Below are 458,435 nucleotides of genomic sequence, written 5' to 3'. Positions count from 1 at the left end.
TGCCCGCGCCCGACCTCGGCGGCCGCGACGAACCCGGCACCGACACCGAGACCCTCGTCGCGCGGATCTTCGGCGAACTGACCGGAACCGACCCCGGCCGCGGCGACGACTTCTTCGCCGTCGGCGGCAACTCGCTGCTCGCCACCGTCCTCGTCGGCCGGCTCCGCGAGGAGACCGGCACCGCGGTGCCGCTGCGGCTGATCTTCGAACACCCCACCGTCGAGTCCCTCGCCGCCGCGCTCGACGCCGGCGGACTCGACGCCGACACCGGGCCGGTGCCCGTCCACCCCCGCCCCGACCGGATCCCGCTGAGCCGGGCGCAACGCCGCCTGTGGGGCCTGAGCCGCCTCGACCCCGACGCCTACCGGCTGCGCGCCGACGTGCACCTGACCGGACCCCTCGACGTGCCCGCTCTCGAGGCCGCGCTCGGCGACGTCGTGGCGCGGCACGAGATCCTGCGCACCCGCATCGTCGTCGACGAGCAGGGCCCGCACCAGGTCCTCGCGGACCGCGGTGTCCACTGGGACCTCGAGGAGGCCGGAAGCGCCCGGCGGCTGCGGCTCGCGGTCGACCATGCCGCGGCGGACGGGGCGTCGCTCGCGCCGCTGCTGCGCGACCTCGCCGTCGCCTACGCCGCCCGCGCGGCCGGGCAGCCGCCGCGGTGGGAGCCGCTGCCGCTGCAGTACGCCGACTACGCGCTGTGGGAACAGACCCGCGGGATCCCCGAGCCGGACGTCGCGCACTGGCGACGCGCCCTCGACGGCCTCGACCCCGTCGAACTACCTACGGAAACAACCACTTCCGAGGCAGTGGCGGAGACCGTCGCGTTCGAGGTGCCCGCCGACGTGCGCGCCGGGATCGCCGCGCTCGCCCGCGCCCACGGTGCCACCGAGTTCATGGTGCTGCACGCCGCGCTGTCGGTGCTGCTCGCCCGCGTCGGCGCCGGCCACGACGTCGCCGTCGCCGCCGTCGTCTCCGCCCGCCGCTGGGCGCAGGTCGAACAGCTCGTCGGCCCGTTCCTCGACACTCTCGTGCTGCGCGCCCGCGTGGAACCCGACATGCCGTTCGCCGGGCTGCTCGCGCAGGTCCGCGACTTCGACGTCGCCGCCCTCGACCACGCCGGGGTGCCCTACGAGCAGATCCTCGCCGGCCTGTCCGGCCGCGCCCCGCAGGTCGCGCTCGCCCTGCAGGACTTCACCCTCGACCCCGTCCGGATCGGGGACCTCACCGTCGAGGCGCAGGAAGTCCTCGCCGGCGCACCGAAGTTCGACCTGCAGTTCGCGCTCGCGCCCGCCGCGGACGGCTACACCGGCACCCTCGTGCACGACGCGTCCCGGTTCGCCGGACCCACCGCGCGCCGGCTCGCCGACCGATTCGTCGCCGTCCTGCGGCACGTCGTCGCCGCACCCGACGCGCTCGTCGGCGACCTGCCCGTCGCCCCGCCCGCCGCGCCGCTGACCGGGGCCGACCCCGCGCCCGCCCGCACGCTGCCCGAGCTGCTGCGCGCCACCGCCGCCGCGCACCCCGACCGGGAAGCGCTGCGCGAGGGCGAGATCGCCCTGACCTACCGAGAACTCGACGCCCGCTCCGACGCGCTCGCCGACGAGCTGCGCGCCGCCGGCGCCGGCCCCGGCACCGTGATCCCGATCGATCGGCCCCGCGGCCTCGACCACGTGCTGCGGCTGTGGGCGATCACCAAGACCGGCGCCGCCTTCACCAGCGCCGCCTCCACCAGTGCCGCCGCCACGAGTGCCACCTCCACCGGTGCCGCCGGCGAGCCCGCCCCGGCGAACGTCGCGTACGTCGTGTCGACGTCCGGTTCGACCGGCGCTCCCAAACGCGTCGCCGTCACCCACACCGGTCTCGCGCCGCTCGCCGCCGAGGCCGCCCGCCGCTACCGCGTCGGACCCGGCGACCGCGTGCTGCAGGGCTACCACCCGGCGTTCGACGCGGCCCTGCTCGAGCTGCTGCTCGCCCACACCACCGGCGCGACCCTCGTCGTCGCCCCGCCGGAGGTGTACGCGGGCGCGGACCTGCAGCACCTGCTGCGCACCCAGCGCATCACCCACTACCTGTCCACCCCCGCGGTGCTCGGCACCCTCGACCCGCAGCAGCTGCCCGACCTGCGGGTCGTCGCCTCCGGCGGCGAAACCCTGCCGCCCGCGCTCGCCGCCCGCTGGACCCAGGGCCCGGGTGCGGCGGCCCGGCACATGCTCGACGCGTACGGTCCCACCGAGGCCACCATCGTCGCGACCCTCGCCGACGTCGACGGCCGCGGCGGTATCGGCCGGCCCGTCCCCGGCACCGTCGCGCACGTCCTCGACGCGCGGCTGCGCCCGGTGCCCGACGACGCCGTCGGCGAGCTGTACCTGGCCGGGACGTCCGTCGCGCTCGGCTACCTCGGCGCCCCCGGCCTCACCGCGCAGCGGTTCGTCGCCGCGCCCGGCGGCACCCGCCGGTACCGCACCGGCGACCTCGTGCACCGCCGCCCCGACGGCACCCTCGCCTTCCGGGGCCGCACCGACCGGCAGCTCAAGGTCCGCGGCGTGCGCATCGAACCCGGCGAACTCGAGGCCGCCCTGCTCGCGCAGCCCGGCATCCGGCACGCCGTCGTGCTGGCCTCCGGTGGCGCGCTCGTCGCCTTCGCCGCCGCCGACCCGGACGTCGACGACACCCGCGTGCGGGCCGGTCTCGCCGAAACCGTTCCCCCGCAGCGCATGCCGGCCCGGCTGCGGCTGCTGCCGCAGCTGCCGACCACCGTCAACGGCAAACTCGACGTCGCCGCCCTGCACGAACTCGACACCGCCCGCGACGACGCCGCCGACGACCGGCCCCTCACCGATGTCGAGGACCTCGTCGTCACCGTCGCCGAGAGCGTGCTCGGTGCCCGGCCCGACATCCACGCCGGGTTCCTCGCCGCCGGCGGCGACTCGCTGTCCGCCGTCGTCCTCGCCGCCCGCCTCGCCGACGCCTTCGGCGTCGACGTGCCCGCCCGCGCGGTGCTGCAGGCCCCCACGCTCGCGGCACTCGCCGCGCACCTGCGCGACGGCGACACCACCCGGATCCCGTTGCGCCGCTACGACGACGACACCCCCACCCCGCTCGCCCCCGCGCAGCAGCGGCTGTGGCTGCTCGGCCGCGCCGAACCGCGCAGCGCCGCGTACACCGTGCCCGTCGCGCTGCACCTGAGCGGCGACCTCGACACCGCCGCGCTGGCCGCGGCGGTCGGCGACGTCGCCGACCGGCACGAGGTGCTGCGCACCGCCTACCCCGACGGCGTCGCCACCGTGGTGGATCCTCCTGTGCTCGAGACGGTTCCGGGCACCGACGTGACCGCCGCCGTGACGGAGGTGTTCACCGCACCGTTCGACCTCACCGCCGAGGCGCCGCTGCGGATCCGGCTGATCGACCTCGGCGCCGGCGAACGGGTGCTCGCCGCGGCCGTGCACCACATCGCGTTCGACGGCGGCTCGGTCGCGCCGCTGCTGACCGACCTGCAGCACGCCTACGCGGCCCGCGTCGCCGGCGCCGCCCCGATCTGGTGGCCGCTGCCCGTCCGCTACCGCGACTACGCCCGCTGGCACCACGACCTGCTCGGCGACCCCGCCGACCCGGACAGCCTCGCCGCCCGCCAACTCGACCACTGGGCAACGACTCTCGCGGGCCTGCCCGACACGCCGCTGCCGCTGCCCACCGACCGGCCCCGGCCCGCGCGGCCCAGCCACGTCGGCGGCGCCGTCACCGCCCACCTCGACGCCGCCACCCACCGCCGCGTGCGCGACGTCGCGCGCGCCCACGACGCCACCGGGTTCATGGTGCTGCACGCCGTGCTCGCCGCTCTGCTCGCCCGCCGCAGCGGCCGCGCCGACATCGCCGTCGGCACCGCCGTCGCCGGACGCGCCGACCCGCGCCTGCACGCCCTCGTCGGCATGTTCGTCGGCACCCTCACCCTGCGCACCACCGTCGACGGCACCGAGCCGTTCGCGGACCTGCTGCGCCGCGTCCGCACCACCGACCTCGACGCCCTCGCCCACGCGGACGTCCCGTTCGATCAGGTCGTCGCGCGGGTCGCGCCGGCCCGCGGCACCCACCACCCGCTGTTCCAGGTGCTGCTCGCCCACCGCACCGTGCCCGCAGGCGAGGACCTGCCGCAGCTGCCCGGGCTGCGCGTGCGCGAATTCGACGCCGGCGCCCCGGCCGCCCAGTTCGACCTCACCGTCGACGTCACCGACCGCGGCGACGACGGCGTCGACGTGCGTCTCGTGTACGCCACCGACCTGTTCGACGCCGGCACCGCCGAGGCGCTGCTGGACGAGTACCTCGCGTTGCTCGGCGCCGCGCTCGACGACCCCGCCGTCGCCGTCGGCGATCTTGCCGTCCCCGCGCCCGCACCGCTGACCGCGCCCGCCGCGCCGCCGCGGACGCTGCCGCAGATCCTCGGCGCCACCGTCCGCGCCCACCCCGGCGCCATCGCCGTGCGCGCCGGAACCGTCGCCTGGACCTACGCCGGGCTCGACGCCCGCGCCGCCGCCGTCGCTGCGCGGCTGCGCGCCCGCGGCGTGACCGGCGTGGTCGCGGTGGCCGTGCCGCGCGGGGAGTACTGGCCGCTCGCGGTGTGGGCCGTCGCGAAGGCCGGTGCGGCGTGGGTGTCCGTCGACCCGGCGCAGCCGCCCGCCCGCGTCGCGACCGTGCTGCGCGACAGCGGCGCCACCGTCGGCCTGACCGTGCCGGGCGCGGCCCCGGCGGGGGAGGGCATCGACTGGCTGGACCTGACCGCCGGCGAGTCCGAAGACGATGCCCCGGATGTCGCCGCCGAGCCGCACCCCGACGACACCGCGTACCTGATCTACACCTCCGGCAGCACCGGCGCCCCCAAGGGCGTCGCCGTGCCGCACCGCGGCCTCACCGCCGTCGCCGACGCGCACGTCCTCGGCGTCACGCCCGGCAGCCGGGTGCTGCAGGCCGCGTCGCACACCTTCGACGCGGCGGTGTTCGAACTGCTCGTCGCCCACGCGCACGGCGCGACCCTCGTCGTCGCCCCCGACCACGTGTATGCCGGTGGGGCGCTGCAGGAGCTGATCGCCGCCGAGCACGTCACCCACGTCGTCGCCACCCCCTCCGTGCTGGCCACCCTCGACCCGGACGCGCTGCCGCGCCCGGTCACGGTGCTGTCCGAGGGCGAGGCGCTCACCGCGCCCGTCGTCGAACGCTGGCAGCGGCACCGGCTGCTCAACGGGTACGGGCCCACCGAGTTCACGATCGCCGTGTCGTTCGGCGGCCCGTTCGCCCCCGGCGCCCGGCCCACCGCCGGGACCGTCGTCGCCGGCGCCACCGCCCACGTCCTCGACGCGCGCCTGCACCCCGTCCCGGCCGGGGTGATCGGGGAGCTGTACGTGACCGGGCCGAGCCTGGCCCGCGGCTATCACCGCCGAAGCGGGCTCACCGCAACACGATTCGTCGCCGACCCGTACGGCGCGCCGGGCGGGCGGCTGTACCGCACCGGCGACCTCGCCCGCGTCACCGCCGCCGGCGAACTCGACGTCCTCGGCCGCGTCGACGAGCAGATCCAGCTGCACGGCATCCGCGTCGAACCCGCCGAGATCGACGCCGTGCTCACCGCCGCCGACGACGTCGACGCCGCCGTCACCGTCGCCGTGCCCGGCCCCACGGGCGAGACCGTCCTCGTCTCCTACGTGCAGGGCGGGGCCGACGCCGCCGCGCTGCGGTCCCACGCGGCCGCGCAGCTGCCGCGGCCGCTGCGGCCCGCCGCGATCACCGTCGTCGACGCGCTGCCGCTGCTGCCGTCCGGCAAGGTCGACCGCGCCGCGCTGCCCCGACCCGACTTCGGCGTCCCCGCACACGGTTTCGTGCCGCCCGCCGGCCTGACGGCCGAGGTGGTCGCCGAGGTGTTCGCCCGGCACCTCGACCGGCCCGTGTCCGCCGACCGGGGGTTCTTCGATCTCGGCGGCACGTCGCTCGGCGCCGTCGCCGTCGCCGCCGACCTGCGGGCCGCGCTCGATCGCGACGTCCCGCTCGACTGGCTGCTCACCGCGCCGACCGTCGCCGACCTCGCCGACCGGATCGACCACGGCGGTGACGACACCGACCCGCTCGCCACCCTGGTGCCGCTCGCGGGACGCCCCGACGGCACCCCGCTGTTCTGCGTCCACCCGATCAGCGGAATGTCGTGGTGCTACACGGGACTCGCGTCGCACCTGCCCGGAGTCGCGCTGTACGGGCTGCAGGCCACCCGGCTCGAGCCGCTGCCGCGCACCGTCGCCGAGTTCGCCGCCCGCTACGTCGACCGGATCCGCACCGTCCAGCCCGAAGGCCCCTACCACCTGCTGGGCTGGTCGCTCGGCGGAACCATCGCCCACGAGATGGCCGTGCAGCTGCACGAGGCGGGGCAGCAGGTGGCGTCGCTGATCCTGCTCGACACGCTCACCCCCGACACCCTCCCCGACGTCGCGGCCCTGCCGGACGAACCCGTCGTCGAACTCGAGGTGCCCGGCCTGCCGTCGACGTTCGTCGCCGAGATCCGGGAGCGGGCGCTCGCCGCGGGCGCCGCCCTCGAGGAGGCCGTCACCGCGCACACCCCCCGCGTCCTCGACGGCGACGCGCTGCTGTTCCGCGCCCGCCCCGACGGACCGGCCGGACCCGACCTCGCGGCGAGCTGGCGACGGCACGTCCGCGGCCACGTCACCGAGCACGACGTGCCCTACCCGCACGCCGACCTGACCACCCCGGGCGCGCTGGCCGTGATCGGCCCCGCGCTCGCCCGGCACCTGACCGCACGACAGATTTCCGCGCCCGTGGGGCGCACCGACAGTGTCACAGCAACGAGGGAGACACCGTAATGGAAGTACACGACTACCTACGCATCCTGCAGGCGCGATGGAAGATCGTCGCCGTGACGACCGTGGTGGCGGTACTCGGTGCGCTCGGAGCCTCCCTGCTCACCACCCCGATCTACCAGGCGAGCACTCGGCTGTTCGTCTCCACCTCGTCGGGGGCCTCGGTCAACGAGATCTACCAGGGCAACCTGTTCTCGCAGCAGCGCGTCGCCTCCTACACGAAGCTGCTCACCGGCACCACGCTGGCGCAGCGCACCCTCGACCGGCTGGGCCTGTCCGACCTGACGTCGTCGCAGCTGGCGGAGAAGGTCACCGCGTCGTCCGCGCCCGACACCGTGCTCGTCGACGTCAAGGTCGACGACGCGTCGCCCGAACGGGCCCGGGACCTCGCCAACGCCCTCTCCGACGAGTTCGTCGTGATGGCCCGCGAGCTCGAGACCCCCGAGAACGGCGGTGAGCCCACGGCGCGGGTCGTCGTCGAGCAGCACGCCGACACCCCGGCGACCCCGGTCTCGCCGAAGACGAAGCGCAACCTCGCGCTCGGCTTCGCCGTCGGCCTGCTCCTCGGCATCGCGCTCGCGGTGCTGCGCGACCGGCTCGACAACACCGTCAAGGACCGCAAGACGGTCGAGGAACTCTCCGGAACCGGCCTCGTCGGCACCGTCCCGCTCGACAAGGAACGGCAGGAGCACGCGGCGATCGCCTTCCAGGAGTCGAACTCCGGCAGCGCCGAGGCGTACCGGGAGATGCGCACCAACCTGAAGTTCCTCGACGTCGACAACCCGCCGCGCGTCATCGTCGTCACCAGCGCCCTGCCCGCCGAGGGTAAGACCACCACCGCCATCAACACCGCCCTGGTGCTCGCGGAGGCCGGTCACTCCGTCGTGCTCGTCGAGGGGGACCTGCGCCGGCCACGGGTGTCGAAGTACCTCGGGGTCGTCGGCGACGTCGGCTTCAGCACCGTGCTCTCGGGCCAGGCGGGCCTCGAGGACGTGCTGCAGCCCAGCCAGTACCAGGGCCTGTGGGTGCTGGCCTCCGGGGCGCTGCCCCCCAACCCCAGCGAGCTGCTCGGCTCCGACACCGCCAAGCACGTCCTCGACGACCTGCGGGCGCGCTTCGAGTACGTCATCATCGACGGCTCGCCGGTCCTGCCCGTCACCGACTCCGTCGTGCTCGCCGCGGCCACCGACGGCGCACTGCTGATCGCGCGCCACGGCAAGACCACCCGAGAGCAGCTCAGCCGCGCCGTCGGCAACCTCGGCAGCGCCGGCGCGCACCTGCTCGGCACGATCATCACGATGACGCCGAACAAGGGACGCGGCGCCTACGAGTACCGCTACTACTACGAGTCCGACCCGGCGGTGAAGAAGGCCGCCGCGGACGCGCCCGCCCAGCCCGCCGCGCAACCCACCGGCGGCCGTCGCCACCGGGGCGAGCCCAGCCGGCCGGAACCGTACCGGCCGGAACAGCAGGGTCCCGGCGACGCGCAGGCCGGGCAGCACTACCGGACCCCGCAGGCGTACTCCGCCGAGCCCGCCCACCAGCAGTCGGTGCCGACGGCGGTATCGCGGCCCGTCGCGCCCTCGCCCCTGCCGGGCCCGCGCAACGGATCAGTCGTGGATCCGGGCGAGCAGCGGTAGCAGCAGATCGGCGATCTCGGTCCCGACCGCGACGAACGTGTCCTCGTCGCGGCCGATCGGATCGGTCACATCCTCCGGCCCGGGCGCGGGAAACTGCGCCCGGGCCGCGGCCAGTTCGGTGACGGTCTCGGCGCCGCTGAGCTGCTGCAGCCGCGCGGCCTCACGCAGCGTGAACGTCCGCTTGAGCATCCGGGGCGCCGACTGCAGCACGGCCCCGCGATGCGACTCGGCCATCGTGATCACCAGGTCGGCGTCCTGCGCGATGCGCGGCGACAGACGCCGGGCGACGAAGCCGTCGGGTTTGCCGCCGAGCTGACGAAGCACCAGCGCCGCCGTCGGCTCCATGGGCCGGCCCACCATGCCGCGGGTGCCGGCGCTGTGGGCGGACAGCTCACCCCGGCCCGCCTCCTTCGCGAAGGCGGTGGTCAACAGCTCGGCGGTGGGCGATCGGCAGATGTTTCCGGTACAGACGTACAGAACCCGCATCGCTCGATCGTAGGCAGCCGAAGGGTCGTTCGTCCGGTTCCCGGGCCGCATGTCCGATTCGGCCGGGGGTCTGTCCGGACCGTTCGGTAGCATCGGGCGGTCGGGATGCGCCGGGGGAGGCTGTGCGGCGCAAAACACGATCAGAAGGCGGCTGATGAGTTCGGTTCTCGGGGTGACCGCAGGGACGAGTGCCGTCCGGATCGTTCGTCCGATCGATCCGGACGCACCCTCCGCGGGCTACCAGTTCCAGGTGGTCGAGACCAGACGGGACGACCCGGCACGCCTCGCGGCGCAGACCGTGGGCGTGCTCGTGCAGGCCGGCATCGCGGGGGAGAGCGTCGAGCGCGCGGGCCTGGTGTACCGCGACGCCGCCGAGGCCGAACGGCTCCGCGCCGCGATGGCCGAGCAGGGACTCGACCGCTACCGGCTCGTCGGCGAGTCCGAGGCCGCACTGACGTACCTGCGGGCCACCGGCGAGCTCACCGCCGACGTCGCGGTCCTCTACGACCTCGGCGCGTCCGGGCTCACCGTCACCGTCGCCGACCGCAGCACCGGCGCCGTGCACACCGAACGCACCGGGGCCGTCGCCGGGCGCCTGTTCGACGACGCGGTGCGCCTGCACCTGCTCGGCTCGGACGGCGTGTGGCGGCCCGACGACCCCGAGGACGAGGAGTTCGTCGCCCAGTGCCGGACGGCGAAGGAACAGCTGTCCGGCAGCGACGCCGTCGCCGTGCCGGGTGCCGCCGGCGTGATCCTCATGTCCCTGGAGACGTTCGAACCGCTGATCAACCCGCTCGTCGAGGGCTCGGCACGGTTCGTGCGCGACGTCGTGCAGCGGTCCGGCGCCCAGCCGGAGACGATCGTGCTGCTCGGCGGCGGGGCCCACGTCCGCCTGGTGCGCCGGGTGCTCGAGACGTGGACGAAGCTGCCCGTCGTGGTGCCGCACGAACCCGAACTCGTCCTGGCCAAGGGCGGCGCCCTGCGTGCCGTCGCCGCGGACACCGCGGTCACCGAACAACTCGCCGCCCCGGCCGCGACCGAACGCATCGTCCCGCCGGGCGGCACGGCGCCGCACCGCACCGAGAGGCTGCCGCGCCCCGCCACGCCCGCACCGGCCGACGAGACCAGGACACCGGGGCGGAAGCGGGCGGCGACCGCTCACGAACCGCACGTGTCCAAACGACAGATCAGCGGGGCCGGGCTGGCCGGCACCGCCCTGGGCGTCGTCGCCATGATCGGCCTGGCGCTGGGCGCCCAGAACACTCTCGCCGGCGACGACGAGTCGGACACCCGGCAGACCGAGGTGATCGTGACGACGCCGTCGCCGACCCCGCAGCCGGCACCCGCCGTCGCGCCGGCACCGGCACCGACGACCACCACGACCGTCCCGCCGGTCGAGGACCCCACGACCGAGCGCGTGGTACCGCCTCCGCCGCCTCCCACGACGGCGCCGCCGCCGTTGATTCCCGGCCTGAACATCCCGGTGCCGACGCTGCCGCCACTGCCGCCGCTGCCCACGATCGAAGTGCCGCCGGAGCTGCGGCTGCCGATCTGACGGGCCCGGGCGCCGCCCGTGGGACCTCGTGTCCGATGGCGTCCGGCGCGACAGGTTAGAGTACAGACGATGTTTTCGCCGCAGAACACCCCGCTGTGCGACTCGGTCACGCTCGCCTATCGGCGCGTGCGCGCCGAGCCCGGTCAGCTGACCGTGCTGCGGCGTGCTCTCGAACGCTGGCTCGACGCGGTGCACGTGAGCCCCGAGCTGACCCGCGACGTGCTGCTGGCCAGCTACGAGGCGCTCGCCAACGCCGTCGAGCACGCCTACCGCGACGGCGCGTCGGGCACCCTCGACCTCGAGGCGACGCTCATCCCGGGCGACCGTCAGGTCGAGGTCGCCATCATCGACCGGGGCAGCTGGCGCGCCAACGACACGGACCCGGGCACCAGCTCCCGCGGTCACGGCCTCACGCTGATCAACTCCCTCTCGGACACGGCGACCGTGGCCCCGGCCGAGACCGGGACCGTCGTCACCATGCGCTGGAGCATCTGACGACAGCCGCACCGGCGGGGCGGGGAGCCTCCGTGGTGACGACTACCGGCTGTGACGACTACCGGCAGTGACGACTACCGGCAGTGACGACTACCGGCGGTGACGACTACCGGCGGCGCGGCAGCCGGACGACCTGCACGAAGAACTCGTCGATCTGCCGGACCGCCCCGATGAACTGGTCGAGATCCACCGGCTTGGTGACGTACGCGTTGGCGTGCAGCCGGTAGCTGCGCAGGATGTCCTCCTCGGCGGCCGAGGTGGTCAGCACCACGACCGGGATGTCGGACAGATCCGGGTCGGACTTGATCTTCTCGAGGACCTGCCGCCCGTCGTACTTGGGCAGGTTGAGGTCCAGCAGGATCAGGTCGGGCCGCGGCGCCTCGGTGTAGGCGCCGCGCTGGTACAGGAAGTCCAGGGCCTCCTCGCCGTCGCGGACCACGTGCAGCTCGTTGCCGATCTTGTTGTCCTCGAAGGCCTCGCGGGTCATCAGCTCGTCGCCCGGGTCGTCTTCGACCAGCAGGACGTCGATGGGCTCGGCGGGGGTCATGCGGGGGCTCCTTCGAGGTCGGTGTCGGCCGGGGCGGGCGCTTCGGGTTCTTCGTCGGGCAGGGCCGGAACGGTGAAGCAGAACCGGGTGCCCTCGGTGTGCTCGGTGTCGATCCAGATCCTGCCACCGTGGTACTCGACGATCTTCTTGCACACCGCCAGCCCGATACCGGTGCCGGTGTAGACGTCGCGGCCGTGGAGACGCTGGAAGATGACGAACACCTTCTCGGCGAACTCGGGGTCGATGCCGATGCCGTTGTCCGCGACGCACAGCGTCCAGCTGCCGGGCCCGTCCTGGTCTCCCTCGTCCCGCTCGCAGGTGATCTGCAGGACGGGAGTGCGGTCGGGGTGGCGGAACTTGATCGCGTTGCCCAGCAGATTCTGCCAGAGCATCGTCAGCAGGGTCGGATCGCCCGTGATCTCGGGCAGGTTCTCGGGACGCTCGACCCGCGCGCCGGACTCGTCGATCGCCGCGGCCAGGTTGGCCAGCGCCTTGTCCAACTGCTGATCCAGGTCGACGCGTACGTGGTCGTCGCTGACCCGCCCGACGCGGGAGAAGGTCAGCAGGTCGTTGATGAGGACCTGCATGCGCTTGGCGCCGTCGACGGCGAACGCGATGTACTGGGCGCCGCGCTCGTCGAGCTTGTCGCCGTAGCGCTTCTCGAGCAGCTGGCAGAACGAGGCGACCTTGCGCAGCGGCTCCTGCAGGTCGTGGGAGGCGACGTAGGCGAACTGCTCGAGCTCGGCGTTCGAGCGCCGCAGTTCCTCGGCCTGGGTGTCGAGGTCGGCCTTCTGCTGGGCGAGTTGCTGGTGCTGGGCGTGGGCGGCGGCCAGCGCGAACACGATGCGCCCGCGCATCTCCTCGACGTCCCGGGCCAGGATCCGGATGTCCTTCGGGCCCTGAGGGTGGATGTGCTGGTCGAAGTTGCCGTCCGCGACGACCCGCCGCGTCGCCGCACGCAGGCTGACCAGCGGCATCGCGACGAGGTTGTGCACCAGGACCACCATGAGCAGGCCGGTGAGCAGGAAGCCCGCCACCATCGCCACCAGCACGGAGTTGCGGATGGTCCGGGCGTGGATCAGGTCGTCGTAGCCGTCCGCGCGGGCCTGGACGAGTGCCGCGTTCTGCTCCTCGAACAGGGTGCGCATGGCGTCGAACGTCGTCCGGCCGCGCTCGGTGGTCGCGGGATCCACCGGTGCGGGGACGCCGGGGACGACGCTCGCGACGAGCGGGTCGGCGTAGTCGGCGCGCCAGGCCTCGGCCGCTGCCTCGATCTCGTCGACGTCGGCGAGCAGCTCCGGATGGCCGGTGGTGAACTCGCGCATCCGGTCGGCGGCCTCCTGCTCGACGCGTTTGCCGGTCAGGTACGGGGCGAGGAACTCGACGTCGCCGGTGGCGGCATAGCCGCGGGCGCCGGTCTCCTGATCCAGCAGAGCCGCCTGCAGCCGGTATGCCTCGGCGCGGGCCGGTTGGATCTGGTCGACGAGCTCGTCGGTGATCTGGGCGGTGCGCTGGATGAAGTACCCGCCCACGATGGTGCCGAGAACGACGAACACGGCAAGGACCGCGAAGGCGACCTGGAACCAACTCTGGACCGTCAGCCGCGAGCGCACCCGCTCGACCTTGGGTTCGGGCTTCGACGGGTCTCTCATGCCTGCTCCGTTGCCTTCTCGCTCCATCGCACGTGCACCACGGCCACGTCGTCGCCGAGTCCTCCGTGACTTTCCGCCAGGGCCTCGGCCCGGTCGATCAGGGTGTCGACGAAGGCCTCGGGCGTCAGGTGACCCTCCTCGCGGGCCAGCCGCAGCAGCCCCTCCTCGCCGAGGCGTTCCCCGCCGTCGCCGACCCGGCCTTCGAACAGCCCGTCGGTGAACAACATGATGCCGCCGCCTTCCGGCAGCTCCAACTCGTGCACGGGCCACGTCGACACACCGGGCAGCAACCCGATGGCGGGTCCGCCGGGCGCCTCGACCCAGTCGACCCCCCGAGGGCTGTGCAGCAGCAGACCCGGATGCCCGGCGCGCATCACCTGCACCCGGCGCCGGTCCGGCGACATCGCGAGACTGGTGAGGGTGGCGAAGTGCCGTTCGTTCGCGCGCTCGGCGACCATGATCCGCTCGAGCTTCTGCAACTGGGTGACACCCGTGACGCCGGTGACCACCAGGGTGCGCCAGGCGATCCGCAGGCTCACCCCGAGTGCGGCCTCGTCGGGACCGTGCCCGCTGACGTCGCCGATGAGCACGTGCACGGTGCCGTCCTCGGTCTGGACGACGTCGTAGAAGTCGCCGCCGAGCAGCGACTGCTCGCGTCCGGGCCGGTAGCGGGCCACGATGTCCACGTCGCCGGTGCCGTGCAGCATCGGCGACGGCAGCAGTCCGCGTTCGAGGCGGGCGTTCTCCCGGGCCTGCAGCCGGCTGGCCTGCAACGCGACGGCGGCGTGCTCGGCCTGCTTGCGCTGGATGGCGTAGCGCACGGTGCGGCCGAACAGGTCCGGCTCCACGCGTCCCTTGACGAGATAGTCCTGCGCGCCGGCGGCGACCGCCGCCAGGCCCGTCTGCTCCTCGGCGAGGCCGGTCAGCACCACGACCGGGACGCCGGCGGCGTACTGCTGGACCCGCGCGAGGGCGTCCATGCCCTGCGCGTCGGGCAGATGCAGATCCAGCAGGATGCAGTCGGGCAGGCCGGCGTCCAGTTCGGCGCGCGCCGCGGCCATCGTCTGAACCCATTCCAGGCGCATGCCCTGGGCGCTGTCCGCCACCAGTTCCTCGACGATGAGCGCGTCGCCCGCGTCGTCCTCGATCAGCAGGACCGACGGCTCCTCCCGGGCCCAGTCGGTGTCCAGAGCGACCGACGAAGTGGTGGTGCCGATTCCTGGTGGTGCGCCGGCAGGCCTGTGCTGCTCGGAGAACATGGCCCCTGCCCTTCGATCTCGCGTGCCGTGACTCCGGTTCCCTCGTTCCGGACGACAACAGAGGAAGAATACCTATCGTGCGCACGTTCCCCGACGCGCGCGGCCCCGGAAACGGTCACCGGGCATGCCGGCCCTTGCGGGCGACGGGCTCGGGGGCGCCGGGCCGGGCCAGCAGCGCGGCGATGCCGGTGGTCAGCGGAACGGACAGCGCCAGTGCGATGCCGCCCACACACGCCCGCACCACCTCGATGGCGACGGCGTCGCCGGTGAGCACGTCCGACATGGACCGGCCGGCGACGCTGAACAGCAGCAACAGCGGCAGGGCGCCACCGGCGTACGCCAGCACCAGGGTGTAGACCGTGCTGGCGATGTGGTCGCGGCCGACCCGCATCGCGGAGGAGAACACCTTCCGGCGCGAGGCGGTGGGGTCGAGGGCCGCCAGCTCGAACGCCGACGCCGCCTGGGTGATGGTCACGTCGTTGAGGACACCGAGGGAGCCGATGATGAAGCCGGCGAGCAGCAGGCCGGTGATGCTGACCTGTTCGAGGTACAGCTGCACGTCGGTGTTCTGTTCCTCGGACAGCCCGGTCAGGTGGGTCATCCGGATCGTGACGTACGAGAGCACGGCGGCGAGCAGCATCGACGCGAGGGTGCCGAGCAGGGCCGAACTGGTGCGCAGGTTGACCCCGTGCGCGAGATACAGCACGGCGTAGAGAATGATCGCGCCGCCGACCAGCGCGACGGGCACGGCGGGTTGGCCGTCGAGCAACGCGGGGAGCATGAACACCACGAGCACACCGAATGCGATCAGCAGGCCGAGCAGGGCGCGCAGGCCGCGCCAGCGGGCGACGGCGACGATGACCACGGCGAAGGCCGTGATGATGAGCGCGATCGGGAGGCCGCGGGCGTAGTCGTAGAACGAGTACTGGGTGGCGCCGGACGGGTCGACCTGCCGCACGAGCCGGATCTCCTCGCCGACGCGCAGGTCGGGCTGCCCCGGGCCCGGCCCGATCTCGAGCAGGGTGCGGGTGCCCTCGTTGGGGCCCGAATCGATCGTGACGATGCTGCGCTGGCACTGGTAGGCCTCGGTGGGAGGCGGGACGGGGTCGCCGGTGAAGGGGCGGCCGGCCGAACTGCTGCCGCACGCGCCGATGTCCTGTTCGACGACGGTGCCGGCCTCGGTGACGACGGCTCCGCCGCCGGTGGTCTGGAGCGGGGCCGGGATGTCGACGGCCTCGCGGCTCGGCCACAGGGCGACGGCGCCCGCGAGCACGGCGATGCCGATCACGACGAGGAGTCCGACGACGACCTTCGCGGCGGTGGGTCCGACGGGGACGGGTCCGGAGAAGTGGCCGTGTCCGTGCCCGTGCCCGTGTCCGTGTCCGTGGCTGGGGCCGGTGGGCTCTGCTCGTGTCACCGACACAGGGTAACGACGTGGTCTCGGTGAAGTCGCATCGCGGAGTCCGCGGTCACTCGCGGGGGAGATGGGCTGGTGGTGGCGGGGAGCAGGGGGGTGTCCCCGCCACCGTCGACCTGATCTCGCACAGGGGGGTGGCGATGATCAGGGAGCCCAGCACGCTGAGGTGCCGTAGACAAACGTACTGCTTCTGTCGGTCCGACGGGTAGTACCTACGGTGTGTCGGTCCTCACCGGAACCCGGCCGAACGCTCGTTCCCGGTTCGTGGTCGACGTCCCGGCCTGCGGCGATGCAGTTCGCATGGGGGTACATATACATTCGACAACGTTCGGCGTGTCGCGCATCCCGGGCGTGTCGTGACGGCGGTCGATTCTCGTGGAGATCACTGCTTGTAGCTGGACAGGAAGTTGCCGAACCGTTCGATGGCCACCGCGAGGTCGCGGGCCCAGGGCAGCGTCACGATCCGCAGATGGTCCGGATCCGGCCAGTTGAAGCCGGTGCCCTGCACCATCAGGATCTTCTCCTGCAGCAGCAGGTCCTGGACCAGCTTCTCGTCGTCGTGGATCTCGTACACGTCCGGATCGAGGCGCGGGAAGGCGTACAGGGCGCCGCGGGGCTTGACGCAGCTCACCCCGGGGATCGAGTTCAGGCGCTCCCACGCGACGTCGCGCTGCTCGAGCAGCCGGCCACCGGGCAGGATCAGGTCCTCGATGCTCTGATGCCCGCCGAGCGCGACCTGGATCGCGTGCTGAGCCGGCACGTTGGGGCACAGGCGGGTCGAGGCGAGCAGGTCGATGCCCTCGAGGAAGCCGGCCGCGTGCTCCTTCGGACCGGTGATCGTCATCCACCCCGACCGGTATCCGGCCACCCGGTAGGCCTTCGACAGGCCGTTGTAGGTCAGGCACAGCAGGTCGGGGGCGAGGGTGGCCAGGGAGATGTGCTTGGCGTCGTCGTAGAGGATCTTGTCGTAGATCTCGTCGGCCAGGAGCAGCAGCTGGTGCCGGCGGGCCAGCTGCACCAGCTGTTCGAGCACCTCGAGCGAGTACACGGCGCCCGTCGGGTTGTTCGGGTTGATGACCAGCAGGGCCTTGGTCTTGTCCGTGATCTTCGACTCGATGTCCTCGATGTCGGGATTCCACTCGTTGGACTCGTCGCACAGGTAGTGCACCGGCGTGCCCCCGGCCAGGGACGTCATCGCCGTCCACAGCGGGTAGTCCGGCGCCGGGATCAGCACCTCGTCGCCGTCGTCGAGCAGGGCCTGCATCGTCATCGTGATCAGCTCGGAGACGCCGTTGCCGAGGTAGACGTCGTTGATGTCGAGCTTCGGGAAGCCCGGCACGAGTTCGTAGCGGGTGACGATGGCCCGGCGCGCCGACGCGATGCCCTTCGACTCCGAGTAACCCTGGGCGTGGGGCAGCGCGGCGATCATGTCCTGCACGATCGTCTCCGGCGCCTCGAACCCGAACGGCGCCGGGTTGCCGATGTTGAGCTTGAGGATGCGGTGCCCCTCCGCCTCGAGCCGCGCGGCGTGCGCGTGCACCGGCCCGCGGATCTCGTACAGCACGTTCTGCAGCTTCGCGGACTGCTCGAGTTTCCGGCTGATGCGGTGGTGAAGGTGGCCCTGTTCTCCTGTACTCACGGCGTCCATGGTGCCACCCGTCCGCAACCGGGTTTCAGCCGGATTTGGGGCGCGTCGCCGCGTCCACCGCGACGTTCGGCCCGAAAAGTGCAATCATGACGACTTGTGACCGTGGCGTCGGGGTGACGCGCGGGTGGATTGAGGAGTCGTACGGTATGGCACAGGGAACTGTGAAGTGGTTCAACGCCGAAAAGGGTTTCGGCTTCATCGAGCAGGACGGCGGTGGACCCGACGTGTTCGTTCACTACTCGGAGATCCAGGGTTCCGGTTTCAAGTCGCTGGACGAAGGGGCCCGGGTCGAGTTCGAGATCGGACAGGGACAGAAGGGTCCGCAGGCCCAGGGGGTTCGTCCCATCTGAGCGGGTTCGTCCCGACAATTCGGCGGCGCTGCACCTTCGGTGCGGCGCCGCTGCTGCTTTCGGTCCAGGTCACAACCCATTGGGCAGTTCGTCTCTTTTGTCCTACCATTCGGTAACATTCCGGCGCGTCGCGGGCATACGCATGTGGGAACCGTGATGTTCGGGGGATGGGCGAGACAACCAGGGGGTTGGTGTAGATGGTGGGGGACGGTGCCGCTGTGGCGCAGTGGCGGGACCGCAAGCGATACCTGTGGCTGTGCGGGCTCGCCGTCCCGCTGAGCCCGTTCGTCGCGTGGGTGCTCGTCGAGTACCTGCGTCTGGGACTCTTCTGGGCGTTCGGCGCGCTGCTGATCGCGGTGATCGTCCCGCTCGTCGATCGATTCACCGGCGTCGACAAGGCCAACCCGCCGGAAGAACTCGTGCGTGAGCTCGAGGAGGACCGGTACTACCGCTGGTGCACCTACCTGTACCTGCCGCTGCAGTACGCCGGTCTCGTCTTCGCCTGCTGGGTCTGGACCGTCGCGCCGATGGGCTGGCCCGAGCGGTTCGCGATGGCCGCCACCGTCGGCGTGGTCGGCGGCGTCGGCATCAACGCCGCGCACGAGCTCGGGCACAAGCGCACCGACCTCGAACGCCGGCTCGCCAAGATCGCCCTCGCCCAGTCCGGGTACGGGCATTTCTTCGTCGAACACAACCACGGTCACCATCTGCGCGTCGCCACCCCAGAGGACGCCGCGACGGCCCGGTTCGGCGAGACGTACTGGAAGTTCCTGCCGCGCTCGGTGTTCGGTGGCGTCCGGTCGGGCTGGCGGTACGAGCGCGACCGCCTGGCCCGTCGCGGGCTGCCCTGGTGGAGTCCCCGCAACAACGTCCTGAACGCCTGGGCGCTGACCGTCGTGCTGTACGCCGGGCTGATCGCGGTGTTCGGGTGGTCCGTCGCGCCGTGGCTGATCGTGCAGGCGGTCCTGGCGGTGATGTTCCTCGAGGCCGCCAACTACCTCGAGCACTACGGCCTGCTGCGCGAGCAGCGACCCGACGGTTCCTACGTGCGTGTGGCGCCCCGGCACAGCTGGAACAGCGACCACAGCTGCAGCAACCTGTTCCTCTACCACCTGCAGCGGCACAGCGACCACCACGCCAATCCGCTGCGGCGCTACCAGACGCTGCGCACGATGGAGGAGGCGCCGCAGCTGCCCGCCGGCTACGCCGTCATGATCCTGCTGTCGTTCGTTCCGCCGCTGTGGCGCAAGGTGATGGACCCGCGACTGCTCGACCACTACGACGGTGACGTCTCGCGCGTGAACCTCGATCCCGCACGTCGCGAGGAGCTCATCGCCCGGCACAGCTGACACCCGTATCCGGATGCTTGCACCCGATGCGGCCGTCGAATTCGGGTGCAAGGACGCGATATCCGGCGCAAGCTCGGCTGTCCACAACCGGGCGATCCATCCACAGATCGAGTCGGTCCCGCCGTCGTCGCAGTGTGCGCCCGGCCCGATACGGCACTGTGACCGCATGGGCGACGAACACGACATCATCCGGCGCGCTGCGGCCCTCGAGCGGGGCGTCAGCGATCGCGAGATCCGGCGACTGTGCGGGCGCGGGCACTGGCACCGCGTCCACCGCGGCGCTTACCTGCCGGCCGAGAGTTATTCGCAGCTCGACGAATACGGCCGCCACCACCGCCGGGCCGTCGCGGTGGCCGGGGCGATCCGTTCCGACGCCGCGCTCAGCCACGTCTCGGCCGCCGTCCTGCACGGCCTCGCCCTGTGGCACACCCCGCTGGACGACGTCCACCTGACCCGCAACCGCGCCGGGGGAGCGAAGCGCACGCCGGGACGGAACCTGCATGCGTCGCCGTTCGCTCCCGACGAGGTCACCGAGATCGACGGAGCGCGCGTGCTGACCGTCGCGCGCACCGTCGCCGACCTCGCCCGCACCCTTCCGTTCGAGCAGGCCGTCGTCGCAGGGGACCACGCCCTGCACACGTGCGGGATCTCCGTCGCCGACGTGACCGATGCGCTGGCGCGCAACGTCCGCCACCCCGGTCATGCGAAGGGCCTGCGCGCGGCGCAGTTCATGGACGGACGGAGCGAGAGCGTCGGCGAGTCCCGCAGCCGCGTGCTGTTCGTCCGCGCCGGACTTCCGATACCACTGACCCAGGCGACGGTCCACGACGCCCGGGGACGGTGGCTGGCCCGGGTCGATTTCCTGCTCCCGGACCACGGCGTGATCGGTGAGTTCGACGGACGCGTGAAGTACCGGGGCGACGACGTCGCGCCGGAGGAGACGGTGTGGCGGGAGAAGCAGCGTGAGGATCGTCTGCGCGACGCCGGCTGGACCGTGGTGCGCTGGGTGTGGGACGAGCTGGCCGTACCCCTGGTGGTCGCCGACCGCATCCGGGAGGCGATCACGCGGGCCGCGCGGGGCCCGCGGCCCACCGGGACGTTCAGGGTCTGAGGTCGAGCTTGCACCCGTCGTCGCGTGCTTGCCCCCGCTGTGGGCGTACGCAAGGGGTGCAAGGACGGTAGAAAGGGTGTCTGCTCGGGAAGACGACGACGCCCCCCACACGAGGTGGGGGGCGTCGCTGGCGTTACGAGCGCCGGCCGGGGGCCTTGGCGCCGGACCGGAAGCCCAGCGCGCCGGGCTTGGCCTGCGGGGGAGCCGGGGACTCGGCGCCATTGGTCGGCGAGGCCTCGGCGCCATTGGTCGGCGTTGCCTCCGCACCGTTGGTCGGCGTTGCCTCCGCGCCGTTGGTCGACTGCGTCTCGGGCTCCGGTGCCTTCTCCGGCGGGGCGTCCGGATCGGGTGCCTCACCCGGGGGTGCGTGCGCCGGTTCCGGTGCCTTTTCGGGGGCCGCGGGCTTCTCAGCCGGCTCGGGCTTTCCAGCCGGCTCGGACTTCTCGGCTGGAGCTGTCGGCGCGGCGGCCTTGCGGGCGCCGGGAGCCTTTGCTCCACCCTTGAAGGCCAGGCCGCCCGGCTTCGCCTTCGGCGGCTCGGGAGCCGTCGAAGTCTCGGCAGCGGGTGCTTCCGCAGCCGGTGCTTCCGCAGCGGGTGCTTCCGCGGAGGCGGGAGCCTCGGTGGCGGGAGCCTTGGCGGCCGGAGCCGCCGGGGCGGCCTTCTTGGCGCCCGGGGCCTTGAGCCCGCCCTTCATCTGCAGCCCGCCCGGCTTGGCCTTCGGGACCGACGGTGCGGCCGGTGCCTCGGCAGCCGGCGCCTCCGCGGCGGGAGCCTCGGCGGCCGGAGCTGCCGGGGCGGCCTTCTTGGCGCCCGGGGCCTTGAGCCCGCCCTTCATCTGCAGCCCGCCCGGCTTCGCCTTCGGCGCAGCCGGTGCCTCGGCAGGAGCGGATTCGGCGGCCGGAGCCGCCGGGGCGGCCTTCTTGGCGCCCGGGGCCTTGAGCCCGCCCTTCATCTGCAGTCCGCCCGGCTTGGCGGCGGGTGCAGCGGGAGCTTCGGCTGCGGCGCCGTCACCGGAAGCCTTCGCGCCGGGAGCCTTCAGACCGCCCTTCATCTGCAGTCCGCCCGGCTTCGCGCCGGGAGCCTTGGCGGCGCCCTTCATCTGAAGACCATCGGCCGGGGCCGTCTTGGGGGCTGCCGGCGTCGCGGCCGCCTCCTCGATCTCCTCGACGCGTTCCTTCTCCTCGGTCTCGGCGACGGCCTCGGACGCCACGGCGGCGCCCTTCGAGTCCGCGGCCGGGGCGGGAGCGGGCCGCTCACTCGGGATCACCTTGAGGTTCTCGCCGAGCTGCGCCGGTTCGAGACGCGTGATCGAGTCGAGCATGAGCTGCGCGACGTCGACGACCTCGACGCCCTCACCCTCGCCCTTCTCCTGGCGAGCGGTGACACCGTCGTTGAGCATGACGCGGCAGAACGGGCAGCCGGTGGCGATCTTCGACGGACTCGTCGACAGCGCTTCGTCGACGCGGTCGATGTTGATCCGCTTGCCGATCTTCTCTTCCATCCACATGCGGGCACCACCGGCACCACAGCACATGGATCGCTCGCCGTGCCGCGGCATCTCGGTGAGCTTCGCACCGGACGCTGCCATGAGCTCGCGCGGCGCGTCGTACACCTTGTTGTGGCGGCCGAGGAAGCAGGGATCGTGGTAGGTCACGTCCTGGCTCACCGACGCCACCGGCACCAGCTTCTTCTGCCGCACGAGGCGGTTGAGCAGCTGGGTGTGGTGGACGACCTCGTAGTTACCGCCGACCTGCGGGTACTCGTTGTTGAGCGCGTTGAAGCAGTGCGCACAGGTGACGACGATCTTGCGCTTGGAGTCCTCGACGCCTTCGAACACCGAGTTCAGCGTCTCGATGTTCTGCATCGCGAGCTGCTGGAACAGGAACTCGTTGCCCGCGCGACGTGCCGAGTCGCCGGTGCAGGTCTCCTCGGCGCCGAGCACCATGAACTTCACGCCGGCGGTCGCGAGCAACTCGGCGACGGCCTTGGTGGTCTTCTTGGCCCGGTCCTCGTAGGCACCGGCGCAGCCGACCCAGAACAGGTACTCGTAGTCGGCGAAGGTGTCCGCGTCCTGACCGAACACCGGAACGTCGAAGTCGAGTTCGGAGATCCAGTTGAGCCGGTCCTTGGCGTTCTGGCCCCACGGGTTGCCCTTGTTCTCGAGGTTCTTGAACAGACCCGCGAGCTCGGACGGGAAGTCGGACTCGATGAGCACCTGGTAGCGGCGCATGTCGATGATGTGGTCGACGTGCTCGATGTCCACCGGGCACTGCTCGACGCAGGCACCGCAGTTGGTGCAGCTCCACAGCGTTTCCGTGTCGATGACGGGCGCGAGCTCGCCCTCGACGGTCTCGCCGACGAGCCTGCGGTCGGTCTCGGCCAGCGCTGCGGCCGGGATCTTTCCGAGCTTGGCTTCGTCCGGGTTGCCCTCGGCGTCGACCAGCCCGATCTCGTCGCCGCCGAGGTCCTTGCGGCCACCGGCGAGCAGGTAGGGCGCCTTGGCGTAGCCGTGGTCGCGCAGCGAGGTGATGAGCAGCTTGGGCGACAGCGGCTTGCCGGTGTTCCAGGCCGGGCACTGCGACTGGCAGCGGCCGCACTCGGTGCACGTGGTGAAGTCGAGCCAGCCCTTCCAGGAGAAGTCCTCGATCTTCCCGGCACCGAAGGTGTCGGTGTCCGGATCGGCCGTCTCCATGTCGATGGCCTTGCCCTTCGACGTCATCGGCTTCGCGGCACCGAGGGCGACGCCACCGTCGTCTTCACGCTTGAAGTAGATGTTGAAGAACGCGGCGAAGCGGTGCCAGGCGACACCCCACGTGATGTTGCGGCCGACGACGTACAGCCAGATCATGCCGGACATCAGCTTCACGAACGCGAAGATCGACACCATCACGGCGCTCGCCGGCAGCAGCTTGGCGAGGTTCATCGTGAAGAAGTCGGTCCACGGGTTGGCGTGGCCGTAGGTCGCGATCTTGCCGGCCTTGACGAAGATCATGCCGAGGCCCTCGATGAGGACGACGGTCTCGACGAAGTACGCCGCCCGGAAGTCGGAGCCGGCGAAACGCGAGAGCCGCTCGGGCTTCCGCGGGTGGTTCAGCTGCCGGATGATGATCAGGGCGGTGATGCCGATCACGGTTCCGAGGCCGAGCAGTTCGTCGATCAGGTGGTAGACGGCGGTGTTGCCGATCAGCGGCCAGTGGAACGCCGGGTCGAAGGTCTGGCCGTAGGCCTCGAACCAGACGATCGCGCCGAGCATGAAGCCGACCATCACCAGCCAGTGGGCCCAGCCCACGGTGCGGAACTTGCTCATCCGGGTGTGTGCGACGAACTCGACGAGCATCTGCTTGAAGCGCGGGAAGAACGGCTGCCACCGATCCGGAGCCGGCTGGCCGATCCGGACGACGTTGACCATCTTCATCGCGCCACCGATGAACGAGTACCAGCACACCAGACTGAGCAGCACGCCGATCGTGCCCAACGTGATCGTCAGGGCATTCATAGGTGGCCTTTCGTGTCGGGGGCGGCCGCGGCCGCCTGGTATAAGCCCACGCATCGTAACCCGAACTAAGTTACCAGCCGGTAGCTATAGGAAGTTACCGGCCAGTAGTCTAGTCTCGCGGTGCTGCGGCGCGGTGCCTGGTGGAGGTCGACCGCGTGGGGGGCGGCCGAATTGCCGCATCGCGCCGTAGCGTGAGTGTCCGCCCACGGTAAGCGTTAAACCTTTCGACTCATTGAGTCAGGCATACCTAACGTGCGGTAACCGGTCACGCTTCGGCATCCCTACCGTCGAGTCGGGCAACAGACCGGCAACGGATTCGGCACATTCCGGACGCGACGATCCCTGTGATGTCGGTTATGATGCTGCGCGAGATGTGCTTCGCGCACCCGCGATCAGGGCCTACGGTGCGCAGGGGCGCATTGGTGTCAGAACTTGGGGGGCGTCCGTCGGGGGCGTGCGCCGAAGTCACAGAACGGAATCGAATGAAGTTCAGGAAGCTCGCCGCCGTGGCGGCGATGACCATCGCTGCCGTCGGCCTCACCGCCGGCACGTCCTACGCCGCTCCGGCGGTCACGGCACCGGAGGAGATCAACTACGAGACCAAGGCGGAGGGCGACTCCGTCGTCACCGTCATCGACGCCGGTTCGTTCGCCGTGTCCGGCGACGGCAAGAGCGTCGAGCTGCAGGACAGCGACGGCAACGCGGTCGTGAGCCTGCCGCTGGCCATCCAGCTCGGCGACCTGCAGCTGCCGTTCGAGCGGGAGATCAGCGAGGACGGCAAGACCCTCACCCTGACTCCGGTCGTCGACCCGGCCAAGGCCACCCCGGTCGACCCCGAGGACAAGGTCGCTCCGGGTCTCAACCCCGTCAGCCTGAAGCTGAACGACGTCGCGTCGCCCGAGGAGAACCTGAAGGCGCAGCAGAACTTCGCGTCGCAGCTGGGCATCGCCACCGCCGTCGGCGGTCTGACCGGCACCATCATCGGCGCAATCGTGGGCACGTTCGTCATGCCTGCCATCGGCACTGTTGCAGGTGCGGGTATCGGTGGTGTCATCGGCACCATCGTGGTCGGTGGCCCGACCCTGGTCGTCGCCGGTATTGGCCTGATCAACACCCTCATGGCGCCCCCGGGCACCACGGAGTGGGCCGAGAAGTAGTTCTCGCGCCAAAGCCACTGCGGCCCCGTCACCGTTCCGGTGGCGGGGCCGCAGTCGTTTTCTCTCGGCATCCTCAGGAGTTGAGGGTGATCAGCCGGAAAAGGTGCACCACGAGCTCGGCGGCATAGACCACCACATCGACCCCGACCAGCAACAGATCTGTTGACACCGGCCACTCACCTTCTGTCGAACCGGCCGTCAGCGGACGCCGGGATATGCAACAGTCCGGCCGCGGAACACTCCGCAGCCGGACCTCGGGACGTTCTGGATCCTAAACCGGTCGGCTGGTTTCCGATCGTCGCGCCCGGTGCGACACGCCGCACAGCACGAGGGCCCGCCTCCGGTCGGAGGCGGGCCCTCGTGGACCACTCACAGTGACGCTCTCACAGAGCGACGATCACCAGGTGCGCACGCGCAACCCGGGGTTCTCGGCGAGGACCGCGGAGATCGGCGTCGCGAACAGCTCCGGCGACTCGCCGAGCAGACCGCTGACCACGCCGGCGATCTCGCACATGCCGTACTGGCCGACGTTCGAGGCGCTGGAGATGCCCAGGGCGAGGGTGCCGGTGACGATCGTGCCGCCGCTGTCGCCCTGCAGGGCGCACAGGTTGGTGGAGAAGCCGTCCCTCAGCACCCGGTGGCCGACCTCGACGGTCTGACCCGCCGCGGTCACGACACCGCAGCTGTAGCCCGAGCGGACGCCGGACTTGCACGCGGGCGCACCGACGACGGGCTCGGCGATACCGGTGATCGGCAGCGGCGCCGCGAGCGGCACCCGCACCCCGTTGTTCTCGAACCGGCCCTGTGCCTCGGCGGTGGGCCGGATCAGGGCGTAGTCGTGGCCGTCCAGGCTGGTCTTCTCGAAGGTGCCGAGCTGCTGGCCGAGTTCCTCGCCGATCAGGTGATACACCTTCGACGCGTACTCGGTGCCGGCGGACGGCCGGTTCGGGTCGCAGTGCCCGGCGGTGATGTTGACCGGCCGGTCCGAGCCGTCGACGGCGTTGAAGCCGAGCGAGCAGCGCAGACCATCGCCGGCGCCGAGGGCGGCGTAGGCGTCCCCGCCGAACAGGGCCGTGGGGGCGGCGAGATCGGCGACGGGCTGCAGGTCTCCTGCGGCCGGCTCCGGGACGAGCGGTGCGGGCGCGAACAGCACCCGGGCGCCCTGCAGGAAGTCGGGCAGCTCGATCCCGGCGACGTTCTCGGTGCGCAGCACGACGTCGTTGTGCACGACGTCGATGGCGACGCCGCGCACCAGGTCGGCGACGGCGGGCGGCTGGGTGGCCAGCCAGTCGTTCAGCGCCTTCAGTTCGTCGCGCAGCTGCGTCTCGGTGCGGTCGGTGTCCTCGACGGTGAATCCGGCGTCCTCGGCGGCCTCGCGGGCGGCGTCGTAGCCCTCACCCTCGGTCAGCCCCACCTTCGGCGTGCCGTCCTGCTCGAGCCACACACCGGAGAACACGGCAGCGAACTGCTCCCGCGCCGTCTCGGCGAAGCGGGCCAGCTCCTGGCTGCGGGCAGCGTCCGTCAGGTACCGCTCGGGGCTCATCTGCAGGTCCCGGGCCAGCGCCTCCACGAGTTCGTTCGGCAGCGCCGTCGCCTCGATCGGGGCCGGTTCGGCCTGGGCGATGGCGGCGGCGGGGCCGAACAGCATGAGCGCTGCCGAACCGTAGACCGCTGCTCGACGGGCGAAGGAGCGTCGCATGGATGCCTTCCTCGTTGATCTCCGCGACGGTGCGCGGAGATGCCGGCCCCGGGCGGGCCGGTGCTGGACGGGACGATCATATGGGTTCGGCGGCGTGTACACCCAGCCGCGCGAACCGGTCAGGCCGCCGCGCCGGTGCGCACCCGCGCGCCGGTCTCGGCCTCGATGTCCTGGATCGCGATGCCCAGGCTGGACGTGCCGCCCTGCGGGGCGAGGACGAGGTTGGCTTCCACGCAGTCCGGGGCGCCGGAGCTGTTGGAGCCGCTGATCACCCCGAGCGCGAGGGTGCCGGTGACGATGGCGCCGCCGCTGTCGCCGGAGAGGGTGCAGGCGGTGGTCGCGAAGCCCCGGATCGTGGTGCTCGTGCCGTCGGCGCGGACCAGCTGGGTCTCGATCCGGTCGGCGGCGACGATGCCGCACGTGAAGTACGACGACTGCCCGGACTTGCACACCGGGGCACCGGCGACGGGCGCCGCGGTGCCGGTGACGGTGAGCGTCGAGCCGTTGCCGCCGCGGATCACGGGCCGGTTCAGGCCGACGTCCACGCCCGCCTGGTCGAGGCCGATGATGCCGTAGTCCAGGGTGCTGCCCTCGCCGACGGTCGAGCGGGTGAACGCGCCGATCTTCACGCTCTCGTCGATGTTCTCCCGGTTGGGCAGGTAGACGGTGGAGCCGCCGTCCTCGCGGGCGACCGCGTCGCAGTGGCCGGCGGTGATGTTGACGGCCGACCCGTCGGCGTCGACGGCGTTGAAGCCGAACGAGCACACGCCGATGCGGTCGAGCGGCGTCGAGCGGACGTCGCCGTCGGCGGTGATGTAGGTGTCGCCCCCGAGCGGGCCCGGCTCGTTCGGCGGCTGGCCGGGGGTGAGCATGACCTGGACGTTGGCGATGAGCGTCGGCAGGTTCAGGGCGCGGCCGGCGGGGCTGTTGGCGATGTCGACGATCAGCCGGTTGTTGAACACGTCGATCGACGTCGAGTTCACCTGGGAGGCCAGTTCGCGGGGCAGCGCGGCGACCCAGCGGTTCAGCTCGGCGAGGGACCGCTCGAGCCCGTCCGCGGACACCGGCGCGACGGTGACGTGGTAGCCGTCGTTCTCGGCCTGCCGGGCAGCGTCGGGGTTGGTGACCGCGACGACGGGCTTACCGTCGGTGCCCAGCCATGCCCCGGCGAAGTCGTCCGGCCGTTCGGCGCGGAAGGTGCGCGCGTAGTCCGCGAGTTCCTGGGCGCGTTCGGACCGCTCGAGGTACTCGTCGGCGCTGATCTTCAGGTCCCGGCTGATGGCCTCGACGAGTTCGGCGGGCAGCTGATCCACCGGCAGCTGGTCGGCCGGGGCCGCGTGGGCGGTCGCGGCGAGCGGCCCGGCCAGCAGCAGCGCCGACGCCGCAGCGACGACGACACGGCGGACGGTGGTACGAGCAGCGGCGCGCGACGCCGACGAGTAACGCATGGGGGCCCTTCGAGAATGTGTTGACGGGTTTCGTGCGTGATCGTGCCGCGGGAGCGAGCACGACCGTGTGACAGCGTACGGGACGGTTGGTCTCACTCCGGTGCCTCGGAACCGGTGGTGTCCGTTGGGTCCGGTTCCGTGGTTCCGGTGGGCGTGGACGTGACCGTCGTGGTCGGCGCGACGGTCGTGGTGGCGGTGGGGGTCGTCGTCCGGGTGGGCCGGTCCCGTTCCCGGGTGGCCGCGCTCGTGGTGGGTTCGGCCGTGGTCGAACGCGTGGTGGTGGGTGCCGGGCGGGATGTGGTGGACCGGGTCGACGGGGCGACCGCGGCCGCGGGCAGCGGCTCGGTGACGGCGGGCCACGAGTCGACGGGCCCCGAGTCGACGGCGACCGGCGCCGCGTCGGGGGTGGTCGCCGGGGCGGCGGTGGTACCGGTCGGTGTCCCGGTGGTCGACGGCACCTGCACGGCGCTCGACAGCGACTCGTAGGCGGCGCCCGCTTCCCGCACGGGGGTCTCCGCCGGGGTGTCCCGCAGCGAGAACACCAGGGCACCCATTCCCACGAGCAGCGCGACGGCTGCCGCGACGGCGCCGCTGACGACGAGCCGGTTGGGTGGGACGCGGTCCGGCTCGGCGGATCCCCGGTCGGTGACGGTCGCCGCGACGGCGGGGCCGGCGTCGGCACGGGGTTCGGGGGCGACACGGGGTTCGGGGGCGACACGGGGTTCGGGGGCGGCAGGGGGCTCGAGCGGTGTGCGTGCGGCGGCGGCCGAGCGGACCGCCGGGATGATCCGGGTGGCGCCGACCATGTCCGCCGATCCGGCCGCGGCCGCGAGCGCCGCGCCCCGCACCACCGTGTGCTGCGGCTGCGGCGGCAGCACGCACCGCACGCCCATCCCGGCCTTCACGGCCTGCGCGACGAGCTGTGCCGCCGACGGGTCCACGGGGTCCTCGGTGCTGATCACGACGGCATCGAGGTTGCTGACGAGCCAGCCGAACGCGCCGAGCGCGGCCGACAGCTGCGCGGGCACCGACGGGGCGTCGCCCTCCGGATAGCGGAACGCGCGGCCTGCGGCGACACCGGAACGCACGAGCGTCACCGTCGATCCGCCGGCGTCGAGGTGATAGACGGCGACGAGCCGGCCGCTCTGCTGCGCGACCCGCGCCTCGAACCACGCCGCGACGGCCTCGGCGTCGGAGATGAGGGCGACGTGCCGCAACCCGACGTAGTCGAGGGCGTTGCGCAGCACCGCGACGGTGGCCGGGGACCATTCGGTGGGATGCGCGGCGGCCACCGTCGCCGGCGCGTCGCCGACCAGGGGCGCGGCGTCGGCGAGGAGGCATTCCATCGCGGTCGCCACGAGGTCCTCGGCGCGGGAGAGCGCACCGTCCTCGGCGCGCACCCCGGCCGGGTCGCCCACACGGTCGACGAAGCCGGAGAAGGAGCTGCACTCGCCGGCACCGGGGTCGCGGACGCCGAGTGTGGCCGTGCCGTCGGAGTGCAGGTGCAAGTGGGTGAGGCGTTCGACCGGTTCGGGGTCGGGACGGATGCCCTCGGCGGAGGTGACGGCCACGGCGGACACGGTGGTGCCGACTTTCAGGCCCACGCCTACGGACATGCGGAAGTCCCCCCGTTCCCACTGGTTGCCGGTTGCCGAGCCTCGGCCCCGTGCCCGAGCGCGCGGAGCATCGAGATGAGCTCCGATCGCGAGCCGGCGCCGAGCCGCCGCCGGATGCGCGCGACGTGATGCTCGACAGTCTTCGCGGAAATGTACAGGCGGGACCCTACTTCGCGGTAGGTCAGTCCGGCGACGACGAGGTCGGCGACCTCCGCCTCCCGATCCGACAGGGGACTCGGGGCCATCGGCGCGGCGGCAGCGGGCGCCGGCGCGGGGGAGCGCGGCGCGGCCGACGGGTGCCGCACCGCCCGTGCGACCTGCAGCAAGGCCGTCGCCGTCGCGGTGTCGCCCACCCGCAACGCGGCCTCGCCGGCCAGTCGTGCCCCGTCCCAGGGCAGGCCGATCGCGGCAAGTGACTCCGCCGCCGCCTGCACCCGCGCCGGATCGGCGTCGCCCTGCAGCACCCGCAGCCACGCCTGCCCGGCCCGCGCCAGGGCGGCCGCGTAGGCGGTGGACTCCGCCGCCGACCCGAGCGCGCGGGCGTGCGGCAACAGCTCCGCGGGCCGGTCCGCGGCGATGGCCGCCTGCACCCCGTACCAGTGCAGCGTCGCGCCCCACAGCGGCGGTTCACCGAGGGTCGACAGGAGCTCCTGCGCCTGAGCGACCAGATGGGCGATGCGGTCGGCCTCGCCGAGCCGGACCGCTGCGAGCCACAACTCGCCGAGGGGCAGCAGGCTCAGCAGGTCCACCGAGTATGCGGCCACCACGCCCTGCGCCGCGGTCCAGGCGGCGGTCAGCGCGCCGACGTCGCCGCCGCGGCGGGCCAGGCCCACCCGCAGCCCGTGCAGGAACAGCTGGTCCCGCTGCTCGGTCGCCGAGGGGGCGAGCTCGTCGGCGGCGGCCGTGGCCACCGGCAGGTCCCCGCCGATCAGCGCCGTCCACGCCGCGAGCAGGCGGTGCCGCACGGACGGCACGGTGCTGGGGCGGCCGAGCACGGCGGCGGCATGGACGAGTTCGCCGGAATGCAGGCACAGCAGTGCCGTGACCGCCTCCGGGGTGTCCGGCAGCAGCCGCGTCCGGTCGCCGGTGCCGTGCACGGACAGGGCCCGCGTGAGGCTGTTCATCGCGACGCGCCCGTCGCCACCGACGGACTCGCGCAGGCCGGCGGCCAGCAGCTGCGCCGCCGCCGCGGACGACGTCGGTGCCGGCGCAGCCGTGCCGAACCGGGCAGCGGCGCCGGGACGGCCCGCGGCGAGCAGCACCGTCGCGGCGACGGGCGCATCGGCACCCGCGCGCTCGGGTCCGAGCCACTCGTACAGATCCGCGCTGCGACCGAGCATGCCGCGGCGCGCGGCGACGGTCGCGGCGATGCGGGTCGCGGCGGTCAGCTCGTCGCCGGGCAGGGTTGCGGCCCGGTCGAGCAGCCGATCGGTGAGCTGTGCGGCGGTGGCGAGATCACCGGCGAGCCCGGCGGTCTCGGCGCGGCGCACATCGAGCGCGTCGGCGTCGGCACCGGCGCGGATCGCGGCGTCGTACAGCGGGAGGGCCTGCGCGGGCGCGGCCTCGGCGGCGAGCATCACGAGACGGTCCGCGAGACGGGCGTCGGCCACGCCCGCGTCGGCGAGCGCGCGGGCGGTGTCGGCGGACAGCAGCCCCGCGTCGAGACGCAGCGCCGCCAGCCGGTGCGCGAGCGTGCGGACGCCGTGGGATCCGAGGACGGTGGCGGGCACCGCGGCGGCCGCGGGGATCGGGACGTCGCCGTCGACGGTGAGCAGGCCACTGGCTCGCGCGGCGTCGACGAGCTCCCGCGCGCGGTCCGCCTCGACGCCGAGGACGGAGGCGACCTCGAGCGGATCGAGGGTGCCGCCGAGAGCGGCGAGGACCAGCACCCGGGGCAGGTCCGGGTCGCCACCGGCGAGCCGGTCCCGGACGCGGGCCGCGGCGGCCCGTCGGGGATCGGTGCCGTCGCGCAGTGCCACGAGGGCCGCGTCCACGACGTCGCGGGTCCCGCCGGTCAGGCGGTGCACCGCGCGGATCGGTTCCGGACGCGGCGTGAGTCCGAGAGTCGCTGCCCGACCGGCGATTTCGCGTGGGCTGAGGGGGCGCAGTTCGACGAGCGCCGAGTGCGCGCCGAACGCGGACGACAACGCGCGCAGATCGCTGCGGTGAGGCCGCGGCTCCGTCGCGACGACCACCGCCCGCTCGCCGCGCCGCACCTGCTCGGCGAGCGCGAGGACGGACTCGGCGGGCAGGGTGTGTGCGTCGTCGACCACCAGCGCCGACGTCGCGGGCGAATCCGGATCGGTGCCGACGGTGAGGCCCCGATCGGCGAGCGTCTGCCGCACCGAGGACAGCAACGCGGACTTGCCGCTGCCGGCGGGACCGGCGAGCAGCAGCCGGGGCGGACTCGCGGCGACGGCGTGCGCGACGTCGCGCGGCAGGGAAACGGGTTGCGGCATCGGTCAGTTGCCGAGAAGTCCGCCGACGCCGTCGACGACGCCACCGACGGCGCCGCCGACCCCTTCGACGACACCGCCGACCGCGTTGCCGGCGCCGCCGACGACCGCACCGGCACCCTCACCGGCACCGCCGAGGGCATCACCGACCTGGGAACCGTAGTTCGGGGCGGGCGCCGGCGCGGGAGCCGGGGCGGGGGCGGGAGCCGGGGGAGGGGTCGTCGTGGGGACGGGGGCGACGGTGCCCGGTGCGACGGTGCCCGGGGCGACGGCGCCGGGGGCCGGTGCGCCCGGCGCCGCACCGGGCGCGGTGGTGCCCGCGGGAACGGACCCGGCAGGGGCGACGGTCCCGGGCGCCCCGGGCGTCGCCGCCGTGGCCGCGGCCCGCGTGCCCGGTGTCGTCGCGGGCACGGCACTGCTCGTGCCGGAGCCGGTGGTCGCGGTCGTCGCCGGCCCCCCGGCCGAGGCGGGGGTCGCGCCCGGGACGGTCGCGGAAGTGGCGGCGCCGACGCCGGCCTCCGAGGCGTCGGACGTGCCGAGCGTCCCCACCGCGAGACCACCCGCACCGAGCAGAACGAGCGCAGCGGCCGCGGCCCCCGCGAGCACGTAGCGCCGCGACCGGGAGGGAGCCGGAGCCGCCGCGGCGGCCGGAGCCGGGGCGGGGACGACGGCCGGGCGGACCGGCGAGATCGCCTCGGTCGGCCGGGCGGTCGTCACCGGCAGCACGGTGGTGGGCACATCGTCGTCCACCGGGGCGGCGACCGCGGTTCCCGCCCGTGGCTGGGCCGCCCCGAGGGCCGCCGTGTGGGCCGGATGCGGCCCGGCCACCACCGCGACGCCCAGCTCCGCCGAGAGCAGCTCGGCGACGAGAGGGATCGCGCCGCCGCCACCGGTGAGCAGCACCCGCCCCACATCCGACGGCTCGACCCCGGCCCCGCGCAGCGCCTCGTGCACCAGCGCCGTCGACGCCTGCAGCGGGCCGCGGGCCAGTTCCTCGAACTCGTCGCGTACGAGACGCACGTCCCGCCGCACCCCGGGCAGATCGATCGCGACGACCGTCTCGGTGTCGGTCGACAGCTGCTCCTTCGCGGCTCTCGACCGGGTACGCAGCTCCGCCAGCGCCGCCGTCATCGGCGCGGCGAACGGATCGAAGTCGGGGACGTCGTCGCGCACGGTGTCCAGCAGATGGGTGGTGACCAGATGGTCGAGGTGACCGCCGCACACGTCCTCGCTCGCGATCGGACGGCCGAGAAGAACCGGTTCGGCGCCGGTGCGCACCACCGAGACGTCGAGCGTGCGGGCGCCCAGGTCGTAGACGACGACCACCCCGTCGCCGAGGGGACCCCGGGTGGCCTCGAGCCAGCGCACCGCGGCGATCGGCTCGGGCATCAGCGTCACGTCCGCGAGCCCCGCCCGCGACAGGGCCTCGCGCAGCGCGTCGACGGTGTAACCGGCCCAGGTCGCCGGATGCGCCACCGTGATCGCGGGGGCCTCCGGCAGGTCGAGCGAGGCCTCGTGCACCAGGCAGCCGATCGCCGTCGCGGTCAGGTCCGCCCCGGAGTACGACGCTCCGTTGTCGGCGAGCACACCGACGGGATCCCCGACGCGGCTCACGAAGTCGGTGAACACCAGCGCCCCCGGGGCGGCCGGCCGGTGACCGAGGTGCGGCGCGTCGTCGGGGGGAAGGTGCAGTTCGCTGGCACGGGACAGGACGACCGGACGGTACGTGTCGGCGCGATCGAACGCGGTGGCCGCCACCGAATCCGCCGAACCGATCGTGACTCCGAGCCCTGCTGCCATGTCGTTTCGCTCCCTGTTCGGGGCGGACGTATCCGCCGTGTCGCGTTGAATGTCGTAATCGGACACGATGTCGTTAGCCCGATACGAGACCTTCGACCCTGGTGCGGGGGCGATCCCCCTGTCCGCCCCGATCCCCTAATGCGCACCCCCGTACGGGCCCCGGACCGAGGGGGGTCTCGGCCCCCTTGGGCGGGGGACCGGCCGTTCGTAGCGTGAATCGCAGAACACCGACCCCAGGAGATGCGATGTCCACCAACGCTGTGCTCGACTTCATCCTCAGCCTGCTGCGCGACGACGAGGCCCTCGCCCGCTACTGCGCGAACCCCGACGCCGCCCTGGCCCAGGCCGGGCTGGCCGACGTGTGCCACGCCGACATCGTCGCCGTCGCGCCCCTCGTCGCCGACAGCGGACTGTTCGCGGGCACGGCCGCAGAGCTGACCGCGGCGCTCGGCGGGGTGGCGGGCGCGGCCGGCGCCATCGGAGCCGGTGCGGCCGGTGCCATCGGGGCCGGTGCGGCCGGTGGTCTCGCCGGGGGTCTGGCCGGCGGTGCGGGTCTCGGTCTCGCCGGCGGTGCGGGGCTCGGCCTCGCGGGTGCCGTCGGCAGTGGCCTCGGCGGCGGCCTCGGTATCGACACCGACTTCGCGGCCGAGCTGGCCGCCGGCCTCACCGGCACACTGGGCGCGGCCCTGGAACTCGGCGGTGATCTCGGTGCCGCCCTCGGCGCGGCGTTCGGCGCGGCCCTCGGCGCGGGCGGTGCCCTCGGCGGCATCGGTTCCGGTGCCCTGGACCTGGCGGGCGACCTGGACCTGGGCGCGGTGCTCTCCGGGGCACTCGCCGGCGGTCTCGGACTCGATGCCGCAACCGGGGTCGTCGCGGACCTGGGCGCAGCGCTCGATGCGGCGCTCGGCGCCACGGCCGGGACGGCGCTCGACCTGTCCGGTGCACTCGAGGCCGCCTTCGGGGTCGGTGGCGAGCTCGGCGGCCAGCTCGGCGGGGCGCTGGGCGGGCTGCTCGACACGGCACTCGCCGCGGGCGGCGACTTCTCCGCCGCCGTCGAGGCGGCCCTCGCCGGAGGCGCGGACCTCGCGACGGCCGTCGGCGCGACCCTCGGCGGCACGCTCGGGCTGGGCACCGAACTCACCGCGCAGCTCGGCGGCGCCCTCGACTCCGTCCTCGAACTCGGAACCGGCCTCGCCGGCGGTCTGGACCTCGGCGGCGGTCTCGACGCCGTCACCGGCGTGACCGCCGGACTCGGTGCCTCCCTGTCGGCTCTGCTCGAGGCCGGCGGCTCCGTCGCCGGTGATCTCGGCGGCACGCTCGGCGCCGTGCTCGAGGCCGGCGCCGACGGGGGGCTCGTCGGGGGCATCGACCTCGGCGCCCTCCTCGGCGGCGACGCCGCCGGCGACCTGGACCTCGGCACCGCGGTCGGCGGGTTGCTCGGCGGCGCGCTCGGCCTCGAGAACTCCGCCACCCTCGAACTCGGCAACGCCCTCGACGTCGCGCTCGACCTGTCCGCATCCGTCGAATCGAGCGCCGACGGCACCCTGTCCGCGGTGCTCGCCTCCGCGTTCTCCGTCGGCGGGGAGGCCGGCGCGAATCTCGGTTCCGCGCTCGGTGGCGTGCTCGAGGCGGGCCTCGGTGGCGTGCTCGAGGCGGGCCTCGGTGGCACCGTCGACTCCACCGTGGACCTCGGTTCGCAACTGGCCACCACCATCGGCGGTGGGCTCGGCGTCGACGCCGACCTGACCGGTCAGCTCGGCTACGCCCTCGACGGTGCGCTCGACCTCGGCGGGCAGCTCGCCGGTGGCGGCGAGGCGGCAGGTGATCTGGCCGGTGGTCTGACGGGTGGGCTCGACGGTGCGGCGGATCTGGGTGCGGGCCTCGGTGGGGGTCTGGCCGGTGGTCTCGGCGGTGCGGTGGATCTGGGTGCGGGTCTCGGTGGGGGTCTGGCCGGTGGTCTCGGCGGGGCGGCCGATCTGGGTGGCGAGCTGGCCGGTGGTCTGGCCGGTGGTCTCGGCGGTGCGGTGGATCTGGGTGCGGGTCTCGGTGGGGGTCTGGCCGGTGGTCTCGGCGGTGCGGTGGATCTGGGTGCGGGTCTCGGTGGGGGTCTGACCGGTGGTCTCGGCGGAGCGCCCGACCTGGGCGGCGAGCTGGCCGGTGGCCTGGCCGGTGCGACCGACCTGGGCGGCAGCCTCGGCGCCGGCCTCGACGGCGCCGCGGGCGGCGCGTCGCAGGTCGGGGGCGCCGTCACCGGCGGTGTCGAGGGCGCCGTCACCGGCGGTGTCGAGGGAGCCACCGACGCCGGCGGCTCGCTCGGTGCCGGCCTCGGCGGTACGGCCGAGAGCACCGCGCAGCTCGGCGGCCAGCTCTCGGGCACCGCCGACGGCGCGACCGGTGCCTGGTCGTCCATCGACGCCGGTGACGCCTTCGGCAGCGCCGGCGGCACCGGTGGCCTGTTCGGTTCCGCCGAAACCGGTGCCGACTTGCACGGTGGGATCGACGCCGGCGCCGGCGCGGACACCGACCCGGACTTCGACACCTTCCTCGGCTGACCCACTCTGCACGGACCCCGATGCCGGCCCCGCGTGCACCACGCGGGGCCGGCGTTCTTCGCAGAGGACATAATCTCGGTGCAGCCCGCACTCCGACAGAAGGCGAGTCGAAGCGATCACCATGCACACGTCCTCCGCAGATGCCGCCGCTCGCCGCGCGGCCCTCGTCGAACTGATCGACGCGGCCGCCGAACACATCCGCGCCGCCGAGCGCGGAGACCTCGCCACCAGGCTCGAGGCGGCGCGCACCCGCGTCGTCGACCCGCGCCTGCGGGTCGTCGTCGTCGGCCAGCTCAAACAGGGCAAGAGCCAGTTCGTGAACTCGCTCCTCAACCTCGAGGTGTGCTCGGTCGGCGACGACGAGACCACCGCCGTCCCCACCGTCGTGCAGAACGCGGACCGCACCTTCGCCGAACTCGTGCTCGCCGAGCCCGGCCGCGATCCCGTCCGGGTGGACCTGCCCGTCGACGAGCTGCAGCGCGTCACGCCCGCCACGCCGCGCGCGGGCGGGCGCGAGGTGCTCCGCCTCGAGGTGAACGTGCCGAGCCCACTGCTGGCCGACGGCCTCGTCCTCGTCGACACACCCGGCGTCGGCGGGCACGGAAACCCGCACGCCGCAGCAACATTGGGCCTGCTTCCGGCCGCAGACGCCGTGTTCGTCGTCTCCGACGCCAGCCAGGAGTTCACCGAGCCGGAACTGAGCTTCCTGCGGCAGGTGCTGCAGCTGTGCCCCGCCGCGGCGGTGCTGATCACCAAGACGGACCTGTACCCGCACTGGCGCGAGATCGTCGCCGCGGACCGTGGGCACCTGCAGCGCGCGGGCCTCGACGTGCCCCTGCTGCCCGTCTCGTCGCTGCTGCGCAGTCACGCCCTGCGCCTCGACGACGCGTCGCTGCACGAGGAGTCGGGCTTCGAATCGGTCTACGGGTTCCTCCGCGAGCGGGTCGTCGCGCGCGGCGCCGACGTCGCCAGGCGTTCCGTCGCGCTGGATGTGAAGTCGGTCGTCGAGCACGTCGCCCTGAGCCTGGGCAGCGAGCTGGCGGCGCTGCGCGATCCCGAGACCGGTGCGGCGGCCGTCGCGGAGCTGCAGCGGGCCAAGGCCGCCGCGGAGGCGCTGCGCACGCGGGCCGCCCAGTGGCAGCAGACCCTGGCCGACGGGATCGCGGACCTCGCCGCCGACATCGACCACGACCTGCGGGACCGGCTGCGCCGCGTCACCCGCGAGGCCGAAGCCACCGTCGACGAATGCGACCCGGGCGAGGAATGGCCGCGGATCGGGGAATGGCTCGGTGAGCAGGTCGCCGAATCCGTCGGCGACAACTTCGTGTGGGCCCACGAGCGTTCGGTGTGGCTCGCCGAGGTCGTCGCCGGGCACTTCGCCGACAGCGGTGCCGTGGACCTGCCGGACCTGCACCTCGGCGACCTGGAGGGGCTGCTCGAGCCCGTCTCCCGGCTCTCGGACCTCGAATCGGGCCGCATCGGTGTCGGCCAGAAGATGCTCGTGGGAATGAAGGGCTCCTACGGCGGCGTGCTCATGTTCGGGCTGATCACCACGCTCATGGGTATGGCCCTGGTCAACCCGATCTCCGTCGGCGCGGGAGTTGTGCTCGGCACCAAGGCCTATCGCGACGACAAGCAGGCACGCATCGTCAAACGCCGGGCCGACGCGAAGGTCGCCATCCGCAAGTTCACCGACGACGTCGGCTTCCAGGTGGGCAAGGAGTCGAAGGACCGGCTCCGGCTGATTCAGCGCCAGCTGCGCGACCACTTCACCGAGCTGGCCGAGCAGACGTTGCGGTCGCTGTCCGAGTCGCTGCGCGCCGCGCAGGAGGCCGCGACGGTCGAGGAAGCGCAGCGGCAGCGCCGCGTCGCCGAACTCGAGACGCACGTGCGTGCGCTGACCGCGCTGCGCGAACGGGCCGCACAGCTGGCCGGGGCCGACGCGTGAGTGTCGAGCAGGCCCGCGAGCTCGTCGCGGCCGCGCGTGCCCGGTACGGAAGCGACCCGCGCGCTGCCGAGCAGCTCGCGCTGTGCGCGGCGCGGCTCGAACAGCCGCTGCGCGTCGCGCTCGCCGGGTCCCTCAAGGCCGGCAAGTCGACGCTGCTCAACGCCCTCGTCGGGCAGGACATCGCCCCCACCGATGCCACCGAGTGCACGCGCGTCGTCACGTGGTACCGCAGCGGCTCGACCCCCTCGGTCACCGCCCACTACGACGGCGACCGGATCCTGCCGGTGCCGGTGCAGCGCCGCGACGGCCGGCTCACCTTCGATCTCGGAGAGCTGACCGCGGACCGGGTGGACCGGATCGACGTCGAATGGCCGGCCAGTGCGCTGTCCCAGACCACGATCATCGACACGCCGGGCACGTCGTCGCTGTCACAGGACGTCTCGGCCCGGACGTTCGAACTGCTGACCCCCGACGACGACGCCTCCGGCGCCGACGCCGTCGTCTACCTGATGCGCACCCTCGGGGCCGCCGACGTGCAGTTCCTCGGCCGGATCGGCCAGCACGTGGGCGGCGAATCCGGGCCGCTCGGCGTGATCGGTGTGGTCTCCCGCGCCGACGAGGTCGGCGCGGGCCGCATGGACGCGATGATGTCGGCCAAGGAGGTTGCGGCCCGGTTCGCGGGTGAGCTCGAGCGCACCGGACTGTGCCAGGCCGTCGTGCCGGTCGCGGGGCTGCTCGCGCTGGGCGCGCGGACGTTGCGGCAGAGCGAGTTCGCCGCGTTCGAGGCGCTCGCGCAGGTGCCGTCGCAGGACCTTCAGGTGGCGATGCTGTCGGCGGATCGGTTCGCCCGCCCCGACATCACGCTGCCCGTCGATCCGGGCACCCGGGCGCACCTCGTCGACCGGTTCGGCCTGTTCGGGATCCGCATGGCCGTCACGCTGATCGGTCTCGGGGTGCGGGACTCGCCGACGCTGGCCGCGGAGCTGGTGGCGCGCAGCGGGCTCGACGAGCTGCGCCAGGTGATCGACGTGCAGTTCGGGCAGCGCGCCGATCAGCTCAAGGCCCATTCGGCGCTGATGTCGCTCGAACGGGTCCTGCGCGCCCACCACGACGGCCCCCTGCTCGCCTCCGTGCAGCGGCTGCTCGCCGACGTCCACGGTTTCACCGAGCTGCGCCTGCTCGGCCGCCTGCGCTCGACCCGGGTCACCCTGAGCGAGGACGACGTGCTCGAACTGCAGCGCCTGATCGGCGGTTTCGGTATCGGCCCGGCCCAGCGCCTGGGTCTCGCGCCGGATGCGACCGTCGCCGAGATCCACGCCGCGGGCGTCGCCGCCGTCCGCACCTGGCGCGCCCGGGCCGAGCACCCCCTGCTCGACCGGTTCACCGCGAACGCGTGCAGCGTGGCGGCCCGCAGCGGCGAGGGCATCCTCGCCGACGTCGCAGGCTGATGCGCGCGTCGGTGCCTCTTGCGCGCGTAAGAACAAGCGCAAGAGGCACTTTCGCGCGCAAGGCTTGGGGGCTTCAGCGTCGCGCCCGCTGTGCCGCCTGTTCGAACCGCGCCTGCACGACATGGAAACGGAACAGATCCGGCCACGTCCATCGGATCATTTCGAAACCGAGCTGCCGGATGGCATCCTCCCTCAGCTTCTCCCGGCGGACGATCTCGGCGGTCGCACCGGGCTCGTCGGCACCGTACTTCCCCATGCCGTCGAACTCGCCGGCGATTCCCTCCCAGTAGAAGTCGGTGCGCGCGACGAACCGGCCGTCGCCGGTCCGCAGCTCGTGCTGCAACTGCGGCCGGGGCATTCCGGCGTCGCGCACCCGCAGCCTGCTCAGCGATTCACCGGGACTTTCGCTGCGTCCGTCCAGGAAGGGCACCACCCGCCGTGCGGAGGCGATTCCGGCCTTCGTCCCCGCAGCTGCCAGGGCGACGGACAGCGCGCCGGGGTCGACGCGACGCAACCGCAGTGCCGAATCGCCGATCACCGTGGCGTGGTCCGAGGGCAGGGTGCGAGCCAGATCGACGACGGTGCGGGCGGCGGAGGTGACCGGTAGTCCGTCGCACGTGGCGATCTCGTCGGCCCCGTACCCGCCGACGTGGACGTGCAGGTGGGGGGTCCGGCGACCGCCCGACGTGCGCCCGCGGGTGACGTGCACGCGGGAGAGGTCCACGTTCCACAGGTCGAAGCCGTGGAGGACGGCGGCCGAGACGTGGCTGAAGACCGCGTCGGCGTCCAGCGCGGGGGCCAGGGCCTGCACGCGCAGCCGGTGCCGGTCGACGTCGTCGAGGCCGTCGGTCTCGTGCCGCCGAAGATAGACGCCGGGAGCGATCCTGCGCAGGCGTCCCGTGCGCAGCGCGTTGCGTAGTTCGGTGGGTGTGTGTCCGGACGCGAGCAGGTCCGCACGTCGTAGTGGTGTCGGGTCGTTCATGCCGACCAGAGTGGGGTGGACATCCGTCGGTCGCGCGCGCTCGGCGGCGTGCGGGCCGGATCTGTGGATGAAGCCGCCGGTTGTGGACAACTCCTTGCGCGCGTCGCTGCCTCATGCGCGGGTGAGAACGCGCGCATGAGGAACTTTCGCGCGCGACGAGCAGTGGGGTCAGCGACGCCAGGTCGCGACCGCGCCGACGACGGTGAGCCCGGCCCACAGCAGGGGAGCCCACAGCAGGACGCCGGCGGTGGCGTCGCCGGCGTCGGCGAGGACGCTGCGGGCGGCGACGGCCGTGACGACGGTGGCGACGGAGACGACGGCGAGTGCGGGGCGGGCCCAGGGTCGGCCGCGGCGCAGGAGCTCGAGGAAGACGGCGGCGACCGCGACGAGGAGCAGGCCGGCGGCGGCGAAGCCGGCGAGGGTGAGGGCGACGGTGTCGGCGATGCTCGCGGCGGTGGTGCCGGGGTTGGCGCTCCGCAGCGACTGCTCGAGGGCGTCCCGGACGGATTCACGGTCGAGGTAGACGGCGCCGAGGAGTCCGGCGAAGACGACGAACGACAGGCCCCAGGCCGAGACTGTGGCGCCGACGCGGGGGCCGGGGGTGTCGGCGGTGCGGAGCGGGGTGACCGAGAACTCGGGGCGAGGCGGCTGCGGGCGTGTGCTCACTCCGGGATCGTAGCCTTCGGCATTTTGTGTGATCCGAGTCACGAAGGGAACAACCCGCGGTGGTGTGCCGTTGGAGAAAGCAGACAACTTGAGTGACAGCGACTCAACTTTGACTTGACTGGGGCTTCCGGACGGGTGCAAGCTTGAGTCGACTGCGCTCAGCTGAGTCGGATCGGCTCAGGTTGTGCATGAACACCCATGTGGCACGGATGTGTCGCAGCGAAGAATGGAGAAGCACTATGGCTCGTGCGGTCGGTATCGACCTCGGAACCACCAACTCCGTCGTTTCCGTGCTGGAGGGCGGCGAGCCCGTAGTGGTCGCCAACTCCGAGGGATCGCGCACCACCCCATCGGTCGTCGCGTTCGCCAAGAACGGCGAGGTGCTGGTCGGCCAGCCCGCCAAGAACCAGGCGGTCACGAACGTCGATCGCACCATCCGCTCGGTCAAGCGCCACATCGGCACCGACTGGACCGTGGAGATCGACGGCAAGAAGTACACCTCCCAGGAGATCAGCGCGCGCACGCTCATGAAGCTCAAGCGCGACGCCGAGGCCTACCTCGGTGAGGAGATCACCGACGCCGTCATCACCGTCCCCGCCTACTTCGAGGACGCACAGCGGCAGGCCACCAAGGAAGCCGGGCAGATCGCCGGCCTGAACGTCCTGCGCATCGTCAACGAGCCCACGGCCGCTGCCCTCGCCTACGGCCTGGACAAGGGTGAGAAGGAACAGACCATCCTGGTCTTCGACCTCGGCGGCGGCACCTTCGACGTGTCCCTGCTCGAGATCGGCGACGGCGTCGTCGAGGTCCGCGCGACCTCCGGCGACAACCACCTCGGCGGTGACGACTGGGATCAGCGCGTCGTCGACTGGCTGGTCGAGAAGTTCAAGGCGCAGCACGGCGTCGACCTGACCAAGGACAAGATGGCCCTGCAGCGTCTGCGTGAGGCCGCGGAGAAGGCGAAGATCGAGCTGTCGAGCTCGCAGTCGACGTCCATCAACCTCCCGTACATCACGGTCGACGCGGACAAGAACCCGCTGTTCCTCGACGAGCAGCTCTCGCGCAGCGAGTTCCAGAAGATCACCTCCGATCTCCTCGACCGCACCCGCGCGCCGTTCCAGCAGGTCATCAAGGACGCCGGCATCTCCGTCAAGGACATCGACCACGTCGTCCTGGTCGGCGGCTCGACCCGTATGCCTGCCGTCACCGACCTGGTGCGTGAGCTGACCGGTGGCCGTGAGCCCAACAAGGGCGTGAACCCGGACGAGGTCGTCGCCGTCGGCGCCGCCCTGCAGGCCGGCGTCCTCAAGGGCGAGGTCAAGGACGTGCTGCTGCTCGACGTCACCCCGCTGTCCCTCGGCATCGAGACCAAGGGCGGCGTGATGACCAAGCTCATCGAGCGCAACACCACCATCCCGACCAAGCGGTCGGAGACCTTCACCACGGCCGACGACAACCAGCCGTCGGTGCAGATCCAGGTCTTCCAGGGTGAGCGCGAGATCGCGGCGCACAACAAGCTGCTCGGCTCGTTCGAACTCGGTGGCATCGCCCCGGCTCCGCGCGGCGTCCCGCAGATCGAGGTGACCTTCGACATCGACGCCAACGGCATCGTGCACGTCACCGCGAAGGACAAGGGCACCGGCAAGGAGAACACGATCAAGATCCAGGAGGGCTCCGGCCTCTCCAAGGAGGAGATCGACCGGATGATCAAGGACGCCGAGGCGCACGCCGAGGAGGACCGCAAGCGTCGCGAGGAGGCCGAGGTCCGCAACCAGGCCGAGTCGCTCGTGCACCAGACCGAGAAGTTCCTGCAGGAGAACGAGGACAAGGTCGCTGCCGACGCCAAGGGCAAGGTCGAGTCCGCGATCAAGGAGACCAAGGACGCGCTCGCCGGCACGGACATCGCCGCGGTGAAGACCGCCGTCGAGAAGCTCGCGACGGAGTCGCAGGCCCTCGGTCAGTCCCTGTACGAGTCGCAGGCCGCCGACGCGGGTGCTGCCGCCGGTGACGGCGCGGCTGCGGGCTCGGACGACGTCGTCGACGCCGAGGTCGTCGACGAGCCGACCGACTCGGAGAAGAAGTGACGGCGGGGCAGCCCGAGCAGGAGCCGGTGACCGTCACCGACAAGCGTCGGATCGACCCCGACACCTTCGAGGTTCGCGACCCGGACGCCGGGTCGCAGCCTGTGGAGGAGACGGACACCGAAGCTTCGGCTGCGGGAGAACACGAGGAGGCCGCGCTCGCGGCCGAGCCGTCGCCCGAATCGGCTCAGCTGGCCGAGCGCACCGCGGATCTGCAGCGCCTCACCGCCGAGTACGCCAACTACCGGCGTCGGGTGGAGCGCGAGCGGGTGGTCACGACCGAGGCGGCCAAGGCCTCGGTGGTCACCCAGCTGCTCGACGTCGTGGACGACCTCGACCGGGCCCGCGCGCACGGCGACCTCGAGCAGGGGCCGCTGAAGTCGGTGGCGGACAAGCTGACCGGCGTCCTGTCGGGCCTGGGGCTCCAGCCCTTCGGTGACCCGGGCGACGCCTTCGACCCGGAGATCCACGAGGCCGTGCACATGGAGGGCGACGGCGCCAACCCGGTGCTCGACACGGTGCTGCGCAAGGGATACCGGCTCGGTGAGCGGATCCTGCGGCACGCGATGGTGACCGTGACGGACACGGTCCTGTCGGGCGACGCACCGGCCGAAAAGCCGGATTCCGGTGCGGACGACGAGTAAGTACAGAGAAGCAGCGAGAGGAGGAGACACCCGGTGAGCCAGAGGGAGTGGATCGAGAAGGACTTCTACAAGGAGCTGGGTGTCTCCTCCGACGCGTCGGCCGACGACATCAAGAAGGCCTACCGCAAGCTGGCACGGGACCTGCATCCCGACGCCAACCCCGGGGACACCAAGACGGAGGAGCGCTTCAAGGCGGTCAGCGAGGCGTACGCCGTGCTGTCCGATCCGGCCCGGCGCAAGGAGTACGACGAGACCCGGCAGATGTTCGCCTCCGGCGGCTTCGGCGGCGGATTCCGTCCCGGTGCCGGTAGCGGCGGGTTCTCCGGCGGAACCACCACCTTCGATCTCGGCGACCTGTTCGGTGGCGGGGGCGGCGGCGCCGGCGACGCCGGTCTCGGCGATCTGTTCGGCGGTCTGTTCAACCGCTCCGGTGGCGGGGGCGCGCGTACCACGTCGCGGCCCCGGCGCGGATCGGACGTGGACGCCGAGACGACGCTGGACTTCCGCGACGCAGCGCTCGGGGTGACCGTCCCGCTGCGGCTGACCAACCCGGCGCCGTGCACCACCTGCCACGGCAGCGGTGCCCGTCCCGGCACGAGCCCGCGGGTGTGCCCGCGCTGCAACGGAAGTGGCATCGTCTCGCGCAACCAGGGCGCGTTCGGATTCTCCGAACCGTGTGACGACTGTCGCGGCACCGGTTCGATCATCGACGAGCCCTGCACCGACTGCCGCGGGTCCGGTATCCAGAACCGCACCCGCACCATCACGGTCCGGATCCCACCCGGGGTCCGCGACGGCCAGCGCATCCGGCTGCCCGGTCAGGGCGAGGCCGGCCTGCGCGGCGCCCCGTCCGGCGACCTGTTCGTCACCGTGCACGTCCGTGCCGACAAGGTGTTCGGCCGCGACGGCGACGACCTGACGCTGGTCCTGCCGGTCAGCTACGGCGAACTGGTGCTCGGCACCACCGTCTCGGTTCCCACCCTGGAGGGACGGGTCGGCCTGAAGATCCCGGCCGGCACCGCCGACGGGCGGGTGCTGCGGGTGCGCGGGCGCGGCGTCCCCAAGCGCGGGGGCGGCGCCGGTGATCTGCTGGTGACGGTCAAGGTGGCCGTGCCCCAGAATCTGGACGATCAGGCGATCGAAGCGCTGCGGGCGTACATGCACGCGGAGCAGGCGAACGGCTTCGATCCACGGGCGGGCTGGGCAGGTGCATGATGAGCGAGAACCGCAACCGGAACGATTCCCCGATGGACCCCGACGCCCGGGTCTACGTGATCTCGGTGGCGGCGGAACTTGCCGGCATGCACGCGCAGACACTGCGCAACTACGACCGGCTCGGCCTGGTCACCCCGCACCGCACCCGCGGTGGTGGACGCCGCTACTCGCCCCGCGACGTGGCGCTGCTGCGTGAGGTGCAGCGCCTGTCGCAGGACGAGGGCGTGAACCTCGCGGGCATCAAGCGGATCATCGAGCTGACCAACCAGGTCGAGGCCCTGCAGCAACGGGTGTCCGAGATGGCAACCGAGATCGCGCAGCTGCACGCGTCGCGCCGGGCGCTGGTGCCGATACCACGCAGCAACGCGCTGGTGGTCTGGAAGCCGAAGCACCAGCGCGACAGGTAGCCCTGGTCAGCCCCTGCATTCACCCGATACCGTTGTGGCCGAATGTCACATCGCGCGTGGCCGAATGTCACATCGCGTCGATTCGATCGACGCGATGTGACATTCGGCCATTCGGCCTTCAGGCCGGGACGAGCCCGCTGACCTGCGCCAGCAGTTCGAGCGAGCGCAGCCACGCCTTGCGGCCCGGCGCCGACGACACGACGATCAGTTCGTCGGCTTGTGCGCGCTCGGTGAAGCGGTCGAGATAGTCGCGCACCTCGCCCGGGGTACCGACGGCGGTGTAGCGCAGCATCTGCAGCACCTGCTGCCCGGCGGGGGCGTCGAGCAGCATCTCGACCTCCTCGTCGGTGAACGTGCGGCCCCGGCCGAGCATCTGCCGGATGCGCTGCCGCTTGGTGGCCTCGAACAGGGCGTCCGCCTCGTCCGTGGTGTCCGCGGCGATCACGCCGACGCCCGCGACGACGTACGGCTCGGACAGTTGTTCGGACGGCTGGAACTCGCGCCGGTACAGCGCGACGGCGTCCTCGAGCGCCTGCGGCGCGAAGTGCGACGCGAACGCGTACGGAAGACCGAGCAGCGCGGCGAGTTTCGCCCCGAACAGCGACGAGCCGAGGATGTACAGCGGCACGTTCGTGCCCTTGCCGGGGACGGCGTCGACGCCCGGGATGCGGGACTGCCCGCGCAGGTAGGCCTGCAGCTCGAGCACGTCCTGCGGGAAGCTGTCGGCCGACGACGGGTCGCGGCGCAGTGCCCGCAGCGTGTTCTGGTCGCTGCCGGGGGCGCGGCCGAGGCCGAGGTCGATGCGGCCCGGGTGCAGCGTCTCGAGGGTGCCGAACTGCTCGGCGATGGTCAGCGGCGAATGGTTGGGCAGCATGATGCCCCCGGCGCCGAGCCGGATCGTGGAGGTGTGCGCGGCGACGTGCGCGATCAGCACGCTGGTGGCCGACGACGCGATGGTCGGCATGTTGTGGTGTTCGGCGTACCAGATGCGGCGGTAGCCCCACTGCTCGGCGCGCTGAGCCATGTCCACGCTCGCGGCGAAGCTGTCGCGCGCGGTTTCGTCACGGCCGATGTGAGCCAGGTCGAGAATCGATAGTGGTGTGGTCACCGGGATCCTTCGCGTGTCCGGGGCCCGGTGTCGGGATCCGGGCACACGATCGGTCCAACCATCCCGGACGGTCCGCTATTCCGTGACGTGCGCCTCGTCGCCGTTCACCGCAGCGGGTTCACGTCGGTGGCGGTCTCCTCGTCGAGGATCGTCTCGGTCGTGTACCGCCCGAAGCCGCCGCGGTAGAACAGCAGCGGGCCGTCGTCGTGCAGCGCGGTGAGCCCGGTGACGCGGGCGACGACGATGGTGTGGTCCCCGGCGTCGTGCTCGGCCTCGACCACCGCTTCGATGCGGGCCAGGGCGCCGGTGAGCGCGGGTGCGCCGTTGTCCCCGCGCGTCCAGTCCACGCCGGTGAACTTGTCGCCGCCGCTGACGGCGAACGCCATGCACGTATCGCGCTGGTCGTGGGCCAGGACGTTGATCGCGAGGGTGCCGATCTCCCGGATCCTCGGCCAGGTCTGCGACGTGCGGGCGGGGCAGAACGACACGAGCGGTGGATCCAGCGACACCGACGCGAACGACTGGCACGCGAATCCCAGCGGTTCACGGCCGTCGTGGCCGGTCACGACGGTGACGCCGGTGCAGAAGTTGCCCAGCACGTCGCGCATGGTCCGGGGATCGAGCACCGTGTGTTCCGCGGCCATCGAGGCTCCTCTCGGGTAGGTCTGTGTCCAGTGTCCGTCATGCCGGTGCGTGCGATGCAAATCGCTCCCGGTCGGCGGGAGCGCGACGGCGGTGACCGGTCGGGTTCGGACGACGCGGTCAGTCGAGCCGGCCGGGCGTGGGGCAGCTGCGAGCGGTGATCGGCAGTTCACCGCGGTCGGCGAGCTCGTCGACGGTCTCGCGCAGATCGGCGCAGCTGTGGAGGGCGGGACGACCGTGCTCGGCGTCGGCGCGGAAGCGCGCGCACGACCGGGCGGCGTCGGTGAGCCACTGGATGCTCGTGTGGACGGGACTGTACTTCTCGGCGAGCACGCGGTTACCGCAGGTGCGGCAGGTGACGGGGTGCACGACGGACCTCCTCAGTTCTGTCGCATGTCGGCCGGCGCCCAGAAGGCCCGCATGCTCGTGATGAGGCCGTTCTCGTCGAACGTCATGACATCGATGGGTTCGATCTCGTAGCGCTGCCCGTCGGTTTCCGTGACCACCCGGAAGTGGAAGGCGGCGCCGGCGTCGGTGATGCGGAGCGTCAGCAGCTCCGTTTCGTTCCGCGTGTTCTCCACCGCGCGGTAGAACGCCCGGATGGCCTCGTGGCCCGCTTTCGGTTTGCTGCCGGCGGGATCCTCGACGGTGGCGTCGGGCGCGTAGAGGGCGGTGATCTCGTCGGCGGTGCCGTTCGCGACGGCGGAGAGGTAGGCCGTGACGGTGGCGCGGATGCGGTCCGTTCGGGTGGCGAGGTCGGTCATCGTGGACGCTCCTGTCGGTTCTCGCGGCTGCTCTTCCGGACGCTATCGGCGCGGCCGCCGCAGTGGGGGCTCGTCTCCCGCGGAGCGGGACATCGGCGCAGCCCGCGGAGCGGGACATCGGCGCAGCCCGCGGAGCGGGAGATCGGCGCAGGTGGTCGCGGGTCGTGGGGTTGTTAGGCTCGCGGGGTGTCCGATTCCGCTCCTGCCGCGTATCCCGGTCTACCCGCGACGAGTTGGGCGGTGCTGGGGGTTCTGGCGCTGGGGGAGGAGATGACGGGCAACGACGTGAAGAAGTGGGCGGATTGGAGCCTGAGCTTCTTCTACTGGAGTCCGTCGGTCAGCCAGGTGTACGGGGAGCTGAAGAAGCTCGAGAAGCTGGGCTTCGTGCGGTCGCGATCGATCTCCGAGCCGGGGGCCCGCAGCCGGCGCGTCTACTCGATCACGCCGACCGGGGTGGGGGCGGTCCGGGCATGGTCGCGGGAGGCCCCGGTCGAGGCCCCGGTGCTCAAGCACGGGGTGATGTTGCGCATGTACCTGGGTCACCTCAACGAACCCGAGAAGTTGAAGTCGATCGTGCGGGATCACATCGCCAACCTCGAGGAGAACCTCGGGCGCGTCCGGGACTACGCGGACCATTCGGACGTGGAACCGAGCTGGGCGTTCCCGTTGCTGAGCCTGCGCTGGTCCGAGCGGTACTTTCGTGCGGAGATCGGTCTGTTCGAGGAGCTGCTCGACGAGATCGACGAAGCGGCAGCGCGATTCGCGCGCAGCGACATCGACGAGAACGGTGTTCCCCATCCGCGGCGGCGGGGTGGCTGGCGCACAGTGGAACAGATGCTGAGCGCCCACGACGAGGACGACGACGGATCGGGACCCGCCGGGTAGGGGTCGGGCGCCGATAGGGATCAGGCGCCGATGGTGGTCACGCAGAGCGCAGCCGGGGGCTTCGGGACGTGGCGGGGAAGCGCTGCCGGTCGTATCCGCGCCAGGTCGCGGTCGCTGCCAAGCGGACGCGCCCACTGAGCCGGTGATCGAACGGCATGTGCTGCAACGGCCCGCACACGGAGACCGCTGCGGGAGCCGCGCCGACCGGACCGACGGGCACGGCGATGCACCCCAGCCCCGGCACGGCCTGTCCGCGTTCGTAGGCCACCCCTGTCTCCCGGATGCGTTCGAACTCGGTGCCCTGGGCCCCGGCGTAGGCGAGCAGCGCCTTGCCCAGGGCGGCATGCGGTGCCGGCCGGCGCCCACCGATGCGGGTCGGGACGGCGCTGTCCAGACGTCCCCCGAGCTTGTCGAGGTAGACGACGTCGGTGCCGTCGAGGACTGCGAGGTGGACGACGAGTCCGGTGGCTCGGTGCAGCTCGTGCAGGTGGGGACGCGCGGCGGCGCACAGGCCGTCCTGGTGCACGGCGAGGGAACCGAGTTCCATCAGCCGCAGCCCGAGTGCGTACTCGCGGCCGTCGCGTCGCAACCATCGCAGGTCGACCAGGCGCTCGAGGATGCGGTGCGCCGACGAGCGGGGGAGGCCGGTGCGACGGACGATCTGGGCGAGCGTCAGCCGCCCGGTCTCGTCGAAGGCGTCGAGGACGAGGCCCACACGGTCGATGACAGCACTGGGGGTGGCGGGGGCGGCGGGAGTCGGCACGGGTGCTCCTCACTCATTTGCGGCTGATGAGCTGGCTATTTCGATTCGAAATAGTGTCACATCGCGGCCTCGTTGTGAAGTGCGTCACCAATCCGGGCGTGGCGGGGCCCCGCACGGTCACCGTGCGGGGCCCCGCGGTCGACGTCCCGGGGGTGACGGATCACCCGGCCGTCGCGGCGATCAGGACATCACCCCGAGCGGTTCGCTTCCGGACCAGTCGTGACCCCAGTAGCTGTCGGCGGTGATCTCCTCCGCGGTGTAGTACCGCTCGTCGACCGCCGTCCCGTCGGTGCCGTACTCGATGTCCCAGCCGCCGGGGGCACGGACGTAGAAGGACACCATCTTGTCGTTGGTGTGCCGTCCCAGCGTCGACGAGACGGAATACCCCTCCCGCGTCACCCGGTCGAGAGCCCGGCCGACGGCGTCGAGGGTGTCGACCTCCACCATGATGTGGATCAGGCCGGGGTCCTTGCCTGCGGGGACGGGCATGAGTGCAAGGCTGTGGTGCCGCTGGTTCACCCCGAGGAACCGGATGCGCATCGGACCGGCCTCGGGAGGAGCCGGCAGGCGGAAGGCGCCGCGGGGCAGGAACCCGAGCACCTCGGTGTAGAACCCGAACGTGGCGTCCGGATCGGTGACCGGAAGTACGACGTGCCCGAGACCCTGTGCGCCCGTGACGAACCGGGCACCGTGCGGCGTGACCACCGGACTGTGGTCGAGGGCGGGGCCGTGGAACACCTCGACGGAGGTGCCGGAGGGGTCCTGGAAGGCGATCACCTCCTCGACGCGCCGGGCGTCCGCCTCGTCGACCGAGAGGGCTTTCACGGCGACGCCGGCGGCCTCCACGACGCGCCGCACCCGCGTCAGGGCCGCGTGGTCGCGCACCTCCCATGCCACGTCGACCACCCGGTCGCTGTCTCCCGGCACGACCACGACACGGCCCGGGCGCTCGTCCATGCGCAGGTACAGGGCGTCGGGTTCCGGTCCCGACCCCTCGGCGAACCCGAGGACGTCGAACGCGAAGGTCCGCCACCGGTCCATGTCGTTCGTCTGAATCCTGATGTAGCCCAAACCCTTGATGTCGGACACTGTGTCTCCCAGTTCGAGTCGAATCGGTCAGATCATCGCCCGCAGGGGGCCCTGCGGTTCGGCGCCGAGGCGGCTGAGGGTCGCGGCGTGCAGCACCGTGCCCGGCTGGTGGATCGCGTGGTGCAGGCCGGCGTGGGCGTCGCGCCAGAACCGCTGCAGGGGCTTGTCCATCCGCAGCGCGTTCCCGCCGCAGCGCGGGTAGATGCGGTCGATCGCATTCACCGCCCGCCACGCCGCCTGGACCTGGGTCTGCCGGCTCGCGGCGCGCTGCTCGAACGTCGGGGTCCGCCCCGAGTCGACGAGATCCCAGATCCGGTCGACGTTCGACAGCAGCGAGTCGCGCGCGGCCCGCAGATCGGCGACCGCCTCACCGAACACGTACATCGTGTAGGGGTCGTCCTTGACGGCGGTGCCCTGCGCGTTGATCCGGTCGGCCTGGTAGACGTCCGCGTGCAGCACCAGTCCCTCGCAGATCCCGATCGTGGCGGCGGTGATGCCCAGCGGGAAGGCTGTCGACCAGGGCAGCTTGTAGAGAGTCTCGGTGCGGCCGTAGCGGGCCACCGCGCTGCCGTCGATCAGGTCGTCGTAGTACATGACGCGGTACTCGGGGACGAACGCGTCCTCGACCACCACGTCCTTCGACCCGGTACCCCGCAGGCCCACCACATCCCACGAGTCCTCGACGATCCGGTAGTCGGTCCGCGGGATGATGACGTGCGCCATCTTCGGGGGCTGGGCCACCGAACCGTCCGGGTTCCCGACGAACGCGCCGAGGAAGGCCCAGTCGCAATGGTCTGTGCCGGAGGAGAACTGCCAGCTACCCGAGAACCGGAAGCCGCCGTCGACGGGGGTGACGATGCCACCCGGCATGTAGGGCGACGCCATCCAGGTGTCCGGATCCTCTCCCCAGATCTCCTGCTGCACGCGAGGATCCGCGTAGGCGAGCTGCCACGGATGCACTCCCACGATGCCGTGCACCCAGCCCGCGGAGGGGTTCAGCGCGGCCGTGCGCATGACGGTCTCCGCGAATTCCCTCGGGTGCGACTCGAAGCCGCCGAACTCCCGGGGCTGGAACATGCGGATCGAGCCGGCCTCCTTCATCTTCTCGGCGGTCTCGTCCGCGAGGCGGCCGAGCCGCTCGGCTTCCACACCTTCGGCGAACAGATCGTCCGCCATCGCGTCGATGTGCTCGAGGACTTCGTAACTCATGGTGTCTCCTCGACTCTGACGGCGGACGCTCAGGCGACCGGCTCGGGGGCGGATTCCGCACGGGCCGCGAGATTCTCGGCGATCTGCTGCTCCCACCGCGCGGCCGGCTTCGTGGTGTCGATCGCGAACTCGTAGCGGTTGGTCATGTCCGGGGTGATGTCGGCGACGTCGACATAGAACTGCTGGTACCAGCGGCGCAGCTGGTAGACCGGGCCGTCCTCGTCGCACAGCAGCGGGTTGTCGATCTTGGCCTTGTTCTTCCAGATCTCGATGTCCTGCTCGAACGTCTTCTCGGTGCCCCCGCCGAAGTGGGCGGCCATCGCATTCGCCTCCTCGGCGGACATGCCCGGCAGGCGCTTGACGATCACGCCGTACTGCAGCACGAACGAGGTGGGCGTGACGGGGTAGTGGCAGTTGACGAGGACCGTCTCGATGGTGGCCTCGCCGGTCTCCGTCCACAGCTTGTCGATCATGTAGGAGGGGCCGTGGTACGACGCCGCGGAGCGCGAGAAGTTGTCCGCACCGAAGTCGATGTCCAACTCGACGTCGGTGCGCTGGTTGAACGACATGATCTGTGTGGCGACGTGACCGTCGAAGATGTTCTCGAACGACCGCGGGACGCTGTAGTGGACGTAGAAGAAGTGCGCCATGTCCACGACGTTGTCGACGATCTCGCGGCAGTGCGAGCCCTCGATGAGCACCGAGTTCCACGTCCAGTCGGACCACTCGTCGGTGCCGGCGCCCTCGATCGCGGGGATGGTGACGTCCGCCGGCGGCGGATTGCCTTCGGGGTCGTGCCAGACGAACAGTTGCTGGTTGCGTTCCAGGGTGGTCCACGACCGCGTCCGCGCGAGCGGGGGGACGCGGCGCGCATACGGAATGCCGGTGCACCTGCCGTTGCCGCCCCAGCGCCAGTCGTGGAACGGGCACGCCACCGAGTCGCCCTTGATCTCGCCCTGCGCGAGATTGCCGCCCATGTGCCGGCAGTAGGCGTCGAGGACCTGCAGTTCGCCTGTGCTGTCGGCGAAGACGACGAGGCTGGTGCCGAACGCGTCGACCTGGTGGGGCTTGCCGTCCCGGTAGGTGCGGGCCAGTCCGAGGCAGTGCCAGCCGCGTGCGAAGCGGGTCGGTGCCGCGTCGGCTTCGATGGTGCGGACTTCATCGTGGGGTGTGGTGGGGGGTGCGCTCTGCGTCATCGTGTCCTCCGAAGCGGGTGAGTGCTGCGCCCGAAACAGGCATCGAGGTCATGCTGGGCGGCGGCGTGAGCGGCACAGAAGGGGTTCTCCCGCTGGGCGGACCGTTCGTCCGGGGGCGTCCCGGTGGGCGGGACACCTCCCGGTGGGCGGTGCCGACGTGACCTAGCCTCGCTCCGAGGTCCGCACCGCCGTCCGGCGTCGACGACCTTTCGTCCCAGCGGCAACGACGTGAAGGAGCAGATCGATGGCGACCAATCCCGTACCGGTGAGCCCCACCCACGACACCACCGTGGACCTGCTCGTGATCGGGTCGGGCACCGGCATGGCCGCCGCGCTCACCGCGCACGAGCTGGGGTTGTCCACCCTGATCGTGGAGAAGACGGAGTACGTCGGCGGCTCCACGGCGCGCTCCGGCGGGGCCTTCTGGGTGCCGGCGAATCCCGTGCTGCGCAAGGCCGGCTCCGGTGACACGCTCGACCGGGCCGGCACCTACATCCGGTCCGTGGTCGGTGAGTCCGCACCGGCGGAGCGGGGTGCGGCCTTCCTCGATCATGGCTCCGCCACCGTCGAGATGCTGCAGCGCACCACCCCCATGCGGTTGTTCTGGGCCAAGGGCTATTCCGACTACCATCCGGAGCTGCCCGGCGGGTCCGCCGTCGGCCGCACGTGCGAGTGCCGGCCCTTCAACGTGTCCGTCCTCGGACTCGAACGCGAGCGGTTGCGGCCGGGACTGATGAAGGCCGGCCTGCCGATGCCGGTGACCGGCGCCGACTACAAGTGGATGAACCTCATGGCGCGGAAGCCGTCGAAGGCGTTCCCGCGCATCTTCCGTCGCCTCGCGCAGGGTGTCGCCGGGCTCGCCCTCAAGCGGGAGTACGTCGCCGGGGGCCAGGCGCTCGCGGCCGGCCTTTTCGCCGGCGTGGTCCGGGCCGGGATCCCGGTGTGGACCGAGACCACGCTCGTGCGGCTGCTCACCGAGGGGGATCGGGTCACCGGTGCCGTCGTCGCGTGCGACGGGCAGGAGGTGACCGTGACCGCGCGGCGCGGTGTCGTCCTCGCGGCGGGCGGCTTCGACCACGACATGGCGCTGCGGCACAAGTACCAGTCCGAGCGGCTCGGCGAGCACGAGAGCCTCGGCGCCGAGGGCAACACGGGCGACGGCATCCGCGCCGCGCTCGACGTGGGTGCCGCGACCGACCTGATGGACCAGGCGTGGTGGTTCCCCGCCGTCGCCGCCATGAAGGGGCGCCCGCCGATGGTGATGCTCGCCGAGCGGGCACTGCCCGGGTCCTTCATCGTCGACCACACCGGCCGCCGGTTCGTCAACGAGGCGACCGACTACATGTCGTTCGGCCAGCTCGTGCTCGACCGGGAACGCGCCGGCGACCCGGTCGAATCGATGTGGATCGTGTTCGATCAGCGCTACCGCAACAGCTACATCTTCGGCGGCGGGCTTTTCCCGCGGCAGCCCGTCCCGGAGGCGTGGATCCGGGCGGGCATCGCGCACCGGGCGGACGATCCGGCGGCGCTGGCCCGCGCGGCCGGCCTGCCGGAGGGGGCGTTCACCGAGACCTTCCGCCGGTTCAACGATGCCGCGGCCGCCGGCACGGACGCCGACTTCCGCCGCGGTGCGAGCGCCTACGACCGGTACTACGGTGACCCCACCGTCGAGCCCAATCCCAACCTGCGCCCGCTGACGGACGGACCCTTCTACGCGGTGAAGATGACGCTGAGCGACCTCGGCACGTGCGGCGGCGTGAAGGCCGACGAGCGGGCACGGGTGCTGCGTGAGGACGGCAGCGTCGTCGACGGCCTGTACGCGATCGGCAACACCGCCGCCAACGCCTTCGGCAACACGTACCCGGGTGCGGGCGCGACGATCGGTCAGGGACTGGTGTACGGCTACATCGCCGCACAGGACGCCGCGAAGTCCCGCTGAGTCAGTACGGGTCGAACCGGATGTTCCCGGCCGGCGTCCCGGTCCCGGTGAGCTCGTGCAGGGTCGCGCGGACCATCGCCGCCGACCCGCACACGAGCACCTGGTGGTCGCCGAACGCCCCGTAGGAGGTGACCACCTCGTCGAGGCTGCCCTCGAGCAGGTCGTCGGGGTGGAACCCGGCGTCGCCGACGTGGGCGACGATGCGTTCGTACCACTCGTCGCCGAACTCCGGGTCCTCGACCGACTCGACGACCGGCACCACCGTCAGCCACGGCAGCGCCTCGGCGAGCAGGATCAGCATGTCGGCGGCGTACAGGTCGCGCGGGGAGCGGCCGCCGACGAACAGGAAGGTCTGCGGCGGGTCCGGCCGGCGCGCGACGTCGAGGATCAGCGCGCGCAGCGGCGCCAGGCCGGTGCCGCCGGCCACCATGATCACGATGCGGCCGGAGTCGTCGACGTGCAGGGTGCCGCCCTGCGGCGCGCCGATCGTCCACACGTCGCCGGGGCGGGTGCCGGCGACGATCGTGCCGCTGACCCAGCCGCCCGGCACGGTGCGGACGTGGAATTCGAGCTTGCCGTCGAGCGACGGCGGCAGCGCGGGGGAGAGGCGGCGCGGCAACCGCGGGTGCTGCGGCACCGTCACGTCGACGTACTGCCCGGGGGCGAACGGCACCATCGTGTCGGCTTCGAGACGCACCACGGCGACGTCGTGGCGCAGGCGGTGGTGTTCGACGACGGTCGCCGTGGTGTCGCGGGCGTGCAGGGACTGTCCGGCCGGCTGCATGGTGTGACTCCCGGGGCTCGAGCGTGAAGGGTGGCCCCACTCTAGGGGAGTCCGGCGCCGATCCCCGGAATGAAACATGTTCCAATTTTGCCGTCGGTGTGGTTATGGTGGCGGCGGGTGATCCCTGCCACGTCGCGCCGTCACCACGCCGCCCCATCGACCGGAAGGACGACCATGACCGACGAGTACGCCGACCTGCATCGCCCCGTGTTCACCGCGGACCTGCTCATCACCGCCCTCGAACGCAGCGCGGACAAGCCGGCCCTGTACCTCGGCGACGTGGTGCTCACCGGCGGGGAGATGCGTGACGAGATCAGCCGGTTCGGCCAGGCGCTCGCGTCGGTGGGGGTCGGGCAGGGCTCGTCGGTGGCGATGCTGTCGAAGAACCGTCCCGAGGTGCTCATCTCGATGGGTGCGACGATGGTCGCCGGGTGCCGCAACAGCGCGCTCAACCCCATGGGCTCGCTGCCGGACCACCTGTACATCGTCGGCGACGCCGCGATCGAGACGCTGATCTTCGATCCGAACCACTTCGAGGAACGCGCCGCCGAACTGCAGGCACAGGTTCCGATGCTGAAGAACGTCTTCTCCCTCGGCCCCTCGCAGGTCGGCACCGACATCCTCGCGCTCGCGGCACAGTTCACGCCGCAGCGGCTCGTCGCGGCGCCCGTGGCGGCGGAGGACACCTCGTCCGTCGTCTACACCGGTGGCACCACCGGAAAGCCCAAGGGCGTCATGGGGTCGTTCCGCTCGGGCGCGACCCTCACCCAGATCCAGATGGCCGAGTGGGAATGGCCCCGCGAGCCGCGCTTCCTGATCTGCACGCCCCTCTCGCACGCCGGGGCCGCCTTCTTCGTCCCCACGCTGCTGCGCGGCGGATCCCTCTACGTGCTGCCGTATTTCGAACCCGGCCTGGTGCTCGAGACGATCGAGAAGCACCGCATCAACGCCACGATGCTCGTGCCGACCATGATCTACCTGCTGCTCGACCACCCCGACTTCGACACCCGCGACCTGTCGAGCCTCGAGACGCTGTTCTACGGTGCGTCGGCGATGTCGCCGGCGCGGCTGCGCGAGGGCATCGAGCGGCTCGGCCCGGTGTTCTTCCAGTTCTACGGGCAGAGCGAATGCGGCATGACGATCTCCGTGCTGCGCAAAGAGGATCACCTCGCCGACGACCCCGAGCGCCTGGCCACGTGCGGCCGGCCCGTGCCGTGGCTCGACGTGCGGCTGCTCGACGACGACCTGAACGAGGTGCCCCGCGGCGAACTGGGGGAGATCTGCGTGCGCGGACCGCTCGTGATGAAGGGATACCTGAACAAGCCCGACGAGACGGCCGAGGCACTGCGCGGCGGCTGGTTGCACACCGGTGACGTCGCGCGGGCCGACAAGAACGGCTTCCTGACGATCGTCGACCGCAAGAAGGACATGATCGTCACGGGCGGCTTCAACGTCTTTCCCCGCGAGATCGAGGACGTCCTCTCGTCGCACCCGGCCGTCGCGTCTGTCGCGGTCGTCGGCGTGCCCGACGCCAAGTGGGGCGAGGCCGTCAAGGCGTGCGTCGTGCTGCGGGAGGGCCAGTCCGTCTCCCCCGAGGAACTGATCGAGAAAGTCCGTGCCGCAAAGGGTTCGGTCCACGCTCCCAAGTCGGTGGACTTCCTCGACACGCTGCCGCTCACCCCGCTGGGCAAGCTGGACAAGAAGACCCTGCGCGCCTCCTACCGGTAGGCGGCTTCGCCGCCGGTGTGCCCTTTGGGCGGTCAGGGCAACCCAAAGGACACACCGGCAGCGCAGCTGCACCCGTTGTCGGTGGTGCGTCGCCACCCGAGACGGGTGAGGACGGCTTCGACCTCTGCGGCCACACCGCACGGGTCCCGGCTGACCTCGTCGTACCCGTACACCAGGCGGGAGCGCCCGGCGAGCTCGGCGGCATTGTCGCGGCGACGGTCCCGGAAGGCGACCTCCGCCATCGAGTGGAACCTGCGTCCGTCGAGCCGGACGGTCAGCGCGGCGCCGTGAACGTCGTAGGTGCAGTCCTCGTACAGCGTTCGCCCGTCCACGACCGTCGGGGTCTGCCGATGCGCCGGGGGAAGACCGTGCCGTTGCTCCACCTCGGTCGCGTAGCGGAGTTCGAGCATCGACTGGACGCCGTCGGCGAGCAGCCGGACCGCATCGTCGAGCGCCTTCCGGTAGCGGTACGGGGTTCGCTCCTGCATCCGGCGTCGGATCTCCGACAGGGGAATGCGACTGTCGGTGACGACCCGGATCAACCGGAGGTAGCCGTCGTGCGGGGTGGGGGCGGCTGTTGCCAGGTCGAGCGCCGTGTCGGCGCGGCCGGTGCGCGGGGGCATCGTCGGCACCCCGATGTGTGCGTGGGCCCTGCTGCGGTGGACGATCACGCCCGGATGAAGCATGTCTCCGAGATGCGGCAGCCGAATGCCGCGCGGCTTCGCCGTGGCGAAGGTCGCGGTCTGTCCTCTCGTCGACGATCCCACCGGCACGGTGACATGGACCGGTTCGAGTGGATCGTGGGACAGCATCCCCCATTCCTCGGCGGCCGTGCAGTGACTGAGGACGGCGGCCTCACCGGAGAACGCAACGGCCGCGGCCAGCACCGCGGGCCGGGACAGCGGACCGGTCGTCACCGAGTACACCCCTCGGAGTACCTGCTGCCACCGCCCGCGCTCGAGACGGTGCCGGATCCACGGCCACGTACGTCCGTGGTGTTCGAGCTGGGCGCGGGTGACGATCCCGTGCTGGAACGTGACGATGCGATCGAGTTCGGGGACGTCCGGGAGAAACCGCATGCAGACATGATTCGGCGGGGAACGCTCCTCGGGAACCGGTAGCCCGGCCGATCGCCGCAATCTGTGGAGAAACCGGGCGGCTGGGGATAACTCGGCGGTGTGCCCTTTGGGCGGTCAGGGCAGCCCAAAGGGCGCACCGGCGGCGTCAGCCGCCTACAGCGGGTCGAAGCTGATGTTCTGCCGGGGAGTGCCGCCGGCGGACAGCGCGTACAGGGTGGTGCGGATCATCGACGGGGAGCCCGCGATCTGGATCTGCCGATCGGCCCAGGAGCCGAACTGCGACACCACCTTGCCGAGCTTGCCGTGCAGGGGCCGGTGCAGGCCCGGTGGTGGATCCTCGACGGGAACCGGGTGCCACCACGGGTTCTCGGTCTCCTCGACGACCGGGACGACGGTGAGCCACGGATTGGTGGTGGCCAGCTGCCACAGGGTCTGCAGGTCGTACAGGTCGCACGGATACTTGCCGCCGAAGAACAGGTGCACGCGCGGATTGTCGCCCCGCATGCCCATTTCCATCAGTTGTGCCCGCAGCGGCGCGAGGCCCGTGCCGGAGGCGATCATCAGCACGTCCTCGCCGCTGTCCCGGTCGACGTGCAGTCCCCCGAGCGGGGGTCCGATGACCCAGCGGTCGCCGACGGCGGTCTCGCCGACGAGCGCGGGACTGACCCAGCCACCGGACACGCGACGGACGTGGAACTCGATCTGCCCGTAGGGATTCGGAGGAATCGCCGCCGACAGGTACCGCCACATGTGCGGGCGCTGCGGGATCTGCACGCTCATGTACTGCCCGGCGTGGTACGGGATCGGCGAGTCCGTCTCGAGCCGGATGATCGCCAGGTCGGGCAGGACTCGCTCGTGGCCGACGACGGTGGCGCCCCACGCGGCGGGCAGCTCGTCGTCGGCGACCGCGTCCGCCATGGTCCCGACGAGCAGGTCGATCACCCGGGCCCAGGTGCGGTCGAGGGCGTCGGTCCACAGGATCGGCGGGGTGCACTCGCGCACGGCGGTGTGCAGCGCCCGGCCCGCGGACCGGAAGTGCTCGGGCCGGACCCCGTACTTGCGGTGGTCGCGCCCGAGCTGGGTGAGGAATGCGGTGACGGCGTCGGGGTCGCCGAGGCGGTTGACGGCCCAGCCGACCGCGGTCGCGAACCGCTGGCGCATCGTCTCCATACCCGCGGGGAACAGCTCACGGATCCCGACGGTGTCGCTCCACAGGGCGGTGTAGAAGGCGGTGGCGAAGCGCTCGGCGCCGCCGGGGGTCGCGACGATCGACGCGAAGCTGAGCTGGACGCGGGCGACGGCGAAGGCCTCCACGCACCCTCCTGCTCGCCGTCTCTGCTGGTCGGCCGCCACTGTAGTCCCGTGGCGGTGTTTCGGCCACAATCGACGGCGGGCGGCCCGGCCCGCCCGGAATGTGTCGCACATCACATAACCGGATAAAGTTGAGCGGAACAAACTCAAGTTTGGGGCCGTTGAAGCTTGCGAATGCCCGCGACGGGAGGCTTGCGGGTGCAGAATTGATACCGGCTCGCTCAATGAAGGGAAGGGGTTCGCAGTGGACTCGTTCAATCCCACCACCAAGACCCAGGCGGCGATGACGGCCGCCATGCAGTCCGCGTCCGCTGCGGGCAACCCGGAGATCCGTCCGGCCCACCTGCTCGTCGCGCTGCTCGACCAGACCGACGGCATCGCCGCGCCGCTCCTCAAGGCGGTCGGCGTGGATCCGACCGTCGTGCACCGGGAGGCGCAGACGCTCGTCGAGCGGCTGCCGCGTGCCACCGGCGCCACCCAGACGCCGCAACTCGGCCGCGAAGCGGTCGCCGCCCTGACCGCCGCCCAGCACCTCGCCACCGAACTCGACGACGAGTACGTCTCGACCGAGCACGTGCTCGTCGGCCTGGCCGGCGGCGATTCCGACGTCGCCAAGCTCCTCGTCGGGCACGGCGCCACCCCGGCCGCGCTGCGCGACGCGTTCACCACCGTCCGCGGCAGCGCCCGCGTGACCAGCCCGGACCCCGAGGGCACCTACCAGGCGCTCGAGAAGTACTCGACCGACCTCACCGCCCGCGCCCGCGAGGGCAAGCTCGACCCGGTCATCGGCCGCGACAACGAGATCCGCCGCGTCGTGCAGGTGCTGAGCCGGCGCACCAAGAACAACCCCGTGCTCATCGGCGAGCCCGGCGTCGGCAAGACCGCGATCGTCGAGGGTCTCGCGCAGCGCATCGTCGCCGGCGACGTCCCCGAGTCGCTGCGCGGCAAGACCGTCATCGCGCTCGACCTGGGCTCGATGGTGGCCGGCGCGAAGTACCGCGGCGAGTTCGAGGAACGCCTCAAGGCGGTGCTCGACGAGATCAAGGAATCGGCCGGCCAGGTCATCACCTTCATCGACGAGCTGCACACCATCGTCGGTGCCGGCGCGACCGGCGAATCGGCGATGGACGCCGGCAACATGATCAAGCCGATGCTCGCCCGCGGCGAGCTGCGCCTCGTCGGCGCGACCACCCTCGACGAGTACCGCAAGTACATCGAGAAGGACGCCGCCCTCGAACGCCGTTTCCAGCAGGTGCTCGTCGGCGAGCCGAGCGTCGAGGACACCGTCGGCATCCTGCGCGGCCTCAAGGAGCGGTACGAGGTGCACCACGGCGTGCGCATCACCGACTCCGCGCTCGTCGCCGCCGCCACCCTCTCCGACCGGTACATCACGTCCCGGTTCCTGCCGGACAAGGCCATCGACCTCGTCGACGAGGCCGCGTCCCGGCTGCGCATGGAGATCGACTCGCGTCCCGAGGAGATCGACTCGGTCGAGCGCATCGTCCGTCGCCTCGAGATCGAGGAGATGGCGCTGCAGAAGGAGACCGACGAGGCCTCCAAGGAGCGGCTCGAGAAGCTGCGCGCCGAACTCGCCGACGAACGCGAGAAGCTGAACCAGCTCACCACCCGCTGGCAGAACGAGAAGACCGCCATCGATTCGGTGCGGGGCATCAAGGAGCAGCTCGAGGCGCTGCGCGGCGAGGAGGAACGCGCCGAGCGCGACGGTGATCTCGGCAAGGCCGCGGAGCTGCGCTACGGCCGCATCCCGCAGCTGGAGAAGGAACTGGAGAAGGCCGCCGCCGCGTCCGGAGCCGCCGCCGACGGCGACGTCATGCTCAAGGAGGAGGTCGGCCCGGACGACGTCGCCGACGTCGTCGCCGCGTGGACCGGCATCCCCGCCGGCCGCATGATGGAGGGCGAGACCGCCAAGCTGCTGCGCATGGAGTCCGAGCTCGGCAAGCGCGTCGTCGGCCAGGACGAGGCCGTCCAGGCCGTGTCGGACGCGGTGCGCCGCTCCCGGGCGGGCGTCGCCGACCCGAACCGGCCCACCGGCTCGTTCCTGTTCCTCGGCCCCACCGGCGTCGGCAAGACCGAGCTGGCGAAGGCGCTCGCGGACTTCCTGTTCGACGACGAGCGCGCGATGGTGCGGATCGACATGTCCGAGTACAGCGAGAAGCACTCCGTCGCACGGCTCGTCGGTGCCCCTCCGGGCTACGTCGGCTACGAGTCGGGTGGTCAGCTCACCGAGGCGGTGCGTCGCCGCCCCTACTCGGTGGTGCTGTTCGACGAGGTCGAGAAGGCACACCCGGACGTGTTCGACACGCTGCTGCAGGTGCTCGACGACGGCCGGCTCACCGACGGGCAGGGCCGTACCGTCGACTTCCGCAACACCATCCTCATCCTCACCTCGAACCTGGGTGCGGGTGGCGACCGGGAGCACATCATGGCGGCGGTGCGCGCGGCGTTCAAGCCGGAGTTCATCAACCGGCTCGACGACGTGGTGGTCTTCCACTCGCTCACGGAGGACCAGCTCGAGCAGATCGTCGACATCCAGCTCGAGCAGCTGGCCGGGCGCCTGGCGGCCCGCCGGCTCACGCTCGACGTGTCGAGCTCGGCCCGGTTCTGGCTCGCTGTGCGGGGCTACGACCCGCAGTACGGTGCGCGTCCGCTGCGCCGGCTCATCCAGCAGTCGATCGGCGACCAGCTCGCCAAGAAGCTGCTGGCCGGGGACATCAAGGACGGTGACACCGTCTCGGTGGGCGTCAGCGACGACGGCGACCACCTCGTGTTGGGCGCGTAGCGCCCGGTGCGTCCTTTGGGCGGCTCCAGCAGCCAAAGGACGCACCGGCGCGTGGCGCCTACCCTGGAGGGACCATGACTGACCCGCACGATCCGCGCACCCCCCAGGAGCGCGCCTACTCGCTCGACGAGGGGCGCGACGACGACACGGGCGCCGGCCCGGACGCCGACGACACCCGGGTACTGCACACCGCCGACCCGACCGAGGCGTACGGCCGGCCCGTCGACCCCACGTTGGTCTACCCGTCGTACGACCCGCGGTTCGATCCGACGGCGGCGCCCCCGAACCCGACCCAGGCGTTCGAGCAGCCCGGCCCCTACGGTCCGCAACCCCAGTACGCCCCGACCCAGCAGTACGCCCCGACCCAGCAGTACGCCCCGACCCAGCAGTACGCCCCGACCCAGCAGTACGCCCCCACGCAGCAGTACGCCCCCACTCAGCAGTACACAGGGGCGCAGCAGTACCCCTACGGCCAGGAGTACGGGTCGGCGCCACCGACCCCGCCGCACACCGGTGAGTACCCGCCGCTCGACGCGCAGCCGCCCCGACGTCGCCGCTGGGGTCTGATCCTGCTCGCCGCGGCGGCATTGATCGTGCTGGCCGGCCTCGGCGGCTACCTGCTCAGCGGCGGCAGCGGCGACGATCCGCAGCAGCGCAGCGCCGCGGCCCCGACCACCACGACCACGGTGCCCCGGCCCGCGCCCACGACGCCCGCGCCCACCACCGATCCGGCCGCGCCCGGCCTGCCGTTCGAGCAGCTGCCCGGCGGGCTCGGCGACGTCATCGGCTCCGCCGGCACCGTCGTCGGCACGATCACCGCCAACGACGGCACGTCCCTCACGCTCAGCGGCATGGGCGGCTCGATCGTCACGGTGCGGCTCACCCCCGAGACGCAGATCATGTCGCTCGCGGGCTCCGATCCGTCGTCGCTGCGGGTCGGCGACTCGGTCGTCGCGCAGGGCTCGCCGCTGCGGAACGGGGAGATGATCGCCGACACGGTGGTCAGCGCGTCCCTGCCGTCCTTCGGCGGTCCGGGCAACTAGAACGCGATAGGCTGGCGCTCGATGACGGTGATGTGGTTCGGACTGGCGGCGATCGCACTCGCGGGTGCGTTGGCGTTGCTCTACGTCGACCGCACGCGGCGTGAGCAGTCCGGTCGCGTGCGTGAGATCTGGGCGCGCGCCCAGGGCTACAAGTACAGCGCCGCCGACGACTCCCTGCCCGGGCACTGGCACCGGGCGGCCCTCGCCAAGCAGGAGTATCTCGGCGCGGTGGACGTCGTCCACGGCATCCGCCGCGGCGAGGAATTCATCCTCTTCGACATCGAGGAGACCGCGACGATCGTCGCGGTGCGCCGCAAGGTCGGCTCCGACGTCGACATCGACCTGCGCCTGAAGTCGACGCCGCCGCCGAAGGACCCGGACATGAACCTGCTCGGCGCCATCGGGCCGCGCATCGTGTTCGCCACCGACCTCGAGATCGCCCGCCGCATCTGTGACCAGCGCATGGTCGCGTACACGGAGTCGATCCCCCCGCACGTGCAGATGCTGTGGAGCGAGGGCGAATGGACCCTCGGCTCGATCCCGGTGGGCAGCACCGGCCGCGAATGGGACGCGGCCATCGAGACCGTCGCCCGCCTCTCCGGAATCCTGCACGTGCTGCCGCCGATCGTGGAGCCGCAGGAACTCGACCGGGTCGCGCACGATCCCGGCCGGCCCTCCGCGCGGCGCTGAGCCCGCGTCACCCGACGCGGCCGGCGCGCTGCGCTAGCTTTACCCCATGACTTCCGCTGCCACCCGGCCCGTCGCCCTGGTCACCGGACCCACTTCGGGCATCGGCGCAGGCTTCGCGCGCGCGCTCGCCGGCAAGGGGTACGACCTCGTGCTCGTCGCTCGCCGTGAGGAGAGCCTGCGGTCCCTTGCCGACGAACTGGCTTCCCGTTTCGGCACCACCTCCGCGATCCTCGCCGCCGACCTGGCCACCGAGGACGGCCGCGCGGCCGTCGCCCGCCGCCTCGCCGAGGGCGTGGAGATGCTCGTCAACAATGCCGGCTTCGGCACGTCCGGCGAGTTCTGGACGGCCGACCCGGCCGTGCTGCAGGCTCAGCTCGACGTCAACGTCACCGCCGTGATGCAGCTGACCCGGGCCGCGCTGCCGCCGATGATCGCCGCCGGCAAAGGCAGCATCGTCAACGTCGCCAGCGTCGCCGGTCTGCTCTCCGGGCGGGGGTCGACGTACTCGGCCAGCAAGGCCTACGTCGTCTCGTTCACCGAGGGACTGTCCGGCGGCCTCGCCGGCACCGGGGTGAAGGTGCAGGCACTGTGCCCCGGCTTCGTGCACACCGAGTTCCACGAGCGGGCCGGGATCGAGATGAGCTCGATTCCGGAACTGATGTGGCTCGACGTGGACACCGTGGTGCGCACCTCCCTCGCCGACCTCGAGGCGGGCAAGGTGATCAGCATCCCCGGCCTGCAGTACAAGGTGCTCACGACGGTGGGCCGGCTCGTCCCGAAGAACCTGGTGCGCCGGGCGACCAACCTGGTCGGCCGGGGCCGGGACCGGACGTAGGCCGCACCGGATAACGGTCCGGACACGGCGCCACGACACGGCGCGTCGCGCTCCGGGTGTCGCCTCGGCTGCGCGGTAGATTCCGCCCTGTGACGTCTGTGGCCCTTGTGATTGTCGTTGCGGTCGTGGTGATCGTGTTGCTGTGGACGCGTGCCGCCGTCCGCCGCCTCCGGGTGCTGAAGATGCGCCACCGCGACAGCCTGCGCTTGCTGACCAACGAACTCGACGACCGCTACGATCAGGTACCCGCACTCATCGCGGCGTCCGCCGGTGCGGGTGTGGATCGCAGCCGGCTCAGCCCCGTCGTCGGGGCGCGATCCCTGGCGATCGCCATGCGCGACCAGCGGCTGCCGCTGGGGGAGCGGGCCGCGGCCGAGAACACCCTGTCGGCGGCCCTGCACGAGCTGATCGGCGTCCTCGACGGCGTCAACCACTGGCCGTTCATCCGTGTCGCCCGCGAGTTGCGGACACGCGAGCAGCGCATCGCCGGGGCCGCCCGCGTCCACAACGATCTCGGCCGCACCATCAACACGGCCGCCACCACCTTCCCGACCTCGGTGTTCGCGCGCATCGCCGCGGTCGGACCCGTCCCGCTGTTCGAGGTCGTCGCCCCGCTCGCCCCCGCCGCCGTCGTCCCGCCGGTGCCGGTCGCGCCGGAGCCGGCCGCCCCCTCCGCAGACGCGCCGACCGGCGGATCGGACACCGTCGCCGCCTGACCGCCGGCCCCCGGCTAGGCTCGTCGTCGCCGGCGCCCACGGGCGCGGCGTGGAACGAGTAACGGTAAGGGGTTGCGATGACCGATCGCGAGGAGTTGGCTGCGCTGGTTCGAGAACTGGCGGTGGTGCACGGCAAGGTGACCTTGTCGTCCGGCAAGGAGGCCGACTACTACGTGGATCTTCGCCGCGCCACCCTGCACCACCGGGCCGGGCCCCTGATCGGCAAGCTCATCCGGGAACTGGTCGCCGACTGGGACTTCGACGCCGTCGGCGGACTCACCATGGGTGCCGACCCGGTCGCGCTCGCGGTCATGCACGCACCGGGCCGTCCGATCGACGCGTTCGTCGTCCGCAAGGCCGCCAAGGCGCACGGCATGCAGCGGCAGATCGAGGGCCCCGACGTGCTCGGCAAGCGGGTCCTGGTGGTCGAGGACACGACCACGACGGGCAACTCTCCGCTCACCGCCGTCAAGGCCCTGCGCGACGCCGGCGCGACCGTCGTGGGCGTCGCCACCGTCGTCGACCGGGCCACCGGCGCCGGCGAGGTGATCGCCGCGGAGGGCGTGGAGTACCGCTACCTGCTGGGCCTGCAGGACCTGGGACTGCAGGACGCCTAGGAGTCCGGGTGCGACGGACCGCGGCCCGCCTCGCGGACGGCCGGGAGCTGTTCTACTTCGACGACACCGAGCCGTACGCCGGAGGCGGAGCAGTGCGGGAACGGCACGACACCCGGCGGCTGCCGCCGGCCGGGGCGGTCTCCGAACTGCGCTTCGACCCGCTGACGGGGGAGTGGGTGGTCTCCGCGTCGCACCGCATGGACCGCACCTTCCTGCCGGACCCCGCCGACTGCCCGCTGTGCCCCACCCGGCCGGGCCGGGCCGCCACCGAGATCCCCGCCGACGACTACGACGTGGTGGTGTTCGAGAACCGTTTCCCGGCCCTCGGATCCGGTGGCGCCGACGCCGGTCCGGTGGACGGCGACCCGCTGTGGCCGCGACGGCCCGCGACGGGACGCTGTGAGGTGGTCGCGTTCACCGCCGACCACGACGCCCGCTTCGCCGACCTGAGCGTCGAACGGGTCCGCACGGTGTTCGACGCACTGGCCGACCGCACCGCCGAGCACTCGGCCGCCCCCGACGTGCGGCAGGTGTTCTGCTTCGAGAACCGCGGCGCGGAAATCGGTGTGACACTGCAACATCCGCACGGTCAGATCTACGCCTACCCGTTCCTGCCGCCACGCTCGCAGGTGCTGCTGCAGCGCGCCCGCGCGCACCACGCGGCGACGGGCCGGCTGCTGCAACGCGACGTGCTCGACGCGGAACGCCGGGCGGGCACCCGCGTCGTGTGGGCCGGACGACGGTGGACCGCCTATGTACCGGCGGCGGCGCGCTGGCCCGTCGAGGTGCACCTCGCCCCGCATCGCGACGTGCCGGACCTCGTCGCCCTCGACGACGCCGAGCGCGACGAACTGGCGGTGCTCTACCGGGAGTTGCTCCGTCGCGTCGACCTGTTCTTCGACGGCGTGGAGCGCGTCCCGTACATCGCGGCCTGGCACCAGGCGCCGGTCGGCGACGAGCGACCGTACGGTCGTCTGTTCTGCCAGATCTTCTCGCTGCGACGCGCTGCCGACAAGCTCAAGTACCTGGCCGGATCGGAGTCCGCGATGGGCGTATGGATCAGCGACACCTCCCCCGAACGCATCGCGGTGCGGCTGCGGGAACTCGCCGGATGAGCGTGGCCGCGGCCGCCGCAGCCGGGTTCGCCGAGGCGTTCGGGGGGGCCCCGGAGGGGGTGTGGTGCGCGCCGGGCCGGGTCAACCTGATCGGTGAGCACGTCGACTACGCGGGCGGGCTGTGCCTGCCGCTGGCGCTGCCGCAGGTCACGGCCGCCGCGGTCCGGCGACGCGACGACGGCGCGGTCCGGCTGGTGAGCGAGGGCTTCGCCGGTGTGTCCTTTGGGCGGCTGGGGCAGCCCAAAGGACACACCGGCGGCTGGGCCGCCTACGTCGTCGGGGTGATCGGCGCGCTCGACCCGCCGGGATTCGCGGGCGCCGACATCGCGATCGCCTCCGACGTGCCGGTCGGCGCGGGCCTGTCGAGTTCGGCCGCGCTCGAGGCGGCCGTGGCTCTCGCCCTGGCCGAGCTGTCCGGGCTGCCGGTCGACGATCCGGGCCGGGCCGTCCTCGCCGCCGCCTGCACGCGGGCCGAGAACGACTACGTCGGCGCCCCCACCGGCGGGATGGATCAGCAGATCGCGCTGCGCGGCCGGGCTGGGCACGCCCTCCTGCTGGACTGTGCGACGGGCGAGGTCGAGCACCTCCCGATCGACCTCGAATCGCACGGCCTGGCACTGCTCGTCGTCGACACCGACGCCCCGCACCGCCTCGTCGACGGGCAGTACGGGCAGCGGCGGCGCGACGTCGAGGAGGCCACGTGCCGGCTCGGGAGCCTGCGCGACGTCGGCACCGTCGCCGCGCTCGGCGCGCTGACCGACCCGGTGCTGCGGCGCCGGGCCGGGCACGTCGTCACGGAGATCGCCCGGGTCCGCGCCGCCGTCGCGGCCCTGCGCGACGACGCCCCGCGACGGCTCGGACCGCTGCTCGACGCCGCCCATCGGTCGCTGCGCGACGACTTCGAGGTCAGCTCCGTCGAACTCGACACCGCCGTCGACGCCGCGCGCGCCGCCGGTGCGCTGGGTGCGCGGATGGTGGGTGGCGGATTCGGCGGCTCGGCGATCGCATTGTGCCGGGCGACGGACGTCGACGCGGTGGCGGAGGCCGTCACGGTGGCCGCCCGCGAGCGGGACCTGCCGCGCCCGAAGTTCCTGCGGGCGACGGCGTCGGCGGGCGCCCGCCGCTGCGCCTGAGGAAAGCCGGCCGGGTGACGCCGCGCGGATCGGTACGCTGCCGGGCATGGGATGGTTCAGCCGGGACAGGTGGAACGCCGAGCACGCGGTGTTCGCCGCGGCCGCGACGGCGACGGTCGTGGGCGGCGTGCTCGGGAACGAGCGGCTGCAGCGGGTCGCCAAGCCGCTGATCGGGCCGTCGCTGGCGGTCCGGGTGCTGCGGCACGCCCCGCACACCGACCGGTCGGACACCGCCCTGCTGCTGCTCGCCTTGACCGGCGCGACCGTCGGCGACGTGTTCATGATCGACCCGGACGACGACGCGCGGCTGCTGCGCGGTGCGTCCTCGTTCGCCGTGATGCAGGTCTGCTACTCGGCGCTGCTGGCCCGTCGCGGGGCCCGTCCGACCCGGTCGGCGGCGGTGCCGCGGGCCGTCGCGGCGCTCGGAGCCGCCGGCCTGCTCGGCGTGAAGGCGCCCCGGGTGGCGGCCCCGTTGACGGGCTACGGTGCGCTGCTCGGGACCACCGCGACACTCGCCGCGGACCCGTCGCTCGCCCCCGGCGCCCGCCGGCTGGCCGACCTGCCGATCCCGGGCCGGGACCGGCGCAGCTGGCTGGGGCTCGGCGGCCTGGTGTTCACGCTCTCCGACGGCACCATCGTCGCGCGGCGGGTGCTGTTGCGCTCGGAGCGGGCGCGCGCCGCGGCGGAGGGGTTCGTGCTCGCGACCTACGCGCTGGCCCAGCTGCTCCTCGTCGAAGGCAAGCTCGCGCTCGGGCGGGAGGGCGCCGTCGCGCCCCGGCTGTCCGCGTAGGCGACGGACACACCGGTCGCCTACGGGCAGAGGACGATGCGGTCCCGGTCGCGCGGGTCGACGCGGATGCCCACGACCCGGCCCGGCTCGAACCGGTCGAGATCCTCGCGGGCGACCTCGTAGAGCACCCGTCCGTGGTACGGCTCGGAACCCGGCACCGTCAGATCGAGATCCAGCTCGGTGAGCTCGCCGTTGTCCACGGTGTGCCCGAGGTGCCGGGCCGAGGTGATGGTCGCCCAGCCCTCGAGGCCGCGGCGGGCGAGACGGCGGTCGGCGCGCGACGGCCGCCCGGCGAGGATCATGGCGATGCCCAGCGCCGAGCCGTACGCGGCCAGCAGGAACATGATCTGGTAGGGGACGGTGCCCTCGGGAGAGCTGCCGACGAACAGCCCCAGCCACAGGGCCAGGACGACGAGATATCCGGCGGTGACGAACGCGACGGCACGAACGACTCGAACGTGGCTCATTGCTCCTCCGATGCCAGGATAGTCCGTGACCTGCGCCACGTTCGGCGTCGCTACGCTGCACTCATGAATTCGCCCACTGCCTTCGTCACCGGTGCCGCCGCGGGGATCGGCCGCGCCACCGCCCTGCTCCTCGCCCGCCGTGGCTACCGGGTCGCCGCCGTCGACGTCGATGCCGCGGGCCTCGAGGCGCTCGCCGCGGAGCAACCCGGCATCGTCACCGCGGTCCTCGACGTCACCGACGCGGCGGGCTGGGAACGCACACTGAAGGCGTTCTGCGCCGACGGCACGCTGGACCTGCTCGTCAACAACGCGGGTGTCCTGGCCTCGGGTCCGTTCGAGACGACCCCGCTCGCGCGGCACCGGCAGATGGTCGACGTCAACGTCGCCGGGACGATCACCGGCTGCCACAGCGCGTTCGAGTACCTGCGCCGCACGCCCGGCGCCCAGGTGGTCAACCTGTGCTCGGCGTCGGCGCTGTACGGGCAGCCGGAGCTCGCCACCTACAGCGCCACCAAGTTCGCCGTGCGCGGGCTGACCGAGGCCCTCGATCTGGAATGGGCTCCGCACGACATCCGGGTGGTCGCGATGTGGCCGCTGTTCGTCGAGACGGCGATGACCCGGGACATGAACATCGGTGCGTCGCGGCGGCTGGGGATCCGGCTCGACGCCGACGACGTCGCGCGGGCGCTGTACGACCTGACCCGTCCGGGCCGGCGGGCGGCCGGTGTCCACCACACCGTGGGCTGGCAGGCGAAGGCGTTCGCCGCCTTCGCCCAGGTCACGCCCGCCCGGCTCAATCGCCTGGTCAACCGGTGGGTGACCGGCAGCTGACGCGGTCTCGCTAGAGTGGCGGACGGATCAGCGACGGAAGGGAGTCGGGTGAACGTGCGTCGGATGTCGTCGATCGGTGCGGCCGTGGTGGCGGTGCTGGCACTGGCCGGGTGCGGAGGTTCGTCGGAGGGGGTGGAGCAGCCGGCTGCCGCGTCGTCGTCGAGCGCGGCCGTCACGACCACCACCACGGTGGCACCCGCCCCGACGACCACCGAGCCCACCTCGACCACCCCGGTCCCCGAGAGCGCCCCGGCAGGGCCCGAGAGCGCTGCGGCGGCGCCGGCCGACGTGCAGTACGAGCGCAACGAGTCGTACTACTTCACCAGCCCCGACGGCGGGTTCCGGTGCGGGATCGTCAAACTCCCCTCCCGCACCGAGGCGGGCTGCGAGGGCGTCACGGATCCGGTGCCGCCTCGGCCCGAGAACTGCATGGTCAACTGGGGCAACGGTATTCGCGTGCAGGACGCGGGGCCCGCGGAGTTCATGTGTTCGGGTGGGTCGGTCTACACCTCCGGCGGCGACGACCCGGTCCTGCCGAGCGGATCGACGTTGAGCAAGCTCGGCTACACGTGCGAGACCACCGCCGCCGACGTCTCCTGCGTCAACGACGCCACCGGGCACGGCTTCACGATCGCTGCCGCCTCGAACACGACGTTCTGACCGTGCATCTCGACGACGTTGCCGGTCCCACCGAGTGGGGCGAGCACCCGCACGGGTACGGTCCGTGGGTCGAGGAGTACGGCACCGAGCCCCCGCGGGATCCGCGCTACGACCCGGAGCTGCTCGCCCACGGTGACCGGCGCAACGTCGTCGACGCGTACCGCTACTGGACGCGCGAGGCGATCGTCGCCGACATCGACACCCGCCGCCATCCGCTGCACGTGGCGATCGAGAATTTCGGGCACGACGCGAACATCGGCACCGTGGTGCGCACGGCGAACGCGTTCGCGGCGGCCGCCGTGCACATCGTCGGCCGCCGGCGCTGGAACCGTCGCGGCGCGATGGTGACCGACCGGTACCAGCATCTCGTGCACCATCCGGACGTCGACTCCCTTCTGGACTGGGCGGCCGGACAGGGACTGACGATCGTCGCGGTGGACAACACCCCCGGATCGGTGCCACTCGAGACCGCACGGCTGCCCCGCGCGTGCCTGCTGCTGTTCGGCCAGGAGGGCCCCGGTGTGACGGCGCGGGCGCGGGAGGTCGCCGCGACGACCGTGTCCATCGCCCAGTTCGGCTCGACCCGCAGCATCAACGCCGGCGTCGCCGCCGGGATCGCGATGCACGCCTGGATCCGGCAGCACGCCGACCTCGACCGCGCCTGGTGAGGAAACGTTCGACGAGGTGCGGCCGATAGGGGAAAGCTGGTAGCGGTAGCGACGGTGAGACGAGGTTGGCGACGACATGTCGGATTTGTGGGCCGAGCGGGCGGATCTCGCGGAGGCTGCAGTCACGTCGCGGCACGTGCGGCGGTTGTGGGCGTTGCCCGGCACCGCGATCGGAGTCGTCGGATGGCCGGCGGTGCGCCGCGAACGACTCTTCCTCACCTGGCACTACTGGTGGCAGGCGCACCTGATCGATCTCGCGGTCGACGCCGCCGAGCGGGAGGCGACGCCGCGGCGCCGGCGCCGGGTGGTGCGGCTGACGCGCTCGCACCGGATTCGCAACCTTCTCGGCTGGACCAACAACTACTTCGACGACATGGCCTGGCTCGGCCTCGCTCTCGAGCGCGCGCAGCGGCACCTCTACGTCGACCGCCGCGACGCCATCGCCGTCCTCGAGCGCGAACTGTTCGAGGCGTGGGCCCCCGAGCGGGGCGGGGGCATCCCCTGGCGGCGCCGCGACGACTTCTACAACACCCCGGCCAACGGCCCGGCGGGGCTGCTGCTCGCCCGCACCGGCAAGCTGCTGCGGGCCCAGGAGATGGCGGACTGGATCCACGAGACGCTGCGTGATCCGGAGACCGGCCTGATCTTCGACGGGATCCGCGGTGGCCGGGTCGAGCGCGCGGTCTACACGTACTGCCAGGGCGTCGTGCTCGGGCTGGAGACCGAGCTGGCGGTGCGGATGGGCGAGCCGCGGCACCGGGAGCGGGTGCACGCCCTCGTCGAGGCCGTGGACACCCAGTTGGCGGACCGTGGGGTGATCACCGGCGGGGGCGGTGGGGACGGGGGACTGTTCAACGGCATCCTCGTCCGGTATCTGGCGATGGTCGCGACGACGCTGCCGGTGGTCGACGTGGAGGACGAACGCGCGCGCCGGCTCGCCGCGCGGATCGTGCTCGCGTCCGCGCAGGCCGCGTGGGCGAACCGCCTGCAGATCGAGGGGCTGCCGTTGTTCGGGCGGGACTGGTCCGTGCAGGCCCGGCTGCCCGGCACGGCACCCGGGATCGCGCGTTTCTCCGGCGGCACGGTGCGCAGCTCGGGCGTGGCGGAGCGGGACCTGTCGGTGCAGCTGAGCGGGTGGATGCTGATGGAATCGGCGTACGCCGTCGCCACCGAGCGGGCGCCGGGACCGAGTTCTGCGCGACCCGACGGCACCCATTTTGAAAACGGTTATCGATAACGGTTATCGTCGACGGCATGACCGCCGCGACCCCACTGCCCGTCACCGTGCTCTCCGGCTTCCTCGGCGCGGGCAAGACCACGCTGCTCAACCACATCCTCGCCAACCGCGACGGTGCCCGCGTCGCGGTCGTCGTCAACGACATGAGCGAGATCAACATCGACGCCGCGCTCGTCGACGGCAGCCTCGACCGCACCACCGAGAAGCTCGTCGAGCTCACCAACGGCTGCATCTGCTGCACGCTCCGCGAGGACCTGATCGAGACGGTCGCGCGGCTCGCCCGGGAGAACCGGTTCGACCACCTCGTGATCGAGTCGACCGGCATCTCCGAGCCGATGCCCGTCGCCGCGACGTTCGACTGGGAGTTCGACGACGGCTTCCGCCTCGGGCAGCTCGCGCGCCTCGACACGATGGTCACCGTCGTCGACGCCACCACGTTCCTCGCCGAGCTCGCGCGCGGCGACCGACTCGACGAGCGCGATCTCGAGGCCGGCGAGGGCGACGAGCGCAGCATCTCCGACCTGCTCGTCGACCAGGTCGAATTCGCCGACGTGCTGCTGCTCAACAAGACGGACCTGGTGAGCGACGCCGTCGCCGGGGCCGTCGAGGCCACCCTGCGCCGGCTCAACCCGACGGCGCGGCTCCTGCGCACCGTCCACGGCGCCGTCCCGATCGGCGAGGTCGTCGGCACCGGACGCTACGACCCGGAGGCGGCGGCACTCGCCCCGGGCTGGGCCGAGGAACTCGCCGGCGGCCACACCCCGGAGACCGAGGAGTACGGCATCCGCAGCGTCGTCTACCGCGCCGATCGCCCCTTCGACCGCGCCCGGCTCGAGGCGGCCGTGGAGAATCTGCACGGGGTGCTGCGCAGCAAGGGCTTCTGCTGGTTCGCCGACGACCCGGACACCGCGGCGGTCTGGTCGCAGGCCGGCCCCGATCTGGTGCTCGAACCGGCCCAGCCGTGGTCCCGGACCGGCGAGACGCCGGGGCAGGAAATCGTCTTCATCGGCGTGCGCCTGGATCCGGACACTCCGCGCCGCATCCTGGACCCCGCCCTCGTCTGAACGCGCATCCCCACCCCTCCCGGACATCGACAGCGGGCTCAGTCGATGGCCTCAGTCGATGGCCTCAGGCGATGGCCTCAGGCGATGGCCTCAGGCGATGGCCGCGGGCGTGCAGGCCGTGTCGACCGGGGCAGCCGGCCGCTCAGTCGGGGTCGACGTCCGCGATCTCCACGTCCACTGCCGGCCGCGCCATCTCGATCCGGTACTGCCGAACGCCGAGCACCGTGCCCACGACGAGGACGGCGGCCATCACGGCGAGGACCGTCGGCAGCAGCCACGAGACCCGCTCGAGGTACTCGCCGAAGTAGAACCCGACGAGCAGCAGCACCGGTGCCCACAGGATCGCGCCGATCGTGGACGCGATCGTGTAGCGGGTGTGGTTCATCCGCGCGGCCCCGGCCACCAGCGGAGACAGCGTCCGCACCCACGGAATCCAGCGGGCGATCAGCACCGCCCAGAACCCGTACCGGTCGAGGAGGACATTGACCTTCCGCAGGTTGGCCGCGTTGAGGTATCGGCCGTTGCGGCGGGCGATGAGGTGGTGACCACGCCGGTGGCCGATCACGTATCCCACCTGGTTCCCGGCGATCGCGGCCACCATCGCCCCGACCGACAGGGCCCACACCTGCGCCGCACCGGAATGGTGGGCGGCCAGCACGACGCCGGCGGTCAGCAGCATGGAGTCCCCGGGCAGGAACAGGCCGAGGATGATGGCGCATTCCACGAACACGAACGTCACGACGACGAGCCACACCAGGGCGGGCCCGGCGGTTTCGAGCGGACCGAAGGTCTCCGCGGCGAGAATCATGGAGGACGCGTTCGCGCGCGTGCTCAGGGCGTGGTGTCGCGACGCGTCGTCGGCACCGGCACCGTGTCGGCAGTGGCGTCGGCCTCGTCGGCAGTGGCGTCGGCCTCGTCGGCAGTGGCGTCGGCCTCGACGACGGCGGCGGCCCTGCGCTTGGCGATCAGGTGCTTGCCGACCTCGAGGATGATCGGGACGACGGAGGCGAACACGATCAGCAGGAAGATGATGTCGATGTTGTCGCGGATGATGGTGATCTGACCGAGCAGGTAGCCCAGCAGCGTCACGCCGGCGCCCCACAGGATGCCGCCCACGATGTTGTAGGTGAGGAACACCGGGTACTTCATGCGGGACGCGCCCGCGACCACCGGCGCGAAGGTGCGCACGATGGGCACGAACCGGGCGAGGACGATCGTGATCGGACCGTGCCGCTGGAAGAAGTCCTCGGACTGGTCGATGTAGCCCTTGTTGAAGATCTTCGAGTCGTAGCTCTTGAACAGGCGCGTACCGCCCTTGGCACCGATCCAGTAGCCCACCTGGTCGCCCAGAATCGCCGCGATCGGGATCGTCACCATCAGCACCCACAGCGGTGCGAACGGCGGGATCTCCTCGGACTTCGAGGCGGCGATCAGACCGGCGGTGAAGAGCAGCGAGTCGCCCGGCAGCAACGGGAACAGCAGACCCGACTCGATGAACACCACGAGCAGCAGGCCGATGAGCACCCAGGTGCCGAAGGAGTTGAGCAGATTCACCGGGTCCAGGAATCCCGGCAGTAACGCCAGATTCGTCACGGTCTCCGGGACGACGGTCACGGACTCCAGTCCTCCGAGCACACTCACGGCCACCAGAGTACCGGTGGGAGGCCGGTGACCCGAATCATGGCGGGCACCCGACTGTGTCCCCGCGCCGACAGTTGACATACTGCAGGGACAACCCTGGAGCCCTCCCGCACCCCCGGGAAGGCACCCATCGACTCTCATCTGGAGGACAGCCGCCGTGCCAATCGCGACTCCCGAGGTCTATGCCGAGATGATCGCCCGCGCCAAGGACCACTCCTTCGCGTTCCCGGCCATCAACTGCACCTCGTCCGAAACCATCAACGCCGCGATCAAGGGCTTCGCGGACGCCGGCAGCGACGGCATCATCCAGTTCTCGACGGGTGGCGCCGAGTTCGGCTCCGGCCTCGGTGTCAAGGACATGGTGACCGGCGCCGTCGCGCTCGCCGAATTCGCACACGTCATCGCCGCGAAGTACGACGTCACCATCGCGCTGCACACCGACCACTGCCCGAAGGACAAGCTGGACGGGTTCGTGCGCCCGCTGCTCGCCATCTCACAGGAGCGGGTGAAGAACGGCGAGAACCCGCTGTTCCAGTCGCACATGTGGGACGGGTCGGCCATCCCGATCGACGAGAACCTGCAGATCGCCCAGGAACTGCTCGCGCTGTCCAAGGACGCGAACATCATCCTCGAGGTCGAGATCGGCGTCGTCGGCGGTGAAGAGGACGGCGTGGAGAACGCCATCAACGAGAAGCTGTACACCTCGATCGAGGACTTCGAGAAGACGGTCGACGCGCTCGGCGCCGGCGAGAAGGGCAAGTACCTGCTCGCCGCGACGTTCGGCAACGTCCACGGCGTCTACAAGCCGGGCAACGTCAAGCTCAAGCCGTCCGTGCTGGCCGACGGCCAGGCCGCCGCGTCGAAGAAGCTGGGCCTGGCGGCCGGCTCGAAGCCGTTCGACCTGGTCTTCCACGGCGGTTCCGGCTCGCTGAAGTCCGAGATCGACGAGGCGCTCAGCTACGGCGTGGTGAAGATGAACGTCGACACCGACACCCAGTACGCGTTCACCCGTCCGATCGCCGGGCACATGTTCGCCAACTACGACGGTGTGCTGAAGATCGACGGCGAGGTCGGCAACAAGAAGACCTACGATCCGCGCAGCTACCTGAAGAAGGCCGAGGCGTCGATGACCGCTCGGGTCGTCGAGGCCTGCAACGACCTCAAGTCCGCGGGCCGCTCGGTGTCCGCCGGCTGATCGATCCCGCGCAGTCGTCCGACGCGAGCGGTGACGCGGGCCCGGCCCGCGGCACCGCTCGCGTCGTTTCGTTCTGCCTCTACCGTTCGCCCTCTACCGTTCGTCGCGGATCATTCGCCGCAGACCTTCCAGTCCTCCCCCTCGCGGGCCAGGTCGAAGGTGCGCTGGGTGACGTCGGTCGGCGTCCCGGCGGGGTGCGCCGTGACCTGTGCGATGGCCTGGCCGTCGGTGATCTGCACCTTGTCGACGCCGGTGACGACGGGCACGGTGCCCTGGTCGACGGCGGTGCGGTGGATGTCCGCGAACTGCTCGGGCGGTACCGAGGCGTAGAACTCCTGCAGTCCGCCGCACGTCGTGGTGCGCAGCGTCGTCAGGTCGCCGGCGGCGAGCGCACCGACGAAGGTCTCGACGGTGGCGCGGATCCGGGCCTCCGGCGAGTTCGCCGCCCGGTCGTCCAGGTAGACCTTCACGGCCGCGGCCGCCACTGCGGCGACGACGAGCAGTCCCGCGACGAGCGCGGCGATCACCCAGCCTCGCCGGCCCCGCCTGCCGGGTGCGACGGGGTCGATGCGCTGCGGCCCCGGGACCGGCTGGGCGCGCTGGGGTTGGACGCGCTGTGGTTCGGTGCGCCGGGGTTCGATGCGCTGGGGCTCCACCCGCCGGGCCTCGGCACGGTGCGGTTCCGGCCCCGCCGGCGGGACCCGCTGCGGTTCGGCGCGTTGGGGAACGATCCGCTGCGGCGCCTGCTTGGGGGTGTGCGTGGTGACGGCGATGCGGGCGGTGGGCGCGTCGGCGGGGGAGGGGGCCGGTTCGGCGCGCCGCGCGGCCGGGATGGCCACGGTCTCCGCCTCGCTCGCCGAGGCCGGCTCGTCCGCGGCGCGGTCGGCGGGACCCGTGGCCGGTGTGCCGCCTTGCGGGCCTGCGTGCGGTGCCGGGCCCTCGGCGTCGCCGGGCGCTGTGGAGGAACGGGGGTTGTCCGTGGCCGGTGTGCCGCCTTGCGGGCCTGCGTGCGGTGCCGGGCCCTCGGCGTCGCCGGGCGCTGCGGAGGAATCGGGTGCGCCCGTCGCCGGATCGGGGGACGTGGTGGTGTCTTCGTTCTTCGGATCCGGCACGCGATCCCCCTTGCTGAGCGGACGGCTGTTCTCCCGGGCAGCCTAACGACCGTCGTCCCGCGGTGGGCACAATGGTGGCCATGACGTCTTTCGGTGATCTTCTCGGACCCCAACCCACCCTGCTGCCCGGCGACGACGAGGCGGAATCGGCGCTGCTGAACCGCGAGGATCCGGCGAAGGTGGCAGCCGACCACCCCACCGCGTCGATCGCGTGGGCCTACCTGGCCGAAGCCGCCCTCGAGCGCGGCGAGACGATCGCGGCCTACGCCTACGCCCGCACCGGCTACCACCGCGGTCTCGACCAGCTGCGCCGCAACGGCTGGAAGGGCTTCGGTCCCGTGCCGTACGAGCACGAACCCAACCGGGGTTTCCTGCGGTGCGTCGCCACGCTGGCCCGCGCCGCGAAGGAGATCGGCGAGGCCGACGAGCACGCCCGCTGCCTCGACCTGCTCGAGGACTGCGATCCCCGCGCCGCCGAAGCGCTTGGCGTCGATTAGTCCCCGGCTGCCCACCAGGGACGGCGTCCGCCGGCGGCTGCGTGCGTCGGGGCGCCGGCTGCGGTCCTCGGCGCTGCCCATCCTGCAGTGCGCGCTCGCGGCGGGCATCGCCTGGTGGGTGGCGACGGGACCGGTCGGACACGAGCAGCCGTTCTTCGCGCCCATCGCGGCGGTCGTGTCGCTGGGGCTGTCGCTGGGGGCGCGGATGCGCCGGTCGGTCGAACTCGTCTGCGGGGTCACCGTGGGCATCGGCATCGGCGACCTGATCATCTCGTTCATCGGCAGCGGTCCGTGGCAGATCGCACTCGTCGTCGCGATGGCGATGGGCACGGCGGTGGCCCTGAACAGCGGTCCGATCTTCTCCATGCAGGCCGGGAACTCGGCGGTGCTCGTGGCGACCCTGATCCCGCCCGGCGGGTCCGGGGGCGTCGACCGCATGGTCGACGCCCTCGTCGGCGGCCTGGTCGGCATCGCCGTCGTCGCCGTGATTCCCACGCATCCGGTTCGCCGGGCGCGCCGGGAGGCGGCGAACGTGCTGGCCACGGCGGCGGACGTGCTGCGCAAGGTCGAGACCGGCCTGGTCGAGAACAACCCGAAGCCGATCGAGGCGGCCCTGCGCGAGGCCCGGGCCACGCAGTCGGCGATCGACGCGATGCGCACCAACATCTCCGGCGGCAAGGAGATCAGCCGCATCTCGCCGCTGTACTGGAACAGCCGGCCGCGGCTCGAACGGCTCACGGCCGCGGCGGACCCGATCGACAACGCCATGCGCAACACGCGCGTGCTGGCGCGCCGGTCGCTCTCGCTCGTGCGCGACGACGAGATCCTCGATCCGCGGCTGGTGCGGCGCATCGACGAACTGGCCGACGCGGTGGACGTGCTGAAGGCGATGGTCCTCGCCGAGCCGGGGGAGAAGCCGGACCAGGCGGAGGCGGCCCGGGTGCTGCGGAGTGTGGCCCGGGAGATGAAGCCGGACCAGGTGCAGGGTGCGGGTCTGTCGGCCACGGTGGTGTTCGCGCAGATCCGCTCGCTGATCGTGGACCTGCTCCAGGTGGCGGGGCTGAAACGGATCTCGGCGATCGCGACCCTGCCCCCGACCGTGGAGCATCCGGCGTATCCGCCCGAGTCCTGACATCCACCCCTCCGTTGAACATATGCGTATGTCTGCATATGATGGCCGAAACTTCGGAGGGAGGATCATGGGGGTCGGACACGGTCATTCGCACGGTCACGCCGGAGCCGGTGCGCCCGGCGAGGCGGGGCCGTCGCGGGGGCGGCTGCGGCGGATGGCGATCGCCCTCGCGATCCTGGTGGCGTTCCTGCTCCTCGAAGCCGGCGTCGCCCTGTGGATCGACTCGCTCGCCCTGCTCGCCGACGCCGGCCACATGCTCACCGACGTGGTGGGCATGTCCATGGGGATGGCCGCCCTGATCCTCGCGCGGCGCGGGAGCACCGCCGCCGCCCGCACCTTCGGCTGGCACCGTGCCGAGGTGCTCGCCGCGATGGCGAACGCCGCACTCCTGCTCGCCGTGGCGGTCTGGGTGTTCTACGAAGCGATCCACCGCATCGGCGACGCCCCCGACATCCCCGGCACGGCCCTCGTGCTCACCGCGACGGCCGGTCTGGCCGCCAACCTCGTCGTGATGCTGCTCCTGCGCGCCGATGCCAAGGACAGTCTCGCGGTCCGCGGTGCCTACCTCGAGGTCCTCGCCGACGCGGTCGGAAGCGTCGGCGTCCTCGTCGCCGGCGCCCTGGTCCTGCTGTTCGACTGGACCCTCGCCGACATCGTCGTCGGCGTCCTCATCTCGCTGTGGGTGGTGCCGCGGGCGGTGCGGCTGGCCGCGGCGTCGCTGCGCATCCTCACCCAGGCGTCGCCCGCACACCTCGACGTCGACGGGGTCCGCGCCGACCTGTCCGCCCTGCCCGGCGTCACCGGCGTCCACGACCTGCACGTGTGGACCCTGACGACCGGGATGGACGTCGCCACGGTGCACCTGATCAGCGACCACGACCCGCAGTGGGTGCTCGAATCGGCCCGCGCCGTCCTCACCTCGCACGGGCTCGAGCACGCCACCGTGCAGGTCGAGACGACCGTCAACGGGCGGCGCTGCGAGGAGAACGTCACCTGGTAACGCGGCTCAGTCCAGCCGCAGCGACCACCGGCCCGACCGTCCGTGCAGCCGGACCCGGGCGAGCGGACGCACGTCGATCCGCCAGAACGACCGCGGTCCCGCGCCCAGTGCGTACCCGGTCGCGGCGCGGATCACCGCGGGGTGGGTCACCGCGACGACCCGTCCCGGCGCCAGCTCGTCGAGCCATCCCGCCACCCGGTCACCCAGCGCCGCGACGGATTCGCCGCCGTGCGGTGCCGCGTGCGGATCGGTCAGCCACTCGTGCAGACCCGCGGCCGGCACCTCGTCCATGGCCAGCCCCGCCCAGTCGCCGTAGTCCAGGTCCCGCAGCGCGGGATCGACACCGGCCGTCGCGCCCAGCGCGGCCGCGGTCTCGGTGGTGCGGCGCTCCGGCGCCACGACGACGCGGTCGGCCACCGGCGCCACCACGCGCCCGAGTTCGCGCCTGCCGCGCTGCGACAGCGGCTCGTCGGCGGGGAACCGGACGGCGCGTTGCGCCTCCGTCGAGGCGTGGGCCAGGAGGGTGAGACGAACCACGGCGTCATCGAACCACACCCCGCGCGTTCGCCTTGACAGGGGAAGGCGGGGGTGCGAATGTTCCTTCGTTACCCGTGCCGAGGTGCAGGCAATCCGGTGCAAGTCCGGAGCGGTCGCGCCACTGTGACCGGACGTGACGTCCGGGAGTCAGAAAACTCCCTCGGTGCAAGAACTTTCGACGGGACGCGTTATCCCAGGAGGATACTTTGGCTACTGTCCACACCCCCGAGTCCACGATGGGTTCGGCAGCGCTGGCTGCCGCGATCACCGCCGTCGTGCTGCTCGCCTTCGTCACCCTCTACCTGGTCGGGTTCGACCAGGGTGCCGTGTCGCGCACCGGCATGTTCATGCACGAACTGATGCACGACGGCCGGCACCTGCTCGGCCTGCCGTGTCACTGAGCGCGGGGGCCGTGTCACCGCACCCGGATGCCGCCGTCTCGGACAGCGTCCCACTGGCCGGTCCCTACACCCGGATCCTGCTGCGCGGCCTGCTCGCCGGTCTCCTCGCGGGCCTGCTCGCCGGCGCCGTCGCGTTCGTGATCGGCGAGCCGCACATCGAGGCCGCGATCGCGCTCGAGGAATCCGCCGCCGAACACGCCGCCACCGGCGCACACACCCACACGCACGAGGCCGGATCCGCCGGTCACAGCCACGGCGAGGACGCCCTCGTCGGCCGCACCGGGCAGAAGGCGGGCCTGATCCTCGCCACCACCCTCGGCGGGCTGGCGCTCGGTGCGCTGTACGCCTCGGTGCTGCACTTCGCGCGCCGCCACACCACGCTGTCGGGTCCGGTGCTCGGACTGCTCGGCGCCGGAGCCGGCTGGCTCGCGGTCGCGGCGGTGCCGTTCCTGAAGTACCCGGCCAATCCGCCCGCGGTGGGCGACCCGGACACCATCGACCAGCGCACGCTCCTGTGGGTCGCGACGGTCGTGCTCGGCCTCGTCGCGCTCGCGGTGGCGGTCGCCGTCGCGAAGGCCCTCGCCCGCCAGGAGATGCGCACCGTCCGGCTCGCAGGCCCGGTCCTGGCCTTCCTCGTCGTGGTGGGCCTCGGATATGCGGTGCTGCCGACGATCGACGAGGTCGGTGCCGGATTCCCGGCGACGCTGCTGTGGGACTTCCGCGTTGCGTCCGTGGTCATCCAGACCACATTGTGGTTCGCCCTGGGGGTGGCGTTCGCGTTCCTCACCGAACGCGCCGATCGGCGCGCACCCGTCCGCGTGGCGTAGCCGGCGTGGGACAGGGCCTGCTCGTCGCCGGAACCACCTCCGACGCCGGGAAAACCGTGGTGACCACCGGGATCTGCCGGGCGCTGGCCCGACGCGGGTTGTCGGTCGCGCCGTTCAAGGCGCAGAACATGTCCAACAACTCGATGGTGGCCCTCGACCCGGACACCGGTGAGGGCGTGGAAATCGGCCGCGCGCAGTGGATCCAGGCGGTGGCCGCCCGCGCGACGCCCGAGGCCGCGATGAATCCGGTGCTGCTCAAGCCCGGCAGCGATCGTCGCAGCCACGTCGTCGTGCTCGGCCGCCCCGCGGGGCACCTCGAGGCCGGCGAGTTCGCGGGCGGGCGACGACATCTCGCCGACGCCGCGTTCACTGCATTCGACGACCTGCGCGCCCGCTTCGACGTCGTGGTCTGCGAGGGCGCCGGCAGCGCCGCCGAGATCAACCTGCGGGCCCACGACTACGTCAACATGGGTCTGGCCCGGCACGGCGACCTGCCGACGGTGCTCGTCGGCGACATCGACCGCGGCGGGGTGTTCGCCGCCATGTACGGCACCCTCGCCCTGCTCGACGCGCCCGACCAGGCCCTCGTCCGCGGATTCGTGATCAACAAGTTCCGCGGCGATGTCGGGCTGTTGCGGCCCGGCCTCGACACGCTCGAAGAGATCACCGGCAGGCCGGTTCTCGGTGTCCTGCCGTGGCAGCGCGACCTGTGGCTGGACTCGGAGGACTCGCTGGCCCTGTCGTCGCGACCCGCCCACGACGGCGCCGGCGCGCTCACCGTCGCGGTGGTGATGCTGCCCCGGATCAGCAACTTCACCGACGTCGACGCCCTGTGCCTCGAGCCGGACGTGCGGGTGCGGTTCGTCGACGACCCCCGCGCCGTCGCCGGTGCCGACGTGGTGATCCTGCCCGGTACGCGCGCCACCCTCGCCGACCTCGCGTGGCTGCGCGGTCGCGGCCTCGACACCGCCGTCGCCGACCACGCCCGTCGTGGGGGCGTGGTGCTCGGCATCTGCGGCGGATTCCAGATGCTCGGCCGGCGGATCGCCGATCCGCACGGCGTCGAAGGCACGCGCGATGCGTGCGTGGACGGGCTCGGATTGCTGGACGTGCACACCCGTTTCGAACCGGAGAAGGTGCTGCGGCTGCCGACCGGGACGGCGCTCGGGGTCCCCGCCTCGGGTTACGAGATCCACCACGGCCGCATCTCCCGCGGCGGCGACGAGGAGTTCCTCGGCGGCGCCCGGGCGGGAACGGTGTTCGGCACCATGTGGCACGGCAGCCTCGAGGCCGACGCCCTGCGCACCGCCTGGCTCCGCGAGGTCGCCGCACTCACCGGCCGCGACGTCGCCACCGGCACCGTCGGCTTCCACGACGCACGCGAGGCCCGCCTCGAGGTGCTCGCCGACATGATCGAGGAGCACCTCGACGTCGACACCCTGCTCGGGATGCTGGGGGACCGGCCCGCGCTGCCCACCCTGACCGGCGGCCTGGCATGACGGTGCTCGTTCTCGGTGGCACCGGAGAGGCCCGGGCGCTCGCCGCTCGTCTGGAGACCGCGGGGGTGGCGTACCTGTCGTCGCTCGCGGGACGGGTACGCAACCCGCGGCTGCCGGTGGGCGAGGTTCGGATCGGCGGTTTCGGGGGCGTCGAGGGACTGCAACAGTACCTGCGCGGCAACGGGATCGACCGGGTCGTCGATGCGACGCACCCGTTCGCCGCGCGGATCAGCGGCAACGCCGCGACCGCGTGCGCGGCGGCCGGGGTGCCGCTGCTGCGCCTCGCGCGGCCGGGCTGGACCGGCACCGCCGACTGGACGTGGGTCGACGACCACGACGCCGCGGCCGTGGCAGCGGCCGGGGGCACGAGCGTGTTCCTGAGCACGGGACGTCAGACCCTCGACCGCTTCCTCGGCCCCCTCGCGCGGCACCGTGTCCTCGTGCGGGTGGTCGAACCGTTGGACCTCGACGTGCCGGACTCGTGGACGGTGCTGCTCGCCCGGGGCCCCTACACGCTCGACGGCGAGCGGGCGCTGCTCGCCGGCCACGGCGTCGACGTGCTCGTCACGAAGGACTCCGGCGGGGACCTGACCCGCGCCAAGCTCGACGCCGCGGCCGAACTCGGCGTGCGGGTCGTCGTCGTGCGCCGACCGCCGTCGCCGCCGGGGGTGCCGACGGTGACGACGGTCGCCGACGCCGTCGCCTGGGCCGCCGAGCCGCTCGCGAAATAGACACCCGCGCATCTAATTTCGCGCGCGTACGTCCGCGGGCCGCGCCGATCTGCGGCGTCAGACCTGTGGGCCCTCGGCGCGCAGGTCGTCGACCTTGCGCATCGCCTCGCGGAGCTCGGCGAGCCACTGCTCGCTGTGCGTGCCGACGAGCTTGATGCACCAGGCGAGCGCGTCGGAACGCGACCGGGCGACGCCGGCGTCGACGAGGGTGTCGAGGACCTTGCGCTCGGGCTGGCGCAGCCGGGTCATCACCGGAACGGCCAAGTGGGTGAACAACACCCGGCGATCGCCGAGGGTGACGCCCCAGGCGACCTTCCGGCCGTAGCGGGCCTCGGCCTCGTCGGCGATGCGCATGCGGTCCGGGCGGGTGCTCTCCCGGAAGCGGGCGATGCGCCCGTCGACGGCCGCGGCGCCGGCGTCCTCGGGCGGGGGGAGTTCCCCGACGACGACGATCTCCTCGCGGTCGACCTCGATGGTGGCGGGGCCGGTGAACCAGTCGTCGGGCAGTCGTCCGGAGAACCACTCGGTGGCGTCGCTCGCATCGGGGACGTCGGCCTGCTGCCAGCCGCCGGGGCGTCCGAAGCGGGGTCCGTGCATGTGGGGGGTGTGTCGCATGTCGTCCTCCTCGGGACGAAGGGTGTTTCACTGATTACAGTGTTACACCTCTTACGTGATGCGCGCCACATCCCTGGTCGCGACCGTGAGGACAGTGCACACCGCCAGCGCTCCCACGCCGACCCGCGCGGCGAGCCGCACCGCACGCCCCAGGTCCGCCGGCTGCGGCGGCGGACCGTCACCGAGAGTGCCGCGGTCCTCGACGACACCGTGATAGACGTTCACCCCGCCCAGCGTGACCCCCAGCGCCCCGGCGAACGCGGCCTCCACCGGACCCGCATTCGGGCTCGGGTGCCGGTGGGCGTCCCGGCGCCAGGCCCGCAGCGCCGCACCCGGCCGGCCGCCCAGGCCGACCGCGAGCAGCGCCGACAGCCGCGCCGGAGCCAGATTGAGCACGTCGTCGAACCGGGCCGACGCCCAGCCGAACCGCTCGTGACGGGGCGTGCGGTGGCCCACGCGGGCGTCGAGGGTGTTCGCGGCCCGGTAGCCGAGCAGACCCGCCGGCCCGGCCACCGCACCCCAGAGCAGCGGCGCGACCACCGCATCGGACGTGTTCTCCGCGAGCGACTCGAGCGTGGCGCGGGCGACGCCGGCGGCGTCGAGCTGCGACGGGTCGCGGCCGACGAGGTGGGTGACCTGCCGTCGCGCGGCGGGCAGATCCCCACGGCGCAGCTGGCCGTCGATCGTCGTGGCCTCCCGCGCCAGCGAGCGGCCGCCGAGCACGGTCCACGTCGCGGCCGCCGTCACCGCCGTCCGCAGCAGCGGGCGCCGCCGGGTGAGGCGGTCCGCGCCGTAGCCGAGCCCCGTGGCGCCGCCGACCAGCACCACGGTGAACAGTGCCCCGGCCGCCCGGTGATCCGCGTACAGCGCCCGTTCGGTCGCGCGCGCGATCCGGCCGAAGCCGCTCACCGGATGGAACCGGCGGGGATCGCCGAACGCCCGGTCGGCGGCATAGCCCAGGACGAGGCCGGCGGCGCGGGCATTCACGTCGGCCACGCCTCGAGCAGCGCCGCGGTCGTCTGCGGGTCGCGCACCGCGATGCGCACCCAGTCCGCGCCGAGGCCGGGGAACGTGTCGCCGCGGCGCACCGCGAACCCCCGGCCCCGCAGGCGCTCCCGCGTGCCGGCCGGGACGTGTGCCAGCACGAACGGCGCCGCGGACGGTCCGGCCACCGCGACGCCGAGGGCGGTCAGGCCGTCCACGAGGACGGCGCGGTCGGCCGCGATCTGCACGGCGGCCCGCTCGGCCTCGACCGTGGCCGCCGCCGACGCGCACGCGATCATCGCCGCCGCCGCCGGTGTGGACACAGACCACGGTGGCTGGTGCGCGGCCAGTTCGGCGACGATCGACTCGTCACCGAGCACGTATCCGGCGCGGATCCCGGGAATCGCCCACGTCTTGGTGAGCGAGCGGATCACCACGACACCCGGAATCGACTCCCCGGCAAGCGATTCGGTCTCTCCCGGTACCGCATCCATGAACGCCTCGTCCACCACGAGCACCCGCCCGGGGCGCGCCAGGGCCCGCAGCGCGGCAGCCGGGTGCAGCACCCCGGTCGGGTTCGTCGGGTTGCCGACGACCACGAGGTCGGCGTCGTCGGGCACCGGCGCCGCGTCGAGGACGAACCCGTCCTCGGCCCGCAACAGCACCCGGGTCACCTCGTGCCCGGCGACGCGCAGCGCCGCCTCCGGCTCGGTGAACTGCGGGTGGATCACCACCGGTCGCGCCCAGCGGCGGGCGCGGGCGACGAGGGTGAACGCCTCCGCGCCGCCGGCGGTGGGAAGCACCTCGTGCGGATCGCGGCCGTGCCGCGCGGCCAGGGCCGCGCGCGCCGCCCGCGGATCCGGATACCGGTCCAGTTCGGCCAGCGAGCCCGTCAGTGCCGCCTCCAGCCAGTCCGGACGCGGCCGGCGCGCGACGTTGACGGCCAGATCCACCAGGCCGGGGGTCGCCTCCCGGTCACCGTGGTGCTGCAGGTCCGGTGCGGCGGTACGGGTCGTGCGTGGCGGCGGGGGGACCGGCGTCGCGGCCCGCACCGCCTCGGCGAACCGCCGGGCAAGGACCGGATGCCCGGCCCAGTGGGTGTGCAGATAGGACGCGTGCACGGTGGCGGAGGCGAACCCGTCGGGCCTACCGCCCAGCAGCCACGCCGGGTCGCCGGTGGAATCCACGGCGGTACGGTGGAATTCGTGTCCGGTCACCCGCGCGCCCGCCGGGGCGAGCAGCGTGTCGCGGGGCGCGACGGCGGTGCGGTAGCCGAGGGTGAGCCGCGGGGTCATCCGCGCGGACGCGTCGACCGCGCCGATCATCGGAGCGCCGTCCACGTCGCGGCACAGGTACAGCAGGCCCGCGCACTCGGCGACGGTGGGCGTGCCGGCCGCGATCGCGGCCCGCAGATGCTCGCGCAGAGGCGTGTTCGCGGCCAGGTCCGCGGCGTGCACCTCGGGGAACCCGCCGCCGAGGTAGATCCCGGCGGTGCCGTCCGGCAGGCGTTCGTCGCGCAGCGGATCGAAGACGACGGTGCGGCACCCGGCGGCGCGCAGCATCTCCTCGGTCTCGGCGTAGCGGAACGTGAAGGCGCGACCGCCGGCGACCGCGACGACCGGTCCGTCCTCGGCGGACTCGCCCGGCTCCCACGGCTCGGTGGCGAGGACCGGTGCGCTGCGGGCGATCCGCATCACCTCGGCGAGATCGACGCGGGCGGCGATCTGCGCGGCCAGCCGGTCGAGCTGGGCGGTCGCCCCGGCCCGCTCCTGCGCCGGCACCAGCCCCAGGTGCCGCGACGGCGCCGAGATCCCGTCGTCGCGCTGCAGCACCCCGAGCACCGGAACGCCCGTCGCGGCCAGGGCCTCGACCACCTCGTCGGAATGCCGCACCGAACCGGCCTTGTTCAGGATCACCCCGGCGATGCGGACACCGCGGTCGAACGTGGCCATGCCGTGCACCACCGCCGCGATGGAGCGGGAGGCGTGCGAGACGTCGACGACGAGGACCACCGGGGCGCCGAGCACCGTGGCGGTGTGGGCGGTGGACGCGAAACCGTCGGTGCCGAGCATCCCGTCGTACAGGCCCATCACGCCCTCGACGATCGCGACGTCCGCGCCGCGGGCGCCGTGCGTGAGCAGCGGTGCGAGCAGGTCGGTGCCGACGAGGTGTGCGTCGAGGTTACGTCCCGGCCGGCCCGTCGCGAGGGCGTGGTAGCCGGGGTCGATGTAGTCCGGGCCGACCTTGTGCCCCGACACGGTGTGCCCGGCCGACCGCAGTGCGGCCATGAGACCCGTTGCGACCGTGGTCTTCCCGTGCCCGGACGCCGGCGCGGCGATCACCAGCCGCGGCAGCGTCACCACGCTGCCACCCCGAGTGTCACCACGCTGCCGAGTGTCACCACGCGGCCACACCCGAGTGTCACCACTCGATGCCCTTCTGGCCCTTCTGGCCCGCGTCCATCGGGTGCTTGATCTTCGTCATCTCGGTCACGAGATCCGCGGCCTCGATCAACGCCGGATGCGCCCGGCGGCCGGTGATCACGACGTGCTGGTGGCCGGGACGCGCGGCGAGCGTCCGCACCACCTCGTCGGCGTCGATCCAGCCCCAGCCGATCGGGTAGGTGAATTCGTCGAGCACGTACAGCCCGTGCTGCTCGGCGGCGAGCCGGCGCTGGATCTCCCGCCACCCGGCGAGCGCCGCGGCGGCGTGGTCCTCCTCGGTGCCGTCCTTGCGGGACCACGACCACCCCGAGCCCATCTTGTGCCACTCGATCGGGCCGCCCGTCCCGCGCTCGGTGTGCAGGTCGCCGAGGGTCTCGAAGGCGGTCTGCTCACCGAGACGCCACTTGGCGGACTTGACGAATTGGAACACCGCGACCGACCAGCCCTGGTTCCATCCGCGCAGTGCCAGACCGAACGCGGCGGTCGACTTGCCCTTGCCGTCGCCGGTGTGGACCATCAGCAGCGGCCGGTTGCGGCGCTGGCGGGTGGTGAGACCGTCGTCCGGCACGGCGACCGGTTGTCCCTTCGGCATCTACGCGGCCCTTCCTCGGACGACGGTGGTGAGCGCGTCGGCGTGAACCTCGCCGACGGGAACGTGTTCGGCGTGGAGCCGTTCGGCGAGCCGGGCCGCGAGACCCATGCGGAACCGGCCGGTCTCGGAATCCACGACGACCGCGTCGATCCCGGCGGTGGCGATGCGGTCGGCGGCCGCGAGGGACCGGGCCACCGCGTCCGAGCCTGCGGTGGCGCGGCCGTCGGTGACCACGACGAGCAGCGCCCGCCGGTCGGGTTCGCGCAGCCGGTGCCGCCGGATCGTCTCGGCCGCCTCGAGCAGTCCCTCGGCGAGCGGGGTACGCCCGCCCGCCGGCAGCTCTCGCAGCCGAGCCGCGGCCACGTCCACCGAATTGGTCGGCGGTAGGGCGAGCACGGCGCGATCGCCGCGGAAGGTCACCAGACCGACGGTGTCGCGGCGCCGGTAGGCGTCGAGCAGCAGCGACAGGATCGCCGTCTTGACCTGCGTCATCCGCTGCCGCGCCGCCATGGAGCCGGAGGCGTCGACGCACAGCAGCACCAGGTTGGCCTCCCGCCCCTCGACGACCTTCCGCCGCACCTGCCACCCGTGCGCGTTTCCGGTAGTTCCTGCTACCGAAAACGCGCACGGGTGGGCGGCGGTGGCGCGGATGGTGGCGGGCAGGTGGATGGGGCCGGTGTCGGCGCGACGCTCGCCGACCGTGCGGCCGACCGTCGTGCGCGCCCGGGAGCGCCGGCCCGCGGTGCCGCGGCCCGTGCGGTCGGCGGTGAACAGGCGGGTCCGGTAGGGCTCGGCGGGGGCCGCGACGGACGTCGCCGCGCCGGCGCCCGCCGCACGGTCGTCCCGGTCCGGCGTCGCTTCGCCGCCTCCGGGACCGTCGGGACCGGCACCGCCGGGGCCGGGGCCGGGATCGTCCGGGTCGGGATCGTCCGGGTCCGGCTCGGGGGCCCGGTCGCCCAGGAGTTCGTCGAGCAGCGTCTCGTCCATGCCGGGCTCGTCGAAGGGGTTGCGGCGACGACGGTGCGGCAACGCGAGCCGCGCCGCGACCGCGATGTCCTCCCGCGTGACCTCGTCGCGACCCGCCCAGGCCGCGTGCGCGACGGCGGTCTTCGCGGTGACCAGGTCGGCGCGCATCCCGTCGACGTCGAACGCCGCGCACACCTCCGCGATGGCGACGAGCGCGTCGTCGCCGAGCCGCACGTGCGGCAGCCGCTCGCGGGCCGCGGCGAGCCGCCGCGCCAGCTCGGCCTCGGCGTCGGCCCAGCCCGCGACGAACGAGACCGGGTCGGCGTCGAACGCCAGGCGCCGCCGCACGATCTCCGCCCGCACCTGCGGATCGCGCGGCGCGGCCACCTCCACGGTCAGCCCGAAGCGGTCGAGCAGCTGCGGACGCAGCTCCCCCTCCTCCGGGTTCATCGTTCCGACCAGTACGAACCGGGCGGCATGCGAGACCGACACCCCGTCGCGCTCGACGGAGCACCGGCCCATCGCCGCGGCGTCGAGCAGCAGGTCCACGAGATGGTCGTGCAGCAGGTTGACCTCGTCGACGTAGAGCACCCCGCGGTGCGCCCGGGCGAGCAGGCCCGGCTCGTACTCGGCGGTGCCCCCCGACAGTGCCTTCTGCAGGTGCAGGGAGCCGGTGACCCGGTCCTCGGTGGCGCCGACCGGCAGCTCCACGAGCCGCGCCGACCGGGTCTGCGCCGCCGCACCGTGCGGGTGCGGGCCGTCGGGACAGGACGGGTCGGGGGCGGCGGGGTCGCACGCGAACCGGCAGCCGGCGACCTCCGTGACCTGCGGCAACAGCGCGGCCTGGGCGCGCACCGTGGTCGACTTGGCGGTGCCCTTCTCCCCGCGCACGAGCACCCCGCCGATCGACGGCGACACCGCGCACAGGGACAGGGCCAGCGCGAGGTCGTCGGAGCCGACGACGGCACTGAACGGATACACGTGCACTTTCAACCTCCACAGGCTCCCGCTGGGATGTCTTCTCGGCAAACGGAATCGAGGCCGGTATTCGGACTTCCCGGTCGGACGCCGTGCGATCGCCTTCCCGGACCGGGCGGTCCAGTGGCTGCGCGTGATGCGCATGATCGACGACTCCCGGGTCACCGCAGCGGGCCTGTGCCGGATTCACACCGGCTTCCCGATTATCCCCGTGAGGGGCACCTCGATTGTCTTGCCGGCGCCGAGTCTAACCGCACCGGCTAGGGTTCGACGCCATGGGCTCACACATCACCGTCGTCGGCATGGGTGCCGACGGCTGGGACGGCCTGCCGCCCCCCGCCCGCGACGCGGTGCTCGGCGCGCAGGTCCTGCTCGGTGGGCGGCGCCATCTGGCGCTGCTGCCCGAGACCGGCGCCGTCCGCGAGCCGTGGCCGTCCCCGCTGCGCGACGGACTCGACGCGCTGCTCGCGCGGCACCGCGGCCGCACGATCGTGGCGGTCGCGTCGGGCGATCCGCTCGTCTCCGGCATCGGGACCACCCTGATCGACCGGCTCGGCGCCGACGCGGTGACGGTGCTGCCCGCCGTGTCGTCGGTGGCGCTGGCCCGCGCCCGCATGGGGTGGAGCGCCGAGTCGGTGGACGTGGTGACGCTGGTGGGCCGGGACGTGCACGCCGTCCGCCGCGCATTCGGGTGGGGGCGGCGGCTGATCGTGCTCTCCTCCGACGGCTCCACCCCGGCGCGGGTCGCCGACCTGCTGCGCCGAGACGGGTTCGGCGCGAGCACCCTGACCGTGCTGTCGGACCTCGGCGCGCCCGAGGAGGCGCGGCGCACCGCCGCCGCCGACGACTGGTCCGGCGACGCGCCCGCGCTCAACGTCGTCTGCATCGAATGCTCCGGAGCCGAGGGGTATCCCGCGACGCCCGGCCTGGCCGACGACGCGTTCGAGCACGACGGTCAGATTTCCAAACGCCCGATCCGGCTCGCCGCGGTGTGCGCGCTCGCGCCGCGGCCGGGGCAACTGCTGTGGGACGTCGGGGCCGGCGCCGGGTCGGTGGGCATCGAGTGGGCCCGCACCGATCCGCGCTGCCGCACGGTGGCGATCGAACGCGACGAGACGCGCGCCGACCGGATCGGCCGCAACGCCGCGCGGCTCGGCGTCCCGTCGGTCGTGGTGGTGCGCGGCGCCGCCCCCGACGCGCTCGCCGGTCTCGACACCCCCGATGCCGTCTTCGTCGGCGGCGGCGGGTCGATTCCCGGAGTGCTCGAAGCCTGCTGGGCGGCACTGCGTCCGGGTGGCCGTCTGGTCGCGCACGCGGTGACCCTCGAAACCGAGTCGACGTTGGTGCAGTGGTGGAAGACCCACGGCGGGGAGCTGACCCGGACGACCGTGGAACAGGCCGCACCACTCGGCGGGTTCAGCGGCTGGCAGGCGCTGCGCCCGGTGGTGCAGTGGCAGGTGACGAAAGGCGAGAGATGACAGTTCACTTCGTGGGATCCGGGCCCGGTGCGGCCGACCTGCTGACGCTGCGGGCCGCGCGCCTGCTGAGCGAGGCGCCGGTGGTGCTCTACGCCGGCACCTATCTCGACGACGAGGTGCTCGCGCACTGCCGGGACGACGCGGAGCTCGTCGACACCCAGCGCCTGGACCTGGACGAGATCACCGCGCACCTCGTCGACGCCCACCGCCGCGGCCTCGACGTCGTCCGCTTGTGTTCCGGTGACCCGTCGCTGTATTCGGCCCTGACCGAGCAGACGCGCCGGCTCGATGCCGCGGCAGTGCCGTGGGACGTCACGCCCGGTGTGCCGGCCTACGCGGCCGCCGCGGCGACCCTCGGGGCGGAGCTGACCGTGCCCGAGCTGGTGCAGACCGTCGTGCTGACCCGCACGCAGGCCCGCTCGACGACCATGCCCGACACCGAGGCCCTCGCCCGCGTCGCGGGCCTGCGCGCGAGCCTCGTGCTGCACCTGGCGATCACCCGCATCCGCGTCCTCGCCGAGGAGCTGAGCGTCGAGTACGGCGCCGACTGTCCGGCCGCGGTGGTGGCGTTCGCGTCCCGCCCGAACGAGCTGGTGCTGCGCGGCACGCTCGCCGACCTCGCCGACAAGGTCGAGGCGGCGGGACTGAAGCACACCGCGGTGATCGTCGTCGGCCGTGCCCTGGGCGTGCGGTCGGCGGACGTCGCGTGCTCGCACCTCTACGACCCGGCGCGGGACCGCAGCGGCTTCACACGGTGAACCGGAATCCGCGCGCGCCGTGACGGGCGCGGATCCCGGTGTTCCGGGCGAATGTTCAGGGACGCACCGAGCGCGACGTCCACACCGCGCCGGTCGCGGTGACCGCGGTGCCGGACGAGCCCACGAGGATCAGGCACTTCATGTCGATCGCGTCCGGGTCGAGCTTCTCGAGGGTGGTCACCTCGAGCGACTCGCCGGGGCGGCCGACGTCGCGACCGACCACCACGACGGTGTCGGCGGGGCGGTGCCGCAGCAGCACGGCCCGCGCCTGCGCGACCTGCGTGGTCCGCGACCGCGACGCCGGGTTGTAGATGCCCAGCACCAGGTCGGCCTGTGCGACGGCGGTGAGCCGCTGCTCGATCACCTCCCACGGCTTGAGCCGGTCCGACAGGCTCATCACCGCGAAGTCGCCGCCGATCGGGGCGCCCGCCCGCGCGGCGACGGCCTGGACCGCCGACACGCCGGGCAGCACCCGCACCGGGATCTCCGCGAACCGCGGATCCTGCGCGGCCTCGAACACCGCCGAGGCCATCCCGAACACTCCGGCGTCGCCACCCGAGACGACCGCCACCCGTTCGCCGGACAGGGCCAGCTCGAGCGCGACGCGGGCGCGGTCCACCTCGACGGTGTTGCCGGACGCGTGCCGTCGCTGCCCCGGCCGGACCGGCACCCGGTCGACGTAGGGCCCGTACCCGACGACGTGGTCGGCGGCCGCCAGCGCGGCGGCGGCCTCGGGGGTGAGCCACTTCTCGTCGGCGGGGCCGAGACCGACGACGAGCAGCTCACGGGCAGCGACCGCGTCGGGAACCTCGGCGACGACGGGCCGGGACCGGTCGGTGATGTCCCGGTTGCGCGGCGCGCGGTCGCCGGGGGTGAGGATCACCGAGAAGTACGGCACCGCATCGGCGTCGACGTCGGCGACGGGGACGATGCGCTGCCCGCCCATCGACGCGCGCTCGACGTACACCGCGTCGTCGAGCCGGCCCGCCTGGGCGAGCGCGGCGCGGACCGCGGGGAAGGTGCGGCCCAGCTTCATGATCGCGGCGCCGTCGGTGTCGGCGAGACGGCGCGCCAGTTCCGGCTCGGGCAGCGTGCCGGGCAGCACGGTGAGCACGTCGGTGCGCCGCACCAGCGGTTCCGCCGCGGCGGCCGCGGCCGCGGACACCGACGTCACGCCCGGAACCACCTCGGTCGCATAGCGGTTCGCGAGCCGGTCGTGCAGGTACATGTAGGAGCCGTAGAACAGCGGGTCGCCCTCGCACAGCACGACGACGGTGCGGCCGGCGTCGAGGTGCGCGGCCAGGCGCGCCGCGCACTCGTCGTAGAAGTCGGCGATGGCCCCGTCGTAGCCGCCGGGATGGTCGGTGGTGCCGGTGGTGACCGGGTAGACCAGCGCCTCCTCGAGCACCCCCTCCCGGATCAGCCCGGCCGCGATGCCCCTCGCGATGGACCGGCCGTGGGTGCCCGAGTGGTAGGCGATCACGTCGGCCTGCTCGATCAGCCGGGCCGCCTTGCGGGTGATCAGCTCGGGATCACCGGGGCCGAGGCCCACGCCGTAGAACCGTCCGGTGTCGTTCACTCCGCCTCCTGGGCCAGGGCATTGATCGCGGACGACGCCATCGCCGAGCCGCCGCGACGTCCCCGTACCACCAGGTAGGGCAGCTGCAGCGGATGCGCGGCGAGCGCCTCCTTGGATTCGGCGGCGCCGATGAACCCGACCGGCACCCCCACGATCGCGGCCGGCCGGGGGCCGCCGGCGTCGATGAGCTCGAGCAGGTGGAACAGCGCGGTGGGTGCGTTGCCGATCGCGACGACGGCGCCGTCGAGGCGGTCCTCCCACAGCGACACCGCCGCGGCCGAGCGGGTGGTGCCCCACGCCGACGCGAGCTCGGGTACCCGCGGGTCCCGCAGGAAGCACAGCACCTCGTTGTCCGCCGGCAGCCGGGTGCGGGTCACCCCGGACGCGACCATGTGCGCGTCGGTGAGGATCGGCGCGCCGGAACGCAGCGCCGTGCGCGCCGCGGACACCAGGCCCGGGTGGATCGCGAGGTCGCGGGTCAGGTCGGTCTGCCCGCAGGCGTGCACCATGCGCACCGCGACCTTCTCGGCGTCGGCCGGAATCGCGGACAGGTCGGTTTCGGCGCGGATCGTCGCGAACGACCGGACGTAGATGTCGGCGCCGTCGGTGACGTAGTCGTAGCGCCGGGGTGGGGGGGACAGGGTCATGCCGGGTTCCTCGCGAGCAGGAGCGTGTGGGGGAAATTCGGTGCGCCGCAGGATCGTTCGCATCCCACGACGTGCAGGTGGCCGGGTGGCGGCGCATCGGCGACGACGCGCCGGGCCGTGGCACGGGTGTCGCCCCCGGCGAGGCTACACCGCGGCGCGCCGGTGCATGCGGTGGTGCGGGTCCACGGCGACGCGCCGTCGAGGACGAACCCGGCGTCGCGCAGCGGCTGCGGATCGTGCTCGCCGGGCAGGACCAGGCCGCGCCACGGGGTGACGATCACGTCCGGCACGGGCAGCGCCGCCACCATCGCGGGCGAGAGGATGCCCAGCGGGACCAGGACCGAGACGGCTCCGGGCAGGGGGCCGTACGGCGCGGTGTACCGGGTGGGCGGCGGCAGCGGCGCACCACCGCCGAGTTCGGCGCCGGCCTCGGGCAGTCGGTGCACGTGCCAGCTGGTGCCGCGGATCGCCGCGAACCGTTGCGCCAGGTCGACCAGGGTCCCGACGGCCCGCTCGGCCGGCACCACCGGGCCGGAGCGCCGGCCGATCGTGACGCGGAACAGTCCGGGTTCGACGGCCACCGCGGCGAGGTCGCAGCGCAGGGTGGTGACGTCGCCGCGGCCGTCGTCGAGCCCGAAGAGGAAACGCCCCGGCAGCTGCGCCAGGGCGGGCTCGGCGCACAGGGCGGCGTCGAGCGCGCCGATCAGCGGGCGGATGTCGGCGCGGCCGCCGGTGATCCCGGACAGCGGCGAGGCGACGACGTTGCGGACCCGTTCGTGCGCCGGCGCCGGCAGGAACCCGGCCGCCGTCACCGCCTCGACCAGGCCGGCGGGCACCCCGCCGCACTCGTCCAACGCGACGCCCCTGATCTGCAGGTTTCCGCGTGAGGTGAGGTGCACGTCGCCGTCCGCGAAGGCGACCGACGCCTCCGACAGCGCCTGCAGGCCGCCGTCCGGGAGCCGGCCGCCGGGCGCGCGCAGCCGCACCAGCGCGCCGTCGGCGGCGAGGTGGGGGCGCAGCAGACCGGGGCACCGATCCTGGGTGAGCGCAGCGACGGGGGATGCCGCCTGGGCCGGCGCCGGGGGAAGGTCGACCATGGGGGCACATGGTTGCACACGTGCGCTAAGCTCCACCTGCCGTGGTGCTCGGGAAGCCGGTGTGAGACCGGCGCGGCCCTCGCCACTGTGAGCGGGTAGTTGCTCGCCCTCGTCCGAACCGGTCCGCCGGTCCGGAGACCACTGGACGCACGTCCGGGAAGGTCGGCGCAGCAGCGACGATCCGTCAGCCAGGAGACCGGCCACGGCACGGGAAGTCCACGAGGGTTTGGAGACTGAACATGACCGAATTCGTGCTGCGCGGAATCGAACTGCGCAGGACCCGGCCGTGACGCGGCTCGCGCTGCTGTCCACGTCCGACACCGACCTGCTGTCGGCGCTGAGCTCCGACGCCGAATACGCGCTGGGCAATCCGTCGCGCCTCGACGTCGGCACCGAGCTGCCGCGCCTGCTCGACGGCGCCGACCTGGTGATCGTCCGCATCCTCGGGTCGGTGCGGTCCTGGCAGAACGGCATCGACGCGGTCCTGGCGCACGGCGCACCCGTCGTCGTGCTCGGCGGCGAGCAGCTGCCCGACGCCGAGCTGATGAGCCACTCCACCGTCCCCGTCGGCATCGCCACCGAGGCGCACGCCTACCTCGCGCAGGGCGGGCCCGCGAACCTCGCCCAGCTGCACGCCTTCCTGTCCGACACCGTCCTGCTCACCGGCGAGGGCTTCGATCCGCCGGCCGCGCTGCCCGAGTGGGGCAGCCACGCGCCCGCCGCGGCCGATCCCGACCTGCCGAGGGTGGGCATCCTGTACTACCGCGCCCACGAGACCAGCGGAAACACCCGCTTCGTCCGTGATCTCGCGCGGGCGGTCGACGCCACCGGCCGCGCCGTGGCCGTGCCGATCTTCTGCTCCACCCTGCGCGGGGCCCCCGCGGACCTGCTCGCCGAACTCGGCACCCTCGACGCCCTGATCGTCACGGTCCTGGCCGCCGGTGGTACCCGCCCGGCCACCGTCTCCGCCGGCGGCGACGACGATGCCTGGGACGTCGCAGCGCTTGCCGCGCTCGACGTTCCGATCCTGCAGGCGTTGTGCCTGACCTGGGGACGCGACGCGTGGGCCGAATCCGACGAGGGAGTTTCCCCGCTCGATTCCGCGACGCAGATCGCCGTCCCCGAATTCGACGGCCGCATCATCACGGTGCCGTTCTCGTTCAAGGAATTCGGCGCCGACGGCCTGCCGCGCTACGTCACCGACCCCGAACGGTGCCGTCGCGTCGCCGGTATCGCCGTCGCGCACGCCCGTCTGCGGCGCATCCCACCCGCACGGCGGCGCCTGGCGATCATGCTCTCGGCGTATCCGACGAAACACTCCCGCGTCGGCAACGCCGTCGGCCTGGACACGCCCGTCTCCGCGATCCGGCTGCTGCGCGCGCTGCGCGAGCACGGCTACGACCTCGGCGACGGCTTTCCCGGCCTCGACACCGACGACGACGCCGAGGCAGGCAACGCGCTGATCCACGCCCTGATCGCCGCGGGTGGCCAGGACGAGGAGTGGCTCAGCGCCGAGCAGATGGCGGGCAACCCGGTGCGGGTGAGCGCGGCGCGCTACCGCGAGTGGACGGCGGACCTGCCGTCCGAGCTGACCGGCGCGATGACCGAGGCGTGGGGCGAGGCCCCGGGCGAACTGTTCGTCGACCGCAGCGCCGACCCGGACGGCGAGATCGTGCTCGCCACCCTGCAGGCCGGCAACGTGGTGCTGATGATCCAGCCGCCCCGCGGGTTCGGCGAGAACCCGGTGGCGATCTACCACGATCCGGACATGGCGCCGTCGCACCACTACCTCGCGGCGTACCGGTGGGTGGAGAACGGCTTCGGCGCCGACGCCGTCGTCCACCTGGGCAAGCACGGCTCGATGGAATGGCTGCCCGGCAAGAACGCCGGGCTGTCGGCGGCCTGCGCGACCGACGCCGCCGTCGGCAACCTCCCGCTGATCTACCCGTTCCTGGTCAACGATCCGGGGGAGGGCGCCCAGGCGAAACGCCGCGCCCACGCGACCATCGTCGACCACCTGATCCCGCCGATGGCGCGGGCCGAGTCGTACGGCGACATCGCCCGGCTCGAGCAGCTGCTCGACGAGTACTCCAACATCGCCTCGATGGACCCGGCCAAGCTGCCCGCGATCCGCGCCCAGATCTGGACGCTGATCCAGGCCGCGAAGCTCGACCACGACCTCGGTCTCCACGACCGCCCGCACGACGCCGAATTCGACGACTTCCTGCTGCACGTCGACGGCTGGCTGTGCGAGGTCAAGGACGCGCAGATCCGCGACGGTCTGCATGTGCTCGGCACCGCGCCCGTCGGGGAGGCCCGCGTGAACCTGGTGCTGTCGGTGCTGCGGGCTGCGCAGGTGTGGGGCGGCAGGGCGCACGCGGTGCCCGGGCTGCGCACCGCGCTCGGGCTGAAGCCGGATGCGCCGCTCGCCGAGACCGACGCGGTCGAGTCCCAGGCCCGGGCCCTGGTGCAGGGCATGGAGGACGCCGGCTGGCGGGTCGAGCGCGCCGGCACCGTCGTCGAACAGGTGCTGGGACAGCCGGATCCGGAGGTCGAGCGGGTGCTCGCCTTCGCCGCCGAGCAGGTCGTGCCGCGTCTGGCCCGCACCACCGACGAACTCGACGCGGTGCTGCACGCCCTCGACGGCGGCTACGTCCCCGCCGGTCCGTCCGGGTCGCCGCTGCGCGGCCTGGTCAACGTGCTGCCCACCGGCCGCAACTTCTACACCGTCGACCCGAAGGCGGTGCCGAGCCGGCTCGCCTACGACACCGGCGTGGCCCTGGCGAACAACCTGCTCGACCGGTACCGCGCGGACACCGGCGACTACCCGCCGTCGGTGGGCCTGTCGGTGTGGGGCACCTCCGCGATGCGCACCTCCGGCGACGACATCGCCGAGGTGCTCGCCCTGATCGGCGTGCGCCCCGAATGGGACGCCGAGTCCCGGCGGGTGCGCGAACTGACCGTGATCCCCCTCGACGAACTCGGCCGGCCCCGCATCGACGTCACCGTCCGCATCTCCGGGTTCTTCCGCGACGCCTTCCCGCACGTCGTCGCGATGCTCGACGACGCGATCCGCACCGTCGCCGCCCTCGACGAGCCCGACGACCTGAACTTCGTGCGCGCGCACGCCCGCCGCGACGAGGCCGAGCACGGCGACCCCGAGCGCGCGGTCCGGCGCATCTTCGGTTCCCGGCCCGGCTCCTACGGCGCCGGCATCCTGCCGCTCATCGACTCCGGGAACTGGCGCAGCGACGCCGATCTCGCCGAGGTGTACACCGCGTGGGGCGGCTTCGCGTACGGGCGGCACCTGCACGGTGTCGCGGCCGCGGACGACATGCGCGCCAACTACCGGCGGATCGCGGTGGCGGCGAAGAACACCGACACCCGCGAGCACGACATCGCCGACTCGGACGACTACTTCCAGTACCACGGCGGCATGGTCGCCACCGTCCGCGCGCTCACCGGCGCGGACCCGAAGGCGTACATCGGCGACTCGACCACCCCCGACCAGGTCCGCACCCGTTCGCTGGCGGAGGAGACCGCCCGCGTGTTCCGGGCCCGGGTGGTCAATCCGCGCTGGCTCGCCGCGATGCGCCGGCACGGCTACAAGGGGGCGTTCGAGCTCGCCGCGACCGTCGACTACCTGTTCGGCTACGACGCCACCGCCGGCGTCGTCGCCGACTGGATGTACGAAACCCTCGCCCGCACCTACGCGCTCGACCCGGAGAACCAGCAGTTCCTGCGCGAGGCCAACCCGTGGGCGCTGCGCGGCATCGTCGAACGGCTCTCCGAGGCCGCCGACCGCGGGCTGTGGGCCGAGCCGGATCCGGCGACGCTCGCGGAACTGCAGCAGGCCTACCTCGACGTGGAGGGCGACCTCGAGGACCGCGGATGAGAAGGCGGCTGCGGCTGATCGGGATCGGGCCGGGTGGTCCCGACGACCTCACCGTGGCCGCGGTCCGGGCGCTGAACGAGGTGGACGTGTTCCTCGTCGCCGACAAGCAGCGCGGCGTCGACGATCTCGTCGCCGTGCGGGAGGAGATCTGCCGCCGGCACGTCACCGGCGACTACCGGGTGATCACGGTGCCGGATCCGCCGCGCGACCGGGCCCCGTCCGCCTACGGCGCCGAGGTGCGGGACTGGCACGCGGCCCGCGCCGCCGTCTACGAGTCGGTGCTGCGCGAGCAGGTCGCGCCGGACGAGACCGCCGGATTCCTGGTGTGGGGCGATCCGAGCCTGTACGACAGCACCATTCGCGTCGTCGAACGCATCCGCGACCGGGGCGTGCTCGACGTCGACTACGACGTGGTCCCGGGGGTGAGCGCCGTGTCGCTGCTCGCGGCGCGGCACCGGTTGGTGCTCAACCGGATCGGCGGCCCGATCACGATCACGACGGGCCGGTGCCTCGCGCACGAGGTCGCCGCCGGGGGCGACAACCTCGTGGTGATGCTCGACGGCGCGCTCGAATGCGCCCGGCTCGACGGCGACTGGCACATCTGGTGGGGCGCCGACCTCGGCACGTCCGACGAGGAACTCGTCGCCGGCCCGCTGCACCGGGTGCTGCCGGAGATCGAGCGGGCCCGCGCCCGCGCGAAGGCGGCGCGCGGCTGGGTGATGGACACCTACCTGCTACGTCGCGCGGACGGCGTCGGCGCCGGCTCCTGACCGGGTGAGGGGAACGGCGTCGCCGCCCCGCCGGTACGACGCCGCGTACAGGACCCACGCCACGATCGGCAGGACGATGTCGAACCACAGCGGGAATCCGACGTTGCCCGGCTCGGTGTTGTCCTTCGCGAGCCAGAAGTACAGGTGACCGGCGGCGTCGCCGAAGTACTGGACGGTGGTCACGACGATCGTCGCGAGCCAGAACCCGCCGCGGAAGCGGTAGCACAGGATTCCCGCCACGCCGATCGCGAGATCGCCCATGGCGTTCTCGAATTGGAAACCTCCGTCGCCGCGGGTGAATCCGATCATCTCGGCGGTCGCGGGACCGTCGAAGACGTGGAACGCCGCCCCGATCACCGAGGCGACGCCGACCACCGCCACGAGCCACCACACGAGGTAGGTGTCGATACGGGCGGCGCCGTGGCGGTGGCGGGACTGCAGGAAGGCGCCGACGAGGGCGACGACGGCGAGTACGGCGGTCGGCACGGCAACTCCCTTCGCGGGGCAGCCGCATCCGGCCGCTTCACCGGCGAAATGTACGCCGCGCCCGGCCCGTCGCGCAGTGGAACGCCGGGACATCCGCGCGGTGCGCGGATGTCCCGGGTCGGGCATCGGCGTCAGAGCACCGGCGTGGTCACCGGCTGCGGCCGCCGGTCGGTGGGGGAGCGGCTGAGCACGACGGGCAGCCACTGCGAGGTCAGCGCCACCATGCCGAGCCAGGCGAGCACCATTCCCGCGCCGGGGGCGTGCGGAGTCTGCACCGGCATGCCGTTCTGCGACCAGTAGCCGAGCAGCCCGAACAGGGACGCCAGGCCGGAACCGAGCATCGACGCCGACGCGAGCCGCCAGCGGTGCGTGCACAGCGCCGCGGTCGACGACACCACACCGAACACCACAGCGAGGCTCACGAAGACCCGCATCGGCACGGTCGTCGTGGCCTCGTGCCCGAACCACGTGCCGAGCACCGTCCACGACCATTCGGTATCCGATTGCGGCAGAAGCAGACCCAGCACCACCGCGACGACACAGGCGACGAGGACGCGGTGTCGCCGGCCGGCGTCGAACTCCCCGGCGATCTTCCGCTCGATGCGGGCGAACTCCTTACGGTATGCGGACAGGTCGTCGCTCACCGGCACTCCTCGTCGATAGGCACACGAGGGTTCATTATGCGCGTCCCCGGCTACGCCACCCGACGGCGGTGTCGACGACGAGGAACGCCAGCAGGCTGAGCCCGAGCACCGGGGCGAACCACCCCACCACCGCGGCCGCGACGCCGATCGCGACCGCCGGACCTGCGCCGACGCGACGGAGCGCGCCCCGGGACGGGGCCCGGCCGACGGCCCACGCCGACCCACGGGTGGGCCGTCGCCGCCACCACAGCACGTACCCGCGCACCACGACCGTGACCAACGCCACCGCCAGCAGCGCCAGGGCGACCTGCGTGATCAGCCCGAACATGATGCCCATGTGCAGGGTGATCGACCACCACGTCAGCTGCGCGGCGAGCGGCCAGTCCGCGAACCGCAGCACGTCGACGACCTCGCCGGTCGCGCCGTCGACGGCGACCGAGTCGATGCCGTACACCCACGGCTGGCGGGTCTCGGCGACGGTGAAGGCGGTGCCGGTCTTCGCGGGGATCGAGGCCTCGACGACCCCGGTCAGTCCCGCCGCGGCCGCCGCGTCCAGCACCGAGTCGATGCGGGCGATGTTCGTGTCGAGCAGCGCCGGGTCGGCGGCGTGCCCGCCGTGGCCGCCGTGCCCCTCGTGGCCCGTCGCGGGTGCGGCGCTGCTCCCCGTCAGGGTCGCGTCGACGGCGGGCGTCTTCCAGTCCAGTGCCGCCCGCAGCTCGGCGATGTTGTCGCCGGCGAACCGGGACCAGGTCAGACCGGTCGCGGACAGGAACACCAGGCCGACCGCGATCCATACACCCACCACACCGTGCCAGCCGAGGGTGCGGGACCGGCCGGTGGCGGTGCGGTCGACGGTGAGCAGGCGCGCCTCGGCGTCGCGGGCCCGCAACGTCCGGTACCGGCGCACCCACAGGTACACGCCGCCGAGCGCGATCACCCACATCCAGGACGCGGCCAGCTCGCTGTAGAGGCGGCCCGGCTCGCCGAGGTGCAGGTGCCGGTGCAGCTGCGAGATCCAGGTCCGCACCGGCAGGGCGCTGCTGCTGCCGTAGACGGCCAGCTCACCGAGCGGCCGCGCGGTGACCGGGTCGACGAAGACCGCGAGCCGCTGCGACTCGCCGAGGCTCGGGTCGGCGAACAGGACCCGGGTGGTCTCGCCGGGCGCCGCGGCCGGCCGCACCGCGGTGACGGTGAGATCGGGCCGCTGGCCGGTGGCCACCCGGATCTGCTCGGCCACCGGCACGGCGGGACCGGTGGCATCGGTGTGCAGCTGATCGCGGTAGACGAGTTGCTCGATCGTCGGCGCGAGCGCGTAGAGACCGCCGCTGACCGCGGCGATCAGGATGAACGGGGCGACGAGGAGGCCGGCGTAGAAGTGCAGCCGCAGCACGAGTGGTCGCAGGGAGGAGGTGCCGGATCGGCGGGTCGGGGGCGGGACGGAACGATCCGTCCCGAGGTCGGTCGTGGACATGCGAATGCTCGTTTCGATCGTCGGTGACGACGGCAGCGTCGTCACACGTGGGAAAGCCGCCGCGGGGTACGGACGCGGCGGAACAGGATCGGGTCAGGCGGTGCGGGGCGGACCCCGGGTGCCGGCCTGTGCGGAAACGAGCACTCGCAGCACGAGACGTGCCCGGTGCGAGGGTGTGGCCACCCACAGCGGCGCATGCGCCGGGGGCAGGGTCAGTATCGCGGCGACGATGTGCCGCAACACGCCGAGTGCCGCGACGCAACCCTGCTCGGCCGCCCGGATCAGGGCGGCGGAGACGACGAGGGCCGCGGCGTGGGCGCCGAGCATCGCGGGCGAGAGCCCGAGGCCGTGGGCGTGCTCGGCGGTGAGGGTCAGGACGGTGTGACCGATCGTCTGGCCCGCGGCCAGGACGAGCACCAGTGCGGTCAGCGGCCGGTGCGACCGGAGCGCGGACACCGCGGCACCGAACGCGGCGCAGGCGGCGACCATCAGCACCACCGACGCCTGAGACGGAATCTCGCCGCCCGCGAGGCCGTGGGCTGCGACGGCGACCGCGGCGGAGGTCGAGCCCACGAACGCGCCACGCAGCTGCGTGGACGTCGGCGGGCGTGGATTCACGCGAAGGAGCCTACAGCGGTGCGCCCTTTGGGCTGCCCTGACCGCCCAAAGGGCGCACCGCTCAGTGACCGCGCGGTTCGCGCAGGCTCGTTCCTTCGACGTTGCGGACCCGCTTGCGCTCGAGCAGGACCAGCAGGGCACCGATCCCGAAGGACACGATGCAGGCGGGACCGGCGATCCAGGCCCAGCCCTCGAAGCCGTAGCCGGCAGCCACCAGAGTCAGACCGAGCAGCAGCAGCCCGAGGCCCAGGAAGAAGTAGCCCGGCCAGCCCCGGGAATCGGTCAGGGCCTCACCGGCGTGGCTGCGCATCGTGCGGGCGTCGTCGGCCGGGAAGTCGCTGTCGTTCGTCAGGTCCCGGTCGTGGGCCTGCCTGCTGTGCACCGGATCGGCACCCGCGCGGGTCTCCTCGCTTCGCCGAAACTCACTGCTTCGCCGAAACTCACCGCTTCTCCGAAATTCACTGCTTCCCCGAAACTCACTCTCGTGTTCCGTCACAGCCCCATCCTTTCCAGAGGTCGGGTCGGGAGAGCGCTGCAGCGCTCGGATTCACCGACCGGTGCCGCTCGTGTACCCGCTCCCGGCGCCGGGTATGCACCGTGCGGACACGGCGGCTCCGTAACCGCCCGCACACCGCTGAGGGAGGACCCATGACCGACCAGCACCGGCCCCGGAATCCGGTCGAGCAGTACCCGGCCCCGGATCGTGAGCAGCAACCCGAACTCGAGTACCCGGGCCTGACGTCCGACATGGTGTCGGCACCCGACCACGGCGAGCAGACCTATCGCGGCAGCGGCAGGCTCGAGGGCCGACGGGCGCTGATCACCGGTGCCGACTCGGGGATCGGACGGGCCGTGGCGATCGCGTTCGCCCGTGAGGGCGCCGACGTCGTCCTCAGCTATCTCGAGTCCGAGGAGGACGACGCCCGCGAAACCGTGCGGTGGATCGAGGAGGCGGGTCGGCGCGCCGTCGCGGTGCCGGGCGACATCCGCTCCGAGGAACACTGCCGGCACCTGATCGACACGGCCGTGCGTGACCTCGGCGGCCTGGACATCCTGGTGAACAACGCGGCGTTCCAGATGGTGCAGATGAACGGGATCGCCGACATCACCACCGAGCAGTTCGACCGCGTGCTGAAGACGAACCTGTACGCGTTGTTCTGGCTGTGCAAGTTCGCGATCGACGTGATGGAACCGGGCTCGACGATCATCAACACGTCGTCGATCCAGGGGACGAGCCCGTCGCCGGAACTGCTCGACTACGCCACGACCAAGGCCGGCATCGTCGACTTCACCAAGGGTCTGGCGTCGGACGTCGCGAAGCGGGGGATCCGGGTCAATGCCGTCGCCCCGGGACCGATCTGGACGCCGCTCATCCCGGCCACGATGCCCCGGGAGAAGTTCGAATCCTTCGGTGACGACGTCCCGCTCGGCCGGCCCGGGCAGCCGGCCGAACTGGCCCCGGCTTACGTCTTCCTCGCCTCGCAGGAGTCGAGCTACATCACCGGCGAGGTCATCGCCGTCACCGGCGGCAAGCCCTTCTCCTGACAGACCCGCGGGGGGGTGGTGCCGGTGGCCGAATGTCACATTCGGTCGATTCGATCGACGCGATGTGACATTCGGCCACCACCACCACCGCACCGCCGCAGCAGCAGGGGGCGGGTCAGGCCTGGGACCGCTCCCACACACGGTGGGCGCCGAGCAGTTCGACGATTCCGGTCACCACCGCTTCCGGATCGTCGGCGGTGACCACTCCGGGGGCCTCGGGATGGACGGCTGCGTGCTCGAGCGCTTCGGTGCCCGTGCCCCACGTGCCGATCGCCTTGCAGTGCCGGAACGTCTCGTCGACCAGAATGCGTACCCGCGGATCGGCCGGGGCGCTCGCGAGCAGCAGGGCGTCGTACTCGACGGACCGCGCCGTGTCGAAGGTGCGCGAGATCGGCACCTCCTTGCGGCCGCCGTCGAGCTTGCCGCCGTGCGGACCGATCACCAGCGGCACGGCCTTCGCCGCGGCCACCGCCGCCACGGCCTTGGCGACCTCGGCGACGTCGGCGCTGTCGTCCGCGACGATGCCGATCATCCGCCCCTCGACCGGCCACGTCGCACCGACCTGGGACAGGGCCTCGCTGCGCAGCGGCTCACCGTCCGTCGACACCGTCGGCTCCGGTGCCGGCAGGCCGAGACCCGCCGCGACGGTGGCGCACAGCTCCGCGTCGATGTTCGCGAGCACCTGCAGCTGCCGTTCCTTGATCGCCTGCTCGAAGCACTTCCCGAGCTCGAACGTGTACGCGTTCGCCACGTGCTTCTTCTCGATCTCCGACAGGCTCCGGTAGAACAGCCGGGCCTGCGAGAAGTGATCGTCGAACGTGCTCGGCGCCTCGCGTTCCTTGACACCCGCGGCGATCGGCGCCGGCACGTCGATGAACGCGGCGTCCTCGACGCCCGCGAGGAACGGGCATCCCGCTCCGAGCGAGTTGGGCCGGTAGGGAGCCGCGCCCGGATGGATGCCGGTCTGGTGCATGCCGTCGCGCAGCATGTCGTTGACGGGGGCGTGCGGCCGGTTGATCGGCAACTGGCCGAAGTTCGGTCCGCCGAGCCGGCTGAGCTGGGTGTCGAGGTAGGAGAACAGCCGACCCTGGAGCAGCGGATCGTCGGTGACGTCGATGCCGGGGACGAGGTGGCCGGGATGGAAGGCGACCTGCTCGGTCTCGGCGAAGAAGTTCGTCGGGTTGGCGTTGAGCTGCATCGTCCCGATCACCTGCACCGGGGCGAGCTCCTCGGGGACGATCTTGGTGGGGTCGAGAAGGTCGATGCCCTCGAACGTCTGCTCCGGGGTGTCGGGGAAGACCTGCACGCCCAGATCCCATTCGGGGTAGGCGCCGGATTCGATGGCGTCGGCGAGGTCGCGACGGTGGAAGTCCGGGTCGATGCCGCCGAGCAGCTGCGCCTCCTCCCACACCAGCGAGTGCACACCCAGGCGCGGCTTCCAGTGGAACTTCACCAGCGACGTCTCGCCATCGGCGTTGACGAGACGGAAGGTGTGGACGCCGAAGCCCTCCATCATCCGGTAGGAGCGCGGAATGCCCCGGTCCGACATGTTCCACAGGGTGTGCGCGGTGGCCTCGGTGTGCAGCGAGACGAAGTCCCAGAACGTGTCGTGTGCGCTCTGGGCCTGCGGGATCTCGCGGTCCGGGTGCGGCTTGGCGGCATGGACGATGTCCGGGAACTTGATCGCGTCCTGGATGAAGAACACCGGAATGTTGTTCCCCACCAAGTCGAACGTTCCCTCGTCGGTGTAGAACTTCGTCGCGAAACCACGGGTGTCGCGGACGGTGTCGGCGGAACCACGCGAACCGAGCACCGTCGAGAAACGGACGAAGACGCGCGTCTCGCTGCCCTTCTGCAGGAATCCGGCGCGGGTGATCTTCGAGGCGGCGCCGTTGGCCCGGAAGACGCCGTGCGCCGCGGCGCCCCGGGCGTGCACCGCCCGCTCGGGAATGCGCTCGTGATCGAAATGGGTGATCTTCTCGCGGAAGTGGTGGTCCTGCAAGAGCGTCGGACCGCGGCGACCCGCCTTGAGGGAGTGGTCGGTGTCGGTCAGCCGTGCACCCTGGGCGGTGGTGAGGAAGCGGCCCCGGGGACCGCGCGCACCGTCGGGCAGGTCCTCGGGTGTGCCGGTGGCAGTGACCGGGACGGGCTCACGCTGGTCGGGTTTGGCCGGAGGCGGGTCCGTCGGGGCCGTGGGTTCCTCGACCGGAACCTCGAAACCGGCGGGCGAGCCGGGAACCGGCGGATTCTTGTCGAACACTGCGATGCTCCGTTCGGTCGAGACAGGGGACGTTCACGTCCCGACCGAGTTGCCCCGCGCGTCCCGGTCCAAACATCGGCCACGTCCGCGCCCCGCATGCGCCGCGGTGGCGACCCACCGGTCCGCGGCCGCGTCGTACCGGGCCAGACCCGCCTCGCCGAATCGGGTCAGCCACCCGGTCATCGGCCAGCGCCCCCAGCGCCGGTGGAAGACAGCGGCGTTGTGGAGGATCTCGTGCAGATGCTCGACCGGCGGGTCGGAGACCGGGTGGTGCTGATGGAAGGCATGCGCGCCGCCGACCCAGCGCAACCCCACCCCGGCGTGCGCGGCGCGCTGGGCGAAGTCGGTGTCCTCGCCGCCGTACCCGACGTAGTCCGTGCAGAAGCCCCCGACGGCCGTCCACGTCTCGCGGGTCGCCGCGAACGACAGCGACCAGAACAGGTCGTACTCGTCGCCGGTGCGGATCGTGCCGGCCGGGGGGTTCGGCCGTGCCGGATGCGGGTTCACGCTCCGCTCGAGACGGCCCAGGTCGTATCCGCCCGGCCCCGGCGGCGGCAGATACGTCACCGGACCGCACAGCAGGGCGCTGCCGTGCCGCGGATCGCTCGCGGCCCGCTCGTACAACCCGAGGAGGCCCGCGGAGGGAATGCAGTCGACATCGAGGAACACCAGCAGCTCGGCGCCGCGCGCCAAGGCACACTCGGCGCCCACATTGCGCGCGGTGGACAGTGACAACGGTCCGCCCGCGGACGGTGACAACGGTCCGCCCGCGGACGGTGGCGACGGTCCGCCCGCGGACGGTGGCGACGGTCCGCCCGCGGACGGTGGCGACGGTCCGCCCGCCGGCAGGGTCACCGTATGAGCCGGGTAGCCCTCCGCTTCGATCAGCGGTGCGACGGCCGGGTCGCCCATCGACACCACCACGTGATCGTCCGGAGTCCGTGCGCTGCGCGTCAGGCCGCGCAGCTGCAGCCGCAGGTGCGCGTGCCGGCCGGCGACGAGAGTGATCACGGTCGTTCTCATCGTGGTGCCACCTTCGCGGCGACCTCGTCGAGCACCGCGGCGGCGCGCCCGGCAGCCCCCTCGGTGCGCCACCGGGACCACTGTGCGGGATCGAGCCGCAGGGCCCGGCGCAGCAGTTTCGGCCAGTCGTCCGGATGCGGCCAGGCCGGCAGGGTCACCGCCAGGCCGGCTCGGCCCAGCGCGTCGGCGGTGGCGCACTGCTCGTCGTACGGCCGGGGTTCGGCGACGACGATCGCCGGCCGCCGTGCCGCGGCGATGTCGGCGATGGAGTTCTGCCCGGCGTGACCGACGACGACGTCGGCCCGGCTCAGGTCGGACCACGGATCATCCACCCACGGACCGCCCGGCACGCCGACACCGTCCCACGCGTAGCCGGGATGACGCTCGGCCAGCTCGTGCAGGCGCTCGGCCGACAGGGACGAGCCGCCGCTGCCGCTCAGGACCAGGACCCGGGGCCGGCCGCCGGGGGCGGGGCCGGCGACGGGCCGGCCGTCGAACCGGCTGATGCCGCCGACATAGGTGGTCTTGTCCGCGTACGGACGTAGATACGCCGGCTCGTACACCTCCCGCGGCCACGGCGCGACGATGTGCTCGGCCGCGCGGTAACCCAGCCCGTGCGGGGTGTCGGTGCGCTCGCCCGGCATGGCCACGACCACGACGGGGACGCCCAGCAACCGGGCGAACACCGCGACCTCGACCGACACGTCGACCACCAGCAGCCGGGGCCGGGCCGTGGCGACCCAGGACGCCAGCGCCGCCATCCGCTCGCGTAGGCCGCGGTCGTGCCGGGGGACCCAGTGCAGCAACCCGCCGGCGGTGGGATCCTCCGCGGTGTCGACGGACTCGTCGTCGCGGGGCAGTTCGACGACATCGGCGAAGACGTCGGCGAAGCGCCCCAACGGCGCCGAGCACAGGGCCGTCACGGGTTCGCTCGTGCGGGCGCAGATCGAGGCCGCCCGGGTGCGGTGCCCGTGTCCGTGGTGATGGATGTAGTAGCCGATCATGCCGGGCGCTGCCGGACGACGGAGCCGGCCGCACACAGGCGGCGGTACAGGGCGAGGTAGGAGTCCACCATGGTGCGTTCGGAACAGAACGTCTCGGCGCGGCGGCGGGCGTCGAGCCGGGACAATCGGACGGCACGGGGCACGGTGGCTGCCAGCGCCTCCACGTCGTCGGGGGCGACGAGGCAGCCGCTGCCCCGGTCGAGTACCTCGGGGATGCCGCCGCGCGCGAACGCGACCACGGGCGTGCCGCATGCCAGGGACTCGGCCACGACGAGGCCGTACGGCTCGTTCCACTGCGGCGTCACCAGGGTCGCGGCCGACCGGCCGACCGCGGCCGCGAGTTCCCGCTGCGGCAGATGACCGAGATACGTGACGCCGTCGCCCAGACGCGGGGCGATGTGCCGGGTGAAGTAGTCCTCGTCGCTGACCGGACCGGCCAGCCGCAGGGACGTTCCCGCCCGCCGGGCCGCCTCGATCGCCAGGTGGGCACCCTTCTCGGGGACCAGTCGTCCGAACCAGATCAGCGACGGCCCGCCCGGGCCGAGCGGCCACGCCCCGAGGTCGACGCCGTTCGGGACGACGGTGATCTGCGAGGCGACCGCATGCGCCCAGGTCGCCGCGGTGTATCTGCTGACGGCCGCGTAGTGCGCCGAGCCGCCGCCGGGGACGGCGAGCGCCGACTCGAGCCACGGCGTCGGCGGGGTGTGCAGGGTGGTCAGCATCGGGGTCCGCAGCGTCGCGGCCATCGCCGGCGGCAGGTAGTGGACGCTGTGGTTGTGGATCACGTCGAACGAGTCGGCGAGCGGGCCGGCCAGTTCCAGCAGCAGGGACAGGTAGGCGTGGTGGGCGTCGAGGAACGCTTCCGGCGGCATCGACACGTCGCTGCGGGCGGCGGGGCTGGGCGTGAAGGTGCGCACCTCGAGGAACGAGGCGGGCAGCGTGACGTCGGAACCCGCGGCGGCGAACAGCGTCACCCGGTGTCCGTCGGCGCCGAGCGCGCGGGTCAGGTGCCACACGTGTGCCTCGAGTCCCCCGGCGAAGGGCTGCGCGACGGGAAATCGGTGGGACGCGATGAGGGCGATACGCAGTGGGCGACCCGTCACGACAGTGCCCGTTCGTAGATCGCGTGGTGCGCATGGGACAGGAAGCGGCGTTCGAACATGCGCTGCGCCCAGTCGCTGTGGGGCCGCCGACCGCTGTGGTACAGCGCGCGCACCGAATCGGCCAGGGAATCCGGGTCGAAGGTCTGCTCGTCGTATGTGAACACCTGGCAGGGCCGTTGCTGGTGGTAGAACCCGCAACTCGGGGCGATCACCGCCGTACCGAGGTCGTGGCAGGCCTCGAGCCAGCCGGAATGGGTGCCGAACCGGTAGGGCAGGACGGACACAGACAGCGAGGACAGGTACTCCCACAGCTCGTCGTCGGAGAAGTACTTGTGCACACGCACGTCGACGCCCGGCCGGTCCCCGAAGGCGAGGATCTTCGCCCCGGCCTCGGGGGCGTACCAGTGGTTGTCCGGATCGAAGATCTCGTCGTGGACGTTGATCCGCAACTGCGCGCCCGGCAGGTCACGGACGGTGTGGGAGAGGACGTCGAGGACGGGGAAGACGTCCATGTTGGCGCGCAGGCTCTTCGCGTGCACCCCGACGACGAACGGCTCGTCCGGGGACCGGTTCGCGCGCGCGAACCAGGGCTGTTCGACGACGTGTGGGTGGGGCAGGACGGTGGGGGTGCGGCCCCACATCGTCTCGATCCGTCCGGCGGCGCCCTCGGTGAGGGTGATCAGTTCGGTGGCGGCGGGGATCAGGACGTCGAGCTGCTTGTGGTGGGTGCCCGACGTGGGGTGGTGCGGGTTGCGCAGGTCGTGCACGGTGTAGACGAGCGGGATGTCGTGGTCGGCGAGTTCCGCGACCACGTCCTGCAGGGCCTCCGGTTCGATCGCGTCGAAGCCGAAGTGGATGTGGAACACGTCGAACTCGGTGTGGTTGGCGGCGATCCATCCCGGCTCGAGCATCAGCGGCGGCCACCATCCGCCCGGTACCTTGCGTCCGTCGGCGGGCACCGGATCGGCAAGCCGCACCACCTCGTCGTCCCCGTGCGGTCCGGTCAGATGCCGGACGTAGACGTGCGACGCGGGCACCGAGGCCACTCGGATCATGTCTCACCCTCCCCGTGACAAACGACCGGCCACGCACGCGGAGCGGCCGGCTCTGAGGGGCGGCTACCCGTTCGGCGGGGAGTCCACACCTCGCCCGCTCGGGCGTCGCGGGGAGCGATTTCGGGTCCGGAGGTTTCGACCGCGCCGCAGGGGGCACAACGGTCGGGGCTGTTCCGTAGTCCGGATGCGGGCCGGCCAAGGCGCCCCGGGTTGAACTCGACAGCCCGGGGCGCCGAACTCTCCGTGCCGAACCTCTCCGTGCCGGGCCGCGCGGCGGGCCCGGTCAGCGGACGAAACGCTCGACGGCGGCCCCGGGCCGCCACAGATCCACGTACAGGTGTTCCTCGTCGACCGTGGTGAGCACGGCCTCGGCCAGGTCGAGTTCGAACAGGTGCATCGGCCCCGGCGGCACCTCCTCCGGGTAGGCGGCGAGCACGGCCGCCTTCACGTCGTCGTGCAGTTCCCGGGCCCGGCCGCGGACCTTCGCGTCGCCGCCCGTCATCGAGTGGTGCCCGGGATTGGAATGCAGGGCGTAGCGCGGATCGCGCTGCAGGTCGCGGGCTTTCCTCGCGCCGGGCATCGACCCGAGCACCAGTCGGCCGTCGACGATCTCCACCTCCGTCCCGCTGACGCGCGGTGAACCGTCCCGCCGCAGCGTCGCCAGGACGTGATGCTTGTGCGCCTGTAGTCGTGCGGCGATCGCCTGTGCCAGATCCGGTGCCTGCTCGGAGAACTCTTTCCATGGACTCATGAGGTCAGGATGCGCCGATATCACTGACATCGAGTGTCAGTGATTTTTGCGTAGGCTGCGGTCATGCGATCGGCACGCCTGCTCGCGATGATGCTGCGTCTGCAGGGCACCGCGGGCCTGACCGCGCAGCGGCTCGCGGACGATCTCGGCGTCTCGGTGCGCACCGTGTACCGCGACGTCGGTGCCCTGTCCGCCGCGGGGGTCCCGGTGTGGACGGAGAGCGGACCGGGCGGCGGCATCCGCCTGCTCGACGGGTGGCAGTCCCGGCTCAGCGGGCTCACCAGCGACGAGAGTGCCGCGCTGATGCTGCTGGGGGTGCCCACCCTCGCCGCCGACCTCGGTGTGGAACTCGATGCGGCCCGCGGCAAGCTGCTCGGGTCCATGCCGGTCACCCTGCGCAGCGCCGCCCAGGCCTGGCGCGACCGGGTCCACGTCGACGTCCCCGGCTGGTTCGCCGCACCGGGGGACAACACGCACCTGCCGGCCGTCGCGTCCGCCGTGTTCGACGAGCGCCGCCTGAACATCCGCTACCGGCGCGGCGACCGGACCGTGGCGCGCACCCTCGACCCGCTCGGGCTCGTCGCCAAGGCCGGGGTCTGGTACCTCGTCGCCGCGCACCGCGGTCACGTCCGGACCTACCGGGTCGGGCGCATCGCGTCCGCCGCCGTCCTCGACGCCCCGGCCCGACGGCCCGACGGATTCGACCTGCCCGCCTACTGGGCGGCGTCCGCGGCGGAGTTCGATCGTGCGCTGCGCAGGTTCGCCTGCACACTCCGTCTCGGCCCGGCCGCGTGGCGGCGCCTGCCCCGCGTGGTGGGCACCGACGCCGCCGACGTGGAACCGGGACCGCCGGACGCGGACGGGTGGGTGCGGGTGGACCTGTTGCTCGAGTCCGAGGAGGTGGCGCTCGACCAGCTCCTCGCCCTCGGCGGCGGGGTCGAGGTCGTGGCCCCGGAGTCGTTGCGGGCCGCACTGCGCGCCGCCGGCGAGGCCCTCGCCCGGTGCAATGCGTGACGCCGGTGAGGGCTGCGCCCGCGGACCCCGCCCGCGGCGGAATCCGGTGTGCGGGTGTCCGGCGGGGGCGGAGGAAATCACGACAAGCGCTCAGCCGGAACGGCTTTCGTACCGCGACGGCAGCCCGCTCAGCGCACCAGCTTCCACTTGTGCTCGTGCCGGTAGAAGGTGGAGCGCTTGACCGCCCGCGGATTGGCGACCCCGTCGCGGGTGAGCACGGCGCCGGGTGAGCCGAGCTGCACGGCACGGCCGGTCACCCAGCGGTAGCCGCCGAACCAGCGCGGCCGATCGATCGCCGCCCGCAGTCCCGGCATGTCGACGGTCGGCTCGATCCGCACACCCGGGGTCATCCCGCTGAACAGCCGGGTGTCGTCGACGTACGCCTCGCCCACCAGCTCACCGACCTCGCCCTCGACGAGGGCACGCCCGACGAGGGCGATGCCGGCGTCGTCGCGGATGAGCGGCACCGGCCGTGCCGTGCCCTGCAGTGCGACGGTCGCGGCCTTCGATCCGAACCGCAGTCCGTACGCCTCGGCGGCCGGGGTGCGTCGCTCCGGCACGTAGGCCAGTTCGATGCCGAGCCGCTCGGTGCGCATCATCCGGGTCAGCGTCGCGGCGAAGGCGGCGTCCCCGCCCACCACCACGAGCCGGGGGTCCTCGACCGACTCGAGATGCGCGAACACGTCCTCGAAGTCGTCCTTGCCGGGCAGAGCCGGGGCGGTCAACGTGGTCAGGGATGTCAGTGTCAACGGCAGTGGGGCATCACCGCACTTGAGCACAACGGGGGTCAAGAGCACTCCTCTCGCGGGCGACGATGCTCCACTCACTCTAGTCACGACTCGCCTCACCGCCGGACGCTCGAACGCGGCACGGTGAGTCGGGTGGATCGTCGGCACCCGTCACAGTCGGGACGGCGGCCCGCGGACGCCGGGGGCGGTGCCGCACGTGTGGTCCGCTAGACTGTCCCCCCGGCTTCTGTTCTGTGACGGCAGAACCCTGCAGGCGGAGGGCGCCCGCACGTCGACACCCTAGGAGACAGCGAAATGCCGGCAATCGTCCTGATCGGCGCCCAGTGGGGCGACGAGGGCAAGGGCAAGGCCACCGATCTGCTCGGTGGCCGGGTGCAGTGGGTGGTGCGCTACCAGGGGGGCAACAACGCCGGCCACACCGTCGTCCTCCCGAACGGGGAGAACTTCGCGCTGCACCTGATCCCTTCCGGCATCCTCACTCCCGGCGTCACCAACGTCATCGGTAACGGCGTGGTCGTGGACCCGGGCGTGCTGCTCGACGAGCTCGCCGGTCTCGAGAACCGCGGGGTCGACACCACGAACCTGCTGCTCAGCGCCGACGCGCACCTGATCATGCCGTACCACGTGGCCATCGACAAGGTCACCGAACGCTTCCTCGGCGCCAAGAAGATCGGCACCACCGGCCGGGGCATCGGCCCGTGCTACCAGGACAAGATCGCCCGCGTGGGCGTCCGCGTCGCCGACGTCCTCGACGAGAAGATCCTCACCCACAAGGTGGAGGCCGCCCTGGAGTTCAAGAACCAGGTGCTGTCGAAGATCTACAACCGCAAGGCCCTCGACCCGCAGCAGGTCGTCGACGAGGTGCTCGGCCAGGCGGAAGGGTTCAGGCACCGCATCGCCGACACCCGGCTGCGCCTGAACAAGGCCCTCGAGGCCGGCGAGACGGTACTGCTCGAGGGATCGCAGGGCACGCTGCTCGACGTCGACCACGGCACCTACCCGTACGTGACGTCGTCGAACCCCACCGCCGGCGGCGCGGCCGTCGGATCGGGCATCGGTCCCAACCGGATCGGCACGGTGCTCGGCATTCTCAAGGCCTACACCACCCGGGTGGGGTCGGGTCCCTTCCCGACGGAACTGTTCGACGAGCACGGCGCCTACCTGGCCAAGACCGGCGGCGAGGTGGGTGTCACCACCGGCCGGGCCCGGCGCTGCGGCTGGTTCGACGCCGTGATCGCCCGCTACGCGACCCGCGTCAACGGCATCACCGACTACTTCCTCACCAAGCTCGACGTCCTGTCGAGCCTCGAGACCGTGCCGATCTGCGTCGGCTACGAGGTGGACGGGGTCCGCGTCGACGAAATGCCGATGACGCAGACCGACATCCACCACGCCACGCCGATCTACGAGGAGATGCCCGGCTGGTGGGAGGACATCTCCGAGGCCCGCACCTTCGAGGACCTGCCGGAGAACGCCCGGAACTACGTGCTGCGGCTCGAGGAACTCTCGGGTGCGCGGATGTCGTGCATCGGTGTCGGCCCGGGCCGCGACCAGACGATCGTGCGCCGCGACATCCTGAGCTGAAACCCGCTGCGGCCCCGCGTCAGAACAGGGTCGGATCGCCGAAGCCGGGGGCGTGCTCGAGGGCGAGCAGCTCCCGCTTCGTGACGGTGCTTCCGGGCGCGGAGAAGCCGCCGATCCCGCCGCCCGCGGCGAGGATCCGGTGGCACGGCACGATCAGCGGAACGGGGTTGCGTCCCAACGCCTGTCCGACGGCCTGGGCGCCGGCCGGCCGGCCGACCCGGCGCGCCACCTCGCCGTAGGTTGCGACCGCGCCGGGGGCGACGGTGCGGGCGAACTCGTAGACCGCCGTGTCGAATTCGGAGACGTTCCGGTAGTCGACCGGAACCCGGCGCAGGTCGTCGGGCGCCCCCGCGAGATGCGCGGCGACGGCGTCGATCACGGGCTGCACCCCCGGCGGGACGGGCCGCTCGACCGCGGCCGGGAACCGGCCGAGCAGTGCGTCACGCGTGGGTTCGGGCGCGGTCTCGGGCAGTTGCACGCCGACGACGCCGGCCGCGGACCACACGAGCCCGCACGTGCCGACGGCGGTGTCGAACAGGGTGTAGCCGAGGGTGGTCACGCCGTCAGTATGAACTGGCCCGGGGACAGGTGACCACCTCGCCGACTGGACTGCGATACTGGACTGGTGATCACGCGTGCGATCGGAGCCGGTTCCCTGGCCCGCGACCTCGGCAACTGGCAGGACACCGCCGATCGGCGGCCCGCGTACCGGGCTCTCGCCGACGGGATCCGGCTGCTGGTGCACGACGGTCGCGTTCCCCTGGGCGTGGCGCTGCCCAGCGAGCGTGAGCTCGCCGCCGCCCTGGCGCTGAGCCGCACCACCATCACGTCCGCGTACACGGCTCTGCGCGAGGCCGGCTACCTGCGCAGCCGGCAGGGTGCGCGCAGCACCGTCGCGCTGCCGCCGCGGCGACGGGGCACGCCGGCGCGTTCCGCCGCCCCGGCCGCCGCGGAAGCGCCGGAGCCCGTGGATCTCAGCTCCGCGTCCATGCCGGCGCCCGCCGCCGAGATCGAGTCGGCCTACGCCGCCGCGCTGCGGTCGGTGCCCGCCTACCTCGACTCCCACGGCATGGAACCGATCGGCCTGGCCCTGCTGCGGGAGGTGATCGCGCGGCGCTACCGGGACCGCGGGCTGCCGACCGGGGCGGACCAGATCATGGTCACCTCGGGCGCGCAGCACGCGCTGCGCCTGCTGCTCGGCGTGCTCACCGACGCCGGCGACCGGGTGATCGTCGACCATCCCACCTATCCCAATGCGCTCGAGGCGATCCGGCGGCACGGGGCGCGGCCGGTCGTCGTGCCGGTGCGGCCCGAGGGCGGCGCCGACGACGGCTGGGACCTGGAGGGCCTGCGCAGCGCCGCCCGGCAGACCGCGGCGCGAATGGCGTTCCTGATCCCGGACTTCCACAGTCCCACCGGGCTGTGCATGGGCGCGGCGGGCCGGGCCGAACTCGTCCGCATCGCGGAGGAGACCCGCATGACGCTCGTCGTGGACGAGACGATGGTGGACCTGTGGCTGGACACCCCGCCGCCGCCCGCCGTCGCCTCGTACGGCGCGGACCGCTCCGTCGTGACGGTGGGCTCGACCGGCAAGTCCCTCTGGGGCGGTCTCCGGGTGGGCTGGATCCGCGCCGACCGATCCCTGATCACCCGGCTCGTGGGGGCGCGCTCCGCCGTCGACCTCGGCACGCCGGTCATGGAGCAGCTCGCCGCGGCGCACCTGCTCGGCGACGTCGAGGACCTGCTCGAGCGGCGACGCGGACAGCTGCGCCGCCGGCGGGCGGCGATGCTCGGCGCGCTCGACGAGTTCCTGCCCGACTGGACGTACACGGTCGGACCGGGCGGGATGTCGCTGTGGGTGCGGATGCCCACGCCGGTGTCGACCGCGCTCGCGGCGACCGCCCCCACTCACGGTGTGGTCCTCGCCGCGGGACCCCGCTTCGGGGTGGAAGGCGCGTTCGAACGGTTCCTGCGGCTGCCCTACGCGCGGGAGGCCGACGAGGTGCGCCGGGCGGTCGCGTCCGTGGCCTCGGCGTACGACGCGCTGGCCCGCGGCCGGGACCTCGTCGAGCCACACCTCGTGGTCTGATTCGGGGGTGGCCGGACCCCGACCGGGAACGGGCCCGCGGCGTTATGCTCGAGGGGTACGAACGGGTGGCCGCCTGGGAGTCGCCATATCGGACGGATGCGAGAGTTACTGTGGCCGAACACGATCCGTACGCGACGCAACGCGACGTCGGGGTCGACCTCGCCGCCGAGCTGGCCGACGCCGGATTCGACGACGCGCGTGAGATCGGGCGCGGCGGTTTCGGGGTCGTCTACCGCTGCTACGAGACCGCACTCGACCGTCCGGTCGCGGTGAAGGTCCTCACCTCCCACATGGACCCCGACAACCTCGAACGCTTCCTGCGGGAGCAGCGCGCGATGGGCCGGCTGTCCGGACACCCGAACATCGTCAACGTCATGCAGGTCGGCACCACCCGAACGGGACGCCCGTACCTCGTGATGCAGTACCACTCGCGCGATTCGCTCGACGCGCAACTGCGCAGTGCCGGCCCCGTGCCGTGGCCGGAGGTGCTGCGCATCGGCATCAAGCTGGCCGGCGCCCTCGAAACGGGCCACCGCGCCGGAATCCTGCACCGCGACATCAAGCCGGGCAACATCCTGCTCACCGAGTTCGGCGAGCCGCAGCTCACGGATTTCGGCATCGCACGGGTGAGCGGCGGCTTCGAGACGGCGACGGGCGAGGTGACCGGGTCGCCGGCCTTCACCGCCCCCGAGGTGCTCAGCGGACGTGCGCCCACACCGGCCTCGGACGTCTACAGTCTCGGCGCCACGCTGTTCTGCGTGCTCACCGGACACGCGGCGTTCGAACGGCGCAGCGGCGAGCGGGTCGTGGCGCAGTTCGTCCGGGTGACCACCCAGCCCGTTCCGGACCTGCGGGAGCGGGGGATCCCGGATGCGCTCTCGTCGGCGATCGAACGCGCCATGTCGGTGGACCCGCAGACCCGGCCCGCGAGCGCCGCCGAGTTCGGGGAGATGCTGCGCGAGGTGCAGGCGGACGAGGGGCTGCCGGTCGACGAACTGCCCGTAGCCGGGGAACTCGAGCCGGGTTCGGAGTCCGGTCACCATCCGTCGCCGTCCGTGGCGGAGCGACGGGGCACCTACCGGTCCGGTGTGCGCGCGACCACCCCGCCGGCTCCGGCCACGCGGTTCCGGCCGCCGTCGACGCCGCGCCGGCTGGTGCCGCGCCGGCGCCTGCTGTCGATCCTCGACGCGGACCAGCGACGGAAACTGACCGCCATCCACTCGCCACCGGGATTCGGCAAGACCATGCTGGCCCTGCAGTGGCGCTACGTGCTCACCGAGAAGGACGTGCCCGTCGCCTGGCTCAACGTCGACCACGACGACAACAACGTGGTGTGGTTCCTGACGCATCTCGTCGAATCCATCCGGCAGGTCCGGCCGTCGCTCGCACGCGAACTCGGCCAGGTGCTCGACGAACACGGGGACGAGGCGGAACGCTACGTGCTCACCTCGCTCGTCGACGAAATCCACGAGGCCGGTGAACGACTCGTCGTCATCATCGACGACTGGCATCGGGTGACGGATCCCGCGACGGTCGCCGCGATGGCGTTCCTGCTGGACAACGCCTGCCACCATCTGCAACTCGTCGTCGTCGGGCGCACCCGCTCGGGCCTGCCCACCAGCCGGATGCGGGTGCGCGACGAACTCGTCGAGATCGACTACGAGCAACTGCGTTTCGACGTGGACGAGGCCCGCGTGTTCCTCGTCGACCTCGCCGGCCTCGACCTCGACGACGACGAGGTCGCCGACCTGACCGCCGCGACCGACGGGTGGGCGGCGGCCCTGCAGCTCGCGGCGATGTCGCTGCGCGGGCGCGACGACCCGGAGGAGCTGATCTCACATCTGTCCGGCCGGCACCGGGCGATCGGCGAGTTCCTCGCCGAGAACGTGCTCGCCTCCCTGCCCCCGGCCGACGTCGAGTTCCTGCTCGCCTCCTCGATCACCGAACGCATCTGCGGCAGCCTCGCCACCGCCCTCACCGGGCACGAACGTGGCCAGGCGCTCCTCGAGAGCATCGAGGAGCGGGATCTGTTCCTGCACCGGATCGACGAGGACGGCCGCTGGTTCCGGTATCAGCCGCTGTTCGCCGAATTCCTCCGGCAGCGGCTCGAACGCGAACATCCCGAACGCATCCCGGCCCTGCACCGGACCGCGTCCGAATGGTTCGAGAGCCATGCCATGGTCGGTGAGGCCGTCGACCATGCCCTCGCCGCGGGGGACGAGGACCGCGCGACGGATCTGGTCGAGGAGAACGGGCGCCGGCTGCTCGAACACGGCCATGCGACCACCCTGCTCGGCCTCGTCGCCAAGCTGCCGCGCCGGGCCGCCGCGGGCCGGATCCACCTGCAACTGTCCATCGCGTGGGCCAACATCCTGCTGCACCGCTCGGCACCGGCGCTGCGCGCGCTGGAGGTGGTCGAGGCGGCGGTCGCGGACTCCGGCACGGACGCCGAGGAGGCGGCCGACATCGCCGTCGAGGTGGAGGTCGTGCGCGGCGTCGTCGACCTGCGGTGCGACCGCATGGAACGCGCCGACGATCTCGTCGAGCACTGCCTGGCCCGGGCCGACACGCTGCCGCCGCTGGTGATCGCGTCCGGGCTCAACGTCGCCACGTTCGCTGCGGTCTACCGCGCGGACTACGACGAGGTGGTTCGGCTGCAACAGCTGGCCCAGCCGTATCACGACCTCAACGAGGGGCCCTACAACCTCATGCACGGCCGCGCCCTGCTGGGCCTCGCGGCGATCGAACAGCTCGACGTCGCCGGCGCCGAGGAGCACTTCCGGGCGGGTCTGCGGGCGGCGCGCCGGGGCGCCGGCCGGCACTCGTCGGCGGCGATGCTGGCCGGGTCGATCCTCGGCGAGCTGCTCTACGAACGAGGCGAACTCGACGAGGCCGAACGGCTGCTCGACGACGGCTACGCCCTCGGGTCCGAGGGCGGGGTCGTGGACTTCAAGATCTCGCGGTACGTCGTCGGTGCGCGGCTCAAGGCCGTGCGCGGCGACCGCGACGCGGTGGTGTCGCGACTGGCGGACGGCGGCCGCGCGGCCGCCGTCATGGACCTGGAGCGGCTGGCGGCTGTCGTGGAGAACGAACGGGTCCGGCTCGGGCTCGGGCCGTTGCCGGGGGTGGCGCCGCCGCCACCGGTGTCCTACGGCACGCGTCCGCGACCGGACCACGGCACGGCGGCCTGGACAGCGCAGTTCGAGGAGACCACGGCCATCCGGTTGCTGCTGGCCGACCCCACACCGGAGAACACCGAACTGGCGTGCCGGTGGGCCGGCGAGTGGGTGCAGCTGCTGCGCGGCAGCCGCCGGGAGCGGAGGCTGTTGCGCGCGGAGCGACTCGAGGTGGCGTGCCTGGCCGCGGCCGGACGGCACGAGGAGGCGGTGACCCTGCTGGCCTCCGTCGCCGCGCGATGCGAACGAGCGGGCCTGCACCGGTTCCTGCCCGACGGCGGCCCGCTCGTACTCGACGTCGCGCGCCGCCTCGCGGACGAGCTCACCGCAGGCAGGGGCCGCGCCGGCCGCCCGGACGTGTCCCCGGCGTTCCTGCACGAGGCCGTGGACACGGGCGCCGTGCATCTCCTGTAGGCGCCTGCGGCGCCGGTGTGTCCTTTGGGCGGCCCTGGCCGCCCAAAGGACACACCGGCAGCTTCGCTGCCTAGCGCCAGACGGAGTCGATGTCGGTGGCCTCGCCGGCCGGGGGGGTGGGGGCGCCGGCCGGGGTGCGGGAGAAGCGGGGCGCCGGGGCGTGCTGGGTGACGCCGTCGAGCTCGATCAGCGAGCCGCGGGCCGCGATGTGCGGGTTGGCCGGGGCCTCGCCGAACGTGAGCACGGGGGAGACGCACGCGTCGGTGCCGTCGAAGATCGCGGCCCACTCGTCGCGAGTCTTGGACAGGAACTTCTCCGTGAACAGCTTCTTCATCTGCGGCCACGCCGACGTGTCGAGCTGCTGCGGCAGCTCGGCCGGGTCGAGCTCGAGACCCTGCAGCAGCAGCGCGTAGAACTGCGGCTCGATCGAGCCCACCGCCATGTACCTGCCGTCGGCGGTCTCGTACACGTCGTAGAACGGTGCGCCGGTGTCGAGAAGGTTCACGCCGCGCTCGTCCGACCACACGCCGCGGCCGCGGAACGCCCACATCATGTGCGAGAGCGCGAGCGCGCCGTCGACCATCGCGGCGTCGACGACCTGTCCCTTGCCGGAACTCTGGCGTTCGACGAGGGCGGAGAGGATGCCGAAGATCAGGAACATCGAGCCGCCGCCGAAGTCACCGACCATGTTCAGCGGCGGCACCGGCCGCTCACCCTTGCGTCCGACGGCGTGCAGCACACCGGTCAGCGAGATGTAGTTGATGTCGTGCCCGGCGGCGTGGGCGAGCGGCCCCTCCTGCCCCCATCCGGTCATCCGGCCGTACACCAGGCGCGGATTGCGGGCCAGCGCGACGTCCGGGCCGAGGCCCATGCGCTCGGTGACCCCTGGGCGGAAGCCCTCGATGAGCACGTCGGCGCGTTCGATCAGCCCGAGCACCTTCTCGACCTGCTCGGGATCCTTGAGGTCGGCCTCGACGACGCGGCGGCCGCGCTGGATCTGGTCGCGGTGCCCGGCGGGCGGAATCAGACCCGGACGCTGCACGCAGACGACGTCGGCGCCGAGGTCGGCGAGCAGTGTCGCGGCGTGCGGGCCGGGACCGAGACCCGCGAACTCGACGACGCGGATACCCGCGAGCGGACCCTTCTTCTCAACAGCTTCAGCGGACACTCGTCGAACCTCACTCGGGTGCGTTGGGACCATTCCCCGAGGAGGCTACCTTAGCGATCGTTAGGGTGTGCCGAGGGTCACGGCGTGCCCTATCCCTCGTACAGATCACCCTCGTTGAGGCGAGTGGCCTCGAACGCCTCCTCGAGCGTGTCGTGCCGGTACACCGAGACCACGTGGTCGCCCACCACGCGGAACGCGATCGCTTCACTACGCGGGTGCTCCGGATCGGCCGCCCACGTCGCGGTCTCCTCGACGACGACGATGCCCTCGTGCACGAACATCCGGCCCGGCCGGAACGTCACGCCCGCCGTCGTCGCCCACTCGCGCAACTCGTCGAGGCCCTGGTCCTCGTCGTCGTCGCCGGTGGGCAGCACGATGTCGTCGCTCGACAGCGCCAGCAGGGTCTCGATGTCGTTGGAGTTGACGGCGTCGTGCCAGGCCAGGACGGTCGCGATCTCGGAGGTGCTCATGTCGCAGATGCTAGTACTCCGGGCCCGCCACGCTCGGATTGTCGCGTCCTTGCCTGGCCGCGAGGCGAGGCGCACAGTGGAGCCCATGACGATCAGCGGTCAGCTCGTGAGCTTCCTGCCCAGTACCGACCTCGACATCTCGGAGATGTTCTACGTCGACACGCTCGGTTTCGAGAAGCTGTCCCGGGACCATTTCACGCTGATTCTCGACGGTGGCGGTGGCGCACCGGTCCGGGTGACGTTGGTGCAGTCCCGCTCCGACACCGGCTACACCGCGCTGGGGTGGCGGGTGCCGAACCTGGACGCGACCGTCGACGCCCTGCGGGCCAAGGGTGTCGAGTTCGTCCGCTACAACGGAATGGACCAGGACGACCACGACGCGTGGACCTCGCCCGAGGGCATGCGGGTCGCATGGTTCCGCGACCCGCACGGCAACGTCCTGTCGCTGATGGAGGTCGCCGGCTAGGCACACCCGGGCGGGGTCGCCGCCTCGTCAGCTGCACCCGCTGGTGTTTCCGCACGACGGACACGCGTGGCAGGAGCCGGAACGCTGCATCTGCACCCCGCACTGCATGCAGTACGGCGCGTCGCTGCCGCGGGCGCGTCCCTGGCGCGTGTCCACGACGACCTCGGCGGCGGGCTCGCTGCGTTCGGCGCCGGTGCGGATGCCGAGTTCGGCCCGCTCGTCCGCGTCGAGGTACTCCACCGCCAGGCGCCGGAAGATGTAGTCCAGGATCGACGTCGCGATCCGCAGGTCCGGATCGTCGGTGATGCCCGCCGGCTCGAATCGGGTGCTCGTGAACGCGTTGACGAACGTGCGCAACGGAACCCCGTACTGCAGGCCGTAACTCACCGCCATCGAGAACGCGTCCATGATCCCGGCCAGGGTCGAGCCCTGCTTTGCCACCCGCAGGAACATCTCGCCCGGACGGCCGTCGTCGTACTGGCCCACGGTGACGAAGCCCTTGCAGTCCGCGACGCGGAACTCGAAGGTGCGCGACCGGCGCAACCGGGGCAGCCGTTCCCGCCGCGGCCGGGGCACCGTCGTCGCGCGCGGCGCGGCCGTGGCCGACAGTGGTTGTCCCAGTTTGCAGTTGTCGCGATACACCGCGATCGCCTTGAGTCCGAGCCGCCACGCGTCGAGGAACAACTCCTCGATGTCGGCCACGGTCGCCGCCTCCGGCAGGTTCACGGTCTTCGAGATCGCGCCCGAGAGGAAGGGTTGCACCGCGGCCATCATCAGTACGTGTCCGCGCGGTTCGATCACGTTGTCGCCCATGGAGGTTGCGAACACCGGCAGATGCTCGGCCCGCAACTGCGGCGCGCCGACGACCGTGCGGTGCGTGTCGATGTGCGTGAGCAGCTCGGCCACCCGATCCGGGGGATAGCCGAGCCGGGACAGGGCCCGCGGCACCGTGCGATTGACGATGGACAGCGTCCCGCCGCCGACCAGCTTCTTCGTCTTCACCAGCGCCAGATCGGGTTCGATACCGGTGGTGTCGCAGTCCATGGCGAGGCCGATCGTGCCGGTCGGCGCGAGGACCGTCACCTGGCTGTTGCGGACCCCGTGTGCCTGGGCGAGCGCGCACGCCGCGTCCCAGTCCTCCCGCGCCGCGGCGAGAATGCCGGCGGGCGCGAGTTGTTCGTCGATGTCGTCGACGGCGCCGCGATGACGAGCCAGCACCGCGAGGGTGTGCTCCCGGTTCTCGGCGAATCCCTCGAACGGCCCGAGCCGACGAGCCATCCGCGCCGAGACCGCGTACGCGTGCCCGGTCATCAGGGCCGTCAGGGCCGCGGCGTAGGCCCGGCCGGCGTCACTGTCGTAGGGCAGCCCCAGCGCCATCAGCAGCGCACCGAGATTGGCGTAGCCGAGGCCGAGCTGCCGGAACCGCCGCGACGTCTCCGCGATGCGGTCGGTGGGGTAGTCGGCGCGGCTCACGAGGATCTCCTGGCCGGTCAGCACCACCGCGACGGCGTGCCGGAACCCGGCGACGTCGAACGTGCCGTCGTCGCGCAGGAACGCCAGCAGGTTCAGGCTCGCCAGGTTGCACGCCGAGTCGTCCAGGTGCATGTACTCCGAACACGGATTCGATCCGTTGATCCGGCCCGTCGCGGCCGCGGTGTGCCAGCGGTTGACGGTGGTGTCGAACTGCAACCCCGGATCGGCACACTCCCAGGCGGCGGCGGCGATCCGGTGGAACAGGTCGCGGGCGGGCACCGTGCGCACCGTCGCACCGGTGGTGACCGCGCGCAGCGGCCACTCGGCGCCGTCCGCGACGGCCTGCATGAACTCGTCGCTCACCCGCACCGAGTTGTTGGCGTTCTGGTACTGCACCGAATGGATGTCGCGACCGTCGAGCCCCATGTCGAACCCGGCCTTCGCGAGCACCCGCGCCTTGCGTTCCTCGATCGCCTTGCAGTCGACGAACTCCTCGACGTCGGGATGGCCGACGTCGAGGATCACCATCTTCGCGGCCCGGCGCGTCTTGCCGCCGGACTTGATGGTGCCCGCCGAGGCGTCGGCGCCGCGCATGAAACTCACCGGGCCCGACGCGGTGCCCCCACCGGCCAGCGGCTCGGCCGACGACCGGATGCGCGACAGATTCGCCCCCGCGCCCGACCCGCCCTTGAAGATCACCGCCTCCTGCCGGTACCACTCGAGGATCGAATCGATGCTGTCCTCGACCGACAGGATGAAGCACGCGCTGGCCTGCTGCGGAGTGTCGGGCACCCCGATGTTGAACCACACGGGGCTGTTGAACGACGCCCGCTGCGTCAGGACCAGGTAGGTCAGCTCGGCGGCGAACGCCTCCGGGTCGTCGAGGTGGCCGTCGGCCGCGCCCCACGCGGTGATCGTGTCCACGATGCGCGCGACGACGTCGCGCAGCGACCGTTCCCGGGCGGCGGTGCCCGGAGCGCCGCGGAAGTACTTCTGCGCGACGATGTCGGTCGCGTTCTGCGACCAGGCGGCGGGGAACTCGACGTCGCGCTGTTCGAACACCACCGCGCCGGTGCCGTGGTGGACGATGCGGGCGTCGCGCCGCTGCCAGTCCATCTCGTCGGCGGGATCGATCCCGGCCGTGGTGAAGAACCGTCCGGTGTCCGACTCGAGATTCGGTTCGGCGACGTCCATCGCGACCTCCGGGTGCGACCTGAGGGGCACATATAGTCCCCCCATGGTCTCACCACGAATCGGTACCCCGCTGACTCCCGGCGCCCTGCGCGTCATGCTCCTCGGTGCGGGTGAGCTGGGCAAGGAGGTGGTCATCGCGCTGCAGCGGCTCGGTGTCGAGGTCATCGCGGTGGACCGGTACCCGAACGCGCCCGGGCATCAGGTGGCGCACCGCGCGCACACCGTCGACATGAACGACCCGCAAGCCCTGCTCGCACTCGTCGAAGCCGAGCAACCCCACCTGGTCGTGCCCGAGATCGAGGCGATCGCCACCGACGCGCTCGCCGTCGTCGAGGAACGCGGTCTCGCCGAGGTCATCCCGACCGCGCGGGCCACCCGGCTGACGATGAACCGGGAGGGCATCCGGCGCCTCGCCGCGGAGGAACTCGGGTTGCCCACCTCCCCGTACCGCTTCGCCGAATCCCTCGACGAGGTCCGCGCCGCGGCGGCCGAGGTCGGGTTCCCGTGCGTGATCAAGCCCGTGATGTCCTCGTCCGGCAAGGGCCAGTCCACGGTCCGCACACCCGACGAGATCCCCGCCGCCTGGGATTACGCGCTCGCCGGCGGGCGCGTCGACCTCGGCCAGGTCATCGTCGAGGGATTCGTCGACTTCGAGTACGAGATCACCCAGCTCACCGTCCGCGCCGTCGGACCGTCGGGGCAGGTCGAGACGTACTTCTGCGAACCGATCGGGCACCTGCAGCGCGCCGGCGACTACGTCGAGTCCTGGCAGCCCCAGCCGATGAGCGAGCGGGCCCTGGCCCGGTCCCGGGAGATCGCGGCGACGGTGACCGGCGCGCTCGGCGGCCGCGGCGTCTTCGGGGTGGAACTGTTCGTCGCGGGCGACGACGTGTACTTCTCCGAGGTGAGCCCCCGCCCGCACGACACCGGCCTGGTGACGCTGCGCTCGCAGCGGTACTCCGAGTTCGAGCTGCACGCCCGCGCGATCCTGGGCCTGCCCGTCGACACCGCACTCCTCGCGCCCGGGGCGTCCGCGGTGATCTACGGCGGCCTCGAGGCCGCCGGCGTCGTCTTCGAGGGCGTCGCCGACGCGCTGTCGGTGCCCGACACCGACCTGCGGCTGTTCGGCAAGCCCGAGTCGTTCGTCCGGCGTCGCATGGGGGTGGCGGTGTCCACCGGTCCCGACGTCGAGACCGCGCGGGCCCGCGCGGTCGAGGCGGCCGCTCGCGTGCGGGCGGTCGCACCGTGACCGCCGGGGCGGAGGTGCTCGTCGGTCTGGCCGTCCTCGTCGGCCTCGTCGGCATCGTCGTGCCGATCCTGCCGGGCACCCTGTTGATCTTCGGGGCGATCGCGGTGTGGGCGTGGCTCACCGGCGGCACCGTCGCGTGGACGGTGTTCGCCGTCGCGACGACGGCCTTGCTGGTGACCGGCATCGTGAAGTACACCTGGCCGGGCGGCCGGATGCGACGGGCCGGGGTGCCGACGCGGTCGATCGTCGCCGGCGGCCTGCTCGGCATCGTCGGGTTCTTCGTCGTTCCCGTGATCGGGCTGCTGCTCGGGTTCCTGCTCGGCACCTACCTGTCCGAGGTGCAGCGGCACCGCACCCACCGTGACGCCTGGGTGTCGACCGTGCACGCGACCAAGGCGGTGGCGCTGTCGATCCTCGTCGAACTGCTCGGTGGCCTCGTCGCCGCCGGCGTGTGGCTCGGCGCGGTGCTGTTCACCTGACCGGACGTGCCCCGGTACGACTGTGGCCGAATGTCACATCCGGTCGATCGAATCGACGCGATGTGACATTCGGCCACCAGGGGTCGGGGTGTCAGGCCTTGTGCGGCTCGGACGCGCGGAACATGTCCTCACGCTCGACGACCTTGACGCGCTCGCGGCCCTCGGCCTCGCCGAGGCTGCGCTCGTGCGCGTCGAGCCGGTACCAGCCCTGCCAGGTGGTGTAGGGCAGCTGCTTGTCCTCGAGGAAGGCGACGATCGCGTCCTCGGACGGATCCTCGGGGGTGTTCAGCAGGCCGTGGGCCCGGTCGGCGAGCAGGTTCGCGACGGTTTCGTTCGCGTCGCCCTTGGTGTGGCCGATCAGTCCGACGGGACCGCGCTTGATCCAGCCGGTGACGTACGTGGCGGGCAGGAAACGCGCGGGACCCTCGGCGGACTCGTCGGCGACGACGCGTCCGGCCTCGTTGGGCACGGTGCCGGCCTGCTCGTCGAACGGCAGCTTGGCGATGTTCTGCGACAGATAGCCGACCGCCCGGTACACGGCCTGGACGTCCCAGTCGCGGAAGCGGCCGGTGCCGCGGACGTTGCCGGTGCCGTCGAGCTCGGTGCGCTCGGTGCGCAGGCCCACGACCTTGCCGTCCTCGCCGAGGATCTCGGCCGGGGACTCGAAGAAGTGCAGGAACAGCTTGTGCGGGCGGTCTCCCACGTCGCGGATGGCCCAGTCCTGCAGGGTGTTGGCGACCATGTCGACCTGCTTGGAATTGCGGCGCGCGGCCTCCGAGCCCTCGTCGTAGTCGATGTCCTCGGGATCGACGATGACCTCGATGGTGGGCGAGTGATCGAGTTCACGCAGCTCGAGCGGCGTGAACTTGGCCTGAGCGGGACCGCGGCGGCCGAACACGTGCACCTCGACGGCCTTGTTGTTCTTCAGGCCCTCGTAGACGTTGGCGGGGATCTCCGTCGGCAGCAGCTCGTCGCCGGTCTTGGCGAGGACGCGCGCGATGTCGAGGGCGACGTTGCCGACGCCGAGCACGGCGACCTTCTCGGCCTCGAGCGGCCAGCTGCGCGGCACGTCGGGGTGGCCGTCGTACCAGGAGACGAAGTCGGCGGCGCCGTAGCTGCCGTCGAGGTCGATGCCCGGGATGTTCAGGGCCCGGTCGGCGTTGGCGCCGGTGGAGAAGATCACCGCGTCGTAGAAGCGACGCAGGTCGTCGAGGGTGATGTCGGTGCCGTAGTCGAGGTTGCCGAGCAGCCGGACCTGGGGCTTGTCGAGCACCTTGTGCAGGGCGGTGATGATGCCCTTGATGCGGGGATGGTCCGGCGCCACGCCGTAGCGGATGAGACCGAACGGGGCGGGCATCCGCTCGAACAGGTCGATGCTGACCTCGGTGTCGGACTTCATGAGCGCATCGGCGGCGTAGATACCGGCGGGGCCGGCACCGACGATCGCGACGCGAAGGGGACGAGTCTGATCGGTCATCAGGGGTCAACTACCTCTTCGGTGTGCGGACGGACGTGATTCAGCTTAAATGAGGAAGGGAGTCGGCAGGGGTGGCTGCCAGGGGGCACGCGGGAGCGGCAAGAACTGCGCGACGAACCGGGCGTGACGAGAATTCGCTTCAGCGACAACACATGTGGGCGCTCACTCGACACAGGTCGACGGCGAGACGTCGAACGAGGTGCGTAGAGGCCATGGCCAATTCCTACCTCGAGAGGGTTTATCGGGGCAAATGCGCCCGCGTGGGGCCGTGCCGGTGCCGCCTAGGATCACCCCATGGCAGCCGAACGCGCACCCGAGCCCGACCCGGACGAAACGGACCGCAGCAGCGCGACGCCGTTCCTCGCGGCACTCGCGATCATCGTGGTGCTCGTCGTCGGGGTGTTCGTCGCCCAGCTGGTGTCGCCGTCGGACCGCAGCGCCACCGGCACCGAACTCGTCGTGCGGACGGTCGACGACTACGTCCGCGCCCACAACGCCGGCGACCGCGCCGCGCAGGACCGGCTGCGCTGCGACCGGCTCGCGGCCGACCGGGCCCCCTGGGCCGGCGTCGACGGCGAGGTGCAGCTCGAGGCCGTCGAGAACGTCGAGACGGACGACGACCGGGCCACCGCCGACGTGCGTGCCCGGTCCGCCGGCGGCGAGCAGACCAGCACGTGGCAGTTCGTCCGGATCGACGACGTCTGGCGGATCTGCACGTTCTGACCGGCGGCCGGCACCACCCGCCCGCCTGGTCGGCTCGCCGTGAGCTGTGAAAAGCTGGTGCGGTGAGCTACGCAGGTGATATGACGCCGCAGCAAGCCTGGGAGCTGCTGCGCGAGAACCCGGACGCCGTGCTCGTCGATGTGCGTACCGACGCCGAATGGAAATACGTGGGGGTTCCCGAGACGTCCTCCATCGGGCGTCGCGCCCTCTTCGTCGAGTGGGTGCGCTACCCGAACGGCGCCCGCAACGAGCACTTCGTCGACCAGCTGAAGGACGCCGGCGTGACCGGCGGGCCGATCGTGTTCCTGTGTCGCTCGGGACAGCGTTCCATCGCCGCCGCGGAGGCGGCCACCGCCGCGGGCCTGGCCCCGTCGTACAACATCCTCGAAGGATTCGAAGGCGGCCTCGATGCCGAGAGGCATCGCGGCGCCGAGGGCTGGCGGGCCGCGGGCCTGCCGTGGAGGCAGTCGTGAGCACAATTCCCAGGGGCGGCGCGTTCGAGCGGCCGCTGCCGGCATCGGTGCGTCCCGCCACGCTCGGCGTGCGCGGCGGCACCATGCGGTCCGGATTCGAGGAGACCTCCGAGGCGATCTACCTCAATTCCGGCTTCGTCTACGAATCGGCCGAGGCGGCGGAGCAGGCGTTCACCGGCGAGGTGGACCACTTCGTCTACTCCCGGTACGGCAACCCGACGGTGAAGATGTTCGAGGAGCGGTTGCGGCTGCTCGAAGGCGCCGAGGGCTGCTACGCCACCGCCTCGGGCATGTCGGCGGTCTTCACCGCCCTCGCGGCGCTGCTCGGCAAGGGCGACCGGCTGGTCGCGGCCCGCAGCCTGTTCGGCTCCTGCTTCGTGGTGTGCAACGAGATCCTGCCGCGCTGGGGCGTCGAGACCGTGTTCGTCGACGGTGAAGACCTCGACCAGTGGGAGCAGGCCCTGTCCGTGCCCACGACGGCGGTCTTCTTCGAGACTCCGTCCAACCCGATGCAGACCCTCGTCGACGTGCGCCGGGTCTCCGAAATGGCCCACGCCGCCGGCGCCAAGGTGGTGCTCGACAACGTCTTCGCCACGCCCCTGCTGCAGCGCAGCCTCGATCTCGGCGCCGACATCGTCGTGTATTCGGGCACCAAGCACATCGACGGTCAGGGTCGCGTACTCGGCGGGGCGATCCTCGGCCCGCAGGACTACATCGACGGCCCGGTCCAGCACCTCATCCGCCACACCGGCCCGGCGCTGAGCCCGTTCAACGCCCACACCCTGCTCAAGGGCCTCGAGACGATGGCGGTGCGGATCCGGCACTCGGTGGAGTCGGCCGAGCGGATCGCCCGGTTCCTCCAGGACCACGCCGCGATCCGGTGGGTCAAGTACCCGTTCCTCGAGTCGCACCCCCAGTACGACCTGGCCCGGTCCCAGATGAGCGGCGGCGGAACGGTCGTCACCTTCGAACTGGACGCCCCGGAAGGCGCCGGCAAGAAGCGCGCGTTCGAGCTGCTCGACGGGCTGCGCATCGTCGACATCTCCAACAACCTCGGCGACGCCAAGTCGCTGATCACCCATCCGGCGACGACGACGCACCGGGCGATGGGGCCGGACGGCCGGGCGGCGATCGGCCTGTCCGACGGCGTGGTGCGGCTGTCGGTGGGGCTCGAGGATCCGGAGGATCTGCTCGAGGACTTCGAGCAGGCGCTGCGGTAGCCGGCGGCGAGGTCGAGGGCCGCAGCCGCATCGAGGCCCCGTCGACGTGGCGGGGCCCCGATCCACCGCCCGGAACTGCCGGGGCGACGACACCGGCCGGACCGGGCAGCGCCGGAGACCCGACCCCGCGGTCGCGCGCGCTTCGGTAAGTTCGTGCGCGCTTCGGTAAGTTACAGAGTCGACCCGCAACTGCGTGTCGTTCGATCGGCTCTGCACAGCCGAACTGTGGGAGGTTCCCGTGGCTGGTGGTCTCGTCGCCCTGCTGGACGACGTCGCGGCACTGACGAAAGCGGCAGCGGCGTCCATCGACGACATCGGCGCCGCGGCCGGCAAGGCCGGGGTCAAGGCGGCAGGTGTCGTCGTCGACGACACCGCAGTCACCCCGCGCTACGTGCACGGGTTCACCCCGGACCGGGAACTGCCGATCATCCGCAAGATCGCGATCGGGTCGATCCGCAACAAGCTCCTGATCATCCTGCCGGTGGCGATGCTGCTGAGCCAGTTCCTACCGCAGGCGCTGCCCTACCTGTTGATCGCCGGTGGCCTGTTCCTGTGCTTCGAGGGAGCCGAGAAGGTCTACGAAGCGCTCACCGGCGGTCACCACGACGACGACACGACGGCGGCGCAGAGCGGCCCCGAGTTCGAGAAGGCGATGGTCGGTGGCGCGATCCGCACCGACCTCATCCTCTCGGCCGAGATCATGGTGATCTCCCTGTCGTCGGTCGAGGACGAACCGTTCCTCACCCGGCTGGCGGTGCTCGTCGTCGTCGCGATCCTCATCACCGCGCTGGTGTACGGCGCGGTCGCGCTGATCGTGAAGATGGACGACGTGGGCCTGTCGCTCGCCGGCCGCCGGTCGTCGTTCAGCCGACGGGTCGGCCGGGGACTCGTGGCCGCGATGCCGAAGGTGATGACGGTGCTCACCGTGGTCGGGATCGCCGCGATGCTGTGGGTCGGTGGCCACATCCTGCTCGTCAACGTCGGCGAGGCCGGATTCCACTGGCCGGCCGATCGCCTGCACGATCTCGAACACTGGTTCGGCGATCTCGTGCAGGGCGGCTTCGGCGGTGTGCTGTCCTGGACCGCGGGGACCGTGGTGTCCGCGCTCGTCGGGCTCGTCGTGGGCGCGATCATCGTGCTGATCGCGCACCTGATTCCGAAACGGAAGAAGCGCGAGGCGGCGCACTGACGGACCCCGGGCTGCCGTCCCCGGGCCCGGAGCCCTGCGATACGCTGCGGTGACCCCGCTTCCGGGTGGGGTGCCGCAGCGTATCGGTGAAGTCCGGTGTAATCCGGCACTGTCCCGCAACTGTGAGGCCGGCAGCGCGCTGCCGGACGAGTCAGGTCGGCCGGCGCGGCGGCCACGTACTGGTCCTCGGACGAAGGACGGTGTCGTGCCGCAACGGTGATCGTTGCAGCCGTGCTGTTTTCGTCCTCCGCCTCACGGAGGATGGTTGTGCCTGCCCCCACTGTGCCGGCCCGCCGGCTGTTCGCCGCCGGACTCGCCGCGTTCGCCCTGTTCGTCGCATCGTGCGCCTCGAGCGGCGGCTCCGAACCGGCCTCCGCGCCCTCCGGGGACGGGAGCTTCCCCGTCGCCGTGAGCTCCGGCGACGGAGCGATCACCCTCGATGCGGCCCCGGATTCGATCGTCTCCCTCAGTCCCACCGCCACCGAGATGCTCTACGCCGTCGGCGCCGGCGACCAGGTCGTCGCGGTCGACGACCAGTCCGACTTTCCCGCCGGGGTGCCCGTCACCGCCCTGTCCGGATACTCACCGAACGTCGAGGCCGTGCTCGGCTACGAACCGGATCTCGTGGTGGCCATGGACGACGTGGGCGACCTCGTCTCCGGCCTCGAGGCCGCCGGCGTCCCCACGCTCCTGTTGCCGGCCGCCACCACTCTCGACGAGGCGTACACGCAGATCGAGCAGCTCGGCGCCGCCACCGGGCACGTCGGTGACGCGGGCGAACTCGTCGCCTCGATGCGCAGCGACATCGACGAGGTCGTCGCCGGGTTGCCCCCGCGCCCGGCTCCGCTGACCTACTACCACGAGCTCGACGACACCTACTACAGCGTCACCGGCGACACCTTCGTCGGGGGCATCTACGAAATGCTCGGCCTGCGTTCCATCGGCGACGCCGCCGGTGCCGACGCCTACCCGCAGCTGTCCGCCGAGTACGTCCTCGACGCCGACCCCGACCTGATCTTCCTCGCCGACGGGCAGTGCTGCGGCGTCACCCCGGAAACCGTGGCCGCCCGCGCCGGCTGGGGTGAGCTGACGGCCGTCCGGTCCGGACAGATCCACGTGCTCGACGAGGACGTCGCCAGCCGCTGGGGACCGCGGGTCGTGGACCTCGTGCGGAACCTCGGGGCGATCGTGGCTGCCGCCGAACCCGCCGCCCAGCCCACCCGGTGACCCGCGCCGCGCGCCATCCGGCCCTGGTGCTCGGCGCGGCAGCCCTCGTCCTGGTGATCGTGCTGCACGTCGGGGTGCTCGTCGGCCCCGCCGGACTGACCGTGCGCGGCGTGTTCCTGGAACTGATCGACGCCCTGCCCTTCGTCGACGTCGACTCCGGGCTGACGACCCGGCAGCAGGCCATCCTGTGGAACATCCGCATGCCGCGGGTGGCGCTCGGTGCGCTGGTCGGCGCGATGCTCGCCATCGCCGGCGCCACCTACCAGGGGGTGTTCCGCAACCCGCTGGCCGACCCCTACCTGCTCGGGGTGTCGAGCGGCGCCGGCCTGGGCGCGACGCTCGCGATCGCCCTCGGCGGAGTGCTCGCGTCCGTCGGGGTGCCGGTCGCCGCGTTCGCCGGCGGCCTCGTCGCCGTCGCCGCCACGTACGCGCTCGGGCGCAGTGTCGGCGGGATGCGCTCGGAGGTGGTGATCATCCTGGCCGGCGTCGCGGTGGCGGCCTTCGCCAACGCGGCGCAGACGTTCGTCCAGCAGCTCTACGACGACACCCTGCGGCAGGTGTACACGTGGCTGCTCGGCCGCCTCAGCACCGACGGCTGGTCCGACGTGGTCGTGGTCCTGCCGTACGTCGTGGTGTCCGCGGCGGTCATCCTGCTGCACCGCCGGATGCTCGACGTGATGGCGGTGGGCGACGTGGAGGCCGCGAGCCTCGGGGTGAACCCGGCGCGGGTCCGGCTGATCCTGGTGTGCGTGGCGACCCTCGGCACCGCCGCCGTGGTCGGGGCCAGCGGGCTCATCGGCTTCGTCGGAATCGTGGTGCCGCACGCGATCCGGCTGATCGTCGGACCGGGGCACCGGCTGCTGCTGCCGCTGTCGCTGATGATGGGAGCCGCCTTCCTCGTCCTGGCGGACGTGCTGGCCCGGACCGTGATGTCCCCGGCCGAACTGCCCATCGGCGTGGTGACCGCGGCTGTCGGCGCGCCGTTCTTCCTGGTGGTGCTGCGCCGGCATCGAGGGGTGTCGTGAACGCCGTCGAGTGCCGGGGCCTGCGCGTCGACCGCGGCGGCAAGACCGTCCTGCACGGGGTGGACCTGACCGTCGGGCAGGGGGAGTGGATCGCCCTCGTCGGGCCCAACGGTGGGGGGAAGACCACGCTCCTGCACGCGCTGGCGGGACTGGTGCCCGCCAGCGGCCGGGTCCGCGTCGGCGGACTGGACCCCGCTCACGCCGGGCGCCGGGCGATGGCCCGGACGGTGGCGCTCATGCCGCAGCGGCCCGTCGTGCCCGAGGGCATGACGGTCACCGACCTGATCCGGCTCGGCCGCACCCCGCACCTGCCGCGGTTCGCGACCGAGTCGGCGCACGACCGTGACGTGGTCGAGTCGGTCCTCGACCGGCTCGACCTGCGCGGACTGGCGGCCCGTCCGGCGACGGAACTGTCCGGCGGCGAGCTGCAACGGGTGGTCCTCGGGCGCGCACTCGCGCAGGAGCCGCAGGTGCTGCTGCTGGACGAACCCACCAGCGCCCTCGACATCGGCCACCAGCAGCACGTGCTGGACCTGGTGGAGTCGATGCGCGCGGAGAACGGGATCACGGTCCTCGCGGCGATGCACGACCTGACCTCGGCGGCGCTGTACGGCGGACGGCTGGTACTGCTCACCGACGGTCGCGTGGTCGCCGACGGTGCGCCCCGGCAGGTGCTCACGGCCCGGCGCATCGCCGAGGTGTACGGCGCGCGCGTCGAGGTGCTGGACCGTCCCGGTTCCGGTCCGGCCGTCGTGCCGGTGCGCGGAAGTTCTTCGGGCCGAGTCGAATCGGAGGATCCGTGATGGAGGTACTGCTGCTGGGCACGGGTGCGGCCGACGGCTGGCCGAATCCGTTCTGCCTGTGCCGGTCCTGCTCGGACGCCGCCGCCCGCGGCGAGATACGCGGGCAGACGGCCGCACTCGTGGACGACGTGCTCATGCTCGACTGCGGTCCCGAGGCGCCGCGCGCGGCCCTGCGCCACGGCCGCACGCTCGCCGGGGTGCGGCACGTCCTGCTCACCCACTCCCACCCCGACCACCTCGGTCCGCAGGCGCTGCTGTTCCGATCCTGGGCGGCAACGGATTCCGAGATCGAGATGATCGGCCCAGTCGACGCGCTGGACCAGTGCCGGGACTGGATCGCTCCCACCGACCCCGTGCGGTTCGTGCCGGTCGCGGCCGGGGACGTGCTGACAGTCGGGGAGTACCGGGTGCGGGTGCTGCCCGCCGCGCACCGCGTCCTGAGCGAGGGAGACTCCGTGCTCTACGACGTGCAGGGCCCCGGCGGTGACCGGTTGTTGTGGGCGTGCGACACCGGGCCGCTGCCGATGGAGTGGTTCGACCGGGTCGCCGGTGCGGACTACGACGCGGTGTTCCTGGAGGAGACGTTCGGGGACCGACTGGATCTGGGCTCCGCGCACCACACGCTGCCGGCGTTCGGCGAGACGGTGCGCACCCTGCGCGCGTGCGGGGCGGTGACCGAGCGGACGGAGGTGGTGGCCGTGCATCTCGGCCACCACAACCCGCCCGTCGGGCAGTTGCGGATCCGGCTGGCGGCCAGCGGGGCGCGACCGGGCGACGACGGTGAGGTGACGACGGTGGGACGCACGACCGGCAAAGCCGCTGCGACGCAGCGCACTCTGGTACTCGGCGGTGTGCGTTCCGGCAAGTCGCGGCACGCCGAGGAGTTGCTCGAATCGTTCCCGGCGGTGACGTACGTGGCGACGGGCGGCACGCGCGACGGCGACGCGGAGTGGGCCGAGCGCGTCGCGCTGCACCGTGCCCGCCGGCCGCGGTCGTGGACGACGGTCGAGACCGACGACGTGGCGGCCGTGCTCCGCGAGGCGGACGAGCCGTTGCTGATCGACTGCCTGGGGACCTGGCTCACCGCGCGCCTGGACCGTCACGACGTGTGGTCGGGTGGGGACCTCGCCGCGGTCGAGACGGATGTCGAGGAACTGCTCGATGCGTGGCGTTCGTGTGCCGTGCCGGCGGTGGCGGTCAGCAACGAGGTCGGCAGCGGCGTGGTCCCGCCGACGGCGTCCGGCCGGCTGTTCCGGGACCTGCTCGGTCGGCTCAACGCGCGGGTCGCGGCCGAGTCGCAGGCGGTGACGTTGGTCGTCGCGGGCATCCCGACGCGGTTGCGCTAGATCATCGAACTGCGTTCTGCGCAAGTAGGATTCCCAGTCACAGATAACCCCTCTGTCGCGCACGGCTGTGCCCAGATGTGATCTGGAACACAGGCGTAACTGTTTAGTGACCCTTTGCACCGGGCGTGTTATCGTTCCGAAACGAACTGGGGTCCGAGCGGGGGTGTCGGTCCACAGTGCCCCTCGGGGCAGCACACCAACGACACCTGAATCCGCTTGTGCGAGAAACCGACCGGTATCTCGCCCCGACCTGGCCAGAATGCACATCCGAATCGACCGCGGCGGCTGCCCGCGGCCGTGATCAGCCGTGCCCGGGGGCGCCCGGGTAACCGCACACCTGAGTAGGGGAATGAATTGAGCAACAAGCACACGTCCGGCCTCCGCCGCGGCGCACGCATCGGTGGTGTCGCAGCAGCGGCCGCCGTCGCCCTGGGCTTCCTGTCCGCGGGTGCGGCGAACGCCGACACCTTCGTGCCGCTGCCCGACGGCGAGATCGTCGCCGCCAATGGCAACGCCACGATCAAGCGCACCGGGGAGCGCGCCCTCATCTCGCCCTCCCTGGCCGCGAACGGCGCCGGCCGTGTGGCGTGGGTGTCCGGAACGATCGAGGTCGACGTCAAGGGCCTTCCGGCCGACCTCAAGGCCGGTCCGTCCAATGGCGGCATCGCCACCGGCGACCCGACGGGTACGCAGGGCACCAACGGCACCTCGACGAACGAGGTTCCGCACCTGACCACCGGCTACATCATCGGCTGCCAGATGGACATCACGGGTCTGAAGGGCAACCTGGGCGCCGGCTTCGACATCGGCCCCTCCTCGGGCGGCGGCAGCCTCAGCGGCTCGATCAGCGTCCCGATCTCTGCAGGTCAGGTGAAGTTCGCACGCATCGACGGCAAGGACATCCTCAAGGACGGCAAGTACAGCTACAAGTACCAGGACACCCAGATCGAGGTCCAGGGCTGCGGCGGTTACGCACAGGCCCGGGCCTACACGGTCCTCGAGGTCACCGGAGCCAACTACTCCAAGACCACCCTGTACGGCCAGCCGTTCAGCATCGGCTGACCGCTACCGTCCGTCCCTCCTGCTTTCGCTCACACGAGCGTCGAACCCTCGAGAGAGAGAACATGAAGACCAGCATCGCCCACGGCCTGCGCCGTGGTCTGAAGGCGGCCGGCGTCGGCGCCACCGTCGCCGTCGCCATCGGATTCGCCTCTGCGGGTGCGGCCAACGCCGACACCTTCGTGCCGCTGCCGGACGGCAGCATCACCGAGACCCTGAACGGCACCACGGTGACGCTCAGCCGCGTCGGTGAGACCGCGAACATCTCCCCGTCCATGGGCGCTACCCCTCTGCACCGCAACGTGTGGGTCTCGGGCACCGCCAAGGTCGAGATCAGCGGTGAGGGTGCGGAGAAGGCCACCACCAAGTTCCAGCCGGGTTACATCGTCGCCTGCCAGATCAACCTGGGTGGCACCGCAGGCGGCGGCGCCGGCGTCAAGGCCGGCTACGCGGGCGAGAGCGCCTCGATCACCCCGTCGGTCAACGGCAGCGGCACCGTCACGCTCGGCCCGGGCCAGGCCCAGGACTTCAAGATCCTCGACCGCACCATTGCGAACGGCTTCGACGAGGAGCTGCACGTGCCGTTCAACGTCGTCAAGGGCCGCAGCGGCAGCGTCACGTGGACCGATTCGACCCTCGGTGTGTCCGGTTGCGCCGGCTACGCGCAGGCTCGCAACTACATCAAGGTCACCGTCGACACCGGGGCAAACGTCCAGCAGGTCACCCTCTGGGGCCAGCCCTTCAGCATCGGCTGATCGAGGCGCCTTCCGGAGGTGAGCAGCCCCGCCGACGAGAACCTCATCCTCTCGTCGGCGGGGCGTCGTCGCTGCCCGGTCCGGTGGGGGCCGGGCAGTGGCGCTGTGGGGTGAACAGCGAGAGGGAGGTTGTCGCGGCATCGCCCGAGTGGCATGCGCGGGAACCTCCCTCTCGCCGCCGGAACCGCTCGCTCCGGTCAGAACGGATTCGCCGTGCGCCCCACCAGTTCCGCGACGGATTCGATGACGCGGGTGGGCCGGTAGGGGAACATCTCCACGGACTCGCGGGTCGAGATGCCGGTCAGCACCAGCAGCGTCTGCAGACCCGCCTCGAGGCCGCAGACGATGTCGGTGTCCATCCGGTCGCCGATCATGAGCGTGTGCTCCGAGTGCGCACCGATCGCGCGCAGCGCGGACCGCATCATCAGGGCATTCGGTTTGCCCACGAAGTACGGTTCGCGGCCCGTCGCGCGGGTGATCAGCGCCGCGACGGCCCCGGTGGCGGGGAGCGAACCCTCACGCGACGGTCCGGTCGGATCCGGATTGGTGGCGATGAACCGGGCGCCGCGCTCGACGAGCCGGATCGCGGTGGTGATCGCCTCGAACGAGTAGGTGCGGGTCTCCCCGAGGACGACGTAGTCCGGGTCGTTGTCGGTCAGGACGTAGCCGATGTCGTGCAGAGCCGTGGTCAGTCCCGATTCGCCCACCACGTACGCGCTGCCGCCGGGTCGCTGATTCGCCAGGAACGTCGCGGTCGCCAGCGCCGACGTCCAGATCGCCTTCTCCGGGATGTCGAGGCCGGTGCGTAGCAGCCGGGCGCGCAGATCCCGCGGAGTGCGGATCGAGTTGTTGGTGAGCACCATGAACGGTGTGCCGTTCTCCCGCAGTTCGGTCAGGAACGCGTCGGCGCCGGGTATCAGGTGTTCCTCGTGCACCAGGACGCCGTCCATGTCCATGAGGTAGTTCCAGACCGGCGCGGGTACGGGTTCGTCGTTCACCGTTCGAGTGTGTCACCGACCGCTCACGCCAGCAGCCGGTACAACCCGATCGAGCCGACCACGACGATGACGGCCCGCAGTGCCGTGGGCGAGAGCCGGCGGCCGTACCGGGAGCCGAGGGCGCCACCGATCAGCGAGCCCACGGCGATCAGCGCCGCCGCCGTCCAGTCGATCCGGTCGAACGCGACGAGGGTGTAGGCGACGGCCGCCACGACGTTGACCAGCAGCGAGAGCAGGTTCTTCGCGGCGTTCTGCCGCTGGATGTGATCGTGCAGCAGCGCCCCGAACAGACCCATCAGCAGGATGCCCTGCGCGGCCGTGAAGTAGCCGCCGTACACGCCCACGGCGAAGGTGCCGACGACCAGCGCCGTCATGCGCGCCGGCCCGATCTGCTCGGCCGGGCCGCTGGAGCGTCGCAGCACCCACTGCTGCAGTTTCGGCTGGAACACGACCAGGAGCAGCGCCAGCACGAGCAGAACGGGCACGATCGTCTCGAAAGCCGTTTCGGGCAGGTTCAGCAGCAGCCACGACCCGAGGACCGCGCCGGAGACGGAGGCGGGGATCTGCCATCGCAGCCGCGGCCACTGCCCGCGCAGCTCGCGCCGGTACCCCCACGTGCCCGACACCCCACCCGCGACGAGCCCGACGGCGTTGGACATCGTGGCGGTCACCGGCGGCAGCCCGAAAGCGACGAGGGTCGGGAAGGTGATGAGGGTCCCGGAGCCGACCAGCGCGTTGATCGCGCCGGCGCCCAACCCGGCCAGGGCGACGACGAACAGTTCCAGCGGTGTCACCGAGCCGACCTTACGTCAGCCGCCGAGGTGAACGGTCGCCGCCACCCCTGCTCGGCACGCCTGTCCGAATCCGGTGTCCGGAGGGAGCTTTCGTAGCCGCCGACGCGGAGCGGCCGACCGCCGCGCCGGAAACCTCTACCCGGCTGCGCACCGTCCCATTTCGGGACACCGCTCGTCGGCGGGAGCCGTCCCGCAACCGGGCGGCCGGACGTCCCGGTGCCGTGCCGCGCCGAACCCGCAGGTAGAGGCCGCCTCGAGCCGGAAGATGAGCCACGTCATAGCCGGTGTCCGGAAGTGGCACACTTCACACCCGCCGGCCGGGCCCAGGCTTTCCCCATTCGAACCGCAACACGCAACCCGAACGGGGGACACCCGATGGACAGACTCATCAACATCGACAACGGTGGCACGCTCACCGACATCTGCGCCTGGGACGGCCACGAATTCAGCTTCACCAAGACCCTCACCACACCGTTCGATCTGTCGCAGTGCCTGTTCGACGGACTGACGAAGGTGTCGAAGGAGATCTACGGCGCCGAGGACCTGCCCACCCTGCTGCACTCCACGGCGCACATCCGCTACTCGACCACGCAGGGGACGAACGCGCTCGTCGAGCGCAAAGGTCCCCGCATCGGCATCGTCACGGACTCGGCCACCCTCGTCGACGAACTGCGCCGCACCCCCGAGCAGCGGGCGCTGTTCGACGACCTCGTCGGCACCCGCGTCGCCGTCGTCGACACCGACGCGGCGGACCTCGAAGGCGAACTGGTCGCCCGGGTCAACCGTCTGACCACCGACGGCGCCGCCCGCATCGTCGTCGCCGTCGGGAACACCGACGACGGACGTGAACGGACGCTGCGCGGCATCCTGCTCCGCAAGTTCCCGCGCCACCTGCTCGGGTCGGTTCCGTTCCTGTACTCGTGGGACTTCACCACCGACCGCACGCCGGCCCGGCGGGTCTGGTCGGCCGTGATCAACACGTTCCTGCACCCGACCATGGAACGGTTCCTCTACAACGCCGAGCACCGGCTGCGCGACCACCGCGTGAAGAACCCGCTGCTGATCTACCGCAACGACGGCGCCTCCTCGCGCGTCGCGAAGTCCGTGGCCCTCAAGACGTACTCGTCCGGCCCGCGCGGCGGACTCGAGGGCACCCGGGCGCTCGCCGAGATCTACGGGCTCAAGCACGTTCTCATGATCGACGTCGGCGGCACCACGACCGACATCGGCACGGTCGCCGGACGCGAGATCCTCACCGACCGCCGCGGCACCATCGCCGGCATCCCGACCTCCTTCCCGATGTCGAACGTCGAGTCGGCCGGCATCGGCGGCAGCTCCGTCATCACCGTCACCGACGGGGCGATCACCGTCGGACCGGAAAGCGTCGGTGCGGCACCCGGACCGGCCTGCTTCGGCTTCGGCGGCACGTCCGCGACCATCACCGACGTCAATCTCCTCCTCGGCGTGCTCGATCCGGCCACCTACCTCGACGGCGACTTCACGCTCGACGCGGACCGGGCCCGCGCCGTCGTCACCGCCACCGTCGCCGAACCGCTCGGACTCACCCTCGACGAGGCCCTGCTGGCGATGGAACAGGCGTACTTCACCGCGATGGGCAACGCCGTCGCCCCCGCGGTGTCCGACGCCGACGAGACCACCATCGCCGCGTTCGGCGGCGCCGGCCCGATGAGTGCCTGCGGCGCGGCACGGGTCGCGGGCGTGCGCAGCGTGCTCGTCCCCAAGCTCGCCGCGGTGTTCTCCGCCTTCGGCATCGGGTTCTCCGACATCGGGCAGAGCTACGAGGCCGACGTCGCGGACACGACCGAGACGACCCTCGCCGCGGCCGTGACCGACCTCCTGGCCAAGGCCGAGCGGGACATGTTCCAGGAAGGGCACGCCCTCACCGACTGCGAGCTGTCCTGGACGCTGACCACCGAGGATGCGCACGGCGCCACGGTCGACGAGACGCCGTACGAGCCCGGGGAGTGCGTCGAGCTGCTGCCCGGCGCGTCCACCGCACTGACCCTGGTCGCCACCCGCCGGATGAACCGGATCGAGCTCCCGCACGGCTCCTTCGCCGAGGCCCGCGCCCCCCGCGCGGCCGGCGAGCGCACCGTGCTCGGAGCCGCCGGCCGGCAGCCGGTGCCGGTGTTCACGCTGGCCGACCAGGAGCCCGGCGCCACCGCCGAGGGCCCGGCCATCGTCGAAGGCCCCTTCTTCACCGCCCGGGTGCAGGAGGGCTGGAAGTTCGAGGTCACCGCCGGCGGCGACCTGCTGCTCACCGACACCCACTGACCGACAGATCCCGAAGCCTGTTCGACCGCAGGCTCGTTCGAAGGACGCACGACATGCAGATCCCCATGACCGAATACCTGGTCATCGACCTCGACAGCGAACTGTGGGTGTGCCGGGTGTGCCGGCACGAACTCGGCAGCGCCCGCGGGAACTACAAGGAAGGCACCCTGGTCTACGACCGCGACCCGCGCGAGATCCACCAGCCCATCATCGATCCCGACCGCTACGAGTTCACGTTCTCGCCGGATCCGAACTACTGCCGCATCCTCGAGTACTACTGCCCCGGCTGCGGCACCCAGATCGAGACCGAGTACATCCCGCCCGGACACCCCCCGACCGTCGACATGGAATGGGACGTCGACGCCTTGCGCGCCCAGTGGCTCGAACGCGGCACCGATCCCGGACAGGTCGTCACGTACGGCCCCGGCCAGGACGCCGAGGGCGAGTTCGAAGGCCGGCGCCACAACCACCACTAGTCACCGCGACCCGCAAGGAACCCCGTCACCATGAAACGAATCTCCGTCGACATCGGCGGCACCTTCACCGACTGCTTCTTCGCCTGGGACGACAAGTACGTCGAGGCCAAGGCCCTCACCACTCACCACAACCTGGCCCAGGGTTTCAACGAGGCCCTCGACCTCGCCTGCCGTCGCGCCGAGCTGGACCGGGACGACGTGCTGTCCCAGGTGGATTCGGTCCGCTACGCCACCACACTCGGCACCAACGCCCTCATCGAACGCAAGGGTCCGCGCGTCGGTGCCATCGTCACCCACGGCTTCGAGGACACCATCCCGCTCTCCCGCGGACGGGGCTACGGTGAGGGCCTCGATCCGTCGATGCAGCAGAACCTTCCGGCCGCGGAGCGCCCCGACCCGCTGGTCCACCGCAGCCTGATCCGGTCGGTCCAGGAGCGGGTCAACTCGGCCGGCGAGATCGTCGTCCCGCTCGTCGAGCGGAACGTGCGCGAGATGGTGCGCGAGCTCGTCGACGCCGGCGCGCAGGCGCTCGTGGTGTCGCTGGTGAACGCCACCGAGAATCCCACCCACGAGCTGCGGATCATGGAGATCATCCAGGAGGAGTACCCGGAGCATCAGCTCGGCGCGATCCCGGTCCTGCTCGGCCACCAGGTTTCCGGACGCAAGGGCGAGTACGTCCGCGCGACGTCCACCATCGTCGACGGCTTCCTGCACGGCATCATGTTCCACGCCATGAGCCAGCTCGCGAACAACCTGCGGGACTCGGGCTACGACAAGCCGATGCTCATCATCCACAACTCCGGTGGCATGGCCCAGATGAACTCGACCGATGCCCTGCAGACCATCCACTCGGGTCCCGTCGCGGGTGTCAGCGCCGCCGAGCATCTGTCGGAGTCCTCGGGGATCGGCAACATCATCACCACCGACATGGGTGGCACGTCCTTCGACATCGGCCTGGTGCCGGCGGGCGGCGTCAAGCACTACGACTTCCAGCCCACGATCGACCGCTGGCTGGTCTCGGTCCCGATGATCCACCTCGAAACCCTCGGTGCCGGAGGCGGATCCATCGCGAGCTACGACCGGATCCACCACTCGGTCCGGCTCGGGCCCGAGTCCGCCGGCTCGGACCCCGGTCCGGCCTGCTACGACCGCGGCGGGCTGCGCCCCACGGTGACCGACGCCGACCTGCTGCTCGGCTACCTGGACCCGGACAACTACGCCAACGGTTTCATCAAGCTCAACCGCAAGCGCGCGGTGTTCGCCGTCGAGGAACAGCTGTGCGACGAGCTCGACCTCGACGTCATCGACGTCGCCAAGGTCATCAAGCGATCGGTCGACGAGCAGATGGCGATCGGCATCGCCAAGGAGCTGCGGGTGCGCGGCTACCTGCCGGAGGACTTCACGATGCTCGCCTACGGCGGCAACGGCCCGCTGCACGCGTGCGGGATCGCCGACCAGGCCGGCATCCGCAAGATCCTCGCCCCGCCGTTCTCCTCCGTGTTCTCCGCGTGCGGTGCCGGCAACATGAAGCAACTGCACATCCACGAACGCGGCGTCCACGTGGTGCTCTACAACGCCACCACCCGCGGGCTCTACGACAGCTACGACGAGTTCAACGAGATCGTCGCCGCGCTCGAGGCCCGGGGCGCGGAGGACCTGCGCCGTCAGGGCGTCGGCGACGGCGCGATCGAGCACCGCCTCGAGATGGACCTGCGCTACGGCAACCAGCTCGTGACGACCGCGGTGGCGTTCGACATCAACCGGATCCACGGGGTCGGCGACGTGCTCCACCTGATCCGCACGTTCTCCGACATCTACTCCAAGCGCTACGGCGAGGGGTCGGCCGCACCCGAGGCCGGCATCCGCGTCCAGACCATTCGCGTCGCGTCCTACGTCAACGGTGAGACCGTCGAGTTCGATTCCCTGCACCACGACGGGGAACGGACGCTGCCGGCCCCGGTCGGGCACCGCGACGTCCACTTCGTCGCGCATCCCCGGGCGATCACCACCGCGATCTACGACGCCGACGCGCTGAGTCACCACCACGTGATTCCCGGTCCGGCGATCGTCACCACCGAGAACACGACCTACCTCGTCGAGCCGGGCTGGCGCCTCGAACCCTCACCGCAGGGCGCCGTCTGGTTCCTCAAGGACTAGCGCAGAAAGCACAGGAGACACAGCCATGACCGCACTTCACGACGACCTCGCAACCGCTGCGGAGCAGCGCCTGACGGCATCGCTGAACGAGCAGGAACAGCAGTGGGTCGACGACTTCATGGACGAGACGACGCTGTTCCTCGGCCCGGATCGCGACATCATGCGTTCGCACCACATCACCTCCCGCAGCGAGTTCGAACAGCAATGCCTCGCCGACGGTGTCGACCCCCTGCAGGTGGACCGCATCCGCAAGCGCCTCGCCGGCGCCCTCGACGAGGGCTTCGAGATGTGCGAGGCGATGGGCGCGGCACCGGGCGCCAAGTGGGGCGACCTCACCACGGCCATCTACACCGCGGCCGGGGACGTCACCTACCTGTCCTGCCACGGCGTGATCGCGTTCTCCGCGATCCTGCACCACCCGATCCGGTACATCATGAAGTACTGGAAGGACGAGCCGACCGTCGGAATCCACCCCGGCGACGGGTTCATCCACAACGACGCCCGCTTCGGCAACGTCCACAACACCGACCAGTCGATGATCATGCCGATCATCCGGGACGACCGCATCATCGCCTGGGTGGCCGCCACGATCCACGAGGGCGAGAACGGCGCCTGCGAACCGGGCGGCATGCCCTCCGGTTCGGAGACCCCGTTCGACGACGGGCTGCGGATGAGCCCGTTCAAGATCGTCGAGCGCGGCGAGTTGCGCCGCGACCTGCTCACCTTCCTGCAGCACTCGGTCCGCGACCCGAAGCTCCAGCTCGCGGACCTGAAGGTGAAGATCGGTGCGGTCCAGCGCATCCAGGAACGCGTCGACAAGATCATCGACGAGGTCGGCGTGGAGACGTTCGTCGCGGCGCTGCGGATCACCGTCGAGGACGTCGAAGCCGAGGTGCGCCGGCGCATCCGGGAACTGCCCGACGGCACGGTCCGGTTCAACCAGTTCATGGACTCCACCCTCAAGGAGAACATCCTCATCAAGCTCGCCTGCTCCATCACGGTGAAGGGCGACAAGATGACCATCGACCTGCGCGGCAGCGGACCGGAGATCCTGAACCGGGCCATCAATTCGCCGCTGTGCTCGGTCAAGTCGATGATGATGCAGGCCATCCTCGCGTTCTGGTGGCCGGACCTGCCGCGCTGCACCTCCGCGATGAGCCCCATCGAGATCATCTCCGACGAGCACACGTGGTCCGACGCCGGCTACGACGCCCCCATGGGTCAGTCGCTGCAGGCCTCCTTCCGCGGCTTCTCGGCGCTCCAGAACCCCTGGGCCAAGTTGCAGTTCTCCAACCCGGAGAAGTTCTCCAACGTCATCGCGCCCTGGTTCAACCAGATCAACACCTTCCTGTGGGGTGGGGTCACCCAGCACGGCGACCAGGTCGGCAACCTGTGCGCCGACCTGAACGGAATGGGCGGCGGCGCCAAGGCGTTCCGCGACGGCGAGGACGCGGTCTCCCCGCTCTTCTGTGCGATGGCCGACACGGCCGAGCAGGAGGTCATGGAGGAGGAGGTGCCCTTCATGCAGCTGGTGAGCAAGCGGATCGTCCGCGACAACCAGGGATTCGGCAAGTACCGCGGCGGCATGGGCTACGAGATGATCGTCGCGGCCGAGGGCACCCCGCTGTGGGGCTTCATGACGGTGACCTCCGGCGCGAAGTTCTCCTCCGTCAGCGGGCAGTTCGGCGGGTACGGCTGCAACACCTACCCCCTCGCGACGGTCAAGGGCGTCAACGTCTACGACGAACTGCGCCGCAACCCGGAACGGTTCGACCTGTCCATCGAGAAGGTGATGAACGAACAGCCCTTCGAGGGCGCCGAGTACAGCACCAGCCACATGGGCCTGCAGTTCGACGTCGCCAAGGACGGGGAACTGTACATGATTTCGCAGGGCACCGGCGGCGGGTACGGAGATCCGCTCGAACGCGCCCCGGAGGACGTGGTCGCGGATCTCGAGATCGACCGGATCTCCGCGAAGGTGGCGCACGACATCTACGGCGTCGTGTACGCACCGGACACGTTCGTCGTGGACGTCGACGCCACGGAGGCGCTGCGCGCGTCGATGCGGCGCGACCGGCTCTCCCGCGGCGTGCCCTACGGCGAGTTCGTCGAGAAGTTCGTGACGCCCGAACCGCCGGCGGATCTGCTGTACTACGGATCCTGGGGCGACACCGAGGAACTGACCGCCACGCACTTCACCGTCCACGGCGCCGAGCGGGTCACCACGACGATCGACAAGATGCCGATCATCATGATGCCCGACCGGCGAGAGCTGAAGATCGCCGAGCTCACGGCCCGGGTGAAGGAACTCGAGTCCAAGCACGGCGAGATCGTCCACCGTAAGTCCTGAAACCGGTCCGGCCGGAGCCGGTGCCGGCCGGCTCCGGCCCCCCGATCCACCCAAGCCGGGTGCCCGCACGTGTGCTCCCCTCACCGTGCGGGCACCCACTCCCTGGAGTCAGAATCATGACCATCTCGTTTCCCGCCGTACTCGACGCGCCGGTCTCCGGGCGCCGGGTCCCGCTCGTCGTCGACCATCTCGACTACAGCCGCCGGGTCCTGCTCCGCGGCAACCCGGTGCCCTGGGAGGATCCCACCGCGCTGTCGAACTTCCTCAACCAGGCCCACGGGCTCCTGCGACCGGACGTCACGCTGCTCGATCTCGGCGAGTACTACCGCCTCGCGGCGGACGACCCGCGCCTGCGCGAGGCGATGGCCGCACGGTCCCGGACCGGGTACGCGTTGCGGGCACTGCTGGCGGACGCCGCGACCGCCCGCGCCGTGGCGACGCTCGCGGCCACCGTGGCCGGCACGACCCGGCTGCCGCTGGTGCTGCAGATCCCCTCGCCGCGGGCCTGGCTGGCGGCGACCCACCCCGGGGACGTCGCGGACCTGGATGCGGACCGCGTCGAGGCCGCCGCGATGTACGTCGCCGACTGGCTGCGCGGCTTCGCCGAGGTGCCGGTCGCGGCGGTCCTGCTCGACGAGCGGATCGCGCCGGGCGCTGCCGCCGCGTTGCCGCCGGCCGATCCGCAGTCGTACGTGCCCGTGACCAACGTGGCCGCGCACTACCGGTGGGAGATCGGACTGCGCGGCGAGGACACCGTCTCGATCGGCGAGCACGAGGGTGACGTCCTCGGCTCCGAGTACTGGCTCGCCGACGAGGCTGCCGTCCCGGACGCGCACGGCGTGTTCCGGCTCGCGCACCTGCCGGCGGACGCGGTCCCGGAGACGGTGCTCGCCCGGCTGGCCGCACTCGACGGCCCCGGTGCCTGATCGTGGACGACCTGCACGCCGGTGCCGCGGGGAGCGGCACCGGCCGGAGGACGGGCGCTACCCTGGAGACGTGACATGCATCACGACCACACCGGGGCGGGGCGGCCGGTGAAGAGCGCGGACCGACGGCTGCGGGTGGCGGTGGCCCGGGCCGGATTCCTCGACTCCGGCGAACCGGACGATTCGCTGGTCTCGTCCGTCGTGTCCGCGTCGTGGCGACGCTCCGCCGCGGCGGGCGTCCGCCCGTCCGGTGGGGAGGTCCGGTTCGCGGGTGAGGTCGACCGGGCCTCCCGCCTGGTCCAGTGCTCGCTGCCGGTCCTGGACCGGCTCGCGGAGGAGACCGTCGACGTCCCGGTGAGCATCGCCCTGACCGACGCCAAGGCGCAGGTGCTGATGCGCCTCGACGGTGCCCGGGCCATCGGACGGCTGCTCGACCACGTCTCGCTCGCACCGGGCTTCGACTACAACGAGGGTCAGATCGGCACGAACGGCGTCGGCACGGTGCTCGAATCCGGGCGGGCCGTGCAGATCGAGGGCGCCGAGCACTTCCACGAACGGTTCCAGCCGTTCGCCTGCTCCGGGGCACCGATCCGGGACCCGTTCAGCGGACGCGTCGCCGGCGTCATCGACATCAGCTGCCTCACCGAGCATTCGTCGCCGCTGCTCACGACCGTGGTGCGGACCGCGGCAGCGGAGATCGAACAGAATCTGTTCCGCGACCGCAGCGCCCGTCAGCACGCGCTGTTCGACGCGTTCGTGCGCGCCGACGCCCGCGGCGGGGCGGCCCTCATGGCGATCGGGAGCGCGATGTCGCTCGCGAATCCGCTCGCCCACACCCTCCTCGCGCCGGAGGACCAACGCCGGGTCGGTGAACACGTCGACTACGTCATCGGGCACCGCGCGCGAATCGACGAACTGCTCGAACTGAGCACCGGCCTGTCCGTCCGGGTCCGGGCGACCCGGATCCTGGCGGGCGAGGACACCGCCGGATACCTCGTGGAGGTCTCCGAAGCGGCCGCGTCCGCGGCACCGCTGCCGTCCGTGCCGAACCGCGTTCGCGAGCACCGCATGCACTCCGGACGGGTCGGTCTGGCCGCGGCCGGCACGGATCGTCTCCGCTCGAGCGGTTCCTCCGCGCTGTGGATGCGCGCCTGCGACGAGATCGAGGAGGCCCTGTCCGCCGGGGCGAAGCTGCTCCTCACCGGCGAGCCGGGCACGGGGAAGGCCTCTCTCGCGTCCGAGATCTTCCACTCCCTGTACGCCGGGGGGCGGAGCATCCTCGTGGACGGCAGCGAGACCGATCTGTCCGGGCTCACGGTGCCCTCCGCCAACCCCACCCTGTACGTGCTGCGCAACATCCAGGCGATGCCCGGCCCGCTCACGACCACCCTGGCCGAGACCCTGGCGGAACCCGTCGCCGAGCACGTCTTCGTCGTGGCCACCATGGAGGAGTCCGAGGAGCCGCCCTCCGAGACCCTCGCCCCGCTGCTCGCGGCGCTCGACCGGACGGTGCACGTTCCCGCCCTGCGACACCGCACGGACGACATCGCAGGAGTCGTGGCCCAGGTCCTCCGCAAGATCACCGGATCGCAGAGCCGCACCGTCGCTCCCGACGCCATGCGGGTGCTGGCACGCTATCCGTGGCCGCGCAACATCCACGAGGTCGAGGCGGCGCTGCGCTGCGCCGTCGCGCACCGGCCTGCCGGTGCCATCACGGTCGAGGACCTACCCGAGTGGTGCCGGCACGGTCCGCGCCGGCAGCTCAACGCGGTCGAGTCCGCCGAACGGGACCTCATCGCCAAGGTCCTGCGGGAAACCGGTGGCAACCGGGTGCACGCCGCGCGCGCCCTGGGAATCTCCCGGTCGTCGCTGTACCGGAAACTGACCCTGTTCGGTTTCACCGGCGAGTAGGCCCCCGCCGGTCGTCGAATCTGCCGCCGGTGCTCGCACGGTGCGAACCCGTGTCCGGATGTGGGACAGTTCACGACCGCCCCTCCTGCCGAAGATGGAGACAGCACATCTCGTCAGCGCGAAGGAGGAACGAGAGTCGTGGACGTCATGGACGAGCCGTTCTTCAGCTGGAACCGGCGACGAATGATCCTGCACACCAACAGATGTCCGGTCCCCGAATCGTCCGGGTCGCCGGCCGGCGCCGAGCTCGTCTCGGACGTCCCGCTGACGGTCGGAACCCGGCGAGGGCGTCTGATCACCGTCGTCGTCGACGACGACGAGTACGTGGCACTGGTGGTGGGCGACGTCCGGGGGCGGCACGATGTGCCGGTGCGCCGGGTGGTCACCGAAGGGTTACTGATCGAGGGGAGCCGCAGCCGGCTCGACGCGGAGATCCTGTTGCCCGTTTCGGAGGCACCCGTCGTTCCCGTACCGGATGTCCGGCGGATCCCGGACCCTCGGGGCCCGTACACCGAGGCGGTGCAGGCACTCCTCGCGTACTCCGGAGCCCGGTCCGTCACCGTCGAATTCGCCCCGGGGTCGCGTCCGGCCGCTCGGGTCCTGAACCGATCCGCGTGAACGTTCCGGTCGGAGATCCCCCGCCGATCGGGAACTACGTGCATTTCGGGCGCCGGAGGGCTTTGATATCGGTATGAACGGCAGGACCGCCCCGGACCCGGTGCGCGTGGCGGTGGGGGCCGCGGCCACCGTGGGCGACGGGATTCGTCGCATGCTTCTGTTCGGCGTCGACGCAGCGCGCCGGCTACCGGGTGTGGACCCGGCGCTCGTCGCCCTCGAGTCGCGCGGCGCCGAGACCCTGCGCGCCGGGGACGAGATCGCGGACCGGGTGCTGCACACCGTGGTGCGCAGGGTGGTGGACGCGGCCCTGGACGTCGTGGACATCACCGCCGTCGTGCGGGACCACGTGGACCTCGACGTCCTCGCGGAGGGGATCGACATCGAGCGGATCCTCGACCGGGTGGACATCGACGCCGTCGCGGCACGCATCGCGATCGCACCGATCCTGGCCCGCGTCGACATCGACGCGGTCGCCGCGCGAGTGGATGTGGCGGCGATCGTCGACCGCGTGGACCTCGACGCGCTCGCGGCGAAGATCGATGTCGAGGCGATCATCGACCGCGTCGACCTGGACGCGCTCGCGGCGAAGATCGACGTGGACGCGATCATCGGGCGGGTCGACCTCGTCGGACTGGCGAACGCGGTGATCGAGGGGGTCGACCTGCCGAGCATCATCCGCGAGTCGACGGGGTCCATGTCCACCGAGGCGGTCCGCGGCGTCCGCAGCCAAGGGATGCACGCCGACGACGCGGTGTCCGGGTTCGTCGGGCGGTTCTTCGGACGCGTGCCGGAAACCCCGGAAGCACCCGCGTGACCGGCGGCGGGCAGCCGCACGGGCCGGCGGGGATCGTCACGCGGGGTATCGCGGCTGCCGTCGACCTCGGCGTGGTGCTCACGGTGATGGGCGGGATCTACCTGGCCGTGCTGTTCGCGCGACTGCTGTTCTCGCCGCAGGAGTTCACCCTCCCGGACGCACAGATCCTGCTGTCCGTCGCCGTGTTCGTCGGTGTCGCGGTGGTGTACCTGACGGCGTGCTGGGCGACGACGGGACGAACACTCGGCGCGGTGGTGATGGGGTTACGGGTGGTCAGCCGCAACGGCGACCTCGTCGGGTGGATTCGTTCCGCGGCGCGGGCCTGGCTGTGCGTGATGTTCGGCTTCGGGTTGCTGTGGGTGGCGGTGGACCGGCGCCGGCGGTCTCTGCAGGACATCCTCCTGCGCACCAGCGTCGTCTACGACTGGCAACCGCATCTGCATCCGGCCGAATTCGAGACGTGACGTCGCGCCCGTCACAGTCGGCTGGGCATACTCGAACCCGGCTGAGAAACGTAGACGGGTAGGAGTTCGTGGTGTCGCAGGGTCTGAAGTTGGGGTACAAGGCGTCGGCGGAGCAGTTCGGGCCGCGGGAGCTGGTGGAGCTGGCGGTGCTCGCGGAGGAGCGGGGGATGGATTCGGCGACGGTGTCGGATCATTTCCAGCCGTGGCGGCACAACGGGGGGCATGCGCCGTTCTCGTTGGCGTGGATGACCGCGGTCGGGGAGCGCACCTCGCGGTTGCAGCTGGGCACCTCGGTGCTGACCCCGACGTTTAGGTACAACCCGGCGGTGATCGCGCAGGCGTTCGCGACGATGGGGTGCCTGTATCCGGGGCGGGTCATGCTCGGGGTGGGCACGGGGGAGGCGCTCAACGAGATCGCCACCGGCTACGAAGGCCAGTGGCCGGAGTTCAAGGAACGCTTCGCGCGGTTGCGCGAGTCGGTGCGGCTGATGCGGGCGTTGTGGACGGGGGAGCGGGTCGATTTCGAGGGGGAGTTCTACGCCGCGAAGGGGGCGTCGATCTACGACGTGCCCGAAGGTGGGATCCCGGTGTACATCGCGGCGGGCGGTCCGGTGGTGGCGCGGTATGCGGGCCGGGCGGGGGACGGGTTCATCTGCACCTCGGGCAAGGGCATGGAGCTCTACACCGAGAAGCTGTTGCCGGCGGTGGCGGAGGGCGCCGAGAAGGCCGAACGCGACGCACGCCGGATCGACAAGATGATCGAGATCAAGATTTCCTACGACACCGATCCGGAGAAGGCGCTGGAGAACTGCCGGTTCTGGGCGCCGCTCTCGCTCACGCCGGAGCAGAAGCATTCGATCGACGATCCGATCGAGATGGAGGCGGCGGCGGATGCGTTGCCGATCGAGCAGGTGGCCAAGCGGTGGATCGTGGCGTCGGATCCGGACGAGGCGGTCGAGCAGGTCGCCGCGTACGTGAAGGCCGGGCTCAATCATCTGGTGTTCCATGCGCCGGGGCACGATCAGCGGCGGTTCCTGGAGTTGTTCGAGCGTGATCTGGCGCCGCGCCTGCGTGCGTTGGCCTGACGCGGCTGACGCCGCCGGTGTGCCTTTTGGGCTGCCCTGACCGCCCAAAAGGCACACCGGCGGCGGAGCCGCCTGGGATCAGGCGGTCACGCCGCGCAGCGTCTCGGACGGGCTCACGCCGTACTTGCGCCGGTACGCGGCCGCGAACCGTCCGGTGTGCATGATGCCCCAGCGGAGCGCGACATCGGAAACAGTTGCGGTGCAATCGCTCACGGACAGATCTGCATGGACACGCTCGAGCCGGACGTCGGCGAGGTATTCCATCGGTGTCATGCCGACGCACTCGCGGAACCCCTGCTGAATGCGACGGACACTGACGCCGACGAGTTCGGCCATGTCTGCGGCGGTCCACTGACGCGCCGGATCCTGCTGGATCGCGTCCATCACCCTCTTGACGGTCCGCGGACGTGCTCCGGCCGGGCAGTCGCGGTCGTCCGGCGCGGCGGCGAGCACGAGGGCTGTCGTGACGGCGCGGCACAGCTGCTCGGCCACCTGGTCGCTGCGGAGCAGGACGTTGTCCCGCAGCGACTCGTCCGCGATCGCACGCACGAGACGCAACCAGTCGGCCCCCGCGCCGGACCGCAGATCCAACTGCGCGGGCAGCCGCCTGCCGGGGCGGGGGAGCAGGCGGTCCATCTCGCGCTGCACGTAGTCGCGGTCGACCTTGAACCCGATGATCTCGCACGAACTGCTCCACCGGGTGATGACGGTCGGCTCCCGGGCGGGCAGACCGTCGCCAGCCCGGGAGCCGACACGACCTCGTCGCGGCCGACGGCGGTGACGAGGTGCCCGGTCAGGGGAATGTTGATGCCGTACGCGCCGGGGTGCTCGGAACGGATCAACACGTCCACCCCGAATCCGATCCGCGCCAGCCGCGAGGCGCCGAGCTGGGTCGATTCCAGCGACGTGCGGGCTGCGGGCCCACGGCCGAGAAGCGTCAGCTGGTGCGGGAAGTACGCCTGGGACACCACGTCGTGCACTTCGTCCCAGTCCGTGAAGCCGCGGCTCTCCGGTGCTCGCATTCGCCCTTCCAACCCTCCCAACTGGTGCTGTGCCGGTGTGTGGGCAACTCCCCACGCTAGCACCGTACTGTGACGACGGTCACGTGTCGCCCGGTCGATCCGGCCTGGTCCGAGCCCGCTTCGCAATGCGGATCGCCCCTTCGCAACGCGGATCGACGGAGTGTGATCCGGGTCATACGTTGGTTCTCGTTCCGGATCGACCCGCAATCGCACATCGTGCAGGAAGGCGGTCTCCCCATGGACCAGCGAGCACTTCGCAACATCTTCGGCCAGTTCGCCAGTGGGGTCACGGTGGTCACGTGCGCCGGCGCCGAGGGCACCCCGCACGGGGCCACGGTCACCGCCTTCACGGCCGTCTCGCTGGAGCCGAGGCTGTGCCAGGTGACGCTGACGCGGACGTCGAAGGCGTGCGGCTACCTCACCGACGCGCCGTTCGCCGTGAACATCCTCGCGGCCGACCAACTCTCCACCGCACTGCATTTCGCCGGCAGGCCGCAGGCCGTCGCACCGGACTGGGACGACACCGGGATCGCACCCGCCTTCCCCGGTAACGCCGCCACCCTGATCTGCCGGCCGTGGGCCGAGTACGACGGCGGCGACCACGTCATCTTCGTCGGCGAGATCGTCGACGCCTCCGTCGACGCCGAGAAGGACCCGCTCCTGTTCTTCCGCAGCACCTTCCACGACCTCGGGGACCGATCCGGCTCGACCGCATGGAACGGGTGCCTCGACGATCCGCACAGCGGATGGTTCGACGCCACAGCCACATTCACCCCACTGCCCGCGCAGCTCGCCCGCGCTGCCTCCTGATCCCACGCCCGCCTCTCTCGAAGGGAAGAGCATGACCACCACCGAAGCAGCCCCCGCCACCGGCACCGTCGACCGGTCGAAGGTCAACGTCGCCGCGGACCACCCGGCCAATCAGCAGCAGAACTTCGCCGCCCGGCCCATGACCGGCGACGAGTACATTGCGTCGATCGACGACGGCCGCGAGATCTACCTGCACGGCGAGCGCGTGAAGGACTTCACCAACCACCCCGCGTTCCGCAACTCCATCCGCATGACCGCCCGGCTGTACGACGCGCTGCACACCGGCGAGCACGTCGGCACCCTCACCACCCCCACCGACACCGGCAACGGCGGGGTGACGATGCCGTTCTTCCGCACCCCGAAGTCCGCGGACGACCTGCGAGCCGACCGCGACGCCATCGCCACCTGGGCGCGGATGACGTACGGCTGGATGGGCCGGTCCCCCGACTACAAGGCGTCCTTCCTCGGCACGCTCGGCGCCAACGACGAGTTCTACTCGCCGTTCCAGGACAACGCCAAGCGCTGGTACCGCGAATCGCAGGAGAAGGTCCTGTACTGGAACCACGCCATCATCAACCCCCCGGTGGACCGTCAGCTCCCGCCCGACCAGGTCGGGGACGTGTTCATGAAGGTCGAGAAGGAGACCGACGCCGGCCTGATCGTCTCCGGCGCCAAGGTCGTCGCCACCGGCTCGGCGATCACCAACTACAACTTCATCGCCCACTACGGCCTGCCGATCAAGAAGAAGGAATTCGCCCTGATCTGCACGGTGCCGATGGACGCTCCCGGCATCAAGCTCATCTCCCGGGCCTCCTACTCGCAGAACGCCAATGTCGTCGGCTCGCCGTTCGACTACCCGCTCTCCTCGCGCATGGACGAGAACGACGCCATCTTCATCTTCGACAAGGTGCTGGTGCCGTGGGAGAACGTCTTCATGTACGGCGACGTGGAGAAGATCAACGCGTTCTTCCCGCAGTCCGGCTTCCTGCCCCGGTTCACCCTGCAGGGCTGCACCCGTCTGGCGGTCAAGCTCGACTTCATCGCCGGCCTGCTGATGAAGGCCCTCGACGCGACCGGCGCCGGCGGGTTCCGCGGCGTGCAGACCCGCGTCGGCGAGGTCATCGGCTGGCGCAACCTGTTCTGGTCGCTCACCGACGCGATGGTCAACAACCCGGAGCCGTGGATCGGGGACACCGTCATCCCGAAGCTCGAATACGGCCTGACCTACCGGATGTTCGCGATGCAGGGCTACCCGCGCATCAAGGAGATCATCGAACAGGACGTCGCGTCGGGCCTGATCTACCTGCCCTCCTCCGCGGCCGATTTCAAGAATCCGGACGTGCGGCCCTACCTGGACAAGTACGTCCGCGGCTCGGACGGCATCACCGCGGTGGACCGGGTCAAGGTGATGAAGGCGCTGTGGGACTCGATCGGCTCCGAATTCGGCGGCCGACACGAGCTCTACGAGCGCAACTACGCCGGCAACCACGAGAACGTCAAGGCCGAGCTGCTCTTCGCGGCGGAAGGCCGCGGGGACGTGTCCTCGATGAAGGGCCTGGCCGAGCAGTTCATGAGCGAGTACGACCTCGACGGCTGGACCGTGCCCGACCTCGTCGGCAACGACGACGTGTCCCACTTCCGCCGCGCCTGACCACTTCCCGGGAGACACCATGACCATCACCGAAAGCCCCACCGCCGTCGCCTCCGGCAACGCCGCCACCGACAAGTTCAAGGGCGAACGCTTCACCGCCGACACCTCACCGGAGCGGTTGTCCGCCATCGCGACCGAAGCCCTCGCGGGATTCAGCGCGCTGATCCAGAAGCATGCCGTCACCTACGACGAGTACCGCGTGCTCAAGCAGTGGCTCATCGACGTCGGCGAGGGCGGCGAGTGGCCCCTGCTGCTCGACGTGTTCGTCGAGCACGAGATCGAGGACGTCAACTCCCGGCGATTCCGCGGCACCAAGGGCAGCATCGAGGGGCCGTACTACGTTCCGGGCGCCCCGAACTAGCCGCACAGTGCACCCTCCCGATGCGCGACGAGGATCGCGTCCATGCCCCGCTGGTCCTGCGCGGGCAGGTCACCGACCTCGACGGCCGGGGCCTCGACGGCGCACGCATCGAGATCTGGCACGCCGACGACGAGGGCCACTACTCGCAGTTCGCCCCGCACCTGCCGCAGTGGAATCTGCGTGGCACCGTCGTCGCCGACACCGAGGGCCGTTACGCGATCACCACCATCGAACCGGCCCCGTACCAGATCCCGACGGACGGGCCCACCGGCCGGTTCATCGAGGCGGCCGGCTGGCACCCGTGGCGCCCCGCCCACCTGCACCTGCGGGTGACCGCGCCCGGCCGGCACCCGATCGTCACCCAGCTGTACTTCGCCGGCGGTGAGTGGCTCGACGACGACGTCGCGACGGCGACGAAGCCGGAACTCGTCCTCGACCCCCAGGCCGACGACGCCGGGCGCAGGGTCGCCACGTACGACTTCGCGCTCGACCCGCTCGCCGACTGACACCGCCCCGCCGCCGGTGTGTCTTTCGGGTTGCTCCCGCAGCCCAAAGGACGCACCGGCGGCGAGCCGCCTATCGTGTGAGCCATGAGCGCCGCCGCCGAGTCCGTGTCGAGCATCTACATCGCCGCCCCGGAGGGCGACACCGGCAAGTCCACCGTCGCGCTCGGCCTGCTCCAGGCGCTGTGCGCCTCCGCCGCGCGGGTCGGTGTCTTCCGCCCCATCGCCCGCTCCGACGGCGACCGCGACTACATCCTCGAACTGCTCCTCGAACGCATCACCGTCGACCTCGACTACGACGAGTGTGTCGGCGCCACCTACGACGACGTGCACGCCGACCCCGAGGCCGCCCTCAGCGAGATCGTCGTCAAGTACCACGCCGTCGCGGACCGCTGCGACGCCGTCGTCATCGTCGGCAGCGACTACACGGAGATCGCCAACCCCAGCGAACTCGGCTACAACGCCCGCATTGCCGCGAATCTCGATGCGCCCGTCCTGCTCGTCCTGCGTGGCTCGCGGCGCACCCCCGACGAGGTGGCGCAACTGACCGGCGTGTGCACCGCCGAACTCGCCGCCCAGCACGCCCACCTGACCGGCATCGTCGTCAACCGCTGTCCCGCCGACCGGCTCGACGAGATCGCCGCGGCCGTCGGCGACCGGGGGGTGCCGCTGTGGACGCTGCCGGAGGTGCCGATCCTCGTCGCGCCGACCATGGGGGAACTGCTCACCGCGGTCGACGGCGAACTCTACAGCGGTGACCCGGAACTGCTGCACCGCGAAGCGCTGCGCGTCATGGTCGGCGGCATGACCGCCGAGCACATCCTCGAACGCCTCACCGAGAGCGTCGTGGTCATCGCGCCCGCGGACCGCTCCGACGTGCTCCTCGCCCTCGTCAATGCCAATGCGGCCGAGGGGTTTCCGTCGCTGGCCGGGATCATCATGAACGGCGGGCTCCTGCCGCACCCGGCGGTGGCGCAGCTCGTCGCCGGGCTCAAGCCCAGCCTGCCGATCCTGACGACGAGCCTCGGAACCTTCGACACCGCGTCGGCGGCCGACCGGACGCGTGGCCGCATGGCTCTCGGCGCGCACCGCAAGATCGACACCGCCGTCGCGCTGATGGAACAGCACGTGGACACCGATCAGCTGTTGAGCCGCCTCGACGTGCCCCGGCCGTCCGTCACGACCCCGCAGATGTTCGAGTACCAGCTCATCGACTGGGCACGCCGCCGGCGCCGGCACATCGTGCTGCCCGAGGGCGACGACGATCGGATCCTGCGCGCGGCGGGCCGTGTCCTGCAACGCCGGATCGCCGACCTGACGATCCTCGGCGACGAGACCCAGGTGCGGCGCCGGGCCACCGAACTCGGCGTCGACCTGAGCGCCGCGGAAGTGCTCGATCCCAGATCGTCCGACCTCGCCGAGCAGTTCGCCGAGGAATACGCCCGGCTGCGTGCCCACAAGGGAATGACGATCGAACGCGCCCGCGAAATCATGAGCGACATCTCGTATTTCGGCACGATGATGGTCCATCTCGGCATTGCCGACGGCATGGTCTCCGGTGCCGCGCACACCACCGCCCACACCATCCGGCCGTCCTTCGAGATCGTCAAGACCGAACCCGGCGTGTCCACGGTGTCGAGCATCTTCCTCATGTGCCTGTCGGACCGGGTGCTCGCCTACGGCGACTGCGCGGTGGTCCCCGACCCCACCACCGAACAGCTCGCCGACATCGCGATCTCCTCCGCCGCCACCGCCGCCCGTTTCGGCATCGAACCGCGCATCGCGATGCTGTCCTACTCGACCGGCGAATCCGGGTCGGGCGCCGACGTCGACAAGGTCCGCGCCGCCACCGCCCTGGTGCGCGAACGCCGGCCGGATCTGCCGGTGGAAGGACCGATCCAGTACGACGCCGCGATCGAACCGTCCGTCGCCAGCGCCAAACTGCCCGGCTCGGAGGTCGCCGGCCGGGCGACCGTGTTCATCTTCCCGGACCTCAACACCGGCAACAACACCTACAAGGCCGTGCAGCGCAGCGCCGGAGCCGTCGCCGTCGGGCCGGTACTGCAGGGCCTGCGCAAGCCCGTCAACGACCTGTCGCGGGGGGCGCTGATCCAGGACATCGTGAACACGGTGGCGATCACCGCCATCCAGGCGCAGGAGGCCGACGAATGAGCGCCCGGACGGAAGGCACCGTGCTGGTGCTCAACTCGGGCTCGTCGTCGATCAAGTTCCAGCTCGTCCACCCCGAGACCGGGGAGTCGGTGGCGCACGGTCTCATCGAGCGGATCGGCGAGCCGGAGGGCCGGGTCGTGTTCCACCACACCACCGGAACCGAGGAACACGTCGGTCCCATCGAGGACCACCGGGCCGGACTGCGGATCGTCCTCGACTGGGTGGAGGGACTGGGCCGGCCCCTGCGCGAGGCCGGCATCATCGCCGTCGGCCACCGGCTCGTCCACGGCGGTGAGGTGTTCCACGAGCCCACCCTCGTCGACGACGACGTGGTGCGCACCGTCGAGGAACTGTCCGTTCTTGCGCCGCTGCACAATCCCGCGAACGTCATCGGCATGGAGGTCGCGCGCGAGGAACTGCCCGACATTCCGCACGTCGGGGTGTTCGACACGGCGTTCTTCCACGCCCTGCCCGCCGCAGCCGCGACCTACGCGATCGACCGGGACGTCGCCCGGGCACACGGAATCCGGCGGTACGGGTTCCACGGCACGTCGCACCAGTACGTGTCCGAACGTGCGGCGCGGTTCCTCGGACGCGAGCTGTCGGAGCTGAACCAGATCGTGCTGCATCTCGGCAACGGTGCGTCGGCCTCCGCGATCGCCGGCGGCCGGCCCGTCGACACGTCCATGGGACTGACCCCTCTCGAAGGTCTGGTGATGGGAACCCGGTGCGGTGACATCGATCCCGGCGTGCTGCTGCATCTGAATCGCAGCGCGGGGATGGACGTCGACACCATCGACGGCCTGCTCAACCGGCGCTCCGGGCTCAAGGGCCTGTCGGGTGTCAACGACTTCCGGGCGCTGCTGCGGCTCGTCGCCGAGGGTTCCGAGGACGCGAAGCTGGCCTACGACGTCTACGTGCACCGGCTGCGCAAGTACCTCGGCGCATATCTCGTCGAACTCGGCGGCGTCGACGTCGTCGTGTTCACCGGCGGGGTGGGCGAGAACAACGTCGACGTCCGCCGCGACGCCCTCGCCGGCCTCGAACGCCTCGGCATCGTCGTCGAAGACGCACGCAACGTCGCGCCGGAGCGCGGCGAGCGACGCATCTCGGCGGACACGTCGCAGGTGGAGGTCCTCGTGATCCCCACCGACGAGGAGCTCGCGATCGCGCGGGCGGCCGCGGCGCTGGTGTAGGCGAGAGGGACGTTTCCGCGCCGAGCGGGAGGTTGTCGTCGAGGCCACTCGGCCGATGCCGCGAGATCCTCCCGCTCGCTTCCTCACCACCGGGCGCCGGCCGCCCGCAACGCCGCCCGTACTCGCTCGAGCACGACGTCCGGGCGCTCGGCGAGCAGTCGAGCGTCGACTCGGACGACCCGCCGTCCCGCGGACTCGAGCAGCGCGTACCGGTCGATGTCCCGGGTGCGCTGGGCGGGGTCCGTCCAGTGGTGTCCGCCGTCGTACTCGACGAGAACCCGCCAGGATCGCCACCCCAGGTCGGCGCGGGCGAGCAGTCGTCCGTCCGCGGCACGGACGTGGATCTGGGTCTCGGGAACAGGAAGCCCGCCGCGCACGAGCAGCAGGCGCGTCCGTGTCTCGGGCGGGGACTCGGCGCCGCCGTCGACGAACTCGAGCACCTGACGCAATGCGGACACCCCACGCGCTCCCGCGTGCCGGCAGGCGAGCTCGCGGATCTCCGCAGGCTTCACACCGGTGGCGTGACACAAGGCGTCGAGGAGTTCGACAGCACGGTCCCCTTTCGCAGTGCGGCCGAGATCGAAGCCCGTCCGCGCCGGACTTGTCACCGTCATTCCGTCCACGCGGCACAATTCGTCGTCGTCCGGGATGCCTTGCCGGACGACGATGCCGGAGGGCGCACGCACGTGACCGGCCCGAAGCAGCTCCGCCGGGGCGGAGCCGTCGATCCACTTCGTCCCGTGCAGCGCCGCGGCCGACAGTCCGGCGAGCGTTCCCCTGCCCGCCGACCACAACCACGCCGCCCGGGCCCTGTTGCGTGCCGTAGGCGCGACACCTCGCCGCACGTAAACATCGCGGTGCAGGCGGACGAATCCGTGCCGCAACTCGTAGGCGGTCAGCGCACCGGACGCGATAGCCTCGGTGCCCCGGAAGGGAGCGTCGAAGGAATGCACGGACGCACACGATGCAGGGCGTCCGGCCGTTGCGGAACCCACCTCGCCGGACTGTGGACAACTTCGGAGTTGTCCACAGGGACGGTGATCGGGCGACCCCCGCGCCGAGCGGGAGGTTGTCGTCGAGGCCACTCGGCCGATGCCGCGAGATCCGCCCGCTCGCTCACAGCAGGCTGCGGGGGCGGATGGCGTTGGCCAGGTCGACGAGCGTGAAGCGGTGGGCGCGCGTCGGCGCGTTGCGGGCCAGGTCCCGCAGACCGGTCTCGGTACCGCTGCGAAGACCCCTCTCGTCGAACGGGACGTCGAGAATCGGGTCCGATTCGCGCCGTGCCGAGTGCCCGGCGCGGACCCAGTCGAGAGCGATCGAGAGCACCAGGGTGTGCATCTGCAGAAGCCGTCCCTCCTCGGGCGACAACGTCGCCACCCGCCGCGCGGCCTCGCGCAGGTCGGCCTCCTCGATCTCCTCGACCGGACGGTCGTGCAGCAGGATCAGCACGGTCGTCATCCGGGCGACGGCGTGGTGCCGGGAACTCGGCGGCACCTGGTCGAGAGCGGCGATCGCGGCTGCCCGCTCGCCGCGGAGGGTGAGTTGCCGCGCCAGACCGAACGCGGCACTCACCACGTTGTGGTCGGTGCGCCACACGGCGCGGTAGTAGTTCTCGCAGAACGCGCGCCAGGCACCGGGATCGTCGCTCTCCCAATGCTGCAGGATGAGTTCGGCCGTGGCCGCCAGGGCGAGCTTGGGTGCGGCCTCGCCGGGCGTCGCGGCGAGCACCTTCTCGAATCTGCCGAAGGCGGACTCGTATTCGCCGTTGATCAACTCGGCGAGACCGGCGTACCAGTCGATGCGCCAGTCCGCTCCCAGGTCACGTTCGAGCTTGCCCAGGATCTCGGTGGCGCGCACGCCGTGCCCGAGGTCGAGATGGGCGCGGACCTCGGCGAGGGTGATCTCCCGGGAGAACGAGACGTCGGCCGTGCCGACGACGCGCTCGATGCCGTTGTCGCGCGCGTGGCGCAGCGCGTCGAGGGTCTGCTGAGGTTCGCTGTGCACCGCCGCCGCCAACAGTGCCGCGCTCGGATCGAGCGGGTCGAGCAGCGGAACGGGCAACGCCGCCGCCACATCACGCGCCGCGAGGTTCTCGTCCCGTTCGACACCGTCGACGATCGAATCCGTGCGCCCGACGGCCTCGTCCGTGCCGAACGTCGTCCGCTGCCGGCTGAACACCGACGACAGCCCCGGATGCTCCTCGCCGGTCTGCTGCGACAGGATCTCGCGCAGGACACCGGTCAGCTGGCTCGCCATCTCGTCGGCCGACTCGAACCGCCGCTGCGGATCGGAATCGGTGGCCCGCAGCAGCAGCCGGTGGTAGGACTCGTACTCCGCCAGCAGCGGCGCCTCGGCCGGCGTGGGGAGGCCGTCGGCCGGACGCCCCTGCTTCCACGGCATGTCGAGGGTCAGCACGGCGAGGGTCCGGCCGACGGTGTAGATGTCGGACGCCACGGTCGGGCCGGTGCGCACGATCTCCGGGGCCTGGTAGCCCGGCGTGCCGTACAGGTAGCCGTAGTCCTCGATTCCGGTGACGGCACCGAGATCGATGAGCTTGAGTTGCTCCTCGGTGACCATGATGTTCTCGGGCTTGAGGTCGTTGTAGACGAGCCCGACCGAATGCAGATAGCTCAGCGCCGGCATGATCTCGAGGACGTACGCGACGGCCTGCTCGACGGGCATCCGCGCGGGCTTGGGGCAGGTGTCGAGCACCTCGCGCAGCGAGTGCCCGCCGACGTATTCCATGACGATGTAGCCCATCGGGCTGCCGTCGGGGCGAGGGTGTTCGACGAAGTTGAAGATCTTCACGATGCTCGGATGCGTCACCTCGGCGAGGAACTGCTTCTCGGCCAGCGCGACGGCCTGCGCCTCGGCGTCTCCCGAGTGCAGCAGACCCTTCAGGACCACCCAGCGATCGCTGACGTTCCGGTCGATCGCCAGGTAGATCCAGCCGAGACCACCATGGGCGAGACAGCCCTGCACGACGTACTGTCCGCCGACGACGTCGCCGACCGCGAGCATCGGAGTGAACTCGAACGGGGTTCCGCACGAAGGGCATCGGCCCGACGTCGCGCCCGGTCCGTTGGGGGTGCTGCGGCCGACCGGCTTGCCGCACTTCCAGCAGAACCGTTTGCCCTCGGCGACATGCGGGTCGCGCAGGACGACGGACTCGGGATCGACGGGGGTCGGGACGGGGATGTCGACCATACCTGCGAGACGTCGCCGCGACGGCAGCCGCGACCGGGAGCGGCGCGAGGACGACCGCTGCGACGGCACGCTCGCCTGGCGGCTGCGCTGTGTTTCCGGACCGATGCTCGGTGCTGTTTCCGGACCGATGCTCGGTGCTGTTTCCGGACCGATGCTCGGTGCTGTTTCCGGACCGATGCTCGGTGCCGTTCCCGGACCGATGCTCGGTGCCGTTCCCGGACCGGCGCTCGGTGCGGTCGCCGGACCGGACTCCGGCGGGGCCGCCGGTGCAGTGGCCGGACCGGAATCCGGGGGTGCCGCGGGCGCTGTCGCCGGTCCGGTGTCGTCGTCGGTGTCGGACATGCGTTCTCTCTAGTCCACGTACGTCGGGGGCGGCGGCGCCGGGGCGGGCCCCAGGACGGTGAGCCAGCGGTTGTAGATCTGCGTCCACGTGCCGTCCCGACGGATCCGCTCCAGGGTGCCGTTGACGAACCGCACCAGATCCTCACGGCCCTGCGCGATCCCGATGCCGTAGGGCTCGGTTCCGATCGGCGCCCCCACCAGTTCCAGGTACGGGTCCTGGGAGGCGAGCCCGGCGAGGATCGTGTCGTCGGTGCTGACGGCGTCGACCTGGCGCTGCTGCAGCACGACGAGACAGTCCGCCCACGACGGGACCGTCAGGATCGCCGCGGACGGCTGCAGTTGCCGCAGACGCATCAGCGACGTCGTGCCGCGCACGACACACACCCGCCGGCCGGCGAGATCGGCGACGTCCCGGACGTCGGAGCCCTGGACCACCAGGACACGCTGCTGGGCGACGAAGTACACCGTCGAGAAGTCGACGCGTTCACGTCGGGCGCACGTGATCGTCATCGTCTTCGCGACGATGTCGACGGTGGAATCCTGCAGGGCCTGTTCCCGGTCCGCGGAGTTCAGGATCCGGAAGTCGAGCAGGTCCGGGCTGCCGAGCAGATCCCGGGCGATCTCGCGGGCGATGTCCACGTCGAACCCGGCGATCCGGCCGGTCGAGGGGTCGCGGAAACTCATCAGGTTGCTGCCGGTGTCGAGCCCGACGACGAGGCGCCCGCGCGCCCGGATCGCATCGAGGGCGGGCCCGGTCGTCGCCCCGTCGGGACGCAGCCCGGCGGTCGGGTCGCCGCAGTCCGGCTCCGGGGGGATCGGCACGTCGGTGGGCGCGAGTGCGGCGCGCTCCGGCAGCGGCGGCTCGGTGTAGGACACGTCGGGGCCGACGACGATCTCCGGCTGCGACGTCGCGCACCCACCGGTGAGGACGGCCGCGGCGACGACGGCGGCGAGGAGGGCGTTGCGGATGTTCACAGGTACTCCCGGATCCGTGGCGCCAGTCCTCCCACGACGCCGATCCCCGCGAGCACGGTCAGCACCCACGCGGCCGGTGCGAGCGCGGACAGCGTGTCCGCGGCGCGGACTTCGTTGCCGCGGAGTTCGGCGCGCGCGAGGTCGATGCCCCGTTCGAGGGCGCGGTCGACGGCGTGGAACTGGGCCGCCGCCTCGTCGGGCCCGGGGCCGGTGGCGAGGATCGCGGCAGCCGGGTAGTCGCCCCGGTCGAGCGCCGCCTGCACGCGGTCGTGCGATGCCAGCCAGGCCGTGCGCGCTTCGGCGGCGCGGCCGGCGGGTTCGGCCTGGGTCTCCACGTCGGCCGTCGCGGAGCCGGTGAGCAACTCGTCGAGACGGTCCATGCTGCCGTCGAACATCGCGTCGTATTCGCCGGTGACGTCCCGCCGGACCAGCTGCAGCGTCTCGGCGGTCCGGGCCTGCTGGGCGAGGATCCGGCTGTCGGTGAAGACCCCGAGCGGTTCGCCGCCGCGCTCGACGGCGTTCCGGGTGGCGCTCGACGAGATCAGTCCCGCAACGAGGAGCCAGCACAGCAGGATCCCCGTCGAGGCGATGGCCGCGAGCAGACCGAGGTTCAGGGTGCGGCGGCTGATCCGCGAGACGATCACGTGCACGCCGGTCAGCGCGACGACCGTCACCAGCAGCATCCCGATCGACGTCCACGGCGGCTGCACGGCCGCACGCTGGGTGGACGTGACGGCGGACGAGCTGCGTTCGTACAGTTCCTGCGCCATCGGCAGCAGTTCGGACTGCATCAGGTGCGAGGCCTCGCCCAGGTAGGCGGCGCCCACGGGGTTTCCGACGCGGTTGTTCGCACGAGCCGTCTCCACCAGGCCGGTGTAGACGGTGAGCCGACCGGCGATGTCCGCCACCAACCGGGCGCCCACCCTGTCGTCCGCGGCGATTCCGCCGGCCGCGGCGACGAGCTGGGTGGACGCCTCGCCGACGGCCTGGGTGTAGCGTTCCCGCACCTCCTCGGGTTCGATACCGCCCGCGATGAAGCCGGTGGCGGCGGCCGCGTCCGCGACGGACAGGGCACTGTAGAGACTCTGGGCGGCGTCGGCGAGGGGTTCGACGGAGGTGAGCAGCCGACTGTGCGTGGCCTGCCGGCTCGTCACGGTCTGACCTGCGACGATGCCGGAGACGATGAGGAGGATCAGCAGCAGGGCGCCGAGCGTGAAGAGTGCGACGGGGGTGGATCGGAGCAGGGCGCGCCAGTCGTCGGCGCGGCGGTCGTGGTCGACGACGGGACCGGACACGTCGCCGCGCTGGAGGCGACCCCCGACCGCGCCGAGCGTGGGGGTCACGCGCACGTCCACGAGAGCACCCCTTCCGATGTGGCACTGTGTGTGGCGAGCATATAAGCAGTACTGGGATGTTGTTGCCGTCCGAGGACGGTGGACGCCCGGCTCGCGGCCTGCGACCGGGCGGCAGGGAGGCGGACGCGATGCGAGGTGACGGGGACGGCTGGGCCGTCGGACCCGACGGTGGTCGCCGGTGGGGCAGATTCGGCGCGGCCGGGCTGCTGCTGCGTGCACCGCTGCCCGACGGCACCCCGGCCGTGTTGCTGCAGCACCGCGCGGCGTGGAGCCACCAGGGCGGCACGTGGGCGCTGCCCGGCGGCGCCCGCGACAGCGACGAGAGTCCCGTCGTCGCGGCTGTACGGGAAGCCGAGGAGGAGACCGGGATCGACCCGGCTGCCGTGAGCGTGCGCACCGAGCGGGTCACCTCCGGCGTCGACGGAGGATGGACGTACACCACGGTCGTCGCGGACACCCCGAGCCCGATGGAGACGACCCTCAACGGGGAGAGCACCGAACTGCGCTGGGTGCCGGAGGCGGACGTCGAGACCATGCCCCTGCACTCCGGGTTCGCGGCCGCCTGGCCGGACCTGCGGACCCGGGCGGTGCGGATGCTGCTCGACACGGCCAACGTCCTCGGCGCGCGGCCGAACGGCTGGTGGCGTGACCGGCCGGGCGCCACCGCGCGACTGCTCGCGGAGCTGGCGGAGTCGGTGCCCCGCACCGTCGAGCTGCCCGGCGGCTCGTTCGGCTGGGTGAGCCGCATCGAGGCGGTCCTCGAGGGGCAGGCCCGCGCGGCGGTGATCGACGACGACCGCACGCTGGTGCACACCGCCGCCGGCAGCGGAGACGACGAACTGGCCGTCCTGGCGAAGGGCACGTCGGCGGTCCTGGACCAGGTGCTCACCGTGGTGGTGACGGCCGACCGGGGACTGCGCGCCCGGCTGCCCGGGGATGTGCCGACCCTGGCGCCGTCGACGGTGCTCGACTGGCTGTGACGGACCGTCAGCGGGCGGCGCCGCCAGTGCGGCCGCCGCGGGTGCGCGGCCGGCTGTGACGGACCGTCAGCGGGGCAGCGCGGCCCTCAGCGCGGCCGCCGCGGTCCGCGGATTCGGTGCCGCGGTGATGGCGCGGACCACCGCGATGCGGGTGGCGCCGGCGTCGAGCACCTCGGGCAGCCGCTCGGCATCGATGCCGCCGATGGCGAACCACGGCCGCCGCGGCTGCGACCGGGCCACCTCCCGCAGCACTTCGAGGCCCGCTGCGGTGCGGCCCGGCTTGGTGGGGGTCTCCCACACCGGTCCGTTGGCGAAATAGTCGACGCCGTCCTCGATGTCGGCCAGGCTGGCCTGGGCCCGGCTGGCGGTGGAGCGGCCGATCACCACGTCGTCGCCGAGGACCTGCCGGGCGTACCGCACGGGCAGGTCGCCCTGCCCGAGGTGCAGGATGTCGGCGCCGGCGGCCAGGGCGATGTCGGCGCGGTCGTTGACGGCCAGCAGGGCCCCGTGCCGGTGGCAGGCGGCGGCGAGCACCTCGAGCGCCTCGAGCTCCTCGCGGGCCTCGAGCGGGCCGAACTTCTTCTCGCCTGCCGAGCCCTTGTCGCGGAGCTGGACGATGTCGACACCGCCCGCGAGTGCCTCCTCGACGAATCGGGCCAGGTCGCCGGTGTCGCGACGGGCGTCGGTGCACAGGTAGAGCCGGGCCTGCGCGAGGCGTTCCCGGGGGGCGGGACGGTTGCCGCGGTAGGTAGTCACGGCGGAGACGGTAGTCTCTGCTCTGAACGAATCGACACGGGAGTCCCGGGGATCGCGGGGCTGAGAGGGGGCCTGCCGGCCCCGACCGTCAGCACCTGAACCGGATCATGCCGGCGCAGGGAGTGAGGTGGACGAACTGTTGGGAACCGTATCCGTCGTCGGCGGAGGCGTGATCGGGCTGTCGATCGCCTGGCGCACGGCCCGGGCCGGCTGGACCGTGACCGTGCACGACCCGTCCCCGGGAGCGGGGGCGTCGTGGGTGGCCGGGGGGATGCTCGCACCGTTGTCGGAGGGCTGGCCGGGTGAGGAACACGTCCTCGAGCTGGGTGCCGCGTCGCTGGCCCGCTGGCCGGCGTTCGGTGCCGAACTGCTCCGGGAGACCGGCCTCGACCTGTTCACCTCCACCGCCTCGCTGACCGTCGCGCTGGACGCGGCCGACGCCGCCGACCTGCGCACGATCGCCGAGTGGGTGTCGGCGCAGGGGCACGAGATGCGCGTGCTCGGCCGCGCCGAGGTGCGCGAACTCGAGCCGTCGCTGGGGCCGCGCATCCGTCTGGGTCTGCTGGCCCCGGACGAGCTGGCCGTGGACAACCGGGTCCTCGTCGACGCGCTGCGACGGGCTGCCGCCGGGGCCGGCGTCAGCTTCGTCGACGAGCCGGTGCGTGACGTCACCGAACTGGACGCCGACCGGGTCGTGCTCGCGGCCGGTGCCGCCTCGGCGCGGTTGTGGCCGGGCCTGCCGGTGCGGCCGGTCAAGGGGGAGATCCTGCGGCTGCGGACCCGGCCGGGCGCGGCTCCCGCCCCGCACCGGACGGTCCGCGGCAGCGTGCACGGCCGGCCCGCGTACCTGGTGCCGCGCGCGGACGGACTCGTCGTCGGCGCAACCCAGTACGAGGCCGACGACACGCAGGTCACCGTCGCGGGGGTGCGGGATCTCATCGCCGACGCCGAGGCGCTGTTCCCGGCGATCGGCGAGTACGAGCTGTACGAGGCGAGTGCGGGGCTGCGACCCGTGAGCCCGGACAACCTGCCGCTGATCGGCCGGCTGTCCGAGCGGGTGATCGCCGCGACCGGGCACGGCCGCAACGGCGTGCTGCTGACCCCGGTCACGGCGGACGCGGTGGTCGCGGAGCTCGCGGACGAACCACTTGCTGTGGCGAAATATGCTGATCCGCAACGATTTACCGAGGAGTGAGTGTGATGAACGGTGCGCCGACGGTGGGAGTCACGGTCAATGGGGAGGAGCGCTGGTTCGCCCAGGCGCCGACGATGGCCGAGCTGCTGAGCGGACTCGGCCTCCCCGACCGGGGGGTCGCCGTCGCCGTGGACGGTGCCCTCTTCCCCCGGGGACGGTGGTCCGAGCGCGTCGAGAAGGGCTGGCAGATCGAGGTGCTGACGGCGGTGCAGGGTGGCTGAGCGCAACCCCGGCCACGACCCCGGCCACGACCTGCCGCCCCTGACGATCGCCGGACGCAGCTTCGCCTCGCGGCTGATCACCGGCACCGGTGGGGCCGCGAATCTCGCCGTGCTCGAGGAGGCCCTCGTCGCCTCCGGCACCGAACTGACCACCGTGGCGATGCGCCGGGTGGACGCGGCGTCCGGGACCGGCGTGCTCGATCTGCTGCGCCGCCTCGACATCGCGCCGCTGCCCAACACCGCCGGCTGCCGCGGCGCCGCCGAGGCGGTGCTCACCGCGCAACTCGGTCGCGAGGCGCTCGGGACGGACTGGGTCAAGCTCGAGGTCGTCGCCGACGAACGCACGCTGCTGCCCGACGCGATCGAACTCGTCTCGGCCGCCGAACAACTCGTCGACGACGGGTTCGTCGTGCTGCCCTACACCAACGACGATCCGGTGCTGGCGCGACGGCTCGAGGACGTCGGCTGTGCCGCCGTGATGCCGCTCGGCTCGCCCATCGGCACGGGGCTGGGCATCTCCAACCCGCACCACATCGAGATGATCGTCGAGGCCGCCGGGGTGCCGGTGATCCTCGACGCGGGCATCGGTACCGCGTCCGACGCCGCGCTCGCGATGGAACTCGGGTGCGACGCGGTGCTGCTGGCGACCGCGGTGACCCGGGCGAAGGACCCGGCGCTCATGGCGTCGGCGATGCGCCACGCCGTCGAGGCGGGCTTCCGGGCCCGGCACGCGGGCCGCATCCCGAAGCGGTTCTGGGCGCAGGCCTCGTCGCCGCTCGAACCCTGAGGCGACCGGATGTGAGGCGGTGACGGTCGGTTTCTCGACGGACCCGGTGGTGCCGCACGCGTCGCGGCACCCCCGGCCTCGTCGAGGGCGGAGAACGGTCGTGCACGGGGGGGCACTGCCCGCGCTCGCAGGGCGGCAGCGGCGGCGGACGAAGGTCGTGCGAAACCGGTCGCCCCGCAATGCCGGCGCACGCCCGTCTATTGCCTCCAGCGGATCGGGGGAGCAAGGTGAAACCCGGGGGGACGACAACGACCGGCGGCGCCGCGTCGGCACCGCCCTGAGGAGAAGGGTGCCGATCGTGTTCGCACGCTCGACCACAATTCACGCGCATCCGTCGTACATCGACGCCGGGATCCGGCACGTACGCGACACCGTGATGCCCACGCTGGCAGACATCGAGGGCTGCCTCGGCATGTCCCTGCTCATCGATCGCGGCACGGGCCGGTGCATCGCGACCAGTTCGTGGCGGGACGAGGACTCGATGCGCGCCAGCGAGGACCCGGTGCGCATGCTCCGTGACGACGCGGCCAGGATCTTCCACGGCACCACAGAGGTGTCGCGGTGGGAGATCGCCGTCGTGCATCGCGACCACCGTTCGGATCGCGGGGCCTGGTGCCGGGTCACGTGGGTCGAGACCGACCCGGCGCACATGGACCGCGGCGTCGACCTGTGGAAGATGGGCGCACTGCCCGAGCTGGAGGAACTCGACGGGTTCTGCAGCGCCAGCCTGATGATCGACCGCGCATCCGGCCGCGGGGTGTCGTCCGTGACGTTCGACAGCGCCGAGGCGATCGAACGCCACAGGGAACGCCTCGACGGTATCCGGGCCGCAGTGACTCGCGAGGCGGGCGCGGAGATACTCGACACCTGCGAATTCGAGCTCGCCATCGCGCACCTGCACGTCCCCGAGACGGTGTGAACCGCAGGCTCGGGACCGGTCGTCCTCGATCCGGCGAAGTCTCGTCGCCGGCCGAAATGTCGCCCTGGCCGGAGTGAGCGCGGTGCGGGGTCTTCGGTCCGGACGGACCTGCGCGGTCGCGGGTGGGACTCGCGCCTGCTGAACCGTGGCGGTGGGTGAGTGTCGGGGCGGAGGACGACCCCGCGCGGCGCGATCCGGCCGAATCGGGCAGGCTGTGGGTCATGATCGAAGTGACCGGACTGACGAAGACCTTCGGTTCCACCGTCGCCGTCGACGACGTGACGTTCACGGTCCGGCCGGGGATCGTCACCGGATTCCTCGGCCCCAACGGTGCCGGGAAATCCACGACGATGCGGATGATCCTCGGCCTCGACCGGCCCACCGCCGGGACCGCGCTGATCGGCGGCGTCCCCTACCGGCAGCTGAAGCGGCCGCTGCGGACCGTCGGTGCCTTGCTGGATGCGCGCTGGGTGCACCCGAACCGGTCGGCGCGGGCCCACCTGCGCTGGCTCGCCGCATCCAACGGGCTGCCGAACTCGCGGGTCGAGGAGGTGCTCGCGCTCGTCGGCCTGACCGAGGTGGCCGACAAGCGCGCGGGCGGCTTCTCGCTCGGCATGTCGCAGCGGCTGGGACTGGCCGGCGCGCTGCTCGGGGATCCGAAGGTGCTGTTGTTCGACGAGCCCGTCAACGGCCTCGACCCCGAGGGCATCGTGTGGATCCGCCGATTCATGCAGGCCCTCGCGGCGGAGGGGCGCACCGTGCTCGTGTCGAGCCACCTGCTGTCGGAGATGGCGCAGACCGCGGACCATCTGCTGGTGATCGGCCGGGGCCGGCTCATCGCGGACACGTCCGTCGCGGAGTTCGTCGAGCGGGCGTCGGAGGCGACGGTGCGGGTGCGCAGCCCGCAGCTCGACACCCTCCGCACGGCACTGGCCGGGCAGGGCCACGCCGTCCGGGACGACGACGGCGCGCTGATCGTCAGCGGCGTCACCACCGCGCAGGTCGGGGAGCTCGCCGCCGCGCACTCGGTCGTGCTGCACGAGCTGGCGAGCCGGAACGCCTCGCTCGAGGAGGCGTTCATGAAACTGACCGGAGACGACGTGGAGTACCAGGGAGCCGTGGCCGGAGACCCGGCCGTGCAGCCGATGAAGGGGGAGCTGCGATGAGCGTGGCCGTCGACAACACCGGGGCGGCGAGCGTGGCCGTGGACACCGTCAAGGCGGAACGGATCAAACTCACCTCCACCCAGTCGCCGTGGTGGTGCACCGTCGTGATCGTCGCGCTCGGCCTGGGCCTCGCGGCGATCCTCGGCGCCGCCTCCAAAGCGAGCATGTCCGTCGACGACGAGATGGGCCGGTTCTACCCGACCGTGGACGTCGCGGTCAGCGGCGTCGCCGGCTTCGGCGTGCTCGTGCTGATGATCCTCGCGGCGCTGTCGGTGACGAGCGAGTACCGGTTCGGGGTCATCCGCACCACGTTCCAGGCGATGCCGAACCGCAGCGTCGTGCTCGTCGTCAAGGCGCTGCTGATCGGGCTGTTCGGCGCGGTGCTCACCGGCGTGCTGGCGCTCGCGTCGTTCGCCCTCGCCAAGGCCCTCGCGGGCCCGGAGGCCGGGCGGGAACTCGTCCTCGAGGGCGACGAGGCCTGGCGGTCGATCTACGGCGTCTCGATCTACGCGCTGCTGTGCGCAGTGCTCGCCGTCGCCGTCGGGGCGCTGCTGCGCCAGTCCGCCGGCACCATCGCGCTGCTGTTGCTGTGGCCGCTGCTGATCGAGTCGCTGTTCACCTTGTTCGGTTCGTTCGGCCGGCAGGTGCAGCCCTTCCTGCCGTTCGCCAATGCCAACCACTTCCTCGGCAGCGATCAGGGCATCGACTTCCACTGGGGACCGTGGGGTTCGCTGGTGTACTTCGCGGTGTTCGTCGCCGTGGTGTTCGCGGCCGCGCTGGTCGTGGTGAACCGGCGCGACGCGTGAGTATCCTCGGCGGATGAACCGGGGAGCGCGGGTACGGGCCGGGGGCGTCGCCGCAGCGATCGTGCTGCTGGCGGCGGCATGTTCGGAGGAGCCACCGCCGCCACCACCGGTGGATCCGGCCGCGCTGGCGCAGGCCGTGGGAATCGATGCGGTGGTCGGGCATCTCACCGAACTCGACCGCATCGCCACCGAGCACGACGGCAACCGCGCCGTGGGCACCGCCGGCTACGACGCGAGCGTGGACTACGTCGCCGGCCGGCTGCGCGACGCCGGATTCGACGTGCAGACCCCGGAGTTCGACGTCCGCAGTTTCGACGTCGAGGCCGAGACCCTGACCGTCGCCGGCGCGCCGGTGCCGGTCCGGGCCCTCGAGTTCTCGCCGTCGACCGGTTCGGACGGGCTCACCGCCCGCCTCGTGCCGGTGCCCGCCGACGACACGCCCGGGTGCGAGGCCTCCGACTACGAGGGGCTCGACGTCTCCGGTGCCGTCGTGCTCGTCACCCGCGGGGTGTGCCCGTTCTCCGTCAAGCAGCAGGTCGCTGCGGAACGGGGGGCGGCGGCGCTCCTCGTCGCCAACAACGAGGACGGTGCGCTCACCGGCGCGACGCTCGGCGAGGAGGGCGACGACCGCGTGCCCGCCGCGGGGATCAGCGGCGCCGACGGCCGCGCGCTCGCCGCTGCCCCCGCCACCGTGACCCTCCTCCTCGACACCCGCATCGAGAGCGTGCGCTCGCGCAACGTGCTCGCGCAGACCGCCACGGGCTCGACCGACGACGTGGTCGTCGTCGGCGCCCACCTCGACAGCGTCCCGGAGGGCCCGGGCGTCAACGACAACGGCACCGGCGTCGCTGCGGTGCTCGAGACGGCGCTGCAACTCGGCAGCGAACCGGGCGTCACCAACGCGGTGCGGTTCGCGTTCTGGGGCGCCGAGGAGGTCGGGCTGGTCGGCTCCACCGACTACGTGGCCTCCCTGGACGACGCCGGCCGCGAGGACATCGCCCTGTACCTGAACTTCGACATGCTCGGCTCGCCCAATCCGGGATACCTCGTCTACGACGGCGACGACTCCGACGCGGTGGGCACCGGTCCGGGACCGGAGGGCTCGGCGGGCATCGAGCGCACGTTCCTGGCCTACCTGACCTCGCGCGGCATCGCCGCCGACGGAACCGATTTCGACGGGCGCTCCGACTACGGGCCGTTCGTGGACGCGGGCATCCCCGCGGGCGGTGTGTTCTCCGGTGCCGACGACCGCAAGACCCCGGAGCAGGCGCAGAAGTGGGGCGGCACGGGCGAGGAACCGTTCGACCCGAACTACCACAGCCCGCAGGACACGCTCGCGAACATCGACCGGGCGGCACTCGCCGTCGCCGCCTCGGCCGTCGGATACGGGGTCGGCACGTATGCGCGGGCCGTCACGGGACCGGACGGGGTTCCGGTCGGACCGCAACGCACCGAGGTCCGATCCGATGGATGAGACACCGGGGTTCGGTCGTCGCCTCGTGGACCGATTCGCGGCCGTCGACCGGCGGCCCGAACTGGTCCGGCTGGCCCGGCGGCTGCGACGCACCCTGCCCGGCGACCCCGGCTTCGGCGATCCGTTGTCCACGGCGGGGACCAGCGGGCCGCAGGCGGTCGCGCGGCTGGCCGGGAGGTGGCGAGACGTCGACGAGCCGAGCGCGGTGCACGAACTCGGCTTCGGCGTGCTGCAGGCGTGGCAGGCGCTGCTCGAACGCACCGGCGCCGGGCGCGGCGACCGGGAGGTCACCGTGGTCTTCACCGACCTCGTGGGATTCTCGACGTGGTCCCTCGCCGCGGGCGACGTCGCCACCCTCGACCTGCTGCGGCGCGTCGCCTGGGCACTGGAGCCGGCGTTCACCGACCGTGGCGGCACCATCGTCAAACGGCTCGGCGACGGTCTGATGGTGGTGTTCGACCGGCCGGAACGGGCGCTGGAAGCGATCTTCGCGGCCCGCGCCGCCCTGACCGAGGTGACCGTGGACGGCTACCGGCCACGGATCCGGGTCGGCGCTCACACCGGCCTGCCCCGGCGGATCGGCAGCGACTGGCTGGGCGTCGATGTCACCGTCGCGGCCCGCATGATGGAGCTCGCCGGGAACGGGCACGTGGTGGTGTCGTCCGCGACGCTCGACGCCTTGCCGCCCGGCGCGGTCGACGCGCTCGGTCTCGAGGTGCGCTCGCATCGGCGTGGGCTGTTCACCTCGGCCCCCAAGGGTGTGCCGCCCGAACTCGGGATCTGGCGGGTCAGGACTGCAGTCGCCACAGGGGGTTGACCGGGCCGTGCCCGGCGCCGAGGTCGTACGACCACTCGAGGCACCGGGTGACCCACTCCTTGCCGAACGCGACGGCGTCGGGCACCGACCACCCGTGGGCCAGGGCCGACGCGATCGCCGCGGCGAGCGTGTCGCCGCCGCCGTGGTCGTTGCCGGTGTCGATGCGGGGACTGGTGAACTCGAGAAAACGATCCCCGTCGAACAGCAGGTCGGTGCTGACCTCGGAGGTGCGCAGGTGCCCGCCCTTGACGACGGCCCACTGGGCGCCGAGGTCGTGCAGCGCCTCGGCGGCGCGCCGCGCGGAAGCGTCGTCGACGACCTCGATACCGGTGATCAGCCGCACCTCGTCGAGGTTCGGCGTGACCACGGTGGCCTGCGGGATCAGGGTGTGCCGCACCGCGTCGAGGGCCTCCGCGTGCAGCAGGGGATCGCCGTGCATCGACGCGCACACCGGGTCGACCACGAGCGGTACCGGCCGGTCCCGGCCGATGCCGACCTCGGTGCACACCGCGGCGACCGCCTCGATGATCCCGGTGGAGGCGAGCATGCCGGTCTTGGCGCCCGAGACCCCGATGTCCTCCACCACGCAGCGCACCTGCGCGGCCACCGTCTCGGGCGGGATCTCGTGAAAGCCGCTGACGCCCACGGAGTTCTGCACGGTCACGGCCGCGACGGCGACGCAGGCGTGCACGCCGCACATCGCCATGGTGCGCGAGTCGGCCTGGATCCCGGCCCCACCCCCCGAATCGGTGCCGGCGATGGTGAGGGCACGGACCGGGGTTCGGCCCTTCGGGGGCAGGGGCAGCAGCTTCACGGCTGCGACCCTACCGATCCGGTCCGATTGCCGGCCCGGCCCCCCGGCTCGGATCCCGGCCGCGCGTGCGGCCGCCGATGTGCGCTGCCACACCGGCGCGGCACCGTCCCGGGGCAACGTCCAGTTTTGTCTCACACGTCTCGGCAGATGCACCCTGCATGCTCTATAGTGGCGTAGGTCACAGTTCGGTTACGGCACCACGGAGGGGATCATGCTCGTCAACTCGCCGCGCACCGAGGTGACCGACAACAAGGATCAGAACCGCTTCGAGCTACGCCTGAACGGGGATCTTGTCGGGATCCTCGGGTACTTCGACACGGATCGTCCCTCCGGCGTGCCCGGACGCAACCATCCCGTCGTCGACTTCCTGCACACCGTCATCGTCGAGGACTTCGGGCACCGCGGGCTCGCGGGCGTTCTCGTGGGCCGCTCCCTGGATCTCGCGCGCGAGCGGGGCTGGCGGGTCCGTCCCGTGTGCACCTATGTGCAGCGCTTCCTCACCGCCCACCCCGAGTATCGGGACGTCGTGCTGCCCCTCGAGCCGGCCGCCGGTCGTCGCTGACGCCGGGCCGGGGACCGGACGTCTCAGTCCGCGAGGTCGACGACGACCGGCGCGTGGTCGCTCGCCCCCTTGCCCTTGCGCTCGTTGCGGTCGATCTCCGCGCCGGCCACACGCGCCGCGAGCGCCGGGGAACCGAGGACGAAGTCGATCCGCATGCCCTGACGCTTCGGGAATCGGAGCTGGGTGTAGTCCCAGTAGGTGTACACCCCCGGGCCCGGGGCGTGCGGGCGCACCACATCGGTGAAGCCGCTGTCGAGGAACGCGCGGAACGCCTCCCGTTCCGGCTCCGACGTGTGGGTCTTCCCCTCGAAGAACGCCGGATCCCACACATCCTCGTCGGTGGGCGCGATGTTCCAGTCGCCGACGAGCGCGATCTGCGTCTGCGGGTCGGCGGCGAGCCAGGCCTGGGCGTCGGCGCGCAGCTTCGCGAGCCACTCGAGCTTGTAGACGTAGTGGGGATCGGCCAGTTCGCGGCCGTTGGGCACGTACAGGCTCCACACCCGCACCCCGCCGCACGTCGCGCCGATCGCCCGGGCCTCCTGCGCCGGGTCGGCGTCCGGGTCCTTGGTGAATCCGGGCTGGTCCTCGAACCCGATCTGCACGTCGTCGAGACCGATGCGGGAGGCGATGGCCACGCCGTTCCACTGGGAGAGCCCGACGTGTGCGACCCGGTAGCCGAGCTCTTCGAACCGCTCGTACGGAAACTGCTCGTCCTTGCACTTGGTCTCCTGCATGGCGAGCACATCGGTGCCCGACCGCTGCAACCAGTCAAGGATCCGGTCGGCACGGGCACGGACGGAGTTCACGTTCCAGGTAGCAAGACGCACGGTCCCACTCTAGGCGAGCGGGCGGACAGGTTCCGTCGCGTACCGGTAGCGATGGTGCTCGACGAATCCGAGCGCCCGGTACAGGCCCCGGGCGGCGTCGTTGTCCGCTGCGACCTGCAGGTATGCGTGGGTGGCGCCGTGGTCGCGTCCCCACTGCAGCAGGGCGCCGCACACGAGCGTGCCGAGGCCGCGCCGGCGGTGTGCGGCGGCCACCTCCACGGCGGTCAGCCCCACCCAGCGCCGCCCGTCGGGGGCATCGGTGACCGCGGCACGGGCGATCGCCAGGGTCGCGGTGTCGCTGCCGATACGGCCGAACCCCAGCGCGCCGCCCAGGACGGACTCGACGACCGCCCGGCCCTCGGCGGGCACCGGAGCACCGCGATACCGGTACAGCGACAGCCAGCCGGCGTCCGGGCGGGGGCTCACGGCCACGGGGGTGGTGACACCGGGCAGTGGCACGTTGTCGAGGTCGGCGGCCAGCACCTGCACCTCGTCGCTCGGGGTCCATCCGTGCGGGATGCGCGCGAGCCGGTCCGGCAGCAGGAGCCGCAGCGGCAGGCCCCGTTCCGCGAACCACCCGCGCATCCGGGCGTGCACGTCCGGGTCGAGGGGGTCCGCGACCGTGCCCGGGTCGCCCAGCGGCGTGGCGGAGTTCGCACGACCGGTGAAGCCGGCGCCGGCCCGCAGGAGCCAACCGTCGATCCACCCCTGCTCGAGCCCGGGCCAGGCGGCGGCTGCGGCGTTCTCGAGGGCGCGGATCTCGCCGGTGCGGATCGGGCGGGCGCCGAGTGCCTTGAGCGCCACCACGGCGTCGGGCGCGACCTGCACGAGACGGCTGTCGGCGGTGCGGACCACCACGGCCGGGTCGAGGGCGACCAGTTCCCCGATCACGTCGGTCATCGGGTGGCTGTACCCGGCGGGCAGCCGGTAGCGCAGCACCACCCGGGTGCCGACGGGCACGGGCTGCTCGGTCGTCACCGGGGCGTCAGTCCTCGTCGTCGTGGCCGAACGGGTCCTCGACCGTTCCCGGCACCCAGCTCAGGCCGGGCACGCCCCATCCGGCCCGCTTGATGGTCTTCTTCGCGGCCCGGGCGTTGCGACCGATGAGCTTGTCGACGTACAGGTAGCCGTCGAGGTGGCCGACCTCGTGCTGCAGCATCCGGGCGAAGAAGCCGTGGCCCTCGATCTCGACCGGGTCGCCCTGGGCGTCGGTGCCGGTGACCTTCGCCCACTCGGCGCGCCCGGTGGGGAACTGCTCGCCGGGGACCGACAGGCATCCCTCGACGTCGTCGTCGGGGTCGGGCATGGTCTCGGGGATCTCCGACGTCTCGAGCACCGGGTTGATCACCTCGCCGCGGCGGCGGACCACGGTGCCGGACTCGTCCAGGTCGGGGCAGTCGTAGACGAACAGCCGCAGGTCGACTCCGACCTGGTTGGCGGCCAGGCCGACGCCGTTCGCCGCGTCCATCGTCTCGTACATGTCGGCGATCAGCTGGGCCAGTTCGGCCGGCGACTGGGTGACCGGTTTCGTCGGGTGATGCAGGACGGGGTCACCGACGATCCGGATCGGAAGTATTGCCATGGTGCAAGAGGATAGTGGGCGGGACTCGCCCGTCCGTTGAGCCGGTACCTGTCGTACCACCGTGGTTGAATTGCCCTCGGAAACACCCGGGTCCGATCGGATGCCGGTGTGATTCGAGGCAGTCGAGGAGTGAGATGGACGGCGCAGCAGCGCATATCGGTAACGAATCCGAGCAGGTTTCCGACCGGAGCAACCACGCCGAGAACAACCCCGCCGTCGTGGATCCGGCGGGCACGGACGGTCTGTCTCGCCGCGAACGCGACATCCTCGCTTTCGAACGGCAATGGTGGAAGTACGCGGGTGCCAAGGAAGAGGCGATCAAGGAGCTCTTCGGTCTGTCCGCGACCCGTTACTACCAGGTCCTCAACGCCCTGGTGGACCGGCCGGAGGCCCTGGCGGCGGACCCCATGCTCGTCAAGCGGTTGCGGCGCCTGCGCGCGAGCCGGCAGAAGGCCCGGGCCGCGCGCCGGCTCGGGTTCGAGATCACCACGTAGTGCGAGTACGACGGTGCTCCGGCGGACGCGGCAACTAAGGTCGACAGCGTGAGCACAACCTCGGAATCGTCGGGTCCGCCGCTGCGAGCGCTCGCGATGGTGCTGATCTCTCTCGCCATCCTCTTCGCGGGCCTCGGCCTGGCCTCGCTCGGAAGCTCCGATTCCGAGGGCTCTGCTCCCGAGCCTGCGACCGAACCGGCCGCCGCGCCGGCGACCACCTCCGTGACGTCGGCGCCGTTCGCCGCGACCTCGGCGCGGACGACGACCGCCGGCGCGACGACGACGGTCTCCGCCACCACCTCCCCCGGGACTGCCGCCGCACCGGTACGGGTGTTCAACAACAGCAACGTCTCCGGGCTCGCCGCCCAGACGGCCGGCCTGCTCGAGGACGAGGGATTCACCGTCTCGGAGACGGGCAACTACAGCGACGGCGTGATCGAATCCACGTCCGTGTACTACGGCACGGGTCCGGGGGAGCGGCAGACCGCCGAGGCGGTGGCCGAGGCGCTGGGGGTGACGGCGCAGCCGCGCTTCGCCGGGATCGAGGACTCCGCGCCCGGGGTCATCGTCATCGTCACCTCACCGTGAGGGCGTCCGCCGCCCGGTTATGATCGGGTGACTTTTCGCCACTTCGAAGGAGCGGTTTGATGGCCTCGAGTTCCACCCGTCGCATGTCCTGGCGTGCCCTGGCCCCGATCGTCGCGATCGCTGCGGTGGGCCTGAGCGCGTGCTCGAACAGCGAGGAGCCGAGCGACACCCCCGGCACCACCCCGCCGGTGTGGACGGGTTCCCCCGCCCCGGAAGGTGCCGACGAGGCCCACGGCGGCGGCGCCGTCCCGGGCGAGGCCACGGCGGGCGCATCGGGTAGCCACGGCGGCGGCGCGGACAACTCCGCCGAACTGCGGACCCCGGCCGGCGAGGCCGCCGGCACGGTCACCTTCACCGAGGTCGACGGGGGTATCGAGGTCACGGTCGACCTCGAGGGCATGCCGGCCGGCTACCGCGGCGTCCACGTCCACGAGGTCGGCAAGTGCGAGACCAACTCCACCGCACCGACCGGAGGCGAGCCCGGCAACTACCTGTCCGCGGGCGGGCATCTGCAGGCCGGCGGCAACACCAGCGTCCCCGAGAGCGGGGACCTCGGCGCGGTCGTGGTGCGCGAGGACGGCACCGGGTCGCTGACCGTCACCACCGAGGAGTTCACCCTCGACGACCTGCAGGGCGGGGACGGCACCGCCGTCGTCGTCCACCAGGAAACCGCCGCGGGTGAGCGTCTCGCCTGCGGCGTCGTCTCCTGACGGCGACCTCCCGACACTGCCATCCACAGGGCCCCGGCGACCGGCGACGGTCACCGGGGCCCTGTGGTTGGATCGACTCGTGCCCGTACCGTTTCCCGGTTCGCCCCGCCCGACCCTCGGCGTCGAGTGGGAGATCGCGCTGGTGGACAAGAAGACCCGCGACCTGTCCAACACCGCCGCCGTCGTCTTCGACGCGGTCGAGCGGCGTGCCGGTCAGACCCCGCGGCTCACCAAGGAGTTCCTCCGCAACACCGTCGAGCTCGTCACCGATGTGCACGACACCGTCGCCGAGGCCGTCGACGACCTCGCCGAGTCCCTCGACCTGTTGCGCACGGCTGCCGATCCTGCGGGTGTGGATCTGATCTGCGCCGGCACCCACCCGTTCGGGCAGTGGACCGACCAGGTCGTCACCCGGTCCCCGGACTACGACGAGATGATCGAGCGCACCCGCTGGTGGGGCCGGCAGATGCTCATCTGGGGGGTGCACGTCCACGTCGGTGTCTCCTCCGCCGAGAAGGTCATCCCGATCCTCAATGCGCTGCTGGTGAAGTACCCGCACATGCTGGCGCTGTCGGCGTCCTCGCCGATCTGGGCGGGCGTGGACACCGGTTACGCGAGCAACCGTGCCCTGATGTTCCAGCAGCTGCCGACGGCCGGGCTGCCCTACCACTTCGAGAGCTGGGCACAGTACGAGAGCTTCATCGAGGATCAGCTCAAGTCCGGCGTCATCACGAAACCGGGCGGCATGCACTGGGACATCCGTCCGTCGCCGAGGTGGGGCACCATCGAGATCCGGGTGTTCGACGGCATCACCAACAAGGCCGAGCTGGCCGCCCTCGTCGCGCTCGTGCACTCGCTCGTCGTGTACTACGACGAACGGCTCGAGCAGGGCGAGCAGCTGCCCACCCTGCAGCCGTGGCACGTCAAGGAGAACAAGTGGCGTGCCGCCCGCTACGGCCTCGAGGCCGAGGTGATCCTCGACCCGGTGTGCCATGAACGCCTCGTCACCGACGACCTGAACGACCTGCTCGAACAGCTCACCCCCACGGCAGTGCGGCTCGGCTGCGCGGACGAACTCGCCCAGGTGGCGCAGATCCCCGTGCGGGGTGCCTCCTACCAGCGGCAACGCCGGATCGCCGAGCAGACCGGCGGCGACCTCGTCGCCGTGGTGGATTCGCTGGTGGAGGAACTGCGGGCCTGATCCGGCAGCCGCGTTCCCGCGCAGTTCACGCGCTGTTTACCATGTGTCGGTGTCGATCCGAGAGGTGGAGCGCCCGAAGGCGCAGCCGGCGCATGTGCCGCAACTGTTCGTTCCCCTCGCTCTGATCGGCGCGATTCTCGGGGTCCTCGTGGCCGAGGCGGTCGCGCGGTACAGCGGGTTCCCCGGGCCCATCCCGGGACTCGTCGGTGACGTCGTCGGCGTCCCGACGTCGGCGTCCGTGCCGTGGGCCGGTCTCGCGTTGGCGATGGTGGGGCTGACCACGCGCCTGCGGGTCGTCTCCCTCACTGCCGCGGTGCTGCTCGACGCGGCGTTCGCGGCCGAGCGGTACCTCACCGGTGGACCCCTGACGGCGGGGAACGGGCCGACGATCGTGCTCGTGCTGCTCGCCGGATACGCCGCGGTCGCGTTGCAGGGCGGCCCCCGGCGAGGTGCGCTGCGCGGCGTCGCCCTGGGTGTGCTGCTCGTGCTCTCCGTCAAGATCGGCGACACCTGGCTCGAGCTGACCGCGCGGACCCGGCCGGAGGTGCTCGACGAGTACGTCCAGCTCGCCGACCACGCGCTGGGCAATCCGTCGTGGCTGGCCGGTCAGGTCCTCGAATGGCTCGGGCCCGGGGTGTACGCCGTGCTGCACTGGGTGTACATCGAACTGCCCGTCGCGGCGATCGTCGTCGCTGTCTACCAGCTCCGCCACGTCGGCGGGGGCCGCCCCTGGCCCGCGCACCACCTGGTGCGCACCTTCCTGCTCATCGGCCTGGTGGGCCCACTGATCTACATGCTGTTCCCGGTGGTGGGCCCGATCTTCGCATTCGGCGACCACGGTGAGGGCTGGCAGGTGGGGACCTTCTGGCCGGGTGCGGTGCCGTGGAATCCCGACCCGCAGCCGATCCCGTTCGACACGATCACCCCGCGCAACTGCATGCCGAGCCTGCACACCGCGTGGGCGCTGGCGCTGTTCCTGCACACCCGCGGCGGCCCCGGCTGGCTGCGGCTCCTCGGCACCGGATGGCTCGGGTGCACGCTCGCCGCCACGCTGGGCTTCGGCTACCACTACGGCGTGGACCTCGTCTCCGGCGCGGTGCTGTGCCTGACACTCGAGGCGGCGCTGCGCGACCCCGACCGCGGATGGGGCTGGTTCCGCATCAGGCTCGTCGCGGGCGGTACGGCGGTGCTGGCCGCGCAGCTGGCGGCCTACCGGTACCTGCCGCACCTCATGGCGGAGCACGCGCTGCTCGCCGGGCCCCTGCTGATCGGTTCGCTGGTGGTGGTGGCGGTGGCCTTCCACGTCACGTTCGCGGGCACCGGCGCGTACCCCGAGGGCGCTCGATCCGGATCCGGTGCACCGTCCCGGGCGGACAAGACGAACGAGGCCGCGTGACGTCGGCGTCGACCCGAGGGCCGGGTGGACGTCACTCCGAGGGCAGTTCCTCCGGCATCGGGAGGCCGTCGCGACCGAGTTGCTCCCGGTAGGCCACCCGGCCCACCCGGTGCGCGACGACCGGTGCGGTCAGCACCATGAACATCGACGCGAGCACCAGCATCCAGATGTCGACGCTCCCGCGCAGGTTGAGGATGGCCCCGCTCAGCACGAGCAGGACGCCCACCACCTGCGGCATCGTGGCGGGGTGCATGCGTGCCAGGGTGTCGCGGAAGCGCACGACGCCGATCGCCCCGGCCAGGCAGACCGCCGAGCCGAGGAGGATGAGGATGTGTCCGACCACTTCCAGGATGTCCGTGATCATTCGTCACGCACCCGGAAGCGAGCGATGGACACCGAACTGATGAAGCCCACCAGGGAGAAGGCCACGAGCGCAGGAACGATGCTGGTGTCGCGGCTGTAGACGGCCCACACCGCGATCCCGCACAGCGTGAGGGCCAGGACACAGTCCATGGCCACCAGCCGATCGAGGGAACTCGGTCCGGCCAGAGCCCGGAAGATCAGCAGCGCGGCTGCCGACGCCAGCAGCACGCCGGACACTGCCAGTAGCACGGTCATGCGATGTCCTCCACGTTCGCCGAGGTCCGGTCCCGGTACCAGGGACTGGGTTGCCATTCGGAGTTCCGTTCGAACGTCGAGATCAGCAACCGCTCGATCCGGCGCGCCGACCGGTAGAACTCGGCCACCGCCCGGTCGCTGCTCAGGTCGAGGACGTGCACGTAGACGATCCGTCGCACCCGGTCGATCTCGAGCACCATGGTTCCCGGGATGTTGTTCATGATGTCGGTCCACAGGGTGAGGACCAGGTCCGACTTGATGATCAGCCGGCAGCGCAGGACCCCGGTCAGTGGACCGGGTCCCGGCCTGATGCTCAGCCAGGCCACCGACGCGGTGCTCCTGATCGTGTCGCCGAAGATGACGAGCGCCAGTTTGAGCAACGAGAACAGGTGGACCCGGCCCTCGACGGGCACCCTCGGCAACGGCAGCAGGAACATGATCGCCAACGCGACGACGAGGCCGCTGAGGGCGTTCGCGACGGAGAAGGTGCCCCACAGCAGCACCCAGACCAGGACCATCCAGGCAAGGACGAGGAATCGGAGCAGCGATGCGCGACTGGTCATTCGGGGACTCCTCCCAGGACCGCCTCGACGTAGACGGAGCGGTCGCGTAGGTTCTCCGCGGCACGATCGCTGATGTCGATCAGCGGCCCGGCGAAGACGGTGAGACCGAGGCCGACGAGCGCGAGACCCACCGTCGGGACGAGCATCGCGGGGGGCATGCGTCCCACGTCCGCCCGGTCGCCGAAGGCGATGTCCTCCTCGGAGCGGTCGAGCAGGGCGGACGGCGCCGTGTCGGCGAGGTCGCCCTCGGGTGCGTCGGCACGCGCGCGCCAGAACGCCTTCGTCCACACGCGGGCCACCACGTAGAGGGTGAGCAGACTGGTGGCGGTGCCACCGGCCACGAGCACCCACGCCAGTACGGAGCCCTCGGATGCGCCGGCCTGCAGGAGAGCGACCTTCCCGATGAATCCGGAGAACGGCGGGATGCCGCCCAGGTTCAGGGCCGGGACCAGGAACACGATCGCCAGCAGCGGGCTCGCCAGGGCCAGCCCGCCGAGACGACGCAGGGACGCCGATCCGGCCTGGCGTTCGATCAGCCCCACCACCAGGAAGAGGGTGGTCTGGACGAGGATGTGGTGCGCGACGTAGTACACCGCGCCGGACAGCCCGGCCTGTGTCGACAGGGCGATGCCGAACACCATGTAACCGATGTGACTGACGAGGGTGAACGACAGCAGGCGCTTGATGTCGTTCTGCGCGATGGCCCCGAAGATGCCGACGAGCATCGTGAGCAGGCCGGCGATCAGCAGGACGTCGTCGAGTTCCCCGCCCGGGAACAGGAGGGTGTGCGTGCGGATGATCGCGTACACACCGACCTTGGTGAGCAGGCCGGCGAACACGGCCGTGACCGGTGCCGGGGCGGTGGGGTAGGAGTCGGGCAACCACGAGGACAGGGGGAAGACGGCGGCCTTGATACCGAATGCGACGAGGAGGACTCCGAAGATCGCCGCCCGCGTGCCGGCGGGCACGTCGTCGAGACGCAGGGACATCTGAGCCAGGTTCAACGTGCCGGTGGCGGCGTAGGCGAGCGCGATCCCCGCGAGGAAGATCAGCGACGAGACCATCGACACCATCACGTACGAGACGCCGGCGCGCACCCTGTCGGCGCTCGCCCCCAAGGTGAGCAGCACGAAGGACGCGGCGAGGAGGACCTCGAACCCGACGAACAGGTTGAACAGGTCTCCCGCCAGGAACGCGTTGCACACGCCTGCCGTCAGCGCCAGGTACGTCGGCAGGAAGATGGACACGGGTTGCTGCTCGGTGCCGTCGTGGATGCCCTGACCGACCGCGTACAGCATGACGGCGAGCAGCACGATCGCCGACACCACGAGCATGAGGGCGGACAGACGGTCCACGACCAGCGTGATCCCGATGGGCGCCTCCCACCCGCCGACCTGCAACGTCGCGATGCCGTCCCGATCCGCGAGATACAGCAGCAGGCCCGCCACGACGAGCACCGCGACGAGGGATACGACCGTGACGGCACGCTGGGCACGCGGCCGGCGCCCCAGGATCAGGGTGGTGGCCGCCGCGAGCATCGGAATGAGGACGGGCAGCGGTATGAGGGCGGCTGCGGACAGGGTCATCGGGTCCCTCCTCGCGGGGACGGCGCATCGTCTCCGCGTGCCGGCTCACCGTCGCTGTAGGCGGAGTCGGTCTCGTCGTCGAAGTCCCCGTCGTGCAGGTCCTCGTAGCACTCGAGATCCTCGATGTTGGTCAGCTCCTCGAGGGGGATGGGGTTGCCGGCGGAATCGAAGGCGTCGCCGATCTTGCTCGGCTCGCCCGTGACCGGATCGTCCGAGCGGTCCCGGTCCGGGGCGTCGGCGCGCGTCCGGCGCTGGGACACCTTGGTGTCCTCGGGGTCGTTCTCGACCTCGTCGCGCGCGCTGAGCGTGAAGGACCGGTACGTCAGGGCGAGCACGAACGCCGCGACACCCATCGTGATGACGATGGCGGTCAGGATCATCGCCTGCGCGAGCGGATCGGCCATCTCCTCGTGGAGTTCGTTGCCGAATCCGATGATCGGCGGTTCGCCGGCGGGACCGGCGAGCCCGATGATCAGCAGGTTGATGCCGTTGCCGATCAGCAGGAGCCCGAGCAGCATCTTGATGATGCTGCGCTCGAGCAGGAGGTACACCCCGGAGGCGACGAGCACCCCGGTGGCGATGAGCAGCGTCAGGTTGACGGTCATCGGCGTTCACCGACGATCTCGGCGTCGAGCCGGGCCCCGAGGCTGCGGAGCACATCGACCACCAGGCCGACCACGATCAGATACACACCGAGATCGAAGAACAGGGCGGTCACCATCTTGACGTCTCCCAGTAGGGGCAGAGTGAGTTCGAGTGTCGCCGAGGAGAGCGCGGGCGCCCCGAGGAACAACGAGACGAGCGCGGTGCCCGCCGAGAAGGTCAGGCCCAGGCCCAGGATCTTGCCCGCGTCGATCGGGACGGCCTCGCCGAGTTCGTAGCGACCACCGGCGAGATAGCGCAGCACCAGAGCCAGGCCGGCGGTGAGCCCACCGGCGAAGCCGCCGCCCGGGGCGTTGTGGCCCGCGAAGAAGAAGTACACCGACAACACCATCATCGTGGGGAAGACCAGCCGGGTCGTGACCTCGAGGATCAGCGACCGGTGTCGCGGATCGATCAGGTCCCCACCCCGGAGCCAGGTCGTCTCGGTGCTGGCGGCCACGGCATCGAGTTGCGCGGCGGGGGCGTCGGCGACCCGGGGGGCCGCTCCGAACCGCCGGGTACGGAAGACCAGGCTCGCCACGCCCGTCGCGGCCACGAGCAGCACCGAGATCTCCCCGAGGGTGTCCCACGCCCGGATGTCGACGAGCAGGACGTTGACGACGTTCTTGCCGTCGCCCAACTCGTAGGCGGCCTGCGGGAGGAGCAGGGCGATCGGTTCGGTGCTGCGGGCCGCGACGGCGAAGGCCCCGATTCCGGTGACCGTCGCGCCGACGGCCACCCCGAGGAGGGCTCGGCGGAGGCGGTTCCCGGCGACGTGCCGGTTCTCGGCCGGCAGCTTGCGCAGCACCAGCACGAAGATCACCAGCGTCAGGGTTTCCACCAGCGCCTGCGTCAACGCGAGGTCCGGGGCGCCGTGGAAGGCGAAGAGCAGGCCGCAGCCGTATCCGGTGAGGCCGACGACGAGCACGCCGGCGATCCGGTTGCGCATGATCGCGGCGGCGAGGGCACCGCCGATGATCGCGAGCACCACCACGAACTCGAACGGGCTGTCCCACCAGCGCAGCCGGGGACGTTCCGCGACACCGAACACGAACAGCAGGATCGTGGGGAGCAGGACCAGCGTCACCAGGATCGTCGCCTGGGTCAACGGCAGCGATCCCCGCTGGAGGAAGCCGGTCAGACGCATCGACACGGTGTCCATGAGCCGCAACGTCTCGTCGTACATGCGGTCGGCGTTGCCGAGCATCGGACGTTCGAACTTCAGGCGCGAGATGGTGCGGTGTGCGAGGTACAGCGTGGTTCCTCCGACCACGACGACGGCAGTCAGCACGAGGGGGAGTCCGACGCCGTGCCACAGCGCGAGGTGGTACGGCTTGTCCAGGGTGCTGGGCAGCGTGTCCGCGTAGGGGGAGAGCAGCGTGTCGATCCACGGCGCGGCGAGTCCGGCGGCCAGCCCGCCGAACGCCAGGACGGTCGGAGAGAACAGCAGCAGTGGCCCCGGCTCGTGGAAGCTCTGCACGGCCGGACTCGGGCGCTTGAGTTGCTTGCGTCCGAAGGCGCCCCACACGAAACGGATGCTGTATGCCAGGGTGAGGATCGATCCGACGACGATCGCGGTGAGGACCGCGATCCGCGCGCCCGGACTCAGCAGGGTCGTCACCTGCACGGCCTCGAGGGCGGCCTCCTTGCCGACGAACCCGATGAACACGGGCAACCCGCCCATGCTCATCGCGGCGACGGCCGCGACGGCCGCGAGGAACGGCGTCCGTTTCCCGAGGTGCGCGAGCTTGCGGATGTCGCGGGTGCCTGCGCCGTGGTCGACGATGCCCACCACCATGAACAGGCAGGCCTTGAACATCGCGTGGGCCACGACCATGGCCATGCCCGCCAGCGCTGCCTCCCGGCTGCCGATCCCGACGAGCGCGATGAGGAAGCCGAGCTGGCTGACGGTGCCGAAGGCCAGGATCAGCTTCAGGTCGAAGGCCCGGAACGCGCGCCAACCGGCGAGCAGCATCGAGGCCAGGCCGAGGGTGACGACGATGGGCCGCCAGGGCGCCGCATCGGCGAACGCCGGAGCCAGCCGCGCGACCAGGTAGATGCCCGCCTTCACCATCGCGGCGGCGTGCAGATACGCGGAGACGGGCGTCGGGGCCGCCATCGCCCCGGGCAGCCAGAAGTGCAGCGGTACCACCGCGGATTTCGACAGGGCGCCGACCAGCACCAGGGCGATGCCCACCCCGGCCAGCCAGCCGCTCGGGGCGGCCGCGATCACGTCGGAGAGGTTGTAGCTGCCCACCAGTTGCCCGAGCACGATGACGCCGACGAGCATGGCGAGGCCGCCGGCGGTGGTGACGAGCAGGGCCTGGGTGGCCGCGCGGCGGCTCGACGCCCGCTCCGCGTAGTGGCCGACGAGCAGGAACGACAGGACCGTCGTCAGTTCCCAGAAGATGTAGAGAACCAGCATGTTGTCGCTGGTCACGAGACCGAACATGGCCCCGGCGAAGGCGACCATCTGGGCGGCGAAGATCCCCAGGCGGGGCTCGTCGTCGGTGAAGTACCGGGCGCAGTAGAGCAGAATGAGCGCTCCGATGCCCAGCACCAGCGCCGACATGATCGCTGCGAGGGAGTCGAAGCGCATGTCGATGTTCATCGACAGACCCGGAGCCCAGGCGATCTGCAGGGTGCGTTCGGTGCTCCAGTTGCCGATCACCCAGCCGAGACTCGCCAGCGGCACCAGCGCGAGCGGCAGGAACGCATTTCTCCCCATGACTCTGACCAGAGGCGGCGCGACGAGCGTGGCGACCGCGTGAGCGATGAGTATGGCGAGCAAAAGGCACTCCGTCGGGGTCGGGCCTGGCGGCGGGGTGTAACAGGCTTGCAATTGGTGGGCCCCGCCCGCAGGGGACGATGCCCGAACTGCGCGGAACCGGGAAAGCCCCGGCACACGCGCTGCCGTGCAAATGGACAAATCGGATTGGCCCGAAGTCTACCGGCATCGTTCGCAACGTTGCGAACGGACCGTCGACGCCCAGGCGTCCGCCTCCTATCGTAGAGTCCCTCCATGCCCGACACCGGCTCGATCCGTACCGCCGCGCTCGCGTACGTCCGTGACGGACGCCTCTTGCAGACCCTTTCCGTCGGCAAGACCACCTTCTACATGGCGGGCGGCAAGATCGACCCCGGCGAGACGCCCGAGCAGGCCCTGCACCGGGAGATCCGCGAGGAACTCGGCGTCGACCTCGTCGACGGCACCGTGGCCGAGGTGGGGATCTTCGAGGCCGACGCGTTCGGCCATCCGCCCGGCACCCGACTGCACATGACCTGCTTCACGGCCGAACTCGCCGGCGAACCGCGTCCGGCGGCGGAGATCGCCGAGCTCGGCTGGTTCACGGTCGCCGACTACGCCGCCCTCCCCGAGGTCGCGCCGGGCTCGATGCTCGTGTTCGAGCACCTGCACGCCCTCGGTCTCGTCCGGGCCCGGTGAGAGCGGCGACGTCAACCCCGGCAGCGCCAGGCACACACCGCGCCGGTTGCGACCAGCGCACCGGTGAGCATCCGCTGGTCGGCGGGTAGGGCCGCCACCGCGGCGACCGTGGCCGCCGCGAACGGCAGCGCCAGACCCATCGCGGCGACCGGCGCCGCCCGCGGCAGCGCCGCTCCCAGCGCGAGACCGGTACCCGCGGCGACCAGTGCGACGCGCACCAGCAGCTGCGGGCCGTCCGCCCCGACGCCCGGCCACAGCGCAACGGTCAGCGTGACGATCAGGGCCACCCCCAGTCCCAGGTCGACCCGCGGCACCCGCCACGCCAGCGCCGCTCCCGCCGCGACGGCCAGCAGCCCGGTCGCGGGCACCCACGCGGACACTTCCGTCCCGGCGAGATCGTCGACGAGCGGGTACGCCGCGGCCGTCGCCCCGAGCGCGGCGACGGGGAACCGGCCGTCCGCGAAGGGCAGGACACGCGCGACGGCCTCGACGCCGAGCACCGTCGCGGCGAGCGCGCCGACGGCGACCGGCCACATCCACGCCCCTGCCGCGTGCTCGCCCACCCAGCCTCCGAGCACGTGCAGACCGACGACGAGCACCGCGGTCGCTCCGACCGCGACGATCGGCAGCCGGGCATCCGGCCGCTGCACCCGGGCTCCGGGCCCCGCGACGAGCGCGGCGAGCACCACGGCTCCGGCCCCGACGGCGAGCGGCCACTGCAGCGGCGACGGCAGCGCCGACGACTGCAGCGACGTCCCCGTCGGACCGGCGACGAGGAACACCGCCCACGTCCCGGCGACCACCGCCCACTGCCCGATCGGTTCCCCCCACGCCGCGGCGACCGCCGCCCCCAGCAGGATCCCGGCCGCCCCCGCCCCGGTCAGGTCCAGCGCGGTGAGGGTGTCGACGTCGGCGGCCGGCACCGCGAAGCGCACCGTTGCGAGCACCACCGTGCAGCCGGTCGCCAGCAGCCACGCCGTGCGGCGCGAGCCGGAGCGTTGCAGCCCCGCGACCGCCAGCACCGCCGCCACCGCGAACACGATCGGTGCCGCCGCGCTGCCGGTGCCGGCGGGGAGCGCCACCACGTCCGCCGACACGGCGAAGCCGGCGAGAGCGCCCGCACACAACGCCGCGAGCCCCGCGACGGGTTCGTCCACCCGCACCGTCACCGCCGGCATCGTCAGCGTCCCTCGGCGTAGGCGCGCAGGTGTTCGACCTGTGCGGGGTCCAGCGAGGGGCGCACCGCCTTCCGTGCCGTCGCCACATCGTCGGCGGTGACCGCCGCGGCGTCCACGCTGCGGCGCATCGCCGCGAGCGCCGCCTCCCGCAGCAGCGCCGCACAGTCCGCCGCGGAGTACCCGTCGAGGTCGGCGGCGAGGGCGCCGAGGTCCACGTCGTCGGCCAGCGGCACCGACCGGCCCGCGGTGCGCAGCACCGCCGCGCGGGCCTCGGCGTCCGGCGGCGGCACGAACACCAGCCGCTCGAGCCGGCCGGGGCGCAGCAGAGCCGGATCGATCAGGTCGGGCCGGTTGGTGGCGCCGAGCACCACGACGTCGCGTAGGGGTTCGACCCCGTCGAGTTCGGTGAGCAGCGCGGCCACCACCCGGTCGGTGACCCCGGAGTCGGAGCTCTGCCCGCGCCTGGGGGCGAGCGCGTCGATCTCGTCGAGGAACACCAGTGCCGGTGCGGAGTTGCGGGCCCGCTGGAACAGCTCCCGCACGGCCTTCTCCGAGGCACCCACCCACTTGTCCATCAGCTCGGCGCCCTTGACGGCGTGCACGCTGAGCTGTCCCGAGCTGGCCAGTGCCCGCACCAGGAAGGTCTTGCCGCACCCCGGGGGCCCGTAGAGGAGCACACCGCGTGGCGGCTCGACGCCGAGGCGCGCGAAGGAGTCGGGGTGCTGCAACGGCCACAGCACCGCCTCCGTGAGCGACTGTTTGGTGTCGACCATGTCGCCGACGTCGTCCAGAGTGACGCTGCCGATGGCCAGCTCCTCGGTGCCCGACCGCGACAGGGGGCGGATCACCTCGAGGGCACCGAGCAGGTCGTCCTGGGTCAGCTTCGGCTCGGTGTCGTCGCGACTCGCCCGCGCCGCCGCCCGCAGGGCCGCCTCCCGGCACAGGGCGGCCAGGTCGGCGACGACGAAGCCGGGTGCGCGGGCGGCGACGGCGTCGAGGGCGAGGTCGCCGGTGGGCACCCGGCGCAGCAGCACGTCGAGGAGGGCGCGGCGGGTGGCGCCGTCGGGCAGCGGCAGGGCCAGTTCCCGGTCGCAGATCTCGGGGGACCGGACCCGCGCATCCACCTCGGTGGGGTGGGCCGTGGTCGCGACGAGCGCAACCCCGACGGTGTCGACGGCGCGGCGCAACTGGTCGAGGATCAGCGCCGACACCGGTTCGGGGTCCGCGGGCAGCAGGGCATCGATGTCGGTGACCAGCAGGACCCCGCCGGCGGCCAGGTCGGCGACGGCGGCCGTGACCCGGCGCAGCCGGTCGTCGGCGGCGGTGGCGCCCACCCCGGGCCCGTCGAGTTCGACGACGCGACGGGAGGCGAGCACCGCGCGGGCGAGGGTGGCCTTGCCGACCCCGGCGGGCCCGGTGATCAGCACCCCGAGGTGGGGGGAGGCGCCGAGGGTGCGCAGCAGTTCGGGCTCGTCGAGGGCCAGCTTCAGCCACTCGGAGAGCTTGCCGGCCTGGGTCTGCACGCCGACGAGGTCCTCCACCGGTGGCGGCGGCGGTGCGGGAGCCGGGGCCCGGACCGACCGCACGGCGTCCGGGGCCTCGGCGACGAGTCGTCCGGCCGGGGCGCTGCCCCAGCGCACCGCGGTGTTCGGTTGCACGCTCACCGGTGCACCGGGGTCGACGGCGGTGACGGTGAGCAGTTCCGTGGTCCAGGCGATCCCGAACGTGCGGGACAGCGTGCGGGTGGTGGGGGCGGTGCTCGTGCCCGGTCCGAGGTCGCGGGGCAGCAGGGACACCGCGTCGCCGACGGTGAGGACCTTGCCCAGCAGTGCCTGACGCAGCGTGACGTCGTCGATCGTGTGGGTGGCGAGCGCCGATCCGGTGACCGCGACGGTCCGGGCGCCGCGGACGACGACCGGGCCGACGAGGACGGTGGCGTCCTCGCGCAGCCCCACGTTGGACAGTGTCACGTCGTCGAGCAGGATCGTGCCGGTGGGGGTGCCGGCGGGGGCGAGGCCGGCGACGGCCGCGGTGCGACGCCCGCCGATCAGGCCGATCGCATCCCATTCGCGCAGGCCCAGCGCGGTGAGCACCTCCGGGTGCACGCGGACCACGCCGCGGCGTGCATCGGCCGCGGAGGTGTTCAGACGGACGGTCAATGCGAGTTGGGGGCTGCTCACCCCGCCGAGCCTAGAGCGTCGTCAGCGTCCGCGGGGGCGGCGCAGACCGAGCCGCGCGGCGGACTGCCGGGGCTGGGGGGCGCGCCGGATCCCGACCCGGCGGGGCCGCAGGGCGCGGTGCTCGGCGCGCAGGGCGCGCCGCTCGGACGGTTTGATGTTCCAGGTCTCCGGACGCGCCGCCACCCAGCGCTTGGAACGGACCGCGAACGGGATGTGCGCCAGGTACAGGCCGACGAGGACGAGCATGAGCACGTACGGGTAGGTGACCAGCGCGGCCGCCGCGACCGCCACGAGTACCAGCAGGACCACCGCGTAGCGCGGCGGGACGGACACCGACTTCATCGCCAGGGTCGGGATCTGACTGACGACGAGGGCGGCGGTGAGCAACGTCCAGACGGCCACCACCGGGTAGGAGTCCCACCAGCCGTCGCCCCACTGGACGTGCGCGGCGACCGGTGCCAGGGCGACGAGGGCACCGGCGGGGGACGGCACGCCGACGAAGTACTCGCGTGCGTACGCGGGCACCGTGTCGTCCTCGAGCAGCGTGTTGAACCGGGCGAGGCGCAGCACGATGCTGACCGCGTACAGCAGGGCGACGATCCAGCCGAAGGGGCTGCCGTCCAGCAGCGTCACGTACAGCACGAGGGCCGGCGCCACGCCGAACGCGACGGCGTCGGACAACGAGTCCAGTTCGGCGCCGATCTTGGTGGTGGCGTCGAGCAGGCGGGCGATGCGCCCGTCGAGGGAGTCCAGCACGGCCGCCGCACCGATCATGCCCAGCGCGGTGCCCAACTGGCCGTCGAGGGCGAACTTCACCGCCGACAGGCCGGCGGAGAGCGCGAGGATCGTGATGACGCTCGGCAGCAGCCGCACGGCCTGCGGACGCCCGCGGCGTCTGCGTTCCGGGGCTGCCTGGGATGCTGCGGACCGGCTCACGGGAGCTGAGCGATGACGGTCTCGGCGCCGATCGTCTTCTGCCCGCGCTCGACGAGGAGAGTGCTGCCCGGGGGCAGGTAGGTGTCGACGCGGGAACCGAAACGGATCAGGCCGTAGGTGTCGCCGATCGGCAGCGTGTCACCCACCTGGGCGTCGCACACGATGCGGCGGGCGAGCAGCCCGGCGATCTGGACGACGGCCACGTCGGCTCCGTCGCGGGTCTCGAGCAGCATGCTGTTGCGCTCGTTGACTTCGCTGGCATCGGCGAGATCGGCCGAGAGGAACTGCCCCGGCCGGTGCACGACCTTGGTGACGGTGCCGCCGACGGGACTGCGCTGGACGTGCACGTCCAGCACGGAAAGGAAGATGCTCACCCGCGGCCGTGGTTCGGTACCCATCTCGAGTTCGGCGGGTGGCACCGCCGTGTCGACGAGGGCCACCTCCCCGTCGGCGGGCGCCACGACGACGCCGACCCGGTTCGGCGGCACCCGGTGCGGGTGCCGGAAGAACCCGGCGGTGGCGGCGGCCGAGACGAGGCCGGCGCGACGGATCCACTTGCGGTTGCGGCCGAGCGCCGCGACGGCGAGGGGCGCGGCGACGAAGGGGATGCCGGCCGGGTGGAGCGGTGGAATCGTCTTCCGGACCAGTTCGAGTACGTGTTCGACGCTGGTGGGCGGTGGGGTTCCGGGGGGTGTGGGCTTTCGGGCCACGGCTCCTCTTAGTGTCGCGCGGTGTGACCCGCGGGCGTGCGGCCCGCGGGCTCTCACAGCCTACGCGAGGAGGGTCACCGGGCGAGGGCCGCGCCCTCCGCCTCCCGCTTGATGCGCGCGAGGGTGGCGTTCATGCCGACGACCATGTCGTCGTCGAAGGCGGTGGCGCCACCGAGAACCTTGTCGATGAGGAACTGCGAGACCTTGCTGGTGCCGTTGGGGGCTTCCCGCCTCTGGATCACGCGGGTGCCGGTCTGCGTCGGTTCCAGCGCGAACGACCAGACGGTGCCGTTCTCCGCGACCCGGAAGCGGAGCAGGCGGCCCGGCTCGAACGAGAGCACCTTGGCGGTGGTGGGCCACACGAGCAGGCCCTTGCGGTTGATGTTGATCGTCTTGGTCCCCGCGCCGACGGGTCCGCCGAGGACGACCATCTTCCGGCACTGCGGGCTCCGCTCGCCCATCCGCTTCAGGTCGGAGATCACCTGCCACACCTGCTGCGGCGATGCGGTGATCTCGACGGTGGCTTCGAGGGTCTTCGACACGGGGGTCCTCCCTGATCCTTCGCGTAACCGCGAGTTACAAGTAATTCCCGTCGATCATAGCCGAGTTTGTGATGCGCACCACCGGAGGGTGTGCCGCCCGTCGAGGCCGGGGCCCCTCGGGAGGGTGGTGCCCTCTCGACCGGCGAGCGTTCGGCCGAGCAGTACCAGTCCCCACGGTCCGATCACCCAGATCGGCCACGGGTACACCGTCGCGCCGACGGCGATCGACACGATCGCCCAGATCACCAGGTTGATCGTCCCGGCTGCAGCCCACGCCGCCCACTCGATCCGCTGATGCGCGGGGAGTCGGGGGGCTGCGGTGCGGGCGGGGGTGCGGGCGGGAGTGCGAGCCGGGGCGCGGACGGGTGCGGGGGCGGGTGGGGGTGCTGCGGGAAGGTCGCTCAGCACGCGGCGCGCCTCGTCGGTGGTGACGGATCGGTACACCGCTCCGACGCGCTGGTCGAACTCGCCGATCGTGAGCCGGCCGGCGGTGAGGTGCCGGCCCAGCTCGTCGACGAGGCGTTCGCGTTCGGAGTCGGAGATGCGGATGCCGTCGGCGTAGTCCATCGCTGCCTCCCGGAGGGGTCGAAGCGACCGAGGGTCTGCGGATGGAGGTTCCACAATGGAAGGTCGCTATCACCATGGTGGATATGCCACAGTGGAATGTCAACCCCCTGGAAGGTGCCGAATATGGCCGATCGCCCGTCCGAGGTCCCCGCGGCCCGTCCGCACGAGGTCCCCGCGGCGCGCCCGCTCGATGCCACTGCGGCGCGCCCGCTCGAGGCCACCGCGGCGCGCCCGCTCAATGCCACCGCGGCATCGCTGCTGGGATTCCTGCACGAAGGGCCGAAGACGGGGTGGGACCTGGTGGTGACCGCGCAGGAGCGGATCGGGAAGTTCTGGTCGATCACGACCAGCCAGGTGTACCGCGAACTCGCCGCGATGGAACGGACCGGTCTGGTCGAGGCCGGCGAGGTGGGCCCGCGCGACCGCAAGCCGTTCGCGCTCACCGGCGCCGGCCGGGCCGCGTTCGCCGAGTGGATCGAACGCGAACCCGGGCCGGAGAACATCCGCTACCCGCTGCTGCTCACCGTCGCGTTCGGCAGGCACCTGCCCCCCGGCAGGCTGGCCGAGATGCTCGCCGTTCACCGTGTCGCCCACCAACGCCGGCTCGCCGACTACGAGCGCGCGGCCGCCGAGTTCGGTGCGGACCCGTACTCGTCGGCGACCCTGGACTTCGGCATCGTCTACGAACGAGCCGTGCTCGAGTGGTTCGACCGGGTCGAGGGCTCGTTGGGGGCGGACTCGTGAACCCGGACGCCGTGTGAACCCGAGGCAGGCGACCGCGCCCCCGATCGAACCGGACCTGCCTCGGTCACCCGGCCGGCCTTGTCGCCGCGATTCCGCGGCGCACCGGCCGGTGCCCGGGACACAATCCGGATAGCGCGTATCGATCGGGAGGTGACCGTGGCCGGGGAGGTCGTCGTCGGGGTCGGTCCCGTCGCCGCGGACGACGTCCTGCGCGTGGCGCGGTCCGGTGTGCCGGTCCGGATCTCCGCGGAGGCGCTCGCTCTCGTCGGCGCCGCCCGCGCAGTGGTCGACGCGCTCGCCCACGACCCCCGGGCCGCGTACGGCATCACCACCGGCTTCGGCGCGCTCGCCACCCGCCACATTCCGCCGGAATCACGAATCGATCTGCAGCGCAGCATAATCCGATCCCACGCCGCCGGGACCGGCCCCGAGGTGGAACGGGAGGTGGTCCGCGCGATGATGCTGCTGCGCCTGTCGACCTTCGCCACCGGGCACACCGGGGTCCGTCCCGGGACGGCCACGGCCTACGCCGCGATGCTGAATGCGGGCATCACCCCGGTGGTGCCCGAGCACGGCAGCCTCGGCTGCTCCGGGGATCTCGCGCCCCTCGCCCACGTGGCCCTCGCACTCACCGGCGAGGGCGACGTCCGCGACGCCGCGGGCAGGCTCGTACCGGCCGCACAGGCTCTCGCCGCGGCGGGCCTCGATCCCGTCGTGCTCGCCGAGAAGGAAGGACTCGCCCTCGTCAACGGCACCGACGGGATGCTGGGCATGCTGGTCCTCGCGTGCCACGATCTGCGCGCCTTGCTGCGGCTCGCCGACGTCACGGCCGCGATGAGCACCGAAGCGCTGCTCGGCACGGACCGGGTCTTCGCCGCCGACCTGCACGCCCTGCGGCCGCACCCCGGCCAGGCGGTGGCCGCCGCCAACATGACCCGGCTCCTCGCCGGTTCCGCCGTCGTGGCCAGCCACCGCACCCCCGACTGCCCGGTGGTGCAGGACGCCTACTCGCTGCGGTGCGCCCCGCAGGTCGCGGGAGCGGCCCGCGACACCCTCGCCCACGCCGAGCAGGTCGCCGGGCGCGAACTCGCCTCCGCGATCGACAACCCCGTCGTCACCGGCGACGGCCGGATCGAATCGAACGGCAACTTCCACGGCGCCCCGCTGGCGTACGCCCTCGACTTCCTCGCGATCGTCGTCGCCGACGTCGCGAGCATCAGCGAACGCCGCACCGACCGGCTGCTCGACGTGGCCCGCAGCCACGGCCTGCCGCCGTTCCTCGCCCACGACCCCGGCGTCGACAGCGGGCACATGATCGCCCAGTACACCCAGGCCGCGCTCGTCGCCGACCTCAAACGCCTCGCCGTGCCGGCCAGTGTCGACTCCGTTCCGTCGTCGGCCATGCAGGAGGACCACGTGTCGATGGGCTGGTCCGCTGCCCGCAAGCTGCGCCGCAGCCTCGACGCACTGACCCGCGTCCTGGCCATCGAGGCCCTGACCGCGGCGCGCGCCCTGGACCTGCGTGCCCCGCTTGCTCCGGCGCCCGGGACCGGCGCTGTCGTCGCCGCACTCCGCCGGTACGTGGCCGGGTCCGGCCCGGACCGGCGGCTCGGTCCCGAGATCGACGTCGCGGTCCGGCTCGCCGCGAGCGGGGAACTCGTCGCCGCGGCGGAGGCGGCAATCGGGGCGCTGGACTGATCGTCAGCGCAGCGGATCGAAGTGCCGCAGGACCGCCGCCGGCGTACCGGTCATCGCGTCGGCCAGCAGCCGCCCGGTCAGCGGGCCGAGCGCCACGCCCCACATCCCGTGACCGCCGGCGACGAACACACGCGCCGAGCGGGTCCCCCCGACCAGTGGCAGACCGTCCGGGGTGCAGGGACGCGAGCCCACCCATTCCTCCGTGCGGGCGGACCAGTCGATGCCGGTGAGCAGCGGCCGTGCGGCGTCGACGATGGCCTGGATCCGGCGCGGGTCGAGCGGGGCGTCGGGCCGCCGGAACTCCATCATCCCGGCGATGCGGAACCGGTCGTGCAGCGGCGTGCACGCGACCCGCTGGGCCGGGAAGTAGATCGGGTTCTTCGGCAGGTCCGCCGGGCGCACGCTGAAGCTGTACCCGCGGCCGGCCTGAACCGGCGTCCGGACCCCGAACGGCCGGACCAGGTCGGTCAGCCGGGCGCCGGTGGCCAGCACCACCGCATCCGCCGCCCGGTCCGCGCCGTCGGTACCGACTACCCGCACACCCCGGGCGTCGTCCCGGACCGCCTGCACCTCGCATCCGGTGACGACCGCACCGCCGCGGTCACGCACCGAGTCCGCCAGTGCGGCGACGAACCGCGGCGGATCGACGAACCGCTGCCCCCGCAGCCGGATCCCGGCCCGCACCCCGTCGCCGAGCAGTGGTTCCAGAGTGCGGATCGTGTCCCCGTCGAGCAGGTCGAAATCCACCTCGCCGCCGGCCGCCACCACCTGCCGGAACTCCTCGACGAGGACGCGACGGTCGTCCTCGGACGCGAACGCGGCCAGGAACGGATCCGCCGGGCGGGTCTGTTCGACGACACCGCCGCAGGCCAGATCGTCGTAGGCGCCCAGCGCGCTCCGGTTCACCTCGGCGAACACGGTCATCGCCGCCCGCCACCGGCGGGGGGTGCAGTGCCGCGCGAAGCCCACCAGGAACCGCCACAACCGCAGGTCGACCGCGGGCGGCACGTACACGGGCGACGACGGCGTGAGCATCGATCGGATCCCGTACCGCAGCACCGCCGGTTCCGGCAGCGGCAGCGTCAGCGCGGGCGCCAGCCAGCCGGCGTTGCCCCACGACGCATCCGCCGCCACCCCGGTCCGGTCGAGCACCGTGACCTCGACGCCGCGCTCCTGCAGGAACCACGCCGTCGACAGGCCGGCGAAGCCCGCCCCGACGACGACGACCCGACGAATCGCCATGACGCACTCCCGATCTCGAGGTACCCCATCACCTCCATCATGGACCGCCGGCGGGTTCGGTGCCCGCGAACCGAGGGTGGCCGTCGTCCGGCCGGCCCGTGACGATCCGGTGGATCAGCCGCGCCGCCGCCCGCGCCGTCCGCCCGTCGACGTCGAAGGCCGGCGCCAGTTCGGCGACGTCGACGAGCGCGAGCCGGCCGCTGCGCGCCACGACGTCGCACACGTGCTGCACCACCTCGAACGCGACCCCGCAGGCCGCCGGGGCGCTCACCCCGGGCGCCACCCAGCCGGGCAGCACATCGAGATCGATCGTCAGATGCACCGCGTCCAGCTCGCGGACGAACTCCTCCACGAACGTCTCCACGACGAGCAGGTTCGTGGCGCGGCACTCGTCGTCCAGCAGGTACCGCGCCCCGATCGCGTCCGCGGCGGCGAACAGCGCGGCCGTGTTGCTCGGCTGCGCGATGCCCACCACCGCGTAGCGCAGCGACCGGCCCTGCTCGCGTTCGCGCTCGGCCATCTGCCGGAACGGGGTGCCCGACGTCGCGACGGGCGCGGCCCGCAGGTCGAAGTGCGCGTCCAGGTTCAGCACGCCCCACCGGGCCCCGGCCCGCGCCGCCGCGGACCCCGCCCAGCCCAGGTAGCTGCCGAAGGCGACCTCGTGCCCGCCGCCGAGAACCACCACCGCGTGCTCCGCGTCGAGCAGCGCGGCGACCGCGGCACCGAGACGGCGCTGCCCGTCGTCGAGGGCGCCGCCGCGCACCTCGATGTCACCGGCATCGTGGATGACGGCCGGCGCGGGCAGCGCCAGCGACGCCAGGGCGCGCCGCAACGCGACCGGCCCGTCCACCGCGCCGGCCCGCCCCTGGTTGCGGCGCACGCCCTCGTCACTGCGGAATCCGATCAGGACCTGAGCCCGCGCCGCGTCCGCCGGCAGCGGCGAGACCACGCCGTGCCAGCGCAGGTGTTCGACACCGGGCCCGTCGTCGCGGCCCGTCCACGGCACCGGCGGCACGTCGACCGGAATCGTCACATCAAAAGTCCCTCCAGCCAGACCTCACGGATCAGCTGCACACCCGGCCGATACGCCAGGTGCAGATACGACGGGGCGTCCAGCGCGATCAGATCTGCCCGTGCGCCCTCCCGGACGACGCCGACATCGGTGCGGCGCAACGCCGCGGCGCCACCGGCGGTCGCCGCACCGACCGCCTCCTCCGGGCTCATGTGCATCTCACGCACCGCCAGCGCGACGCAGAACGGCATGCTCGTCAGGTACGAGGTGCCGGGGTTGCAGTCGGTGGCCAGGGCGACGGTCACGCCCGCGTCCAGCAGTGCCCGCGCGTCCGGATACCGGTTGCGCGTGCAGAAGTCGGCGCCCGGCAGCAGCGTCGCGACCGTGCCGGAACCGGCGAGCGCCGCCACGTCCGCCGCCGTCGTGTACGTGACGTGGTCCACCGACGCCGCGCCGAGCTCCACCGCCAGCTGCACGCCGGGCCCGGGACCGAGCTGGTTGCCGTGCACCCGCGGGGTGAGGCCGTGCGCCATCCCCGCCTGCAGCACGGCCCGGCACTGATCGGCGTCGAACGCGCCCCGCTCGCAGAACACGTCGATCCACCTGGCGTGCGGAGCGCACGCGGGAACCATCTCCTCGCACACCAGCCGGACGTAGTCGTCGGGGCGGCGCGCGAACTCCGGCGGCACGACGTGCGCGGCGAGCAACGTCGTCTCGGGTGTGTACACCTCGGCGATCTGCAGGCTGCGCAGTTCGTCGGCGACGGACTGGCCGTACCCGGACTTGCACTCGACCGTCGTCGTCCCGGACCCCCAGCCCTCCGCGACGAGCCGCGACGCCGTCGCCGCGAGCGCGCGATCGGTCGCCGCGCGGGTCGCCGCGATCGTCGTGGCGATCCCACCGGCCGTGTAGGGCACACCGGCCATCCGGGCGGCGAACTCCTCGGCGCGCTCACCGGCGAACACGAGATGGGCGTGACTGTCCACGAACCCGGGCAGCACGGCTCGGCCCTGCAGGTCGTGCCGGGTCCCGGCGGCGCCCTCGGGGATCCGTGCGCTCGGCCCCACCCACCGCACCAGACCCTCGCCGACGACGACGGCGGCGTCGACGAGCACCCCCAGCGGGCCCCGGCCCAGCTCCGGGTCGTTCGTGACGAGGCAGCCGATGTTGTCGAGCAGGGTCCAGTTCCGTCCGGGCGACATGGCGTCAGCTCTCCCGCATCGGGATGCGCAGTCCGCGACGCGCCGCGACCTCGGTGGCCCGGGAATACCCGGCGTCGGCGTGCCGGAGGACGCCGGTGCCGGGGTCGTTCGTCAGCACCCGCTCGAGCTTGCGCGCGGCGAGGTCGGTGCCGTCGGCGATGCACACCTGTCCGGCGTGCAGCGACCGGCCGATACCGACCCCGCCGCCGTGGTGGATCGACACCCACGATGCCCCGGACGCCGTGTTGACCAGGGCGTTGAGCAGCGGCCAGTCGGCGATCGCGTCCGAACCGTCGGCCATCGCCTCGGTCTCGCGGTACGGCGAGGCGACCGACCCGGCGTCGAGGTGGTCCCGGCCGATGGCGATCGGAGCGGAGAGCTCTCCGGCGGCGACCATCTCGTTGAACCTCAGGCCCGCCCGGTCCCGTTCGCCGTAGCCGAGCCAGCAGATGCGGGCCGGCAGCCCCTGGAACGGCACCGCGCGTCCGGCCAGCGTGAGCCATCGGGCGAGATGCTCGTTCTCGGGGAACAGTTCGAGCACGGCGCGATCGGTGGCGGCGATGTCCGCGGGATCGCCCGACAGCGCGACCCACCGGAACGGTCCGCGGCCCTCCTCGAACAGCGGACGGAGGTACGCGGGGACGAAGCCGGGAAACGCGAACGCCCGGTCGAAGCCGCCCTTGCGGGCCTCGTCGCGGATGGAGTTGCCGTAGTCGAACACCTCGGCGCCGCGATCGAGGAACCCGACCATGGCTTCCACGTGCCGGGCCATCGACCGGCGGGCCTGCTCGGTGAACCACACGGGGTCCTTCGCCGCGAGGGTGGGCCACTCCTCGACCGTCACCCCGCGCGGCAGGTAGGACAGCGGGTCGTGGGCCGAGGTCTGATCGGTGACGATGTCGATCGGGGCCTGCATCGCGAGCAGCTCCGGCACGACGTCGGCGGCGTTTCCGACCACTCCGATCGAGCGTGGTTGCCGCGCATCCCGTGCCGCGAGCGCCTCGGCCAGCGCCGCTTCGACGCCGTCGGCCTTGGTGTCGAGGAAGCCCTGCGCGAGCCGGCGGCCGACCCGGGCCTCGTCGACCTCGACGCAGATCGCCACACCCTCGTTCATCGTGATCGCCAGCGGCTGCGCCCCGCCCATGCCGCCCAGGCCCGCGGTGAGGGTGACCGTTCCGGCGAGAGTGCCCCCGAACCGCGCGCGGGCGACGGCCCCGAACGTCTCGTAGGTTCCCTGCAGGATGCCCTGCGAGCCGATGTAGATCCAGGACCCGGCGGTCATCTGCCCGTACATCGTCAGTCCCAGCGCCTCCAGGCGGCGGAACTCCTCCCAGTTCGCCCAGTCGCCGACCAGGTTCGAGTTGGCCAGCAGCACGCGCGGTGCCCACTCGTGGGTGCGCAGCACCCCGACGGGTTTGCCGGACTGCACGAGCAGCGTCTCGTCGTCGCCGAGGGTCTCGAGGGTCCGCACGATCGCGTCGAATGCGGCCCAGTTGCGGACCGCCCGGCCGGTGCCGCCGTAGACCACCAGGTCGTCCGGCCGTTCGGCGACGTCGGGGTCGAGGTTGTTCATCAGCAGTCGCAGCGCGCCCTCCTGCTGCCAGCCCCGGCACCGCAACCCGGGGCCGCGCGGGGCGCGCACGGGCCGCGGTCCGGGCCCGGGGGAGGGGGTTGTTCCGGTGGCCATGGGGCCTCCTCTCGACACCGGCGCGCCTTCGCCTCACTCCATGACACTGCGGTGGAGCACCCCACGACAACAGGTCCGGGCGGATGTGTCGGATCCGAGACCGAGTGCCGCCCGCGGCCCGGGCGCGGCCCCTTGGAACAGTGGACCGGACCGGTCGTACGATTTCGTCGAACGTTCTGCTGTCGAAGGGAACCATCCATGACTACGGGTATCGAACAGCTCGAGTTCCAGGCGGAGACTCGTCAGCTGCTGGATCTGCTGATCCACTCGGTGTATTCGAACAAGGACACCTTCCTCCGGGAACTCGTCTCCAACTCGTCGGACGCGCTGGACAAGCTCAAGCTCGAGGCATTCCGCAACAAGGACCTGCAGGTCGACACCTCGGACCTGCACATCGAGATCGAGGTCGACAAGGAGCAGCGCACCCTCACCGTCCGCGACAACGGCATCGGCATGTCGCGGGACGAGGTGGTCGACCTGATCGGCACCCTCGCGAAGTCGGGCACGGCGGAACTGCGGCGCAAGCTGCGCGAGGCGCAGGAATCGGCTGCGCCGGCAGAGCTCATCGGGCAGTTCGGCGTCGGCTTCTACTCGACCTTCATGGTCGCCGACAAGGTCACCCTGCTGACCCGCAAGGCAGGGGAGCACGACGGCACCCGGTGGGAGTCGAGCGGTGAGGCGACGTACACGATCGAGACGGTCGAGGGCGCACCCCAGGGCACGTCGGTGACGCTGCATCTCAAGCCGGAGGACACCGAGGACCACCTGTTCGACTACACGGCCGAGTGGAAGATCAAGGAGATCGTCAAACGCTACTCGGATTTCATCGCGTGGCCGATCCGGATGCAGGTCGAACACACCGAGCCGGCCGAGGGTGAGGGGTCCGTCGCCGAGGTGGTCCGCGAGACCGAGACCCTGAACTCGATGAAGGCGCTGTGGGCGCGCTCGAAGGACGACGTCTCCGCCGAGGAGTACAACGAGTTCTACAAGCACGTCAGCCACGCGTGGGACGAGCCGCTCGAGGTCATCCCGATGAAGGCCGAGGGCACGTTCGAATACCAGGCGCTGCTGTTCATTCCGTCGCAGGCGCCGTTCGACCTGTTCATGCGTGAGCGCAAGACCGGGATCCACCTCTACGTCAAGCGCGTGTTCATCATGGACGACTGCGAGGAACTGGTCCCGGAGTACCTGCGCTTCGTCAAGGGCGTGGTCGACGCACAGGACCTGTCGCTCAACGTCTCCCGCGAGATTCTGCAGCAGGACAGGCAGATCCGCGCGATCCGCCGGCGGCTCACCAAGAAGGTGCTGTCGACGATCAAGGACATGGCGGCCACCGAGCCGGAGAAGTACCGGACGTTCTGGTCGCAGTTCGGCCGGGTCCTCAAGGAGGGTCTGCTCTCGGACTTCGACAACCGCGACACCCTGCTCGCCGTGTCCTCGTTCGAGTCCACGCACAGCGAGGACGCGACGACGACGCTCGCCGAGTACGTCGCGCGGATGCAGGAGGGCCAGGACGAGATCTTCTACATGACCGGCGAGTCCCGGCAGCAGATCGAGAGTTCGCCGCACATGGAGGCGTTCCGCGCCAAGGGGCTCGAGGTGCTGCTGCTCACCGACCCGGTCGACGAGATGTGGGTGGGGTCCGTCCCCGAGTTCGAGGGCAAGCGGTTCCAGTCGATCGCCAAGGGTGAGGTGGACCTCGGTACCGAGGACGAGAAGAAGGCCGCGGAGGCCGAGCGCGAGGAGCGGGAGAAGGAGTACGCCGGCCTGCTGTCGTGGCTCGGCGAGACGCTCGACGAGCATGTGAAGCAGGTGCGGTTGTCGTCGCGGCTGACCACGTCGCCCGCGTGCCTCGTCGGCGACACGTTCGCCATGTCGCCCACCCTCGAGCGGATGTACCGGGCGTCGGGCCAGCCCGTCCCGCACACCAAGCGCATCCTCGAGCTCAACCCGGACCATCCGTTGGTCACGGCTCTGCGCGACGCGCATGCCCAGCGCGCCGACGATCCGACGCTCGGTGAGACCGCCGAATTGCTGTACGGCACCGCGCTGCTCGCGGAGGGCGGCGAACTCGACGACCCGGCGGCGTTCGCCCGCCTGCTCGCCGATCGCCTCGCGCGCACGCTGTAGCCGCTCACCCTTCCGGCCGAATGTCACATCGCGTCGATCCGATCGACGCGATGTGACATTCGGTCCGTGGGCGGCGGGGGCGGGGCGACCCGATAGGCTCGCACCATGGCCGGTGTGGACGGGGTGTTGTTCGATATCGAGGGCGTGATCGTGACGTCGTGGGTGCCCGTGCCGGGCGCCGCCGAGGTGCTCGCCGGGCTCCGCGAGCGCGGCGTGCATCGGGCCTTCCTGACCAACACCACGTCGCGGACGTGTGCGCAGATCGCCGAGACCCTCTCCGGCCTGGGCATGCCGGTCGAACCCGCCGAGATCGTGACGGCCGCGTCCCTCACCGCCGAGTATCTGCGGCAGACCTACCCGGACCGGCGCTGCTGGGTGCTCAACCACGGCGACGTGGAGGCGGACCTCGCGGGCATCGTGCGCGACGAGGACGATCCCGAGGTGGTCGTGCTGGGCGGGGCCGGGCCGGAGTTCAGTCACCGCGCCCTCAGCCGTGTCGCCGAACTGATGCTCGACGGGGTGCCGGTGGTGGCGATGCACCGCGGCGCCACGTGGCAGGCCGCGGACGGGTTGCACATCGACACCGGCGTCTACCTGCCGGGTCTCGAGGAACTGAGCGGGCAGACCGTCGTCGCGGTCGGGAAGCCGTCGATGCGGGGCTTTCTCGCCGCGGCCGAGCTGATGGGCACCGAACCGGACCGGATGGCGGTGGTGGGCGACGATCTCCACGCCGAGGTCATTCCGGGCCAGCGCCTCGGTATGACGGGAATCCTGGTGCGCACCGGCAAGTTTCGGCAGTCGGTGCTCGATCTCGCGGTCGAGCGTCCCGACCGGGTGATCGATTCGGTGGCCGACCTGCCGGAGCTGCTCGACACGCTCTGACGACCTCTCGCTCCGGAAGGGTCCGGCCGGTACCCTCGCGCCGGGGGAGTCGCCCCCGTCCGCAGTATCCGAGCCCCGGCCCAGCGCAGAGGAGACCTTGTTGTCCATCCGATCCATCCGTGCCGTCGTAGTCCCCCGCCGTCTCCTCCGGGCCGGTGTGGTCGCCGCTCTCGGTGTCGCATCGGCGGCCCTGCTCGGCGTGGGCACCGCCGCGGCGGCACCGGTGACGTGCGTGTCGCCGCCGTCGGCCAACGAGATCCTGGTGTCCGACGCCGCGAGCTGCGGTGCGACGGCCACCGAGGGCGGCACGGCCCACTCCTTCGCCTCCGAGAGCGGCACCGCGGTGTCGTCGGCCCGGACGGCCGGCGCGGCCGAAGCCCGTGCGACGGGCTTCGGGACGGCCTTGAGCGGCGCCGGGGACGGTGGCCGCGCCTACGCGTACGCCCTCGGCGGCGGGCTGAGCCATTCCTCGGCCCAGGGCCCGGCGACGACGGTGTCCGTCGCCGGCTGGGGTTCGGGGGCGACGGCCGATCCGACCGGCGTGACCTGCGTCGGTCCGCAGTCGTTCGCGGTCAACACGGCCACCGGCCAGTGGTGCGCCGTCGGCGTCGGTTCCACGCGTCGCTGAGCCCACCCCGGACCGGTCCTGCACGACGAGGGTGGCGGGTGCTCCAAACCTTGCACTCGCCACCCTCGAGTGCTAAGAATGCTCTTGGCACTCGCAACACGTGAGTGCCAGGTCGGGACGGTGAGGCCGGGAATATCGACACCCCTGGTCGTCCGTCGCGGGCACTGCTTCCGGCCGAAGGCGTACATGGGGCGACCCGACGAGCGGTCGCCCTGCGTGTCACCCCCATATCCGGAGGATCACTTCGCAATGGCCAAGATCATCGCGTTCGACGAAGAGGCCCGTCGCGGCCTCGAGCGGGGCCTGAACAGCCTCGCCGACGCTGTCAAGGTGACGTTGGGGCCCAAGGGTCGCAACGTCGTGCTCGAGAAGAAGTGGGGCGCCCCCACGATCACCAACGATGGTGTGTCCATCGCCAAGGAGATCGAGCTCGAGGACCCGTACGAGAAGATCGGCGCCGAGCTGGTCAAGGAAGTTGCCAAGAAGACGGACGACGTCGCGGGTGACGGCACCACCACCGCCACCGTGCTCGCCCAGGCGCTGGTGCGCGAGGGTCTGCGCAACGTCGCTGCCGGTGCGAACCCGCTCGGTCTCAAGCGCGGCATCGAGAAGGCCGTCGAGGCCGTCACCGCCAAGCTGCTCGACACCGCCAAGGAGGTCGAGACCAAGGAGCAGATCGGCGCCACCGCCGGCATCTCCGCGGGCGACCCCGCGATCGGTGAACTGATCGCCGAGGCCATCGACAAGGTGGGCAAGGAAGGCGTCATCACCGTCGAGGAGTCCAACACCTTCGGCCTCCAGCTCGAGCTGACCGAGGGTATGCGCTTCGACAAGGGCTACATCTCGCTGTACTTCGCCACCGACGCCGAGCGTCAGGAGGCCGTGCTCGAGGACGCCTACATCCTGCTCGTGTCGGGCAAGATCTCGACCGTCAAGGACCTGCTGCCGCTGCTGGAGAAGGTCATCCAGTCCGGCAAGCCGCTCGCGATCATCGCCGAGGACGTCGAGGGCGAGGCCCTGTCCACGCTGGTCGTCAACAAGATCCGTGGCACCTTCAAGTCGGTCGCCGTCAAGGCCCCCGGCTTCGGTGACCGTCGCAAGGCCCAGCTCGCCGACATCGCCATCCTCACCGGTGGCGAGGTCATCAGCGAAGAGGTCGGTCTCTCCCTCGAGACCGCCGGCCTCGAGCTGCTCGGCCGTGCGCGCAAGGTCGTCGTCACCAAGGACGAGACCACCATCGTCGACGGTGCCGGCGACGCCGACGCCATCGCCGGTCGCGTGAACCAGATCCGTGCCGAGATCGAGGCGTCGGACTCGGACTACGACCGCGAGAAGCTGCAGGAGCGCCTGGCCAAGCTGGCCGGCGGTGTCGCGGTCATCAAGGCCGGCGCCGCCACCGAGGTCGAGCTCAAGGAGCGCAAGCACCGCATCGAGGATGCCGTCCGCAACGCCAAGGCTGCGGTCGAGGAGGGCATCGTCGCCGGCGGCGGCGTCGCGCTGCTGCAGGCCGCTCCGGTTCTGGACGACCTGAAGCTCGAGGGTGACGAGGCCACCGGTGCCAACATCGTCAAGGTCGCCCTCGAGGCTCCGCTGAAGCAGATCGCCTTCAACGCCGGCCTCGAGCCCGGCGTCGTCGCCGAGAAGGTGCGCAACCTGCCCGCCGGCCACGGCCTCAACGCCGCCACGGGCGAGTACGAGGACCTGCTGGGCGCCGGCATCAACGATCCGGTCAAGGTCACCCGCTCGGCGCTGCAGAACGCGGCGTCCATCGCGGCCCTGTTCCTGACCACCGAGGCTGTCGTCGCCGACAAGCCGGAGAAGGCCGCCGCTCCCGCCGGCGACCCGACCGGCGGCATGGGTGGCATGGACTTCTGATCCACCCCCGACCGTCTTCGAGGCCCGGTTCCACTTCGGTGGGGCCGGGCCTCGTGGCGTCGGTCGTTCGGGTGATTTCTCCGATTTCCGCGTTCTCGGGTCGTCGACTCTTGTAACAATGGCGTCGCGGCCGTACTTCCAGGACCGCGCATCCGTGACACGGACGAAATCAAGGAGGAGTCGCCATGGGATCTCTCGCGGACATCATCGGCTGGGTGCTCGAAAACTTCGATCTGCTGGAAGTTCTGGACTCGCTGAGTGCAGACGACTAGCGGCCACCCACGACCTGGACGGAGAAGATCATGATCGGCAGCCTGCTCGACCTCATCACGCCCATCCTCGAACTGATCGCCGACCTCGGCTCGGGCAGCGCGGACTAGTCCCGGCCCGAGAGCACACCCGAATCGCAGCCGCAGCGCCGGGATCTCCCGCCGCTGCGGCTGCGTTCGTGTGAGGTGCCGACCGGGTCAGACCGCGACGGCCGGGGCGGCCGCGCGCTTCGCCAGCCGCGCCGCGATCGCCGCGCACACCAGCAGCTGGATCTGGTGGAACAGCATGAGTGGCAGGACGATCAGTCCGATCGGTTGGCCCGGGAACAGGACCGTCGCCATCGGCAGGCCCGTGGCCAGGGACTTGGTCGAACCGCAGAACAGGATCGTCGCGCGGTCCTCGTAGGCGAAGCCCAGGCGCGGTGCGCCGAACCACGTGAGCGCCAGGACCAGGGCGAGCAGCACGAGGCACACACCCGCCAGGGCGAGCAGCCGCCCGAGCGACAGGCTCGACCAGATGCCCTCGTTCATGCCGCGACTGAACGCGACGTACACGACGAGCAGGATCGAGCCGCGGTCGACGATCTTCAGCGGCCCGCCGTGCCTGCCGACCCATCCGCCGATCCAGCGGCGCAGGAGCTGGCCGGCCAGGAACGGGACCAGCAGCATGAGCACGATGTCGAGCACCGCGGAGGCACTGAACGTCACGCCCTGCGTGGTCATCGTCAGCGCGACGAGCAGCGGCGTCACGACGATGCCCAGCAGGCTCGAGGCACTGGCGGAGACGACCGCACCCGCGATGTTGCCGCGGGCCACGGAGACCAGCGCGATCGACGACTGCACAGTCGACGGCAGCAGGCACAGGTAGAGGACCCCGAGATACAGCGGTTCGGTCAGTACGGTCGGCACCAGCATCTTCGTCGCCAGCCCGAGCAGCGGAAACAGCGCGAACGTGGTGGCGAGGATCGTCAGGTGCAGGCGCCAGTGCCGGAGGCCCTCGAACGCCTCACGCGTGGACAGTCGCGCCCCGTAGAGGAAGAACAGCAGACCGATGGCGATCTTCGCAGCCCACGTGAAGATGTTCAGGGCCGTGCCCGAGGCCGGCAGCAGTCCCGCGACCGCGACGGTGGTGAGGATGCCGACGAGGAACGGGTCGAGGCGACCGAGCACGGGAATCCTGGAGAACATGAGTCGACGCTAGGACACCGCCGGGACGAGCCGACACCCGGTGTGGGAAGCGTGCACCCTCTCCGGCGTCCCGGAGCGGGTGCATGCTTCCTGGAACGGGTGCAGGCTCGCGGTCACTCCGGCAGCAGCATCCACAGTGCCAGGTAGACCAGGGCGGCGCCGCCTCCGGTCACGAACGCGGCGACCACCACGCCGGCGCGGACGAGGTTGACGTCGATGCCGAAGTACTCGGCGAGGCCGCCGCACACACCGCCGAGCATGCGCTGCGAGCGGGACCGGGCGAAGGGACGGGGAGCGGGGGTGTTGTTCTCGAATGTCATGCGACAAGAGTGCCGCCACGGGCCTGCCGGTCGCATCGGGTGACGCCCCGATTCCTACCCTGATCTTTCGTCTCGGGGTGTGTCCTCAGCGCTTCTGGGCAAGCGTCTTCTTGAAGACCACCAGGGGCAGCAGCATCCGGGCGACCAGCGCGACGGCCCACACGATCACCGTCGCGAGGATCCAGGTCGCCGCGCCACTGATCTGCAGTCCGTCGCTGACGAGTGAGGTGACGATCAGCGCGACCAGCGTCGAGACGAGCGCGCTGCTGCCCAGGAGCGCCGGGGTCTTGGTGACCGCCAGCTGGCGCAGCAGCGGGTCGACGAGCATCGCCGTCACGGTGAACAGGGCGACGGCGATGACGAAGGCGACGCCGTCGAGCGACATGCCGGGCAGGACCCAGGCGCCGACGAGCAGCGCCAGGGCATTGGCGAGCAGTGCGACGACCGCGGACGCGAGCAGACGGACCATGCGAGGAGAGTAGCCTTCCCGGCCGGGTCGGTGAACCGGAAAGACGATCGGGCGGGCCGGAATCCCGGCCCGCCCGATCGTCGGCGAGAACTCGTCAGTTGCAGACCACCGTCAGGCCCACACCCCGCCAGATCGGCGTCTCGACACGTTCGAACTCGTTCTTCTCGTGGTTGTACTGCATGTCGACCTCGGTGCGGTAGCCCCGGTCGCGCTGCCCGGTGACGTGGCAGTGGCCGGACGCCGTGCCCGCGCGGTTGACCACGCCGTACGGCACGCCCTGCGCCTCGAGCGTGGCCCGGGCGCTCTGTTCGCTCATGCCGACCACGTTCGGGACCGGCCGGGTCGCAGCCTGGGCCGCCGCCGTCCCGGCGCCCAGGAGCACCGCCGCGGTGCACACGGCGGCGACCGAGGCGCGTATCGAACGTCCTGCGCGGTGCGCGGTTTCGGGTACGACGAGAGAACTGCTCGGAGTGGATGTCATGCCTTCGAGCGTGCCGGGCGCAGGACCCGCTCCACATCGGGTGACGCCCCGATCCGCACCCTGAACTTTCTTCTCGGGGTGCGCACCGACGATGCTCCGTAGGATCTGGGAATGGCCGGACCGACGCGGGTGGCGCTCGCCCTGGGCAGCGGGGGTGCCCGCGGCTACGCCCACATCGGTGTGATCGAGGCGCTCGAGGAACGCGGACTCGAGATCGCCGGCGTGGCGGGCTCGTCCATGGGCGCGCTCGTGGGTGGGTTGTACGCGGCGGGCAGGCTCGACGACTACACCCGCTGGGCGACGTCGTTGACGCAGCTCGACGTGCTGCGGCTGCTCGACGTGTCGCTGTCCGCGCCGGGCGCCATCCACGCCGAGAAGATCCTCGACAAGGTGCGCGAGATCCTCGGCGACACCCCCATCGAGGGGCTGCGGATCCCGTACACGGCCGTCGCGACGGACCTGGCCGCCGGACGATCCGTCTGGTTCCAGCGCGGCCCCGTCGACGTGGCGATCCGCGCGTCCATCGCGATTCCCGGCGTGATCACCCCGTACGTGCTCAACGGGCGGGTGCTCGCGGACGGCGGGATCCTCGATCCGCTGCCGCTCGCCCCGATCCTCGCCGCGGGTGCCGACGTCACCATCGGTGTCAGTCTCGGGGCCGAGGAACGCGACGTCGACGGCGGCGCCCCGGCCCACGCGAGTGCGGAGCCGCGACCGGTCGACGAGTGGATCGGCCGATTCCGCCGCAGCGCCGCGCAACTGCTGGAGCGGGACGTCGTCCGCTCGATGGTGGGTCGTTTCGGCGGTGGGCCGGGGGCGCGCAGCGACGCCGCGGAGGACGTGGCATCCGAGGACGCCGAGGTCGTCGACGATCCGGTCCCGGTCCCGAAGCTGAGCCGTTTCGAGGTGATGAACCGCTCGCTCGATCTGATGCAGTCGGCCCTGGCCCGCTACCAGCTCGCCGGGTACCCGCCGGACGTGCTCATCCGCATCCCCCGCAAGTCGGGTCGCAGTCTCGACTTCCACCGCGCGGCGGAGATGATCGCGCTCGGCCGCAGCCTCACCGAGTCCGCCCTCGACGCCGCGGGACTCGGGACCGCGCCGGCGGCCGAACCGCCTGACCCGGACACCGGAACCGCCTAGGCTGAGCCGGTGGAGACCGTACCGATCCAGCTGCCGGGCGGCACGACGACACCCGTTCGCCTGTTCCCCGGTCCGGAACAACCGGCCCGCATCGACGCGCCGCGGCCCGTGGTGGTGATCCTGCCCGGTCTCGGCATTCCGGCGGGCTACTACGAGCCCTTCGCCGACGCCCTGACCGCGCACGGGTTCGACGCCGCGCTCTGCGAGCTGCCCGGACAGGGCGACAGCCGGCCCCGCCCCGGACCCGACAGCGACTACGGCTACCAGGAGCTGGTGGCCGTCGACCTGCCGGCCATGCTGGAGGTGGTGCACGAGCGGTTCCTCGACTCCACCCCGTACCTGCTGGGGCATTCGATGGGCGGGCAGCTCGGGGCGCTCTATGCCGCCCGCAACCCCGGACGGCTCGGCGGGCTGGTCCTCGTCGCCGCGGGGACCCCGTACTACCGCCACCACGCGGGCATCCGCGGGCCGGGTCTGCTCCTCGGGTCCGCGGCGATGTCGATCACCGCGAGCATCGCCGGATTCTGGCCCGGCGACCGGCTCGACGTCGCCGGTTTCGGTCGCCAGTCCCGGCAGCTCATCTCGGACTGGGCGCGCCTGGCCCGGAGCGGGCGTTTCGAGCCCCGCGACGCCGACGTCGACTACGAGCAGCGGCTCGCCGAGCTGAGCCTGCCGGTCCTGTCCGTCACTGTCGAGGGCGACGACCTCACGCCGGTCGCCGCCGCCCGGCACCTGCTCGAGAAGATGCCGGGCGCGGACGTGACGACGTGGCACCAGTCCCGGCCGCTGGGGCACAACGGCTGGATTCGCGACAACGCGGACACCGTCGACCGCATCGCGGCCTGGTTGAAGGACCGGTGAGTTCTACCCGGACAGCATGCGTTCGAGGAACGTGAACGTCAGCGCCGCCTTGAAGGCGGCCTGGGCGTTGTCCGCGGCACCGCCGTGGCCGCCCTCGATGTTCTCGTAGTACCAGACCTCGTGGCCCTGTTCCTCGAGCCGCGCCACCATCTTCCGGGCGTGCCCGGGGTGCACCCGGTCGTCCCGCGTCGACGTGGTGATGAGGATCGGCGGGTACTTCGCGTCCGCGGCGGTGTTCTGGTACGGCGAGTACTCGCGCAGGTAGGCCCACTCGTCGGGGTTGTCGGGGTCGCCGTACTCGGCCATCCACGACGCTCCGGCGAGCAGCAGGTGGTAGCGCTTCATGTCGAGGAGCGGCACCTGGCACACGATCGTCCCGAACAGTTCGGGGTAGCGGGTGAGCATCACGCCCATGAGCAGGCCGCCGTTGCTCCCACCCTGGATGCCGAGACGATCGGCGGTGGTGATGCCCCGCGCGACCAGATCTCGTGCCACCGCGGCGAAGTCCTCGAACACCTTGTGCCGGTTCTCCTTCAGCGCCTGGGTGTGCCACTGCGGTCCGTACTCGCCGCCGCCGCGTATGTTGGCGATCACGTACGTGTACCCGCGTTCGAGCCACGCCAGGCCGACACCGCCGCTGTACGCCGGCACCATCGAGTTCTCGAATCCGCCGTAGCCGTACAGCAGGGTCGGAGCCGGGGACGAGGTGTCGCGGCCGACCACGAAGTACGGAATCCGGGTCCCGTCGTCCGAAGTGGCGAAATGCTGTGTGGCGGTGATGTTCTCGGCTTCGAAGAACGCCGGTGCCTGCTTGATCGACGCCAGCGGCCCGCCGACCGTGCCGGACAGCAGCGTCGCGGGCACGGTGAAACCGCTGGAGTTGAGGAAGAATTCGTCGCTCTCGAGCGGATCGACGTCGATCACGGAGGTGGTGGTCGCGGGCGGCACGTCGTCGACCGGCCGATCGGTCCACCCGTCCACGCCCGGGGTGAGCACCCGCACCTCGGTCTGCACGTCGCGCAGCACGACCGTCAGCAGGTGGTTGCGCGTCCAGGCGTACTGTTCCAGCGAGCTGTGCGCGTCCGGCGCGAACAGCACCGTCATCTCCCGGGAGCCGGCCAGGAAATCCGGGTAGTTCGCGGCCAGCAGGGTGCCCGCCGGATGTCCGAGCCACGGCGACCGGGTCCGGATCAGCAGGTGGTCGCGGTACACGGAGACCTTCGCATCGTCCGGGGCCTCGATCCGGACGAGTTCCCCGTCGGGCCGCAGTTCGAACCGGTGCGACGTGTAGAAGTCGATCGCGCGCTCGACGAAACTGCGCTCGAAACCCGTGCGGTCGTACCAGGCGGAGACGGCGACGTCGGATCTGTCGCCCTCGTACACCGTCTCGGCCTCCGCCAGCGGCGTACCGCGGCGCCAGCGCTTGGCCAGGCGCGGGTACCCGGAGTCGGTGAGCGAGCCGTCGCCGAAGTCGGTGCCGACGTACACGGTGTCCGCATCGATCCAGCCGATGTCGGTCTTCGCCTCCGGCACCGTGAAACTGTCCGGTCCGTCGACGAATTTCCGTGACTCCATGTCGAACTCGCGGATCACGGTGGCGTCGGCGCCGCCGCGTGACAGTCCGATCAGGGCCCGGGACTGGTCGGGTCGCAGCACCTGCGCCCCCGACCACACCCAGTTCTCGCCCTCCGCCTCGGCGACCGCGTCGAGGTCGACCAGCACGTCCCAGTCCGGTTCGTCGCGCAGGTACTGCTCCATGGTGGTCCGCCGCCACAGGCCGCGCACGTGCCGAGCGTCGCGCCAGTAGTTGTACAGATACTCACCGCGGCGCCGCGCGTACGGGATGCGCGCGTCGGTGTCGAGCACCTCCCGGATCCGGGACTGCAGCGTCCCGAACGCCTCCGTGCGGGTGTATTCGTCGACGGTGCGGTCGTTGTGCGCGCGCACCCACCCGAGCTGGTCGTCGCCGGTGACGTCCTCGAGCCAGAGGTGCGGGTCGTTCGTGTCGTCGGCCATAGGCAATTCTTACCCATCCGGCCCGGGACGACCCGGCGGGGACCGCGGGCGCGGCTCCCGCGCCGCGCCCGCCACACTGGCGGAATGCAGTTGCATCCCTCCGACGCCCTGCGGGACTGGCTCGACGACCGTGTCCGCAGCGACCAGTTCCTGCTGTTCTGTTTCGAAGGGGAAGCCGGCGACCCGGACACCCTGGTGACCGAGCTTCGGCATCGGGCGTCGGCCGTCCCCGAACTCCGGTTGCGCGCCGTGCCGGTGCCGGGTCGTCTGGACTATCCGTACTGGGCGGCGGGGCTAGTCGGCGCCGACCGGTTCGTCGTGCACCGGCTGCCGGATCCGTCCTGGCCGGGAGTGCAGCGGGCCCTCGGTGAACTGCTCACCGACCGGCTCGACATCACGACCTCGCCGTGGCGAGTGCACCTGCTGGCCGGCGTGACGGGGGCGCCCCGCTGCGCCACAACCGCAACCGTTGTGGTGCTGCAGGTTTCGCACGCCTTCGCGGACGGGATGCGCGCCTCGGTCCTGGCCCGGGCGTTGCTGTCGGGTGCGGGCCCGGCCGCCGACGGTACCCCGACGGGGCCGGAGGCGCCGTCGGTGCCGGCGATGCTGCTGCGTGCCGTGGCCCGGGTGCCGATCCAGCTGGGCGCACTGCTGGCGACGGGGGTACGCGCGGGCCGCGCCGAACGGGACCTGGCCGATCCGGCTGTCCCGCCGGCGGCCCCGGGATGTCCGCTGAGCGCCGTGAACACCGACCCCGGCCCGGGGCGTGCGGTGCGGACGATCGTGTGTTCCGCGACGGACCTGCGCACGGTGGGGACCGTGACCGTCGGTGCACTGACCGCGATCGCGTCCGCGCTCGGCGAGTTCCTCGGCGACTTCCCGGCCGACCGGCTCGGCGCGGAGGTGCCGGTCTCCGTCGCCCCGAACGGGACGGCGCGCAACTCCTACCGCAGCGCCGGTGTCCGGCTGTTCGCGCACGTGGACGATCCCCGGGAGCGTGCCGCGGCGATCGCCGCCGACCTGGCGCTGCGGCGACGACGGCTCGTGCATCCGGCCGTGGATCTCCGGGACCGTCCGTTCGCGCACCTTCCGGCGCCGCTGTTGCGGTTCGGGCTCGCCCGCGCCGACCTGGGTGCGGTGCCGCGAACCGTCACCGGCAACACGGTCGTGTCCAGCGTGTACCGCGGCGCGGACGACCTGGTGCTCGGCGGGGCCGCCGTGCGCTTCACCGCCGGTTTCCCGGGGTTGTCGCCTGTCATGGGCCTGACCCACGGCGTGCACGGAATCGGCGACGCGGTCACGTTGTCGATCACCACCAGTCCGCAGGTGATCGGGCTTGGGGAGCTGGACCGGTACGAGAGCTTGCTGCGCGGCGCCGTCGCGCGGCTCGCGCGCGCGTAGGGGGCGCCGTCGCGCGGCTCGCGCGCGTAGGACAGGCGCGCCCGGAGGCCCCGAGGTGGCGGGCGAGCAACTGCTTGGTTCGGGGCGGCTCCGGCGGTAGCGTGCCGGTCGGAACCGGATCGACGAGGGAGTGGCGATGGGCGTGTACGCGGTGACCGGGGCGGCGTCCGGCATGGGCGCGGCGAGCGCGGACCGGCTGCGGGCCGCGGGCCACACCGTGATCACCGTCGACCTGAAGGAGGCCGACGTCGTCGCCGACCTCTCGACCCCCGCGGGGCGGTCCGCGGCGGTGCGTCGAACCCTCGAGCGGGCCGGGAACCGGCTCGACGGTGCGGTGCTCGCGGCGGGTCTCGGCCCGGTGCCCGGCAAGGAGCACACCCTCGCCCAGGTCAACGTCCGGGGCGTGATCGAGTTGCTCGAAGGGTGGCGGCCGGCGCTCGCCGCGGCCGGAAACAGCAAGGTCGTGGTGTTCGGGTCGAATTCGACGACCACCACCCCGGCCGTGCCCATGTCGGCCGTGCGGGCGTTTCTCGCCGGCGACCTCGAGAAGGGGGTGCGGCGGGCGGGACGCATCAGGCCCGCGGCCGCCCCCTTCACCTACGCCGCGTCGAAGATCGCCGTCACCCACTGGGTGCGCCGGAACGCGGTGACCCCGGACTGGGCGGGGGCGGGGATCCGCCTGAACGTCCTCGCGCCGGGCGCGGTGTCGACCCCCCTCCTCGACACTCAGCTCGCGAGCCCGGAGGGCGATCGGGTCCGGAGTTTCCCCGTCCCGATCGGGGGGTTCGGTGAGCCGGACCGGATTGCCGAGTGGGTGGAGTTCATGCTGTCCCCGGCCGCCGACTTCCTCGTCGGCTCGGTCGTGGTGGTCGACGGCGGCAGCGAGGCGTGGTTCCGTGCCGTCGACTGGCCGCGACCGGTGCCGGTGCGGAAGGTGCTGCGGTACGTGCGGCGGATGCGGAGCTTCCGCCGCTGACCGGGGGCTGCGCCCGCCGCTTCCGCCACGTTCGGGCCCGTGTGCACGCCCGATTCGTGCCCGGTGCCGGGACTACCGGCGGGTAACCGGACCATCCGCAGACACGCCGGAGCGGCAGGTCTACGCTGTTTGTTCGTGACCTCACACTATGACGTCGTTGTCCTCGGAGCCGGTCCCGGTGGGTACGTCGCTGCTATCCGCGCGGCACAGCTGGGCCTGAGCACCGCCATCATCGAGAAGAAGTACTGGGGTGGTGTCTGCCTGAACGTGGGCTGCATTCCCTCCAAGGCGCTTCTCCGCAATGCCGAACTGGCGCATCTCTTCACGAAAGAGGCCAAGACGTTCGGCATGTCCGGGGACGTGTCCTTCGACTTCGGTGCGGCCCTGGACCGCAGCCGCAAGGTCGCGGACGGCCGCGTCAAGGGCGTGCACTTCCTGATGAAGAAGAACAAGATCACCGAATACGACGGTGCCGGCTCGTTCGTCGACGCCAACACCATCTCGGTCGAGCTCAACAAGAGCGGGACCGAGACGGTGACCTTCGACAACGCGATCATCGCGACCGGGTCGGTGACCAAGCTGCTGCCCGGCACGCAGCTGAGCGAGAACGTCGTCACCTACGAGGAGCAGATCCTCACCCGCGACCTGCCGGGCTCGATCCTGATCGTCGGCGCCGGTGCCATCGGCATGGAGTTCGGCTACGTGCTGAAGAACTACGGCGTGGACGTCACCATCGTCGAGTTCCTCGACCGGGCGCTGCCCAACGAGGACGCCGACATCTCCAAGGAGATCGCGAAGGCGTACAAGAAGCTCGGCGTGAAGATCATGACCGGGGCCGCGGTGCAGTCCATCGACGACGACGGCAACAAGGTGACCGTCGCGATCAAGGACAACAAGTCCGGCAACGTCGAGTCCGTGGTCGTCGACAAGGTCATGCAGTCCGTCGGGTTCGCCCCGCGGGTGGAGGGCTTCGGCCTCGAGAACACCGGTGTCGAGCTCACCGACCGGGGCGCCATCGCCATCGACGACGTGATGCGCACCAACGTGCCGCACATCTACGCCATCGGCGACGTCACCGCCAAGCTCATGCTCGCGCACGTCGCAGAGGCGATGGGCGTGGTCGCGGCCGAGACCATCGGCGGCGCCGAGACCCTCACCTTCGACGACTACCGGATGATGCCGCGTGCGACGTTCTGCCAGCCGCAGGTCGCCAGCTTCGGACTGACCGAGCAGCAGGCGCGCGACGAGGGTTACGACGTCAAGGTCGCCACCTTCCCCTTCACCGCGAACGGCAAGGCCCACGGCCTCGGCGATCCCAACGGCTTCGTCAAGCTGATCGCCGACAACAAGCACGGAGAGCTGCTCGGCGGCCACCTGATCGGCCCCGACGTCTCCGAACTCCTGCCCGAGCTGACCCTCGCGCAGAAGTGGGACCTGACGGTCAACGAACTGGCCCGCAACGTCCACACCCACCCGACGCTGAGCGAGGCGCTGCAGGAGGCCATCCACGGCCTCGCAGGCCACATGATCAACTTCTGATCCCGGCGCGTCGAAGATCCTCCGCGCGGGCAGATCCCCGTTCGGATGTACCGGCCTCAGCCCGCGGTGACCGAAACGTCGCCGCGGGCTGTCGTCGTCTCGGGCAACGACGAAACCTGATTGGATACCCGTGACGCGGGGTACCTTGTCGGCATGGCAGAACGGGGTGCGCGTCCCAGGGTGCATCCGGTGCGCAGAATGATGTTGCGCGCCGTCCGACACCTTTTCACTCCTCTCCGGCCCGACGACTACCTCGAGATGATCAATCCCCTGTGGACCACGAGGGAGTTGCGGGGCCGGGTCGAGCGGGTGGTACCGGAAGGTCCCGACGCGGCGTCCGTGCTCATCCGTCCCGCCTACGAGTGGCGCGGACACCGCCCCGGTCAATACGTACGACTGGGCGTGATCATCGACGGCGTCTACCACTGGCGTGCCTACTCGCTGACCTCCGATCCCGATCCCGAGGACGGGCTCATCAGCGTCACCCCGAAGGTGGTCGAGACCGGCGTGGTCTCGCCGCACCTGGTGCGCCGCATCCAGCCCGGCGACGTGGTGCGGCTCGGCGAGGTCGAGGGCGTGTTCACCCTGCCCGATCCACTGCCTGCGAAGATGCTGTTCGTCAGTGCCGGCAGCGGTATCACCCCCATCATGAGCATGCTGCGCAGCCTGGACCACCGCGACCGCCTCGACGACGTCGTTCTGGTGCACTCGGCGCGCACCGCCGACGAGGTCATCTTCGCTTCCACGTTGCGTGACCTCGAGGCACGCCGGTCCGGGTTCCGGCTGGTGCTGCGGCTCACCGCGGAGCAGGGCCGCATGACGCCGGCCGATCTGGACGAGCTGTGCCCCGACTGGCGGGAGCGGGAGGCGTTCTGCTCCGGCCCCGGCGACATGCTCGACGCATTCGTCGAGCACTGGAACGACCACGGTGATCCGAAAAAACTCCACATGGAGCGTTTCCAGCCGATCATCGGCGGGAATGCGGGATCGGGTGAAGGCGGCACGGTCCACTTCCTCGACAGCGAGGCCGACGTCGAATGCGACGGCGGCACGCCGATCCTGGTGGCGGGCGAGAAGGCGGGTCTGCAGCTTCCGTACGGATGCCGGATCGGGATCTGCCATACCTGCGTGGGCACGCTGCGCTCCGGCAAGGTGCGGGACCTGCGCACGGACGAGGTCGCCGAACCCGTCGGCGCTGCGGTCCGCACCTGCATCCACACCGCCGAAGGCGACATCGAAATCGAGCTGTGAACGGAAGGAACGCGAGATGACGACGGAGATCGAGAGTCCACTCGCGCATCTGAGCGAGGAAACGCTGGACGCGTTGGCGAAGGAGTTCGACGCCATCCACGACAGGGTCTACTCCGAGCTGGGGGAGCGGGACCGTCGCTACATCAAGACCGTGATCGCGACGCAGCGACAGCTCGCCGTCGCCGGCCGTGCGCTGCTCCTGGGTTCGGCGTCGAAGTCGGCCTGGGTCGCGGGCACGGCATGCCTCGGCATGGCCAAGATTCTCGAGAACATGGAGATCGGCCACAACGTCATGCACGGGCAGTGGGACTGGATGAACGATCCGGACATCCATTCGTCGGTGTGGGACTGGGACACCGCCTCGACCGCGGCGGGCTGGAAGCACTCCCACAACTACATCCACCACACCTTCACGAACATCCGCGGCAAGGACAAGGATCTCGGGTACGAGATCATGCGGATCGATCCGCACCAGAAGTGGCACCCGGTCTACCTGGCCCAGCCGTTCTACAACGTGCTGCTCATGGCGTTCTTCGAGTGGGGGGTGGCGCTGCACGACCTCGACCTCGATGCGTTGTGGGCGGGAGAGAAGACGCCGGGGCAGGTGCTCGAGGAGCTGAAGGGCATCGCGGGCAAGGCGCGGCGGCAGTTCGTCAAGGACTACGTGGGTTGGCCCCTGGTCTCGGCCGGCGCGTTCGCGGCCGCGGCGCTGCTGTCGGGAGGGCGGATCCCGCAGCCGCGGACCTCTCGCATCGGACGCCGGCTGCGCGGACTCGGCCGTCTCGGGCGCGGCGGTGCCGCCCCGCGGGCCGACGCCGTCGCCGACGTGCTCGACAAGGTCCTGCCGGGCGTGGAGAAGACGTTCCTGGCCACCCTGGCGGCGGACTTCACCGCCAACATCATCCGCAACGTGTGGTCGCACGCGATCATCTTCTGCGGGCACTTCCCGGACCAGACGTACACCTTCAGCCGGAAGGAGGTGGAGAACGAGAGCCGCGGCGGATGGTACGTCCGCCAGCTGGTCGGCGCGGCCAACATCGAGGGCAGTCCGCTGTTCCACGTCATCAGCGGAAACCTCGGCTACCAGGTCGAACACCACCTCTACCCCGACATGCCGAGCACCCGGTACTCCGAGGTGGCGCCCGCGGTGAAGGACATCTGCGAGCGGTACGGGCTGCCGTACAACACCGGACCCCTGTCGAAGCAGTGGGGCACCGTGCACCGGACGATCCTGCGCCTCGCGTTCCCCGGCGGCAAGCCGCGACCGAAGCCCGGTCCGTACCACAGCGCGGACGATCCGTCGCGCAAGACGGCGCCGAGCGAGGCGGCCCGCTTCCGCAGCCGGCTGCCGGCAGACCACCCGGCCGCCGGTCCGGAGCACGAGCACGGTGGCGTGGAGGTCGAGCCGCCGCCGCGCTGACGATCGCGGATTCGCGCGCCCCTTCGGAATCCGCTCACGTCGTGGCGTGAGCGGATTCCGAAACGCCGTGGGAATCCCGGTTATCCACAGGCTGCGGCTTCATCCCCAGATGTGCCGGTCCGCGCAAAGTCGAGCCGCGGCCGCCCGAGCGGTGCGTCACCCTCCTTGCATGACCGATCCCATCGCCGTGACGAGACAGGACCTCCTGACGCAAGGCGTGCCGGACGACCGGATCCGGGCGGCGCTGCGTGCCGGAGACCTCGTTGCGCTGAAACCCGGCGTCTATCTGCGCCGCACCGACGTCGCGTCCCTCGACGACGTGAGCCGCCACCGGGTCCTGGCGCGGCACTTCGCCGCGGCTCTCCGCCCCGGGGAGGCACTCAGCCACGTGTCTGCCGCCGTCCTGCTCGGACTGGACGTGTGGAACGTCGACCTGCGCCGGGTGCACGTCTCGCGGGCATCCGCGAGCGGGCGCAGGGCCACGTACCTCCACGTGCACGGGACCGACTGGCGCGACGGCGACGTCGTCGCAGTCGACGGCGTCCACGTCACCTCGGTGGCGCGCACCATCGTCGACCTCGCGCGGTCGTTGCCGCTCGACGAGGCCGTCGTCGCCGGGGACTCCGGCCTGCGCGCCGAACCGTCCGCGCGGGAACGCCTGCCGGATGTTCTCACCGCCGCCCGCCACCGCACCGGGGTGTCCCGGGCGGCCGCCGCGGTGCGTCTGCTCGACGGGCGCAGCGAGAGTGTCGGAGAGTCGTTGTCTCGCCTGCGGATGACGCGATGCGGCCTGCCGCGGCCCGAACTGCAACACGAGGTCGTGGCTCGGGACGGACGCCGGTACCGGGTGGACTTCTTCTGGGAAACCCCGGGCGTCGTCGGCGAGTTCGACGGCGCCGGAAAGTACTCCGACCGACGCGACCTCGTGGCCGAGAAGCACCGCGAGGACGCGCTGCGCGATCTCGGCCTCGAGGTCGTCCGGTGGACGTGGGCGGACCTGGAGCGGTTCGACCTCGTCGCCGAGAGATTCGCCCGGGCCGTCGCTCGGAAATCGAAGCGGTGAACCGGAATCCGCCCACGCCGTGGCGTGGGCAGATTCCGAAGTCGCGCACCGATTCAGCGCGTCCGGTAGGCCACCCAGCCGCCGAACTCGGTGATGTCGACGGCGTCCGCCGCGGCGTCGTGCGTGCAACCGAAACCGACGACCCAGCGCCCGTCCGAGAGTTCGACGCTGGTGAGCGTCATCGGAGCGGGCAGTGCGGCCAGGAACCGGCCGAGTCCCGCCTCGGAGACCCGGAAGAGCTCGCCGGCGATCGGCGCGCCCCGGCCCGCGCCGTGCCGGACGAGACCGGGCTTCGGGGGAGTGGTCCTCAGCGCCGTCAGCCGGTACGCGTCGGAGGTGCGGACCTCGTCGACGAACCGGGCACCGATCTGCTCCAGTTGGACGTGCAACGGCTGGCCGCGCAGGTGCGCCCCGAACACCGCCAGCTCCACCCCGCCCGAGACGAACTTCGGCGTGGGGACACCCGTCAGCCGGGCCGCGAGATCGACAGCGACCTGATCGGCGAAGGCCGGCACGACGAACATCACCCCGAAGGGACGATCCTCGGCGGTCGGTGCACCCGGTACCGCGACGGCCGCCATGTCGAGCAGATTGCAGAAGTTCGTGAACGTGCCCATCCGCCGGTTGATCCCGATCGGGTCGGACTGCACCGCCGCGATCGTCGGGTGCTCGGTGGTGGTGGGCAGCAACAGCCCGTCGAACCCGTCCAGCAGGCCCGCCGCGAACGCCTTGGCGTGGGTCAGCGCGTCGAGGTCGGCCACCAGCTCGTGCGCCGCCGGGTGCTCCGCGGCCGCGACGATCGCCGCGACCGTCGGATCGGCTCCGGCGGGGTTCGTCGCCAGGAACTCGCCGACGGCCGCATACCGCTGGGCGACGACGGCGCCGTCGTAGAGCAGTGTCGCGGCCTCCAGGAGCGGGGTGACGTCGACCTCGGTCACCTCCATCCCGGCGTCGCGCGCCGCGCCGACGGTGCGCGCGAATGCGTCCCGGTAGTCGTCGCACAGCGCGACGAGATTCTCGGCGCGCGGAACCGCGACCCGCGGCGACGCGGGCGCCGCGAACGGTACGTCGGCCGGCCACGTCCGGCTGCGCGGGTCGCGCGGTTCCGGCCCGGCCATGACCGCCGCGGCGGTCGCCGCCAGGTCGAGCGACGTGGCGAACACCGTGAGGCAGTCGTAGTCCACGCATGCCGGCACCACGCCGTGGGCGGGGATCACGCCCAGCGTGGCCTTGATCCCCACCAGGCCCTGCAGCGCGGCCGGGACCCGGCCGGAACCCGCGGTGTCGGTACCGATCCCGACGTCCGCGATGCCGAGCGCGACCGCCGTCGCCGAACCCGAACTCGAGCCGCCCGACACCCGTTCCGGATCCCAGGAGCAGCGCACCGCGCCGTACGGGCTGCGGGTGCCGACGAGACCGGTGGCGAACTGGTCGAGATTGGTCTTGCCCAGGATCACCGCGCCGGCGTCGACGAGCCGCGCGACGCCCGCCGCGGTATCGGTGGGGGTGTACGCGAATTCGGGACAGCCCGCCGTGGTCGGCATCCCGGCGACGTCCACGTTGTCCTTCACCGCCACGAGCAGGCCTGCGAGCGGCAGGTGCTCGCCCGCCGCGACGCGCGCGTCCACGGCGTCGGCGTCGGCGAGCACCTCGGCGGCAGGCCGCAGCGCGATCCACACCTCGGGCCGGTCGACGTCGTCGATCCGGCGCAGCGCCGCCTCCGCTCGCGCCCGGCTCGATGTCGATGCAGCCGAGAGTTCCTGTTCCACAACGATGCTCATGCTGCTCCGATCACGAGAAGGGGAGTGCCGGGGGCGACCTTCGCGCCCGGCCCGACGAGGACTTTCAGGACGATCCCGTCCACGGCGGCCGGCACCGGCATCTCGAGCTTCATGGCCTCGAGGATGACGGCGGTGTCGTCGGCGCCGACCTGTTGGCCCTCCGCCACCTCGACCCGCCACACGTTGCCGACCATGGGGGCTTCGACGACGACCGATCCCGCCGGCATCCCGGCGAGCGGGTCGACGGCCTCGGTGACCTCTGCCGGTGTCGTCTCGGCCCGGTCGAACTCACCGGCCGCGTGCCATGCCTGCTTCTCGGTCTCGAACGCCGCGGCCTGACGCTCGTGGAACGCGTCGATGGACTCGGCATTGTCCGCCAGGAACCGCAGATGGTCGGCGAGGGCGAACGTACCCTCCGAGACGTCGGCGTCGAACCGGCCCGCCAGGGACGCGGCGCGGTACTCGAGCAGCTGTTCCGGGCTCACCGGTTCCCATACGATCCGGTCGAAGAAGCGGAACAGCCACGGCTTGCCGTCCTCGAACGGCCCGGACTGCCGGTATCCGGACCAGATCGGTACCGTCCGCCCGATCAACTGGTAGCCGCCGGGGGACTCCATCCCGTAGACGCACAGGTACTTGCCGCCGATGCCCACGGCGTCCGACGGGGTCCACGTGCGTGCCGGGTTGTATTTCGTCGTCACGAGCCGGTGCCGGGGGTCGAGCGGGACGGCCAGCGGCGCACCGAGATACACGTCGCCGAGACCGAGGACGAGGTACTCGGCGTCGAACACCGTGTCCCGGACCTGTTCGACCGAGTCGAGTCCGTTGATGCGCCGGATGAACTCGGTGTTCGACGGCAGCCACGGCGCCGAGTCGCGCACACCGCTGTGGTAGCGGGAGATCGCCTCGGCGATCGACGGGTCGTCGAACGAGAGCGGCAACCGGACGGTGCGGCTGGGCACCACCAGATCGTGCGTGGCCGGCAGTTCCGTCTCGAGGTCCTGCAGGGCCCCGAGCAGGCGGTGCTGGGGCAGCACGTCCGGGTCGAAATGCACGTGCAGCGAGCGCACCCCGGGCGTGACGTCGACGATCCCCGACAGGCGCAGCGCCGCGAGCGCCTCGGACAGGGCGTGCACCCGCATCCGCAACCCCAGGTCGAGCACCATGTCGCCGTACTCGACGAGGATGTTGTCGTCGCCGCCGCGCAGGTACCCCACCTCGGGACGGTCCAGGAAAGCCGGGGTACCGGCCAGCCGGCCGCCGTCGAGCGCGGCGGGCCGCGCCACTGGCGGGACGTCGAGGGCGCGGGTGGCGGCGCCGCGCAGCTCGACCGCCGCCTCGTCGGTGACGGGGACGAACCGCACCGAATCCCCGGGCCGGATCTGCCCCATCTTCCAGCGGTGACCGGAGACGACCGTGAGCGGGCAGGCGAACCCGCCCAGGCTCGGACCGTCCGGGCCGAGCAGGATCGGGGTGTCGCCCGAGACGTTGAGCGCGCCCACCGAGTAGGGGTTGTCGTGCAGGTTCGACGGGTGCAGCCCGGCCTCGCCGCCGTCCGTCCGCGACCAGGTGGGCTTCGGGCCGTCCAGACGGATGCCGGTGCGGTTCGCGTGGGACTGCACCGTCCACGTGGTGTCGTAGAACTGGGCCAGGTCGTCCTCGGTGAAGTAGGCCGGTGCGGGCTGCGGACCCTCGGTGACGGCGAGATGCCACGTGTGGGTGAACTCCGGCCGACGGTCCACGGGTACCGGTGCCGGGGAGGCAAGCGCGCGGGACTCGGCCACACCGAGCACGTCGCCCGTGGCCACGGCCCTGCCGGTGAGGCCCCCGAAGCCGCCGAGTGTGAACGTCGAAGCGCTGCCGTGGTAGAGCGGGGCGTCGAGTCCGCCACGCACCGCGACGTAGGTGCGCAGGCCCTGCTCGGCCGGGGATCCGACGTCGAGCACGCCGCCGGCCGGCACCTCCAGGGGCTCCCACATCGGCACCGGGGTCCCGTCGACGGTGACGACGACCGGGGCACCGGTGACGCACACGAGCGTCGGGTCGGAGAACTCGAGGCGCGGGCCCTGCAACGTGCACTCCAGCGCCGGTGCCCCCTCCGGGTTGCCGACCGCGCCGTTCGCGGCGCGCATCGACAGGTCGTCCATCGGACCCGACGGCGGAATGCCGACCGCCCACAACCCGATCCGGCCGGGGAAGTCCTGCACCGTGGTCATGGTGCCCGCGCGCAGCACGTCGATGCGGTGGCCCGTCGCCCGTACCTCCCGCAGCGTCGCGGTGGTGTGGGTGGCCCCGAGCACCTGCTCCGCCGTGCAGATGCGCCGCAGCTGCGGCAGATTCGTCTGCACGCCGTACAGGTGCGTGTCGTCGAGCGCCTCGGCGAGCGCCGCGAACGCGGTGCGGCGGGACTCGCCGCGCACGATGATCTTGGCGAGCATCGGGTCGTAGAACGAACTCACCTCGGTGCCGGTGTCCACCCACGTCTCGACGCGGGTGTGGGCCGGGAACTCGACGGCGGTGAGCAGTCCGGCGCTGGGCCGGTAGTCGTGCCCCGGGTCCTCCGCGTACACGCGCGCCTCCACGGCGTGACCGAGGATGCGGGGCCCGCTGTCGGGCAGGGCGTCGAGCATCTCGGTCTCGCCCCGGCCGAGCCGCAGCATCCACTCCACCAGGTCCACGCCCGTGACCTCCTCGGTGACCGGATGCTCCACCTGCAGACGGGTGTTCATCTCGAGGAACGAGGCCTCACCGCGTTCGACGTCGTACACGAACTCCACGGTGCCGGCGGAGCGGTAGCTCACCGACGACGCGAGCCGGCGCGACGACGCGAGCAGTTCCTCGACGACCGCGTCGGGCAGGTTCGGGGCGGGCGCCTCCTCGACGACCTTCTGGTTGCGTCGCTGCAACGAGCAGTCGCGCGTACCGAGGCTGATCGTGCGGCCGCGACCGTCGCCGAACACCTGCACCTCGAGGTGGCGGGCGTGGGCGACGAACCGTTCGAGGAACACCCCCGACGAGGAGAAGTGTGCGGACGCGAGACGCTGCACCCGCTCGTACGCGTCCCGCAGTTCGCCCGGAGTGTGGCAGGCCTGCATCCCGATGCCGCCCCCGCCGCCGACGGCCTTGAGCATCACGGGGTAACCTACGGTGTCGGCGGCCGCGAGGGCGGCGTCGACGGACCCGAGCAGGCCGCTGCCCTCGACGAGCGGGACGCCGACGGCGCGTGCCGCCTCTCGCGCGGTGTGCTTGTCGCCGAAGACCCGCAGCTGCCCGGGGGTGGGCCCGATGAACGCGATGCCCGCCTTCTCGCAGGCGTCCGCGAATTCGGCGTTCTCCGAGAGGAATCCGTAGCCGGGATGGACCGCGCCGGCGCCCGCCGACAGGGCCGCCTCGATTACCAGATCCGCCCGGAGATACGACTGCGCTGCCGGGGCCGGGCCGAGACGCACGGCCATGTCCGCCATCTCGACGTGCGCGGCGGACGCGTCCGCATCCGAGTACACGGCGACGGTCTTCAGCCCCAGCGCGTGCGCCGAACGCATGATGCGGCAAGCGATCTCGCCGCGGTTGGCGACGAGCAGGGTGTCGAAAGCGAACGTCACGACAGGCTCCTTCGGTGACGGGGAAGGGGAAGGTATGGGGCGGAACGGACCTCAGTGAGCGAACGACATCGCCGACACGGCGCGGGTCACCCGGTCGAGCACCACCGCGAGGGATTCGCCGATGTGCCGGTGCAGCAGCCGGTGGGCGAGTTCGAGTTCGTCGCCGAGGACGGCATCGACGATGGCGAGATGTTCGGCGATCGACGTCTCGATCCGGCTGTTGACCATGAAGTCGTACATCCGCACGTGCCGGATCCGGGAGTTGACCGACTCGAGCGAGCCGGCCAGTTCCGCATTGCCCGACGCGGCTATCAGGGCCATGTGGAACTCCTCGTCGAGCACCACGAAACCCGGTTCCTGCTGCGGCGGGTCGGCGGACAGACGCACCCACCGTTCGCGTTCGGCGGTGAGGGCGACGCGGTCGTGCCGCACATCGGGATTGTCGATCGCGCGCGCAATGCCCTGCAGTTCGAGGGTGATCCGCAGCTCGTAGAGGTCACGGACGCGGGGAATGCTCACCGGGACCGGCGAGAATCCGAACTCCTCGCGGCGCAACAGCCCGTCCGCGCACAGCATCGCGAGCGCCTCCCGGACCGGGGTACGGGAGATCCCGAACCGCGCGGACAGTTTCGGCTCGGTCAGCCGCTCGCCGACGCGGATCGAGCCGTTCATCAGCTCGGTGCGCAGTTCCCGGTACACGCGCGTCCGCAGCGGTTGCGCCGTGGCTGTATCCGTACGTGTCGACATAGCTGTATACGCTATGGACGTCGTGTTTCGCCGAGATTGCCCGCGGTAAAGCGACGGTTAGGAAGAGCTCTCAGAAGTCCCGCTCGAGGCGCAGCACGCCGATGGTGGTGGCCAGTCCGTCGTATTGCGCTACGAGCAGGCAGAATTCGATCATCCGACGGTCGTCGAGGTGAGCGGCCAGCGCCGCCCACGTCTCGTCGCCGAGGTCTCCGGTGGCGATCAACTCGTCGACGGCTGTGAGCATCGCCCGGTGCCGCGGGCTCCAGCCGGGCGCGCCGGGTCCGTCGAGGATACGCTGCAGGATCTCGGGGGTGATGCCGGCGCGACGGCCGAGCCGGGTGTGGTGGTCCATCTCGTAGCCGCACTCGCGTAGGTGCGCCACCCGCAGGATGACCAGTTCGGATTCGAACCGGGGCAACCGCCCGAACGGCATGAGCTTGCCGGAGTAGTGCAGCCAGCCGCGGAACAGGCCGCCGGTGCGGCCCAGGGTGCTGAACAGGTGCGCGTCCTTCGTTCCCGCCGCGGTCGAGAGCACGCGCCAGACCGCCCAGTTGAGCGGGCCGAGTTCCTTGAACCGTCCGGGCCGGATGCGAGGCGACATGCCGGTCAGTCTCGCACGGCACGCGCCAATCGGGCCATCGTCCGGGCCTGCTCGGCGCGCTGCACCACCACCGCCCGTGAGGTGTCGATGTGGGCGAGGAGCTGGTCGTGGGCGTCCTCGAGACGGCCGGCGAGCACCGCCTCCGCCACACCGATGTGTTCGTCGACGGTCGCCGCGATCCGGTCGTGCGTCAGGTAGTCGAACATGCGCACGGGCCGGACCTTCGCGTTCACGGCAGCCAGCGCGTCGCACAGGGCCGGGTTGCCGGCGGCGGCCAGCAACGCCAGGTGGAACTGTTCGTCGAGGACGACGAAGCCCGCATCCGGCTCGGGGAGGTCGCGCCGCAGCGCGTACCACCGGTCGAGCTCGGCGCCGAGCACGTCCGGATCGTGGCGGATCGAGTGATCGGCCAGCGCGCGGCGGATGCCGCGCAGCTCCAACGTGGTCCGCAGCTCGTACAGGTCGGCGAGGTCGTCGAAGCGCGGCCGGTACGGGAACAGCCCCTGCTCGCGCCGCTCGACCAGACCGTCGGACACCAGCCGCGCCAGCGCCTCCCGTACCGGCGTTCGGGAGACCCCGTACTGCTCGGCGAGCCGTTCCTCGCCGAGCCGTGTGTCCGGCGGCAGAACGCCCGTCATCAGATCCGAACGCAGCGCCCGGTAGACCCGATCACGCCGCGTGCCGCCGGCGCTCATCAGATCGCCATGGCCGCGCGGACGGTGCCTGCGGCATCGGTCCCGCCGTCGCCGCTGGCGGTGATGCGTCCGGATTCGAGGACGTAGTACCGCTGCGCCGCCTGCAGGGCGAAACCGATGTGCTGCTCGACGAGCAGCACCCCGAGGTCGCCGCGCCGGCTGAGTTCGACGACGGTGCTTTCGATCTCGGCGACGACCGACGGCTGGATCCCCTCGGTGGGTTCGTCGAGGATGAGCATGCGGGGCTCGGTGATCAGGGCGCGGGCGATCGCGAGCTGCTGGCGCTGGCCTCCGGAGAGCAGACCGGCGCGCCGGTCCAGCAGTGGCACGAGGGCGGGGAACAGCTCGAGCATGTCGGCGACGAGCTGCTTGCCGCGCTTGCGTCCGTCGGCGACGACCTGCAGGTTCTCGGCGCAGGTGAGCTGCGCGAAGGACTGCTGGCCCTGGGGGACGTAGGCCAGGCCGCGGGCGACGCGCGCGGCCGGCCGCAGCGAGGTGATGTCCGCACCGTCGAGGAGGATCCGGCCGAAGGTGGTGGGCAGCAGGCCGACGGCGGCGCGCAGCAGGGTGGTCTTTCCGGCTCCGTTGTGACCCATGACGGCGACGACCCCGTCGGCGGGGACGGTCAGGGTGGCCCCGTGGATGATCTCGGTGCGGCCGTAACCGGTCCGCACGTCGACGAGCTCGAGCATCTCACGCCTCCTGTACTGCAGTGGCGGTCCCGAGGTAGACCTCCTGGACCTGCGGGTTGTTCTGCACCTGTTCGACGGTGCCGTCGGCGATCACCCTGCCGCGGGCCAGGACGGTGACGGAGGTGGCGAAGGCGCGCATGAAGTCCATGTCGTGTTCGACGACGACGACGGTGCGCTGCGCCCCGATCCGGCGCAGCAACTGCCCCGTCTCCTCGCGTTCGTCGTGGCTCATCCCGGCGACCGGCTCGTCGAGCAGCAGCACGTCGGAGTTCTGGACGAGCAGCATGCCGATCTCGAGCCACTGCTTCTGCCCGTGGGCGAGGATGCCGGCGGGCACGTCGCGCAGGCCGGTCAGGCCGATCGTCTCGAGGGCTTCCTCGATCTGCGGCAGCACGGTCGTGCGGCGGCGCAGCAGCGACCACGGGGAGCGGCCGGAGCCGGCGGCGATGTCGAGGTTCTGCAGCACCGTGAGTTGCTCGAACACCGACGCGGTCTGGAAGGTGCGGCCCACCCCGAGGCGGGCGATCTTGTGCACCTTCTTGCCGAGCAGTTCGATGCCGGACTTGGTGACCGACCCGGTGGCCGATACCAGGCCGGTGACGGCGTCGACGAGGGTGGTCTTGCCGGCGCCGTTGGGGCCGATGAGGAAGCGCAGGTCGCCCTGCAGGAGGGTCAGGTCCACGCCGTCGACGGCGGTGAAGCCGTCGAAGCTGACCCGCAGGTCGCGGATCTCGAGGTACTCGCTGGACATGCCGGCGTTGCCGCCGTAGTGGGGTTCGGTCATCTCGCCGGCTCCATCGTCGTGGTCGGTTCGGGAATCGGGCGCGCCGGGCCGGTGCGGGTGCGTCGCCGGCGCAACGTCGCCAGCCCGGCGAGGCCCGCGGGGAAGAACCCGATGACGACGATGAACAGCAGGCCCTGCGCGTAGGTCCACGCGGACGGGAAGCTCTCCGACAGCGCGGTCTGGGCCCACGCGACGCCGATGGCACCGAGGGCCGGGCCGAGCAGGGTCGTGCGTCCGCCGATGGCGACGCCGATGAGGAATGCGAGGGAGGGGACGACGCCGACGTCGGCGGGGGAGATGATGCCGACGATGGGCACGAACAGCGCCCCGGCGATGCCCGCGAAGAAGGCCGCCGTGGCGTAGGCGACGACCTTGACGTCGGCGGGGTCGTAGCCGAGGAAACGGACCCGCTCCTCCTGGTCGCGCACGGCCACGAGCAGTTCGCCGTAGCGGGAGAACATCAACTGCCGGGTGAGCGCGACGACGGCGAGCAGGACACCCGCGGCGACGAAGAACAGCATGCGCTTGTTGGCCGGGTCGGCGAGGGACAGGCCGAAGAAGCTGCGAAAGCGGTTGAGCCCGTTCGATCCTCCGATCGACTGCTGGCCGATCAGCAGGATCGCGAAGGCCGCGGTCAGGGCCTGGGACAGGATCGCGAAGTAGGCACCCTTGACGCGGCGCTTGAACACGCCGAGCCCGAGCAGCACCGCGACCAGGGCGGGCAGCACGAGGATCGCGGCGATCGTCACCAGCGGAGAGGCGAACGGCGCCCAGTAGCCGGGCAATTCGCGGATACCGGCGATCTGCATGAAGTCCGGGACGGTGTCGCCGCGCAGCCCGGCGTCGGCGATCTTCAGGTGCATCGCCATGAGGTAGGCGCCGAGGCCGAAGAAGACGCCCTGGCCGAGGGTGAGCATGCCGCCGCGGCCCCACGCGAGACCGATCCCGACGGCGACGATCGCGAAACACAGGAACTTCGCGAGCAGGTTCAGACGGAAGTCCGACAGCACGGCGGGGGCGAGGGCGAACAGAACGAGTGCGGCGAGGGCGAACCCGGCCCACGTGCGGGCCGGGCCGGGCCGGGTGAGCGCCGGAAGACGTGTCGGGGCAGGCATCAGACCAGGCTCCTTGTCTTGACCGCGAACAGGCCCTGCGGCCGGACCTGCAGGAAGATCACGATGAGCACGAAGACGATCACCTTCGCGATCGATGCGGTGGTGGAGTATTCGATGAACGAGTTGAGCAGGCCGAGTGCGACCGCCGCGATGACGGCACCCTCGATCCGTCCGAGGCCGCCGATGACGACCACCAGGAACGCATCGATCAGGTAGGACTGGCCGATGGTGGGGCTCGTGGAGCCGATCAGGGTCAGCGCCACGCCGGCCAGGCCGGCCAGGCCGGAGCCGAGGAAGAACGTGGTGATATCGGTGCGCCGCGACGAGATGCCCACCGTCTCGGCGAGGTCGCGGTTCTGCACGACGGCCCGGATGCGTCGGCCCATCGGAGTGAACTTCATCGCCGCGATCAGGATCGCCACGCACACCACGGCCAGCGCGAGGATGAACAGCCGGGTCCTGGGCACCACCGCCCCGAGGATCTCCACGCCACCGGAGAGCCACTGCGGCGCAACCACGTTGACGGCCGGTGCGCCGAAGATGTCGCGGACGGCCTGTTGCAGCAACAGGCCCACGCCGAAGGTCACCAGCAGGGTGTCGAGCGGGCGGTGGTACATGCGGCGGATGAGGGTGACCTCGAGCAGCACCCCCATCACGCCGCCGACCAGGAAACCGACGAGCAGCGACACCAGCAGGGACACCCCGGCGGCCGAGACCACCTGCTGCACCACGTACGCGGTGTAGGAGCCGGCCATGATGAACTCGCCGTGGGCCATGTTGATCACGCCCATCTGCCCGAACGTCAGCGACAGGCCCAGCGCCGCCAGCAGCAGGATCGAACCGATGCTCAGTCCCGTGAACAGCTGTCCTACAACGACATCCATGTCGCCTCCCTTCTCGTCGGCTTCCCGGTCACGATGGTCAGCTGCCGGACAGGCCGGCGGCCCAGTCGTAGCTCTCGAGGTACGGGTCCGGCTCGATCGCCCCGTTCGACTCCCACACCGTGTAGATCAGTCCGTCGCCCCGGATCTCGCCGATGCGGGCCGTCTTGGTGATGTGGTGGTTGTCCCCGTCGATCGTGACGGTGCCCTCGGGCGCGTCGAACGAGACGCCGTCGGCCGCGGCCTGCACGTCGGCGACGGCGAACGAGTCCGCCTTCTCGACGGTGTTCTTCCACAGGTACACCGACGCGTACGCGGCCTCCATCGGGTCGGAGGTGGGCTTGTTCGCACCGTACTTCGCCTTGTACGCATCGACGAACGCCGTGTTCTCGGGACCGCCCACGGTCTGGTAGTAGTTCCAGGCCGTGAGCTGGCCGGCGATGTTCTGCGCGCCGATTCCGACCACTTCCTCCTCGGCGATCGACACCGAGATCACCGGCATGTCGGCGGCGGTGAGGCCGACGTTGGAGTACTCGCGGAAGAACGCGACGTTCGAGTCGCCGTTGAGGGTGTTGAACACCGCGTCCGCGTCGGCGGTGCGGACCTTGTTGACGATCGTGGAGAAGTCGGTGGATCCGAGTGGGGTGTAGTCCTCACCCTTGATCTCGATGCCGTTGGCCTCGGCGTACGCGCGGATGATGCGGTTCGCGGTCTGCGGGAAGACGTAGTCGCTGCCCACGAGGTAGAGGGACTCGACGCCCTTCTCCTTCAGGTAGTCCAGCGCCGGCACGATCTGCTGGTTGGTGGTGGCGCCGGTGTAGAAGATGTTCGGCGACGACTCGAGGCCCTCGTACTGCACGGGGTAGTACAGCAGCGAGTTCAGGTCCTCGAACACCGGCAGCATCGCCTTGCGGCTCGACGACGTCCACCCGCCGAACACCGCGGCCACGCAGTCGGAGCTGATCAGCTTCTCGGCCTTCTCGGCGAACACCGTCGGCTCCGACGCGCCGTCCTCGGCCACGATCCGGATCTGCTTGCCGAGAACGCCGCCGTTCGCGTTGATCTCCTCGACGGCCAGCGCGATCGAATCGCGCACCGTGACCTCGGAGATCGCCATGGTGCCGGACAGCGAGTTCAGCGAACCGACCTTGATCGTGTCCCCGGAGGTGTCGACGCACGAGGCGGACCCGGCGGCGTCGGTACTGTCGGTGGCCTTGCTGCCGCAGGCGCTGAGCACGAGGCCGACGGCGGCCAGCGCGACCGGCGCGGCGACGGCGCGCCTGGCGAACGTGGATGTGGCAACTGGCATGGAGGTGCCCTTCGTCGAAGGTGGGAACCGGACGGGGCCCGGTGTATCCGGGCTGCGTATACAGCGCTGTATCCGTGGGTCCGAAGAGTAGGCGGCCGGTGTTGCGTCGGAATGTCTCGCGGTGACGAGTTCATGACGCGTGTTACGACCTCGTTGCCGAACGCGCACACCCCGAGGTAGCACCTTATCCGCACCACGAATAGCCGTCCGCGCCAGCAATTGCCGATGCGGATGCCTGGGAGTTCCGCGGTTGTTCTCAGCGACGCGATCGGGCGACGGCCCGTTCGAAGCGGGCGACGACGGTCGGGAACCGGAACAGCTCCGCCCACGTCCAGCGGACCACCTCGAAGCCGAGGTCTCGCAGCGCATCCTCGCGCAGCTTCTCGCGCCGCACCGTTTCGGCGGTGGCTCCGGGGTCGCCGGTCCCGTACTTGCCCATGCCGTCGAACTCGCCGACGATCCCGGTCTCTTCCCAGAAGAAGTCGGTCCGCGCGACGAATCGGCCCTCGCTCGTCCGGACTTCGTGCTGGAGCGCCGGGGCCGGCATTCCGGCCTGGTGGATGCGGAGCCGGCTGATCGATTCGCCGGGACTCTCGCTGCGACCGTCCAGGAACGGGACGATGCGCCGTGCCGCGCCGATTCCCGTCCGCGCCCCGGCCCGGTGAAGTGCGGCGGCCAGCGCCGGCCGCAGGCCGGGATGCCCGCGCAACGCGGAGTCCCCCGCCACCACGGCCTCCTCGGCGGTGACCGTGCGCGAGAGGTCCACGACCGTCCGCGCAGCCGAGGTGACGCGGATCCCCTCCACGGTCTCGACTTCGTCGTGGGGGAGGGCCGCGGCGTGGACGTGCTGACGCGGAGTGCGTCGACCGCCCGACGCGCGATCGCGGGTGAGGTGGATGCGGGACAGGTCGGTGCGCCAGACCGCGAAGCCGTGGACGACGGCGGCCGAGACGTGGCTGATCGCGGCGCCCTCGTGCAACCGCGCTGCGCCCGACCGGATCCGCAGCACGTGGCGTGCCACGTCGTCGAGTTGCCCGGCGTCCTCTCGCTCGAGGTACACGCCGGGCACGATGCGTTCGAGACGACCCGTACGGATTCCTCGGCGTAGTTCGGCGTCGGTGATCCCGGTTGCGAGGACGGCAGGACGCAGCAGTGGCGTGGGTTCGCTCATACGGGGAGCGTGCCCGAATACCGGCGCTGCGTCCGCGAGCCGCGGGCGGGAGGCGGCGATCTGTGGATGAATAGTCCGCCTGTGGACAGAGTATCCGCGAACGTCGCAGTCAGCCGCGCACGCAATTGCTTTCGCGCACGGCGAATACGTGCGCGGGTGTTACTTGATGAGGTAGGGGGACACCGAGCTCTGGTGCTCGTTGATGACGAGTTCCTTGCCCAGCGGGGGGAATGCGCGCTGCGGGCAGTTCAGACGCTCGCACACTCGGCAGCCGGAACCGATGGGGGTGCCCGGGTTGGCGTCGCTGAGGTCGAGTCCGTCGGCGTAGACGAGGCGGTGGGCGTGGCGCAGTTCGCAGCCGAGGCCGATCGCGAAGGTCTTCGACGGCTGCCCGTAGCGGGCGGCGCGGCGTTCGACCGTGCGCGCGACCCACAGGTAGCGACGTCCGTCGGGCATCTGGGCGAGCTGGGTCATGATCTTGCCCGGGTACGCGAACGTCTCGTACACGTTCCACAGGGGACAGGTGCCGCCGCTGGTGGAGAAGTGGAAGCCGGTGGCGGACTGGCGCTTGGACATGTTGCCCGCCCGGTCCACGCGGACGAACGAGAACGGCACGCCGCGCAGCTTCGGCCGCTGCAGGGTCGACAGCCGGTGGGCGATGGTCTCGTAGCTGACCGCGTAGAAGGCGGAGAGCCGCTCGACGTCGTATCGGAAGTCCTCGGCCATCTCGTGGAACTGCGCGTACGGCAGCATGATCGCCGCGGCGAAGTAGTTGGCGAGGCCGTGGCGGGCCAGGGCGAGGGAGGCCTCGCTGGTGAACGCGCCCTCGGCGACCAGCTTCTCGATCAGCTCCCCGCACTCGAGGTAGGCGAGCTCGGTGGCGAGCTTGAACACCTGCTGGCCGCCCGACAGTCGCGCGGAGATCTCGAGGGTGCGCGTGGCGGGGTCGAACCGGTGCAGGACGTTCTCGCCGAGGTCGACGCGACGGACGAGCTGCACGTCGTGCACCGTCTCCATGCGCTTGATGATGCCGCCGGAGATGTCGCCGCGATGGAAGCGGATCCGGGTGGCGAGTTCCTCGGCGGCGGTGTCGAGGTCGTGCAGGTAGTTCTGCCGCTGGTAGAAGTAGTCGCGGACCTCCTCGTGCGGCATGGTGATGGTGCCGGTGCCGCTGCCGTCGCTGTACCGGTCCTCGGTGGCGGCGGCGAGTTGCGCGGTGGTGTTGCGGAATCGCCGGTGCATGTTGACCATGGCCCGTGCCAGCCCGGGGTGGGCCGACACCATCGCGGCGATCTCCTGGGCGTCGGCGTCGATGCCCATCTCCTGGTCGAGAGCCACCTCTCGCATCTCGGCGATGAGCCGGGTGTCGTCCTGGGACGAGAAGAACGTGGTGTCGACCCCGAAGACCTCGCTGATGCGCAGCAGGACCGGAACCGTGAGCGGCCGCACGTCGTGCTCGATCTGGTTGAGGTAGCTGGCCGAGATCTCCAGGGTCTTGGCCAGTGCTGCCTGGCTCAGTCCCCGCTCGGTCCGCAGCTGGCGCAGGCGGGCGCCGACGAACGTCTTTGGCATCACCCCAGCGTACGAGCGTCTACACAGCTTTGCAACGGCGGATTCGCAACGTTAGCTCTCCTCGAGTCCCAGCCAGGATCCGGGCGCGAAGGCCTCGTAGTGGACGGCGTCGGGCGACACCCCCGCAGCGAGCAGCGTCTGCCGGATCGACCGCATGAACGGGACCGGACCGCACACGTAGACCTGCGGGTCGGCCGGCAACTCGACCCCGTCGAGCGGGGAGTGGCCGTCCTCGCGGAGTTCCTCGAACTCGGAGTAGCGGGTCTGCATGCGGGCCCGCGGCAGGCGATCGACCAGGGCCTGCGTCTCCGCGCGGCGGGCATGGTCGTAGGGGGAGCGGTCGACGTGCACGACGAGAACCTCGCGCTCGGATCGGTGCGCCGCCAGGTGCTGCAGCGCCGCGAGCGTCGGGGTGATGCCGATGCCGGCCGAGATCAGCACCAGGGGATCGTCGCCGTCCTCGACGACGAGACTGCCGAACGGATGGGAGACGACGAGTTCGGTGCCGATGCCGACGCCCCCGGCGAGGAACGGGGAGACGATCCCGCCCCGGACCCGCTTGACGGTGACGGCCCACTCGCCCGGGACGTGGCTGCGCACGAGCGTGTACTGGCGGATCTGGCGGGTGCCGTCACCCAGCGTGGTGGCGACGGAGATGTACTGTCCGGGAAGGAAATCCGGCAGCGGGGTGCCGTCGGGGGAGCGCAGCGTCAGCGTCGCGACCTCGGCGCCGTCGAACTGGACGTCGCTGACCACGACGACGCGCCAGATCTGACCGGGCCGGACCCCGGCCTTGTCGTAGAGGGCTGCCTCCTGCTCGATGAGCGAGTTGGCCATCAACGTGTAGACCTCGCGCCAGGCCGCGGCGACCTCGGGGGTGACCGCGTCGCCGAGCACCTCGGCGATCGCGGCGAACAGCTGGTGCCGCACCACCTCGTAGTGGGGCGCCTGGACGCCGAGCGAAGCATGCTTGGCGGCGATCCGGGCCATGATCGCGTCGATGTCCGCGGCGTCCTCGGTGACCAGGAGCGTCGCGAACGCGGCGACCGAGCTGGCGAGTGCCTTCTGCTGCTCCCGGTTCTCCTGGTTGGTGCGGTTGAACAGGTCGGTCCGCAGCGAAGGCGCGGCCGCGAAGAGCTTGTCGTAGAACAGTTCGGAGATCCGGCCGATATGGGCGCCGACGATCGGCAGGGTGGCCTCGATCACCGGCTTCGATGTGGCGGAAAGGATGGCGCCCTCCTCGACTCGTGTGCGAGTGGGGAGTGGGCACGCCCGATCGGCGTGACCGGCCCCGACTGATCAACGCGCACATGGTAGACGAGCGATCTCGAGCCCCCCACCGATTCGACCGGCGCGACTTCCCGATTTGCCGGAGTGCACCTTGTGAGACTGATCACAATCGCGACGGCATCTCTTGCTCCTGTGGCTGGTGGGCTCGCGTTCGGGGGTTTCGTGACCCGCGCCCGGCCGAGGCGCCGGCGCGGACAATGCCGAGGTAGTTGCTACCGGCGGGTAGCTCGGGGCTCGGCGGCCGCGTTCGTTGGACGCCCCGAACATTTACAACCTTTGCAAGGGTGTGGGAAAACCTAGCGAAGATTGGCATTAGCAACAGGTAGACGGCACTTTCCGGGTGTGTCATTGTCGAGTGGTACATCCGAAAGGTCCGCGAAGGATGTGAAGTAGTACGCACGTACTGCAGAGCTTCCGGCGCGGATCAGATCTAGAGAGTGGAGCTTAGATGTCGACCACCGGCACCCCGAGGACCGCTGAGGAAATCCAGAAGGATTGGGACACCAACCCGCGCTGGAAGGGGATCACCCGCAACTACACGGCCGAGCAGGTCGCGAAGCTGCAGGGCACCGTCGTCGAGGAAGCCACCCTCGCCCGCCGCGGCTCGGAGATTCTGTGGGACCTCGTGAACAACGAGGACTACATCAACTCGCTGGGCGCCCTCACCGGCAACCAGGCCGTGCAGCAGGTCCGCGCCGGCCTCAAGGCCATCTACCTGTCCGGCTGGCAGGTCGCCGGCGACGCGAACCTGTCCGGCCACACCTACCCGGACCAGTCGCTGTACCCGGCGAACTCGGTGCCGCAGGTCGTCCGCCGCATCAACAACGCGCTGCTGCGCGCCGACGAGATCGCCAAGATCGAGGGCGACACCTCCGTCGAGAACTGGCTCGCCCCGATCGTCGCCGACGGTGAGGCCGGCTTCGGTGGCGCGCTCAACGTCTACGAGCTGCAGAAGGCGATGATCGCGGCCGGTGTCGCCGGTTCGCACTGGGAGGACCAGCTCGCGTCGGAGAAGAAGTGCGGCCACCTCGGTGGCAAGGTGCTCATCCCGACCCAGCAGCACATCCGCACCCTGACCTCGGCTCGCCTCGCGGCCGACGTCGCCGACGTCCCGACGGTCGTCATCGCCCGCACCGACGCCGAGGCCGCCACGCTGCTGACCTCCGACGTCGACGAGCGTGACCGCGAGTTCCTCGACGGCACCCGCACCGCCGAAGGCTTCTACGGCGTCAAGAACGGGATCGAGCCCTGCATCGCGCGCGCCAAGGCGTACGCGCCGTACTCCGATCTGATCTGGATGGAGACCGGCGTGCCGGACCTCGAGGTCGCCAAGAAGTTCGCCGAGGCCGTCCGTGGCGAGTTCCCGGACCAGCTGCTGGCCTACAACTGCTCGCCGTCCTTCAACTGGAAGGCGCACCTGGACGACGCGACCATCGCGAAGTTCCAGAAGGAGCTCGGCGCGATGGGCTTCAAGTTCCAGTTCATCACCCTCGCCGGCTTCCACTCGCTGAACTACGGCATGTTCGACCTGGCCCACGGCTACGCCCGCCAGGGCATGACCGCCTTCGTCGACCTGCAGGAGCGCGAGTTCAAGGCGGCCGAGGAGCGCGGCTTCACCGCCATCAAGCACCAGCGTGAGGTCGGCGCCGGCTACTTCGACGCCATCGCCACCACCGTCGACCCGAACACCTCCACGGCTGCCCTGAAGGGCTCCACCGAGGAGGGCCAGTTCCACTAGGAACCGGCAACGGATGCAGGCGCGGCGGGATCTCGGACGACCAGGTCCCGCCGCGGCCGTATCCACCCTCTGTCGAAAACCACCTTCACGACCCCCACATGACGAGTAGGAGCTGACGTGACCAGCGAAAAGATTCAGCGCGTCGGCGTGATCGGCGCCGGGATGATGGGCGCAGGTATCGCCGAGGTGTGCGCGCGCGCTCATGTCGACGTACTTGTGTACGAGCAGACCCGCGAGCTCGCGGCTGCCGGGCGTGCCCGCATCCTCCGGTCCCTCGACCGCGGTGTCAGCAGCGGCAAGATCACCGAACGGGAGCGTGAGCAGGCCGCCTGGCGGCTGCGCTTCACCTCCGACCTCGGCGACTTCGCCGATCGCCAGCTCGTCGTGGAGGCGGTCGTCGAGGACGAGAAGGTCAAGGCCGAGATCTTCGCGGAACTCGACAAGATCGTCACGGATCCGAATGCGGTGCTGGCGTCCAACACCTCGTCGATCCCGATCATGAAGCTGGGCATCGCCACCACCCGGCCCGAGCGGGTCATCGGCATGCACTTCTTCAACCCGGTTCCGGTGCTGCCGCTGGTCGAGCTCGTCACCACGCTCAAGACCAGCCCCGCGGTCTCCCAGCGCGCGGAGGCCTTCGCCTCCGAGGTGCTCGGCAAGCAGGTCGTCCGGTCCTCCGACCGGGCCGGCTTCATCGCCAACGCGCTGCTCGTGCCCTACCTGCTGTCGGCGATCCGGATGGTCGAATCCGGCTTCGCCACCAAGGAGGACATCGACAAGGCGATGGTTCTCGGATGTGCGCACCCGATGGGTCCGCTCGCCCTGACCGACCTGGTGGGTCTGGACACGGTCAAGTCGATCGCCGACTCGATGTACGGGGAGTTCAAGGAGCCGCTCTACTCGGCTCCGCCGCTCCTGCTGCGTATGGTCGAGGCGGGCCTCGTCGGCAAGAAGTCGGGCGCCGGCTTCTACGAGTATGCCGACAACGGTCGTGCCGCCAAGAAAGTCAGCTAGGTAGGTAGCACCACACCGCATCTCGGCGCCCGTGTGCCGACAGCACAGCCGTTGCGCTGGCTGTCGGGGCACGGGCGCGAGGTGCATCGAGGGAAAGGTCGACCCCTGATGGCCAGCAATGCAGACGGATACGGCTCCAGCATTCTCGGGTATCCGCGCATCGGACCCCGCCGTGAGCTCAAGCGTGCGCTCGAGGCCTACTGGCACGGGACCGGCACGCGCGACGAGCTCGTCGCCGTGGCCCGCGAGATCCAGGAGTCCACCTGGAGCGAACTCGCCGCCACCGGACTCACCCAGGTGCCGGGCAACACGTTCTCCTACTACGATCACGTGCTCGACAACGCACTGCTGTTCGGTGCGATCCCCGAGCGGTTCCGTCCGCTCGTCGGCGAGCTCGATCCGCTCGACTTCTACTTCACGCTGTGCCGGGGCCGTGAGGACTTCCCGCCGCTCGAGCTGGTCCGCTGGTTCGGCAGCAACTACCACTACCGGCAGCCCGAGCTCGACGAGACCACCACCTTCGCGTTGAACTCGGCGGCGGTCCTCGACGAGTTCGAGCGCGCCAAGGCCCGTGGCATCGAGCTGCGGCCGGTCGTGCTCGGCCCGATGTCCCTGCTGCTGCTGTCCAAGGTCTCGGAGACGTCGGAGCAGGACGGGTTCTCCACGCTCGATCTGCTCGACCGGCTGCTGCCGGAATACGAGAAGCTGTTCGCGGAGCTCGCGCGCGCCGGCGCCTGGTGCGTGCAGCTCGACGAGCCGTCCTTCACCGAGGATCGCACCCCGCAGGAGCTCGAGGCGTTCGCGCGCGCCTACGACACCCTCTCCCACGCACCGCTGCGCCCGCGCCTGCTCGTCACCGGTCCCTACGGTCACCTCGGCGAGGCGCTGCCCCTCCTCGCTGCCACCAAGGTCGAGGCCATCGGTCTCGACCTGGTCAACGGCCGGATGAGCGCGGAGGAGCTGGCCGCGGTGCCGGGACTCAAGCGCAAACGCATCTACGCCGGGGTCGTCGACGGCCGCAACGTGTGGAAGGCCGACCGGCACCGCACGCTCGAATACCTGAGCAGCCTCGCCGCCGTGGCGCCCGACCTGGTGGTCTCCACGTCGTGCTCGCTGCTGCACGTGCCCTACGACGTGCTCGCCGAGTACGACATCCCGGGCGACGTGGCGGACCGGCTGGCGTTCGCCAAACAGAAGGTGGGAGAGGTGGTCTCGCTCGCCAAGGCACTGACCACCGGGGCGGAGGAGCGGTGGCGCAAGCCGCCGACCTCGGTGCACTTCAAGCAGAAGCACACGATCCGCGCGCGCGTCAACGCCCTGCGACCCGAACACCGCCGCCGGGTCCCGTACGAGGAGCGCCGCGCCGCGCAGCAGGAGCGCCTGAAGCTGCCCCCGGTGCCGGCGACCACACTGGGGTCGTTCCCGCAGACGGCCGAGGTCCGCAAGGCTCGCTACGAGCTGGGCGAGGGCCGCATGTCGTGGGACGACTACGTCAAGCGCATCCAGGAGGAGATCGAGTCCACCATCCGGTTGCAGGAGGACATCGGTCTCGACGTGCTCGTCCACGGCGAGCACGAGCGCAACGACATGATCCAGTACTTCGCCGAACTGCTCGAGGGCTTCGCCACGACGCACTTCGGCTGGGTGCAGGCCTACGGTTCGCGGTGCACGCGTCCGCCGATCCTCTACGGCGACATCGTGCGGCCGAAGCCGATGACGGTGGAATGGATCGCGTTCGCGCAGTCGCTGACCGACAAGCCGGTCAAGGGCATGCTCACCGGCCCGGTCACGATGCTGGCACGGTCGTACGTGCGGCAGGACCAGCCGCTGCACGAGACGGCCGACCAGCTGGCGCTGGCGATCCGCGACGAGATCGCCGATCTCGAGCGGGCCGGCATCGCGATCATCCAGGTCGACGAGCCCGCGATCCGGGAACTGCTGCCCTTGCGGCAGGACGGCCGGGCCGAGTACCTGGACTGGGCGGTCGACGCATTCCGGCTCGCGACCGGCGGCGCCAAGCCCGAGACGCAGATCCACACGCACCTGACCTACTCCGGTCAGGCGTCGGTGGTCGACGCGATCGCACGGCTCGACGCGGACGTCACGGCGATCGTCGCGACCCGTTCGATCCGCTGGGTGCTCGAGGCCATCAAGGACAAGGCGCTCACCCACGGTGTCGGGCCCGGGGTCTACGAGAGCCGATCGGCACGCATTCCCGACATCGACGAACTCGACGAATTGCTCAGCACCGCTGCGGAGTCCGTCGAACTCGACCGGTTGTGGGCCAATCCGGACGGTGGGCTCAAGACCCGGCACTACTGGCAGCTCGAGCCGTCGCTGCGCAACCTGGTCGCCGCCGCACGTCGACTGCGGCGCCGGGCCGCCGGACGGTAACCGCCGGCGCGCACCCGCGAGCAGCCCCGCGGGTGCGCGTCGTCGCGCCGGCAGGTAGGCATGAACGCATGACTACCGTTGCTGCGTACGCCGCCACCGCGGCGGACGCTCCCCTCGTCAAGACCACCATCGAGCGGCGCGAGCTCGGTCCCCTCGACGTGCTCGTCGAGATCCGGTACGCCGGGATCTGCCATTCCGACATCCACACCGCCCGCAACGAATGGGGCGGCACCCGTTACCCCGTCGTTCCCGGTCACGAGATCGTCGGGGTGGTGAGCGCTGTCGGCGCCGAGGTCACCAGGCATGCTGTCGGCGACCGGGTCGGTGTCGGCTGCTTCGTCGACTCGTGCCTCGAGTGTGAGGCGTGTACCAGCGGCGACGAGCAGTACTGCGCCGGCCGGGTCACCGGCACCTACAACGCGGTCGGCCGCGACGGCGAGGTGACCCAGGGCGGATACTCCACCCATATCGTCGTCACCGAACACTTCGTCCTGAAGATCCCCGACGGCCTCGAGCTCGATGCGGCGGCGCCGCTGCTCTGCGCGGGCATCACCCTGTACTCCCCGCTCCGGCACTGGGGCGCCGGGCCGGGCAGGAAGGTCGCCGTCATCGGCATGGGCGGTCTCGGTCACGTCGGCGTGAAGATCGCCGCGGCGATGGGTGCCGAGGTGACCGTGCTGGGGCATTCACTGGCCAAGCGGGAGGACGGGCTGCGCTTCGGAGCCGTGGACTACCGCGCCATGACCGATCCGCAGACCTTCGTGGATCTGCGGGGCACGTTCGACCTGATCGTCAACACCGTATCGGTGAACCTCGACATGGATGCCTACCTGTCGCTGCTCGCCCGCAACGGCACCCTCGTCGAGTTGGGTCTGCCCGAACACCCCATCACGGTCCGGGCGTTCTCGCTCGCCCGGAACCGCCGCAGTCTCGCCGGCTCCATGGTCGGCGGGATCCCGCAGACGCAGGAGATGCTCGACTTCTGTGCCGAACACGGGATCGGCGCCGAGATCGAGGTCGTCTCGGCCGACCGGATCGACGAGGCGTACGACCGCGTCGTCGCGAGCGACGTGCGCTACCGATTCGTCATCGACGCCACCACCATCTGAGCCGTCCGGCAGGTGTGAGACTGCGACGGCCGGGTACTCCCGCCTCGTACCTCGACACGTGGAGGAAATGTGAAGAAGGCGTTGTACCGGCCCGTGAGCCTCGTAGTCAGTTCCCTGGCGGGTGTGGCCGCCGGAATGGTGTTCCGGAAGGTGTGGGCGCTCGGTGCCGGCCAGGAGGATCCGCCCGAGGCCATGGACAGCCGCTTCGGGTGGCGTGAGGTGCTGGTCTCCGCCGCCGTGCAGGGTGCGATCTTCGGTGCGGTGAGCGCGGCGGCGAACCGCGCGAGCGCGGTCGGCTTCCGCCGCGTCACCGGCACCTGGCCCGGAAAGGAATGACCCGGGGGACGGGCACGCGACTCGCGGTCCTAGAAGCCCTCGCCCAGTTGTTCACGCAGCTGGGCGAGGGTTTTCGTCAGCAGCCGTGACACGTGCATCTGGGACACGCCGACCCGTTCGGCGATCTGGGTCTGGGTCATGTTCCCGAAGAAGCGCAGCAGCACGACCGTGCGCTCGCGTTCCGGCAGGGCGGCGAGCAGCGGACGCAGCGCTTCGTGGTTCTCCACGTGCGCGAGCGCGGCGTCGTAGTCGCCGAGGGTGTCCGCCAGGGTGACGCCGTCGTCCCCGGCCGGGGCCGGTCGGTCGACCGAGACCGCCTGGTAGGCGTTGCCGGCGACGAGGCCTTCCGCGACCTCTTCGGGATCGAGGCCCAGTTCCGCGGCGAGTTCGGCCGCCGTGGGGGCACGGCCGAGGCGCTGCGACAGCTCCCCGGTCGCCTTGCTCAGCGCCAGGTGCATCTCCTTCATGCGGCGCGGGACGCGCACCGCCCACCCGGCGTCGCGGAAGTGGCGGCGCACCTCGCCCATGATGGTCGGAACCGCGAAGGACACGAAGTCCGAGCCTCGCTCGGGATCGAACCGGTCCACGGCGTTGACCAGGCCGAGGCGGGCGACCTGGAGGAGGTCGTCGAATGCCTCGCCGCGGCCGTCGAATCGGCGGGCGATGTGTTCCGCGAGTGGCAGGCACCGTTCGACCAGGCTGTCCCGCATGGTTCCGCGGGCGGGATCGTCCTCGCCGAGCGTCGTCATCTCCTCGAAAAGGGGGATGACGTCGGCGTATTCGTCGGCGGCTCGGCCGCTGCGCCGTTGGGCGCCGGTCCCCGTCACAGAACAGCGCTGCTGTCGGTCAGGGACACGTCGATGGTGGTGACAGACCCCTCGTCGGTCTCGTCCACCTTCACGTCGACGGAGTCGGCGAGCGCATTGAGCACGTGCCATCCGAAGGTCCGCGAGTCCGCCGTCAGTCCGCCGTCGACCGTGAGGGCGGACGCGCTGATCCGCAGTGCAGGCGGCATCGCCTGGAACCGGCACGACAACGTCGCACCTTCCGGCGCGCGGGTGATGAGCCGGGTGCCCGCCTCGTCGATCGCAAGCTTGACGTCGGCCACCGCGTCGAGGTCGAAACCCTGCTGGATGGCGATGGCGGCAGCGACCGCGCGCAGCACGGGAAGCTGGCCTGGTTCTGCGCGTACCCGCAACTCCACTACGGGATGGGTGCGTTCGAGGGCCGGATCGATCGATGCCGTGTTCGCCATGTGTGTTGTGTCTCCGTTGCGGCAGGTTGAGGGCCCGGGCGAGCGGGTGTTCCTGGCGAGACTACCCGCGACGCGGTGTTCTCAATCATGCGGAAGCGGCCCCCGGCCGGACGCATCGGGTCCGGCAGATCGGCTCTTTGCAGTGCCGCAGCGGCTGCCGTAGGGTGTCAGTGAGGTTGAGCACACAGCCTGACTCGGAGGTGCCGCATACCTGCGGAGACCGGTGTCGGTGCGGTCCCGCTCTGTCGACGCTTCCATCCTCTTCCGAAGATGGGAAGCTCATGACTGTCGCTACTCAACGCAAAGTCACATCGCTGTGGGTCACCCGTTCGGATCGGTCGTCGACCCCCTTCGCCTCGACCGGTGCCGATTTCTCCACCGAGAGAATCAGTTCCGCTCTCGTCCGGGTCGCTGTGGCGGGCGAACTCGACCTTCGCAACGCGCCCGCGTTGTGCAGCTACGCGGGCGCCCGGCTGCACACCTCGTCGCGTCTGGTGCTCGACCTGTCGGAGGTGGAGTTCTTCGGCTCGGCAGGACTGACCGTGTTCGAGGAACTCGACACCCTGGCCCGGCATCGGAGCTCTCGGTGGGCGCTCGTGGGCGGACGGGCGGTGAACCGGCTGCTGCGGGTGCTCGGCGAACCGGTCCACGCGCATGCCACGCTCGAGAGCGCGATCCACGCCCTGCGAGTGCCGGCCTGATCCGTACTCGCCCTGATGCGCCGACGCGACGTTGCGTCCGAGCCCCGGCTCGCTCGACTGCGGATCAGGCAGGTTTCGGGGGCTTCGGGCGACGGTTACCGCGCGGATCGACCGCCAGGACGAGCAACAGCACGCCCAGGGCCAGGTGCAACCAGTTGTCGGCCGCGTTGACCGGCACCACGTTGACACGGCTGTCGTGTCCGACCACCATGCCGAACGCCGACAACGCCAGGTATCCGGCACCACCCGCGATCAGGTAGATGCGCGACGCACGCACCTTGCGGGCGGCCAGGATTCCCACCGCGCCGTAGGCGAGGTGCAGCAGGTTGTGGGCGATCGAGACCCGGAACAGGCCCAGCAGATGGGCGTGCGACTCCTGTCCCGCGAGCGTCATCGAGTCGTACCCGCTGGTCAGGCCGGGCACGAATCCGAGCGCCCCGATGAGGAGAAACACGATGCCGACCGCGAAGGCATAGCCCTGGACCCGGGTGCGCTGCACCCTGGGATACGGACTGGGTCGGATCATCGTTCCTCCATCGGGGTGCGCGGGGCGCCGCGCCCCGGGACGGAGGAATAGCCCGGGCGGGTGTTCCCGAAACACGCCCGGCGGGCGTCCTCGCCGGCTCACCCCGTGACGAGGACGCCGGACGAGATCGTCCCGTACACCAGGGTCAGGATCATCAGCCCCCAGCCCGTGCCGTGCCAGATCGGCCATGTCCCGCCCGAGCGCCACACCCGGTAGGTCTGCACGAATGCGCCGACCGCGCCGAGGAGCAGGATCGCCGTGGGGCCGAGGGCCAGGACCAGCCGTGCCGGGTCGGTGCACACGAGGAACTCCTCGTCGGCGCACCGGTCACCGTTCGCGGCGGCCCAGATCACCACCGCCGCCATCAGCAGCAGGGCCGCGACCACGACGACGGCCGCATAGCGCACCGCCGAGCGCGCGGTGCGGGGATCCCGCCATCGCTTCTCCACATCCTGTGTCACACTGTCTCCTCATGCTCGGTCGGTGAGCGCACTCTGCCCCGATTGCCGGGCGCAGTGGGCGCAGCAGAACATGGTGCCGTCGGCTTCGACGCCGTGGCCGAGAATGCGGCAACCGCAGTGCGCGCACTGCGGCGCCATCGCCTGTGCCGCACATTCGAAACTGTCGAATGTGCCGGAGACGTCGCCTCGGGTCACGGTGAAGGTCTTGTCGTAGTCGTTGCCGCACGTATCGCACGTGGTCATCACGGTCCTCCTCTCCGGATGTCCGGTCCTGTGGATCGGGTGCCCGGCGCCCGGACCCCTCAAACTGCTCGTCGTCGCCGGCCCTCCACGCCCGTCGTCACCCGGCCGTTTGGCCGGAGACGGTGCGGGAATTCTCCGAGGGATGGGGTGCCCGCTGCGGTCGCGAACCCGTCGGTTCCGGGGTCACCGGCCGCCGAGAGAAAGGAGTGGGTGATGAACGCACCCGATCCGCGCAACATCCCCGATCCGCAGGCACATTCCGGTACCGATCCCGATCCTGCCCGCACACCCGATCTGGAGCCCGGCGGCGGGGTGGCACCGGGGTCGACGCCGCCGGACTCGGGAACCACCTCCGGACTGTCGGCGCCCGAGCCGCGCACTCGGAACAACTTTCCGCCCACCGGCGTCCTCGCGATCGGTGCGGTCGCGCTGATCGTCGTTCTCTTCCTCGTGGTGATCGTGGGAATTCTGCTGTAGGCGGCGCAGGTTCGGCTGCCGCACGCGCGCGTGGTTTGCCGGAGTCCGCCGAGGGTATTCCTGGCTCGCAAGCGAGGAACGCCGACGAGGGAGAGTCGCACGGCAGAGAACACGAGCGGACCGAGCGAAGGCGTGAAGGGCGTCGTCGAAGACGTCAAGGGAAAGGCCAAGGAGGCGGCCGGCGCCGTCGCCGGCAACGACGAGCTCACCCGGGAGGGGCGGGCCCAGCAGGACAAGGCGGACAGCCAGCGCGAGGCCGCGAAGAAGGAAGCCGAGGCCGAGAAGGCCCGCGCCGACGCCGACGTGGACGAAGCACGGCAGCGCTCGCATCAGCAGTGACGGGGAGCGGCCCCCGGGTCGCGCCCGTCGTTCGTCCCACGACCCGGGGGCCGCTCGGCTCCCGGGTCTTCGTCCCTAGGAGCAATGATGCGCATTCTGACGTTCGTGGTGCTGGTGTGGCTGGTGATCGGAGCGGTTGCGGCGGGCCAGCGCGGATACTTCACGGAAGCCGAACAGAACTGCGCCGACTTCGCCACCGTCGCGGTGACGGTGATCGCGGGACCGCTGAACTACGCCGGGGTCAATCCGAAGGTGGAGTGCGAGCTTCCGCAGCCGAGTCCGTGACCGGACCTGGAGGCGTCTGCACAGACGGGACGCGCTCGTGCACGGTCATGAGCAGATGGTCGAACTCGTTGCGGAACGTCGTCGGTACGTCGAGTCCGGTGGAGACGTCCCGGACGAGCTGCTCGGCGAGCGCGCGGAGCTTGACATTCGACTCCTGCGACCGCCAGGCGAGGATCTCGAAGGCGTGATCCGCCTGGATCCGGTAGACCGCCATGATCATGCCCTTGGCCTGTTCGATGACGGCACGGTCGTGCGCGAGTGCCGAGACCGCCTCGTCGACGCCCTCGCGGACCTCGTCCTCGTACGCGTCGGACAGGTCCACATAGAACCCGGCCGTGCCGACGATCCGTCCGCACTCGTCCAGCAGACGGTCGGCGACCACGACCACCGGCCGGACCTTGCCGTGCGCATCGACGATGCGGTGCCGGCCGCTGAACGGCTCGCCGTTGCGCTGCATGGCGCCCAGCAGGGCTGCGACCTGGACCTTGTCGTCGGGGTGCTTGTGCTTCAGCAGCAGTTCGGTGGTCGGCCGTACGGTCCCGGGGGTGTACCCGTGCATCCGTGCCACGTCGTCCGACCATTCCCACGTGTCGTCGCCGATCAGATAGCGGAAACTGCCGACCCGCTGCGGCTTCACACTCGCGAACACCTGTTCGAAGGCGTCGCCCGCCCTCGTGTCGCTGATGCGCGTGCTCGGTTCACTCACGCACCGATTATGCCCCCGGAAGCGCGCACGACCGCCGGGGTCGCATGGGGGGACCCGAGCTAACCGGCGCGCTGCTCCGCGTTCGCGAACACCTCGACGAGGGTCGTGCAGAACGCGGGCAGATCCTTCGGATTGCGGCTCGACACCAGGTTCCCGTCGACGACCACCTCCTCGTCGACCACGTTTCCGCCCGCGTTGCGGATATCCGTGCGGACACTCGGGTAGGACGTCAGGGTCCGTCCCCGGACCACGTCGGCCTCGACCAGCGTCCAGGGGCCGTGACAGATCACCGCGACGGGCCGGCCCGACTCGACGAAGTCCCGTACGAACGCCACGGCGGTGGAGTCCTGGCGCAGGTGATCGGGGTTGGTGGTGCCACCGGGCAGGATCAGCGCGTCGAAGTCCGACACCGACGCCTCCTGCACCGCCTGGTCGACCCGGTATCTTCCGGCCGCGTTCACGTCGGACTTCATGGCCTGGATCTCGCCGGGTTCGAGCGACAGCAGGCGCACCGTACCGCCCGCTTCCTCGACCGCGCGCCGCGGCTCCACCAGCTCGACCTCCTCGACACCGTTCGTGGCGAGGACGGCCACGGTGCGTCCCGCCAGCCGGCCGTTTCCTGGATCACTCATCGCCGAGTTGTCCTTTCGTCGTGGTTCACCGGTCGCGTACCCGACGCCGGCAACGGGGAAACGTCACTCCCGCGGCAGGTCCCGGGTGGCGGGACCCTCGAGCAGGCCCCCGTCCGCGGCGAAGCGGGAGCCGTGCAGCGGACAGTCCCAGGAGGCTTCGGCATCGTTCCACCGCAGCACACCGCCCAGGTGCGGGCACACCGCGGAGACCCGGTGCGTGGTGCCGTCCACGGTGCACACCCCGACCGGGCGGAGCTTGTCCCGGCGAACCTCGCCGCTGCCGTCGGGCGGCGGCGCGCCGTCCCCGGACAACTCGGCACGCATCCATCCGCGCGTCATCTCCACCGCCACGGCGGCATTGAGACGGGTCGCGGCCGGGAGGTCGAAAACCTGCGTGGGATTCCAGGACTGGAACGCCGATCCCCACTCCGGGGCCGCCTCGCCGAGGATGCGGTCCGCCAGCAACCGGGCCGCAGCCACCCCGTTCGTCATTCCCCACTTGCCGTACCCGGTCCCCACGAGCAACCGGTCGTTTCCGGGTAGCAGCGGACCCACGTACGGCAGATGGTCGAGCGTCGAATAGTCCTGCGCCGACCAGCGTGCCACGGTCTTCGCGCCGGGGAAGTGGCGGCCCGTCCACGCGACGAGATCGTCCGCGGCGCCGCGATGATCGTGTGCCCGCCCGACGGTGTGCCCGTTGCCGCCCACGAGGAAGTACTGCCCCCCGTACGCCGTGCGCAGCGAGCGCGTCGGCGAATCCACGGACAGGTACATGCCGCTCGGGACGTCGCCCGGCACTTCGAATGCGGCCGCATACGACCGTTGGGGCTCGAGGCGGGCGAAGAATCCGCCGCGATCGAGGATCGGTGTCCCCGTTGCGAGCACGATGTGCCCGGCCCGCACCTCGCCGCGATCGGTGACGGCCACGCATCCGTTCCGGTCCGAGCGGACCTTCCGGACCCGACAGCCGGTGAACAGCGCGCCACCGCGTTCCCGGAATTCCCGGACCAGTTCGTGCAGCAACGGCATCGGATCGATCTGCGACTGGTCCGCCAGCGTCACCGCGGCGGCCACGGGGTACGGCAGTTCCGTCTCGGTCGTCATGCGGGCGTCGAGCCCGGCGGCGCGGCAGGCCTCGTACTCGGCGCGCACCGTGGCGGCGCCCTCCTCCCCGGCGCTGTAGGTGAAGGCCGCCGCGGATTCGATCGGCAGATCCCGTTCGCGGCACAGCTGCACCACCCACCGTTGGGCCTCGAGGTTGCCGGCCACGTAGTTGCGCAGGACGTCGCGCGAATGGCCCCTGGCGATACTCGAGAGGGTGCTGCCCTGCAGCAGGCTGACCTTGCCGGTGGTGTTGCCGGTGGTGACGGCGCCGACCGTGCGGGCCTCGAGGACGGCCACGCGGTGCCCGGCGCGCGCGAGCAGGAGAGCGGTCACCACTCCGGTGAGGCCGGCCCCGGCCACGACGGTGTCGAAGCGGGCCGGACCCTCGGGCCACGGAGTGTCGTCGAGGCGGGCGGTGTCGTCGAGGCGGGCGGTGTCGTCGAGGCGGGCGGTGTCGGTGCGGGCGGTGCCGGTGCGGGAGAGCCACAGGGAGGTCACCTGTGGGGAATGCCCCGTGCCGCGGACGGGAAACCTGCGATTGTCCGGGTGCCCGCAGGGGTATCCGCGGCGCAGCGCGCCGGTGGACGAGTGCGCGAGGAGGAGCGACCGGGATGCGAGTGCGGCGGAGCAACCCGTTCGGTCCCGGCATCCGGCGGGTGCGGCGCGGGCGGGGCTTCACCTATCAGGACGCCGACGGCAATCGTGTGACCGACGAGGCCGTCCTCGCCCGTATCGACGAACTCGTCATCCCTCCGGCGTGGCGCAAGGTGTGGATCTGTCCCCACCCCGACGGGCACATCCAGGCCGTGGGCATCGACGCCGCCGGTCGGCGCCAGTACCTGTACCACCAGCGGTGGCGCGAGGAGCGTGACGAGGAGAAGCACGACCGGGTCCTGGCGATGGCGGCCCGGCTGCCGGCCTGGCGGGACCGGGTGCAGGCCGACCTGACCGAGCGGGGGGTCGGGCGGCGCCGGGCCGAGGCGGTGGCGCTGCGGTTGCTGGACCGGGCCGTGTTCCGGGTGGGTGGGGAGGAGTACGCGGCCGAGAACGGAACCTACGGGGTCGCGACGTTGCTGCGCAGCCACGTGCGGCTGCGTGATACCGCCCTGACGTTCGACTACCCGGCCAAGGGCGGAATCCGGCGGGTCGTCACGGTCGACGACGCCGACCTGGCGACGGCTGTCCGGGCGCTGCGCCGGGTCCGCAGGGGGCCCGGCCGGCTGCTGGTCTACCGCGACGGTGACGCGATCCGCGAGTTGCACGCGGACGACGTCAACGCCCGGTTCAAGGAGCTCGCCGGTGAGGACTGCAGTGCGAAGGATCTGCGCACGTGGGGTGCGACGGTGCTGGCCGCCGCGGCCTTCGCCGAGCACGACGTGCCTGGGAGTCGGCGCGGCCGGGCGCGGGTCGAGGCGGCCGTGATGCGGGCGGTCTCGGAGGAGCTCGGCAACACCCCCGCCGTGGCACGGGCCTCGTACGTCGACCCGCGCGTGGTGCGGGCCTGGGCGGAGGGCCGCACGATCCGTGCCGCACTGCGGCGAGCCGGAAAGTGCGGCGATCCGGACGAATCCCGGGCCGTCGTCGAGCGCGCCGTGATCCGGCTGCTGCGCCGGTCCTGAGTCCGCCCGCGTGTTTCGACGCGGGCGCGGCGCGGTATCCGGCAGTGCCCGCTCGTGGACCCGCGGGCATCGGACTGCGAGGTGGATCCGGTGGGAGCAGGGTACGGGAGCGTGGGGCGGACGGTCGCCGCATGGCTCGTCGCATCGGCCGCGGTGCTGAGCGGCTGTGCGGGGCTGCCGGGTGGCGCGGAGGGTGACCTCTCGCGGGCCGCAGCGCAATCCGCCTCGGCCACCGCCTCCGCGGGACTGGCGATGGAACTGGTGTCCGAGCACCGCACCACCCGCGCCCACGCCGTGACCGTGCTGTCGGACGCACTCGACGAGGTGCTCGCCGCCTACTCGGCCGTGGCTGCGGTCGAGGTCGCCACCGGGCAGCAGGCGGCGCACCGCGCCGCGCTTCTCGACCGGATCGATGCCGCCGCCACCGTCCTCGGCGAGGCCCGCGCTCGAACGGACGCCGTCGCCACAGCCCCGCCCGCGTCGGACCTGACGGGCCGCCTGGCCGATCTCACCGGCTACCTGTCCGAGTTCGCGGAGGGACGCCGATGAAGAGACTCCTCGGTGTCGCCCTCGGAATCCTCACGGCCATCGGCGGCTTCCTCGACATCGGCGACATGGTCACCAACGCCGTGGTGGGCTCGCGGTTCGGGCTGGGCCTGGTCTGGGTCGTCGTCCTCGGGGTCGGCGGCATCTGCCTGTACGCGAGCATGGCCGGGCGCGTCGCCGCGGTGAGCGGCCGCGCGACCTTCGAGATCATCCGGGAACGGCTCGGCCCGCGCGCGGCGCTGGCGAACCTCGCTGCGTCCTTCCTGATCAATCTGCTGACCCTGACCGCCGAGGTCGGTGGGGTGGCCCTGGCCCTGCAACTGGCCGCGGGGACGGGACCGCTGATGTGGATGCCCGTGGCGGCGTTCGCGGTGTGGCTCGTGATCTGGCGGGTGCGGTTCTCGGTGATGGAGAACGTCACGGGACTGCTGGGCCTGTGTCTGATCGTGTTCGCCGTCGCGTTGTTCCTGACGGGCCCGGACTGGGGAGAACTCACCGGTCAGGCTTTCGCGCCCGCGATCCCCGAGTCCGAGGCGACGTCCGTGTACTGGTTCTACGCCGTCGCCCTCTTCGGTGCCGCGATGACCCCGTACGAGGTGTTCTTCTTCTCCTCCGGCGCCGTGGAGGAGCGGTGGACGGTCGCCGATCTCGCCCGCTCCCGGATCAACGTGGCGGTGGGGTTCCCGCTCGGTGGGATCCTGTCGGTCGCGATCGCCGGATGCGCCGCGGTGGTTCTTCTTCCCCGCGGCATCGAGGTGACGTCGCTGTCGGAGGTCGTGATGCCCGTCGTGGTGGCCGGGGGCACGCTCGCGTTGGCGTTCGTCCTCGTCGGGATCGTCGCGGCGACCTTCGGGGCGGCGCTCGAGACCACCCTGTCGAGCGGGTACACGCTCGCGCAGTTCTTCGGGTGGTCGTGGGGCAAGTTCCGGCGGCCGGCGGAGGCAGCCCGGTTCCACCTGTCGATGATGATCGCCCTGGTCGTCGGTCTCGCGGTGCTGGCGACCGGGGTGGACCCGATCCTGGTCACCGAGGTGTCGGTGGTGTTCTCGGCGGTTGCCCTGCCGCTGACCTACCTGCCGATCCTCCTGGTCGCGAACGACCGCGAGTACATGGGAGAACACGTCAACGGACCGGTCGTCAACGCGCTCGCCCTCGCCTACCTTCCGGTGATCGTGGTCGCGTCGATCGCAGCGGTGCCGTTGCTGGTGATGACGGGAGCGGGAGCATGAACGAATCCGGACGGCTGCCCGAGGCGCCGCTGCGCGGCCGGCTCGTCGATGCCCGGCTGCATCTGCTCGACCGGCTGGTCGTGGACGTCGACGGCCGGCCGGTGACCACCGTCGACGATGTCGACCTGGCCGGGGTCGAGGTGGGGACGGACGTCGACCCCGCCGCGCCGGCACCGACGGTGCGGGCAATTCTGAGCGGAAACGCGCTTCCCACGAGGATATTCGGCGGCCGACCGCCCGATTCCCGACTCGACACGATCGACTGGTCGGACGTCGCCCGGCTGGGCACCACGGTGGAGTTGCGCGTGACCGGTGACCGGCTGGACCACCTGTGGGTCGAGCGGTGGGTCCGGGACCGCATCGTCGCGCGCATCCCCGGAGGTCGTCGTGCGCCTCAGTGAACTCGTCGGGGCGCGGGTGCACGACGCGGACGGTCGTCGCGTGGGTTTCGCCGTCGATGTGCGGTTCGTGGAGTCGCCGCAGAACCGGCTGCGGCTCGAGGGCCTGCTCGTCAGCCCGAGTTCGAGCGGCTCCTTCCTCGGCTACGAACGCACGGAGGAGATCCGGCCCGCGCTGATCGCCCGGTATCTGCGGTGGCGTCACCGTGGTGCGTTCCTCGTGCTGTGGCGCGACGTGCGCCGGGTCGGTGACGGCCGGGTCGAGCTGCGGCCGGGGTATTCGCGCTGGTCGCCGATGCTGCGGTAGGGCAGGGAAGGTTTGCGCCCCGCCGTGCGGGGTAGGCGGTTCGAGCCGGCGTTGTGCCGCGTAGCCCACGAGGAAGAGAGCCCGGCACGGCCGGGGTGAGAAGAGCCCGGCACGGCCGGGGTGAGAAGAACCCGGCACGGCCGGGGTGAGAAGAACCCGGCACGACCGGGGCGAGAGGAGCGGCGATGAAGGCAGTGACATGGCAGGGCAAGCGGAAGGTGAGCGTCGACACGGTCCCCGATCCGAAGATCGAGCAGCCCACCGACGCGATCATCCGTGTGACGACCACCAACATCTGCGGTTCGGATCTGCATCTGTACGAGGTGCTCGGGCCGTTCATGTCGCCGGGGGACATCCTCGGGCACGAACCCATGGGCATCGTCGAGGAGGTCGGGGCGGACGTCACGAAGATCAAACCTGGTGACCGCGTGGTCATTCCGTTCCAGATCTCGTGCGGCAGCTGTTTCATGTGCGGGGACGGCCTGTTCTCCCAGTGCGAGACCACGCAGGTGCGGGACCAGGGATCCGGTGCGGCGCTGTTCGGGTACTCGAAGCTGTACGGGAGCGTTCCCGGCGGCCAGGCGCAGTATCTGCGTGTGCCGCATGCGGATTCGACCCACATCTCGGTTCCGGAGGGGCCGTCGGACTCGCGGTTCGTCTACCTGTCCGACGTGCTGCCCACCGCGTGGCAGGCCGTGGAGTACGCGCACGTTCCCGACGGCGGTTCGGTGACGGTGCTCGGCCTCGGACCCATCGGTGAGATGGCCGGGCGGATCGCGGTGCACCACGGCTACCGGGTGATCGGTGTCGACATGGTGCCCGAGCGGCTCGGGCGGGCCGCCACGCGCGGCATCGAGACCATCGACCTGAAGGAGGCCGGGAACTCGCTGGGCGAGATGATCCGGGACCGCACGGACGGCCGTGGCACGGATTCGGTGATCGACGCCGTCGGCATGGAGGCCCACGGGTCACCCGTCGCGATGGCGATGCAGACCGCGACGGGCCTGCTGCCCTCCGCGCTGTCGGCGCCGCTGATGACCCACGTCGGCATCGATCGTCTGCACGCCCTCTACACCGCGATCGACGTGGTACGGCGGGGCGGCACGATCTCGCTCAGCGGCGTGTACGGCGGCATGACCGACCCGATGCCGATGATGACCCTGTTCGACAAGCAGATCCGGCTGCGGATGGGTCAGGCGAACGTCAACAACTGGGTGCCGCAGATCATGCCGCTGCTCACCGACGACGATCCGCTCGGTGTGGACACCTTCGCCACGCACCGGCTGCCGCTGTCGGACGCCCCGCACGCGTACGAGATCTTCCAGCGCAAGCAGGAGGGGGCGATCAAGATCCAGCTCGAACCCTGACCGGGTTCCCGGCTTTCGGTGCCGCCGGGGTCACCCCAGGTCGGCCGCGGTGCGCGGCAGATCCTCGGTGGCGACGTCGGCGGCCTCGAAAGGCGACCGCAGCACCGTCGCGGTCGCCCAGCCCTGGGCGAGCAGGCCCGCATCCGTGTCCTCGGACTCGTCGGCCCGGATGTCGCTGAACGTCACCGTCACGAACCGGCGGTCGTCGTCGTCCGGGGTCTGGTCCGACTCGCCGATGTCGGCCTGCACGGCACCGAATGCAGCGAGCGGTGCCGTGCGCAGCCCCCGCAGCTCGCTCAGCGGGACGTCGGGCACGTTGACGTTGAGCACGGTGCCCGGCACGCCCTGGCCCAGCACCCATTGCAGGGCATGCCGGGCGATGACCTCCGCGCCGTCCCAGTGTTCGTGGACCGATCCCGCCAGGGACACGGCCAGGGCCAGACTGCCGTGGTTGGCGCCGGTCAGCGCCGCGCCGACCGTTCCGGAGTGCAGGATCGCATGACCGGTGTTGGGGCCGTGATTGATCCCGGAGAGCACGATGTCGGGCCGGGGACCGAAGGCGCCGTACATCGAGACGAAGGTGATCAGTGCCGGCGACGCCTCCACGGCGAGCACCGTCGTGTCCGGCAGGTCCGGGAACGTGCGCGGCGAGACGACGAGCCGGCCGTCCTCCTCGAGGGCGCTGAGCGAGGCGCTGGCGCCGCTGCGTTCGGCGTGCGGCGCGGCGACCACCACGTCGAGACCGGCCTCGACCGCCACCCGGCTGAGCACCGAGATGCCGTGACTGTCCACCCCGTCGTCGTTGACGATCAGCGCTCTCACGTGACTACCTCCCCTTCTTCCCCTTCGCGAACGGCCGGACCTCGACGCTCTCGGCGACCTTGGCGACGAGTTCTCGCTGCCCGGTGGCCAGCCCGTGCCGGGTGACGTTGACGGCGCCCGCGGCCGCCCCGAGCCGGAGGGCCTCGGCGAGGGGCCGCCCGGCAGCCAGCGCAGCTCCGATCCCCGCGGTCATGGAGTCGCCGGCGCCGCGGTGGTCGGCAATGTTCAGCGGCGGCGAGACGATCTCCATCAGTTCGTCGTCGACGAGCGCGAGCGCCGGGTCGCCGGCACGGGAGAGCACCACGTTCCGGGCCCCCTGGGCGACGAGTTCCTTCATCGCGGCGATCAGGTCGTCGACGTCGTCGGACCGGGCGCGACCGTCTTCGATGAGATCCTCGTGGCTGACCTTGAGCACGCTGAGGCCGCCCTCGAGCGCCGCGGTCATCGTCGGACCGGACAGATCGGCGACGACGGGGACGTTCATCGCGGTCAGGTCGGCGGCCAGCCGGGTGTAGACGTCGTGCGGTATCGCCTCGTCGCAGTGCGGGCCGCCGAGCAGCGCCACGTCCGCGTCGAGACCCTCGGACAGTGCCGCACCGAACAGGTCGTCGGCCTCGTGCCGGTTGAGTGTCGGCGGCGGGACCTCGACGATCTCCTCGCGCTCGCCGCCGCGACGGTCGTGCACGTACGAGCCGTTCTGCCCGGCGGTGACCACCGGCCGCACCGACACGCCCTCGCGTGCGATGAGATCGCTGACGACGGGACCGGTCTCGCCACCGAAGGTGCCGCACAGCCGCACGTTCAGGCCGAGGGTGGCTGCCATGCGGGCAATCCAGAACCCCTGCCCGCCGGCGTGGATGTGCAGTTCCGGGACGTCGGACGGCGACGACTCGATGGTGACGGTGAGCAGCGGGGTGGGAGCGAAAACGAAGGCGGAGGGGGCACTGTCGTCGTTGCCGTCTCGGGGCGGGGGAGTCATGCGGATCCTTCGGAGAGAGGTGGACGCGCCGCCCGTGGGGACGGGCGTGCAGTTCGGATGGCGGTGTCGGCCCGTCAGGCTGTTCCGTCGGGCGAGCCCGCGAGGACGGGATCGTAGGCGGGAGCGTTCGGCACCTCGGCCGGGCGCACGTTGGCGCCGAGCGAATACGCGAGGTGACCGCCCAGCAGACCACCCAGTCCGATCAGTGCCGCGCCGGCGGCGCTGAGTGCCACCGCGCCGGGGGCGTTGAGTGCCACCGCGCCGGGGGCGTTGAGTGTCACCGCGCCGGGGGTGCGCCCGCGCCGCCGGCGGCGGTAGGACAGGGCCATCAGGGCCGCTCCGGTGCCGTTGACCACCGCATGGATCAGCCCGACCCGGCGCTGCACGGTGTCGGTGTGTACCCAGTCGACCCAGCCGGCCAGGACCGTCGGCGGAGTCGCCAGCAGTCCGAGCCCGATCAGCCGCCGCGCGGCCTCGGGTTGCCGCAGGGCGTCGAAGGCGACGGCCGCGGTCCATGCCCCGATGGGCACGGTCACGAGTGCCGGATGCAGTGGGTGACCCACCGGCGTCCCGTGGAGCACGGCGCCGACCGGAGTGTCCGCCAGCCGCGAGAGCTGCCTGCCCAACAGTTCGGCGGGGCCGTCCAGCCACGTCGCCGATTCCGTCCCGGAATAGAGGATCTCCATCTGCGAGCCCGTCATGCCCACGGGCATACCCGTCCCCGAGCGGGTGAAACCTGCCACGACGGGTGTACGACGCAGCCCGGTGGGGTAACTCCTGCGATCATGGGACAGCGCATCGTGATCACCGGCGCCAGCGGCAACGTCGGCACCGCCCTGCTGCGACGACTCGCTCTGCGATCGGAACCGCCGGAGATCGTCGCCGTCGCCCGCCGCGTGCCACCGGCCACCGAACCCTACGGCGAGATGACCTGGCACAGCATCGACCTCGCCGCGCCCGACGCCGGGACCAGGCTGCGCCCGGTCGTCGAGGGCGCCGACGCCGTCGTGCACCTGGCCTGGGGCTTCCAGCCCTCGCACCGCCGGGACTACCTGCGCCGCACCGGGGTGGACGGCACCGCAGCCGTGATCGACGCCGTCCTCGCCGCGGGTGTCGGGCATCTGGTCCACATGTCCTCGGCTGCGGTGTACGCGGCCGGGGCGTACGGCCGTGCGGTCGACGAGTCGTGGCCCGCGACCGGCATCGACTCGTGCGCGTACAGCGTCGACAAGGTCGCGGCGGAGCGGCTGCTCGACCGACGCGTCGCGGACGCGGCCGCGGCGCCGACCGTCACCCGGTTCCGGCCGGGATTCATCGGTCAGTACGCGGGTGGCAGTGCGTTGCGACGCTACGCGGTGCCGGGATACGTGCCCGACCTGGTGCTCCGTCACCTACCGTTGCTGCCCGTGGACCCCGGAACGACGATCCCCGCCGTGCACGCCGACGACGTGGCCGCCGCCCTCGACGTCGCTCTGGAGCGGCGCGCACCGGGGGTGTTCAACCTCGCGACGCCCGAACCGCTGCGGGCGGCCGACATCGCCGGCGCGTTCGGGGCGCGGGCCGTCCCGCTGCCGCGGCAGGTACTGCGTGCCGTCGTCGAGGCGACCTGGCAGGCCCACCTGCAACCGATCGCCGGTGGCTGGATCGACCTGGCGTACAACACCCCGATGCTGAACTGCGACCGGGCCCGCCGGGACCTGGACTGGGAACCGACCGTCCCGGGTCCCCGGGTGTGGCGCGAGGCCATTGCGGGTATGCAGGCCGAGGCCGGCACCGACAGCCCGGTCCTGCGCAGTCGCGGACCGCTCGAGACGATGAGCGCCCTGCTCGGGCGGGGGACCGTCGGGCGCCGCGTGCCGCCGTGACCACTCGCGGCGGAGCGACGAGAGAGGGTATCGGGATGAGTGAGACGGCGCAGCGCGACACCACGGCGACGTCGCAGCAGGTGTGGGACGTCCTCGCCGACGGCTGGTCGTACGCGAGCTGGGTGGTGGGGGCCTCCCGGATCCGGGCGGTGGACGACACGTGGCCGGCGGTGGGCAGCCGCATCCACCACTCGGTGGGGGTGTGGCCCGCCCTGCTGAACGACCACACCGAGGTGGTGGCGTCGGTTCCCGGCAAGGAGCTGAAGCTGCGTGCGCGGGCGTGGCCGGCCGGACAGGCCGAGATCACCATGCGCCTGCACGAGCGACCCGGCGGTTGCCGGATCGAGATGGCGGAGAAGGCCGCCGCCGGCCCGGGTCAGCTCGTTCCCGATGCGATCCAGGCCCGGCTGGTGCTGCCGCGCAACATCGAATGCCTGCGCCGGCTCGTCCTCATGGCCGAACGCGCCACCGAGCCGAAGGGCGTCGGCGAGTGAGTACCGAGACCGTCGATGCCGTCGTCGTCGGCGCCGGTCAGAACGGCCTGACGGCCGCGGCCGTGCTCGCCGACGCCGGGTGGGACGTCCTGGTGCTCGAGGAACAGCACGAGGTCGGCGGCGCAGTCCGCACGGCGGAACTGCACCCGGGCTTCCGGATGGACCTGTTCAGCGCCTTCTATCCCCTCGCGGCGGCCTCCCCGGCCTTCCGCGCGCTCGACCTGTCCTCGCACGGGTTGCGGCTGCGCCGGGCGCCGAGGGTGTACGGGCACGCCGCCGGTCCGCACGACGAGGACGCCGCGGTGGTCTTCCCGGACGTCACCGAGACCGCGGCCGAACTCGAACGGCGGCATCCCGGCGACGGCAGCACCTGGATCCGGCTGACCGAGCAGTGGAAAGACATCCGTGAACCGTTCCTGAGCGCCCTGTTCGAACCCTTCCCGCCCGTGCGCGGCCCGGCGGGGCTGATCCGCCGACTCGGTACCGCGGACGCTCTGCGCTTCGTCCGGATGCTGGCGCTGCCGGCGCGCCGGATGTCCGAGGAATTGTTCGGTGGCGAACATGCGCGGCTGCTGCTGCTCGGCAACGCGATGCACGCCGACACTCCCGTCGACTCGGCGGGCAGCGGAATCATGGGGTACGTGCTGACCATGCTCGCGCAGGATGTGGGCTATCCGGTGCCCGAGGGCGGGGCCGGGGAGCTCGCGGCGGCCCTGGCGCGTCGCGGCGAACACAGCGGGGCCCGGATACTGTGCGGCCGGAAGGTCACCGGCATCGAGGTCGGCGGCGGCAGGGTGACCGAGGTCCGCACCGAGCAGGGCGAACGCGTCCGGGTCCGGCGGGCGGTACTGGCCGACGTGTCCGCGCCGGCGCTGTTCGGCTCGCTCCTGCCCGCGGACGCCGTGCCCGCCGCCGTCCGGGACGACCTGCGGCGCTTCGAGTGGGACACACCCGTCGTGAAGGTGAACTACGCGTTCGACCGGCCGATTCCGTGGCGCTCGCAGGCACTCGCGACGGCCGGGACCGTCCATCTCGGCGCCGACGCCGACGGTCTCGTGCACTGGTCGGCCGACCTGGCGACCGGCCGCGTGCCGGAGCACCCGTTCATCATCTTCGGTCAGATGACCACCACCGATCCGGCCCGCTCCCCGGAGGGGACGGAAAGCGCCTGGGCGTACACCCACCTGCCGCGCGGTGTCGCCGACGACGCCTCTGCCGAGGAGCTCGCCCGGCGCGTCGACGCGGAGCTCGAGGCACACGCTCCGGGGGTGCTGGGCTCGATCGTGCACCGCAGCGTGCAGCGTCCCCGCGACCTCGAGGCCGCCAACGCGAACCTGGTCGGCGGCGCGGTCAACGGCGGCACCGCTCAGATCCATCAGCAGCTCGTGTTCCGGCCGTTGCCCGGCTTCGGTGGTCCCCGCACGCCGGTCGAGGGCGTGTATCTGGCCGGATCGTCGACTCACCCCGGCGGCGGTGTGCACGGCATGTGCGGGTGGAACGCGGCCCGCGCAGCCCTGCGTGACCACGGCGTGGGCGGCAGGCTGCGCCGGCGGCTGAACGAGGCGATCTCGGACGTGCTGACGCGCAGCTGATTTCCCGATGCCGTTGCCGACGCGATTGAGCAGTCCGCCGAACGGGTATCAGTAGGCATGGGAATGCCAGTGGGAACACCGATCCGGCAGGTACACGGCCCGTCGCTCGTGCCGCAGGCGCTGCGCGAGGTGGAAGGCGGAGTCGCCGCCCTCGCTGCCGGGATCTGCGTGATCGCCGCCGTCGGTGTGGGTGTGCTCTCCGCTTCCGCACTCACGGGCGTCGGGGCCGGACTCGCCGTGGCGGCGGGCCTGTCGTTCATGCTCGGTTCGCTGACCTCGGCACCGGCCGCCGGACAGCCGGATCCGGCGCGGTCCTCGGCGGTCCGCACTCGACCGGACGGAGCCGCGGTGTCGCGACGCGGCACCGCCACCGCCACCGCCTTCCGCCGGCACCGGGTTTCGGGGGGCGTCCCGGAGGGGTACTCCCACGTATGACAACGACGTCTCGCCCGGAATTCATCGTGTCCCTCGCCCGGTCCACCTACGGGGGCCGTGCCGTCACAGCCGGGGTCCGGTAACGTGCCGGCGCCCAGGAGGGTGTGGCGACTGCCCGGTGTGTACCGCCCGCAGGAGGATTCGCATCTGCTCGCCGGAGCGCTCGACCGTGCTGCGGCACCCCCCGGCGCCAAGGTGCTCGACTTCTGCACCGGCACAGGCTTCATCGCCGTGTCGGCGGCGATGTCCGGAGCCGGGTCCGTGACGGCACTGGACATCGCCCCCCGCGCGGTCCTCGCGGCGCGTCTCAATGCGAGGTCGCGGAAGCTTCCGATCCGCGTCGTGCGCGGCGGGCTGGACGAGGCCGGCCGGCACGGACCGTTCGACGTGGTCCTGTCCAACCCGCCCTACGTTCCGCACGACGCCGATTCCGGCGACGCCCGCTGGGATGCCGGGGCCGACGGCCGGGCGGTGCTGGACCCGCTGTGTCGGAGACTGCCGAACCTGTTGTCTCCCGGCGGTTTCGCTCTCGTCGTGCATTCCGAGTTCTCCGGGGTGGACGAGACGCTCGTCCGGTTGCGCGACGCCGGTCTCAAGGCCTCCGTCGTCGCCCGGCGCCGGATTCCGTTCGGGCCCGTGATGCGCAGCCGCGCCGGATATCTGCGGACGCGCTACGAGCTGCCTGCCGGCGTCGACACCGAGGAAGTGGTGGTGATCCGTGCCGATCGAACACACTGCCCGTGAGGTAGCCACGGGTGACAGCCCCCGGGACACGTCCCCCGGGGGCGTCGCTGTGCCCGGCCTGTGCCCGGGACTGCGGGTGGAGGGTCTCGCGGCGGAGGAGCCGAGGGTCGTCCGGCTGGTCCGCGGCGGTCCCGCCCTGGTGGAAGGTCCGGTGCGCATCGTCGCCGAGGACGGCGACGAGGTGGAATCGGACCGGTTCGTCGTCGCGATCTGCCGGTGCCGTCGCAGCGAGCGGTACCCGCTGTGCGACACCAGTCACCGTCGGCCCCGGCGCGATCCGCGCTGAGTCCGGTCCACGTCCGGTCCACGTCGACCGGCCCCTGGCGCACGGCACGCACACAGCGGGGCGGGCGGTTCCTGGGGAACCGCCCGCCCCGCAACGCGTCACACGTCACGCGTCAATACCAGTACTTCCGGCCGCCGACAGCCCGGCCCGTCGCTCCGAGGATCGCCAGGATTGCGCCCACCACCAGGAGAATGATCCCGAGTGTCCACAGGATCGAGATGTTGGTGAGGAAACCCACCACGAGCAGAATCAAACCCAGAATGATCATGAGTGTCACCTCGCTGTCGGTGCCCGTTGCCGGTCGGATCCGGGCCTTGCCGAGGGGATACCCGCATCGGATGTGCCGAAACCTCACGAACCTCACACCGGTGGACAGCAGGTACTTCGCGTCGATTCGTGGCGCGCCGACGGTCCCGGTGGCATTGTCTGGGGCATGCCTACTTCGGAGAACCCCGGGGACAGCGTCCCGGGCGAGTACAGCGTCGACGACGAGGACCAGTTGCAGCCGGAGGACTCCCTGATCGACCGCGGCGTCGACGACGTCCTCGACGAGGGATTCTCACCGATGGAACGGCCCGTCGGCCTCGACCGGCACGAGACCCTGGACGAGCGGCTCCGTGAGGAGGAGCCCGAACGGGAGGACGAGGGCGAGAGCGAGTTCCGCAGCTCCGTCGCCGAGGCCGGCCGGACGCGCGCCGGGCGCCTCGTCGCGCCGGACGAGGGCACCGCCGAGGACGAGGACGCCGAGTTGTTCGGAACGGACGTGGGAATCGACGGGGGCGCCGCGTCCGCCGAGGAAGCGGCCGTGCACCTGATCGACGAGGAGGATTCCGGCCGGGAGGACTGAACGGCGACGGCCCGGCACCCGAGAACTCGGATGCCGGGCCGGATATCAGCCGGGGGACGCTCAGCCGGATCCGGTGCCGAGCAGGGACGATTCGTCGTTCTTCCACCGCTCGAGCAGGTACGCGGCGAGCCGGCCCTCGAGGTATTCCATCGCCTCTGCGCCGAACGCGACGTCGCCGGCGCAGCGCGGCTCGCGCTCGACGAGATCACCCGCCACGTCGTAGCGGAGCACCTGCTCGTGCACCGCGTCCGCCTCGATGTGCTCGGTGTAGAAGTGGATGCACGCGTCCGGCGCGCCCAGGCGTTCGAGGCCGCGTGCCATCCGGCGCGCCATCGGCGAGGAGGTGATCTCCGCGGAGGCGAACAGGCCCACGAGTTTCGGGGTGTGCGCGCGGTGCAGTCCGCACAGGGACATGAAGTTCACCGTCGCGAGCGTCTCCGCGGGCACCCGGTCCAGATAGGCCAGGTATCCCGTGTCGAGACCGGCCGCGGCGAGCAGGTCCGAGTAGAGGACCGAGTGCATGCGCTCGGCCCGGCCGCCGCCGAACTCGTCGAACTCCACCGCCACCAGCGCCGCCTTCGCCCTGCCGGTGAGCCGCGGGATGGCGAACGAGTGGGGGTCGGCCTCCTTGAGGTGGTAGACGGACCGGTGGACGAAGAACTCGCGCACCTGCTCCCACGTGCCCCGGTCACGGATGTGATGGGACACGCCCCACGCGTCCTCGGGTTCGCGGCACAGGTCGTCGAACACCCGCTGGGGATCGTCGCCCGACGGCACGTCGGCGCGCAGCCGGTCCAGGAAGAGCCGTTCGAGACCGGCTCGGACGGCCAGCGGGCCCGGCGCCCATTCCCAGCCGGCGTCGACCCCGTCGAACCCGCGGTAGGACAGTTCGTACAACACCGTCAGAGCCAGTTGGGCATCCTCGCCGTAGGGGTCGGTCCCGGCCACCTCGATCGGCCAGAGGCCGGTGTCGGCCGGACGCGCGAGCCGTTCGATCACCTGCCGGGAGACAGGCCCCCGGGCCTGGGGGAGGGCGGCGGACTGCAGCACGGCGGTCGCAGAATTCGCAGGCATGTGCGCGGATACCCGGACCCGATTCGTGCGAAACGCCGGGTGTGGGGCGGGTCCGGGCGGGTATCCGCCCGGACATGAACAGTGAAAAAAGCGACGGTGACAACAGCGACGTGGAGAACGGGACTGCATCCGGCGGCGAGGATGTCGAGCGCCCGCCGCACACGATCGATTACCCCGGTGAGACGGCCGACATGGCCGAGCAGCCCCGCGACGAGATGCGGAACTATCGGGGCCGCGACCTGCTCGCCGGCCGCAAGGCCCTGATCACCGGCGGTGACTCCGGTATCGGGCGCGCGGTGGCGGTGGCCTTCGCGAAGGAGGGCGCCGACGTCGCGATCGCCTACCTCGACGAGCACGACGACGCCGAGCACACCGCGGACCTCGTGCGGCGTGCGGGTCGTCGATGCCACCTCCTCCCGGGAGATCTCGCCGCGGCGGACCACTGCCGGGCGGTCGTCGCCGAGACGGCCGCGGCGCTCGGCGGCCTCGATCTGCTGGTCAACAACGTCGCGTACCAGGAGCCGGTGGACGACCTCACCGAACTCGACGACGCCCAGTGGCGGCGGACGTTCGCGGTGAACATCGACAGCTACTTCCACGTGACGAAGGCGGCGCTCGCCCACCTGCCGCGCGGTTCCGCGGTGATCAACACCGCCTCCATCAACGGTCTGCGGGGCAACAAGTCGCTGATCGACTACTCGGCCACCAAGGGTGCGGTGCTCGCGCTGACGTACTCGCTGGCGCAGTCGTTCCAGGACCGGGGAATCCGCATCAACTGCGTCGCGCCGGGACCGGTGTGGACGCCGCTGATCCCGGCGACCATGGATGCGGAGAAAGTCGCGACGTTCGGGCAGCAGGCCCCGTTCGGCCGGGCGGCGCAGCCGGACGAGATCGCACCCTCGTACGTGTTCTTCGCCTCCGAGACGATGTCGTCGTACTACAGCGGTGAGGTGCTCGCACCGATCGGTGGTGAGACGCTGCCGGGCTGAGCCGGGTCAGCGTCGGTATCGCCAGGGGTAGGCCACCCACAGGGTCAGGAACAGCACGACCGTGACGATGCCCCCGGCGATGCCGGCGGCGGTGTTGACCACCAGCCCGACGACCAGCACGACGACGCCGGCCATCGCGACCCCGAGCAGGAGCAGGCCCGCCATGGCGAAGCGGTGCGCCGTGACCACCAGTTCCGGGAGGCGGCGCTGCCGGAAGAGCAGGCGGTGCATACCGACGGGGGCGACGAGCAGGATGGTGGCCGTGATCGACGCCAGCACGGTGACGAGATAGACGCCGCGCTGGAAGCCGGTCAGCTCGTCGAACCGGCTCTGGAACGGCAGGGTGAGCAGGAAGCCGGTGAGGAGCTGGACGCCGGTCTGCACGACGCGCAGCTCCTGCAGCAGACTCGACCAGTTCCGGTCCAGTCGCTGCACGGGCGTCTCGTGCCGGACCCGCTTGTTCCAGTCCTCGTTCGGAACCGCTGTGGGCTGCACTCTCTCGGCATGCCCCGTACGGCGCTCGTCAAACCTCCCCGGTAGCACCACCGTCCTCTTGTGACCTGTGTCACTGTGGGGGTACTGTCGGCTCCACCAGGGACAACGTCGCTCCGAGGAAAGGAGGGTGGTCATGAAGCTCAATCTGTTCGTCGCATGGACCGGCTACATGCTCGCGTTGGTCTCGATCGTGAGTCTTGCGGGTTTCCTCTACGCCGCGGGGTCCGGCAACGGCGGGTGGGCGCTCGTCGCGGGCGCGGTGTGCGTCCTCGCGGTGGCGTCGGCGATCGCGATGATCGGTAGTACCGTCCATCACGACCATCGTCTGCATCGCGAGACACCGCACCTGTTCTGACGGTTCCGCCGTCTCACGCCTCGGCCAGGCGCCGCTTCTCGAGTTCCACATCGAACCCGGCTGCCGGCCAGTCCAGGTCGAGGCGCTCGAACGCGTCGACGAGCAGTTCCATGACGGCGATGCGGCTGTACCACTTGCGGTCGCAGGGCACGACATACCAGGGGGCGTGCTCCGTCGAGGTCTTGTCCAGCATCGCCTGGTACGCCTCCTGGTAGGCGGGCCACAGCGTGCGTTCGGAGACGTCGCCGGGGTTGTACTTCCAGTGCTTGTCCCGCCGCTCGAGCCGTTCGGCCAGGCGGCGCTTCTGCTCGTCGAGCGAGACGAACATCGCCACCTTGACCAGCGTGGTCCCACTGTCGACGAGTTCACGCTCGAACTGGTTGATCTCGTCGTACCGGGTGCTCCACACGCTCTCGGGCACGAGGTTGCGGACCCGCACGACGAGCACGTCCTCGTAGTGCGAGCGGTCGAACACCCCGAGTTGTCCCGCCCGCGGCAGCGCCTTGTGGATGCGCCACAGGTAGTGGTGGCGCTTCTCCTCGGGCGTGGGTACACCGAACGACGTGTGGTCGACGCCCTGCGGATCCACGTGGCCGATGACGTTGCGGACCATGCCGCCCTTGCCCGCGGTATCCATGCCCTGCAGGATCAGCAGGATTGACCGGCGGTCCCCCGAGCGTCCGTTGGCGAACAGCATCTCCTGCAGGCGCGAGAGCACCGCCCCGCGTTCCTCGATGAGCCGTTCGCCGGTGGCCTTGTCGCCGGTGAAGCCCGGGGTTCCGTTCGTCTCGATGTCGGCGACCCTGGTCCCGGGGTGGGCACGGAGCACCTCGACGGCCGGCGCCTGCCACGGATCGGTGCTCTTGACGGTCATCTGCCGAGCGTGCCACATCCCGTGGCCGGATCAGCCGAGTTCGAGCTCGGTGTCGTCCGGGCGGGTGGGGTAGGGCGGAGCCGACATCCCGTCGACCATGTGGCTGCCCCACAGGTCCGTCTCGGTGATCCGGGCGATCGCCGGAACGGGGCCGTCGGGTCCGGGCACCGTGAGGTGGACGTCGGTGCCGGGGGAGAGGTCGGTGCCCGGCAGGGCTGCCGCGAGTCCGCGGAGACGCCCCCGCCAGCGGTAGCGGCCGCTGATCGGGTCGAATGCCCCCGAGAGCTGGACCTCCGTCGTGGCGTGCTGCTCGCCGACGGTGACCTCGGCGGGGCCGCGGTAGCCGTCGGGTTCGTCGTCGTGTGGGTCGGACATGCCCGCGACCTTACATGTAAACGTCAGTTACACAAACAGGGTCACGGGGTGCCGGCGTCCGGAAGCAGCGGGTGCGGCCGGCTCTTGAAGCGGGCCGGCGAGCCGCCGACGGCTGCGATCCCGGATATGCCGCCCCAGGTCATCATCGTGAGGTAGTCGGTCAGGTCCTCCGCCGACATCGACTTGTTGGAAATCCACCAGTGGGTGGCGAGCTGGATCGCGCCCACGATCGCGTACGCCCACGGGACGGACCCGCCCGAGTCCATCTCCAGGTGCCGCAGCCGCTCACCGATCACCGTCGCGACGAGCTCGGCGATCATCCGCTCCGAGTCGGCCACGACGTCGCGCCCGGCCGCGGCGCTGTTGGTCATCACGTACAGATACACCTCGGGATCGGAGGCGACGGTCTCGACGTAGGTGGCGATCGCGACCCGGGTCAGGTCGTACTCGTCGAGGTCCTCGGCCACCGCCGCGTAGATGCGCGGCGCCAGGATCGTCTCCACGTACCGCAGCATCGTCGCCGTGGTCAGGTCGTTCTTGTCGGTGAAGTACCGGTAGAGAACGGTCTTGGAGACACCGATCTCGGCGGCGATCTCGTCCATCCCGACGTCGCGTCCGCGGGACCGGATCGCCTTGATCGTGCCGTCGACGAGTTCCTCGCGCCGGGCGATCTTGTGTTCGTGCCAGCGACGCTTGCGGCCGTCCTGTTTGGTCGGCGCGGCGGCCGTCGGGACCGGCGTGTCGGTCGGGGACGGGGGCTGGGGAACTCGGTGGTTCGGCACTGGGTGGCACATCCGTTCGCTCGATCGTCCGTCCAGTTTAGAGGGGGCCACGCGGCCGGCCGTGCGGACGTCCCGTTCGGGGCACGACGTCCGTTTCCGCCGCGTCCGCCCTCGCCGGGCGCAGCTTCGGCACAATAGCGGAGGTGCAGCTGATGAGCATCGACGATGACGCCAAGCGCAGGGACCTGCGCCGGATGAAGGCGGTCGCCACCGGCTTCCTGCTCGTGGCGACCGCAATCTACCTGTTCTGCCGCTGGCAGGAGACGCGCGGCGCCGGCGAATGGGTGGGGTACGTGCGGGCCGCCTCCGAGGCCGGGATGGTCGGCGCGCTCGCGGACTGGTTCGCGGTCACGGCGCTGTTCCGGCATCCGCTGGGCATCCCCGTTCCGCACACGGCCATCATCAAACGGAAGAAGGATCAGCTCGGGGCGAGCCTGAGTTCGTTCGTCGGCTCCAACTTCCTCGCCCCCGAGGTGGTGTCGGCGAAGGTCGAGAACGCCCGGATCCCGCTGCGCCTGGGAACCTGGATGGCGGAGCCCGAACACGCCGAGCGGATCGCGCAGGAGACGTCGACGGTGCTGCGGGGACTCGTGACGGTCCTGCGCGAGGAGGACATCCAGCAGATCATCGACAACACCATCGTCAAGCGCATCGCCGAGCCGGAGTGGGGGCCGCCCATCGGCCGGGTGCTGTCCGAGCTGCTCGCCGAGAACCGGCAGCTGCCGCTGATCGACATGCTGGCCGAACGGGCTCACCAGTGGGCCCTCGGCAGCCAGGAGACGATCGATCGCATCATCAGCCGCGACTCGCCGTCGTGGTCGCCGAAGTTCGTGGACCTGCTGCTCGGCGAGCGGATCCACCGCGAGCTGGTCGAGTTCACCTGGAAGGTGCGGTCCGACCCCGACCACGAGGTGCGTGTGGCCGCGAACCGGTTCCTCGCCGACTACGCGCGGGACCTGCAGCACGATCCGGTCACCATCGCCAAGGCGGAGAAGGTCAAGGCGGAGATCATGGGTCGGGAGGAGGTCACCCAGCTGGCCTCCGCGACGTGGCGGGCGGCCAAGCGGATGATCCTCGAGTCGGTCGACGACCCGCACAGCACGCTGCGCACGAAGGTCACCGAGAACGTCATCCACTTCGGGGTGCGGCTGATGGAGGACCACGAGCTGCGCGGCAAGTTCGACCGCTGGCTGCTCGACGGGGCCCGGTACATCGCGGCCAACTACGCCGACGAGATCACCGCGGTCATCCGGGAGACGGTGGAGCGCTGGGACGCGGAGGAGGCCAGCCGCAAGATCGAGCTCCAGGTGGGGCGCGATCTGCAGTTCATCCGGATCAACGGCACGGTGGTCGGGTCGCTCGCCGGTCTGGCCATCTACACGTTCTCGAATCTGCTGTTCGCGTGACGTTCCACACCTGCTAGCAGAGTGCTTGCTACAGCTAGCACTTGTCGGTACAGTGGAACCGTGTCCACGAAGGAACGGGGTGAACCCGCCGACGGAGGGGACGATGACAAGGACGATGCGTCCGGCGCCACCGAGATCGCCACGCGGGTGGTCAGCACTGCCGCGCAGGACATCGGCAGTTTCATCCGCTCGCAGCGCGAGGCGGCGCAGGTGTCCCTGCGTCAGCTTTCCCAGCTCGCCGGCGTCAGCAATCCCTATCTGAGCCAGATCGAGCGAGGGCTGCGCAAGCCCTCGGCCGAGGTGCTCGGGCAGATTGCCAAGGGGCTCCGGATGTCCGCGGAGGTCCTCTACGTCCGGGCCGGGATCCTGGAGCAGCGCCCGACGAGCGCGGTGCGCGACGCGCTGCTGGCCGACGCCGTGCTCAACGAACGGCAGAAGCAGGTCCTGCTCGACATCTACGAATCGTTCTGCCGAGAGAACGGTTCCCACCCTTCCGGGGCGGACCTCTCACCCGAGGTGTCTGCACCCGAGGTATCCGCACCCGCGGCCGCTGCCCCGAACGGCGCGACCGACCCCGATCGACAGGAGAACTGACATGACCGATCCGAAGAACCTCGCCACCCCGCTGTACGCCGCTGTCGGCGCCGGCGACACCGTGGTCCAGGCGGTGGCCGACATCGTGGCTCGCACCCGCCGTCGCGCCGAGACCACCCAGACCGACGTCGGCGACCGGGTCGACAGTGCCCGGGGCCGTCTCGCCGACTTCCAGGAGGACCTGACCGAGAACGTCGAGTCCCTGCGCGAGCGGCTCGCCGGCCTGCCGGCCGAACTGCCCGAGGATCTCGCCGAGCTGCGCGAGAAGTTCACCGCAGAGGAGCTGCGCAAGGTCGCCGAGGCCTACCTGAAGGTGGCCTCCGACATCTACACCGCACTCGCCGAGCGCGGTGAGGAGACCATCGAGCGGCTGCGCAAGCAGCCGGTCGTGGAGGAGGGCATCGGTCGCGCCGAGGCCGCGTTCGGTGACGCCGTCGAGCTCACCGAGGAGGCGCTGGGCACCGTGGCCCGACAGACCCGCGCCGTGGGCGAACAGGCCGCCCGGCTCGCGGGCCGCGCCGCCGGCCGGATCGAGGAGACCGCCGGCGACGTCGGCGAGGCCATCTCCGGGGCCGGCGAGGAGGCCGGCCTGCGGGTGCTCGACCTCGGTGGCCAGGCCCAGGAGGCGGCTTCGGAGGCCGCGGACCGGGTCGAAACCGCCGCGCTCGAGCTCGACGAGGCCGCCACCAAGGTCGAGGAGGCCGCGGAGAAGGCAGCCGCGCCGAAGACCGAGGCTCCGGCGCCCAAGACGCCGGCCAAGGCCCCCGCCAAGGCTGCGGCCAAGACGCCGGCCAAGGCGCCCGCCAAGAAGGCGGCGCCGCGCAAGACCACCGGCGCCTGATCACACCGGTCGGTAGAACCGCCGACGGCCCCCACGCGACCTCCGCGTGGGGGCCGTTGCTCGTACCATGGGAACGTGCCCAACGTCGATTCTCTCGCCGCCCTGATCATTTTCGCTCTGCAGATCGTCGCGCTCGCCGGGGCGGGTTTCGCCCTCCTGCATGCCGTGCGGCAGCCCGCCGAGGCGTTCCCCGCGGTCGACAAGCTCACCAAGCCGGTGTGGCTCGGCATCCTCGCCGCCTCGCTGCTGGTGATCGTCGTCTTCTGGGGCACCTTCATGATGCTCGGAATCATCGCGGTGATCGCCGTGAGCGTGTACCTCGTCGACGTGCGACCGCGGGTGGACGAGGTACAGCGGCCGCGCTGGTAGTTCCGCTCGGAGGCCTTGACAAGCGCCGAGCGGTTGATGACACTTCGGGTAACGGGTAATTACCGAGACGAGGTGATCGACGATGGCGCTCACCCGGACCGTCCGCACGGACGACCGTGAGGACACCGCCGAGAGGCTGCTGGCCTCCGCGGCCCGTTCCTCCTACGACCCGGCCCTCGAGATCGACTGGGACGCCCCTGTCCCCGCCGACAAGTACGGGATGACCCCCGAGTGGAGCAGCCTCTACGGCACCGCCCTGTGGGAGTCGATGAGCGAGCGGCAGCGGATCGTCCTGACCCAGCACGAGGCCGCCAGTATCGCCGGCACCGGCATCTGGTTCGAGATGATCCTGATGCAGATGCTCGTGCGCGACCTCTACCGCCGTGACCCCGCCACCGCCTACGTCCAGTTCGGGCTCACCGAGATCGCCGACGAATGCCGGCACTCGACGATGTTCGCGCGCGCGGCACAGCACTTCGGGATCCCGTCCTACCGGCCGAAACGCTGGATCCGGGAGAGCGGCCGGCTGTTCAAGGCCACGGCAGGCGGGGCCCTCGCGTTCGGTGGAACCCTGTTCGCCGAGGAGATCCTCGACGCGATGCAGCGCGACTTCATGCGCGACGAGCGGGTCCAGCCCGTCACCCGCACCGTCAGCCGCATCCACGTCGTCGAGGAGTCCCGGCACATCCGCTACGCGCGCGAGGAGATCGTCCGCCGCACCCGCCACCTGTCCCGCACCGAGCGCGTCCGCGTCCGGCTGCAGCTGGGCATCTCCGCGTACTTCGTCGTCACGAGCCTCGTGCACGACGACGTCTACGCCGCCGCGGGGCTCGACGTGGCCGAGGCCACGGCTGCGGTACGGGCCAACACGCACTACCACGACCGGCTCCGTGAGGGCGCCCGACGGACGATCGAGTTCCTCGACGGCGTGGGCCTGATCGGGGGGCCGTCGACCCTGCTGCTCCGCCGCGCCCACGTCCTGTGATCGCGGACCCGTCCCTCGGCCGTCGCGTCCCGCGACGGCCGTCGTTCCAGGAACCAGGAGAACAACACAGGTGAAGAAGCCGTCCCGCAGGACCACCCTGGCGCTCGCCGGGGTGGCCGGCGCTGCCGCCGTCGCCGGACTCGTGGCCTACCGCGCCCGCCGTCGCCGCACCGTGGTGCGCGCCGCCGACCGGCCACCGCATGCGCTGCTCGCGCCGCCCACGCTGGACCCCGACATCGTCGACCTCACCACCGACGACGGCGCTCACCTCCACATCCGCGCCTACGGCGATCCGGACGCCGACCCGATCGTGCTCAGCCACGGGTGGACGTGCAACGCCGACTACTGGATCCCGCAGATCAACGCACTCGCCGGGCGCTACCGGGTGATCACCTACGACCAGCGCGGTCACGGCCGCAGTGACCTCGGTACCCGGACCTTCGGCCCCGACGTTCTCGCCGACGATCTCGCAGCGGTCCTCGCGGCGACGGTGCCGGCCGGCCGCAGGGCAGTGCTCGCCGGGCACAGCATGGGCGGCATGAGCATCATCGCGTGGGCCGGCCGCCACCCCGAGCAGGTGCGGGAGAAGGCGTCCGGAGTGCTGCTCGCGAGCACCGGCACCGACAGCCTGCTCGCCGAGGCCGCGCTGCTGCCGCCCCGCCTGGGCCGGGTACCGGAGCCCGTCGCGCGGCGTGTTCTCGGCGCCGCCGTGCCGCTCGTCGCCTCCCCCCTGACCACCCGCGCGCTGAAGTACGTCGCCCTCGCGCCCGGCTCGAGCACCGCCGAGGTGGAGTTCTGCGAGAAGATCGTGCTCGGCTGCACCCCCCGGGCCCGGGGCAACTGGGGGACGGCGCTCAGCGCAATCGACATCCGAACGGGCCTCGAGCACCTCACCGTCCCGACCACCGTGCTGGTCGGCACGGCGGACCGCCTCACGCCGCCGGTGCACGCGCACCGGCTCGCCGAGGCCCTCGAGGCCGCCGGGCACCTCGAGCATTTCGTCGTCCTCGACGGGATCGGGCACATGAGCTCGGTCGAGGCGATCGACGCGTTCGACGACGAACTGCTGTACCTCGCCGAACGGGAGCCCGTGCAGGCAACCGCCTGACGCTCCCATCCGCGGCGGCCGCGGCACCGAACCCCCCGTGTGCCATCCACTGGAGAAGGACCCGTGACCGTGTCGGGCCACCGCGCCGCGCGTGCCCTCGCCGGACTGGTGTCGTTCGGTGTCGTCCTCGGCGTCGGCGAACTGCTCGCGGCGCTGGTCGGGCCGGCATCGTCGCCGTTCTACGCCGTCGGCGCCACGACTGTGGACCGGGCGCCCGCGTGGGCCCGCGAGTTCGCGATCGACACGTTCGGAACGTCGGACAAACCGGCGTTGTTCATCGGCATGTCGGTGATCCTCGCGGTGCTTGCCGTGGCGGCGGGGCTGCTCGAACAGCCCCGCCGACCGCGCGGCGGCGTCGTCCTCGCGGTCCTGGCCGCCGTCGGCGGATACGCGGCACTGAGCCGGCCGGGTGCCACCGCCGTCGCTGCGCTGCCCACCGTCGTCGGCACCGTCGCGGGCGCGGTGCTGCTGCAGTACGCCGTCCGGCTGCTCGCCGCATCCGGCGTCCGCGACGACGGGACGGCAACCCCGGCGGCGTGGCCGCGCCGCCGGTTCCTCACGGTGCTCGGCACCGCCGCCGCGGTGGCCGTGGCCGCCGGCGCCGCCGGCCGGCACCTCACCGACCGGCTGGCGCGGGCCGTCGAGGATCGTGCCCGGTTCCTGGTCCCGCGACCGGCCCGGGCCGCCGCACCCGTGCCGGCGGGCACCGAGGTGACGGCCCCCGGGGCGACCCCCTTCCTCACCTCGCCGGCGGAGTTCTACCGCATCGACACCGCGCTGCGGGTGCCGCGGTTGCGCACCGCGGACTGGCAGCTGCGTATTCACGGCATGGTCGAGCGGGAAGTGACACTCACCTGGGACGATCTGGCCGCGTTCGAACCCGTCGAACGGATCCTCACCCTCACCTGCGTGTCCAACGAGGTCGGCGGCAACCTGGCCGGCAACGCCCGCTGGATCGGATACCGGATGAGCGACCTGCTCGCCCGCGCCGGAGTCCGGGCCGACGCCGATATGCTCCTGTCCACCAGCGCCGACGGCTTCACCTGCGGCACCCCCGTCGACGCCGTCCTCGACGGCCGCGACGCCCTGCTCGCCGTCGCGATGAACGGCGAACCGCTGCCGTTCGAACACGGGTACCCCGCCCGGCAGGTGGTGCCCGGGCTGTACGGGTACGTCTCCGCCACCAAGTGGGTCGTCGACTGGGAACTGACCCGATTCGGCCGGGCCGAGGCCTACTGGACGCAGCGCGGCTGGGCGGAACAGGCCCCCGTCCGGACCGCCTCACGCATCGACGTCCCCGCCGCCTTCGGCCGGCTCGAGCCGGGGGCCGTGGTCGTCGCCGGTACCGCGTGGGCGCAGCAACGCGGCATCGACCGCGTCGAGGTCCGCGTCGACGGCGGCCCCTGGAACGACGCCGAACTCGCCGAGGAGTACTCGCTCGACACGTGGCGGCAGTGGACGTGGCGATGGGACGCGACGCCCGGCACGCACACCCTCGAGGTGCGTGCCACCGACGGGGAGGGCCGGGTGCAGGACGAGCAGCGCCGCCCGCCGATCCCCGACGGCGCCACCGGCTGGCACAGCCGCACCGTCACCGTGGGCTGACCGGCCGATGCCGCGCCGTCAGCTGAAGACGACGGTCTTGCTGCCGTGCACCAGCACCCGGTCCTCGAGGTGCCAGCGCAGCCCGCGGGCCAGCACCAGCTTCTCGACGTCACGACCGAGGCGCACCATGTCGCCGACGGTGTCGGCATGACCGACGCGCACCACGTCCTGCTCGATGATCGGGCCGGCGTCCAGCTCGGGGGTCACGTAGTGGCACGTCGCGCCGATCAGTTTCACGCCGCGGGCGAAGGCCTGATGGTAGGGGCGTGCGCCGATGAACGACGGCAGAAAGCTGTGGTGGATGTTGATCGCCCGGCCCGCCCAGTGCTCGCACAACTCGGGCGGCAGAATCTGCATGAACCGCGCCAGCACGACCGCGTGCGGATCGTGCACGTCGACGAGCTTGCGCACCTGCTCGAACGCGGGCCCCCGCTGCTCCGGATCCTTCGGGAAGGACACGTAGTGGAAGTCGATGCCGTGCCGGCGGGTCACCCGTTCGAGGTCGGGATGGTTCCCCACGACTGCGCAGATCTCCGCGTTCAGTTCCCCGGCGGCCACCCGGCCGAGGATGTCGTGCAGACAGTGGCCTTCCTTGCTGACGAGGAGCACCACCCGCTTGGTCTCGCCGGTGTCCTGCAGCGTCCATTCGGTCTCCGGGCCCAGTTCCGCCGCGACGGCCGAGAATCGGTCGCGCAGTTCGTCGAGGCCGAGCGGGATGGAGGAGGCGCGCACGGCCTGCCGAGTGAAGAACCAACCGCTGTCGGGGTCCGCGTGGTAGCCGGCTTCGACGATCGAGCCGCCCACGTCCGCGAGGAAGGTCGAGATGCGGGCGACGATGCCGGTGGCGTCGGGGCAGCCCAGTGACAGTACATACCGACGGTCGTCGGACGAGGCAGCGGAGGTCATGCCGTCCAGTCTCTCAGGTGGGACCCCGGTCCGATTCGACCGGTCACACCGTCGCGGGGGGCCGCCGGACCGTGGCGGTCCCGACGAGGGTCGTCGCGTCGATCGTGTGGATGCCGCGCTCGGTGACGGCCGCGAGGAATTCGGCGCGCACCGCGGCGACCGCGTCGGTGTCGAGCCCGGCCAGGACCGCCCGCAGGCCCGATCCGGTCACCAGCGCCCAGCACAGCTCGTCGGTGGCGGGCAGCAGGTTCGACAGGGTGCGTACCTCCACCGAGTGGGTGCCGGCGGCCGCGAGCCACGCCTCGAGGGTGCGCGGCAGATCGATCGCCCGCAGCGGCGTCCGCTCCCGCAGCGACGGCCGGCCCGCCACCGCCGGGTTGCGCCGGCCGACGACGTCGAACAGCGTCGCGCTGATCTCCTCCATCGCCCCGGCCCGCCACACGGTCACACCGAGCCGGCCGCCGTGCCGCACCAGGCCCACCAGACGGTCGAACGCGGCATCCATGTGGGGCAGCAGGAACACCCCGTAGGAGATGGCGAGCACGTCGTATCCGGCTTCCGGGACCGTGGAGGGCGGTTCCCACGTGGTGGCGTCGGCGCACACGAAGTCGATGTTCTGCAGCGCCCGTTCGGCGGCGACGAGCCGGCCGAGCTCGAGCAGGTCGTCGGCGACGTCGATCGCGTGGACCCGGCCCGTCGGCCCCACGGCCGCGGCGGCGGGTAGCGCCGAGGCGCCGGCGCCGCAACACACGTCCAGCACCGTCGCACCGGGACCCGGCCCGAGCTGGAAGACCAGCGCCTGCCCGGCCGGACCCCACACCGTCGGGGTGAGCCGGTCGAAGTCGCCGCTCGCGTCGTCGAAGGTGCTCGCGAGCCGTGCCGTCTCGTCCACTGCGTCGGCCATGCCTGGTCCTCGGGTTCTCGAAGCCGGGGCCGGAGCCCCGGACGCCCAGCGGTGCAGCCGATACCTTATGGCAATTCCGAACGTTTCAGTTCCGTAGGCTGGATGGCTCCTTCGCGTCCGGTGAGACGAGTGCGGTGCGGCGGCGAGGACGGGGATGCCGGTCGTGACCGTCTTCCGGGCGACAGGAAGCGTTGGGCGAGTTCGACGTCGGAGCCGGGGTGCGCATGGTCACCGCCGGCGCGGTGCCGTTCACCCGCGCAGGACCTCGCGCTCCTCGCCGGCAGGGAATCACCCGGGAATCCGGCCCCAGCCGTGGAGAGAACCGGCCCGTCGGCACGACGGACTTCGCGCGGGCGGCGCCTAGAATCGGAAGCAATCCGAGGTGGCGTCATGATCAGGTCCGCAGATCACCGGCCGGCAGAACCGGCCACCGGCAGTGCCGCGGTACACCTCCCGGAGTGCCGGGCGCAGTCCGAAGACCGGGTGCACAGTGTCCGGTGACGCCGCTGCACGTTCCGCTGATCCGCCCCCGAGGGAGCTCGCGGACGAATTGGGCGCGGCCGGTTTCGTCGAGCCGCGGGTGGCAGGGCGGGGAGGGTTCGGCATCGTCTACCGCTGTCGTCAGCCCGCCCTCGACCGAGTGGTAGCGGTCAAGGTGATGAGCCCCAGTCCGGACGAGACCGACCGCGTGCGGTTTCTGCGCGAGCAGCAGGCGATGGGCCGGCTGTCGGGGCATCCGAACATCGTGCACGTGCTCGAGGCCGGCGTCACCCGTACCGGGCGTCCCTTCATCGTGATGCCGTTCCACCGCCGGGACTCCCTCGAAGCGTGGATCGACCGGCGCGGGGCCCGCACGGTCGCCGAGGTTCTCGACATCGGCATCAAGGTGGCCGGGGCGCTCGAGACGGCGCATCGGGCGGGTGTCCTGCACCGCGACGTCAAACCGGCGAACATCCTGATCTCCGAGTACGGCGAACCGCAACTGACCGATTTCGGGATCGCCCGGCTGTCGGATCGGCAGGACACCACGCGGGGCTTGGTGGTGGGCTCGCCCGCCTACACCGCGCCGGAGCTGCTGCACGGGCAGTCTCCGTCGGTCGTCTCGGACGTCTACGGACTCGGCGCCACCTTGTTCACCGCTCTGGCCGGCCGGCCTGCCTACGCGCGCCGCCGTGGGGAGGAACTGGTGGCGCAGCTGCTGCGGATCAGCACCGAACCGATTCCGGATCTGCGCGAGCGGGATGTTCCGGAGGGGGTGTGTGCGGTGATCGAGCAGGCGATGGCCCGGGAGCCCGCCCACCGTTTCGGTACGGCGGCGGCGTTGGGGGAGGCGCTGCGCAGCGCCGGGACCGATCTCGGTTACCTCGTTGCCGACCTGCCGCTGCCGTTGGCCTGGGACGAGGAGAGCCCACCGCAGCAGGAAGGTCGCGAATCCCCCGCGACCGCGGCGTATCTGCGCCTCGACCCGTCGGCTGGTGGATCCGTGCCCGCTCGTCCGCCCGCCGCGGCGACCAAGTACCGTCCACCGGTCGCGGCTCATGCGATGGTGCAGCGCACCCGGTTGCTCGACCGGCTCGGTACCGCGACCCGGGCGCGACTGATCTTGATCCACGGCCCGGCCGGATACGGCAAGACCACCGTGGCCGCCCACTACGTGCGGATGCTCGAGCACGACGGTGGCAAGACCGCGTGGTTGTCGATCGACGAGGACGACAACACCCCCGCCTGGTTTCTCGCGCATCTCGTCGATGCGGTCACGGTGACCCTGCCCCGGCTGGGCAGAGAGCTGACCCGTGTCCTGGAGGGACACGGGGAGGGTGCCGAGCGGTTCGTGCTGACCACCCTCATCAACCGGACACACACGGGCGGGCAGCACATCGCGGTGGTACTCGACGACTGGCACCGGGTGACCAACCCCGCCAGCCGGGCCATCGCCCGGTTCCTGCTCGAGCAAGGGTGCCACCACTTGCAGCTGGTCGTCACCAGCCGGGCCCGGCAGGGTCTGCCGCTGAGCGGCCTGCGCGTGCACAACGAGTTGATCGAGATCGACGCCGCCGCATTGCGCTTCGATGTCGACGAGTCCCGCGAGCTGCTCACCGGTACTACCGGATTGACCATGGAGGACAAAGACATTGCCGAGCTCGAGGAAACAACCGATGGGTGGGCGGCGGCCCTGCAGCTGGCCTCGCTGGCACTACGCGAACACCATGACCCCCGGACGGTCATCCGCCAGCTGTCGGGCCGGCATCGCGCCCTCGGCGAGTACCTCGCCGAAAACGTCCTCGACAGCCTCGAACCGGACCTGCTCGACTTCCTGTTGGCCACCGCGGTCAGCGAACGCACGTGCGCAGCCCTGGCCACCGCCCTGACCGGCCGCCGGGACGCCCAGGCCGTGCTCGAGGACGTCGAAGACCGGGATCTGTTCCTCACCCGGCTCGACGAGGAAGGACAGTGGTTCCGTTACCACCACCTGTTCACCGACTATCTACGCCGCCGGCTCGAACGAGGCGACCCGGAACGGCTGCACGAGCTGCACCGGACCGCGGCCCGGTGGTTCGCCGATCAACGCCTGTCGAGTGCGGCGGTCGATCATTTCCGCGCTGCCGGCGACGACGACGCGGCGATCGACGTGGTCGAGCGGGAAGCAATCCCACTGCTCGAACAATCCCGGATGAACACTCTGCTCGGGTTGGAGACCAAGCTACCGACGACCGCCGGCGCGATGCGGCCACGCCTGCAGCTGGCGGTGGCCTGGGCGCACGCACTGCTGCACCACCGCACTGCGGCCAACGACGCCCTCAGCCGCCTCGAGGCAGTGCTGCCGACCGTGTCCGGCGACGAAGAGGCTGACGCCCGGGCCGAGGCCTCTCTCATCCGGGCCACCATCACCGTCTTCGACGACCGTCTCGACCACCTCGGCGAGGCACTCGAGGCATGCATCGCCCGCGCCGACAGACTCCGTCCGTGGATTCTGTGCGGTGTTGCCGATGTGGCCTCGTTCCGCGAGATCCAGCGGTTCGACTTCGACGAGGCCCGGCGCTGGCAGCAATGGGCACGCCCGTACCACCGCCGCGCCTCCGGGCCGTTCAGTGTCATCTACGGCTATTGCCTCGATGCGGTGGCCGCACGGGAACAACTCGATCTCGACGGCGCCGAGACGAGCCTGCGCCACGCCATGCACCTGGCCACCGCTTCCGACGAAGACAATTCCTACAGCTCCCGCCTCACCGGTGCCCTCCTCGGGGAAATGCTGTACGAACAGGGAAACCTCGCCGAGGCCGAAGGCCTGCTCGACGAGAGCTACAGCCTCGGCGCCGAAGGCGGAACCGTCGAGTTCATGCTCGCCACGTACGTCATCGGCGCTCGCCTGAAGCATCGCCTGGGGCAGCACGAACAGGCCGCCGAGCGACTGGCCGAAGGGGAGCGGCTGGCACTGTCACTGCAACTGCCCCGTCTGGCGGTGCATATCACCAACGAGCGCATCCGGACGGGCATCGGGATACCGCAGGTCTCCCCGGTCGCCTTCCCTGCCGGGCTTCCGAGCGACGTTCCTGACGGGATCGCCCAGGTCACGGCCGAGACCACGGAAGAGGCGGCAATCCGGCTGCTGCTCGCCGCCGGCTCCGACAGTGACCGGACACACGCGTGCCGGCGCGCCCGAATCCTCACCGAGTCGATCAGCGCCACCGACCGGCCCCGAGCGTCCCTCTATGCCCGCTTGCTGCTGACCGAGTGCCTTGTCACGGTCGGCTCACTCGCGGAAGCGGAACGAGTGTTGCTGCCCGTCCTCGAGCAGTGTGCACGGTCGGGGTTGGTCCAGCCGGTCCTCGATACCGGACCCGCTGTGCGAGAACTCGTTCGGCGGGTCGGTGCGGACCGGCACGACCGCAGCATCAGCCCCGCCCTCGGCCACTTCCTCGATCGGCTGCACACAGCACCACGGCCGTCCGCAACACCGGAGGACACGTGAGTCCTCCCACCCCGGGGAACACCGGATCGAGCGCATCGCGACACCGCGATTGCCGCCCCGACGATCCCCCGCGCTAGCCGATCTCGTAGAACGGAGGGGCGTAGCGGAAGACGCCGCGCAGCTGCGGCCGGTGCGCGGTGAGGGCGCGGGCCTGCAGGTGCGACGCCCATTCGGGCACGTCGGGATCGACACCGAGCTCGGCGGCCGGGACGAACCCGAAACGCGGGTAGTAGTCCAGGTGCCCGAGCAGCACGACGAGCGGTTCGTCGAGGGCATCCGCCGCGCCGAGCACCGCGTGCATCAGGGCGCCCCCGACGCCGGCGCGCTGCCACGCCGGCAGCACCCCGATCGGCCCGAGCGCCAGCGCCGGCTCGCCGTCGACCGTGCCGCGGGTGACGCACACGTGCCCGACGACCGAGCCCTCGGCTCCGGTTGTGCCCGAGTCCTCGGCTCCGGTTGCGACGAGCGAGAGCCGGGGCAACCACGCCGGGCCGGCACGCAGCGCCTCGACGAGGCCGGGCTCGACCGGCTCCACGCGGGCGGGAGCGAGCGGCGCGAATGCGGCGCGGTGCACGTCGCCGATCGCAGGGATGTCGGCGGGAAGTTCTCGTCGGATGAACACGAGAGCAGTGTGGACACCGGCGCCGGGCCGGGCAACGGAATATCGCTGTGGAAAGCTGACGGGCATGCCGGAGACCACCCTCACCCGTGCCCGGGTCGCCGCGATGGTCGACCACACCCTGCTCAAACCCGAGGCGTCGGGCGCCGACGTGCGCGCGCTCGTCGACGAGGCCCGCGAACTCGGGGTCTGGTCGGTCTGCGTGTCGCCGTCGATGCTGCCGCTGCGGGCGGACGGACTCGTCGTCGCCACCGTGGCGGGCTTCCCGTCGGGCAAGCACCATTCGCTGATCAAGGGCGCCGAGGCCCGGCTCGCCGTGGATCAGGGCGCCGCCGAGATCGACATGGTGATCGACATCGGCGCGGCCGTCGCGGGGGACTACAACGCGGTGCTCGCCGACATCCTCACCGTCCGGGAGGCGATCGGGTTCGAGCCCGTGCTGAAGGTGATCCTCGAGTCGGCGGCCCTGTCGGACGAGGCGATCGTCGAGGCGTGCCGGTGCGCCGAGCGGGCGGGCGCGAACTTCGTCAAGACGTCCACCGGGTTCCATCCCGCCGGGGGCGCGTCCGTGCACGCGGTGCGGCTGATGGCCGAGACCGTGGGCGGCCGGCTCGGCGTCAAGGCCAGCGGCGGCATCCGCACGGCCGAGGCGGCGCTGGCCATGATCGAGGCCGGTGCCACCCGGCTCGGCCTGTCCGGCACCCGCGCGGTGCTCGACGGCCTGCCCGAGTGAGCGGGCCGCGGCCTCAGCAGTCGAGCTGGTTCTGCGACTGCTGGCCGGCCGGCGGCTCGGGCATCGTGTAGGCGCCGCCCTCGAGCGTCACCGCGATGCCGGAGTCGGTGACCGACACGGACGTCGCCTGCATGTCCAGCGGGTACTGCTGCAGGCTCTCGGTGAGGATCTGCACGATGCCGTCGACCAGCGCTGTCGGCAACCCGATGCCGAACAGCGACGCATCCACCGTCTCGATCGCGATCGTCCCGTTCCGGGCCTCCGGGCGCACGGTCAGTTCCGCCAGCCCGGCGCCGCCCACGGTGAAGCGGAGGGTGCCGGCGGCCGCGTCCGGGGTGACGTCGGTGATCAGCGAGCCGAGGGGCAGCGTCTGCACCGTCGCGAGAATGCCCGACGACGGCCACATGACCTCCGCGCTCGAGCTGCCGATGGTGCCGGCCCCGGCGGCGCTCTCCCGCAGGTCCACGTCGCGGACCACGGCGTGCACCTGCATCTCCTGAGCGGGGCCGAACGCCGTGTCGTCGCTGTCGAGCGTGACGGACGAGACCTGCTTGTCCACGAGCGAGAGCAGCACCGGTTTCCACCCGAGATCCACGTCGACGTTCGTGCCGAGTTCGCTCTCGAACGACTGCGCGAGGCAGTTGGTGGCACGGTTGCGGACGTACACCTCGGCGCCGACGAGCACCGCGACCAGCGCGACGGCGAGGACGATGCCGATGGTGGCGAAGGGGACACGCTTCCGGTTCGTCATGGTTCCGGATTCTCCCGAAGAACTCTGAGGAAGGTCTGTGAAGATGCGCCGCCGGGACCGGAAAGTGTGAGGTGTACCACAGTTGTTCGGTACTGTGGCGGCATGACGGGCTGGACGGAACCTGAACACGACGCCTCCGGCCGGGTGGATCCGGACGAGGCCCTGCGACACACCGCGCTCGCCCAGGCGGGCTTCTTCACCACGCGGCAGGCCGTGGCCCACGGCATCGCCACGATCGACTTCGTCGGCCGGATCGCGGCCGGGCACTGGGTCCGGATCCAGACGGATCTGTTCCGGCTCGGTGACAGCCCGCACACGAAGTTCGACGAATTCGCGCAGTGGTGCGCCTGGTACGAGGGCGCCGCGGTGGTCTCCCACCAGAGCGCGGCGGACCTGCACGGCATGGGCCACCTGCAACCCCGCTTCCTGCACCTGTCGACGGCCGACCAGCGGACGGTGCCGAGCAACCGGCTCGCCCTGCACCACCGGCAGCTGCGCGAGCAGGACTGCGAGCAGGTGGGGTGCTTCCGCATCACGACCCCCGCGCGGACCGCCGTCGACCTGGCGGCGGGCGGAGTCTCCCAGGAGGTGCTCGACGAGCTCGTCGGCGACGCCATCGCCATCGGACGGGTCACCTCGGCGCAGCTGCACGCCGCGGTCGTCGATCAGCCCGCGGCCGTCGCCGACCGCATCGAGCTCGCGCTGCTCGCGGCCGGCTGAGTCTGCGCGGGGGCGACGAAGTCCCACGGCACGGTCAGCACACAGTCCCGCAGGCGACGGCGTTGCGGCGCCGCCGGCACCCCCTGGGCGCGCAACAGGTCCAGGGTCGCGCGCCAGCGCACGCGCGGCCCGAACGCCGCGTGCGGGGCCGCCGCCGCCCAGGCCCGATCCGCCACCTGCAGCAGCTCGTGGATCCGTTCCCCCGGCACATTGCGGTGGATCAGCGCCTTCGGCAGCCGCTCGGCCAGGTCCGACGGTGTGGCCGAATGGAACGGGCTCCACGCGAGGGTGAGCGTGCGCGGGCCGTGCTCGTCGAGCAGCACCCATGCGCACCGCCGGCCCAGTTCGTCGCACGTGCCGTCGAGCAGCAGCCCGCCCGGTGCGAGCCCGGCCCGCAGCCGAGCCCACGCCGGCGCCACCGCCTCCTCCGGGTACTGACGCAACACGTTGAATGCGCGGATCAGCACCGGCCGGAGCCCGGCCAGCTCGAAGCCCCCGCGGGCGAACTCCACGCCGTCGCGGGCCGGCACCACCCGCCCGGGATCGATCTCGAGACCCACCACCCGCAGCCGGCGGCGCACCGTGCGCAGCCGCGCGGCCAGTTCGAGGGTGGTCACCGGCATCGCGCCGTAACCGAGGTCGACGACGAGCGCATCGTCCCGCGAGTGCAGGACGCGGGCGACGTCGGGATGGTGCATCAGCCACCGGTCGCTGCGGCGCAGGCGATTGATGCCCGTGGTGCCGCGGGTGACGACACCTTCCGGGCGCGGTACGCGCACGGGGGGAACTACCCGAACCGGCGCGCGAGCCAGTCGGCGGTGATCTCCGCCTCGGTGCGGAACAGGTCGACGAGGTTGACGAGCATGAGCTGCTCGAGTTTGCCGCCGATGAACGGCAGGAAGACCTTGGCCTCCGACGTGGTGCGCAGGGTGCTGCCCCCGTCCGAGGCGAACAGTTCCATCGTGCCGGTGAGGCTGCCGGGCCCGGCGGGGACCGAGGCCTGGTAGCTGCCGGTGATCGTGTCGCCGAGGGGGGTGTAGGTCTCCTTGCGGGTGATGACCATGTCCTTCTTCATCACCGTCCGGGCGATCTCGGGCAGTTCCGTGCGGGGCAGGACGTGGTGCAGGACCAGGTCGATACCGTCGTCCGACACCTCGAACTCGGCGAGATGGTTCTCGGAGTACTTGCGCATCTCCACGATGCGCGCCTCCCAGTGCGTGCGGTCCGAGAGCGCCTCGTACACCTGCTCCGGGCTGTACGGATAGCGGGCGGAGTAGTCGATTCGCCGTGCCATGACAGCCGAGGTTACCGGTTCGTTACCGAACCACGGAAATCGTCACGGCTCCGCAACGGCACGTCAGTGTGGTTCGGACAGCCGTCGGTGTGGTTCGGACAGCGGTCGGTGTGGTTCGGACAGCGGTCAGTGTGGTTCGGACAGCCGTCAGTGCGGTTCGGACAGCCACTGCGCTGTGAACGTGCGCTCGACGTCGAACAGTTCGACGATCTGCTCGACGATGATGCCCTCGATCTTGCCGCCGAGGAAGGGGATCCGCACCTCGGCGGTGCCGTCGATCTCCACGATGGTGCCCGAGCCGTCCGGGGCCATCGTGGACGTGCCGTCCACCTTGCCGGGCAGCCCGTCCACGTGCGCGGAGAAGCTGCCCGTCGCGCGGTCCCCGCTCAGCGGCTGCCACGACTCGTGCCGATGGATGACCAGGTCGCCGGGATGGAAGTTGGTGACGAAGCTCGGCAGGTGCTCGGCCGGGATGGACTGCGTCATGTGCAGGTCGATCGTCCCGTCGCCGATGCGCACGTCCTCGAGGGTCGCGCCCGGGCCGCCGATCTCCGCCAGCCGGGTCCGCCAGTAGTTCTCGTCGACGAGCGCCGCGTGCACCGTGGCGACGGGGAACGCGTAGTGCGAGTAATGGTCGATGCGGCTGCCCATGGTCGGCACGCTACCGTTTGCGGGTGTCTGATCCGCGTATTGGGGCCCAACTCGTCGAGGCGGGCGCCGCTGTGTCCGAGCACGTGCCGCTGTCGACGCTGACCACGCTGCGGCTGGGCGGTCCGGCGCGGTGGCTCGCCGAGTGCACCACCACCGACACCCTCGTCGACGTCGTCCGCCTGCTCGACGCGGCCCGCGTCCCCACCCTGGTCCTGGCGGGTGGCTCCAATCTCGTGATCGGCGACGCCGGATTCGACGGCGTGGTGGTGCGCATCGCGACCACCGGGATCGAACCGGGGGAGGACACCGTCCGCGCCGAGGCGGGCGCGGTGTGGGACGACGTCGTCGCCCTCACCGTGAAGTCCGGTCTCGGGGGACTCGAGTGCCTGTCGGGGATCCCCGGCTCCACCGGCGCGACCCCGGTGCAGAATGTCGGCGCCTACGGGGTGGAGGTCGGATCGGTCCTGCGCGCCGTACGGCTGCTCGACCGCACCAGCGGCGACGTCCGGTGGGTCGGCCCCGGGGAACTCGGGCTCGGCTACCGCACCAGCGTCCTCAAACATTCCGACGACGCGCTGGTGCTCGAGGTGGACCTCGCCGTGCGGCCGGACGGGGCGAGCGCACCGCTCGGCTACCGGGAACTGGCGTCGGCGCTGCACGCCGAGGAGGGGGAGCGGCGCCCGGCGGCGGAGGTGCGTGAGCAGGTGCTGACGCTGCGCCGCGGCAAGGGCATGGTGCTCGATCCGGGCGACCTCGACACCTGGAGCGCCGGATCGTTCTTCACCAACCCGGTGCTCTCCGACGACAAGCTGTCCCGGGTGCTCGCGGTCGTCGAGGAACGCGTCGGGCCCGACGTGCGGATCCCGCGATTCCCCGCGGACGGCGGCACCAAGCTCTCCGCGGGATGGCTGATCGAGCGAGCCGGGTTCGGCAAGGGCTTCCCCGGGGCCGACGCACCGGTGCGGCTGTCCACCAAGCACACCCTCGCACTCACCAACCGGGGAGCCGCGACCACCGCCGATCTGGTGGCCCTCGCCCGGGAGGTGCGCGACGGCGTGCAGGACGCGTTCGGGGTGCGGCTCGAGCCGGAGCCGGTGACCGTGGGCTGCGTGATCTGACCGCGACGAGGTCGAGGATGCGGGCTCCGGCGTGCCGCAGCGGCGGCGCCGTGTAAGACCACCCATACTCCCAGGTCGACCGGGTGGTCGACACCGTGGGTGCCGATGAGGATCACGGCGTCCTCGGTAAGGGCGCAGCACGACAGATGGGCCAGTCCGCGGTAGGTGACGCCGGAGAACAGGTGGTCAGCGCCGCGGTGTGTGCCGGGCCGGCGACGCGAGCCCGGATCCGGGCGATGACCTGCTCAGGGCTCGGGGCTCGGGTCACGTCCACGCCGACCATGTAGTGCAGGTTCGGCGGCAAACGCCAGCTGCAGACCGGGCCGCTCGAATGCGGCGTGGGCGCCGCGGAGCCCGGTGGCGGCGTAGGTGCGGCCGGGGCTGTCGTCGACCACCTCCTCGAGGCAACCCCTGTTCTGCTGGTCGCACGAAAGTTCGAGATCGAAACCTGGCCACCACTGTATTTCGTATTACACTATTGTCTGTGGCTGACGAGATGATCAACGGAATCCCCGTCACCGACGAGATGATCGAGGAGTGGGCAGACGAAGCCGAGGCAGGCTACGACGTCGCCGCCCTGCGTAAGCGTGGTCGCCCGACGATCGGAGAGGGCCCTGGAACAGTGGTTCCGGTCCGCATGGACGAAGCGTTGTTGAGAGCATTGAACGCGCGTGCAGAACAAGAGCATGTATCCAGGTCCGAGGCGATTCGGCAGGCGATCCGCGCCTGGACTCGGGTCGCGTGAAGGCGCACAAATCCGCCCTCGAGCACGGAATCGACGAAACCGACAGCATCTACGCAGCCCAGAATTACGTCTATGCAGCCGACCTGGATGACGACCACCCCGCGCGAGAATTCCGACTCGGTTTCGACCTGAAAGGCCGCCTCCTGGAACTGGTCGTTCTGCGCTTCGACAGCGGCAACGAGCTTCTCATCCATGCGATGAAGGCTCGGCCTCAGTACTTCGATCTACTCCCCTGATTGCTGCCCGCTAGTTGACATCACGGTCCGATGGTTAGCTCGGTGAGGTTGTGCGACAGTGACTCGATGAGCGACAGGGCGCACCCGGCATCGTGGTGGACCGTGTTGTCCGTCCTCACCGCGGTGCTCGTCGCCCTGGTGTGCGGGGTCGTCCTGTGGGCGTTCATGCCGCCGGTGGTGTTCTTTCCCTATTTCGCCCTCGCCTCGTCGGCACTGGTGATCCTGGGCGTGGTGTGGGCGGGACTCGGTCTGCTCGGCTGGTTCCGGTACCGGGCGCTGCGTGCCAGTGCCGTCGCACCGGTCCTGGTGGTGCTCACCGTCGTGCTCGTGGCGCTGTCGGTCCCCTCACGGGTGGCGTTCGCGGTCTCGAGGAACGCCCTGGCGGCCGAAGCCCGCCAGTGCCCGCAGTCGTGGACCGACCAGCGGATCGGGATGTACCGGATCTGGCAGATCCGCCCGGTCGAGGGCGGATGCCTGTCCTTCATCGAAGGCGGCCTGATCGACTCGATCGGCCTGGCGTATCTCCCCGACGGGGCACCGCATCTCGGTGCGCCCCGACGCGACGGCGAGATCGGATACACGCCGTACAGCGGCCCGTGGTACCGGTTCGTCCAACGGTTCCAGCCCGGGCGGCGGCCCGGTCACCGGCGCTCGGCTCGTGCCTGGGGAACGCCCGGCACCACAGCATCGTGTCCCGATCGAGACCGACCCCGGCGAGGACAACACCGACGAGCGGGGTATGCCCGGTGTTCGAGACCACGAACGAGAAAGGTGAATGCTGTGTCGATGATCGTGTCGGTCCCTCGGCGGCTCCGGCGCGCCGGGCTGGCGCTGACGATCGCCGCAGCCGTGGGGTCGACCGTCGGGTGCGGGGCCGGGCAGATCTCCCAGACCGCCACCCAACAGGCCGCGGTCAACGGCAACGATGCCCGGCTCGGCGCACTGCACCTGCTCAACGTGTATTTCCACGCCGAACCCACCGAGTCCGCCCGGGCGCGTTACGGCCAGGTCCGGCTCTCGTTCACCGTGGTCAACAATTCCCTCGACACCGAGCGGCTGGTGTCGATCGACTCCCCGGCGGCCTCGCTGACCCTCGACGGTCCCGTCCAGGCCCGGCAGATCCGGCCCGGCACGTCCCTGTCCGCGGGTCAACCCGTCGAGCAGTTCGACAAGCCCACGGCCCCGGACGAGCCGCTGACCGTTCGCGCGCAGATGCCCGCCGAGTCGATCCGGCCGGGCTTGACCCATCCGGTGACATTCACCTTCGCCGAGGCCGGTCCGGTCACCCTCGCGGTGCCGTTCGATGCGTGGACCCCGGCCGAGCCGCTCCCCACCCAGCGGCCGCTGCCACCCTTGCCCGCCCACCCCTGACCGGCACCCCTCACGGCGCTCGACCTGACCGAACGCCATCTGCTGTCGGCCGTCCGCAACGACACCGCCCCGACCCGGCTGACCTACAACGACTGCTCATCGGCGTCCACGTGGTCACCGAGAAGCACGAGGACTTCCTGATGGCGGTGCGGATTTCCGACAACGGCGAATTCATCCATGCCAATCCCGCGACCCTCGGCCAGCAGGGCGCCACCAACGTCACCAACGGCTGCATCAACCTCTCGCTCGGGGACGCCCAGGCGTATTTCGCGACGGCGATGTACGGCGACCCGGTCGAGGTGTCCGGAACGTCGATCGAGCTGTCCGCCGCGGACGGCGACCTGTACGACTGGGCGATCGACTGGCCCACCTGGCAGTCGATGTCGGCGCTGTAGGAGAGGCGCACTACCAGCGGTTGCGCACCTTCTCAGCGAACCCGAGAAGCTCGCGCACCTCGAGCCGGGTGCCGTCGTCGAGCGTGACGTGGCCGGTGAACCGGCCGAAGACCTGATGCTGCGTCGAGCGCAGGACGAGGGCGTTCACGTCGGCGGCGCGATCGAGGATCGGCTCGAAGCTCATCTCGAACCGGCCGTCGTTGCTCGAGAACCGCCACGGAGCGCCGTCGAAGGTGCCGTGCGGAAGGTGGAACTGCACCCGGTCCAGCTTGTGCGCCACGCCGTCGACCAGGACCATGTTCTCGCTGCCCGCGGTGGTGTCGCCGAAGCCGTCACCGACGGTGAACCCGAAGGGACGCCCCTCGTGCCGTCCCGATGCGGACGCCCAGAACCAGGTGTTGTCGTAGGTCCACACGCCGCGGCCCCAGTCGAACACCGCCGACGCCGACGCGGGGTCGAAGGTGTGCTCGCGACCGGCGAGCGTGACGGTTCCGGCAGCGGGAAGGCCGGGGAACTTCTGGTTGTAGTAGAACGCCCGCTCATCGCCGGGGAACGGCAGCGCGACGACCATCCGCTCGTCGCCGGGCGGGGTGAGCACCACCTCGCCCGACAGACCCCGTCCGCCCGCGAATCCGGGATGCCGGACGATCAGGCGCCGGGCGTCGTGCTCGTGCCGGAACTCCAGGCGGATGCCGCGCCGGTCGACCACCACCTCGCCCGCGTCCGCGGAGGCCGGCAACCGCAGCCGTCCCAGCGGAAACGGGACCATCAGGTTCTCGGTGGTCTCCGTGCGGCCGGTCAGGTCCAGCCAGCTCACGCCGAGCAGGCCCAGGTAGCCGTTGTCGGCGACGGTCAACGCAAGACCGAACGGCCCGTCGTCGCCGTCGGCGAGCACGCAGTAGTAGTCCCACTCCTTGATCCGCCACCGCGGCGCCGCGATCCGGGAACGGTCGTACGTGCGGACCTCGGACCCGGCCCATCCGGCCTCGGCGAGACGGCCCCGTCCGTCGAGCAGCGGCCCCGGGGAGAGGCGGCGCTGCCCGGCGTCCCCCGGAATCTCCACCGGCCCTACTCGGCGGTGCGGTGGAAGCGCATGGGGCTGGCCTGGTCGCGCGGCTGCACGATGATCTGATCCAGGTTCACGTGCGACGGGCGCGACGCGACGAACCCGACGATCTCCGCGATGTCCTCGGCCACCAGCGGGGTAATCCCCTCGTACACCTTGGCGGCGCGCTCGGCGTCGCCCTCGAACCGCACGAGGGAGAACTCGGTCTCCACCGCGCCCGGCGCGATCTCGGTCAGGCGCACCGGCTTGCCGAGCAGCTCACCGCGCAGCGTCCGGTGCAGCACCGCCTGGGCGTGCTTGGCGGAGGTGTAGCCCGCGCCGTTGTCGTAGGCGTGGAACGCCGCCACCGACGTGATCGTGACGATCAGGCCGTCGCCGGAGTCGACGAGCTTGGGCAGCAGGGCCTTCGTCATCCGCAGTGTGCCGAGGACGTTGGTCTCCCACATCCAGCGCCAGTCGTCGAGGTCGGCCTCGGCGACCGGGGCCATGCCCTTGGCGCCGCCCGCGTTGTTGACCAGGACGTCCACCCGGGGGAGCACCGTCGTGAAGGCGGTCACCGAGTCCTCGTCCGTGACGTCCAGCTCGAGGGCCGTGCCCCCGATCTCGTCCGCGAGCTTCTCGATCCGGTCGACGCGGCGAGCGCCGACGACGACGTGGAAGCCCTGGGCTGCGAGGGTGCGGGCGGTGGCCTCGCCGATGCCGGAGGAGGCACCGGTGACGACGGCGACGGGGGAATCGGGAGAAATCGTCATGCGAGCGATCCTAGGGTGCCCCGGGTGCGGTCGCGCGGGGGTCCGCGCGACCGCGGCACCCGCTACGACGCGAGCGGCCGGGGCGTCTCGATGATCGAGTAGGCGCCCGCGTCGCCGGCGACGGACCGGCTCGTCTCGCCGTGGACGCTCACCGGGACGTCGCCGGCGAGGGTGATGCGGTGCAGCCGACGATGCCGGCCGTCGTAGTCGGCGACGGCGTAGTGCTGGGTGGCCCGGTTGTCCCAGATCGCGACGTCGCCGGCGGCCCAGTGCCAGCGGGTGGTGTACTCGAGCCGCGTCTGGTGGTCCTGCAGCAGCCGGAACAGCGCCTGCGACTGCCGGCCGCTCAACCCGACGAAGCCCTCGACGAAGTGGCCGAGCAGCAGCGACCGCTCCCCGGTCTCGGGGTGCACGCGCACCACGGGATGCTCGGTCGCGAAGTATTCGGACCGGAACTCGGCGCGGTACTCGGCGACCCGCTCGTCGGCGCCGTCGCGGAGGTGCTCGGCGCTCTCGGCGGCGTAGTCGTACACGTTGGTGTGGGTGGCCCACAGGTTCTCGGCCAGTGTCTTCAGCGGTCCGGGCAGGCCCTCGTAGGCCGCCACGCCGGAGGCCCACGTGGTCGAACCACCGTAGGGGGGCAGTTCCACCGCGCGCAGGATCGACGCCTTCGGGATGCGGTCGACGAACGAGACGTCGGTGTGCCAGCTGTTCGCTGTGCCGTAGTCGGAGTCGATGGGCAGCACGTGCGCCCCGCGCGACGTCACCGTCGGGTGCGCGGTGGTCGGTGTGCCGAGCAACTCGGCGAACGCGTACTGCGACGCGTCGTCGAGGTGGTGCTGGTCCCGGAAGAAGATCACCTTGTGCTCGGCCAGCGCGCGACGGATCGCTTCGACGGTGCGCCCGTCGAGGTCGCCGCCGAGCCGGACTCCGTCGATGCGGGCACCGACGTGCCCGCCCAGGCGGACCACGGTCACGTCGCGAGCGGGTGCGGTGCGGGTATCGAAATCGACAGACATGAAGGACCTTTCGTGGATCGGATATCGGTACCGTCGACCTCATCACCGGTGATGTTCCGGCGTAAGGGTTTTCGTCACCCTGATCGGGATGGTTGCCTGCGCGTCGCCGGGCGGAGTGGACACGGCGGCGCGCGGCGGCTAGGTTGCGGGTATGTCAGCTCGCCGTCTCCGTGCTCCGCGGGTCACCTATGTGACCGCCGCGCTGGGCTCGCGGCTGCCGCTGGCGCGCGACCTGTGTTGTCGCTGACACCGCACCTCGCGCCCCGCTTCGTCGCCCGCCGTCACCCGGCGGATCGCCACGGTCGAGCGGATCGGCGCCTCCCCGTCACGCCCCGGGTCCTCGAACCCGTCCCCGAGGAAGAGCCGCAGTGTCTGCAGCAACCACATCGAATGTCTTGTACCCCAATGTCGTCCGTCCGAAGACCGGTGCCCGGTCCCGCGGCGCCGCCGCCCGCGTGCAGCCGACGGCGCGCGTGCAGATCGTGCCGCCCGAACTGAAGATCGCCGACGGCACCGCCGCGGCCGTGTTCCGGACCGCCGCGGCGCGCGGGCCGATCTGCCGCGACCAGGCGGCAGCGGCGACGGGCGCGAGCATCGCCACCGTCAACCGACAGGTCTCCGCGATGCTCGCCGCGGGACTGCTGCGGGAGCGGCCGGAGCTGATCGAGTCCGGCGCCGTGGGCCGGCCCCGGGTGCCGTTCGAGACCGACCACGAGCGCTACCTGACCGTCGGGATCCACGTCGGGGCGGCCGTCACCGGTATCGTCGCGAGCGATCTGCGCGGGCGCGTGATCGGCGGGGTGGAGATCCCCACTCCGCGCGGCGGCCAGGAGGCGGCGCTCGGGACGATCACCGGCAGTGCGAGGGCCTTCGCGGCGCGCTGGCATCGGCGCATGCCGCTGTGGGCGGGCGTCGCGCTCGGCGGGCGCGTCGACTCGGCCACCGGAACCGTGGACCACCCGCGGCTCGGCTGGGCGGATGCGCCCGTCGGCGCGGTGGTGAGCCGGGGTCTGGGCCTGCCGGTTTCCGTCGCCGCGCACGTCGAGGCGATGGCCGCGTCGGAGCTGCTGCTCACCCCCGACCGCGACACCGCCGACGTCGAGGGCGCCACCCTGTACTTCTATGCCCGTGAAACCGTGGGTATCGCAATCGCATTCGACGGCCGGGTGCACACGCCGCGCGGTGGCCCGGGTTCGGTCTCGCACCTGCCCACCGGATCGTCCGTGCCGTGCGCCTGCGGTGCCCGCGGCTGCCTCGAGGCCACCGTCGCCGACCGGGCGGTGCTGGCCCGGGCCCGCGCCGCCGGGTTGCTCGACGCGCGTGCCACGTCCGTCGCCGCGCTGTACGCGCTGGCCCGCAACGGCTCTCGCGAGGCGCACGAGATCCTCGCGGAGCGCGCGCAGGTGCTGGGGCGGTCCGTCGCGATGCTGCGCGACCTGTTCAATCCGGACCGGGTGATCCTCGGCGGCCAGGCGTTCACCGCGTACCCGGCGGCGGCGCCGCACGTCGCGCGCGCGCTCGGGTCGACGTCGGGCGCCGACGTCCGCGTCACCGGATTCGGCGACCGGGTACAGGCGCACGCCGCGAGCGTGGTGTCCCTGAGTTCGCTGTACTCCGACCCGCTCGGAGCGATGCGTCGGGCGCTGGGCTGATACGCGCACGAAATATCCATCCGAGCATACGATTTCATTCGCGTGTGGCCGGAAAGTGCGCGGATCCGGGGCCGCCGGTCATCGGCTGCGCAGTGGCGGGCCGTCCGTGGCGTCCGCCGGCGCAGCGCGACGGTCCAGTTCGGCCCGTGCGCGCGCCAGACCGCCGTGTTCGAGTGCCGCGAGGGGGGACTCGTCCGCCCACACCGGGGTGCCGCGGTCTCGGACCGTCACGCTCAACGAGCCCGCCAGGTGCTCGAGGGAGCCGGGCACGTTGCGGCGTTCGAGCGGCAGCGGGACCGGCAGCACGTGCGCGTCGCCCAGCGGGGCGGTCCCCTCGATCTCGACGGTCCACCGCGGCCCGCGCCCGAACAGCGACCACCGCTCGTCGGTGACGTGGGCCCGCACCGGCGAGACCACCGGGTTGCCGAGCCGGATCACGGGCCCGTCCGGCAGGGCGACCACCACGGCCGTCACCTCGGTCCGCAGGGGACCGGCGTGGACCTGCCCACCGGCGAAGGCGACGCACGCGGCGGAGTCCGCGAAGCCGTGTGCCTGGCCCCACCACCACGACTCCGGGAAACCGCCCCTGCCCCAGTTCTTCTCCGCGTACACCTGCGCGCCGTCGAGGTTCCACGTCTCGCCGCCGAGCACGGCATCGCCCTCGGCCCGCCCGTCGAGCAGCCACGGGTGCCAGTACTGGTTGAGGGCGGGAACCGCGTGGAAGACGCTGGAGCCGCCGAATCGGCGACGCGGCCACGGCCGGGGCGCCGTCACTCGCACGTCGAGGCGTGCGTCGTCGCCGAGGTCCACGCGCAGCCGGTCGGGTTCCCCGCGGAACGCCGTGCCCGCCGAGGCGCCGAGCCGCAGGGGGTCGGCGAATCCGTCCGGATGCGCCGTCGTCCGCAGGAACCCGCCCGGGTGCGCCGCCAGGCCGAGCGTCGCCCACGACCCGTCGCCGGCGCGGTTGACGCCGCACAGCGCGATCACCACCCGTCCGGTTCCGGGTTGGGTGAATCGCCAGAAGTACCCCTCCATCGCGACGTCGTGGGCCGTCAGGGGGTCGCCGAAGGGCAGGTCGGCGCCGGTGGCGCGGTAGCGCGAGTACAGCGACACGGCGCTCAGATCCCGGCCCGGGCCGCGGCCGCGATGTCGTCGAGGTCCCGCTGCAGCGCCGTGCGCGTCGCCCGCACGCCCAGCGGGGCGAGGAGCGCCGTCAGCACCCGCCGGATCCGGCCGGGACGTCCGTCGTCCGCGGAGAACCGCACGGTCAGCATCGTGCCGGCCCGATCCGGGGCCACGTCGAATTCGGTGCGGTAGCGCACCCCGCCGGATTCGGCCTCGACGACCGTGTGCCGCCCCGGCTCCACGGCCGTCACCGTCATCTCCTCGGTTGCCGCCCTGCCGAACATCCTGCGTGTCTCGCGCCAGCGGGTGCCGACCTCGTAGCCGACGCCCGCGAGCCGTTCGACACTGTCCACCCCGCTCAGGACCTGCGGGGCCGAGTCGACGGAGGTGAGCACCCGCCACACCCGGTCGGGTGGGGCGTCGACGGAACGGCTCAGCTCGATGTGGTGGCCCATTCGTGCTCCTTCGGTCGGATCGGTCACAGGGGCAGGGCGTGCTCGCGCAGCGCCGGTTCCGCGCCGCGCCGGCGGAACCACTCGAGCCCGAACGCGCTCGCGAGCTGTTCCGGCGTCATCGCCAGCATCGGCCCGAAGTCGCCGACCTGCGAGGCGTGCGCGAGCATCGCTGCCCGTTTCGCGGGGATCGTCGCGGACACGTCGATCGTGGTGGTGATCTCGGTCTCCGGCAGGCCGAACGTGTCCAGGTCCGGTGGCGTCGCGTCCGGGCTCACCTCCGGGGCGGCGGCGAGCAGGCGACGGATGTGGTCCCGGTTCATGGCCGCCTCGTACACCGACGGGTGTGCCGTCAGCTCCTGGGCTCGGGCACCGACGCGGTGCACCTGCACGTGGTCGGGGTGCCCGTACCCGCCGTTGGGGTCGTAGATGGTGACGACGTCGGCGCTCTCCTCCTCGAGCACGGCTGCGAACCGGGCCGCGGCCGCCTCCACATCGACGTTGCAGAACGCCGCCGGGTCCGAGTTCCGCGGCGTCCCCGCCATGCCCGAATCGGCGTAGCCGAGCGGCACCAGGCGGGCGACCCCGAGCGTCTCGGCCGACGCCTCGAGTTCGGCGCGGCGGCGCTGGGCCAGGGACTCGCCGGGACCGAGCAGGCCGTCGGGAACCTCGCCCGCGGCACCGTCCGTGGCCACGACCAGCACCACCCGATGCCCCGCGTCCGCGGCCAGGCGCATCACCCCGCCGGTGGTGAACACCTCGTCGTCGGGATGGGCATGGAAACACACCAGCACGCTCACGTACTGCATGCTGGCACGAATGCGCTCCTACCGTGCACTGTTCACCGCGCCGGGCGCCGCCGGGTTCTGCCTGGCGGGGTTCGTCGCGCGGCTGCCGATCGCGATGGTCGGCATCGGCATCGTGACGATGTTCTCGCAGCTGCGCGGCGACTACGGCCTCGGCGGCGCCCTGGCCGCGGTGTTCGCGCTGTCCTACGCCGCGCTCACCCCGCTGGTCTCGCGGGCCGCCGACCGGCACGGGCAGTTCCGCGTCCTGCCGGTCGCCGCCGGGATCAGCGCGACCGCGACGGTCACGATGCTGGCGGGGGTGCGGTGGGAGGCACCCGAGGTGCTGCTGTTCGCGTGCGCGATCCCGGCGGGACTGATGCCCACCATCGGTGCCATGGTCCGGGCCCGGTGGACCGAGCTGCTCCGCGGCACCGACAGGCTGCGGACCGCGTTCGCGCTCGAGGCGGTGATCGACGAACTGTGCTTCATCGTCGGGCCGGTGCTGTCGGTGGGCCTGAGCGTCGCCGCGTTCCCCGAGGCGGGCGCGTTGCTGGGGGCGGTGCTGCTGGTGATCGGCACCGTCGCCCTCGCCGTGCAGCGCGGCACCGAACCTCCCGCGCGCCCGGTCGCCCGGGGTGCGCCCGGGGTGAGCGTGCTGCGGATCCCGGTGTTGCTCGTGCTGGTGGTCGCGATGACGGCGATGGGCACGATCTTCGGTGTCGTCGACGTGGTCGGGGTCGCGTTCACCGCCGAGCAGGGCGTGCCCGGCGCCGCGACCGTGGTGCTGGCGATGTTCGCGACGGGATCCGCGCTCGGCGGCCTCGTCTTCGGTGCGGTGCGGCTGCGGGCGCCGCTGACGCGGCAGCTACTCGGGGCGACGACGGCCGTCGCGGTGCTGCTGTGGCCGCTGCTGCTCGCCGGCACCGTGCCGGCCCTCGCCGTGCTCTACCTCGCGGCCGGGGTGGCCGTCGCCCCCACCATGATCGTCGCGACCTCCCTGACCGAGCGGATCGTGCCGCCGGGCCGGCTCACGGAGGGCATCACCTGGACGGTCACGGGACTCGGGGTCGGGGTCGCGGTCGGCTCCGCCGTCGTCGGTCAGGTCATCGACCGGTCCGGGCCGAGTGCGGGCATCGCGGTCGCCGTCGTGGCCGCGCTCGTCGGGTGCGCGTGTGCCGTGGGAGTGGCCCGGCTCGCCCGGCTAGGGTGACCCGCATGACAATCCGTGAGGTCGAGAGTTCCGACGGCACCCCCATCGTCTACCGCGTCACCGGCGATCCCGCCCACCGCCGGCTGGTCCTGCTGCACGGATGGGCCCAGTCGTCGCGGTGCTGGGGCGAGTCCGTGCTCGACGAGCTGGCCCGCACCCACCGGGTGATCGCCGTCGACCTCCGCGGACACGGGTACTCGGGCGCCCCGGAGACCGGATACGACGAGTCGAAACTGTGGGCCGGGGACGTGCAGGCCGTGCTCGGCGCCGAGGACGCCCACGACGCGGTGCTGCTCGGCTGGTCCTACGGCGGCCTGGTGATCTGCGACTACCTCGCGACGCACGGCACCGACCGCGTCGCCGGGATCGTGCTGGTCGGCGCGATCACCAGCATCGGGCGCGGTGAGAAGGGCGGCAAGGTCGGGTCGGCCATGCGCGCCGCCGTCCCCGACGCGATGTCCGAGGATGCGGCGACGGCGATCCGCGCACTCGGTGCCTTCGGCACCGCCCTCACCGGGACCGGGGCGGACACGGGCGTCGCGGCGCAGGCGCTGTTCGGCACCAGCCTGTGCACCCCGCCCCGCGTGCGGGCGGCGATGTTCGCCCGGACGGTGAGCAACGACGAGCTGCTGCGCAGTCTCGACATCCCGGTGCTCGTCCTGCACGGCACCGCCGACTCGGTCGTCGACGTCTCGGCCGCCGAGCACGCGGCGGCACTGCTGCCGAACGCGACGACGTCGTACTGGGAGGGCACCGACCACGGTCCGTTCGTCGAGGACCCGCAGCGGTTCGCCTCGGAGGTCACGCGCTTCGCGGGATCGCTGTAGCGTCCACCGACCCGATCGCCTGCGTCCCGGCGAGCAGGAGCGTCTCCTCCGGTGTGAGCGGGTGGAACTTGACCCCGCGCACGTCGCGATAGCACTGTTCGAGCGGGCTCGACCGGTAGAAGCCGCGGCCCCCGGCGACGTCGAGCGCCAGGTCGCACACCTCGATCGCGGTCCGCGCGATCTCGGCCTTGGCGGTCATCACCGCGGCGACCGTGCTCATCGACGGCACCGGGTCGTCGCCGACGGTGTCGAGGGCACCGTCGAGGGCCCACGACGCGACCTGCAGGCGGGTGGCCGCCACCCCGAGCTGGCGGCGCACGGTCGGGTCGTTCGCCCGCGCGGTTCCGGCGACGAGTGCGGTCGCGTGCGCGTGCGCGGTCTCGGCGACGCCGAGATAGACGGCCGCGACCACGGGCATGGCGACGCTGAGCACCAGCTGGAACGGCGGGTCGATCACCCCGTAGGGGCGGCGGGCGACCACGGCCGCGTCCGGGACGAACACGTCGGTCAGCTCGACGTCGTGGCTGCCGGTGCCGCGCATGCCCAGTGAGTCCCAGTTGTCGTGGACTCGTACCCCGTCGGTGTTCATCGGGATCATCATGTTGAGCACGATGCGGCCCTCGTCGGGGTCGTCGAACGGGAACATGGTGGCGAGCACGTCGCCGGCGGGGGCCTGGCTGCAGAACACCTTGCGGCCGTCGACGCGGTAGCCGCCGGGCACCTTCCGGGCGGACCCGCGGGGGTGGGTCTGGTCGGCGCCGCCGGTGGAGACGAGCACGAGCGCCTCCTCGGCGACGCGGCGCAGCATCCGGTCCGCGCCGGGCGCGCCGTGCCGGTACCGCCACGCGGCGGCGAGCACGACGTGGTGGTGCATGGCCGAGGCGAGCGCGGTCGCCGCGCAGTGGTGTGCCAGGGTGCGCTGCACGGTGGCGACATCGCGCACGGTCGCGCCGCCGCCGCCGAGTTCGCGGGGGACGGCGAGGGCGAGACGGCCCTCCGAGCGCAGGATCTCGTAGGCCTCGGCGACGAACGTGCCGTCGCGGTCGTGGGCGCGGGCGTAGGGGGCGATCCGCCGGCCGAGTTCGTCGGCGCCGGCGACGAGTTCCTCGCGGGGCCGGGATCGGGGGTACTGGGTGATGTCTACGGTGGTCATGTCTCGACGGTAGGAGCACGGATCGATACCGCCCAGTGCACGTTCTGGACCTACTCTGGAGGTGTGCGCGAGTACGGGCAGTACTGTCCGGTCTCGATCGGCAGCGAGGTGCTCGCCGACCGGTGGACCCCGCTGATCCTGCGCGAAATGGTCTACGGAAGTACCCGCTTCAACGAGATCGAACGCGGTCTGCCCGGCATCTCGCGCACCCTCCTCGCCACCCGGCTGCGGCACCTCGAGCGCAAGGGCGTGCTGGAGCGGGTCCCGCAGGCGCGGGGCTGCGAGTACCACCTCACCCCGGCCGGCCGCGAACTCGCCCCGATCCTCGTCGCGATCGGGGAGTGGGCGGTGAAGTGGTTGTTCTCCGAGCCCCTGCCCGCCGAGGTCGACCCCGTGACACTGACCTGGTGGATGCACCGGCGGGTGGACCGGGACCGGGTGCCGCCGCAACGGGTGGTGATCGAGTTCGACTACACCGGTCCCGCCCCGATCCGGTTGTGGATCGTCCTGGACCGCGGCGAGCCGTCGGTGTGCCGGAAGCATCCGGGCTTCGACGTCGACGTGTACGTGACCGCGGAACCGGTGGCCCTGATGCGCGTGTTCGCCGGCACGCGGACGCTGATCGAGGCGCTCGACGACGGCAGCGTGCGACTGCACGGGCCGGCCGCGCTGGTGCGCGGGTTCGGCGTCTGGTTCCTGTGGAGCCCGTTCCACGCCGCGGTGCGCCGCGCAGTCACGGGTTCCGAGACGGGCGAGCGGTCCTGACCGGCCGGGTGCGACGTCGCGCAGACGAGCCCGGTCGGGGCGCAGCGGGACGGAGCGCAGGGGAGGGCGGAACCGGACGGGGATGCCCGGCAGGGCAGTATGGAGAAGTGACGTCGAAGTCGAACAGCCGTCCCCGCCGCGTGGCCGTCCTGTCGGTCCACACCTCGCCTCTCGCCCAACCCGGCACCGGGGACGCCGGCGGAATGAACGTCTACGTTCTGCAGACCGCCGTGCAGCTCGCGCGGCGCGGGGTGGAGGTGGAGATCTTCACCCGGGCGACCTCGTCGGCGGACCCCGTGGTGCAGGAGGCGGCACCGGGCGTGCTGGTACGCAACGTCGCCGCCGGTCCCTACGAGGGACTCGACAAGCACGACCTGCCCACGCAGTTGTGCGCCTTCGCCGCCGGGGTGCTGCGGGAGGAGGCCCGGCACCCGCAGGGCTACTACGACCTGGTGCACTCGCACTACTGGCTGTCCGGCCAGGTGGGCTGGCTCGCCCGCGACCGGTGGGGCGTCCCGCTCGTGCACACCGCCCACACTCTCGCCGCCGTGAAGAACGCCTCGCTCGCCGACGGTGACGTGCCCGAGCCGGCGGCCCGGCAGATCGGCGAGCAGCAGGTGGTCGCCGAGTCCGACCGGCTCGTCGCCAACACGATCGACGAAGCGGCGCAGCTCGAGCGCAGCTACGGTGCCGACCCGTCACGGATCGACGTGGTGGCGCCGGGCGCGGACCTGTCCCGCTACCGGCCGGGGGACCGGGCGCTCGCCCGCGCCGAGCTGGGGCTGGACCCGAACGAGACGATCGTGACATTCGTCGGCCGGATCCAGCCGCTCAAGGCACCCGACGTGCTGCTGCGCGCCGCCGCGGCGGCGATGGCCGCCGACCCCGAGGTGCCCCTGCGGGTGCTGGTGGTGGGCGGGCCCTCGGGCACCGGGCTCGAGCGCCCGCACTCGCTGATCGACCTGGCCGCCGAGCTCGGGATCGCCGCCCGGGTGACGTTCCTGCCCCCGCAACCTCCCGAACGGCTCGTGCAGGTCTACCGCGCGTCGGACGTGGTGGCGGTGCCGAGCTACTCCGAGTCGTTCGGCCTGGTGGCGATCGAGGCGCAGGCGTGCGGGACCCCGGTGCTGGCGGCGAACGTCGGCGGCCTCGGCGTCGCGGTGCGCGACGGCGAGACCGGGCTGCTCGTCGACGGGCATCGCACGAGCGACTGGGCCGCCGCGCTGCGCTCGCTGGTCACGGATCCGGGTCGGCGGGCCGTGCTGGCGGCGGCGGCGCCCCTGCACGCGGAGAACTTCTCCTGGGAGCACACGGCGGACGGGCTGCTCGCCAGTTACCGTAAGGCCGGTGCGCTGCGGAACCGCTCCCTCGCGAGCGGCGAGTTTCCGCTGCGCCGGCAGCGCGGAGTGTGGAAGATCCGGCGGACGACGGGGGTGCGGGCGTGAGCGAGCGACTGAGCGAGACGATCGAGGCGACGCTGCGCGATCGCGGCCTCGAGTTCTCCCGCAAGGAGGGTGGGCACTTCGTCGTCGACCTGCCGGGGGAGAACAAGCTCAAGACGACGACCCTGCTCTCCCTCGGCAACCACGGCCTGCGGGTCGAGGCGTTCGTGTGCCGCAAGCCCGACGAGAACTTCGAGGGCGTGTACCGGTTCCTGCTCCGGCGCAATCGGCGGCTGTACGGGGTCGCGTACACCCTCGACAAGATCGGGGACATCTACCTCGTCGGCCGGATGTCGGAGGCATCGGTCACTCCGGACGAACTGGACGCGGTGCTCGGCCAGGTGCTCGAGGCCGCCGATCACGACTTCAACGTCATCCTCGGACTCGGTTTCCTCGCCTCCATCAAGCGGGAATGGGAGTGGCGGGTCTCGCGGGGCGAGTCGCTGCGCAACCTCGAACCCTTCCGGCACCTGATCGAGGACGGCCGGCCCTTCGTGGTGGAGGACGCGCAGCCGTAACGGCGCGATATCGGTGACCCGTCCCACAATATTACTGTGAGCCTGGTCATATAACGGCCGTGTAACTACGCGGTGTCGAAACGGCGATACTTCCGACGTCACCTGGGAAAACGGCGCCGCCCGATCTTGGAATGTGGGACGCACGTGCCGGAAAACAGCGCGTGACCGATCCGTGATGACTCTCTAGCGTCGTAATCAGCCCGATACCACCGGGCAAGCAAGACCGGCCCGTCGCCGCTGACTCTGCCCCGCGGGACCGGAACTCGATACCTGATCGAGGGGCAGGGACGAGGCACAGCTCCGAATCCGGGCAGCGGGATCGACATCGTCGGCCGCCGCAGTGCCTCGCCAGCAGACGCGAGAGGAATTCAACCGCATCATGGCTAACTTCACCTTCAAGCGCGCCCTCGGCACCGTCGCCGCCACCGCGGCCCTGGCCGTCACCCCGCTCGCCCTCGGCACCGGCACCGCCAACGCCGCGTCCGGCAACTGGGACGCCGTCGCGCAGTGCGAGAGCAGCGGGAACTGGGCGATCAACACCGGCAACGGCTACCACGGCGGCCTGCAGTTCGCTCCGAGCACCTGGAACGCCTACGGCGGCCAGCAGTACGCCCCCACCGCCGACCAGGCGACCCGGGAGCAGCAGATCGCCATCGCCGAGAACGTCCTGGACGGCCAGGGTCGCGGCGCGTGGCCGGTGTGCGGTCAGTACCTCTGATCCGACACTCGGACACGTGCCCGGGCTCGCGCCCGTAGCAGCCGAACGAGCCCCGCGTGCACCGCACGCGGGGCTCGTCGCATCTCACCGGATCGCCGCACCTCGATAAGCGGCGGTCTCGAAGTCGAGATAGCCCTGGAACGACACGGCGTCCGCGAACGGCAGGATCTGCGTGGCCCAGAAGCCGCCGAGCCCGTTCTCCCGGTCGATCCAGTAGTAGAGATTCGCCAGACCCGCCCAGCCGAGGGCACCGGCCGGGCGGCCCGTCGGCGCCGGCTCCTCGTTCACCAGGAACGTGTACGCCCAGTTCTTGGCCAGCCCAGGGAAGAACTCCGCGTCGTTCGACAGCGCCGGGACGACCCCCGGCAGCGCGGTCACCTGCTGCCCGTCCAGGCCGCCACGCACCGCGTCGGCGACGGTCGCGGGCGAGAGAACCCGGTCACCGCCGGGGGCCGCGCCGTCGCGCAGCCACATCCGGATGAACTTCAGGTAGTCCGGCACGGTGGTGTAGAGCCCGTGGCCTCCCATGTGGATCTCCGGGTCCTGGGGCAGCACCATCTCCGGCATCGGCGCGAGTGCTCCGTCCTCGCTGCGCTGGTGGACGACGGCCAGCCGCGCGCGCATGTCGTCGGTGAGTGCGAACGCCGTGTCGCCCATCCCGAGCGGCTCGAAGATCCGCTCGCGCATGACCTCGCCGAGACGCCGGCCCCGCACGGCCTCCACCACCAGACCGCACCAGTCGATGTTCGAGCCGTACATCCACCGGTCGCCGGGATCGAACAGCAGCGGTGTCGTCAGCGCGGCCTTCGATCCCGTGATCACGCTGGGCTGACCGTGCTCCTCGGCGAGGCGCCGGTAGTTCTCGTCGAAGAAGTCGTATCCGAGACCGGCCGTGTGGAGCAGCAGCATGCGGGTGGTGATGTCGCGCTTCGGCGCGCGCAGCAGGGGCGCGCCGTCCGTTCCGAAGCCCTCGAGAACCTGGAGTTCCCCGATCTCCGGGACGTAGCGGGCGGCGGGGGCGTCGAGGTCGAGCAGGCCCTCCTCGACGCACTGGAGTGCGGCGGTGCCGGTGATCGCCTTGGTCGTGGAGAAGGCGGCGAACACGGTGTCCGCCGTCATCGCCGAGCCCGAGCCCGCTGCGCGTTCCCCGGCCACCCCCTCGTACACGACACCGTCCCGGTCGGTGAGCATGGCCACCACGCCCGGCACGCCCGTCGGGCGGTGGGTGAGTTCTCGCAGGGTTGCGTCCATCGTGGTCGCGAAGTCGTCTGTCACGGTTCCTCCTGTGTGCGGTCCGCCGGCCGGCGTCGGAGGGGGACGCTACGGACGGAGCTGTGACGCGGGCCACCTCGGATCGGCACGCGTTGTCGGATTACGGCACTCGGCGCCCGCGGGCCCGGGCGAGCGTGCGCGACGGATTCTCGCCGAATCGGCGACGGTAGGCGGCGGCGAAGACCCCCATGTTGACGTAGCCCCACCGGGCCGCCACCGCCGAGACGGTGCACTCGGCCGACGGGATGGAGAGCTCGTCGCGGATGTGCCGCAATCGCACGTCGGTGAGGTACCGGTTCGGCGTGGTGTCCAGGTGGCGGCGGAACGCCCCCGACAGGGCGCGCACGCTGACACCCACGGCGGCAGCGACCTCGGAGACCGTGGGCAGGTCCGCGGCGTGCTCGCGGATGTAGCGCTCCGCGTGCCGGACGTACGCCGGGGCGGCCGGCGGTTCGCCGGGGTCGAGCGCGACGCCCGCCGCGGCGGCCCATTCGGTGACGAGGTGACCGAGGAGCAACTCCTGCAGATGGGCGCCCGGCCGGCCCTGCGCGATCCGCACCGGATCGGCCCGGATCGCGCGGACCGCATACGCGAGCAGCGTGTTCCAGCCCGACGACCCGGTCCCGACGACGCACTTGTGCTGCCACAGGCGATCGTCGGGGACGACGCCGAACCAGCGGTCGGCGAGGTCGGCGACGAGCCGGTGCGGCACCGTCAGGTTCAGCTGCAGGTGCTCGTCGTCGAAGTCGACGCGATGCTCGATGCGGCTGCAGTCGGCCACGAACGTGGCGCCGGAATCGACCTCCACCTCGCCCGCTCCGACGCGGTGCCGCGCGTGCCCACGGATCGTCGTGAGCACGAGGATGTTGCCGGCCTCGGCGGAGAGCCGGTCGACGGTCACCGGAATGCCGTAGCGGAACCGGGTGAGCACGATGTCGCCGATCGACGCCGAGAACATGCTCGATCGCGGGTGCAGCAGGCGTCCGCTCGGCCGCACGCGATAGGGCATGTACACCCGGTCCGACCACGTCCGGATCTCGTCCCAGTCGGTCGAGACCGTCGCGGGCGAGGAGCCGCGGCCGGAGAACGGGTCCAGCGAGTGCACGACGTCCGTCATCCGGTCGAGCCTAGGGTGCCGGACCGGCCGCCGACACTGCCCGATCGGCCGGGCTCCGGGGCGCGTGACCGGGCCCGCGACGGTCCCCGACCCGGTAGTGTCCGGCATGCCTGTGACTGCCTTCACAGCCGTCGGATACCGTACTCCCGGCACGTCTGGCACGGCGTGCCACAGATTCCTGCCCCCGAGGAGAACCAATGAGCTTTCGCAGTCCCTTTCCCGACGTCGACATCCCGGCACTGAGTGTCTACGACTTCCTGTTCGGTTCGATCGCGGAGTCGGACCTCGATCGCCCGGCGTTGACGGAGGGCACGACCGGGGCCGTCACCGACTACCGGACCCTGATCGGGCAGATCGACGCGATCGCGGGTGCTCTTGCGGCGCGCGGTGTGGGAGTCGGCGACGTCGTCGGCCTGCTCTCGCCGAACGTGCCCGCCTTCGCGGCCGTCTTCCACGGCATCCTGCGGGCGGGGGCCACCGCGACCACCGTCAACGCGCTCTACACCGCCGAGGACATCGCCAAGCAGCTCGAGGATTCCAAGGCGACGTTCTTCTTCACGGTCTCGCCGCTGCTGCCGCACGCGAAGGAGGCCGCGGCCGCGGTCGGTATCCCCGACGATCGCCTGGTCGTGCTCGACGGCGCCGAGGGGCATCCCTCCCTGCGCGACCTGCTCGCCGAGAACGCCCCCGCCCCCGAGGTGTCGTTCGATCCGGCCACCCATCTGGCGGTGCTGCCGTACTCGTCCGGCACCACCGGTCGCCCGAAGGGCGTGATGCTCACGCACACGAACCTGGTGGCCAACGTGTGCCAGATCAAGTCCCCGATCAGGATCGACCCCGACGACCGGATCCTCGCCGTCCTGCCGTTCTTCCACATCTACGGCATGACCGTTCTTCTCAACGCCGCCCTGTTCAACCGCGCGTCGCTGGTGACGATGCCGAAGTTCGACCTGCCGGAGTTCCTGCGGATCGTCTCCGAACAGAAGTGCACCTACGTGTTCATCGCACCGCCCGTCGCGGTCGCCCTGGCCAAGCATCCGCTCGTGGACCAGTACGACCTCTCGAGCGTGCACACCGTGTTCTCCGGCGCGGCGCCGCTGGACAGGGCGCTCGGGAACGCGGTCGCCGCGCGACTGGGATGGAAGGTCCGTCAGGGGTACGGCATGTCCGAGATGAGCCCGGTCAGCCACGCCATCCCGTTCGACGGCGACGACGTGCCGCTCGACTCGGTGGGACCGACGATCGCCAACATGGAGTGCAAGCTCGTCGACCCGACCACCGGCGAAGAGGTCGAGTACCCCACCGGTGAGGGCGTCTCCGAGCCGGGTGAGCTGTGGTGCAAGGGCCCCAACGTCATGGTCGGCTACCTCGGCAACCCGCAGGCCACCGCGGAGACCCTCGACGCCGACGGGTTCCTGCACACCGGCGACATCGCCACGGTCGATGCGGCCGGCAACGTCACCATCGTCGACCGGCTCAAGGAGCTGATCAAGTACAAGGGCTACCAGGTGCCGCCCGCCGAACTCGAGGCGCTGCTGCTGACCCACCCGAAGATCGCCGACGTCGCGGTGATCGGTGTGCTCGACGACGAAGGCGAGGAGGTGCCCAAGGCGTTCGTCGTGCGTCAGCCGGACGCCGACCTCACCGAGGCCGAGGTCGTCGAGTTCGTCGCCGAGCGGGTCTCGCCGCACAAGAAGGTGCGGCAGGTGCAGTTCATCGACATCGTCCCGAAGTCCGCCGCCGGCAAGATCCTCCGGAAGGATCTGCGCACCCCGGCGACGTAGCCGGTCATTGCCCGGGCCGCAGGATCCGGCCGAGATGCGCCGCGAGCGCCTCGATCGTCGGATCCTGCGCCCGGAACCCGACGTAGCCGTCCGGCCGCACCACCACAGCCGCGGCGGCACCGTCGAAACCGTACGCCCGCGCGGCGCGGCCCGCGTCGTCGCGCAGTACCCGGCCGTCGGCCGGGCTCCCGGTGCTTCCCGCCACGAGCACGTACGCCCGCAGCGCGTCACCGAAGCGGTCCGTCGCCCGCTCGGCGAGCTCTCGCTGCGCCTGCAGCGCCTGCGCCGTGGGCGCCCACAGCAGCACGGTGTGACCGGGATGGCGCAGCAGCTCGTGCAGCCGCAGCGGCGAGGCGACGGCGTCCTGCCGCAACTCCGTCGCATCGGGGGCGCGATCGCCGGGAGCCGGACCGCCGCCGTGCGGCACGTCGCTACCGCCGCCGTGCGGCACGTCGCTACCGCCGCCGTGCGGCATGTCGCTACCGCCGCCGTGCGGCACGTCTTCACCGACGAGCGGGCTGTCCCGGTAGCCGAGCAGCAGCTGGGCCTCGCGCGCGATCGCGGTCGCGGCGTCCGTCTCGCCGGCCCCGAGGCCCTGCCGGGCGTGCCGCACGGTGCGGCCCACCACCTCCGCCCCGACGGGCCGGCGCTCGGCGTCGTAGCTGTCGAGCAGGCCGTCGGCAGCGCGTCCCTGCACCGCCAGCGCGAGCTTCCAGCCGAGGTTGTAGGCGTCCTGGATGCCGGTGTTCATGCCCTGTGCCCCGGTCGGGGGATGGATGTGCGCGGCGTCTCCGGCCAGGAACACCCGGCCCCCGCCGTAGCTCCCGGCGAGGCGGTGGCTGATCCGGAACACCGACGACCAGCGCAGGGCACCGGCCCGGGTCGGTTCGGGCGCCAGCCGGTCGAGCACGGCCTGGATGTGGCCGAGCGTGGGCCGGCGCCCGCCCTCCAGTCCGTGCGCCACGGCTCCGGCGCCGGACGCGGAGGTCGCCAGGTCCGGCGCGACGAAGGTCGACAGGCGGTAGCGGCCGGTGCCGGGCAGCGGGATGCACACCATCATGTCCGTGGTCGTGCCGTCGCTCGTCGTCGAGGCGCGGATGCCGTAGCCGCCCGGCATCGACCAGTCCAGTTCGACGTCGGCGAGCATGTACTCCTCGGGGAACGCGTCGCCGTCGAAGGACACCCCGAGTCCTTTCCGTACGGCGCTGTGCGCACCGTCGCAGCCGACCAGGTAGCGGGCCGCCAGCCGCGTCGTGTCGTCGCCGTCGCGCAGGTCGGCGACCACGCCGTCCGCGGTCTGCTCGAACCCGGTGAGCTCGATGCCGCGGCGCACGACGGTGCCGTGCTCGGCCAGGGCCTGCGTCAGCACCCGTTCCGTGGCGTACTGGGGCATGCAGACGAACCGGTACGGCACGTCCTCGGGCAGTTCGAGTTCGAGGCGCATCACCTGCCGGCCGTCGACGTAGACGATCTGCCCGTGCATCGGCGCGGACACGTCGAGCGAAGGGCGGACCACGCCCATCGCGTCCCAGACCTCGAGGGTGCGCGGCTGGATGCCGACCGCTTTGGCGTACTGCGGCGGTTCCGGCAGCCGGTCGACGATCACGACGTCGACGCCGCGCCGGCGCAGTTCCAGCGCGGCGGTCAGTCCGACCGGGCCGGCGCCGACCACGAGTACCGAGGTCTCGCTCATGGGCATGCCCTTTCGTCGCGTTCGAGGGCAGTATGTCGGAATTCGGCGGCCGCGCGGGCCTGTTCGCCGCATCCGGATCCTCGACGTGAGCGGTGCCCGGCGCCGGAACGCGCGCCGTCACACGTCGAGCAGGTGCGGCAGGCCCGCGCGGTAGCGGTCGGCGTCGATGCGGCGCATCGGTTCGAGTTCGGGTGGCTCGTGCAGTCGGTACAGCGCCGGCGGTGCGGCCGGCGAGTCGGCGGCTTCGAGCAGCGCGGTGACGGCCGCACGCGCGGATTCGCCGGCCGACTCCATGGTCGCGAGATCGATGTCGGTGCGGACGTAGTCCCCGGCGAGGAAGAGGTTCGGGATCGCGGTGCGGGCGTCGGGCCGGTCGGACAGGGAGCCGACGGTGTTGACGAGCAGGGGTGTGGCGTTGGTGTTGCGGCCCTGCGCGGGATCCCACCGGATGCCGGGGTCGAGGAACCACGAGACGATGTCGTCCTCGTCGAGGACGCCGGTGCCGGTGTCGTCGAGGCATGCCGACATCTGGGCCCACGTCTCCTGGGCGATCTCCTCGGCCGTGCACTCCTTGGCGGTCTTGCCGTGGAGGACGCCCGGGGTGTCCCAGTCGGAGATGTCCACGGACAGGCAGTCGTGGGCGCTGCCGTCGCCGTAGCGGCCGGCGAAGTCGCCGCGCCAGAACTGGCCCTGGCTGATGGAGGTCAGTGCCCACGGCGAGCCGAGGTATGCGACGTGGCCGGCGGCGATCGGGGTGGGCCGGCGCAGGAAGTACTGGATGCCCACCATCCAGTCCGTCTGCAGGTTCCGCATGCCTTCGAGGCGAGGATCTGCGGCGAGGATCCGCGGTGACCACAGGGGCGCGGCCCGTTCGACGGGCATCGCCGCGACGTACCAGTCGGCTTCGGCGACGGACCGGGTGTCGTTGCCGTCCACCAGCCGCACTCCGGTGATCGAACCGGACGCGATGTCGAGTACTTCTGCCGCCCAACCCATTTCGAATACAACGCCCAGGTCGCGCAGGTGCGCGGCCCACGGGCCGATCCACGCCTCGTCGGTGGGAGCGGCCAGGACCCGGTCCAGATGGCCGTATGCGGGGACGGTGCCAATCGCGTTCCACACGAACGCCTGGCCCATGATGCCGATGGTGCGGGTGGAGGCGACGGTGGGCCGGGCGGCCACCAGTTGACGGGTCAGGGCCGAGACGAGGATGTCGCGGTAGGCCGACGACTTGCCGTCGGCCTCGAGCGTCTGCGACCACGTCCGGTGTTCCCACTGGCCGTCGCGTCGTTCGAGACTGCTGGTCAGGAACATCACCAGCTTGCGGGTGAAGACGGCCAGTTCGTGCGGGGGGATGGCGTTGCCGAGGGAGAAGGCCGCGGCCAGGGATTCCTGCAGCGAGGCGGGATCGAGGACGCCGTGGGGGAGCGGGGCGATCGACGCCGGGGCGATGAGGTCGGGCCCGCCGGGGATCGCCATCCGGAAGGCGGCGCCGGCGACGAGATTGTCGAACACGCCGTTCGGATTGCCCGGGAAGGGGATCCGTCGCATCGTGTCGGGGATGTGCTGGTAGAAGCCCGGGAAGAAGCGGAATCCGTGCTCGCCGGGCAGGTCGGCGCGGCCGCCGGCCGCGGTGCCCGGCGACGGGATGCTGCGGGCCTTGCCGCCCAGGGCGGTCGGTTCGAAGACGGTGACGTCGAAGCCGCGTTCGATCAGTTCGTGGGCGGCCGTCAGGCCCGCCACCCCGCCGCCGAGCACGGCGACGCGGCGGCCCGTCGAGCGCAGCGCCGGGGAGCGCGGGGCGGCGTGGGCGGGGGCGGGCGCGACCGCGAGGGCGCCCAGGGCGGTGAGGAAGGTGCGGCGGCAAAGTCGGGTGTCGAACACGAGAAGCCCCCATCCGGACGTCGTTCTGAAAACAACCGTTGTCACATATATCCGATGTGTGCGTCTCGCGCGGGGAATTCACTGAACGGTGCCGACGTAGCGTTGCCACGCGGGCGTGCCAGGATTGGCCCATGACCAACGGAACACTTGTGTTGCTCCGCCACGGCGAGAGCGAATGGAACGCGATGAACCTCTTCACGGGATGGGTGGACGTCCACCTGACCGACAAGGGGATCGCCGAGGGCAAGCGGGCCGGCGAACTGCTCGCCGAGCACGATCTCCTGCCGGACGTGCTCTACACGTCGCTGCTGCGCCGCGCCATCAGCACCGCCAACTACGCGCTCGACGCCGCGGATCGGCACTGGATTCCGGTCGTGCGCGACTGGCGCCTGAACGAGCGGCACTACGGTGCGCTGCAGGGCAAGAACAAGGCGGAGATCAAGGCGGAGTTCGGCGACGAGCAGTTCATGCTGTGGCGCCGCAGCTACGACACCCCGCCCCCGCCGATCGAGCCCGGCAGCAAGTACAGCCAGGACAGCGACGTCCGGTACGCGGACGTCGACGAGGTGCCGCTCACCGAGTGCCTGAAGGACGTCGTCGATCGCCTCATCCCGTACTGGGAGGAGACCATCTCCCAGGACGTGCGGGCCGGCCGGACCGTCCTGATCACGGCCCACGGCAACTCGCTGCGTGCTCTGGTCAAGCACCTCGACGGGATCTCCGACGAGGAGATCGCCGGGCTGAACATCCCCACCGGCATCCCGCTGCGTTACGACCTCGACGAGAACCTGCGCCCGCTGAACCCGGGTGGCACGTACCTCGATCCCGAGGCGGCCGCGGCGGGTGCCGCCGCCGTCGCGGGTCAGGGCGGCCGGTAGTTCCCAGGGGCCGCGGGCGACTGTCCGCGGCCCCGGGAAACGGGCGGTGAACACGCGGCAAATGCTGCGAACATGCGGTGTGACGTGCGGCGGAATGCCCCGACCCGCTGTCACCGCCGCGCCGCGCGTACGTACGATTCGAGACGTGACTGTTGCGCAGGCCGTGCTGCTCGCCGGGGCCGCCGTCCTCGGTGCCGTGTCCGCGATCGTGCTGATGCGGCTCCTCCGGCGCCGGGCCGCCGACCGCACCGACGCCGACCTCACCATGGCGCAGGTCCTCGATCGCGTGGTCTTCGGCGCGGACACCGGCATCGCCGTCGTCGACCGGTTCCACGACGTCGTCCTGTTCAATCCGCGTGCCGAGGAACTCGGCCTGGTCCGCAACCGGCTCGTCGAGGACTCGGCCTGGGCCGCCGCCACCCGTGTCCTCGAGACGGGTGAACCCGCCGAGCTCGACCTCACCGCGAAGACGCCCCGCGGTCGCGAGCGCGTGGCGGTGCGCTGCGTCGCGCGGCGTCTGCTCGACGACGACGCGCGCTTCGTCGCGCTCTACGCCTACGACGACTCCGAGCAGGTCCGGATGGAGGCCACCCGCCGGGACTTCGTCGCCAACGTCAGTCACGAACTCAAGACCCCCGTGGGCGCGATGGCCCTGCTCGCCGAAGCCCTGCTCGAATCCGCCGACGACCCGGAATCCGTGCGGCACTTCGGAACCCGGCTACAGAGCGAGGCCAACCGGCTCGGCAACATGGTGACCGAACTGATCGCGCTCTCGCGCCTGCAGGGGGCCGAGAAGCTGCCGAACCTCGAGGTGGTCGAGGTCGACGACGTCGTCGAGGAGGCGCTGCGCCGCACCCGCCTGACCGCCGAGAACGCGCAGATCACCGTCACCACCGACGCCGCCGGCGGGTACGAGGTCCTCGGCGACCAGACCCTGCTCGTCACCGCGCTGGCCAATCTGATCGAGAATGCGATCGCCTACTCGTCTCCGGGTTCGCCGGTGTCGGTCAGCCGGTCCCTGCGCGCGGGCAAGGTCGCGATCGCGGTGACCGACCGCGGCATCGGGATCGAGAAGGAGGACCAGGAGCGCGTCTTCGAACGGTTCTTCCGGGTCGACAAGGCCCGTTCCCGCGCCACCGGTGGCACCGGTCTCGGGCTGGCGATCGTCAAGCACGTCGCCGCCAACCACAACGGGGAGATCCGGTTGTGGAGCCAGCCGGGAACCGGGTCGACGTTCACGCTCCTCATCCCCGCCTGTTCGCCCGATCCCCGCGAATCCCACGGAGCCACACCTCGCCACGAGGGCGGCCCCGCGCTGACGGTGGAGCGGTGACGGGCGAGCGGTGACGGTGGAGCGGGGCGACCATGCCGACACCTACGACGAGAATCGGAAATGAGCCGGATGCACCAGGTGACAAAGGGTACGGAGGACCAGCAGTGACGCGTGTGCTGATCGTGGAGGACGAGGAATCGCTGGCGGATCCGCTCGCGTTCCTCCTGCGCAAGGAGGGCTTCGAGACCACCGTCGTCGGTGACGGACCGTCGGCGCTCGCGGAATTCGACCGCGCCGGCGCGGACATCGTCCTGCTGGACCTGATGCTGCCCGGCATGAGCGGCACCGATGTCTGCAAGCAGCTGCGCAACCGGTCCGGCGTGCCGGTGATCATGGTGACCGCGCGCGACAGCGAGATCGACAAGGTGGTCGGCCTCGAACTGGGGGCGGACGACTACGTCACCAAGCCGTACTCGGCGCGCGAACTCATCGCCCGCATCCGTGCGGTGCTGCGCCGCGGCGGGGAGAACGACGCCGAGGCGACGCAGGACGACGGGATCCTCGAGGCCGGGCCGGTGCGGATGGACGTGGACCGGCACGTCGTGCACGTGGCCGGGAATCCCGTCACGCTGCCGCTCAAGGAGTTCGACCTGCTGGAGTACCTGCTGCGCAACTCCGGCCGGGTGCTCACGCGCGGCCAGCTGATCGACCGGGTGTGGGGTGCCGACTACGTCGGCGACACCAAGACCCTCGACGTGCACGTCAAGCGGCTGCGCTCGAAGATCGAGGCCGACCCCGCCAAGCCGCAGCACCTGGTCACGGTCCGCGGCCTCGGCTACAAGCTCGAGGGGTAGGGGCCCGCCCCCGGGGTGCGCTCGGCGGCGGCCGTCGTCGCGGGATGCACGGCGATCAGGCCCAGCCCCTCGCGACGACGGCACAGCCGCGCGAGTTCGTCGTAGGCGGCGTCGCCGATCAGCTCGCGCAGTTCCGGTGCGTACGACTGCCAGACCGGTGCGGCCCCCACGTGGGCGTCCGGCGAGCCGGAGCAGTACCAGTCCAGGTCGTGGCCGCCCTCGCCCCAACCGCGCCGGTCGTACTCGGTGACGACGGTGCGCAGCACCTCGGTGCCGTCGGGACGCTCGACCCAGTCCTGGGTGCGGCGGATCGGCAGTTGCCAGCACACGTCCGGCTTCACCTCGAGAGGCTCGATGCCGCGTCGCAGCGCCATCTTGTGCAGCGCGCAGCCGATGCCGCCGGCGAAGCCCGGCCGGTTGAGGAAGATGCACGCCCCCTTGTAGCGGCGAGTGCGCAGGGCCGGCTCGTCCTCGAGGTCGTCCTCCTCGAGATAGCCCTTCTTGCCGAGTCCCTTCGGCATCAACTGCCAGTCCTCCGGCGTGAGATGTCTCACTGCGGCGTCCAGCTTGGCGCGATCGTCGTCGTCCGACAGGAACGCGCCGTGCGAGCAGCATCCGTCGTCCGGCCGGCCGGCGATGATGCCCTGGCACGCGGGCGTGCCGAACACGCAGGTCCAGCGGGAGAGCAGCCACGTCAGGTCGGCGGCGACGACGTGCTCGCTGTTGTCCGGGTCGATGAACTCCACCCATTCGCGCGGGAAATCGAGGGGCACTTCGGGGGCCGGGACCTGCTTGTGTGCGGCACCGGGCATACCTGCTGTCACAGGACCCGACGGTAGACCCAGTACCGTATGTATGTGCGCCTTGGGGTACTCGACGTCGGAAGCAACACCGTTCATCTACTCGTGGTGGACGCTCATCGCGGTGGCCATCCCACCCCCATGAGCTCGACGAAGGCAACCCTGCGCCTGTCCGAGAACACGGACGACCGCGGTGACATCACCCCGCAGGGCGCCGACCGGCTGGTCGAGACGGTCGCCGACTTCGCCGGCATCGCCCGCACCTCCGGATGCGAGGAGCTGATGGCGTTCGCGACCTCCGCGGTGCGCGATGCCACCAACTCCGACGCGGTGCTCAGTCGCGTCCGCGCCGAGACCGGCGTCGCGCTCGAGGTGCTCTCCGGTGTGGACGAGGCCCGGCTGACGTTCCTCGCGGTGCGGCGGTGGTACGGCTGGAGCGCGGGACGCATCCTGTGCCTGGACATCGGCGGCGGCTCCCTGGAGCTGACCTTCGGCGGCGACGAGGACCCCGATGTGGCGTTCTCGCTGCAGCTCGGTGCCGGGCGCCTGACCCGGGACTGGCTGAGCGAGGACCCGCCCGGTAAGCGGCGCGTCGCGGTGCTGCGGGACTGGCTCGATGCCGAACTCGTCCGGCCCGCCGAGGAGCTGCGGGCGGCCGGTGCTCCCGACCTGTGCGTGGGGAGCTCGAAGACCTTCCGCACCCTCGCACGGCTGACCGGTGCCGCCCCGTCGTCGGCGGGCCCCCGGGTGCGGCGCACCCTGACCGCCGCCGGGTTGCGTCAGCTCATCGCATTCATCTCCCGCATGACGGCCGCGGACCGTGCCGAGCTCGAGGGCGTGAGCTCCGACCGGTCGCAGCAGATCGTCGCCGGTGCCCTCGTCGCGGAGGCCGCCATGCGCGCGCTGGGAGTGGAAACTCTCGATATCTGTCCCTGGGCCCTGCGCGAGGGGCTCATTCTCCGCAAGCTCGACACCGAGATGGGGGGCGAACTGATGGTGGTTTCGCAATGACGGACGGCAGCAGCACCGACACCGGGCAGATCTCCGTCGCGGAGCTGCTGGCCCGCAACGGCCAGAAGGTGAATTCCCGCGCCGGCGGACGCCGCCGCCGTGGCGTCAGCGGCGGCATCTCGGTTGCGGAACTGACCGGCGAGATTCCCGTGACCGCCCCGGAACCGGCCCAGGCGCCGAAGACCGGAGTCTCCGAGGCCGACGTCCCCGAGACCGAGGCTGCCGAGACCGAGGCTCCCGAGACCGAGGCCCCCGAGACCGAGGCCCCCGAGACCGAGGCCCCGGAGAGCGAGGCCCCGGAGGCCGAACCCGTCGTGTCCGCTCCGCCGAAGGCGCAGGCGCCGGTGCCCTCGACGACGCAGGCGCCGGTGGCTCCGAAGGCGCAGGCGCCGGTGGCTCCGAAGGCGCAGGCGCCGGTGGCTCCGAAAGCGCTGGCGCCGGTGCCGCGGCGGCCGGACCGTCGCGAACCCGAGCCCGAACCCGAACCGTCCGAGACCGAGGCGACCGGGCCCGGGACCCCGGCCCCGACGTCCCCGCCCCGGACGCGCGAGGAGCCGGCGGCCGAGCGGGTGCCGGTGAAGGTCGAGTCGCCGACCGAGATCATCCGTCCGGCCGTCCTGCCGCGACGAGCGCGCGCGCACGCCGAGGTGGCCGTGAGTACTCCGGCGCGGCCCGCGGATACCCCCGAGCCGAGGCTGCTGTCCGGGCCCGCGAGCGACCTGCGGGGCAGCGGCGACGACACCGCCGACGGCGAGACCGAGACGATCGGCAAGGCCGTGGCCGCGGACGAGCCGGACGTGGAGCAGCGGGAGAAGCCCGCGTCCCGTCGCAGCGACGCCGCAGCGGCGGAGACCCCGTCCGCGGCGGAGTCCGACGTCTCGTCCGGCACCGGCGAGTCCCGCAGCGCGATCGCGCAGTGGGCCCGGTTGATCGGCGAGGGTGTCGTCGCGATCGTCGCGGGCGCCCTGCTGTTCAAGGGCTTCGAGCAGTTGTGGGATGCGTTGCCGTGGGTGGCATTCGCACTCGCCCTGCTGGTCATCGTCGGCCTGGTGGCGATGGTGCGCATCCTGCGCCGCACCGACGACATCGCGAGCCAGCTCATCGCCCTCGCCGTGGGTGCCTTCGTGACGTTCGGTCCGCTGTTGTTCCTGCTGCCCACCGGCTGACCCGGCACATCGTCATGAGCACCCTGTCGCGAGAGATCCTGGTCGGACTGTCCACCGCTTCGGTGTACCCGGAGAACACCGAGGCGGCCTTCCGCTATGCGGCCGAGCTCGGCTACGACGGCGTGGAGCTGATGGTGTGGGCGGAGTCGGTGAGCCAGGACGTGCGTGCGGTGCAGGCGCTGGTGCGCAAGTACGGCATACCGGTGCTGGCGGTGCACGCGCCGTGCCTGTTGATCTCGCAGCGCGTGTGGGGTTCGGATCCGGCCGCGAAGCTCGAGCGGTCGGTGCGCGCAGCGGAAGCGCTCGGGGCCGCGTCGGTGGTGGTGCATCCGCCGTTCCGATGGCAGCGCCGGTACGCGGAGGGCTTCGCGGATCAGGTCGCGGACCTCGAGGACCGCAGCCACGTGGTCGTGGCGGTGGAGAACATGTACCCGATGCGCGCCGACGTGTTCTTCGGCGGCCGCGACCGCACCGCGCAGCGCATGAGACGGCGTGGCGGGCCCGGCCGTGCGGTGTCGGCCTTCAGCCCGTCGATCGATCCCACCGACACCGGCTTCGCGCACTACACACTGGACCTGTCGCACACGGCCACGGCGGGGATGGACGCGATGGCCCTCGCCGAGCGGATGGGCGGCGGTCTGGCTCATCTGCACCTCGCGGACGGTCACGGCGCGTCGACGGACGAGCATCTGCTCCCGGGCGACGGCGGCCAGCCGTGCGAGCAGGTGTGCCGGCTACTGGCCGAGAGCGACTTCACCGGGCACGTCGTCCTGGAGGTCAGTACCCAGGGGGCGCGCACGCGGTCCGCGCGGGCGGGAGCGCTGACCCGGTCGCTGGCCTTCGCGCGCGAGCATCTGCACCGGGCCCCCCGCCTGGCGATCACCACCGGGCCCGAGCATCCGCGTGCGACGACGATCGAGCAGGTGCACCCGTCAGGCCAGAGCACCGAGTCCGGCGCCGAGAACCACGACTCCTGAGATCGTCACGCCGGCGACGAGGGCGGCGGCACCCAGCCATACGCAGGCGATCATGGCGCCCGGCCGCCTGGGGTCCGGGCCGAGCACGGACAGGAAGAACCCGGCGGGAATCAGGATCGCCGAGCCGAGCACTGCGATCGCGCCGGCGGCGGCCCATCCGGGTGAGGCGCCGACGGCGTCGGTGAGCACGGCGACCAGCAACCCCAAGGTGACGAGGACGCCGGCGTGGGCGTGACCGGCGCGGAAGAAGGACTTCTGCAGGTCGTTGGCCGGCACGTGCCCGCCCGCGACGCGCAGCAGGAACGTGCCGCCGAAGGCGATCCCGGTGACGGTGAGCAGGGTGGCGCCGAGAGCGACGACGAGTACGGGGTGCACGGAATCCTCCTCGCGGAGTATTGGATAGTTGCAGTATCCAATACTGGATAGTTGTACTATCCACTGTCAAGGGGAGGTGGCAATGCGGATCTCGGAACTGGTGGACCGGACCGGCGTCCCGCTGGCGACCGTGAAGTACTACCTGCGCGAGGGGCTGCTGATGCCGGGCGAGGCGACCAGCGCCACCCAGGCCCGGTACGACGGGCGGCACGTGCGGCGCCTCGCGCTGATCCGTGCGCTCGCCGCCCAGGGGCTGCCGCTGCCGCGCATCCGCGAGATCGTCCGCCTCCTCGACGGCACCGACGAGTCGCTGTTCGTCGCCCTCGGCCGGGCCATCGCGGCGCTGCCGCCCTACCCGCCGGGCGACGGCGAGTCCGTACCCCACGACTATCCGCGCGCCCGGCACGTCCTCGAACGGCTCGGTCAGCTCTACGACCCCCGGTTCGCCGCCGTCGCACAGCTCGAGCGGGCCCTCGCCGCCCTCGACTCCGCCGGCCTGACGATGAGCGACGAGCGCATCGACGTCTACGGACGGCACGTGCTCGGCATCGCCGAGATCGACATCGACCTGCTGCCCACCCGCTCCCGGGAGGCGACGGTCGAGGCGGCGGTCCTCGGCACCGCCCTGTACGAACCCGTCCTCACCGCGATGCGCCGTCTCGCACACCAGCACCTTGCCGCCCGTCGCCTCACCGAGTCCGGCCCGCCCGTCCCCGATTCACCGGACGGACCCGTCCCCGATTCACCGGACGGACCCGTCCCCGATTCACCGGACGGACCCGTCCCCGATTCACAGGAGCAGCAATGACCGACACCGTGCCCGATCCCGGCAACCACCCCTTCCGCGACCTGACGACGCTCGACGCCGCCGGCGACGACCGTTGGCTCGCGCACATCGCCCCGGTCTGGACGATCGGCCCCAAGGTCCACGGGGGCTGCATGCTCGCGGTGTGCGCCGCGGCGGCCCGGTCGGCGGCGCAGGCGGCGGGAGCCGATCCGGCGGTGCAACCTCTTGCGGTCAGCGCCGGGTTCGTTGCCGCCCCCGACCCGGGCGACGTCCAGCTGACCACCATCGTCCGCAAGCTCGGGAAGCAGGTCGGGCTCGTCGACGTGGAGCTCTCGCAGGGCGATCGGGTCGCGGTCCGTGCCTCGGTGACGCTCGGTCGGCCCGACACCGGCGAGCCGCGATACACCACTGCCCATCCGGTGGCCGAACTGTCGGTGCAGCCGCCCGCGGACGCGCCGCTGATCGGCCCCGGCCACCCGATGGCCCAGGTGGTGAACCTGTGCGGGGGCGCCGACCTCGTGGTGGACGAGACCAGTGCCCGTTTCCTCGCGGGAGAGCAGGGTGAACCGGTGGTGCGGATGTGGGCGCGGCCGTGGCCGGGGGACGAGGCCGACGTCGACACCGCCGCGCTGTTCGCGCTCATGGCCGGGGACATCTCGGCTCCGGTCACCATGAACCGGGGCCTGTTCGGCTGGGCGCCGACCGTGCAGCTCACCGCGTACCTGCGGCGACTGCCGGCGCCCGGCTGGCTGCGGATCATGGCCGACAGCACGGTCCTGGGCAACGCCTGGTTCGAGGAGGACCACACCGTCGTCGATGCCACCGGCGCCGTCGTCGTGCAGAGCCGTCAGCTCGCCATGGTCCCGCGCTGATCGTCGGGGCGATGCGGGCCCCGGCAGCGGCCGTGGCAGGCTGTTGCCCATGACGAGAATTGCGGTGATCGGCGGCGGCAGGATCGGTGAGGCGCTGGTCTCGGGGCTGCTGCAGAGTGGATTCGCGACCAAGGATCTGGTGGTCGTCGAGAAGTTCCCGGCGCGGAGCGAGGAGCTCACCGCCGAGTACTCGATCCGGGTCACCGACTCGATCGCCGACGCGGCCGAAGGTGCGGACGTGCTGGTGATCGCGGTCAAGCCGGGCGACGTCGACGTCGTGCTCGCCGATCTGGGCAAGGCAGACCTCGACAGCGAACGCGAGAAGCTGCTGATGTCGCTGGTCGCCGGCGTGCCCACGTCCCGGTACGAGAACCGGCTGCCGGCCGGATCGCCGGTTGTGCGCGTCATGCCCAACACCCCGATGCTGGTGGGGGAGGGCGCGAGCGTGATCGCCGCCGGCCGGCACGTCAAGCCCGACCACCTGGCGCTGGCACGTGAGGTCCTGGAGTCGGTGGGGACCGTGACGGTGGTTCCCGAGTCCCAGATCGACGCGGTGACCGCTGTGTCCGGTTCCGGTCCGGCGTATTTCTTCCTCGTCGCCGAGGCGATGATCGACGCGGGCGTCGCCCTGGGACTGACGCGGGCGACGACGACCGAGCTCGTGGTGCAGACGATGACCGGCTCGGCGGCCATGCTCGCCCGGTCGGGGGAGAACGCCGCCGACCTGCGCGCGGCGGTGACATCGCCGGGTGGAACCACCGCGGCGGCGATCCGGGAACTCGAGCGCGGCGGCGTGCGGACGGCGTTCTACGAGGCCCTCGCGGCCGCCCGGGACCGCTCTGCGGCACTCGGTTCGTCCGCCGATTGAGGAAATTGGTCGTCCGCATCGTCGCACGGGAACCATTGGTCACGCTAAGCTCGATTGAGCACGTGCGTGTCTGTTCCGCCGGAGGGGAAGCCGGCGGCGCGGGACGTGCCGGAGGTGTGTAATGGTATCTGGAAGCAAACCGTCGAAGGGTCAACCCGAGGACGGTCAGTCGGTTCTCTCCGGCACCCAGTTCCTCACCGTCGCCGAAGTGGCGGCGCTGATGCGGGTGTCGAAGATGACCGTGTACAGGCTGGTGCACAGCGGGGAACTGCCCGCCGTGCGAGTGGGACGTTCGTTCCGGGTGCACGCCAAGGCCGTGCACGATTACCTGGAAACGTCCTACTTCGACGTCGGCTGAGCGGTCGACGGCCGCAATCGGAGCCCGGAGCGGACCTCGGTTTCACTACTCGAAACCCGCCCCGGTACGATTGCTTGTCGTCGTACCGGCCACCCGGTGTCGTGAGGCGCTGAGCTCGTCACCACGCGGCCCAGCGTCGACTACAGGCGTACGTCACCGGCGTGCGCGCAGGAACGCTAGAGAGAACGTGAGGGAAACCCAGATGGGTTCTGTGATCAAGAAGCGCCGCAAGCGCATGTCGAAGAAGAAGCACCGTAAGCTGCTCCGCCGCACCCGAGTGCAGCGTCGTAAACTCGGCAAGTAGATCGATTCCCCGATGCCCGTCACCCGTGTGGTGGCGGGCATCGAGCGTCTGTGCCGACGGCCCGTCACGAGGTCGTCCGCGGAACGCCCGATCCGGGTGGTATGCGGAGTCCGGGTGGCTGAGGACGAACGTCCCGCCTCCGGGTCTTTCCAGTGATCGGTTACGCCGGTGTAATGCTTTGTTGCGAGAGTCACCGTATCGTGAGAGACCGGAGTGACAGCAGGGGGTGAGTGGGTGAGTTCGGAGATCGACGGCATCGACCCGCCGAGGGTGGCTCTGGTCACCGGCGCGAGCCGATTCCTCGGCGGGTACCTGGTCACCCGTCTGGCCCAGCACCCGGACGTCGAACGCGTCATCGCGGTCGACACCCAGTCGCCCACCAAGGACATGCTGCGGCGCATGGGCCGCGCCGAGTTCGTGCTCGCCGACATCCGCAACCCCCTCATCGGCAAGGTCATCCGGAACATGGACGTCGACACCGTCGTCCACACGTCCACCCTCACCAAGGCGCCGAAGTCCGGCAGTCGCGCCGCCATGAAGGACATGAACGTCCTCGGCGCGATGCAGTTGTTCGCCGTGTGCCAGAAGACCCCGTCCGTGCGACGCGTCGTGCTGCGCTCGTCGTCGGTGGTGTACGGATCGAGCGCGAAGGACCCCGCGAAGTTCACCGAGGAGATGAGCGCGCGCCGCCGTCCGACCGGCGCCTTCGCCCGCGACATGATCGAGGTCGAGGGCTACCTGCGCGGGATGGCACGCCGGCGGCCGGACATCGCGGCGACGATCCTGCGCCTGGCCCCGACGGTGGGCAACCACCTGCCCGGCTCCGTCTCGCGATACCTCACCTCCCCGATCGTGCCCACCATTCTCGGCCGCGATGCCCGGTTGCAGTTGCTGCACGAGGAGGATGCGCTCTCGGCGCTCGAGCGAGCCACCGTCGCCGGCCAGTCCGGGACCTACAACGTCGCCGGGGACGGCATCGTGATGATGTCGCAGGCCGTGCGGCGGGCCGGCGGACTGACCGTGCCGATGCCCTACGGCTTGTTCCGCACCGTCGGGCAGGCGCTGATGGGGCCGGTGATGAAGTCGTTCAACAAGGAAGAACTCGACTACTTCCACTTCGGGCGCGGGCTGGACACCACGCGGATGCGCACCGAACTCGGCTTCGAGCCGAGGTGGACCACGAGGCAGGCCCTCGACGACTACGCTCGCAGCGTCGGGCTGCGGCAGGTCGTCAGGACGGAATGGGTCGATCGAACCGAGTCGATCCTGCTCTCGGCGCTCGGAGAGCGAATGGAGGCGCGATGACAGAAGTGGCCAAGGTGATTCCACTCCACGGGGGAGCGGGGTCGGCACGACGGGCGGGTGCACGCCCGGGCGCCGGTTCCGGTCACCCGTCGACGTACGGCTCCCCGATCCCACCCGAACCGCCCGCGGCGCCGGTGCAGGAGACGGCGGCGGACGGGTTCCTCGACGACCTGCGGCACAAACTGGTCGGGCAGATCACCGGCACCGCCGAGTTCCTGCGGCGACGGATCACCGGCGACTACGAGGTGGACGACTTCGGCTTCGACCCGCATTTCACCGACAACGTCCTGCTGCCGGCGCTGCGGCCGCTGTTCGAGAAGTGGTTCCGTGTCGAAGTGCGGGGCATCGAGAACATCCCGGCCGACGGGCGCGCGCTGATCGTCGCCAACCATGCCGGCACCTTGCCCGTGGACGCATTGATGACCTCCGTCGCGGTGCACGACCTCGCCCACCGTCCCCTGCGCATGCTCGCCGCCGACCTCGCCTTCGGTATGCCGGTCGTCGGCAGCGTCACCCGCAAGGCGGGGCACACCCTCGCGTGCCATCCGGACGCCGAGCGGCTCCTGCGCGAGGATCAGGTGGTCGCGGTGTTCCCCGAGGGGTACAAGGGTCTCGGCAAGCCGTTCAGCGAACGCTACAAGCTGCAGCGGTTCGGGCGCGGGGGCTTCGTCTCGGCTGCGCTCCAGACGAAGGCACCGATCGTGCCCTGCTCGATCGTGGGTTCGGAGGAGATCTACCCGAAGATCGCCGACCTGACGTCCATCGCCCGGCTCCTCGGTCTTCCGTACTTCCCGATCACCCCGTTGTTCCCGGCCCTAGGCCCGCTGGGCATCGTGCCGCTGCCCTCGAAGTGGTACATCGAGTTCGGTAGTCCGATCGCCACCGACGTCTACGACGATGCCGCGGTGGAGGATCCGATGGTGTTGTTCGAGGTGACCGACCACGTGCGGGAGACCATCCAGCAGACGCTGTACCGGTTGCTCACCAAACGGCGCAACGTATTCCTCGGCTGAGTCCGGCCGTCACGCCGCGGAGTCGCGGCGACGGCCGAGAGCGGCGGCGAGCGCGCCCCCCGCGGCACCGAGAGCCAGCGCCGTCGGAACGCCGATGCGCGCCGCCTTGCGGGCCGTGCGGAAATCCCGGATCTCCCACCCCCGGGTCTTCGCGAGTTCCCGCAGGTCGGCGTCGGGGTTGACGGCGACCGGCGTGCCGACGAGCGAGAGCATGGGTACGTCGTTGTGGCTGTCGGAGTACGCCGTGCAGCGCTTGAGGTTCAGTCCCTCGCGGATCGCCAGGGCCCGCACCGCGTGGGCCTTGCCCAGGCCGTGCAGGATGTCGCCGACGAGACGGCCGGTGAACACGCCGTCCTGCGACTCGGCGACGGTGCCGAGGGCGCCGGTCAGACCGAGGCGCTCGGCGATGACATTCGCCAGTTCGACCGGGGTGGCGGTCACCAGCCACACCTGCTGCCCGGCGTCGAGGTGCATCTGCGCCAGCGCGCGAGTGCCGGGCCAGATCTTGTCCGCGATGATCTCGTCGTAGATCTCCTCGCCGAGGCGGGCCAGCTCCGCCGTGGACCGGCCGGCGACGAACGACAGCGCCTTCTCGCGGCCGCTGGCGACGTCGTCCGAGTTCTCCTTGCCGGTGACCCGGAACTTGACCTGCTGCCAGGCGAACTCGGCCAGGTCGGACTTGGTGAAGTAGTCGCGGGCGGCGAGTCCGCGCGCGAAGTGGATGATCGACGCGCCCTGCACCATCGTGTTGTCGACGTCGAAGAACGCGGCCGCGGTCAGATCCTGCGGAACGGGAGTCGTCGAGATGCCGACGGGCTCGGCTTCGGTGCGGGCCTCCTGCAGGGCGAGCGCGGCATCGGCACTCGCCTGTCCGGCGAGGTTCGCGCGGACCTCGGCCTCGCTGGGGCCGAACTTGCTCCACAGCCGGCGCCGGCCCGGCCGGATCAGACCGGCCAGGGTCTCGCTGACGCGACCGGCCAGGTTCTCGCCGAATCCCCAGCCGTGTGGCACTGGACGTTCCGGCACCTGCACCTCCCTGTTGCGCGACGGCCGTGCCGTCGAGTGCTGCCGGCCGGGTTTGCCGGCGGCCGGCCGTCGTGTGTGGCAGACCGCCTCAGCCTAGCCCGCGCCGTGCCCCGCTCCGCGCGTTGCCGCATGTGGACCGGGGGTGTGACATTCGTCTCGGCGGGGTATGGCGCACAGTTGACCTCATGAGCGAACACCTGTCCGGGCCCGCCGCCACACCCGGCGCCCGCCACGAGATCACTCTCCTCGTCCGAGCCGGCTGCGGCGCCTGCGCTCCCGCGCTGGCGCTGCTCGAGCAGCTGTGCGACGAGTTCGGCGCGGGCCTGACGTGCATCGATGTCGATCGGGCTGCCTCGACGGATCCCGACCTGCGCGCCGAATTCGGCGATCGTCTGCCGGTGGTGCTGCTCGACAGCCGGGAGCACAGTTACTGGGAGGTCGACGAGGCACGATTGCGGGCCGATCTGGCCGGTTGAACACCGTCGGGCGGAACCGTGGTGCAGGTGAGAAGCACATTCGGGGCCGTTCGAGCAACTTTGTGCAGGGCTTCACAAGCGGTTACCGTGGTGTGAACGAATCCCCCGGATCACCGTGAGGACCGACGTGTACCCGTCGGCCGGACGAGGAGCCACGAACGTGACAGAGCTGCACCCCCCGCAGGGCGATGCCGCCCGCGGCGGCGTCGCCGAAGTCGACGGGGGTGCGTCTCCCGGTGTCCCCGTGCGGGACATCCCCCAGGCTACTGTGACGCGTCTCGCGACGTACCTGCGGGTCCTCGGAATGCTCGCCGACGAGGGCACGCTCATCGTCTCGAGCGAGGAACTCGCCACCGCATCCGGGGTCGGTTCCGCGAAACTCCGCAAGGATCTGTCCTTCCTCGGCCCCAACGGGGTGCGTGGCGTCGGGTACGACGTGCTGCGCCTGCAGGCCCGCATCGAGAACGCGCTCGGCCTCGACCGGGGACACCGCGTGGTCCTCGTCGGCGTCGGCAATCTCGGTCGCGCACTGGCCGGCTACGCAGGGTTCGACCGCCGCGGCTTCACGATGGCCGGACTGTTCGACGCCGACCCGGCGCGGGTGGGCACCCGGGTGGGCAACCTGACCATCCGGCACGTCGACGGGCTCGAAGCGGCCGCCCGCGAACTCGCCGCCACGATCGGCGTGATCGCGACCCCGGACGACGCTGCTCAGGGCGTATGCGACCTGCTGGTGCGGTCCGGCGTCCGGTCCGTGCTGAGCTTCGCCGCGGCACCGCTCGAGGTACCCGACCATGTCGAGGTCCGGCGGGTCGATCTGTCCGTGGAAATGCAGGTCCTCTCGTTTCACAGCGCCCGCAACGACACGCCGGTGGACGGCGGTCGCGCCGGTCTGCCCGACATCCGCCGGGTCGCGTCGGGCGAAGCACGACGGGCCGCGACCGGCGCGTCCCGGCTCACCGCCCAGAGAGCGAGCGCGACCGGGCGCACCGCGCCGGGCGCGACCGGGCGCACCGCGCCGGGCGCGACCGGGCGCACCGCGCCGGGCGCGACCGGGCGTACCGCGCCGGGCGCGACCGGATTCACCGCATCAGGAACGCCGAGCCCAGTGGCCTCGGCAGCGACAAGAAACGGATCGGTGATTGCGCCGTGAGTGTTCTCCTCGTCGGGGTCTCGCACAGGACCGCGCCCGTCTCGGTGCTCGAAAAGGTGGCCGTCACCGACACCGACCGACCCAAGCTCACCGACAAGATGATGGCCTCCGGCCACATCTCGGAGGCGATGATCGTCTCCACCTGCAACCGGGTGGAGATCTACGCGGTGGTCGACGCGTTCCACGGCGCGCTGGCCGACGTGAGCGAGCTCATGGCCGAGCACTCGGGTCTGACCCTCGTGGATCTGCACAAGCACGCGTACGTGCGCTACAGCGAGGCGGCCGCCGAGCACCTGTTCGCCGTGGCCAGCGGCCTGGACTCGATGGTGGTCGGTGAGCAGCAGATCCTCGGCCAGATCCGTACCGCCTACGCGAGTGCCGACGCTCAGCAGGCTGCCGGCCGGGCCCTGCACGAGCTGGCTCAGCAGGCGCTGCGCGTGGGCAAGCGAGTGCACACCGAGACCGGCATCGACGCGGCGGGTGCGTCCGTGGTGTCGGTGGCGCTGGACAAGGCGGCGACCGTGCTCGACGGTCTGGCCGGCCGCACCGCCGCCGTGATCGGTGCGGGCGCGATGGGCGGGCTCGCCGTCGCGCACCTCACCCGCGCCGGGATCGCGCGCATCGTGGTGGTCAACCGGACCCGGGAGCGCGCCGAGCGGCTCGCCGAGACCGCCCGCGGCAACGGCATCGAGGCCGACGTGCTGCCGTTCGACCGGCTCGCGGCCGCGTTGTCGCAGGCCGATGTGGCCGTCACCTGCACGGGTGCGGTCGGTACGGTCGTCACTCTCGCCGACGCACACCGGGCCCTCGCCCAGCCCGAGCGCGGCACCCGTCCGCTGGTGATCTGCGATCTCGGCCTGCCGCGCGACGTGGAGCCGGCCGTCTCGGGTCTGCCCGGCGTCACCGTCTTCGACATGGAGTCGCTGCAGCGCGATCCCGCGGCCGGCGCCGCCGCCTCCGATACGGACGCCGCGCGTTCGATCGTGGCCGCCGAACTCGCCGACTATCTCGCCTCCCAGCGTCTGGCCGAGGTCACCCCCACCGTCACCGCGCTGCGTCAGCGCGCCGCCGAGGTCGTCGAGGGCGAACTGCTGCGGCTCGAGTCCCGGTTGCCGGGACTCGACGACGGCCAGCGCGGGGAGGTGGCCCGCACGGTGCGCCGCGTCGTCGACAAGCTGCTGCACGCGCCGACGGTGCGGGTCAAGCAGCTGGCGTCCACCCCGGGCGGCGACCAGTACGCCGAGGCGCTGCGCGAGCTGTTCGAATTGCGGCCGGGTGCCGCCGAGGCCGTCGCCACCCCGGTGGCGAAGGAACTCGGTGCTCTTCCCGACGTGACCGGCGCGACCGACCTGTCGGCCGCGCTGGATCCGGCCGTCACCACGGAGCTGCGGTCGCCCCGGAAGCAGTCGCCCGGAGCACTGGGAGCTTCTCGAGAGGAAAGGCAGGCATGAGCGCCGAGGTCGCATCGGACACCCGGATCGAAGCCGGAACCGGCAGCCGCACGCTGCGGATCGGAACGCGCGGCAGCCTGCTGGCGACGACGCAGGCGGGCACCGTCCGGGATGCGCTGATCGCCGCCGGCCATCCCGCCGAACTGGTCGTCATCACCACCAAGGGTGACGTCACCGCGGGCCCGGTCGAGCGGATCGGCGTCGGCGTCTTCACCGCCGAGCTGCGTGAGGCGCTGCTCGCCGGCGACGTCGACCTGGCCGTGCATTCGTACAAGGACCTTCCGACCGCGCAGGATCCGCGACTGGTGATCGCCGCCGTGCCGCCGCGTGAGGATCCGCGTGACGCGCTCGTCGCCCGCGACGGGCTGGTCCTCGGCGAGCTGCCGCCGGGCTCGCGGGTGGGCACCTCCGCGCCGCGGCGGCGTGCCCAGCTCGCCGCCATGGGTCTGGGCCTCGACATCCGGCCGCTGCGCGGGAACATCGACACCCGGCTCGGGAAGGTCGCGTCCGGCGAACTGGACGCCATCGTCATTGCGCGCGCGGGACTTTCGCGTATCGGCCGCCTCGACCGGATCACCGAGTCCCTCGAACCGGTGCAGATGCTGCCGGCGCCCTCCCAGGGTGCTCTCGCGGTCGAATGCCGCGCGGAGGACACCGCACTGATCGAGATCCTCGCCGGTCTCGACGACCGCGCCAGCCGCGCGGCGGTCGTCGCCGAACGGGCGCTGCTCGCGGAGCTCGAGGCCGGCTGCACCGCCCCCGTCGGGGCCGTTGCCGAGGTCGTCGAATCCCTCGACGACGACGGCCGCGTGATCGAGGAACTGTCCGTGCGCGGCTGCGCCGCCGCCCTCGACGGCTCGGATGTGCTGCGCGCGAGCGCCGTCGGCGCCACCGCCCGCGCGGAGGAACTGGGCCGGGCGGTGGCTCGCGAGTTGCTCGATCTCGGTGCGCGTGAGCTGATGACCAGCCGGGGGGACGACGCGCCGGAACAGGGCACGGCCGATGTTTGACGCCGTCCGCCCGCACCCCAGGTTTCCCTTTACCGCAGATTCGACCGCACTGGAGAATGACCGATGAGCCGAGTCCGTAAGCACAATCCCGGACGGATCCTGTTCGTGGGAGCTGGGCCGGGCGACCCGGCTCTGCTGACCGTGCGCGCCCGCGACGTGCTCGCGGGCGCGACGATCGCCTTCACCGACCCCGACGTCGACAGGGGGGTGGTGGCGCTCGTCGGCACCACCGCCGGCCGGGACGCGGAGACCGGGGAGCCCGTCGCCGAGGTGCGTCCCGCGCTGGGCGAGCCCACCGAGGTCGCCAAGACCCTCGTCGCGGAGGCGAAGAACGGCCACGATGTCGTGCGCCTCGTCGCCGGCGACCCGCTGACCACCGACTCGGTGATCGCCGAGGTCAACGCCGTCGCCCGCACCCACGTGGTGTTCGAGGTCCTGCCGGGCCTGACCCCCGGCTCCGCCGTGCCGAGCTACGCCGGCATGGCGCTGGGCTCGTGCCACACCGAGGTCGACGTGCGCGGCGAGGTGGACTGGGCGGCGCTCGCCGCCGCGCCCGGCCCGCTGGTGCTGCACGCCACGTCCGGTCATCTCGCGGAGACTGCGAGCGCCCTCGTCGAGCACGGGCTCGCGCCGCAGACCCCGGCGGCGATCACCGTCCGTGGCACGACCCGGCAGCAGCGCACCGTCGAAGCCACCCTCGCCACGCTCAACGACGCCGGTTCCGAGCTCGTCGGTCCGCTCGTCGTCACCGTCGGCAAGATCGTCTCGCAGCGCGGCAAACTCTCGTGGTGGGAGTCCCGCGCCCTGTACGGGTGGACGGTGCTGGTGCCGCGCACCAAGGAGCAGGCCGGGGAGATGAGCGAGCGGCTCGTCACGCACGGAGCGATCCCGATCGAGGTGCCGACCATCGCGGTGGAGCCGCCCCGCAGTCCGGCCCAGATGGAGCGGGCCGTCAAGGGACTCGTGGACGGCCGCTACCAGTGGGTGGTGTTCACCTCCACGAACGCGGTGCGCGCGGTGTGGGAGAAGTTCGAGGCGTTCGGCCTCGACGCTCGCGCCTTCTCGGGTGTGAAGATCGCGTGTGTCGGGCAGGCGACCGCGGACAAGGTGCGCTCGTTCGGGATCACCCCCGAGCTGGTGCCCTCGGGCGAACAGTCCAGCGAGGGGCTGCTGGCCGAATTCGCCCCGTACGACGACGTTTTCGATCCGGTCAACCGAGTGCTGCTGCCGCGCGCCGACATCGCCACCGAGACCCTCGCGGAGGGCCTGCGCGAGCGGGGCTGGGAGATCGACGACGTGACTGCCTACCGCACGGTGCGGGCGGCACCGCCGCCGGCCGAGACCCGCGAGATGATCAAGACCGGTGGGTTCGACGCGGTGTGCTTCACCTCGTCGTCGACGGTCCGCAACCTCGTGGGTATCGCGGGTAAGCCGCACGCGCGCACCATCGTCGCGTGCATCGGGCCGAAGACCGCGGAGACCGCGATCGAGTTCGGGCTGCGGGTGGACGTGCAGCCGGAGACCGCGCAGATCGGTCCCCTGGTGGAGGCGCTCGCCGAGCACGCCGCCCGGCTGCGGGCCGAGGGCGCATTGCCGCCGCCCCGCAAGAAGTCCCGCGCCCGCCGCTGACCCCCGTGCGCGGTTCCGGTAGCCCCCGCTACCGGAACCGCGCACGGCTTGCCCGGAAGGTGAGTCCGCCGATGTATCCCGATGTCCGTCCCCGCAGGCTGCGCACCACCCCGGCCATGCGCCGGCTGGTTGCCGAAACCTCCCTCGAGCCGCGGCATCTGGTGCTGCCGATGTTCGTCGCCGACGGCCTCGACGCGCCGCGAGAGATCCCGTCGATGCCCGGTGTGTACCAGCACACCCCCGATTCGCTGCCCGCCGCGGCGACCGCGGCGGTCGAAGCCGGTGTGGGTGGGCTGATGCTCTTCGGCGTGCCGCGAGCCGAGGACAAGGACGCCCGCGGCTCGGGCGGCACCGACCCCGACGGCGTGCTCAACCGTGCGCTGCGGGACCTGCGCGCCGAACTCGGCGATGCGACGGTCCTGATGGCCGACACGTGCCTCGACGAGTTCACCGACCATGGTCACTGCGGCGTCCTGGGCGCCTCGGGTGCGGTGGACAACGACGCCACCCTCGAGCGGTACGCGGAGATGGCCGTCGCGCAGGCCGAGGCCGGCGCGCACCTGCTCGGTCCGAGCGGGATGATGGACGGTCAGGTCGCGTCCATCCGCGCGGCGCTCGACGCCGCGGGGCATCAGGACGTGGGGCAGATCGCGTATTCCGCGAAGTACGCCTCCGCGTTCTACGGGCCGTTCCGGGACGCGGTGGGGTCCTCGCTCGAGGGCGACCGGCGCACCTACCAGCAGGATCCGGCGAACCGCCGGGAGGCGCTGCGCGAGGTCGATCTCGATCTCGCCGAGGGCGCCGACCTGGTGATGGTCAAACCCGCGATGTCGTACCTCGACGTGCTGCGCGAGGTCGCCGACCGCTCGGACGTGCCCGTCGCGGCGTATCAGATCTCGGGCGAGTACGCGATGATCACCGCTGCCGCGCAGAACGGCTGGATCGACCGGGACACGGCGATCCTGGAGTCGCTGACGAGCATCCGCCGCGCCGGTGCCGACATCGTGCTCACGTACTGGGCGGCCGAGGTCGCGGGCCGGCTCTCGTGAGCACGCCCGAACCGTCGCAGTGGCCCGGGCCGCCGGACACCCCGCCCGGGCCGGCACCGGCGCAGCGGCGCCCCACTCCCGTGGACGTCGAGACCGCGTTCCAGTTGTGGTGCGCGGTCGCGGTCCTGGGGTTGGTGTACCTCGGCGCGAGTGTGCTGCTGATGTGGGAGCGCCGGGACGAGTTCGTCGACCAGATGACGGCGGAACTGGCCCGGCAGACGCCACCGGTGGACATGCCGCGCGAGACGGTGGAATCGTTGCTGCCGTTGGGATTCGGCATCACCGCCGTCCTGGGGCTCGTGTTCACCGGCCTGTTCCTGCTCGTGGCCTTCGCGATGCGGCGCGGCCGGAACTGGGCGCGCATGCTGCTCACGATGATCGGTGTCTTCCTGACCGTCACGGCGATTCCGACGGTGTTCGGCGTGGGTGCGCTGGGCGGCGGTGCCGGCCTCGTGATCGGTCTGGTGAGCATCCTGCAGGGGGTGTGTTCGGTCGGGGCGATCGTGCTCATGCACCGCCGCGAGCCGAATCTGTACTTCCTCCGGTTGCCCCCGAGCTGACCCGACGAGCGCGCGGAGTACGGTGTCTGACGACCCACGGCCCGCGCGGTCGTTTCCGACGAGCGAAGAGGACTTTCATGCAGGTGGAGCCCCGGCCCTACGGTCGTCGTCGTGAGCTGGTCCTGATCGGCCTCATCGCCGTCCTGGGCGTGGTGACGCTGGTGCTGGTCGTCGTTCCGGGCATGCTCAGCGCCTGATCACGACGTGAACGAGTCGGCCGAGCCCCGCTTCCACGAGCCCGGTGGCCGTTGGCGCACCGTGGCGTTCGGGCCGGTGCTGTGCCTCGTCGCGCTCGTCGTCGAACTGGCGACCGGGCCGGTGGTGCACTGGGTCGCACTGCCGGTGATCGCTCTGGTGCTCAGCGGCTTCGCGTACGTGATGGTCGTCGCGGCCCGGCGGCACGTGAGCGTGGAGCTGACCGCGAAGACGCTGCGCCTCGGGACCGAGGAACTGCCGCTCGAGGAGATCGAGGCGGTGCTGTCCGCGGCCGATCCCCGGGCCCGGGATCCCGAGCGGTGGGAGACCGCCCGGCCGTTGGGGGAGCTGGCGAACGTGCCGCGGGGCCGGACGGCCGTCGGCCTGCGGTTGCGGGGTGGCGCCCTGGTGCGGGCGTGGGCCCGGGACCACGAACGGCTGCGGTCCGAACTCGAGGCGGTGCTGGCCGAGCGCGCCGATCCGCCCTTGCTCTAATACCCCCTAGGGGTACGATACGAGTATGGCCGGATACACCCCGCACCAGGAGGACCTGCTCAAGCGCCTGCGCCGCATCGAGGGGCAGGTCGCGGGCATCGCCCGGATGATCGAGGACGACCGCTACTGCATCGACGTCCTGACCCAGGTCTCCGCCGTCACCAAGGCCCTGCAGACGGTCTCGCTCAAGCTGCTCGACGCGCACCTGGCCGGCTGCGTCGTCGACGCCGCCCGGCAGGGCGGACCCGAGGCCGACGCGAAGATCCAGGAGGCCTCGGACGCCATAGCGCGCCTCGTCCTCAAACCCTGACCACCGAGGAGCCGATCGGCATGCGGATCGCCCACGGACTGTGCGCTGCGGCGCTGGCCTGCGCGCTGACCGCGTGCGCGTCGGAGGAGCCCGCGCGGACGGTGCTCTCGGGCGCACCCACCGCGGTCCCCGACGCGGGAACCCCGCCGCGGGTCACCGTCACCACCGTCGTCGACGGTCTCGACCATCCGTGGGACGTGGTGCAGGCCCCCGACGGGACGTTGCTGACCGGTGAACGCTCGGGCCGGTTCGTCGTCCGCCGGCCCGACGGGCGCGTCGAGGAGCTGCGCGCCGACCTGTCGGACCTGTACGCGGTGGGGGAGACCGGCCTCATGGGCGTCGCGCTCGCCGTCGACTTCGGGGTCAGCCGCACCGTCTACACGTGCCAGGGACACCGCGACCCCGACGACGTCCGCGTCTACGCCTGGACCGTCGATCCCGGCTGGACCACCATGACGCGGCAGCGCACCGTCGTGGAGGGGCTGCCCGTCGCGCGCGGCGGCCGCCACGCCGGCTGCCGCATCCTCGCGCACCCGGACGGCACCCTGTACATCGGCACGGGCGACGCCACCCGCCCGACGGCGCCGCAGGATCCCGGCAGCCTCGGCGGCAAGGTGCTGCACCTGAACCCCGACGGGTCGCCGGCCCCCGGCAACCCCGACCCGGGCAGCGTGGTGTTCACCCTCGGCCACCGCAACGTGCAGGGGCTGGCGCTGCAGCCCGGCACCGGGCGGCTCTACGCGGTCGAGCAGGGCAGCAGCCGCGACGACGAGGTCAACCTGCTCGTGCCGGGCGGCAATTACGGCTGGCGACCCGACCGGGAACCGGGAATGTACGACGAGTCGGTGCCGATGACCGATCCCGAGCGCGTCCCCGGCGCGATCCCGGCGGTGTGGAGTTCCGGGTCGCCCACCATCGCCACCCCCGCGCTGGCGTTCGCGGCCGGACCGGGGTGGGGCCCGTGGTCCGGCGCGCTCGTCGTCAGCAGCCAGCAGGACGAGAAGCTGCTGCTGCTGCGCCTGTCCGAGGACGGCCGCAGCGTGACCGAATCGACCGACCTGCTCGAGGGGGAGTACGGGCGCCTGCGGTCGCTCACCCCACTGCCCGACGGCTCGCTCCTCGTCACCACCGACAACGGCTCCGACGACAGGGTGCTGCAGGTCGCCCCCGTCTAACGTGCCCCTGGGTCGACGCGCCGCGCGCCCGCGCCGTCCTCGCCCAGCCGATCGCCCGGATTGAACAGTGTGCACGCCTGCAGCGACAGGCAGCCGCAGCCGATGCACCCCGCCAGTTCGCGCTGCATCCGGTCGATCGCCTGCTTGCGCTCCTCGAGTCGCTCGTGCCACGCCCGTGAGATGCGCATCCAGTCCCGTCGGGTCGGGGGCCGTTCGGCCGGCAGCGCCGAGAACACCTCGGCCACCTCGGCAAGCGGAATGCCGAACCGGGTCGCCAACTGGATGATCGAGATGCGCCGGATCGTGTGCCGGGGGAAGCGGCGCGTGCCGCCTGCGGTGCGGTGTGCGGTCACGAGTCCCAGCGACTCGTAGTAGCGAATCGCAGACACGGCGGCTCCGGTGCGCCGGGAGACTTCACCGATCGCCAGCAGTTCTTTGCTCGTGCGGCTCATCACGACTCCGTTCCCCGCGCTTGATCTCGAGTGCACTTGAGACTCTACAGTCACCGTCATGCACGGATCCACGACTCGCGCCGGCGCCTGGTCGGAGCTTCTCGGACGCGAATACCTCGGTACAGCAGCGGTTCTCGCTGGCGGAGTTGCCCTCTACGCCACCAACGTGTACCTCACCACGAGCCTGCTGCCGACCGCGGTCGAGGAGATCGGCGGCCACGCCTACTACGCGTGGACGGCGACGGTGTTCCTGCTCGCGTCGGTGATCTCCTCGACGGCCGTGGCCCGGACCCTCGCCGTCCGCGGACCCCGGGGCGCCTACCTCATGGGGCTCGGGTCTTTCGCGGCCGGCACCCTCGTGTGCGCGCTCGCACCGTCCATGGAGGCGCTGCTGGCGGGCCGGGCGGTCCAGGGGCTCGGTGGCGGCCTGCTCGCCGGACTCGGCTACGCAGTACTGAACAGTGCTCTGCCGGAACGTCTCTGGAGCCGCGCCGCGGCGCTCGTATCGGCGATGTGGGGTGTGGGGACCTTCGCGGGACCCGCCGTCGGCGGCGTGTTCGCCCAGTTCCACGCCTGGCGATGGGCGTTCGGCGCGTTACTGGTCTGCACGCTCGCGGTCGCAGCCGCGGTGCCGTTCGCCCTGCCGGCGCACGCCCGCGGATCGCGCGCTGCCGGCAGGATTCCACTCGTTTCGCTGGCCCTGCTCACCGCCGCGGCCCTGGCGGTCAGCGTGGCCGCCGTCGTGACCGGCGGTGCGCCCACGATCGCCCTGCTCGCGGTCGCGTCCGCCGCCATGGTCGCGTTCGTCGCCGTCGACCGCCGCAGCCCGCACGGCATCCTGCCGGCGGCGACGTTCACCACCGCCCGGCTGCGCTGGGTGTACCTGACGATCGCGGTGCTGGCGGTCGTCTCGACCGCCGAGACGTTCGTCCCGTTGTTCGGGCAGCGCCTCGCCGGCCTCGCGCCGCTGGCCGCCGGCTTCCTCGGCGCCGCCCTCGCGGTGGGGTGGACGCTCGGCGAGATCCCGAGCGCCTCGGCGTCCGCGCCCCGAACCGTGCGCCGCATCGTGGTGAGTGCTCCGGTGCTCGTCGGCCTCGGTCTCGCGCTCATGGCGGCCGCCGTGCGTGACGAGGCCGGACCGGCTGCGGTCACGGTGTGGGTCACGGGACTGGTCGTCGCGGGCGCGGGCATCGGCATCGCGTGGCCGCACCTCGCGGTCGGCGCGATGAACGCCGTCGCCGACCCGCGCGACAGCGGCAAGGCGTCCGCTGCGATCAACACCGTCCAGTTGATCGCGAACGCGTTCGGCGCAGCACTGGCCGGAGTCCTCGTCAACGCGGGACAACCGTCCGACGTGCGTTCGGCGCGGCTGCTGCTGTTCGGGTTCGCCGCCGTGGCGGTGCTCGGCGTGCTCGCCGCGCGCCGCGCGGTTCCGGCGCGCGCGCACCGGCTCCGGTCGGTCCCCGCGGACGCCTCCGCAGCGGAACCCGAACGAATCTGACGCCGCCGCGCGTGTCGTCGCCGTCCGGCGCATCGTCTTCCGTAGCATCGCCGGGATCCGACGACGAGGAGATGCGCGTGCGAATCTCGGGGAGATGTGCGGCGGCGATCGCAGTCGGCGTGCTCGCGGCCGGGACGCCGAGCGCCCACGCGGCGCCACCCGAGGCGGGCGCGCTGCCCGAGCTGACCGTGACGCCGCTGATGGAGGGGCTGAGCAAGCCCTGGGACGTCGTCGCCGCTCCGGACGGGACGATCCTGACCGGGGAACGGCGGGGCCGCTTCGTGGTCCGGGATCCGGACGGTGGGGTCCGGGAGGTGCGCGCCGACCTGTCCGACCTGTACGCCGAGGGCGAGACCGGCCTGATGGGTCTGGCGCTGGCTCCGGATTTCGGGACGAGCCGGACCCTCTACAGCTGTCAGGCCCACCGCGGCCCCGACGGCACCGACATCCGCGTGCAGTCCTGGACGGTCGATCCCGGATGGACGGAACTGACCCGCGGCGCCACGGTGCTCGCCGGCATCCCGGTCGGGCAGGGCGGCCGGCACGGCGGGTGCCGGCTGCTCGCCCGTCCCGACGGGTCGCTGTTCGTCGGGACGGGCGACACTGCCCACCCCCAGGTGCCTCAGGACCGGAACAGCCTGGGCGGCAAGGTGCTCCACATCGATCCCGACGGCACCCCGGCGGCGGGAAACCCCGACCCGGGCAGCCCCGTGTTCACTCTCGGGCACCGCAACGTGCAGGGACTGGCGCTGCGTCCCGGGAGCGGCGAGCTCTATGCCGTCGAGCAGGGCACCGTCCGCGACGACGAGGTGAATCTCCTGCAGCCCGGCGGCAACTACGGGTACCGCCCCGACCGCTTCCCGTTCGTCTACGACGAGTCGGTGCCCATGACCGATCCGGCCCGCGTGCCGGGAGCGATCGGGGCCGTGTGGAGTTCCGGTGCCCCCACCCTCGCGACTCCCGGCGGCACGTTCGTCTCCGGCGCCGGCTGGCAGGGCTGGGACGGCGCGCTGGTGATCACGAGCCAGCAGCAGGAGAAACTGCTGTTCCTCGAACTCACCGCCGACGGCCGGTCGGTGGACGAGACCGCGACGGCGCTCGAGGGGCGGTTCGGCCGGCTGCGGTCGGTGACCGCACGACCCGACGGGGCGCTGCTCGTCACGACGGACAACGGCCGCGACGACCGGGTCCTGCTGGTGGAACCCGCCGACTGAGAGGCCGAGACGAATGTGCTCACCGACCGTGCTCGACCGGGTGTACCGCGAAATCGAGGACGGCCGGGCGCGGTTCGGCCGCCGGTCCTTCCTCGCCGCCCTCGGCGTGAGCGCCGCGGGTCTGGGCGTGAGCGCCGCGGGTCTGGGCGTGAGCGCCGCGGGTCTGGGCGTGAGCGCCGCGGGTCTGGGCGTGAGCGCCGCGGGTCTGGGCGCGGCGACCGCCGCCGCGGCGCCGGCACGAGCCGGCGGGGACACGGCCGCTGCGCGGGCCGACGCGGTGATCGACCTGACCCACACGCTGACCCCGCAGTTCCCGGTGTGGCCCGGCAACGAGCGGTTCGCGATGCGTCCCGTGGCCACGTTCGACACCGGACGGTTCGCCGTCAACGCGATGTCGCTGTGGGAGCACACCGGCACCCATCTCGACGCCCCGGCCCACATCGTGCGCGGCGGCGCGACCGTCGAGGCGCTGCCGGTGCGCGACTTCGTGGCCCCGCTCGCCGTCGTCGACATCGCCGGCAAGGCCGCGCAGGACGACGACGCGGTGGTCACCGTCGACGACGTGGCGACGTGGGAGCGGCAACACGGCCCGATCCCGCCGGCCGCCTTCGTCGCGATGCACTCGGGATGGGAGGCCCGCCTCGCCGACCCCGGCCGCTTCGTCAACGCCGACGCACTGCGCATCCCGCACGCACCGGGCTTCGACCGCGAGGCCGTGCGCATGCTCGTGCACGAACGGAACGTCGTGGGGCTCGGCGTCGACACCCTGAGCCTCGACCGGTCGGGCGAGGTCGGCGCCCACGTGGAGTTGCTCGGCGCGGGCCGCTACGGCATCGAGGCGATGGCGAACCTCGCGGCCGTGCCGCCACGCGGCGCGACCGTCGTCGTCGGCGCGCCGAAGCACGCCGGCGGCACCGGTGGGCCGTGCCGGGTGCTGGCACTGGTCTGAATCCCGCACCCGGCCCGGCGGGTCAGCCGAGGCGACCGGCGTCCGTGCCCGGGCCGTCGAGCATCGCCGACCCGAGCAGGTGCTCCGGCACGCCGAGGCCCTCGACGAGGGTCGTCACGTGGGGACGCAGGGTCCGGCAGCGCTCGTTGATGCCGCGCAGCACCGCCTTCGCCCGTTCCACCGACAGCTGCCGGTGCTCCATGTACCAGGCCTTGTCCTCGTCGATGACGCTGAGCGCGTACAGATCGCACAGGTCCGACAGCAGCTCGCGGGCCTCCTCGTCGGGACACGACTCGATCCCGGCGACGAACGCCTCGAGCACGACCCGGTCGATGTGGGCGCGCGCCGCGTGCAGCACGTGGTCCTGCACGAAGTTGAAGGCGTCGAACAGGTTCTCCTCGCGGTTCGACGCGGCCTGCAGTCGCCGCGCCGCCGTCGAGAGCAGGTATTGTTCCCGGTCCTCGAACATCGCCATCTGCGTGCCCCGATCGAAGAGGCTGCCGTCCTCCTCGTTGTCCTTCCGGGTGTCGACGAGCGTCTGGAGGATCTGCTGGGCGGCGGTGCGCTTCTTGACGATGTCCGACACCGTGACCGCGGCGAACTTCATCCATTCCACCGGGCTCATGCCGCGGACCTCGTCCGCGTAGGCGGTGAGGAGTTCCTTGGCGACGAGCTGGGTCAGCACGTGGTTGTCGCCCTCGAAGGTGGTGAACACGTCCGTGTCCGCCTTCAGCGCGGTGAGCCGGTTCTCGGCCATGTACCCGGCACCGCCGCAGGCCTCACGGCACTCCTGGATGGCGCGCGTCGCGTGGGCGGTGTTGGCGACCTTCAGCCCGGCGGCGCGGCCCTCGAGCTCACGCTGCTCCTGCGGGTCCACCTCCTCGACGGGCGTGGTCTGGATCCGGTCCATGGTGGAGATCAGCTCGTTCTGCGCGAAGGTCAGCGCATACGACTTGGCGATGAGCGGCAGCAGGCGGCGCTGATGGACCAGATAGTCCATCAGCAGCACTTCCTTCTCGTCGCCGGGGGCGCTGAACTGGCGGCGCTGCAGCGCGTACCGCGTGGCGACCGACAGCGCGACGCGGGCCGCGGCACCGGCCGAGCCGCCGACGGTGACCCGGCCCCGCACGAGCGTGCCCACCATGGTGAAGAAGCGGCGGTTCGGATTCTCGATCGCCGAGACGTAGGTGCCGTCGGGCTCGACGTCGGCGTACCGATTGAGCAGGTTCTCCCGGGGAATCCGCACGTGGTCGAACATGATCCGGCCGTTGTCCACGCCCGGCAGGCCACCCTTGTGGCCGCAGTCGGAGGTGGTGACCCCGGGCAGATCGTCGCCGTTCTCGTCGCGGATCGGCACGACGAAGCAGTGCACGCCCTGGGACTTGCCGCCGGTGATCAGCTGTGCGAACACCGCGGCGACCGTCGCGTGCTGTGCCGCCCCGCCGATGTAGTCCTTGCGCGAGGACGGGGTCGGGGAGTGGACGACGAACTCCTCGGTGCCCGGGTCGTACGAGGCCGTCGTCTCGAGCGACTGGACGTCGGAGCCGTGGCCGGTCTCGGTCATCGCGAAGCAGCCGAGCAGATCGAGATCGATGAGCGGGCCGATGTAGCGGTCGTGGTGCCGGGCCGTGCCGAGATTCTCGATCGCGCCGCCGAACAGACCCCACTGCACACCGGCCTTGACCATCAGGGACAGGTCCGACATGGCGAGCATCTCGATCGACGCCACCGCGCCGCCGGCGTCGCCGCCGCCGCCCACCGCTTTCGCGAAGCCCGCCCGGGCGTAGCCGGATTCCGCGAGCATCCGCATCTGCTTCAGCGTGATCGCCCGGGCCTCGTCCAGGTCCGGTGTGTAGTGCGGGGCGAACTCGGGCCGGTCCAGGTCCGTGCGTGCCCGCTCGCGTGCCTGCCGCCACGCGCCGTCCAGGGTGATGCGGATGTGCTCAGCTGTGGTCGTCATGGACCGACATTAGGACGATTCGAGCCCGTCGTGTGGGTATGTGCGAACGTCGGTATCGGCTGCGGCATGCGCCCAGTCCGTCGGCACGTCCGCGCCCCCTTCCGGACTGACCCGGGTGCCGACGCGCGCGAGCAGCGGAGTCGGGGCGATCGGCCCGGCGAACAGTGCCTGGCCGAGTCCGAAGGTGGTGGCGCGTTGCAGCATCGCCGGGGGGACGTGGGAGAACAGGTGGGACAGCTCCTCGATGTCGGTGCTGCCGTTCATCCGCATCAGGAGCAGGTTGTCGCACTGGGAGACGACGTTCGGATGCACCTTCCCCGGCCGCTGCGTCGCCACGAACAGGTGCAGCCCGAACTTGCGTCCCTCGCCGGCGATGAGCACCCCCAGATCCGCGGTGCTCGACAACAACGGATCCGCCGTGACCGACGGCAGGATGTTGTGGGCCTCGTCCACCACGACGAGCATCGGCAGGCGCCGCCGTCGCAGCATCCACAGCCGGCCCAGCAGCCCGAGGGACACCGCGGCGCGCTCCCCGGGGCTGTTCAGACTGCCGAGATCGATCACGAAGCACCGGCCCGTGCGCACGTCGAGTTCGGCGGCCGAGCGTTCCTCCCCTCGCCGCCACAGCTCCCACGACGCGATCCCCAGATTGTCGATGCGGGTCGCGAGACGCTCCGTCGCGGGGTCCGCCGCCGCCGCGGACCGCACGTCCGCGACGGAGTAGGGCGCGTCGAGGGCAGCGGTGACGCGGCGCAGGGCCGAGTACTCGTCGAGATCGTGCACCGGGTCCAGGCGCAGCAGCAGCGCCTGCGCGACGAGGGGAAGGTCGCTCAGGTCCAGGCGCAGCAGGTGGTCGGAGCCGGTGCCGCGGGCCCGTACCACCCGCACTCCGGTGGCGGCCCCGCGATGCCGCTGCGCGGCGGGGGAGTCGTCCTCCGGATCCCGCAGCCGGCCGAGGTGTACGTGGTCGGAGTTGGGGTCGAGCACCACGATCGGCAGGGTCGTCGCGGCGAGCAGCCGCTCGAGGACCGCGCCGGTGGTGTACGTCTTGCCGGAGCCGGACTGGCCGCACATGAAGGTGTGCCGGGCGAAGCCCGCCGGGTGCAGCCGCGCCGCCACGGCCGGGGCGTGCAGCAGGGTGCCGACGTCGAGACTGCCGGTGAGGGCGGCCGCGAGCGTCGCCGTCTCGGCCGCGGTGGCCGGGCGCACATGCCGCTCGGGAAACGGGGCGACTTCCGCCGTGGCGGCGAACCGGTCGTCGCCGAACACGCCCAGCACACTCGCGGACCCCGCCAGCGTCCGCACCATGGCGCGGCCGCGCACGGAGCGCACCGGCAGACCCGGTTCGTCCACGGCGACGTCGACGTCCGCGCCCTCGCGCTCGACGATGCGCACGCTGCGGACCTGCACGGCGAGACGGCGCTCGTCGTCGAGTTCGACGACCGCGAATCCGCCGACCTCCAGGCCGACGTCCACCGGTCCGGTGAGAAGTACCTCACGACCGTCGGCGGACAACGCGGCGGTGACGACCCGGAACCGGTCGGCGAGGGCGGTACGGACGTCGTCGAACGAGACCATGGTCACATTCCTACCGCAACGACCGCCGTTGCAGGGCCCGCGCCTTTTGGCAAATCCCGCGAAACTGGGACACTGGAGGTCGTGACTGCGACCCCCGATGCATCTCGCGCCCGCGACTCCGTTTCCACCGCACTGTTCGACCGGGCGTCGAAGGTGATTCCCGGGGGTGTGAACTCGCCGGTCCGCGCGTTCGGATCGGTCGGCGGCACCCCGCGCTTCGTCGCCTCCGCATCCGGCTGCACCCTGACCGACGTGGACGGCAATTCGTATGTCGACCTGGTGTGTTCGTGGGGGCCGATGATCCTCGGCCATGCGCACCCGGCCGTCGTCGACGCGGTGCGCAGTGCCGCCACGACCGGGCTGTCGTTCGGCGCGCCGACCGCCGGTGAGGTGGAACTCGCCGAGGAGATCGTGGCCCGCATCGAGCCCGTCGAGCAGGTCCGGCTCGTCAACTCCGGTACCGAGGCGACGATGAGTGCGGTGCGACTGGCACGCGGATTCACCGGCCGGACCAAGATCGTCAAGTTCGCGGGCTGTTATCACGGTCACGTCGACGCCCTGCTCGCCGACGCCGGCTCCGGCGTCGCCACCTTCGGGCTGCCGACGTCGCCGGGTGTGACGGGCGCCCAGGCCGAGGACACCATCGTCCTGCCGTACAACGACCTCGAGGCGGTGCGCGCGGCGTTCGCGGCCGAACCGGGGAAGATCGCGGCGGTGATCACCGAAGCCGCGGCCGGCAACATGGGCACCGTCCCGCCGCTGCCCGGCTTCAACGCCGGTCTGCGCGAGCTGACCCGCGAGCACGGCGCGCTGCTGATCATGGACGAGGTGATGACCGGGTTCCGGGCGGGACCGGCCGGGTGGTACGGCATCGACGGCGTCGCCGGTGACCTCATGACGTTCGGCAAGGTGATGAGCGGCGGACTGCCCGCGGCCGCGTTCGGCGGCCGCGCCGACGTGATGGCCCATCTCGCGCCGGCCGGGCCCGTCTACCAGGCCGGCACCCTGTCGGGCAATCCGGTCGCCGTCGCCGCCGGCCTCGCCAGCCTGCGCGCCGCCGACAGCGACGCCTACGCCGCGCTCGACCGCAACGCCACCACCCTCGGACGGATGCTCGGTGAGGCGCTGACGGCGGAGGGCGTGGCCCACCGGGTCCAGTTCGCCGGCACCATGCTCAGCGTGTTCTTCACCGAGGAGCCGGTCACCGACTACGCGCAGGCCAAGGCCGCGCAGACGTGGCGGTTCCCGGCGTTCTTCCATGCCCTGCTCGACCACGGCGTCTACGCCCCGCCGAGCGCGTTCGAGACGTGGTTCGTCTCGTCCGCGCTCGACGACGACGCGTTCTCCCGCATCGCCGACGCACTGCCGCACGCCGCGAAGGCGGCGGCCGCCGCCACCGCCTGAGCGCGCCCCTTCCAGGCCGTCCACACCCGCCGCACACCCGAGGAACTCCCACGTGACCGAACCTGCCCCGTCCGAGACCCGCACCATCGTGCACGTGCTCCGGCACGGCGAGGTGCACAACCCCAGCGGCATCCTCTACGGCCGGCTGCCCGGCTTCCGGCTGTCCGTGACCGGGGAGGCGCAGGCCCGGTCGGTGGCCTCGGCCCTCGCCGACCACGACATCGCGCACATCGTCGCCTCCCCGCTCGAGCGGGCCCAGCAGACCGCCCAGCCCATCGCGGACAAGCACGGCCTGCCGGTGGCGACGGACGAGAACCTCGTCGAGGCGGGCAACCAGTTCGAGGGCCTGCGGGTGGCCGTCGGCGACGGGGCGCTGCGCCGCCCGCGGCACTGGTGGAAGCTGCGCGACCCGTTCACCCCCTCGTGGGGTGAGCCCTACCTGCAGATCGCGCACCGCATGCTGGCCGCGGTCAACGCCGCTCGTGTCGCCGCCGTGGGCCGCGAAGCCGTGTGCGTGAGCCATCAGCTTCCGGTGTGGACCCTCCGCCGCTTCCTCGAGGGGGAACGGCTGTGGCACAACCCGCAGCACCGGCAGTGCAGCCTGGCGTCGCTGACCTCGCTGGTGTACCAGGGGGACACCCTGGTCGACATCGTCTACTCCGAACCGGCCGGGGCCTCGGACCCGACCGTCCACGGCGCATGAGTCGCCGGGCCACGCGACGGGCGGCGCTGGCGGCGACGGCGCTGGCCTGCGGCGTCCTCACCTCGTGCGCCACCGGCGACGACGCCGTCGCCACCGGCGGCACCTTCGACTTCGTCTCGCCGGGCGGTCAGACCCGCATCTTCTACGACCCGCCCGCCGAGCGCGGCACCCTCGGGACGCTCTCGGGGGAGGACCTGATGAACGAGGGCGAGACGATCTCGCTCGACGACTACGCCGGCCAGGTGGTGGTGCTCAACGTGTGGGGCCAGTGGTGCGCCCCGTGCCGTAGCGAGGCCGACGACCTCGAACAGGTCTACGAGGCCACCGAGGACCAGGGCGTGCAGTTCCTCGGCATCAACGTCCGCGACAACCAGCGCGACAAGGCCCAGGACTTCGTCGTCGACAACCGGGTCGGCTACCCGTCGATCTACGACCCGTCGATGCGCTCGCTGCTGGCGCTGGGAGCGAACTACCCGACGTCGGTCGTCCCCACCACCGTCGTCCTCGACCGTGACCACCGCGTCGCGGCGGTCTTCCTCACCGAACTGCTTGCGAGCGATCTGCAGCCCGTCGTCGAGCGGGTCGCCGCGGAAGCCCCCGCCGAGCAGTGACATGGGTGGTGCAGTCGTGAGCAGCAATCCGCTCGTGAGCGAAGCCGTCCTCGCCGCGGGCATCGGGGACACCTTCCAGTCGGTCGCCTCGTCCGGCCCGCTGCTGCTGGCCCTCGGAGCGTGCCTGCTGGCCGGGCTCGTGTCCTTCGCGTCGCCCTGCGTGGTGCCGCTGGTGCCCGGCTACCTGTCCTATCTGGCCGGGGTCGTGGGCGCCGAGGCGCCGGCGGTCACCGCCGCCGAGGCGCGTGGACGCACCACCACCGTCCGCGCCGACGGACGGCTGCGCGTCGCCGGAGCAGCCGCGCTGTTCGTCGCCGGATTCACGGTGGTGTTCGTCCTCGCCACCGCGTCGGTGTTCGGGGCGATCTCCGCGCTCGCCGTCAACCGCGAGCTGCTGATGCGGATCGGCGGGGTGGTCACCATCGTGATGGGCCTGGTTTTCGTCGGCCTGATCCCGGCGCTGCAGCGCGACACCCGCCCCGAACCCCGGCGGATCTCCGGCCTGGCCGGCGCGCCGCTGCTCGGCGGCGTCTTCGCCCTCGGCTGGACGCCGTGCCTCGGTCCCACCCTTGCCGGGGTGATCTCCCTGGCCGCCGGCACCGAGGGCGCCACCGCCGCCCGGGGCGTCGCGCTCATCGTGGCGTACTGCCTCGGTCTCGGGTTGCCTTTCGTCGTACTCGCGCTGGGCTCCGCCCGGGCCCTGCGCGGGGTGGGCTGGTTGCGCGCCCACGCCCGCACCGTCCAGCTCGTCGGCGGCTTCATGCTCGTGGCCGTCGGAATCGCCCTCGTCACCGGCGCCTGGGACGTGTTCGTCTCCTGGATCCGGGACGCCTTCATTTCCGAGGTCACGCTCCCCATATGACGGCCACCGACACACCCACCGCCCCACCGTCACCGACCCCGCCGCGGCAGGGCCCGGCCGGTCGCGCCGCGGCGTTCGTCCGCAACACCTGGCGCGGCCTGACGTCGATGCGCACCGCGCTGGTGCTGCTGTTCCTGCTCGCGCTGGCCGCGATCCCCGGCGCCCTGCTGCCGCAGCGCAGCCTCAACGCCGGCAAGGTCGACGAGTACATCGCCGCGCGCCCGACCCTCGGTCCGCTGATGGACCGGCTGGAGCTGTTCGACGTGTTCGGCAGCTTCTGGTTCACCGCGATCTACGTGCTGCTGTTCGTCTCCCTGATCGGCTGCATCCTGCCGCGCTGCACCGAGTACTACCGGGCGCTGCGCACCCGGCCCGTGCCGGCGCCGCGCAACCTGTCGCGACTGCCGCACCATCTCGAGACCACGGTCGACGGCGCCCCGGACGAGGTGCTCGCCCGGGTGCGGGGCCAGCTGCGGGGCTGGCGCGTCGCCGAGCGTGGCGAGACGGCCGCCCGCCGGGGCGCGCGCGACGGGGAACTCACCCTCTCCGCGGAGAAGGGATACCTGCGCGAAGCCGGCAACCTGCTGTTCCACCTCGCGCTGGTGGGGCTGCTCGCCGCGGTCGCGGTGGGCAAGCTGTTCGGCTACGAGGGCCAGCGCATCCTGGTCGCCGACGGTGAGGAGTTCTGCACCAGCTCGCCGGCGGCGTTCGACTCCTTCCGCGCGGGCAACACCCTCGACGGCACGGGCCTGACTCCGATGTGCATCCGCGTGAAGGACTTCTCCGCGGACTATCTCGACAACGGCCAGGCGGAGATGTTCACCTCGAATATCGACTATCAGGCGGGCGCCGACCTGGCGACGAACACCTGGCGCGAGGCCCAGCTGAAGGTCAACCACCCGCTGCGGGTCGGCAGCGACCGCGTCTACCTGCAGGGCCACGGTTTCGCGCCGTCCTTCACGGTGACATGGCCCGACGGCGAGACCCGCACCGAGACGCTGCAGTGGCGACCGGACGACGCGACCACCTTCCTCAGCAGTGGTGCGATGCGGTTCGACCCGCCGGGCGGAATGTACCCGGATGCCGACGAGCGGCGGCGCAACCAGATCGCGATCGAGGGGCTGTTCGCGCCCACCGCGGTGTTCCACGGCAACCTGTTGTCCTCCGGCTACCCGGCGCTGACCGATCCCGCCGTCGCGATCGACATCTACAAGGGCGACACGGGCCTGGACACCGGCACTCCGCAGTCGCTGTTCTCCCTCAACGGCGAGCTGATCAACCAGGGCCGGCTCGTCAAGCAGGACCGCGTGAACCTGTATGCGGGAGAGAGCGTGACACTCGCCGACGGGACGCAGATCCGGTTCGACGGCGCGACCGACTTCGTGAACCTGCAGGTCTCCCACGACCCGGCGCAGACGTGGGTGCTGGTGTCGGCCGTCACGATGATGGCGGGGCTGCTGGTGTCGCTGCTGATCAAACGTCGCCGCGTCTGGGTGCGGGTCTACCCGGCCGGTACAGTGGCCGACGGGGAACGACGTACCGTAGTAGAACTCGGTGGTCTCGCCCGGACCGACCAGGCCGGATGGGGTGACGAGTTCGAGCGTCTGACCGGCCGACTGCTCGGCGACGACACGACCGCACGTGCGAAGGCAGCACAGGAGAAGAAGGCATGACCCTCAACGAGACCCTCGCGCAGTACAGCGACTGGGCGTTCGAATCGGCGTTCGCGGTACTGGTGCTCGCGCTGGTGCTGCTGATCGCCGAGTACGCGTCGCACCGGGCCGACCTCGTCGCCGAGCGCGAGCGCAAACTCGTCGCCGTGGGCGCGGCGGCCGAGCCGCCGCCGGTGCCGGCCGGGCCGGGCCGGGTCGAGGAGGTGGGGGGCCGGACGCTGTCCGAGCGTCTCGGCAACATGGGGCGCGCGCTCGTCGTCGTGGTGGCTGCCCTGCAGGTGACGTCGATCGTGCTGCGCGGGCTGTCCACCGAGCGCTTCCCACTCGGCAACATGTACGAGTTCGTGGCCATGGCGTGCGCCGCGGCGGTGCTGTTCGGGCTGGTGGTGCTGCGCAAGCCGGCCTACCGGATCATGTGGGTCTACCTGCTCGTGCCGGTGCTGATCCTGATGTTCCTCGCGGCGACCGTGCTGTACGCCGACGCCGCCCCCGTCGTGCCCGCCCTGCAGTCGTTCTGGCTGCCCATCCACGTGACCATCATCAGCGTCGGCAGCGGCATCTTCCTGGTCTCCGGCGTCGCCAGCCTGCTGTTCCTGCTGCGCATCCGGTTCCCGAAGGGCGAGGAGGGCCGCGGCGTGTTCGGCCGGATCGCCGAACGCCTGCCCGACGCGCAGACCCTGGACCGTCTCGCCTACCGCACCACCATCATCGGGTTCCCGCTGTTCGGTGCCGGCATCATCCTGGGCGCGATCTGGGCCGAGGCCGCGTGGGGCCGGTTCTGGGGCTGGGATCCCAAGGAGACCGTCTCCTTCATCACCTGGGTGATGTACGCGGCGTACCTGCACGCCCGCGCGACGTCGGGCTGGCGCAACACCCGTGCGGCGTGGATCAACGTCGCCGGGTTCGTCGCCATGCTGTTCAACCTCTTCATCATCAACATGGTGGTCTCCGGTCTGCATTCGTACGCCGGCCTGAACTGATCTGTTATCGTCCGCGTCGGCCGGGCCGTGGGGGACCGGGGACGGGGGACGACAGCGTGGTGCCGCAGGAGGGCGAGCGGGCGGGGACAGCACAGCCGTCGGCGCGGGATCTGGACGCGTCGCTGCTCGTGAACCGGGTACAGTCGGCGCCCGCGCGGGGGTGGCGTCGGGCCGTGTACCGCGGCACCGGCGGGCGCATCGATCCGGGCGACGGCCGGCGGGACCGGCAGCGGCGTGAGTTGACAGAGCAGGTGCGCGGACCGCTCCGGGGCTGCTACCGGATCGCACTGCTGAGCTTGAAGGGCGGGGTGGGAAAGACCACTACCACGGTCACGCTCGGATCCACGTTCGCGTCCCTGCGAGGCGACCGGGTGATCGCGGTGGATGCCAACCCCGACCGGGGAACGCTCAGCCAGAAGGTCGCCGACCGGACCTCGGGGACGGTGCGCACGCTGCTGCGCGACGAGGCGAGCATCCGCCGCTACGGCGATGTCCGGGCCCATACGGCACAGAATCGGCATCGGCTCGAGGTGCTGGCCTCGGACAGCGATCCGGCCGTCTCGGAGGCGTTCAGCGCGCGGGACTACGAGCGGACGCTGGCAATCCTCGAACGTTTCCACACGATCGTGCTCACCGACTGCGGCACCGGACTGATGCACTCGGCGATGCGGGCGATCCTCGAGAACGCGGACACACTGGTGGTGGTCAGTTCCGGCTCGGTGGACGGTGCGCGCAGCGCCTCGGCGACGCTGGACTGGCTCGACGCCCACGGCTACCGGGCCCTCGTGGCCCGTTCCGTGGCTGTGGTCAACGCCGTGCGGCCCCGGTCCGGCAAGGTGGACGTGGACCGGTTGGTCGAGCACTTCGCGCGGCGCTGCCGCGCCGTCCACGTGCTGCCGTTCGATCCGCACCTCGAGGAGGGCGCGGAGGTCGACCTGGCCCGACTGCAGCCACGTACCCGGCGGGCGCTGCTGGAACTGGCGGCGGGGGTTGCCGCGGACTTTCCGCGCCGACGTGACCTCGGCGAGCGCAGCGACGGGGGATGACCCTGGGCGAGCGCAGCGACGGGGGATGACCCCTGCGAGCGCAGCGAGGGATCACTCCGGCGCGAGCGCAGCGACGGAGCGGGCGCCGCGGCCCGAGGTCAGTCTCCGGGGTCCTGATCGGGGCCGGGGGTGCCGTCGGTGGACCTGCGACGGAACTCCCGGTCGACCTTCCAGAGGAAGTCCGGGTCGTCGTCGGGGCCGATCACGCGGGTGGGCTGGGAGCGAAGTCCGGGACCGAACGCCTTCCACAGCAGCACCGCAATCGTGAGGGCACCGACTATGGCCAACAGGTAGAGCACCACGCACCTCCTCGCCGCGAGCAGTCCGCCGGCGTTTCCGCGGCCGGCCGGGCCTGCTCCTTCAGTCTATTCGTTGTGACGAGGGTGCCGGTGCGCCCCGGGTCCCCGATGCGGCGTGGGCCCGGGTCAGCGGGTGGCTTCGGTGGTGAGGGAGCGCAGCAGCGCCAGCACCTCGGACTCCCGGAAGCGGCGGTGCCCGCCCGGGGTTCGCAGCGAGCCGAGCCGGCCGGCGTGGGCCCAGCGGGTGACCGTCTTCGGGTCCACGTGGAACAGCGCCGCGACCTGGCCGGGGGTCAGCAGTGATTCCTTCGCGCCGTTGAATGCGGGTGCGCTCATCGATGGTCCTTCCGGGTGTTTCGTCTCGTTCGGATCGTCGTGGCCATGTTGACACCGAATACCCTGGTTGCTCGAACGGTCTACGGTTGGTAAAGCGGAAGTAATAGACAAAACGGACGGTCGACCAGATGGGCCGCGGCGCGCGGCGGTTACCCTGGACGGGTGAGTGAAGCATCGCAGAACCGTCCTGACCAGCCCGGAAATCCCGGCCGGCCCGGCAACGCCGGCACCGACAGAGGCACCCTGGCCCGGGACGTCGCCCTCTACTCGCTGGCCCGGCTGGGCCTCGTCCTCGTGCTCGCCGTGGTGATCCTCTACCTTCCCCGCCTGTTCGGGGTGGAGATCCCGTTGCTGGTCGCCGCGCTCTTCGCGGTGCTGATCGCGCTGCCGCTCTCGCTCGTCGTGTTCGCGCCGCTGCGCCGCCGGGTGAACGCGGGCATCGCATCCGTCGACGCGCGCCGACGCGCCGACCGGGCCGACCTCCAGTCCCGGCTGCGTGGCGAGGATCGTTAGGTGAGCGAAGGCGTCGTCGACCGCAGTGCGTCGCGGGAGTGGGTGGATCGTGCCGTCCAGCTGATCGAGGCCGACTCCCAGCGCAGCGCCGACACGCATCTCCTGCGCTATCCGCTGCCTCCCGAGTGGGGCGTGCAGCTGTACCTCAAGGACGAGTCCACGCACATCACCGGCAGCTTGAAGCACCGGCTCGCGCGATCGCTGTTCCTCTACGCCATCTGCAACGGCTGGGTGCGTGCGGACACCCCGATCATCGAGGCGTCGTCCGGCTCGACCGCCGTCAGCGAGGCGTACTTCGCGAAGCTGCTCGGCCTCGACTTCGTCGCGGTCATGCCGCGGAGCACCAGTCCGGCCAAGGTTGCGCTCATCGAGGCGCAGGGTGGGCAGTGCCACTTCGTCGACCGGCCGCCGGAGATCTATGCCGAGGCGCGCCGGCTCGCCGCCGAGCTGGGCGGTCACTACATGGACCAGTTCACGCACGCGGAACGAGCCACCGACTGGCGCGGCAACAACAACATCGCCGAATCGATCTTCACCCAGCTGCAGCTCGAGGAACATCCGATCCCGGAGTGGATCGTCGTCGGCGCCGGCACCGGCGGCACCAGCGCCACCGTCGGCCGGTACATCCGGTACCGCCGGCACCGTACCCGGCTGGCCGTCGTCGATCCCGAGAACTCCGCGTTCTACGGCGGGTACGAGACGGGATCGGCGGACTACACGACGGGCATGCCGTCGCGGATCGAGGGCATCGGACGGCCCCGCGTGGAGCCGTCGTTCGTCGGGCAGGTGGTGGATCGGATGATCCGGGTGCCGGACGCCGCCTCGATCGCCGCGATGCGTCACGCGAGCGAAGCGCTGGGCCGCCGCGTCGGGGGCTCGACCGGGACCAATCTCTGGGGTGCGTTCGGCCTGATCGCGGCGATGATCGCCGACGGCCGGCACGGCAGCGTCGTCACCCTCCTGTGCGACGGCGGGGAACGCTACGCGGGTACCTATTTCGACGACGAGTGGGTGGCCGGGGAGGGTCTGGACCTCGCCGGCCCGACCGCGACGCTCGAGAAGTTCGCGGCCACCGGCAGATGGGCGGCCTGAGCCTCGCCGCCCCGGACCCTACGAGTCCGTAGCCTACGGGTGCGTAGGTTCGGTATCGTGAGGACATGGAGCGCCCCGCCGTGTCCCTGGACAACTACGAAGCCGTGTACGACTTCTACCTCGGGCACCGGCAGAGCCGGCCCGTCGCCCGGGCGGCCTACGCCCTGCTCGCCGCTCGGTATCGCCCCCGGGTGTGCTGCGCAGGGGACGTCCGCGATCGTCTCCGCGAACTCGTGCGGGGCGGGACGCCCCTGCTGATCGTCGCCAACCATCTCACCCACAGCGATCAGTACGTCCTCGCCGCGACGGCGTGGCGCTCGCCGCTGCGCCCGGTGATCGGCAGGACGCGGGTGCTGGCGAAGGACGAGCTGTTCGCCGACGAGTCACGACGCCGCAAGGTCGACATGATGGGTGGGATCCCGGTCTTCCGGGCCAAGAACCACGGCCTGCGGGCGGTCTCCGACGCCGGACGCCGGATGATGGACGTCTCCGCCGCCCGGCTGCATCGCGGCGACAGTGTCGCGATCTTCCCGGAGGGCACCTGCAACGAGGGCGACCCCACGCGGTTGCAGCCGCTCGGGACCGGCATCGGCCACATCGTCCGCCGGGCGCGCGACCTGGGGGCGCAGCCCGCCCTGGTGTGCGTCGGGATCGGATACGGGCCGGACAAGGACCCGTCGCGTCCGGCGAGTGTGTTCCTCACCGGCCCGGTCACCGACCTCGACGGCAGGGTCCGTGACGTCACGCGCCTGGTGCAGGACGAACTACAGCGTGCCGTGGACGCTGCCGTCGCGCGGTACTGATCGGGTGGCCGGACCCGTCCTGTCAACTTGTCTTGACGTTCGCCGGTTGTCAACGTAAATTGACGGCATGACCGAGGCCACCACGCTCGCCGCCGCCGCCGGAAGCCCCGATCCCGCGGAGGGGCTGCGGGCGGTGCGCGCCCTGCGACGGTTGCTCGAGCGGCTCGAGGCGATCCAGGTCGACAACGCCCGCCGGCAGGGCTGGTCGTGGCAGGCGATCGCCGATGCGCTCGAGGTGAGCAGGCAGGCCGTCCACCAGAAGTACAACCGGAAGCGTGGGTGATCCGCCGTGTTCGAACGATTCACCGCCGGCGCGCGAGCCGCCGTCGTCACCGCGCAGGAAGAGGCCCGGGAGCTGGACGCCCGACGGATCGAGCCGGCCCACCTGCTGCTCGGCGTCCTCGGCACCGCGGACACGACGCTCCGTGACCTGCTCGCCGACCTGGGTCTCACCGCCGGGACCGTGCGCAGCGAACTGGTCCGGGACGCCGGGATGCTCGGCGACGAGGACGCCGCCGCGCTCGGCGCCATCGGCATCGACCTCGATTCCGTCCGGGCGAGGCTCGAGGAGAGCTTCGGCGAGGGCGTCCTCGATCGGGGACCAGGCGGCGGCCGGCGGGGACCGTTCGCGCGGCATCTGCCGTTCCATCCTGCCGCGAAGAAGTCCCTGCAACTCGCCCTGCGGGAAGCTCTCGCGCGGCGGGACCGCGTCATCGGCTGCGAGCACCTGCTGCTCGGAATCCTGCGCTCCGACGACGATCGTGCCCGCACGCTGGTCGAGTCACACGTCCCCCGCAGGGTCCTGCGCGACCGTCTGCGTGACTACCGGGGCCGGGCGGCCTGACCGTCCGGGATTCGCGACGGCGTCCCCGGGGGCCGGATGTGGAACAGTGTCGGCATGATCAACTTCCTGGTCCGGCTGGTCCTCAACGCCGTCGCCATCTGGCTGGCGGCCCAGTGGGTCTCCGGCATCGACTTCACGGGATCCGGCACCGGCGCCACCGACGAGATCATCGCCCTGCTGGTGATCGCGCTCGTCTTCACCGTCGTCAACGCATTCGTCAAGCCGCTCGTGCAGTTGCTGTCGCTACCGCTGCTCATCCTGACGCTGGGTCTGTTCACCCTCGTCGTGAACGCGCTGATGCTCCTGCTCACCGCATGGCTGAGCGAGTTCACCGACTACGGTCTGACCGTCGAGGGCTTCTGGACCGCGTTCTGGGGCGCCCTGATCATCTCGATCGTCAACTGGGCGCTCGGCCTGCTGGTGCCCGACCGGAAGTGAGGTTTGCGGGCGCGACCGCTCAGGCGACGAACAGCGCCGCCGCGGTCGCGACGGCCCAGGCCAGCATCGCCACGCCCGAGTCCCGCAGCGCCGGGATCAGGTGCATACCGAGACCACCGGATCGCACCGGTGCGTGGGCACGCACCGCGAACGGCAGCGCGAGCAGGCCCGCCAGCGCCCACGGCGTGCGCGCCACCAGGGCCAGCGACGCCACGAACGGCACGGCCAGCAGGATCAGGTGCAGCGTCCGGGTCCGCGGGTCGCCCAACCGCACCGCGAGCGTGCGCTTGCCCGAGACGGTGTCGGTGGGGATGTCGCGCAGGTTGTTGGCCACCAGCACCGCGCTCGAGAACGAACCCACTGCCACCGCGCACGCCAGCCCGACCCAGTCGATCCGGCCGGCCTGCACGAACTGCGTGCCCGACACGGCGACCAGCCCGAAGAACACGAACACCGCGACCTCGCCGAACCCGCTGTAGCCGTAGGGACTGCGGCCGCCGGTGTAGTACCAGGCGCCGGCGATGCACACCGCACCGACCAGGAGCAGCCACCAGGCGCTCGTGAGCGCCAGCGCGATCCCGGCGATCGCGCCCACTCCGAAGCACGCGAACGCGGCCCGCTTGACCGCGGCCGGCGCCGCCGCGCCCGAACCCACCAGCCGCAGCGGACCGACGCGGTCGTCGTCGGTCCCGCGGATGCCGTCGGAGTAGTCGTTGGCGAAGTTGACCCCGACGATCAGCGCGAGCGCGACCACCAACGCCAGCAGCGCCTTCCACCACACCGCGCCGTCGAGCGCGGCTGCGGCGCCGGTACCGGCGACGACCGGGGCGATCGCGTTGGGAAGTGTGCGCGGACGGGCGCCTTCGAGCCATTGACCAGCGGTTGCCATGCGTCGATCCTGCCATCGAGCGAATAGGGCATCCCGCCGGGCCGAGGAGACGACCGAGGGAGATGACCGATCCGCCCGCTCGGCCGTGACGGGTCGACCTACGAGAACCGGGCGACCAGCGCCCGCCGGTCCACCTTGCCGGGGCCGCGCAACGGCAGGGCGGGGACGACGTACAGCGCCCGCGGGGCCGCGGTGACGTCCAGCGAGGCGCTCGTCCAGGCTCGCAGATCGTCGAGGGTGGGGGAGGCGCCGGCCTCCGGGACGACGACGACCGCCACCCGCTGGCCGAGCCGCGGATCGGGCAGGCCGATCACGGCGCACTCGCGGACCGCGGGGTGCTCGAGCAGGACGGCCTCGACGACCTGCGGCACGACGGTGAGGCCGCCCGTGGAGACGGCCTCGTCCAGGCGCCCCAGGATGCGCAGGATCCCGTCGGCGAGTTCGCCCGCGTCGTCCGTGCGGAACCAGCCGGGCTCCGCGAACGCCGGATGATCGGGCAGACCACGGTAGCCGCGGGCAAGGGTGACCCCGCCGAGCCACACCCGGGACTGCGCGTCGACCCGGACCGTGGTCCCGGCCAGCGGGACGCCGTCGTACACGCACCCGCCGCACGTCTCGCTCATCCCGTAGGTGCGGACCACGGTGATCCCGGCGTCCCGCGCCCGGCGCAGGGCCGGAGCGGGCGTGGCGGCACCGCCCAGCAGGATCGCATCCAGCTCGGCGAGAGCCGCGACGGCGGCCGGGTGATCGAGGGCCTTGATCAGCTGGGTGGGCACCAGCGACGTGTAGCGCCGTCCTGCGGGCATCGCGGCGATCGCCGCGGGCAACCGGACCGGATCGAAGCCGCCGGCGACGTCGATCACCACGGGCCTGGTTCCCGCCAGCAGGCCCCGCAGCAGCACCTGCATGCCGGCGATGTGGTGGGCGGGCAGCGCCAGCAGCCACGAGCCGGGCCCGCCGAGACGCTCGTGCGTGGCGTCCCCGCTGGCCCGCAGCGCTGCGGCGGTCAACTGGGCGCCCTTCGGGGTGCCCGTGGTGCCCGAGGTGGCGACGACGAGACCGATGCCGTCGTCGACGGGTTCGCCCGGGCGCAGGGCCCCGGTCAGTCGCCGGATCTCCCGGTCGTCGGCGGCCGGCACCGGGAGCAGGGCCGGTCCGTCGCCGTCGAGCATGCGCCGGAGTGCGGGCAGGACCGCCTGCACGGCGTCGCCGGAGGGGACTGGCAGCACCTCGAGGTTCATGTGGCGGGGCCGGTGAGGGGCCATCCTCCGGTCTCGAGGTGCCGGCGCACCCGATCGATGTCCTGTTCGAGCGGCATCTCGTTGGTGATCTTCGTGATCAGCACGGCGATGTCCGTCTTCGAGATGGGCAGGTCCCCGTCGTCGACGAGGGCGTGCGCGACCTGGTCGACCTCGTCCTCCGACAGCCGCCGGCTGAGCAGCGCGAACAGCGGCACGTAGTCCTGTTCCGGCACGCCCTCCGGATAACCGGCACGCAGCCATTCGATGATGGAGGTGAGGAACGGCGGAAGCGTCACGGGGGCACCTCCTCAGTCCGTCCCGTCGTCGCCGGTCACCACGGTCCCGTCCTCGGCGACCACCGGCCAGCCCCCCGCGGCGAGGTGCCCGGCGACTCGTTCGAGGTCCTCCTCCGACGGTTCCTCGTGGAGCACGCCGGCGATGATCTGCTTGAGCGTGTCGTAGTCGACGTGGCGCTCGGGATGCTCGTGGGCCGTGGCGATCGACATCTCGCACACTTCGGCGATCTCCTCGTCCGTCAGACGCCGGCGCAGCACGGCGAGCAGCGCGAAGTGATCCTTGGCCGGGATGCCTTCCGGGTAGCCGGCACGCAGCCAGTCGAGGACCGAACGGAGCGAGTACTTGGACAATGTCGTTCTTTCGTGGGACGGACGGCGGGGCGGTGGCTCAGAAGAGGTCGAGGCCGAAGGTGCTCGACAGGAAATCCGAGGCCAGCAACAGTATCCCCGCGACGATCGCGATCAGCACGACGGCGAAGCAGACGACGGCACCGGCGATGCCGAGCGGGTTCGGCCGGGCCTGCTCACCTGCGCGACCCGCCACGAGCGAGCGCATGCCGAGCGCGAAGACCGCCGGCAGGCCCGCCCCGAAGAAGAGGCCGACGAGGACGACCTGCCACAGCGAGCTCAGGGTGTTCGTCAACAGGGTCACGGGCGTCCCTCCGTGGGAGTGGTCGGTGCGGCCGGCACGTCCTCGGGCGCCGGGGCCGGGGCCGGGGTCTGCGCGGGAGCGAGCTTGCCGTCCCACTCCGCGGTGACGTTTGAGGCGTCGATCGGCTGCCGGCGCGAGCGCACGTACATCAGCAGCGACAGCGCGCACAGCACCGCGAACACCACCACCACACCCGGCAGGCCGCCGATCAGATGGGCCAGCCCCCAGCACAACGCGCCGACGAGAGCCGCCGACGGCAGGGTGATCAGCCAGGCGACGGCCATGCGGCCCGCGACGCCCCAGCGCACGTTCGCCGAGCGGGTGCCCAGACCGGACCCCAGGATCGACCCGGTCGCCACGTGGGTGGTCGACAGGGGCAGGCCGAAGTGGCTCGAGGTGAGGATGATCGCGGCCGACGACGACTCGGCCGCCATGCCCTGCGGGGGTGCGATCTCCACCAGCCCCTTGCCGAGCGTGCGGATGATGCGCCAGCCGCCGAGGTACGTGCCCAGGGCGATCGCGACGGCGCAGGAGAACTTCACCCAGAACGGCATCTCCGCGTCGGCGGTGATGCTGCCGTGCGCGACGAGCGCCAGGAAGATCACGCCCATCGTCTTCTGCGCATCGTTGGTGCCGTGCGCGAGCGAGACCAGCGAGGCCGAGCCGATCTGGCCGATGCGGAAGCCGTGACCGCGCGTCTCGTCGGGCACCGCGCGGGTGATGCGGTGCACGGACCAGGTGCCCACCGTGGCGACGAGGGCCGCGACCACCGGCGCCAGCAGCGCCGGAATGATCACCTTGCCGATCACTCCGTCCCACACCACGCCGCCGATTCCGAGCGACGCCAGGGCCGCGCCGATGAGGCCGCCGAACAGCGCGTGCGACGAGCTCGACGGCAGGCCGAACAGCCACGTCGCGAGGTTCCAGAGGATGCCGCCGACGAGACCGGCGAACACGATGAGCAGCAGGGCCTCGCCGCCGGTGCTGTCCAGGTTCACGACGCCCTTGGCGACCGTTGCGGCGACCTCGACCGACAGGAACGCGCCGACCAGGTTCAGCGAGGCGGAGAGGGCGACCGCGACCTTCGGTTTCAGGGCGCCGGTGGCGATCGATGTCGCCATCGCGTTCCCGGTGTCGTGGAAGCCGTTGGTGAAGTCGAATGCGAGGGCAGTGACTACCACCACCAGGAGGACGACAAGCTCTGCGGTCACATCTGCCGATTGTGAGGTAGCCGGTGGGTAAAAGTACAGCGACGGGTCGGTGAACACCGACACCTCGACGGTTCCGCCGGTGGCAGGGTGCCCGCGGCGGTTCCCCGCTGTGCGGAGATTCACTCACCGATCGGTGTGTGACCGACTTCACCGCAGGTCTCACTGACCGGGAATCCCACGTCGCGGCCTCCGCGGCCCTGGCTAGCTTTCGCCGCACCACCCCTCCCGCGCCGACCGCCGGACAGGGGTTGCTGTGACGAAGGAGACACCCGACCTTGAACAAGCACACACTCGCCAGGACCGTGCTGGCGCTCACGGCCTCTGTCGCGTTGCTCTCGGCCTGTGCCGGCGAACGCGGCGCCGACCCGTCGGGCGGGGCCGGCACCGGCGGCACCGGAGCCGCCGCGGCCGACACCCTCACGGTGGACAAGTTCGGCACCCTGGACTCGCCGTGCGGCGAAGGCGACGCCACGGGTGCCACCGACCAGGGCGTGACCGACACCGAGATCAGGATCGGCTACGGCGACGACCGCGGCTACGCCAAGAGCCCCGGCCTGAACAAGGAGATGTCCGACGCCGTCTCCGCGATGATCGACTGGTGCAACGCCCAGGGCGGCATCAACGGGCGCACCATCGTCGGCACCGACTACGACGCCGCGATGACCCAGGCCAACTCGGTCATGCAGGATGCGTGCCGCTCCGAGTTCATGATGGTCGGCCACGGCTTCGCGATGGACCAGACCGCCGAGCAGACCCGCGTGGCCTGCAACCTCGCGGCGGTGCCCGGGTTCACCGTGTCCCCGGAAGCGGCCAACGGCCCGATGACCTACCAGGGCGTGCCGTTCCCCGTGGACTACGCCAACGGCTCGGCCTGGTTCCAGCTGGCACAGCTGCGACCGGACCTGAAGGACAAGTTCGACCTCGTCGGCAGCACGATGCCGACGATCGTCACGTCCCTGACGAAGGTGCGCTCGATCGCCGAGGCCGCGGGGTTCGAGCTGAAGAACTGCGGCGTCACCATCAACTACGACGGCGAGGCCAGCTACGTCCCGTTCGCCGAGAAGTTCAAGGAGTGCGGCGTCGAAGGCCTGTGGACCTCCCGGTCGCCGGTGCCGAACGAACTGAACTTCTTCAAGGCACTCGGACAGGTCGGCATCGATCCCGTCCTGATGGGTGAGGCCACCTGGTACGGCGAGACCGTCAAGGAGGCCAACGCCGGGGGTCTGCTCGACAACCTGTACGCGGGCATGGGCTTCCAGATGCTCGAGAACGCCGACAAGGTGCCGGCCGTCCAGCAGTACGTCGACCTCGTCGAGGAGCAGGGCGGCAAGACCGCGTTGCTGGGCATGCAGGCCACCTCGTCGTTCCTGCTGTGGGCCACCGCGGCGAAGGAGTGCGGGTCGGACCTGACCCGGCAGTGCATGATCGACGAGCTCTCGCAGATCCACGAGTGGGACGGCGGCGGTCTGCACGCCGTCACCGATCCCGGCGCCAACATGCCCGCCAAGTGCGGCCTGATGGTCTCGCTGAAGGGCGACGCGTACACGCAGGCGTTCCCGCAGTCCTCCGGCGAGTTCGAATGCAACGACGAGTACCTCGTCGCCACCGCACCCGAGACGTGGGGCACCGAACTCGGTCCCGACCGGATCGCCACCAAGTTCATGAACCCGAACGTGCTCGCGCCGCAGGACTGACCGGCCTGCACCGACCGGCGGGGCGGTGCCCGCGCGGCACCGCCCCGCCTCCACACGACCGGTTCTCTACCGACAGGGCTTCACCATGAACACATTCGTGACGTTCACGATCCTGGGCCTCGTGCTCGGGTCCGTGTACGCGATCGCGGCCTCCGGGCTCGTTCTGACCTACAACACCTCCGGAATCTTCAACTTCGCGCACGGCGCCCAGGCGATGCTCGGCGCGTTCCTCTACTGGCAGCTCACGGCCGGCTGGGGGCTGCCCGTCCCGCTGGCCCTGCTGGTGGTGCTGTTCCTCGCGGGGCCGCTCATGGGCCTGGCGCTGTACGTGGTGATCATGCGGGGCCTGCGGGACACCGCCGAGGTCACCAAGATCGTCGTGACCGTCTCGATCATGCTGGGGATGCTGTTCCTGTCCCAGTGGTTCTGGCATCCCGAGAAGCCCCGCTCGCTGGGCATGTTCTTCGGCGACGACACGGGGATCCGGGTGCTCGGCGCGTTCGTCCGCGTCCACGAGATCCTGTGCGTGCTCGCGGCCGTGGGGATCGCGGTGGGATTGCGCATGCTCTTCCAGCGCACCCGGACCGGCGCCACGATGCGCGGCGTCGTCGACGATCCCGACCTGCTGCGCCTCAACGGGCACAACCCCGAACGGATCGCGGCGTTCTCCTGGGCGCTCGGCTCCACGCTCGCCGTCCTCGCCGGCGTGCTGATCACCCCGATCAGCGGCGGCAGCCTCGAGGCCAACATGCTCACCCTGCTCGTCATCGACGCGTTCGCGGCCGCCATGTTCGGCCGGCTCAGCTCGATCCCGCGCACCTTCGTCGGTGCCCTCGTCCTCGGCCTCGCCGGCGCCTACCTGATCGGCTACGCCCCCTCCTCGTGGGCGTGGACGTCGAATCTGCGTGTCTCGCTGCCCATGGTGGCGTTGTTCGTGGTGCTGATCGTGCTGCCCCAGGACCGGCTGCGCGGCGCGGCGATGCGCACCCGCGAGCGCTACCACGTGCCGAGCGTCCGCAAGGCCGTGGTGTGGGCGGTCGCTCTCGTGGCCATCGTCTACCTCATCCGCCTGCTCATGGTGGAATCCGCGATCACCACCTTCACCCTCGGCATGACCTTCGCGATCGTCGCGCTGTCGCTGACCCTGCTCACCGGGTACGCGGGGGAGATGAACCTCGCCCCGCTGTCGTTCGGGGCGATCGCCACGATCGTCGTGTTCCACTTCGGGATCACCGGCACCGGACTCGACCAGCGGCTGACCGTGTGGGGTGTGCTGCTCGCCGTGGTCGTCACCGCGCTCGTCGGCGGGGTCGTCGCGCTCCCGGCGCTACGCCTGCGCGGCCTGTACCTCGCGCTCGCCACCATGGCCTTCGGCGTGTTCGTCTCCAACATGGTGCTGCGCGACACCACCGAACACGAACTGTTCGGCGTCGAGTTCTCGATCTTCACGGGCGGTTCGCTCGTGATCCCGCCGCTGCGGATCGGCCCGCTCGACCTGCAGGACGAGACGACGTTCCTCATGACGGCGACGGTGCTGTTCGCGTTGCTCGGTGTCGGGGTCGTCGCCCTGCGCAACAGGGGCTACGGACGTCGCCTGGCGGCCATGAAGGACAGCCCCGCCGCATCGGCCATGCTCGGGCAGAACCTGATCACCCTCAAGCTGAGCGTGTTCATGCTCTCGGCCGCCATCGCCGGACTCGGCGGTGTGCTGATGTCGAGCGCCACCGGTGCCGTCGCGGGCGAGAACTTCAACATCATCGTGAGCCTGACCCTGCTCATGCTCACCGTCGTCGCGGGCATCGGGTACGTCAGCGGCGCGCTGTTCGGCGGTGTCATGGCCGGCGTGGGCTTCGCGGTCATCATGGTCTCGTTCAACAACCTCGCCAAGACGCAGCCCGAACTCGAGGGCCTGTACCTCCTGCTGGGCAACATCGCCGCCGTCAGCCCCGCGCTGATCGGTATCGGGGTGGGTCACAATCCGTCCGGCAGCGTGCACCAGATGGTCGAGGGCTACCGCCGTCTGCTCTCCGCCCGGCCGGTGCTGTACGGCGGCGGCGCGGCGATCGCGCTGCTCTACGTCCTGGCCCTGACGGGCGTCCTGGGCAACTGGTGGTTCGCGGCCCTGACCATCACGATCGTGTTCCTGCTGCCCGTCGTCGGCGAGTGGCTCATGCCCGGTGCGGTGCTCGGCGCCGACGAAATGGAACGGCGCCGCACCACCCCGCCAGAACTCGTCGGTCTCGACGAGCCGTACACGGCCGAGGGGCGCTACCGCCTCGACCGGGAACTGGGCCTGCCCGCGGCGCGGCCCACCCCGGCGGCGCCCGAATCGTCCGCGAGCGTCGCGAAGGAGCTGAGCGCGCATGTCTGACACCCTGCTCGAGACCCGGGGCATCACGGTCCGGTTCGGCGGGCACACCGCCGTCGACGACGTGAGCATCAGCGTCGCCGCGGGCACCGTGACGGGGCTGATCGGCCCCAACGGTGCCGGCAAGACCACCCTGTTCAACACCGTCACCGGACTGCAGAAGCCGACCGCCGGGCAGGTGTTGCTCGACGGCGTCGACCTCACCCGCGCCGCGCCCTACAAGCGCGCCCGGCGCGGACTGGCCCGCACCTTCCAGCGGCTCGAGCTGTTCCTGTCGCTGTCGGTGCGCGACAACCTCCGGGTCGCCGGCGACATGCACCGCACCGCGACCCGTGCGCGGCACGACATCGACGCCGAGACCGACCGGCTGCTCGACCTGACCGGACTCACGGACGTCGCGGACATGGACGTCTCCGACATTCCCACCGGCCGCGCCCGCGTCGTCGAGGTCGCGCGGGCGCTGATGACCCGGCCGCGGGTGCTGCTGCTCGACGAACCGGCGTCCGGACAGACGGAACAGGAGACCGACGACTTCGCGGACCTGCTGTGCCGGCTCGCGGACGACGGCCTCGGGATCTGCCTCGTCGAGCACGACCTGCCGCTGGTGATGCGGGTGTGCTCGCGCATCCACGTCCTCGACTACGGCGCGCTCATCGCCTCGGGCAGCCCCGAGCAGATCCGCAACGACCCCGCGGTGATCGCCGCGTACATCGGAACCGAGGAGGTGGCATGAACGCCCCCGTCACCGATCTCGTCGACGTCTCCGGCGACGAGCCGACCCCGTTGCTCGAACTCGTCGACGTGCGGGCGAGCTACGGACCCATCGAAGTGCTGCACGGGGTGAGCCTGACGCTGCAGCCGGGCTCGGTGGTCGCCCTGCTCGGGCCGAACGGCGGCGGCAAGACCACGACGCTTCGGGTGTGCTCGGGCGTACTGCCCGTCGAGCACGGCGAACTGCGCGTCGCCGGCCGCGTCGTCAACGGTGTCGACGCCGCCGCGCTCGCCCGGCTCGGCGTCTGCACCATCCCGGAGGGGCGGGGGATCTTCCCCAACCTCACCGTCCGGGAGAACCTGTGGGTCGCCACCGGCACCGGCGTGTCGCTCGAGGATCTCGAGACCGTCGCCTACGAGCGCTTCCCGATCCTCGGGAAGCGACGCGGCCAGCTCGCGGGGTCGATGTCGGGCGGCGAGCAGCAGATGCTCGCCCTGTCCCGCGCCCTGGGCACCGATCCCACCGTGCTGCTGCTCGACGAACTGTCCATGGGGCTCGCCCCCCGGATCGTCACCGAGATGTACGACATCGTCGGCCGGCTCGTCGAGGACGGGTTGTCGATCCTCGTCGCCGAGCAGTTCGCGCGGGCGGTGCTGCCCATCGCGACGTCGGCCGCGCTGATGTTGCAGGGCCGCGTCGTGCGGATCGGTGAGCCCGCCGACATCGAGAACGAACTTTCGACCAGTTATCTAGGAGGATGACCATGACCGCACTCACCGAGGAGCGGCGCGCCAAGTTCCGGAAGGACGCGGCGGAGCTGAAGCTCGATACCGGATCCGCGAAGGGGGACGGACCCGCACGAATCGGCGGGCTCGTGCTGATGATCGGCGGTGCCGTCGCCGCGTTCGTCGTCTACTTCGCCTCGCTCACCCAGGCGGACCTGCGCAACATCGCGTCGTACCAGATCCTCGCCACGGCGTTGCTCATCGTCGCGATCCTCGGCGCCGCGCTGTACGTCGCCGGCGCGATCGCCCGGGTGCTGAGGCTGTGGCTGCTGCGTCAGCTCTACGAGTCGCAGGCCCACACCGAGCAGATCGCGGCCGCCCTCGAGACCCGCCGCTGACGCGGCCGGTGTGTCCTTTGGGCTGCCAGGGCAGCCCAAAGGACACACCGCTCAGCGGGTGTCGCGGCGCAGGGGGTGATCGGCCGGGATCTGCACGAGCACGATCGGGATGCCGTCCGGATCCGCGATCCACAGTTCGTGCAGTCCCCACGGCTCCTGCCGGGCCTCCCGCACGATGGGGACGCCCTTCGTCACCAACTCGGCCTCCGCGTCGTAGACGTCGCGCACCTGCAGCCACAGTGCGCCCTCGAAGTGCTGCGGCCGGGCGCTGCCGCCGTGCGCGGCCACCTCGAGGAGCGACTGACCGGCGAAGAACACCGTTCCGCCGGGATACTCGCGGTAGATCGCCAGACCCAGGACTTCGCCGTAGAACCTCAGGGCGACGTCGTAGTCCGACGGCCGCAGGATCGTCCGGCCGGCGAGAATCTCCATCTCACCCGTCCTCGACCGGTCTGGCCTCGTGCCCGCGTCGCCCGTGGGTGCGGCGGTCCTCCTTCATCTCGGCCTCGAACAGATGCCGGCGGCCGGCGACCAGCTCGTCGCGCACCTGCCGGTCGAGCTCACGGAACTCCGTCCAGTAGCCGTCGTCGAAGTCCTCCACGATCTGGAAGGTCCACCGCCCCTCGATGACGTTGCGTCCGACCATCTCCGTCCGGACCCGGTCGGCGAGTTCGCGGTGACCGGCTTCGGCGAGCTTGTCGACGGCGTCGCCGAGCAGCAGGTCGGCGCGGCCCATCAGCTGGTGGAAGGCGTACAGGTTGCCGCGGGCCTGCTCGACCGTCTCGAGCGCCTCGGAGAGTTTGCCGGCGGCCGCGACCGTCTCGTCGGAGACGCCGGCGGGGCGGATGTGGTCGGGGAGTGGTTGCTCGCGATCCGTCATGGTCAGGAGTGTGCCCGATTCGGACCGTTTCAATCGGGACGTTCTCGCGACGAGCGGGAGGTTGGCGTGCACTGCACTCGGACGACGAGGCGACAACCTCCCGCTCCGCGCGGGCAACTTCCGCTCAGTAGTGCCAGGGGTAGGGCGACCAGTCGGGTTCGCGTTTCTGCAGGAACGCGTCGCGGCCCTCGACCGCCTCGTCGGTCATGTACGCCAGCCGAGTGGCCTCGCCCGCGAACAGCTGCTGGCCGACGAGCCCGTCGTCCTGCAGGTTGAACGCGTACTTGAGCATGCGCTGGGCCTGCGGGGACTTGCCGTTGATCTTCGCGGCCCATTCGAGCGCGACGTTCTCGAGCTCGGCGTGGTCGACGACGCGGTTGACCGCGCCCATGTGGTGCATCTCCTCCGCCGTGTAGGTCTCGCCGAGGAAGAAGATCTCGCGGGCGAACTTCTGCCCCACCATCTTCGCGAGGTACGCGCTGCCGTAGCCGCCGTCGAAGCTGCCCACGTCGGCGTCGGTCTGCTTGAACCGGGCGTGTTCCCGGGACGCGAGCGTCAGGTCGCACGTGACGTGCAGACTGTGCCCACCGCCGGCGGCCCAGCCGTTGACGAGGGCGATCACGACCTTCGGCATGAACCGGATCAGCCGCTGCACCTCGAGGATGTGCAGCCGGCCCGCCCGGGCCCTGTCCACGGTGTCGGCGGTCTCGCCGTTCGCGTACTGGTAGCCGCTGCGCCCACGGATCCGCTGGTCGCCGCCGGAGCAGAAGGCCCAGCCGCCGTCCTTCGGGCTGGGGCCGTTGCCGGTGAGGAGCACGGCGCCGACGTCGGACGTCATGCGGGCGTGGTCCAGCGCCCGGTACAACTCGTCGACGGTGTGCGGACGAAACGCGTTGCGCACCTCCGGCCGGTCGAACGCGACGCGGACGGTGCCCTGCGTGACGTGCCGGTGGTAGGTGATGTCGGTGAGGTTCTCGAACCCGGGTACGGGCCGCCACAGCTCGGAATGGAAAGTCACCCGTCGACCATAGAACTCCGATGCGCCACCGCGGCACCGACGTCCTGCCGGAACACCGTCCTGCCGGAACACCGTCCTGCCGGAACACCGTCCTGCCGGAACACCGTCCTGACCGGAACACCGTCCTGCCGGAGCACCGTCGTGCTGGAACGCGTTACCGTGCAGGCATGAGCGAGCAGACGGACAGCACGGTGGACGCCGAGTACGAACATCACGGCGGGTTCCCGGTGTACACGCCCGTGAAGGCCGGACCGAACTTCGGCCGCCTCGTCGAGGCCCTGCGGCGGCTGCAGGATCTCGCCGTCTCCACCCACCTCCCCGACGACGTCGTCGACCGCGCCATCGAGCAAGCCGAGGCGCTCGGGGACCTGCTCGAGCCGCACGTCGTGCCCGAAGGCCGGTCTCCGGCCGGCTTCAACGTCGACCTGCCCGGCCGCGGCAGCCTGCTGATGCTGCCGTGGATGCTCGAGAAGTTCGATGCCGAGTCGGTTCGCTCGCGGGGCACGTTCCGGGTCTATCACCGCGGCGGCAACAGCGCGGCGCACGGCGGAACCCTTCCACTGCTGTTCGACGACCTGTTCGGGATGGTCGTCCACGCGGCCGGTCATCCCATCGCCCGCACCGCCTACCTGCACGTGAACTACCGCAAGATCACTCCGCTCGAGACCGAACTCGTCGTCGAGGGCCGGGTCGACCGGGTCGACGGGCGCAAGTTGTTCTGCTCGGCCGAGCTGCGCGACGTCGACGGCACGCTGCTCGCCGACTGCGAGGCCCTGATGGTCCAGTTGCGGCCCGGCCAGCCGTGACCGCCGCGGCCCTGCCGCCCCTCGACGAGATCCTCGACGCTGCCGTCGTGGTGTCGCTGCCCATGCGGGTGCGGTTCCGCGGCATCACCGCACGTGAGCTCGTGCTCGTGCGAGGTCCCGCCGGCTGGGGAGAATTCGGGCCGTTCCCCGAGTACGCCGACGAGGAGGCCGCCCACTGGCTGCGTTCGGCCCTCGAATCCGCGTGGCTCGGGCCTCCGGCTTCGCGCCGGGACACCGTCCCCGTCAACGCCACCGTCCCGGCCGTCGGCCCCGGCGACGTACCGCAGATCCTGGCCCGGTTCCCCGGAGCCCGCACCGCGAAGGTCAAGGTCGCCGAACGTGGACAGGACCTCGCGCAGGACGTCGCACGGGTGCGGGCCGTGCGCGAGCTGGTGCCGAACGTCCGCGTCGACGCGAACGGCGGGTGGAGTGTGGACGAGGCCGTCGTGGCGCTCGGGGAACTCGTCGCCGACGGCCCGCTCGAGTACGCCGAGCAACCCTGCGCGACCGTGCCCGAACTGGTCGAGGTGCGTCGCCGCATGCCCGACGTGCCGATCGCGGCGGACGAGAGCATCCGGCGCGCCGAAGACCCCCTGAAGGTGGTCCGGGCCGGCGGCGCCGACGTGGCGGTGGTCAAGGTGGCCCCGCTCGGCGGGATGCGACGGCTGCTGGCACTGGCCGACGAGCTGGCCGGGCACGGCGTGCCGGTGGTGGTGTCGAGCGCACTCGACTCGGCCGTCGGAATGGGGGCCGGACTGGCCGCCGCGGCCGCGCTGCCCGCGCTGCCCTACGCGTGCGGACTGGGCACGGGCGGGTTCTTCACCGCCGACGTGGCAGCGCCACGGACGATGGCCGACGGGCAGCTCCCGGTGGGACAGGTGACGCCGGATCCGGCGCTCCTCGACACGGTGCGAGCCGACCCCGAACGGACGCGCTGGTGGTTCGACCGGGTGCGGCGGTGCCGCGCCGCGCTCGACTAGGTGCGGCTCGGGTCGTCGTATATCGTTCCGGGCGTTCGTACTCACGAGTCACATTACGGAGGCAGTGGAAGTGGTTGCAGCTCTGGATGATGCCCTGCTCGGCGCCGACAAGGTCCCGGCGGTCGTCGCCGACGTCGAGGCGCTGATCGACGCCGAGGTGGCGGACAAGAAGGGCGCGTCGGGTCTCGCGCTCAAGGCCGGTTACGCGGCGGTGACGAAGCTCGGCCCGTCGATCGTGCCCAGCGCCGTCGAGGGCCTGCTGCCGGAGTTCGTCGCCAAGATCCAGCCGTTCTGGCAGGACTACGCCGGCAACGGTGACTTCGCCGACTACCTCACCGCGCGCGGCGAGACCGTGGCGGACTCGCTGCTCGGGGTGACGGACGCGCGCATCGCGGCCTCGTCGCGCACGGCGATCAAGAAGGTCTACGACAAGCTGCGTCCGTCGGCGCAGAAGCACGTCGTCGAGGCCCTGCCCCGCGTGGGCGCGCTGGTGCAGAAGCACGCCGGCTGAGACGTCGACGGCGCCCTTCCGGTCCCCGCACACAGGGCCGGAAGGGCGCCGCCTCAGTACGCGGCGGCCCCGTACTTCCAGTACCCGCTGAACGTCACGGCCGACTTCTCGAGGCCCCGTTCCCGCACGAGGTGACGGCGCATCGCCGTCACCAACCCGGACTCTCCCACGACGAATCCGTAGCCCGGCCCGTCCGGCAGCTCCGCGGCGCGCACCGCGTCGAGCACCTGCGCTCCGGGCCGCACATCCGTCCGGGTCACCGGATGCACACGGGTCCGCGGTCCCGTCACCAGGTTCTGCGCCGCGACGTCCTCGAGGTGGGAAACCTCGACGAACACCTCCGTGACCGTCGCGTCGTTCCGCTCGGCCGACGAGGCGAGGATCCCGGCGATCGCCGGCAGCGCACTCTCGTCGCCCACGACGATCTGCCAAGTCGCCCCGGCCGGGCGGTGGAACATGATGCCCTCGTCGAGCAGCGCGAGCGCCGCACCCGGTTCCGCTGTCCGCGCCCACGCCGACGCCGGTCCGGTGTCGCCGTGGGTCGCGACGTCCACGACGAGTTCCGCTCCGGGCCCGTAGCGGCCGCAGCCCGCCTCCCGGTAGTCGCGCACCGTGTAGTTGCGCAGGATCGGACGTATCTGTTCCGGCATCGCCTGCATCTGCGGCCACCAGCTGTGGTCGGCGGCTCCCGGCAGGGTCGGCGCGTGCCGGCCGGGACCGGGCAGGAACATCCGGAACCACTGGTCGAACCCCATCGGCGCGAACCGGGCGAGTCCGTCGCCGCCGACGGTCACGCGCACGAAGCTCGCCCCGAGTGGTTCGGCCGCGAGGACGTGGGCGGTGACGATCTCGCGGGTGGCGGGCGGCGTCCGGGTCGTGGTGCGCGCAGCCATACATAACCTCCGTCCCGAGACGCCGGGCGTCGTCGGCGACACTCGGTCGACGATAAAATCAGCGGAGGCTAACCTATCATTCGGGTCGATCGAGGTGGCGCACCCGCGGTGTCAGACCCCACTCGTTCCGCCCCAGCCGGCTCGCCGGTGCCAGAGCCGCCACGTCCGGCAGCCCGTCCTCGGCCAGTACGTCGGCCCGGACCGACACGGCCACCACGTCGCCCATCACCACGAAGCAGTCCCCGACCTCGATCACCCGGTGCAGAGTGCACTCGATCGCCGCCGGCGATTCCGCGACCCGGGGTGGATGCACCCGCTCGCTGCGCTCGGGCCGCAGGCCCACGGTCGCGAACTCGTCCACGTCGTGCGCGAATCCCGCCGACGTCGCGTTCACCCGTTCCATCAGCGGCACGGTCGCGACGTTGATCACGAACTCGCCGGTCTCCTCGATGTTGCGGACGCTGTCCTTGCGCCCCACCGAGGTGAACTGCACCACCGGCGGGTCCACGGCGGCGACGGTGAAGAAGCTGTACGGCGCGACGTTGGGCACACCGTCTGCGGACACCGTCGACACCCACGCGATCGGCCGCGGCACGATCGTGGCGGTCATCAGTCGGTAGAAGCGGCCGGTGCCCAGCTCGCCGGGATCGAAGACGGTGCGCATCGGCCCATTGTCGCTGTGACCCGCGTCCCGCGCCGCCCGGGGGACCGGGGCGCGCCGTCCGGGGGACCGGGGCGCGCCGCCCGCCCCGCACTACTCTGGGTTCCGTGAACCCGTCCACCGCCCAGGCCACCGCCGTCGTCGACGAACTCGCCCGAGGGGGCGTCCGCGACGTGGTGCTGTGCCCCGGCTCCCGCAACGCACCGCTCGCCTTCGCGCTGCAGGCCGCCGACAATGCGGGCCGGTTGCGGCTGCACATGCGCATCGACGAGCGCACCGCCGGATTCCTCGCGATCGGCCTGTCGGTTGCCTCCGGCCGTCCGGTGCCCGTCGTGATGACCTCCGGCACCGCTGTCGCCAACCTCGCGCCGGCCGTGCTCGAAGCCAACTACGCCCGGGTGCCGCTCGTGGTGCTCAGCGCCAACCGGCCCTACGAGCTGCTCGGCACCGGCGCCAACCAGACCGTCGAACAGCTCGGCATGTTCGGCACCCAGGTCCGCGCCACCATCAGCCTCGGCCTGGCCGAAGGGATCGAGCAGAACAGCCAGTGGCGCTCCGCGGTCAGCCGCGTCCTCGCCGCCGCCCGCGGCACCCGCTCCGGCAACGCCGGTCCGGTCCACTTCGACATCCCGCTGCGCGAGCCGCTCGTCCCGGACGTGCACGCCCAGGGCCCGGGACCCGAGGGCCGCCCCGACGGCAGCGCCTGGACCACCACCGTGCACGCCACCCTCGACGTGCCGATGGACCTCGACATCACCGCCGACACCGTGGTGATCTCCGGGCACGGCTCCGCCTACCGGCCCGAACTGTCGGCACTGCCGACCGTGGCCGAACCCACCGCGCCGCTCCACGGTGTCCCGCTCCATCCGATGGCGCTGCCGCATCTGAAGCCGCGGCAGGCGATCATCACCGGCCGGCCCACGCTGCACCGGCCGGTCTCCAAGCTGCTCGCCGATCCGTCGGTGGCGGTGTACGCCCTCACCACCGGACCGCGCTGGCCCGACGTGTCCGGCAACGTCCTCGCCACCGGCACCCGCGCCGTCGTCACCGGCCGGCCCGATCCGGCCTGGCTGGAACGCTGCCGGAACCTGTCCGCCCACACCGACAAGGCCGTGCGCGCCCAGCTCGACGCCCATCCGAAGCCGACCGGCCTGCACGTCGCGGCGACGGTCACCGACGCGCTGCGGGAAGGGGACCAGCTGCTGCTCGGGGCCTCCAACCCGGTGCGCGACGCGGCGCTGGTGAGCTACCCGCGCGACGGGGTGCGCGTGCTCTCCAACCGGGGTGTCGCGGGCATCGACGGCACCGTCTCGACCGCCGTCGGCGCCGCCCTGGCCTACCCGCAGGGCCGCACCGTCGCCCTGATGGGTGACCTGACGTTCCTGCACGACGCGTCGGGGCTGCTGATCGGCACCGCCGAACCGCGACCGCAGAACCTGACCGTCGTCGTCGCCAACGACGACGGCGGCGGCATCTTCGAGCTGCTCGAGCAGGGCGACCCGCAGTACGCCGGCGTCTTCGAGCGGGTGTTCGGCACCCCGCACGGCATGGACCTCGCCGCGCTGTGTGCCGCGTACCGGGTACCGCACGAGCGGGTGGACCTTCCCGCACTGACCGCCGCGCTGGCCGACCGGGCCGAGCTCCCCGGCGGCATCCGGGTGCTCGAGGTGATCACCGACCGTTCCGGCCTGCGGGAACTGCACGCGGCCGTGCGCGCCCAGCTGTGACGGACGCATGAGCGGAATCGACAGGGCACGCCGGGCGGTGCTCGGCGTCGCGATCGGCATCTCGGTGCTCGCCGTGATCCTGGTCCTTGCGGCGTGGCGCAACGACCATCTGATCGCCTCCGACATGGGCACCGCCACGGCAGAGGTGCTTTCCGCCGGGTCGCTGCGCTCGGCGATCAGCTTCGTCACCCCCGACGGTGTCACCCACAATCCCGAGCTCGGTGTGCTGTATCCGACGGGACTCACGGCCGGGCAGCGGATCGCCGTCGAATACGCCCGCAGCGACCCCGACCTCGTGCGGGTCACCGGCCGCGACGCCCGGGTCGCTCTCGTGCCCGCCGCCTCGCTGATCGTGGTGACATGGCTGGTCGCGGCCCCCGTGCTCACGTATCTCCGGCGGCGCAGCGAGGCGCGCGCGTAGCGGTGCAGCCGGGAGGATTCGCCGGAACTTCGCCCGGCGGACACCTCGACCACCCCGCCCGGACCGCCGCCACGGCGATGCTGGGCCGGTGCGAGTAGCCATCGTCGCGGAATCCTTCCTCCCGAACGTCAACGGCGTCACCAACTCGGTGTTGCGCGTGCTCGAGCACCTCGACCGCCACGGCCACGAGGCCCTGGTCGTCGCTCCCGACACCGTCGCCGGTCTGCCGCCGGCGCCCGCCCATCACGACGGCATCCCGGTGCATCGGGTGCCGGCGGTGCACGTGCCGAAGGTCAGCTCCCTGCCCGTGGGGCTGCCACAGCCCGCGCTCACCGGCATCCTGCGCGGATTCGCACCCGACGTCGTGCACCTGGCGTCGCCGTTCCTGCTCGGTGCCGGCGGCCTCGGCGCGGCCCGCAGGCTCGACCTGCCCACCGTCGCGGTCTACCAGACCGACGTCGCCGGATTCGCGTCCAGCTACGGTCTCGGCCTCGCGGCCCGGGCCGCCTGGCAGTGGACACGCCGGATCCACCGGGCCTGTGACCGCACGCTCGCGCCGTCGACGGCCGCCGCCGCGGACCTCGCCGCGCACGGCATCCCCCGGGTGCACCGCTGGGCGCGGGGCGTCGACACCGCACGCTTCACCCCGGCCCGGCGCAGCGACGCGCTGCGCCGGGCCTGGTCGCCGGACGGCCGGCTCGTGGTGGGTTTCGTGGGCCGGCTCGCCCCGGAGAAGCACGTCGACCGTCTCGCGGTCCTGTCGGCCGACCCCCGCTACCGGCTCGTCGTCGTCGGGGACGGCCCCGAACGCGCCCGGCTCGAGACGGCCCTGCCCGGGGCGGTGTTCACCGGCCACCTCGGCGGTGACGCCCTGGCCGACGCCTACGCGAGCCTCGACGTGTTCGTCCATCCGGGCGAGCACGAGACGTTCTGCCAGGCCGTGCAGGAGGCGCTCGCCAGCGGCGTCCCCGCGATCGCGCCCGACGCGGGCGGCCCACGCGATCTCGTCGCGCACTGCCGCAACGGCTATCGGCTGCCGGTCGACGGCTTCACCGACCTGCTGCCGGGCGCGGTCGGCGCACTCGCCGACCCGGTGCTGCGCGCCCGGTTCGGCGCGGCCGCGCGGCGCGGTGTGCTCGGCCGCACCTGGCCCGCGGTGTGCCACGAACTGCTCGGGCACTACGAGCAGGTCTGCTCGGTCCGGCCGGGCACGCTGCGGCGCAGCGCGTAGCGGTAACGTCGGCACAGCGCGTAGCGGTAACGTCGGCACAGCGCGTAGCGGTAACGTTTCGACCGTGGCAACTACTCACGGGTCGCGGGCCTCGCTCGCGAAGGATCCGCGCGAGGTCGCGTCGATGTTCGACGGCGTCGCCCAGCGATACGACATCACCAACACCGTGCTCTCCTTCGGGCAGGACCGCAGCTGGCGACGAGCCACCCGGGCGGCGCTGGACCTGCGGCCGAGGGAGCGCGTCCTCGATCTGGCCGCCGGCACCGGGGTGTCGACGGTGGAACTCGGCCGGTCCGGTGCGTGGGTGGTGGCCACCGACTTCTCCACGGGAATGCTGCAGGCGGGCGCGTTCCGGCAGGTGCCGATGGTCGCGGGCGACGCGATGCGCCTGCCCTTCGCCGACGCGGTCTTCGACGCCGCCACCATCTCCTTCGGGCTGCGCAACGTCTCCGACTTCGAGGCCGGGCTCCGCGAGATCGCGCGGGTGACCAAACCCGGCGGCCGCCTCGTGGTGTGCGAGTTCGCCACACCCGTCTCGGCTCCGCTGCGCGTGCTCTACCTCGAGTACCTGATGCGGGCACTGCCGCGGGTCGCGCGGACCGTCAGCAGCAACCCCGACGCGTACGTCTATCTCGCCGAGTCGATCCGGGCGTGGCCCGCGCAACCCGAGCTCGCCGAGCGGATCCGGGCCGCCGGCTGGCGGTCGGTGCAGTGGCGCAACCTCACCGGCGGGATCGTGGCCCTGCACCGGGCGGTGCGCTGACCGGACGCGGCTCAGGCGAAGAGCGGTCGGCGGTCCCAGCGCAGCGACGCGCCGCCCCCGGCCCGCCACGCCCGTGCGACGACATCCTCGTCGCGCTCGGTGACGAGGTTGCCCATCACCCGGACGGCCACCGTCATCAGCGACGTCGAACTCATCCCCACAGGCCCGGTGGCCGGCAGAAACCGCGGCAACGTCAGCAGCCCGGCCAGTCGCCGGGCTGCGGAGAACGCCCGCCCGTAGCGCTCGCGCAGCAGGGCCGGCCACAGCTGCGTGAGATCGTCCGCATCCAGGACGCCGGCGACGAGCCGCCCACCCTCGAGGCCGTAGTCGATGCCCTCGCCGTTGAGCGGATTCACACACGCCGCGGCGTCGCCGACCAGGGCCCAGTTCGGGCCCGCCACACCGGACACCGCACCGCCCATCGGCAGCAGCGCCGACGCCACCCGGGTCGTCTCGCCGAGTCCCCACTCGCCGCGCCGCCGCGACGCATACAGCTCGATCAGCGGGCGCAGCGACCCGACGGCCGGCCGCTTGGAGGTGGCGAGCGTGCCCACGCCGATGTTGACCTCCCCGGTGCCGAGGGGGAACACCCAGCCGTAGCCCGGGTGCAGCGTGCCGGCGTCGTCGCGCAGCTCCAGGTGCGACGTGATCCACGGGTCGTCGCTGCGGGGGGAGGTGGCGTAGGCGCGGGCCGCGACCCCGTACGCGGTGTCGCGATGCCACTGCCGGCCGAGCAGCCTGCCCAGCGGAGAACGGACCCCGTCCGCCACGACGAGTCGTTCGCACCCGACGGTGCGCGGACCGCGCGCGGTCGCGAAGGTCACCGCGGTCACCCGCGTTCCCTCGCGCTCGACGGCGACGGCCTTGGTTCCCTCGGCGGCCGCGGCGCCCGACTCGAGGGCGACGCGGCGGATCCGGTCGTCGAGTTCGGTGCGTGGCACGGCGCTGCCCTGGGCCGGGAAGGAACCCGACGGCCACGGAAGTTCGAGGCTGCGACCGAAGCCTTCGAGCCGCAGGCCCCGGTTGACGGTGCGCGTGCGCACCCAGTCGCCGAGGCCGAGGCGGTCGAGTTCGGCCACCGCCCGCGGGGTCAGGCCGTCGCCGCACGTCTTGTCCCGGGGGAAGGTCGCGGCATCGACGAGCAGTACGTCGCGGCCGGCGCGGGCCGCCCAGGCGGCGGCCGCCGACCCGGCAGGACCTGCGCCGACGACGAGCACGTCGGTACGGTCGGGGAGCTCCGGAAGGTCGGGCCGCGGTTCGGACCCAGCGTGTTCTGCCACCACGGCTCCATCCTTCCAGGTACGGCTTCGGTGCCTCGGGGAGGTAGCCGACCGGCGGAGCGGCTAGGTTCACTACCGTGGAGCCGATTCGACAGCGGACAGCGGTAGCCGGGTCGACAGAACAGGATGGGTACCTCATCGTGAGCACTGAAGGGGCGGCGCAGTCCGCCGGTCCGTCCGGCGCGACGTCGGACACGGTGGTGGCCGGGGTGGACCTCGGCGATCCGGTCCTGGCGGGCGCCGTCCGGGACGGTCTCGCCCGGGTCGAGGAAGTGCTGATCTCCGAGCTCTCCGACGGCGAGGACTTCCTGACCGAGGTCGCACTGCATCTCGCCAAGGCCGGCGGCAAGCGGTTCCGTCCGCTGTTCACCCTCCTGACCGCCCAGCTCGGTCCGAAGCCGAACGATCCGGCGGTCGTGACGGCGGCGACCGCGGTCGAACTCGTGCACCTGGCCACGCTGTACCACGACGACGTGATGGACGAGGCCACCATGCGCCGGGGCGCACCCAGCGCGAACGCGCGGTGGAGCAACAGCGTGGCCATCCTCGCCGGGGACTTCCTGTTCGCGCATGCGTCGCGACTGGTGTCGACGCTCGGTCCCGCTGCGGTACGGACCATCGCCGAGACGTTCGCCGAGCTCGTGACCGGACAGATGCGCGAGACCATCGGCAGCGGGAAGGAACGGGACCCGGTCGAGCACTACCTGAAGGTGGTGTGGGAGAAGACCGGCTCGCTGATCGCGACGAGCGGACGCTTCGGCGGGACGTTCTCCGGCGCCGACCCGGACCAGATCGCGCATCTGGAGCGGCTCGGCGACGCCGTCGGCACCGCGTTCCAGATCGCCGACGACATCATCGACATCTCGTCGGCGTCGACGGAGTCCGGCAAGACCCCGGGGACGGATCTGCGCGAGGGTGTCCACACCCTGCCGGTCCTCTACGCCTTCCGTGAGACCGGGCCCGACGCCGATCGGCTGCGCGAACTGCTCGCCGGACCGGTCGAGGACGAGGCCGCCGTCGCCGAGGCCCTGGAGCTGCTGGCGCGGTCGCCGGGAATGGCGGCCGCGAAGCGGACGCTGGGCGAGTACGCGGACAAGGCCCGCACGGAACTGGAGTCGCTGCCGCCGGGACCGGCGAACGAGGCCCTGCGCCGGCTCGTCGACTACACGATCGCGCGCGTGGGGTAGGAACCCGGACGTCGGGAGGCCGCTGCAGCCGATGACGGCAGGGAACCCGCTCCCCACCCTGCTTCGTTGAATGCTGGGGCAAGATCGACGGGAAGAGGCGTGACGTGCACGGGAATGCGAACCGGCTGAAGACGGCGGGGCTCCTCATCGGGATGTCCGCCCTCATCGTGTTCATCGGCGCCCTGTTCCGCAACCCGACGATCCTGATCGGGTCGATCGTCCTGGCCGTCGGGATGAACGCCTACGCCTACTTCAACAGCGACAAGCTGGCGTTGCGGGCCATGCATGCCCAGCCGATCACCGAGGTACAGGCGCCGGTGATCTACCGGATCGTGCGCGAGCTGGCGACCACGGCGCATCAGCCGATGCCCCGGCTGTACATCAGCCCGACCAGCGCACCCAACGCGTTCGCGACCGGCCGCAATCCCCGCCATGCGGCGGTGTGCTGCACGTCCGGGATCCTGCAGATCCTGAACGAGCGGGAGTTGCGCGCGGTGCTCGGGCACGAGCTGTCGCACGTCTACAACCGGGACATCCTGATCTCCTCGGTGGCCGGTGCGATGGCGGCGGTGATCTCGGGGCTGGCGAATCTCGCGTTCTTCGCGAACATGTTCGGCAACCGCGACCAGGGCACGAATCCGCTGGCCCTGCTGCTGGTGTCGCTGCTCGGTCCGATCGCGGCGACCGTCGTCCGGCTCGCGGTGTCGCGTTCCCGCGAGTACCAGGCGGATCAGTCCGGCGCCGAACTCACCGGAGATCCGCTGGCGCTGGCCTCGGCGCTGCGCAAACTCGAGCAGGGCACCCGGGCGGCGCCCCTGCCCCCCGAGCCTCGGATCGCCGCGCAGTCGCACATGATGATCGCGAACCCGTTCCGTCCGGGGGAGCGGGTGAGCCGATTGTTCTCGACCCACCCGCCCATGGCGGAGCGCATCGACCGGCTCGAGCGCATGGCCCGCGGGGGCTGACGCCCGCACTGCCTACCGGACGCACTGCCTACCGGACGCACTGCCTACCGGACGCACTGCCTACCGCCCGCACCGGCTACCGGACGCACTGGTAGTCGATGCACTGCCTACCGGTAGTTGACGAACTGCAGCGCGATGTCGAGGTCGGCGTTCTTGAGCAGTGCGATCACGGCCTGCAGGTCGTCGCGCTTCTTGCTGGTCACGCGCAGCTCCTCGCCCTGGATCTGCGCCTTGACACCCTTGGGTCCCTCGTCGCGGATCAGCTTGGAGATCTTCTTGGCGTTCTCGGTGCTGATGCCCTGCACCAGGGACCCGCTGATCTTGTAGACCTTGCCGGACTGGGTGGGCTCGCCGGCGTCGAAGGACTTCAGGGACAGATTGCGCCGGATCAGCTTCTCCTTGAACACCTCGAGGGCGGCCTTGACGCGTTCCTCCGTGTCGGCGGTCAGGGTGATGGACTCTTCGCCGCTCCACTCGATGCCCGCCCCGGTGTTGCGGAAGTCGAAACGGGTGCCGAGTTCCTTGGCGGCCTGGTTCAGCGCGTTGTCCACCTCCTGGCGGTCGACCTTGCTCACCACATCGAACGACGAATCAGCCACGTGCACTCCACTTCGGATCGGTTCTGTACGGGTTGCCGCCCCGACGCTATCGGGTGGCGCAGTGCCGCTGTCCACCCGGTTTGCACAACAGGGGGGTGTGCGTTGTATTGTTTCAAACGCGCCAGGGACACGGTCCCGATCGCGCCCGGCAGGTTGCCCGAGCGGCCAATGGGAGCGGACTGTAAATCCGTCGGCTTACGCCTACGTAGGTTCGAATCCTACACCTGCCACCGGAACGGCCCCGATCCGAACGGATCGGGGCCGTTCTGCGTTCGCAGACGTTCCGGTACCGACCAGTCGCCGGGTTTCGGCGGGCGCAGACTTCAGAGCGCCTCCGGGTGTTCGGCCGAGGGGTGAAAAAGTCGATTTACGGCCCCTGAACTGGCGATTTTGTTCCTGCAGAGGAGTGTGTGTAATCTTTTGGAGGCCGCAGCGAGCAGAGATGCTCACGGTGGTCGCGCCCCCTTAGCTCAGTCGGCAGAGCGTTTCCATGGTAAGGAAAAGGTCGACGGTTCGATTCCGTCAGGGGGCTCGCTGGATTGTGGTGCCGCCGTTGTTCGCGACACTCGACACCGAGGCGGTGTAGCTCAGTTGGTAGAGCAAACGACTCATAATCGTTGCGTCGCCGGTTCAAGTCCGGTCACCGCTACCACAGTTGAATGAACCACCCTGATCGTCGTTGATCAGATTGACGCGAAAGAAGGCATCCCGTGGCCTCCTCCACCGACGTGCGGCCGAAGATCACCCTGGCCTGCGAGGTGTGCAAGCACCGCAACTACATCACGAAGAAGAACCGTCGCAACGACCCCGACCGGTTGGAGCTGAAGAAGTTCTGCCCCAACTGCGGCACTCATCGCGCACACCGCGAGTCGAAGTAGTCGTACAGGGTCGACGTCGACGCGTGAGCTCCCCGCACAATCGCCCACGCCGGCCGGCGTCCGGGCGAAGTTGCGGGAGTTCTGCGTATGACGGGCACATTCGTGAGTGAAGAATCGGTCGTGGACGGCACCGAACAGGCCGGGATCCAGTTCGATGTAGCGGCACATGCGGCCTCGATGGTCGGTCACCACTATCGCGTCGAGGACTTCTACGAGGTCGGGCGGGAAAAGGTCCGCGAGTATGCGCGCGCCGTGCTGGACAACAATCCGGCACATCACGACGAGGAAGCGGCGAAGGGCCTCGGCTACGACGGCCTCGTCGCGCCCCTCACCTTCATCTCCATCGTCGGCATGATCGCCCAGCGCAAGCTGTTCGACGAGGTCGTCACCGGATACGACCTCAGCCAGATCATGCAGACGGACCAGCGGCTGGTGTTCCACCGGCCCATCCAGGTGGGCGATCGGTTGTTCTGCGACGTGTACCTCGACGATTTCCGTCAGGCTGCCGGCAGCGACATCATCACCACCAAGAACATCATCACCGATCAGCACGACAACCTCGTGATGACCTCGTGGACCACCCTGGTGGGCCGCACCGGTGGCGAGGTGGACGAGAACATCGCCCACGCAGTCAAGGATGTGATGATGCATGTCGCGCCGTAGGTTCGAGGACGTCGCCGTCGGTGAGGAGCTGCCCGTGCGGGTGGTGACGCTCACCCGTGGCAACCTCGTGAACTACGCGGGTGTGTCGGGTGATCCCAATCCGATCCACTGGAGCGACGAGGTCGCCAAGCTCGCCGGCTTGCGCGACGTGGTCGGCCACGGCATGCTCTCCATGGGCATCGCGGCCGGCTTCGTCACCGACTGGCTCGGTGACCCAGGGGCGGTGACCGAGTACAACGTTCGGTTCACCAGTCCGGTCTACGTCGAGGCCCACCGGGCCGCCGAGGTGGAGTTCTCCGGCAAGGTCAAGTCGGTGGACGCGGACAGCAAGACAGCAGTGGTCGCGATCGTGGCGAAGTCCGAGGGACGTAAGATCTTCGGGCGGGCCACGGCAACGGTCCGTCTGGCCTGACCGGCCGGCGGATTGGGTTTGTCCCGGGGCTATGAAGTACACTAAGACTTCTGGGATCGCATAGCGCAGCGCGCTGCTCTCGAAGGCCGTAACGGCTCACGGGGTGGCGCGCATGTCATGTGGTCGCAGATGGGTCGATCGAGACGCCGGTTTTCCGGCGGAGGCATCGACCAGAGGGGCGTAGCTCAATTGGCAGAGCAGCGGTCTCCAAAACCGCAGGTTGCAGGTTCAAGTCCTGTCGCCCCTGCCCCCGGACGGCCAGCGACCGAGAGGAACGATGTGAGCGAGGAGCGCGGTAAGCGCGACGGCGGTACCGCAGGGACTTCCAGCCCTGAGGACGCCGGATCGGCGACCGACGCGACCCCCGGCGCTTCCTCCGCATCCGCTGCCCCCACCGGCAAGAAGTCCCCGCGGCGTTCCGCTGCTCCGGCGTCGACCGCGGTGGCGGCAGGTCGCCGGCCCGAATCGAAGCCGGCCACGTCCGCCGCTCGCTCCGGTGCCCAGGGCACCGAGAACATCTTCAAGCGCCTGCGGCGCTTCTTCCGTGAGGTCCTCGCCGAGCTGCGCAAGGTGATCTGGCCGAATCGCAAGCAGCTGGTCACGTACACGACGGTCGTCGTGGTCTTCGTGGCGGTCATGACCGCGTTCATCTTTGGATTGGATCTGGCGTTCGTGAAGGGCGTCAGCTGGTTGTTCGGCTAGCGCGTCAGCGTGCCGGCAAATGTGATCGACGAGAGGAAAGTGCCCGGTGAGCACCCCCGAGAACGACTCCTACGAGCCCTCGGCCGAAGAGCGCGTTTCGGACGAGGTCTTTGTCGACGACTCCGTGACCGTGGACGCGGCCGACGAGTCGGCAGGGGAACCGGCCGACGAGACGGACGGGGAACCGGCCGACGAGACGGCAGAGACGGGCATCGAAACCGACGAGACGGCCGGTGACGAGCCCGAGGCGCCCGCGGAGGCCCCGGCCGAGGAGGTCGATCCCGCGGAGGCCCTCGAGAAGCAGCTTCGGCTCGAGCCCGGCGACTGGTACGTCGTGCACTCCTACGCCGGTTACGAGAACAAGGTCAAGGCCAACCTCGAGACCCGCGTGCAGAACCTGGACCTCGGGGAGTACATCTTCCAGGTCGAGGTGCCCACCGAAGAGGTCACCGAGATCAAGAACGGCCAGCGCAAGCAGGTCAACCGCAAGGTCCTGCCGGGCTACATCCTGGTGCGGATGGAACTGAACGACGAATCGTGGGGCGCGGTGCGCAACACCCCCGGCGTCACCGGATTCGTGGGTGCCACCTCGCGCCCGTCGCCGCTGACGATCAAGGAGGTCGTGAAGTTCCTCCTGCCGCAGCAGGCGAAGAAGAAGCCCGCCGCCGCGACCAGTGCCGCCGAAGGCGCTGCGACGGCTGCCAAGCCCACCATCGAGGTGGACTTCGAGGTCGGCGAGTCCGTCACCGTCATGGACGGGCCCTTCGCGACGCTGCCGGCGTCGATCAGCGAGGTCAACGCCGAGCAGCAGAAGCTCAAGGTCCTGGTGTCGATCTTCGGTCGTGAGACCCCGGTGGAGCTGTCCTTCAACCAGGTGTCGAAGATCTGACGGTCCGACCCACTCAAACTTGCGATAGCAGTACGCAAGAACCACACCGAGCAAGAAACTAGGAATAGAGATGCCCCCGAAGAAGAAGAAGATTGCCGGGCTCATCAAGCTCCAGATCCAGGCAGGTCAGGCCAACCCGGCTCCGCCGGTCGGCCCCGCGCTGGGTCAGCACGGCGTCAACATCATGGAGTTCTGCAAGGCGTACAACGCGGCGACCGAGTCGCAGCGCGGCAACGTCGTGCCGGTCGAGATCACGGTCTACGAGGACCGCTCGTTCGACTTCAAGCTCAAGACCCCGCCGGCAGCCAAGCTGCTGCTGAAGGCCGCGGGTGTGCAGAAGGGCTCCGGCGAGCCGCACAAGACCAAGGTCGCGAAGGTCACCATGGACCAGGTGCGCGAGATCGCCAAGACCAAGCAGGAAGACCTGAACGCCAACGACGTCGAGGCCGCCGCGAAGATCATCGCCGGCACCGCGCGTTCGATGGGCATCACGGTCGAGGGCTGAGCGCAGCGCCGCTCGGGACCCGCAGGGCCCAGTGCCCGGCAGCATTAATCCGTGGGAGGGCCGGCCAGGCTCGACAACCACGACCGAACCGTTCACCTTCCGGTGACAAGTTAGGACAGAACAATGGCAAAGCGCAGCAAGGCGTACCTCGCCGCCGCTGAGAAGATCGACGCCTCGACGCTCTACAGCCCCCTCGCGGCCGCTCGGCTCGCGAAGGACACCTCGTCGAAGAACTACGACGCCACCGTCGAGGTCGCCATGCGCCTCGGTGTGGACCCCCGCAAGGCGGACCAGATGGTCCGCGGCACGGTCAACCTGCCGCACGGCACCGGTAAGACCGCCCGCGTCATCGTGTTCGCGGTGGGCGAGAAGGCCGCCGAGGCCGAGGCCGCCGGTGCGGACGCCGTCGGCGCCGAGGACCTGATCGAGCGGATCCAGGGCGGCTGGCTGGACTTCGACGCCGCGATCGCGACCCCGGACCAGATGGCCAAGGTCGGCCGCATCGCGCGTGTCCTCGGTCCGCGCGGTCTGATGCCGAACCCGAAGACGGGCACGGTCACCCCGGACGTCACGAAGGCCGTCGCCGACATCAAGGGCGGCAAGATCAACTTCCGCGTCGACAAGAACTCGAACCTGCACTTCGTGATCGGCAAGGCGTCGTTCGACGACGCGAAGCTGGTGGAGAACTACGCTGCCGCGCTGGACGAGGTCCTGCGTGCGAAGCCGTCCACCGCGAAGGGGCGTTACGTCAAGAAGGTCACCATCGCGACCACCACCGGCCCGGGCATCCCGGTGGATCCGTCGCGCACCCGGAACCTCCTCGAGGACGCCGAGTAAGGAGACCGGTACCCGGTCTTCGCAGGCAACGCACGAACGGCCGGCACGGAACTGCTCCGTGCCGGCCGTTTTGCGTCGGCGCGTCCCGTCGGGTACGCTGGCTCGCGGAGTTCGGCGCGTGCCGATCTTCACCCCGATCATGTTCTACCCAAGACCGTTGGTCACCGGGTCCGCGTGTGGATTCGGTTGAAGGTCCGGGATTGCCCGGCGGCCCACGCAGGAGGACGAGGTAGGGGAGATACGACATCGTTCGCGATGCCGTCCTTCTCTCTGTACGCCCCGTGTGCCCTGCACCGGGGCGTTTTGCATTTTACGGATTTCGAGTGGAACTTCCCGAGCGGGAAAACGACTGTTACTGAGAGGAGGCGAAGTATGGCAAAGCCTGAGAAGGTTTCCGCGGTTGCGGAGATCACCGAGCAGTTCAAGGACTCGACTGCCGCCGTGATCACGGAGTTCCGTGGTCTGTCGGTGACCAGTCTGACGCAGCTGCGACGCGCTCTCGGAGAGGGTGCCACCTACTCCGTCGCCAAGAACACCCTGGTCAAGCGTGCCGCCGCAGAGGCGGGCGTCGAGGGCCTTGACGACCTGTTCGTCGGACCGACCGCCATTGCGTTCATCAAGGGCGAGCCGGTCGACGCTGCGAAGGCCCTGAAGACCTTCGCGAAGGACAACAAGGCGCTCGTCATCAAGGGCGGCTACATGGACGGCGCTGCGCTGTCCGTGGAACAGGTCAACCAGATCGCGGACCTCGAGTCCCGCGAGGTGCTGTTGGCCAAGCTCGCCGGCGCGATGAAGGGCAACTTGGCAAAGGCCGCCGGCCTGTTCAACGCTCCTGCCTCGCAGGTGGCCCGTCTCGCGGCCGCTCTGCAGGAGAAGAAGGCGGACCAGGAGTCTGCCGCAAGCTGATCCGCACCCTCGCGAATCACTGACCCACCCACCCCGCGCGCCCCGGCGCGTATCCCATCCGGTCGCGGATCAGCGACATGGGATCCACAAGGAAGGACCGCCACCATGGCGAAGCTCACCACCGAAGAGCTGCTCGACGCGTTCAAGGAACTGACCCTCCTCGAGCTCTCGGAGTTCGTGAAGGCCTTCGAGGAGACCTTCGAGGTCACCGCTGCCGCTCCGGTCGCCGTCGCCGCTGCCGGCGCCCCGGCCGCTGCCGCCGAGGCCGAGTCCGAGCAGGACGAGTTCGACGTCATCCTCGAGGGTGCCGGCGACAAGAAGATCCAGGTCATCAAGGTCGTCCGCGAGATCGTTTCGGGCCTCGGCCTGAAGGAGGCCAAGGACCTCGTCGAGGGCGCTCCGAAGCCGATCCTGGAGAAGGTCGCCAAGGACGCTGCCGACGCCGCCAAGGCGAAGCTCGAAGAGGCCGGCGCCAAGGTCACCGTCAAGTAAGAGGTGCGAGGCTGCTCGACTCCGGTCGAGCGATCCGGCAAGGCCGCTGCCCACGGATTCACGTCCGTGGGCAGCGGCCTTTTCGCGCATTCGTGACCGGTTCGGCGGGCACGCGGAATGCATCCGCGATAGGTTGACGTCAATGCCGCACGGGGACGGCAAAGACGCAGGTCATCACCCTGATCGACGGGTGTTATGCCCGAGTTGACCTGTGTTCTTACTCGCTAGTAGGATCCCGTGTCACAGGTAACACTTCGATGCGCTACAGTGACGCAATCCACAGTGGGGAACAGCATCGAGCCGTGCGGAGGTAATGGTGGGAGTCGAAGTAGCTGTCGAGGGCTTGACGAAGTCCTTCGGGTCTCAGCGGATCTGGCAGGATGTGACGTTGACCCTCCCGGCGGGCGAGGTGAGTGCCCTGCTGGGCCCGTCCGGCACGGGCAAGTCGGTGTTCCTCAAGTCGCTGATCGGTCTGCTGCGGCCGGAGCAGGGCTCGATCGTCATCGACGGCACCGACATCCTGCAGTGCTCGAGCAAGGAGCTCTACGAGATCCGCAAGCTGTTCGGGGTGCTGTTCCAGGACGGCGCGCTGTTCGGGTCGATGAACCTCTACGACAACGTGGCGTTCCCGCTGCGCGAGCACACCAAGAAGTCCGAGTCCGACATCCGCAAGATCGTGATGGACAAGCTCGAGCTCGTCGGTCTGCTCGGCGCCGAGGACAAGCTGCCCGGCGAAATCTCCGGCGGCATGCGCAAGCGCGCCGGGCTGGCGCGGGCACTGGTGCTCGACCCGCAGATCATCCTGGTCGACGAGCCGGACTCGGGACTCGACCCCGTGCGGACCACCTACATCTCCCAGACACTGATCGACATCAACGCCGAGATCGACGCGACGATCCTGATCGTCTCGCACAACATCAACCTGGCGCGCACGGTGCCGGACAACATCGGCATGCTGTTCCGGCGCGAACTGGTGATGTTCGGTCCGCGTGAGGTGCTGCTCACCAGCGACGAGCCGGTGGTCAAGCAGTTCCTCAACGGCACCATGATCGGGCCGATCGGGATGTCGGAGGAGAAGGACGAGGCCACGATGGCGCAGGAACAGGCGCTCGTCGAGGCCGGGCATCACGCCGGTGGCGTGGACGACATCGAGGGCATCGTCCCGCAGATGAAAGCCACCCCGGGGATGCCCGAGCGGCAGGCGGTGCGCCGCCGGCAGGACCGGGTGCGGCACATCCTCCACACCCTGCCCGAGCCCGCCCAGCACGCCATCCTCGAATCCTTCGAGGAGAGCAACGGATCGCACGCGGCACCGGCGTATCAGGACCATTCCTACCGCGACGACGACACGCAGGTCATTCCGGCGTACCCCGGTGACGGGTACGACGAGTCCGCCCGCCACCACACCAGCTAGGAGAACACATGGGGGTCGGTTCGGGCACCAGCTCGTTCGTGCGTCCGATACACGGTGCACTCACCCAGGCCGGAAACATCGTCGAGTTGTTCGTCGACGTCGTGCGCAACCTGTTCCGCCGGCCGTTCCAGTTCCGCGAGTTCATCGAGCAGGCGTGGTTCATCGCGAGCGTGACGATCCTGCCCACCGCCCTCGTGGCGATTCCGTTCGGTGCCGTCGTCTCGCTGCAGACCGGGTCGCTGATCAAGCAGCTCGGCGCGGAGTCGTTCACCGGCGCCGCCAGCGTACTGGCGGTGATCCAGCAGGGCAGTCCCATCGTGACCGCGCTGCTGATCGCCGGCGCGGCCGGTTCCGCGGTCACCGCCGACCTCGGGTCACGCACGATCCGCGAGGAGATCGACGCGATGGAGGTGCTCGGTATCAACCCGGTGCAACGCCTCGTGGTCCCGCGCGTGCTCGCGATGGTGCTCGTCGCGCTGCTGCTCAACGGGCTGGTGTCCGTGGTCGGCATCGCCGGCGGCTACTTCTTCAACGTCATCCTGCAGGGCGGAACTCCGGGCGCCTACCTGGCATCCTTCTCGGCCCTGGCCCAGCTACCCGACCTCTACGTGGCCGAGATCAAGGCAGCGATCTTCGGTGTCATCGCCGGCGTCGTCGCGGCCTACAAGGGCCTGCACCCCGGCGCCGGACCGAAGGGTGTCGGTGAGGCCGTCAACCAGACCGTCGTCATCACCTTCCTCCTGTTGTTCTTCGCGAACCTGATCCTGACGATGGTGTACCTGCAGATCGTTCCGGCGAAGGGATCCTGACTCGATGACAATCGCAAAGGGCCGCGGAGATGTCATCTGGCTCCGCGGGCGCAGAATCGTGCGCGCTCCTCTCGACATGCTGGATCGGGCAGGCGACCAGATGTCGTTCTACGCGCGGGCCATCGCCTGGACCCCACGCACCCTCGTCCACTACCGCAAGGAGGTGCTGCGGCTGCTCGCCGAGGTCACCTTCGGCAGCGGCGCGCTCGCCGTCATCGGCGGAACCATCGGCGTGATCGCGATGATGTCGGGATTCACCGGCGTCGTCGTGGGTCTGCAGGGCTATGCCGCCCTCGAGCAACTCGGCTCCTCGGTGCTCACCGGCTTCCTGTCGGCATACGTCAACACGCGCGAACTCGCGCCGATCGTCGCGGCGCTGGCGCTGTCGGCGACGGTGGGCTGTGGTTTCACCGCCCAGCTCGGTGCGATGCGGATCAGCGAGGAGATCGATGCGCTCGAGGTGATGGCGGTGCCGTCGGTGCCGTTTCTCGTCACCGCCCGGATGATCGCCGGTTTCGTCGCCGTCATCCCGCTCTACATCATCGGCCTGCTCGCCGCGTACCTCGCGACACGCGTGATCAGCACGATGTTCAACGGGCAGTCGTCGGGTTCGTACGACCACTACTTCAACCTGTTCCTGCCACCGGAGGACGTGCTGTACTCGTTCGCGAAGGTGCTCGTCTTCGCGTTCTTCCTGATCCTCATCCACTGCTACTACGGCTTCAACGCCAGCGGTGGTCCGGCCGGCGTCGGCGTGGCTGTCGGCCGTGCCGTCCGCACCGCGATCGTTACGATCGCCGTGCTCGACTTCTTCCTCAGCCTCGCCATCTGGGGCACCTCCACGACCGTGAGGGTGGCCGGATGAACCCGACTCCCTCGACCCTCAAGCGGAGGGTCCTCGGCCTCATGTTCTTCGTCGTGCTGGGGTTGTTCCTGTTCGTCACGATCGCTATGTACAACAAGACCTTCAAGAAGGTCGTCGAGGTGGACCTCGTGACCGACGAGATCGGCAACGCGCTGCCGATGAACGCGGACGTCAAGGTGCGGGGGCTGATCGTCGGCGAGGTGCGCGGCACGACGGCCGAGGGCGGGACGGTGACCGCGCATCTCGCGCTCGAACCGGACAAGGCCGCCCTGATCCCCGCGAACGCGACCGCTCAGCTGCTGCCGAAGACGTTGTTCGGCGAACGGTACGTCTCGCTGATCCTGCCGGACCAGCCGGCGCGCCCGGTCCAGGCAGGGGACACCCTGGTGCAGGACACGAGCGCCGAGACCGTCGAACTCGGCGAGGTGCTCGACGGCCTGCTGCCCCTCCTGGAGGCCATCCCGCCGCAGGACCTCGCGAACACCCTGGGCGCCCTGGCCCAGGGCCTGAGCGGACGCGGCGAGACCCTCGGGCAGACCGTGGACCGGCTCGAACAGGTGTTCCGCGAGGTCAACGTGGAACTCCCGGCCGTGCAGGAGGATCTGCGCGGACTCGCGGACTTCTCCCAGACCTACTCCGACGCCGCGCCCGATCTGATCAGTGCCCTCGACAACCTGCGCACCACCGGCAACACGGTGGTCGAGCAGGAGAACCAGCTCGAGACGTTGCTCGTCACGGCGACGGGAGCGTCGTCGGCGACCGCCGGGCTGCTCGAACAGAACGCCGCCTCGATCATCAGCATCGCCGCCGACTCCAAGCAGGCTCTGCAGCTGCTGGCGCGGTACTCGCCGTCGTACCCGTGCATGCTGAAGGGCTTCGCCGACGCGGCGCCCGCCGCCGCCGGCGTGCTCGCGGCCGACGACCCGTTCCCCGGCGTCCGGGCGAGCATCCAGTTCGTCAATCCGAAGGGCCGGTACCTGCCGAACCAGGACGAGCCGCGCCTGCTCGACACTCGTGGCCCCACCTGCTACGACAACGTCACGGCCCCGGGACGGTTCTTCCCGCAGTACCCCGGCGGCTCGATCAACGACGGTTCCTACCAGGTGCCGTCCCGGAATCCGGGGCCGGAGTCCATGTCGTATTTCCCGGCGCCCGAGGGGTCCGGGGTGCCGAACGACGTCGGCGAGCTGATCGGGACGACCCCGGCGACGGCGCAGGTCGCGTACTCCGGGTCCCGGGCCGAGCAGGACGCCCTCGACGTCGTGTACGGGGAGGCGACGGGCATCGCGCCCGAGGACGTGCCGACCTGGACGACGCGCCTGGGTGCGCCCGCACTGCGTGGAACGGAGGTGAGCTTCCGATGAGAGGCCTGGCAGCACCACTGATCAAGCTGATCGTCTTCGCCGTGGTCACGATCTTCGCCACCGGGATGCTCGCGGCGACCATCGCGAGCCTCGGCGGCGGGGGCGGGACGAAGTTCCACGCCATCTTCTCGGATGTGACCTCGCTCAACGAGGGTGACGACATCCGCATCGCCGGCGTCCGCGTCGGCCAGGTCGAGGAGATCGAGATCGTGGACCGCAGCGAGGCGCGCGTGACGTTCTCGGTGTCCGATCGGGACTGGCTGCCCGCCGCGACCACGGCGACGATCCGCTACCGCACGCTCGTCGGCCAGCGGTACATCGCTCTCGACCAGGGTGAGGGCATGCAGGGGATGAAGCTGACCGACGGCGACACCATCCCGCTGGAACGCACCAAACCGGCCGTGAACCTGACCACCCTGTTCAACGGTTTCCGCCCCCTGTTCCAGACCCTCAGCGCCGAGGACGTCAACACGCTGTCCTCGCAGATCGTCCAGGTGTTCCAGGGCGAATCCGGGACCATCGACGACCTGGTGCGCACGACGGCGAGCCTGACCAACACGATCGCCGACAAGGACCGGGTGATCGGCGCGGTCATCGACAACCTGAACTCGGTGCTCACCAACATCAACGAGCGGGACGCGCAGCTCGACTCGCTGCTCGTCAACACCCAGGCGCTGGTGAGCGGACTGGCCGCCGACCGCGACACGGTGGGTGCGGCAGTACAGTCGCTGGCCGGGCTGACGGACGCGACGGCCGATCTGCTCGAGCCGACCCGGCCGGCGATCGCCGGTTCGATCACGGCGGTCGAGCAGCTCGGGGCGAACCTGAACAACAACCGCGACGCGGTCGACGAGATCCTTGCGACCCTTCCGGTCAAGCTCGAGAAGCTGGGCCGGGTCGCGAGCTACGGGTCGTGGTTCCAGTTCTACCTGTGCGGCATCGACGTGATCGCCGGTCCGGGTTCGGTTCCGTACCTGAATCTGCCGACGGGTCTTCCCACGGTGAACCAGCCGATCTACACCAATGCTGCGAAGCGCTGTACGCAGGACGGGATGCAGGAGTTGCAGGGACGATGAGCAGACGTCGCAGTCCGGCCGTGTCCGGCGCCCTCGGGATTCTCGTGGTCCTGCTGGCCACCCTGTCGGCCTTCTTCCTGGATTCGCTGCCGATCATCGGGGCCGGCGCCACCTACCGCGCGGAGTTCACCGAGGCGGCCGGCCTCAAACCCACCAACGAGGTGCGCATCGCCGGCGTCAAGGTCGGCCAGGTCACCGACATCGAGCTCGACGGTGACCGGGTGCTCGTGTCGTTCAAGGTCAAGGACGCCTGGCTCGGCGACGACACCTCCGCCTCGATCCAGATCAAGACCATCCTGGGCCAGAAGTACCTCGCCCTGGAGCCGCGGGGCACGGAGGTGCTCGATCCGGACGATCGGATTCCGTTGTCGCGCACCGTCGCCCCGTACGACGTGATCGAGGCGTTCTCGTCGGCGGCCACCACTCTGGGCGAGATCGACTCCGAGCAGCTGGCCACGAGCTTCGACACCCTCTCGGAGGCGTTCTCCGAGACACCGGACGACATCCGGGCCTCGCTGGACGGCGTGACCAGGCTGTCGCAGACGGTGGCGAGCCGGGACCAGGAACTGAAGCGGCTGCTCGAGGCGACCGGCCGGACGTCGCAGATCCTCGCGGACCGGAACGCGGAGTTCAACCGGCTGATCAGCGACGGAGCGCTGCTGATCGCCGAACTCAACAACCGCCAGCAGGCCATCTCACAGCTGCTGACGGGGACGCAGCGGCTGTCGGCGGAGTTGACCGGCCTGGTCCGTGACAACGAGGCGACGATCGGTCCGGCGCTCGACCAGCTGCGGGGTGTCGTCCAGATCCTGCAGGACCGCAACGACGATCTGGACCGGGCGATGAAGCTGTACGAGCCGTTCGTCCGGCTGTACTCGAACGTCGTCGGCAACGGCCGCTGGTTCGACCAGGTCGTCGTCAACCTCATTCCGCCCGGATTGCCCGAGATCCCCGGATACCGCGATCCGGTTCGCACGTTGGGAGAGAACTGATGTCGCATGCCGAGTCCGGTGGCGGCTCACGGCGCGGCCCGATCGTGCTGATCGCCGCGATCGTCGCGGCCGTGGTGCTGATCGCGGGCGTGCTGTGGTGGGTCTTCAACCGCATGGGCACCACCGAGATCACCGCGTACTTCGACAAGGCCGTCGGCGTGTACGAGGGGTCCGACGTCCGGGTCCTCGGCGTCGAGGTCGGTAAGGTCACCGCGGTCGTCCCGGAAGGGGACCAGGTGCGGGTGGACATGCGTGTCGACCGCGGCGTCGACATCCCCGCCGACGCCAAAGCCGTGCAGATCACCCCGTCGGTCGTCGCGGACCGCTACGTGCAGCTCGCTCCCGCGTACACCGGTGGCGAGACGATGGCCGACGGCGCCGTCATCCCGCGGGAACGGACCGCCACCCCGGTCGAGGTGGACGAGCTGTACGCCAGCGTCGACGAGCTGTCGCGGGCTCTCGGCCCGGAGGGCGCGAACAAGGACGGGGCACTGACCCGATTCGTGGAGACCGGCGCCGAGAACCTCGAGGGCAACGGTGCTGCGCTCGGCCAGACCATCGAGCAGCTCTCCGCCGCGTCGCGCACGCTCAACGAGTCGCGGGGTGACCTGTTCGGCACCATCGAGAACCTGCAGATCTTCGTATCCGCGCTGGCGGCGAACGATCAGCAGGTGCGCGAGTTCAACACCCAGCTGTCGGACCTGTCGGGCTACCTGGCCGGTGAACGGGAGAACCTCGGGCTCGCGCTGAATCAGCTGTCGGAGTCGCTCGGGGTGGTCGCGCAGTTCGTGAACGACAATCAGGCGGCGCTGAAGGACAACGTGGACGCCCTGGTCCCCGTGACGAACAACCTTGCTGCCAACCGGGATTCACTGGTGAATTCGCTGACCCTGCTGCCCCTGGCCGTGAGCAACCTGGTCAACTCCTACGACGCGGAATCCGGGTCGCTCGCCTCCCGTCTGGTGGTGACCGACCTGCAGGACCCGGCCGGCGTGATGTGCAAGCTCATCGATCTCGGTCGGCTCGTGCCGGGCGACCCGAGGTTCGAGCAGCTGGGCCGACAGATGCAGCCGCTGATCGATCAGTGCTCCGGCCTCGCCGAACAGATCACCAACGACATCCGGACCCCGGATCTGATCCTGCCGTTCGGTGTCCTCAGCGGCGAGAACATCCAGCGTCAGGTGGTGCCCGGCACCGTGCCCGGTGTCGAATCCCAGCGCCTGAACCTCGAGGAGGGCGGACAGTGAGACGCTCGGTGATTCTCGGTGCCGGAGCCTGCGCGACGGCCCTCGCGGTGTCCGCGTGCGGTGGCGCCGAGAGCCTGCCCCTGCCCGGTGGCGCGGACGTCGGTTCGGACCCGATCCACGTGACCGTGCAGTTCGACGACGTGCTCGACCTCGTGCCGCAGTCGACCGTCAAGGTGGACGGCGTGCCCGTCGGCCGGGTGGAGACGGTGTCCGTGGGACCCGACGGGTGGACCGCGGACGTCGGGATCGTGGTGGACTCGGCGGTGGAGTTGCCGGCCAACGCGTATGCCGCGGTGGAACAGACCAGCCTGCTGGGTGAGAAGTTCGTCCAGCTCACTCCGCCGCCGAGCGACCCGTCGAGTGAACTGCTCGCCGACGGCGACGTCATTCCGCTGGACCGGACCCGGCACGCCACGGAGCTCGAACCCGTACTCGGTGCGCTCTCGCTGCTGCTCAACGGTGGCGGCGTCGGCCAGTTGCAGCCCGTGGTCGAGGAGCTGTCCACCGCGTTCGAGGGACGCGAAGGCACCACGAAGAGCCTTCTGCAACAGGCGGATCGGCTCATCGACGGTCTCGATCGGCAACGTGACGACATCACCCGCGCCCTCGACGGCCTCGACGTGCTCACCGTCCGGGTCGCGGAGCAGAACGACCGGGTCGCGGCGATCCTCGACGACCTGCCGGTGGCCACGGCGGTGCTCGAGCAGCAGCGTCCCCAGCTGACCGAGCTGCTCGTCCAGCTCGACCGGCTGGGAACCGTGGGCACCGACGTGCTCGACCAGTCCAAGGAGAACCTGATCGCCGACCTGCTGGCCCTGCGCCCCACGCTGCAGCAGCTCGCCGCGTCCGGGGACGACCTGGTGAAGGCGCTGCCGTTCATCCCGACGGTGCCCTTCCCGGACGGGGTCGAGAGGATCGCCCTCGGTGGCTCGGTCAACCTGTTCCTCGCTGTGGACATGCAGATCGGGGACGCGCTGGCCTCGCTCGGCGTCGGACAGGGTGAACCGGTCTACCGGCAGCCCAAGTTCGGTGAGCCCAAGCCCGTCGTGGATCCGTCGAATCCGTACTACAACGGCAACGGGCCGAGACGGGGCTGGCCCACGGTCTCGCTGCTGCCGGAGCTCCCGGAGCCGAGGCTGCCGGCGGGACTCGAACTGCCGCCGGGGGTGACGCTGCCCGGCCTGCCCGCCGCGGCGCCGGACTCCGGTGCAGCGCCGGCCAATCCGCTGGAAGGCCTGCTCAACCAGCTCGGAGTCGGGGGAGGGCGATGATGAAATCGCGATTGCTGCGGGTACAGATCGTCGCGTTCGTGGTGATCGCGCTGCTCGGCGTGGTCTTCGTCGGCGCGCGGTACGTGCGCCTCGACAACCTGCTCGGGTTCGGGCAGTACACCGTCCACGCCCGGTTCGCCGATTCGGGGGGCATCTTCACCAACGCCGAGGTCACCTACCGGGGCGTGCCGGTCGGGCGGGTCGGGGAACTCGGTCTGACCGAGGACGGCATCGACGTCACCCTCCTCCTCGACAACGGCGGGCCGCAGATCCCCGCGTCCACCCGTGCCGTGGTGGCGAACCGCTCGGCGATCGGCGAGCAGTACGTCGACCTGCTGCCGGACACCGACGAGGGTCCCTACCTCGAGGAAGGCTCGGTGATCGGGGAGGACGCCACCGACGTGCCGGTGCCGGTGCAGGACCTCCTGGTGAGCACGAACGCGCTCGTCCGGTCGGTGCCGGTGGACTCGCTGCGCACGGTGGTGACCGAACTGGGGGCCGCGTTCGACGGCCGCGGCGGCCAGCTGCAGACCCTCGTGGACTCTCTGGCCCAGCTCAGCGACGCCGGAGTGCAGTACCTGCCCCAGACGGTGTCGCTGATCCGCGACAGCCAGACCGTGCTCGACACCCAGTCGGTGCAGGCGTCGGCGATCCGGCAGTTCAGTGCGGATCTGGACCTGGTGACCGCGCAGCTGCGCGACAGCGACCCGGACGTCCGTCGCCTCCTCGAGACCGGGACGGCGGCGAGCGAGGAACTCACGCAGCTGGTCGCGGACTCGGGCCCCGGCCTGACGGCGAACCTGACGAACCTGGCGCTGCTCGGCGACAAGCTCGGCCCGCAGGCGGTGGCCTTGCAGCCGCTGCTCGCGTTCCTGCCGGCCGTCGCGGCCAGCGCCGGGACCGTGGCGCCCGGCGACGGTGCGGTCCGGCTGGGCATCCTGTTCGAGACGAACAACCCGCCGTCGTGCACCATCGGGTACGAGGGCACCCAGGCGATCCTCGACGAGATGCAGCGCCGGGATCCCAACTTCGACGACACCCAGCAGGACTTCCCGTTCAACACGGAGGCATCCTGCGAGGTCCCGCAGGGCAGCGTCACCGGCGTGCGGAGCGCGAACCGGATCGTGTTCGCCGACCCGGCCACGATCCAGCCGTGGGACTTCACGCCGAAGAAGGACCCGGACAAGCTCAATTTGAATCCGATCGCGACGCAGCTCGCGCCGCTGCTCGGAGTCACCCCGAAGTAGGTAAGTAGGTTGGTGCAGTGAGTTCAGAAACGACGTCCCGTCCCCCGCAGACGGCGGGGGCGGGCGGCGACACGATACGCAGGATCGTTCTGGCAGTGGTGAGCGTGCTGGCGGTGGTCGCCCTCGTCGCGGCCGCCTGGTTCGGCTTCGGGTGGGGGCGGGCCCTGCTCGTGGACCGTCCGGCGGCCGAGGCGCGGGACGCGGCCCTGTCCGGGGCGATGCAGGCCGCGATCAACCTCAACAGTGTCGACGCCGCCGACGTCGACACGTCGATCGAGAACATGCGGTCGTCGATCACCGGCGAGGCCCTGAACAACGATCTGGCCGCGACGGAGCAGCAGATCCGGGAGCAGGTGGCCCAGACGGGCACGGGCATGTCGGCAGACGTGCTGTTCGGTTCGCTGACCGCGCTGGACACGGACGCCGACACGGCGCAGGCCCTGATCGTCCTGGCGGTGAAGACCACCTGGCCCGACAACTTCGTCGAGAACAAGGTCACCGTGAACGTGGCGATGCGCAAGGACGGCGACGTGTGGAAGGCGGAGACGATCCAGCCGCTGGACTCGGTGCAGCTCGGTGCCGGGCCGGCGGAGGGCGCGCAGCAACCCGCGCCGCCCGAACCCGCCCCCGTGCCCCCGGCCGAACCCGCCCCCGTGCCCCCGGCCGAACCCGGTCCCGCCGCAGGCGAGTGAGCCGATGAAGGAGAGTGTGTAGTGCCCCCGCAGCGTCGCAAGCCCAATCCGGCCGGCCCCCCGAGGGGGCGACGGCCCAAGATCGCGGGGACGGGCCGGACCGGCGGTGCCGTCCGCCCCGAGGCCACCGGGCCCACCCCGAGCGGACCCACCCCGCCGGAGTCCCCCTCGCCCGAGTCCACCCCGCTCGAGCCGACCCCGCCCGAGTCCCCCCCGGCTCCGACGGCGGGAGCGGGAACGGCGGCCGCCGAAGCGACCGGGTCCTCGGCGGCCCCGGCGGGGCCGGGCTCCGGATCCGACCGGACGAGCGCCCCGGAGCCGCATGAACCGGCGCCCGTCGACGACGGTGGGGACGCGGAGGAGCCGGCAGCGCAGGCCGCCGGCACCGCCTCGCGCGGCAGCTGGCGTGCGGTGGCGATCGTCGGCGGGGCCGCGCTCGCGCTCGGTGCGTTCGCCGCGGTCGCGGCCGCCCGTCCCGGCGCGACGGTGAGCAACGAGGCGTGGGTCGACAGCACCGCGACGTCCGAGGTCACCGCCGCTGCCGGCAATGCGATCGAGACGATGCACGGCTACAACTACGAGACGATCGACGAGGACTTCGCCGAGATCCGCGAGGTCCTCACCCCGCCGATGCGGGAGGAGTTCGATCTGACCGCGGAGGTCACCAAGCAGGCGGCGGTGCAGACGCACACCGCGACGGAGGTGCGCATCGACCACATCGGTGCGTCGATGCTCGACGACGACCGGGCCGAGGTCGCGGCGTTCATCAGTGTCAGCGCGACCGGCGACGCGGTCGCCCAGGGCAGTGCGTCGGCGCCGCTTCTGGTGCGGATGGAGAAGATCGACGGCAAGTGGCTGGTCTCGGAGATCCGGGACAGCTGACGAGCGCGCCGACCGGGAATCGGCCCGGTTGCTCTTGACGCGGGCGGCGTGAGCGGTCACTCTATCGGTACGCACGCACGAACATGCGTCCTGGGCGCCCGGGGTCGGGCGCTTCTTTTCGTGCCGTCGCTCGACATCTGCGACTTTTGGGTGTAAGTTCGGACTTTGCGCTGGCTGCCTCCTGTCCATCTCTCGACCGCATCGCGGGGAGCGTTGCCCTCCGGGGCCCGTTCCGCCGACTTCGCGGTGGGGTTGTCGTTCGGGTCGCAACCAGCGATAACGCCCCACATGAAGAAGCAGGTACAGCGGCGGTCGCACCGGTTGGAGCGGCCCGCGTGAGGTGCTGGAAGGACGCATCTTGGCAGTCTCTAGCCAGACCAAGGCAGTTGCCGGAATCCCCGGAGCCCCGAAGAGGGTCTCGTTCGCAAAGATTCGCGAACCTCTCGAAGTCCCCGGGCTCCTCGATCTACAGACAGATTCCTTCGAATGGCTGATCGGCTCCGAGCGCTGGCGCGCGCTCGCTGCCGAACGCGGTGACGGTCCCGTCGTCGGCGGCCTCGAGGAGATCCTGGCGGAGCTCTCTCCGATCGAGGACTTCTCCGGGTCGATGTCCCTGTCCTTCTCCGACCCGCGCTTCGACGAGGTCAAGGCCTCCGTCGAGGAGTGCAAGGACAAGGACATGACGTACGCGGCGCCGCTGTTCGTCACTGCCGAGTTCATCAACAACAACACCGGCGAGATCAAGAGCCAGACGGTCTTCATGGGTGACTTCCCGATGATGACCGACAAGGGCACCTTCATCATCAACGGCACCGAGCGCGTCGTCGTCTCGCAGCTGGTGCGTTCCCCGGGCGTGTACTTCGACCGCGCGGTCGACAAGAGCACCGAGAAGGACCTGCACAGCGTCAAGGTGATCCCGGGCCGCGGCGCGTGGCTCGAGTTCGACGTCGACAAGCGCGACACCGTCGGCGTGCGGATCGACCGCAAGCGCCGCCAGCCGGTCACCGTGCTGCTCAAGGCGCTCGGCTGGACCAACGAGCAGATCGTCGAGCGCTTCGGCTTCTCCGAGATCATGATGTCCACTCTCGAGAAGGACAACACGGCCGGCACCGACGAGGCCCTGCTCGACATCTACCGCAAGCTGCGCCCGGGCGAGCCGCCCACCAAGGAGAGCGCGCAGACCCTGCTGGAGAACCTCTTCTTCAAGGACAAGCGCTACGACCTGGCGCGCGTGGGACGTTACAAGATCAACAAGAAGCTGGGCCTGAACGCCGGCCAGCCGATCGAGGCGTCGACCCTCACCGAGGAAGACATCGTCGCCACCATCGAGTACCTGGTGCGCCTGCACGCGGGGGAGACCACCATGACGGCGCCGGGCGGCGTCGAGGTTCCCGTCGAGGTCGACGACATCGACCACTTCGGCAACCGTCGCCTGCGCACCGTCGGCGAGCTCATCCAGAACCAGATCCGCGTCGGCCTGTCCCGCATGGAGCGCGTCGTCCGTGAGCGGATGACCACTCAGGACGTCGAGGCCATCACGCCGCAGACGCTGATCAACATCCGTCCCGTCGTGGCCGCGATCAAGGAGTTCTTCGGAACCTCCCAGCTGTCGCAGTTCATGGACCAGAACAACCCGCTGTCGGGCCTGACCCACAAGCGCCGCCTCTCGGCGCTCGGCCCGGGTGGTCTGTCCCGTGAGCGCGCCGGCCTCGAGGTCCGCGACGTCCACCACTCGCACTACGGCCGCATGTGCCCGATCGAGACCCCGGAAGGCCCGAACATCGGCCTGATCGGCTCCCTGTCGGTGTACGCGCGGGTCAACCCGTTCGGTTTCATCGAGACCCCGTACCGCAAGGTCGAGAACGGCATCGTCACCGACCAGGTCGACTACCTCACCGCCGACGAGGAGGACCGCCACGTCGTGGCGCAGGCCAACTCGCCGGTCGACGCCGACGGCCGCTTCAGCGAGGAGCGCGTCCTCGTCCGCAAGAAGGGCGGCGAGGTCGAATTCGTCGCGGCGACCGAGGTCGACTACATGGACGTCTCGCCGCGGCAGATGGTGTCCGTGGCCACGGCCATGATTCCGTTCCTCGAGCACGACGACGCCAACCGTGCCCTCATGGGTGCGAACATGCAGCGTCAGGCCGTGCCGCTGGTGCGCAACGAGGCCCCGGTCGTCGGTACCGGCATGGAGCTGCGTGCCGCCGTCGATGCGGGCGACGTCGTCGTCACCGAGAAGTCCGGCGTGATCGAGGAGGTCTCGGCCGACTTCATCACCGTGATGGCGGACGACGGCACCCGCCGCACCTACCGTCTGCGCAAGTTCGACCGTTCGAACCAGGGCACCTGCTCGAACCAGCGGCCGATCGTGGACGAGGGGCAGCGCGTCGAGTCCGGTCAGGTCCTCGCCGACGGCCCCTGCACCGAGAACGGTGAGATGGCGCTCGGCAAGAACCTCCTCGTGGCGATCATGCCGTGGGAAGGCCACAACTACGAGGACGCGATCATCCTGTCGCAGCGCCTCGTCGAGGAGGACGTGCTCACCTCGATCCACATCGAGGAGCACGAGATCGACGCCCGCGACACCAAGCTCGGTGCCGAGGAGATCACCCGCGACATCCCGAACGTCTCGGACGAGGTCCTCGCGGACCTGGACGAGCGCGGCATCGTGCGCATCGGCGCCGAGGTGCGCGACGGCGACATCCTCGTCGGCAAGGTCACCCCGAAGGGCGAGACCGAGCTGACCCCGGAGGAGCGGCTGCTGCGCGCGATCTTCGGTGAGAAGGCCCGCGAGGTGCGTGACACGTCGCTGAAGGTGCCCCACGGCGAGACCGGCAAGGTCATCGGCGTCCGCGTGTTCTCGCGCGAGGACGACGACGATCTGCCCCCGGGTGTCAACGAGCTCGTCCGCGTGTACGTCGCGCAGAAGCGCAAGATCCAGGACGGCGACAAGCTCGCCGGCCGGCACGGCAACAAGGGCGTCATCGGCAAGATCCTCCCGCAGGAGGACATGCCGTTCCTGCCCGACGGCACCCCGGTGGACATCATCCTCAACACGCACGGTGTCCCGCGTCGTATGAACATCGGCCAGATCCTCGAGACGCATCTCGGCTGGATCGGCAAGGCCGGCTGGAACGTCCAGGTCGCCGGCGACGGTGAGCGTCCCGAGTGGGCGAAGAACCTGTCCGACGACATGCTCGCCGCCGATCCGGACACCAACATCGCCACCCCGGTGTTCGACGGTGCCCGCGAGGACGAGCTGACGGGTCTGCTCGGCTCGACGCTGCCGAACCGCGACGGCGAGGTCATGGTCGGCGCGGACGGCAAGGCGACGCTGTTCGACGGCCGTTCCGGCGAGCCGTTCCCGTACCCGGTGTCGGTCGGCTACATGTACATCATCAAGCTGCACCACCTGGTCGACGACAAGATCCACGCCCGTTCGACCGGCCCGTACTCGATGATCACCCAGCAGCCGCTCGGTGGTAAGGCGCAGTTCGGTGGCCAGCGGTTCGGTGAGATGGAGTGCTGGGCCATGCAGGCCTACGGTGCCGCGTACACGCTGCAGGAGCTGCTCACCATCAAGTCGGACGACGTGGTGGGCCGCGTGAAGGTCTACGAGGCCATCGTCAAGGGCGAGAACATCCCGGAGCCGGGTATCCCCGAGTCCTTCAAGGTGCTCCTCAAGGAACTCCAGTCGCTGTGCCTGAACGTGGAGGTGCTCTCCAGCGACGGCGCGGCCATCGCGATGGCCGACGGCGACGACGAGGACCTCGAGCGGGCGGCGGCCAACCTGGGCATCAACCTTTCCCGCAACGAGTCGGCCACGGTCGACGACCTCGCGAACTAGGAGCCGACCCGATGAGATGCACTCCCGCACGGCGGACTGCATCTCGTCGGGCCCCGGCAGCAACAGCGACAACTAGCAGCAACAAAACCCGTGAAGGGGAAAGGAAGTTACGTGCTCGACGTCAACTTCTTCGATGAACTCCGCATCGGCTTGGCCACTGCGGAGGACATCCGCAACTGGTCGTACGGTGAGGTCAAGAAGCCGGAGACCATCAACTACCGCACGCTCAAGCCCGAGAAGGACGGCCTCTTCTGCGAGAAGATCTTCGGCCCCACCCGGGACTGGGAGTGCTACTGCGGCAAGTACAAGCGTGTCCGCTTCAAGGGCATCATCTGTGAGCGCTGCGGCGTCGAGGTGACTCGCGCCAAGGTGCGCCGCGAGCGCATGGGCCACATCGAGCTCGCCGCGCCGGTCACGCACATCTGGTACTTCAAGGGTGTGCCGAGCCGCCTCGGTTACCTGCTCGACCTGGCGCCGAAGGATCTCGAGAAGATCATCTACTTCGCCGCGTACGTCATCACGGCCGTGGACGACGAACTGCGCCACAACGAGCTCTCGACCCTCGAAGCCGAGATGGAGGTCGAGAAGAAGTCCGTCGCCGACCAGCGCGACGCCGACCTCGAGGCACGCGCGCAGAAGCTGGAAGCCGACCTGGCCGAGCTCGAGGCCGAGGGTGCCAAGTCCGACGTCCGCCGCAAGGTCAAGGACGGCGGCGAGCGCGAGATGCGTCAGCTGCGTGACCGTGCCCAGCGCGAGCTGGACCGGCTCGAGGAGATCTGGAACACCTTCACCAAGCTCAAGCCGAAGGACCTGATCGTCGACGAGCTGCTCTACCGGGAGCTGCAGGACCGCTACGGCGAGTACTTCACGGGTGCGATGGGCGCCGAGTCGATCCAGAAGCTCATCGAGAACTTCGACATCGACGCCGAGGCCGAGTCGCTGCGCGAGACGATCCGCAGCGGCAAGGGCCAGAAGAAGCTGCGCGCCCTCAAGCGCCTGAAGGTCGTCGCGGCCTTCCAGCAGTCCGGCAACTCGCCCATGGGCATGGTCCTCGACGCGGTGCCGGTGATCCCGCCGGAGCTGCGCCCGATGGTGCAGCTCGACGGTGGCCGCTTCGCGACCTCCGATCTCAACGACCTGTACCGCCGCGTCATCAACCGCAACAACCGCCTCAAGCGACTGATCGACCTCGGTGCCCCCGAGATCATCGTCAACAACGAGAAGCGGATGCTGCAGGAGTCGGTGGACGCGCTGTTCGACAACGGCCGTCGCGGCCGGCCGGTCACCGGCCCGGGCAACCGTCCGCTCAAGTCGCTGTCCGACCTGCTCAAGGGCAAGCAGGGCCGGTTCCGTCAGAACCTGCTCGGCAAGCGTGTCGACTACTCGGGCCGTTCGGTCATCGTCGTCGGCCCGCAGCTCAAGCTGCACCAGTGCGGTCTGCCGAAGCTGATGGCCCTCGAGCTGTTCAAGCCGTTCGTGATGAAGCGTCTGGTCGATCTGAACCACGCGCAGAACATCAAGTCCGCCAAGCGGATGGTCGAGCGGCAGCGTCCGCAGGTGTGGGACGTGCTCGAAGAGGTCATCAACGAGCACCCCGTGCTGCTCAACCGTGCTCCCACGCTGCACCGTCTCGGCATCCAGGCGTTCGAGCCGCAGCTCGTCGAGGGCAAGGCCATCCAGCTGCACCCGCTGGTGTGTGAGGCGTTCAACGCCGACTTCGACGGCGACCAGATGGCCGTGCACCTGCCGCTGTCCGCGGAGGCGCAGGCCGAGGCCCGCGTGCTGATGCTGTCGTCGAACAACATCCTGTCGCCGGCATCGGGTCGTCCGCTCGCCATGCCGCGTCTGGACATGGTGACGGGTCTGTTCCACCTGACCCGCCTGGTCGAGGACGCGCCCGGCGCGTACCGGCCGGCCACCGACGGTGAGCCGGAGCAGGGCGTGTACTCGTCTCCCGCCGAGGCGATCATGGCCGTGGACCGCGGTGTGCTGTCGGTGCAGGCCCCCATCAAGGTGCGCCTGGAGCGGCAGCGGCCGCCGAAGGACCTCGAGACGGAGCTGTTCCCCGACGGCTGGAACTACGGCGACGGCTGGACCGTGCAGACCACGCTCGGTCGCGTGCTGTTCAACGAGCTGCTGCCGGTGAACTACGGCTTCGTCAACGACGTCATGCCGAAGAAGCGCCAGGCCGCGATCATCAACGATCTCGCCGAGCGCTACCCGATGATCGTCGTCGCGCAGACCGTCGACAAGCTCAAGGACGCCGGCTTCTACTGGGCCACCCGTTCGGGTGTGACCGTGTCGATGGCCGACGTGCTGGTGCCGCCGGAGAAGAAGGAGATCCTCGAACGCTACGAGGCGTCGGCGGATCAGCTCGAGCGCAAGTTCGCTCGTGGTGCCCTCTCGAAGGAGGAGCGGCGCGACTCGCTCGTCAAGCTGTGGCAGGAGGCGACCGAAGAGGTCGGTCAGGCCATGGAGGCGCACTACCCGGACGACAACCCGATCCCGACGATCGTGAAGTCCGGCGCCGCGGGCAACATGACCCAGATCCGCTCGCTCGCGGGCATGAAGGGTCTGGTGACGAACCCGAAGGGCGAGTTCATCCCGCGTCCGATCAAGTCCTCGTTCCGCGAGGGCCTGACCGTGCTCGAGTACTTCATCAACACCCACGGTGCGCGTAAGGGTCTGGCCGACACCGCGCTGCGTACCGCCGACTCGGGTTACCTGACCCGTCGTCTGGTGGACGTGTCGCAGGACGTCATCGTCCGCGAGACCGACTGCGGCACGCCGCGCGGCATCGAGATGATCATCGCCGAGCCCGAGCGGGACGGGACGGGCGCCGAGACCGGTCGTCTGGTGCGCGACGCCCACATCGAGACCAGCACGTACGCCCGTACGCTGGCCACCGATGCGGTCGACGCGGACGGCAACGTCGTCGTCACCCGGGGCAGCGACCTCGGCGACCCGGCGATCGAGGCCCTGCTGGCCGCCGGCATCCGGAAGGTCAAGGTCCGCTCCGTGCTGACCTGCGACACCGGTACCGGCGTGTGCGCCACCTGCTACGGCCGCTCGATGGCGACCGGCAAACTCGTCGACATCGGCGAGGCCGTCGGTATCGTCGCAGCCCAGTCCATCGGTGAGCCCGGCACGCAGCTGACGATGCGTACGTTCCACCAGGGTGGCGTCGGTGAGGACATCACCGGCGGTCTGCCCCGAGTGCAGGAGCTGTTCGAGGCCCGCGTTCCGAAGGGCAAGGCGCCCATCGCCGACGTCTCCGGCCGCGTGCGACTCGAGGACGACGACCGCTTCTACAAGATCACCATCGTCCCGGACGACGGTGGCGAGGAGGTCGTGTACGACAAGCTGTCGAAGCGTCAGCGTCTGCACGTCATCCGTAAGGCGGACGGCACCGAAGGTGTCCTCGCGGACGGCGACCACGTGGAGGTCGGTCAGCAGCTGCTCGAGGGTGCGGCCGATCCGCACGAGGTGCTGCGGGTCATGGGACCGCGCCAGGTGCAGGTCCACCTCGTCAACGAGGTCCAGGAGGTGTACCGCAGCCAGGGTGTGTCGATCCACGACAAGCACATCGAGGTCATCGTGCGCCAGATGCTGCGCCGCGTGACGATCATCGACTCGGGGTCGACGGAGTTCCTCCCCGGATCGCTGGTCGAGCGCAGCGAGTTCGAGGCCTCGAACCGGCGCGTCGTCGCCGAGGGCGGGGAGCCGGCTGCCGGCCGTCCCGTGCTCATGGGCATCACGAAGGCGTCGCTGGCCACCGATTCGTGGCTGTCGGCGGCGTCGTTCCAGGAGACCACTCGCGTGCTGACCGACGCGGCGATCAACTGCCGCTCGGACAAGCTGATCGGTCTGAAGGAGAACGTGATCATCGGCAAGCTGATCCCGGCCGGCACCGGCATCAACCGGTACCGGAACATCCAGGTGCAGCCGACCGAGGAGGCCCGCGCGGCCGCGTACGCGATCCCGTCGTACGAGGATCAGTACTACTCGCCGGAGGGCTTCGGCCAGAACACCGGCGCTGCGGTTCCGCTCGACGACTACGGTTACTCCAGCGACTACCGGTAGAGCCGTCACCGCAGCCGGTTCGCCGGCCGCGGTCAGGCACCTGCCGTAGCCACGAAGGTCCCGCCCTCTTCTCTTCGGGGGCGGGGCCTTCTGGGTTCCGGGGGTACCCGCGCGGCGACCCAGTCGATCCGCTAGTTTGGGTAGGCACTCCTAATTAATCGAAGGGAACGCCAGTGCCGTCGACCCGAATCCCGAGATTGCTTGCCGCAGCCGGTCTCGCCCTCGCATTCGTCCTGACCGCGTGCTCGTCGGGCGGCGACGACCCCTCCGAGGCATCCGGCTCGGGCGCGGGCGCGTTCCCCGTGACGATCGAGCACGCCCTCGGCAGCACCACGATCGAGACCGAACCCGAACGGGTGGTCACGTGGGGCTTCGGGAGCACCGACGCCGCGCTCGCGCTCGGGGTCGTCCCCGTCGCCATGCCGGCACAGCCGTACGGCGGTGACGAGCAGGGTGTCCTGCCGTGGATCGGAGACGAGCTCACCGAACTCGGTGCCGAGACACCGACGATCCTGCAGAACGACGGCACGGACGTGCCGGTCGAGCAGATCGCGGCGGCCCGCCCGGACGTCATCCTCGCCAACTACTCCGGGCTCACCCAGGATCAGTACGACACCCTCAGCCGGATCGCTCCCACCGTCGCGTACCCCGGTGAGCCGTGGGCCACCCCGTGGCGTGACGTCGTCTCCACGGTCGGGCAGGCGCTGGGCCGGTCCGCCGACGCCGAGCGCCTGATCGCCGACACCGAGGCGATCATCGCCGACAAGGCCGCCGCGTACCCGCAGTTGCAGGGCCGCACCGTCGCCGCGGTATGGGACACGGGTGACACGTTCTACGTCTACAAGCCCGCCGATTCGCGGGTGGAGTTCCTCACCGACCTCGGTCTCGTCAGCGCCCCGAGCGTCACCGAACTGAGCACGGACGAGTCCAGCTTCTACTTCACGATGAGCTTCGAGGAGGTCGGCAAGCTCACCAGCGACATCCTCCTCTCCTACGCCGACGACGCCGCAGCGCAGGAACGCACCCTCGCCCAGCCGTGGGCGCAGACCATGCAGCAGGTCACCGAAGGCAGGGTGGCGACGGTGAACGGCACCGAGCTGATCGCCGCGGTGTCGCCCCCCACGGTCCTGTCCCTGACCTGGGGGATAGATGCCTACCTGGAGGCGCTCGCCGCCGCGGTGAAGTAGGGGCTCGCCGCGGTGCAGTAGGGGCGGCTCGCCGCGGTGCAGTAGGGGCGGCTCGCCGCGGTGCAGTAGGGGCGGCTCGCCGCGGTGCAGTAGGGGCGGCTCGCCGCCGTGCAGTAGCGGCCGTTCCCGGTCAGCGCGGGATGTGGAAGTCGACCAGGGCGGCCTCACCGGCACCGAGGTCGTGCCACGTCCCGCGCACCTCGAGCACCGCCACGGCGGAAGTCGGGAACTTCTCGACGATCTGACGGGCGGCGTCGGAGTCGTGGTCGGCCGAGAGCAACAGCGTCGTCGCCGACAGGACGGGCTCGTGTCCCACGACGAGCAGCGTGGACACGTCGTCCGGGACCCGGCGGATCGCGGCGACCACCCGCTCCGGTGTGGTCTCGTAGAGGTCGTCGAGGAAGTCGGTGGACGCCTCGACGGCGGCCTCTGCGAGCGTCTTGCGGGCCCGCGTCGCGGTCGAACACAGCACCGCGTCGACGGGGGGCTGGTGGGCCCGCAGCCAGCGCCCGGCGAGACCGGCCTCGCGCCGCCCGCGGGGGGCGAGCGGGCGCTCGTGATCGGCGACGTCGTCCGGGTACGCGGACTTCCCGTGCCGCAACAGGATCAGGGTGCGGGTCATGGGTTCACCCTAGGCGGTGACGTTCACCGGCGGCCGACGCGTGCCACCGCCCGCACCTCGTCGTCGACCGTGAACCACAGGGTCAGCGAGTCGGCGTCGTGCCGGGCGCGCAGGACGAGCGTGTCGCCGGCGACAACCGGTCGAAGATGCTCGATCGCCGCACGATACGGGGCCGTCTGCAACTCCGGCCGTCCGGCGAGGTGCTCCTCGATGCCGTGCCAGTAGGCGGCGTTGTTGACGTGGTCGAACGGGTCGATGTCGGTGGCCCGCAGCGGGAAGTGCGTGCCGGCGTCGGCGTCTGCGGACGGCGTGGGCGGCAACCATGCCCGCCACCGCAGACGGGTGTCCGCGGCGTGACGAGCCATGTGTTCCCAGAGCCGGTCGCTGATCCGAGCCGGCATGCCGTTGGTGGGCCCGATGTTGATCCAGAACGCCGACGTGTCCATCGCGGCGCCGCCGGTGCCCTCGAACCGCACACGGACGTTGGCCCATCGCGTGGACAGGGCGTCACACCATCGGCGCAGTTCGAGCTGTTCCCGGAAGCGGGCCGGCCGGTGCACGTCGACGACGGTGCGGCGCACGATCCACAGCGGATCGGTGTCGGTGGCGTCGACGGCGTCGAGGTTGTCGGTGCCGATGTCCTGCAGGTAACGGGCCACGCCGTCGAGCCGGAGCCGTTCCCGGCTGTCGACGTCGCCGGTGCGCACCGTGCGCGTGGACCGGAACGCGTCGTCGGGCGGGGGAGCGGTGGCGAGGGGCTGCGCCCAGGCGTCCTCGGGTACGTGCTTTCCCGGTGCCGCTGCCGCGGCGGTATCCGTAGGTGCCGCTCCCGCGGCGGTATCCGAACCCATGCGTCCCCCTGGTCTTCGTCGGGCCCCGCCGATTCTGACAGTTGCGGGGCAGGCCCGCAGCGAATCTTGCGAGCGGCGGACCCCGAGGCTACAGTCGATATAACTGTTACCGGATGTCACATGAAATCCGGTCCCGGCTCTTCGAGGACGCGACATGGCCTACGTGATCACCCAGACGTGCTGCAACGATGCGAGCTGCGTCGCCGTGTGCCCGGTGAACTGCATCCATCCCACTCCGGAGGAGCGGGAGTTCGCACAGACCGAGATGCTGCACATCGATCCGCAGACCTGCATCGACTGCGGCGCGTGCGCGGACGCCTGCCCGGTCGAGGCGATCTTCCCCGAGGACCGGCTCACCGAGGCTCAGACCCGGTTCAAGGACATCAACGCGGAGTACTACACGGCGCATCCGATGCCCGAGAACTGGAACCCGCTCACCCCGACGCCCGCCCCGCCCCGGGGGCAGGAGACTCTGCGCGTCGCGGTTGTCGGGGCCGGGCCGGCGGCGTGCTACGCCGCGCAGGAACTACTCGAGCGCTCGAATGTCGAGGTGGAGATGTTCGACCGGCTGCCGACCCCCTGGGGCCTGGTCCGCAGCGGCGTCGCGCCCGACCATCCCGGGACGAAGGCTGTCACCGAGTCGTTCGAGTGGTCGTTCCGTCGCGAGGCGTTCGCCCTGCACCTCGACGTCGAGGTGGGCCGCGACATCGACCACGACGAGCTGCTCGCCCATCACCACGCCGTCGTCTACGCCACCGGCGCGTCCGCCGACCGCAGTCTCGGCATTCCCGGCGAGGACCTGCCCGGCAGCCATGCCGCCACCGAGTTCGTCGCCTGGTACAACGGCCACCCCGACTACGCCGACCGGGTCTTCGATCTCTCCGGTGAACGCGCCGTCCTCGTCGGCAACGGCAACGTCGCACTCGACGTCGCCCGCATTCTCACCATGGACGTCGACGAGCTGGCCCGGACCGACATCGCCGACCACGCGCTCGAGGCGCTGCGCCGGAGCAACATCCGCGAGGTCGTCCTGCTGGGCCGCCGAGGGCCGGCGCAGGCGGCCTACAGCAATCCGGAGTTCCTCGCCCTCGGTGATCTGAACGGGGTCGACGTCGTCGTCGACGAGTCCGAGCTCGACCTCGACCCCGCCAGCGCGGAGCTCGCCGCGGCGGATCCCGCCGTCGCGATGCGGATGCGGCTCGCCCGCGAGTACGCGCGCCGCGAACCCCGGCCGGGGAACAAGCGCATCGTGTTCCGTTACCTCGTGTCACCCACCGCGATCGAGGGCACCGACCGGGTCACGGGCCTGCGGGCGGTGCGCAACGAACTGATCCCCGGCGACGACGGTGCGCTCGTCGCCCGCCCCACCGAGCAGACCCTGCATCTCGACGCGCAGCTGGTGCTGCGCTCGATCGGCTACCGCGGGGTTCCGCTCCCGGGGGTGCCGTTCGACGAGCGGCGCGCGATCGTTCCCAACGAGGACGGGCGGGTCACCGGGGCCGGACCTGGCGTGTACGTCGCCGGGTGGATCAAGCGCGGGCCGAGCGGCGTGATCGGCACCAACAAGGCATGCGCCAAGGAAACGGTCGCGGCTCTGCTCGCCGACTTCGACGCCGGTCGGCTCGCGCGGCCGGCGTACGGCCGGCGGGAACTCGATCGCCTGCTCGGGCAGCGGCGCCCGAGCCGGGTGGGACTGAGCGGCTGGCACGAGATCGACGAGGCCGAGCGCGCGGCCGGTCGTGCGGCCGGCCGGCCACGGGTCAAGCTGACCGATCGTGCGCGCCTGACGAAGACGGCGGCCGGCCGCCCGCGGTCGGGACGCAGCCTGCTGCGTCTGGTCCGCCGATAACCGGTTGGGGCTTCGTCTGCACCGGCACTAGAATCTTCCGACGGTGCCCGGCACCGCCCGCGGCGACGTCCGCCGGGGGAGCGCAGGCCGGGATGTCGATCCGCCGCGCTGTCGGGGCGCGCGCTGGTCGCCGGGCACGTCGAGGGTGACACGCGGTCCACACCGGCGGTGACACGCGGCTCGCGCCGGCGGTGACACGCGGCTCGCGCCGAGACGGTCGTCGCCGTCCGGCACGACGTGGTGCCCGGCCCTCGACTCCGTTCCGGCAGGTCCGCCTGCCCTCGCGCCTCGAGAGGACCGACCCATGACAGCCCCCCATGCGGGCCCGGCCGCCGCGCCGGTGAGCGACAAGCTCGACGCGGCAGTTCTGAAGATCGCCTCGGTGGTGGTGCTCGGCGCCATCATGTCGATTCTCGACGTGACCGTCGTCTCCGTCGCTGTGCCGACGTTCATGGAGGAGTTCGACGCCGGCTACGCGACCGTCGCGTGGACCATGACCGCCTACACGCTGGCGCTCGCCAGCGTGATTCCGCTCACAGGCTGGGCCGCGGACCGATTCGGCACCAAGCGCCTCTACCTCGCCGCACTCGTCCTGTTCGTCGCCGGTTCCGTGCTGTGCAGCATGGCGTGGGACATTTCTTCGCTCATCGCATTCCGGGTCGTGCAGGGCCTCGGTGGCGGCATGCTCATGCCGCTCGGCATGACGATCATGACCCACGCGGCGGGCCCGCACCGGGTCGGCCGCGTGATGGCGGTGCTCGGTATCCCGATGCTGCTGGGCCCGATCGGCGGCCCGATTCTCGGCGGGTGGCTGATCGACACCGCCAGCTGGCACTGGATCTTCCTGATCAACCTGCCCATCGGTGTCCTGGCGCTCGTCGCCGCCGTGGTGATCCTGCCCAAGGACCGCCCGAGCAGGTCCGAGTCCTTCGACTTCGTGGGCATGGCGCTCCTGTCGCCGGGGCTGGCGCTGTTCCTGTTCGGTGTCTCCTCCATCCCGGAGGTCGGCACCGTCGCCGCGACGCGGGTCCTCGTTCCCGGCGTGATCGGCGTCGCGCTGATCGCCGCGTTCGTGTTCCACGCCATGCGCGCCCGGAACCCGCTCATCGACCTGTACCTGTTCCGCAACCGCCAGCTGACGTTCGCGGTGCTCACCATGTCGGTGTTCGCGATCGCGTTCTTCGGTGCGGGGCTGCTGTTCCCCAGCTACTTCCTCCAGGTGCGGGGCGAGTCGACCCTGGCGGCGGGCATCCTGCTCGCACCGCAGGGCCTCGGCGCCATGCTCACCATGCCGGTCGCCGGCCGGCTCGTCGACCAGATAGGCCCCGGGAAGATCGTGCTCGTCGGCCTGACCCTCGTCACGCTCGGTATGGCGGTCTTCACGCAGGTGGGCACGGACACCTCCTACGTCCTGCTCCTCGGCGCGCTGTTCGTCATGGGCATGGGCATGGGCGCCACGATGATGCCGACGATGACGGCCGCGCTGCAGACGCTGACCCATCAGAGCGTGGCCCGCGGGTCGACACTGATGAACATCGTCCAGCAGGCCGCCGGCTCCGTGGGCACCGCGACCATGTCGGTGATCCTGAGCAGCCGCCTCGCGACCCCGGCGGGGGCACCCGAGGGCGGGGGACAGATGGACCAGGCGGCGCTCGACCAGATGCCCGCACCGGTACAGGAATCGATCCTCACCTCGCTCGCCGACGCGTTCGCGACCACGTTCCTCGTCGCGACCGTTCTCATGGCGCTCGCGGTGATCCCCGCGCTGTTCCTGCCGCGCACCCGCGTCAAGCATCCGGCGGGGGAGGGACTGCAGCCGGTCGTCGTCCACTGAACCACCCGCCCGGAGGGGCCGTGACGTAGGTCGCGGCCCCTCCGCGCGTCTGCGGCTAACCTCGTTCCGGCACCACGACGGCGACCCGAACGGACGATCCCATGAGCATCGAACCCACCGACCCACGCTCCGCGTCGACAGACGGACAGCCGCGTCTGTGCCGGCGCACCCTCTTCGGCGGGGCCGGTGCCGTCGCCGCCGCCGCGGTCCTGTCCGCGTGCGGCGCCGAGAGCGAGGGCACCGAGCGGGCAAGCACCGACAGCGCCCCCGCCGCGCCGACCACGCCGCCGGAGCCCGGTCCGGACGCCACGGTCGTCGCCGCCGCGGCCGACATCCCGGTGGGCAGCGGCGTCCTGTTCGCCGACCGGCGTCTCGTGGTGACGCAGCCCGTCGCCGGGGACTACCGGGCGTTCGTCGCGCTGTGCACGCATTCGGGGTGCAACATCACCGGTGTCGAGGCCGACGAGATCGTCTGCGACTGTCACGGCAGCCGGTTCCGTCTGGACGGGACCGTGAGCCGAGGTCCCGCCCGCAAGCCGCTGAAGGCGCGCCCGGCCGCGGCCCGCGGTGCGGACGTCGTCGTCGACTGATCTACGCGATCGGCTGAGCGGACGGGCGGGGGCGGAGTAGATTCGACCGCGACATCATCCCTGAAGTGCTGACCGGCAAGGGGACCCCATGGTGCGCAGGGGGCCGTTGATCACGTTGGCGGCGGTGGTGGTCCTCGCCGCCGTGCTGCTCGCGGTGAATGTCTCCAAGGAGGACGACGGCGCGACGCCGGCCCCGGGTCCTGCCGCGACGGCGGCGCCGGACCCCACGACGACGGCGACCTCGGCTGCGGTGGAGTTCCCCGCGCAGGCCACCTACGTCGGACAGATCCCCGTCGCGACCGGGACTCTCACGCTCGCGATCGCCGTCGAGGGCGAGGACGCCGTCGCGTACGCGTGCGACGGCAGCGCGGTCGAGTCGTGGCTGGCCGGCGACGCAGAGGCCGGCCGGCTCGAGCTCGAGGGCCGGGAAGGAGCCCGTCTCGAGGGCGAGTTCGACGGCGCGACGGTGCGCGGCACCCTGTGGCTCGGCGACCGCAGCTGGACCTTCGACGCCGCGCCGGCCGAACCGCCCGCCGGCCTCTACCTCGCGAACGTCGGCGATGTCCGGGCGAGCTGGATCGTCACGCAGGACGGAACCGTCACGGGCGTGCTCCGCGGCGGCGACGGCGGCACCACACCTGCCCCGGCCCTCGCACCCGACGGGACGGCGGTCGTCGACGGGGAGACCGTGACCGCGGACCCGGTGTCCGGCAGCGACACATTCTGACGTGCCACCGCGCGGTGACACCGAGAGGAGGACGGATGAGCACACCGCAGGTCCATCCCGCCGCGCCGCCGCGCACGGCCCCCGTGATCGTCGCATTCCTGGTGGGTGCCCTCGTCGCGGTGGGGCTCGGCGCCTACGGCCGTGTGCACGAGCCGGCCTTCTTCTCGATCAACGTCGCCGGGTTCTCCAGCCCGACCGCGGTCAAGACCTGGCTGGCGACCCTCGCCGGCGTGCTGGCACTGGTGCAACTCGTCTCGGCGGCCGGGATGTACGGCCGGTTGCCGGGACTGCGCACGCCGAGCTGGATCGGGACCCTGCACGTATGGTCGGGCCGCCTCGCTGTGCTGGCGACCGTCCCCGTCGCCGTGCACTGCCTGTATGCGCTCGGTTTTCGCACCGGCGAGCCGCGGGTGCTGTGGCACTCGCTGGCGGGATGCCTCCTCTACGGGGCGTTCGTCACCAAGATGCTGCTGCTCAGTCGGCGGGGCCTGCCGGGATGGGCGGTTCCGGTGGCCGGCGGTGTCCTGTTCACGGCGATCGTGGTCGTGTGGACGACCTCGGCGCTGTACTTCTTCCGCACGACGGGCATCACGTTCTGACGCACCGACCCACTGTGTCCCTCCCACGATCGGAGCCGGAAAATGGATCTCGAGCAGTTTCCCGTCAGCCGCCGTTCGGTGCTGCTCGGTGCCGGGGTGGCCGCCGTGGCCGCCGCCGCGGCCTGCAGCACGTACGGCGACGAGCCGGCCTCCGGGCAGACCTCCGCGGCGGAGGACGCCGGCACCGGGGCCCCGGCCGGCGCGGCTGCAGGACAACCCCTCGCGGCCGTCGCCGACATCCCCGTCGGCGGGGGACAGGTTTTCCCCGATCAGAAGGTCGTGGTGACCCAGCCGGCCGCGGGCGAGGTGCTCGCGTTCAGCGCGATCTGCACCCATCAGGGCTGCACGGTCGCGGCCGTGCAGGACGGCACGATCAACTGTCCCTGCCACGGCAGCCGGTTCAACCTCGACGGCACCGTCGCGAACGGTCCCGCCGCGCGTCCCCTCGAGAGCAGGGCTGTCACCGTCGACAACGGCGAGATCACACTCGCGTAATCGGTTCCGCCGTCCCGTCGCCGGACCGTCCGGGGCGGCACCGGGATAGGGTCGACTGCGTGATCGGACCTCTGCGCGACTGGCGGCCGCGGGCGTTGCGTGACGGCGACGAACCCGACGCCCGCTTCACCCTCGCCAACGAGCGCACGTTCCTCGCGTGGATCCGCACCGCGCTCGGCGTGATCGCGGCGGCCGTCGCGCTCGAGACCTTCGCCGGCGACGTCGTGGGACCGGTGGTGCGCACCACGCTGGCGTGCGCCCTGCTGGTCTTCTCCGCGGTCCTCGTGGTCGCCGCACTGCGGCGCTGGCTGCAGATCGAGGCCGCGATGCGCACCGCACGCCCCCTGCCGCCGCCGCGGATCGCCTTCCTGCTCGCCGCGATGCTGGCGGTCGGGGCTCTGGCCCTCGCCGCGGCGCTCCTCCTGTGACCGTGCCACCGGGTCCACGACGCGAGCCGGGTCGGCGATGAGACACGACGACCCCGGGTTGCAGCCGGAGCGCACCACTCTCGCGTGGCTGCGCACGGCGACCGGCCTGGGAGCGGTGGTCCTGCTGTTCCTGCGCCTGGCGCCCGGCCCGGCACCCGTGGTGGTGGCGATCGGCCTGCTGTGCCTGCTGCCGGCGCTCGTGCTGCTCGTGACGAGCGGACGCGAGCACCGGGCCCGGGTGAGCCGCTTCATCGAGGGACGGGCGAAGCATCACTGGTGGCGCAACATCGTCCTGACCGTCACGGTCGTCGTCCTGGCGCTCGCCGCCACCGCGCTCATCGTCACGTCGAAGGTGTGAGCGCCGCCCAGGCCGAGGCTCCGGCCGGTTCGGCTCCTTGGAACCGGACCAGACCCGTCCGGGCCACCGCGGCCCCTACGAACCGGCCCCCTGCCCCGAACGCCGGTCGAGGTCGATCACCCGGGCGCCGCCCTGCGCCGCGGCCACCCTGGTCTCGGTACCGTCCTCGGTCACGGCGACGATCTCGCACCGGCACAGCGCCTGTCGCCGGCTCGAGTCGACGACCGTCGCCTCGGCTCGCAGCAGCGTGCCGCGACCCGGGCGCAGGTAGTCGATGGTGAACCCGGTGGTCACGATGGACGATCCGAGCACGGTTCCCGCTGCGAAGGTCAGGGAATTGTCCGCCGCATAGGCCAGCACTCCACCGTGTACGAACCCGAACTGCTGCAGCAATTCCGGGCGCAAAGGGATCTCGAGCACCGCGCGTCCCGGCTCGTACCCGACGACCCGGGCACCGACCAGGACGCTGAACGGTTGCGCGGCGAGCACGGCCGCCGCGTCGTCCACTCCGCGAAGTTCCACGGCCTGCAGTCTGCCCCACCCTGTCGGGAAGGGCCATATCATTCGCGCATGACGCAGCCACCTCCGTCGCCGACGGTCCGTTGGCCCGACCTCGCCGCCCTCGAACTGCTCGTCGGCATCGACGATCACGGCGGGCTCGGCGCGGCTGCTCGCGCGGCCGGTGTCGCGCAACCCAATGCCAGCCGTGCGGTGCGCCGCCTCGAGAAGCAGCTCGGGGCCGTGCTCGTGCGCCGGGGGCGCGCCGGGTCGGCGCTCACCCCGGAGGGCACCGTGGTCGCGCACTGGGCGCGGCAGACCCTCACCGACGCCCGTCGACTGCTCGACGCCGCGGCGGCGTTGCGCACCGACCGGCAGGCCGAACTGACCGTGGCGGCCAGCATGACCGTCGCCGAACACCTCATCCCGCGCTGGCTGGGCCGCTTCCGCGGTCTCCACGACGACGTGCACATCCAGTTGCAGGTCCACAACTCGCGGCAGGTGTGCGACGCCGTCGCGGCAGGCCGCTGCCACGTCGGATTCGTCGAAGCTCCCGCCGTTCCACCGGGACTGCACAGCACCCCGGTGGCGCAGGACCGGCTGGTGGTGGTCGTCACGCCGGCTCATCCGTGGGCGCGCCGCCGGCGACCGCTCACCGTCGCCGAACTCGCGGCGACGCCGCTCGTCGTGCGTGAGGAGGGGTCGGGGACGCGGCACACGCTCGACCTCGCCCTGCGCGAGTTCGATCGGCCGGCACCTCTGCTCGAGCTCGGCAGCGGCGCCGCGGTACGCACCGCGGCGCTCGGGGGTGTCGGTCCGGCCGTGCTCAGCACCTTGGCCGTGGCCGACCACCTCGCGGCCGGGGAACTGCGGGCCGTCGACGTCGAGGGCCTCGATCTGGCCCGCACCCTGCGCGCGGTGTGGCGCCCCCCTCGCAAGCTCGCCGGCCCGGCCGGGGACCTGGTGCGGATGATCGTCCGCGGCGCCTGATCGCGTGCCGATCGCCCCGATCGGCCCGGATCAGCGTTCCGGTGCGTCATCATGATCGTCGAGGACACTGCCATCGGGAGTGGGACATGGACGCATCGCGGCACCACGGGACGTCGCGGTGACGGTCGCCGAGGTCGACCGTCGCCCGCAGCGAGCGGGCTCGGTCCTCGCGACGCTGATCCTGGTCGCCACCGTCGCCAACCTCAATCTCTCGGTGGCCAACATCGCACTGCCCGCGATCGGCCGGGCATTCGACGCGAGCCAGACGGAGTTGAACCTGGTCGCCGTCGGGTATTCGCTGGGTCTGGCCGCGTCGGTGCTGTACCTGGGGGCGCTCGGGGACCGCTACGGCCGCAAGCAGTTGCTCGTGCTCGGTGTCGCCCTGTCGATACCCACGTGTCTGCTGGCGGCCTTCGCGCCGAACATCGAGGTGCTGTTCGCGGCCCGGCTGGCCGGCGGTCTCGCCGCGGGACTGGCATATCCCACCACTCTGGCGCTGATCACCGCGTTGTGGTCGGGAGCCTCACGGACCCGCGCGATCGCGTTGTGGTCGGCGACCGGCGGGGCGGTCGCCGCGCTCGGACCGCTGTTGTCCGGTCTGCTCCTCGAGTACTTCTACTGGGGCTCGGCCTTCCTGATCACCCTGCCGCTCGCCGCCCTCGCCCTCGTGGCGGCCGCAGTGCTGATCCCCGCGCACGTCAACGAGACCACCGGTCCCGTCGACCATGTCGGCGGAGTCCTGTCGGTGCTGTTCGTGGCGGCGCTCGTGATGACGGTCAACCTCGCACCCGAGAGCGGCCGCGCCACGGCAGCCCTGGTCTGCGCGGCCGTCACCGCCGTCGCGGGCGCGGTGTTCGTGTGGCGGCAACGGCGGGTGCCCGAGCCGCTGTTCGACCTGAAGGTGGCCGCGCGGCCGACGTTCTGGGTGGCTGCGGTGGCAGGCATCATCGTGTTCGGAACCCTGATGGGCGCGATGTTCGTCGGGCAGCAGTTTCTGCAGAACGTGCTCGGTTACTCCACGCTCGCCGCCGGGTCGACGATCCTCCCCGCCGCCGCGTGCATGCTCGTCGTGGCTCCGTACTCGGCCCGCCTGGTCGAGAGCCGGGGTGCCCGCACCACATTGCTGCTCGGCTACGCGTTCATCCTCCTCGGGCTCACCGTCGCACTGACGATGTGGGACGAGACCTCCAGCTACTGGCAGATCGCCCTCGCGTACGCCTTCGTCGGGGCCGGGGTGGGTTTCGCCGGCACGCCCGCCTCGCGCTCGCTCACCGGCTCGGTGCCGGTGACCCGCGCCGGGATGGCGTCCGCGACGGCCGACCTGCAGCGGGACCTGGGCGGGGCCGTGATGCAGTCGGTCCTCGGGGCGTTGCTCACCGCCGGGTACGTGGCGTCGATCTCGGCGGCCGTCGCATCGTCGCCGGACGCGGACGAGATCAGCGACCAGACCCAGGCTGCGCTGACCAAGTCGTTCGCGAGTGCCGCCGATCTCGCGGAGCGGTACCCGCAGTACGCCGACGCCATCATGGCCGCGGCGCGCGCGGCATTCCTCGCCGGGGACACGAAGGCATATGCCGCCGCCCTTCTCGTCGTCGCCGCCGGAGCCGTCCTGGTGTTCTTCGCATTCCCGAAACGCGACGCCGAACGGCGGCTGCTCGCGTCGTACCGCGCTCGAGACGAACGCGCCGAGCCGGCGGTGGACGAACGCGCCGAGCCGGACGGCCGGTCGGAGGCCGCGCCCGGCGACGTGGACCGTTAGCGCGGTTCGCCGCCGCGGTGCCGGGTCAGCGCGGTTCGCTGCTGCCGTGCAGGGCGCCGACTCCGGCGACGATCACCAGCGCGATGCCTGCCGCCGCGGCGGGCTGGACCCATTGGCCGAGCACCAGCGCACCCGCCAGTGCCGCCGCCGCCGGTTCGAGGGCGATGAGGATCGCGAACACGTTTCTCGGCAGATCGCGCAGCGCCCGCATCTCCAGGCTGTAGGGGATCACGGAGGACAGCAGGGCCACCACCGCCCCGGCGCCGAGAATCGCAGGATCGGCCAGGCCGGCGCCGGCGGTTCCGAGACCGAAGGGCAGGACGAGCACCGCCGCGACGGTGGTGGCGACGGTCAGGCCCGCCGCGCCGGAGACGGTGGCGGCCACGTGCGAGCCCGCGACGATGTACCAGGCCCAGCCGGCCGCGGCGAGCAGCGCGAATCCGACCCCGGCCGGGTCGAGCGCGTCGCCGTCCCCACCGAGGCCGCGCGCCCCGAGGAGGGCCACCCCGGCCAGCGCGAGGGCCACCCACAGCGCGTCCCGCGGGCGGCGGGAGAGCACCGCGGCGAGGGTGAGCGGTCCGAGGAACTCGATCGTGACCGCTGCCGCGAGCGGGAGCCGGGCGATCGCCACGTAGAAGAAGCCGTTCATCGCGGCCAGGCTCACCCCGAGGGCGGCCGCGCCGCGCCACTGCGCCCGGCCCCAGTGCCGCACCGACGGCCGTACCGCCGCCCACAGGATCACCGCGGCGAGCGTCAGCCGCAGCGTGACCGTGCCGAGGGCGCCGACGTCGTCGAACAGGGTGCTGGCGAAGGCCGCACCGAACTGCAGGGAGAGCACCGAGCCGAGCACGGCCGCGACGGGCACGGTCCGGCTGCCGCCTCGTGGCGCCCGTGCCGTGCTGCTCATGCGTCCTCCGGAAGTCCCGGGATCCGTCGTCCCGCGTGTGACGAATGTTGCCGCACGGCAGCACGATCGGCAGCAGCGGCGACGCCGCGCAAAAAAACAATCACGAGAGCTTGCTTTTCCGTGCCGCGAGTGTGACTCTGGTCGCATGACGGAGCTGCAACCGCTTCTCGACGATCTGCGTGCCGAGGGCGAGGACCTCGATGCCCTCGTCGCCGACCTCCCGGACGAGCGCTGGGCGACTATGACGCCCGCCGAGGGCTGGACCATCGCCCACCAGGTCGGGCATCTGCTGTGGACCGATCGGGCCGCCCTCACCGCCGTCGAAGACCCGGAGGCGTTCGTCGCCGGGCTCGGCGAGATCACCGACCCGGACCGCTTCGTCGACGACGGGGCGCGGGAGCAGGCCCGCCGGCCGCCGGCCGAACTGCTCGCCGACTGGCGCGCGGCGCGACGCGCCCTCGCCGACGCCCTCGCGGCCGTTCCGGCCGGGACCAGGATCGTCTGGTACGGCCCGCCCATGAGCGCGGCTTCGATGGCCACGGCGCGGCTGATGGAGACCTGGGCGCACGGCGCCGACGTGGCCGACGCGCTGGGCGTCCCCCGGACCCCCACCCACCGGCTGCGCCACATTGCCCATCTCGGTGTCCGCACCCGCGACTTCGCGTTCACCGTGCACGGGCGCACCCCGCCGGCCGAGCCGTTCCGCGTCTGCCTCACCGCTCCCGACGGGCGGGAGTGGACGTGGGGTCCCGAGAGCGCCGCCCAGACCGTCACCGGATCCGCCGTCGACTTCTGCCGCCTGGTGACCCAGCGGGTCCACCGCACCGACACCGACCTCGTCGCCACCGGACCGGACGCGGATGCATGGCTCGAGCTCGCGCAGGCGTTCGCCGGTCCGCCCGGCGCCGGGCGCACCCCGGACGGAGCGACCGCGTGAACGCGCAGCCGGCGGGCCGTGCGGTGCGCATCGGGAACTGTTCCGGCTTCTACGGCGACCGGCTCGCAGCTATGCGGGAGATGCTCGAGGGCGGCGAACTCGACTACCTGACCGGCGACTATCTCGCCGAGCTGACCATGCTCATCCTCGGCCGGGATCGGATGAAGGACCCGGAACTCGGCTACGCCAAGACGTTCCTGCGGCAACTCGAGGACTGTCTCGGGCTCGCCGTCGACAAGGGCGTGAAGATCGTCGCCAATGCGGGGGGACTCAACCCCGCCGGGCTGGCGACGGCCGTGCGCGACCTCGCCGGCCGGCTCGGACTCGACGTCGCCGTCGCCCACGTCGAGGGCGACGATCTCATCGCCCGGGCCGCCGAACTCGGGCTGGCCGCCGATCCGCCGCCCCTGACCGCCAACGCCTACCTCGGCGCCTGGGGCATCGCCGAATGCCTGACCGCCGGCGCCGACCTCGTCGTCACCGGCCGGGTCACCGACGCGTCGGTGATCGTCGGTCCCGCGGCAGCCCACTTCGGTTGGGCCCGGGATGATTTCGACGCTCTCGCGGGCGCGGTGGCAGCCGGGCACGTGATCGAGTGCGGCGCCCAGGCCACCGGCGGCAACTACGCCTTCTTCACCGAGATCGCCGATCTCGACCGGCCGGGCTTCCCGATCGCCGAGATCGAGGCCGACGGAAGTTCCACGATCACCAAGCACCCGGGCACCGGCGGCGCCGTCACCGTCGGCACCGTGACCGCCCAGCTGCTGTACGAGGTGACCGGGGGCCGCTACGCCGGCCCCGACGTCACCACCCGCCTCGACACCGTCCGGCTCACCCCGGACGGCCCGGACCGGGTCCGCATCAGCGGCGTCCGCGGTGAGGCGCCGCCACCCACGCTCAAGGTCTCCCTCAACGCCCTCGCCGGCTTCCGGAACGAAGCGGTGTTCGTCCTCACCGGTCTGGACATCGAGGCCAAGGCCGCCCTGGTGCGGCGGCAGGTGGAGGCGAGCCTGACCACCCGGCCCGCCGAGCTCGAATGGACACTCGCCCGCACCGACCATCCGGACGCCGACACCGAGGAGGCGGCCAGCGCCCTGCTGCGCTGCACCGTCCGCGACCGCGACCCGAAGGTCGTCGGCCGCGCCTTCTCGTCGGTCGCCGTCGAGTACGCGCTGGCCAGCTACCCGGGCTTCGCGCTGACCGCCCCGCCCGGCAACGGACAACCGTACGCGGTGTTCACCCCCGGCTACGTCGGCGCCGCCGAGGTGCCGCACACCGCGGTGCTGCCCGACGGCAACCGGGTCCCGATTCCGTGCGTCACCCCGACGCGTGCACTCGAACCCGTCGGCGAACCCGAGCTCCCCGAGCCGCTACCGCCCGGGCCCGCACGACACGCACCGCTCGGACTCGTCGCCGGCGCCCGCAGCGGCGACAAGGGCGGCGACGCGAACGTGGGGGTGTGGGTGCGCACCGACGACCAGTGGCGGTGGCTGGTGCACACCCTCACCGTCGACACGTTGAAAACCCTCCTGCCCGAATCGAAGAACCTGACCGTGACACGTCACGTGCTGCCGAACCTGCGGGCGGTGAACTTCGTGATCGAGGGCATCCTCGGCCGCGGCGTCGCCTCGCAGACCCGCTTCGACCCGCAGGCGAAGGGTCTCGGCGAGTGGCTGCGCAGCCGATACCTCTACATCCCCGAGGTCCTCCTGGAGGGCGGCGGGACAGCGAACCCCGAGAGGAAGTACACCGAGTGAGCATCTGGGACACCCCCGAACGCCGCGAGCTGCGCTCGACGGTCCACTCCTTCGTCCGGCGCGAGATCCTGCCGCATCTCGCCGCGTGGGAGCGCGACGGTGAACTGCCCCGCGAACTGCACAAGAAGGCCGCCGCTCTCGGGCTGCTCGGCGCCGGATTCCCCGAGGCCGTCGGCGGTTCCGGGGGCGACGCGGCGGACACCCTCACCGTGTGCGAGGCCTTCCACGAGGCCGGCGCCTCCGGCGGCGCCTTCGCCTCCCTGTTCACCTGCGGCATCGCCCTGCCACACCTCGTCGCCGCCGGCGACGAAGCGCAGATCGGCAAGTGGGTTGCCCCGACCCTCGCGGGTGAGCTCGTCGGCTCCCTCGCGATCACCGAACCCGGCGGCGGCTCCGACGTCGGGCACCTGACCACCACCGCCGTCCGCGACGGCGATCACTACATCGTCGACGGCGCCAAGACCTACATCACCTCCGGCTGCCGCGCCGATTTCGTCGTCACCGCTGTGCGCACCGGCGGCCCCGGTGCCGCCGGTGTCTCGCTGCTCGTGATCGAAAAGGGCACACCGGGTTTCACCGTCTCGCGCAAGCTGGACAAGATGGGCTGGCGTGCCTCCGACACTGCGGAACTGTCGTTCGCCGGTGTGCGCGTGCCGGTCTCGAATCTCGTCGGAGCCGAGAACAGCGGCTTCGCGCAGATCGCGCAGGCGTTCGTCGCCGAGCGGATCGCCCTCGCCGCCCAGGCCTACTCGAGCGCGCAGCGGTGCCTGGATCTGACCGTGTCCTGGTGCCGGGACCGCGAGACGTTCGGCCGGCCCCTGATCTCCCGGCAGTCGGTACAGCGCACCCTCGCCGAGATGGCACGGCGCATCGACGTCGCGCGGGTGTACGGCCGGCGGGTCGTCGAGCGATCCCTCGTCGGTGACGGCGACCTCGTCGCCGAGGTGTGCTTCGCCAAGAACACCGCCGTCGAGGCCGGGGAGTGGGTCGCACACCAGGCCGTGCAGCTCTTCGGCGGCCTCGGCTACATGGCCGAGTCCGAGGTCGAACGACAGTACCGCGACATGCGCATCCTCGGCATCGGCGGCGGCACCACCGAGATCCTCACCGAACTTGCCGCGAAACGATTGGGGTACACCGCGTGAGCATCCTGCAGACGACCGTCGACCCGTCCTCGGCGGAGTACGCCGCCGCGGCCGAGGCGATGGCCGCCCAGCTGGCAGAGCTCGAAGCCGAACACGCCAAGGCCCTCGCCGGCGGCGGGGAGAAGTACGTCCGACGGCACCACGAACGCGGCAAGCTGCTGCCACGCGAACGGATCGAACTGCTCCTCGACCCCGATTCGCCGTTCCTCGAGCTGTCCCCGCTCGCCGCCTGGGGCACCGAGTTCCCGGTCGGCGGCAGCACCGTCACCGGAATCGGCGTCGTCGAGGGCGTCGAATGCCTGATCGTCGCCAACGACCCCACCGTCCGCGGCGGCACGAGCAACCCGTGGACGCTGCGAAAGGGATTCCGCGCCAACGACATCGCGATGCAGAACCGGCTGCCGGTCATCTCCCTCGTCGAGTCGGGCGGCGCCGACCTCCCCACCCAGAAGGAGGTGTTCATCCCCGGCGGGCGCATGTTCCGCGACCTGACACAGCTGTCCGCCGCCGGGATCCCGACCATTGCCCTGGTGTTCGGCAATTCCACCGCGGGTGGCGCCTACATCCCGGGCATGTCGGACCACGTGGTGATGATCGAGAAGCGGTCGAAGGTGTTCCTCGCCGGGCCGCCCCTGGTGAAGATGGCCACGGGCGAGGAATCCGACGACGAATCCCTCGGCGGCGCGGAAATGCACGCCCGCACCTCCGGCCTGGCCGACTACTACGCGGTCGACGAACCCGACGCGATCCGGATCGGCCGGGGCATCGTCCGTCGTCTGAACTGGCGCAAGCAGGGCCCCGAACCCCACCCGGAGGTACGCGAGCCCCGCCACGATCCCGAGGAACTGCTCGGCATCGTGCCCGCCGACCTCAAGGTGCCGTTCGACCCGCGCGAGGTGATCGCCCGCATCGTCGACGACTCCGACTTCGACGAGTTCAAGCCGCTGTACGGGTCGTCGCTCGTCACCGGCTGGGCCCGTCTGCACGGCTACCCGGTGGGAATCCTCGCCAACGCCCGCGGCGTGCTGTTCAGCGAGGAATCCCAGAAGGCCACCCAGTTCATCCAGCTCGCCAACCGTGCGAACACGCCACTGCTGTTCCTGCACAACACCACCGGCTACATGGTCGGCCGCGAGTACGAGGAACGCGGCATGATCAAGCACGGTTCGATGATGATCAACGCCGTCTCCAATTCGACGGTGCCGCACATCTCGATCCTGCTCGGCGCCTCCTACGGGGCCGGCCACTACGGGATGTGCGGCCGCGCCTTCGACCCGCGGTTCCTGTTCGCCTGGCCCAGCGCCAAGTCCGCGGTGATGGGCGGCGCACAGCTCGCGGGCGTCATCTCCATCGTCGGACGGGCCGCTGCCGAGGCGCGCGGTCAGGCGTTCGACGAGGCCGCCGACGAGGCGATGCGCGCGGCGATCGAGAACCAGATCGAGGCGGAGTCGCTGCCGATGTTCCTGTCCGGCCGGCTCTACGACGACGGGGTCATCGACCCGCGCGACACCCGCACCGTGGTGGGGATGTGCCTGTCGGCCATCGCCAACGCGCCGATCGAGGGCACCGACAGCTTCGGTGTCTTCCGGATGTGAGGCAGCAGTGAACCGTTCCGACACCGTCACCACCGTGCTCGTCGCCAATCGCGGCGAGATCGCCCGCCGGGTGTTCGCCTCCTGCCGGCGGGCCGGCCTCGGCACCGTCGCCGTGTTCTCCGACGCGGACGCCGACAGCCCGCACGTCACCGAGGCCGACGTCGCGGTGCACCTGCCCGGCACTGCCCCCGCCGACACGTACCTCCGCGGCGAGGCGATCATCGCGGCTGCCCGCACGGCGGGGGCCGACGCGATCCACCCGGGGTACGGGTTTCTCTCGGAGAACGCCGAATTCGCGAGGGCGGTCCTCGACGCGGGACTGACCTGGATCGGGCCGGACCCGGACTCCATCGCCCGGATGGGTTCGAAGGTCGAGGCCAAGAAGATCATGGCCGACGCCGGCGTGCCGGTGCTGGCCGAGCTGGACCCGGCCGCGGTGACCGCGGCCGACCTGCCCGTGCTGATCAAGGCCTCCGCCGGGGGCGGCGGCCGCGGCATGCGGGTCGTCCGCGACCTGGCCGAACTGTCCGACCAGCTCGCCGCGGCCCGACGTGAGGCACAGTCCGCATTCGGCGACCCGACGGTGTTCTGCGAGCGCTACCTCGAAACGGGGCGGCACATCGAAGTGCAGGTCCTCGCGGACCGGCACGGGACCGTGTGGGCGGTGGGGGAGCGCGAATGCTCGATCCAGCGGCGGCATCAGAAGGTGGTCGAGGAGGCCCCGTCGCCGCTCGTCGACGCCACCCCCGGCATGCGGGAGCGGCTGTTCGAGGCGGCCCGGCGCGCCGCGCACGCCATCGACTACGAGGGCGCCGGGACGGTCGAGTTCCTCGCGACCGGGGCGAGCGAAGCGACGGGAAATGTCGCCGGGGCGAGCGAAGCGACGGGAAATGTCGCCGGGGCGAGCGAAGCGACGGGAAATGTCGCCGGGGCGAGCGAAGCGACGGGAAATGTCGCCGGGGCGAGCGAAGCGACGGGAAATGTCGCCGGGGCGAGCGAAGCGACGGGAAATGTCGCCGGGGCGAGCGAAGCGACGGGAAATGTCGCCGGGGCGAGCGAAGCGACGGGAAATGTCGCCGGGGCGAGCGAAGCGACGGGAAATGTCACTGCCGGAGGTGAGTTCTTCTTCCTCGAGATGAACACCCGGCTGCAGGTCGAGCACCCGGTCACCGAGTGCACCACCGGGCTCGACCTCGTCGACCTGCAGCTCCAGATCGCTGCCGGCGGCCGTCTCGATCCCGAACCCCCTCCGGCGAGCGGACATTCGATCGAGGTGCGGCTCTACGCGGAGGACCCCGCCGAGGACTGGCGGCCGCAGTCCGGCACGGTGCACCGCCTCGCCCTGCCCGGTCGCGTCTCCGAGTTCGAGGTGCTGCCCGGGCCCGGGCTGCGTCTGGACGCCGGCGTCGAGGACGGCTCGGTGGTGGGCGTGCACTACGACCCGATGCTCGCCAAGGTGATCGCCTACGCCCCGACCCGGGACCGCGCGGCCCGCATGCTCGCGACGTCGCTCACCCGTGCCGAGGTGCACGGCCTGCGCACCAACCGGGACCTGCTCGTGAACGTGCTCCGGCATCCCGAGTTCCTGGCCGGCAACACCGACACCGCCTTCTTCGACACACACGGGCTCGCCACGCTCGCCGCACCCCTCGCCGACGCCGCCGCCGAGTCGCTGTCCGCGCTCGCCGCGGCCCTGGCCGACGCCGCCGCTCGTCGTGCGACGGCGACGGTCGGCCGCGGCCTGCCGAGCGGCTGGCGCAACCTGCCGTCGCAGCCACAGGTCAAGCGGTACGACGGCGACCACGGTGAACACGAGGTGCGGTACCGGCTCACCCGGCACGGCCTGGTCGCCGACGGCCATCCGGGCATCGTCCTCGTCGCACACACCGAGCGCCGGGTGGTGCTCGCGATCGACGGCGCGCAGCGGCAGTTCCACGTCGCGCGCTACGGCGACACGGTGCACGTGGACTCCTCGCTCGGTCCGGTGCGGTTGCGAGCGATCCCGCGGTTCGTCGAACCCTCGGCCCATGTCGCCGCGGGGTCGCTGCTCGCGCCGATGCCCGGGTCGGTGATCCGGATCGGGGCAACGGTCGGCGACGCGGTCGACGCGGGGCAACCGGTCCTGTGGCTCGAGGCGATGAAGATGGAACACATCGTCAAGGCCCCCGCCGCGGGCGTGCTCACCGAACTGCCCGTGGCCGTCGGCACCCAGGTCGAACTGGGCGCCGTGCTGGCCGTCGTCACCCCCACCGAGTCCACCGACACCCAGGAGAAGTGATGAGCGTCATCGAAACCGACGAGCAGAAGCAGCTGCGGGCTGCGGTCGCGGGCCTGGCCAAGCGCTACAACTACACCGACTACGTGCTGCCGAAGGCCCGCAAGGGCGAACCGCTGACCGAGCTGTGGCGGGAGGCCGCCGGGCTCGGATTCCTGGGCGTGAACCTGCCGGAGGAATTCGGCGGCGGCGGGGCCGGCATCTACGAACTCGCCCTGGTGCAGGAGGAACTCGCCGCGCAGGGCTGCGGGCTGCTGCTGGTGGTCGTCTCGCCCGCCATCTGCGGCACCATCATCGCCAAGTTCGGCACCGACGAGCAGAAGCAGCGCTGGCTGCCCGGGCTCGCCGACGGCTCGAAGATCATGGCGTTCGGCATCACCGAGCCCGATGCCGGGTCCAATTCGCACCAGATCACCACCGTCGCGCGCCGCGACGGCGAGGACTGGATCCTCCACGGCAGCAAGATCTACATCTCCGGCGTGGACCAGGCCGACGCGGTGCTCGTCGTCGCCCGCACCGAGGACGCGAAGAGCGGGAAGCTGCGGCCGGCGCTGTTCATCGTCCCGACCGATGCCGAGAACTTCGTCAAGACGCCGATGGAGATGGACATCGTCGAGCCGGACCATCAGTTCACCCTGTTCCTCGACGACGTGCGACTGCCGGCGGACGCGCTGGTGGGGGAGCCGGACGCGGCGCTGATGCAGTTGTTCGCGGGCCTGAATCCGGAGCGGATCCTCGGCGCGGCGATGGCCGTCGGGATGGGCCGCTACGCCCTGGACGCCGCGGTGCGGTACGCCAACGAACGCACCGTGTGGAAGTCGCCGATCGGGGCTCACCAGGGCATCGCCCACCCGCTCGCCCAGTGCAAGATCGAGCTCGAGCTGGCGAAGCTGATGATGCAGAAGGCGGCGGTGCTGTACGACAGCGGCGACGACTTCGGTGCTGCCGAGGCCGCGAACATGGCCAAGTACGCCGCGGCCGAGGCCAGCATCAAGTCGCTCGACCAGGCGATCCAGACCCACGGCGGGGGCGGGCTCACCCGGGAGTACGGGCTGGCCGCGATGCTCGGCGCGGCGCGCATCGCACGGGTGGCGCCGGTGAGCCGGGAGATGATCCTCAACTTCGTGTCCCAGCATTCGCTGGGTCTGCCCCGGTCGTACTGAGGGGAGCGCCGGTGTCCGAGACGTTCGTCCGGTACGAGGTGAGCGAGGGATTCGCCACCCTCACTCTCGACTCGCCGCACAACCGCAATGCGATCTCCGCCAGGCTCGTCGCGCAGCTCCGGCAGGGACTTGCCGACGCGGCCGCCGACGACGGGGTCCGCGCCGTCGTGCTCACCCACGAGGGCGGCACCTTCTGCGCCGGGGCCGACCTGAGCGAGGCGAGCACCGCGGAGGGCGGCGTCGCCGCGGCGGCCGCCGCCCGGACCCGGGAGATGACGGCGGTGCTGCGTTCGATCCTGGAGCTGCCCAAACCGGTGATCGGGCGGATCGACGGGCACGTGCGCGCCGGCGGCATGGGGTTGGTCGGCGCGTGCGATCTCGCCGTCGCCGGGCCCCGGTCGACGTTCGCGCTGACCGAGGCCCGGCTGGGCCTGGCCGCGTCGATCATCTCGCTGACGGTGCTGCCGCGGCTCACCTCCCGCGCCGCGAGCCGCTACTTCCTCACCGGGGAGCGGTTCGGGCCGGAGGTCGCGGCGGCGATCGGCCTGGTCACCGTGGAGACCGACGATCCGCGGGCCGCGGTGGCGGAGATCCTCGCCCAGCTGCGGGAGTGTTCCCCGCAGGGGCTGGGCGAATCCAAGCGGCTGACCACGATGCGGATGCTCGCCGACTTCGATCGGTACGGCGACGCGCTGGCGGAGCAGTCGGCGCGGCTGTTCGGCTCGCCGGAGGCGGTCGAGGGGATGACCGCGTTCCTGCAGAAGCGGCCGCCGGCGTGGAGCCGTCCGTGAGGGACGGTCCGCCGCCCCGGCCGGGACGTGCCCGAGACCTGCCGGGCGCGCGCGTGCGGGCGGTCGTCGGCGGCACCCGTCCCGGGCACCTCACGTGGACGGTCACCCTCCGCGAGCCGGCGCGCCGGTCTGCCTAATCTGATCGCCATGAGCAGCCCGTCCCCGGACACCCGCCGTCGCGGCGAGCAGGAACGCAGCCGCGCCACCCGCAAGCGGATCCTCGACGCGGCGGTGGCCGTGCTGGTCGAGCACGGCTACTCCAACGCCACCACGGTGCGCATCCAGCAGGCTGCCGGCGTGTCCCGCGGACGGCTGCTGCACCACTACCCGTCGCGGGACGCCCTGCTCGTCGCCGCCGTGCACCACCTCGCCGCCCAGGGCGTCCAGGGCCTCGACGGCGACCATCCCTGGCCCGCCGACCCGGTCGAACGTATCGCCGTCGCGGTCGATCGGATGTGGTGGAACTTCCGGCAGCCGTACTTCTGGGCCTCGATGGAGCTGTGGCTCGCCGCGCGCGGCCACGAGGAACTCCGGGCCGAGCTGCTGCCGCTCGAACGAATCCTGGGCCGGATGATCAAGGAGCAGACGACCGCGAACTTCGGTCCGGAGATCGCCAACCGCCCCCGGTTCGTCGAGGTGCGCGACCTGATCTATCAGGCGATGCGCGGGGCGGCCCTCGGGTACGCCATCGACCCGCGCGACCCGCTGACCGAACCCCAGCTGGCGGTGTGGCGCCGCCAGATGGAACGGGTCCTGGTGGACGACGAACCCGGGGATTCCGCCGCCGGGGGTGCGCTGCGATGACCCGCCAGCCCAAACAGGATCGGAGCCGGGCCACACGCCGCCGGCTGCTCGAGGCGAGCATCGACTGCCTCGCGGAGCTGGGATGGGGCGCGACCACCGTGGGCGTCGTCGCCGAACGGGCGGGAGTCTCCCGCGGCGCCGCGCAGCACCACTTCCCGACCCGGGAGGACCTGATCACCGCGGCGCTCGAGTTCATGTTCGACAGCCGCATGGACCTCGCCCGCCGCGAGCCCGTCGACATGCCCGTCGGCGCGGCCCGCACCGAGGCGGTGGTGCGCCGGCTCGTCGACTACTACACCGGCAGCCTGTTCAAGGCGGCGCTGCAGGTGTGGACGGCCGCGGCGGCCGATCCGGAACTGCGGGCCCGCATCGTCCCCCTGGAGGAACGCTTCGGCCGCGTCGCCCACCGGGTCGCCGTCGAGCAGCTCGGCGTGGACGAGGTCGACCCGACGGTGCACCGCATGGTGCAGGCGACCCTCGACCTCGCGCGCGGGCTCGGCCTCGCCGACGTCCTCACCGACGACTCGCGGCGTCGGGCCGAGATCGTGCGGCACTGGGCCGCGCAGCTGGACACGGTGCTCGACGCGGCCCGGCAGCGTTCGGCGGCGCAGCACCCGGCCGGTTAGGTTGGTGTCATGCCTCCCAAGCTGGCCACGGTCGCGGTCCTCGGGCTCGCCGGTGCCGTCGTCGCCGGATGTGGTTCGGATGCGGCCGAGGCCCCGGCGCCGGGCGCGGCGCCCACGCCGCAGGTGACCGAGCCGGGCCCGTTCTTCGGTGCGTGCGGGTCGGTCACCGACGACGAGGTGGCCCGGGCCTTCGGGCTGGGGTCGTTCGCACAGGTCACCCGCAACTCGGTGGGGTGCGAATGGGAGCTGGTCGGGGCGGGCGGCCCGAGCGTGACGTTCTCCTGGTACCGCGGCAGTCCGATCGGCCGCGAACGGGCCGGCTCCGACCTGATCGGCCGGCCCGCGATCGACGTGGAGATCGACGGCAGACCCGGCTTCCAGGGCTCGGCGCAGAACGACGTCGGGCAGACCGTGCTGTGCGAGATCGGCGTGCAATTCGGCGGTGACTTCGTGCACTGGTCCGTGACGTACGGACCCTTCACCCCGGCCGCGGACGCGTGCGTGGTGGCCCGCGACCTGGCCGAGCTCAGCGCGGAAAGGGCACAGGAGTGACGCGGACGAAGCGGGCGGCGGCGCTGCCGGTGGCGCTGGCCCTGGTTGCGGCGCTCGCCGGGTGCGGCAGCACGATCGAGGGGCAGGCGGTGCCGCAGGGGGCCGGATCGGGTGGTGCCTCCGCCGAGTTCACCCGCCTGCTCACCGAATGCGACGCCGTCACCGACGAGCAGATCGCGGAGGCGGTCGGCGTGGAGGCGATCGAGCGAGGCTTCTTCGGGGCGATCTGCCGGTGGGACACCGCGGGCTCGGCGAAGGTCACCTTCAACTGGTTCGAGACCGGTTCCCTGGACACCGAGCGGGGGACGGCGCAACGGCTGGGATACACGGTGGAGAACACGACCGTGGAGGGTCGGCGGGCGGTGCTGATGCGCCCGCCCGACGACCCGGCGTCCTGCGGGATCTCGGCGGGAGCGTCCACGACGGGGATCTTCGGCTGGTGGGTGCAGTACGCCCCCGGCTCGCAGTCCCCGGATCCGTGTGCGGCGGCCGTCACGCTGGCCCGACTGACCCTCGACCTCAGCAGTTGAGCGGCGGCGGACCCCCGCGGCTCGCTTTGACCTTGCGCCGCGCCGCCGGGTATCGTTGTGGGTCGTGTCCGGCATGCCCGGGCCGATCTGTGTGCCTATGCGAGGTAGTGCCGTGCGCGCGGTCTGTGGAATCTCCGCAGGAGCGAGCCCCCGGCTGCCTGTGTGGGGGTACGCGACACGCCCGACCTCGTGTGCACACGAGGGGTGGGTGCGGGGCAGCAGCTCTCTTGCCCCAACCGATGGATCCCTAATTTCAGAACAGCCAAGGTTGCTCGTGCGAGCAGTCTTCAGACAACGAGAAAGCCGGTAGATGCCAACCATCAATCAGCTGGTCCGCAAGGGCCGCCGCGACAAGGCCGCCAAGGTCAAGACCGCGGCCCTCAAGGGCAGCCCGCAGCGTCGCGGCGTGTGCACTCGCGTGTACACCACCACCCCGAAGAAGCCGAACTCGGCGCTCCGGAAGGTCGCCCGCGTGCGTCTGACCAGCTCCGTCGAGGTCACCGCCTACATCCCGGGTGAGGGTCACAACCTGCAGGAGCACTCGATGGTGCTCGTGCGCGGTGGTCGTGTGAAGGACCTCCCCGGTGTCCGCTACAAGATCATCCGCGGTTCGCTCGACACCCAGGGTGTCAAGAACCGCAAGCAGGCGCGCAGCCGCTACGGCGCGAAGAAGGAGAAGGGCTGATGCCACGTAAGGGTCCCGCTCCGAAGCGTCCCCTGATCGCCGACCCGGTCTACGGGTCGCCGCTGGTCACCCAGCTGGTCAACAAGATCCTGCTGGACGGCAAGAAGTCCACCGCCGAGCGCATCGTCTACGAGGCACTCGAGCGGGCGCGCGAGAAGACCGGCACCGATCCGGTCGTCACCCTCAAGCGCGCGCTGGACAACGTCAAGCCCGCTCTCGAGGTGCGCAGCCGCCGTGTCGGTGGCGCCACCTACCAGGTGCCGGTCGAGGTTCGTCCCGGCCGGTCGACCACCCTCGCGCTGCGGTGGCTGGTCACCTTCTCGCGTCAGCGTCGTGAGAAGACGATGGTCGAGCGTCTCGCGAACGAGCTCCTCGACGCCAGCAACGGCCTGGGTGCGTCCGTGAAGCGTCGCGAGGACACCCACAAGATGGCCGAGGCCAACAAGGCGTTCGCGCACTACCGCTGGTGAGTCGCCGCCGGCCGGGAGGATCCGGTGCTACCGACATCCTCCCGGCCGGCCGCTCGCACAACTGTGTCGGTCCCTCAAGGCCGGCTGAACATCCGAGAACACTGGTCCGCACCCTAGGACCGACACGAGCTACGAGCGGGGTTACCTGTGGCACAGGAAGTGCTGACCGACCTGAACAAGGTCCGCAACATCGGCATCATGGCGCACATCGATGCCGGCAAGACCACGACGACCGAGCGCATCCTCTTCTACACCGGTGTGAACTACAAGATCGGTGAGACCCACGACGGTGCGTCGACCACCGACTGGATGGAGCAGGAGAAGGAACGCGGCATCACCATCACCTCCGCCGCGGTGACCTGCTTCTGGAACAAGAACCAGATCAACATCATCGACACCCCCGGCCACGTCGACTTCACGGTCGAGGTCGAGCGGTCGCTGCGCGTCCTCGACGGCGCGGTCGCCGTGTTCGACGGCAAGGAGGGCGTCGAGCCGCAGTCCGAGCAGGTCTGGCGGCAGGCTGCCAAGTACGACGTTCCGCGCATCTGCTTCGTCAACAAGATGGACAAGATGGGCGCGGACTTCTACTTCACGGTCCAGACCATCATCGACCGTCTCGGCGCCAAGCCGCTCGTGCTGCAGCTGCCGATCGGTGCCGAGGACGCGTTCGACGGCGTCGTCGACCTGGTCGAGATGAAGGCCTACACGTGGCGTGGCACCGTCGAGATCGGTGCCGAGCCGACCGTCGAGGAGATCCCTGCGGACCTGGCCGACAAGGCCGCCGAGTACCGCGAGAAGCTGCTCGAGACCGTCGCCGAGAGCGACGAAGAGCTCATGGAGAAGTACTTCGGTGGCGAGGAACTGACCGTCGCCGAGATCAAGGGCGCCATCCGGAAGCTGACCGTCGCCTCCGAGCTGTACCCGGTGCTGTGCGGGTCCGCGTTCAAGAACAAGGGCATCCAGCCCATGCTCGACGCGGTCATCGACTACCTGCCGAACCCGCTCGACATCGGCGAGGTCGAGGGCCACAAGCTCGGTGACGAGGAGGAGGCCCTCACCCGCAAGCCGAGCAAGGACGAGCCCTTCTCCGCGCTGGCATTCAAGATCGCCGCGCACCCGTTCTTCGGCAAGCTGACCTTCGTGCGCGTGTACTCCGGCCGCATCGAGCCGGGCGCCCAGGTGCTCAACGCCACCAAGGGCAAGAAGGAGCGCATCGGCAAGCTGTTCCAGATGCACGCCAACAAGGAGAACCCGGTCGACGAGGCGGTGGCCGGCCACATCTACGCGATGATCGGCCTCAAGGACACCACGACCGGCGACACCCTGTGCGCGCAGGACGCCCCGATCGTGCTCGAGTCCATGACCTTCCCGGATCCGGTCATCCAGGTCTCCATCGAGCCGAAGACCAAGTCCGACCAGGAGAAGCTGGGCACCGCGATCCAGAAGCTGGCCGAGGAGGATCCCACCTTCTCCGTCGAGCTGGACGAGGAGACCGGCCAGACCGTCATCGGCGGCATGGGCGAGCTCCACCTCGACATCCTCGTCGACCGGATGCGTCGCGAGTTCAAGGTCGAGGCCAACGTCGGCAAGCCGCAGGTGGCGTACCGCGAGACCATCACCAAGCGGGTCGAGAAGCTCGAGTTCACGCACAAGAAGCAGACCGGTGGTTCCGGCCAGTTCGCGAAGGTCATCATCGCCCTCGAGCCGTTCGTGGGCGAGGACGGCGCGACCTACGAGTTCGAGAACAAGGTCACCGGTGGCCGCGTGCCGCGCGAGTACATCCCCTCGGTGGACGCCGGCGCGCAGGACGCCATGCAGTACGGCGTGCTCGCCGGGTATCCGCTGGTGAACGTCAAGGTCACCCTGCTCGACGGCGCCTACCACGACGTGGACTCGTCGGAAATGGCGTTCAAGATCGCCGGTTCGCAGGCCCTGAAGGAGGCTGCGCGCAAAGCTGCGCCGGTCATCCTCGAGCCGCTCATGGCTGTCGAGGTCACCACCCCCGAGGACTACATGGGTGAAGTGATCGGCGACCTCAACTCCCGCCGTGGCCAGATCCAGGCCATGGAGGAACGCAGTGGTGCCCGTGTCGTGAAGGCGCTGGTTCCGCTCTCGGAGATGTTCGGTTACATCGGGGACCTGCGGTCGAAGACCCAGGGTCGCGCGAACTTCTCCATGGTGTTCGATTCCTACGCTGAGGTTCCGTCGAACGTCTCGAAGGAAATCATCGCCAAGGCGACCGGCGAGTAACCTCGGTTGCAGAACCGGTCGGCTGCACGACCAAGTAAGTAACAAAACCGCACTGCTGCATACTGCAAGCAACAACAGTCCAGGAGGACCCTCAAGTGGCGAAGGCGAAGTTCGAGCGGACCAAGCCGCACGTGAACATCGGCACCATCGGTCACGTCGACCACGGCAAGACCACCACCACGGCTGCCATCACCAAGGTGCTCGCCGACAAGTACCCGGACCTGAACGAGAGCTTCGCGTTCGACCAGATCGACAAGGCTCCGGAGGAGAAGGCTCGTGGTATCACGATCAACATCTCCCACGTCGAGTACCAGACCGAGAAGCGCCACTACGCGCACGTCGACGCCCCGGGTCACGCCGACTACATCAAGAACATGATCACCGGTGCGGCTCAGATGGACGGCGCGATCCTGGTCGTGGCCGCCACCGACGGCCCGATGCCGCAGACTCGCGAGCACGTGCTGCTCGCCCGTCAGGTCGGTGTGCCCTACATCCTGGTCGCCCTGAACAAGGCCGACATGGTCGACGACGAGGAGATCCTCGAGCTCGTCGAGATGGAGGTCCGCGAGCTGCTGGCCGCCCAGGAGTTCGACGAGAACGCCCCGGTCATCCCGATCTCGGCGCTCAAGGCGCTCGAGGGCGACGAGAAGTGGGTCAAGTCCATCGAGGACCTGATGGACGCCGTCGACGAGTCCATCCCGGACCCGGTCCGTGAGACCGACAAGCCGTTCCTCATGCCCGTCGAGGACGTCTTCACCATCACCGGTCGTGGCACGGTCGTCACCGGCCGCATCGAGCGCGGTGTCATCAACGTGAACGAGGAGGTCGAGATCGTCGGTATCCGCCCGACCTCGACCAAGACCACGGTCACCGGCATCGAGATGTTCCGCAAGCTGCTCGACCAGGGCCAGGCCGGCGACAACGTCGGTCTGCTGGTCCGCGGCATCAAGCGCGAGGACGTCGAGCGCGGCCAGGTCGTCGTGAAGCCGGGCACCACCACTCCGCACACGGAGTTCGAGGGCCAGGCGTACATCCTCAACAAGGAGGAGGGCGGCCGCCACACGCCGTTCTTCAACAACTACCGTCCGCAGTTCTACTTCCGTACCACGGACGTGACGGGCGTTGTGACCCTTCCCGAGGGCACCGAGATGGTCATGCCGGGCGACAACACCGAGATGTCGGTCGTCCTGATCCAGCCGGTCGCCATGGACGAGGGCCTGCGCTTCGCGATCCGCGAGGGTGGCCGCACCGTCGGCGCCGGTCGCGTCACGAAGATCATCAAGTAGGCACCGCCTACGCGATCATCAAGTAGGCACCGCCTACGCGATCATCAAGTGAGCTAGTTCTCGCTGACGTCGGACGGCGTCCATCCCTCGGGGTGGGCGCCGTTCGGCGTTTCCGGGATCGAGCGGAAGTATCGCCGAGTCCGACGAGGTGAGCGGCACATTCGCTCGGCTCGGTGGGCGGCCCGGGAGACGACCGACCGGGCTACGCGGCCGGTTCGGGGTGAGCCGGATCCAGGTGCAGCAGGACCTGCGTCGCCACCCGGGCCCCGCCCAGGGCGCGAGCGGCCCGCTCGGCGGTTTCCTCGGCACGGGCGGTGAAGTCGGCGACGTCGATGTTCGGGTCCGCGTACACCGTGATCGACAGGGTCGGCAAGTGGCGTTCGACGACGGCCCGGCTGCGGGTGGCCCGCACACCGGGCAGGGCCGCCAGTTCGCCGGCGACACCGTCGGCCACCGGTCCGAGTTCCACGGCCAGAGTGGCCTCGGTGACCTCGTCGTACAGCTGCACCCGCGACGTCCGGCGCCGGGAGAAGTTGACCGCCAGGAGCACGATCCCGATCGTCACGCCCACGGCCACGGCGGTCCACAGCGCCCCCTCCCACCAGGACTGGTCGGGGACGTCGATGATGCGGGGGCGGTCCAGGCGGGCCAGCCATTCGCGGGCGAAACGCACCTGCCAGACCCAGGCCAGGGCGAACGCCCCGGCGCCGAGCAGCGCGGCGCCCACGGCGAACGTGAGCAAGCGGTTGACCAGGACGGTGCGCAGCTTCATCGTGCCGTCCTCGGTCGGTGCACCTGCACCACGAGCGTGATCGGCTCGGCGAGCAGTGCCAGGTTCGGGGCCACCGCGCCCCGGACCGCGGCGACCAGATCGGCGGTCGACTCCTCACCCGACCCCACGATGCTGACCAGCGCGCGACGGCGATCGACGACGGTGCGGGCCGTGTGCACTCCGGGCAGTGTCGACGCGTGGGCGCTGCACATCCGGGCCAGGTCGGTTCGGCGCATCCACACCGTGGGGACCGGTCCGGAGACCTGCAGCGGCACGTGCGTGCGGCGACGCGGCTTGACGGCCACCACCACGAGCACGACCCCCAGCAGGACCAGGGTCGCGGCGACGGGTGCGATCCAGCTCTGCCAGTGCAGCCGGCCGAACCACTCGAAGGAGTTGCGCAGCCACGGTGCGCCCGCGTACGTGCCGCGGACGATGAGCAGTTCCCGGGCCGCGGCGAACGCGAGCGCGAGTGCCCCCACGGCGATGAGCGCGGCCGCCGGCGCCGCGGCCGGGTGGGCGAGGGGCGGCAACGGCGCGACGACCGGGACCGGAGCCCGGTACTCGGTCCGGGCGACGATGTCGGCCTCGGTGTACTCGACCGGCACCGACGGTTCGTTGCGCTCGGCCGGCTCCGCGACGGACGTCGCGGCGACGAGGACGTTGAGTTCGTGCACCGGCAGACCGGTCAGCTCGTGGAGTTGACGGTCGACGGCGTCGTGCACCCGCCGGGTGAGGGCGGCGGCGTCGTAGGGCCATTCGGCCGCGATGTACAGGTTGACCGCGACGGCGCCGCCGCCGGTGGTGACGTCGGCGCGGGGCAGGTCCCGCCCGGTGAACAGGCTGAGTCCGCCGCGCTGGCGGGTCACCCCGGGCACCTGGAGTGCGGCGGCCGCGGCGATCCGCTCGACGGCGCGGTCCTTGATCACCAGCTGTCCGCGGTGCCCGACGGGGTCGACCGTCTCGGGGGCGACGGCGTCGGCGCCGGCCCGGGACGGCAGGGTCTCCGGCTCGGTGGGCGTGGAGTCAGCCACGGCCCCGGCTCCGCAGCAGGGCGCCCAGGTCGAGGAGGCCGTCCCGGTGGGCGCCGATCACCATGCCGACGGCGCCGAGCAGGATGCCGAACAGCAGACCGCTGAAGCCGCCGAGGATGCCGGCGAGGGCGAGGAGCAGGCCCGCCAGGAGTCCGACGGCGGTGTTGCTGACAGGGGTGTGGTTCATGGGGTCACCTCACTGGTCGGGTGCTCACCGTCGGGCGACGGGATCCGCAGGTCTTCGATGGTCACGTCGACGGGGACGCCGACCAGCGGCCCGAGCCGGTCCCGGACCGCGGCCGCGACGGCGTACAGGTCGGCCGGGTACTCGACGACGATGTGGACCGCGCACGTGTCCGCACCGAGGCGGATCCCGGTGACACGCCGGCCCGGCAGATATGTCGCGACCTCGCCGAAGGCTCCGCCGTGCAGGTCGGCGACGCCGGGCACCTCGAGGGCGGCGGCCGCGGCCAGTTCTGCGGGCTCGGCGGGAGTGGTCACTGGACGCGGGGTTTCAGGTCGTCGGCGACGCCCGTGGCCTCGTCGAACAGCACGACGTCGAAGACGGTGATGTTGACTTCGGTGACCTCGAGGCCGGTCATCCGTTCGACGGCGGCGATCACGTTGTGGCGGATCGCGACCGCGAGTTCGTGCAGGGCCACGCCGTATTCGGCGACGATGCCGATGTCGATCGCGGCCTGTTTCTCCCCGACCTCCACGGCGACGCCCTGGCCGTGGTTGATCCGCGCGCCGGGGATGCGGTCCCGCAGCGCCCCGACCACTCGTGCGGTGCCGGCGCCGACGTCGTAGACACCGCTGATCTCGCGGGTCGCGATTCCGGCGATCTTCGCCACGACCGCGTCGGCGATGATGGTGCGCCCCTGGGTGTCGACCGGCCCCGGAGCGATTCCGCTGCCGAACTGCACGCGGCTGATGCCTGCGCCGCTGTCGCTGGTCATGGGGGCTCCTCGTCGGCCTGCCGGATGAAGTTCTGTCCCTTCCGACTCTAGTAACTCCCGGCGGGTACGGGGTGCGCGGCTCGCGCGAAGGACGCCCTGTCCGGGAATCCCCGGATTTGGTAAAACAGTTGCACGGATTGTGGTGGCGTGGGTCACTGCCGGAGGAGAGGGCGCAGCGGGTGGGTGTGACGGGAGTACAGCGGATCGTCGTGGTCGGGGCCGGACTGGCGGGGGTGCGCGCCGCCGAGGAACTGCGTCGCGGCGAATTCGACGGGGAGCTCGTCCTGATCGGCGACGAACCGCACCTGCCCTACGACCGGCCGCCGCTGTCGAAGGAGGTCGTCCGGGGCGGCACCGACGACACCACGCTGCGGCCCCGGGAGTTCTTCGACGAACAGCGCATCGAGCTGCGGCTGGGCGTGCGGGCGCGGGAGCTCGACCCCGCGACCCGCACCCTCGCCCTGTCCGACGGGCAGAGCGTCGGCTTCGACGAGCTGATCATCGCCACCGGACTGCGGCCGAGGCCGCTGCCCGGCACGGACGGGCTCGCCGGAGTGCACGTGCTGCGGTCGTTGGACGACAGCCGGGCCCTGCGCGCGGGGATCGTCCCGGGCGGGCGGGCGCTGATCGTCGGCGCGGGGTTCATCGGGTGCGAGGTCGCGGCGAGCCTGCGGGGGCGGGGCATGGACGTGGTGCTGGTCGAGCCGCAGGCCACCCCGCTCGCGTCCGTGCTCGGCGAGCGGGTGGGCGCGCTGGTCGCCCGGCTGCACACCGAGGAGGGCGTCGAGGTCCGCACGGGCGTCGGGGTGCGGGAAGTACGCGGCGACGGCCGGGTCACCGGGGCAGTCCTCGGTGACGGCACCGAACTCGACGTGGACGTGGTCGTCGTCGGTATCGGCTCGGTGCCGGTCACCGACTGGCTCGACGGTTCGGGCGTGCGCGTGGACGACGGGGTGGTGTGCGACGGCGTGGGCCGCACGTCCGTCCCGCACGTGTGGGCGGTCGGCGACGTCGCGGCATGGGAGGTCTCGGACGGCCGCCGCGCGCGGCTCGAGCACTGGACGAACGCCGGTGAGCAGGCGAAGGTGCTCGCCGGCGCGCTGCTCGGCTCCGGTGTCGATCCGGTCGCGCAGGTGCCGTACTTCTGGAGCGATCAGTACGACGTGAAGATCCAGGCGCTCGGAGCGATCCGGGCCGACGACACCGTGCACGTGGTGCGCGACGACGGCCGCAAGTTCCTCGCCTACTACGAACGCGACGGCCGTCTCACGGGGGTGGTCGGCGCGGGACTGCCCGGGCAGGTGATGAAGATGCGCGGGAAGATCGCCGCGGGCGCACCGATCACGGAGATCCTCGCGCCCACGTCGTAGCCGCCGCGTCGGCGAACGCTAGATTCGTAGGGTGATCGTTGCGCTCATCGACTCGGGTCTCGGCCTGCTGCCGACGTCTGCCTGGCTGCGCCGATTGCGTCCCGAGCTGGACCTGATGCTGTCGATGGACCCGGACGGCGCCCCGTGGGGCCCGAAGCCCGGGGACTGGGTGATCGACCGGGTCGTGCGCACCGCGGAGCGGGCCGTGACCCGGGGTGCCGAGGTGGTCGTCCTGCCGTGCAACACGGCCTCGGTGACCGCGCTCGAGCATGTGCGCGAGGCCCTCGGCGACGAGATCCCGGTGATCGGAACCGTGCCGGCGATCAAGCCGGCCGCCGCGGCGTGCGAGTCGGTGGCGATCTGGGCCACCGCCGCGACCACCGCCAGCCGATACCAGGCCGACCTCGTCGCCCGGTTCGCCGGCGACCGCACGGTGGTGGGGGTGGCCTGTCACGGGCTCGCCGACGCCATCGACCGCGGCGACACCACCGCCGCGGCCACGGCCATCGCGGCGGCGGCGCAGCGCACCCCGCCCGACGTGGGTGGTGTCGTCCTCGGCTGTACCCACTACCCCCTTGTCGCCGACGTCATCGCCGCGCACCTACCGCCCGGGGTACGGCTGTTCGACAGCGCCGAAGCGGTGGCGGCGCAGACGCTGCGGCGCATCGACGCCCTCGGCCGGCCGTGGGCGGGCAGCGGGCGGGTCGAGGTGTTCCTGAGCGGCAGGCCCGGCGAGCTGCCCCCCGGCGCCCTCGGCTACCCGGCGGGCCGGCGGCTCGTCGACGGCATCGGCGACCCGACCGCGGGGCTGCCCGGCGACGAGGCTCCACGCGCCGAGACGCGCTGACCGGCCGTCCCGCTCAGCCCATCCCGGTCATGCCCGCGGCGACGAGGCGCGCGACGCCCCAGAGCTCGTCGGGGGAGGTGCCGTCGAGACCGAACAGCCGGTCGACCGTGGCAGCGGAGAACATGGCCGACACCCACGTCGTCGCGCAGGCCCGCAGGGTGCCCGGTTGTATCGGGCCGGGCACGCTGGCCTGCAGGACCCGCATGGTGGCCTCCTGGAGGGAGGTCCGCAGCCGGCGCAGCGGGACGCGCAGTCCGGGGTGGCTCTCGGCCTCACGCCAGATCACCCGGAGCAGCGAGGAGTGGTGGGTACGCAGGTCGAGGGCGGCGTCGAGGTTGACGAGACTGGCCGCCGGGTCGCCGGGGGAGACGAGGCCGGTGACGTCCTGGATCGGTTCGGCGGGCAGCCGCTCGGCAACGAGTGTCTCGAGGATCGACTCCTTGGTGGGGAAGTAGTAGAAGATCAGTCCCTTGGGTACATCCGCGGCGACGGCGATCGCCGTCGTCGAGGTGGCGTCGAAGCCGTGGGCGGCGAAGAGGGTTTCGGCGGCGTCGAGGATGTGCACGCGCGCGGCGTTGTCCCGCCGGGCGCGACGGCGCGGCGGTTTCGAGCCCGGGGTGCTCATGGCGTTCACCTCCGGGGGCACGGGCGGGAATGTGACGGCGCCAGGGGCGTGGGCGGACGGCGGCATGCCGGCCGTCCGCGGGGTGTGTGACGCGGGGTGTGTGATCAGTGGTGCGTGGCCAGTCCGCCGTGTCCGTGCATCCGGGCGTTCATCGCGGGCAGCGCTGCTACCGCGACGACCACGGTGAGCACGCCCACCACCCAGGCCGTCCAGGATGCACCGCTGTACTCGGTGTAGCCCATGACCCAGGGGGACAGGAACAACAGCACGCCGAGCACACCCATCGCGTAGTCGATCGCTGCCATCGTGGGCCGGACGATCTGCGCGAGTCCGGTCAGCGCGATCAGCACGCCGAGAACGACGAGGGTCCACGTCGTCGTGGTGTCGGTGGTGACCCACAGGGGGGACAGGGCGGTGAAGACGCCCAGGATCACGGCCACGTAGTCCTGTAGCCGGCTGTCGGAGAACATGTCGAGCCTCCTCGTGCGTATCGGGTCCTGCCTTCGGTATAGACCTGATCGACCGGTCGGTCAACGGCCGGGACGTTGCACTGCGATAACACTCGAGCGCAGGTGAGAGGCGGTTTTTACCGGGAAGTGACCGGGCGGGGAATGATCGCCGAGGGCGGCATGTTCCACTAGTTCGTTGCCTTGGTCAACGAACTGTCGACCGTTCCCACGAGTTCCGAGGAGGTCCGATGCCGGAGTCGACGCCGGGTCGCTCCCTGCCACGCCGTCACGGTTTCCTGGCGGTCGGCACGGCCAGCTTCCTGCTCACCGCGTCGTCGTCCGCTCCCTCCCCGCTCTACCCGCTGTACCAGCAGCAGTGGGGCTTCTCGCCGGGGATGCTGACCGCCGTCTTCGCCGTGTACGCCCTGGCCCTGCTCGCCACCCTGCTGACGATCGGCTCGATCTCCGATCACGTCGGCCGCCGGCCCGTGCTGATCGGGGCGCTGCTGCTGCTCGTGGTGAGCATGGGCGTGTTCGTCCTCGCCGACGACGTGGGCTGGCTCGTCCTGGCCCGGGTGCTGCAAGGCCTCGCGGTCGGGGCCGCCACCGGCGCCGTGAGCGCCGCCGTGATCGACCTGCAACCGAGCCCCCGGCTCGGATCCTTCGTCAACAGTGTCGCGCCGTCGCTCGGGCTCGCCCTCGGTGCGGCCGGGGCGGGGCTGCTCGTGCAGTTCGCGCCCTTTCCCACCGTGCTGGTCTACGTCCTCGTCGTCGTGATCGCGCTGTCGCTGGCCGTCGTGCTCGTCTTCGTCCCCGACCGGGTGCCCGCGCCGGGCTTCGCGTCCCGCGGGGCCGCGCTGCGCAGCCTGCTGCCGAGCGCGTCCGTGCCGGCCGGGGTGCGGGGCCCGTACCTGGTGATCCTGCCGGGCCTGCTGTCGGCGTGGTCGCTCGGCGGGCTCTACATGTCCCTCGGGCCGTCGATCGTGGGTACGGTCTTCGGGATCGGCAACCGCCTCGTCGCCGGTCTGGCGATCTGCACGCTCTTCGCCTCCGGTTCGGTGGCGGCGACGATGCTGCGCGGCCTCGATCCGCGGCGCGTCGTCGTCGCGGGGACCGTGATCCTGGCCGCCGGCGTGGGCGTCGTCGTGACCGCCGTGCTCGGCGGGTGGGCCGTCGCCTACTTCGCCGGTACCGCCGTCGCGGGCTTCGGCTGGGGCGCGGCGTTCCTGGGAGCGATGAACGTCATCGGCGCCCTTGCGGCGCCACACGAGCGCGGGCGCCTGTTCGCCACCACGTTCGTCGTCTGCTACCTCGCGTTCTCCGTGCCGGCGGTGATCGCGGGCCTCGCGGCCGGCGTGTACGGGCTCACCGCGACGACGCTGGGCTACGGCGGCGCCGTGATCGTGCTCGCGCTCGGCGCCGGGGCGGGTGTGGCGCTGCGCGGCCCACGAAAGCCGGGCGTCCACCGGGTGGAGACGCCGGTCCTCGTCCGCTGAGACGAGGACCGGCGACGTCTCAGAAGACGATCTTGACGGTGTCCGTCACCGGGCGGGCCTGGCAGCCGAGGACGTAGCCTGCCTCGATGTCCTCGGGGTCGAGGATCTCGCAGTGCTCCATCTCGACCTTGCCGTCGAGGACGGTGCACGCACACGAGCCGCACTCGCCTTCCTGGCAGGAGTAGGGCACGTCGAGTCCCTTGGAGAGCATGATGTCGACGAGGGTCTGCGAGCGCGGCCACGGAATCGTGTGGGTTTCCCCGTCCAGCTCGACCTCCACCGTCGCGGCGTCGGCCGCCTCCTCGTCGCTCACCTCGAGGGGCGTGTGGTCGGCGAACGGGTCTCCCGCGAGGGAGTTGAACACCTCCGCGTGCACCTGCGTGCGCGGCATGCCCGCGATCTGCAGCGCCCGGTGCACGGCATCCATGAACGGGCCGGGGCCGCACATGAACGCCTCGTGGCTGCTGAACGGAGCCGCCAGGGTGGCGAGCTGCTCGGCGGACGGCAGGCCCTGCACGGACTCGAGCCAGTGCACGACGGTCAGGCGGGTCGGGTACTTCTCGGCCAGGGCGCGCAGCTCCTCGGCGAAGATGACCGACGCCTCGTCGCGGTTGGCGTAGACCAGCACGACCTTCCCGGAGCCCTGGGTCAGGGCCGACTTGAGGATCGAGACGACCGGGGTGATGCCGCTGCCCGCGCCGAACAGCAGGAAGTCGTGGTCGAGCGACTTCGGGGTGAAGACGCCCGACGGCGGCAGGACCTCGATGCGGTCGCCGGCGGAGATCCGGTCGCACAGCCAGTTGGACCCGTAGCCGTCGACGGTCCGCTTGACCGTGACCTTGGGGGCGTCGTCGGTGTACGGGGAGCTGGCCAGCGAGTAGCAGCGGGCCACGGAGCCGGTCTGCTCGCTCGGAATGCGCAGGGTCAGGAACTGTCCGGGCTTGTACGCGAACTTGTCCTGGAGCTCGGCCGGCACGTCGAAGACGATCGAGCGCGAGTCCGGCGTCTCCTCGATGACTGCGGAGACGGTCAGGATCGCGGATCGCGAGCCGTGCGGCACCTCGACTGTCGTCATGGCCAGGTCGGTCCTTCCGTGGTGCGGGTGAAGCAATCTAGAACGCGTTCTAGTTCCAGGTTATCAGCAACACGACGCTACCGGGACGGGGCGCGTCGGCCTGCGGTCGGCTCCCGATCAGCGGGAACGGACCCCTGCCCGATCGGGCAGGCCGCCCCGCTCGACCGGACGGCTTCGGTGCCGCGACCGGACGGTTCGGGCCCGAAGGCCTTTCCGTGGGCGTGATCGAGACCGAAGGTGGAGAAGCGAAGAGACGCCGGTCACACCGGACGCCGCATTCGAACCACCACTTCCGGCCGACACATCAGGAGAGACGCGATGGCCATCGAACTCAACCAGATCTGGGACTTCCCCATCAAGGAGTTCCACCCCTTCCCGCGGGCACTGATGGGTGTCGGTGCCCACGACATCATCGGTGTCGAGGCGAAGAACCTGGGCTTCAAGCGCACCCTGCTGATGACGACCGGTCTGCGCGGTTCGGGCATCATCGAAGAGCTGATCGGCAAGATCGAGTACCAGGGTGTCGAGGTCGTCCTGTACGACAAGGTCGAGTCCAACCCCAAGGACTACAACGTCATGGAGGCCGCCGCCCTCTACCAGCAGGAGAAGTGCGACTCCATCATCTCCGTCGGCGGCGGCTCGAGCCACGACGCCGCCAAGGGCGCCCGCGTCGTCATCGCCCACGACGGCCGCAACATCAACGAGTTCGAGGGCTTCGCCAAGTCCACCAACAAGGAGAACCCGCCGCACATCGCCGTCTCCACCACCGCCGGCACCGGCTCGGAGACCTCCTGGGCCTACGTCATCACCGACACCTCCGACATGGACCACCCGCACAAGTGGGTCGGCTTCGACGAAGCCACGATCGTCACCCTCGCCATCGACGACCCGCTGCTGTACTACACCTGCCCGCAGCACTTCACCGCGTACTGCGGCTTCGACGTCCTCGCCCACGGTTCCGAGCCGTACGTCTCGCGGCTGGACTTCGCCCCGTCGCTCGGCAACGCCCTGTACTCGATCGAGCTCGTCGCCAAGCACCTGCGTGAGGCCACCTTCGAGCCGCGCAACCTCAAGGCACGCGAGGGCATGATGAACGCCCAGTACATCGCCGCGCAGGCCTTCAACTCGGGCGGCCTGGGCATCGTCCACTCCATCTCGCACGCCACGTCGGCCTTCTTCGACAGCCACCACGGCCTCAACAACGCGATCGCGCTGCCCCGTGTCTGGGAGTACAACCTCCCGTCGCGCTACGAGCACTACGCCCGCATCGCCACCGCGATGGGTGTCGACACCCGCAACATGACCACCGTCCAGGCCGCGGACGCCGCGGTCGAGGCCGCCATCCGGCTCGCCAAGGACGTCGGCATCCCCGACAACTTCGGCCAGGTGCGCGTCGACTCGTACGAGAAGAACCGGATGAACACCGGCAAGTACGCCGGCCGCGGCGACGTCATCAAGGGTGACGAGAAGACCGTGCGCGCCATCTCCGAGCACATCCAGGGCGACTGGTGCACGCCGGGCAACCCGCGCGAGGTGACGGTCGAGTCGATGATCCCCGTCGTCGACCACTGCATCAACCGGTCCTACTGACCCACCGCCCGACCGATCCGTGTCCGGGGCGGGGCCACCCGCCCCGGACACACCCACCTCGAGTGCCGACGACACAGGAGCACCGATGACCAGCTTCACCAGCGGACCGGAACTCGCCGACGCGCTGCGCCGCCACGACTACATCGCCGACGACGAGTTCGCGGTCGTCGTCCACCTCGCCACCGCGCTCGAGCGGCCGCTGCTGCTCGAGGGCCCGGCCGGCGTCGGCAAGACCGAACTGGCCAAGGCGCTCGCCGCCGTCGGCGGACGCAAGCTGGTACGGCTGCAGTGCTACGAGGGCCTCGACGACAGCCGGGCGCTGTACGAGTGGGACTACGCCAAGCAACTGCTGCACGTGCAGATGCTGCGGGACCGCATCGGCGAACAGCTCGCCGCCTACCCCGACGTCGCCGACGCGTCCCGCTTCCTCGCCGCGCAGGACTTCGGCCTGTACTCCGAGACGTTCCTGGCCGTGCGTCCCCTGCTCGAGGCGATCCTGTCTCCGGAGCCGGTGGTGCTCCTCGTCGACGAGGTGGACCGCACCGAGGAATCCATGGAGGCGTTGCTGCTCGAGGTCCTCGCCGAGCGGCAGGTCACCATTCCCGAGGTGGGTACCTTCACGGCCCGGTCCGCGCCGTGGGTGATCCTGACCTCCAACGACACCCGCGAACTCTCGCCCGCCCTCAAGCGCCGCTGCCTGCACTACCACGTCGGCTACCCCACCCCCGAGCGCGAACGCGAGATCGTCACCGCCCGGGCCCCCGAGGTCGACACCGTGACCGCCGGCGAGGTCGTGGACCTGGCCCGCACCCTGCGGGAGCTGCCGTTGCGCAAGAGCCCGTCCATCTCGGAGGTCATCGACGCCGCGCGCGCCGCGACCGTGCTGCGGCGCGGCGGCGGCGACCACACCTCCCTCCGGCAGATCCGGGACATCCTGCTCGCCGCGCTGCTCAAGTACACCGGCGACGCCGACCTGGTCCGCGCCCGGCTCGGCGGTGACGCCCCACCCCCCGCACCGACGACCACCGCACCGACGACCACCGCACCGACGACCACCGCACCGACGACCGCCGAACCTGCGGGGGAGCGACCCGAGCGGGCCACGGTCGCCTCCCGGCCGGCCAACACCACCACCGCGGTGTTCCGCGGGCGCGGCGGCGGCGGTGTCGGCATCGGCGCGCGGCGGTGACCCGATGCCGGTGACACCGCTCGCGACGACGCCCGTGACACCGCTCGCGGCGATGCACCCCTCGTACCCTCTCGACGTGGTGGCCGCCGTCTTCGGCCGCCTGCTGCGGCGGCACGGGGTGTCCGCCTCGCCCGCCGAGACCATCGAGGTCCGCCGCGTGCTCGGGCTCGTCGGTGCCCGCGACCGCGACGTGCTGCGAGCCTGCCTGCGCGCGGTGTGCGCGAAGTACCCGCACGAGCAGGTCGGTTTCGACCGCGCCTTCGACGCGCTGTTCGCCGCGGCGGACGCGGCCGGCGTGACGGACGGGAAGTCCTCGCCGCGAGCGCAATTCGCCGAGTCCCTGCCGACCGCGCTCGAGCTCGACGACGATCCGCAGGTCGCGCGCTACGCCGAGTACAACGAGCGTGCCGCGGAGGTCGGCGACCACTTCGACACCCCGGAGGCGGACAAGGGCTTCAATCCCCACAAGGACGACGACGACGTCTCGATGACCTCGTCCGACGCGGCACTGTCGGTCGACACGGGCGCCGACTCGGGCCGGCGCGGGGTCACCTACACCGTCGACGTGGATCGGGCCGGGACCGCAGCGGTCGGCGAGCTGGCCGCGAACCCGGGTGCCGCCGTCGTCGGGTCGCTGTCGTGGGACGATCCCGAATCCATCCTCGCGTGGCTCGACGCCTACGACCCGCGCCGCGTCTACGGCGACGACCACGCAGACGAACCCCTCAGCGCGGCACAACTGAACCGGCTCGTCGAGGCCGTCGAGGCGTTCGTCGCGGCGCTGTCGCAGGCCGGGCTCGGTGGTCCGCTGCCGGACGGTGAGCCCGATGCCCCCGACACCGCCGGAGACGTCGCGTCCCGGGCCGAGATCGAGCTGGCGTGCCACGAGGTGCTGCGCCGCATGCGCGGCCCGGCGCGGCCGGTGCCGCGCGAGCTGACCCGCGGCCGGCTCGACATGCGTCGCACGGCGCGTGCCGGGATGCGCACCGAGGGGGTGCCGTTCCACCTGATCGTGCGTGCCCCGCGTCCCGACCGGGTCCGGTTGCTGATCCTCGCCGACGTGTCCCTGTCGGTGCGCCCGATCACCGCGTTCACCCTGCGCCTGGCGCAGGCCATGCACGGCCGGGCCCACCGCTGCCGCGTCCTGGCGTTCGTCGACCGGCCCGTCGATGTGACGCGGGAACTGCTGGCCGCCACGGGCGACGGCGCCCTCGCGGCCGTGCTGGCGCATCCCGGCCTCGACCTCGAGGCGAGCAGTGACTACGGCCGGGTGCTCGACGAACTGCTCACCGAGCACGCGGGCATCGTCGACTCGCGCACCAGTGTGCTCGTCGTCGGCGACGGGCGCTGCAACGGCCTGCCCGCCCGCGTCGACCGGCTCGCCGACCTGCGTCGTCGCGTGCACCGGCTCGCCTGGATCACCCCGGAGCCCCAGCGCTACTGGGCGCAGGCGACGTGCGCGATGCCCGAGTACGCCGAGGAGTGCGATCGCGTCGTCGTCGCCCGGGACGCCGCCCAGCTGCTGTCGCGGGCGGCGGAACTCGGGCACGCACTGCGTTGAGCGTGTGCACCCGTCCGGCTCCGGCGGGGCAACGGCCGGTGGTTACTATGGACCGGTAAATACCCCCCGGGGTGTGTGTGCGCGCCGTCCGCCCACGCCACCGCCGGCGGGCCGGCCGCCGTACGGGAGAGTGCTCCGGCACACGGGCATCCCGGGCGCAGTTGAGGAAGACGACGATGCAGTTCGCGAAGAAGCACTATTCGATCCGTGAGGCCTACTGGATCTTCTACCGGGGCGTTCGATCGATGAAGCACCTGATCGGCGCCAGGAAGCGCGCCGAGTTGAGCCCCGAGTTCGTCGAACGGATCATGCTGGCGGTGACCGAGGTGAACGGCTGCGGCGCCTGCTCCTACGCCCACACGAAGATCGCTCTCGGGGCCGGAATGAGCAGCGCCGAGATCCGGAACATCCTGGCCGGGGTCCTCGACGACGTTCCCGACTCCGAGGTCGCTGCGGTTCTTTTCGCCCAGCACTATGCCGACACCCGGGGCAACCCCACGGCCGAGGCGTGGGATCGCCTCGTGGACGTGTACGGGAAGTCCGCCGCCGAGGGGATCCTCGGAGCGATACGGGCCATCATGGTCGGCAACGTCCACGGAATCGCGTGGACCGCGCTGCGCGGCCGGTTGAACGGGAGCCCGGATCCGCGCAGCAGCGTGGCGTACGAGGTCGCCATGTTGCTGATCGTCCTGGCGTTCTTGCCGATGTCCGTCGTGCACGCTTCGATCTCCGGCGTGCGCGGTGCGCCGCTCGTGGAGTTCGACAGGTGGGCCGGCGACCGGGTCAGGGGTCGCGCTTCGTGAGCCGGACCCGGTCGGGGCGGAAGTGCTCGAGGGCCTCGTCGTAATTTGCGCGTGCGAGCCGTTCCGACGTCCATCCCTGCGAGATCCACCGGTCCACGCCGAGCGGGTACCGGATCTCGACCCGGTGGGTGCCGCGGATCGCCGTGCGGCCCTCCGCGTCTTCCCGCGCCCGGACGTATGCGGCGAACTCACTGCCCAGCACCAAGGTGCGGTTGGGGCGTTCGATGACCGGATCCCCGACCCGCCGGTCGGAGTGGAGCGCCCGGTACGCCGAGTCGAGCGCCGCGGCCTCGTTGTCGTGGACGTGCCACGTGACGCCGTCCACCTCGTGCCACCACACGATCCATCGGTCGTCGATGATGCTCTCCCAGGGTCGTTTCCGCCGGTGCGCAGCCTGCTTCCTGCGTATCCGGTCCACCCCTGCGACGTGCATCCTATATGTCCCGTTTTCGGGGAGGCCGCGGTGGTGGCATTCACTTCGTATTCACCCCGCGGCCGGCTCGCGGAGGCCCGGCCACACTCGGACCTACCTACCCGATCGGGCAGGTATCGCCCCTGCCGTTCGGTCCGGTGCCGACCCGTCGTGGAGGGGCTAGGCTCGGAAGCCACGTAAGCTGGATCACAGCAGTCGGGATCGTCAGGAGTGTGCAGTGGCCGTCGCATCGGAGCACACCGCGACGACGCTGGCCAAGTTCCACGCCCCGGAGATCGTGTTCGGGATCGGATCGCTGGTCGAAGCGGCGCACGCGGCGGTTCGGCTCGGCGCGGTCCGGCCCCTCCTGGTCACCGACCCGGGGCTGATCGAGGCCGGCTGGGTCGACGAGCTGCGCGGTCATCTCGTCGAGCAGGGCCTCACGCCGATCGTGTGGGGTGATCTCACCCCCAACCCCAAGGACCACGAGGTCACCGCCGGACACGAGACGTACCGCGTCCACGGCTGCGACGTGCTCGTCGCGCTCGGTGGCGGCTCGGTGATCGACGCCGCCAAGGGCATCGCGGTGCTCGCCGCCAACGGCGGCAGCATCCTCGACTACGAGGGTGTGGACCGGGCGGCCGCTCCGATCCCACCGATGGTGGTGGTGCCGTCGACGTCGGGGACGGGCGCCGACGTCTCCCAGTTCTGCGTCGTCACCGACACCGTCCGAGGCACCAAGATCACCATCATCGGTCGTTCACTCGTCCCGGACCTGACCGTGATCGACCCGCGGCTGCTGACCACCATGCCGGACGAACTGAACGCCGCGACCGGGCTGGACGCCCTGACTCACGGCGTGGAGGCGTTCGTCTCCCGCGCCCACAACCCGCTCACCGACCACCACGCCCTGCGTGCCGTCGGTCTCGTCACCGACACGCTGGTACGCACGATCGAAGACCCCCGGGAGATGGCGGCCCGATCGATCATGGCGCAGGCCAGCCTCGAGGCCGGCCTGGCGTTCACCAACGCGATCCTCGGTGCCGCGCACGCGATGAGCCACCAGGTCGGGGGTCTGCTCGACCTGCCGCACGGCGTCATCAACGGAGTGCTCCTCCCGCACGTCATCCGGTTCAACGCAGCCTCCGATCCCGAGCCGTTCGTCGCGATCGCCCGGGCGCTCGGGCTCGACGAGCACCGCGGTCCGGCCGTGGAGGCCGCACTCGCCGTCGCGGACCGGGTCGAACGGCTCGCCCGCGAGGTCGGGGTGCCGCGCGGACTGCGGGAACTCGGGGTGCAGGCGACCGACCTCGAACGTCTGGCCGCGGGCGCGCTGCGCGACGCGTGCATGTCCACCAACCCCCGCGAAGCGACGCACGAGCAGATGGTCGCGCTGTTCCGGGCGGCGTTGTGACCGCTCCCGACCTGTCGCGACTGACCGGACTGCGTTCCGGCAAACCCACGTTCTATCCCCAGTACCGCGGAGCCGCCGAACGTCTCGAGCGGGTTGTTCACGCGCTCGAGCTGATCTCGCGTGCCCTGGTACGCACCGTCGAGGGCCCCGAGACCCTGATCTGCGCCGTGGCGGAGGCCGCGCGTGCCCACCTGAGCGCCCGCTGGGTGGTCTTCGCCCTGACCGACAGGACCCTGCCCGACGCAGGGCCGCGCCGGCTGGTCCTCGGACCCGATGCCACCCCGTTCCTCGTCGACAACGTCGAAGGCCCACCCCTGCCCGACGACGTGGTGCGCTGCCTCGAGGACATCCGATCCGGCTCGATCGGCCGGGACGCCACCGTCGACACCCATCGGGCCTTCGTCCCCATCGTCCTCGACGGCGGGGTGGCGGGTGCGATCGCCGCGTGGACACCCGAACACCGCACCATCGACGGCACCGACCACGCCGTGCTGTCGATCCTCGCCAGCCAGACCGCCGTGGCCCTGCAGAATTCCGCGCTCTACCAGCGGGGCCAGCTGCTGCTCGGGCGGGCCGAGCAGGCCTACCAGGAGGCGAATCGCGCGGCGGCAGACCTGCAGGCCCGCAACGCCGAACTCGAGGCGACGTTGCGCCAGCTGGAATTGACGCAACGGCAACTCGGTGCCGCGCATCGGCACCAGGCGCTCGACGAGGAACGTCACCGCATCGCGCGGGAGCTGCACGACAGCGTCACCCAGGCCGTGCTGTCGGCCGGCATGCAGATCGAGGTGTGCCGCAGCGACATTCCCGACGCCGAGCGCGGCGAGCGTCTCGACCTGGCCAAGGAGCTCACCCGGCGCGCGGTCGAGCAGCTGCGCTCGGCGATCTACGCGCTCAACCACCCGTCCGACTCGGATCGCACGTCGCTGCCGGAGATGCTCGAACAGCTGTGCAGCGCGCACACGCCGGGCGAACTCGACATCACCGTCCGGGTGGGCGGCCCGCCGGTCGAATTGCCGGGCGAAGCCGAACATTCGCTGCTGCGCATCGCAGGGGAGGCGCTGTTCAACGCCGCGGTGCACGCCAACGCCCGGCGCGTGGTGCTGCGGCTGACCTACCGGCCGGACTCGGTGCTGTTGTCGGTCGCCGACGACGGGGACGGCGACCCGGCGCGGATGCGGCTGATGCTGCGCCTCGCCGCGGACAACGACTGGGACGGCCGCCATCGCGGGCTGGCGAACATGCAGGCCCGCGCGCACGAGCTCGGTGGCACTCTCGAGGTGCGTCGCGCCCGCCTCGGCGGGGTCCGGGTGGCGGTGCGCATCCCGGTGCCCGAACC

General features: G+C 71.2%; 432 protein-coding genes, 4 tRNA genes, 3 pseudogenes and 5 riboswitches (2 of these 444 cut by a window edge). Of the genes and pseudogenes, 269 read left to right on the top strand and 170 right to left on the bottom strand.

Going from position 1 to position 458,435, the window contains the following annotated elements:
* Both LZP97_RS14805 and LZP97_RS14800 read left to right on the top strand, forming a co-directional pair.
* Positions 1-6,857 carry the 3' portion of a non-ribosomal peptide synthetase gene (locus LZP97_RS14805; RefSeq protein WP_234574713.1) on the top strand. The gene continues 11,998 nt to the left of window position 1, outside the view, so the window shows 6,857 of its 18,855 coding nt (coding positions 11,999-18,855); its start codon lies beyond the left edge, outside the window; its stop codon occupies positions 6,855-6,857.
* Complete coding sequence (locus LZP97_RS14800; protein WP_010593281.1) at positions 6,857-8,494, top strand: polysaccharide biosynthesis tyrosine autokinase; 1,638 nt, start codon at positions 6,857-6,859, stop codon at positions 8,492-8,494. Before LZP97_RS14805 ends, LZP97_RS14800 begins: the two co-directional genes overlap by 1 nt.
* On the opposite strand, the gene LZP97_RS14795 is transcribed toward LZP97_RS14800, so the two are convergent.
* Positions 8,465-8,980 (bottom strand): arsenate reductase/protein-tyrosine-phosphatase family protein, encoded by a 516-nt coding sequence (locus LZP97_RS14795; RefSeq protein ID WP_048772058.1) that lies wholly within the window; start codon positions 8,978-8,980, stop codon positions 8,465-8,467. The two genes, LZP97_RS14800 and LZP97_RS14795, sit on opposite strands and share 30 nt — an antisense overlap.
* Before the next feature lie 154 nt (positions 8,981-9,134).
* Here LZP97_RS14795 and LZP97_RS14790 point away from each other — a divergent pair, with 154 nt between their 5' ends.
* Both LZP97_RS14790 and LZP97_RS14785 read left to right on the top strand, forming a co-directional pair.
* Entirely contained in the window at positions 9,135-10,535 is a 1,401-nt protein-coding gene (locus LZP97_RS14790; RefSeq protein WP_234574711.1) for an Hsp70 family protein, read from the top strand.
* Positions 10,536-10,604: 69 nt separating this feature from the next.
* Positions 10,605-11,030 carry an ATP-binding protein gene (locus tag LZP97_RS14785; RefSeq protein WP_017682228.1) on the top strand — a complete coding sequence of 142 codons (426 nt, stop codon included), beginning with the start codon at positions 10,605-10,607 and terminating at the stop codon, positions 11,028-11,030.
* Between the two features lie 106 nt (positions 11,031-11,136).
* Here the strand turns inward: LZP97_RS14785 and LZP97_RS14780 are convergent, their stop codons facing one another.
* The 5 genes from LZP97_RS14780 to LZP97_RS14760 all read right to left on the bottom strand — a co-directional run bounded on the left by LZP97_RS14780 (position 11,137) and on the right by LZP97_RS14760 (position 17,553).
* Positions 11,137-11,577 carry a response regulator gene (locus LZP97_RS14780; protein ID WP_017682227.1) on the bottom strand — a complete coding sequence of 147 codons (441 nt, stop codon included), beginning with the start codon at positions 11,575-11,577 and terminating at the stop codon, positions 11,137-11,139.
* Positions 11,574-13,229: a sensor histidine kinase gene (locus tag LZP97_RS14775; protein WP_234574709.1), complete on the bottom strand. Its 1,656-nt coding sequence runs from the start codon at positions 13,227-13,229 to the stop codon at positions 11,574-11,576. Before LZP97_RS14775 ends, LZP97_RS14780 begins: the two co-directional genes overlap by 4 nt.
* The gene (locus LZP97_RS14770) at positions 13,226-14,488 is read right to left on the bottom strand and encodes a PP2C family protein-serine/threonine phosphatase (protein ID WP_017682225.1); all 1,263 of its coding nucleotides are present in this window, start codon (positions 14,486-14,488) and stop codon (positions 13,226-13,228) included. The genes LZP97_RS14775 and LZP97_RS14770 overlap by 4 nt, the downstream gene beginning before the upstream one ends.
* 115 nt (positions 14,489-14,603) lie before the next feature.
* On the bottom strand, positions 14,604-15,911 hold the full coding sequence (locus LZP97_RS14765) for a YibE/F family protein (protein WP_234574707.1): 1,308 nt from the start codon (positions 15,909-15,911) through the stop codon (positions 14,604-14,606).
* A gap of 376 nt (positions 15,912-16,287) precedes the next feature.
* Entirely contained in the window at positions 16,288-17,553 is a 1,266-nt protein-coding gene (locus tag LZP97_RS14760; RefSeq protein WP_017682223.1) for a pyridoxal phosphate-dependent aminotransferase, read from the bottom strand.
* Positions 17,554-17,699: 146 nt separating this feature from the next.
* Here LZP97_RS14760 and LZP97_RS14755 point away from each other — a divergent pair, with 146 nt between their 5' ends.
* The 3 genes from LZP97_RS14755 to LZP97_RS14745 all read left to right on the top strand — a co-directional run bounded on the left by LZP97_RS14755 (position 17,700) and on the right by LZP97_RS14745 (position 20,363).
* Positions 17,700-17,903 (top strand): cold-shock protein, encoded by a 204-nt coding sequence (locus LZP97_RS14755; RefSeq protein ID WP_003938894.1) that lies wholly within the window; start codon positions 17,700-17,702, stop codon positions 17,901-17,903.
* Between the two features lie 197 nt (positions 17,904-18,100).
* Positions 18,101-19,252 (top strand): alkane 1-monooxygenase, encoded by a 1,152-nt coding sequence (locus LZP97_RS14750; protein ID WP_010593273.1) that lies wholly within the window; start codon positions 18,101-18,103, stop codon positions 19,250-19,252.
* A gap of 166 nt (positions 19,253-19,418) precedes the next feature.
* Positions 19,419-20,363 (top strand): type IV toxin-antitoxin system AbiEi family antitoxin domain-containing protein, encoded by a 945-nt coding sequence (locus tag LZP97_RS14745; protein WP_048772063.1) that lies wholly within the window; start codon positions 19,419-19,421, stop codon positions 20,361-20,363.
* 133 nt (positions 20,364-20,496) lie between these two features.
* Here the strand turns inward: LZP97_RS14745 and LZP97_RS14740 are convergent, their stop codons facing one another.
* A complete protein-coding gene (locus LZP97_RS14740) occupies positions 20,497-23,859 on the bottom strand; it encodes a (Fe-S)-binding protein (RefSeq protein ID WP_048772065.1) in 3,363 nt (1,120 codons plus the stop codon).
* A gap of 482 nt (positions 23,860-24,341) precedes the next feature.
* Between LZP97_RS14740 and LZP97_RS14735 the strand changes: the two genes are divergently transcribed.
* Positions 24,342-25,016 (top strand): hypothetical protein, encoded by a 675-nt coding sequence (locus LZP97_RS14735; protein WP_048772068.1) that lies wholly within the window; start codon positions 24,342-24,344, stop codon positions 25,014-25,016.
* 397 nt (positions 25,017-25,413) lie between these two features.
* On the opposite strand, the gene LZP97_RS14730 is transcribed toward LZP97_RS14735, so the two are convergent.
* From LZP97_RS14730 to LZP97_RS14710, 5 genes are all read right to left on the bottom strand, one after another.
* Positions 25,414-26,715 (bottom strand): S1 family peptidase, encoded by a 1,302-nt coding sequence (locus tag LZP97_RS14730; RefSeq protein WP_040270589.1) that lies wholly within the window; start codon positions 26,713-26,715, stop codon positions 25,414-25,416.
* 119 nt (positions 26,716-26,834) lie between these two features.
* On the bottom strand, positions 26,835-28,163 hold the full coding sequence (locus LZP97_RS14725; protein WP_040270590.1) for a S1 family peptidase: 1,329 nt from the start codon (positions 28,161-28,163) through the stop codon (positions 26,835-26,837).
* A 92-nt stretch (positions 28,164-28,255) separates the two neighbouring features.
* The gene (locus LZP97_RS14720; protein WP_048772071.1) at positions 28,256-29,779 is read right to left on the bottom strand and encodes a hypothetical protein; all 1,524 of its coding nucleotides are present in this window, start codon (positions 29,777-29,779) and stop codon (positions 28,256-28,258) included.
* Positions 29,770-32,238 (bottom strand): LuxR C-terminal-related transcriptional regulator, encoded by a 2,469-nt coding sequence (locus tag LZP97_RS14715; protein ID WP_048772074.1) that lies wholly within the window; start codon positions 32,236-32,238, stop codon positions 29,770-29,772. Before LZP97_RS14715 ends, LZP97_RS14720 begins: the two co-directional genes overlap by 10 nt.
* Positions 32,239-32,241: 3 nt before the next feature.
* A complete protein-coding gene (locus tag LZP97_RS14710; protein WP_072786519.1) occupies positions 32,242-34,035 on the bottom strand; it encodes an Hsp70 family protein in 1,794 nt (597 codons plus the stop codon).
* A gap of 245 nt (positions 34,036-34,280) precedes the next feature.
* On the opposite strand from LZP97_RS14710, the gene LZP97_RS14705 reads away from it, so the two are divergent.
* From LZP97_RS14705 to LZP97_RS14695, 3 genes are all read left to right on the top strand, one after another.
* On the top strand, positions 34,281-36,587 hold the full coding sequence (locus LZP97_RS14705) for an IniB N-terminal domain-containing protein (RefSeq protein ID WP_048772077.1): 2,307 nt from the start codon (positions 34,281-34,283) through the stop codon (positions 36,585-36,587).
* Between the two features lie 121 nt (positions 36,588-36,708).
* Positions 36,709-38,535 carry a dynamin family protein gene (locus LZP97_RS14700; RefSeq protein ID WP_010593261.1) on the top strand — a complete coding sequence of 609 codons (1,827 nt, stop codon included), beginning with the start codon at positions 36,709-36,711 and terminating at the stop codon, positions 38,533-38,535.
* A complete protein-coding gene (locus LZP97_RS14695; RefSeq protein WP_017680759.1) occupies positions 38,532-39,983 on the top strand; it encodes a dynamin family protein in 1,452 nt (483 codons plus the stop codon). Before LZP97_RS14700 ends, LZP97_RS14695 begins: the two co-directional genes overlap by 4 nt.
* A 73-nt stretch (positions 39,984-40,056) precedes the next feature.
* On the opposite strand, the gene LZP97_RS14690 is transcribed toward LZP97_RS14695, so the two are convergent.
* Positions 40,057-40,965: a type IV toxin-antitoxin system AbiEi family antitoxin domain-containing protein gene (locus tag LZP97_RS14690; protein WP_048772080.1), complete on the bottom strand. Its 909-nt coding sequence runs from the start codon at positions 40,963-40,965 to the stop codon at positions 40,057-40,059.
* A gap of 168 nt (positions 40,966-41,133) precedes the next feature.
* Positions 41,134-41,631 (bottom strand): hypothetical protein, encoded by a 498-nt coding sequence (locus LZP97_RS14685; protein WP_048772082.1) that lies wholly within the window; start codon positions 41,629-41,631, stop codon positions 41,134-41,136.
* Between the two features lie 239 nt (positions 41,632-41,870).
* On the opposite strand from LZP97_RS14685, the gene dnaK reads away from it, so the two are divergent.
* From dnaK to LZP97_RS14665, 4 genes are read left to right on the top strand one after another with little or no spacing between them, the layout of a single operon-like run.
* Positions 41,871-43,715: a molecular chaperone DnaK gene (gene dnaK / locus LZP97_RS14680; protein WP_010593257.1), complete on the top strand. Its 1,845-nt coding sequence runs from the start codon at positions 41,871-41,873 to the stop codon at positions 43,713-43,715.
* On the top strand, positions 43,712-44,356 hold the full coding sequence (gene grpE, locus LZP97_RS14675; RefSeq protein WP_048772085.1) for a nucleotide exchange factor GrpE: 645 nt from the start codon (positions 43,712-43,714) through the stop codon (positions 44,354-44,356). The genes dnaK and grpE overlap by 4 nt, the downstream gene beginning before the upstream one ends.
* A 33-nt stretch (positions 44,357-44,389) precedes the next feature.
* Positions 44,390-45,571, top strand: coding sequence for a molecular chaperone DnaJ (gene dnaJ, locus LZP97_RS14670; protein WP_048772088.1), 1,182 nt, complete (start codon positions 44,390-44,392; stop codon positions 45,569-45,571).
* Complete coding sequence (locus LZP97_RS14665; RefSeq protein WP_010593254.1) at positions 45,571-45,978, top strand: heat shock protein transcriptional repressor HspR; 408 nt, start codon at positions 45,571-45,573, stop codon at positions 45,976-45,978. The genes dnaJ and LZP97_RS14665 overlap by 1 nt, the downstream gene beginning before the upstream one ends.
* Positions 45,979-46,096: 118 nt before the next feature.
* On the opposite strand, the gene LZP97_RS14660 is transcribed toward LZP97_RS14665, so the two are convergent.
* The 4 genes from LZP97_RS14660 to LZP97_RS14645 all read right to left on the bottom strand — a co-directional run bounded on the left by LZP97_RS14660 (position 46,097) and on the right by LZP97_RS14645 (position 48,492).
* A complete protein-coding gene (locus tag LZP97_RS14660) occupies positions 46,097-47,086 on the bottom strand; it encodes an LLM class flavin-dependent oxidoreductase (protein ID WP_010593250.1) in 990 nt (329 codons plus the stop codon).
* Between the two features lie 104 nt (positions 47,087-47,190).
* The gene (locus LZP97_RS14655) at positions 47,191-47,730 is read right to left on the bottom strand and encodes a flavin reductase family protein (protein WP_010593249.1); all 540 of its coding nucleotides are present in this window, start codon (positions 47,728-47,730) and stop codon (positions 47,191-47,193) included.
* A gap of 118 nt (positions 47,731-47,848) precedes the next feature.
* The gene (locus LZP97_RS14650) at positions 47,849-48,097 is read right to left on the bottom strand and encodes a hypothetical protein (RefSeq protein ID WP_010593248.1); all 249 of its coding nucleotides are present in this window, start codon (positions 48,095-48,097) and stop codon (positions 47,849-47,851) included.
* An 11-nt stretch (positions 48,098-48,108) separates the two neighbouring features.
* A complete protein-coding gene (locus LZP97_RS14645) occupies positions 48,109-48,492 on the bottom strand; it encodes a nuclear transport factor 2 family protein (RefSeq protein ID WP_048772092.1) in 384 nt (127 codons plus the stop codon).
* Between the two features lie 240 nt (positions 48,493-48,732).
* Between LZP97_RS14645 and LZP97_RS14640 the strand changes: the two genes are divergently transcribed.
* On the top strand, positions 48,733-49,377 hold the full coding sequence (locus LZP97_RS14640) for a PadR family transcriptional regulator (protein ID WP_010593246.1): 645 nt from the start codon (positions 48,733-48,735) through the stop codon (positions 49,375-49,377).
* A 37-nt stretch (positions 49,378-49,414) separates the two neighbouring features.
* Here the strand turns inward: LZP97_RS14640 and LZP97_RS14635 are convergent, their stop codons facing one another.
* The 4 genes from LZP97_RS14635 to LZP97_RS14620 form a co-directional block, all read right to left on the bottom strand.
* Positions 49,415-50,140 (bottom strand): IclR family transcriptional regulator, encoded by a 726-nt coding sequence (locus tag LZP97_RS14635; protein ID WP_010593245.1) that lies wholly within the window; start codon positions 50,138-50,140, stop codon positions 49,415-49,417.
* Between the two features lie 180 nt (positions 50,141-50,320).
* Positions 50,321-51,229 carry a biphenyl-2,3-diol 1,2-dioxygenase gene (gene bphC, locus LZP97_RS14630; protein WP_010593244.1) on the bottom strand — a complete coding sequence of 303 codons (909 nt, stop codon included), beginning with the start codon at positions 51,227-51,229 and terminating at the stop codon, positions 50,321-50,323.
* A gap of 27 nt (positions 51,230-51,256) precedes the next feature.
* Positions 51,257-52,438, bottom strand: coding sequence for a hydroxylase (locus LZP97_RS14625; RefSeq protein WP_017680753.1), 1,182 nt, complete (start codon positions 52,436-52,438; stop codon positions 51,257-51,259).
* Between the two features lie 29 nt (positions 52,439-52,467).
* Positions 52,468-53,634: a Rieske 2Fe-2S domain-containing protein gene (locus tag LZP97_RS14620; protein WP_048772094.1), complete on the bottom strand. Its 1,167-nt coding sequence runs from the start codon at positions 53,632-53,634 to the stop codon at positions 52,468-52,470.
* Between the two features lie 244 nt (positions 53,635-53,878).
* Here LZP97_RS14620 and LZP97_RS14615 point away from each other — a divergent pair, with 244 nt between their 5' ends.
* Positions 53,879-55,573 (top strand): 3-ketosteroid-delta-1-dehydrogenase, encoded by a 1,695-nt coding sequence (locus LZP97_RS14615; RefSeq protein ID WP_017680751.1) that lies wholly within the window; start codon positions 53,879-53,881, stop codon positions 55,571-55,573.
* Position 55,574: 1 nt separating this feature from the next.
* On the opposite strand, the gene LZP97_RS14610 is transcribed toward LZP97_RS14615, so the two are convergent.
* Complete coding sequence (locus LZP97_RS14610) at positions 55,575-56,357, bottom strand: FAD-binding oxidoreductase (protein WP_017680750.1); 783 nt, start codon at positions 56,355-56,357, stop codon at positions 55,575-55,577.
* Between the two features lie 174 nt (positions 56,358-56,531).
* Here LZP97_RS14610 and LZP97_RS14605 point away from each other — a divergent pair, with 174 nt between their 5' ends.
* Complete coding sequence (locus tag LZP97_RS14605; protein ID WP_234574705.1) at positions 56,532-58,085, top strand: AMP-binding protein; 1,554 nt, start codon at positions 56,532-56,534, stop codon at positions 58,083-58,085.
* A gap of 32 nt (positions 58,086-58,117) precedes the next feature.
* Here the strand turns inward: LZP97_RS14605 and LZP97_RS14600 are convergent, their stop codons facing one another.
* Both LZP97_RS14600 and LZP97_RS14595 read right to left on the bottom strand, forming a co-directional pair.
* A complete protein-coding gene (locus tag LZP97_RS14600) occupies positions 58,118-59,164 on the bottom strand; it encodes a type IV toxin-antitoxin system AbiEi family antitoxin domain-containing protein (protein ID WP_017680748.1) in 1,047 nt (348 codons plus the stop codon).
* A gap of 153 nt (positions 59,165-59,317) precedes the next feature.
* Positions 59,318-60,478 (bottom strand): FAD-binding oxidoreductase, encoded by a 1,161-nt coding sequence (locus tag LZP97_RS14595; protein ID WP_010593236.1) that lies wholly within the window; start codon positions 60,476-60,478, stop codon positions 59,318-59,320.
* Positions 60,479-60,719: 241 nt separating this feature from the next.
* Here LZP97_RS14595 and clpB point away from each other — a divergent pair, with 241 nt between their 5' ends.
* The 9 genes from clpB (at position 60,720) to LZP97_RS14550 (ending at position 70,214) form a co-directional block, all read left to right on the top strand.
* The gene (clpB, locus tag LZP97_RS14590) at positions 60,720-63,275 is read left to right on the top strand and encodes an ATP-dependent chaperone ClpB (RefSeq protein ID WP_010593235.1); all 2,556 of its coding nucleotides are present in this window, start codon (positions 60,720-60,722) and stop codon (positions 63,273-63,275) included.
* A 74-nt stretch (positions 63,276-63,349) separates the two neighbouring features.
* Positions 63,350-64,318, top strand: a complete 969-nt coding sequence (locus tag LZP97_RS14585; RefSeq protein WP_048772100.1) for a DUF5666 domain-containing protein — start codon at positions 63,350-63,352, stop codon at positions 64,316-64,318.
* Between the two features lie 30 nt (positions 64,319-64,348).
* Positions 64,349-65,008 (top strand): hypothetical protein, encoded by a 660-nt coding sequence (locus LZP97_RS14580; protein ID WP_017680746.1) that lies wholly within the window; start codon positions 64,349-64,351, stop codon positions 65,006-65,008.
* A 46-nt stretch (positions 65,009-65,054) separates the two neighbouring features.
* A complete protein-coding gene (locus LZP97_RS14575) occupies positions 65,055-65,843 on the top strand; it encodes an SDR family NAD(P)-dependent oxidoreductase (protein ID WP_010593231.1) in 789 nt (262 codons plus the stop codon).
* A 134-nt stretch (positions 65,844-65,977) separates the two neighbouring features.
* Positions 65,978-66,559 carry a LemA family protein gene (locus tag LZP97_RS14570; RefSeq protein ID WP_326491669.1) on the top strand — a complete coding sequence of 194 codons (582 nt, stop codon included), beginning with the start codon at positions 65,978-65,980 and terminating at the stop codon, positions 66,557-66,559.
* Positions 66,560-66,636: 77 nt separating this feature from the next.
* Positions 66,637-67,176, top strand: a complete 540-nt coding sequence (gene pyrE / locus LZP97_RS14565) for an orotate phosphoribosyltransferase (protein WP_048772104.1) — start codon at positions 66,637-66,639, stop codon at positions 67,174-67,176.
* Between the two features lie 8 nt (positions 67,177-67,184).
* A complete protein-coding gene (gene galT, locus LZP97_RS14560) occupies positions 67,185-68,291 on the top strand; it encodes a galactose-1-phosphate uridylyltransferase (protein ID WP_017680743.1) in 1,107 nt (368 codons plus the stop codon).
* Positions 68,288-69,424: a galactokinase gene (gene galK, locus LZP97_RS14555; protein WP_048772106.1), complete on the top strand. Its 1,137-nt coding sequence runs from the start codon at positions 68,288-68,290 to the stop codon at positions 69,422-69,424. The genes galT and galK overlap by 4 nt, the downstream gene beginning before the upstream one ends.
* A gap of 46 nt (positions 69,425-69,470) precedes the next feature.
* Positions 69,471-70,214: a lysoplasmalogenase family protein gene (locus LZP97_RS14550; RefSeq protein WP_017680741.1), complete on the top strand. Its 744-nt coding sequence runs from the start codon at positions 69,471-69,473 to the stop codon at positions 70,212-70,214.
* Between the two features lie 20 nt (positions 70,215-70,234).
* Here LZP97_RS14550 and LZP97_RS14545 read toward each other — a convergent pair whose 3' ends face one another.
* The gene (locus tag LZP97_RS14545; RefSeq protein ID WP_017680740.1) at positions 70,235-70,681 is read right to left on the bottom strand and encodes a hypothetical protein; all 447 of its coding nucleotides are present in this window, start codon (positions 70,679-70,681) and stop codon (positions 70,235-70,237) included.
* 63 nt (positions 70,682-70,744) lie between these two features.
* On the opposite strand from LZP97_RS14545, the gene LZP97_RS14540 reads away from it, so the two are divergent.
* The 5 genes from LZP97_RS14540 (at position 70,745) to LZP97_RS14520 (ending at position 75,141) form a co-directional block, all read left to right on the top strand.
* Positions 70,745-71,512, top strand: coding sequence for an SDR family oxidoreductase (locus tag LZP97_RS14540; RefSeq protein ID WP_010593224.1), 768 nt, complete (start codon positions 70,745-70,747; stop codon positions 71,510-71,512).
* A gap of 48 nt (positions 71,513-71,560) precedes the next feature.
* A complete protein-coding gene (locus LZP97_RS14535) occupies positions 71,561-72,172 on the top strand; it encodes a hypothetical protein (protein ID WP_082170362.1) in 612 nt (203 codons plus the stop codon).
* A gap of 2 nt (positions 72,173-72,174) precedes the next feature.
* Complete coding sequence (locus LZP97_RS14530; protein ID WP_017680738.1) at positions 72,175-72,840, top strand: TrmH family RNA methyltransferase; 666 nt, start codon at positions 72,175-72,177, stop codon at positions 72,838-72,840.
* 76 nt (positions 72,841-72,916) lie between these two features.
* Positions 72,917-74,077 carry a glycoside hydrolase family 76 protein gene (locus LZP97_RS14525; protein ID WP_048772109.1) on the top strand — a complete coding sequence of 387 codons (1,161 nt, stop codon included), beginning with the start codon at positions 72,917-72,919 and terminating at the stop codon, positions 74,075-74,077.
* A gap of 17 nt (positions 74,078-74,094) precedes the next feature.
* Positions 74,095-75,141, top strand: coding sequence for a GTP-binding protein (locus LZP97_RS14520; protein ID WP_010593219.1), 1,047 nt, complete (start codon positions 74,095-74,097; stop codon positions 75,139-75,141).
* A gap of 142 nt (positions 75,142-75,283) precedes the next feature.
* Here LZP97_RS14520 and LZP97_RS14515 read toward each other — a convergent pair whose 3' ends face one another.
* Positions 75,284-75,949: a DedA family protein gene (locus tag LZP97_RS14515; protein WP_010593218.1), complete on the bottom strand. Its 666-nt coding sequence runs from the start codon at positions 75,947-75,949 to the stop codon at positions 75,284-75,286.
* Positions 75,950-75,972: 23 nt separating this feature from the next.
* Positions 75,973-76,788, bottom strand: a complete 816-nt coding sequence (locus LZP97_RS14510) for a VTT domain-containing protein (protein WP_048772111.1) — start codon at positions 76,786-76,788, stop codon at positions 75,973-75,975.
* Positions 76,789-76,939: 151 nt separating this feature from the next.
* On the opposite strand from LZP97_RS14510, the gene fbaA reads away from it, so the two are divergent.
* Positions 76,940-77,977, top strand: coding sequence for a class II fructose-bisphosphate aldolase (gene fbaA / locus LZP97_RS14505; protein ID WP_003938365.1), 1,038 nt, complete (start codon positions 76,940-76,942; stop codon positions 77,975-77,977).
* Positions 77,978-78,087: 110 nt separating this feature from the next.
* On the opposite strand, the gene LZP97_RS14500 is transcribed toward fbaA, so the two are convergent.
* On the bottom strand, positions 78,088-79,089 hold the full coding sequence (locus tag LZP97_RS14500) for an Rv0361 family membrane protein (RefSeq protein ID WP_048772115.1): 1,002 nt from the start codon (positions 79,087-79,089) through the stop codon (positions 78,088-78,090).
* A gap of 80 nt (positions 79,090-79,169) precedes the next feature.
* On the opposite strand from LZP97_RS14500, the gene LZP97_RS14495 reads away from it, so the two are divergent.
* The 3 genes from LZP97_RS14495 to LZP97_RS14485 all read left to right on the top strand — a co-directional run bounded on the left by LZP97_RS14495 (position 79,170) and on the right by LZP97_RS14485 (position 81,718).
* Positions 79,170-79,586 carry a DUF3151 domain-containing protein gene (locus tag LZP97_RS14495; protein WP_003938363.1) on the top strand — a complete coding sequence of 139 codons (417 nt, stop codon included), beginning with the start codon at positions 79,170-79,172 and terminating at the stop codon, positions 79,584-79,586.
* Entirely contained in the window at positions 79,573-80,718 is a 1,146-nt protein-coding gene (locus tag LZP97_RS14490) for an FUSC family protein (protein ID WP_048772118.1), read from the top strand. Before LZP97_RS14495 ends, LZP97_RS14490 begins: the two co-directional genes overlap by 14 nt.
* Positions 80,719-80,785: 67 nt before the next feature.
* Positions 80,786-81,718, top strand: a complete 933-nt coding sequence (locus LZP97_RS14485) for a cation diffusion facilitator family transporter (protein WP_017680732.1) — start codon at positions 80,786-80,788, stop codon at positions 81,716-81,718.
* Positions 81,719-81,724: 6 nt separating this feature from the next.
* Here LZP97_RS14485 and LZP97_RS14480 read toward each other — a convergent pair whose 3' ends face one another.
* Positions 81,725-82,255, bottom strand: a complete 531-nt coding sequence (locus LZP97_RS14480; RefSeq protein WP_234420105.1) for a histidine phosphatase family protein — start codon at positions 82,253-82,255, stop codon at positions 81,725-81,727.
* A gap of 63 nt (positions 82,256-82,318) precedes the next feature.
* A riboswitch (cobalamin riboswitch) is annotated at positions 82,319-82,432 on the top strand.
* A 59-nt stretch (positions 82,433-82,491) separates the two neighbouring features.
* On the opposite strand from LZP97_RS14480, the gene LZP97_RS14475 reads away from it, so the two are divergent.
* Genes LZP97_RS14475 through LZP97_RS14460 form a run of 4 tightly spaced genes read left to right on the top strand, consistent with a single transcriptional unit; the run spans position 82,492 to position 85,713 of the window.
* On the top strand, positions 82,492-82,656 hold the full coding sequence (locus LZP97_RS14475) for a CbtB domain-containing protein (protein WP_003938359.1): 165 nt from the start codon (positions 82,492-82,494) through the stop codon (positions 82,654-82,656).
* Positions 82,657-82,667: 11 nt separating this feature from the next.
* Entirely contained in the window at positions 82,668-83,483 is an 816-nt protein-coding gene (locus LZP97_RS14470) for a CbtA family protein (RefSeq protein WP_010593212.1), read from the top strand.
* 5 nt (positions 83,484-83,488) lie between these two features.
* A complete protein-coding gene (locus tag LZP97_RS14465; RefSeq protein WP_048772122.1) occupies positions 83,489-84,982 on the top strand; it encodes a cobyric acid synthase in 1,494 nt (497 codons plus the stop codon).
* Positions 84,979-85,713 carry a cobalt-precorrin-6A reductase gene (locus tag LZP97_RS14460; protein ID WP_010593210.1) on the top strand — a complete coding sequence of 245 codons (735 nt, stop codon included), beginning with the start codon at positions 84,979-84,981 and terminating at the stop codon, positions 85,711-85,713. The genes LZP97_RS14465 and LZP97_RS14460 overlap by 4 nt, the downstream gene beginning before the upstream one ends.
* Before the next feature lie 57 nt (positions 85,714-85,770).
* On the opposite strand, the gene LZP97_RS14455 is transcribed toward LZP97_RS14460, so the two are convergent.
* The 5 genes from LZP97_RS14455 to LZP97_RS14435 form a co-directional block, all read right to left on the bottom strand.
* Entirely contained in the window at positions 85,771-86,328 is a 558-nt protein-coding gene (locus LZP97_RS14455; protein ID WP_010593209.1) for a hypothetical protein, read from the bottom strand.
* Positions 86,329-86,379: 51 nt separating this feature from the next.
* Positions 86,380-87,324: a cobalamin biosynthesis protein gene (locus tag LZP97_RS14450; RefSeq protein WP_017680726.1), complete on the bottom strand. Its 945-nt coding sequence runs from the start codon at positions 87,322-87,324 to the stop codon at positions 86,380-86,382.
* Positions 87,312-89,672, bottom strand: coding sequence for a cobyrinate a,c-diamide synthase (locus tag LZP97_RS14445; RefSeq protein WP_048772300.1), 2,361 nt, complete (start codon positions 89,670-89,672; stop codon positions 87,312-87,314). The genes LZP97_RS14450 and LZP97_RS14445 overlap by 13 nt, the downstream gene beginning before the upstream one ends.
* Before the next feature lie 61 nt (positions 89,673-89,733).
* Positions 89,734-90,348, bottom strand: coding sequence for a cob(I)yrinic acid a,c-diamide adenosyltransferase (gene cobO, locus LZP97_RS14440; protein WP_048772124.1), 615 nt, complete (start codon positions 90,346-90,348; stop codon positions 89,734-89,736).
* Positions 90,349-92,301: a VWA domain-containing protein gene (locus tag LZP97_RS14435; protein WP_234574701.1), complete on the bottom strand. Its 1,953-nt coding sequence runs from the start codon at positions 92,299-92,301 to the stop codon at positions 90,349-90,351. It lies immediately after the preceding gene.
* 35 nt (positions 92,302-92,336) lie between these two features.
* Positions 92,337-92,533: riboswitch (cobalamin riboswitch) on the bottom strand.
* Positions 92,534-92,567: 34 nt separating this feature from the next.
* Between LZP97_RS14435 and LZP97_RS14430 the strand changes: the two genes are divergently transcribed.
* Positions 92,568-93,770 carry a bifunctional cobalt-precorrin-7 (C(5))-methyltransferase/cobalt-precorrin-6B (C(15))-methyltransferase gene (locus tag LZP97_RS14430; protein WP_010593202.1) on the top strand — a complete coding sequence of 401 codons (1,203 nt, stop codon included), beginning with the start codon at positions 92,568-92,570 and terminating at the stop codon, positions 93,768-93,770.
* Positions 93,767-94,528, top strand: coding sequence for a cobalt-precorrin-4/precorrin-4 C(11)-methyltransferase (locus LZP97_RS14425; protein WP_010593201.1), 762 nt, complete (start codon positions 93,767-93,769; stop codon positions 94,526-94,528). The genes LZP97_RS14430 and LZP97_RS14425 overlap by 4 nt, the downstream gene beginning before the upstream one ends.
* A 55-nt stretch (positions 94,529-94,583) precedes the next feature.
* On the opposite strand, the gene LZP97_RS14420 is transcribed toward LZP97_RS14425, so the two are convergent.
* The 3 genes from LZP97_RS14420 to LZP97_RS14410 are packed head-to-tail and all read right to left on the bottom strand — an operon-like array spanning position 94,584 to position 97,851.
* Positions 94,584-96,107, bottom strand: a complete 1,524-nt coding sequence (locus LZP97_RS14420) for a precorrin-2 C(20)-methyltransferase (protein ID WP_010593200.1) — start codon at positions 96,105-96,107, stop codon at positions 94,584-94,586.
* Entirely contained in the window at positions 96,104-96,754 is a 651-nt protein-coding gene (locus tag LZP97_RS14415) for a precorrin-8X methylmutase (RefSeq protein ID WP_010593199.1), read from the bottom strand. The genes LZP97_RS14420 and LZP97_RS14415 overlap by 4 nt, the downstream gene beginning before the upstream one ends.
* Complete coding sequence (locus LZP97_RS14410; RefSeq protein WP_010593198.1) at positions 96,751-97,851, bottom strand: cobalamin biosynthesis protein CobG; 1,101 nt, start codon at positions 97,849-97,851, stop codon at positions 96,751-96,753. Before LZP97_RS14410 ends, LZP97_RS14415 begins: the two co-directional genes overlap by 4 nt.
* 25 nt (positions 97,852-97,876) lie before the next feature.
* A riboswitch (cobalamin riboswitch) is annotated at positions 97,877-98,070 on the top strand.
* Positions 98,071-98,137: 67 nt separating this feature from the next.
* On the opposite strand from LZP97_RS14410, the gene cobN reads away from it, so the two are divergent.
* Both cobN and cobF read left to right on the top strand, forming a co-directional pair.
* A complete protein-coding gene (cobN, locus tag LZP97_RS14405) occupies positions 98,138-101,746 on the top strand; it encodes a cobaltochelatase subunit CobN (protein WP_040270659.1) in 3,609 nt (1,202 codons plus the stop codon).
* The gene (gene cobF / locus LZP97_RS14400) at positions 101,743-102,516 is read left to right on the top strand and encodes a precorrin-6A synthase (deacetylating) (RefSeq protein WP_010593196.1); all 774 of its coding nucleotides are present in this window, start codon (positions 101,743-101,745) and stop codon (positions 102,514-102,516) included. The genes cobN and cobF overlap by 4 nt, the downstream gene beginning before the upstream one ends.
* Here cobF and LZP97_RS14395 read toward each other — a convergent pair.
* The 5 genes from LZP97_RS14395 to LZP97_RS14375 form a co-directional block, all read right to left on the bottom strand.
* The gene (locus tag LZP97_RS14395; protein ID WP_010593195.1) at positions 102,481-103,002 is read right to left on the bottom strand and encodes a DUF6790 family protein; all 522 of its coding nucleotides are present in this window, start codon (positions 103,000-103,002) and stop codon (positions 102,481-102,483) included. The two genes, cobF and LZP97_RS14395, sit on opposite strands and share 36 nt — an antisense overlap.
* Before the next feature lie 131 nt (positions 103,003-103,133).
* Positions 103,134-103,646 carry an Rv2732c family membrane protein gene (locus LZP97_RS14390; protein WP_026137753.1) on the bottom strand — a complete coding sequence of 171 codons (513 nt, stop codon included), beginning with the start codon at positions 103,644-103,646 and terminating at the stop codon, positions 103,134-103,136.
* A 34-nt stretch (positions 103,647-103,680) separates the two neighbouring features.
* A complete protein-coding gene (locus LZP97_RS14385) occupies positions 103,681-105,117 on the bottom strand; it encodes a PepSY-associated TM helix domain-containing protein (protein WP_040270661.1) in 1,437 nt (478 codons plus the stop codon).
* A 93-nt stretch (positions 105,118-105,210) separates the two neighbouring features.
* Positions 105,211-105,735 (bottom strand): hypothetical protein, encoded by a 525-nt coding sequence (locus LZP97_RS14380; protein WP_026137752.1) that lies wholly within the window; start codon positions 105,733-105,735, stop codon positions 105,211-105,213.
* Between the two features lie 61 nt (positions 105,736-105,796).
* Positions 105,797-106,117, bottom strand: coding sequence for a hypothetical protein (locus LZP97_RS14375; RefSeq protein WP_010593191.1), 321 nt, complete (start codon positions 106,115-106,117; stop codon positions 105,797-105,799).
* A 266-nt stretch (positions 106,118-106,383) separates the two neighbouring features.
* Between LZP97_RS14375 and LZP97_RS14370 the strand changes: the two genes are divergently transcribed.
* Entirely contained in the window at positions 106,384-107,280 is an 897-nt protein-coding gene (locus LZP97_RS14370) for a glucose 1-dehydrogenase (protein ID WP_010593190.1), read from the top strand.
* Between the two features lie 115 nt (positions 107,281-107,395).
* Here the strand turns inward: LZP97_RS14370 and LZP97_RS14365 are convergent, their stop codons facing one another.
* From LZP97_RS14365 to LZP97_RS14340, 6 genes are all read right to left on the bottom strand, one after another.
* Entirely contained in the window at positions 107,396-109,540 is a 2,145-nt protein-coding gene (locus tag LZP97_RS14365; RefSeq protein WP_048772131.1) for a catalase, read from the bottom strand.
* Positions 109,541-109,573: 33 nt separating this feature from the next.
* Positions 109,574-110,563, bottom strand: coding sequence for a glycosyltransferase family 2 protein (locus LZP97_RS14360; RefSeq protein ID WP_048772133.1), 990 nt, complete (start codon positions 110,561-110,563; stop codon positions 109,574-109,576).
* Positions 110,560-111,567 carry a glycosyltransferase gene (locus tag LZP97_RS14355; RefSeq protein ID WP_029539929.1) on the bottom strand — a complete coding sequence of 336 codons (1,008 nt, stop codon included), beginning with the start codon at positions 111,565-111,567 and terminating at the stop codon, positions 110,560-110,562. Before LZP97_RS14355 ends, LZP97_RS14360 begins: the two co-directional genes overlap by 4 nt.
* Positions 111,564-112,670, bottom strand: a complete 1,107-nt coding sequence (locus tag LZP97_RS14350; protein ID WP_010593186.1) for a glycosyltransferase family 4 protein — start codon at positions 112,668-112,670, stop codon at positions 111,564-111,566. The genes LZP97_RS14355 and LZP97_RS14350 overlap by 4 nt, the downstream gene beginning before the upstream one ends.
* Positions 112,667-113,725 carry a hypothetical protein gene (locus tag LZP97_RS14345; RefSeq protein ID WP_040270668.1) on the bottom strand — a complete coding sequence of 353 codons (1,059 nt, stop codon included), beginning with the start codon at positions 113,723-113,725 and terminating at the stop codon, positions 112,667-112,669. The genes LZP97_RS14350 and LZP97_RS14345 overlap by 4 nt, the downstream gene beginning before the upstream one ends.
* Positions 113,726-114,008: 283 nt before the next feature.
* Positions 114,009-114,476 (bottom strand): pyridoxamine 5'-phosphate oxidase family protein, encoded by a 468-nt coding sequence (locus tag LZP97_RS14340; protein WP_010593184.1) that lies wholly within the window; start codon positions 114,474-114,476, stop codon positions 114,009-114,011.
* Positions 114,477-114,539: 63 nt separating this feature from the next.
* On the opposite strand from LZP97_RS14340, the gene LZP97_RS14335 reads away from it, so the two are divergent.
* Positions 114,540-115,490, top strand: a complete 951-nt coding sequence (locus LZP97_RS14335; RefSeq protein ID WP_010593183.1) for a helix-turn-helix transcriptional regulator — start codon at positions 114,540-114,542, stop codon at positions 115,488-115,490.
* A 128-nt stretch (positions 115,491-115,618) separates the two neighbouring features.
* On the opposite strand, the gene LZP97_RS14330 is transcribed toward LZP97_RS14335, so the two are convergent.
* Complete coding sequence (locus LZP97_RS14330) at positions 115,619-116,269, bottom strand: hypothetical protein (RefSeq protein WP_010593182.1); 651 nt, start codon at positions 116,267-116,269, stop codon at positions 115,619-115,621.
* A gap of 264 nt (positions 116,270-116,533) precedes the next feature.
* On the opposite strand from LZP97_RS14330, the gene LZP97_RS14325 reads away from it, so the two are divergent.
* Positions 116,534-117,823, top strand: coding sequence for an adenylosuccinate synthase (locus tag LZP97_RS14325; RefSeq protein ID WP_010593181.1), 1,290 nt, complete (start codon positions 116,534-116,536; stop codon positions 117,821-117,823).
* Positions 117,824-117,842: 19 nt separating this feature from the next.
* Here LZP97_RS14325 and LZP97_RS14320 read toward each other — a convergent pair whose 3' ends face one another.
* Entirely contained in the window at positions 117,843-118,382 is a 540-nt protein-coding gene (locus LZP97_RS14320) for a methylated-DNA--[protein]-cysteine S-methyltransferase (protein WP_017680712.1), read from the bottom strand.
* Positions 118,383-118,448: 66 nt separating this feature from the next.
* On the opposite strand from LZP97_RS14320, the gene yczR reads away from it, so the two are divergent.
* Both yczR and LZP97_RS14310 read left to right on the top strand, forming a co-directional pair.
* Positions 118,449-119,912, top strand: coding sequence for a MocR-like transcription factor YczR (yczR, locus tag LZP97_RS14315; protein WP_017680711.1), 1,464 nt, complete (start codon positions 118,449-118,451; stop codon positions 119,910-119,912).
* Between the two features lie 110 nt (positions 119,913-120,022).
* Positions 120,023-123,502, top strand: a complete 3,480-nt coding sequence (locus tag LZP97_RS14310) for a serine/threonine-protein kinase (RefSeq protein ID WP_048772136.1) — start codon at positions 120,023-120,025, stop codon at positions 123,500-123,502.
* Positions 123,503-123,572: 70 nt separating this feature from the next.
* Here LZP97_RS14310 and LZP97_RS14305 read toward each other — a convergent pair whose 3' ends face one another.
* The gene (locus tag LZP97_RS14305; RefSeq protein WP_010593175.1) at positions 123,573-124,670 is read right to left on the bottom strand and encodes a CaiB/BaiF CoA transferase family protein; all 1,098 of its coding nucleotides are present in this window, start codon (positions 124,668-124,670) and stop codon (positions 123,573-123,575) included.
* An 89-nt stretch (positions 124,671-124,759) separates the two neighbouring features.
* On the bottom strand, positions 124,760-125,140 hold the full coding sequence (locus LZP97_RS14300; RefSeq protein ID WP_006945477.1) for a nuclear transport factor 2 family protein: 381 nt from the start codon (positions 125,138-125,140) through the stop codon (positions 124,760-124,762).
* 85 nt (positions 125,141-125,225) lie between these two features.
* Between LZP97_RS14300 and LZP97_RS14295 the strand changes: the two genes are divergently transcribed.
* A complete protein-coding gene (locus LZP97_RS14295) occupies positions 125,226-125,606 on the top strand; it encodes a VOC family protein (RefSeq protein WP_010593174.1) in 381 nt (126 codons plus the stop codon).
* A 27-nt stretch (positions 125,607-125,633) separates the two neighbouring features.
* Here the strand turns inward: LZP97_RS14295 and LZP97_RS14290 are convergent, their stop codons facing one another.
* Positions 125,634-128,273, bottom strand: coding sequence for a vitamin B12-dependent ribonucleotide reductase (locus LZP97_RS14290; RefSeq protein WP_048772142.1), 2,640 nt, complete (start codon positions 128,271-128,273; stop codon positions 125,634-125,636).
* Positions 128,274-128,316: 43 nt separating this feature from the next.
* Between LZP97_RS14290 and purT the strand changes: the two genes are divergently transcribed.
* Positions 128,317-129,522 (top strand): formate-dependent phosphoribosylglycinamide formyltransferase, encoded by a 1,206-nt coding sequence (gene purT / locus LZP97_RS14285; protein WP_048772145.1) that lies wholly within the window; start codon positions 128,317-128,319, stop codon positions 129,520-129,522.
* The gene (locus LZP97_RS14280; RefSeq protein ID WP_010593171.1) at positions 129,519-130,001 is read left to right on the top strand and encodes a DUF456 domain-containing protein; all 483 of its coding nucleotides are present in this window, start codon (positions 129,519-129,521) and stop codon (positions 129,999-130,001) included. Before purT ends, LZP97_RS14280 begins: the two co-directional genes overlap by 4 nt.
* 91 nt (positions 130,002-130,092) lie before the next feature.
* On the opposite strand, the gene LZP97_RS14275 is transcribed toward LZP97_RS14280, so the two are convergent.
* Positions 130,093-131,478 (bottom strand): FAD-dependent oxidoreductase, encoded by a 1,386-nt coding sequence (locus tag LZP97_RS14275; RefSeq protein ID WP_010593170.1) that lies wholly within the window; start codon positions 131,476-131,478, stop codon positions 130,093-130,095.
* A gap of 294 nt (positions 131,479-131,772) precedes the next feature.
* On the opposite strand from LZP97_RS14275, the gene LZP97_RS14270 reads away from it, so the two are divergent.
* From LZP97_RS14270 to LZP97_RS14225, 10 genes are all read left to right on the top strand, one after another.
* Entirely contained in the window at positions 131,773-132,201 is a 429-nt protein-coding gene (locus LZP97_RS14270; protein WP_102031415.1) for an Rv0361 family membrane protein, read from the top strand.
* 62 nt (positions 132,202-132,263) lie between these two features.
* Entirely contained in the window at positions 132,264-132,674 is a 411-nt protein-coding gene (locus LZP97_RS14265) for a rhodanese-like domain-containing protein (protein WP_010593168.1), read from the top strand.
* A complete protein-coding gene (locus LZP97_RS14260) occupies positions 132,671-133,894 on the top strand; it encodes an O-succinylhomoserine sulfhydrylase (RefSeq protein ID WP_010593167.1) in 1,224 nt (407 codons plus the stop codon). Before LZP97_RS14265 ends, LZP97_RS14260 begins: the two co-directional genes overlap by 4 nt.
* 238 nt (positions 133,895-134,132) lie before the next feature.
* A complete protein-coding gene (locus LZP97_RS14255; RefSeq protein ID WP_026137749.1) occupies positions 134,133-135,083 on the top strand; it encodes a DUF808 domain-containing protein in 951 nt (316 codons plus the stop codon).
* A gap of 39 nt (positions 135,084-135,122) precedes the next feature.
* Positions 135,123-135,265: riboswitch (cobalamin riboswitch) on the top strand.
* Between the two features lie 85 nt (positions 135,266-135,350).
* Positions 135,351-136,310, top strand: a complete 960-nt coding sequence (locus LZP97_RS14250; RefSeq protein WP_420803897.1) for an ABC transporter substrate-binding protein — start codon at positions 135,351-135,353, stop codon at positions 136,308-136,310.
* Positions 136,307-137,335 (top strand): FecCD family ABC transporter permease, encoded by a 1,029-nt coding sequence (locus tag LZP97_RS14245; RefSeq protein ID WP_017680701.1) that lies wholly within the window; start codon positions 136,307-136,309, stop codon positions 137,333-137,335. The genes LZP97_RS14250 and LZP97_RS14245 overlap by 4 nt, the downstream gene beginning before the upstream one ends.
* Entirely contained in the window at positions 137,332-138,138 is an 807-nt protein-coding gene (locus tag LZP97_RS14240; protein WP_017680700.1) for an ABC transporter ATP-binding protein, read from the top strand. Before LZP97_RS14245 ends, LZP97_RS14240 begins: the two co-directional genes overlap by 4 nt.
* The gene (locus tag LZP97_RS14235) at positions 138,138-139,484 is read left to right on the top strand and encodes a bifunctional adenosylcobinamide kinase/adenosylcobinamide-phosphate guanylyltransferase (RefSeq protein ID WP_040270688.1); all 1,347 of its coding nucleotides are present in this window, start codon (positions 138,138-138,140) and stop codon (positions 139,482-139,484) included. Before LZP97_RS14240 ends, LZP97_RS14235 begins: the two co-directional genes overlap by 1 nt.
* 354 nt (positions 139,485-139,838) lie before the next feature.
* Positions 139,839-140,546 carry an MspA family porin gene (locus tag LZP97_RS14230; protein WP_040270690.1) on the top strand — a complete coding sequence of 236 codons (708 nt, stop codon included), beginning with the start codon at positions 139,839-139,841 and terminating at the stop codon, positions 140,544-140,546.
* Positions 140,547-140,608: 62 nt separating this feature from the next.
* The gene (locus LZP97_RS14225) at positions 140,609-141,298 is read left to right on the top strand and encodes an MspA family porin (RefSeq protein ID WP_040270692.1); all 690 of its coding nucleotides are present in this window, start codon (positions 140,609-140,611) and stop codon (positions 141,296-141,298) included.
* 197 nt (positions 141,299-141,495) lie between these two features.
* On the opposite strand, the gene LZP97_RS14220 is transcribed toward LZP97_RS14225, so the two are convergent.
* Complete coding sequence (locus LZP97_RS14220) at positions 141,496-142,254, bottom strand: HAD-IIA family hydrolase (RefSeq protein ID WP_051009369.1); 759 nt, start codon at positions 142,252-142,254, stop codon at positions 141,496-141,498.
* Positions 142,255-142,319: 65 nt separating this feature from the next.
* A complete protein-coding gene (locus tag LZP97_RS14215) occupies positions 142,320-143,090 on the bottom strand; it encodes a sulfite exporter TauE/SafE family protein (RefSeq protein ID WP_010593157.1) in 771 nt (256 codons plus the stop codon).
* Between the two features lie 375 nt (positions 143,091-143,465).
* On the opposite strand from LZP97_RS14215, the gene LZP97_RS14210 reads away from it, so the two are divergent.
* The 10 genes from LZP97_RS14210 (at position 143,466) to fgd (ending at position 156,186) form a co-directional block, all read left to right on the top strand.
* Positions 143,466-145,385, top strand: a complete 1,920-nt coding sequence (locus LZP97_RS14210) for a hydantoinase/oxoprolinase family protein (RefSeq protein WP_017681266.1) — start codon at positions 143,466-143,468, stop codon at positions 145,383-145,385.
* A 53-nt stretch (positions 145,386-145,438) separates the two neighbouring features.
* Positions 145,439-145,861: an acetone carboxylase subunit gamma gene (locus tag LZP97_RS14205; RefSeq protein WP_017681267.1), complete on the top strand. Its 423-nt coding sequence runs from the start codon at positions 145,439-145,441 to the stop codon at positions 145,859-145,861.
* A 30-nt stretch (positions 145,862-145,891) separates the two neighbouring features.
* Entirely contained in the window at positions 145,892-148,018 is a 2,127-nt protein-coding gene (locus tag LZP97_RS14200; RefSeq protein ID WP_017681268.1) for a hydantoinase/oxoprolinase family protein, read from the top strand.
* Between the two features lie 25 nt (positions 148,019-148,043).
* Complete coding sequence (locus LZP97_RS14195; protein WP_234574699.1) at positions 148,044-150,368, top strand: hydantoinase B/oxoprolinase family protein; 2,325 nt, start codon at positions 148,044-148,046, stop codon at positions 150,366-150,368.
* A 116-nt stretch (positions 150,369-150,484) separates the two neighbouring features.
* On the top strand, positions 150,485-151,294 hold the full coding sequence (locus LZP97_RS14190; protein WP_234574698.1) for a hypothetical protein: 810 nt from the start codon (positions 150,485-150,487) through the stop codon (positions 151,292-151,294).
* A 75-nt stretch (positions 151,295-151,369) separates the two neighbouring features.
* On the top strand, positions 151,370-153,205 hold the full coding sequence (locus LZP97_RS14185) for a sigma-54-dependent Fis family transcriptional regulator (protein ID WP_010593150.1): 1,836 nt from the start codon (positions 151,370-151,372) through the stop codon (positions 153,203-153,205).
* 147 nt (positions 153,206-153,352) lie between these two features.
* Positions 153,353-153,823, top strand: a complete 471-nt coding sequence (locus LZP97_RS14180; RefSeq protein WP_234575064.1) for a hypothetical protein — start codon at positions 153,353-153,355, stop codon at positions 153,821-153,823.
* Between the two features lie 73 nt (positions 153,824-153,896).
* Entirely contained in the window at positions 153,897-154,637 is a 741-nt protein-coding gene (locus tag LZP97_RS14175) for a hypothetical protein (protein WP_010593148.1), read from the top strand.
* Positions 154,634-155,101, top strand: coding sequence for an RDD family protein (locus LZP97_RS14170; RefSeq protein WP_017681271.1), 468 nt, complete (start codon positions 154,634-154,636; stop codon positions 155,099-155,101). Before LZP97_RS14175 ends, LZP97_RS14170 begins: the two co-directional genes overlap by 4 nt.
* 71 nt (positions 155,102-155,172) lie before the next feature.
* Complete coding sequence (fgd, locus tag LZP97_RS14165) at positions 155,173-156,186, top strand: glucose-6-phosphate dehydrogenase (coenzyme-F420) (protein WP_234574696.1); 1,014 nt, start codon at positions 155,173-155,175, stop codon at positions 156,184-156,186.
* 78 nt (positions 156,187-156,264) lie between these two features.
* Here the strand turns inward: fgd and LZP97_RS14160 are convergent.
* Positions 156,265-157,208 (bottom strand): annotated as a pseudogene (locus LZP97_RS14160) (AraC family transcriptional regulator).
* Between the two features lie 237 nt (positions 157,209-157,445).
* Between LZP97_RS14160 and LZP97_RS14155 the strand changes: the two are divergent.
* The 5 genes and pseudogenes from LZP97_RS14155 to LZP97_RS14135 all read left to right on the top strand — a co-directional run bounded on the left by LZP97_RS14155 (position 157,446) and on the right by LZP97_RS14135 (position 163,901).
* The gene (locus LZP97_RS14155; RefSeq protein WP_026137888.1) at positions 157,446-158,018 is read left to right on the top strand and encodes a flavin reductase family protein; all 573 of its coding nucleotides are present in this window, start codon (positions 157,446-157,448) and stop codon (positions 158,016-158,018) included.
* Positions 158,019-158,049: 31 nt separating this feature from the next.
* Entirely contained in the window at positions 158,050-159,669 is a 1,620-nt protein-coding gene (locus LZP97_RS14150; protein ID WP_234574694.1) for a 4-hydroxyphenylacetate 3-hydroxylase family protein, read from the top strand.
* Between the two features lie 19 nt (positions 159,670-159,688).
* Positions 159,689-160,536, top strand: a pseudogene (gene catA, locus LZP97_RS14145) (catechol 1,2-dioxygenase).
* A gap of 84 nt (positions 160,537-160,620) precedes the next feature.
* Complete coding sequence (gene pta, locus LZP97_RS14140) at positions 160,621-162,705, top strand: phosphate acetyltransferase (RefSeq protein ID WP_017681275.1); 2,085 nt, start codon at positions 160,621-160,623, stop codon at positions 162,703-162,705.
* The gene (locus tag LZP97_RS14135) at positions 162,702-163,901 is read left to right on the top strand and encodes an acetate kinase (protein ID WP_234574693.1); all 1,200 of its coding nucleotides are present in this window, start codon (positions 162,702-162,704) and stop codon (positions 163,899-163,901) included. Before pta ends, LZP97_RS14135 begins: the two co-directional genes overlap by 4 nt.
* 83 nt (positions 163,902-163,984) lie before the next feature.
* Here the strand turns inward: LZP97_RS14135 and LZP97_RS14130 are convergent, their stop codons facing one another.
* Together LZP97_RS14130 and LZP97_RS14125 are read right to left on the bottom strand one after the other, a co-directional pair.
* Positions 163,985-164,854, bottom strand: a complete 870-nt coding sequence (locus LZP97_RS14130; protein ID WP_234574691.1) for an endonuclease domain-containing protein — start codon at positions 164,852-164,854, stop codon at positions 163,985-163,987.
* A gap of 163 nt (positions 164,855-165,017) precedes the next feature.
* Positions 165,018-167,108, bottom strand: coding sequence for a tetratricopeptide repeat protein (locus tag LZP97_RS14125; RefSeq protein ID WP_442792835.1), 2,091 nt, complete (start codon positions 167,106-167,108; stop codon positions 165,018-165,020).
* Between LZP97_RS14125 and LZP97_RS27480 the strand changes: the two genes are divergently transcribed.
* The gene (locus LZP97_RS27480; RefSeq protein WP_442792834.1) at positions 167,098-167,463 is read left to right on the top strand and encodes a hypothetical protein; all 366 of its coding nucleotides are present in this window, start codon (positions 167,098-167,100) and stop codon (positions 167,461-167,463) included. The two genes, LZP97_RS14125 and LZP97_RS27480, sit on opposite strands and share 11 nt — an antisense overlap.
* Here the strand turns inward: LZP97_RS27480 and LZP97_RS14120 are convergent.
* Complete coding sequence (locus LZP97_RS14120; protein WP_010592245.1) at positions 167,460-168,425, bottom strand: glutamate ABC transporter substrate-binding protein; 966 nt, start codon at positions 168,423-168,425, stop codon at positions 167,460-167,462. The two genes, LZP97_RS27480 and LZP97_RS14120, sit on opposite strands and share 4 nt — an antisense overlap.
* The gene (locus LZP97_RS14115) at positions 168,422-169,780 is read right to left on the bottom strand and encodes a hypothetical protein (protein ID WP_234574688.1); all 1,359 of its coding nucleotides are present in this window, start codon (positions 169,778-169,780) and stop codon (positions 168,422-168,424) included. The genes LZP97_RS14120 and LZP97_RS14115 overlap by 4 nt, the downstream gene beginning before the upstream one ends.
* 128 nt (positions 169,781-169,908) lie before the next feature.
* On the opposite strand from LZP97_RS14115, the gene LZP97_RS14110 reads away from it, so the two are divergent.
* Positions 169,909-170,760: an NUDIX hydrolase gene (locus LZP97_RS14110; protein ID WP_010592243.1), complete on the top strand. Its 852-nt coding sequence runs from the start codon at positions 169,909-169,911 to the stop codon at positions 170,758-170,760.
* Positions 170,761-170,826: 66 nt separating this feature from the next.
* Here the strand turns inward: LZP97_RS14110 and thiE are convergent, their stop codons facing one another.
* Entirely contained in the window at positions 170,827-171,516 is a 690-nt protein-coding gene (thiE, locus tag LZP97_RS14105) for a thiamine phosphate synthase (protein ID WP_010592242.1), read from the bottom strand.
* A 26-nt stretch (positions 171,517-171,542) separates the two neighbouring features.
* Positions 171,543-171,655, top strand: a riboswitch (TPP riboswitch).
* Here thiE and thiO point away from each other — a divergent pair.
* The 8 genes from thiO to LZP97_RS14065 all read left to right on the top strand — a co-directional run bounded on the left by thiO (position 171,644) and on the right by LZP97_RS14065 (position 178,901).
* The gene (gene thiO, locus LZP97_RS14100; protein ID WP_010592241.1) at positions 171,644-172,711 is read left to right on the top strand and encodes a glycine oxidase ThiO; all 1,068 of its coding nucleotides are present in this window, start codon (positions 171,644-171,646) and stop codon (positions 172,709-172,711) included. Its footprint overlaps the riboswitch before it by 12 nt.
* A 5-nt stretch (positions 172,712-172,716) precedes the next feature.
* Complete coding sequence (thiS, locus tag LZP97_RS14095) at positions 172,717-172,932, top strand: sulfur carrier protein ThiS (protein ID WP_010592240.1); 216 nt, start codon at positions 172,717-172,719, stop codon at positions 172,930-172,932.
* A complete protein-coding gene (locus LZP97_RS14090; protein WP_010592239.1) occupies positions 172,925-173,719 on the top strand; it encodes a thiazole synthase in 795 nt (264 codons plus the stop codon). The genes thiS and LZP97_RS14090 overlap by 8 nt, the downstream gene beginning before the upstream one ends.
* Before the next feature lie 289 nt (positions 173,720-174,008).
* The gene (locus tag LZP97_RS14085; protein WP_059174347.1) at positions 174,009-174,638 is read left to right on the top strand and encodes an antibiotic biosynthesis monooxygenase; all 630 of its coding nucleotides are present in this window, start codon (positions 174,009-174,011) and stop codon (positions 174,636-174,638) included.
* A 221-nt stretch (positions 174,639-174,859) separates the two neighbouring features.
* On the top strand, positions 174,860-175,804 hold the full coding sequence (locus LZP97_RS14080) for an ABC transporter ATP-binding protein (RefSeq protein ID WP_029539854.1): 945 nt from the start codon (positions 174,860-174,862) through the stop codon (positions 175,802-175,804).
* Positions 175,801-176,610 carry an ABC transporter permease gene (locus LZP97_RS14075; protein ID WP_234574686.1) on the top strand — a complete coding sequence of 270 codons (810 nt, stop codon included), beginning with the start codon at positions 175,801-175,803 and terminating at the stop codon, positions 176,608-176,610. Before LZP97_RS14080 ends, LZP97_RS14075 begins: the two co-directional genes overlap by 4 nt.
* 13 nt (positions 176,611-176,623) lie before the next feature.
* Positions 176,624-178,084 carry a M20/M25/M40 family metallo-hydrolase gene (locus tag LZP97_RS14070; RefSeq protein ID WP_201027040.1) on the top strand — a complete coding sequence of 487 codons (1,461 nt, stop codon included), beginning with the start codon at positions 176,624-176,626 and terminating at the stop codon, positions 178,082-178,084.
* Entirely contained in the window at positions 178,077-178,901 is an 825-nt protein-coding gene (locus tag LZP97_RS14065) for an adenylate/guanylate cyclase domain-containing protein (protein ID WP_026137894.1), read from the top strand. The genes LZP97_RS14070 and LZP97_RS14065 overlap by 8 nt, the downstream gene beginning before the upstream one ends.
* Here the strand turns inward: LZP97_RS14065 and thiD are convergent.
* Complete coding sequence (thiD, locus tag LZP97_RS14060; protein ID WP_010592233.1) at positions 178,873-179,715, bottom strand: bifunctional hydroxymethylpyrimidine kinase/phosphomethylpyrimidine kinase; 843 nt, start codon at positions 179,713-179,715, stop codon at positions 178,873-178,875. The genes LZP97_RS14065 and thiD overlap by 29 nt on opposite strands.
* A gap of 211 nt (positions 179,716-179,926) precedes the next feature.
* Between thiD and LZP97_RS14055 the strand changes: the two genes are divergently transcribed.
* Positions 179,927-180,277, top strand: a complete 351-nt coding sequence (locus LZP97_RS14055) for a GNAT family N-acetyltransferase (RefSeq protein WP_010592232.1) — start codon at positions 179,927-179,929, stop codon at positions 180,275-180,277.
* Between the two features lie 23 nt (positions 180,278-180,300).
* On the opposite strand, the gene LZP97_RS14050 is transcribed toward LZP97_RS14055, so the two are convergent.
* Genes LZP97_RS14050 through LZP97_RS14040 form a run of 3 tightly spaced genes read right to left on the bottom strand, consistent with a single transcriptional unit; the run spans position 180,301 to position 182,686 of the window.
* Positions 180,301-181,104: an exodeoxyribonuclease III gene (locus LZP97_RS14050; RefSeq protein WP_010592231.1), complete on the bottom strand. Its 804-nt coding sequence runs from the start codon at positions 181,102-181,104 to the stop codon at positions 180,301-180,303.
* A gap of 9 nt (positions 181,105-181,113) precedes the next feature.
* On the bottom strand, positions 181,114-182,082 hold the full coding sequence (locus tag LZP97_RS14045) for an N-acetylglutamate synthase, CG3035 family (protein WP_017681287.1): 969 nt from the start codon (positions 182,080-182,082) through the stop codon (positions 181,114-181,116).
* A gap of 7 nt (positions 182,083-182,089) precedes the next feature.
* Entirely contained in the window at positions 182,090-182,686 is a 597-nt protein-coding gene (locus tag LZP97_RS14040) for a peptide deformylase (protein WP_010592228.1), read from the bottom strand.
* Positions 182,687-182,820: 134 nt separating this feature from the next.
* Here LZP97_RS14040 and LZP97_RS14035 point away from each other — a divergent pair, with 134 nt between their 5' ends.
* The 5 genes from LZP97_RS14035 (at position 182,821) to LZP97_RS14015 (ending at position 187,075) form a co-directional block, all read left to right on the top strand.
* Positions 182,821-183,180 carry a DUF3263 domain-containing protein gene (locus LZP97_RS14035; protein WP_017681288.1) on the top strand — a complete coding sequence of 120 codons (360 nt, stop codon included), beginning with the start codon at positions 182,821-182,823 and terminating at the stop codon, positions 183,178-183,180.
* Positions 183,181-183,228: 48 nt separating this feature from the next.
* A complete protein-coding gene (locus LZP97_RS14030; RefSeq protein WP_010592226.1) occupies positions 183,229-183,768 on the top strand; it encodes a LytR C-terminal domain-containing protein in 540 nt (179 codons plus the stop codon).
* A gap of 59 nt (positions 183,769-183,827) precedes the next feature.
* Complete coding sequence (locus tag LZP97_RS14025) at positions 183,828-184,478, top strand: superoxide dismutase family protein (protein WP_010592225.1); 651 nt, start codon at positions 183,828-183,830, stop codon at positions 184,476-184,478.
* Positions 184,479-184,557: 79 nt separating this feature from the next.
* Positions 184,558-185,679 (top strand): glutamate--cysteine ligase, encoded by a 1,122-nt coding sequence (locus LZP97_RS14020; protein ID WP_010592224.1) that lies wholly within the window; start codon positions 184,558-184,560, stop codon positions 185,677-185,679.
* Between the two features lie 64 nt (positions 185,680-185,743).
* Positions 185,744-187,075 (top strand): phosphatase PAP2 family protein, encoded by a 1,332-nt coding sequence (locus LZP97_RS14015; RefSeq protein ID WP_048772191.1) that lies wholly within the window; start codon positions 185,744-185,746, stop codon positions 187,073-187,075.
* A gap of 31 nt (positions 187,076-187,106) precedes the next feature.
* Here LZP97_RS14015 and mnhG read toward each other — a convergent pair whose 3' ends face one another.
* From mnhG to LZP97_RS13985, 6 genes are read right to left on the bottom strand one after another with little or no spacing between them, the layout of a single operon-like run.
* Positions 187,107-187,439 carry a monovalent cation/H(+) antiporter subunit G gene (mnhG, locus tag LZP97_RS14010; RefSeq protein WP_010592222.1) on the bottom strand — a complete coding sequence of 111 codons (333 nt, stop codon included), beginning with the start codon at positions 187,437-187,439 and terminating at the stop codon, positions 187,107-187,109.
* Positions 187,436-187,693, bottom strand: a complete 258-nt coding sequence (locus LZP97_RS14005; RefSeq protein ID WP_010592221.1) for a monovalent cation/H+ antiporter complex subunit F — start codon at positions 187,691-187,693, stop codon at positions 187,436-187,438. The genes mnhG and LZP97_RS14005 overlap by 4 nt, the downstream gene beginning before the upstream one ends.
* A complete protein-coding gene (locus LZP97_RS14000) occupies positions 187,690-188,256 on the bottom strand; it encodes a Na+/H+ antiporter subunit E (protein ID WP_010592220.1) in 567 nt (188 codons plus the stop codon). Before LZP97_RS14000 ends, LZP97_RS14005 begins: the two co-directional genes overlap by 4 nt.
* Positions 188,253-189,842, bottom strand: coding sequence for a Na+/H+ antiporter subunit D (locus LZP97_RS13995; RefSeq protein WP_010592219.1), 1,590 nt, complete (start codon positions 189,840-189,842; stop codon positions 188,253-188,255). The genes LZP97_RS14000 and LZP97_RS13995 overlap by 4 nt, the downstream gene beginning before the upstream one ends.
* Positions 189,839-190,447, bottom strand: coding sequence for a Na(+)/H(+) antiporter subunit C (locus LZP97_RS13990; RefSeq protein WP_010592218.1), 609 nt, complete (start codon positions 190,445-190,447; stop codon positions 189,839-189,841). The genes LZP97_RS13995 and LZP97_RS13990 overlap by 4 nt, the downstream gene beginning before the upstream one ends.
* Positions 190,444-193,275: a Na+/H+ antiporter subunit A gene (locus LZP97_RS13985; RefSeq protein ID WP_017681293.1), complete on the bottom strand. Its 2,832-nt coding sequence runs from the start codon at positions 193,273-193,275 to the stop codon at positions 190,444-190,446. Before LZP97_RS13985 ends, LZP97_RS13990 begins: the two co-directional genes overlap by 4 nt.
* Before the next feature lie 231 nt (positions 193,276-193,506).
* Between LZP97_RS13985 and LZP97_RS13980 the strand changes: the two genes are divergently transcribed.
* Complete coding sequence (locus LZP97_RS13980) at positions 193,507-193,929, top strand: NUDIX hydrolase (protein WP_048772195.1); 423 nt, start codon at positions 193,507-193,509, stop codon at positions 193,927-193,929.
* 11 nt (positions 193,930-193,940) lie between these two features.
* On the opposite strand, the gene LZP97_RS13975 is transcribed toward LZP97_RS13980, so the two are convergent.
* The 6 genes from LZP97_RS13975 to LZP97_RS13950 form a co-directional block, all read right to left on the bottom strand.
* Entirely contained in the window at positions 193,941-195,107 is a 1,167-nt protein-coding gene (locus tag LZP97_RS13975) for a hypothetical protein (RefSeq protein WP_119699960.1), read from the bottom strand.
* Positions 195,108-195,109: 2 nt separating this feature from the next.
* Positions 195,110-197,287, bottom strand: coding sequence for an AAA family ATPase (locus LZP97_RS13970; RefSeq protein ID WP_048772200.1), 2,178 nt, complete (start codon positions 197,285-197,287; stop codon positions 195,110-195,112).
* A gap of 21 nt (positions 197,288-197,308) precedes the next feature.
* Entirely contained in the window at positions 197,309-198,160 is an 852-nt protein-coding gene (locus LZP97_RS13965; protein ID WP_003937424.1) for a CDP-alcohol phosphatidyltransferase family protein, read from the bottom strand.
* A 59-nt stretch (positions 198,161-198,219) separates the two neighbouring features.
* Positions 198,220-198,933, bottom strand: a complete 714-nt coding sequence (locus LZP97_RS13960; protein WP_010592213.1) for a phosphatidylserine decarboxylase — start codon at positions 198,931-198,933, stop codon at positions 198,220-198,222.
* A gap of 74 nt (positions 198,934-199,007) precedes the next feature.
* Positions 199,008-199,475, bottom strand: a complete 468-nt coding sequence (locus LZP97_RS13955) for an SRPBCC family protein (RefSeq protein WP_048772203.1) — start codon at positions 199,473-199,475, stop codon at positions 199,008-199,010.
* Between the two features lie 54 nt (positions 199,476-199,529).
* The gene (locus LZP97_RS13950; RefSeq protein WP_048772206.1) at positions 199,530-200,042 is read right to left on the bottom strand and encodes a DUF1707 SHOCT-like domain-containing protein; all 513 of its coding nucleotides are present in this window, start codon (positions 200,040-200,042) and stop codon (positions 199,530-199,532) included.
* A 123-nt stretch (positions 200,043-200,165) separates the two neighbouring features.
* Here LZP97_RS13950 and LZP97_RS13945 point away from each other — a divergent pair, with 123 nt between their 5' ends.
* Positions 200,166-200,786, top strand: a complete 621-nt coding sequence (locus tag LZP97_RS13945) for a PadR family transcriptional regulator (RefSeq protein ID WP_234574684.1) — start codon at positions 200,166-200,168, stop codon at positions 200,784-200,786.
* A gap of 150 nt (positions 200,787-200,936) precedes the next feature.
* Positions 200,937-202,484, top strand: coding sequence for a histidine ammonia-lyase (gene hutH / locus LZP97_RS13940; protein ID WP_048772209.1), 1,548 nt, complete (start codon positions 200,937-200,939; stop codon positions 202,482-202,484).
* A 3-nt stretch (positions 202,485-202,487) separates the two neighbouring features.
* Here hutH and LZP97_RS13935 read toward each other — a convergent pair whose 3' ends face one another.
* The 4 genes from LZP97_RS13935 to hutU are packed head-to-tail and all read right to left on the bottom strand — an operon-like array spanning position 202,488 to position 207,627.
* A complete protein-coding gene (locus LZP97_RS13935) occupies positions 202,488-203,726 on the bottom strand; it encodes an NAD(P)/FAD-dependent oxidoreductase (RefSeq protein ID WP_048772212.1) in 1,239 nt (412 codons plus the stop codon).
* Between the two features lie 37 nt (positions 203,727-203,763).
* Positions 203,764-204,759: a formimidoylglutamase gene (gene hutG, locus LZP97_RS13930; protein ID WP_048772215.1), complete on the bottom strand. Its 996-nt coding sequence runs from the start codon at positions 204,757-204,759 to the stop codon at positions 203,764-203,766.
* Positions 204,756-205,940, bottom strand: a complete 1,185-nt coding sequence (gene hutI / locus LZP97_RS13925) for an imidazolonepropionase (protein ID WP_010592205.1) — start codon at positions 205,938-205,940, stop codon at positions 204,756-204,758. Before hutI ends, hutG begins: the two co-directional genes overlap by 4 nt.
* Positions 205,941-205,944: 4 nt before the next feature.
* Complete coding sequence (hutU, locus tag LZP97_RS13920; protein WP_048772219.1) at positions 205,945-207,627, bottom strand: urocanate hydratase; 1,683 nt, start codon at positions 207,625-207,627, stop codon at positions 205,945-205,947.
* Positions 207,628-207,825: 198 nt separating this feature from the next.
* On the opposite strand from hutU, the gene htpG reads away from it, so the two are divergent.
* The 4 genes from htpG (at position 207,826) to groL (ending at position 213,142) form a co-directional block, all read left to right on the top strand.
* Positions 207,826-209,757 carry a molecular chaperone HtpG gene (gene htpG, locus LZP97_RS13915; protein WP_048772221.1) on the top strand — a complete coding sequence of 644 codons (1,932 nt, stop codon included), beginning with the start codon at positions 207,826-207,828 and terminating at the stop codon, positions 209,755-209,757.
* 105 nt (positions 209,758-209,862) lie between these two features.
* A complete protein-coding gene (locus LZP97_RS13910; protein WP_010592202.1) occupies positions 209,863-210,639 on the top strand; it encodes an HAD-IIA family hydrolase in 777 nt (258 codons plus the stop codon).
* Positions 210,640-210,739: 100 nt separating this feature from the next.
* Positions 210,740-211,267: a DUF6764 family protein gene (locus tag LZP97_RS13905; protein ID WP_040270769.1), complete on the top strand. Its 528-nt coding sequence runs from the start codon at positions 210,740-210,742 to the stop codon at positions 211,265-211,267.
* A gap of 249 nt (positions 211,268-211,516) precedes the next feature.
* Entirely contained in the window at positions 211,517-213,142 is a 1,626-nt protein-coding gene (gene groL, locus LZP97_RS13900; RefSeq protein ID WP_010592200.1) for a chaperonin GroEL, read from the top strand.
* A gap of 467 nt (positions 213,143-213,609) precedes the next feature.
* Here groL and LZP97_RS13895 read toward each other — a convergent pair whose 3' ends face one another.
* The 4 genes from LZP97_RS13895 to LZP97_RS13880 form a co-directional block, all read right to left on the bottom strand.
* The gene (locus LZP97_RS13895; RefSeq protein ID WP_029539851.1) at positions 213,610-214,599 is read right to left on the bottom strand and encodes a bile acid:sodium symporter family protein; all 990 of its coding nucleotides are present in this window, start codon (positions 214,597-214,599) and stop codon (positions 213,610-213,612) included.
* A 113-nt stretch (positions 214,600-214,712) separates the two neighbouring features.
* Complete coding sequence (locus tag LZP97_RS13890; RefSeq protein WP_003937438.1) at positions 214,713-214,919, bottom strand: PspC domain-containing protein; 207 nt, start codon at positions 214,917-214,919, stop codon at positions 214,713-214,715.
* Between the two features lie 85 nt (positions 214,920-215,004).
* Positions 215,005-215,388: a phage holin family protein gene (locus LZP97_RS13885; protein ID WP_048772226.1), complete on the bottom strand. Its 384-nt coding sequence runs from the start codon at positions 215,386-215,388 to the stop codon at positions 215,005-215,007.
* A gap of 94 nt (positions 215,389-215,482) precedes the next feature.
* On the bottom strand, positions 215,483-215,869 hold the full coding sequence (locus LZP97_RS13880; protein ID WP_234574682.1) for a PASTA domain-containing protein: 387 nt from the start codon (positions 215,867-215,869) through the stop codon (positions 215,483-215,485).
* A gap of 111 nt (positions 215,870-215,980) precedes the next feature.
* Between LZP97_RS13880 and LZP97_RS13875 the strand changes: the two genes are divergently transcribed.
* Together LZP97_RS13875 and LZP97_RS13870 are read left to right on the top strand one after the other, a co-directional pair.
* Positions 215,981-217,012, top strand: a complete 1,032-nt coding sequence (locus LZP97_RS13875) for a patatin-like phospholipase family protein (RefSeq protein ID WP_010592196.1) — start codon at positions 215,981-215,983, stop codon at positions 217,010-217,012.
* Between the two features lie 9 nt (positions 217,013-217,021).
* Positions 217,022-217,873 (top strand): alpha/beta hydrolase family protein, encoded by an 852-nt coding sequence (locus LZP97_RS13870; RefSeq protein ID WP_017681260.1) that lies wholly within the window; start codon positions 217,022-217,024, stop codon positions 217,871-217,873.
* Positions 217,874-217,876: 3 nt separating this feature from the next.
* Here LZP97_RS13870 and LZP97_RS13865 read toward each other — a convergent pair whose 3' ends face one another.
* Complete coding sequence (locus LZP97_RS13865; protein WP_048772229.1) at positions 217,877-219,889, bottom strand: prolyl oligopeptidase family serine peptidase; 2,013 nt, start codon at positions 219,887-219,889, stop codon at positions 217,877-217,879.
* Between the two features lie 84 nt (positions 219,890-219,973).
* Here LZP97_RS13865 and LZP97_RS13860 point away from each other — a divergent pair, with 84 nt between their 5' ends.
* The 6 genes from LZP97_RS13860 (at position 219,974) to LZP97_RS13835 (ending at position 227,539) form a co-directional block, all read left to right on the top strand.
* Positions 219,974-221,290, top strand: coding sequence for a wax ester/triacylglycerol synthase domain-containing protein (locus LZP97_RS13860; RefSeq protein ID WP_048772232.1), 1,317 nt, complete (start codon positions 219,974-219,976; stop codon positions 221,288-221,290).
* Positions 221,291-221,426: 136 nt separating this feature from the next.
* Positions 221,427-222,266, top strand: coding sequence for an SDR family oxidoreductase (locus tag LZP97_RS13855; protein WP_017681257.1), 840 nt, complete (start codon positions 221,427-221,429; stop codon positions 222,264-222,266).
* 135 nt (positions 222,267-222,401) lie between these two features.
* Positions 222,402-223,805: a dihydrolipoyl dehydrogenase gene (gene lpdA / locus LZP97_RS13850; RefSeq protein ID WP_048772313.1), complete on the top strand. Its 1,404-nt coding sequence runs from the start codon at positions 222,402-222,404 to the stop codon at positions 223,803-223,805.
* Positions 223,806-223,958: 153 nt separating this feature from the next.
* A complete protein-coding gene (locus LZP97_RS13845) occupies positions 223,959-225,056 on the top strand; it encodes a ferredoxin reductase (RefSeq protein ID WP_026137882.1) in 1,098 nt (365 codons plus the stop codon).
* 16 nt (positions 225,057-225,072) lie between these two features.
* Positions 225,073-226,476 (top strand): fatty acid desaturase family protein, encoded by a 1,404-nt coding sequence (locus LZP97_RS13840; protein ID WP_010592190.1) that lies wholly within the window; start codon positions 225,073-225,075, stop codon positions 226,474-226,476.
* 169 nt (positions 226,477-226,645) lie between these two features.
* A complete protein-coding gene (locus tag LZP97_RS13835) occupies positions 226,646-227,539 on the top strand; it encodes a hypothetical protein (RefSeq protein ID WP_040270787.1) in 894 nt (297 codons plus the stop codon).
* A 53-nt stretch (positions 227,540-227,592) separates the two neighbouring features.
* On the opposite strand, the gene atzF is transcribed toward LZP97_RS13835, so the two are convergent.
* The 13 genes from atzF to LZP97_RS13770 form a co-directional block, all read right to left on the bottom strand.
* Positions 227,593-229,320 (bottom strand): allophanate hydrolase, encoded by a 1,728-nt coding sequence (gene atzF / locus LZP97_RS13830; RefSeq protein WP_048772236.1) that lies wholly within the window; start codon positions 229,318-229,320, stop codon positions 227,593-227,595.
* On the bottom strand, positions 229,317-232,862 hold the full coding sequence (uca, locus tag LZP97_RS13825) for an urea carboxylase (RefSeq protein ID WP_412177614.1): 3,546 nt from the start codon (positions 232,860-232,862) through the stop codon (positions 229,317-229,319). The genes atzF and uca overlap by 4 nt, the downstream gene beginning before the upstream one ends.
* Positions 232,863-232,973: 111 nt before the next feature.
* Positions 232,974-233,669 carry a GntR family transcriptional regulator gene (locus tag LZP97_RS13820; protein ID WP_048772241.1) on the bottom strand — a complete coding sequence of 232 codons (696 nt, stop codon included), beginning with the start codon at positions 233,667-233,669 and terminating at the stop codon, positions 232,974-232,976.
* 70 nt (positions 233,670-233,739) lie between these two features.
* Positions 233,740-234,270, bottom strand: coding sequence for a carboxymuconolactone decarboxylase family protein (locus LZP97_RS13815; RefSeq protein ID WP_010592183.1), 531 nt, complete (start codon positions 234,268-234,270; stop codon positions 233,740-233,742).
* A 5-nt stretch (positions 234,271-234,275) separates the two neighbouring features.
* Positions 234,276-234,965 (bottom strand): GntR family transcriptional regulator, encoded by a 690-nt coding sequence (locus LZP97_RS13810; RefSeq protein ID WP_048772243.1) that lies wholly within the window; start codon positions 234,963-234,965, stop codon positions 234,276-234,278.
* A complete protein-coding gene (gene urtE / locus LZP97_RS13805; protein ID WP_048772245.1) occupies positions 234,965-235,657 on the bottom strand; it encodes an urea ABC transporter ATP-binding subunit UrtE in 693 nt (230 codons plus the stop codon). The genes LZP97_RS13810 and urtE overlap by 1 nt, the downstream gene beginning before the upstream one ends.
* 1 nt (position 235,658) lies before the next feature.
* On the bottom strand, positions 235,659-236,441 hold the full coding sequence (gene urtD / locus LZP97_RS13800; RefSeq protein ID WP_048772247.1) for an urea ABC transporter ATP-binding protein UrtD: 783 nt from the start codon (positions 236,439-236,441) through the stop codon (positions 235,659-235,661).
* The gene (urtC, locus tag LZP97_RS13795; protein ID WP_010592179.1) at positions 236,438-237,556 is read right to left on the bottom strand and encodes an urea ABC transporter permease subunit UrtC; all 1,119 of its coding nucleotides are present in this window, start codon (positions 237,554-237,556) and stop codon (positions 236,438-236,440) included. The genes urtD and urtC overlap by 4 nt, the downstream gene beginning before the upstream one ends.
* Positions 237,556-238,440 (bottom strand): urea ABC transporter permease subunit UrtB, encoded by an 885-nt coding sequence (urtB, locus tag LZP97_RS13790; protein ID WP_017681249.1) that lies wholly within the window; start codon positions 238,438-238,440, stop codon positions 237,556-237,558. Before urtB ends, urtC begins: the two co-directional genes overlap by 1 nt.
* A 37-nt stretch (positions 238,441-238,477) precedes the next feature.
* Positions 238,478-239,746: an urea ABC transporter substrate-binding protein gene (gene urtA / locus LZP97_RS13785; RefSeq protein ID WP_017681248.1), complete on the bottom strand. Its 1,269-nt coding sequence runs from the start codon at positions 239,744-239,746 to the stop codon at positions 238,478-238,480.
* A gap of 256 nt (positions 239,747-240,002) precedes the next feature.
* A complete protein-coding gene (locus tag LZP97_RS13780; protein ID WP_010592176.1) occupies positions 240,003-240,917 on the bottom strand; it encodes a hypothetical protein in 915 nt (304 codons plus the stop codon).
* A gap of 159 nt (positions 240,918-241,076) precedes the next feature.
* Positions 241,077-242,489: an acetate metabolism transcriptional regulator RamB gene (ramB, locus tag LZP97_RS13775; protein WP_017681246.1), complete on the bottom strand. Its 1,413-nt coding sequence runs from the start codon at positions 242,487-242,489 to the stop codon at positions 241,077-241,079.
* Between the two features lie 51 nt (positions 242,490-242,540).
* Positions 242,541-243,695 (bottom strand): globin domain-containing protein, encoded by a 1,155-nt coding sequence (locus LZP97_RS13770; RefSeq protein ID WP_010592174.1) that lies wholly within the window; start codon positions 243,693-243,695, stop codon positions 242,541-242,543.
* A gap of 532 nt (positions 243,696-244,227) precedes the next feature.
* On the opposite strand from LZP97_RS13770, the gene aceA reads away from it, so the two are divergent.
* From aceA to LZP97_RS13745, 5 genes are all read left to right on the top strand, one after another.
* Entirely contained in the window at positions 244,228-245,517 is a 1,290-nt protein-coding gene (aceA, locus tag LZP97_RS13765) for an isocitrate lyase (protein ID WP_010592173.1), read from the top strand.
* Positions 245,518-245,634: 117 nt separating this feature from the next.
* Complete coding sequence (locus LZP97_RS13760) at positions 245,635-246,531, top strand: 3-hydroxybutyryl-CoA dehydrogenase (RefSeq protein ID WP_003937464.1); 897 nt, start codon at positions 245,635-245,637, stop codon at positions 246,529-246,531.
* A 108-nt stretch (positions 246,532-246,639) separates the two neighbouring features.
* Positions 246,640-248,925, top strand: a complete 2,286-nt coding sequence (metE, locus tag LZP97_RS13755) for a 5-methyltetrahydropteroyltriglutamate--homocysteine S-methyltransferase (protein ID WP_010592172.1) — start codon at positions 246,640-246,642, stop codon at positions 248,923-248,925.
* 68 nt (positions 248,926-248,993) lie between these two features.
* Positions 248,994-250,034 carry an NAD(P)-dependent alcohol dehydrogenase gene (locus LZP97_RS13750; RefSeq protein ID WP_010592171.1) on the top strand — a complete coding sequence of 347 codons (1,041 nt, stop codon included), beginning with the start codon at positions 248,994-248,996 and terminating at the stop codon, positions 250,032-250,034.
* Positions 250,035-250,103: 69 nt separating this feature from the next.
* Complete coding sequence (locus LZP97_RS13745) at positions 250,104-250,370, top strand: DUF4235 domain-containing protein (RefSeq protein ID WP_010592170.1); 267 nt, start codon at positions 250,104-250,106, stop codon at positions 250,368-250,370.
* Positions 250,371-250,399: 29 nt separating this feature from the next.
* Here the strand turns inward: LZP97_RS13745 and LZP97_RS13740 are convergent, their stop codons facing one another.
* Entirely contained in the window at positions 250,400-251,197 is a 798-nt protein-coding gene (locus tag LZP97_RS13740) for a SigB/SigF/SigG family RNA polymerase sigma factor (RefSeq protein ID WP_010592169.1), read from the bottom strand.
* Positions 251,194-251,625: an ATP-binding protein gene (locus LZP97_RS13735; RefSeq protein ID WP_010592168.1), complete on the bottom strand. Its 432-nt coding sequence runs from the start codon at positions 251,623-251,625 to the stop codon at positions 251,194-251,196. Before LZP97_RS13735 ends, LZP97_RS13740 begins: the two co-directional genes overlap by 4 nt.
* Before the next feature lie 281 nt (positions 251,626-251,906).
* Here LZP97_RS13735 and LZP97_RS13730 point away from each other — a divergent pair, with 281 nt between their 5' ends.
* Complete coding sequence (locus tag LZP97_RS13730) at positions 251,907-252,326, top strand: STAS domain-containing protein (protein ID WP_048772250.1); 420 nt, start codon at positions 251,907-251,909, stop codon at positions 252,324-252,326.
* Between the two features lie 64 nt (positions 252,327-252,390).
* Here the strand turns inward: LZP97_RS13730 and LZP97_RS13725 are convergent, their stop codons facing one another.
* The 3 genes from LZP97_RS13725 to LZP97_RS13715 form a co-directional block, all read right to left on the bottom strand.
* On the bottom strand, positions 252,391-252,852 hold the full coding sequence (locus tag LZP97_RS13725; RefSeq protein ID WP_010592166.1) for a DUF4383 domain-containing protein: 462 nt from the start codon (positions 252,850-252,852) through the stop codon (positions 252,391-252,393).
* A 98-nt stretch (positions 252,853-252,950) separates the two neighbouring features.
* On the bottom strand, positions 252,951-253,313 hold the full coding sequence (locus LZP97_RS13720; RefSeq protein ID WP_026137879.1) for a hypothetical protein: 363 nt from the start codon (positions 253,311-253,313) through the stop codon (positions 252,951-252,953).
* Positions 253,314-253,322: 9 nt separating this feature from the next.
* Positions 253,323-253,556 (bottom strand): hypothetical protein, encoded by a 234-nt coding sequence (locus tag LZP97_RS13715; protein ID WP_010592164.1) that lies wholly within the window; start codon positions 253,554-253,556, stop codon positions 253,323-253,325.
* A 213-nt stretch (positions 253,557-253,769) separates the two neighbouring features.
* Between LZP97_RS13715 and LZP97_RS13710 the strand changes: the two genes are divergently transcribed.
* The 3 genes from LZP97_RS13710 (at position 253,770) to LZP97_RS13700 (ending at position 254,657) form a co-directional block, all read left to right on the top strand.
* A complete protein-coding gene (locus tag LZP97_RS13710; RefSeq protein WP_010592163.1) occupies positions 253,770-254,033 on the top strand; it encodes a DUF6480 family protein in 264 nt (87 codons plus the stop codon).
* A gap of 60 nt (positions 254,034-254,093) precedes the next feature.
* Positions 254,094-254,372, top strand: a complete 279-nt coding sequence (mbp1, locus tag LZP97_RS13705; protein ID WP_234575062.1) for a microaggregate-binding protein 1 — start codon at positions 254,094-254,096, stop codon at positions 254,370-254,372.
* Positions 254,373-254,456: 84 nt separating this feature from the next.
* Positions 254,457-254,657 carry a hypothetical protein gene (locus LZP97_RS13700; RefSeq protein WP_010592161.1) on the top strand — a complete coding sequence of 67 codons (201 nt, stop codon included), beginning with the start codon at positions 254,457-254,459 and terminating at the stop codon, positions 254,655-254,657.
* Here the strand turns inward: LZP97_RS13700 and LZP97_RS13695 are convergent.
* The 3 genes from LZP97_RS13695 to LZP97_RS13685 form a co-directional block, all read right to left on the bottom strand.
* A complete protein-coding gene (locus tag LZP97_RS13695; protein WP_017681244.1) occupies positions 254,614-255,363 on the bottom strand; it encodes a PAS and ANTAR domain-containing protein in 750 nt (249 codons plus the stop codon). The genes LZP97_RS13700 and LZP97_RS13695 overlap by 44 nt on opposite strands.
* Before the next feature lie 59 nt (positions 255,364-255,422).
* Positions 255,423-255,995 carry a type 1 glutamine amidotransferase domain-containing protein gene (locus tag LZP97_RS13690; protein ID WP_017681243.1) on the bottom strand — a complete coding sequence of 191 codons (573 nt, stop codon included), beginning with the start codon at positions 255,993-255,995 and terminating at the stop codon, positions 255,423-255,425.
* A 63-nt stretch (positions 255,996-256,058) separates the two neighbouring features.
* On the bottom strand, positions 256,059-257,597 hold the full coding sequence (locus tag LZP97_RS13685) for an FAD-dependent oxidoreductase (protein WP_048772253.1): 1,539 nt from the start codon (positions 257,595-257,597) through the stop codon (positions 256,059-256,061).
* Positions 257,598-257,710: 113 nt separating this feature from the next.
* On the opposite strand from LZP97_RS13685, the gene LZP97_RS13680 reads away from it, so the two are divergent.
* The 6 genes from LZP97_RS13680 (at position 257,711) to LZP97_RS13655 (ending at position 262,565) form a co-directional block, all read left to right on the top strand.
* Entirely contained in the window at positions 257,711-258,718 is a 1,008-nt protein-coding gene (locus LZP97_RS13680; RefSeq protein ID WP_040270840.1) for a DNA topoisomerase IB, read from the top strand.
* Between the two features lie 90 nt (positions 258,719-258,808).
* Complete coding sequence (locus LZP97_RS13675; protein WP_228287080.1) at positions 258,809-259,267, top strand: hypothetical protein; 459 nt, start codon at positions 258,809-258,811, stop codon at positions 259,265-259,267.
* Positions 259,264-260,493, top strand: coding sequence for an NRAMP family divalent metal transporter (locus tag LZP97_RS13670; protein ID WP_040270842.1), 1,230 nt, complete (start codon positions 259,264-259,266; stop codon positions 260,491-260,493). The genes LZP97_RS13675 and LZP97_RS13670 overlap by 4 nt, the downstream gene beginning before the upstream one ends.
* Positions 260,490-260,894: a hypothetical protein gene (locus LZP97_RS13665; RefSeq protein ID WP_017681240.1), complete on the top strand. Its 405-nt coding sequence runs from the start codon at positions 260,490-260,492 to the stop codon at positions 260,892-260,894. The genes LZP97_RS13670 and LZP97_RS13665 overlap by 4 nt, the downstream gene beginning before the upstream one ends.
* Complete coding sequence (locus LZP97_RS13660; protein WP_010592153.1) at positions 260,881-261,198, top strand: PRC-barrel domain-containing protein; 318 nt, start codon at positions 260,881-260,883, stop codon at positions 261,196-261,198. Before LZP97_RS13665 ends, LZP97_RS13660 begins: the two co-directional genes overlap by 14 nt.
* Positions 261,199-261,383: 185 nt before the next feature.
* Positions 261,384-262,565: a zinc-dependent alcohol dehydrogenase gene (locus LZP97_RS13655; protein ID WP_040270845.1), complete on the top strand. Its 1,182-nt coding sequence runs from the start codon at positions 261,384-261,386 to the stop codon at positions 262,563-262,565.
* Between the two features lie 30 nt (positions 262,566-262,595).
* On the opposite strand, the gene surE is transcribed toward LZP97_RS13655, so the two are convergent.
* The 3 genes from surE to LZP97_RS13640 all read right to left on the bottom strand — a co-directional run bounded on the left by surE (position 262,596) and on the right by LZP97_RS13640 (position 265,079).
* The gene (gene surE, locus LZP97_RS13650) at positions 262,596-263,387 is read right to left on the bottom strand and encodes a 5'/3'-nucleotidase SurE (RefSeq protein ID WP_010592151.1); all 792 of its coding nucleotides are present in this window, start codon (positions 263,385-263,387) and stop codon (positions 262,596-262,598) included.
* Between the two features lie 4 nt (positions 263,388-263,391).
* Entirely contained in the window at positions 263,392-264,366 is a 975-nt protein-coding gene (locus tag LZP97_RS13645) for a PfkB family carbohydrate kinase (RefSeq protein ID WP_010592150.1), read from the bottom strand.
* A 74-nt stretch (positions 264,367-264,440) separates the two neighbouring features.
* Complete coding sequence (locus LZP97_RS13640; protein ID WP_017681239.1) at positions 264,441-265,079, bottom strand: DUF2231 domain-containing protein; 639 nt, start codon at positions 265,077-265,079, stop codon at positions 264,441-264,443.
* A gap of 72 nt (positions 265,080-265,151) precedes the next feature.
* Here LZP97_RS13640 and LZP97_RS13635 point away from each other — a divergent pair, with 72 nt between their 5' ends.
* The 6 genes from LZP97_RS13635 (at position 265,152) to LZP97_RS13610 (ending at position 269,782) form a co-directional block, all read left to right on the top strand.
* Positions 265,152-266,231, top strand: coding sequence for an NAD-dependent epimerase/dehydratase family protein (locus LZP97_RS13635; protein ID WP_010592148.1), 1,080 nt, complete (start codon positions 265,152-265,154; stop codon positions 266,229-266,231).
* 35 nt (positions 266,232-266,266) lie between these two features.
* A complete protein-coding gene (locus LZP97_RS13630) occupies positions 266,267-266,725 on the top strand; it encodes an SRPBCC family protein (protein WP_010592147.1) in 459 nt (152 codons plus the stop codon).
* On the top strand, positions 266,722-268,317 hold the full coding sequence (locus tag LZP97_RS13625) for a phytoene desaturase family protein (RefSeq protein WP_040270847.1): 1,596 nt from the start codon (positions 266,722-266,724) through the stop codon (positions 268,315-268,317). The genes LZP97_RS13630 and LZP97_RS13625 overlap by 4 nt, the downstream gene beginning before the upstream one ends.
* Before the next feature lie 69 nt (positions 268,318-268,386).
* Positions 268,387-268,752, top strand: a complete 366-nt coding sequence (locus tag LZP97_RS13620; RefSeq protein ID WP_017681236.1) for a hypothetical protein — start codon at positions 268,387-268,389, stop codon at positions 268,750-268,752.
* 102 nt (positions 268,753-268,854) lie between these two features.
* Positions 268,855-269,496 (top strand): HemK2/MTQ2 family protein methyltransferase, encoded by a 642-nt coding sequence (locus LZP97_RS13615; RefSeq protein ID WP_017681235.1) that lies wholly within the window; start codon positions 268,855-268,857, stop codon positions 269,494-269,496.
* Positions 269,497-269,572: 76 nt separating this feature from the next.
* On the top strand, positions 269,573-269,782 hold the full coding sequence (locus LZP97_RS13610) for a CDGSH iron-sulfur domain-containing protein (protein WP_040270934.1): 210 nt from the start codon (positions 269,573-269,575) through the stop codon (positions 269,780-269,782).
* A 112-nt stretch (positions 269,783-269,894) separates the two neighbouring features.
* Here the strand turns inward: LZP97_RS13610 and LZP97_RS13605 are convergent, their stop codons facing one another.
* Positions 269,895-270,050, bottom strand: a complete 156-nt coding sequence (locus LZP97_RS13605; RefSeq protein WP_003937495.1) for a DUF6131 family protein — start codon at positions 270,048-270,050, stop codon at positions 269,895-269,897.
* Positions 270,051-270,215: 165 nt separating this feature from the next.
* Between LZP97_RS13605 and LZP97_RS13600 the strand changes: the two genes are divergently transcribed.
* Entirely contained in the window at positions 270,216-270,629 is a 414-nt protein-coding gene (locus LZP97_RS13600; protein WP_010592142.1) for a DUF5709 domain-containing protein, read from the top strand.
* A gap of 60 nt (positions 270,630-270,689) precedes the next feature.
* Here the strand turns inward: LZP97_RS13600 and LZP97_RS13595 are convergent, their stop codons facing one another.
* Positions 270,690-271,703 carry an iron-containing redox enzyme family protein gene (locus LZP97_RS13595; RefSeq protein ID WP_040270851.1) on the bottom strand — a complete coding sequence of 338 codons (1,014 nt, stop codon included), beginning with the start codon at positions 271,701-271,703 and terminating at the stop codon, positions 270,690-270,692.
* 74 nt (positions 271,704-271,777) lie between these two features.
* Between LZP97_RS13595 and LZP97_RS13590 the strand changes: the two genes are divergently transcribed.
* A complete protein-coding gene (locus tag LZP97_RS13590) occupies positions 271,778-272,692 on the top strand; it encodes an SDR family oxidoreductase (protein WP_371851033.1) in 915 nt (304 codons plus the stop codon).
* Between the two features lie 6 nt (positions 272,693-272,698).
* On the opposite strand, the gene LZP97_RS13585 is transcribed toward LZP97_RS13590, so the two are convergent.
* Positions 272,699-273,187 carry a DUF6328 family protein gene (locus LZP97_RS13585; RefSeq protein WP_010592139.1) on the bottom strand — a complete coding sequence of 163 codons (489 nt, stop codon included), beginning with the start codon at positions 273,185-273,187 and terminating at the stop codon, positions 272,699-272,701.
* A 133-nt stretch (positions 273,188-273,320) separates the two neighbouring features.
* On the opposite strand from LZP97_RS13585, the gene LZP97_RS13580 reads away from it, so the two are divergent.
* Positions 273,321-273,542, top strand: a complete 222-nt coding sequence (locus LZP97_RS13580) for a hypothetical protein (RefSeq protein WP_010592138.1) — start codon at positions 273,321-273,323, stop codon at positions 273,540-273,542.
* A 13-nt stretch (positions 273,543-273,555) separates the two neighbouring features.
* Here the strand turns inward: LZP97_RS13580 and LZP97_RS13575 are convergent, their stop codons facing one another.
* From LZP97_RS13575 to LZP97_RS13565, 3 genes are read right to left on the bottom strand one after another with little or no spacing between them, the layout of a single operon-like run.
* Positions 273,556-274,416 (bottom strand): PPK2 family polyphosphate kinase, encoded by an 861-nt coding sequence (locus LZP97_RS13575; RefSeq protein WP_010592137.1) that lies wholly within the window; start codon positions 274,414-274,416, stop codon positions 273,556-273,558.
* Positions 274,417-274,446: 30 nt separating this feature from the next.
* Positions 274,447-274,791, bottom strand: coding sequence for a DUF4873 domain-containing protein (locus tag LZP97_RS13570; protein WP_010592136.1), 345 nt, complete (start codon positions 274,789-274,791; stop codon positions 274,447-274,449).
* Positions 274,792-274,832: 41 nt separating this feature from the next.
* On the bottom strand, positions 274,833-275,573 hold the full coding sequence (locus LZP97_RS13565) for a TetR/AcrR family transcriptional regulator (RefSeq protein ID WP_040270853.1): 741 nt from the start codon (positions 275,571-275,573) through the stop codon (positions 274,833-274,835).
* Positions 275,574-275,725: 152 nt separating this feature from the next.
* On the opposite strand from LZP97_RS13565, the gene LZP97_RS13560 reads away from it, so the two are divergent.
* From LZP97_RS13560 to LZP97_RS13530, 7 genes are all read left to right on the top strand, one after another.
* On the top strand, positions 275,726-276,979 hold the full coding sequence (locus tag LZP97_RS13560) for a DUF445 domain-containing protein (protein ID WP_225222515.1): 1,254 nt from the start codon (positions 275,726-275,728) through the stop codon (positions 276,977-276,979).
* Positions 276,980-277,039: 60 nt separating this feature from the next.
* Positions 277,040-277,573, top strand: coding sequence for a helix-turn-helix domain-containing protein (locus LZP97_RS13555; protein ID WP_010592133.1), 534 nt, complete (start codon positions 277,040-277,042; stop codon positions 277,571-277,573).
* Between the two features lies 1 nt (position 277,574).
* On the top strand, positions 277,575-278,414 hold the full coding sequence (locus LZP97_RS13550) for a hypothetical protein (protein ID WP_010592132.1): 840 nt from the start codon (positions 277,575-277,577) through the stop codon (positions 278,412-278,414).
* Between the two features lie 75 nt (positions 278,415-278,489).
* On the top strand, positions 278,490-278,783 hold the full coding sequence (locus LZP97_RS13545; protein ID WP_003937507.1) for a DUF2516 family protein: 294 nt from the start codon (positions 278,490-278,492) through the stop codon (positions 278,781-278,783).
* An 82-nt stretch (positions 278,784-278,865) separates the two neighbouring features.
* Complete coding sequence (locus LZP97_RS13540) at positions 278,866-279,768, top strand: AurF N-oxygenase family protein (protein WP_010592131.1); 903 nt, start codon at positions 278,866-278,868, stop codon at positions 279,766-279,768.
* A 70-nt stretch (positions 279,769-279,838) separates the two neighbouring features.
* Positions 279,839-280,876 (top strand): alpha/beta fold hydrolase, encoded by a 1,038-nt coding sequence (locus tag LZP97_RS13535; RefSeq protein WP_017681229.1) that lies wholly within the window; start codon positions 279,839-279,841, stop codon positions 280,874-280,876.
* 63 nt (positions 280,877-280,939) lie between these two features.
* Entirely contained in the window at positions 280,940-282,481 is a 1,542-nt protein-coding gene (locus LZP97_RS13530) for a molybdopterin-dependent oxidoreductase (protein ID WP_082061230.1), read from the top strand.
* An 18-nt stretch (positions 282,482-282,499) separates the two neighbouring features.
* Here the strand turns inward: LZP97_RS13530 and purU are convergent, their stop codons facing one another.
* Together purU and LZP97_RS13520 are read right to left on the bottom strand one after the other, a co-directional pair.
* Positions 282,500-283,387 carry a formyltetrahydrofolate deformylase gene (gene purU / locus LZP97_RS13525; protein WP_003937511.1) on the bottom strand — a complete coding sequence of 296 codons (888 nt, stop codon included), beginning with the start codon at positions 283,385-283,387 and terminating at the stop codon, positions 282,500-282,502.
* A 43-nt stretch (positions 283,388-283,430) separates the two neighbouring features.
* A complete protein-coding gene (locus LZP97_RS13520) occupies positions 283,431-284,291 on the bottom strand; it encodes a class I SAM-dependent methyltransferase (RefSeq protein WP_040270857.1) in 861 nt (286 codons plus the stop codon).
* A 436-nt stretch (positions 284,292-284,727) separates the two neighbouring features.
* Here LZP97_RS13520 and LZP97_RS13515 point away from each other — a divergent pair, with 436 nt between their 5' ends.
* Positions 284,728-288,261 (top strand): protein kinase domain-containing protein, encoded by a 3,534-nt coding sequence (locus LZP97_RS13515; RefSeq protein ID WP_442792833.1) that lies wholly within the window; start codon positions 284,728-284,730, stop codon positions 288,259-288,261.
* 73 nt (positions 288,262-288,334) lie between these two features.
* On the opposite strand, the gene LZP97_RS13510 is transcribed toward LZP97_RS13515, so the two are convergent.
* Positions 288,335-288,883: a GNAT family N-acetyltransferase gene (locus LZP97_RS13510; RefSeq protein WP_040270936.1), complete on the bottom strand. Its 549-nt coding sequence runs from the start codon at positions 288,881-288,883 to the stop codon at positions 288,335-288,337.
* Positions 288,884-288,947: 64 nt separating this feature from the next.
* On the opposite strand from LZP97_RS13510, the gene deoC reads away from it, so the two are divergent.
* On the top strand, positions 288,948-289,613 hold the full coding sequence (gene deoC, locus LZP97_RS13505; RefSeq protein WP_010592123.1) for a deoxyribose-phosphate aldolase: 666 nt from the start codon (positions 288,948-288,950) through the stop codon (positions 289,611-289,613).
* A gap of 13 nt (positions 289,614-289,626) precedes the next feature.
* Here the strand turns inward: deoC and LZP97_RS13500 are convergent, their stop codons facing one another.
* Complete coding sequence (locus LZP97_RS13500; protein ID WP_040270859.1) at positions 289,627-290,364, bottom strand: LmeA family phospholipid-binding protein; 738 nt, start codon at positions 290,362-290,364, stop codon at positions 289,627-289,629.
* 102 nt (positions 290,365-290,466) lie between these two features.
* Between LZP97_RS13500 and LZP97_RS13495 the strand changes: the two genes are divergently transcribed.
* The gene (locus LZP97_RS13495) at positions 290,467-291,084 is read left to right on the top strand and encodes a type IV toxin-antitoxin system AbiEi family antitoxin domain-containing protein (RefSeq protein ID WP_010592121.1); all 618 of its coding nucleotides are present in this window, start codon (positions 290,467-290,469) and stop codon (positions 291,082-291,084) included.
* Here LZP97_RS13495 and LZP97_RS13490 read toward each other — a convergent pair.
* The 3 genes from LZP97_RS13490 to LZP97_RS13480 all read right to left on the bottom strand — a co-directional run bounded on the left by LZP97_RS13490 (position 291,030) and on the right by LZP97_RS13480 (position 293,029).
* Entirely contained in the window at positions 291,030-291,863 is an 834-nt protein-coding gene (locus LZP97_RS13490; RefSeq protein WP_040270860.1) for a hypothetical protein, read from the bottom strand. The two genes, LZP97_RS13495 and LZP97_RS13490, sit on opposite strands and share 55 nt — an antisense overlap.
* 8 nt (positions 291,864-291,871) lie before the next feature.
* Positions 291,872-292,378: a DUF2505 domain-containing protein gene (locus tag LZP97_RS13485; RefSeq protein ID WP_003937518.1), complete on the bottom strand. Its 507-nt coding sequence runs from the start codon at positions 292,376-292,378 to the stop codon at positions 291,872-291,874.
* Between the two features lie 147 nt (positions 292,379-292,525).
* Positions 292,526-293,029, bottom strand: coding sequence for a DUF2505 domain-containing protein (locus LZP97_RS13480; RefSeq protein ID WP_010592119.1), 504 nt, complete (start codon positions 293,027-293,029; stop codon positions 292,526-292,528).
* A gap of 71 nt (positions 293,030-293,100) precedes the next feature.
* Here LZP97_RS13480 and LZP97_RS13475 point away from each other — a divergent pair, with 71 nt between their 5' ends.
* The 5 genes from LZP97_RS13475 (at position 293,101) to LZP97_RS27390 (ending at position 296,894) form a co-directional block, all read left to right on the top strand.
* A complete protein-coding gene (locus LZP97_RS13475) occupies positions 293,101-294,147 on the top strand; it encodes a UDP-N-acetylmuramate dehydrogenase (protein WP_040270863.1) in 1,047 nt (348 codons plus the stop codon).
* A gap of 484 nt (positions 294,148-294,631) precedes the next feature.
* Positions 294,632-294,892, top strand: a complete 261-nt coding sequence (locus LZP97_RS13470; protein WP_040270938.1) for a ribbon-helix-helix domain-containing protein — start codon at positions 294,632-294,634, stop codon at positions 294,890-294,892.
* Positions 294,889-295,128 (top strand): hypothetical protein, encoded by a 240-nt coding sequence (locus LZP97_RS13465; RefSeq protein WP_040270865.1) that lies wholly within the window; start codon positions 294,889-294,891, stop codon positions 295,126-295,128. Before LZP97_RS13470 ends, LZP97_RS13465 begins: the two co-directional genes overlap by 4 nt.
* A 66-nt stretch (positions 295,129-295,194) precedes the next feature.
* Positions 295,195-296,499 carry a hypothetical protein gene (locus LZP97_RS13460; RefSeq protein WP_234574680.1) on the top strand — a complete coding sequence of 435 codons (1,305 nt, stop codon included), beginning with the start codon at positions 295,195-295,197 and terminating at the stop codon, positions 296,497-296,499.
* Positions 296,436-296,894: a L,D-transpeptidase gene (locus tag LZP97_RS27390; protein WP_326491655.1), complete on the top strand. Its 459-nt coding sequence runs from the start codon at positions 296,436-296,438 to the stop codon at positions 296,892-296,894. The genes LZP97_RS13460 and LZP97_RS27390 overlap by 64 nt, the downstream gene beginning before the upstream one ends.
* Positions 296,895-296,904: 10 nt before the next feature.
* Here LZP97_RS27390 and LZP97_RS13450 read toward each other — a convergent pair whose 3' ends face one another.
* The 3 genes from LZP97_RS13450 to LZP97_RS13440 form a co-directional block, all read right to left on the bottom strand.
* Positions 296,905-297,957 carry a DUF2804 domain-containing protein gene (locus tag LZP97_RS13450; protein WP_040270869.1) on the bottom strand — a complete coding sequence of 351 codons (1,053 nt, stop codon included), beginning with the start codon at positions 297,955-297,957 and terminating at the stop codon, positions 296,905-296,907.
* Between the two features lie 5 nt (positions 297,958-297,962).
* Positions 297,963-298,712 (bottom strand): SDR family NAD(P)-dependent oxidoreductase, encoded by a 750-nt coding sequence (locus tag LZP97_RS13445; RefSeq protein WP_040270871.1) that lies wholly within the window; start codon positions 298,710-298,712, stop codon positions 297,963-297,965.
* Between the two features lie 62 nt (positions 298,713-298,774).
* The gene (locus tag LZP97_RS13440) at positions 298,775-299,731 is read right to left on the bottom strand and encodes a TauD/TfdA dioxygenase family protein (protein ID WP_040270874.1); all 957 of its coding nucleotides are present in this window, start codon (positions 299,729-299,731) and stop codon (positions 298,775-298,777) included.
* 395 nt (positions 299,732-300,126) lie between these two features.
* Between LZP97_RS13440 and LZP97_RS13435 the strand changes: the two genes are divergently transcribed.
* Positions 300,127-301,383, top strand: coding sequence for an ROK family protein (locus LZP97_RS13435; protein ID WP_040270879.1), 1,257 nt, complete (start codon positions 300,127-300,129; stop codon positions 301,381-301,383).
* Positions 301,384-301,461: 78 nt separating this feature from the next.
* Here LZP97_RS13435 and LZP97_RS13430 read toward each other — a convergent pair whose 3' ends face one another.
* The 3 genes from LZP97_RS13430 to LZP97_RS13420 are packed head-to-tail and all read right to left on the bottom strand — an operon-like array spanning position 301,462 to position 303,769.
* Positions 301,462-302,496 carry a tocopherol cyclase family protein gene (locus LZP97_RS13430; protein ID WP_040270882.1) on the bottom strand — a complete coding sequence of 345 codons (1,035 nt, stop codon included), beginning with the start codon at positions 302,494-302,496 and terminating at the stop codon, positions 301,462-301,464.
* 5 nt (positions 302,497-302,501) lie between these two features.
* Positions 302,502-302,963 carry an SRPBCC family protein gene (locus LZP97_RS13425; RefSeq protein ID WP_040270885.1) on the bottom strand — a complete coding sequence of 154 codons (462 nt, stop codon included), beginning with the start codon at positions 302,961-302,963 and terminating at the stop codon, positions 302,502-302,504.
* 23 nt (positions 302,964-302,986) lie between these two features.
* On the bottom strand, positions 302,987-303,769 hold the full coding sequence (locus LZP97_RS13420; RefSeq protein ID WP_040270887.1) for a PIG-L family deacetylase: 783 nt from the start codon (positions 303,767-303,769) through the stop codon (positions 302,987-302,989).
* Between LZP97_RS13420 and LZP97_RS13415 the strand changes: the two genes are divergently transcribed.
* A complete protein-coding gene (locus LZP97_RS13415) occupies positions 303,768-304,958 on the top strand; it encodes an MFS transporter (protein WP_048772265.1) in 1,191 nt (396 codons plus the stop codon). The two genes, LZP97_RS13420 and LZP97_RS13415, sit on opposite strands and share 2 nt — an antisense overlap.
* A 5-nt stretch (positions 304,959-304,963) precedes the next feature.
* Entirely contained in the window at positions 304,964-305,785 is an 822-nt protein-coding gene (locus LZP97_RS13410; RefSeq protein WP_040270957.1) for an alpha/beta fold hydrolase, read from the top strand.
* Here LZP97_RS13410 and LZP97_RS13405 read toward each other — a convergent pair.
* Positions 305,760-306,938: an acyl-CoA dehydrogenase family protein gene (locus LZP97_RS13405; RefSeq protein ID WP_040270890.1), complete on the bottom strand. Its 1,179-nt coding sequence runs from the start codon at positions 306,936-306,938 to the stop codon at positions 305,760-305,762. The genes LZP97_RS13410 and LZP97_RS13405 overlap by 26 nt on opposite strands.
* A 63-nt stretch (positions 306,939-307,001) precedes the next feature.
* On the opposite strand from LZP97_RS13405, the gene LZP97_RS13400 reads away from it, so the two are divergent.
* The 4 genes from LZP97_RS13400 to LZP97_RS13385 all read left to right on the top strand — a co-directional run bounded on the left by LZP97_RS13400 (position 307,002) and on the right by LZP97_RS13385 (position 310,381).
* The gene (locus LZP97_RS13400) at positions 307,002-307,703 is read left to right on the top strand and encodes a winged helix-turn-helix transcriptional regulator (RefSeq protein ID WP_040270891.1); all 702 of its coding nucleotides are present in this window, start codon (positions 307,002-307,004) and stop codon (positions 307,701-307,703) included.
* Between the two features lie 107 nt (positions 307,704-307,810).
* On the top strand, positions 307,811-309,148 hold the full coding sequence (mshA, locus tag LZP97_RS13395; RefSeq protein WP_010592103.1) for a D-inositol-3-phosphate glycosyltransferase: 1,338 nt from the start codon (positions 307,811-307,813) through the stop codon (positions 309,146-309,148).
* Complete coding sequence (locus LZP97_RS13390; protein ID WP_026138013.1) at positions 309,145-309,663, top strand: YbjN domain-containing protein; 519 nt, start codon at positions 309,145-309,147, stop codon at positions 309,661-309,663. Before mshA ends, LZP97_RS13390 begins: the two co-directional genes overlap by 4 nt.
* Positions 309,664-310,042: 379 nt before the next feature.
* Positions 310,043-310,381 carry a transglycosylase family protein gene (locus tag LZP97_RS13385; protein WP_017681788.1) on the top strand — a complete coding sequence of 113 codons (339 nt, stop codon included), beginning with the start codon at positions 310,043-310,045 and terminating at the stop codon, positions 310,379-310,381.
* An 84-nt stretch (positions 310,382-310,465) separates the two neighbouring features.
* Here the strand turns inward: LZP97_RS13385 and LZP97_RS13380 are convergent, their stop codons facing one another.
* Both LZP97_RS13380 and LZP97_RS13375 read right to left on the bottom strand, forming a co-directional pair.
* Complete coding sequence (locus LZP97_RS13380) at positions 310,466-311,632, bottom strand: serine hydrolase domain-containing protein (RefSeq protein ID WP_048772321.1); 1,167 nt, start codon at positions 311,630-311,632, stop codon at positions 310,466-310,468.
* 121 nt (positions 311,633-311,753) lie between these two features.
* The gene (locus LZP97_RS13375; RefSeq protein ID WP_040270895.1) at positions 311,754-312,770 is read right to left on the bottom strand and encodes a helix-turn-helix transcriptional regulator; all 1,017 of its coding nucleotides are present in this window, start codon (positions 312,768-312,770) and stop codon (positions 311,754-311,756) included.
* Between the two features lie 197 nt (positions 312,771-312,967).
* Between LZP97_RS13375 and LZP97_RS13370 the strand changes: the two genes are divergently transcribed.
* Positions 312,968-314,554 (top strand): AMP-binding protein, encoded by a 1,587-nt coding sequence (locus LZP97_RS13370; protein ID WP_040270897.1) that lies wholly within the window; start codon positions 312,968-312,970, stop codon positions 314,552-314,554.
* 4 nt (positions 314,555-314,558) lie between these two features.
* On the opposite strand, the gene LZP97_RS13365 is transcribed toward LZP97_RS13370, so the two are convergent.
* Together LZP97_RS13365 and LZP97_RS13360 are read right to left on the bottom strand one after the other, a co-directional pair.
* Positions 314,559-316,247 carry an FAD-dependent oxidoreductase gene (locus tag LZP97_RS13365; protein WP_040270900.1) on the bottom strand — a complete coding sequence of 563 codons (1,689 nt, stop codon included), beginning with the start codon at positions 316,245-316,247 and terminating at the stop codon, positions 314,559-314,561.
* A 117-nt stretch (positions 316,248-316,364) separates the two neighbouring features.
* On the bottom strand, positions 316,365-318,131 hold the full coding sequence (locus LZP97_RS13360) for a hydroxysqualene dehydroxylase (RefSeq protein ID WP_040270902.1): 1,767 nt from the start codon (positions 318,129-318,131) through the stop codon (positions 316,365-316,367).
* A gap of 131 nt (positions 318,132-318,262) precedes the next feature.
* On the opposite strand from LZP97_RS13360, the gene LZP97_RS13355 reads away from it, so the two are divergent.
* The 3 genes from LZP97_RS13355 (at position 318,263) to LZP97_RS13345 (ending at position 321,136) form a co-directional block, all read left to right on the top strand.
* Positions 318,263-319,009 (top strand): phosphoglyceromutase, encoded by a 747-nt coding sequence (locus LZP97_RS13355; RefSeq protein ID WP_010592094.1) that lies wholly within the window; start codon positions 318,263-318,265, stop codon positions 319,007-319,009.
* 145 nt (positions 319,010-319,154) lie between these two features.
* The gene (locus tag LZP97_RS13350) at positions 319,155-320,342 is read left to right on the top strand and encodes a sensor histidine kinase (protein ID WP_010592093.1); all 1,188 of its coding nucleotides are present in this window, start codon (positions 319,155-319,157) and stop codon (positions 320,340-320,342) included.
* Between the two features lie 104 nt (positions 320,343-320,446).
* A complete protein-coding gene (locus LZP97_RS13345; RefSeq protein WP_010592092.1) occupies positions 320,447-321,136 on the top strand; it encodes a response regulator transcription factor in 690 nt (229 codons plus the stop codon).
* Here LZP97_RS13345 and LZP97_RS13340 read toward each other — a convergent pair.
* A complete protein-coding gene (locus tag LZP97_RS13340; protein ID WP_010592091.1) occupies positions 321,118-321,948 on the bottom strand; it encodes a hypothetical protein in 831 nt (276 codons plus the stop codon). The genes LZP97_RS13345 and LZP97_RS13340 overlap by 19 nt on opposite strands.
* A gap of 45 nt (positions 321,949-321,993) precedes the next feature.
* Between LZP97_RS13340 and LZP97_RS13335 the strand changes: the two genes are divergently transcribed.
* Genes LZP97_RS13335 through LZP97_RS13325 form a run of 3 tightly spaced genes read left to right on the top strand, consistent with a single transcriptional unit; the run spans position 321,994 to position 325,090 of the window.
* Entirely contained in the window at positions 321,994-322,947 is a 954-nt protein-coding gene (locus LZP97_RS13335; RefSeq protein ID WP_082061233.1) for a Ppx/GppA phosphatase family protein, read from the top strand.
* A complete protein-coding gene (locus LZP97_RS13330) occupies positions 322,944-324,113 on the top strand; it encodes a hypothetical protein (protein ID WP_048772270.1) in 1,170 nt (389 codons plus the stop codon). The genes LZP97_RS13335 and LZP97_RS13330 overlap by 4 nt, the downstream gene beginning before the upstream one ends.
* A gap of 14 nt (positions 324,114-324,127) precedes the next feature.
* Positions 324,128-325,090: a sugar phosphate isomerase/epimerase family protein gene (locus LZP97_RS13325; protein WP_017680057.1), complete on the top strand. Its 963-nt coding sequence runs from the start codon at positions 324,128-324,130 to the stop codon at positions 325,088-325,090.
* On the opposite strand, the gene LZP97_RS13320 is transcribed toward LZP97_RS13325, so the two are convergent.
* Positions 325,046-325,465: a hypothetical protein gene (locus LZP97_RS13320; protein WP_017680056.1), complete on the bottom strand. Its 420-nt coding sequence runs from the start codon at positions 325,463-325,465 to the stop codon at positions 325,046-325,048. The two genes, LZP97_RS13325 and LZP97_RS13320, sit on opposite strands and share 45 nt — an antisense overlap.
* An 82-nt stretch (positions 325,466-325,547) precedes the next feature.
* Between LZP97_RS13320 and LZP97_RS13315 the strand changes: the two genes are divergently transcribed.
* The 7 genes from LZP97_RS13315 to LZP97_RS13285 all read left to right on the top strand — a co-directional run bounded on the left by LZP97_RS13315 (position 325,548) and on the right by LZP97_RS13285 (position 330,972).
* Complete coding sequence (locus tag LZP97_RS13315; RefSeq protein WP_017680055.1) at positions 325,548-326,273, top strand: MerR family transcriptional regulator; 726 nt, start codon at positions 325,548-325,550, stop codon at positions 326,271-326,273.
* Entirely contained in the window at positions 326,270-327,124 is an 855-nt protein-coding gene (locus tag LZP97_RS13310; protein ID WP_017680054.1) for a thioesterase family protein, read from the top strand. The genes LZP97_RS13315 and LZP97_RS13310 overlap by 4 nt, the downstream gene beginning before the upstream one ends.
* A gap of 49 nt (positions 327,125-327,173) precedes the next feature.
* Positions 327,174-327,992: a pyrroline-5-carboxylate reductase gene (gene proC / locus LZP97_RS13305; protein WP_026137606.1), complete on the top strand. Its 819-nt coding sequence runs from the start codon at positions 327,174-327,176 to the stop codon at positions 327,990-327,992.
* Positions 327,993-328,113: 121 nt separating this feature from the next.
* The gene (locus LZP97_RS13300) at positions 328,114-328,350 is read left to right on the top strand and encodes a helix-turn-helix domain-containing protein (protein WP_003937551.1); all 237 of its coding nucleotides are present in this window, start codon (positions 328,114-328,116) and stop codon (positions 328,348-328,350) included.
* 202 nt (positions 328,351-328,552) lie between these two features.
* Entirely contained in the window at positions 328,553-328,654 is a 102-nt protein-coding gene (locus tag LZP97_RS13295; protein ID WP_003402602.1) for a 30S ribosomal protein bS22, read from the top strand.
* 234 nt (positions 328,655-328,888) lie between these two features.
* Entirely contained in the window at positions 328,889-329,959 is a 1,071-nt protein-coding gene (locus tag LZP97_RS13290; protein WP_017680052.1) for an NAD-dependent epimerase/dehydratase family protein, read from the top strand.
* The gene (locus LZP97_RS13285) at positions 329,956-330,972 is read left to right on the top strand and encodes a lysophospholipid acyltransferase family protein (RefSeq protein ID WP_040270916.1); all 1,017 of its coding nucleotides are present in this window, start codon (positions 329,956-329,958) and stop codon (positions 330,970-330,972) included. The genes LZP97_RS13290 and LZP97_RS13285 overlap by 4 nt, the downstream gene beginning before the upstream one ends.
* A gap of 9 nt (positions 330,973-330,981) precedes the next feature.
* On the opposite strand, the gene LZP97_RS13280 is transcribed toward LZP97_RS13285, so the two are convergent.
* On the bottom strand, positions 330,982-331,998 hold the full coding sequence (locus LZP97_RS13280) for an HAD family hydrolase (RefSeq protein WP_026137603.1): 1,017 nt from the start codon (positions 331,996-331,998) through the stop codon (positions 330,982-330,984).
* A gap of 185 nt (positions 331,999-332,183) precedes the next feature.
* On the opposite strand from LZP97_RS13280, the gene LZP97_RS13275 reads away from it, so the two are divergent.
* From LZP97_RS13275 to LZP97_RS13230, 10 genes are all read left to right on the top strand, one after another.
* Complete coding sequence (locus tag LZP97_RS13275; protein ID WP_010592079.1) at positions 332,184-332,474, top strand: glutaredoxin family protein; 291 nt, start codon at positions 332,184-332,186, stop codon at positions 332,472-332,474.
* A gap of 160 nt (positions 332,475-332,634) precedes the next feature.
* Positions 332,635-333,627: a redox-sensing transcriptional repressor Rex gene (locus LZP97_RS13270; RefSeq protein ID WP_234574678.1), complete on the top strand. Its 993-nt coding sequence runs from the start codon at positions 332,635-332,637 to the stop codon at positions 333,625-333,627.
* Entirely contained in the window at positions 333,624-335,078 is a 1,455-nt protein-coding gene (locus tag LZP97_RS13265; RefSeq protein WP_010592077.1) for a glutamyl-tRNA reductase, read from the top strand. Before LZP97_RS13270 ends, LZP97_RS13265 begins: the two co-directional genes overlap by 4 nt.
* Complete coding sequence (gene hemC / locus LZP97_RS13260) at positions 335,075-336,088, top strand: hydroxymethylbilane synthase (protein WP_010592076.1); 1,014 nt, start codon at positions 335,075-335,077, stop codon at positions 336,086-336,088. The genes LZP97_RS13265 and hemC overlap by 4 nt, the downstream gene beginning before the upstream one ends.
* A 63-nt stretch (positions 336,089-336,151) precedes the next feature.
* Complete coding sequence (locus LZP97_RS13255; RefSeq protein WP_017680048.1) at positions 336,152-337,717, top strand: uroporphyrinogen-III synthase; 1,566 nt, start codon at positions 336,152-336,154, stop codon at positions 337,715-337,717.
* A gap of 71 nt (positions 337,718-337,788) precedes the next feature.
* Entirely contained in the window at positions 337,789-338,766 is a 978-nt protein-coding gene (gene hemB / locus LZP97_RS13250) for a porphobilinogen synthase (RefSeq protein WP_010592074.1), read from the top strand.
* The gene (locus tag LZP97_RS13245) at positions 338,763-339,326 is read left to right on the top strand and encodes a hypothetical protein (RefSeq protein ID WP_010592073.1); all 564 of its coding nucleotides are present in this window, start codon (positions 338,763-338,765) and stop codon (positions 339,324-339,326) included. Before hemB ends, LZP97_RS13245 begins: the two co-directional genes overlap by 4 nt.
* A 204-nt stretch (positions 339,327-339,530) precedes the next feature.
* Positions 339,531-340,016: a DUF3093 family protein gene (locus LZP97_RS13240; RefSeq protein WP_010592072.1), complete on the top strand. Its 486-nt coding sequence runs from the start codon at positions 339,531-339,533 to the stop codon at positions 340,014-340,016.
* Between the two features lie 25 nt (positions 340,017-340,041).
* A complete protein-coding gene (locus LZP97_RS13235; protein WP_003937563.1) occupies positions 340,042-340,326 on the top strand; it encodes a metal-sensitive transcriptional regulator in 285 nt (94 codons plus the stop codon).
* A 20-nt stretch (positions 340,327-340,346) separates the two neighbouring features.
* The gene (locus LZP97_RS13230; RefSeq protein ID WP_040270922.1) at positions 340,347-341,501 is read left to right on the top strand and encodes a PQQ-dependent sugar dehydrogenase; all 1,155 of its coding nucleotides are present in this window, start codon (positions 340,347-340,349) and stop codon (positions 341,499-341,501) included.
* On the opposite strand, the gene soxR is transcribed toward LZP97_RS13230, so the two are convergent.
* The gene (gene soxR, locus LZP97_RS13225) at positions 341,498-341,953 is read right to left on the bottom strand and encodes a redox-sensitive transcriptional activator SoxR (RefSeq protein WP_040270924.1); all 456 of its coding nucleotides are present in this window, start codon (positions 341,951-341,953) and stop codon (positions 341,498-341,500) included. The genes LZP97_RS13230 and soxR overlap by 4 nt on opposite strands.
* A gap of 58 nt (positions 341,954-342,011) precedes the next feature.
* Here soxR and LZP97_RS13220 point away from each other — a divergent pair, with 58 nt between their 5' ends.
* The 3 genes from LZP97_RS13220 to LZP97_RS13210 all read left to right on the top strand — a co-directional run bounded on the left by LZP97_RS13220 (position 342,012) and on the right by LZP97_RS13210 (position 345,617).
* Positions 342,012-343,454, top strand: a complete 1,443-nt coding sequence (locus LZP97_RS13220) for an MFS transporter (protein ID WP_040270926.1) — start codon at positions 342,012-342,014, stop codon at positions 343,452-343,454.
* A 71-nt stretch (positions 343,455-343,525) separates the two neighbouring features.
* Complete coding sequence (locus tag LZP97_RS13215) at positions 343,526-344,668, top strand: PQQ-dependent sugar dehydrogenase (RefSeq protein WP_040270929.1); 1,143 nt, start codon at positions 343,526-343,528, stop codon at positions 344,666-344,668.
* A gap of 13 nt (positions 344,669-344,681) precedes the next feature.
* Complete coding sequence (locus LZP97_RS13210; RefSeq protein ID WP_048772280.1) at positions 344,682-345,617, top strand: cyclase family protein; 936 nt, start codon at positions 344,682-344,684, stop codon at positions 345,615-345,617.
* A gap of 22 nt (positions 345,618-345,639) precedes the next feature.
* Here the strand turns inward: LZP97_RS13210 and LZP97_RS13205 are convergent, their stop codons facing one another.
* Both LZP97_RS13205 and LZP97_RS13200 read right to left on the bottom strand, forming a co-directional pair.
* Complete coding sequence (locus LZP97_RS13205; RefSeq protein ID WP_017680041.1) at positions 345,640-347,577, bottom strand: acyl-CoA dehydrogenase family protein; 1,938 nt, start codon at positions 347,575-347,577, stop codon at positions 345,640-345,642.
* Positions 347,578-347,586: 9 nt separating this feature from the next.
* Positions 347,587-349,155 (bottom strand): ATP-binding protein, encoded by a 1,569-nt coding sequence (locus LZP97_RS13200; protein ID WP_040271936.1) that lies wholly within the window; start codon positions 349,153-349,155, stop codon positions 347,587-347,589.
* Positions 349,156-349,236: 81 nt separating this feature from the next.
* Here LZP97_RS13200 and hemL point away from each other — a divergent pair, with 81 nt between their 5' ends.
* The 7 genes and pseudogenes from hemL to LZP97_RS13165 form a co-directional block, all read left to right on the top strand.
* Entirely contained in the window at positions 349,237-350,559 is a 1,323-nt protein-coding gene (gene hemL, locus LZP97_RS13195) for a glutamate-1-semialdehyde 2,1-aminomutase (RefSeq protein WP_010592064.1), read from the top strand.
* A 52-nt stretch (positions 350,560-350,611) separates the two neighbouring features.
* Positions 350,612-351,262 (top strand): histidine phosphatase family protein, encoded by a 651-nt coding sequence (locus LZP97_RS13190; RefSeq protein ID WP_003937572.1) that lies wholly within the window; start codon positions 350,612-350,614, stop codon positions 351,260-351,262.
* The gene (locus LZP97_RS13185) at positions 351,259-351,873 is read left to right on the top strand and encodes a TlpA disulfide reductase family protein (protein ID WP_040271939.1); all 615 of its coding nucleotides are present in this window, start codon (positions 351,259-351,261) and stop codon (positions 351,871-351,873) included. The genes LZP97_RS13190 and LZP97_RS13185 overlap by 4 nt, the downstream gene beginning before the upstream one ends.
* A 1-nt stretch (position 351,874) precedes the next feature.
* Positions 351,875-352,735 (top strand): cytochrome c biogenesis CcdA family protein, encoded by an 861-nt coding sequence (locus LZP97_RS13180; RefSeq protein ID WP_010592062.1) that lies wholly within the window; start codon positions 351,875-351,877, stop codon positions 352,733-352,735.
* On the top strand, positions 352,732-354,408 hold the full coding sequence (resB, locus tag LZP97_RS13175) for a cytochrome c biogenesis protein ResB (protein WP_040271941.1): 1,677 nt from the start codon (positions 352,732-352,734) through the stop codon (positions 354,406-354,408). The genes LZP97_RS13180 and resB overlap by 4 nt, the downstream gene beginning before the upstream one ends.
* Positions 354,405-355,388, top strand: a complete 984-nt coding sequence (ccsB, locus tag LZP97_RS13170) for a c-type cytochrome biogenesis protein CcsB (protein WP_010592060.1) — start codon at positions 354,405-354,407, stop codon at positions 355,386-355,388. Before resB ends, ccsB begins: the two co-directional genes overlap by 4 nt.
* 35 nt (positions 355,389-355,423) lie before the next feature.
* Positions 355,424-356,434, top strand: a pseudogene (locus tag LZP97_RS13165) (MinD/ParA family ATP-binding protein); the annotation flags it as partial.
* 98 nt (positions 356,435-356,532) lie between these two features.
* Here the strand turns inward: LZP97_RS13165 and LZP97_RS13160 are convergent.
* A complete protein-coding gene (locus LZP97_RS13160) occupies positions 356,533-356,733 on the bottom strand; it encodes a hypothetical protein (protein ID WP_010592058.1) in 201 nt (66 codons plus the stop codon).
* A gap of 126 nt (positions 356,734-356,859) precedes the next feature.
* On the bottom strand, positions 356,860-357,069 hold the full coding sequence (locus LZP97_RS13155; RefSeq protein WP_006935908.1) for a BldC family transcriptional regulator: 210 nt from the start codon (positions 357,067-357,069) through the stop codon (positions 356,860-356,862).
* Positions 357,070-357,312: 243 nt separating this feature from the next.
* Between LZP97_RS13155 and LZP97_RS13150 the strand changes: the two genes are divergently transcribed.
* The 6 genes from LZP97_RS13150 (at position 357,313) to LZP97_RS13125 (ending at position 360,759) form a co-directional block, all read left to right on the top strand.
* Entirely contained in the window at positions 357,313-357,582 is a 270-nt protein-coding gene (locus tag LZP97_RS13150) for a DUF4229 domain-containing protein (RefSeq protein ID WP_172603578.1), read from the top strand.
* Positions 357,583-358,674: a PLP-dependent cysteine synthase family protein gene (locus tag LZP97_RS13145; RefSeq protein ID WP_017680034.1), complete on the top strand. Its 1,092-nt coding sequence runs from the start codon at positions 357,583-357,585 to the stop codon at positions 358,672-358,674. It begins immediately after the preceding gene.
* A gap of 65 nt (positions 358,675-358,739) precedes the next feature.
* Complete coding sequence (locus tag LZP97_RS13140; protein ID WP_010592054.1) at positions 358,740-359,477, top strand: lysophospholipid acyltransferase family protein; 738 nt, start codon at positions 358,740-358,742, stop codon at positions 359,475-359,477.
* Between the two features lie 67 nt (positions 359,478-359,544).
* Positions 359,545-359,760, top strand: a complete 216-nt coding sequence (locus tag LZP97_RS13135; RefSeq protein ID WP_003937583.1) for a hypothetical protein — start codon at positions 359,545-359,547, stop codon at positions 359,758-359,760.
* Positions 359,761-359,766: 6 nt separating this feature from the next.
* Positions 359,767-360,321, top strand: coding sequence for a Clp protease N-terminal domain-containing protein (locus LZP97_RS13130; RefSeq protein ID WP_010592053.1), 555 nt, complete (start codon positions 359,767-359,769; stop codon positions 360,319-360,321).
* 54 nt (positions 360,322-360,375) lie between these two features.
* Complete coding sequence (locus LZP97_RS13125; protein ID WP_010592052.1) at positions 360,376-360,759, top strand: phage holin family protein; 384 nt, start codon at positions 360,376-360,378, stop codon at positions 360,757-360,759.
* Between the two features lie 19 nt (positions 360,760-360,778).
* On the opposite strand, the gene LZP97_RS13120 is transcribed toward LZP97_RS13125, so the two are convergent.
* The 6 genes from LZP97_RS13120 to LZP97_RS13095 all read right to left on the bottom strand — a co-directional run bounded on the left by LZP97_RS13120 (position 360,779) and on the right by LZP97_RS13095 (position 365,048).
* Positions 360,779-361,648, bottom strand: a complete 870-nt coding sequence (locus tag LZP97_RS13120; protein ID WP_010592051.1) for a 1,4-dihydroxy-2-naphthoate polyprenyltransferase — start codon at positions 361,646-361,648, stop codon at positions 360,779-360,781.
* A gap of 98 nt (positions 361,649-361,746) precedes the next feature.
* A complete protein-coding gene (menE, locus tag LZP97_RS13115) occupies positions 361,747-362,889 on the bottom strand; it encodes an o-succinylbenzoate--CoA ligase (RefSeq protein WP_048774137.1) in 1,143 nt (380 codons plus the stop codon).
* Positions 362,886-363,185 (bottom strand): DUF3349 domain-containing protein, encoded by a 300-nt coding sequence (locus tag LZP97_RS13110; protein ID WP_010592049.1) that lies wholly within the window; start codon positions 363,183-363,185, stop codon positions 362,886-362,888. The genes menE and LZP97_RS13110 overlap by 4 nt, the downstream gene beginning before the upstream one ends.
* 12 nt (positions 363,186-363,197) lie before the next feature.
* Entirely contained in the window at positions 363,198-363,536 is a 339-nt protein-coding gene (locus LZP97_RS13105) for a DUF3349 domain-containing protein (protein ID WP_010592048.1), read from the bottom strand.
* A 37-nt stretch (positions 363,537-363,573) separates the two neighbouring features.
* Positions 363,574-363,837 carry a hypothetical protein gene (locus LZP97_RS13100; RefSeq protein ID WP_017680030.1) on the bottom strand — a complete coding sequence of 88 codons (264 nt, stop codon included), beginning with the start codon at positions 363,835-363,837 and terminating at the stop codon, positions 363,574-363,576.
* Positions 363,834-365,048: an inorganic phosphate transporter gene (locus LZP97_RS13095; protein WP_010592046.1), complete on the bottom strand. Its 1,215-nt coding sequence runs from the start codon at positions 365,046-365,048 to the stop codon at positions 363,834-363,836. Before LZP97_RS13095 ends, LZP97_RS13100 begins: the two co-directional genes overlap by 4 nt.
* 275 nt (positions 365,049-365,323) lie before the next feature.
* Between LZP97_RS13095 and LZP97_RS13090 the strand changes: the two genes are divergently transcribed.
* The 5 genes from LZP97_RS13090 to LZP97_RS13070 all read left to right on the top strand — a co-directional run bounded on the left by LZP97_RS13090 (position 365,324) and on the right by LZP97_RS13070 (position 370,945).
* Positions 365,324-366,742 (top strand): ABC transporter substrate-binding protein, encoded by a 1,419-nt coding sequence (locus tag LZP97_RS13090; protein ID WP_010592045.1) that lies wholly within the window; start codon positions 365,324-365,326, stop codon positions 366,740-366,742.
* Between the two features lie 85 nt (positions 366,743-366,827).
* Positions 366,828-369,113: a branched-chain amino acid ABC transporter permease gene (locus tag LZP97_RS13085; protein WP_048774135.1), complete on the top strand. Its 2,286-nt coding sequence runs from the start codon at positions 366,828-366,830 to the stop codon at positions 369,111-369,113.
* Complete coding sequence (locus LZP97_RS13080; RefSeq protein WP_010592043.1) at positions 369,106-369,843, top strand: ABC transporter ATP-binding protein; 738 nt, start codon at positions 369,106-369,108, stop codon at positions 369,841-369,843. Before LZP97_RS13085 ends, LZP97_RS13080 begins: the two co-directional genes overlap by 8 nt.
* Complete coding sequence (locus LZP97_RS13075; RefSeq protein ID WP_010592042.1) at positions 369,840-370,583, top strand: ABC transporter ATP-binding protein; 744 nt, start codon at positions 369,840-369,842, stop codon at positions 370,581-370,583. The genes LZP97_RS13080 and LZP97_RS13075 overlap by 4 nt, the downstream gene beginning before the upstream one ends.
* A gap of 2 nt (positions 370,584-370,585) precedes the next feature.
* Positions 370,586-370,945 (top strand): hypothetical protein, encoded by a 360-nt coding sequence (locus LZP97_RS13070; RefSeq protein WP_010592041.1) that lies wholly within the window; start codon positions 370,586-370,588, stop codon positions 370,943-370,945.
* Between the two features lie 51 nt (positions 370,946-370,996).
* Here the strand turns inward: LZP97_RS13070 and LZP97_RS13065 are convergent, their stop codons facing one another.
* From LZP97_RS13065 to LZP97_RS13055, 3 genes are all read right to left on the bottom strand, one after another.
* Positions 370,997-371,377: a VOC family protein gene (locus LZP97_RS13065; protein ID WP_010592040.1), complete on the bottom strand. Its 381-nt coding sequence runs from the start codon at positions 371,375-371,377 to the stop codon at positions 370,997-370,999.
* 1 nt (position 371,378) lies between these two features.
* Positions 371,379-371,825 carry a hypothetical protein gene (locus LZP97_RS13060; protein WP_048774141.1) on the bottom strand — a complete coding sequence of 149 codons (447 nt, stop codon included), beginning with the start codon at positions 371,823-371,825 and terminating at the stop codon, positions 371,379-371,381.
* Positions 371,826-371,949: 124 nt separating this feature from the next.
* Complete coding sequence (locus LZP97_RS13055; protein ID WP_003937599.1) at positions 371,950-372,843, bottom strand: 1,4-dihydroxy-2-naphthoyl-CoA synthase; 894 nt, start codon at positions 372,841-372,843, stop codon at positions 371,950-371,952.
* Positions 372,844-373,010: 167 nt separating this feature from the next.
* Here LZP97_RS13055 and LZP97_RS13050 point away from each other — a divergent pair, with 167 nt between their 5' ends.
* The 3 genes from LZP97_RS13050 to LZP97_RS13040 all read left to right on the top strand — a co-directional run bounded on the left by LZP97_RS13050 (position 373,011) and on the right by LZP97_RS13040 (position 375,140).
* On the top strand, positions 373,011-373,649 hold the full coding sequence (locus LZP97_RS13050; RefSeq protein WP_010592038.1) for a PaaI family thioesterase: 639 nt from the start codon (positions 373,011-373,013) through the stop codon (positions 373,647-373,649).
* Positions 373,646-374,629 carry an o-succinylbenzoate synthase gene (locus tag LZP97_RS13045; protein WP_040271952.1) on the top strand — a complete coding sequence of 328 codons (984 nt, stop codon included), beginning with the start codon at positions 373,646-373,648 and terminating at the stop codon, positions 374,627-374,629. The genes LZP97_RS13050 and LZP97_RS13045 overlap by 4 nt, the downstream gene beginning before the upstream one ends.
* A gap of 70 nt (positions 374,630-374,699) precedes the next feature.
* Positions 374,700-375,140 (top strand): DUF6918 family protein, encoded by a 441-nt coding sequence (locus LZP97_RS13040; protein WP_026137595.1) that lies wholly within the window; start codon positions 374,700-374,702, stop codon positions 375,138-375,140.
* A 53-nt stretch (positions 375,141-375,193) separates the two neighbouring features.
* On the opposite strand, the gene LZP97_RS13035 is transcribed toward LZP97_RS13040, so the two are convergent.
* The gene (locus tag LZP97_RS13035) at positions 375,194-376,033 is read right to left on the bottom strand and encodes a siderophore-interacting protein (protein ID WP_010592035.1); all 840 of its coding nucleotides are present in this window, start codon (positions 376,031-376,033) and stop codon (positions 375,194-375,196) included.
* Between the two features lie 76 nt (positions 376,034-376,109).
* Entirely contained in the window at positions 376,110-376,697 is a 588-nt protein-coding gene (locus LZP97_RS13030; protein WP_010592034.1) for a flavin reductase family protein, read from the bottom strand.
* Between the two features lie 104 nt (positions 376,698-376,801).
* Here LZP97_RS13030 and menD point away from each other — a divergent pair, with 104 nt between their 5' ends.
* The 4 genes from menD to LZP97_RS13010 all read left to right on the top strand — a co-directional run bounded on the left by menD (position 376,802) and on the right by LZP97_RS13010 (position 380,836).
* Positions 376,802-378,421 carry a 2-succinyl-5-enolpyruvyl-6-hydroxy-3-cyclohexene-1-carboxylic-acid synthase gene (gene menD / locus LZP97_RS13025; RefSeq protein ID WP_010592033.1) on the top strand — a complete coding sequence of 540 codons (1,620 nt, stop codon included), beginning with the start codon at positions 376,802-376,804 and terminating at the stop codon, positions 378,419-378,421.
* A 7-nt stretch (positions 378,422-378,428) separates the two neighbouring features.
* Complete coding sequence (locus tag LZP97_RS13020; RefSeq protein ID WP_010592032.1) at positions 378,429-378,842, top strand: DUF3592 domain-containing protein; 414 nt, start codon at positions 378,429-378,431, stop codon at positions 378,840-378,842.
* An 88-nt stretch (positions 378,843-378,930) separates the two neighbouring features.
* Positions 378,931-380,073, top strand: coding sequence for a glycosyltransferase family 4 protein (locus LZP97_RS13015; protein WP_017680024.1), 1,143 nt, complete (start codon positions 378,931-378,933; stop codon positions 380,071-380,073).
* A 64-nt stretch (positions 380,074-380,137) separates the two neighbouring features.
* Entirely contained in the window at positions 380,138-380,836 is a 699-nt protein-coding gene (locus LZP97_RS13010) for a demethylmenaquinone methyltransferase (protein ID WP_082061262.1), read from the top strand.
* 11 nt (positions 380,837-380,847) lie between these two features.
* Here LZP97_RS13010 and LZP97_RS13005 read toward each other — a convergent pair whose 3' ends face one another.
* Positions 380,848-382,119 carry a geranylgeranyl reductase family protein gene (locus LZP97_RS13005; protein ID WP_010592028.1) on the bottom strand — a complete coding sequence of 424 codons (1,272 nt, stop codon included), beginning with the start codon at positions 382,117-382,119 and terminating at the stop codon, positions 380,848-380,850.
* Between the two features lie 137 nt (positions 382,120-382,256).
* Between LZP97_RS13005 and LZP97_RS13000 the strand changes: the two genes are divergently transcribed.
* Positions 382,257-383,303, top strand: a complete 1,047-nt coding sequence (locus LZP97_RS13000; RefSeq protein WP_010592027.1) for a polyprenyl synthetase family protein — start codon at positions 382,257-382,259, stop codon at positions 383,301-383,303.
* A 104-nt stretch (positions 383,304-383,407) separates the two neighbouring features.
* Entirely contained in the window at positions 383,408-384,268 is an 861-nt protein-coding gene (htpX, locus tag LZP97_RS12995) for a zinc metalloprotease HtpX (protein WP_010592026.1), read from the top strand.
* A 107-nt stretch (positions 384,269-384,375) separates the two neighbouring features.
* Here htpX and LZP97_RS12990 read toward each other — a convergent pair whose 3' ends face one another.
* Positions 384,376-384,867 carry a YajQ family cyclic di-GMP-binding protein gene (locus LZP97_RS12990; RefSeq protein ID WP_010592025.1) on the bottom strand — a complete coding sequence of 164 codons (492 nt, stop codon included), beginning with the start codon at positions 384,865-384,867 and terminating at the stop codon, positions 384,376-384,378.
* A 147-nt stretch (positions 384,868-385,014) separates the two neighbouring features.
* Here LZP97_RS12990 and LZP97_RS12985 point away from each other — a divergent pair.
* The 27 genes from LZP97_RS12985 to LZP97_RS12855 all read left to right on the top strand — a co-directional run bounded on the left by LZP97_RS12985 (position 385,015) and on the right by LZP97_RS12855 (position 412,127).
* Positions 385,015-385,097: transfer RNA gene (locus LZP97_RS12985), tRNA-Tyr, on the top strand.
* Positions 385,098-385,326: 229 nt separating this feature from the next.
* A tRNA-Thr gene (locus tag LZP97_RS12980) sits at positions 385,327-385,399 on the top strand.
* Positions 385,400-385,443: 44 nt separating this feature from the next.
* Positions 385,444-385,519 (top strand) — tRNA-Met (locus tag LZP97_RS12975).
* A 58-nt stretch (positions 385,520-385,577) separates the two neighbouring features.
* Positions 385,578-385,745 (top strand): 50S ribosomal protein L33, encoded by a 168-nt coding sequence (rpmG, locus tag LZP97_RS12970; protein ID WP_003937613.1) that lies wholly within the window; start codon positions 385,578-385,580, stop codon positions 385,743-385,745.
* 87 nt (positions 385,746-385,832) lie between these two features.
* Positions 385,833-386,408 carry a (3R)-hydroxyacyl-ACP dehydratase subunit HadA gene (hadA, locus tag LZP97_RS12965; protein WP_010592024.1) on the top strand — a complete coding sequence of 192 codons (576 nt, stop codon included), beginning with the start codon at positions 385,833-385,835 and terminating at the stop codon, positions 386,406-386,408.
* Entirely contained in the window at positions 386,395-386,820 is a 426-nt protein-coding gene (gene hadB / locus LZP97_RS12960) for a (3R)-hydroxyacyl-ACP dehydratase subunit HadB (RefSeq protein WP_010592023.1), read from the top strand. The genes hadA and hadB overlap by 14 nt, the downstream gene beginning before the upstream one ends.
* Before the next feature lie 174 nt (positions 386,821-386,994).
* Positions 386,995-387,067 (top strand) — tRNA-Trp (locus LZP97_RS12955).
* Between the two features lie 32 nt (positions 387,068-387,099).
* Positions 387,100-387,522: a preprotein translocase subunit SecE gene (gene secE / locus LZP97_RS12950; protein WP_048774133.1), complete on the top strand. Its 423-nt coding sequence runs from the start codon at positions 387,100-387,102 to the stop codon at positions 387,520-387,522.
* A 46-nt stretch (positions 387,523-387,568) separates the two neighbouring features.
* A complete protein-coding gene (nusG, locus tag LZP97_RS12945; RefSeq protein WP_010592021.1) occupies positions 387,569-388,411 on the top strand; it encodes a transcription termination/antitermination protein NusG in 843 nt (280 codons plus the stop codon).
* Between the two features lie 70 nt (positions 388,412-388,481).
* Positions 388,482-388,916 (top strand): 50S ribosomal protein L11, encoded by a 435-nt coding sequence (rplK, locus tag LZP97_RS12940; RefSeq protein WP_003937618.1) that lies wholly within the window; start codon positions 388,482-388,484, stop codon positions 388,914-388,916.
* A 123-nt stretch (positions 388,917-389,039) separates the two neighbouring features.
* Positions 389,040-389,753 (top strand): 50S ribosomal protein L1, encoded by a 714-nt coding sequence (rplA, locus tag LZP97_RS12935; protein WP_010592020.1) that lies wholly within the window; start codon positions 389,040-389,042, stop codon positions 389,751-389,753.
* Positions 389,754-390,125: 372 nt separating this feature from the next.
* Positions 390,126-390,659 (top strand): 50S ribosomal protein L10, encoded by a 534-nt coding sequence (rplJ, locus tag LZP97_RS12930; protein ID WP_003937620.1) that lies wholly within the window; start codon positions 390,126-390,128, stop codon positions 390,657-390,659.
* Between the two features lie 105 nt (positions 390,660-390,764).
* On the top strand, positions 390,765-391,151 hold the full coding sequence (gene rplL / locus LZP97_RS12925) for a 50S ribosomal protein L7/L12 (protein ID WP_003937621.1): 387 nt from the start codon (positions 390,765-390,767) through the stop codon (positions 391,149-391,151).
* 313 nt (positions 391,152-391,464) lie between these two features.
* Positions 391,465-392,565, top strand: coding sequence for an ABC transporter ATP-binding protein (locus LZP97_RS12920; protein WP_026137592.1), 1,101 nt, complete (start codon positions 391,465-391,467; stop codon positions 392,563-392,565).
* A gap of 8 nt (positions 392,566-392,573) precedes the next feature.
* A complete protein-coding gene (locus tag LZP97_RS12915; protein ID WP_010592018.1) occupies positions 392,574-393,374 on the top strand; it encodes an MlaE family ABC transporter permease in 801 nt (266 codons plus the stop codon).
* Positions 393,375-393,378: 4 nt separating this feature from the next.
* Positions 393,379-394,239: an MlaE family ABC transporter permease gene (locus tag LZP97_RS12910; RefSeq protein WP_026137591.1), complete on the top strand. Its 861-nt coding sequence runs from the start codon at positions 393,379-393,381 to the stop codon at positions 394,237-394,239.
* The gene (locus tag LZP97_RS12905; protein WP_010592016.1) at positions 394,236-395,603 is read left to right on the top strand and encodes an MCE family protein; all 1,368 of its coding nucleotides are present in this window, start codon (positions 394,236-394,238) and stop codon (positions 395,601-395,603) included. Before LZP97_RS12910 ends, LZP97_RS12905 begins: the two co-directional genes overlap by 4 nt.
* Positions 395,600-396,679: an MCE family protein gene (locus tag LZP97_RS12900; RefSeq protein ID WP_040271964.1), complete on the top strand. Its 1,080-nt coding sequence runs from the start codon at positions 395,600-395,602 to the stop codon at positions 396,677-396,679. The genes LZP97_RS12905 and LZP97_RS12900 overlap by 4 nt, the downstream gene beginning before the upstream one ends.
* Complete coding sequence (locus LZP97_RS12895; protein WP_010592014.1) at positions 396,676-397,671, top strand: MCE family protein; 996 nt, start codon at positions 396,676-396,678, stop codon at positions 397,669-397,671. Before LZP97_RS12900 ends, LZP97_RS12895 begins: the two co-directional genes overlap by 4 nt.
* Positions 397,671-398,918: an MCE family protein gene (locus LZP97_RS12890; RefSeq protein WP_017680018.1), complete on the top strand. Its 1,248-nt coding sequence runs from the start codon at positions 397,671-397,673 to the stop codon at positions 398,916-398,918. Before LZP97_RS12895 ends, LZP97_RS12890 begins: the two co-directional genes overlap by 1 nt.
* Positions 398,915-400,189 carry an MCE family protein gene (locus LZP97_RS12885; RefSeq protein ID WP_026137590.1) on the top strand — a complete coding sequence of 425 codons (1,275 nt, stop codon included), beginning with the start codon at positions 398,915-398,917 and terminating at the stop codon, positions 400,187-400,189. The genes LZP97_RS12890 and LZP97_RS12885 overlap by 4 nt, the downstream gene beginning before the upstream one ends.
* Complete coding sequence (locus LZP97_RS12880) at positions 400,189-401,436, top strand: MCE family protein (protein WP_040271967.1); 1,248 nt, start codon at positions 400,189-400,191, stop codon at positions 401,434-401,436. The genes LZP97_RS12885 and LZP97_RS12880 overlap by 1 nt, the downstream gene beginning before the upstream one ends.
* A gap of 95 nt (positions 401,437-401,531) precedes the next feature.
* Positions 401,532-402,128 (top strand): type II restriction endonuclease, encoded by a 597-nt coding sequence (locus tag LZP97_RS12875; RefSeq protein ID WP_040271969.1) that lies wholly within the window; start codon positions 401,532-401,534, stop codon positions 402,126-402,128.
* A 21-nt stretch (positions 402,129-402,149) separates the two neighbouring features.
* Positions 402,150-403,010 carry a hypothetical protein gene (locus LZP97_RS12870; protein WP_017680017.1) on the top strand — a complete coding sequence of 287 codons (861 nt, stop codon included), beginning with the start codon at positions 402,150-402,152 and terminating at the stop codon, positions 403,008-403,010.
* Between the two features lie 340 nt (positions 403,011-403,350).
* On the top strand, positions 403,351-406,857 hold the full coding sequence (rpoB, locus tag LZP97_RS12865) for a DNA-directed RNA polymerase subunit beta (protein WP_010592008.1): 3,507 nt from the start codon (positions 403,351-403,353) through the stop codon (positions 406,855-406,857).
* Positions 406,858-406,968: 111 nt separating this feature from the next.
* A complete protein-coding gene (locus LZP97_RS12860; RefSeq protein ID WP_010592007.1) occupies positions 406,969-410,940 on the top strand; it encodes a DNA-directed RNA polymerase subunit beta' in 3,972 nt (1,323 codons plus the stop codon).
* A 197-nt stretch (positions 410,941-411,137) separates the two neighbouring features.
* Positions 411,138-412,127, top strand: coding sequence for an iron-siderophore ABC transporter substrate-binding protein (locus LZP97_RS12855; RefSeq protein ID WP_040272234.1), 990 nt, complete (start codon positions 411,138-411,140; stop codon positions 412,125-412,127).
* 130 nt (positions 412,128-412,257) lie between these two features.
* Here the strand turns inward: LZP97_RS12855 and LZP97_RS12850 are convergent, their stop codons facing one another.
* Together LZP97_RS12850 and LZP97_RS12845 are read right to left on the bottom strand one after the other, a co-directional pair.
* A complete protein-coding gene (locus LZP97_RS12850; RefSeq protein ID WP_010592005.1) occupies positions 412,258-412,749 on the bottom strand; it encodes a SixA phosphatase family protein in 492 nt (163 codons plus the stop codon).
* 23 nt (positions 412,750-412,772) lie between these two features.
* Positions 412,773-413,600 carry an acyl-[acyl-carrier-protein] thioesterase gene (locus LZP97_RS12845; RefSeq protein ID WP_010592004.1) on the bottom strand — a complete coding sequence of 276 codons (828 nt, stop codon included), beginning with the start codon at positions 413,598-413,600 and terminating at the stop codon, positions 412,773-412,775.
* A gap of 154 nt (positions 413,601-413,754) precedes the next feature.
* On the opposite strand from LZP97_RS12845, the gene LZP97_RS12840 reads away from it, so the two are divergent.
* The 8 genes from LZP97_RS12840 to LZP97_RS12805 all read left to right on the top strand — a co-directional run bounded on the left by LZP97_RS12840 (position 413,755) and on the right by LZP97_RS12805 (position 420,480).
* Positions 413,755-415,449, top strand: a complete 1,695-nt coding sequence (locus LZP97_RS12840; RefSeq protein ID WP_010592003.1) for an FAD-dependent oxidoreductase — start codon at positions 413,755-413,757, stop codon at positions 415,447-415,449.
* Between the two features lie 304 nt (positions 415,450-415,753).
* On the top strand, positions 415,754-417,283 hold the full coding sequence (locus LZP97_RS12835) for a DHA2 family efflux MFS transporter permease subunit (RefSeq protein WP_017680014.1): 1,530 nt from the start codon (positions 415,754-415,756) through the stop codon (positions 417,281-417,283).
* Positions 417,284-417,384: 101 nt separating this feature from the next.
* Positions 417,385-417,873 (top strand): Rieske (2Fe-2S) protein, encoded by a 489-nt coding sequence (locus tag LZP97_RS12830; RefSeq protein WP_017680013.1) that lies wholly within the window; start codon positions 417,385-417,387, stop codon positions 417,871-417,873.
* Between the two features lie 88 nt (positions 417,874-417,961).
* A complete protein-coding gene (locus tag LZP97_RS12825; protein ID WP_040271974.1) occupies positions 417,962-418,600 on the top strand; it encodes a hypothetical protein in 639 nt (212 codons plus the stop codon).
* A gap of 35 nt (positions 418,601-418,635) precedes the next feature.
* Positions 418,636-419,199, top strand: coding sequence for a DUF6529 family protein (locus LZP97_RS12820; protein ID WP_040271976.1), 564 nt, complete (start codon positions 418,636-418,638; stop codon positions 419,197-419,199).
* A 42-nt stretch (positions 419,200-419,241) separates the two neighbouring features.
* Positions 419,242-419,694: a QcrA and Rieske domain-containing protein gene (locus LZP97_RS12815; protein WP_017680010.1), complete on the top strand. Its 453-nt coding sequence runs from the start codon at positions 419,242-419,244 to the stop codon at positions 419,692-419,694.
* 59 nt (positions 419,695-419,753) lie between these two features.
* Positions 419,754-420,122 carry a YidH family protein gene (locus LZP97_RS12810; RefSeq protein ID WP_010591997.1) on the top strand — a complete coding sequence of 123 codons (369 nt, stop codon included), beginning with the start codon at positions 419,754-419,756 and terminating at the stop codon, positions 420,120-420,122.
* Between the two features lie 37 nt (positions 420,123-420,159).
* Positions 420,160-420,480 carry a DUF202 domain-containing protein gene (locus tag LZP97_RS12805; protein ID WP_010591996.1) on the top strand — a complete coding sequence of 107 codons (321 nt, stop codon included), beginning with the start codon at positions 420,160-420,162 and terminating at the stop codon, positions 420,478-420,480.
* Between the two features lie 75 nt (positions 420,481-420,555).
* On the opposite strand, the gene LZP97_RS12800 is transcribed toward LZP97_RS12805, so the two are convergent.
* Positions 420,556-420,987, bottom strand: a complete 432-nt coding sequence (locus LZP97_RS12800) for a PaaI family thioesterase (RefSeq protein ID WP_040271979.1) — start codon at positions 420,985-420,987, stop codon at positions 420,556-420,558.
* Between the two features lie 63 nt (positions 420,988-421,050).
* Between LZP97_RS12800 and LZP97_RS12795 the strand changes: the two genes are divergently transcribed.
* Both LZP97_RS12795 and LZP97_RS12790 read left to right on the top strand, forming a co-directional pair.
* Positions 421,051-421,968 carry a LysR family transcriptional regulator gene (locus LZP97_RS12795; protein WP_017680005.1) on the top strand — a complete coding sequence of 306 codons (918 nt, stop codon included), beginning with the start codon at positions 421,051-421,053 and terminating at the stop codon, positions 421,966-421,968.
* A 118-nt stretch (positions 421,969-422,086) separates the two neighbouring features.
* Positions 422,087-423,727 (top strand): MFS transporter, encoded by a 1,641-nt coding sequence (locus LZP97_RS12790; RefSeq protein WP_017680004.1) that lies wholly within the window; start codon positions 422,087-422,089, stop codon positions 423,725-423,727.
* Between the two features lie 25 nt (positions 423,728-423,752).
* On the opposite strand, the gene LZP97_RS12785 is transcribed toward LZP97_RS12790, so the two are convergent.
* The gene (locus tag LZP97_RS12785; protein WP_026137587.1) at positions 423,753-424,634 is read right to left on the bottom strand and encodes an EamA family transporter; all 882 of its coding nucleotides are present in this window, start codon (positions 424,632-424,634) and stop codon (positions 423,753-423,755) included.
* Positions 424,635-424,779: 145 nt separating this feature from the next.
* Between LZP97_RS12785 and LZP97_RS12780 the strand changes: the two genes are divergently transcribed.
* From LZP97_RS12780 to tuf, 15 genes are all read left to right on the top strand, one after another.
* Positions 424,780-425,571 carry a TIGR03084 family metal-binding protein gene (locus tag LZP97_RS12780; protein ID WP_010591990.1) on the top strand — a complete coding sequence of 264 codons (792 nt, stop codon included), beginning with the start codon at positions 424,780-424,782 and terminating at the stop codon, positions 425,569-425,571.
* A complete protein-coding gene (locus LZP97_RS12775; RefSeq protein WP_048774129.1) occupies positions 425,568-427,328 on the top strand; it encodes an acyclic terpene utilization AtuA family protein in 1,761 nt (586 codons plus the stop codon). The genes LZP97_RS12780 and LZP97_RS12775 overlap by 4 nt, the downstream gene beginning before the upstream one ends.
* Positions 427,325-428,473 (top strand): acyl-CoA dehydrogenase family protein, encoded by a 1,149-nt coding sequence (locus LZP97_RS12770; protein WP_010591988.1) that lies wholly within the window; start codon positions 427,325-427,327, stop codon positions 428,471-428,473. The genes LZP97_RS12775 and LZP97_RS12770 overlap by 4 nt, the downstream gene beginning before the upstream one ends.
* A complete protein-coding gene (locus LZP97_RS12765) occupies positions 428,470-430,068 on the top strand; it encodes an acyl-CoA carboxylase subunit beta (protein ID WP_010591987.1) in 1,599 nt (532 codons plus the stop codon). The genes LZP97_RS12770 and LZP97_RS12765 overlap by 4 nt, the downstream gene beginning before the upstream one ends.
* Before the next feature lie 7 nt (positions 430,069-430,075).
* Positions 430,076-432,346 carry an ATP-binding protein gene (locus tag LZP97_RS12760; RefSeq protein WP_234574675.1) on the top strand — a complete coding sequence of 757 codons (2,271 nt, stop codon included), beginning with the start codon at positions 430,076-430,078 and terminating at the stop codon, positions 432,344-432,346.
* Entirely contained in the window at positions 432,346-433,506 is a 1,161-nt protein-coding gene (locus LZP97_RS12755) for an acyl-CoA dehydrogenase family protein (protein WP_010591984.1), read from the top strand. The genes LZP97_RS12760 and LZP97_RS12755 overlap by 1 nt, the downstream gene beginning before the upstream one ends.
* 11 nt (positions 433,507-433,517) lie before the next feature.
* Positions 433,518-434,297, top strand: a complete 780-nt coding sequence (locus LZP97_RS12750; protein ID WP_010591983.1) for an enoyl-CoA hydratase family protein — start codon at positions 433,518-433,520, stop codon at positions 434,295-434,297.
* Between the two features lie 147 nt (positions 434,298-434,444).
* Positions 434,445-435,101, top strand: a complete 657-nt coding sequence (locus LZP97_RS12745) for a TetR/AcrR family transcriptional regulator (protein ID WP_010591982.1) — start codon at positions 434,445-434,447, stop codon at positions 435,099-435,101.
* Positions 435,098-435,727: a TetR/AcrR family transcriptional regulator gene (locus LZP97_RS12740; protein ID WP_010591981.1), complete on the top strand. Its 630-nt coding sequence runs from the start codon at positions 435,098-435,100 to the stop codon at positions 435,725-435,727. The genes LZP97_RS12745 and LZP97_RS12740 overlap by 4 nt, the downstream gene beginning before the upstream one ends.
* Positions 435,728-435,736: 9 nt before the next feature.
* Entirely contained in the window at positions 435,737-436,279 is a 543-nt protein-coding gene (locus LZP97_RS12735; protein ID WP_048773952.1) for a DUF3558 domain-containing protein, read from the top strand.
* Positions 436,276-436,809 carry a DUF3558 domain-containing protein gene (locus LZP97_RS12730; protein WP_010591979.1) on the top strand — a complete coding sequence of 178 codons (534 nt, stop codon included), beginning with the start codon at positions 436,276-436,278 and terminating at the stop codon, positions 436,807-436,809. The genes LZP97_RS12735 and LZP97_RS12730 overlap by 4 nt, the downstream gene beginning before the upstream one ends.
* A 310-nt stretch (positions 436,810-437,119) precedes the next feature.
* A complete protein-coding gene (gene rpsL, locus LZP97_RS12725; RefSeq protein ID WP_003937662.1) occupies positions 437,120-437,494 on the top strand; it encodes a 30S ribosomal protein S12 in 375 nt (124 codons plus the stop codon).
* The gene (gene rpsG, locus LZP97_RS12720; protein WP_003937663.1) at positions 437,494-437,964 is read left to right on the top strand and encodes a 30S ribosomal protein S7; all 471 of its coding nucleotides are present in this window, start codon (positions 437,494-437,496) and stop codon (positions 437,962-437,964) included. Before rpsL ends, rpsG begins: the two co-directional genes overlap by 1 nt.
* A gap of 147 nt (positions 437,965-438,111) precedes the next feature.
* Positions 438,112-440,214 (top strand): elongation factor G, encoded by a 2,103-nt coding sequence (gene fusA, locus LZP97_RS12715; protein ID WP_010591978.1) that lies wholly within the window; start codon positions 438,112-438,114, stop codon positions 440,212-440,214.
* 95 nt (positions 440,215-440,309) lie between these two features.
* Entirely contained in the window at positions 440,310-441,500 is a 1,191-nt protein-coding gene (gene tuf / locus LZP97_RS12710) for an elongation factor Tu (protein ID WP_003937665.1), read from the top strand.
* A gap of 202 nt (positions 441,501-441,702) precedes the next feature.
* On the opposite strand, the gene LZP97_RS12705 is transcribed toward tuf, so the two are convergent.
* The 5 genes from LZP97_RS12705 to LZP97_RS12685 are packed head-to-tail and all read right to left on the bottom strand — an operon-like array spanning position 441,703 to position 444,265.
* Complete coding sequence (locus LZP97_RS12705) at positions 441,703-442,272, bottom strand: hypothetical protein (RefSeq protein WP_010591977.1); 570 nt, start codon at positions 442,270-442,272, stop codon at positions 441,703-441,705.
* Complete coding sequence (locus LZP97_RS12700) at positions 442,269-443,306, bottom strand: DUF6286 domain-containing Asp23/Gls24 family envelope stress response protein (RefSeq protein ID WP_010591976.1); 1,038 nt, start codon at positions 443,304-443,306, stop codon at positions 442,269-442,271. The genes LZP97_RS12705 and LZP97_RS12700 overlap by 4 nt, the downstream gene beginning before the upstream one ends.
* Positions 443,299-443,493, bottom strand: coding sequence for a hypothetical protein (locus tag LZP97_RS12695; RefSeq protein ID WP_010591975.1), 195 nt, complete (start codon positions 443,491-443,493; stop codon positions 443,299-443,301). The genes LZP97_RS12700 and LZP97_RS12695 overlap by 8 nt, the downstream gene beginning before the upstream one ends.
* Entirely contained in the window at positions 443,490-443,807 is a 318-nt protein-coding gene (locus tag LZP97_RS12690) for a hypothetical protein (RefSeq protein ID WP_010591974.1), read from the bottom strand. Before LZP97_RS12690 ends, LZP97_RS12695 begins: the two co-directional genes overlap by 4 nt.
* Positions 443,804-444,265 carry an Asp23/Gls24 family envelope stress response protein gene (locus tag LZP97_RS12685; protein ID WP_010591973.1) on the bottom strand — a complete coding sequence of 154 codons (462 nt, stop codon included), beginning with the start codon at positions 444,263-444,265 and terminating at the stop codon, positions 443,804-443,806. Before LZP97_RS12685 ends, LZP97_RS12690 begins: the two co-directional genes overlap by 4 nt.
* 179 nt (positions 444,266-444,444) lie before the next feature.
* Here LZP97_RS12685 and LZP97_RS12680 point away from each other — a divergent pair, with 179 nt between their 5' ends.
* Together LZP97_RS12680 and LZP97_RS12675 are read left to right on the top strand one after the other, a co-directional pair.
* On the top strand, positions 444,445-445,635 hold the full coding sequence (locus LZP97_RS12680) for an NAD(P)/FAD-dependent oxidoreductase (protein ID WP_010591972.1): 1,191 nt from the start codon (positions 444,445-444,447) through the stop codon (positions 445,633-445,635).
* Between the two features lie 31 nt (positions 445,636-445,666).
* Complete coding sequence (locus LZP97_RS12675) at positions 445,667-446,482, top strand: glutamate racemase (protein WP_010591971.1); 816 nt, start codon at positions 445,667-445,669, stop codon at positions 446,480-446,482.
* A gap of 13 nt (positions 446,483-446,495) precedes the next feature.
* On the opposite strand, the gene LZP97_RS12670 is transcribed toward LZP97_RS12675, so the two are convergent.
* On the bottom strand, positions 446,496-447,107 hold the full coding sequence (locus tag LZP97_RS12670; protein WP_010591970.1) for a TetR/AcrR family transcriptional regulator: 612 nt from the start codon (positions 447,105-447,107) through the stop codon (positions 446,496-446,498).
* Between the two features lie 104 nt (positions 447,108-447,211).
* On the bottom strand, positions 447,212-447,577 hold the full coding sequence (locus LZP97_RS12665) for an SPW repeat domain-containing protein (RefSeq protein WP_010591969.1): 366 nt from the start codon (positions 447,575-447,577) through the stop codon (positions 447,212-447,214).
* 227 nt (positions 447,578-447,804) lie between these two features.
* Between LZP97_RS12665 and LZP97_RS12660 the strand changes: the two genes are divergently transcribed.
* Positions 447,805-449,052 carry an MFS transporter gene (locus tag LZP97_RS12660; protein WP_048773949.1) on the top strand — a complete coding sequence of 416 codons (1,248 nt, stop codon included), beginning with the start codon at positions 447,805-447,807 and terminating at the stop codon, positions 449,050-449,052.
* Between the two features lie 19 nt (positions 449,053-449,071).
* Here the strand turns inward: LZP97_RS12660 and LZP97_RS12655 are convergent, their stop codons facing one another.
* Positions 449,072-450,127, bottom strand: a complete 1,056-nt coding sequence (locus tag LZP97_RS12655) for a ferredoxin--NADP reductase (RefSeq protein ID WP_010591967.1) — start codon at positions 450,125-450,127, stop codon at positions 449,072-449,074.
* Between the two features lie 318 nt (positions 450,128-450,445).
* Here LZP97_RS12655 and mdo point away from each other — a divergent pair, with 318 nt between their 5' ends.
* The 4 genes from mdo to LZP97_RS12635 all read left to right on the top strand — a co-directional run bounded on the left by mdo (position 450,446) and on the right by LZP97_RS12635 (position 455,270).
* Complete coding sequence (gene mdo, locus LZP97_RS12650; RefSeq protein ID WP_010591966.1) at positions 450,446-451,717, top strand: NDMA-dependent methanol dehydrogenase; 1,272 nt, start codon at positions 450,446-450,448, stop codon at positions 451,715-451,717.
* An 85-nt stretch (positions 451,718-451,802) separates the two neighbouring features.
* Entirely contained in the window at positions 451,803-452,906 is a 1,104-nt protein-coding gene (locus LZP97_RS12645; protein WP_017679997.1) for a MadB family AAA-type ATPase, read from the top strand.
* A gap of 4 nt (positions 452,907-452,910) precedes the next feature.
* Positions 452,911-454,467 (top strand): MadC family VWA domain-containing protein, encoded by a 1,557-nt coding sequence (gene madC, locus LZP97_RS12640; RefSeq protein ID WP_048773962.1) that lies wholly within the window; start codon positions 452,911-452,913, stop codon positions 454,465-454,467.
* 176 nt (positions 454,468-454,643) lie between these two features.
* Positions 454,644-455,270 carry a carboxymuconolactone decarboxylase family protein gene (locus LZP97_RS12635; RefSeq protein ID WP_017679995.1) on the top strand — a complete coding sequence of 209 codons (627 nt, stop codon included), beginning with the start codon at positions 454,644-454,646 and terminating at the stop codon, positions 455,268-455,270.
* On the opposite strand, the gene LZP97_RS12630 is transcribed toward LZP97_RS12635, so the two are convergent.
* Positions 455,251-455,610 (bottom strand): hypothetical protein, encoded by a 360-nt coding sequence (locus tag LZP97_RS12630; protein ID WP_234420101.1) that lies wholly within the window; start codon positions 455,608-455,610, stop codon positions 455,251-455,253. The genes LZP97_RS12635 and LZP97_RS12630 overlap by 20 nt on opposite strands.
* Before the next feature lie 310 nt (positions 455,611-455,920).
* On the opposite strand from LZP97_RS12630, the gene LZP97_RS12625 reads away from it, so the two are divergent.
* On the top strand, positions 455,921-457,096 hold the full coding sequence (locus tag LZP97_RS12625; RefSeq protein ID WP_010591962.1) for an iron-containing alcohol dehydrogenase: 1,176 nt from the start codon (positions 455,921-455,923) through the stop codon (positions 457,094-457,096).
* Positions 457,093-458,435: the 5' portion of a MadS family sensor histidine kinase gene (locus LZP97_RS12620; RefSeq protein WP_010591961.1), read on the top strand. Its footprint extends 97 nt past the window's final position; only the first 1,343 of its 1,440 coding nucleotides appear in the window; its start codon is at positions 457,093-457,095; its stop codon lies beyond the right edge, outside the window. Before LZP97_RS12625 ends, LZP97_RS12620 begins: the two co-directional genes overlap by 4 nt.

It is taken from the genome of Rhodococcus sp. DMF-1 (assembly GCF_021441945.1).
Lineage (GTDB): Bacteria > Actinomycetota > Actinomycetes > Mycobacteriales > Mycobacteriaceae > Rhodococcus > Rhodococcus ruber.
The sequence above is the reverse complement of the archived record's forward strand: the minus strand, read 5'-3'. Positions and strand labels throughout refer to the sequence as shown.

Coding starts and splice junctions, on each gene's coding strand:
- LZP97_RS13820 (WP_048772241.1), bottom strand. CDS start 233,669: ATGTCGACACGTACGGATACAGCCACGGCGCAACCGCTGCGGACGCGC.
- LZP97_RS13895 (WP_029539851.1), bottom strand. CDS start 214,599: ATGTTCTCCAGGATTCCCGTGCTCGGTCGCCTCGACCCGTTCCTCGTC.
- LZP97_RS12735 (WP_048773952.1), top strand. CDS start 435,737: ATGCCTCCCAAGCTGGCCACGGTCGCGGTCCTCGGGCTCGCCGGTGCC.
- LZP97_RS14225 (WP_040270692.1), top strand. CDS start 140,609: ATGAAGACCAGCATCGCCCACGGCCTGCGCCGTGGTCTGAAGGCGGCC.
- LZP97_RS13735 (WP_010592168.1), bottom strand. CDS start 251,625: ATGGCGAACACGGCATCGATCGATCCGGCCCTCGAACGCACCCATCCC.
- LZP97_RS12910 (WP_026137591.1), top strand. CDS start 393,379: ATGACAATCGCAAAGGGCCGCGGAGATGTCATCTGGCTCCGCGGGCGC.
- LZP97_RS13890 (WP_003937438.1), bottom strand. CDS start 214,919: ATGACATTCGAGAACAACACCCCCGCTCCCCGTCCCTTCGCCCGGTCC.
- LZP97_RS13125 (WP_010592052.1), top strand. CDS start 360,376: ATGATCAACTTCCTGGTCCGGCTGGTCCTCAACGCCGTCGCCATCTGG.
- LZP97_RS13065 (WP_010592040.1), bottom strand. CDS start 371,377: ATGGAGATTCTCGCCGGCCGGACGATCCTGCGGCCGTCGGACTACGAC.
- rplL (WP_003937621.1), top strand. CDS start 390,765: ATGGCGAAGCTCACCACCGAAGAGCTGCTCGACGCGTTCAAGGAACTG.
- LZP97_RS13340 (WP_010592091.1), bottom strand. CDS start 321,948: ATGCCCGGTGCCGCACACAAGCAGGTCCCGGCCCCCGAAGTGCCCCTC.
- LZP97_RS12670 (WP_010591970.1), bottom strand. CDS start 447,107: ATGAGCACCCCGGGCTCGAAACCGCCGCGCCGTCGCGCCCGGCGGGAC.
- LZP97_RS14340 (WP_010593184.1), bottom strand. CDS start 114,476: ATGAGTCCATGGAAAGAGTTCTCCGAGCAGGCACCGGATCTGGCACAG.
- LZP97_RS12685 (WP_010591973.1), bottom strand. CDS start 444,265: ATGACCAGCGACAGCGGCGCAGGCATCAGCCGCGTGCAGTTCGGCAGC.
- LZP97_RS13140 (WP_010592054.1), top strand. CDS start 358,740: ATGGAGCGCCCCGCCGTGTCCCTGGACAACTACGAAGCCGTGTACGAC.
- LZP97_RS13680 (WP_040270840.1), top strand. CDS start 257,711: ATGCGAGTGCGGCGGAGCAACCCGTTCGGTCCCGGCATCCGGCGGGTG.
- rpsL (WP_003937662.1), top strand. CDS start 437,120: ATGCCAACCATCAATCAGCTGGTCCGCAAGGGCCGCCGCGACAAGGCC.
- LZP97_RS13835 (WP_040270787.1), top strand. CDS start 226,646: ATGACCGATCCCATCGCCGTGACGAGACAGGACCTCCTGACGCAAGGC.
- LZP97_RS12705 (WP_010591977.1), bottom strand. CDS start 442,272: ATGAAGCTGCGCACCGTCCTGGTCAACCGCTTGCTCACGTTCGCCGTG.
- LZP97_RS12780 (WP_010591990.1), top strand. CDS start 424,780: ATGACGGAGCTGCAACCGCTTCTCGACGATCTGCGTGCCGAGGGCGAG.
- LZP97_RS14150 (WP_234574694.1), top strand. CDS start 158,050: ATGACCACCACCGAAGCAGCCCCCGCCACCGGCACCGTCGACCGGTCG.
- LZP97_RS14755 (WP_003938894.1), top strand. CDS start 17,700: ATGGCACAGGGAACTGTGAAGTGGTTCAACGCCGAAAAGGGTTTCGGC.
- LZP97_RS14410 (WP_010593198.1), bottom strand. CDS start 97,851: ATGGTCGACCTTCCCCCGGCGCCGGCCCAGGCGGCATCCCCCGTCGCT.
- LZP97_RS13655 (WP_040270845.1), top strand. CDS start 261,384: ATGAAGGCAGTGACATGGCAGGGCAAGCGGAAGGTGAGCGTCGACACG.
- thiS (WP_010592240.1), top strand. CDS start 172,717: ATGAACGGTGCGCCGACGGTGGGAGTCACGGTCAATGGGGAGGAGCGC.
- LZP97_RS13460 (WP_234574680.1), top strand. CDS start 295,195: ATGAGCGACAGGGCGCACCCGGCATCGTGGTGGACCGTGTTGTCCGTC.
- LZP97_RS13730 (WP_048772250.1), top strand. CDS start 251,907: ATGACTGTCGCTACTCAACGCAAAGTCACATCGCTGTGGGTCACCCGT.
- LZP97_RS14645 (WP_048772092.1), bottom strand. CDS start 48,492: ATGACCGACCTCGCCACCCGAACGGACCGCATCCGCGCCACCGTCACG.
- cobO (WP_048772124.1), bottom strand. CDS start 90,348: ATGCCGAAGGGACAACCGGTCGCCGTGCCGGACGACGGTCTCACCACC.
- LZP97_RS13275 (WP_010592079.1), top strand. CDS start 332,184: ATGAGCGAACACCTGTCCGGGCCCGCCGCCACACCCGGCGCCCGCCAC.
- urtC (WP_010592179.1), bottom strand. CDS start 237,556: ATGCCTGCCCCGACACGTCTTCCGGCGCTCACCCGGCCCGGCCCGGCC.
- LZP97_RS13215 (WP_040270929.1), top strand. CDS start 343,526: ATGCGCGTGCGAATCTCGGGGAGATGTGCGGCGGCGATCGCAGTCGGC.
- LZP97_RS14070 (WP_201027040.1), top strand. CDS start 176,624: ATGAACCGGGGAGCGCGGGTACGGGCCGGGGGCGTCGCCGCAGCGATC.
- LZP97_RS13485 (WP_003937518.1), bottom strand. CDS start 292,378: ATGGCACGGCGAATCGACTACTCCGCCCGCTATCCGTACAGCCCGGAG.
- LZP97_RS14580 (WP_017680746.1), top strand. CDS start 64,349: ATGTGGTTCGGACTGGCGGCGATCGCACTCGCGGGTGCGTTGGCGTTG.
- LZP97_RS14345 (WP_040270668.1), bottom strand. CDS start 113,725: ATGATCCGAGTGGCCTCGGTGCCCGCGTCGCACGTCTACGTCCGGCAT.
- LZP97_RS13815 (WP_010592183.1), bottom strand. CDS start 234,270: ATGTCGCCTCGCATCCGGCCCGGACGGTTCAAGGAACTCGGCCCGCTC.
- LZP97_RS13880 (WP_234574682.1), bottom strand. CDS start 215,869: ATGACATCCACTCCGAGCAGTTCTCTCGTCGTACCCGAAACCGCGCAC.
- madC (WP_048773962.1), top strand. CDS start 452,911: ATGCCGGTGACACCGCTCGCGACGACGCCCGTGACACCGCTCGCGGCG.
- LZP97_RS14125 (WP_442792835.1), bottom strand. CDS start 167,108: ATGGTCGACATCCCCGTCCCGACCCCCGTCGATCCCGAGTCCGTCGTC.
- urtB (WP_017681249.1), bottom strand. CDS start 238,440: ATGGATGTCGTTGTAGGACAGCTGTTCACGGGACTGAGCATCGGTTCG.
- LZP97_RS12755 (WP_010591984.1), top strand. CDS start 432,346: ATGAGCGTCATCGAAACCGACGAGCAGAAGCAGCTGCGGGCTGCGGTC.
- LZP97_RS14415 (WP_010593199.1), bottom strand. CDS start 96,754: ATGACCCTGTCCCCCCCACCCCGGCGCTACGACTACGTCACCGACGGC.
- ramB (WP_017681246.1), bottom strand. CDS start 242,489: ATGCCAAAGACGTTCGTCGGCGCCCGCCTGCGCCAGCTGCGGACCGAG.
- menE (WP_048774137.1), bottom strand. CDS start 362,889: ATGAACCTCGAGGTGCTGCCAGTCCCCTCCGGCGACGCCGTGCAGGCG.
- soxR (WP_040270924.1), bottom strand. CDS start 341,953: ATGAGCCGCACGAGCAAAGAACTGCTGGCGATCGGTGAAGTCTCCCGG.
- aceA (WP_010592173.1), top strand. CDS start 244,228: ATGTCGACCACCGGCACCCCGAGGACCGCTGAGGAAATCCAGAAGGAT.
- LZP97_RS14080 (WP_029539854.1), top strand. CDS start 174,860: ATGATCGAAGTGACCGGACTGACGAAGACCTTCGGTTCCACCGTCGCC.
- LZP97_RS13810 (WP_048772243.1), bottom strand. CDS start 234,965: ATGAGCGCCGGCGGCACGCGGCGTGATCGGGTCTACCGGGCGCTGCGT.
- LZP97_RS14200 (WP_017681268.1), top strand. CDS start 145,892: ATGAAACGAATCTCCGTCGACATCGGCGGCACCTTCACCGACTGCTTC.
- LZP97_RS12655 (WP_010591967.1), bottom strand. CDS start 450,127: ATGACGACAGTCGAGGTGCCGCACGGCTCGCGATCCGCGATCCTGACC.
- LZP97_RS14075 (WP_234574686.1), top strand. CDS start 175,801: ATGAGCGTGGCCGTCGACAACACCGGGGCGGCGAGCGTGGCCGTGGAC.
- LZP97_RS13600 (WP_010592142.1), top strand. CDS start 270,216: ATGCCTACTTCGGAGAACCCCGGGGACAGCGTCCCGGGCGAGTACAGC.
- LZP97_RS13570 (WP_010592136.1), bottom strand. CDS start 274,791: ATGTCCGACCCACACGACGACGAACCCGACGGCTACCGCGGCCCCGCC.
- LZP97_RS14270 (WP_102031415.1), top strand. CDS start 131,773: ATGGCAGCCGAACGCGCACCCGAGCCCGACCCGGACGAAACGGACCGC.
- deoC (WP_010592123.1), top strand. CDS start 288,948: ATGCCGGAGACCACCCTCACCCGTGCCCGGGTCGCCGCGATGGTCGAC.
- LZP97_RS14185 (WP_010593150.1), top strand. CDS start 151,370: ATGCATCACGACCACACCGGGGCGGGGCGGCCGGTGAAGAGCGCGGAC.
- LZP97_RS14025 (WP_010592225.1), top strand. CDS start 183,828: ATGGCCTCGAGTTCCACCCGTCGCATGTCCTGGCGTGCCCTGGCCCCG.
- LZP97_RS13050 (WP_010592038.1), top strand. CDS start 373,011: ATGAGCGAGCAGACGGACAGCACGGTGGACGCCGAGTACGAACATCAC.
- LZP97_RS14720 (WP_048772071.1), bottom strand. CDS start 29,779: ATGTCCGTAGGCGTGGGCCTGAAAGTCGGCACCACCGTGTCCGCCGTG.
- groL (WP_010592200.1), top strand. CDS start 211,517: ATGGCCAAGATCATCGCGTTCGACGAAGAGGCCCGTCGCGGCCTCGAG.
- LZP97_RS13300 (WP_003937551.1), top strand. CDS start 328,114: ATGGTATCTGGAAGCAAACCGTCGAAGGGTCAACCCGAGGACGGTCAG.
- hadB (WP_010592023.1), top strand. CDS start 386,395: ATGTCGCGCCGTAGGTTCGAGGACGTCGCCGTCGGTGAGGAGCTGCCC.
- LZP97_RS13205 (WP_017680041.1), bottom strand. CDS start 347,577: ATGACGACCACAGCTGAGCACATCCGCATCACCCTGGACGGCGCGTGG.
- rplJ (WP_003937620.1), top strand. CDS start 390,126: ATGGCAAAGCCTGAGAAGGTTTCCGCGGTTGCGGAGATCACCGAGCAG.
- LZP97_RS14740 (WP_048772065.1), bottom strand. CDS start 23,859: ATGAATGCCCTGACGATCACGTTGGGCACGATCGGCGTGCTGCTCAGT.
- LZP97_RS14005 (WP_010592221.1), bottom strand. CDS start 187,693: ATGACCGTGCTACTGGCAGTGTCCGGCGTGCTGCTGGCGTCGGCAGCC.
- LZP97_RS14575 (WP_010593231.1), top strand. CDS start 65,055: ATGACTTCCGCTGCCACCCGGCCCGTCGCCCTGGTCACCGGACCCACT.
- LZP97_RS13070 (WP_010592041.1), top strand. CDS start 370,586: ATGACCGCACTCACCGAGGAGCGGCGCGCCAAGTTCCGGAAGGACGCG.
- LZP97_RS14035 (WP_017681288.1), top strand. CDS start 182,821: ATGGACGGCGCAGCAGCGCATATCGGTAACGAATCCGAGCAGGTTTCC.
- hemB (WP_010592074.1), top strand. CDS start 337,789: ATGTATCCCGATGTCCGTCCCCGCAGGCTGCGCACCACCCCGGCCATG.
- LZP97_RS14040 (WP_010592228.1), bottom strand. CDS start 182,686: ATGGCAATACTTCCGATCCGGATCGTCGGTGACCCCGTCCTGCATCAC.
- cobF (WP_010593196.1), top strand. CDS start 101,743: ATGAGAAGGCGGCTGCGGCTGATCGGGATCGGGCCGGGTGGTCCCGAC.
- LZP97_RS13235 (WP_003937563.1), top strand. CDS start 340,042: ATGGCCGGATACACCCCGCACCAGGAGGACCTGCTCAAGCGCCTGCGC.
- LZP97_RS13255 (WP_017680048.1), top strand. CDS start 336,152: ATGAGCCGAGTCCGTAAGCACAATCCCGGACGGATCCTGTTCGTGGGA.
- LZP97_RS13495 (WP_010592121.1), top strand. CDS start 290,467: ATGACGGGCTGGACGGAACCTGAACACGACGCCTCCGGCCGGGTGGAT.
- LZP97_RS13020 (WP_010592032.1), top strand. CDS start 378,429: ATGAGCGGAATCGACAGGGCACGCCGGGCGGTGCTCGGCGTCGCGATC.
- LZP97_RS13155 (WP_006935908.1), bottom strand. CDS start 357,069: ATGAGCGCACCCGCATTCAACGGCGCGAAGGAATCACTGCTGACCCCC.
- LZP97_RS13325 (WP_017680057.1), top strand. CDS start 324,128: ATGAGCACCCTGTCGCGAGAGATCCTGGTCGGACTGTCCACCGCTTCG.
- LZP97_RS14110 (WP_010592243.1), top strand. CDS start 169,909: ATGCGAGGTGACGGGGACGGCTGGGCCGTCGGACCCGACGGTGGTCGC.
- resB (WP_040271941.1), top strand. CDS start 352,732: ATGACGGCCACCGACACACCCACCGCCCCACCGTCACCGACCCCGCCG.
- LZP97_RS13520 (WP_040270857.1), bottom strand. CDS start 284,291: ATGGCCGACGCAGTGGACGAGACGGCACGGCTCGCGAGCACCTTCGAC.
- LZP97_RS13550 (WP_010592132.1), top strand. CDS start 277,575: ATGACCGATCCGAAGAACCTCGCCACCCCGCTGTACGCCGCTGTCGGC.
- LZP97_RS14515 (WP_010593218.1), bottom strand. CDS start 75,949: ATGATTCTCGCCGCGGAGACCTTCGGTCCGCTCGAAACCGCCGGGCCC.
- LZP97_RS13500 (WP_040270859.1), bottom strand. CDS start 290,364: ATGACGAACCGGAAGCGTGTCCCCTTCGCCACCATCGGCATCGTCCTC.
- LZP97_RS12920 (WP_026137592.1), top strand. CDS start 391,465: ATGGTGGGAGTCGAAGTAGCTGTCGAGGGCTTGACGAAGTCCTTCGGG.
- LZP97_RS13995 (WP_010592219.1), bottom strand. CDS start 189,842: ATGACCCTGTCCGCAGCCGCCCTCATACCGCTGCCCGTCCTCATTCCG.
- LZP97_RS14750 (WP_010593273.1), top strand. CDS start 18,101: ATGGTGGGGGACGGTGCCGCTGTGGCGCAGTGGCGGGACCGCAAGCGA.
- LZP97_RS14055 (WP_010592232.1), top strand. CDS start 179,927: ATGCTCGTCAACTCGCCGCGCACCGAGGTGACCGACAACAAGGATCAG.
- LZP97_RS14545 (WP_017680740.1), bottom strand. CDS start 70,681: ATGAGCCACGTTCGAGTCGTTCGTGCCGTCGCGTTCGTCACCGCCGGA.
- LZP97_RS13540 (WP_010592131.1), top strand. CDS start 278,866: ATGGCGCTCACCCGGACCGTCCGCACGGACGACCGTGAGGACACCGCC.
- LZP97_RS13580 (WP_010592138.1), top strand. CDS start 273,321: ATGAAGCTCAATCTGTTCGTCGCATGGACCGGCTACATGCTCGCGTTG.
- LZP97_RS13295 (WP_003402602.1), top strand. CDS start 328,553: ATGGGTTCTGTGATCAAGAAGCGCCGCAAGCGCATGTCGAAGAAGAAG.
- LZP97_RS12665 (WP_010591969.1), bottom strand. CDS start 447,577: ATGTTCTCCGACAGCCGGCTACAGGACTACGTGGCCGTGATCCTGGGC.
- LZP97_RS14000 (WP_010592220.1), bottom strand. CDS start 188,256: ATGACCAGTCGCGCATCGCTGCTCCGATTCCTCGTCCTTGCCTGGATG.
- LZP97_RS13860 (WP_048772232.1), top strand. CDS start 219,974: ATGCAGTTGCATCCCTCCGACGCCCTGCGGGACTGGCTCGACGACCGT.
- LZP97_RS12785 (WP_026137587.1), bottom strand. CDS start 424,634: ATGAGCAGCACGGCACGGGCGCCACGAGGCGGCAGCCGGACCGTGCCC.
- LZP97_RS13910 (WP_010592202.1), top strand. CDS start 209,863: ATGGCCGGTGTGGACGGGGTGTTGTTCGATATCGAGGGCGTGATCGTG.
- LZP97_RS14175 (WP_010593148.1), top strand. CDS start 153,897: ATGAACGGCAGGACCGCCCCGGACCCGGTGCGCGTGGCGGTGGGGGCC.
- LZP97_RS14195 (WP_234574699.1), top strand. CDS start 148,044: ATGACCGCACTTCACGACGACCTCGCAACCGCTGCGGAGCAGCGCCTG.
- LZP97_RS14625 (WP_017680753.1), bottom strand. CDS start 52,438: ATGAGTTACGAAGTCCTCGAGCACATCGACGCGATGGCGGACGATCTG.
- LZP97_RS14620 (WP_048772094.1), bottom strand. CDS start 53,634: ATGACGCAGAGCGCACCCCCCACCACACCCCACGATGAAGTCCGCACC.
- LZP97_RS14690 (WP_048772080.1), bottom strand. CDS start 40,965: ATGAACGACCCGACACCACTACGACGTGCGGACCTGCTCGCGTCCGGA.
- LZP97_RS12740 (WP_010591981.1), top strand. CDS start 435,098: ATGACCCGCCAGCCCAAACAGGATCGGAGCCGGGCCACACGCCGCCGG.
- LZP97_RS14360 (WP_048772133.1), bottom strand. CDS start 110,563: ATGAGAACGACCGTGATCACTCTCGTCGCCGGCCGGCACGCGCACCTG.
- LZP97_RS12850 (WP_010592005.1), bottom strand. CDS start 412,749: ATGACCCGCACCCTGATCCTGTTGCGGCACGGGAAGTCCGCGTACCCG.
- pyrE (WP_048772104.1), top strand. CDS start 66,637: ATGACCGATCGCGAGGAGTTGGCTGCGCTGGTTCGAGAACTGGCGGTG.
- LZP97_RS13635 (WP_010592148.1), top strand. CDS start 265,152: ATGGGACAGCGCATCGTGATCACCGGCGCCAGCGGCAACGTCGGCACC.
- LZP97_RS14715 (WP_048772074.1), bottom strand. CDS start 32,238: ATGCCGCAACCCGTTTCCCTGCCGCGCGACGTCGCGCACGCCGTCGCC.
- LZP97_RS13420 (WP_040270887.1), bottom strand. CDS start 303,769: ATGCAGTACGTGAGCGTGCTGGTGTGTTTCCATGCCCATCCCGACGAC.
- LZP97_RS13575 (WP_010592137.1), bottom strand. CDS start 274,416: ATGACCGTCAAGAGCACCGATCCGTGGCAGGCGCCGGCCGTCGAGGTG.
- LZP97_RS13200 (WP_040271936.1), bottom strand. CDS start 349,155: ATGGTCTCGTTCGACGACGTCCGTACCGCCCTCGCCGACCGGTTCCGG.
- LZP97_RS14290 (WP_048772142.1), bottom strand. CDS start 128,273: ATGGACGTCGCCGAACCGAATCTCGAGTCGGACACCGGACGGTTCTTC.
- LZP97_RS12815 (WP_017680010.1), top strand. CDS start 419,242: ATGGATCTCGAGCAGTTTCCCGTCAGCCGCCGTTCGGTGCTGCTCGGT.
- LZP97_RS13330 (WP_048772270.1), top strand. CDS start 322,944: ATGACGGACGGCAGCAGCACCGACACCGGGCAGATCTCCGTCGCGGAG.
- rplK (WP_003937618.1), top strand. CDS start 388,482: ATGCCCCCGAAGAAGAAGAAGATTGCCGGGCTCATCAAGCTCCAGATC.
- LZP97_RS14665 (WP_010593254.1), top strand. CDS start 45,571: ATGAGCGAGAACCGCAACCGGAACGATTCCCCGATGGACCCCGACGCC.
- LZP97_RS14205 (WP_017681267.1), top strand. CDS start 145,439: ATGCAGATCCCCATGACCGAATACCTGGTCATCGACCTCGACAGCGAA.
- LZP97_RS13230 (WP_040270922.1), top strand. CDS start 340,347: ATGCGGATCGCCCACGGACTGTGCGCTGCGGCGCTGGCCTGCGCGCTG.
- hutI (WP_010592205.1), bottom strand. CDS start 205,940: ATGTCGCCCGGACGGAACTGGACCCTGCTCGACAACATCGGCTGCCTC.
- LZP97_RS14790 (WP_234574711.1), top strand. CDS start 9,135: ATGAGTTCGGTTCTCGGGGTGACCGCAGGGACGAGTGCCGTCCGGATC.
- urtA (WP_017681248.1), bottom strand. CDS start 239,746: ATGCCAGTTGCCACATCCACGTTCGCCAGGCGCGCCGTCGCCGCGCCG.
- LZP97_RS12835 (WP_017680014.1), top strand. CDS start 415,754: ATGACAGCCCCCCATGCGGGCCCGGCCGCCGCGCCGGTGAGCGACAAG.
- LZP97_RS13315 (WP_017680055.1), top strand. CDS start 325,548: ATGCGGATCTCGGAACTGGTGGACCGGACCGGCGTCCCGCTGGCGACC.
- LZP97_RS12825 (WP_040271974.1), top strand. CDS start 417,962: ATGGTGCGCAGGGGGCCGTTGATCACGTTGGCGGCGGTGGTGGTCCTC.
- LZP97_RS12830 (WP_017680013.1), top strand. CDS start 417,385: ATGAGCATCGAACCCACCGACCCACGCTCCGCGTCGACAGACGGACAG.
- LZP97_RS14235 (WP_040270688.1), top strand. CDS start 138,138: ATGGAGGTACTGCTGCTGGGCACGGGTGCGGCCGACGGCTGGCCGAAT.
- mdo (WP_010591966.1), top strand. CDS start 450,446: ATGGCCATCGAACTCAACCAGATCTGGGACTTCCCCATCAAGGAGTTC.
- LZP97_RS13075 (WP_010592042.1), top strand. CDS start 369,840: ATGAACGCCCCCGTCACCGATCTCGTCGACGTCTCCGGCGACGAGCCG.
- LZP97_RS13310 (WP_017680054.1), top strand. CDS start 326,270: ATGACCGACACCGTGCCCGATCCCGGCAACCACCCCTTCCGCGACCTG.
- LZP97_RS14780 (WP_017682227.1), bottom strand. CDS start 11,577: ATGACCCCCGCCGAGCCCATCGACGTCCTGCTGGTCGAAGACGACCCG.
- LZP97_RS13285 (WP_040270916.1), top strand. CDS start 329,956: ATGACAGAAGTGGCCAAGGTGATTCCACTCCACGGGGGAGCGGGGTCG.
- LZP97_RS14135 (WP_234574693.1), top strand. CDS start 162,702: ATGAGCGCCCGGACGGAAGGCACCGTGCTGGTGCTCAACTCGGGCTCG.
- LZP97_RS14385 (WP_040270661.1), bottom strand. CDS start 105,117: ATGTCCACGACCGACCTCGGGACGGATCGTTCCGTCCCGCCCCCGACC.
- LZP97_RS13415 (WP_048772265.1), top strand. CDS start 303,768: ATGCTGGCACGAATGCGCTCCTACCGTGCACTGTTCACCGCGCCGGGC.
- LZP97_RS14785 (WP_017682228.1), top strand. CDS start 10,605: ATGTTTTCGCCGCAGAACACCCCGCTGTGCGACTCGGTCACGCTCGCC.
- LZP97_RS13425 (WP_040270885.1), bottom strand. CDS start 302,963: ATGGGCCACCACATCGAGCTGAGCCGTTCCGTCGACGCCCCACCCGAC.
- LZP97_RS13365 (WP_040270900.1), bottom strand. CDS start 316,247: ATGAGCGAGACCTCGGTACTCGTGGTCGGCGCCGGCCCGGTCGGACTG.
- LZP97_RS13750 (WP_010592171.1), top strand. CDS start 248,994: ATGACTACCGTTGCTGCGTACGCCGCCACCGCGGCGGACGCTCCCCTC.
- LZP97_RS13865 (WP_048772229.1), bottom strand. CDS start 219,889: ATGGCCGACGACACGAACGACCCGCACCTCTGGCTCGAGGACGTCACC.
- LZP97_RS13410 (WP_040270957.1), top strand. CDS start 304,964: ATGACAATCCGTGAGGTCGAGAGTTCCGACGGCACCCCCATCGTCTAC.
- LZP97_RS14180 (WP_234575064.1), top strand. CDS start 153,353: ATGGACGAGCCGTTCTTCAGCTGGAACCGGCGACGAATGATCCTGCAC.
- LZP97_RS14155 (WP_026137888.1), top strand. CDS start 157,446: ATGGACCAGCGAGCACTTCGCAACATCTTCGGCCAGTTCGCCAGTGGG.
- LZP97_RS13180 (WP_010592062.1), top strand. CDS start 351,875: ATGGGTGGTGCAGTCGTGAGCAGCAATCCGCTCGTGAGCGAAGCCGTC.
- LZP97_RS13595 (WP_040270851.1), bottom strand. CDS start 271,703: ATGCCTGCGAATTCTGCGACCGCCGTGCTGCAGTCCGCCGCCCTCCCC.
- LZP97_RS14325 (WP_010593181.1), top strand. CDS start 116,534: ATGCCGGCAATCGTCCTGATCGGCGCCCAGTGGGGCGACGAGGGCAAG.
- LZP97_RS13710 (WP_010592163.1), top strand. CDS start 253,770: ATGAACGCACCCGATCCGCGCAACATCCCCGATCCGCAGGCACATTCC.
- hadA (WP_010592024.1), top strand. CDS start 385,833: ATGACGGGCACATTCGTGAGTGAAGAATCGGTCGTGGACGGCACCGAA.
- hemC (WP_010592076.1), top strand. CDS start 335,075: ATGAGCGCCGAGGTCGCATCGGACACCCGGATCGAAGCCGGAACCGGC.
- LZP97_RS12660 (WP_048773949.1), top strand. CDS start 447,805: ATGCCGGAGTCGACGCCGGGTCGCTCCCTGCCACGCCGTCACGGTTTC.
- LZP97_RS14735 (WP_048772068.1), top strand. CDS start 24,342: ATGAAGTTCAGGAAGCTCGCCGCCGTGGCGGCGATGACCATCGCTGCC.
- LZP97_RS13780 (WP_010592176.1), bottom strand. CDS start 240,917: ATGAGCGAACCCACGCCACTGCTGCGTCCTGCCGTCCTCGCAACCGGG.
- LZP97_RS27480 (WP_442792834.1), top strand. CDS start 167,098: ATGTCGACCATACCTGCGAGACGTCGCCGCGACGGCAGCCGCGACCGG.
- LZP97_RS13875 (WP_010592196.1), top strand. CDS start 215,981: ATGGCCGGACCGACGCGGGTGGCGCTCGCCCTGGGCAGCGGGGGTGCC.
- LZP97_RS13560 (WP_225222515.1), top strand. CDS start 275,726: ATGAGCATCGACGATGACGCCAAGCGCAGGGACCTGCGCCGGATGAAG.
- hutU (WP_048772219.1), bottom strand. CDS start 207,627: ATGGCCACCGGAACAACCCCCTCCCCCGGGCCCGGACCGCGGCCCGTG.
- LZP97_RS14065 (WP_026137894.1), top strand. CDS start 178,077: ATGGATGAGACACCGGGGTTCGGTCGTCGCCTCGTGGACCGATTCGCG.
- LZP97_RS13355 (WP_010592094.1), top strand. CDS start 318,263: ATGACCAACGGAACACTTGTGTTGCTCCGCCACGGCGAGAGCGAATGG.
- LZP97_RS14295 (WP_010593174.1), top strand. CDS start 125,226: ATGACGATCAGCGGTCAGCTCGTGAGCTTCCTGCCCAGTACCGACCTC.
- LZP97_RS12915 (WP_010592018.1), top strand. CDS start 392,574: ATGGGGGTCGGTTCGGGCACCAGCTCGTTCGTGCGTCCGATACACGGT.
- LZP97_RS13990 (WP_010592218.1), bottom strand. CDS start 190,447: ATGACCGTCAACCTGACGCTGCTCATCGCCACCGGGGTGCTCGTCGCC.
- LZP97_RS13380 (WP_048772321.1), bottom strand. CDS start 311,632: ATGGACGCAACCCTGCGAGAACTCACCCACCGCCCGACGGGCGTGCCG.
- LZP97_RS14655 (WP_010593249.1), bottom strand. CDS start 47,730: ATGGCCGCGGAACACACGGTGCTCGATCCCCGGACCATGCGCGACGTG.
- LZP97_RS12695 (WP_010591975.1), bottom strand. CDS start 443,493: ATGAACCACACCCCTGTCAGCAACACCGCCGTCGGACTCCTGGCGGGC.
- LZP97_RS14605 (WP_234574705.1), top strand. CDS start 56,532: ATGACCGACGAGTACGCCGACCTGCATCGCCCCGTGTTCACCGCGGAC.
- LZP97_RS13670 (WP_040270842.1), top strand. CDS start 259,264: ATGAAGAGACTCCTCGGTGTCGCCCTCGGAATCCTCACGGCCATCGGC.
- LZP97_RS14615 (WP_017680751.1), top strand. CDS start 53,879: ATGGCGACCAATCCCGTACCGGTGAGCCCCACCCACGACACCACCGTG.
- LZP97_RS14475 (WP_003938359.1), top strand. CDS start 82,492: ATGGGTTCGGCAGCGCTGGCTGCCGCGATCACCGCCGTCGTGCTGCTC.
- LZP97_RS12845 (WP_010592004.1), bottom strand. CDS start 413,600: ATGGGTTCGGATACCGCCGCGGGAGCGGCACCTACGGATACCGCCGCG.
- LZP97_RS13405 (WP_040270890.1), bottom strand. CDS start 306,938: ATGACCACCGTAGACATCACCCAGTACCCCCGATCCCGGCCCCGCGAG.
- rpsG (WP_003937663.1), top strand. CDS start 437,494: ATGCCACGTAAGGGTCCCGCTCCGAAGCGTCCCCTGATCGCCGACCCG.
- LZP97_RS13370 (WP_040270897.1), top strand. CDS start 312,968: ATGAGCTTTCGCAGTCCCTTTCCCGACGTCGACATCCCGGCACTGAGT.
- LZP97_RS13605 (WP_003937495.1), bottom strand. CDS start 270,050: ATGATCATTCTGGGTTTGATTCTGCTCGTGGTGGGTTTCCTCACCAAC.
- LZP97_RS13690 (WP_017681243.1), bottom strand. CDS start 255,995: ATGAGTGATCCAGGAAACGGCCGGCTGGCGGGACGCACCGTGGCCGTC.
- LZP97_RS14705 (WP_048772077.1), top strand. CDS start 34,281: ATGTCCACCAACGCTGTGCTCGACTTCATCCTCAGCCTGCTGCGCGAC.
- ccsB (WP_010592060.1), top strand. CDS start 354,405: ATGACCCTCAACGAGACCCTCGCGCAGTACAGCGACTGGGCGTTCGAA.
- dnaK (WP_010593257.1), top strand. CDS start 41,871: ATGGCTCGTGCGGTCGGTATCGACCTCGGAACCACCAACTCCGTCGTT.
- LZP97_RS14610 (WP_017680750.1), bottom strand. CDS start 56,357: ATGCAGCCGGCCGGACAGTCCCTGCACGCCCGCGACACCACGGCGACC.
- LZP97_RS14525 (WP_048772109.1), top strand. CDS start 72,917: ATGTCGGATTTGTGGGCCGAGCGGGCGGATCTCGCGGAGGCTGCAGTC.
- LZP97_RS14355 (WP_029539929.1), bottom strand. CDS start 111,567: ATGATCGGCTACTACATCCATCACCACGGACACGGGCACCGCACCCGG.
- LZP97_RS14800 (WP_010593281.1), top strand. CDS start 6,857: ATGGAAGTACACGACTACCTACGCATCCTGCAGGCGCGATGGAAGATC.
- LZP97_RS13715 (WP_010592164.1), bottom strand. CDS start 253,556: ATGACCACGTGCGATACGTGCGGCAACGACTACGACAAGACCTTCACC.
- rplA (WP_010592020.1), top strand. CDS start 389,040: ATGGCAAAGCGCAGCAAGGCGTACCTCGCCGCCGCTGAGAAGATCGAC.
- LZP97_RS12890 (WP_017680018.1), top strand. CDS start 397,671: ATGTCGCATGCCGAGTCCGGTGGCGGCTCACGGCGCGGCCCGATCGTG.
- LZP97_RS13980 (WP_048772195.1), top strand. CDS start 193,507: ATGCCCGACACCGGCTCGATCCGTACCGCCGCGCTCGCGTACGTCCGT.
- LZP97_RS13950 (WP_048772206.1), bottom strand. CDS start 200,042: ATGGACTACGCCGACGGCATCCGCATCTCCGACTCCGAACGCGAACGC.
- purU (WP_003937511.1), bottom strand. CDS start 283,387: ATGACCTCCGCTGCCTCGTCCGACGACCGTCGGTATGTACTGTCACTG.
- LZP97_RS14520 (WP_010593219.1), top strand. CDS start 74,095: ATGACCGCCGCGACCCCACTGCCCGTCACCGTGCTCTCCGGCTTCCTC.
- galK (WP_048772106.1), top strand. CDS start 68,288: ATGAGCGTGGCCGCGGCCGCCGCAGCCGGGTTCGCCGAGGCGTTCGGG.
- LZP97_RS13945 (WP_234574684.1), top strand. CDS start 200,166: ATGGCCGATCGCCCGTCCGAGGTCCCCGCGGCCCGTCCGCACGAGGTC.
- proC (WP_026137606.1), top strand. CDS start 327,174: ATGACGAGAATTGCGGTGATCGGCGGCGGCAGGATCGGTGAGGCGCTG.
- LZP97_RS13080 (WP_010592043.1), top strand. CDS start 369,106: ATGTCTGACACCCTGCTCGAGACCCGGGGCATCACGGTCCGGTTCGGC.
- LZP97_RS14300 (WP_006945477.1), bottom strand. CDS start 125,140: ATGAGCACCTCCGAGATCGCGACCGTCCTGGCCTGGCACGACGCCGTC.
- LZP97_RS14220 (WP_051009369.1), bottom strand. CDS start 142,254: ATGGACATGGACGGCGTCCTGGTGCACGAGGAACACCTGATACCCGGC.
- LZP97_RS14540 (WP_010593224.1), top strand. CDS start 70,745: ATGAATTCGCCCACTGCCTTCGTCACCGGTGCCGCCGCGGGGATCGGC.
- LZP97_RS13590 (WP_371851033.1), top strand. CDS start 271,778: ATGAACAGTGAAAAAAGCGACGGTGACAACAGCGACGTGGAGAACGGG.
- LZP97_RS13645 (WP_010592150.1), bottom strand. CDS start 264,366: ATGACTCCCCCGCCCCGAGACGGCAACGACGACAGTGCCCCCTCCGCC.
- LZP97_RS13640 (WP_017681239.1), bottom strand. CDS start 265,079: ATGCCCGTGGGCATGACGGGCTCGCAGATGGAGATCCTCTATTCCGGG.
- LZP97_RS14700 (WP_010593261.1), top strand. CDS start 36,709: ATGCACACGTCCTCCGCAGATGCCGCCGCTCGCCGCGCGGCCCTCGTC.
- LZP97_RS13385 (WP_017681788.1), top strand. CDS start 310,043: ATGGCTAACTTCACCTTCAAGCGCGCCCTCGGCACCGTCGCCGCCACC.
- atzF (WP_048772236.1), bottom strand. CDS start 229,320: ATGAGCATCGTTGTGGAACAGGAACTCTCGGCTGCATCGACATCGAGC.
- urtD (WP_048772247.1), bottom strand. CDS start 236,441: ATGACCGAACCCCACTACGGCGGCAACGCCGGCATGTCCAGCGAGTAC.
- LZP97_RS12880 (WP_040271967.1), top strand. CDS start 400,189: ATGAAATCGCGATTGCTGCGGGTACAGATCGTCGCGTTCGTGGTGATC.
- LZP97_RS13060 (WP_048774141.1), bottom strand. CDS start 371,825: ATGACGGATCGCGAGCAACCACTCCCCGACCACATCCGCCCCGCCGGC.
- LZP97_RS12840 (WP_010592003.1), top strand. CDS start 413,755: ATGGCCTACGTGATCACCCAGACGTGCTGCAACGATGCGAGCTGCGTC.
- metE (WP_010592172.1), top strand. CDS start 246,640: ATGGCCAGCAATGCAGACGGATACGGCTCCAGCATTCTCGGGTATCCG.
- LZP97_RS14275 (WP_010593170.1), bottom strand. CDS start 131,478: ATGACCGATCAGACTCGTCCCCTTCGCGTCGCGATCGTCGGTGCCGGC.
- LZP97_RS13840 (WP_010592190.1), top strand. CDS start 225,073: ATGACGACGGAGATCGAGAGTCCACTCGCGCATCTGAGCGAGGAAACG.
- pta (WP_017681275.1), top strand. CDS start 160,621: ATGAGCGCCGCCGCCGAGTCCGTGTCGAGCATCTACATCGCCGCCCCG.
- LZP97_RS13975 (WP_119699960.1), bottom strand. CDS start 195,107: ATGCCGGCGGTGACGGTGCGGGTGGACGAACCCGTCGCGGGGCTCGCG.
- LZP97_RS14335 (WP_010593183.1), top strand. CDS start 114,540: ATGCGATCGGCACGCCTGCTCGCGATGATGCTGCGTCTGCAGGGCACC.
- LZP97_RS14775 (WP_234574709.1), bottom strand. CDS start 13,229: ATGAGAGACCCGTCGAAGCCCGAACCCAAGGTCGAGCGGGTGCGCTCG.
- LZP97_RS13120 (WP_010592051.1), bottom strand. CDS start 361,648: ATGGCAACCGCTGGTCAATGGCTCGAAGGCGCCCGTCCGCGCACACTT.
- LZP97_RS13480 (WP_010592119.1), bottom strand. CDS start 293,029: ATGGGCAGCCGCATCGACCATTACTCGCACTACGCGTTCCCCGTCGCC.
- LZP97_RS14795 (WP_048772058.1), bottom strand. CDS start 8,980: ATGCGGGTTCTGTACGTCTGTACCGGAAACATCTGCCGATCGCCCACC.
- LZP97_RS13375 (WP_040270895.1), bottom strand. CDS start 312,770: ATGACGGACGTCGTGCACTCGCTGGACCCGTTCTCCGGCCGCGGCTCC.
- LZP97_RS14430 (WP_010593202.1), top strand. CDS start 92,568: ATGGGCTCACACATCACCGTCGTCGGCATGGGTGCCGACGGCTGGGAC.
- LZP97_RS13220 (WP_040270926.1), top strand. CDS start 342,012: ATGCACGGATCCACGACTCGCGCCGGCGCCTGGTCGGAGCTTCTCGGA.
- LZP97_RS13085 (WP_048774135.1), top strand. CDS start 366,828: ATGAACACATTCGTGACGTTCACGATCCTGGGCCTCGTGCTCGGGTCC.
- LZP97_RS13210 (WP_048772280.1), top strand. CDS start 344,682: ATGTGCTCACCGACCGTGCTCGACCGGGTGTACCGCGAAATCGAGGAC.
- LZP97_RS14770 (WP_017682225.1), bottom strand. CDS start 14,488: ATGTTCTCCGAGCAGCACAGGCCTGCCGGCGCACCACCAGGAATCGGC.
- LZP97_RS14495 (WP_003938363.1), top strand. CDS start 79,170: ATGACGTCTTTCGGTGATCTTCTCGGACCCCAACCCACCCTGCTGCCC.
- LZP97_RS13725 (WP_010592166.1), bottom strand. CDS start 252,852: ATGATCCGACCCAGTCCGTATCCCAGGGTGCAGCGCACCCGGGTCCAG.
- LZP97_RS14745 (WP_048772063.1), top strand. CDS start 19,419: ATGGGCGACGAACACGACATCATCCGGCGCGCTGCGGCCCTCGAGCGG.
- LZP97_RS12820 (WP_040271976.1), top strand. CDS start 418,636: ATGAGCACACCGCAGGTCCATCCCGCCGCGCCGCCGCGCACGGCCCCC.
- LZP97_RS14730 (WP_040270589.1), bottom strand. CDS start 26,715: ATGCGACGCTCCTTCGCCCGTCGAGCAGCGGTCTACGGTTCGGCAGCG.
- LZP97_RS14425 (WP_010593201.1), top strand. CDS start 93,767: ATGACAGTTCACTTCGTGGGATCCGGGCCCGGTGCGGCCGACCTGCTG.
- LZP97_RS13665 (WP_017681240.1), top strand. CDS start 260,490: ATGAACGAATCCGGACGGCTGCCCGAGGCGCCGCTGCGCGGCCGGCTC.
- htpG (WP_048772221.1), top strand. CDS start 207,826: ATGACTACGGGTATCGAACAGCTCGAGTTCCAGGCGGAGACTCGTCAG.
- LZP97_RS14725 (WP_040270590.1), bottom strand. CDS start 28,163: ATGCGTTACTCGTCGGCGTCGCGCGCCGCTGCTCGTACCACCGTCCGC.
- LZP97_RS12795 (WP_017680005.1), top strand. CDS start 421,051: ATGACGCAGCCACCTCCGTCGCCGACGGTCCGTTGGCCCGACCTCGCC.
- LZP97_RS13135 (WP_003937583.1), top strand. CDS start 359,545: ATGACCGAGGCCACCACGCTCGCCGCCGCCGCCGGAAGCCCCGATCCC.
- LZP97_RS14460 (WP_010593210.1), top strand. CDS start 84,979: ATGACGGTGCTCGTTCTCGGTGGCACCGGAGAGGCCCGGGCGCTCGCC.
- LZP97_RS12635 (WP_017679995.1), top strand. CDS start 454,644: ATGCAGTTCGCGAAGAAGCACTATTCGATCCGTGAGGCCTACTGGATC.
- LZP97_RS12645 (WP_017679997.1), top strand. CDS start 451,803: ATGACCAGCTTCACCAGCGGACCGGAACTCGCCGACGCGCTGCGCCGC.
- LZP97_RS14190 (WP_234574698.1), top strand. CDS start 150,485: ATGACCATCTCGTTTCCCGCCGTACTCGACGCGCCGGTCTCCGGGCGC.
- LZP97_RS13445 (WP_040270871.1), bottom strand. CDS start 298,712: ATGACGATTTCTCCCGATTCCCCCGTCGCCGTCGTCACCGGTGCCTCC.
- urtE (WP_048772245.1), bottom strand. CDS start 235,657: ATGCTCGAGCTCGTCGACGTGCGGACCGGTTACGGCCGCACCGAGATC.
- LZP97_RS13440 (WP_040270874.1), bottom strand. CDS start 299,731: ATGTCTGTCGATTTCGATACCCGCACCGCACCCGCTCGCGACGTGACC.
- LZP97_RS12905 (WP_010592016.1), top strand. CDS start 394,236: ATGAACCCGACTCCCTCGACCCTCAAGCGGAGGGTCCTCGGCCTCATG.
- LZP97_RS12805 (WP_010591996.1), top strand. CDS start 420,160: ATGAGACACGACGACCCCGGGTTGCAGCCGGAGCGCACCACTCTCGCG.
- LZP97_RS14585 (WP_048772100.1), top strand. CDS start 63,350: ATGACTGACCCGCACGATCCGCGCACCCCCCAGGAGCGCGCCTACTCG.
- uca (WP_412177614.1), bottom strand. CDS start 232,862: ATGCGTTCGGCGCACGCGCTGGGGCTGAAGACCGTCGCCGTGTACTCG.
- LZP97_RS13630 (WP_010592147.1), top strand. CDS start 266,267: ATGAGTGAGACGGCGCAGCGCGACACCACGGCGACGTCGCAGCAGGTG.
- LZP97_RS14710 (WP_072786519.1), bottom strand. CDS start 34,035: ATGGCAGCAGGGCTCGGAGTCACGATCGGTTCGGCGGATTCGGTGGCG.
- LZP97_RS14210 (WP_017681266.1), top strand. CDS start 143,466: ATGGACAGACTCATCAACATCGACAACGGTGGCACGCTCACCGACATC.
- LZP97_RS14550 (WP_017680741.1), top strand. CDS start 69,471: ATGGGATGGTTCAGCCGGGACAGGTGGAACGCCGAGCACGCGGTGTTC.
- LZP97_RS14455 (WP_010593209.1), bottom strand. CDS start 86,328: ATGCGACACACCCCCCACATGCACGGACCCCGCTTCGGACGCCCCGGC.
- LZP97_RS13185 (WP_040271939.1), top strand. CDS start 351,259: ATGAGTCGCCGGGCCACGCGACGGGCGGCGCTGGCGGCGACGGCGCTG.
- LZP97_RS13845 (WP_026137882.1), top strand. CDS start 223,959: ATGGCAGAACGGGGTGCGCGTCCCAGGGTGCATCCGGTGCGCAGAATG.
- LZP97_RS14760 (WP_017682223.1), bottom strand. CDS start 17,553: ATGGACGCCGTGAGTACAGGAGAACAGGGCCACCTTCACCACCGCATC.
- LZP97_RS12745 (WP_010591982.1), top strand. CDS start 434,445: ATGAGCAGCCCGTCCCCGGACACCCGCCGTCGCGGCGAGCAGGAACGC.
- LZP97_RS12900 (WP_040271964.1), top strand. CDS start 395,600: ATGAGAGGCCTGGCAGCACCACTGATCAAGCTGATCGTCTTCGCCGTG.
- LZP97_RS14485 (WP_017680732.1), top strand. CDS start 80,786: ATGGGGGTCGGACACGGTCATTCGCACGGTCACGCCGGAGCCGGTGCG.
- LZP97_RS14600 (WP_017680748.1), bottom strand. CDS start 59,164: ATGCGGTTTCTCCCGGACGTCCCCGAACTCGATCGCATCGTCACGTTC.
- LZP97_RS13855 (WP_017681257.1), top strand. CDS start 221,427: ATGGGCGTGTACGCGGTGACCGGGGCGGCGTCCGGCATGGGCGCGGCG.
- mnhG (WP_010592222.1), bottom strand. CDS start 187,439: ATGATCACGGACATCCTGGAAGTGGTCGGACACATCCTCATCCTCCTC.
- LZP97_RS13035 (WP_010592035.1), bottom strand. CDS start 376,033: ATGGCTGCGCGCACCACGACCCGGACGCCGCCCGCCACCCGCGAGATC.
- LZP97_RS13030 (WP_010592034.1), bottom strand. CDS start 376,697: ATGCGCACCGTCTTCGATCCCGGCGAGCTGGGCACCGGCCGCTTCTAC.
- LZP97_RS12895 (WP_010592014.1), top strand. CDS start 396,676: ATGAGCAGACGTCGCAGTCCGGCCGTGTCCGGCGCCCTCGGGATTCTC.
- LZP97_RS13885 (WP_048772226.1), bottom strand. CDS start 215,388: ATGGTCCGTCTGCTCGCGTCCGCGGTCGTCGCACTGCTCGCCAATGCC.
- LZP97_RS13935 (WP_048772212.1), bottom strand. CDS start 203,726: ATGGCGATTCGTCGGGTCGTCGTCGTCGGGGCGGGCTTCGCCGGCCTG.
- LZP97_RS14370 (WP_010593190.1), top strand. CDS start 106,384: ATGACCGACCAGCACCGGCCCCGGAATCCGGTCGAGCAGTACCCGGCC.
- LZP97_RS13700 (WP_010592161.1), top strand. CDS start 254,457: ATGATGCGCATTCTGACGTTCGTGGTGCTGGTGTGGCTGGTGATCGGA.
- purT (WP_048772145.1), top strand. CDS start 128,317: ATGGTCTCACCACGAATCGGTACCCCGCTGACTCCCGGCGCCCTGCGC.